The sequence below is a fragment of the Rhizobium sp. BK456 genome (genome assembly GCF_014194045.1).
Taxonomy (GTDB): Bacteria; Pseudomonadota; Alphaproteobacteria; order Rhizobiales; family Rhizobiaceae; genus Rhizobium; species Rhizobium redzepovicii.
On record NZ_JACIAO010000003.1, the window covers coordinates 289795 to 642249 of the forward strand.

General features: G+C 60.4%; 370 protein-coding genes, 9 tRNA genes and 4 pseudogenes (1 of these 383 only partly in view). 141 read left to right on the forward strand and 242 right to left on the reverse strand.

What is annotated here, in order from left to right; all coding sequences use genetic code 11:
* The 10 genes and pseudogenes from bamA to FHX03_RS11040 all read right to left on the reverse strand — a co-directional run.
* Nucleotides 1–2133, reverse strand: partial view of an outer membrane protein assembly factor BamA gene (gene bamA / locus FHX03_RS10995; protein WP_183853623.1) — the 5' portion only. It extends 207 nt beyond the left edge of the window; the window shows 2133 of its 2340 coding nt (coding positions 1–2133); the start codon lies at nt 2131–2133; the stop codon falls past the left edge of the window.
* A gap of 203 nt (nt 2134–2336) precedes the next feature.
* Nucleotides 2337–3455 carry an RIP metalloprotease RseP gene (rseP, locus tag FHX03_RS11000; protein WP_210298513.1) on the reverse strand — a complete coding sequence of 373 codons (1119 nt, stop codon included), beginning with the start codon at nt 3453–3455 and terminating at the stop codon, nt 2337–2339.
* A 37-nt stretch (nt 3456–3492) separates the two neighbouring features.
* Complete coding sequence (locus FHX03_RS11005; RefSeq protein ID WP_003586673.1) at nt 3493–4323, reverse strand: phosphatidate cytidylyltransferase; 831 nt, start codon at nt 4321–4323, stop codon at nt 3493–3495.
* Complete coding sequence (locus tag FHX03_RS11010) at nt 4323–5066, reverse strand: isoprenyl transferase (protein ID WP_003586675.1); 744 nt, start codon at nt 5064–5066, stop codon at nt 4323–4325. Before FHX03_RS11010 ends, FHX03_RS11005 begins: the two co-directional genes overlap by 1 nt.
* 37 nt (nt 5067–5103) lie before the next feature.
* Entirely contained in the window at nt 5104–5664 is a 561-nt protein-coding gene (frr, locus tag FHX03_RS11015; RefSeq protein ID WP_097625357.1) for a ribosome recycling factor, read from the reverse strand.
* Nucleotides 5665–5727: 63 nt separating this feature from the next.
* Nucleotides 5728–6450, reverse strand: coding sequence for a UMP kinase (pyrH, locus tag FHX03_RS11020; RefSeq protein ID WP_003573378.1), 723 nt, complete (start codon nt 6448–6450; stop codon nt 5728–5730).
* A gap of 96 nt (nt 6451–6546) precedes the next feature.
* On the reverse strand, nt 6547–7473 hold the full coding sequence (gene tsf, locus FHX03_RS11025) for a translation elongation factor Ts (protein WP_097625356.1): 927 nt from the start codon (nt 7471–7473) through the stop codon (nt 6547–6549).
* A gap of 239 nt (nt 7474–7712) precedes the next feature.
* Nucleotides 7713–8480, reverse strand: coding sequence for a 30S ribosomal protein S2 (gene rpsB, locus FHX03_RS11030; protein WP_003573382.1), 768 nt, complete (start codon nt 8478–8480; stop codon nt 7713–7715).
* A 233-nt stretch (nt 8481–8713) separates the two neighbouring features.
* Nucleotides 8714–8938: pseudogene (locus tag FHX03_RS11035) on the reverse strand (hypothetical protein); the annotation flags it as partial.
* 192 nt (nt 8939–9130) lie between these two features.
* Nucleotides 9131–9967, reverse strand: coding sequence for a cell envelope integrity EipB family protein (locus FHX03_RS11040; RefSeq protein WP_097625355.1), 837 nt, complete (start codon nt 9965–9967; stop codon nt 9131–9133).
* A 136-nt stretch (nt 9968–10103) separates the two neighbouring features.
* Here FHX03_RS11040 and FHX03_RS11045 point away from each other — a divergent pair, with 136 nt between their 5' ends.
* The 4 genes from FHX03_RS11045 (at nt 10104) to FHX03_RS11060 (ending at nt 13038) form a co-directional block, all read left to right on the forward strand.
* Nucleotides 10104–10574 carry a RidA family protein gene (locus FHX03_RS11045; protein WP_003586684.1) on the forward strand — a complete coding sequence of 157 codons (471 nt, stop codon included), beginning with the start codon at nt 10104–10106 and terminating at the stop codon, nt 10572–10574.
* Nucleotides 10571–11290, forward strand: coding sequence for a glycerophosphodiester phosphodiesterase (locus FHX03_RS11050; RefSeq protein ID WP_097625354.1), 720 nt, complete (start codon nt 10571–10573; stop codon nt 11288–11290). The genes FHX03_RS11045 and FHX03_RS11050 overlap by 4 nt, the downstream gene beginning before the upstream one ends.
* A gap of 78 nt (nt 11291–11368) precedes the next feature.
* Complete coding sequence (locus tag FHX03_RS11055; RefSeq protein WP_097625353.1) at nt 11369–12559, forward strand: GNAT family N-acetyltransferase; 1191 nt, start codon at nt 11369–11371, stop codon at nt 12557–12559.
* A gap of 53 nt (nt 12560–12612) precedes the next feature.
* The gene (locus FHX03_RS11060) at nt 12613–13038 is read left to right on the forward strand and encodes an HIT family protein (RefSeq protein WP_097625352.1); all 426 of its coding nucleotides are present in this window, start codon (nt 12613–12615) and stop codon (nt 13036–13038) included.
* Nucleotides 13039–13130: 92 nt separating this feature from the next.
* Here the strand turns inward: FHX03_RS11060 and clpA are convergent, their stop codons facing one another.
* The 6 genes from clpA to FHX03_RS11090 all read right to left on the reverse strand — a co-directional run bounded on the left by clpA (nt 13131) and on the right by FHX03_RS11090 (nt 18995).
* Nucleotides 13131–15623: an ATP-dependent Clp protease ATP-binding subunit ClpA gene (clpA, locus tag FHX03_RS11065; protein WP_012557540.1), complete on the reverse strand. Its 2493-nt coding sequence runs from the start codon at nt 15621–15623 to the stop codon at nt 13131–13133.
* A gap of 10 nt (nt 15624–15633) precedes the next feature.
* Entirely contained in the window at nt 15634–15984 is a 351-nt protein-coding gene (clpS, locus tag FHX03_RS11070) for an ATP-dependent Clp protease adapter ClpS (RefSeq protein WP_003586692.1), read from the reverse strand.
* Between the two features lie 277 nt (nt 15985–16261).
* Nucleotides 16262–16633: a phasin family protein gene (locus FHX03_RS11075; protein ID WP_097625351.1), complete on the reverse strand. Its 372-nt coding sequence runs from the start codon at nt 16631–16633 to the stop codon at nt 16262–16264.
* 272 nt (nt 16634–16905) lie between these two features.
* Nucleotides 16906–17109 carry a DUF3126 family protein gene (locus FHX03_RS11080; protein ID WP_037094675.1) on the reverse strand — a complete coding sequence of 68 codons (204 nt, stop codon included), beginning with the start codon at nt 17107–17109 and terminating at the stop codon, nt 16906–16908.
* A gap of 125 nt (nt 17110–17234) precedes the next feature.
* The gene (cysE, locus tag FHX03_RS11085; RefSeq protein WP_012557537.1) at nt 17235–18068 is read right to left on the reverse strand and encodes a serine O-acetyltransferase; all 834 of its coding nucleotides are present in this window, start codon (nt 18066–18068) and stop codon (nt 17235–17237) included.
* Between the two features lie 141 nt (nt 18069–18209).
* Nucleotides 18210–18995 carry an alpha/beta fold hydrolase gene (locus tag FHX03_RS11090; RefSeq protein WP_183853625.1) on the reverse strand — a complete coding sequence of 262 codons (786 nt, stop codon included), beginning with the start codon at nt 18993–18995 and terminating at the stop codon, nt 18210–18212.
* Nucleotides 18996–19161: 166 nt separating this feature from the next.
* Here FHX03_RS11090 and FHX03_RS11095 point away from each other — a divergent pair, with 166 nt between their 5' ends.
* Complete coding sequence (locus FHX03_RS11095; RefSeq protein WP_003539274.1) at nt 19162–19407, forward strand: zinc-finger domain-containing protein; 246 nt, start codon at nt 19162–19164, stop codon at nt 19405–19407.
* A gap of 28 nt (nt 19408–19435) precedes the next feature.
* Nucleotides 19436–20590, forward strand: a complete 1155-nt coding sequence (locus tag FHX03_RS11100) for an FAD-dependent monooxygenase (RefSeq protein ID WP_183853626.1) — start codon at nt 19436–19438, stop codon at nt 20588–20590.
* A gap of 11 nt (nt 20591–20601) precedes the next feature.
* On the opposite strand, the gene FHX03_RS11105 is transcribed toward FHX03_RS11100, so the two are convergent.
* Entirely contained in the window at nt 20602–21792 is a 1191-nt protein-coding gene (locus FHX03_RS11105; RefSeq protein ID WP_183853628.1) for a cystathionine beta-lyase, read from the reverse strand.
* Between the two features lie 359 nt (nt 21793–22151).
* On the opposite strand from FHX03_RS11105, the gene FHX03_RS11110 reads away from it, so the two are divergent.
* The 4 genes from FHX03_RS11110 to FHX03_RS11125 all read left to right on the forward strand — a co-directional run bounded on the left by FHX03_RS11110 (nt 22152) and on the right by FHX03_RS11125 (nt 26419).
* Nucleotides 22152–23177, forward strand: a complete 1026-nt coding sequence (locus FHX03_RS11110; protein WP_097625348.1) for an amino acid ABC transporter substrate-binding protein — start codon at nt 22152–22154, stop codon at nt 23175–23177.
* Between the two features lie 97 nt (nt 23178–23274).
* Complete coding sequence (locus FHX03_RS11115; RefSeq protein ID WP_183853630.1) at nt 23275–24471, forward strand: amino acid ABC transporter permease; 1197 nt, start codon at nt 23275–23277, stop codon at nt 24469–24471.
* A 1-nt stretch (nt 24472) separates the two neighbouring features.
* Nucleotides 24473–25627, forward strand: a complete 1155-nt coding sequence (locus tag FHX03_RS11120) for an amino acid ABC transporter permease (RefSeq protein ID WP_183853632.1) — start codon at nt 24473–24475, stop codon at nt 25625–25627.
* 18 nt (nt 25628–25645) lie between these two features.
* Entirely contained in the window at nt 25646–26419 is a 774-nt protein-coding gene (locus FHX03_RS11125) for an amino acid ABC transporter ATP-binding protein (RefSeq protein ID WP_097625345.1), read from the forward strand.
* 78 nt (nt 26420–26497) lie between these two features.
* Here FHX03_RS11125 and FHX03_RS11130 read toward each other — a convergent pair whose 3' ends face one another.
* Nucleotides 26498–27070: a hypothetical protein gene (locus tag FHX03_RS11130; protein WP_183853633.1), complete on the reverse strand. Its 573-nt coding sequence runs from the start codon at nt 27068–27070 to the stop codon at nt 26498–26500.
* Between the two features lie 504 nt (nt 27071–27574).
* Here FHX03_RS11130 and FHX03_RS11135 point away from each other — a divergent pair.
* Nucleotides 27575–28015, forward strand: a complete 441-nt coding sequence (locus FHX03_RS11135) for a DUF3597 domain-containing protein (RefSeq protein WP_097625343.1) — start codon at nt 27575–27577, stop codon at nt 28013–28015.
* Between the two features lie 169 nt (nt 28016–28184).
* Nucleotides 28185–28496 (forward strand): hypothetical protein, encoded by a 312-nt coding sequence (locus tag FHX03_RS11140; protein WP_097625342.1) that lies wholly within the window; start codon nt 28185–28187, stop codon nt 28494–28496.
* A gap of 123 nt (nt 28497–28619) precedes the next feature.
* Here the strand turns inward: FHX03_RS11140 and FHX03_RS11145 are convergent, their stop codons facing one another.
* Nucleotides 28620–29015 (reverse strand): hypothetical protein, encoded by a 396-nt coding sequence (locus FHX03_RS11145; RefSeq protein ID WP_183853635.1) that lies wholly within the window; start codon nt 29013–29015, stop codon nt 28620–28622.
* Nucleotides 29016–29237: 222 nt separating this feature from the next.
* On the opposite strand from FHX03_RS11145, the gene FHX03_RS11150 reads away from it, so the two are divergent.
* Entirely contained in the window at nt 29238–29570 is a 333-nt protein-coding gene (locus FHX03_RS11150; RefSeq protein ID WP_012557530.1) for a hypothetical protein, read from the forward strand.
* 767 nt (nt 29571–30337) lie between these two features.
* The gene (locus tag FHX03_RS11155; protein ID WP_183853637.1) at nt 30338–32371 is read left to right on the forward strand and encodes a choice-of-anchor Q domain-containing protein; all 2034 of its coding nucleotides are present in this window, start codon (nt 30338–30340) and stop codon (nt 32369–32371) included.
* A 287-nt stretch (nt 32372–32658) separates the two neighbouring features.
* Here the strand turns inward: FHX03_RS11155 and FHX03_RS11160 are convergent.
* Together FHX03_RS11160 and FHX03_RS34205 are read right to left on the reverse strand one after the other, a co-directional pair.
* A tRNA-Pro gene (locus FHX03_RS11160) sits at nt 32659–32735 on the reverse strand.
* A 157-nt stretch (nt 32736–32892) separates the two neighbouring features.
* The gene (locus tag FHX03_RS34205) at nt 32893–33144 is read right to left on the reverse strand and encodes a hypothetical protein (protein WP_210298545.1); all 252 of its coding nucleotides are present in this window, start codon (nt 33142–33144) and stop codon (nt 32893–32895) included.
* A gap of 186 nt (nt 33145–33330) precedes the next feature.
* Here FHX03_RS34205 and FHX03_RS11165 point away from each other — a divergent pair, with 186 nt between their 5' ends.
* Nucleotides 33331–33636: an ETC complex I subunit gene (locus FHX03_RS11165; RefSeq protein WP_097625340.1), complete on the forward strand. Its 306-nt coding sequence runs from the start codon at nt 33331–33333 to the stop codon at nt 33634–33636.
* 57 nt (nt 33637–33693) lie between these two features.
* Nucleotides 33694–33770: transfer RNA gene (locus FHX03_RS11170), tRNA-Arg, on the forward strand.
* A 32-nt stretch (nt 33771–33802) separates the two neighbouring features.
* Here FHX03_RS11170 and FHX03_RS11175 read toward each other — a convergent pair.
* The gene (locus FHX03_RS11175) at nt 33803–34291 is read right to left on the reverse strand and encodes a DUF192 domain-containing protein (RefSeq protein ID WP_097625339.1); all 489 of its coding nucleotides are present in this window, start codon (nt 34289–34291) and stop codon (nt 33803–33805) included.
* 1 nt (nt 34292) lies between these two features.
* On the reverse strand, nt 34293–34871 hold the full coding sequence (locus FHX03_RS11180) for a cold-shock protein (protein WP_003573434.1): 579 nt from the start codon (nt 34869–34871) through the stop codon (nt 34293–34295).
* A 194-nt stretch (nt 34872–35065) separates the two neighbouring features.
* Here FHX03_RS11180 and gloA point away from each other — a divergent pair, with 194 nt between their 5' ends.
* The 5 genes from gloA to FHX03_RS11205 all read left to right on the forward strand — a co-directional run bounded on the left by gloA (nt 35066) and on the right by FHX03_RS11205 (nt 37662).
* Nucleotides 35066–35506 (forward strand): lactoylglutathione lyase, encoded by a 441-nt coding sequence (gene gloA / locus FHX03_RS11185; RefSeq protein WP_097625338.1) that lies wholly within the window; start codon nt 35066–35068, stop codon nt 35504–35506.
* Nucleotides 35507–35671: 165 nt separating this feature from the next.
* Entirely contained in the window at nt 35672–36733 is a 1062-nt protein-coding gene (locus FHX03_RS11190; RefSeq protein ID WP_183777730.1) for a YcbK family protein, read from the forward strand.
* Nucleotides 36734–36930: 197 nt separating this feature from the next.
* Nucleotides 36931–37005: transfer RNA gene (locus FHX03_RS11195), tRNA-Glu, on the forward strand.
* A 75-nt stretch (nt 37006–37080) separates the two neighbouring features.
* Nucleotides 37081–37155 (forward strand) — tRNA-Glu (locus tag FHX03_RS11200).
* Nucleotides 37156–37587: 432 nt separating this feature from the next.
* Nucleotides 37588–37662 (forward strand) — tRNA-Glu (locus FHX03_RS11205).
* Nucleotides 37663–37711: 49 nt separating this feature from the next.
* On the opposite strand, the gene recJ is transcribed toward FHX03_RS11205, so the two are convergent.
* The 5 genes from recJ to FHX03_RS11230 all read right to left on the reverse strand — a co-directional run bounded on the left by recJ (nt 37712) and on the right by FHX03_RS11230 (nt 43256).
* Nucleotides 37712–39514, reverse strand: a complete 1803-nt coding sequence (gene recJ / locus FHX03_RS11210; protein ID WP_097625336.1) for a single-stranded-DNA-specific exonuclease RecJ — start codon at nt 39512–39514, stop codon at nt 37712–37714.
* A gap of 80 nt (nt 39515–39594) precedes the next feature.
* On the reverse strand, nt 39595–39840 hold the full coding sequence (locus FHX03_RS11215) for a hypothetical protein (protein WP_097625335.1): 246 nt from the start codon (nt 39838–39840) through the stop codon (nt 39595–39597).
* Nucleotides 39841–40016: 176 nt separating this feature from the next.
* On the reverse strand, nt 40017–41342 hold the full coding sequence (locus FHX03_RS11220) for a homoserine dehydrogenase (protein WP_097625334.1): 1326 nt from the start codon (nt 41340–41342) through the stop codon (nt 40017–40019).
* Nucleotides 41343–41404: 62 nt separating this feature from the next.
* A complete protein-coding gene (locus tag FHX03_RS11225; protein WP_003586883.1) occupies nt 41405–42622 on the reverse strand; it encodes an LL-diaminopimelate aminotransferase in 1218 nt (405 codons plus the stop codon).
* A gap of 220 nt (nt 42623–42842) precedes the next feature.
* Complete coding sequence (locus FHX03_RS11230) at nt 42843–43256, reverse strand: hypothetical protein (RefSeq protein ID WP_097625333.1); 414 nt, start codon at nt 43254–43256, stop codon at nt 42843–42845.
* Between the two features lie 146 nt (nt 43257–43402).
* On the opposite strand from FHX03_RS11230, the gene FHX03_RS11235 reads away from it, so the two are divergent.
* Together FHX03_RS11235 and FHX03_RS11240 are read left to right on the forward strand one after the other, a co-directional pair.
* On the forward strand, nt 43403–45253 hold the full coding sequence (locus FHX03_RS11235) for a PHA/PHB synthase family protein (protein ID WP_222134747.1): 1851 nt from the start codon (nt 43403–43405) through the stop codon (nt 45251–45253).
* 206 nt (nt 45254–45459) lie between these two features.
* Complete coding sequence (locus tag FHX03_RS11240) at nt 45460–46791, forward strand: DUF2778 domain-containing protein (protein WP_097625331.1); 1332 nt, start codon at nt 45460–45462, stop codon at nt 46789–46791.
* 37 nt (nt 46792–46828) lie between these two features.
* Here the strand turns inward: FHX03_RS11240 and FHX03_RS11245 are convergent, their stop codons facing one another.
* A complete protein-coding gene (locus FHX03_RS11245) occupies nt 46829–47986 on the reverse strand; it encodes a pyridoxal phosphate-dependent aminotransferase (protein WP_183853639.1) in 1158 nt (385 codons plus the stop codon).
* Between the two features lie 210 nt (nt 47987–48196).
* Here FHX03_RS11245 and FHX03_RS11250 point away from each other — a divergent pair, with 210 nt between their 5' ends.
* The 6 genes from FHX03_RS11250 (at nt 48197) to FHX03_RS11275 (ending at nt 53035) form a co-directional block, all read left to right on the forward strand.
* Nucleotides 48197–48955, forward strand: a complete 759-nt coding sequence (locus FHX03_RS11250) for a DsbA family protein (protein WP_183853641.1) — start codon at nt 48197–48199, stop codon at nt 48953–48955.
* Nucleotides 48956–49115: 160 nt separating this feature from the next.
* On the forward strand, nt 49116–49553 hold the full coding sequence (gene aroQ, locus FHX03_RS11255) for a type II 3-dehydroquinate dehydratase (RefSeq protein WP_003578965.1): 438 nt from the start codon (nt 49116–49118) through the stop codon (nt 49551–49553).
* 20 nt (nt 49554–49573) lie between these two features.
* Nucleotides 49574–50047 (forward strand): acetyl-CoA carboxylase biotin carboxyl carrier protein, encoded by a 474-nt coding sequence (accB, locus tag FHX03_RS11260; RefSeq protein ID WP_097625328.1) that lies wholly within the window; start codon nt 49574–49576, stop codon nt 50045–50047.
* A gap of 4 nt (nt 50048–50051) precedes the next feature.
* Nucleotides 50052–51407 carry an acetyl-CoA carboxylase biotin carboxylase subunit gene (accC, locus tag FHX03_RS11265; RefSeq protein WP_179867103.1) on the forward strand — a complete coding sequence of 452 codons (1356 nt, stop codon included), beginning with the start codon at nt 50052–50054 and terminating at the stop codon, nt 51405–51407.
* 7 nt (nt 51408–51414) lie between these two features.
* A complete protein-coding gene (gene aat / locus FHX03_RS11270; protein WP_183853643.1) occupies nt 51415–52029 on the forward strand; it encodes a leucyl/phenylalanyl-tRNA--protein transferase in 615 nt (204 codons plus the stop codon).
* Nucleotides 52030–52105: 76 nt separating this feature from the next.
* A complete protein-coding gene (locus tag FHX03_RS11275) occupies nt 52106–53035 on the forward strand; it encodes a DUF2167 domain-containing protein (RefSeq protein WP_183853949.1) in 930 nt (309 codons plus the stop codon).
* A 37-nt stretch (nt 53036–53072) separates the two neighbouring features.
* On the opposite strand, the gene FHX03_RS11280 is transcribed toward FHX03_RS11275, so the two are convergent.
* The 5 genes from FHX03_RS11280 to gatB form a co-directional block, all read right to left on the reverse strand.
* Nucleotides 53073–53513 (reverse strand): DUF2155 domain-containing protein, encoded by a 441-nt coding sequence (locus tag FHX03_RS11280; protein ID WP_097625325.1) that lies wholly within the window; start codon nt 53511–53513, stop codon nt 53073–53075.
* 115 nt (nt 53514–53628) lie between these two features.
* Nucleotides 53629–54027 carry an NADH:ubiquinone oxidoreductase subunit NDUFA12 gene (locus FHX03_RS11285; RefSeq protein WP_003586900.1) on the reverse strand — a complete coding sequence of 133 codons (399 nt, stop codon included), beginning with the start codon at nt 54025–54027 and terminating at the stop codon, nt 53629–53631.
* Nucleotides 54028–54130: 103 nt separating this feature from the next.
* Complete coding sequence (locus tag FHX03_RS11290) at nt 54131–54604, reverse strand: GNAT family N-acetyltransferase (RefSeq protein ID WP_183853645.1); 474 nt, start codon at nt 54602–54604, stop codon at nt 54131–54133.
* Nucleotides 54605–54607: 3 nt separating this feature from the next.
* Nucleotides 54608–55111 (reverse strand): GNAT family N-acetyltransferase, encoded by a 504-nt coding sequence (locus FHX03_RS11295; protein ID WP_183853647.1) that lies wholly within the window; start codon nt 55109–55111, stop codon nt 54608–54610.
* A 3-nt stretch (nt 55112–55114) separates the two neighbouring features.
* Entirely contained in the window at nt 55115–56617 is a 1503-nt protein-coding gene (gene gatB, locus FHX03_RS11300) for an Asp-tRNA(Asn)/Glu-tRNA(Gln) amidotransferase subunit GatB (protein WP_097625322.1), read from the reverse strand.
* A gap of 268 nt (nt 56618–56885) precedes the next feature.
* Between gatB and FHX03_RS11305 the strand changes: the two genes are divergently transcribed.
* Together FHX03_RS11305 and FHX03_RS11310 are read left to right on the forward strand one after the other, a co-directional pair.
* Nucleotides 56886–57062: a hypothetical protein gene (locus FHX03_RS11305; protein WP_003586904.1), complete on the forward strand. Its 177-nt coding sequence runs from the start codon at nt 56886–56888 to the stop codon at nt 57060–57062.
* A gap of 6 nt (nt 57063–57068) precedes the next feature.
* Nucleotides 57069–57443: a VOC family protein gene (locus tag FHX03_RS11310; RefSeq protein WP_183853649.1), complete on the forward strand. Its 375-nt coding sequence runs from the start codon at nt 57069–57071 to the stop codon at nt 57441–57443.
* 70 nt (nt 57444–57513) lie between these two features.
* Here the strand turns inward: FHX03_RS11310 and FHX03_RS11315 are convergent, their stop codons facing one another.
* The gene (locus FHX03_RS11315; protein WP_183853651.1) at nt 57514–58023 is read right to left on the reverse strand and encodes a GNAT family N-acetyltransferase; all 510 of its coding nucleotides are present in this window, start codon (nt 58021–58023) and stop codon (nt 57514–57516) included.
* 297 nt (nt 58024–58320) lie between these two features.
* Here FHX03_RS11315 and FHX03_RS11320 point away from each other — a divergent pair, with 297 nt between their 5' ends.
* The gene (locus tag FHX03_RS11320) at nt 58321–58578 is read left to right on the forward strand and encodes a YjhX family toxin (RefSeq protein WP_003586907.1); all 258 of its coding nucleotides are present in this window, start codon (nt 58321–58323) and stop codon (nt 58576–58578) included.
* Nucleotides 58579–58626: 48 nt separating this feature from the next.
* Here FHX03_RS11320 and FHX03_RS11325 read toward each other — a convergent pair whose 3' ends face one another.
* From FHX03_RS11325 to FHX03_RS11340, 4 genes are all read right to left on the reverse strand, one after another.
* Nucleotides 58627–58902, reverse strand: a complete 276-nt coding sequence (locus FHX03_RS11325; RefSeq protein WP_183777733.1) for a hypothetical protein — start codon at nt 58900–58902, stop codon at nt 58627–58629.
* A 102-nt stretch (nt 58903–59004) separates the two neighbouring features.
* A complete protein-coding gene (gatA, locus tag FHX03_RS11330; protein ID WP_097625318.1) occupies nt 59005–60486 on the reverse strand; it encodes an Asp-tRNA(Asn)/Glu-tRNA(Gln) amidotransferase subunit GatA in 1482 nt (493 codons plus the stop codon).
* A gap of 57 nt (nt 60487–60543) precedes the next feature.
* Nucleotides 60544–60831, reverse strand: a complete 288-nt coding sequence (gatC, locus tag FHX03_RS11335; RefSeq protein WP_003578934.1) for an Asp-tRNA(Asn)/Glu-tRNA(Gln) amidotransferase subunit GatC — start codon at nt 60829–60831, stop codon at nt 60544–60546.
* Between the two features lie 69 nt (nt 60832–60900).
* Complete coding sequence (locus FHX03_RS11340; RefSeq protein WP_097625317.1) at nt 60901–61605, reverse strand: metal-dependent hydrolase; 705 nt, start codon at nt 61603–61605, stop codon at nt 60901–60903.
* 227 nt (nt 61606–61832) lie between these two features.
* Between FHX03_RS11340 and ruvX the strand changes: the two genes are divergently transcribed.
* Nucleotides 61833–62324, forward strand: coding sequence for a Holliday junction resolvase RuvX (gene ruvX / locus FHX03_RS11345; protein ID WP_097625316.1), 492 nt, complete (start codon nt 61833–61835; stop codon nt 62322–62324).
* On the opposite strand, the gene FHX03_RS11350 is transcribed toward ruvX, so the two are convergent.
* The 3 genes from FHX03_RS11350 to FHX03_RS11360 form a co-directional block, all read right to left on the reverse strand.
* On the reverse strand, nt 62264–62593 hold the full coding sequence (locus tag FHX03_RS11350) for a DUF6105 family protein (protein ID WP_097625315.1): 330 nt from the start codon (nt 62591–62593) through the stop codon (nt 62264–62266). The genes ruvX and FHX03_RS11350 overlap by 61 nt on opposite strands.
* The gene (locus tag FHX03_RS11355; protein ID WP_003586917.1) at nt 62590–62763 is read right to left on the reverse strand and encodes a hypothetical protein; all 174 of its coding nucleotides are present in this window, start codon (nt 62761–62763) and stop codon (nt 62590–62592) included. The genes FHX03_RS11350 and FHX03_RS11355 overlap by 4 nt, the downstream gene beginning before the upstream one ends.
* Before the next feature lie 132 nt (nt 62764–62895).
* Nucleotides 62896–63555, reverse strand: a complete 660-nt coding sequence (locus FHX03_RS11360) for a TetR/AcrR family transcriptional regulator (protein ID WP_097625314.1) — start codon at nt 63553–63555, stop codon at nt 62896–62898.
* Between the two features lie 248 nt (nt 63556–63803).
* On the opposite strand from FHX03_RS11360, the gene map reads away from it, so the two are divergent.
* Together map and radC are read left to right on the forward strand one after the other, a co-directional pair.
* On the forward strand, nt 63804–64640 hold the full coding sequence (gene map, locus FHX03_RS11365; protein ID WP_097625313.1) for a type I methionyl aminopeptidase: 837 nt from the start codon (nt 63804–63806) through the stop codon (nt 64638–64640).
* Nucleotides 64641–64647: 7 nt separating this feature from the next.
* Entirely contained in the window at nt 64648–65475 is an 828-nt protein-coding gene (gene radC, locus FHX03_RS11370; RefSeq protein WP_183853653.1) for a RadC family protein, read from the forward strand.
* 64 nt (nt 65476–65539) lie between these two features.
* Here the strand turns inward: radC and FHX03_RS11375 are convergent, their stop codons facing one another.
* From FHX03_RS11375 to iolG, 8 genes are all read right to left on the reverse strand, one after another.
* On the reverse strand, nt 65540–66412 hold the full coding sequence (locus tag FHX03_RS11375) for a MurR/RpiR family transcriptional regulator (RefSeq protein ID WP_097625312.1): 873 nt from the start codon (nt 66410–66412) through the stop codon (nt 65540–65542).
* Nucleotides 66413–66530: 118 nt separating this feature from the next.
* Complete coding sequence (locus FHX03_RS11380; RefSeq protein ID WP_097625311.1) at nt 66531–67730, reverse strand: sugar ABC transporter permease; 1200 nt, start codon at nt 67728–67730, stop codon at nt 66531–66533.
* A gap of 34 nt (nt 67731–67764) precedes the next feature.
* On the reverse strand, nt 67765–68580 hold the full coding sequence (locus FHX03_RS11385) for an ATP-binding cassette domain-containing protein (protein ID WP_097625310.1): 816 nt from the start codon (nt 68578–68580) through the stop codon (nt 67765–67767).
* A 76-nt stretch (nt 68581–68656) separates the two neighbouring features.
* Complete coding sequence (locus tag FHX03_RS11390; protein WP_183853655.1) at nt 68657–69733, reverse strand: sugar ABC transporter substrate-binding protein; 1077 nt, start codon at nt 69731–69733, stop codon at nt 68657–68659.
* Nucleotides 69734–70019: 286 nt separating this feature from the next.
* Nucleotides 70020–70988, reverse strand: a complete 969-nt coding sequence (locus FHX03_RS11395) for a hydroxyacid dehydrogenase (RefSeq protein WP_183853656.1) — start codon at nt 70986–70988, stop codon at nt 70020–70022.
* The gene (locus FHX03_RS11400; protein WP_183853658.1) at nt 70988–71797 is read right to left on the reverse strand and encodes an HpcH/HpaI aldolase family protein; all 810 of its coding nucleotides are present in this window, start codon (nt 71795–71797) and stop codon (nt 70988–70990) included. Before FHX03_RS11400 ends, FHX03_RS11395 begins: the two co-directional genes overlap by 1 nt.
* 11 nt (nt 71798–71808) lie before the next feature.
* A complete protein-coding gene (locus tag FHX03_RS11405) occupies nt 71809–73245 on the reverse strand; it encodes an NAD-dependent succinate-semialdehyde dehydrogenase (RefSeq protein WP_183853660.1) in 1437 nt (478 codons plus the stop codon).
* Between the two features lie 3 nt (nt 73246–73248).
* Entirely contained in the window at nt 73249–74259 is a 1011-nt protein-coding gene (gene iolG / locus FHX03_RS11410) for an inositol 2-dehydrogenase (RefSeq protein ID WP_210298515.1), read from the reverse strand.
* A gap of 102 nt (nt 74260–74361) precedes the next feature.
* Here iolG and iolD point away from each other — a divergent pair, with 102 nt between their 5' ends.
* From iolD to FHX03_RS11445, 7 genes are all read left to right on the forward strand, one after another.
* Nucleotides 74362–76212 carry a 3D-(3,5/4)-trihydroxycyclohexane-1,2-dione acylhydrolase (decyclizing) gene (iolD, locus tag FHX03_RS11415; RefSeq protein ID WP_183853664.1) on the forward strand — a complete coding sequence of 617 codons (1851 nt, stop codon included), beginning with the start codon at nt 74362–74364 and terminating at the stop codon, nt 76210–76212.
* A gap of 1 nt (nt 76213) precedes the next feature.
* Entirely contained in the window at nt 76214–77032 is an 819-nt protein-coding gene (locus tag FHX03_RS11420; RefSeq protein ID WP_097665457.1) for an SDR family oxidoreductase, read from the forward strand.
* A gap of 9 nt (nt 77033–77041) precedes the next feature.
* Nucleotides 77042–78097: a sugar phosphate isomerase/epimerase family protein gene (locus tag FHX03_RS11425; RefSeq protein ID WP_097625302.1), complete on the forward strand. Its 1056-nt coding sequence runs from the start codon at nt 77042–77044 to the stop codon at nt 78095–78097.
* 8 nt (nt 78098–78105) lie between these two features.
* Complete coding sequence (locus FHX03_RS11430) at nt 78106–79281, forward strand: Gfo/Idh/MocA family protein (protein ID WP_246699221.1); 1176 nt, start codon at nt 78106–78108, stop codon at nt 79279–79281.
* Nucleotides 79282–79484: 203 nt separating this feature from the next.
* Nucleotides 79485–80891, forward strand: coding sequence for a Si-specific NAD(P)(+) transhydrogenase (sthA, locus tag FHX03_RS11435; protein ID WP_054183296.1), 1407 nt, complete (start codon nt 79485–79487; stop codon nt 80889–80891).
* A gap of 60 nt (nt 80892–80951) precedes the next feature.
* On the forward strand, nt 80952–81755 hold the full coding sequence (locus tag FHX03_RS11440; RefSeq protein ID WP_183777735.1) for an endonuclease/exonuclease/phosphatase family protein: 804 nt from the start codon (nt 80952–80954) through the stop codon (nt 81753–81755).
* A gap of 156 nt (nt 81756–81911) precedes the next feature.
* On the forward strand, nt 81912–83687 hold the full coding sequence (locus tag FHX03_RS11445; protein WP_183853666.1) for a B12-binding domain-containing radical SAM protein: 1776 nt from the start codon (nt 81912–81914) through the stop codon (nt 83685–83687).
* 52 nt (nt 83688–83739) lie between these two features.
* Here FHX03_RS11445 and FHX03_RS11450 read toward each other — a convergent pair whose 3' ends face one another.
* From FHX03_RS11450 to FHX03_RS11470, 5 genes are all read right to left on the reverse strand, one after another.
* Nucleotides 83740–84177, reverse strand: coding sequence for a nuclear transport factor 2 family protein (locus FHX03_RS11450; protein WP_097625299.1), 438 nt, complete (start codon nt 84175–84177; stop codon nt 83740–83742).
* Between the two features lie 156 nt (nt 84178–84333).
* On the reverse strand, nt 84334–85821 hold the full coding sequence (tig, locus tag FHX03_RS11455) for a trigger factor (protein WP_097625298.1): 1488 nt from the start codon (nt 85819–85821) through the stop codon (nt 84334–84336).
* 174 nt (nt 85822–85995) lie between these two features.
* Nucleotides 85996–86080 (reverse strand) — tRNA-Leu (locus FHX03_RS11460).
* Between the two features lie 152 nt (nt 86081–86232).
* Nucleotides 86233–86823, reverse strand: a complete 591-nt coding sequence (locus tag FHX03_RS11465; RefSeq protein ID WP_097625297.1) for a GDYXXLXY domain-containing protein — start codon at nt 86821–86823, stop codon at nt 86233–86235.
* Nucleotides 86820–87923 carry a DUF2157 domain-containing protein gene (locus tag FHX03_RS11470; protein ID WP_183853668.1) on the reverse strand — a complete coding sequence of 368 codons (1104 nt, stop codon included), beginning with the start codon at nt 87921–87923 and terminating at the stop codon, nt 86820–86822. The genes FHX03_RS11465 and FHX03_RS11470 overlap by 4 nt, the downstream gene beginning before the upstream one ends.
* An 848-nt stretch (nt 87924–88771) precedes the next feature.
* Here FHX03_RS11470 and FHX03_RS11475 point away from each other — a divergent pair.
* From FHX03_RS11475 to trmFO, 3 genes are all read left to right on the forward strand, one after another.
* Nucleotides 88772–88918, forward strand: a complete 147-nt coding sequence (locus tag FHX03_RS11475) for a DUF1127 domain-containing protein (protein WP_003586937.1) — start codon at nt 88772–88774, stop codon at nt 88916–88918.
* A 300-nt stretch (nt 88919–89218) separates the two neighbouring features.
* A complete protein-coding gene (locus tag FHX03_RS11480; RefSeq protein ID WP_003539017.1) occupies nt 89219–89362 on the forward strand; it encodes a DUF1127 domain-containing protein in 144 nt (47 codons plus the stop codon).
* A 107-nt stretch (nt 89363–89469) separates the two neighbouring features.
* A complete protein-coding gene (trmFO, locus tag FHX03_RS11485) occupies nt 89470–90903 on the forward strand; it encodes a methylenetetrahydrofolate--tRNA-(uracil(54)-C(5))-methyltransferase (FADH(2)-oxidizing) TrmFO (RefSeq protein WP_183853670.1) in 1434 nt (477 codons plus the stop codon).
* An 8-nt stretch (nt 90904–90911) separates the two neighbouring features.
* Here the strand turns inward: trmFO and FHX03_RS11490 are convergent, their stop codons facing one another.
* The 5 genes from FHX03_RS11490 to yajC all read right to left on the reverse strand — a co-directional run bounded on the left by FHX03_RS11490 (nt 90912) and on the right by yajC (nt 95634).
* Entirely contained in the window at nt 90912–91379 is a 468-nt protein-coding gene (locus FHX03_RS11490; protein WP_097625294.1) for a hypothetical protein, read from the reverse strand.
* A gap of 71 nt (nt 91380–91450) precedes the next feature.
* Entirely contained in the window at nt 91451–92308 is an 858-nt protein-coding gene (locus tag FHX03_RS11495; RefSeq protein ID WP_183853672.1) for a phytoene/squalene synthase family protein, read from the reverse strand.
* Nucleotides 92309–92310: 2 nt separating this feature from the next.
* The gene (locus tag FHX03_RS11500) at nt 92311–92697 is read right to left on the reverse strand and encodes an Mth938-like domain-containing protein (protein WP_012557491.1); all 387 of its coding nucleotides are present in this window, start codon (nt 92695–92697) and stop codon (nt 92311–92313) included.
* Between the two features lie 4 nt (nt 92698–92701).
* Nucleotides 92702–95242 carry a protein translocase subunit SecDF gene (gene secDF, locus FHX03_RS11505; RefSeq protein ID WP_183853674.1) on the reverse strand — a complete coding sequence of 847 codons (2541 nt, stop codon included), beginning with the start codon at nt 95240–95242 and terminating at the stop codon, nt 92702–92704.
* A 44-nt stretch (nt 95243–95286) separates the two neighbouring features.
* Complete coding sequence (gene yajC, locus FHX03_RS11510; RefSeq protein WP_003573534.1) at nt 95287–95634, reverse strand: preprotein translocase subunit YajC; 348 nt, start codon at nt 95632–95634, stop codon at nt 95287–95289.
* 203 nt (nt 95635–95837) lie between these two features.
* Between yajC and FHX03_RS11515 the strand changes: the two genes are divergently transcribed.
* On the forward strand, nt 95838–96710 hold the full coding sequence (locus FHX03_RS11515) for an ATP-binding protein (RefSeq protein ID WP_097625290.1): 873 nt from the start codon (nt 95838–95840) through the stop codon (nt 96708–96710).
* A 123-nt stretch (nt 96711–96833) separates the two neighbouring features.
* Here the strand turns inward: FHX03_RS11515 and FHX03_RS11520 are convergent, their stop codons facing one another.
* From FHX03_RS11520 to FHX03_RS11580, 13 genes are all read right to left on the reverse strand, one after another.
* Nucleotides 96834–98426 (reverse strand): peptidoglycan DD-metalloendopeptidase family protein, encoded by a 1593-nt coding sequence (locus FHX03_RS11520; RefSeq protein ID WP_183853676.1) that lies wholly within the window; start codon nt 98424–98426, stop codon nt 96834–96836.
* A gap of 139 nt (nt 98427–98565) precedes the next feature.
* Complete coding sequence (locus FHX03_RS11525; protein WP_003573541.1) at nt 98566–99219, reverse strand: protein-L-isoaspartate(D-aspartate) O-methyltransferase; 654 nt, start codon at nt 99217–99219, stop codon at nt 98566–98568.
* Entirely contained in the window at nt 99216–99989 is a 774-nt protein-coding gene (gene surE / locus FHX03_RS11530) for a 5'/3'-nucleotidase SurE (RefSeq protein ID WP_097625288.1), read from the reverse strand. Before surE ends, FHX03_RS11525 begins: the two co-directional genes overlap by 4 nt.
* A 4-nt stretch (nt 99990–99993) precedes the next feature.
* Nucleotides 99994–101277 carry a serine--tRNA ligase gene (gene serS / locus FHX03_RS11535; protein WP_097625287.1) on the reverse strand — a complete coding sequence of 428 codons (1284 nt, stop codon included), beginning with the start codon at nt 101275–101277 and terminating at the stop codon, nt 99994–99996.
* A gap of 99 nt (nt 101278–101376) precedes the next feature.
* Entirely contained in the window at nt 101377–102204 is an 828-nt protein-coding gene (tatC, locus tag FHX03_RS11540; protein ID WP_097625286.1) for a twin-arginine translocase subunit TatC, read from the reverse strand.
* Nucleotides 102201–102827 (reverse strand): Sec-independent protein translocase protein TatB, encoded by a 627-nt coding sequence (gene tatB, locus FHX03_RS11545; RefSeq protein ID WP_183777740.1) that lies wholly within the window; start codon nt 102825–102827, stop codon nt 102201–102203. The genes tatC and tatB overlap by 4 nt, the downstream gene beginning before the upstream one ends.
* A gap of 51 nt (nt 102828–102878) precedes the next feature.
* Nucleotides 102879–103070 (reverse strand): twin-arginine translocase TatA/TatE family subunit, encoded by a 192-nt coding sequence (locus tag FHX03_RS11550; protein ID WP_003538990.1) that lies wholly within the window; start codon nt 103068–103070, stop codon nt 102879–102881.
* Nucleotides 103071–103257: 187 nt separating this feature from the next.
* Entirely contained in the window at nt 103258–103962 is a 705-nt protein-coding gene (gene scpB / locus FHX03_RS11555; protein WP_183853678.1) for an SMC-Scp complex subunit ScpB, read from the reverse strand.
* Nucleotides 103959–104816 (reverse strand): segregation and condensation protein A, encoded by an 858-nt coding sequence (locus FHX03_RS11560; protein ID WP_097625461.1) that lies wholly within the window; start codon nt 104814–104816, stop codon nt 103959–103961. Before FHX03_RS11560 ends, scpB begins: the two co-directional genes overlap by 4 nt.
* Nucleotides 104817–104834: 18 nt before the next feature.
* Nucleotides 104835–105848, reverse strand: a complete 1014-nt coding sequence (gene nagZ / locus FHX03_RS11565; RefSeq protein ID WP_183853680.1) for a beta-N-acetylhexosaminidase — start codon at nt 105846–105848, stop codon at nt 104835–104837.
* Between the two features lie 114 nt (nt 105849–105962).
* Nucleotides 105963–109277, reverse strand: coding sequence for an SPOR domain-containing protein (locus FHX03_RS11570; RefSeq protein WP_183853682.1), 3315 nt, complete (start codon nt 109275–109277; stop codon nt 105963–105965).
* Between the two features lie 61 nt (nt 109278–109338).
* Nucleotides 109339–111096: an arginine--tRNA ligase gene (gene argS / locus FHX03_RS11575; RefSeq protein ID WP_183853683.1), complete on the reverse strand. Its 1758-nt coding sequence runs from the start codon at nt 111094–111096 to the stop codon at nt 109339–109341.
* A gap of 64 nt (nt 111097–111160) precedes the next feature.
* Entirely contained in the window at nt 111161–112378 is a 1218-nt protein-coding gene (locus tag FHX03_RS11580; RefSeq protein ID WP_097625281.1) for a deoxyguanosinetriphosphate triphosphohydrolase, read from the reverse strand.
* 222 nt (nt 112379–112600) lie between these two features.
* Between FHX03_RS11580 and erpA the strand changes: the two genes are divergently transcribed.
* A complete protein-coding gene (gene erpA / locus FHX03_RS11585) occupies nt 112601–112933 on the forward strand; it encodes an iron-sulfur cluster insertion protein ErpA (RefSeq protein ID WP_183853685.1) in 333 nt (110 codons plus the stop codon).
* Nucleotides 112934–113057: 124 nt separating this feature from the next.
* Complete coding sequence (gene xth / locus FHX03_RS11590; protein ID WP_097625279.1) at nt 113058–113849, forward strand: exodeoxyribonuclease III; 792 nt, start codon at nt 113058–113060, stop codon at nt 113847–113849.
* A gap of 115 nt (nt 113850–113964) precedes the next feature.
* Here the strand turns inward: xth (FHX03_RS11590) and exoR are convergent, their stop codons facing one another.
* From exoR to FHX03_RS11625, 7 genes are all read right to left on the reverse strand, one after another.
* The gene (gene exoR / locus FHX03_RS11595) at nt 113965–114768 is read right to left on the reverse strand and encodes an exopolysaccharide production regulator ExoR (protein WP_097625278.1); all 804 of its coding nucleotides are present in this window, start codon (nt 114766–114768) and stop codon (nt 113965–113967) included.
* 19 nt (nt 114769–114787) lie between these two features.
* Nucleotides 114788–115258 carry a hypothetical protein gene (locus FHX03_RS34400; protein WP_246699234.1) on the reverse strand — a complete coding sequence of 157 codons (471 nt, stop codon included), beginning with the start codon at nt 115256–115258 and terminating at the stop codon, nt 114788–114790.
* 231 nt (nt 115259–115489) lie between these two features.
* Nucleotides 115490–116755, reverse strand: a complete 1266-nt coding sequence (locus FHX03_RS11605; RefSeq protein WP_097625276.1) for an OmpP1/FadL family transporter — start codon at nt 116753–116755, stop codon at nt 115490–115492.
* A gap of 399 nt (nt 116756–117154) precedes the next feature.
* Nucleotides 117155–119998, reverse strand: a complete 2844-nt coding sequence (locus tag FHX03_RS11610) for a valine--tRNA ligase (protein WP_183853687.1) — start codon at nt 119996–119998, stop codon at nt 117155–117157.
* A gap of 115 nt (nt 119999–120113) precedes the next feature.
* Nucleotides 120114–121007: a DUF2497 domain-containing protein gene (locus FHX03_RS11615; protein ID WP_183853689.1), complete on the reverse strand. Its 894-nt coding sequence runs from the start codon at nt 121005–121007 to the stop codon at nt 120114–120116.
* 306 nt (nt 121008–121313) lie between these two features.
* Nucleotides 121314–121979 (reverse strand): protein-L-isoaspartate O-methyltransferase family protein, encoded by a 666-nt coding sequence (locus FHX03_RS11620; RefSeq protein ID WP_183853691.1) that lies wholly within the window; start codon nt 121977–121979, stop codon nt 121314–121316.
* 399 nt (nt 121980–122378) lie between these two features.
* A tRNA-Cys gene (locus FHX03_RS11625) sits at nt 122379–122452 on the reverse strand.
* Nucleotides 122453–122707: 255 nt separating this feature from the next.
* Between FHX03_RS11625 and FHX03_RS11630 the strand changes: the two genes are divergently transcribed.
* Nucleotides 122708–123040 carry a KTSC domain-containing protein gene (locus FHX03_RS11630; protein ID WP_183853693.1) on the forward strand — a complete coding sequence of 111 codons (333 nt, stop codon included), beginning with the start codon at nt 122708–122710 and terminating at the stop codon, nt 123038–123040.
* Nucleotide 123041: 1 nt separating this feature from the next.
* On the opposite strand, the gene FHX03_RS11635 is transcribed toward FHX03_RS11630, so the two are convergent.
* Together FHX03_RS11635 and FHX03_RS34405 are read right to left on the reverse strand one after the other, a co-directional pair.
* Entirely contained in the window at nt 123042–123380 is a 339-nt protein-coding gene (locus FHX03_RS11635) for a hypothetical protein (protein WP_183853695.1), read from the reverse strand.
* 11 nt (nt 123381–123391) lie between these two features.
* The gene (locus FHX03_RS34405) at nt 123392–123709 is read right to left on the reverse strand and encodes a hypothetical protein (RefSeq protein ID WP_246699222.1); all 318 of its coding nucleotides are present in this window, start codon (nt 123707–123709) and stop codon (nt 123392–123394) included.
* On the opposite strand from FHX03_RS34405, the gene FHX03_RS11640 reads away from it, so the two are divergent.
* The 3 genes from FHX03_RS11640 (at nt 123629) to FHX03_RS11650 (ending at nt 124923) form a co-directional block, all read left to right on the forward strand.
* Nucleotides 123629–123826 (forward strand): hypothetical protein, encoded by a 198-nt coding sequence (locus tag FHX03_RS11640; protein WP_183853697.1) that lies wholly within the window; start codon nt 123629–123631, stop codon nt 123824–123826. The genes FHX03_RS34405 and FHX03_RS11640 overlap by 81 nt on opposite strands.
* Nucleotides 123827–123901, forward strand: a tRNA-Asn gene (locus FHX03_RS11645).
* Nucleotides 123902–124074: 173 nt separating this feature from the next.
* Complete coding sequence (locus tag FHX03_RS11650; RefSeq protein ID WP_183853699.1) at nt 124075–124923, forward strand: hypothetical protein; 849 nt, start codon at nt 124075–124077, stop codon at nt 124921–124923.
* 164 nt (nt 124924–125087) lie between these two features.
* Here FHX03_RS11650 and FHX03_RS11655 read toward each other — a convergent pair whose 3' ends face one another.
* The 4 genes from FHX03_RS11655 to FHX03_RS11670 all read right to left on the reverse strand — a co-directional run bounded on the left by FHX03_RS11655 (nt 125088) and on the right by FHX03_RS11670 (nt 126365).
* On the reverse strand, nt 125088–125453 hold the full coding sequence (locus FHX03_RS11655; protein ID WP_183853701.1) for a hypothetical protein: 366 nt from the start codon (nt 125451–125453) through the stop codon (nt 125088–125090).
* Nucleotides 125454–125676: 223 nt separating this feature from the next.
* Complete coding sequence (locus tag FHX03_RS11660) at nt 125677–125817, reverse strand: hypothetical protein (RefSeq protein WP_183853703.1); 141 nt, start codon at nt 125815–125817, stop codon at nt 125677–125679.
* Entirely contained in the window at nt 125802–126095 is a 294-nt protein-coding gene (locus tag FHX03_RS11665) for an HNH endonuclease (RefSeq protein WP_183853706.1), read from the reverse strand. Before FHX03_RS11665 ends, FHX03_RS11660 begins: the two co-directional genes overlap by 16 nt.
* 3 nt (nt 126096–126098) lie before the next feature.
* Entirely contained in the window at nt 126099–126365 is a 267-nt protein-coding gene (locus tag FHX03_RS11670; protein ID WP_183853708.1) for a hypothetical protein, read from the reverse strand.
* Between the two features lie 224 nt (nt 126366–126589).
* Between FHX03_RS11670 and FHX03_RS11675 the strand changes: the two genes are divergently transcribed.
* From FHX03_RS11675 to FHX03_RS11690, 4 genes are all read left to right on the forward strand, one after another.
* Nucleotides 126590–126760 carry a hypothetical protein gene (locus FHX03_RS11675; RefSeq protein ID WP_183853710.1) on the forward strand — a complete coding sequence of 57 codons (171 nt, stop codon included), beginning with the start codon at nt 126590–126592 and terminating at the stop codon, nt 126758–126760.
* The gene (locus FHX03_RS11680; RefSeq protein ID WP_183853712.1) at nt 126757–127026 is read left to right on the forward strand and encodes a hypothetical protein; all 270 of its coding nucleotides are present in this window, start codon (nt 126757–126759) and stop codon (nt 127024–127026) included. The genes FHX03_RS11675 and FHX03_RS11680 overlap by 4 nt, the downstream gene beginning before the upstream one ends.
* Nucleotides 127027–127146: 120 nt before the next feature.
* Complete coding sequence (locus tag FHX03_RS11685; protein WP_183853714.1) at nt 127147–127692, forward strand: hypothetical protein; 546 nt, start codon at nt 127147–127149, stop codon at nt 127690–127692.
* A 1-nt stretch (nt 127693) separates the two neighbouring features.
* Nucleotides 127694–128974 carry a hypothetical protein gene (locus FHX03_RS11690; RefSeq protein ID WP_183853716.1) on the forward strand — a complete coding sequence of 427 codons (1281 nt, stop codon included), beginning with the start codon at nt 127694–127696 and terminating at the stop codon, nt 128972–128974.
* Nucleotides 128975–129186: 212 nt separating this feature from the next.
* On the opposite strand, the pseudogene FHX03_RS11700 reads toward FHX03_RS11690, so the two are convergent.
* Nucleotides 129187–129417: pseudogene (locus FHX03_RS11700) on the reverse strand (ATP-dependent DNA ligase); the annotation flags it as partial.
* A gap of 386 nt (nt 129418–129803) precedes the next feature.
* On the opposite strand from FHX03_RS11700, the gene FHX03_RS11705 reads away from it, so the two are divergent.
* Nucleotides 129804–130109: a hypothetical protein gene (locus FHX03_RS11705; protein ID WP_183853718.1), complete on the forward strand. Its 306-nt coding sequence runs from the start codon at nt 129804–129806 to the stop codon at nt 130107–130109.
* Nucleotides 130110–130227: 118 nt separating this feature from the next.
* Here the strand turns inward: FHX03_RS11705 and FHX03_RS11710 are convergent, their stop codons facing one another.
* Complete coding sequence (locus FHX03_RS11710; protein WP_183853720.1) at nt 130228–131298, reverse strand: acyltransferase family protein; 1071 nt, start codon at nt 131296–131298, stop codon at nt 130228–130230.
* Between the two features lie 254 nt (nt 131299–131552).
* Between FHX03_RS11710 and FHX03_RS11715 the strand changes: the two genes are divergently transcribed.
* Together FHX03_RS11715 and FHX03_RS11720 are read left to right on the forward strand one after the other, a co-directional pair.
* The gene (locus FHX03_RS11715; protein WP_183853721.1) at nt 131553–131753 is read left to right on the forward strand and encodes a hypothetical protein; all 201 of its coding nucleotides are present in this window, start codon (nt 131553–131555) and stop codon (nt 131751–131753) included.
* Between the two features lie 329 nt (nt 131754–132082).
* Complete coding sequence (locus tag FHX03_RS11720) at nt 132083–132298, forward strand: hypothetical protein (RefSeq protein WP_183778904.1); 216 nt, start codon at nt 132083–132085, stop codon at nt 132296–132298.
* Between the two features lie 117 nt (nt 132299–132415).
* Here the strand turns inward: FHX03_RS11720 and FHX03_RS11725 are convergent, their stop codons facing one another.
* Nucleotides 132416–132871 carry a hypothetical protein gene (locus tag FHX03_RS11725; protein WP_131710965.1) on the reverse strand — a complete coding sequence of 152 codons (456 nt, stop codon included), beginning with the start codon at nt 132869–132871 and terminating at the stop codon, nt 132416–132418.
* Between the two features lie 415 nt (nt 132872–133286).
* On the opposite strand from FHX03_RS11725, the gene FHX03_RS11730 reads away from it, so the two are divergent.
* Entirely contained in the window at nt 133287–134546 is a 1260-nt protein-coding gene (locus FHX03_RS11730) for a glycosyltransferase family 2 protein (protein ID WP_183853723.1), read from the forward strand.
* Entirely contained in the window at nt 134524–135234 is a 711-nt protein-coding gene (locus tag FHX03_RS11735; RefSeq protein ID WP_183853725.1) for an SOS response-associated peptidase, read from the forward strand. Before FHX03_RS11730 ends, FHX03_RS11735 begins: the two co-directional genes overlap by 23 nt.
* Before the next feature lie 348 nt (nt 135235–135582).
* Here the strand turns inward: FHX03_RS11735 and FHX03_RS11740 are convergent, their stop codons facing one another.
* The 14 genes from FHX03_RS11740 to FHX03_RS11805 all read right to left on the reverse strand — a co-directional run bounded on the left by FHX03_RS11740 (nt 135583) and on the right by FHX03_RS11805 (nt 150176).
* Nucleotides 135583–138039: an FAD-dependent oxidoreductase gene (locus tag FHX03_RS11740; protein ID WP_246699223.1), complete on the reverse strand. Its 2457-nt coding sequence runs from the start codon at nt 138037–138039 to the stop codon at nt 135583–135585.
* Nucleotides 138040–138127: 88 nt separating this feature from the next.
* Nucleotides 138128–138391: a hypothetical protein gene (locus FHX03_RS11745; protein ID WP_183853727.1), complete on the reverse strand. Its 264-nt coding sequence runs from the start codon at nt 138389–138391 to the stop codon at nt 138128–138130.
* Between the two features lie 49 nt (nt 138392–138440).
* Nucleotides 138441–138746, reverse strand: a complete 306-nt coding sequence (locus tag FHX03_RS11750; RefSeq protein ID WP_183853729.1) for a hypothetical protein — start codon at nt 138744–138746, stop codon at nt 138441–138443.
* Between the two features lie 234 nt (nt 138747–138980).
* Nucleotides 138981–139367 (reverse strand): hypothetical protein, encoded by a 387-nt coding sequence (locus FHX03_RS11755; protein ID WP_183853731.1) that lies wholly within the window; start codon nt 139365–139367, stop codon nt 138981–138983.
* Nucleotides 139364–139960, reverse strand: coding sequence for a lysozyme (locus FHX03_RS11760; RefSeq protein ID WP_183853733.1), 597 nt, complete (start codon nt 139958–139960; stop codon nt 139364–139366). Before FHX03_RS11760 ends, FHX03_RS11755 begins: the two co-directional genes overlap by 4 nt.
* Nucleotides 139947–140198, reverse strand: a complete 252-nt coding sequence (locus tag FHX03_RS11765) for a hypothetical protein (RefSeq protein ID WP_183853735.1) — start codon at nt 140196–140198, stop codon at nt 139947–139949. Before FHX03_RS11765 ends, FHX03_RS11760 begins: the two co-directional genes overlap by 14 nt.
* Before the next feature lie 594 nt (nt 140199–140792).
* Nucleotides 140793–141230, reverse strand: coding sequence for a hypothetical protein (locus tag FHX03_RS11770; protein WP_183853737.1), 438 nt, complete (start codon nt 141228–141230; stop codon nt 140793–140795).
* Between the two features lie 195 nt (nt 141231–141425).
* Entirely contained in the window at nt 141426–141782 is a 357-nt protein-coding gene (locus FHX03_RS11775; protein ID WP_183853954.1) for a hypothetical protein, read from the reverse strand.
* Nucleotides 141782–142924, reverse strand: coding sequence for a hypothetical protein (locus FHX03_RS11780; RefSeq protein ID WP_183853739.1), 1143 nt, complete (start codon nt 142922–142924; stop codon nt 141782–141784). The genes FHX03_RS11775 and FHX03_RS11780 overlap by 1 nt, the downstream gene beginning before the upstream one ends.
* Nucleotides 142924–146559 (reverse strand): host specificity factor TipJ family phage tail protein, encoded by a 3636-nt coding sequence (locus tag FHX03_RS11785; protein WP_183853741.1) that lies wholly within the window; start codon nt 146557–146559, stop codon nt 142924–142926. The genes FHX03_RS11780 and FHX03_RS11785 overlap by 1 nt, the downstream gene beginning before the upstream one ends.
* On the reverse strand, nt 146474–146944 hold the full coding sequence (locus tag FHX03_RS11790; protein ID WP_183853743.1) for a C40 family peptidase: 471 nt from the start codon (nt 146942–146944) through the stop codon (nt 146474–146476). The genes FHX03_RS11785 and FHX03_RS11790 overlap by 86 nt, the downstream gene beginning before the upstream one ends.
* On the reverse strand, nt 146944–147447 hold the full coding sequence (locus FHX03_RS11795; protein ID WP_183853745.1) for a DUF1833 family protein: 504 nt from the start codon (nt 147445–147447) through the stop codon (nt 146944–146946). Before FHX03_RS11795 ends, FHX03_RS11790 begins: the two co-directional genes overlap by 1 nt.
* A 9-nt stretch (nt 147448–147456) precedes the next feature.
* The gene (locus tag FHX03_RS11800) at nt 147457–147810 is read right to left on the reverse strand and encodes a hypothetical protein (RefSeq protein ID WP_183853746.1); all 354 of its coding nucleotides are present in this window, start codon (nt 147808–147810) and stop codon (nt 147457–147459) included.
* Entirely contained in the window at nt 147807–150176 is a 2370-nt protein-coding gene (locus tag FHX03_RS11805) for a tape measure protein (protein WP_183853748.1), read from the reverse strand. Before FHX03_RS11805 ends, FHX03_RS11800 begins: the two co-directional genes overlap by 4 nt.
* Before the next feature lie 75 nt (nt 150177–150251).
* On the opposite strand from FHX03_RS11805, the gene FHX03_RS11810 reads away from it, so the two are divergent.
* Nucleotides 150252–150476, forward strand: coding sequence for a hypothetical protein (locus FHX03_RS11810; RefSeq protein ID WP_183853750.1), 225 nt, complete (start codon nt 150252–150254; stop codon nt 150474–150476).
* Here the strand turns inward: FHX03_RS11810 and FHX03_RS11815 are convergent.
* The 20 genes from FHX03_RS11815 to FHX03_RS11910 form a co-directional block, all read right to left on the reverse strand.
* The gene (locus FHX03_RS11815) at nt 150473–150679 is read right to left on the reverse strand and encodes a hypothetical protein (RefSeq protein WP_183853964.1); all 207 of its coding nucleotides are present in this window, start codon (nt 150677–150679) and stop codon (nt 150473–150475) included. The genes FHX03_RS11810 and FHX03_RS11815 overlap by 4 nt on opposite strands.
* A 5-nt stretch (nt 150680–150684) precedes the next feature.
* The gene (locus FHX03_RS11820; protein WP_183853752.1) at nt 150685–151041 is read right to left on the reverse strand and encodes a gene transfer agent family protein; all 357 of its coding nucleotides are present in this window, start codon (nt 151039–151041) and stop codon (nt 150685–150687) included.
* A complete protein-coding gene (locus FHX03_RS11825) occupies nt 151041–151481 on the reverse strand; it encodes a phage tail tube protein (RefSeq protein WP_183853753.1) in 441 nt (146 codons plus the stop codon). The genes FHX03_RS11820 and FHX03_RS11825 overlap by 1 nt, the downstream gene beginning before the upstream one ends.
* Nucleotides 151482–151522: 41 nt before the next feature.
* On the reverse strand, nt 151523–151939 hold the full coding sequence (locus FHX03_RS11830; RefSeq protein ID WP_183853755.1) for a DUF3168 domain-containing protein: 417 nt from the start codon (nt 151937–151939) through the stop codon (nt 151523–151525).
* A gap of 2 nt (nt 151940–151941) precedes the next feature.
* Nucleotides 151942–152400 (reverse strand): HK97-gp10 family putative phage morphogenesis protein, encoded by a 459-nt coding sequence (locus FHX03_RS11835; protein WP_183853757.1) that lies wholly within the window; start codon nt 152398–152400, stop codon nt 151942–151944.
* Nucleotides 152397–152747: a head-tail adaptor protein gene (locus FHX03_RS11840; RefSeq protein WP_183853759.1), complete on the reverse strand. Its 351-nt coding sequence runs from the start codon at nt 152745–152747 to the stop codon at nt 152397–152399. The genes FHX03_RS11835 and FHX03_RS11840 overlap by 4 nt, the downstream gene beginning before the upstream one ends.
* Nucleotides 152748–152900: 153 nt before the next feature.
* Entirely contained in the window at nt 152901–153311 is a 411-nt protein-coding gene (locus tag FHX03_RS11845) for a hypothetical protein (RefSeq protein ID WP_183853761.1), read from the reverse strand.
* A gap of 18 nt (nt 153312–153329) precedes the next feature.
* Complete coding sequence (locus FHX03_RS11850; RefSeq protein WP_183853763.1) at nt 153330–153872, reverse strand: head-tail connector protein; 543 nt, start codon at nt 153870–153872, stop codon at nt 153330–153332.
* A complete protein-coding gene (locus tag FHX03_RS11855) occupies nt 153835–154032 on the reverse strand; it encodes a hypothetical protein (RefSeq protein ID WP_246699224.1) in 198 nt (65 codons plus the stop codon). Before FHX03_RS11855 ends, FHX03_RS11850 begins: the two co-directional genes overlap by 38 nt.
* Before the next feature lie 56 nt (nt 154033–154088).
* Nucleotides 154089–155363 carry a phage major capsid protein gene (locus tag FHX03_RS11860; RefSeq protein ID WP_183853767.1) on the reverse strand — a complete coding sequence of 425 codons (1275 nt, stop codon included), beginning with the start codon at nt 155361–155363 and terminating at the stop codon, nt 154089–154091.
* Between the two features lie 81 nt (nt 155364–155444).
* Nucleotides 155445–156062, reverse strand: a complete 618-nt coding sequence (locus tag FHX03_RS11865) for an HK97 family phage prohead protease (RefSeq protein WP_183853768.1) — start codon at nt 156060–156062, stop codon at nt 155445–155447.
* The gene (locus tag FHX03_RS11870; protein WP_183853770.1) at nt 156059–157336 is read right to left on the reverse strand and encodes a phage portal protein; all 1278 of its coding nucleotides are present in this window, start codon (nt 157334–157336) and stop codon (nt 156059–156061) included. The genes FHX03_RS11865 and FHX03_RS11870 overlap by 4 nt, the downstream gene beginning before the upstream one ends.
* A complete protein-coding gene (locus FHX03_RS11875) occupies nt 157336–158907 on the reverse strand; it encodes a terminase large subunit (RefSeq protein WP_183853772.1) in 1572 nt (523 codons plus the stop codon). The genes FHX03_RS11870 and FHX03_RS11875 overlap by 1 nt, the downstream gene beginning before the upstream one ends.
* Before the next feature lie 8 nt (nt 158908–158915).
* Nucleotides 158916–159380 carry a terminase small subunit gene (locus tag FHX03_RS11880; protein ID WP_183853774.1) on the reverse strand — a complete coding sequence of 155 codons (465 nt, stop codon included), beginning with the start codon at nt 159378–159380 and terminating at the stop codon, nt 158916–158918.
* Between the two features lie 123 nt (nt 159381–159503).
* Nucleotides 159504–159725 (reverse strand): HNH endonuclease, encoded by a 222-nt coding sequence (locus tag FHX03_RS11885; RefSeq protein WP_183853776.1) that lies wholly within the window; start codon nt 159723–159725, stop codon nt 159504–159506.
* A 74-nt stretch (nt 159726–159799) separates the two neighbouring features.
* A tRNA-Met gene (locus tag FHX03_RS11890) sits at nt 159800–159876 on the reverse strand.
* Between the two features lie 470 nt (nt 159877–160346).
* Nucleotides 160347–161675 carry a hypothetical protein gene (locus tag FHX03_RS11895; RefSeq protein ID WP_183853778.1) on the reverse strand — a complete coding sequence of 443 codons (1329 nt, stop codon included), beginning with the start codon at nt 161673–161675 and terminating at the stop codon, nt 160347–160349.
* Nucleotides 161676–161677: 2 nt separating this feature from the next.
* On the reverse strand, nt 161678–162121 hold the full coding sequence (locus FHX03_RS11900; RefSeq protein WP_183853780.1) for a hypothetical protein: 444 nt from the start codon (nt 162119–162121) through the stop codon (nt 161678–161680).
* A 219-nt stretch (nt 162122–162340) separates the two neighbouring features.
* Nucleotides 162341–164200, reverse strand: a complete 1860-nt coding sequence (locus FHX03_RS11905) for an AAA family ATPase (RefSeq protein ID WP_246699225.1) — start codon at nt 164198–164200, stop codon at nt 162341–162343.
* 181 nt (nt 164201–164381) lie between these two features.
* A complete protein-coding gene (locus FHX03_RS11910; protein WP_183853784.1) occupies nt 164382–164654 on the reverse strand; it encodes a hypothetical protein in 273 nt (90 codons plus the stop codon).
* 5 nt (nt 164655–164659) lie between these two features.
* Between FHX03_RS11910 and FHX03_RS11915 the strand changes: the two genes are divergently transcribed.
* Nucleotides 164660–164908 carry a hypothetical protein gene (locus tag FHX03_RS11915; RefSeq protein WP_183853786.1) on the forward strand — a complete coding sequence of 83 codons (249 nt, stop codon included), beginning with the start codon at nt 164660–164662 and terminating at the stop codon, nt 164906–164908.
* A gap of 232 nt (nt 164909–165140) precedes the next feature.
* Here the strand turns inward: FHX03_RS11915 and FHX03_RS34910 are convergent, their stop codons facing one another.
* From FHX03_RS34910 to FHX03_RS11935, 4 genes are all read right to left on the reverse strand, one after another.
* Complete coding sequence (locus tag FHX03_RS34910; RefSeq protein WP_183853787.1) at nt 165141–165347, reverse strand: helix-turn-helix transcriptional regulator; 207 nt, start codon at nt 165345–165347, stop codon at nt 165141–165143.
* 239 nt (nt 165348–165586) lie between these two features.
* Complete coding sequence (locus FHX03_RS11925) at nt 165587–166768, reverse strand: tyrosine-type recombinase/integrase (protein ID WP_183853789.1); 1182 nt, start codon at nt 166766–166768, stop codon at nt 165587–165589.
* Between the two features lie 474 nt (nt 166769–167242).
* Nucleotides 167243–167557 (reverse strand): hypothetical protein, encoded by a 315-nt coding sequence (locus FHX03_RS11930; protein ID WP_183853791.1) that lies wholly within the window; start codon nt 167555–167557, stop codon nt 167243–167245.
* Between the two features lie 40 nt (nt 167558–167597).
* Complete coding sequence (locus tag FHX03_RS11935; RefSeq protein ID WP_183853793.1) at nt 167598–167777, reverse strand: hypothetical protein; 180 nt, start codon at nt 167775–167777, stop codon at nt 167598–167600.
* A gap of 29 nt (nt 167778–167806) precedes the next feature.
* Between FHX03_RS11935 and FHX03_RS11940 the strand changes: the two genes are divergently transcribed.
* Nucleotides 167807–168049, forward strand: a complete 243-nt coding sequence (locus FHX03_RS11940; protein ID WP_183853795.1) for a hypothetical protein — start codon at nt 167807–167809, stop codon at nt 168047–168049.
* A gap of 464 nt (nt 168050–168513) precedes the next feature.
* On the opposite strand, the gene FHX03_RS34415 is transcribed toward FHX03_RS11940, so the two are convergent.
* A complete protein-coding gene (locus tag FHX03_RS34415; protein ID WP_003586986.1) occupies nt 168514–168693 on the reverse strand; it encodes a hypothetical protein in 180 nt (59 codons plus the stop codon).
* A gap of 341 nt (nt 168694–169034) precedes the next feature.
* Between FHX03_RS34415 and FHX03_RS11945 the strand changes: the two genes are divergently transcribed.
* The 3 genes from FHX03_RS11945 to FHX03_RS11955 all read left to right on the forward strand — a co-directional run bounded on the left by FHX03_RS11945 (nt 169035) and on the right by FHX03_RS11955 (nt 172710).
* On the forward strand, nt 169035–169946 hold the full coding sequence (locus tag FHX03_RS11945) for a hypothetical protein (RefSeq protein WP_183777748.1): 912 nt from the start codon (nt 169035–169037) through the stop codon (nt 169944–169946).
* Between the two features lie 157 nt (nt 169947–170103).
* Nucleotides 170104–172218 (forward strand): catalase, encoded by a 2115-nt coding sequence (locus FHX03_RS11950; RefSeq protein ID WP_097625267.1) that lies wholly within the window; start codon nt 170104–170106, stop codon nt 172216–172218.
* A 141-nt stretch (nt 172219–172359) separates the two neighbouring features.
* Nucleotides 172360–172710 carry a low affinity iron permease family protein gene (locus tag FHX03_RS11955; protein WP_183777749.1) on the forward strand — a complete coding sequence of 117 codons (351 nt, stop codon included), beginning with the start codon at nt 172360–172362 and terminating at the stop codon, nt 172708–172710.
* Between the two features lie 24 nt (nt 172711–172734).
* On the opposite strand, the gene FHX03_RS11960 is transcribed toward FHX03_RS11955, so the two are convergent.
* A complete protein-coding gene (locus FHX03_RS11960; RefSeq protein WP_097625458.1) occupies nt 172735–173142 on the reverse strand; it encodes a low affinity iron permease family protein in 408 nt (135 codons plus the stop codon).
* A 210-nt stretch (nt 173143–173352) separates the two neighbouring features.
* Here FHX03_RS11960 and FHX03_RS11965 point away from each other — a divergent pair, with 210 nt between their 5' ends.
* Nucleotides 173353–174444, forward strand: a complete 1092-nt coding sequence (locus FHX03_RS11965) for an alpha/beta hydrolase family esterase (protein ID WP_097625265.1) — start codon at nt 173353–173355, stop codon at nt 174442–174444.
* 72 nt (nt 174445–174516) lie between these two features.
* Here the strand turns inward: FHX03_RS11965 and FHX03_RS11970 are convergent, their stop codons facing one another.
* Nucleotides 174517–174816 (reverse strand): DUF6074 family protein, encoded by a 300-nt coding sequence (locus FHX03_RS11970; RefSeq protein WP_003586992.1) that lies wholly within the window; start codon nt 174814–174816, stop codon nt 174517–174519.
* Nucleotides 174817–175016: 200 nt separating this feature from the next.
* Between FHX03_RS11970 and FHX03_RS11975 the strand changes: the two genes are divergently transcribed.
* The gene (locus FHX03_RS11975) at nt 175017–176282 is read left to right on the forward strand and encodes a glycerate kinase (protein ID WP_183853796.1); all 1266 of its coding nucleotides are present in this window, start codon (nt 175017–175019) and stop codon (nt 176280–176282) included.
* A 5-nt stretch (nt 176283–176287) separates the two neighbouring features.
* Here the strand turns inward: FHX03_RS11975 and FHX03_RS11980 are convergent, their stop codons facing one another.
* The 5 genes from FHX03_RS11980 to FHX03_RS12000 form a co-directional block, all read right to left on the reverse strand.
* Nucleotides 176288–177235 carry an NAD-dependent epimerase/dehydratase family protein gene (locus FHX03_RS11980; RefSeq protein ID WP_183853798.1) on the reverse strand — a complete coding sequence of 316 codons (948 nt, stop codon included), beginning with the start codon at nt 177233–177235 and terminating at the stop codon, nt 176288–176290.
* Nucleotides 177236–177331: 96 nt separating this feature from the next.
* Entirely contained in the window at nt 177332–178288 is a 957-nt protein-coding gene (locus FHX03_RS11985) for a lytic transglycosylase domain-containing protein (RefSeq protein ID WP_183853800.1), read from the reverse strand.
* Nucleotides 178289–178437: 149 nt separating this feature from the next.
* Entirely contained in the window at nt 178438–179097 is a 660-nt protein-coding gene (locus FHX03_RS11990) for a peroxiredoxin (RefSeq protein WP_003573610.1), read from the reverse strand.
* 288 nt (nt 179098–179385) lie between these two features.
* The gene (locus FHX03_RS11995) at nt 179386–180384 is read right to left on the reverse strand and encodes a TRAP transporter substrate-binding protein (protein WP_097625260.1); all 999 of its coding nucleotides are present in this window, start codon (nt 180382–180384) and stop codon (nt 179386–179388) included.
* A 15-nt stretch (nt 180385–180399) separates the two neighbouring features.
* Nucleotides 180400–182226 carry a TRAP transporter large permease subunit gene (locus tag FHX03_RS12000; protein ID WP_183853802.1) on the reverse strand — a complete coding sequence of 609 codons (1827 nt, stop codon included), beginning with the start codon at nt 182224–182226 and terminating at the stop codon, nt 180400–180402.
* A 260-nt stretch (nt 182227–182486) separates the two neighbouring features.
* Here FHX03_RS12000 and FHX03_RS12005 point away from each other — a divergent pair, with 260 nt between their 5' ends.
* The 6 genes from FHX03_RS12005 (at nt 182487) to FHX03_RS12030 (ending at nt 191495) form a co-directional block, all read left to right on the forward strand.
* Nucleotides 182487–183074: an ANTAR domain-containing response regulator gene (locus FHX03_RS12005; RefSeq protein WP_037073146.1), complete on the forward strand. Its 588-nt coding sequence runs from the start codon at nt 182487–182489 to the stop codon at nt 183072–183074.
* 34 nt (nt 183075–183108) lie between these two features.
* Nucleotides 183109–184392 (forward strand): CmpA/NrtA family ABC transporter substrate-binding protein, encoded by a 1284-nt coding sequence (locus FHX03_RS12010; RefSeq protein ID WP_179867101.1) that lies wholly within the window; start codon nt 183109–183111, stop codon nt 184390–184392.
* 396 nt (nt 184393–184788) lie between these two features.
* Nucleotides 184789–186030: an MFS transporter gene (locus tag FHX03_RS12015; RefSeq protein WP_097625257.1), complete on the forward strand. Its 1242-nt coding sequence runs from the start codon at nt 184789–184791 to the stop codon at nt 186028–186030.
* A gap of 17 nt (nt 186031–186047) precedes the next feature.
* Nucleotides 186048–188498 carry a nitrite reductase large subunit NirB gene (nirB, locus tag FHX03_RS12020; protein WP_183853804.1) on the forward strand — a complete coding sequence of 817 codons (2451 nt, stop codon included), beginning with the start codon at nt 186048–186050 and terminating at the stop codon, nt 188496–188498.
* 4 nt (nt 188499–188502) lie between these two features.
* Nucleotides 188503–188838, forward strand: a complete 336-nt coding sequence (gene nirD, locus FHX03_RS12025) for a nitrite reductase small subunit NirD (protein WP_183853805.1) — start codon at nt 188503–188505, stop codon at nt 188836–188838.
* Complete coding sequence (locus FHX03_RS12030) at nt 188838–191495, forward strand: nitrate reductase (RefSeq protein WP_183853807.1); 2658 nt, start codon at nt 188838–188840, stop codon at nt 191493–191495. Before nirD ends, FHX03_RS12030 begins: the two co-directional genes overlap by 1 nt.
* 22 nt (nt 191496–191517) lie before the next feature.
* On the opposite strand, the gene FHX03_RS12035 is transcribed toward FHX03_RS12030, so the two are convergent.
* Nucleotides 191518–192195, reverse strand: a complete 678-nt coding sequence (locus FHX03_RS12035; protein ID WP_183777755.1) for an HAD family hydrolase — start codon at nt 192193–192195, stop codon at nt 191518–191520.
* Between the two features lie 131 nt (nt 192196–192326).
* On the reverse strand, nt 192327–192746 hold the full coding sequence (locus FHX03_RS12040; protein ID WP_183853809.1) for a DUF2000 domain-containing protein: 420 nt from the start codon (nt 192744–192746) through the stop codon (nt 192327–192329).
* A gap of 138 nt (nt 192747–192884) precedes the next feature.
* Between FHX03_RS12040 and FHX03_RS12045 the strand changes: the two genes are divergently transcribed.
* Nucleotides 192885–193370, forward strand: coding sequence for an Lrp/AsnC family transcriptional regulator (locus FHX03_RS12045; RefSeq protein ID WP_003587019.1), 486 nt, complete (start codon nt 192885–192887; stop codon nt 193368–193370).
* Nucleotides 193371–193419: 49 nt separating this feature from the next.
* On the opposite strand, the gene FHX03_RS12050 is transcribed toward FHX03_RS12045, so the two are convergent.
* Nucleotides 193420–193734 carry a hypothetical protein gene (locus FHX03_RS12050; RefSeq protein WP_097625250.1) on the reverse strand — a complete coding sequence of 105 codons (315 nt, stop codon included), beginning with the start codon at nt 193732–193734 and terminating at the stop codon, nt 193420–193422.
* Between the two features lie 198 nt (nt 193735–193932).
* On the opposite strand from FHX03_RS12050, the gene FHX03_RS12055 reads away from it, so the two are divergent.
* The 5 genes from FHX03_RS12055 (at nt 193933) to FHX03_RS12075 (ending at nt 199528) form a co-directional block, all read left to right on the forward strand.
* The gene (locus FHX03_RS12055) at nt 193933–194259 is read left to right on the forward strand and encodes a hypothetical protein (RefSeq protein WP_097625249.1); all 327 of its coding nucleotides are present in this window, start codon (nt 193933–193935) and stop codon (nt 194257–194259) included.
* A 183-nt stretch (nt 194260–194442) separates the two neighbouring features.
* Nucleotides 194443–195894 carry a cryptochrome/photolyase family protein gene (locus tag FHX03_RS12060; RefSeq protein ID WP_183853956.1) on the forward strand — a complete coding sequence of 484 codons (1452 nt, stop codon included), beginning with the start codon at nt 194443–194445 and terminating at the stop codon, nt 195892–195894.
* Nucleotides 195891–197222, forward strand: coding sequence for an NAD(P)/FAD-dependent oxidoreductase (locus tag FHX03_RS12065; RefSeq protein ID WP_097625248.1), 1332 nt, complete (start codon nt 195891–195893; stop codon nt 197220–197222). The genes FHX03_RS12060 and FHX03_RS12065 overlap by 4 nt, the downstream gene beginning before the upstream one ends.
* The gene (locus tag FHX03_RS12070) at nt 197219–198070 is read left to right on the forward strand and encodes a DUF1365 domain-containing protein (protein WP_097625247.1); all 852 of its coding nucleotides are present in this window, start codon (nt 197219–197221) and stop codon (nt 198068–198070) included. The genes FHX03_RS12065 and FHX03_RS12070 overlap by 4 nt, the downstream gene beginning before the upstream one ends.
* A gap of 198 nt (nt 198071–198268) precedes the next feature.
* Nucleotides 198269–199528 carry an SAM-dependent methyltransferase gene (locus tag FHX03_RS12075; protein WP_183853811.1) on the forward strand — a complete coding sequence of 420 codons (1260 nt, stop codon included), beginning with the start codon at nt 198269–198271 and terminating at the stop codon, nt 199526–199528.
* Here FHX03_RS12075 and FHX03_RS12080 read toward each other — a convergent pair whose 3' ends face one another.
* Nucleotides 199529–200362 carry an SDR family NAD(P)-dependent oxidoreductase gene (locus tag FHX03_RS12080; RefSeq protein WP_183853813.1) on the reverse strand — a complete coding sequence of 278 codons (834 nt, stop codon included), beginning with the start codon at nt 200360–200362 and terminating at the stop codon, nt 199529–199531.
* Between the two features lie 99 nt (nt 200363–200461).
* Nucleotides 200462–201121 carry a ChrR family anti-sigma-E factor gene (locus FHX03_RS12085; RefSeq protein ID WP_183853815.1) on the reverse strand — a complete coding sequence of 220 codons (660 nt, stop codon included), beginning with the start codon at nt 201119–201121 and terminating at the stop codon, nt 200462–200464.
* A 227-nt stretch (nt 201122–201348) separates the two neighbouring features.
* Here FHX03_RS12085 and FHX03_RS12090 point away from each other — a divergent pair, with 227 nt between their 5' ends.
* Genes FHX03_RS12090 through FHX03_RS12105 form a run of 4 tightly spaced genes read left to right on the forward strand, consistent with a single transcriptional unit; the run spans nt 201349 to nt 204584 of the window.
* Nucleotides 201349–202386, forward strand: coding sequence for a cysteine synthase A (locus tag FHX03_RS12090; protein WP_183853817.1), 1038 nt, complete (start codon nt 201349–201351; stop codon nt 202384–202386).
* A 6-nt stretch (nt 202387–202392) separates the two neighbouring features.
* On the forward strand, nt 202393–203130 hold the full coding sequence (locus tag FHX03_RS12095; RefSeq protein WP_097625243.1) for an alanyl-tRNA editing protein: 738 nt from the start codon (nt 202393–202395) through the stop codon (nt 203128–203130).
* Between the two features lie 18 nt (nt 203131–203148).
* Nucleotides 203149–204018 carry a 3-mercaptopyruvate sulfurtransferase gene (gene sseA / locus FHX03_RS12100; protein ID WP_183853819.1) on the forward strand — a complete coding sequence of 290 codons (870 nt, stop codon included), beginning with the start codon at nt 203149–203151 and terminating at the stop codon, nt 204016–204018.
* A gap of 5 nt (nt 204019–204023) precedes the next feature.
* Nucleotides 204024–204584 carry a GNAT family N-acetyltransferase gene (locus tag FHX03_RS12105; RefSeq protein WP_017960121.1) on the forward strand — a complete coding sequence of 187 codons (561 nt, stop codon included), beginning with the start codon at nt 204024–204026 and terminating at the stop codon, nt 204582–204584.
* Nucleotides 204585–204614: 30 nt separating this feature from the next.
* Here the strand turns inward: FHX03_RS12105 and FHX03_RS12110 are convergent, their stop codons facing one another.
* Nucleotides 204615–204851: a hypothetical protein gene (locus tag FHX03_RS12110; protein WP_183777757.1), complete on the reverse strand. Its 237-nt coding sequence runs from the start codon at nt 204849–204851 to the stop codon at nt 204615–204617.
* A gap of 78 nt (nt 204852–204929) precedes the next feature.
* On the opposite strand from FHX03_RS12110, the gene FHX03_RS12115 reads away from it, so the two are divergent.
* Nucleotides 204930–205433 (forward strand): DUF1203 domain-containing protein, encoded by a 504-nt coding sequence (locus FHX03_RS12115; protein ID WP_183853821.1) that lies wholly within the window; start codon nt 204930–204932, stop codon nt 205431–205433.
* A 125-nt stretch (nt 205434–205558) separates the two neighbouring features.
* Here the strand turns inward: FHX03_RS12115 and FHX03_RS12120 are convergent, their stop codons facing one another.
* The 5 genes from FHX03_RS12120 to ald form a co-directional block, all read right to left on the reverse strand.
* On the reverse strand, nt 205559–205843 hold the full coding sequence (locus FHX03_RS12120) for a DUF1330 domain-containing protein (protein ID WP_027684966.1): 285 nt from the start codon (nt 205841–205843) through the stop codon (nt 205559–205561).
* A gap of 61 nt (nt 205844–205904) precedes the next feature.
* Entirely contained in the window at nt 205905–206453 is a 549-nt protein-coding gene (locus FHX03_RS12125) for a flavin reductase family protein (RefSeq protein ID WP_183853823.1), read from the reverse strand.
* Between the two features lie 67 nt (nt 206454–206520).
* On the reverse strand, nt 206521–207270 hold the full coding sequence (locus tag FHX03_RS12130) for an SDR family oxidoreductase (protein WP_183853825.1): 750 nt from the start codon (nt 207268–207270) through the stop codon (nt 206521–206523).
* A gap of 256 nt (nt 207271–207526) precedes the next feature.
* A complete protein-coding gene (locus tag FHX03_RS12135; protein WP_183853826.1) occupies nt 207527–208456 on the reverse strand; it encodes a helix-turn-helix domain-containing protein in 930 nt (309 codons plus the stop codon).
* A gap of 225 nt (nt 208457–208681) precedes the next feature.
* Nucleotides 208682–209800, reverse strand: a complete 1119-nt coding sequence (gene ald / locus FHX03_RS12140; RefSeq protein ID WP_183853828.1) for an alanine dehydrogenase — start codon at nt 209798–209800, stop codon at nt 208682–208684.
* Between the two features lie 155 nt (nt 209801–209955).
* On the opposite strand from ald, the gene FHX03_RS12145 reads away from it, so the two are divergent.
* From FHX03_RS12145 to FHX03_RS12160, 4 genes are all read left to right on the forward strand, one after another.
* Nucleotides 209956–210417: an Lrp/AsnC family transcriptional regulator gene (locus tag FHX03_RS12145; protein WP_003587050.1), complete on the forward strand. Its 462-nt coding sequence runs from the start codon at nt 209956–209958 to the stop codon at nt 210415–210417.
* Nucleotides 210418–210479: 62 nt separating this feature from the next.
* The gene (locus FHX03_RS12150; RefSeq protein ID WP_183853830.1) at nt 210480–211361 is read left to right on the forward strand and encodes a DMT family transporter; all 882 of its coding nucleotides are present in this window, start codon (nt 210480–210482) and stop codon (nt 211359–211361) included.
* 85 nt (nt 211362–211446) lie between these two features.
* The gene (locus tag FHX03_RS12155) at nt 211447–211854 is read left to right on the forward strand and encodes a PilZ domain-containing protein (protein WP_097625235.1); all 408 of its coding nucleotides are present in this window, start codon (nt 211447–211449) and stop codon (nt 211852–211854) included.
* A gap of 289 nt (nt 211855–212143) precedes the next feature.
* Nucleotides 212144–214132, forward strand: coding sequence for a bifunctional 2',3'-cyclic-nucleotide 2'-phosphodiesterase/3'-nucleotidase (locus FHX03_RS12160; RefSeq protein ID WP_183853832.1), 1989 nt, complete (start codon nt 212144–212146; stop codon nt 214130–214132).
* A 37-nt stretch (nt 214133–214169) separates the two neighbouring features.
* Here FHX03_RS12160 and FHX03_RS12165 read toward each other — a convergent pair whose 3' ends face one another.
* Complete coding sequence (locus FHX03_RS12165; RefSeq protein ID WP_183853958.1) at nt 214170–215138, reverse strand: LysR family transcriptional regulator; 969 nt, start codon at nt 215136–215138, stop codon at nt 214170–214172.
* A gap of 137 nt (nt 215139–215275) precedes the next feature.
* Here FHX03_RS12165 and FHX03_RS12170 point away from each other — a divergent pair, with 137 nt between their 5' ends.
* The gene (locus tag FHX03_RS12170; protein ID WP_183853834.1) at nt 215276–215890 is read left to right on the forward strand and encodes an FMN-dependent NADH-azoreductase; all 615 of its coding nucleotides are present in this window, start codon (nt 215276–215278) and stop codon (nt 215888–215890) included.
* 53 nt (nt 215891–215943) lie between these two features.
* Here the strand turns inward: FHX03_RS12170 and FHX03_RS12175 are convergent, their stop codons facing one another.
* Complete coding sequence (locus FHX03_RS12175) at nt 215944–216516, reverse strand: TetR/AcrR family transcriptional regulator (protein WP_183853836.1); 573 nt, start codon at nt 216514–216516, stop codon at nt 215944–215946.
* A 160-nt stretch (nt 216517–216676) separates the two neighbouring features.
* On the opposite strand from FHX03_RS12175, the gene FHX03_RS12180 reads away from it, so the two are divergent.
* Complete coding sequence (locus FHX03_RS12180) at nt 216677–217453, forward strand: glucose 1-dehydrogenase (protein WP_012557430.1); 777 nt, start codon at nt 216677–216679, stop codon at nt 217451–217453.
* A 40-nt stretch (nt 217454–217493) separates the two neighbouring features.
* Here the strand turns inward: FHX03_RS12180 and FHX03_RS12185 are convergent, their stop codons facing one another.
* From FHX03_RS12185 to ilvA, 4 genes are all read right to left on the reverse strand, one after another.
* Nucleotides 217494–218684 carry an MFS transporter gene (locus tag FHX03_RS12185; RefSeq protein WP_183853838.1) on the reverse strand — a complete coding sequence of 397 codons (1191 nt, stop codon included), beginning with the start codon at nt 218682–218684 and terminating at the stop codon, nt 217494–217496.
* 181 nt (nt 218685–218865) lie between these two features.
* Nucleotides 218866–220137, reverse strand: a complete 1272-nt coding sequence (locus tag FHX03_RS12190; protein WP_183853960.1) for a sensor domain-containing diguanylate cyclase — start codon at nt 220135–220137, stop codon at nt 218866–218868.
* A gap of 250 nt (nt 220138–220387) precedes the next feature.
* A complete protein-coding gene (locus FHX03_RS12195) occupies nt 220388–220714 on the reverse strand; it encodes an HlyU family transcriptional regulator (protein WP_003587069.1) in 327 nt (108 codons plus the stop codon).
* A gap of 37 nt (nt 220715–220751) precedes the next feature.
* Complete coding sequence (ilvA, locus tag FHX03_RS12200) at nt 220752–222002, reverse strand: threonine ammonia-lyase (protein ID WP_097625230.1); 1251 nt, start codon at nt 222000–222002, stop codon at nt 220752–220754.
* Between the two features lie 192 nt (nt 222003–222194).
* Here ilvA and FHX03_RS12205 point away from each other — a divergent pair, with 192 nt between their 5' ends.
* Entirely contained in the window at nt 222195–222551 is a 357-nt protein-coding gene (locus tag FHX03_RS12205; RefSeq protein ID WP_097625229.1) for a VanZ family protein, read from the forward strand.
* 486 nt (nt 222552–223037) lie between these two features.
* Here FHX03_RS12205 and FHX03_RS12210 read toward each other — a convergent pair whose 3' ends face one another.
* The 3 genes from FHX03_RS12210 to FHX03_RS12220 form a co-directional block, all read right to left on the reverse strand.
* Entirely contained in the window at nt 223038–223256 is a 219-nt protein-coding gene (locus tag FHX03_RS12210; protein WP_097625228.1) for a hypothetical protein, read from the reverse strand.
* A 27-nt stretch (nt 223257–223283) separates the two neighbouring features.
* Nucleotides 223284–225215: a hypothetical protein gene (locus FHX03_RS12215; protein WP_183853840.1), complete on the reverse strand. Its 1932-nt coding sequence runs from the start codon at nt 225213–225215 to the stop codon at nt 223284–223286.
* A gap of 761 nt (nt 225216–225976) precedes the next feature.
* Nucleotides 225977–227971: a hypothetical protein gene (locus tag FHX03_RS12220; RefSeq protein WP_183853842.1), complete on the reverse strand. Its 1995-nt coding sequence runs from the start codon at nt 227969–227971 to the stop codon at nt 225977–225979.
* 410 nt (nt 227972–228381) lie between these two features.
* On the opposite strand from FHX03_RS12220, the gene FHX03_RS12225 reads away from it, so the two are divergent.
* The 13 genes from FHX03_RS12225 (at nt 228382) to FHX03_RS12285 (ending at nt 246265) form a co-directional block, all read left to right on the forward strand.
* Complete coding sequence (locus FHX03_RS12225; protein WP_097625225.1) at nt 228382–229158, forward strand: competence/damage-inducible protein A; 777 nt, start codon at nt 228382–228384, stop codon at nt 229156–229158.
* Between the two features lie 108 nt (nt 229159–229266).
* Entirely contained in the window at nt 229267–230109 is an 843-nt protein-coding gene (locus FHX03_RS12230) for a universal stress protein (RefSeq protein WP_183853844.1), read from the forward strand.
* Between the two features lie 204 nt (nt 230110–230313).
* A complete protein-coding gene (gene gpt / locus FHX03_RS12235) occupies nt 230314–230808 on the forward strand; it encodes a xanthine phosphoribosyltransferase (RefSeq protein ID WP_049734206.1) in 495 nt (164 codons plus the stop codon).
* 193 nt (nt 230809–231001) lie between these two features.
* The gene (locus FHX03_RS12240; RefSeq protein ID WP_183853846.1) at nt 231002–231589 is read left to right on the forward strand and encodes a hypothetical protein; all 588 of its coding nucleotides are present in this window, start codon (nt 231002–231004) and stop codon (nt 231587–231589) included.
* Between the two features lie 590 nt (nt 231590–232179).
* Complete coding sequence (locus FHX03_RS12245) at nt 232180–235995, forward strand: vitamin B12-dependent ribonucleotide reductase (protein WP_183853848.1); 3816 nt, start codon at nt 232180–232182, stop codon at nt 235993–235995.
* A 692-nt stretch (nt 235996–236687) separates the two neighbouring features.
* A complete protein-coding gene (locus FHX03_RS12250) occupies nt 236688–237641 on the forward strand; it encodes a formylglycine-generating enzyme family protein (protein WP_183853850.1) in 954 nt (317 codons plus the stop codon).
* A 201-nt stretch (nt 237642–237842) separates the two neighbouring features.
* Nucleotides 237843–240269 carry an arylsulfatase gene (locus FHX03_RS12255; RefSeq protein WP_183853962.1) on the forward strand — a complete coding sequence of 809 codons (2427 nt, stop codon included), beginning with the start codon at nt 237843–237845 and terminating at the stop codon, nt 240267–240269.
* Between the two features lie 86 nt (nt 240270–240355).
* A complete protein-coding gene (locus FHX03_RS12260) occupies nt 240356–240871 on the forward strand; it encodes a hypothetical protein (RefSeq protein WP_246699226.1) in 516 nt (171 codons plus the stop codon).
* A gap of 68 nt (nt 240872–240939) precedes the next feature.
* Nucleotides 240940–242778 (forward strand): adenylate cyclase, encoded by a 1839-nt coding sequence (locus tag FHX03_RS12265; protein ID WP_097625217.1) that lies wholly within the window; start codon nt 240940–240942, stop codon nt 242776–242778.
* A gap of 159 nt (nt 242779–242937) precedes the next feature.
* Complete coding sequence (locus FHX03_RS12270; RefSeq protein WP_097625216.1) at nt 242938–243747, forward strand: DUF2092 domain-containing protein; 810 nt, start codon at nt 242938–242940, stop codon at nt 243745–243747.
* The gene (locus FHX03_RS12275) at nt 243744–243953 is read left to right on the forward strand and encodes a hypothetical protein (protein WP_097625215.1); all 210 of its coding nucleotides are present in this window, start codon (nt 243744–243746) and stop codon (nt 243951–243953) included. The genes FHX03_RS12270 and FHX03_RS12275 overlap by 4 nt, the downstream gene beginning before the upstream one ends.
* Before the next feature lie 76 nt (nt 243954–244029).
* A complete protein-coding gene (locus FHX03_RS12280; RefSeq protein WP_183853851.1) occupies nt 244030–245313 on the forward strand; it encodes an alpha/beta hydrolase in 1284 nt (427 codons plus the stop codon).
* Nucleotides 245314–245476: 163 nt separating this feature from the next.
* A complete protein-coding gene (locus tag FHX03_RS12285) occupies nt 245477–246265 on the forward strand; it encodes a hypothetical protein (protein WP_097625213.1) in 789 nt (262 codons plus the stop codon).
* A 196-nt stretch (nt 246266–246461) separates the two neighbouring features.
* Here the strand turns inward: FHX03_RS12285 and FHX03_RS12290 are convergent, their stop codons facing one another.
* The 3 genes from FHX03_RS12290 to FHX03_RS12300 are packed head-to-tail and all read right to left on the reverse strand — an operon-like array spanning nt 246462 to nt 249012.
* Nucleotides 246462–247856, reverse strand: a complete 1395-nt coding sequence (locus tag FHX03_RS12290) for a sensor histidine kinase (protein WP_097625212.1) — start codon at nt 247854–247856, stop codon at nt 246462–246464.
* Complete coding sequence (locus FHX03_RS12295; protein WP_097625211.1) at nt 247853–248524, reverse strand: response regulator transcription factor; 672 nt, start codon at nt 248522–248524, stop codon at nt 247853–247855. The genes FHX03_RS12290 and FHX03_RS12295 overlap by 4 nt, the downstream gene beginning before the upstream one ends.
* Nucleotides 248521–249012: a PepSY domain-containing protein gene (locus FHX03_RS12300; protein ID WP_246699227.1), complete on the reverse strand. Its 492-nt coding sequence runs from the start codon at nt 249010–249012 to the stop codon at nt 248521–248523. Before FHX03_RS12300 ends, FHX03_RS12295 begins: the two co-directional genes overlap by 4 nt.
* Here FHX03_RS12300 and FHX03_RS12305 point away from each other — a divergent pair.
* Nucleotides 248999–249274: a PepSY domain-containing protein gene (locus FHX03_RS12305; protein ID WP_183777769.1), complete on the forward strand. Its 276-nt coding sequence runs from the start codon at nt 248999–249001 to the stop codon at nt 249272–249274. The genes FHX03_RS12300 and FHX03_RS12305 overlap by 14 nt on opposite strands.
* Nucleotides 249271–249834 carry a cytochrome b/b6 domain-containing protein gene (locus FHX03_RS12310; protein ID WP_097625208.1) on the forward strand — a complete coding sequence of 188 codons (564 nt, stop codon included), beginning with the start codon at nt 249271–249273 and terminating at the stop codon, nt 249832–249834. The genes FHX03_RS12305 and FHX03_RS12310 overlap by 4 nt, the downstream gene beginning before the upstream one ends.
* A gap of 99 nt (nt 249835–249933) precedes the next feature.
* Here FHX03_RS12310 and FHX03_RS12315 read toward each other — a convergent pair whose 3' ends face one another.
* Nucleotides 249934–250206, reverse strand: a complete 273-nt coding sequence (locus FHX03_RS12315) for a DUF982 domain-containing protein (RefSeq protein ID WP_097625207.1) — start codon at nt 250204–250206, stop codon at nt 249934–249936.
* A gap of 387 nt (nt 250207–250593) precedes the next feature.
* Here FHX03_RS12315 and FHX03_RS12320 point away from each other — a divergent pair, with 387 nt between their 5' ends.
* A complete protein-coding gene (locus tag FHX03_RS12320) occupies nt 250594–250977 on the forward strand; it encodes an EF-hand domain-containing protein (protein ID WP_183853853.1) in 384 nt (127 codons plus the stop codon).
* Between the two features lie 51 nt (nt 250978–251028).
* Nucleotides 251029–251418, forward strand: coding sequence for a DUF302 domain-containing protein (locus tag FHX03_RS12325; RefSeq protein WP_097625205.1), 390 nt, complete (start codon nt 251029–251031; stop codon nt 251416–251418).
* Between the two features lie 138 nt (nt 251419–251556).
* Here the strand turns inward: FHX03_RS12325 and FHX03_RS12330 are convergent, their stop codons facing one another.
* A complete protein-coding gene (locus FHX03_RS12330; RefSeq protein ID WP_097625204.1) occupies nt 251557–252252 on the reverse strand; it encodes a VIT family protein in 696 nt (231 codons plus the stop codon).
* A 290-nt stretch (nt 252253–252542) separates the two neighbouring features.
* Between FHX03_RS12330 and mgtA the strand changes: the two genes are divergently transcribed.
* Nucleotides 252543–255188: a magnesium-translocating P-type ATPase gene (gene mgtA / locus FHX03_RS12335; RefSeq protein ID WP_131711711.1), complete on the forward strand. Its 2646-nt coding sequence runs from the start codon at nt 252543–252545 to the stop codon at nt 255186–255188.
* Nucleotides 255189–255219: 31 nt separating this feature from the next.
* On the opposite strand, the gene FHX03_RS12340 is transcribed toward mgtA, so the two are convergent.
* The 3 genes from FHX03_RS12340 to FHX03_RS12350 are packed head-to-tail and all read right to left on the reverse strand — an operon-like array spanning nt 255220 to nt 257104.
* The gene (locus FHX03_RS12340) at nt 255220–256239 is read right to left on the reverse strand and encodes an ABC transporter ATP-binding protein (protein ID WP_375166049.1); all 1020 of its coding nucleotides are present in this window, start codon (nt 256237–256239) and stop codon (nt 255220–255222) included.
* Between the two features lie 7 nt (nt 256240–256246).
* The gene (locus tag FHX03_RS12345) at nt 256247–256399 is read right to left on the reverse strand and encodes a hypothetical protein (RefSeq protein WP_018073256.1); all 153 of its coding nucleotides are present in this window, start codon (nt 256397–256399) and stop codon (nt 256247–256249) included.
* A 39-nt stretch (nt 256400–256438) separates the two neighbouring features.
* Nucleotides 256439–257104 (reverse strand): CBS domain-containing protein, encoded by a 666-nt coding sequence (locus FHX03_RS12350; protein WP_183777772.1) that lies wholly within the window; start codon nt 257102–257104, stop codon nt 256439–256441.
* Between the two features lie 244 nt (nt 257105–257348).
* Here FHX03_RS12350 and FHX03_RS12355 point away from each other — a divergent pair, with 244 nt between their 5' ends.
* Nucleotides 257349–258401 carry a type III polyketide synthase gene (locus FHX03_RS12355; RefSeq protein ID WP_183853855.1) on the forward strand — a complete coding sequence of 351 codons (1053 nt, stop codon included), beginning with the start codon at nt 257349–257351 and terminating at the stop codon, nt 258399–258401.
* A gap of 219 nt (nt 258402–258620) precedes the next feature.
* Here FHX03_RS12355 and FHX03_RS12360 read toward each other — a convergent pair whose 3' ends face one another.
* From FHX03_RS12360 to FHX03_RS12370, 3 genes are read right to left on the reverse strand one after another with little or no spacing between them, the layout of a single operon-like run.
* Nucleotides 258621–259793, reverse strand: a complete 1173-nt coding sequence (locus FHX03_RS12360; protein ID WP_097625202.1) for an acetate/propionate family kinase — start codon at nt 259791–259793, stop codon at nt 258621–258623.
* Nucleotides 259786–260139 carry a hypothetical protein gene (locus FHX03_RS12365; RefSeq protein WP_183853857.1) on the reverse strand — a complete coding sequence of 118 codons (354 nt, stop codon included), beginning with the start codon at nt 260137–260139 and terminating at the stop codon, nt 259786–259788. Before FHX03_RS12365 ends, FHX03_RS12360 begins: the two co-directional genes overlap by 8 nt.
* Nucleotides 260120–261754, reverse strand: coding sequence for an MBL fold metallo-hydrolase (locus tag FHX03_RS12370; protein WP_183853859.1), 1635 nt, complete (start codon nt 261752–261754; stop codon nt 260120–260122). The genes FHX03_RS12365 and FHX03_RS12370 overlap by 20 nt, the downstream gene beginning before the upstream one ends.
* Before the next feature lie 214 nt (nt 261755–261968).
* Here FHX03_RS12370 and FHX03_RS12375 point away from each other — a divergent pair, with 214 nt between their 5' ends.
* Nucleotides 261969–262616: a BON domain-containing protein gene (locus tag FHX03_RS12375; RefSeq protein ID WP_183853860.1), complete on the forward strand. Its 648-nt coding sequence runs from the start codon at nt 261969–261971 to the stop codon at nt 262614–262616.
* Nucleotides 262617–262695: 79 nt separating this feature from the next.
* On the opposite strand, the gene FHX03_RS12380 is transcribed toward FHX03_RS12375, so the two are convergent.
* Nucleotides 262696–263205, reverse strand: coding sequence for an Hsp20/alpha crystallin family protein (locus FHX03_RS12380; RefSeq protein WP_165503981.1), 510 nt, complete (start codon nt 263203–263205; stop codon nt 262696–262698).
* A gap of 205 nt (nt 263206–263410) precedes the next feature.
* On the opposite strand from FHX03_RS12380, the gene FHX03_RS12385 reads away from it, so the two are divergent.
* A complete protein-coding gene (locus FHX03_RS12385; protein WP_183853862.1) occupies nt 263411–263854 on the forward strand; it encodes a hypothetical protein in 444 nt (147 codons plus the stop codon).
* On the opposite strand, the gene FHX03_RS12390 is transcribed toward FHX03_RS12385, so the two are convergent.
* A complete protein-coding gene (locus tag FHX03_RS12390; protein WP_097625196.1) occupies nt 263817–264560 on the reverse strand; it encodes a response regulator in 744 nt (247 codons plus the stop codon). The genes FHX03_RS12385 and FHX03_RS12390 overlap by 38 nt on opposite strands.
* A 174-nt stretch (nt 264561–264734) precedes the next feature.
* Here FHX03_RS12390 and FHX03_RS12395 point away from each other — a divergent pair, with 174 nt between their 5' ends.
* Together FHX03_RS12395 and FHX03_RS12400 are read left to right on the forward strand one after the other, a co-directional pair.
* The gene (locus FHX03_RS12395) at nt 264735–265418 is read left to right on the forward strand and encodes a helix-turn-helix domain-containing protein (RefSeq protein WP_246699228.1); all 684 of its coding nucleotides are present in this window, start codon (nt 264735–264737) and stop codon (nt 265416–265418) included.
* Nucleotides 265396–267340 (forward strand): annotated as a pseudogene (locus FHX03_RS12400) (PAS domain S-box protein). The gene FHX03_RS12395 and the pseudogene FHX03_RS12400 overlap by 23 nt, the downstream one beginning before the upstream one ends.
* A gap of 267 nt (nt 267341–267607) precedes the next feature.
* On the opposite strand, the gene FHX03_RS12405 reads toward FHX03_RS12400, so the two are convergent.
* From FHX03_RS12405 to FHX03_RS12415, 3 genes are all read right to left on the reverse strand, one after another.
* Nucleotides 267608–268255 carry a BON domain-containing protein gene (locus FHX03_RS12405; RefSeq protein ID WP_097625451.1) on the reverse strand — a complete coding sequence of 216 codons (648 nt, stop codon included), beginning with the start codon at nt 268253–268255 and terminating at the stop codon, nt 267608–267610.
* Nucleotides 268256–268379: 124 nt separating this feature from the next.
* The gene (locus FHX03_RS12410) at nt 268380–269735 is read right to left on the reverse strand and encodes a trypsin-like peptidase domain-containing protein (RefSeq protein WP_183853866.1); all 1356 of its coding nucleotides are present in this window, start codon (nt 269733–269735) and stop codon (nt 268380–268382) included.
* Nucleotides 269736–269843: 108 nt separating this feature from the next.
* Nucleotides 269844–270827: a zinc-dependent alcohol dehydrogenase family protein gene (locus tag FHX03_RS12415; protein WP_183853868.1), complete on the reverse strand. Its 984-nt coding sequence runs from the start codon at nt 270825–270827 to the stop codon at nt 269844–269846.
* A gap of 164 nt (nt 270828–270991) precedes the next feature.
* Here FHX03_RS12415 and FHX03_RS12420 point away from each other — a divergent pair, with 164 nt between their 5' ends.
* Together FHX03_RS12420 and FHX03_RS12425 are read left to right on the forward strand one after the other, a co-directional pair.
* On the forward strand, nt 270992–271291 hold the full coding sequence (locus FHX03_RS12420) for a hypothetical protein (protein WP_183853869.1): 300 nt from the start codon (nt 270992–270994) through the stop codon (nt 271289–271291).
* Nucleotide 271292: 1 nt separating this feature from the next.
* On the forward strand, nt 271293–271703 hold the full coding sequence (locus FHX03_RS12425) for a universal stress protein (protein ID WP_183853871.1): 411 nt from the start codon (nt 271293–271295) through the stop codon (nt 271701–271703).
* Nucleotides 271704–272102: 399 nt separating this feature from the next.
* Here FHX03_RS12425 and FHX03_RS12430 read toward each other — a convergent pair whose 3' ends face one another.
* Nucleotides 272103–272561 carry a pyridoxamine 5'-phosphate oxidase family protein gene (locus FHX03_RS12430; protein WP_165503982.1) on the reverse strand — a complete coding sequence of 153 codons (459 nt, stop codon included), beginning with the start codon at nt 272559–272561 and terminating at the stop codon, nt 272103–272105.
* 129 nt (nt 272562–272690) lie between these two features.
* On the opposite strand from FHX03_RS12430, the gene FHX03_RS12435 reads away from it, so the two are divergent.
* Nucleotides 272691–273512: a universal stress protein gene (locus FHX03_RS12435; RefSeq protein WP_183853873.1), complete on the forward strand. Its 822-nt coding sequence runs from the start codon at nt 272691–272693 to the stop codon at nt 273510–273512.
* Here the strand turns inward: FHX03_RS12435 and FHX03_RS12440 are convergent.
* Together FHX03_RS12440 and FHX03_RS12445 are read right to left on the reverse strand one after the other, a co-directional pair.
* A complete protein-coding gene (locus FHX03_RS12440; RefSeq protein WP_183777779.1) occupies nt 273509–275371 on the reverse strand; it encodes a heavy metal translocating P-type ATPase in 1863 nt (620 codons plus the stop codon). The genes FHX03_RS12435 and FHX03_RS12440 overlap by 4 nt on opposite strands.
* 28 nt (nt 275372–275399) lie before the next feature.
* Entirely contained in the window at nt 275400–275723 is a 324-nt protein-coding gene (locus FHX03_RS12445) for a TraR/DksA family transcriptional regulator (RefSeq protein ID WP_097625187.1), read from the reverse strand.
* Between the two features lie 224 nt (nt 275724–275947).
* Here FHX03_RS12445 and FHX03_RS12450 point away from each other — a divergent pair, with 224 nt between their 5' ends.
* On the forward strand, nt 275948–278623 hold the full coding sequence (locus tag FHX03_RS12450) for a cation-translocating P-type ATPase (RefSeq protein WP_183853874.1): 2676 nt from the start codon (nt 275948–275950) through the stop codon (nt 278621–278623).
* 67 nt (nt 278624–278690) lie between these two features.
* Complete coding sequence (locus tag FHX03_RS12455) at nt 278691–279524, forward strand: universal stress protein (RefSeq protein ID WP_097625185.1); 834 nt, start codon at nt 278691–278693, stop codon at nt 279522–279524.
* Nucleotides 279525–279751: 227 nt separating this feature from the next.
* On the opposite strand, the gene FHX03_RS12460 is transcribed toward FHX03_RS12455, so the two are convergent.
* The 5 genes from FHX03_RS12460 to blh are packed head-to-tail and all read right to left on the reverse strand — an operon-like array spanning nt 279752 to nt 283002.
* A complete protein-coding gene (locus FHX03_RS12460) occupies nt 279752–280549 on the reverse strand; it encodes a sulfite exporter TauE/SafE family protein (RefSeq protein WP_097625184.1) in 798 nt (265 codons plus the stop codon).
* Nucleotides 280531–280962 carry a YeeE/YedE family protein gene (locus FHX03_RS12465; protein ID WP_097625183.1) on the reverse strand — a complete coding sequence of 144 codons (432 nt, stop codon included), beginning with the start codon at nt 280960–280962 and terminating at the stop codon, nt 280531–280533. The genes FHX03_RS12460 and FHX03_RS12465 overlap by 19 nt, the downstream gene beginning before the upstream one ends.
* Nucleotides 280959–281369 carry a YeeE/YedE family protein gene (locus tag FHX03_RS12470; protein WP_097625182.1) on the reverse strand — a complete coding sequence of 137 codons (411 nt, stop codon included), beginning with the start codon at nt 281367–281369 and terminating at the stop codon, nt 280959–280961. The genes FHX03_RS12465 and FHX03_RS12470 overlap by 4 nt, the downstream gene beginning before the upstream one ends.
* Nucleotides 281366–281713 carry a sulfite-sensing transcriptional repressor BigR gene (bigR, locus tag FHX03_RS12475; RefSeq protein WP_183853877.1) on the reverse strand — a complete coding sequence of 116 codons (348 nt, stop codon included), beginning with the start codon at nt 281711–281713 and terminating at the stop codon, nt 281366–281368. The genes FHX03_RS12470 and bigR overlap by 4 nt, the downstream gene beginning before the upstream one ends.
* A complete protein-coding gene (gene blh, locus FHX03_RS12480; RefSeq protein ID WP_183777781.1) occupies nt 281704–283002 on the reverse strand; it encodes a bifunctional sulfur transferase/dioxygenase Blh in 1299 nt (432 codons plus the stop codon). Before blh ends, bigR begins: the two co-directional genes overlap by 10 nt.
* Nucleotides 283003–283505: 503 nt before the next feature.
* On the opposite strand from blh, the gene FHX03_RS12485 reads away from it, so the two are divergent.
* Entirely contained in the window at nt 283506–283805 is a 300-nt protein-coding gene (locus FHX03_RS12485) for a hypothetical protein (protein ID WP_312865337.1), read from the forward strand.
* 21 nt (nt 283806–283826) lie between these two features.
* Here the strand turns inward: FHX03_RS12485 and FHX03_RS12490 are convergent, their stop codons facing one another.
* Together FHX03_RS12490 and FHX03_RS12495 are read right to left on the reverse strand one after the other, a co-directional pair.
* On the reverse strand, nt 283827–285095 hold the full coding sequence (locus tag FHX03_RS12490; RefSeq protein WP_183853879.1) for a patatin-like phospholipase family protein: 1269 nt from the start codon (nt 285093–285095) through the stop codon (nt 283827–283829).
* 64 nt (nt 285096–285159) lie between these two features.
* A complete protein-coding gene (locus FHX03_RS12495) occupies nt 285160–286494 on the reverse strand; it encodes a hypothetical protein (protein ID WP_183777794.1) in 1335 nt (444 codons plus the stop codon).
* A 334-nt stretch (nt 286495–286828) separates the two neighbouring features.
* On the opposite strand from FHX03_RS12495, the gene FHX03_RS12500 reads away from it, so the two are divergent.
* Entirely contained in the window at nt 286829–287299 is a 471-nt protein-coding gene (locus FHX03_RS12500; RefSeq protein WP_183853881.1) for an MEKHLA domain-containing protein, read from the forward strand.
* Nucleotides 287300–287351: 52 nt separating this feature from the next.
* On the opposite strand, the gene maiA is transcribed toward FHX03_RS12500, so the two are convergent.
* From maiA to hppD, 4 genes are read right to left on the reverse strand one after another with little or no spacing between them, the layout of a single operon-like run.
* Nucleotides 287352–287984: a maleylacetoacetate isomerase gene (gene maiA / locus FHX03_RS12505; protein ID WP_183777784.1), complete on the reverse strand. Its 633-nt coding sequence runs from the start codon at nt 287982–287984 to the stop codon at nt 287352–287354.
* Nucleotides 287981–289006 (reverse strand): fumarylacetoacetate hydrolase family protein, encoded by a 1026-nt coding sequence (locus FHX03_RS12510; RefSeq protein WP_183777785.1) that lies wholly within the window; start codon nt 289004–289006, stop codon nt 287981–287983. The genes maiA and FHX03_RS12510 overlap by 4 nt, the downstream gene beginning before the upstream one ends.
* 18 nt (nt 289007–289024) lie before the next feature.
* On the reverse strand, nt 289025–290386 hold the full coding sequence (gene hmgA, locus FHX03_RS12515) for a homogentisate 1,2-dioxygenase (RefSeq protein ID WP_097625174.1): 1362 nt from the start codon (nt 290384–290386) through the stop codon (nt 289025–289027).
* Nucleotides 290387–290445: 59 nt separating this feature from the next.
* Entirely contained in the window at nt 290446–291555 is a 1110-nt protein-coding gene (gene hppD / locus FHX03_RS12520; RefSeq protein ID WP_097625173.1) for a 4-hydroxyphenylpyruvate dioxygenase, read from the reverse strand.
* 129 nt (nt 291556–291684) lie between these two features.
* Between hppD and FHX03_RS12525 the strand changes: the two genes are divergently transcribed.
* A complete protein-coding gene (locus FHX03_RS12525; RefSeq protein ID WP_097625172.1) occupies nt 291685–292185 on the forward strand; it encodes an Lrp/AsnC family transcriptional regulator in 501 nt (166 codons plus the stop codon).
* A gap of 35 nt (nt 292186–292220) precedes the next feature.
* Here FHX03_RS12525 and FHX03_RS12530 read toward each other — a convergent pair whose 3' ends face one another.
* Nucleotides 292221–292682 carry an Lrp/AsnC family transcriptional regulator gene (locus tag FHX03_RS12530; RefSeq protein ID WP_097625171.1) on the reverse strand — a complete coding sequence of 154 codons (462 nt, stop codon included), beginning with the start codon at nt 292680–292682 and terminating at the stop codon, nt 292221–292223.
* Between the two features lie 124 nt (nt 292683–292806).
* On the opposite strand from FHX03_RS12530, the gene FHX03_RS12535 reads away from it, so the two are divergent.
* Nucleotides 292807–293598 (forward strand): phenylalanine 4-monooxygenase, encoded by a 792-nt coding sequence (locus FHX03_RS12535; protein WP_097625170.1) that lies wholly within the window; start codon nt 292807–292809, stop codon nt 293596–293598.
* A 48-nt stretch (nt 293599–293646) separates the two neighbouring features.
* Here the strand turns inward: FHX03_RS12535 and FHX03_RS12540 are convergent, their stop codons facing one another.
* The 7 genes from FHX03_RS12540 to FHX03_RS12570 form a co-directional block, all read right to left on the reverse strand.
* Nucleotides 293647–294654 carry a L,D-transpeptidase family protein gene (locus tag FHX03_RS12540; protein WP_183853883.1) on the reverse strand — a complete coding sequence of 336 codons (1008 nt, stop codon included), beginning with the start codon at nt 294652–294654 and terminating at the stop codon, nt 293647–293649.
* A 77-nt stretch (nt 294655–294731) separates the two neighbouring features.
* Nucleotides 294732–295616, reverse strand: a complete 885-nt coding sequence (locus FHX03_RS12545; RefSeq protein ID WP_183853885.1) for a hypothetical protein — start codon at nt 295614–295616, stop codon at nt 294732–294734.
* 108 nt (nt 295617–295724) lie between these two features.
* Nucleotides 295725–296039 carry a hypothetical protein gene (locus FHX03_RS12550; protein WP_183853886.1) on the reverse strand — a complete coding sequence of 105 codons (315 nt, stop codon included), beginning with the start codon at nt 296037–296039 and terminating at the stop codon, nt 295725–295727.
* Nucleotides 296040–296131: 92 nt separating this feature from the next.
* Nucleotides 296132–296713 (reverse strand): BA14K family protein, encoded by a 582-nt coding sequence (locus FHX03_RS12555; RefSeq protein WP_183853889.1) that lies wholly within the window; start codon nt 296711–296713, stop codon nt 296132–296134.
* Nucleotides 296710–296877, reverse strand: coding sequence for a hypothetical protein (locus tag FHX03_RS12560; RefSeq protein ID WP_165503983.1), 168 nt, complete (start codon nt 296875–296877; stop codon nt 296710–296712). The genes FHX03_RS12555 and FHX03_RS12560 overlap by 4 nt, the downstream gene beginning before the upstream one ends.
* A 47-nt stretch (nt 296878–296924) precedes the next feature.
* The gene (locus tag FHX03_RS12565; RefSeq protein ID WP_183853891.1) at nt 296925–297746 is read right to left on the reverse strand and encodes a DUF1236 domain-containing protein; all 822 of its coding nucleotides are present in this window, start codon (nt 297744–297746) and stop codon (nt 296925–296927) included.
* A gap of 110 nt (nt 297747–297856) precedes the next feature.
* Complete coding sequence (locus FHX03_RS12570; protein WP_097625449.1) at nt 297857–298255, reverse strand: DUF1236 domain-containing protein; 399 nt, start codon at nt 298253–298255, stop codon at nt 297857–297859.
* Between the two features lie 199 nt (nt 298256–298454).
* On the opposite strand from FHX03_RS12570, the gene FHX03_RS12575 reads away from it, so the two are divergent.
* Nucleotides 298455–298736 carry a hypothetical protein gene (locus FHX03_RS12575; RefSeq protein WP_183853893.1) on the forward strand — a complete coding sequence of 94 codons (282 nt, stop codon included), beginning with the start codon at nt 298455–298457 and terminating at the stop codon, nt 298734–298736.
* 62 nt (nt 298737–298798) lie between these two features.
* Here the strand turns inward: FHX03_RS12575 and FHX03_RS12580 are convergent, their stop codons facing one another.
* Nucleotides 298799–299650, reverse strand: coding sequence for a class I SAM-dependent methyltransferase (locus FHX03_RS12580; protein WP_183853895.1), 852 nt, complete (start codon nt 299648–299650; stop codon nt 298799–298801).
* A 162-nt stretch (nt 299651–299812) separates the two neighbouring features.
* Here FHX03_RS12580 and FHX03_RS12585 point away from each other — a divergent pair, with 162 nt between their 5' ends.
* The 3 genes from FHX03_RS12585 to FHX03_RS12595 all read left to right on the forward strand — a co-directional run bounded on the left by FHX03_RS12585 (nt 299813) and on the right by FHX03_RS12595 (nt 302067).
* Nucleotides 299813–299989, forward strand: coding sequence for a hypothetical protein (locus tag FHX03_RS12585; protein ID WP_003587132.1), 177 nt, complete (start codon nt 299813–299815; stop codon nt 299987–299989).
* 63 nt (nt 299990–300052) lie between these two features.
* Nucleotides 300053–301441 carry a sensor histidine kinase gene (locus FHX03_RS12590; protein WP_097625162.1) on the forward strand — a complete coding sequence of 463 codons (1389 nt, stop codon included), beginning with the start codon at nt 300053–300055 and terminating at the stop codon, nt 301439–301441.
* Nucleotides 301442–301443: 2 nt separating this feature from the next.
* The gene (locus FHX03_RS12595; RefSeq protein WP_097625161.1) at nt 301444–302067 is read left to right on the forward strand and encodes a response regulator; all 624 of its coding nucleotides are present in this window, start codon (nt 301444–301446) and stop codon (nt 302065–302067) included.
* A 31-nt stretch (nt 302068–302098) separates the two neighbouring features.
* Here FHX03_RS12595 and FHX03_RS12600 read toward each other — a convergent pair whose 3' ends face one another.
* Nucleotides 302099–302602 carry a hypothetical protein gene (locus FHX03_RS12600; RefSeq protein ID WP_183853897.1) on the reverse strand — a complete coding sequence of 168 codons (504 nt, stop codon included), beginning with the start codon at nt 302600–302602 and terminating at the stop codon, nt 302099–302101.
* A 308-nt stretch (nt 302603–302910) separates the two neighbouring features.
* Between FHX03_RS12600 and FHX03_RS12605 the strand changes: the two genes are divergently transcribed.
* A complete protein-coding gene (locus FHX03_RS12605) occupies nt 302911–303408 on the forward strand; it encodes a hypothetical protein (RefSeq protein WP_097625159.1) in 498 nt (165 codons plus the stop codon).
* A 9-nt stretch (nt 303409–303417) separates the two neighbouring features.
* On the forward strand, nt 303418–304209 hold the full coding sequence (gene xth, locus FHX03_RS12610; protein WP_183853899.1) for an exodeoxyribonuclease III: 792 nt from the start codon (nt 303418–303420) through the stop codon (nt 304207–304209).
* Nucleotides 304210–304223: 14 nt separating this feature from the next.
* On the opposite strand, the gene FHX03_RS12615 is transcribed toward xth (FHX03_RS12610), so the two are convergent.
* The 12 genes from FHX03_RS12615 to FHX03_RS12670 form a co-directional block, all read right to left on the reverse strand.
* On the reverse strand, nt 304224–306308 hold the full coding sequence (locus FHX03_RS12615) for an FAD-binding protein (protein WP_183853901.1): 2085 nt from the start codon (nt 306306–306308) through the stop codon (nt 304224–304226).
* A gap of 6 nt (nt 306309–306314) precedes the next feature.
* Nucleotides 306315–307484 carry a Gfo/Idh/MocA family protein gene (locus FHX03_RS12620; RefSeq protein ID WP_183853903.1) on the reverse strand — a complete coding sequence of 390 codons (1170 nt, stop codon included), beginning with the start codon at nt 307482–307484 and terminating at the stop codon, nt 306315–306317.
* An 11-nt stretch (nt 307485–307495) separates the two neighbouring features.
* On the reverse strand, nt 307496–309151 hold the full coding sequence (locus FHX03_RS12625; protein WP_183853905.1) for a GMC family oxidoreductase: 1656 nt from the start codon (nt 309149–309151) through the stop codon (nt 307496–307498).
* A 1-nt stretch (nt 309152) separates the two neighbouring features.
* Nucleotides 309153–310700 carry a GMC oxidoreductase gene (locus FHX03_RS12630; RefSeq protein ID WP_183853907.1) on the reverse strand — a complete coding sequence of 516 codons (1548 nt, stop codon included), beginning with the start codon at nt 310698–310700 and terminating at the stop codon, nt 309153–309155.
* 15 nt (nt 310701–310715) lie between these two features.
* Nucleotides 310716–311831 (reverse strand): ABC transporter ATP-binding protein, encoded by a 1116-nt coding sequence (locus tag FHX03_RS12635; RefSeq protein ID WP_183853909.1) that lies wholly within the window; start codon nt 311829–311831, stop codon nt 310716–310718.
* Nucleotides 311832–311834: 3 nt separating this feature from the next.
* A complete protein-coding gene (locus FHX03_RS12640; RefSeq protein ID WP_183853911.1) occupies nt 311835–312806 on the reverse strand; it encodes a carbohydrate ABC transporter permease in 972 nt (323 codons plus the stop codon).
* Nucleotides 312803–313756, reverse strand: a complete 954-nt coding sequence (locus tag FHX03_RS12645) for a carbohydrate ABC transporter permease (protein ID WP_183782586.1) — start codon at nt 313754–313756, stop codon at nt 312803–312805. Before FHX03_RS12645 ends, FHX03_RS12640 begins: the two co-directional genes overlap by 4 nt.
* Before the next feature lie 111 nt (nt 313757–313867).
* On the reverse strand, nt 313868–315130 hold the full coding sequence (locus FHX03_RS12650; RefSeq protein ID WP_183853913.1) for an ABC transporter substrate-binding protein: 1263 nt from the start codon (nt 315128–315130) through the stop codon (nt 313868–313870).
* Nucleotides 315131–315218: 88 nt separating this feature from the next.
* Nucleotides 315219–316739 (reverse strand): aldehyde dehydrogenase family protein, encoded by a 1521-nt coding sequence (locus tag FHX03_RS12655; protein WP_183853915.1) that lies wholly within the window; start codon nt 316737–316739, stop codon nt 315219–315221.
* Nucleotides 316739–317518, reverse strand: a complete 780-nt coding sequence (locus FHX03_RS12660; RefSeq protein WP_097629937.1) for an enoyl-CoA hydratase/isomerase family protein — start codon at nt 317516–317518, stop codon at nt 316739–316741. Before FHX03_RS12660 ends, FHX03_RS12655 begins: the two co-directional genes overlap by 1 nt.
* On the reverse strand, nt 317511–319124 hold the full coding sequence (locus tag FHX03_RS12665; protein WP_183853917.1) for an acyl CoA:acetate/3-ketoacid CoA transferase: 1614 nt from the start codon (nt 319122–319124) through the stop codon (nt 317511–317513). Before FHX03_RS12665 ends, FHX03_RS12660 begins: the two co-directional genes overlap by 8 nt.
* 5 nt (nt 319125–319129) lie before the next feature.
* The gene (locus FHX03_RS12670; RefSeq protein ID WP_183853919.1) at nt 319130–320203 is read right to left on the reverse strand and encodes a LacI family DNA-binding transcriptional regulator; all 1074 of its coding nucleotides are present in this window, start codon (nt 320201–320203) and stop codon (nt 319130–319132) included.
* A gap of 277 nt (nt 320204–320480) precedes the next feature.
* On the opposite strand from FHX03_RS12670, the gene FHX03_RS12675 reads away from it, so the two are divergent.
* From FHX03_RS12675 to FHX03_RS12685, 3 genes are all read left to right on the forward strand, one after another.
* Complete coding sequence (locus tag FHX03_RS12675) at nt 320481–320801, forward strand: hypothetical protein (RefSeq protein WP_246699230.1); 321 nt, start codon at nt 320481–320483, stop codon at nt 320799–320801.
* Between the two features lie 198 nt (nt 320802–320999).
* Nucleotides 321000–322535 carry a PAS-domain containing protein gene (locus FHX03_RS12680; protein ID WP_183782424.1) on the forward strand — a complete coding sequence of 512 codons (1536 nt, stop codon included), beginning with the start codon at nt 321000–321002 and terminating at the stop codon, nt 322533–322535.
* Between the two features lie 63 nt (nt 322536–322598).
* The gene (locus FHX03_RS12685) at nt 322599–323222 is read left to right on the forward strand and encodes a carboxymuconolactone decarboxylase family protein (protein ID WP_012557380.1); all 624 of its coding nucleotides are present in this window, start codon (nt 322599–322601) and stop codon (nt 323220–323222) included.
* 39 nt (nt 323223–323261) lie between these two features.
* Here the strand turns inward: FHX03_RS12685 and FHX03_RS12690 are convergent, their stop codons facing one another.
* On the reverse strand, nt 323262–324236 hold the full coding sequence (locus tag FHX03_RS12690) for an alpha/beta hydrolase (protein WP_183782427.1): 975 nt from the start codon (nt 324234–324236) through the stop codon (nt 323262–323264).
* A 170-nt stretch (nt 324237–324406) separates the two neighbouring features.
* Nucleotides 324407–325294: a LysR family transcriptional regulator gene (locus tag FHX03_RS12695; protein ID WP_183853921.1), complete on the reverse strand. Its 888-nt coding sequence runs from the start codon at nt 325292–325294 to the stop codon at nt 324407–324409.
* 133 nt (nt 325295–325427) lie between these two features.
* Between FHX03_RS12695 and FHX03_RS12700 the strand changes: the two genes are divergently transcribed.
* Nucleotides 325428–326279: an oxidoreductase gene (locus tag FHX03_RS12700; RefSeq protein WP_183853923.1), complete on the forward strand. Its 852-nt coding sequence runs from the start codon at nt 325428–325430 to the stop codon at nt 326277–326279.
* An 84-nt stretch (nt 326280–326363) separates the two neighbouring features.
* Here the strand turns inward: FHX03_RS12700 and FHX03_RS12705 are convergent, their stop codons facing one another.
* Nucleotides 326364–327302 (reverse strand): alpha/beta fold hydrolase, encoded by a 939-nt coding sequence (locus tag FHX03_RS12705; RefSeq protein WP_183853925.1) that lies wholly within the window; start codon nt 327300–327302, stop codon nt 326364–326366.
* 168 nt (nt 327303–327470) lie between these two features.
* On the opposite strand from FHX03_RS12705, the gene FHX03_RS12710 reads away from it, so the two are divergent.
* Complete coding sequence (locus FHX03_RS12710; RefSeq protein ID WP_131711842.1) at nt 327471–327782, forward strand: DUF1883 domain-containing protein; 312 nt, start codon at nt 327471–327473, stop codon at nt 327780–327782.
* Nucleotides 327783–328068: 286 nt separating this feature from the next.
* The gene (locus FHX03_RS12715) at nt 328069–328743 is read left to right on the forward strand and encodes a VIT1/CCC1 transporter family protein (protein WP_183853927.1); all 675 of its coding nucleotides are present in this window, start codon (nt 328069–328071) and stop codon (nt 328741–328743) included.
* A 33-nt stretch (nt 328744–328776) separates the two neighbouring features.
* On the opposite strand, the gene FHX03_RS12720 is transcribed toward FHX03_RS12715, so the two are convergent.
* Nucleotides 328777–330093, reverse strand: coding sequence for a replication-associated recombination protein A (locus FHX03_RS12720; protein ID WP_183782408.1), 1317 nt, complete (start codon nt 330091–330093; stop codon nt 328777–328779).
* Nucleotides 330090–331493 (reverse strand): DegQ family serine endoprotease, encoded by a 1404-nt coding sequence (locus tag FHX03_RS12725; protein WP_183853929.1) that lies wholly within the window; start codon nt 331491–331493, stop codon nt 330090–330092. Before FHX03_RS12725 ends, FHX03_RS12720 begins: the two co-directional genes overlap by 4 nt.
* A 257-nt stretch (nt 331494–331750) precedes the next feature.
* Here FHX03_RS12725 and FHX03_RS12730 point away from each other — a divergent pair, with 257 nt between their 5' ends.
* Nucleotides 331751–332131, forward strand: a complete 381-nt coding sequence (locus FHX03_RS12730; RefSeq protein WP_097629954.1) for a YkvA family protein — start codon at nt 331751–331753, stop codon at nt 332129–332131.
* A gap of 21 nt (nt 332132–332152) precedes the next feature.
* Nucleotides 332153–332506, forward strand: a complete 354-nt coding sequence (locus FHX03_RS12735) for a lysozyme inhibitor LprI family protein (RefSeq protein ID WP_097629955.1) — start codon at nt 332153–332155, stop codon at nt 332504–332506.
* A gap of 36 nt (nt 332507–332542) precedes the next feature.
* Here the strand turns inward: FHX03_RS12735 and ilvD are convergent, their stop codons facing one another.
* A complete protein-coding gene (ilvD, locus tag FHX03_RS12740; protein ID WP_183782415.1) occupies nt 332543–334381 on the reverse strand; it encodes a dihydroxy-acid dehydratase in 1839 nt (612 codons plus the stop codon).
* Between the two features lie 336 nt (nt 334382–334717).
* Here ilvD and msrP point away from each other — a divergent pair, with 336 nt between their 5' ends.
* Together msrP and msrQ are read left to right on the forward strand one after the other, a co-directional pair.
* A complete protein-coding gene (gene msrP, locus FHX03_RS12745) occupies nt 334718–335665 on the forward strand; it encodes a protein-methionine-sulfoxide reductase catalytic subunit MsrP (protein WP_183853931.1) in 948 nt (315 codons plus the stop codon).
* Nucleotides 335665–336321 (forward strand): protein-methionine-sulfoxide reductase heme-binding subunit MsrQ, encoded by a 657-nt coding sequence (gene msrQ / locus FHX03_RS12750; protein ID WP_183853933.1) that lies wholly within the window; start codon nt 335665–335667, stop codon nt 336319–336321. Before msrP ends, msrQ begins: the two co-directional genes overlap by 1 nt.
* Nucleotides 336322–336331: 10 nt before the next feature.
* On the opposite strand, the pseudogene FHX03_RS12755 reads toward msrQ, so the two are convergent.
* The 29 genes and pseudogenes from FHX03_RS12755 to FHX03_RS12895 form a co-directional block, all read right to left on the reverse strand.
* Nucleotides 336332–336753: pseudogene (locus tag FHX03_RS12755) on the reverse strand (DUF2809 domain-containing protein).
* 166 nt (nt 336754–336919) lie between these two features.
* A complete protein-coding gene (gene rplQ, locus FHX03_RS12760; protein WP_003573769.1) occupies nt 336920–337342 on the reverse strand; it encodes a 50S ribosomal protein L17 in 423 nt (140 codons plus the stop codon).
* Between the two features lie 123 nt (nt 337343–337465).
* Entirely contained in the window at nt 337466–338476 is a 1011-nt protein-coding gene (locus FHX03_RS12765; RefSeq protein ID WP_003547579.1) for a DNA-directed RNA polymerase subunit alpha, read from the reverse strand.
* Nucleotides 338477–338573: 97 nt separating this feature from the next.
* Nucleotides 338574–338963 (reverse strand): 30S ribosomal protein S11, encoded by a 390-nt coding sequence (rpsK, locus tag FHX03_RS12770; RefSeq protein WP_003547577.1) that lies wholly within the window; start codon nt 338961–338963, stop codon nt 338574–338576.
* Between the two features lie 133 nt (nt 338964–339096).
* Entirely contained in the window at nt 339097–339465 is a 369-nt protein-coding gene (gene rpsM, locus FHX03_RS12775) for a 30S ribosomal protein S13 (protein WP_003573772.1), read from the reverse strand.
* A gap of 221 nt (nt 339466–339686) precedes the next feature.
* Nucleotides 339687–340337 (reverse strand): adenylate kinase, encoded by a 651-nt coding sequence (locus tag FHX03_RS12780; protein ID WP_003587191.1) that lies wholly within the window; start codon nt 340335–340337, stop codon nt 339687–339689.
* Complete coding sequence (secY, locus tag FHX03_RS12785; protein WP_012557367.1) at nt 340334–341674, reverse strand: preprotein translocase subunit SecY; 1341 nt, start codon at nt 341672–341674, stop codon at nt 340334–340336. The genes FHX03_RS12780 and secY overlap by 4 nt, the downstream gene beginning before the upstream one ends.
* Nucleotides 341675–341907: 233 nt before the next feature.
* Nucleotides 341908–342384, reverse strand: a complete 477-nt coding sequence (rplO, locus tag FHX03_RS12790) for a 50S ribosomal protein L15 (protein WP_012557366.1) — start codon at nt 342382–342384, stop codon at nt 341908–341910.
* Nucleotides 342385–342400: 16 nt separating this feature from the next.
* Nucleotides 342401–342610 carry a 50S ribosomal protein L30 gene (rpmD, locus tag FHX03_RS12795; RefSeq protein ID WP_003547566.1) on the reverse strand — a complete coding sequence of 70 codons (210 nt, stop codon included), beginning with the start codon at nt 342608–342610 and terminating at the stop codon, nt 342401–342403.
* Between the two features lie 14 nt (nt 342611–342624).
* Nucleotides 342625–343194, reverse strand: coding sequence for a 30S ribosomal protein S5 (gene rpsE / locus FHX03_RS12800; RefSeq protein ID WP_003573784.1), 570 nt, complete (start codon nt 343192–343194; stop codon nt 342625–342627).
* A 130-nt stretch (nt 343195–343324) separates the two neighbouring features.
* Nucleotides 343325–343687, reverse strand: a complete 363-nt coding sequence (gene rplR / locus FHX03_RS12805) for a 50S ribosomal protein L18 (RefSeq protein ID WP_003573785.1) — start codon at nt 343685–343687, stop codon at nt 343325–343327.
* Nucleotides 343688–343699: 12 nt separating this feature from the next.
* The gene (rplF, locus tag FHX03_RS12810; RefSeq protein ID WP_003578670.1) at nt 343700–344233 is read right to left on the reverse strand and encodes a 50S ribosomal protein L6; all 534 of its coding nucleotides are present in this window, start codon (nt 344231–344233) and stop codon (nt 343700–343702) included.
* Between the two features lie 42 nt (nt 344234–344275).
* Complete coding sequence (gene rpsH / locus FHX03_RS12815; protein ID WP_003547562.1) at nt 344276–344674, reverse strand: 30S ribosomal protein S8; 399 nt, start codon at nt 344672–344674, stop codon at nt 344276–344278.
* Nucleotides 344675–344686: 12 nt separating this feature from the next.
* Entirely contained in the window at nt 344687–344992 is a 306-nt protein-coding gene (gene rpsN, locus FHX03_RS12820) for a 30S ribosomal protein S14 (protein ID WP_003573787.1), read from the reverse strand.
* Nucleotides 344993–345024: 32 nt separating this feature from the next.
* Nucleotides 345025–345582, reverse strand: a complete 558-nt coding sequence (gene rplE, locus FHX03_RS12825; RefSeq protein WP_003573788.1) for a 50S ribosomal protein L5 — start codon at nt 345580–345582, stop codon at nt 345025–345027.
* Nucleotides 345575–345883 carry a 50S ribosomal protein L24 gene (gene rplX / locus FHX03_RS12830; RefSeq protein WP_003587195.1) on the reverse strand — a complete coding sequence of 103 codons (309 nt, stop codon included), beginning with the start codon at nt 345881–345883 and terminating at the stop codon, nt 345575–345577. Before rplX ends, rplE begins: the two co-directional genes overlap by 8 nt.
* Nucleotides 345884–345894: 11 nt before the next feature.
* Complete coding sequence (gene rplN, locus FHX03_RS12835) at nt 345895–346263, reverse strand: 50S ribosomal protein L14 (RefSeq protein WP_003573790.1); 369 nt, start codon at nt 346261–346263, stop codon at nt 345895–345897.
* Between the two features lie 257 nt (nt 346264–346520).
* Nucleotides 346521–346760, reverse strand: coding sequence for a 30S ribosomal protein S17 (gene rpsQ, locus FHX03_RS12840; protein ID WP_003573791.1), 240 nt, complete (start codon nt 346758–346760; stop codon nt 346521–346523).
* Between the two features lie 12 nt (nt 346761–346772).
* Entirely contained in the window at nt 346773–346973 is a 201-nt protein-coding gene (rpmC, locus tag FHX03_RS12845) for a 50S ribosomal protein L29 (RefSeq protein WP_003547556.1), read from the reverse strand.
* Between the two features lie 12 nt (nt 346974–346985).
* Entirely contained in the window at nt 346986–347399 is a 414-nt protein-coding gene (gene rplP / locus FHX03_RS12850; protein WP_003573792.1) for a 50S ribosomal protein L16, read from the reverse strand.
* A gap of 36 nt (nt 347400–347435) precedes the next feature.
* Entirely contained in the window at nt 347436–348167 is a 732-nt protein-coding gene (gene rpsC / locus FHX03_RS12855; RefSeq protein ID WP_003587196.1) for a 30S ribosomal protein S3, read from the reverse strand.
* Nucleotides 348167–348556 carry a 50S ribosomal protein L22 gene (gene rplV, locus FHX03_RS12860; protein WP_003573794.1) on the reverse strand — a complete coding sequence of 130 codons (390 nt, stop codon included), beginning with the start codon at nt 348554–348556 and terminating at the stop codon, nt 348167–348169. Before rplV ends, rpsC begins: the two co-directional genes overlap by 1 nt.
* Nucleotides 348557–348558: 2 nt before the next feature.
* A complete protein-coding gene (gene rpsS / locus FHX03_RS12865) occupies nt 348559–348837 on the reverse strand; it encodes a 30S ribosomal protein S19 (RefSeq protein WP_003573797.1) in 279 nt (92 codons plus the stop codon).
* A 15-nt stretch (nt 348838–348852) separates the two neighbouring features.
* Complete coding sequence (gene rplB / locus FHX03_RS12870; protein ID WP_003547551.1) at nt 348853–349689, reverse strand: 50S ribosomal protein L2; 837 nt, start codon at nt 349687–349689, stop codon at nt 348853–348855.
* A gap of 11 nt (nt 349690–349700) precedes the next feature.
* Nucleotides 349701–349994, reverse strand: coding sequence for a 50S ribosomal protein L23 (locus tag FHX03_RS12875; RefSeq protein ID WP_003547550.1), 294 nt, complete (start codon nt 349992–349994; stop codon nt 349701–349703).
* On the reverse strand, nt 349991–350611 hold the full coding sequence (rplD, locus tag FHX03_RS12880; protein ID WP_003587197.1) for a 50S ribosomal protein L4: 621 nt from the start codon (nt 350609–350611) through the stop codon (nt 349991–349993). The genes FHX03_RS12875 and rplD overlap by 4 nt, the downstream gene beginning before the upstream one ends.
* A 13-nt stretch (nt 350612–350624) precedes the next feature.
* Nucleotides 350625–351266: a 50S ribosomal protein L3 gene (rplC, locus tag FHX03_RS12885; protein ID WP_003587198.1), complete on the reverse strand. Its 642-nt coding sequence runs from the start codon at nt 351264–351266 to the stop codon at nt 350625–350627.
* Between the two features lie 39 nt (nt 351267–351305).
* Complete coding sequence (rpsJ, locus tag FHX03_RS12890) at nt 351306–351614, reverse strand: 30S ribosomal protein S10 (RefSeq protein WP_003547547.1); 309 nt, start codon at nt 351612–351614, stop codon at nt 351306–351308.
* A gap of 154 nt (nt 351615–351768) precedes the next feature.
* On the reverse strand, nt 351769–352455 hold a 687-nt coding region (locus tag FHX03_RS12895; protein WP_246699231.1), incomplete at its 5' end, for an EF-Tu/IF-2/RF-3 family GTPase.

Here is a 352455-nt window from a genome sequence, read left to right on the forward strand (position 1 = left end):
GGCGAAGACCGCGCCGCGCAGGTTGAAGTCACGCGGGAAGCCCGGCATCGGGAAGGTCGCTTCGGCCGATGCGGTGAAATACGTCGTACCACCCAGAGGATCATCGTTGGTGCCGGAAACGCGCGGGCCGATGCCCTTGTTTTCAAAGCCACGAATATCGCCGTTGGTCAGGGTGAACTGATCGAAGACATTCAGATGGTCGCCGAGGCCGATGACATAACCCGCCGAAGCAGAAACCGAGCCGATGATATCGGCATCGTCAGCGAGCAGACGGTAATAACGGGCCTTGCCGTAGATCTTATAGAACTGCGAGTCGCCGCCGAGGCCAGCCAGTTCCTGCGTCGCCGTCGCATAGATGCCTTCACGCGGCAGGACGGTGTCATCAAGCGTGTTATAGGTCAGCGTCTGCGAGATCGAAGAGCGCGTCCACGGGCTGTCTTCAACGAGGTGCTGATACGGAGCTGACAGATCGGAAAGATCGCTGCTGTCCGCGTCATACTTCATCTGCTTGTAGTTATAGCGGAAAGTCGTCGCCAGGTCTTCGGTGATCGGCGCGGTGACGCGCAGAACGACGCTGGTTTCCTCATAGTCGTAGTTGTCATTGCTCGACGTCTCGCTGTGGTTGACGTCGAAGCCTGCGGCCAGACGATAACCGAGGAAATAGGGCTCGGTGAAGCTGACGCCGTAGGCGCGCGAACCTTCCTGACCGCCGCCGGCCGAGATGCGGATATACTGACCGCGGCCGAGGAAGTTCTTTTCTTCGATGGACGCTTCAAGCAGCAGGCCGTCACCGCCGGCGGCATAACCGGCGCCGACACCGAACGAACCTGTCGACTGATCCTGCACGTCGACGACCACCACGACACGATCCGGCGAGCTGCCCGGCTGGGTTGAAATGTTGACGGACGAGAAGTAACCGAGCGCTTCGAGGCGGCGCTTGGCCTTGGTGATCATCTGCTGGTTGAAGGCGTCGCCTTCGCTCATATCGAATTCGCGGCGGATGACGTAGTCGCGCGTGCGGCTGTTGCCGCGGATTTCGATACGCTCGACATAGGCGCGCTCGCCCTGGTCGACCAGATATTCGACACCGATCGTATTGTTGTTGAGGTCGCGGTTACCGCGCGGCGTGACGCGCGCAAAAGGATAACCGGCAGACGCGACCTGATCGGAGATCGCCTCAATCGACTTCTGCACTTCCTTGGCGTTGTAGACATGACCTTCATGGGTGCGCACGAGCGGCTGCAACTGCTCGGAACCGACGCCTTCGACGGTCGACTGGACGGTCACCGGCCCGAAGTCGTAACGCTGGCCTTCCTCGATGTTGAAGGTGAGCGTGTATTTGTTGGTCGCATCGTCGAAGGTGGCATCGGAAGAGACGATGCGCATGTCGGCATAGCCGCGATTGTAATAGAACTGGCGCAGCGCTTCTTCGTCGGCGTGCAGCTTGTCTTCGTTATAGACGTCCTTGCGGGTCAGGAACGACAGGAAGTTCGAACGCTTGGTGTTGATGACAGCAGCCAGGCGGCCGGCGCTGTAGGCATTGTTGCCGACGAAATTGATCGAATCGATCTTGGTGCGATCGCCTTCGTTGATGACGAAGGCAAGGTTCACGCGGCCTTCGCCGAGCGGCACCACCTGCGTCGTGACTTCGACTTCGCTGCGGCCGGTGGCGGCGTAAGCTTCCTTGATCGACTGGATGTCGGACTGGATCTGGGTGTCGCTGTAGGGGCCTGCGGCATGCGTCTGGACGATGGTCGCGAGCTTGTCATCCTTGATCTTGCGATTGCCGTTGAAGACGACCTGGTTGACGAGCTGGGCTTCCTGGACGTTGACGACAAGCGTGCTTCCGGAGACCGAGATCTTCACGTCGGAGAAGTAACCCGTCCCGTAGAGCTGCTTGACCGATTCATCGATATCGGTGTTCGAAAAGCTCTTTCCGGGAGCGATGGTGAGGTTCGACCGGACCGCTTCCGCGCCGACGCGGCTTGCGCCGCGCACATCAATGCGCTGGATGACCGCAGCCTCGGCGGCGGTAGCGGAAACGAACGTCAAAGCACCTGCGCCCGAAGCAACAACACTAGCAGACAGCGCAACCGCCGATACTGCGTTCAAAAACTTTGAACCAGCCTTCATTTCACCTATTACCTTTTTTTCCCTCGTCCCCGGCCTCAGGAAAACCCGATTCCGGTCACGTGTGTCGTTTTACCCGCTTTTGACATACAAGCAAGGGAGGTCGTTAATTTCTGTTTACTTCATTTCGAAGCGTGACCCATTCGCCACTACAGCCTTGAAACATCGTAAATAAATAGTAATTCCCCTGCTTCGCGCGTTTACCCTTAGCTCGCGCCAATGTCGTTCCAGGTCGTGAAAACCATCAATGTTAGTATCATGGCCAAGCCAATGCGAAATGCGATTTCCTGGGTCTTGGCGCCCAGCGGTTTTCCTCTGACCGCTTCCACCGCATAGAACATCAGGTGGCCGCCATCAAGTACCGGAACCGGCATCAGGTTAAGCAATCCTATCGAAACTGAAAGCATGGCGGCAAGCTGCAACACTGCCCCTATTCCAAGCTTCGCCATCTGGCCCGAAGCTTGCGCCACGCGGATCGGGCCGCCTAGTTGATCGGCCCGCATCGTTCCGCGGAAAATATTGCCGATATATTTGAAGGTGCCGGTGACGATATCCCGGGTCTCGATCACACTTTCGCGCAGCGCCTGGAGCGGTGTGTAGGTCTGCAGGCGGAAATTGCCGACCTCCTTGCTGGTCACGATGCCGATCTGGCCGACCTCGATCTTGTTGCCGAACTGGTCGGTCATGTCGACGCGCTGCGGCACCATCGGCAAATCCAGCTTCTGGCCGCCGCGCTCGACGGTGACGACGATCTCCTGACTCGGGCGGATGGCGACATAGCGGCGCACATCGTCGAAGGTCTCGACCTTGCCGCCGTCGATGGCGACCAGCAGATCGCCGGGGAGGATGCCGGCGGCAGCCGCCACGCCCTCCGGCTTAACTTCGGAAACGACGGGATCGGCGACCGAGCGGCCGTAGACCGAGAAAAGAAGGGTGAAAATAGCGATGGCCAGCAGGAAATTGGCGATCGGGCCAGCTGCGACCGTTGCTGCACGTTTCCACAATTTTGCTCCGGCAAAGGAGCGCGCCCTGTCCTCTTCGGACATGGCCGCGATCTTGTCGCTGTCGGGCTTGCTCGAGGCGTCCTCGTCTCCGAAGAAACGGACGTAACCGCCAAGCGGGATCACCGAGATCTTCCAACGCGTTCCATGGCGGTCGGTGAAGCCGAATATCTCCGGACCGAAACCGACTGAGAAGGCAAGGATGCGGATGCCGCTCCAGCGTCCGACGAGGTAGTGGCCCATCTCGTGCACGAAGACGAGCAGCGAGAGCACGAGGATGAAGGTGACGATATTCCCCATCAGGAATGCGTATATATCGGCCATCACTTCTATCAGTTCCTTCCGTCAGGCTGCCGCGTCATCAAAGGCCGAACAAGGCCGCGCCGAGCGACGTCATCGCAGTCCCCTTTATCAGGGAAAATAATCCAGCTAGCAAGAACGCCGAAAAACAGGCGAAAATCAGTCCGTCGACACGGTCCATGACGCCGCCATGACCAGGAATGAGACGGCTTGAATCCTTGACGCCGAATTTCCGCTTGATGAACGATTCGAACAGATCTCCCGACTGGCTGCAAACCGAGAGAACGAGGGCTGCGACGGCAGCGATGATTTCCGTGCCTGGAAGGAGAAAGTGGATAAGAACGACGCCGGCTACGACCGCCGAAACGGCGCCGCCGATTGCCCCCGACCATGTCTTTCCAGGCGAGATCGAAGGGGCAAGCTTCGGCCCGCCAAGCGCCCTGCCGACGAAATAAGCAAGGATGTCGGTTGCCCAGACGACGGCAAAGACGAAGAGCATGGCATAAAGGCCGGGCCGGTCATCGCTTCTGATCGCGGCGAGCGCGAGGCCCGTGGCACCGGCATAAAACAGGCCCACGGGCAACCATCGGCTGGTGCCGTGCAGGATGATCAGCGCTATGCCGACGGCGGTGACGCCGGCCAGCATACCGGCGGCGAATTCGAAATTGCCGACAAGCACGAGGAAAGCAATCGCCGCCTGGCCGATCCAGCCGACGGCATTGGCGACCCAATCACGCGCGACGCCGGTTATTGTCGACCATTCATAATAGATCAGCAGGCCGATCACGGCCGCCAGGATGCGGAAGGCAAACCCGCCATACCATGTGGCGGCAAGAACGATCACCGCAAGAATCAGGCCTGAAACGATGCGAAGCTTCAATTCCTGCTGCATCAGGTGCCGACCGCGGCTGCCTGCGACGACAGGCCGCCGAAGCGCCGGTCGCGGGAGGCGAATTTCTCCAGCGCCGAGCGGAAGATCTCGGGGCTGAAATCCGGCCAATACTCCGGAACGAAGATGAATTCCGAATAGGCGGCCTGCCAGAGGAGGAAGTTGGAAAGCCGCTCCTCGCCGCTGGTGCGGATGATGAGGTCCGGATCGGGGATACCGGCCGTATCGAGACGGGCGTTGATCAGCGATGGCGTGATATCCTGCGCTCTCAGGCGGCCGGCCTCGACGTCTCTCGCCAGGCTGACCACAGCCCGCGAGATCTCGTCGCGCGAGCCGTAATTGAAAGCGATGACCAGCGTCAGCGCCGTATTGTCCTTGGTCGTTTCCTCCGCCTCGAGCAGCAGGCCGAGAATGTCGTTGCGCAGGCTGTGGCGGTCGCCAATCACCTTGATCCGCACATTCTGGCGATGAAGCTCGGCAAGGTCACGGCGGATGAAAGCCTTGAGCAGACCAAGCAGGTCGGAGACCTCGGCCTCCGGCCTGCGCCAGTTCTCCGAGGAGAAGGCAAAGAGGGTCAGATATTTTATGCCGGCCGCGCCGGCGGCGCGCACTGTCTCGCGGACCGCCTCGACGCCCTTGCGATGGCCCATCGTACGCGGCAGGCCGCGCTGCTTGGCCCAACGGCCATTGCCGTCCATGATGATGGCAACATGCTCTGGCACAGTCACAAATACAGATTCCGACATTTCCCGTCCGGTCTTTCCAGGCAAAGGCACAGATCCACTAGACCTGCATGATTTCCTTTTCCTTCTCGCCAAGCAAGCGGTCGATTTCGGAAATCGTCTCGTCGGTCATCTTCTGTACACGTTCCGACTGCGCCCTGCCCTCGTCCTGGCCGATTACGCCATCCTTTTCGGCCTTCTTAAGGCCGTCCATGCCGTCACGGCGTACATGGCGAATCGCGACCTTGCTCTTTTCGGCGTAATCATGAGCCACCTTGACGAGCGACTTGCGGCGCTCCTCGTTCAGTTCGGGCAGCGGAATGCGCAGGTTCTGGCCGTCGACGATCGGGTTGAGGCCGAGATTGGATTCGCGAATGCCGCGCTCGACGGCGCTGACCATCGACTTGTCCCAGACGGAAACCGACAGCATGCGCGGCTCGGGCACGGTGATGTTGGCGACCTGGTTCAGCGGCATGCGCGAACCATAGGCCTCGATCGTGACCGGATCGAGGATGTTGGCCGAAGCGCGGCCGGTGCGCAGCGATGCGATGTCGCTCTTGAATGCGGAAACCGCGCCGTCCATGCGGCGCTTCAGTTCCTTGATGTCGATACCTTCACTCATGTCGATGCTCCCGTATAAAGCGCGTCGCGATGGCTGCGCCTGACAAAGGCGGCGCAGTCTATATCAGTTGTCGGAGACGATGGTCTTGAGGCCACCGCCCGTCAGGATTTCAGCAAAACCGCCTTTCTCGTGGATCGAGAAGACGATGATCGGAATGGAATTCTCCCGGGCGAGCGCCACGGCGGCAACGTCCATCACCGCAAGCCCCCTGTCCAGCACTTCCTGGTGCGTCAGGCGGTCGAGCCGGGTCGCATCGGGATATTTCTTCGGGTCGGCGGTATAGATGCCGTCGACCTGCGTGCCCTTGAAGATCGCTTGCGCGCCCATTTCGGCGGCGCGCAGCGCTGCGGCCGAATCGGTGGTGAAGAAGGGGTTGCCGGTGCCGCCGGCAAAGATCACCACACGTCCCATCGACAGGTGATAGAGGGTCGCGCGCTGCGAAAAGCTCTCGCAGATCTCAGGCATGGAGATGGCCGAAAGCACCACGGTATCGATGTTGAGCTTGCGCAGCGAGGTCGCCAGCGCCAGCGCATTGATGATGGTGCCGAGCATGCCCATGTGGTCGCCGGTGACCCGGTCACCGCCCTTGGACGCGACCGCGACACCGCGGAAAATATTGCCGCCACCGACGACGACGCCGACTTCCACGCCCATATGCCTTGCTTCGGCGATATCGGATGCAATGCGGTCCGCCACCGCAACATCGATCCCGAAACCCTGGCTACCCATGAGCGCTTCGCCGGAAGCCTTGAGTAGAACGCGTTTATAGACAGGCTCTAAAGACATCTTGGCTCCTCGTAAATTGCCGTGAATGCCCGATACACGAAGGGCACCGCGTTGTCACGCGATGCCCCTGTTGTTTTCCCAATTATGGCTGGAAGATCAACCCTTGACGGCAGCCGCAACTTCGGCTGCGAAATCGGTTTCTTCCTTCTCGACGCCTTCGCCGAGCAGAAGGCGGGCCATGCCGGCAACTTCGATCGGCGCGCCGACGGCCTTTTCAGCTTCCTTGACGGCGGCTGCGACGGTCAGATCCGGATTGATGACGAAAGCCTGCGAGAGAAGGGCGACTTCTTCGAAGAACTTGCGCATGCGGCCATCGACCATCTTCTCGATGATGTTGTCCGGCTTGCCGGAAGCGCGCGACTGCTCGATGAAGACGTTACGCTCGCGCTCGGCGACGGCGGCATCGACTTCCTCGGGGCGGATCGCCAGCGGTGCGGTCGCAGCGATATGCATGGCGACCTGGCGGCCGATTGCGTTCAGGGCTTCCTTGTCGCCGGTCGACTTCAGCGCGACGAGAACGCCGAGCTTGCCGAGGCCGTCGGAAACAGCATTGTGGATATAGGTGGCGACGACACCGTCCTCGACGGAGAGCGCGACCGAGCGGCGCAGGTTCATGTTCTCGCCGATCGTTGCGATCGCGTCCTTGATCGTGTCGGAAACGGACTTGCCGGATGCCGGGTAGGTCGCAGCCGCAACGGCCTCGACGGTGCCGTTTGTGGAGACGGCAACCTTGGCGATGCCGCGGACCAGATCCTGGAAGGCATCGTTACGGGCGACGAAGTCGGTTTCGGAATTGACTTCGACCACAACGGCCTTGGTGCCCTGGCTCGAAACACCGATGAGGCCTTCGGCAGCGGTGCGGCCCGACTTCTTGTCGGCCTTGGCGATGCCCTTGGCGCGCAGCCAGTCGATCGCCGCTTCCATGTCGCCGCCGGTTTCAGCAAGAGCCTTCTTGCAGTCCATCATGCCTGCGCCGGTCTTTTCGCGCAGTTCCTTCACCATTGCAGCCGTAATCTCGCTCATTAGCTTCCTCTTGTCGGTTCATACGGTGGGCCGCAAAGCGCGGCGCGGCACCGGATTGAGGCACGAAATGTACCTGTATGTATGACAGCGTGATGAAGACGCGTCATAACGAAACTTATCTGGCAAAGAGCCTGATGCCCTCGCCCTGAAACAGGCAAGGCCGCCGAACTTCGATGAGTCGCGAGCGGCCTTTCCCAGTCATGCAAGCTTTGGCTGACCTTTCGATCCGCCAGCTTTCATCAGCCTTCGGCTGCTTCTTCGAGAGCCGGCTCGACCGGAACTTCGGAGGATGCGCCGAGATCGCGGCCGGAAGAGCTCTGCTGACGCGCAATGCCGTCGATGGCCGCGCGGGAGATCAGCTCGCAGTAAAGAGCGATGGCGCGCGATGCGTCGTCGTTGCCCGGGATCGGATAGTCGATCAGGTCCGGGTCACAGTTCGAGTCGATGATGGCAACGACCGGGATGCCGAGGCGCTTGGCTTCGTCGATCGCGATCTTTTCCTTGTTGGTGTCGATGATGAACATCAGGTCCGGAGTGCCGCCCATATCGCGGATACCGCCGAGAGCCTTGTCGAGCTTTTCACGCTCGCGCTCGAGGTTCAGGCGTTCCTTCTTGGTGAAGCCCTGGGCTTCGCCGTTGAGGATCTCATCGAGCTTGCGCAGGCGCTGGATCGAGTTGGAAATCGTCTTCCAGTTCGTCATCATGCCGCCGAGCCAGCGCGAGTTGACGTAGTACTGGGCCGAACGCTTGGCGCTGTCGGCGATGATCTCAGACGCCTGGCGCTTGGTGCCGACGAAGAGAACGCGGCCGCCGCGGGCAACGGTATCGCTGACGACCTGCAGGGCGCGCGACAGCATCGGAACGGTCTGAGCCAAGTCGATGATGTGGATGTTGTTACGATCGCCGAAGATGTACGGCTTCATCTTCGGGTTCCAGCGGTGCGTCTGGTGACCGAAGTGGACGCCTGCTTCGAGAAGCTGGCGCATAGAGAAATCGGGCAATGCCATGCCTTTGTATCCTTTTCCGGTTGAACCTCCGCAAGGCGAACAGCATCCTCTTCGAGAATGCCACCGGGCGGAACGATCCGGATTTCTCCCGGACAATCCCATGCCTTACGTGTGGAATGCCGCTGCCCATACATTCCGTCCGGCATAAAAGCAAGGAAAACATTCCAATCGGCAGACAAACAAGGTTTATGCCGAGAAATTCAGCCGCTGCCCCGCCCTTCGCATGCGTCCGCTCAGCTTGCCAGCATCGTCAGCAGCGACAGCATCAGGTCGGCGTCCGGCATCGGCAGGACGGCATCGACCTCGGCCGGCAGCAGGCTGCCGATTGCGCTGTCGGCGGTGCCGGCGGCGGCTCCTGGCGGACCGCGGAAGCCGTGCCTCGTCCAGGCCAGTTCCTGCAGCTTCGGACTCACCAGCGCCTCGATCAGCCGATCGGCGTTCTCGTCGACGACGATCAGCGAGGCGGGCTTTCCAGGCTTGCGACAGGTAATCGCCTGGAGACCCATCTTCGCAATAAGCAGGCCTTGTCACGATGGACTGGCCGCTAGGATCACACCGACCCGAAAAGCAGGACGACGGAAGACGCTGGTCGCCGCACAATAATGAACTTTATGATACAGTTTTATGACAGTTGGAAAAGCTTTGCAGGCTTACTTGCAAACCTCGGCCTTGCGGTCGAGCAGCTCGAGCTTTGCGAGCTTGCCGGTCAGAACGAAATCGCCGTAATCCATGGTCAGGTCGCGCGTGATGCCGTTCTCATAGAGCTTGAACGACATACGGTAGACCGGCAGAGCGTCGGATTTTGCATTCTCGTTGAAATAGGCGATCGTCACCGGCCAGAAGGCCGTCTTGGAGAAAGCGCCGGCATTGCCGGAATCTGCCTCCTCGGCAACCGGCGTCTCCTGTTTGCCAACGATCGTCGTCGTCACCAGCGACTTGTCGCCGTCATCCGAGCCGTCGAAGACGCGGGCCTCGAAGAAGCGCTTGCCGTCCTTTGCGTTCTGGATCACGTCGAGCATATGTTCGGTCGGGAACCGGCTTTCGGCAAGCTGCAGTTCGCGGCTCGACGGTTGCTTGAGATCGACCTTGACCCCGTCCGGCTGATCCTGAGCCGCACCGTTGACCTCTTTGTCGAGCTGTTGGTCGGTGAAGGATTTGGTGTCGAAGGTGAACTTGCCGTCCTTGAGATTCTCGAAGGTCTTCGTCTGCTGGTCGCTGACGCGGACGCTGTCGCCGGTGTCGATCTGCGTCACGAAGCGGAAGTTGGTGGTGAAGCCCTGGCAATAGCTGCCGTCGAACTCATAGACCATGCGACCGTACATGCCGGCAATGCCGGAGCGGTCAGAGGCGTCCTTCAGTTCCAGATCGTAGACCGCGCGATGTGCGACGAGGCCGGTCGCGATCGCAGCGCTTACCGCGGGCGCGGCCGCCCATGCATTGGCGGAAACGCTGGCGAAAAGCAGAGCGACAAGACCTGATCGGAACATTCATTAACTCCTGTTGGACTCGGTCGCGATGTTATAAGAACGCTTTCGGCCAAATCGAGGCTCGAACCTGTCATATTAAAGATTCTAGTCTTGATGCATAATTTTTGAAGAATTGACAACAAAAGCGGAGACGAAAATGTCGGATGAAATTGCAAAGCGCCTGACTGAGATGGGGATAACCCTGCCCGAAGCCGCAGCGCCTGCTGCAAATTACGTTCCTTACGTCATCAGCGGCAATCTCCTCTACATCTCCGGCCAGCTGCCGCTCGAAGGCGGCAAGATCGCCGTCTCCGGCCATCTCGGCAAGACCGTGGACGTTGCGAGCGGCCAGCGCGGCGCCGAGCTCTGCGCCATCAACATCCTAGCCCAGGCGAAGGCAGCACTTGGCGGCGATCTCGGCCGCATCCGGCGCGTCATCAAGCTGAACGGCTTTGTCGCCTCGGCGCCCGACTTCGTCGAGCAGCATCTCGTCATCAACGGCGCTTCGAACCTGATTGCCGGCGTGCTCGGCGAGGCCGGCAAACATGCTCGTGCCGCCGTCGGCATGGCCGCCCTGCCGCTGAACGCCGCCGTCGAGATCGATGCTATCATGGAAATCGCGGAATGACCAATGCGGCCTGGATTCGGGATGTGCCCGTCGCCCATCGCGGCTATCACGACCTCAATAAGCTCGTCTGGGAAAACACGCTTTCGGCCTTTTCACGTGCCGTCGAAGCGGGCTTTGCGATCGAATGCGACCTGCATTACGCCTCCGACGGCGTGCCGGTCGTCTTTCACGACGAGGACCTGCAGCGGCTCTGCAATCTTCCGGGCGACATCCGCGAGCGCACCTCCCGTGAGCTCGGACTGATCGCCGTCGGCGGCACTGGAGACAAGGTGCCGACGCTCCGCCAGCTTCTCGATCTCGTCCAGGGCAAGGTGCCGCTGGTGCTGGAGCTGAAGGGCCGCGAGGCCGATGACGAGGGATTTGCAGAAGCCGTGCTCGAAGTGCTTCAGGATTATCAGGGCAAGGTGGCGCTGATGAGCTTCGACCACTGGCTGCTGCGCGATCTGAAGGCGCTTGACGCCCCCTACCCGCTTGGTCTTACCGCCAACGGCAACACACCGGAGGAGTTTGCGACGCATGCGAAGGCGATGGAGATCGGTCTCGATTTCATCTCCTATTATTATGACGACCTGCCGAACGCCTTCATCACAGGCGAACGTGAGAAGGGCATCCCCGTCATCACCTGGACGGTGCGCGACGAAGAAGCGCGCCGGCTCACCTTCGCCAACGCGGACCAGATGACCTTCGAGGGCTTCGACCCGCGTGTGGCGGTTTGACGCTCGCTTTTTGGCCAAGATCATGCGCAGACTGAGGCAGAGCCGAGATCATCCTACCACAGGCTTCGCATCTGCCCCATGACCGATGAACTATCCATTCGCGTAGAACGCTCCTTCACCGCGATTTCCCCGGAGAGCTGGTCCAGGCTTTCCGGGGCATCGAAGACTTGCCCGACGCTTGCCTATAACCCCTTCGTCTCGCACGCCTTTTTGTCTTCGCTGGAAGAGTCCGGTTCGGCCAGCGCCGAGACCGGCTGGCTCGGCCACCACCTGCTGCTCGAGACCGAGCGCGGCGAACTGATCGGCGCGCTGCCCGGCTACCTCAAGAGCCACAGCCAGGGCGAATATGTCTTCGACCATGGCTGGGCCGATGCGTTCGAGCGGGCGGGGGGGCGGTATTATCCCAAACTCCAATGCTCGATCCCCTTCACCCCGGCGACGGGGCCTCGTCTTCTCGTCGCCGAGGGACTGCAGCGGCTGCCGATCCAGAGCGCGATCGCCGAAAGCCTGAAGGAGGTCGTGCGCCGACTCGGCATCTCGTCTGCCCATGTCACCTTCGTGCCCGATGAGGAGATCGGCGTCTTCGAGATGGACGGCTATCTGCACCGCACCGACCAGCAGTTCCATTTCATCAATGACGGCTATGCCAATCATGAGGCATTTCTCGAAACGCTCGCGTCGCGCAAACGCAAGGCATTGCGCAAGGAGCGGCGCGCCGCGCTCGAAAACGGCATCAGCATCGAATGGCTGACCGGCCGTGACCTGACGGAACGCATCTGGGACCAGTTCTTCAAGTTCTACATGGATACCGGTGGGCGCAAATGGGGCCGGCCCTACCTCACCCGCAAGTTCTACTCGCTGATCGGCGAGCGCATGGCCGACGACATCCTGCTTGTCATGGCCAAGCGTGACGGACGCTATATCGCCGGCGCCATCAACTTCATCGGCGGCGATACGCTCTATGGCCGTCACTGGGGCTGCGTCGAGGATCATCCCTTCCTGCATTTCGAGGTCTGTTATCATCAGGCGATCGACTTTGCCCTATCGAAAGGGTTGAAGCGGGTCGAGGCCGGTGCTCAAGGCGAACACAAGCTCGCCCGCGGCTACCTGCCGGTGACGACGCATTCGGCCCATTATGTCGCCCATGCCGGGCTTCGCCGGGCGATCGGCGACTATCTCGCCCGCGAGCGCGCCGATGTGGAACAGATGAGCGAGCTGCTGAGCGAGCACAGCCCGTTCCGCAAAGGCGAGCGCCAGCAGGAGGATTGACGCCGCCCTGCCGGCGGCGTTACCCGATCAAGAGGAAATGAGGAGATTTCGCGATGACCAGCGCCTATGACGACAACAATATCTTCGCCAAGATCCTGCGCGGCGAAATTCCCTCGCACCGTATCTACGAGGATCAGCATACCGTCGCCTTCATGGATGTGATGCCGCAAGCGCCGGGCCATGTGCTCGTCGTGCCGAAGGCGGCGTCGCGCAATATTCTCGATGCCGATCCAGCCACCCTCACCCATGCGATTACCGTCGTCCAGAAGATTGCCAATGCAGTTAAGGACGTCTTCGACGCTGACGGCGTGTTCGTCGCCCAGTTCAACGAACCGGCCGCCGGGCAGACGGTCTTTCATCTGCATTTCCACGTCATCCCGCGCCACGAGGGCGCCGCACTCAAGCCGCACTCCGGCAAGATGGAAGATGGCGCCGTGCTTGCCGCTCATGCAGAAAAGATCCGGGCGGCACTGGCCTGACATTGATCCCGAAGCGAGACAGAGGCTACGGAAAGAGCAGAAACGGAAAAAGGCCGCGATGACGCGGCCTTTTTCAATTCAACGAGGAAAGCTCACTTCTTGCGCGGAACCTTCGGAACCGTGCTGCCCTTCTTCGGGGCGTCGCGAACCTCGGGCTCGGCCTGCGGGACCGTCTTGGCGCGAGTCTTGGGCGCCGCCTTGGTCTTCAGCTCGCCGTCGCCCTGGTCGTCGGCGTCGGGATGGACGACCTCGGCTTCCGGCTTCGGCTTGATCGGCGCCGTATCCGGGATGGCCTCCAGCACGATGCCGGGCTTGCCGTCTTCCTTCGGGCCGACCGTGACGTTGACGACGCCGCCCTTCTTCAGCTTGCCGAAGAGGATTTCGTTGGCAAGCGGCTTCTTGATGGTGTCCTGGATCACGCGGGCCAGCGGGCGGGCGCCCATCTTCTCGTCGTAACCCTTTTCCGACAGCCAGGCGATCGCGTCCTCATGCAGGTCGAAGGTGACGTTCCTTTCGGAAAGCTGGGCCTCCAACTGCATGATGAACTTCTGCACGACCTTGTGAATGACGGCCGTCGGGAGTGCCGCGAAAGGAATGATCGCGTCGAGACGGTTGCGGAACTCCGGTGTGAACAGGCGGGTCAGCGCCTCCTCATCCTCGCCGGTGCGCTTAGACGAGCCAAAGCCGATCGCCGCCTTGGCCATTTCGGACGCGCCCGCATTCGTCGTCATGATCAGGATGACGTTGCGGAAGTCGATCTTCTTGCCGTTATGGTCGGTCAGCGTGCCGTGGTCCATGACCTGCAGCAGGATATTGTAGATGTCGGGATGCGCCTTCTCGATTTCATCGAGCAGGACCACGCAATGCGGGTGCTGGTCGACGCCATCGGTCAACAGACCGCCCTGGTCGAAGCCGACATAGCCGGGAGGTGCGCCGAGCAGGCGCGACACCGTGTGCCGCTCCATATATTCCGACATGTCGAAGCGCAGAAGCTCGACGCCGAGGGACGATGCCAGCTGCTTTGCCACCTCGGTCTTGCCGACGCCGGTCGGACCGGAGAAGACATAGGCGCCGATCGGCTTGTTCGGCTCGCGAAGGCCGGCACGCGCCAGCTTGATCGAGGTCGAAAGCGCTTCGATGGCGATATCCTGGCCATAGACGACCGAGCGCAGTTCCTGCTCGAGATTGGCAAGCACCGCTTCGTCATCCTTGGAGACGGTCTTCGGCGGAATGCGCGCCATCGTGGCGACCGTCGCCTCGATCTCCTTTTCGGTGATCAGCTTGCGGCGCTTCGAGGGCGGGAGCAGCATCTGGGCAGCACCCGTCTCGTCGATCACGTCGATCGCCTTGTCCGGCAGCTTGCGGTCGGAGATATAGCGGGCCGAGAGTTCGACGGCCGACTTGATGGCATCGTTGGAATAACGCAGGTGGTGATATTCTTCGAAATAGGGCTTGAGGCCCTTCATGATCTCGATCGCATCATCGATCGACGGTTCGCTGACGTCGATCTTCTGGAATCGGCGAACCAGCGCCCGGTCCTTTTCGAAGAACTGGCGATACTCCTTGTAGGTGGTCGACCCGATGCACCGGATCGCGCCCGACGACAGGGCCGGCTTCAAGAGGTTCGATGCATCCATCGCGCCGCCCGAGGTGGCACCGGCGCCGATCACCGTGTGGATCTCGTCGATGAACAGCACGGCGCCCGGATATTCCTCCAGTTCCTTGACGACCTGCTTCAGGCGCTCCTCGAAATCGCCGCGGTAGCGCGTGCCGGCAAGCAGCGTGCCCATGTCGAGCGAGAAGATCGTCGCATCGGCGAGCGCTTCGGGAACCTTGCCTTCGACGATGCGCTTGGCAAGGCCCTCGGCGATCGCCGTCTTGCCGACGCCGGGATCGCCGACATAGAGCGGATTGTTCTTCGAACGGCGGCACAGGATCTGGATGGTGCGGCTCACCTCGGCGTGACGGCCGATCAGCGGGTCGATCTTGCCGCCCTTGGCCTTCTCGTTGAGGTTGACGCAATAGGCCTTGAGCGCATCCTGCTGCTTCTTCGGGCCGCCCTCTTCCTCGCCGCCGCGCGCCGTCGGCTTGCTGCTCTCGGCTTCCTCCTCGGCGCCGCGCGGGGGCCGCGCTTCCGAAGCACCCGGGCGCTTGCCGATGCCGTGGGAGATATAGTTGACGGCGTCGTAGCGGGTCATCTCCTGCTCCTGCAGGAAGTAAGCGGCATGGCTTTCGCGCTCGGCAAAGATCGCGACGAGCACGTTGGCGCCGGTCACTTCCTCGCGGCCGGACGATTGCACATGGATCACGGCGCGCTGGATGACACGCTGGAAGCCGGATGTCGGCTTTGAATCCTCGTCATATCCAGTGATCAGATTGGAGAGTTCGTTATCGACATATTCGACGAGCGTCTTGCGCAGCGCGTCGAGATCGACATTGCAGGCGCCCATGACCGCGGCCGCATCGGCATCGTCGATCAGGGCGAGCAGCAGATGCTCGAGCGTCGCATATTCGTGGTGCCGCTCGTTGGCAAAGGTCAGTGCCTGATGGAGCGCCTTCTCTAAACTAGGCGAAAATGTTGGCACGTTCAGATCCTCACTTCTTTTCCATGACGCATTGCAGCGGATGCTGGTGCTGCCGGGCGAAGTCCATCACCTGGCTGACCTTCGTTTCCGCCACCTCGTATGTGAATATTCCGCATTCGCCGACGCCGTGGTTATGGACATGGAGCATGATGCGGGTGGCACTTTCACGATCCTTTTGAAAAAAACGCTCCAGAATATGGATGACGAATTCCATGGGCGTGTAGTCGTCATTCAAAAGCAGCACGCGGTAGAGATTTGGCTTCTTGGTCTTCGGCTTGGTGCGTGTGATGACCGAGGTTCGATTTCCGTTCTCCCCGTTCCTATCGCTGTCGTTCTGCATCCGGATCGGCTTTGCGATCATTGTCATTCATTCCTCAAGCAATCCGGCGGAGCATGGGAGGGTGCTTTTCCCGCCGAATATCTGAAACACTAACTTAGTTCATAATAGGCCGATTTTAAGCCCCCTGTCAGTCACTGCAATCAAGAAATGGCCGGCATGCACGGGAAAGACCAAAAAAGTCCCCGGCCAATCCCACGGAGGTACTGCAGCATAAAGTGGAAACAAAAAGACCGGCTACAGATGCGTAGCCGGTCCATAATTTTCAATATGTAGCGCAGGTTGCGCCGTCGCAATCAATTCATGCAGCGGCTGGTGTGGAAGGCTGCGCCTGCCGGCTGGTCTTGGCGACGGCAGCGGCGATCGGCGCTTCATAGGGCTTGTAAGCGGATTTGGCGAGATCGGCATACATCTCGCTGAGCTTCGTCGTCTCGGAAACGAGACCTTCGAAATAGGACTTGACGTAGTTGGTCTGAAGTTCGAAAGCCGCCTCGAAGCTCTTGACGCCAGCCAGCGTTTCGAAATGCGTCACCGCGTCCTGAAAGGATTTCTTCGAATAATCCGCAGCTTCGGCAGCGATCGCCTGAAAGCCCCTGGTCGTATCCGAATAGGTTCTCAGCGCCGTATCAACCGCTTCCTTGCTCTTCTTGTTTGCGTCGTCAAAGTTGAACATGACCGTCCTCCGTTGGGCTGTGGGATGGCGGCAGGGTAGCTGCAACGCACAAATAGTCAAGTAGTCTTGTGCATTGCAAAACACCCACCGGTTGTGCGACAATAATAAAACAAAGGATGCGCGCCGGGGCACGTACGTCTTTAACTGTTTTTGCTAATATATATCAGATAAACGCAACCTGAAGCTTCAAACAAATTTTGAACCGAAGCCCAGAAAACAAAAAAGACCGAACGGATCGCGCCGTTCGGTCCCTTGGAAAGCGTTCGAGCGGATTAGAGATCGACGTCGAGGATCGCCATCGAAAAGTTGTAGGAGCGGTCGCCGTCCTCGTCATCGATATAGACGACGCCCAGAAATTCTTCGCCGAGATAGACTTCTGCAGAATCATTCTTGCGCGGACGCGCCTTGACGACGATCTGCGGATTGAGCATGCGTTTGAAATAGGCGTCGAGCTTCTTGATTTCTTCAGGCTTCACTCTGTATCTCCGTAAACGGTCTTGATTGACCGCTTCTTGCACAGGAAAAGCAGCGGTGTAAAGGCAAGGTTGCCAGTTGGCAATTTTCGTCCCCGCCGACCTTTCCCAATCCTTCCGGCAGCCGATCAGATATCGGCGCCGATCACCTGGTCCATGTTGCGCGACGGCTCGGAACAACCTGCTTCGCCGACGACCTTGGCCGGTACGCCGGCGACCGTCTTCTTCGGCGGCACCGCTTTCAAGACGACGGAACCGGCGGCGATGCGTGAGCAGTAGCCGATCTCGATATTGCCGAGGATCTTTGCGCCGGCGCCGATCATGACGCCGCTGCCGATCTTCGGATGGCGGTCGGCGCCCTCTTTGCCGGTACCGCCGAGCGTGACGTTATGCAGGATCGAGACGTTATCGCCGATCACAGCCGTCTCGCCGACGACGAGGCCGGTGGCGTGATCGAGGAAGATGCCTTTGCCGATCCGGGCGGCCGGATTGATGTCGGTTTGGAAGACGCTAGAAGAACGGCTCTGCAGATAGAGCGCGAAATCTCGCCGGCCGCGGTTCAGCAGCCAATGGGCGAGACGGTGTGTCTGCAGCGCGTGGAAGCCCTTGAAATAGAGCACGGCTTCCATGAACCGCAGGCAGGCGGGATCGCGATCGTAGATGGCTTGGATGTCGACGCGCAGAATGGAACTCCATTCCGGCCAATCGGAGAGCATTTCCTCGAAGGTCTGGCGAAGCAGGTTCGCCTGCATGTCGGGGTGATCGAGACGTTCGCAGATGCGATGGATGACGCATTCCTCGAGCGAATGGTAGTTGATCACTGTCGAGTAGAGGAAGGCGGCGAGAACCGGGTCCCGTTCGGCGGCGAGCCGGGCTTCCTCGCGCAGGCTGTCCCAGATGGGATCCATCACCTTTAGCGGATGGCCTGTCTCAAAAGCACGAATATCAGTCTTGGCGACCATGGCCGCTCTCCTCGTTGCCAACAGGAATGCCGTTTTCGGAACGCCAATATATAGTGGAAAACGCCAATAACATAAATGGGTGCCGTCGCCATGGTTTTTTAGCATGGGTTTTCGGCATCATGATGATGTCACCCACCAATGTCACCCGCTGGCGACTTTCGCGTAGAAGGCCAGCACCGCCTGCTTGAAAACCTTGTCGCCGACGGCGAGCATGTGATCACGGCCCGGAATATCCAGCGCTTCGGCTCCAGGCATCAGCGCCGCCAACGCCTGCGGCGAGCCGGCGATATCGTCTTTTGTGCCGACGCCGATCAGCGTCGGCATGTCGAGCCTTCCCATATCCGTGCGGGCAACGAGATCGCGCGAGCCGCGGATGCAGAGGGCAAGGGCGACGCGATCGCTCTTAGTCTGTTCGGCGAAGGCGCGGAACATGCGGCCGCGGTCATGCGTGACGTCCTCGAGCGAGGGAGCAAGCAGCGCATTGGCGATCGGATCCCAGTCGCCGACGCCGTCGGTCATGCCGATGCCGAGACCGCCGAGCACCAGCGAGCGGACCCGATGCGGATTGGCAAGGGCGGCAAAGACCGAAATGCGCGCGCCCATCGAATAACCCATGACATTGGCTTCCGGGATGCCGAGATGATCCAGAAGCGCGATCGCATCGCCGGCCATCACCCATGGACGATAGGCTTCGGCATCGTGCGGCTTGTCGCTTGCGCCGTGGCCACGATTGTCGATGGCGATCACCCGGTAGCCGGCATCGCCCAGCGTCTTCAGCCAGCCGGGGTGCACCCAGTTGACGTTTGCGGTCGAAGCAAATCCGTGGATCAACAAGACGGGCACACCGGCCGGATCGCCCTCATCGAAGAAGGCGAGCTTCAATCCGTCATGGGTGAAGCTTGAAAATGCAGGCGTGTTCAGGTTCATCGCGTCTTCCTTCAGGGCCTTTTCCGCGCGACCATAATCGAGCCGCCATTCATCGTGAAGCCAGAAACTGTGCCTAAAAACAGTACCCACCGCGGCGCTTTGGCTCTACACATTTGCGGCGAAGGCTTATAAGGTCCGCGCAGATTTCAAGCATTCGGAGAGCGACATGGCCGGCCACAACATTCCCCACTTCCAGAACGACGGCGGTCACCGGGTTATCGAAGTCGGCGTCAAGGAATTCATGTGCACCGGCGCTTCGGCCCCGTTCGACCATCCGCATATCTTCATCGACATGGGCGACGACAACGAGAAGGTCTGTTCCTACTGTTCGACGCTCTATCGCTTCAATTCCGCGCTCAAGCCGAGCCAGACCAATCCGGCCGGCTGCGTTTTCCACGTGAAGGCGGCGTAACCCGTCCAGATTTCGGATCGGACGGATAATGCCGGTCGAACATGCCGCCATCATCGGCGCCGGGATATCGGGGCTGACCGCTGCGCTATCGCTTTCGCGTCGGGGCATCAGCTCCGACATCTTCGAGCAGGCGGGTGAACTCACCGAGGTCGGCGCCGGCTTGCAGGTTTCGCCCAACGCCTCGCGCATTCTTGCCGAACTTGGTATCCTTGACGGGCTGTCAAAGGTCTGGCTCGAGCCGGAAACGATCCGGCTGATCTCGGGCAGTTCGCTGCGCCAGCTGGCAGCCGTGCCTGCAGGCACATTCGCACGGCAGCGCTGGGGCGCTCCCTATGGCGTCCTACATCGCAGCACATTGCAGAAAACCCTTTTGGCCGCGGTCGAGGCCGATCCGCTCTGCCGGCTTCACCTTGGTATCAGGATGGAATCGGCGCTGCCGGATTTCGAGCGGGACGCCGATGCCGTCATCGGCGCCGACGGCGTCTGGTCGAAGCTGCGGCAATTGGTTCCGGGCAGCCCCTCGCCGCGGTTTTCCGGCAATATCGCCTACCGCTTCACCATTGCCGAAACCGAAGCGCCCGGCTTCCTCGACCGACAAAGCGTATGCGCTTTCCTCGGCGGCTCGGCACATCTCGTCTGCTACCCTTTGAGGGAGACTGCCAGCTTCAACATGGTGGCGATAACCGCCGGCAATAGCGCGCCGCAGGCCTGGCAAAGCGAGCCGACGGCCGAGCAGCGCGCAGAACTCAGGAAACGCTTTTCGGGCTGGAACGCCGCGATCGTCTCGCTGTTCGACCAACGCCGGAAGCTGACGTTCTGGCCGCTGTTCGAAACCTCCGCCGGTGCGTGGCAGGACGGCCGCAAGACAGTACTGATCGGCGATGCCGCGCATGCGATGATGCCCTTTGCCGCACAGGGCGCGGCCATGGCGATCGAAGACGCCTACGAACTTGCCGCGTTTCTTTCCAATCGTCCGGCGGCGGAAGCTATAAAGCTCTTTGAAAGCCATCGGGCGCCACGCATCGCGAAACTTCGCCAGCGCGGCGCCTTCAACCGGTTCGCCTATCATGCGAAGGGGCCAATCCGGATCGGCCGCGATCTCGTGCTCGGCCTCAAGCCGCCGCAAAGCCTGGCGGCGGACCTCGACTGGATTTACGGGTACCGGGCTCTGCGTCTGCCATAAAGCACAGCGTGTCAGACAGCGCTTGCGGCGGCAAAACCCCTTTCGATATCGGCCTTGAGGTCAACCACATCCTCGATGCCGATCTGCAGGCGGATGACAGCACCATCCGTCGGAGCCTTGGCGACCGTGCGGTCGTTGAGATAGGCGTGCAATGCGAGGCTTTCAAAGCCACCCCAGGAATAGCCGAGACCGAAGATCCGGAGCGCGTCGAGAAAGGCATGCGCCTTTGCCCTGGATTTTTCCGGGCCATCGGCGGCGAGCACGAAGGAAAAGATGCCGCTGGCGCCTTTGAAATCGCGCTTCCATAGATAATGAGAGGGGAAACTCGGCAAGGCCGGATGCAACACGCGGGCGACGTCCTCCCTGCCCTCCAGCCATTGCGCGATATCAAGCGCGCTTTCATAATGCCGCTCCAGACGCAGGCCCATGGTGCGCAATCCGCGCAGGATCTGGTAAGCGTCATCGGGCGCGCCGCAGATGCCGAGCACACCGTTTGCTTCCTTCAGCCGCTCCCAGTGCTCGGCATTGGCCGACACGGTCCCAAGCAGGATATCGGAATGGCCTGAGGGATATTTCGTGGATGCGTGGATCGAGATATCGACGCCGTGATCGAGCGGTTTGAAATAGAGCGGCGTCGCCCAGGTATTGTCCATCATGACAACGGCGCCGTGGCGGTGCGCCACCGCCGAGATCGCCGGGATATCCTGCATCTCGAAGGTGTTGGAGCCGGGAGCCTCGGTGTGGACGACCCTGGTGTGCGGTCGGAAGAGCGTCTCTATGCCGGCGCCGATCGACGGGTCGTAATATTCGACCTCGACGCCAAGACGCTTCAACATCGTGTCGCAGAAATGGCGCGTCGGGCCGTAGACCGAATCGACGACGAGCGCATGGTCGCCGGCGGCGACGAAACCCAGAAACGGAATGGTCACGGCTGCAAGGCCCGAGGGGACGAGGATCGTGCCGGCCGAGCCTTCGAGTGCGTCGATTGCCTCGCAGAGCGCATCCGTCGTCGGCGTACCGCGCGTTCCATAGGTGTATTTCTGCGAGCGTGTCTCCATCGTGCGCGCATTCGGAAACAGCACCGTCGAGGCATGCACGACTGGCGGATTGACGAAGCCGTGATAGTCGAAAGGGTCGTTGCCGATATGCGTCAGGCGGGTGTTGATGCCGGCATTCTGCAGCAAGCTGTCTTTTTCTTTCATGTCGGAAATAGCCTTTGGCGAGGGGCGCAAAACCAGACTTTTGGACGCCCCGCCGTTTCCGGTCAACCCCTTGACCGTGGGTTGGCGACAACGCTTGGACATGATGGAATTTCCGAATTTCGCGTTATTTTTCCGCAATCGGACGCCTATTTCATAGCCAACCGCCCTCGAATGCGGCGCAATCAACCAAAATTCTGAATTTTGCCGCAATTATTGATGGTGACACTTGACCATGGTGACATTTGCGACTGTGATAGGGCACTCGCGCCGGGAGGGTGTCGAGACATTGGGGGCGGCAGGTTTTTCCGCCGGAACTTCCCCACAAGAAAATATAAGACAACGGAAAAGGTTGGGAAAAAATGAAGAACAAGCTTCTGTCCGCCGCACTCGGCGCAGCAGTTTTCGCTCTTGGCACCTCGGCTGCCTCGGCCACCACTCTCGGAGACGTCAAAGCGAAGGGTTTCGTGCAATGCGGCGTCAATACCGGCCTTCTCGGTTTCGCGCAGCCTGATGCATCCGGCAATTGGGCCGGCTTCGACGTCGATTTCTGCAAGGCCGTCGCTTCGGCCGTCCTCGGCGATCCGACCAAAGTCAAATATACGCCACTGTCGGCGAAAGATCGTTTCCCGGCACTGCAGTCCGGCGAAATCGACATTCTGTCGCGTAACACCACCTGGTCGATCAACCGCGATACCGCACTCGGCTTCAACTTCCGCCCGGTCACCTATTACGACGGTCAGGGCTTCATGGTTCGCAAGAGCCTGAACGTGAAGTCGGCGCTGGAACTATCAGGTGCGGCCATCTGCGTGCAGTCGGGCACGACCACCGAACTGAACCTCGCCGACTATTTCAAGGCGAACAACCTTCAGTACAATCCGGTGGTTTTCGAAAAGCTCGAAGAAGTCAACGCCGCCTATGATTCCGGCCGTTGCGACGTCTATACCACCGACCAGTCCGGCCTCTATTCGCTGCGCCTGACGCTGAAGAACCCCGACGAGCACATGGTCCTTCCGGAGATCATCTCCAAGGAGCCGCTCGGCCCGGCTGTGCGCCAGGGCGACGACCAGTGGTTCGACATCGTTTCCTGGACGGCCTATGCGCTTGTTAACGCCGAAGAATTCGGCATCACCCAGGCGAATGTCGACGAGATGAAGAACTCGCCGAACCCCGATATCAAGCGCTTCCTCGGCAGCGAGGCCGATACCAAGATTGGCACCGACCTCGGCCTGACCAACGACTGGGCTTACAACATCATCAAGAACGTCGGCAATTACGGCGAAGTCTTTGAGCGCAATATCGGCCAGGGCAGCCCGCTGAAGATCGCACGCGGCCTCAACGCTCTCTGGAGCAAGGGCGGCATCCAGTACGCTCCGCCGGTTCGCTGATCGCGCACCGCTTGAAAAGCAGGGAAAGGCGGTAAAACGCCTTTCCTCTTCCAAAAAAGAAAAGCCCAAAAACGGGCTCACAGGGGATTGGCGCGGCATGACGCAAGAGGCATCTGTACCTTTGCATGCGACCGGCTGGAGTTTGAGCTCCGCCATGTACGACCCGAGAATTCGGGGTATTTTCTTCCAAATCCTAACCGTCGTGGTGCTTGTCGTGGCGATCACATGGATCGCGCACAATACGGCAGTAAACCTTGCCCGCAGCAATACGGCATCGGGTTTTGCCTTCCTGCGCGGACGCGCCGGTTTCGAGATCGGCCAGTCGCTGATCGGCTATTCGAGCGACAGCACCTATGGACGCGCCCTGCTCGTCGGCATCCTGAACACGATCCAGGTCGCCATCACCGGCATCATCACCGCGACGATCATCGGCTTCGTCATCGGCATCGGCCGGCTGTCGCGCAACTGGCTGATCGCCAAGCTCTGCACCGTCTATGTCGAAGTATTCCGCAACATCCCGCCGCTGCTCGTCATCTTCTTCTGGTATTCCGGCGTTCTTGCCGTGTTGCCGCAGCCGCGTGAATCGCTGCATCTGCCGCTCAACATGTTCCTCAACAATCGCGGGCTCGCCTTCCCGAAGCCGATCTTCGAGACCGGCATGTGGGTTGTCGGCATCGCGTTTTTGATCGGGATCGTCGCAACCGTCCTGATGACGAAATGGGCGCACAAGCGGCAGGCGGCAACAGGCAAGCAGTTCCATACGATCTGGGCGGCGATCGGCCTGATCGTCGGGCTGCCGATTCTCGCCTTCCTGCTAAGCGGCCTGCCCATGTCATTCGACATGCCGGTTGCCGGCAAGTTCAACCTGACCGGCGGCAGCGTCATCGGTCCGGAGTTCATGTCGCTCTTCCTGGCCCTCTCCTTCTACACCGCAGCCTTCATCGCCGAGATCGTACGCAGCGGCATTCGCGGCGTGGCGAAGGGCCAGTCGGAAGCGGCAGGCGCGCTCGGGCTGCATCCATCGAGCATCACGCGCCTCGTCGTGGTGCCGCAGGCCCTGCGCATCATCATTCCGCCACTGACCAGCCAGTATCTGAACCTGACGAAGAATTCGTCGCTGGCGATCGCCATCGGTTTCGCCGATTACTTCGCCGTCAGCGGCACGATCCTCAACCAGACCGGTCAGGCCGTCGAGCTCATGTTCCTGGTGGTCGTCGCCTATCTGCTGCTCAGCGTCGTGACCTCGGTCTTCATGAACTGGTTCAACGCCAAAATGGCCCTGGTGGAGCGATAAGATGTCGGTATCGAACCAATCCTTCGTCAGAACCGCCATGCTGGCACCCGAACCGGCTCCCCCCGGCGAAAGGGGCGCCCTCGCCTGGGTCCGCAAGAACCTGCTTGCGACACCCAAGGATATAGTGATGACGGTGCTTGCACTCGCCGTTCTCGCCTGGGTACTGCCGCATATGATCAACTGGCTGTTCGTCCAGGCCGTCTGGAGCGGCCCGGACCGGACATTCTGCGCGACAACCGTGCAGGGCGGCATCCAGCCGGATGGCTGGAGTGGCGCCTGCTGGGCCTTCGTCAACGCCAAGATGGATCAGTTCGTCTATGGCCGTTATCCGCTCTCCGAGCGCTGGCGCCCGACGATCGTCGGCATCCTGTTCATCGTCCTGTTGGTGCCGATGCTGATCCCCCGCGCCCCGCGCAAGGGGCTGAACGCCATCTTGCTGTTCATCGCATTGCCGCTTCTGTCCATCTGGCTGCTCTGCGGCGGTTTCGGGCTTGAGCCGGTCGAGACCTCGCTCTGGGGCGGCCTGATGGTGACGCTGGTACTCTCCTTCGTCGGCATCGCCGTATCGCTTCCCTTCGGCGTCATCCTGGCACTTGGGCGGCGCTCGCATATGCCGATCATCCGCACCGTCTGCATCGGCTTCATCGAGATCGTCCGCGGCATTCCGCTGATCGCCGTGCTGTTTATGGCAAGCGTCATGCTGCCGCTCTTCCTGCCCACCGGCTGGAATGTCGACAAACTGCTCAGGGCGCTGATCGGCGTTGCGATTTTCACCTCGGCCTATATGGCGGAGGTTATCCGCGGCGGTCTGCAGGCGATCCCGAAGGGTCAGTTTGAGGGTGCCGATTCGCTCGGCCTCGGCTATTGGCAGAAGATGCGGCTCATCATCCTGCCGCAGGCGATCAAGCTGGTCATACCGAGCATCGTCAACACCTTCATCGGTACGTTCAAGGACACATCGCTGGTCTCGATCATCGGCATGTTCGATCTGCTCGGCATCGTCCGCCTGAATTTCAGCGACGCTTACTGGGCCAGCGCCGTCACGCCGCTGACCGGCCTGATCTTTGCCGGCTTCGCCTTCTGGCTTTTCTGCTTCGGCATGTCGCGCTATTCAGCATTCATTGAACGCCATCTCGATACCGGCCACAAACGATAAGAATGAGGGAAAACAATCATGGCTGAAGCTCCAGCTAAAAAGCTCACCGTTTCCGCAACGGAAGTGGCGGTCGATATCATCAACATGAACAAGTGGTACGGCGATTTTCACGTGCTGCGCGATATCAACCTTAAGGTCATGCGCGGCGAGCGCATCGTCATCGCCGGCCCGTCGGGTTCCGGCAAGTCGACGATGATCCGCTGCATCAACCGCCTGGAAGAGCATCAGAAGGGCCGCATTATCGTCGACGGCACCGAACTCACCAACGACCTGAAGAAGATCGACGAGGTCAGGCGCGAAGTCGGCATGGTGTTCCAGCACTTCAACCTCTTCCCCCACCTGACGATCCTCGAAAATTGCACGCTGGCGCCGATCTGGGTGCGCAAGATGCCGAAGAAGCAGGCGGAAGAAATCGCCATGCATTTCCTCAAGCGCGTCAAGATCCCCGAGCAGGCCAACAAATATCCGGGACAGCTTTCCGGCGGCCAGCAGCAGCGCGTGGCGATCGCCAGGTCGCTATGCATGAACCCGAAGATCATGCTGTTCGACGAGCCGACCTCGGCGCTCGATCCCGAGATGATCAAGGAAGTGCTCGACACCATGGTGGGCCTTGCCGAGGAAGGCATGACCATGCTGTGCGTCACCCATGAAATGGGCTTTGCCCGCCAGGTCGCCAACCGCGTCATCTTCATGGATCAGGGCCAGATCGTCGAGCAGAATTCCCCGGCCGAGTTCTTTGACAATCCGCAGCACGAACGCACCAAGCTGTTCCTCAGCCAGATCCTGCATTAGGCAGATCCTGCATAAGGCTGGGGAACCGAGCAATTTGAAAGACCCGCCGTGCCTTCCGGTTCGGCGGGTCTTTCACGTTCAGCGCGAGGCTGACGCCTGCAGCAGGCTGCAGAGACCGGCAAGGCCGGAATCAGAACCACCTGAGGCCGAGCCGCCAGGCGATGAGATATCAACGCAACGGACAAGCATCTTGCGTTGCTCATTGACCGGCCTCGACCGGAAGTCATCCAGGATGCGGGCCTGCGATGCGCTGAGATTACCGTCTGCCGCGGATTTGTTGCTGCCCCCTGCCCCGCCGATGGCGAGATTGGCATCGATGCCGCTGCCGCGTCTGACCGAGGCCGTGGCATCGGTATCAAGCCCACTGGAGCCGCCGATGCGTGCATTGAGATCGGCATCAACGCCCCGGCCGCCGCCGGCATTGGCGGTCGCATTGGCGTTGACGCCGCTCGAACTGCCGACGGAAGCATTGGCATCGGCGCTGATGCCACTGCCGCCGCCAAGCGACGCCCCGACATCGGCGCTGGCGGCATTGCCGGCATTTACCGATACGCCGACATCGATCGCGTGTGCATCGCTTGCCGGCACGGCAAGCAGGGCGCAGGTGGATGCAAGCACCGCCAGGGATAGTCCATTGTGATTATGGGTCATGTTTTTCCTCCGTTTCCATTCGCCAAGCGATCTGCCCGGCAATCGAAAATCGAGGAACGCGCGTGCCTTCGATCGTCTGGACGCCTGCAACCTGCGGGACATCCATGGCAAGGCAACGTGAAGGGATGACGAATGTTTCACAACACAGCGGGGCAAGTCGGCTCTGTGGCGTACAATGATCTTTCACGGTTACTGAAATACGAATTGCCAACCCGACTGTGCCGAAAGCGAGCATGTCTTGCATCGGCCGGAGTGCCGGCCGAGTATTTCCTTCCCGGCCGCGTCAGCAATCTTCACAGCGGGCAAGAAAAGCGCAGATCTCGATGCGCCTGGACGGCGATTGATCCATTCGCAGCGTTTTGCGGGTCGCCTGCACCTTGCCTTGAAACTGGATTTTCCATCATCGATTGAGATAGGCAAAAATAACTCCCCTCCGTCTGGATATATCAGGCAGGAAGTCCATGTTTCAGCATGTTCTCATCTAATGGAACTGGAGGTTCAAGAATGGGCATTTTCGACAAGATCAAACATGCAATCTTCGGAGAAGCGAAAGCAGCCGAACCCGTTGCATCAGGCGCGCCGAAGACGCAACCCGCCCAGGCGCCCGTCTCGCCGCCGGCAGCGCCCAGTGCCGCACCTGCCGCCTCTCCCGCTCAAAGCAAGCCGGCCGCGGCACCGTCCACAGCAAATGTCGATATCGTCCCGATCCTCGACGCGGCCGTGAAAAAGAGCGGCCAGAAACTCGATTGGCGCCACTCGATCGTGGATTTGATGAAAGCGGTCGGAATGGATGCGAGCATGGCCGAGCGCAAAGAGCTCGCCTCTGAACTCGGCTATACCGGCGACATCGGTGATTCCGCCAAGATGAATATGTGGCTGCACAAGGCACTGATGAAACGCCTGTCGGAAAATGGCGGCAAAGTACCGGCCGATCTCCTGGATTGATCGAAGAGCCCGGCGCTTCGCGATCGAGGCTCATCTGTCACGGAGCGCCGGCAATCCAGTCCATGCGCCGCTCAGACCGCAGGCCACAAGTCCCCTTGCCCGCAGGCATTGGAACCAATAACGTTCCGCTCGATTACTTCGATAATCGATCAGGGGAGAACTAAATCCAATGAAATTGATGGCAGTCGTTGGCGTTGCGCTTAGCTTGGGCTGTATTTCGGCCGCGGAGTCTCCTTCAAACTATCAATCCTACAGCGGCATCCGGGTCGATACCGATCCGGTCCTCCTGGCTCGATACGACAAATCGCTCCGGTGGTGCGTGCCGGAGGCGGGTTCCTGGCGACGCGGCTCGCCGGATCCGCAAAGCCTGCATTACAACGCGGCGCTGAGAAACTGCCTCTACAGACACGGCTTCGTCGATAGAGGCGTCTACGCCTACCCGATCCCCGAGATCTACTTCGAGCATTTCCTCGATCGCTAAGAAGATCCGGGCAGCGCAGATCCATCATGGGCCTTCAAGGTAAAACATCAGCCCGCCGTGTTGGCGGGCCGTGTCCACTGCGACTGCCCACATGTCAGCAAGTTCCTTAATCGAGCCGCAGCTTCAGCCGACCGTCGAGACCGCATGAACTTTCATATCATCGCGAACTTCGTAGAACTTGTCGCCGTCGATATAGATCGAATGGCAGCTCGGTTTTTCGCCCTTGCTATTGGAGCAAGCTTTATCGCCCTTGAATGTGAGTTTGGTTTTCACGTCGATCGTTTTGCCGCCGACATCAGCCTTACCGGTGATCGTGCCCTTCTTCCAGTTCCAGACCAGATCAGCGGTCACGGGCTTGTCCAGATCAACGATCTCCACCTTCACATGCTTGCCATCAGCAAATGCTTTAAACTCTTCCATCGTGACCTTCTTGGCGCCGGCCGGAAGATCGACGGCATAGGTGTTCACAGCCGACAGCATGAAGGCCGCAGCGCCGACGCTGGATAGGATGGTTCTCATGTTCCGCCTCCTCAGGATTGGCGGCCAAATTACAACCCGTCGGGCGAAACAACATCCCGCCTATTGTGATTAGGGCAGTATACGGCAGGGCTGAACTGTCAAAATGCAGCAATTTTTCTTCTGGGCGACATCGCAATTTTTGCGCGTGGTCTTTCCTGCATCACACGAATCGAAATAAACACCAGAAACCGACCATCGGATATTTAAAGGAATAAGGTAACAATGCCTACTCGCACCATAATAGTATTGATTGCCATGGCCTTGCTCGCTGCCTGCGTACCGACTCGCCAGGAATATGATTCCTTCGTTACTTTGACGCAGGGGAGTGCAAGAGCGAGAAATGAGGCTGTCAATATTTGCGTGAAGAGCTTCGATGCAAATGCGCGCCGCAACGCTGGCATCGTGACAAACGCTTCGGATAAAGACGCTCCGCGCGTTGCCTGCAATCGGCTTCTCGCAGCGATGATTTCCGGTCGCGCCACCTACGATGACTTCGTTGACATCAAAAGCCACAAGTTCACACCGAAGCTGATCAAGATTTTCCAAGGGCGTTAAACTGGGTCAAGCGACGGCTTGCAGCCTCGACCTTGCAAGCCGTCAACGGCCCGCTCGAAACGCGGTTGGCAATCAAGCCTTAGGTAGGTTTCGTTGCCGTTGTAGGTCGTATCGACGACAGCCCTGGCAAAGCCGATGTTTCTCGGCGACGGCTGACATCGCAACAGCCGTCGGAGCAAGCTCGATGTCATAGAGCGGGACTTCCCCGGCGTGGCAGGCGCGCTTCTTGCGGCATGCCTGCCGCGGCGTTCAGAGTACCCGAATGCTGCATCGAGATCAGAAAACGAGAGCATTTCCTGATCGCCGATCCGTTTGAGCGGGGCTTATTCTGGGGCCCGAAGTGCAGGCGATTCTACGGTCCTGCCTCCCCTAACCATCGCGATCAGCCCCCATTTTTAGGGTGATTTTACCCAAAAATTGCTAAATTCAGAAAAAAATGTCGATTCCGCCTCTGACGACAGGATTCCAGTCACGCCGTCAGGTTTTTCTAACGTTTTCAATAGATGCATTTCGCTATAGTTGCAGAAAGAATAATTCGCGAAATGCGGGACATTTATACTGCCCCAATTTGGGCGACTCGAAATTCTACAAATATTTCAAAACGTAACATCGAAGTGATTGGGATATTGTGGCAGCAATATGGCTATGATTCTCAAGTACTTACCGTCGCGTTGCTGTTGCGCCCTCCAAAATGTCGCCCTATAACCCCCCGCCGTAAGACATGATTAACCTAAAATATTAACGGGCAGGGGTTGAGGAACAAGACAATGACAACATACTACGTAGCGACGACTGGCAGCAGCAGCGGTAACGGCAGTGCCTCCTCTCCTTTCCGCACGATCGGTGACGCGATGGCGTCGAACCTCAAGCCCGGCGACGAGGTCGTGGTGAAAGCGGGGACCTACAACGAGTCCATCAACATCGACAAGGACGGCTCAGCGGCAGGCAACATCACGCTGCGCTCGGAAGTGCCCGGGGGGGCGCTGATCCGGCCGCCAGCGGGCTCATACACCGGGATCAGTGTCAACGGCAACTACGTGGTCATCGACGGCTTTGACATCAAGGGCGGCACTGGCGACGGCATTGAAGCGAACAACGTCCACCACATCCAGATCCTCAACAATACTGTCCACGACAGCGGCGAGTCGGGCATTCAGTTCAACCAATCGGACTTCATCCGGGTCGAAGGGAACGAGACGTACAATAACGCGTCGTCCGGCTGGTACTCGGGCATCTCGATCTACGAGAACCGGAACATTACCGGCGATACCTCGACGGACGGCTACCGGACGATCGTGCGGAACAATATCTCACACGACAACGTCACGAAGGCGGGTGCACACACCGATGGCAATGGCATCATCATCGACGATTTCCAGAGCACGCAGTCGAGCGGTCATCCGAACTACACGTTCAAGACCCTGGTTGAGAACAACCTCGTCTACGAGAACGGTGGCAAGGGCATTCAGGTTACCTGGAGCGACTCTGTCACGGTGAAAAACAACACCGCATACCACAACAATCAGGACAACGCGAACACCGGCACCTGGCGCGGCGAGCTCAGCAACTCCGCGTCGAACAACAACACCTGGGTCAACAACGTCGCCGTAGCGGACCCATCGGTGAACAAGAACAACACTGCGATCGATAACACGTCTACCAGTGGCGCCAATAGCAACGTCGTCTGGGCCAACAACATCACCTACAACGGCACGGCCGGCCAGGCATCGGTCAAGACCGACGGCGGCAACGCGATGCCCAGCACGGCGAACGGCAATAAGCTCGGCGTCGACCCGACATTCGCGGGGGCAGCGAGCGACAACTTCCACCTCGGCTCCGGCTCGTCGGCGATCGACAGCGGAACCAGCAAATACGGTGTCGCATCGGTCGATCTGGACGGCCACGCTCGCGTCGTTGGAACTGTCGATATCGGTGCCTACGAATCGGGCTCCAGCTCGACCCCGGGAACGCCAACCACGCCGACAACGCCGACGCAACCGACAACGCCAACAACGCCAACCACCCCGACGCAACCGACAACGCCAACCGCGCCGACAAAGGAATTCGTCGGCACCAATGGCAACGATATCCTGCCACACACCGGTCAGTCGAACGGCGGCAACGAAACCTTCAAGGGTCTCGGTGGTAGTGATGTGTTGAAGGGCGGGGCCGGCGCGGACGCGCTCGACGGCGGTACTGGCAACGACACCGCCAGCTATGCGGGCTCCGGCGCGGTCAACGTCAACTTGGCGACTAAGGTCGCATCGGGCGGCGAGGCGACCGGCGACAAGATCGCCAGTATCGAAAACTTGACCGGCTCAAGCTACAACGACGTACTGACCGGCGGCAACGGCGGCGGCAACGTTCTCACTGGCGGGGCTGGCGCGGACAAGCTGGATGGCGGCGCCGGCAATGATGTCCTGATTGGTGGTGCCGGAAAGGACATTATGACCGGTGGCACCGGCGAGGATAAGTTTATCTTGAAAGCACCGACGGAAACCGGGTCCGGCTTGAACCGCGACGTCATCACCGACTTCCAGCACGGCATCGATAAGATCGACCTCTCGGCGATCGATGCGAATGGCTCTGCGGCGGGCAATGGAACCTTCCATTTTCAGGCACAGGAGAATGCCCTGTTCGACCACAAGGCTGGCGCGCTCGCTTGGCACTATGACGACCAGTCCGGAACCGCGAACGATGTTACCGTTATCCAGGCCGACACGAACGGCGACGGTGTTCATGACTTCGAGGTTCAGCTGAAGGGCTTGGTCCACTTGGGGGCAGGCGATTTTCTCCTGTAATTGTCCCCGTTGTGGCGGTCGTCCGATCGCCACAACCATCGTGCTGACATCCGAGCGCCGATCAGGCGTTCGGACACCAAGGTCTCCGTCATCGTCGACGGAAGGTTGCTGGTGACTAACGTGGCACTCATGCATAAAACAAAGCTAAAGCGCGTCGCATCAATCAAGTTTGATGCGACGCGCTTTATCTGTCTGTCATCCGTTTCCGGAAGCAGTTGGCCGGCAGCACGCCCGACAATGCGGGCCATGATGCGGCTGTCAAAGATGCAAGATATCGGGATACTGAATGGTCGGAGTGGAGAGATTCGAACTCCCGACCCTCTGGTCCCAAACCAGATGCGCTACCAGACTGCGCTACACTCCGTGCCGTGGCGGGGAGATACACGGTTCACTTCGCCGTCGCAACCCATAAATCCAGCGCGGGTCGAAGAATCCCGCCTGATACGTCGATGTCTCTAGAAAAAGCTGCATGACGCGCGTCTGCGCCGTCGGACGCAATTGGACGTCAGGAGAGCGCTGCCTCAGCCGCGTTCGAGCAGACCGATATATTGAGCGTAGCTAATGGCAACGTAGAAGAAAGCCGTAATGCCGGCCCCGATCACAATGGCATTGAACTCCGCCGAACGTCTCATCATGCGTGCAATCCACTGAAATTGACTGCGCCGTAAATAGTCCCGCGGGTTGGCCGCGGCAATCAGGTTGTGATCACAACATGAGACGATCGGTAATATTGCGCAACCGGCCTGTCTGCCGGTGTCTTGCTTCCGCAGCATCGCCCTATCATCGCGATGGTACCGGCAACGCGTCATACGCCGCCTTTTTTCTTGAAAAGGCGGGGATTCGCGGATAAGCAAAATTCATCTCTTCGCGCTATCTCTCAAGATGAAGCAAGAGCCTCGGCAACGAGAAATGAGACCATTAAAGGCGGGTGTTGCCCGCATAGTCGGAGACGCGCAGTCATGTCTGCCAAGATCTATCGTCCAGCCAAGACCGCCATGCAGTCCGGCAAGGCCAAGACCCATCTGTGGGTGCTTGAATTCGATCAGGAGTCGCCGCGCAAGATCGATCCGATCATGGGTTACACCTCCTCCGGCGATACGCGCCAGCAGGTGAAACTCACTTTTGAAACACAGGAACTGGCCGAAGCCTATGCCCAGCGCAACGGCATCGAATACCGGGTGATCGCGCCGAAGGATCCGGTTCGCCAGGTTGTCGCCTATCCGGATAATTTCCGCTATACCCGCACGCAGCCCTGGACGCATTGAGATTTCTCGTCCAGAACTGCCGCATCCGATCGCGCTCCCTGAACGCGATCGCCAGACGGCCCCTTAGCTCAGCTGGATAGAGCACCTGCCTTCTAAGCAGGTTGTCGCAGGTTCGATTCCTGCAGGGGTCGCCACAAATTTAATGACCTGAAGCCGCCCGGGCTCGTCACTTCGACTTCTTGGTCGTCGTGGCGCTGACGATTCTGTCGCCCGGTTTGATCCCGAGTTTGGCGGCGATGCCGGCATTGAGTTCGACGACATATTTCACCGGGGTCATCGAATCGATGATATCGCGCGAATAGGGCGTCGCGTTTTCCTTGATGTGGCGGATCGTGCCAGTGTCGTCGGCAAAAAGCATGTCGAGCGGCAGGATGGTATTTTCCATCCACATGGTTACGCGCCTGGGCTCGTCGAAATCGAAGATCATCCCGGCATCATCTGCCATCGTCTTACGAAACATCAGCCCGTAGGCGCGCTGATCCGGCGTCGAGGCGATCTCGACGGTAAAGTGCAGCACCTTGCCCGCGGCGGTCTGGATAAGAAGCGGCTCCTTGTCGAAGCGGACCTGCTCCTCGGCGAAAGCCGGCAGCGCGACCATGAAAAAAAGCGCCAGGATGGCGCTTTTGATCGCATGAAGAAGGACGATGTCACGCATATCAATGCGACCGGCTGGCCGGGCTCGGAATGTCGGGATGGATTTCCGCGGCCATCAGGCCCTTTTCGCCGTCGCCGAAGCGGACGAGCACCACCTGGCCGGGGCGCAGTTCCGTCAGGCCGAAGCGGCGGAGCGTTTCCATGTGCACGAAGATGTCTTCGGTGCCCTCGCCGCGCGTCAAGAAGCCGAAGCCCTTGGTGCGGTTAAACCATTTGACCAGCGCACGCTCGAGGCCGCTCGTCGCGGTGACCTGCACATGCGTGCGCACCGGCGGCAGCTGCGAGGGATGAACCGCAGTCGACTGATCCATCGAAAGGATCTTGAAAGCCTGGTAGCCGCGTTCGCGGCGCTGAATGAGGGCGACGATACGCGTTCCCTCGAGGATCGTCTGGTAGCCGTCGCGGCGCAGGCAGGTCACGTGCAGGAGAACATCCTGCATGCCGTTGTCGGGCACGATGAAGCCGAAACCCTTAGCGACGTCGAACCACTTGACGACGCCGGTGATTTCAACAAGATCGACCGCCTCTGCCGATAGCTCGTCAAGGTCGGAGTATTCGTTCGATGAAATCCTGTCAGCCATAGTCGCCAGCCCCTCGAATACGCGTCACACTGTTACGGTTAACTGATTCTTGAAATCAAGATTAACATCTTGGTAACGGATAAGCGCAAGTCCTAGTTTTCGGTTATTCCCAACTGCACATTTTATATCGATGACTTGCCCGAAGCTGACCTCAGCTCGCCGAAAAAGCCAGACCCAATAAAGGAGTAGATAGAATGCGTTATCTCCATACAATGGTTCGCGTCAAAGACCTGGACGCCTCACTCGCCTTTTACACCACCCTGTTCGGGCTGGAGGAGATTCGCCGGCACGAAAACGAGAAGGGCCGCTTTACCCTGGTTTTCCTGGCTGCTCGCGACGATCTCGACCGTGCGCGCAGCGAAAAGGCTCCCTGCCTCGAGCTTACCTATAACTGGGATACGGAAGATTATAGCGGAGGACGCAATTTCGGCCACCTCGCCTATGAGGTCGACGATATTTACGCAACCTGCCAGAAGCTGATGGACAACGGCATCACCATCAACCGGCCGCCGCGCGATGGGAACATGGCTTTCGTGCGCTCGCCCGACGGCATCTCGATCGAAATCCTGCAGAAAGGCAGCCCGCTCGCCGCCGCCGAACCCTGGGCCTCGATGGGCAATACCGGCGCCTGGTAAGGCTTTTCGCCGCAAGGCTTTTGCGAGGCTTGCGGCTTTTGCGATTTCGGGTCCGGCCGGCGCCTTGACGCTTGCCGCGACCCGGCCCCGCAGGCAATCTCCTGACGACTCGACGCGGAAGATGGCGGTTTTCGACCATTTTCCGCATCAATTGGAGACTGTCGCTTGCGTAACATTGAGATGCGGCCCCTGACGGGCGCTTTGCTGATCGCCACTTCGGTGCTGGCGCTGTCCGGCTGCGCGTCGGACAAGAAGGCACTCGATTCCGCCGCAGCCGTTCCGGCACCGCAGGCAGCCGCACCGCAGCTTGCCGCGGCGGCACCCGCAAGCCCTGCCCCACGTTCGGTCTACACGGATCCCCGGCTCGTCAATGTCTCCGGCGCCCAAGCCGCGCCCCAGGCCGTAGGAGCAGATCCGAATGCCCCCGTACCGCCGGCCGATCCGGCGGCGGCAGCGCCTGCCAATATCGGCGGGCTGGTGCTGCAGTCGACCCGGATCAACGCGCAGGCCATGAGCATCTTTTCCGACCACCAGCCGGCGCCGCAGAACAACAGCACGTCGACTGTCATTCAGCCGCAGGCCTATGCGCCTGTCGGTGCAGCACCCGCCAGAAGCAGCGTCTACAGCCAGCAACCCGTAACAGAACCGCCTGCGGATCCGGTGCTGCCGCAACAATCCTCGCAGAATGGCAGCACACAGCTTGCGCCCGTCCAAACGGCGTCGCTGGCGGCAGACGGCAATCCGGCCCCGACGATGAATGCGCTCTACAGCGCGCCGAAGCAGAACCTGCTCGGCAGCCTCACCGGCCTGTTGCAAAAAGCGTCCCTGCCCGGCATGACGCGGATCGCGCCGAACGGGCTGCATGTCCAGAACGACAAGGTCGAGGTCGGCTGCTTCAAGCCCGAGCTGCTGAACGTGATCAAGACGGTCGAAACCCATTTCGGCCGGCCTGTCATCGTTACGTCGGGCTATCGCGACGAAGAGCATAACCGCCTGGTCGGCGGCGCCGACGAATCGATGCACAAGAGTTGCGAGGCGGCCGACATTCAGATCGACGGCGTCACGAAATGGGATATCGCCGCCTATATCCGCTCACTGCCGAACCGCGGCGGCGTCGGCACCTATTGCCACACGGATTCGGTCCATCTCGATACCGGCAAAAGTCGCGACTGGAACTGGGGCTGCGGCGGCAAACGCGCGCCTATGGCGACCGCAAGAGCGATCTGACGGCCGCGCGTTCTTCGCATGACCTTACGGAAGCGCCGCCTCGTCTTGTTGAAGAGATAGCCGGCAGCCCGTTGATTCAGCTTCAATAATCAGCTCCTCGAACGCATTCGGATTTCCTGTCATTTTTTTGAAAGAAACCGAATTTGCCGCTTGCGGGATTCATAACGCCTGACTATAAGGGCGCCACCACGAAGGAAGCGCCCTTCGTCTATCGGTTAGGACACCAGATTTTCATTCTGGGAAGAGGGGTTCGACTCCCCTAGGGCGTGCCACTTTCTCTCCATATAGAAGCCATTGCATCCGCTTGCAGAAGTCTGCGCGTGCTCCTATTTTAACGGGGCCGGCCTGCGCCCTTCGTCTATCGGTTAGGACGACAGATTCTCATTCTGTAAAGAGGGGTTCGACTCCCCTAGGGCGTACCAATTTTATCCAAATCAACTACCGGCGCGGCACCGGATCAATAGCCTGTCCGACAGACGGTGTCGTCCCCGCCCTCTTTGACTAAGACGCTTGTTGATGGATTTCTGGGCATTCCCCATTTGCAACGAAACAGGTCGGCTCAGAATGCGTCGAACCTCGACTTCCGATTCCGAGGACAACAGTACCCGCCCGCCCCGGTCGTCTACGTACCTGCACAGCCCGCAATGCGGATCACCAACTGCAACAGACTTGGCAATGGGTCTCCTGCGCGACATTCTGAGGCGCGTATCTCTGCGGCCTCCGCAACTGGCTTATCGGCATAGCGCCACGTTTCTCCACAGCCACAAATAAATCGGCGAAAACGATGATTTTTTCGCGTCTTGGCGCTTGCGGCTTTTGAAGGTGCTGACTATAAGGGCGCCACCACGAAGGAAGCGCCCTTCGTCTATCGGTTAGGACACCAGATTTTCATTCTGGGAAGAGGGGTTCGACTCCCCTAGGGCGTGCCACTTTCTTCTCTCTGAACTCCACATCGTCAGCATTTTTTGCGCGGCTATTTTATTTTGCCGGCGCAGCATCGCAGACGCGAAGCTGGATGCGGCGGGCGCCCTGGTAATGCTCGGCACCGAGCGAGCCTGCAACATGCAGGCTGGCGCCGCGTGAATTGATGAGAAGATTGCCGAGTGCCGTATCGGCGGCGCGGAAGGCGATGCCGTCGAGCCGCGATCCATCCATTGCCTCCATCGTCACCTTCACATGTTTCTCCCCGACCAGGCGTGCATCGCGCACCCGATGCGCCGGCACGGCAAAGAGCGGCTGGGCGTGGCCGGAGCCATAGGGGCCGGCGGCCTCCAGGCGGTCGATGAGTTCGAGCGTGGCGCCGCTGGCGCCGATCGCCCCGTCGATCTTCAAGGTCTCGTTGGCGACGAGGTTCGCCACGGTTCTTGCCGACTTCTCTGTGAAGAAGGTCCTCAACCTGCCGAGATCGGCGCGCTCGACCGTCAGCCCCGCGGCCATGGCGTGACCACCGCCCTTGATCAGCAACCCTTCATCGACCGCCGCGCGCACCATCCGGCCCATGTCGAAGCCGTTGATAGAGCGGCCCGAGCCGGTGCCGCGGCCGGAGGTATCGAAGGCGATCGCAAAGGCCGGCCGTTTGAACTTCTCCTTCAGCCGCGCCGCGATCAGTCCGACGATGCCGGGATGCCATTTCTCGTGGGCGGTGACGATGACGGAGGCGCCCTCGCCGTCGCCATATTCGGCGAGCGCTTCGGCCTCAGCCTCCTGCAGCATGATCGCCTCCATCGCCTGGCGCTCGCGGTTGAGCTCATCCAGGCGCTGGGCGATCACCTCAGCCTCCCCCGTGTCATCGAGCGTCAGCAAGCGGCTTCCGAGCGCGGCATCGCCGATCCGACCGCCGGCATTGATGCGCGGACCGATCAGGAAGCCGAAATGATAGGGTGTGACAGGGCCAGCGAGCCCGGCCTTGCGGAACAGCGCTGCAAGCCCGGCATTGCTTTGGTGGCGGGCGGCGACCAGCCCCTTCACCACATAGGCGCGGTTGAGGCCCTTCAGCGGCACGACATCGCAGACTGTCGCCAACGCGACGATATCCAGCCATTGCAAGAGGTCGAGCGCCAGGATGCCCTTGTTGCCGGCCGCCCGCAGCAGCCTCAGTGTGGCGACCAGCACCATGAAGACCACGCCGGCGGCGCAAAGATGCCCCTGCCCCGACAGATCGTCCTCGCGGTTCGGATTGACGAGCGCATGGCAGGGCGGCAGCTCATGTGTCACCTGGTGGTGATCGATGACGACGACATCGATATTGCGCGCGGCGGCGGCGGCCAGCGCCTCGTGACTGGTCGAGCCGCAATCGACCGCGACGATCAGCCGGGCGCCGTTGTCGATCAGCTGGTTGATCGCCGCCGGATTGGGGCCGTAGCCTTCAAAGACGCGGTCGGGAATATAGATGTGCGCCTTGACGCCGAAATGAGTGAGGAAACGAAACATCAGCGCCGAGGAAGCCGCACCGTCGACATCGTAGTCGCCAAAGATCGCGACATTCTCGCCGCGCTCGATGGCGCTCACCAGGCGGGTGGCGGCCTTTTCGCAATCCGTCAAAACATGCGGATCGGGCATCAGGCCGCGGATCGTCGGATCGAGGAATTCGATCGCCTCGTCCACCGTCACGCCGCGCCCGGCCAGCACGCGGGCGATCAGATCCGGCATGCCGTGGATTTGCGACATGGCCAGCGCCCGGTTCTGCCCGGCCTGGTCGAGCCGCGCCACCCAGCGATTGTCGAGCGCGGATTTCTCCACGCCGAGAAACGCGCGCTGTACCGGATCGACGAGATCTGCCATGCCATACTCCGCTGACTTCATCTGCTCTTTCTACAGAAGCAGCGGAGATAACATAGCGATGGATTTACAGACACGGATTTTTACCAGAACACCGCCCAGATGATTGCGGCGACGCCGGCAAGCTGCACGAGCAGGAAGGAGAACAGCGTCAGCAGAATAGCCCAGTTGCGGCCTTCCGTGTATTCATCGCCGTCAGCCTCATCAGGGACCTCTTCGCGAATGTCACGGTAGGCCGGCTTGAGAATTTCCCCAAGCATATCAGGACGGTCCGGCGGCACCTCGCTCGGGCGGCCATACCCCTTGCCGGCGTGGCTGTCCTTGCTCATGAAATTCTCCACGCCGACGACTCACCATCTATGGTTTTATTTATATCAATATTTCGGTATTTGTTAATATAGACTTCCGTAAGGGGAGCCCGGACGATCAACAAAAAAACCGCCCTGTCTTGTTGAACTGCCAGTTCAACAAGACAGGGCGGCTGATATTCGCCGGCTGGAAAGGCTTAAGCTTCTTCTTTCGGCCGCTCGATGCGAATCACCTGCGGTTCGCCGAAGAGATAGCCTTCCGATTTGATCGAGGCGACCGCCTTGCGCACCGACTCTTCCATCGTCGCGTGGGTGACGAGAATGATCGTCTGGTGGTGCGACGGCGCCAGATGCTGCTTGGAGCGCTGGACGATCGATTCCAGCGAGATGTTGTTTTCCGCCATGCGGGTTGCGACGCTGGCAAAGACGCCGGTGCGGTCGAGCACGGTCAAGCGGATAAAGTAGCCGCCCTCGTGGCTCTGCATCTGCGCCTTGCGGTAGGGTTCCAGCGCCTTTGCGGGATGGCCGAGCACCGGTACGCGCTGTGCGCCCGGCTGGCTTTTGGCGATATCGGCGATATCACCAAGTACGGACGAGGCCGTCGCATTGCCGCCGGCGCCGGGACCGACCATCAGCAGTTCGCCGAGCACGTCGGATTCGATTGCGACAGCATTGGTGACGCCATCGACCTGGGCAATGACCGAATCGACCGGCACCATGGTCGGATGCACGCGCTGCTCAATGCCGGTGTCGGTTCGCTGGGCAACACCCAGGAGCTTGATGCGATAACCGAGCTCGGCGGCAGCGTGGATATCCTCGATCGAGATGTTGGTGATGCCTTCGAGATAGATATCGTCGGCCGCGATGCGATTGCCGAAGGCGAGCGTCGTCAGGATGGAAAGCTTATGGGCCGTGTCGTTGCCCTCGATATCGAAGGCCGGATCGGCCTCGGCATAACCCAGCCGCTGGGCTTCCTTCAGGCACTCGGCGAAGGAAAGCCCCTCCTTTTCCATCTTGGTCAGGATGTAATTGCAGGTGCCGTTCATGATGCCATAGATGCGCGAGACCGCATTGCCGGTCAGCGATTCGCGCAGCGCCTTGATGACCGGGATGCCGCCGGCGACTGCGGCCTCGAAGTTTAGAAGCGCGCCCTTCTCCTCGGCGATCGTCGCAAGCTCGACGCCGTGATAGGCAAGCAGCGCCTTGTTGGCTGTCACCACATGGAGACCGCGCTTGAGTGCGGCGCGTACGGAGGTGTTGGCAGCCCCTTCGGCGCCGCCCATCAGCTCGACGAAGACGTCGATATCGCCCTTTTCGGCAAGATCTTCCGGCCGATCGAACCAGGTAACAGCGGAAAGATCGATGCCGCGGTCTCTCCTTTTGTCACGCGCGGAGACCGCCGTGATGGTGATCGGACGCCCGCAGGTGACGGCAAGCTCGTTGCTCTTCTGCTGAATGATGCGGACTAGCGAGGCGCCAACGGTGCCCAAGCCCGCAATGCCGATTTTGAGGGCATCTGCCATGGATCGATCCTGAATGTCTGTGTGGCGGCAGCCGCAGGACGCGGCTGCCTTTAAGAGTTGGATTAACGGTGCGCGTTCAGCGAAATGACGTTGTGCATCGTTTCGTCTGCCGTCGACATGAACTTCTTGATGTTGCGCGCAGCCTGGCGGATGCGGTGTTCGTTCTCGACGAGCGCCAGACGGACGTAGTCGTCGCCCTGTTCGCCGAAGCCGATGCCGGGAGCAACGGCGACGTCGGCCTTCTCGACCAGCAGCTTGGAAAACTCAAGCGAGCCGAGATGACGGAACTTTTCCGGGATCTTCGCCCAGGCGAACATGGTGGCAGCCGGCGGCGGCACGTCGAAGCCCGCCTTGCCGAAGCTTTCGACCATGACGTCGCGGCGGCGCTTGTAGACGTTGCGAACCTCCGCAATGTCGGAGCCGTCGCCGTTCAGCGCATGCGTCGCCGCCACCTGGATCGGCGTGAAGGCGCCGTAGTCGAGGTAGGACTTGACGCGGGTGAGCGCCGCGATCAGCCGCTCGTTGCCGACGGCAAAGCCCATGCGCCAGCCAGGCATGGAGAAGGTCTTCGACATCGAGGTGAACTCGACCGTCACATCGATTGCACCCGGCACCTCGAGAACCGACGGCGGCGGAGCGCCGTCGAAATAGATCTCCGAATAGGCAAGGTCGGAAAGCACGATGATGTCGTGCTTCTTGGCGAAGGCGATGACGTCCTTGTAGAAATCGAGTGTCGCGACCAGGGCAGTCGGATTCGAGGGGTAGTTGAGGATGAGTGCCAGGGGCTTCGGGATCGAATGCCGGACCGCGCGCTCAAGCGGCGGGAAAAAGCTCTCATCCGGCTCCACTGACATGGAGCGGATCACGCCGCCCGCCATCAGAAAGCCGAAGGCGTGGATCGGATAGGTCGGGTTCGGGCAGAGGATGACGTCGCCGGGCGCGGTGATCGCCTGCGCCATATTGGCGAAGCCTTCCTTGGAGCCCAAGGTGGCGACTACCTGGGTATCCGGGTTGAGCTTGACGCCGAAACGGCGGGCATAATAGGCGGCCTGGGCGCGGCGCAGCCCCGGAATGCCCTTGGAGGACGAATAACGGTGGGTGCGCGGATCCTGCACGACCTCGCACAGCTTGTCGACGATCGACTGGGGAGTGGGAAGGTCGGGGTTTCCCATGCCGAGATCGATGATATCGGCGCCGCCCGCTCGCGCGCTTGCTTTCAAACGGTTGACCTGTTCAAAAACATAAGGCGGCAAACGCCGGACTTTGTGAAACTCTTCCATTTCATTCCCCATGGAAAGGCGGCTTTCGGGCCGCAGTCGAAGTTCGTTCCGTCTCCCGGCGGCTGCGACACGAACTTCAGAATCGCAACGCCGTATTCATCAGACCCAAGACACGCGGCAAATCTTTGACGGAAAAGCCGCATAAAGCGCATTATCGGGAAAATCTTGTCTTCCGATCCATCCGGAAGGCTTTGCGTCCAAAATGCCTGAAAGGCAAGGTCTATTTGGAGATTTCGGAGAGCGTATCAGCGCCGTGCTCGGCGGCGAGGCGGCGCATTTCGGCGGCCTTGGCCTGATATTCGGCTTCCGAGATCGTGCCGGCCTTACGCCGGGCGGCAAGTGCGGTCAGCTGATGTTGCAGTTCGGCTGCCTGCTCGTCGCTCATCTGCACATTGGCGGCCGTCAGCGGCGCGCCGAAATTTGGGTAACCGTCCGGCGACTTCGCCAGGCCGCCTTCGACCGCATCGCCCTTGGTGGCCGGCATGACCACGGCGGTCGGCGCCGCTCGCTTGGCGGCGGCTGCGGCCTTCTCCTCGGCCGTCAGATTGCATCCGGCCAGGGCCATCGCCGCCGCGGCGCAGATCAATGCGGTGCGGTTGAAGGTTGCGATGCGCCGAATGCCGTTCTTCGTCATGCCTCAAAATCCAGTTCTGACTGCGTCGACTGTTAAATTTGTCGCAGCGACAAAGCAATAGCATGAGCCGGCGCGGGTGGAACTTGTTTTCTCGTTCAATCACGATGTACAACGATTGGATAAAAAGAGTGCTGCCGCCGGAGGAAATGGTGACCGACAGCAAGCAGGAGAATGGCGGCCAGAAGAATGGCGGCAAGGCCGGTTTCGACGCGACCGATCTCGATCCCTATCTGTTGAAGGATCCCGAGGCGATGGCGATGAATTTCGCCCGGGCGCTCGAAAATCTCGGCCAGGCGGCCTCGGCCTGGCTTGCGCCGCGCGAACGCGGCGAGATCAGCGAAACCGTCGTCGATCCGATGACCGACATGGTCAAGACGCTTTCCAAGGTCACCGAATACTGGATTGCCGATCCCCGCCGCACCTTCGAGGCGCAGACGCAGCTGATGTCCTCCTTCTTCGGCATCTGGATGCGCTCTATGCAGCGCATGCAGGGCGAGCCCTCGCCTCCGGAACCGGACACCCGCAAGGACAAACGCTTCTCCGACGAGGACTGGCAGAAAAATCCGTTCTTCGATTTCATCCGCCAGGCCTATTTCGTCACCACCGACTGGGTGGAGAAGCTGGTGTCGGAGACCGACGGCCTCGACGAGCACACCAAGCACAAGGCCGGTTTCTACGTGAAGCAGATCACGGCAGCACTCTCGCCGAGCAATTTCGTCGCCACCAATCCGCAGCTCTATCGCGAGACGATCGCAACCAGCGGCGAAAACCTGGTGCGCGGGATGAAGATGCTGGCCGAGGATATCGCTGCCGGAAAGGGTGATCTTCGCCTTCGCCAGACAGACATGACGAAATTCGCCGTCGGCCGCGACATGGCGCTGACGCCGGGCAAGGTGATCGCCCAGAACGACATCTGCCAGATCATCCAATATGAGGCTTCAACCGAAACGGTCCTGAAGCGGCCGCTGCTGATCTGCCCGCCCTGGATCAACAAATTCTATATTCTCGACCTCAACCCACAGAAATCCTTCATTAAATGGTGCGTCGATCAGGGTCAGACCGTCTTCGTGATTTCCTGGGTCAACCCGGATGCGCGCCATGCCGCCAAGGACTGGGCGGCCTATGCCCGCGAGGGCATCGATTTCGCGCTCGAGACGATCGAGAAGGCGACCGGCGAGAAGGAGGTCAACGCCGTCGGCTATTGCGTCGGCGGCACACTTTTGGCCGCAACGCTGGCGCTGCACGCCAAGGAGAAGAACAAGCGCATCAAAACGGCGACACTTTTCACCACCCAGGTCGATTTCACCCATGCCGGCGATCTCAAGGTCTTCGTCGACGAGGAGCAGCTTGCAGCGCTCGAAGAGCATATGCAGGCGACCGGCTATCTCGACGGCTCGAAGATGTCGATGGCGTTCAACATGCTGCGCGCTTCCGAGCTGATCTGGCCTTATTTCGTCAACAGCTACCTCAAGGGCCAGGATCCCCTGCCCTTCGATCTGTTGTTCTGGAACGCCGATTCGACCCGCATGGCGGCGGCAAACCATACCTTCTATCTGCGCAACTGTTATCTCAGGAACTCGCTGACGCAGAACGAGATGATCCTTGACGGCAAGCCAGTGTCGCTGAAGGACGTGAAGATCCCGATTTATAATCTCGCCACCCGCGAGGACCACATCGCCCCTGCCAAATCCGTCTTCGTCGGCAGCCAGTTTTTCGGCGGCAAGGTGGAATTCGTTGTCACGGGCTCGGGACATATCGCCGGCGTGGTCAACCCGCCGGATAAGAAGAAGTATCAATTCTGGACGGGCGGCCCGGCCAAGGGCGAGTACGAGACCTGGATCGAGCAGGCGACCGAGACGGCGGGATCATGGTGGCCACATTGGCTGGCCTGGATCGAGACCCATGACGGCAGGCGCGTTGCGGCGCGCAAACCGGGCGGCGATGCGCTGAACGCGATCGAGGAAGCCCCCGGAAGTTATGTGATGGAACGCGTCTGAAAGATCCCACGCATCTCTTTTTGAGACGTCATGAAAAAGCGCAACACCGCGTAAACAAATTAGAAACCATAATTCGTCATCCTTGCGAAACAGTCGGATGTCGCGGGTGGTCTAAATTCGGCCCATTTGCGCCATTACCGGCCCCGGCGAAGTGTAGTCAGTCAGTGCCGCCGGCCTGCGTAGCGAGTTTGAAAGACGAGTTCAGTATGGCGTTTGCGGTCGGGACGTTCGATGACGTCACCCCTCTTGGCGGATCTGCTTTTCGTTTGCGCAGATCTCGTGGCTTTCTTTACGGCGTCGTCGGCGCCGGATTTCTGACCTCCACATGGTTGATTGCGACCTTAGCGACGATGCATTCGGTTGCCGCGCCCGTTTCTCCGCCCGAAAGATTCACCCAGGCCGCAGCGGCGCCGAAGCCCAGGCCGGCGACGCACGAACGGCTGATCCATGTCGGCAAGGCCGATCGCTTGGCCGCCTTCGACGCCAAGCCGGTCGTCGCCCTGACGGCCGACCTCGTCCAATCGCATGCGCAGAAAACCAATGCTACTGCAACGGCACTGGCGGCACTTACAAAACACAATCGGCTTGTCATGGCTGCCGAGCAGCCTGTGGTTGCCGCGATTTCCGACAGCGCCAAATTCCGCAAGGATGACGTGGTCACGCCGCCGGCCGTCGAGGTTGCCTCGGCAGAGAGTGTAGAAGAAGACGACGGCGACCGGATCGTCGTTCCCTCGAAGGAGGCCGTCGCCGCTGCCGAACTCCCGGCCCTGCTGGCGCTTGCCGATGCCGGACCGCAGCAGATTGCGCCTGCCCCGGTCCAGCCCGCCCTCAAGACGGCGTCACTGCCGCAGGAAAAATCTGCGCCCGTAGAAATTGCCGCGGCCGAAGACCCGCAGCCTTTCGATCTCGTTCTGGCGCCGGATGCCGGTTCCGTACCGCTGCCGATGGCGCGTCCTGACGGCCTTATCGGCAAACCGGCACCGGCCGCCAAGGGTTCGCAGCGCGCCGGCGAGCCTGCCCTTGCCTATGCCCAGCCGAACTCGCCGATCGAAGACGACCAGGACGATGCAGTGCCGCGCTACGACAAGCCGGTCTTCTCGCCGAAGCTGCGCGCCGGCGTCGCCATCTACGACATCGAAAACAGCACGGTTTATCTGCCGAACGGCGAGAGGCTGGAAGCTCATTCCGGGCTCGGCAAGATGCGCGACAATCCGCGTTACGTCGACAAGAAGATGCGCGGGCCGACCCCGCCACATACCTACGCCCTCACCATGCGCGAAAGCCTTTTCCACGGTGTCGAGGCGCTGCGGCTGACTCCGCTCGAGGGGTCGGACGCCATCTATGACCGTGTCGGCCTGCTCGCCCACACCTACATGCTCGGCAAGAACGGCGATTCCAACGGCTGCGTCTCCTTCAAGGATTACAAGCGCTTCCTCGCCGCCTACAAGCGCGGCGACATCAGGCAGCTCGTAGTCGTGCCGCGCCTGAACAACAAGCCGTCTTCGACGCTCGCCTCGCTGTTTTCGTCGCGCAGTTAAGCGATGGGAGAGCAGCAGCCGCTGGTGTGCCTGCGCGCTACTTCAACCAGACTGCAATCCGCTCCACCGCCTCGGCGATCTCGGCTTGCGAGCCCGCGTAGGACAGGCGCAGGGTGCGATGTCCCTCCAGCGGATCGAAGTCGAGACCGGGTGTTGCGGCGACGTCGATTTCCGCGAGCATGCGCTTGGCAAAACCCATGCTATCATTGGTGAAGCGGGTGACGTCGAGATAGGCATAGAAGGCGCCGTCCATCGGCGAGGCGATCGAAAGACCGATCTGCGGCAGGCGCTTCATCAGCAAATCGCGGTTGGCGGCATAGCTCGCCTTATAAAGATCGAGTTCGGCGCCGGCGCCGAGCGCGGTCGTGGCGGCGATCTGGGAGAGTTCGGGCGGGGAGATATAGAGGCTCTGCGCCAACCGCTCGATCGGCCGCACCAAGCGCTCTGGCAGCACCATCCAGCCGATTCGCCAGCCGGTCATGCAGTAATATTTGGAGAAGGAGTTGATGACGATCGCCTCGTCGGTCAGTTCGAGTGCACTCGCCTCCTCGCCGGCGAAAGTCAGCCCGTGGTAGATTTCATCGGAGATGAAGGCGATGGAATGGGCCGCGCAGTAATTCGCAAGCGCCTTCAGCCCATCGCGGCCGGTCACCGTGCCGGTCGGGTTGGCGGGGCTCGCCAGCAGCACGCCCTTCAGGCTCACGCCGCTTTGCTTCTGCGCCGCCTCGAGGCTCTCAGGGGTGAGTGTGAAGTGGGTCTCGGCGGTTACCGGCACTTCGACAACCCTCAGGCCGAGCGCACCGAGGATATTGCGATAGGCGGGATAACCGGGCCTTGCGATCGCCACCGCATCACCGGCATCGAAGAGCGAGAGAAAGGCGAGATTGAAGCCTGCAGAGGAACCGGTGGTGATGGCGATCCGCGTGGGATCGATTTCCAGGCCGTGACGAACCCGGTAATGCTGGGCAAGAGCCGTTTTCAGCCGCGCCGTCCCCAGCGCATCGGTATAACCGATCCGGCCTTCGGCAAGGGCTGCGCGCGCCGCTTCGAGGGCCGCCTGGGGGGCTGGATGCGAGGGCTGACCGACCGCCATCGAAATCACCGGATGGCCGGCTGCGCGCCGTTTCGTCGCCTCCGCCAGCACGTCCATGGCATGAAAAGGCTCGACTTCGCTGCGTTTCGATATGGAAAACAAGATCGCTTCTCGCTCGGCTTCTGCAATGATGGCCCGACAATTGCCGCATTAATCGGCTCATCACAATCCCGCGAGGGCCGCGCGGGGGTGAAATTTCCTGTTTGAGCGGAACTCAACGCGCCGTACCTTGACGCGACGCATTCAAGTCCATTAACCCGGCGACGGTCATCTCGCCCAGGAGACGACCCCATCGCCGTTGACGAGGATATCATGGCCTTTCTTCCGAAAACCTTCACCGCACTGGCGCTTGCCGCATCGATCGCCCTTCCCTTTCCGGCAGCAGCGCTCGACGACCAGCAGAAGAAGGAGTTCGGTGAATTCATCAAGCAATATCTGATCGAAAATCCCGAGATCATGCTCGATGTCCAGGACGCTTTGCAGAAGAAGCAGGAAGCCCAGCGGCTGGTGAAGGCCAATATGGCGATCGAAGAGAACACCAACGACATCTTCGATTCGAAGAACGACGTCACGCTCGGCAATCCCAAGGGCGATGTCACCGTCGTCGAATTCTTCGATTATAATTGCAGCTACTGCCGTCACGCGCTTCCCGACATGCAGGCAATGCTGAAGAAGGACAAAAATGTCCGCTTCGTGCTCAAGGAATTTCCGATCCTCGGACCGGATTCGGTCGCTGCCCACAAGGTGGCCGACGCCTTCCGCAAGCTGGCGCCTGAAAAATATGCCGATTTCCATGTCGCCTTGCTCGGCAGCGAAGGCCGCGCTTCGGACGAAACGGCGATCGCGGTTGCCGCTTCGCTCGGCGTCAGCGAGGACAAAATCCGCGCGGAGATGGCGAAGAACCCGAATGACGGCATCGTCCAGGCTACCTACCAGCTCGCCTCCAGTCTCGGCATCAGCGGCACGCCGTCCTACGTGATCGGCACCGAACTGGTGCCGGGCGCCGTCGGGCTCGACGATCTCGAAACCAAGGTCAAGAACATGCGCAGCTGCGGCAAGACCGCCTGCTGAGCACGTCAGCCGCCGGACGGCTTCCCATCAAATCGCCAAAATCGAAGCGTTTCAACCATGTGGACAAATGTGGCGCGATTCCTGCCGGCAATCCGTAAGGGCTTTCATTCGGCCTTCGCGGAGTCTATAGGTTGCCGTCGTACATTTTACGGAACATTCGATGACGCAAACGATTTTTGTCCTGAACGGCCCTAACCTCAACATGTTGGGCAAACGAGAGCCCGGCATTTATGGCGGCAAAACGCTGAAGGACATTGAGGCGGACTGCAAAGCCGCCGGCCGCGAACTGGGCTTCGACATCGATTTCCGCCAGAGCAACCACGAAGGTACGCTCGTCGACTGGTTCCATGAGGCCGACGAGAAAGCCGCTGGCGTCGCTATCAATGCGGGCGCCTATACGCATACATCGGTTGCGCTGCATGATGCGATCCGCGCTATTTCCATTCCCGTCATCGAACTCCACATATCCAACGTCCATGCACGGGAAGAATTTCGCCACAAATCGATGATCGCGCCGGCATGCAAAGGCGTGATCTGCGGTTTCGGGCCTCACAGCTACATCCTGGCGCTGCAGGCGCTGAAGAACATCACGGCATAAGAAGAAGACAGGGCAACACCATGGTTGAAAAGAAATCGGGTATCGATCAGGCACTGATCCGCGATCTCGCCAATATCCTCAACGAGACCGACCTGACCGAGATCGAGGTCGAGCAGGACGACCTGCGCATCCGCGTTTCGCGCGCCGGCACCCAGCAATATGTCCAGGCGCCGATCGCAGCGCCTGCCTATGCCGCACCCGCAGCCGCCACTCCGGCAGCAGCAGGCGCTGCACCGGCCGCAGCTCCCGCCCGCAACCCCGCCAATACAGTCAGCGCACCGATGGTCGGCACCGTCTACATGGCGCCGGCACCGGGCGCGCGCCCGTTCATCGAAGTCGGCGCCACCGTCAAGGAAGGCCAGACGCTGATCATCATCGAAGCGATGAAGACGATGAACCAGATCCCTTCGCCGAAGTCAGGCAAGGTGACCGAGATCCTCGTCGATGACGGACATCCCGTCGAATACGGCCAAGCCCTCGTCGTCATCGAATAGGCCGATGCCCATGATTTCGAAAATTCTCATCGCCAATCGCGGGGAAATCGCCCTTCGCGTGCTCCGGGCCTGCAAGGAGCTCGGCATCGCCTGCGTCGTGGTGCATTCGACCGCCGACGCCGATGCCATGCATGTGCGGCTTGCCGACGAAAGCGTCTGCATCGGTCCGCCCTCCTCGCGCGAGAGCTACCTCAATATCCACCAGATCGTCGCCGCCTGCGAGATCACCGGCGCCGATGCCGTGCATCCAGGCTACGGCTTTCTGTCGGAGAATGCCAAGTTCGCCGATATTCTCGAAGCCCACGGCATCACCTTCATCGGGCCGACGGCGGACCATATCCGCATCATGGGTGACAAGATCACCGCCAAGACGACGGCGCTGGAGCTCGGCATTCCCGTCGTTCCGGGCTCGGACGGAGAAGTGAAGACCGAAGAGGACGCGCTGAAGACGGCCGCCGAAATCGGCTATCCAGTGTTGATCAAGGCAACGGCCGGCGGTGGCGGACGCGGCATGAAGGTCGCCAAGAGCGAGGTCGACCTGATCGAGGCCTGGTCGACGGCGCGCACGGAAGCGGCAGCCGCCTTCGGCAACGATGCCGTCTATATGGAAAAATATCTCGGCAAGCCGCGCCATATCGAAATCCAGGTGTTCGGCGACGGCGAAGGCAATGCCATCCATCTCGGCGAGCGCGACTGCTCGCTGCAGCGCCGCCACCAGAAGGTCTGGGAAGAGGCGAATTCGCCGGCGCTCAACGTCGAGCAGCGCATGAAGATCGGCCAGGTCTGCGCCGACGCCATGAAGAAGCTGAAATATCGCGGCGCCGGCACGATCGAATTCCTCTATGAGAACGGCGAGTTCTATTTCATCGAAATGAACACCCGCCTGCAGGTGGAGCATCCGATCACGGAAGCCATCACCGGCATCGATCTGGTGCACGAGCAGATCCGCGTCGCCTCCGGCGGCGGTCTCTCGGTGACGCAGGATGAAGTGCATTTTTCCGGTCATGCCATCGAATGCCGCATCAATGCCGAGCACCCGCGCACTTTCGTGCCCTCGCCCGGCACGATCACGCATTTCCACGCGCCGGGTGGTCTCGGCGTGCGCATCGATTCCGGCGCCTATCAGGGCTACAAGATCCCGCCCTATTACGACAGCCTCATCGGCAAGCTGATCGTGCACGGCCGTACCCGCGTCGAATGCATGATGCGGCTGCGGCGGGCGCTCGACGAATTCGTCGTCGACGGCATCAATACGACGCTGCCGCTGTTCCAGGATCTCGTCTCCAACCAGGATATCGCCAACGGCGACTACGACATCCACTGGCTGGAACACTACCTCGCCAACGAACCGGCGGCATAGGGCAGGAATGGCAGGATCGCGCAGGAAGTCACCAGGCATTACCCCTGAAATTCTCCTGCGCGCCTACTCCATCGGCCTTTTCCCGATGGCTGAATCCGCCGACGACCCGGAGATTTTCTGGGTCGAGCCGGAATTGCGCGGTGTGCTGCCGCTCGACCATTTCCACCTGTCGAAGAGTCTTGCCAAGACGGTGCGCAGGAAACCCTTCGAAATCCGTTTCGATCACGCTTTCGAGCAGGTGATCGCTGCCTGCGCCGAGGAGACATCCGGTCGCCCGAGTACCTGGATCAACAAGACGATCAGGTCCCTTTATGCGACGCTCTTCGACATGGGCCATGCCCATACCGTCGAAGCATGGGACGGCGACGAGCTGGTCGGCGGCCTCTACGGCGTCTCGCTCGGCTCGGCCTTCTTCGGCGAAAGCATGTTCTCACGCCGCACGGACGCTTCGAAGATCTGCCTCGTGCATCTGGTCGAGCGACTGCGGGAAAGAGGCTTCACGCTGCTCGATACACAGTTCACCACCGAGCACCTGAAAACGTTCGGGGCGATCGACGTTGCGAAGGCCGATTATGGCGTGCTGCTTGAAGCCGCGATGGAATCGCCACACCTGAAGTTTTAAGCGCGATCATTTCATCCCTGCGTTGATTTTCCAGCCGATTTGAATAGGTTCGGAAAATGCAATGGGGGATAGAATTTTGAGACGATATTTTGCGGCGGCGATCCTTTTCGCCTTGTTCACAGGCCAGGCCGACGCCCGACCTTACCAGGAGATGTTCCCGGACAGGAGCGATTTTTCCGAAGCGGAAAAACCGTTGCTGGAGAAGCTCGATTTTCAGCAGGGTGCGATCAAGCTGCCTGAGGCAAAGGCGACGCTGAACGTGCCCCAAGGCTTCTATTACCTCAATTCCGCCGACACGAAAAAGGTGCTCGTCGATATCTGGGGAAATCCCGCGGCTGCGGCGGAGGGAAAGATGGGGATGATCTTCCCGGCGAAATACGCGCCGACCGATATCGAGGCCTGGGGCTCCGTTGTGGAATACAGCGCGGACGGCTATGTCTCTGACGCCGATGCCGCCACGACGAATTACGACGAACTGCTGCAGAACATCAAGGATTCCATCCGAGAAAACAACGTCGAGCGCGAAAAGCAGGGTTTCGAGAAGATCACGCTTGTCGGCTGGGCCTCGACACCGCACTACGACAAATCGGCGCATGCGCTGCACTGGGCGCGCGATCTGGTCTTCGGCGATGATGCACAGGGGCAGCACACGCTGAACTATTCCGTGCGTGCGCTCGGCCGCGAGGGTGTCTTTCAATTCAACTTCGTCGCTGCCCTCGACCAGTTGAAGGAGATCGAGGACGTCATTCCGACAGTCACGAAGCTCGTGCAGTTCGACAAGGGAATGGCCTATGCCGACTATGTCGAAGGCGACAAGATCGCGGCCTATGGGATGGCGGGAATGATCGCTGCGGGCGCCGGCGCCAAGATTGCGGCGAAGGTGGGATTGCTGGCCGTTGCCCTCGCCTTTTTCAAAAAGGCCGGCATCCTTGTCGTCATCGCGGCCGGCGCTGTGCTTCGCTTCGCCAAGGGCCTTTTCAACAGGAACAAGACGCCCACTGCATAGATCCTGCTAGGGCCAAGATCACCGCCGGCGACACGCGTTAGCGCGCTGTCGCCTTGGCGTTGTCAGGCGCGGGGACATCCGAGTTTGCCTTGCAGTCCTTCAGCCAGACGTCGTAGATCGGATGCTCGACGGCATTGAGGCCGGGGCTGGCGGCAAACATCCAGCCGGTGAAGATGCGGCGGATCTTGCGGTCGAGGGTGATCTCGTCGACTTCGACGAAACCGTCGATCTTCTGCGCTTCGGCCTGGTCGCGCGAGTAACAGGCCTTCGGCGTCACCTGCAGCGCGCCGAACTGGACGGTCTCGTTAACGTAGACGTCGAAGGTGGTGATGCGGCCGGTGATCTTGTCGAGGCCGGAGAAAACGGCTACCGGGTTTTCAATGCGTGCAGCACGTGCCGCAACCGGCGGAAGCAGGACCGAGAGCGCCAGCAGCGACCCGGCGGCACGCAGCGCCCTGTTTCGCGTGAAGAGCTTCATGTGTACCCGTCTCCAGATATTCTTCGTTCACGGCCGCGGTCAAGCGCGGCCAACCTGCGGGTAAAGGTCAATTGTGGCCAAAAGCCGGGTTTGGGATTGCCCCGATCGAGCCGTCTCAGTTGCCCGGCGTCCAGGCGTCGTAATCGCCGGTGACCCGCGGACGTTCGCCCGGAACGGCGATGGATCCTGGCGGACGGTAGGCCTGCGGAGAACCGGTGAAGTTGGGGCGATGCGCCTTCTGCCATTCCTTGGCGACGTAGTTTTCCTTGGACGGCGGAACATCGGTGCGATGATGCATCCAGCCATGCCAACCCGGTGGGATGGCGGAGGCATCGGCATAACCCTTGTAGATCACCCAGCGCTTCGGCAGACCGTAGGACGACATGCCGCCTTCATAATAGACGTTGCCGAATTCATCCTCGCCGACGCGCTTGCCGAAACGCCAGGTCGCAAAACGCGTGCCCATCGTCTGACTGTTCCACCAGGTAAAGGTCTGAACCAGAAGATTCCACATGTCTTTTCCTTGTGCCCGCCAAATGCGGGCCAAACCAGAATTCGTTTTCTCGCTTATGCCGCCGCCAAGCCGAATTGTCCAGCGATTCCACGACAGCCAAGGGTCATTTCAAAGCCATCTTGAAGCCGAGATGCGAGGGCTTGAAGCCCAGTCTTTCATAAAAACGATGCGCATCCTTGCGGATCGCATTCGAGGTCAAAGCTACCCGCTTGATCCCGCGGCTTTTTGCCTCGGCAATGGCGAACTCGATCATCCCGGCGCCGATCCCCTGCCCACGCATGTCGGCCCGCGTCTGCACCGCCTCGATGATCATCGCCGACGAGCCTCGGCCAGTCAGCGTGGTCGTGACCATCGTCTGGAACGTGCCGACAACCTCGCCGCCGCGCTCCGCGACATAAAGCACCTGGTCGGGAGAAGCCTCGATCGCTGCGAAGGCCGTGTCATAATGGGCAAAGGCCATTGGATCGGTGGTGTCGCCATGACCGCCGACGGCGTCGGCGGCAAATATTGACACCAGAGCGGGCAAATCCTCCCTGCGCGCCTGGCGAATGCGAATATCGGGCAATTCGACTTCCACGCCTCAATGCCCTTCGAGCGTTTTTTCGAAGATCAGCGCCGGGATGCCGGATTGCCCAGGCGCGCTATTCTCGTTGCGTCCGACTTCGGCAAAGCCGTGCGCCTGATAGAAGGCGATCGCCGGTGCATTTTGCGGCTCGACTTCGAGGCGCATGATCTCCGCATCCGGAAAGCACGTTTCGAGCTCGGCGAAGAGATCGCGGCCGATGCCCTGGCGCTGCAGCGCCGGAGCGACATAGAGGAGATGCAGCATGACCGTCTTCGTCAGCTCATGCGACATCGCCGCATACCCCATGCCGCCGATCTTGCGGCCGTCGTCGGCAACGAGGAATTCGGCATCCTTGCGCACCAGACGCGTTTTCAGCGCCTCCGGCGAAAACAGCTGGGCAGTGAGCTCCTCCACCCTGGCTCTGCCGTGGAGACTGTCATAGGTCGCGTGAAAACTTTCCACCAGCAGGGCGCGGACCTTCTCCAGGTCGCGCTCGCCGGCAGTGCGGACGAAATACACCGCTTATTCCTCGATGCCGAGCTTCGCCTTGACGAGCGCCTGGACGGCCTGCGGATTGGCCTTGCCGCCGGTCGCTTTCATCACCTGGCCGACGAACCATGCGGCCAAGGTCGGCTTCGCCTTGACCTTCTCCACCTGATCGGGATTGGCGGCAATGATCTCGTCAACGGCCTTTTCGATGGCGCCGGTATCCGTCACCTGCTTCATGCCGCGCGCTTCGACGATCTCGGCGGGATCGCCGCCCTCGGTCAGCACGATCTCGAAGAGATCCTTGGCGATCTTGCCGGAAATGGTGCCAGCCTTGATGAGATCGATGATGGCGCCGAGCTGGGCCGGCGAAACCGGCGTCTGCTCGATATCCTTGCCGGTGCGGTTCAGCGCGCCGAGCAGGTCGTTGATCACCCAGTTTGCCGCTGTCTTGCCGTCGCGGCCTGCAGCCACGGCTTCGAAATAATCGGCGATCGCCTTTTCGGAGACGAGCACCGAGGCGTCGTAGATCGACAGGCCGAGCTCGCGCACGAAGCGCTCCTTCTTGTCGTCAGGCAATTCCGGCAGATCGACGGCGAGCGCCTGGACGAAGGCGTCGTCGAATTCGAGCGGCAGCAAGTCCGGATCGGGGAAATAACGATAGTCGTGCGCATCCTCCTTAGAGCGCATCGAACGCGTCTCGCCCTTGTTCGGGTCGAACAGCCGCGTCTCCTGCTCGATCGTGCCGCCATCTTCCAGAATGCCGATCTGGCGGCGGGCTTCATATTCGATCGCCTGGCCGATGAAGCGGATGGAGTTGACGTTCTTGATCTCGCAGCGCGTGCCGAAACCTTCGCCGGGGCGGCGGACGGAGACGTTGACGTCGGCGCGCATCGAGCCTTCGTCCATGTTGCCGTCGCAGGTGCCGAGATAACGCACGATCGAACGCAGCTTGGTCATATAGGCCTTGGCTTCGTCGGACGAGCGCATGTCGGGCTTGGAGACGATCTCCATCAGCGCGACGCCGGAGCGGTTCAGATCGACATAGGACATGGTCGCATGCTGGTCATGCAGCGACTTGCCGGCATCCTGCTCCAGATGCAGGCGCTCGATGCCGATCTCGATATCCTCGAACTGGCCCTGGCGGTCCGGCCCGAGCGAAATGACGATCTTGCCCTCGCCGACGATCGGATCCTTGAACTGCGAGATCTGATAGCCCTGCGGCAGGTCGGGATAGAAATAGTTCTTGCGGTCGAAGAGCGAGCGCTTGTTGATCTGGGCCTTGAGGCCGAGACCGGTGCGCACGGCCTGCCTGACGCATTCCTCGTTGATGACGGGCAGCATGCCGGGCATGGCGGCATCGACCAGCGAAACGTTCGAATTCTGCGGCTTGCCGAATTCCGTCGAGGCGCCGGAGAAGAGCTTCGAATTGGACAGCACCTGGGCATGGACTTCCATGCCGACGATGACTTCCCAGTCGCCGGTGGCGCCGGGGATGAAGCGTTTCGGATCAGGCGTGCGGACATCGACAAGGGTCATCTGATACTCTTTGCAGGCTGTTCTTTTCCACTGGTGAGGTAACGGAAATGGGATGTCGGTGCAAGGCTTTCGCGGAATTGTGTAGCAGTGGCCGTTGCCCGCTTCCGCCCAGATCGAGGCGGCTTTGCACCTGAAGCGCGACGGCTCAATATTTGATCATGCTAATGGACATGAGTTTAGCCCGCTCCCGGTTGTCGTCAGCATCAGGATCTCTATCTTCAGCCACGATGCCGCTTTGATTTGAGATCTTCGCACGACGGAGGCAGTATTGAAGGATTATCTTCCCTATCTGGCCGGAGCCTTGGCGGGAGTGCTGATCGCGTTGACCATTTCCGCCCTGTTGACGCTGCAGGGAACACCACAACTCATTCTTTTCGCATTGCTGCCGGCCATCGGCGGAGCGATCTTTGAGCGCGTTCTCCAGCGTCGATCGGATAAGTTGTAAAGCGTTATGGCAAAGCTGAAAGAAATCGTGGTTGATTGCGACGTCCCCTCACGGGTTGCTCGTTTCTGGGCGGCTGCGCTCGATGGCTACGAAGTGATGCCCTATGACGATGCGGAGTTGGCCCGCCTCGCCGCGATCGGACTGACACCTGACACGGACCCGACCGTGATGGTCGATGGTCCGGGCCTGCGCTTTTGCTTCCACCTTCGTCGGGGAGAACGTCCCATCCGCAACCGCGTACATCTCGATATCGCCGCTCCAGATCGAGAAAAAGAAGTTCAGCGGCTCTTATCCCTCGGTGCGACATTCGTCCGCGAAACGGATAGCTACAGCGTGTTGAATGATCCCGAAGGCAACAATTTTTGCGTGACGTCCGAATAGTCCGCTATGGGCTGAACACTGATATTCGCAAAGCGAGCAATCTTTCGCTTTCCGCCTGACTTTCGAAACGTCAGAATTCCTGCCCGTACCCGCCCTCACCGTCCGAAACCAGCGATTTCGTCAGCCCGACCGAGGGCACGTCGCGGTCGAGCTTCGGATTATAGGCGACCGAGAGCCAGTGGATGCTGTAGCCGTGCTTGCGGAAGAAGCCGATCGCCTCGTTGTTGCCGGAATGGGTTTGCATCGCCGCCTTTTCCAGGCCCTGCTCGGCAATCTCCTTTTCGATCCGCTCGAGAAGGGCGGAGCCCAACCCCTGGCCGATGAAGGCCGGATCGATCCAGAAATCCGAGATGGTTTCGTCCAATCCCTCGCGCGCTGCCCAGCCTGCGACCTGGCCGTTCTGCTCGACGACGGTGATGGTCAGCCAGTCGTTTTCCACGAAGTTGCGAAAGGCGTTGCGGGCTGCATCGATCATCGCGTCCGATTCGCCGATCGACGCCATCGCTTTTTGCCAGGCCCTCAGCCCGATCTCGCTCAACAGCTCCGCTTCGCCGTCGCGGGCATTGCGAATGTGGATCAACGACACCTCCGCGTTACCCCGCAACTAGACCATTGAGTCGGGGAATTTACCAGTACCCCCCGCGGGACCATGGCTGGAAACTGGAGTTTTCGACCGGTTTGATCGGCGATCGCGGTCTTGACCGCCTTTTGCGAGCGAAATAATAAACTCCTTATGTTGAGCCAGTCACAGACCCGGTAAAGGCCCTGCCCGCAAGTCCGCTTGCGCGCATGGCCCGAAAAAACGAAGCCCTGACGTTCGAAGGAGCGCCAGATCGTTTTTGTGCGCCCTGCCGGGCGCGATACCGGATCTCAACAGATGGACATTTCCCGCACGGAGCAGCGCATCCTGCATCTCATGGCCCAAGGCGGCCGCATCGAAATTTCCCGCGACGACGACAGGAAGATCGAGGCGGTTAGCTGCTTCACCCGCGATGGCTGGCTCTATCCCGGCGTCGACCTCGATCTCTTCCGCAGGCTGAAGCGGCTGAGAGCGATCAAGTCCTCCAGTGGCCAGCCCTACCGGATCACCGAAAGAGGGCTGAAGCTGGTCAGGTCGCAGCTGAACAACAGATAGCAACCAACCATCCTGGCCGCGTCTCGAACGGCGCGGTCAGGACTAGTCTCAGGCCTTTGCAGAGAGTTCCGTCCGCATCGCCGACCATTCCTCGGCCATCGTGCCCGTGCCGCGTCGCTTGCCGGCGCGGCGATACCAGTAGTCGGCATTCCAGTCGTCGCCTTCGATGCGATGGCAGAGCGCATGGCCCCAATCGAACGGCTGCTCGCCCTCGTGGCGCTGACAGATTTCGTGAACCGCCTGCCAATCCGCGCCCACGGTGAAGCCGCCGGCGGCAAGGCGATCAGTTGCCTCGATCAATCGCGCAAGATCATTGGTCGCCACACGCTCCTCCTGATTCCCGTTATCGATCAGCCAACAGCTTCTTAAGATGCACCTTTTCGCATTCGACGCCCATGCTGTGGAAGAGCGGGATCGTGCAGCCTGTTACCACCACTTGGCCGGCGTGAACCGGCCGGCTGCCTGCTCGATGACGTGAGCAGTCTTGAAGAGGGTTTCCTCGTCGAAGGGCTTGCCGATCAGCTGCAGGCCGAGCGGCAGGCCCTTCTGGTCGAGACCGGCGGGCACGGCGATACCAGGCAGGCCGGCCATGTTGACCGTGACGGTGAAGATGTCGTTCAGATACATCTTCACCGGGTCGGCAGCGAGGTTCTCATCGGCGACGCCGAAGGCGGACGACGGGGTTGCCGGCGTCAGGATGGCGTCGACGCCGGCGTCGAAGGCGAGTTCGAAATCGCGCTTGATCAGCGTGCGGACCTTCTGGGCGCGGATATAATAGGCGTCGTAATAACCGGCCGACAGCACATAGGTGCCGATCATGATACGGCGCTTGACTTCCTGGCCAAAGCCGGCGGCGCGCGTCTTCTCGTACATGTCGACGATATCCTTGCCGTCGACGCGCAGGCCGTAGCGCACGCCGTCGTACCGCGCCAGATTCGATGATGCCTCGGCCGGAGCGACGATGTAATAGGCCGGAAGTGCGTATTTGGTGTGCGGCAGCGTGATGTCGACGATTTCGGCGCCGGCATCCTTCAGCCAGGCGATGCCCTGACGCCAGAGGGTCTCGATCTCCTCAGGCATGCCGTCGACCCGGTATTCGCTTGGAATGCCGATCTTCATGCCCTTCAGCGACTGACCAAGGGCTGCCTCATAATCCGGAACGGGCAGATCGACCGACGTCGTGTCCTTGGCGTCGACGCTGGCCATCGACTTCAGAAGGATGGCGGCATCGCGCACGTCACGGGCGATCGGGCCCGCCTGGTCGAGCGAGGAGGCGAAGGCGACGGTGCCCCAGCGTGAGCAGCGGCCATAGGTCGGCTTGATGCCGACGGTGCCGGTAAAGGCGGCGGGCTGGCGGATCGAGCCGCCGGTATCGGTTGCGGTGGCGCCGGCGCAAAGATGCGCGGCAACGGCCGCGGCCGAGCCGCCGGAGGAGCCGCCGGGAACGAGCTGCTGGTTGGACCCTGCTGCACGCCAGGGGTTGATCACCGCGCCATAATGCGAGGTCTCGTTGGAGGAGCCCATGGCGAACTCGTCCATATTCAGCTTGCCGAGCATGACGGCGCCGTCATCCCAGAGGTTCTGCGTGACGGTCGATTCATAGCGCGGCTCGAAACCATCGAGAATATGGCTGCAGGCTTGGGTGTGGACGCCTACCGTGGCAAAGAGATCCTTGATGCCGAGCGGGATGCCTTCGAGTTCGCCGGCCTTGCCGGCAGCGATGCGCTCGTCGGAGTTCTTCGCCATCAGGCGGGCGAGATCCGGCGTCACCTTGATATAGGCGTTAAGATGACCATTGGCCGCATCGATCGCCGAGATATAGGCCTCGGTCAGTTCGAGTGCGGTGATTTCCTTGGCGCGCAGCTTGCGGCGGGCTTCGGCAATGGTCAGGCTGGTGAGTTCGCTCATGATGTTTTCGCTTTAGATCTGAAAATGGCAACAGGGGTCGGAAAGAGGCTTGAAGCCCTATTCGACGACTTTCGGCACCAGGAAGAAATTGTGATCGGTGACGGGCGCATTGGCAACGATATCGGCGGCCTTGCTGCCGTCGGTCACCTCATCCGTCCGCTTCTTCATCGCCATCGGGGTGACGGATGTCATCGCTTCGACGCCATCGACATTGACTTCGGAGAGCTGCTCGACGAAGCCCAGGATACCGTTCAGCTCGCCGACCATGCGATTTGCCTCGTCCTCGGAGACGGCAATACGGGCAAGGTGGGCAACGCGCTTCACGGTGGCAAGGTCGACGGACATGGCATTCTCCGGATGGGATTTTTCCTACCCGCTATAAAGGCCATGTCCGCCCGGTGCAACGGGATTTCGTCAGATCGACAGGCTCTCCGCGGGCTTCAGCGCCTTCACATCCGTCTTCGATCCCTCCATGCCGGCAACGAATTTATCGGCCGTCTGCTCGATGATCGGGAAGGTGCCGTAATGGCAGGGAATCGCGGTCTTAAAGTTAAAATAGCGCCGGCAGGCAAGGGCCGCCACGGCGCCGCCCATGGTGAAGCGGTCGCCGATCGGCACGAGGCCGATATCGGGCTGGTGCAACTCATTGATCAGCGCCATGTCGGCGAAGATGTCGGTATCACCCATGGCGAGGATCGAGGCTTCATCCTCGAAATGCAGCATCAGGCCGTTGGCATTGCCGAGCGCATGCGAGACGCCGTCTTCGGTGATCTGGGCAGACGAGTGCAGCGCATTGGTGAAGGTCGCCGAGAAACTGCCGAGCGCGATCGTGCCGCCGGTATTGCCCATCTCGAGCCTGTCGAGACCCTTGGAGCCGAGCCAGGCGGCAAGATCGGCATTGGCGAGAACGACGGCGCCGGTTTCCTTGGCAAGCGCCACTGTATCGCCGACATGGTCGCCGTGCCCATGCGTCAGCAGGATATGAGTAACGCCTGCAGAGACATCCTTGATATCCTGGCCGGAGAAGGAAGCGTTATGGCTGAGGAACGGATCGAGCAGGATCGTCGCTTTTCCGATCTCGATGCGGAAGGCGGAATGGCCAAGCCAGGTGATCTTCATCAAATCTCTCCTTTATTACGTGATGCAAAAGCCCGTTCGGGAAGGTCCAGATGATTTCAGGCCGGATCTGCCTAAAATCTGAATCCGCATCTCAATCAAACAATTGGAGCATGATGTCATGAGAAAACCGCTCACACTTTTCGGCATCATGCTCTATGGACATATCTCATGCGGCCGCAAAGAAAAGCGGTGGCGACTTCAATTTCTTTTGACGGGATGAAATGGCGATGACGGTGCTGACGATCGAGGAAATGGCCGAGACGCTTGCCCCGCGGCAGGCCATTGCCGGCCTCGATCTCGGCACCAAGACGATCGGGCTTTCGATGTCCGATCTCGGGCGGCGTTTCGCCACGCCCCGCCCGGTGATCCGGCGCGTCAAGTTCACCATCGATGCGCAGGCGCTCATGGATTTTGCACAATCGGAAAAGGTCGCGGGTTTCGTCATCGGTCTGCCGATGAACATGGACGGATCGGCAGGTCCGCGGGTGCAGGCGACGCGCGCCTTCGTGCGCAATATGGAGCAGAAGACGGCGCTGCCCTTTGTCTACTGGGACGAGCGGTTATCGACGGTGGCGGCTGAACGGACGCTGCTCGAAATGGACGTCTCGCGCGCCAAACGGGCCGAACGGATCGATTCGGCCGCCGCGAGCTTCATCCTTCAAGGCGCGCTCGACAGGCTTTCCTTGCTGGCGAGATCCGATGGAGACGAATTCAGCTGACGCGCCTTCCACCAGGCGACGATCGACCTGCGTTTCCGGAAGCCGAGGATGGCGAAGACGACGAGACTGTCGACGGCGATGGCGCGGGCAACGAGCGGCGGAATGTTTTCCGGCGGAATGCCGAGCGCCTCGCCATAGAGCTGGAACGTCAGGTCATGGACCTGCCGCGACAGCATGAAGATGCCGAAATTCATGTCGTAATAGGAGAGCCAGTACCATCCGCCCAGAAAGACGATGGGGCCGGCCCAGAAGATCAGAAACCACTTCATGCGGCCTCACCTCCATGCTTGCGCGCGACGGGCAGATCGAGGGAAACCAACCGGGTCGACAATGCCATGATGCACAGCACCAGCGTCGGAATTGCGATATCCAGCGCCAGGACCGCGAAGAACATCATCGCAGTCACGAGAAAGGCGGCTTTGGCGATCCTGGTTCCCATTGATGTCAACTCGGGGGCTCTTACTCATTCCATCTCTGCTCCCCTTCACACTGTCGGGTTAACCCAGGCCAGGCAACGTAAACCATTCATTAAGGTTAACGCGGCAGCCGCTGCCTGTGGATGAATGAGCTGTCAGCCGTAGACGCCGCGCACGATGCGCTTCAGCGCCATCGCCGCCTTCTCCCAGTCCTTCGGCGTCTTCAGCGACAGACCGGCGCACTGCCCGCCGCTTGCTGCGGCAAGCACGAGATGCTGGATCGCGGCGATGATGACGGCATTGACGGCCGCGGCATCAACACCTTTCGGCGGCGCCAGCGAGCCGCGCATGCGCTCCAGCCAGAGAGCCAAAGCCTTCGAACGCGCTTCGGAAAGCCGCCTCACCTGCTCGGTGTTCTCAGATATCTCCCAGGCGAGGATGCGGCGCATCAGCGGATCGTTTCTCAAAGCGTCGAGCAGGAGAAGCGACAGCCGCTCCATCAGGTCGCCATAGGTCAACAGGAACATGCCGCCGGCATCTTCGGGAATGCGATCCTTCACCCAAGTGCCGAGATCGGCGCCGATCGCCTCGACCAGACCGTCAAGACCGCCGTAATAACGATAGATCAGCTGCTTGTCGCAACCGGCGCGGCGGGCGACCGCATTGATGCCGAAATTCTGGAAGCCCTCCTCGGCCAGCAATCCCTTGGCGGCGGCAAGGATGGCGCGCTCGGTGGCGCCCCGATCGCGCACTCGCCGCTCCGGCTCGCCGCCGGCCTCAGGCAAATTTTCAAGTTTTACCGCTTCATCAAGCACGAACGACCCTTCCCCACTGTCACCAATCGGTGAGTAGCGAGGAGGCTTCATGCAATCAATCCTATCCTCTTGAGAAGATTGTGGATATTCCATCCTGTCCGAGGATTTGACGATGAGCCGATGCGGGAGGCTGCCCGCTATGCGATTAGGATCTGCTGAGAAATCTCGTCCCGACGGTTGATCGCGATGGACGAACCCGGCATAGCTACATTATGAACAATTCTAATATTCTCCGCTAAGGCCCTGCAATGGTGAACTATATCGAAGCCTCTTCCGCGCCCTCGAAGAATACGGGCGCCATCCGGCTTTACGACGCGCAAGCATTCGAAGGCATGCGCAGGGCATGCCAGCTGACGGCGCGCTGCCTCGATGCGCTGGCCGACATCGTCAAGCCGGGGCTGGTGACCGATGACATCGACCGGTTCGTCTTCGATTTCGGCATGGATCACGGCGCCCACCCGGCGACGCTGAATTATCGCGGCTACACCAAATCGACCTGCACCTCGATCAACCACGTTGTCTGCCACGGCATTCCGAACGACAAGCCGCTGCGTGAGGGCGATATCGTCAATATCGACGTCACCTTCGTGCTCGACGGCTGGCACGGCGATTCCAGCCGGATGTATCCGGTGGGAACGATCAAGCGCGCCGCCGAGCGACTGCTCGAGGTCACCTATGAATCGCTGATGCGCGGCATTTCCGCCGTCAGGCCCGGCGCCCGCACCGGCGCAATCGGCGAGGCGATCCAGACCTATGCCGAGGCCGAGCGTTGTTCGGTGGTGCGCGATTTCTGCGGCCACGGCGTCGGCCGGCTGTTCCACGATTCACCGAATATCCTGCATTACGGCCGCGCCAATGAAGGGCCGGAACTGCGCGAAGGCATGATCTTCACCATCGAGCCGATGATCAATCTCGGCCGGCCGCATGTGAAGGTGCTGGCCGACGGCTGGACGGCGGTCACCCGCGACCGGTCGCTTTCGGCGCAGTACGAACACACCATCGGCGTCACCTCCGACGGCTGCGAGATCTTTACGCTGTCGCCAGGCGGGCTCGACCGCCCGGGCTTGCCATCGTTTGCCGGGTGACGATCCGATGGCGAAGAGGCCGGTTGCGACATCTTCCGACGACGAGCTGCCTTTTGAGACCGAAGAGCCTGTTGCCGCCGACGAACGCTCGTTCTTCGGCGGACAGCCGCAAAAACCGACCGCGCCGAACGCCAAGGCCGCCCTGCCCGCTTCGCTCGCCGCTCAGGAGCATTATCACGGCCATCGCGAGCGGCTGCGTGACCGCTTCCGCGAACAGGGCGACATCGCCCTTGCCGACTATGAAATCCTTGAACTCCTGCTCTTTCGCCTGATCCCGCGGCGCGACACCAAGCCGATCGCCAAGGCGCTGATCGAACGCTTCGGCTCGCTTTCCGGCGTTTTTGGCGCGCCGGCGGCGCTGCTGACCGAGGTGAAGGGCGTCGGCGAGGCCGTGGCGCTCGACCTGAAACTGATCTCGACGGTGGCCCACCGGACGCTGAAAAGCGAGATCAGAAGCAAGCAGGTGCTCTCCTCCTGGTCTTCGGTCATTCAATACTGCCACGCCGCCATGGCGCACGAGACCCGCGAACAATTCCGCATCCTCTTCCTCGACAAGCGCAATGTGCTGATCGCCGACGAGGTGCAGGGCCGCGGCACGGTCGACCATACGCCGGTCTATCCGCGCGAAGTGGTCAAGCGCGCGCTCGAGCTTTCGGCAACGGCGATCATCCTCGTCCACAACCACCCGTCCGGCGACCCGACGCCCTCACGTGCCGACATCGACATGACCAAGGTGATCATCGAGGCGGCCAAGGCGCTCGATATCACCGTCCACGACCACGTCATCATCGGCAAGGACGGCCATGTCAGCCTGAAGGGGCTGAAGCTGATCTGAAAGCACAGGGCCGGCGGAAGCGGCAGTCGAATCGACGGATTGGATTTTTAGGGAAATGGGCGCGCTATTGTCCGGTAACGATCGGAATACGAGGATCATCCTTGCTGCCCTGGAGGCGGCTTGCCAACGCAACAGTCAAAGCCTGGGCCAGGCACATCGGAGCAGCAAGAGAGCGCGAGAACGTGTATTCATGCTCCGGGACAGGGAAGAGAACCGTCGCAGACTTGGCCAAAGGTGAAAGTGTGCTATCGGAAATGGCGACGATAGAAATGCCCCGGGCGGCCGCATCTTCCACCACGTTCACAACTTCAGTCGCATAGAAACGAAACGATACGGCAAAGAGGAGATCCGTATCCTTCATCGTACGCCCCATATATGTGGCAAGCCCACCACCTGGGTCGAGAAGAACACACCGCTTTCCAAGCATGGTAAGAACGTACCGCAGCAATTCAACCACTGGCGCTGAACGCAGCTGACCGATTAAGAAGATTGTCTCGCTTTTTTCCAGAAGGTCGACCGCTGTGGCCAAGTCCTCACCGGAAATTTGCGCAAGAATGTCCTGTAAGGACGCTATATCCCTCACCACGAGGTCGCGAAGGAATCCCGCCTCGCTTCTATCCGTCCGCGCACCGAGCTCCGTCTCCAATGCCTTCTTTCGCGCTTCGAAACCAGGAGCGGCGGTGGAGAGCCGGCGCTGAAACAAGCCTTGCAGATCCTTGAAGCCCTCATAGCCGAGGTACTGGGCGAAACGGACGAAGCTGGAGGCGTGAATGCCACAGCGCTCCGCGATCGCATTGACAGAGAGGACTGCCACATCATTCGGGCTCTGGGTAAGATAGACTGAGATTTTCTGATAGGTTTTGCTCATGTCGCCGTAGCGGTCATGGACCAGACGAATGAATTCCTCGTAATCTCGCGGTGGTTCGATCTTCGCCATTTCCTAAACCTGCAAATCTCATCGCATCATGCGCTGAACAGCAAAAGATTGGCAATGTCAAATCGATCTGCCTTGCCGGGCGGCTACCGGAGCCGCCCGCAACCCTTGCAGCGCAAGATCAAAAGGACTGTTGTCCCGTCAGCTTTTCAATGATCTTGTCTATGGAAACGGCGAGGACCAGCAGAAGCCCGGTGACGATCAGACGAACTTCGTTCTCCACGCCCATGAGATTAAGGCCGTTTTGGACCGTGCCGATGACCAGGGCTCCCAAGAGCGCTGCGTGGATAGCGCCTCGCCCCCCGAACAGGCTCACGCCACCGATGACCGCCGCCGCGATTGATTCCAGCAACAGTGTTCCACCGCCGACGCCGCCGCCAGAGAAGACACCGACGCCGAGAGTTCTCGACGATGCAACGATCCCAGCAATTGCCGCAATACCGCCGGCGATTGCAAAGGCAGCCATTCGAATGAGTGGCACGTTGATGCCGGCTCGGCGTGCCGCTTCGTCATTATTTCCAACCGCATATAGATAAAGGCCGAATTGAGTTTCGCCTAAGACATAGCCGCCGATACCAAGGAGAAACACAAAGATCAGAACGGGCAACGGAATGCCTTGACTGGCATTGAGGACGAGCACAACCAGTGCCCCCAGAATGCCTGCTCCGAGGAGAGGAAGCAGCACGCTATGAAGAATCGATACTTCAAGGCCTGCTCGCTGTCGCCGGACGACGCCAGAAAAAATCAACCCTCCGAGCAGTATCAACCCAACTGCCCAGGCGATCCAGGCGCTGGCGCCTGCGACAGTCGTCTGCGCTATGTATTCAACCCCTGTCCCCATCAAGGCATAACGCGCGGTCGCAGGAAGCAGAAGCAATTGAATGCCGTTGAGTGCAAGCCCCAGGCCCAGGGTGACGACGAACGATGGCACTCCCACCCAGTTTACCCACCGCGCGGAACAAGACCCGATCGCTGCGCCGATCACAATTGCAACAGGCAGCGCCAGCCAGGGCGAGAAACCATAATCGACGATCAGCTTTGCGCTGAAGACTGCCGTGACCCCATGTATTGCCGCGATCGAAAGATCGATCTCCTTAACCAGGAGGACAAACATCAAACCGAGCGCCATCATGCCGACGACCGTCGATTGCTGAAGCAGGTTCGATAGATTTCGCGGCGTGAGGAAAATATCGCTCTGAGTGGCAAAGAAGATCCACAGCGCGATCAGCGCGATGACCACGGGCAGCGCCCGCAGATCGCTGTTGAGAAGCTCTCCGAAAGTGCGTCGCTTCGGCGCGGCGGTTGTGGAGATGGAGGCCATGGTATTCGTTCCTTGACTATGGAAAGAGTTCTGGTCAGCCGGCAAGATTGACACCCTCGTTGCCGCCGACCATCGCGTTGACGACCATTTCCCCGGTCACATCCTTGGAGCGAAAGCTCGCCGCATTCGCGCCAAGTCGCATGACTTCGATGCGGTCGGTCGAATTCACGACAAAGTGGTGGATGTCGTGACTGACAATGACGATACCCAGTCCATCATCGGCCAGGCCGCGGATAAGGTCTGCGACCTGTTGCGCCGCCGAGTGGCTAAGGGCTGCGGTGGGCTCGTCGAGGATGACCACCTTGGGCTTCCAAAGAATGGATCTTGCTATCGCGATGTTCTGACGTTGGCCGCCGGACATGGCGCCAACGGGCCGGGTCAGCGAAAGGTTGCCCAGACGCATTCTCGTCATGACTTCGCGGGCGCGCACTTCGCATTCCGCGCGGCGGATGCGGCGGCCGAAAATGCCCGAGCCGGTCAATTCACGACCGAGAAACAGATTCTGGACAGCGTCCAGATTGTTGCAGAGCGCAAGATCCTGATAGACCGTCGCAATGCCTTGCGCAGTGGCATCCGCCGGGGTTCGGATCGTAACCGGCTTACCTTCGATCTCATATTCTCCGGAGTCAGCCGCGTAGACGCCTGCCATCACCTTCACGAGCGTCGATTTACCCGCGCCGTTATCGCCCACCATCGCGACGATTTCGCCGGCATGGACTTCAACGGAGGCTCCTCGCAGGGCGTGAACCGAGCCGAACGATTTGTGAATGTTGCGCATCGAAATGAGCGGAACAGACTTTTTGGTTGAAAGGGCTTTATCCTGTGAACGCCCTGAATCGGTCACGGTCATGTCATCCTCGGAAGGGTCTTGATCCTGCAACGGAGGAAGACGGCCGCGCCGCCCTCCCCCGCAACAACCGATCAAATTAAAGATTTTTCTTGCAGACGTCGGCCGTTTCGATGCCTTTGCAGATTTCTGCCCAGGTCCAAACGCTCTTCGAGACCACGTCGCCAAGATTGTCCTTCGTGATGTTGCTCACCGGCAGGAACACGGCCGGGACGTCCATGAAGGTGTTGTTGACCTTGCCGTTGACCAGGTCTTTCGGCACCCCCTTGCCCGCAACGATCGATGCGACGACTTCCGCGGCTTCGTTTGCCTGGACCTTCAGGTCCTTGAGAACGGAGTTGTCCTGCCAGCCTTGCGCGATGTAGCGGAGCGCCTCTACCGTGGCATCCTGGCCGCCGGTGACGAGCTTCTCTCCCGGCTTTGCTCCCTGGGAGATCAGCGCCGCAACAGACCCACCGGTAGTGCCGTCATTCATGCCGAGAAAGACGTCGACGTCGCCACCATTCTTCGTCAGGCAATCTTCGGCGAAGTTCTGAGCCAGCACCGGATCCCAGTTCTGCGTGTACTGTTCGCAAACGACCTTGACCTTTCCGGAGTCGATCAGCGGCTGAAGAAATTCATTCTGGCCTTTTTCGTATTGCCCGGTGCCGTACTCGCCCTGGTTACCCTTGACGCGTGCAACCTTGACCGGCGATTTCGACATGGCCTTGATCAGTTCCGCAGCGCGTTTGCCCTGCGCCTGACCAACCGCCAGCGAGTCGAAGACGATGTGGGCTTCGGCCTTTCCGCCGACAGCATCGTGATCGTAGAGAACGACAGGAACATTCGCCTTGGCCGCCGCGGCAAGCTCACCGGCGGCAAGGTTCGCGTCTGCAGACGTGAGCAGAATGACCTTTGCCCCCTGAGCGATCGCATCTTCGACCTGAGCCTGCTGTTTATTGGGATCGCCCTGCGCATTCTGAACCACGACTTCAACGTCGGGCGCCTTTTCCTTCATCGCCTGAACGAAGAACGGCGCATCGCGGCTTTCGAAGCGAATTGTCGTTTGATTTGGCAACAAGAAGAAGACTTTCGCCTTGTCCTGCGCGACTGCCGCGCCGCCCATTGCGACTGCGATAACTGTTGTGGCCATAAGGCCACGGATCAGACGTTCCATCTCTTACCTCCCATGGAACAAAGTGCATCCAGGACCGACAGATTTTCTAGGAACGACGCCTCCCAGCGCCAAACTTCTGCCTGCCCATGATTGCTGTCGAGAACCTCATTTGCAACAACCATTGCAAAATAGACTAATCAGCAATAATCACTGAGTCAAACCATATTTCAATGCTTAATGTCATTTTTAATACGTGCAATTTTCATTGCTAGTTGCGCATAGAATTTCGTGGGCGCGGAAGCCAGGCCCTCACAACATTCAGATTGTAACTTATCGACTTGCTGGCCTAGGTCGCTTGCAAGTACTGGGCGTTCACAACGAGGCTCGGATCTATTCTTCCGGCAAAAAAATCGAGCACATTTTGAACCGATGCTACGGCCATCCGCTCACCGCATTCACGGGTCAGTCCGGCGATATGCGGTGACAGCACCACCTGATCGAATGCTAGAAGGCGGCAATCCTCAGATGGTGGTTCGTCGTCAAAAACGTCGAGCCCTGCTGCGCCGAGACGACCGGATTGCAGTGCTTCGATCAAAGCTGCCTCATCGACAACACCACCGCGGGCTGTATTGACGAGGATGGCACCGGGGTTCATCGCGGCAAGTTCATCTTTGGTTATTATCGGTCGATCGGCCTTTGGAACATTGACCGAGATTACGTCAGCCCACCGAAGGCCATTGAGGAGGCTGCCCTCGGGCAAGACCGCCCCCCCGGGCCAGCCTTGGGCCTGCAGATAAGGATCAAAAGCTCGGATCTCCATGCCAAAGCCGGCGGCCATTCTGGAGAGATGACGCCCAATGCGACCGAACCCGATGATCAGCAGGCGCTTTCCCGAAATCTCTTCCGCCTCCAGCCGATTCCGCCATCCCCATTCCGATGGATTGCGCACGGCACGATCGCCGCGAAGAACCCGTTTCGCCGCCGACAGGATCAACATCATGGCGTGTTCCGCCACCGACACCGAATTCACGTCGCCGACTACTGCAAGTGCAATGCCTCTTTCATTGAGCGATGCCAGATGTACGGCATCGTATCCAACGCCATGGCGTGAGACGATCTTTAAGCGGTCCGCATTCGCAACAGTCGATGCTGAAAGCGGCTGCGTGCGCAACACCAGGGCGTCAGCCTTGCTGATAAATGGATGATAGGATTGCTCCGACACTTCTTCCACGTAGTCGAACGTCACGCCCGGAGCGCTTTTCAAGAGCGCCATGCCTGACGGATGCAACTTTCCCGCAATGAGAATATGGGGCATCAGTAGGCCCCCTTTTCAGCTATACCCGCCGTCTGTCCTACGAGGTCGCGGAACTTCGCGACGCTCGCCGCCGCTGCAGCCGCCAACAGTCTGGTGTCGCCGGACACAGTTGTCATATCGAAACCCCACTGAATGGCGCGGGCGGCATATTCCGGCGTGCCGCAATGAAGGGCGGCGCGAATTTTATTCTTCTTGCAAACAGCGACGATGCGCTGGAGAGCGTCGATCATTTCCGGCTCTTCGCGATCGAAGGCCGGCGCAAGCCGACCGTCGGTCAAACTGAAGGTCAGATCGGCTGGACCGACATAAATGCCATCCAACCGTGGCGTTGCGGCAATTGCATCGAGGTTCTCCATCGCTTGCTTGGTTTCGACCATGGCGAAAGCAAGGACTTCTCCATTCGCCTCAGCCGCATAGTTCGGCCCGGCGGCGAAGCTGACGCGTGTCGGCCCGAAACTGCGCTGACCGTGAGGCGGATAGCGTAGATAGCTGACGAATTCGGCCGCCTGTACGGCAGTGTTGACCATCGGGCAGATCACGCCATAGGCGCCTGCATCCAGCACCTTCATGATAATGCCGGGCTCCAGCCAAGGCACGCGTGCCATTGGCACGACACCGGAGGCGCGCATGGCCTGAAACATCGGCAGCACCGAACCGTAGTCCAGCGCACCATGCTGGATGTCGATCGAGACCGAGTCATAGCCTTGAGCTGCCATGATCTCCGCCGTGAACGCATTGCCGATTGACAGCCAACCATTGATCGAGGGGCGACCTTGAGCCCAGATTTCCTTCAACCTGTTCTTGATCATACCGGCAGCCCTCAAAACACGATCTGGGCAAGCTTGGTGTCGAGATAGTCGCCAATGCCTTCAATCCCGCCCTCTCTGCCCATGCCGGAATGGTTGGTGCCGCCAAACGGTGCCTCGGACGCCGCCAGCGCAAAGCTGTTAATACCGACCATCCCTGCCTTCAGCGCCGATACCGTTCGCCGCGCCCGATCCGGCGACCGGGTAAAAGCGTAGGCCGACAGTCCCATGTCTGAAGCGTTGGCGCGCGAAAGAACTTCATCCTCCTCGTTAAACCGTGTGATTGCGGCAATGGGGCCAAAATTCTCGTCGGCGAAGACTTTCATATCGTCGGTGACATTGGTCAGAACGGTTGGCTTGTAGAAATGACCAGCGTTGAATTCCGACGCGCGTTCGCCGCCCGCCGCAACGTGCGCACCTGCTTTCACAGCATCCGAGACAATCGACTCAATCTCCGATAGGCGTCCGCCATTGATCAGAGGCCCCATTTGCACGGAAGGATCGAGGCCGTCGCCGAGTTTGAGCGCGTTTGTGCGGGAAACGAACCCGTCAACAAACGCGTCGTGCAAGCGTTCATGCACGAAGAAGCGATCCGGGGTCACGCAAACCTGGCCAGCATTTGCAAACTTTGTCGGCACGGACACGTTCAGTGCGAGCTCGAGATCGGCGTCGTCATAGACGATCAGCGGAGCGTTGCCGCCGAGTTCCATCGATACTTTCTTCACTGTATCGGCGGCATCGCGGATCATCTGCTGACCAACGCGTGTCGAGCCGGTCAGGGACACCTTGCGCACCGACCTGTCCGCCATGATTGGCACGTAGGTCGTCGCTGTCGGACCGACGACGAGATTGACGACGCCATCGGGCAAGTTGCCCGCCCGCATGCAATCGACCATGACCATGGCAACGCCCGGCGTCTGGGTCGACGGTCTGATAATGATTGCACAACCCGCCGCAAGCGCCGGTGCCGCCTTGCGGGCGACGAGTGCCGCGGGAAAATTCCAAGCGGTAAAGGCGCCAACGATGCCGACCGGCTCACGCGACACCTCGAAGCGACCACCCGGCACGCGCGATTCAATGATCCGGCCATAGATGCGGCGTGCCTCTTCCGCGAACCACCGAAACTGATCGATGGACAGTCCCCATTCGCGCTCTGACTGCGCGATCGGCTTGCCGGTCTCGGCGGAAATCATCCTTTTCGCCTCATCGGCACGGCGGAGCATCTCGTCGGCAATCCGATGCAGGGCGTCGGCACGGGCGAAAGCGGCCGTCGTCCGCCAAGCCGCGAAGCCTTTGCTGGCTGCAGCCAGGACTTCCTGCGTGTCAGCGGTCGTCGCTACGGGAACTGCGCCAAGAGCGCTCTGAGTGACGGGGCTTAGGACGTCAGCCGTTGCTCCGTCGGATGCACGGCGCCAGTTGCCGTCGATATAGAGTCCAAACTTCTGATACATGGGTCACCCAATTTCGCTGGTTTTTATGGCGCGGCCTTCGGCCGCGGATTTGATTGCCGCTTCGGCCAGGATCAGAGCCTGACGACCATCCTCAAATCCGACCTCCGGAGCCTTGCCGGCGCCAATCGCATCGACGAAAGCGCTGATTTCAGCCATGAAGGCCTCGGCGTAGCGATCGATGAAGAAGTTGAGAAGCGGCGCGCCTTTGCCGGTGAAATCGGCACAGTGCAGCGTCGTCATGTTTGGGCGGCGATTTTCGGAGACGACCATTCCCTTTGTGCCGAGCGCCTCAACCCGCTGGTCATAGCCGTAGACGGCCTGGCGAGAATTATTGATGATGCATTGCTTGCCCGATGCGGTCTTGAGGACGACCGTCACGGTGTCGTAGTCGTCCAATCGCTGCATAAGAACCGGATCGACAAGGCGGCTACCCACGGCCGAAACCTCGATCACCTCTTCGCCGAGCATGAACCGTGCCATATCGAAGTCATGGATGGTCATGTCGCGAAAGATGCCGCCGGATGCTTCGGTATAGGCGACCGGCGGCATTCCGGGGTCGCGCGAGGTTATAACGACCTGATGAAGGTCCCCGATATCGCCTGCACGGATTGCATCGCGCGCCGCCCTGTGGCCGGGATCGAAGCGGCGGACAAAACCGAGCATGATCGGTACGCTGGTCGTCCCAATTGCCTCCGCACATTGCTGGACACGCTTGAGGCTCAAATCGATCGGCTTTTCGCATAATATCGGCTTGCCGGCCGCGACGGCTTTCTCGATGAAATCTGCGTGTGTCGGTGTCGACGTGGCGATCAGGACCGCATCAACGGCGCTGCTGGAGAACAATCGCTCGGCAGAATCAAAGACGGCCACACCGTGTTTGCTCCCAACATCGTCTGCCGCAGAGCGATGAACGTCGAAGACGCCCGCAAGCGTCGCCCGCGGATGGGCAGCTATGTTTTCGGCGTGCATGCGGCCAATACGGCCGCAGCCGAGAACGGCAATTTTCAACATCAAGATCCTCCCATTTCTATTTTTGCAATGATTGTTGCGGAACTATTGCTTTGTCAATTAATATTTCGTAACGTCGAAAAAACATGATCCATGGGAGGAGACCGGATGTCCCGGAAGACCGTACGCCTGACGATGGCGCAGGCGCTTGTGCGCTACTTATGCAATCAATTCACGGAGATCGATGGCGAGCGCTTACCGCTTTTTGCCGGCGTGTTCGGCATTTTCGGTCACGGCAACGTGACTTGCTTGTCGGAGGCGCTGGAGTCGGTGCAGGATCAGTTGCCAACCTGGCGCGGTCAAAATGAGCAGTCGATGGCACTCGCAGCGATCGCTTTTGCCAAAGCCAAACGCCGACGCCAATTGATGGTCGCGGCGACCTCGATCGGACCCGGTGCGGCCAACATGGTGACAGCGGCTGGCACAGCCCATGCCAACCGCCTGCCGGTGCTCCTGATCGCGGGAGATACGTTCGCAAACCGAATTCCCGATCCAGTTCTTCAGCAGGTTGAGCATTTCAGTGACCCGACCGTGACGGTCAACGACGCCTTCAAGTCAGTCACCAGATATTGGGATCGCATCGTTTTGCCTGAACAGATCATCTCATCCTTGCCGCAGGCAATCGCCACGATGCTTGATCCCGCAGACTGCGGTCCCGCATTCATTGGCCTTGCACAGGATGCTCAGGAAGTCGCGTTCGACTATCCCGCCGCGTTCTTCGAGCCCGCTGTATGGTCCATACCCCGCCCCCGTGCCGACAGAATAAGGCTTGTGGAAGCAGCCGCATTGCTCCAGGCCGCGAAGAGACCGCTGATCATTTCGGGAGGTGGCGTCCGCTATTCGTCGGCCGAAGAGAAGGTCGCGGAATTTGCTGTCAAACGCGGCATCCCGATCGTCGAAACAATCGCCGGCAAAGGCGCGATGACGCACAACCATCCCGCTCACGCCGGCCCCATCGGGATCGTTGGATCAACCTCGGCGAATGCGCTTGCCGGTGAGGCGGATGTCATTCTGGCGATCGGTACACGATTGCAGGACTTCACAACCGGTTCATGGACCGTGTTTCAGCAGGATGCAAAGTTCATTTCGATCAATGCCGCGCGCTTTGACGCGGTAAAGCATCGCGCACTTGCCGTCGTCGGGGATGCTCTCGAAACGGTGATTGAACTGGACGAGGCTCTCGGTGACTGGAAGGCCGATCCGGCGCTGCTTCCGAAGGCGCAGTCGCTATTTGCCGATTGGAACAAGCTCCTCGATCGGCATCAAGCGGTCACGAATGGGCCGATCCCGACCTACGCGCAGGTGGTCGGCATCGTCAACGAAACCTCAAAGCCGAACGATACGCTGATCGCAGCGGCAGGCGGCACACCCGGTGAGGTGACCAAGGGCTGGCGCGTCAAGAATCCCAACACGTTCGACTGCGAATTCGGCTTCAGTTGCATGGGATACGAGATCGCAGCAGGTTGGGGCCATGCGATGGCGAAAGCCGGTAACGGCACGCCGATCGTGATGATCGGCGACGGCACCTACATGATGATGAACTCCGACATCTATTCGACGGTATTGACGGGCCACAAGATGATAGTCGTCGTCTGCGACAACGGCGGTTATGCCGTCATCAATCGTCTCCAACAGTTCAAGGGCGTGCCTGGTTTCAACAATCTCATCAAAGATTGCCGCGTCAAGGAGCCTTTTGCCGTCGACTTCGTCAAACATGCTGAATCGATGGGTGCGCTCGCCCGGCGCTGCGAAAGCCTTGCCGATCTGAAAACCGCAATGGAGTGGGCACAAACGACCGACCGGACGACGGTCATCACCCTCGTCACCGATGCCCATGCCTGGGTGCCGGGCGATGCGGATTGGGACGTCGGCGTTCCTGAGGTCTCGGAGCGTGAATCCGTTCAAAAAGCACGCGCTGATCAGGAAAAGATCCGCCAGAAGCAGCGCGTAGGTGTCTGAGATGAACAGTATCGAGGGAAAAATCGCCGTCGTCACGGGTGGGACGCAGGGACTGGGTGCGGCAATTGCGCGACTTTTCGCCAAAGCAGGTGCCGCCGGCATCATCACCTGCGGACGAAATGCCGGGAAAGGCAACGCCGTTGCGGCCTCGATAACGAGCGAAACCGGGGTGCCGGTGACATTTGTCCCGGCGGATCTTGAGAAGGTCGAAGATTGCCGGTCGATCATCGCCAAAGCGGACTCCGAATTCGGCAGAGTCGATATTCTGGTCAATGCCGCGGGCCTCACTGACCGAGGCAATCTTTTGAATTCGTCTCCAGATCTTTTCGATCGAATGTTCGCCGTCAACGTTCGGGCACCGTTCTTTCTGATGCAGGAAGCGGCGAGACTGATGATCCGTGGTGGCGTCAAGGGCAGTATGGTCAATATCGGCTCGACATCGGAGCATGCGGGCCAGCCATTTCTAGCTCCCTATTCTGCGTCGAAGGGTGCGCTGGCGACGCTCACCCGGAACTCCGGCTACGCCCTGATGCGCAACCAGATCCGCGTGAACCAGCTCGATATCGGTTGGATGGCGTCTGACGGCGAAGATCGCATTCAGCGCGAATACCACGGGGCCGACCCCAACTGGCTCGCCACGGCCGCGGCGGCGCAACCCTTTGGCCGCATTCTGGCGCCCGAAGAAGTCGCCCGGGCCGTCCTCTTTCTCGCATCGAACGATTCGGGAATGATGACAGGCTCCGTCGTTCATTTCGATCAATCGGTCTGGGGAGCCTATGACGGCGGCCCCCCGGCGCCGGCAGAAGCCTTATCCGAATAGGAAAAAAGCATGAAAACGATCAAGGGACCGGGCATCTATCTCGCCCAATTCGCAGCTGACGAAGCCCCCTATAACTCGCTTTCCAGCCTCTCCAGGTGGGTCGCGGCCAGAGGTTTCGCCGGCGTTCAAATCCCGACCTGGGATAATCGCCTGATCGATATGAAGATGGCAGCCGAAAGCAAGACGTATTGCGATGACCTCAAGGGGGTGCTGGCGGAAAGTGGCCTTGAAGTGACCGAACTGGGCTCGCATATCACCGGCCAGCTCGTTGCCGTCCACCCTGCCCATGACCGGATCATGGACAGTTTCGCCCCCGCCAATGTCCACAACAATCCGGCCGGGCGCCGGGCATGGGCTGAGGAACAAATGCGTTTTGCTGCCCGCGCCTCGCGGAATCTCGGTATTGATCGCCATGTCAGCTTCACCGGATCGCTGCTGTGGCCCTATCTCTACCCCTATCCGCAATGGCCGGAGGGCCTGGTCGACGAGGCTTTCGATGAGCTTGCAAGGCGCTGGATGCCAATCCTGAACGACTTCGATGAACAGGGCGTCGATCTCTGCTTTGAGATCCATCCCTGCGAGGATGTCCACGACGGACTGACCTTCGAGATGTTTCTTGAGCGCGTCGGCAATCATCGCCGCTGCAACATCCTCTACGATCCGAGCCACTTCGTCCTGCAGGCGCTCGACTATCTGGAATTCATCGATCACTACCACGAGCGCATCAAGATGTTCCACGTCAAGGATGCCGAGTTCAGGCCGAACGGCAAAACGGGCGCCTATGGCGGATTCCAGCCTTGGTCGAAGCGCGCCGGACGATTCCGGTCACTCGGCGACGGTCAGGTAGATTTCGGCGCTGTCTTCACCAAACTGGCAACCTATGACTTCGATGGATGGGCGGTACTGGAGTGGGAGTGCTTCATCAAACATCCGGAGGACGGTGCCGCGGAAGGCGCAAAGTTCATCCGCGAGCACATTATCAGGGTCGCGGACCGTGCGTTCGATGACTTCGTGAAATCCGGCGCCAACAAGGACGCCAATCGAGCCATGCTCGGACTTGATTGAGGACAGCCATGACGACAAACTCTTCTTCGCAAATGCCGCTCCGCCTCGGAATGGTGGGGGGCGGCAACGGCGCCTATATCGGCAATATTCATCGTATCGCGGCTCGCCAGGACAGGGCGTGGGCCTTGGTCGCTGGCGCATTCGACGTCGATGCTGCCCGCGGTCACGCCTTCGCGGCAAGCGAAGGTTTGGATCGCACGCGCTCCTATGATGATTTCAAGGCGATGATCGCGGGCGAAAGCAGCCGTGAGGATCGGATCGATGCCGTTGCGATCTGCACGCCCAATTTCACTCATTTCCCCATCGCCAAGGCTTTTCTGGAAGCGGGTTTCGACGTCATCTGCGAGAAACCTTTGACCGCAACTTTGGAAGACGCTGTCGCGCTCGAAAACTTGGTTCGCAGTAGCGGCCGGTTCATGGGGGTCACATATACCTATTCTGGCTATCCGATGATACATGAAGCCAAGCATATGGTTGCGACCGGTCAGCTCGGGAAGATCCGTACCGTCCAAGTTGAATACCCGCTGGAATGGATGGCAACCGCCATTGAGACAAAAGGCAATGCTCAGGCCGCCTGGCGCACTGATCCGAAGAAAAACGGTCGTGGTGGCTCGATCGGCGATATCGGCACGCATGCCTACCATCTGGCTGGCTTCGTCTCAGGCCTCAAGCTTCAATCGTTGACCGCGGATCTCGCCACCTTTGTTGAAGGGCGCGCCTTGGATGACAACGCTCATGTCATGCTGCGCTATGAAGGCGGCGCCCGCGGACTTCTCTGGTCTTCACAGGTAGCGCTTGGATCATCAAATGGCGTGCGGCTCCGGGTGTTTGGCGAGCAGGCCTCGCTAACGTGGTTCCAGGAGCAACCGAACGAGCTCGTGCACGCTCGGCTGAATGGAAGGACTGAAATCATCAAACGCGGTGCGGACGACCTTAGCGAAGGCGCCAAAGCGCGGATCCGCACACCTCCCGGCCATCCCGAGGGTTATCTCGAGGCATTTGCGAATCTGTATGCCGGCTTTGCTGAAGCAATCCGTGCCAAGCGCGAAGGACGCGAACCGACAGCGATCGGACGCGATATTCCGACTGCACATGATGGGCTCAAAGGTGTCGCATTCGTCGATGCCGTTGTTGACTGCGCAGCGGCAGCCAATCAGCCTTGGTTTACGCCAATTGCCGTTTAACCATTCAAGCCCGGTATCCCCGTCCACGACGATGGCATCATCGGCGGGGATGGCCATGTCAGCCTGAAGGGGCTGAAGCTGATCTGAAAAGCACAGGCGGGCTTGAATCGACGCTCGTAAAACAATCTGTAACATTGACCGGCTACCGATAGAGGGGCGACATTTCGCGGCGCAATGATTCCTTTCCAATCCGGGGCCAGATGATGCTTCAGTACGATCTTGTTGTGGTGGGCAGCGGTCCCGCAGGGCGCCGCGGCGCGATCCAGGCTGCGAAACTCGGCAAGAAAGTGCTTGTCATCGAGCAGGGCAAACGCGTCGGCGGCGTCTCCGTGCATACCGGCACCATCCCCTCCAAAACGTTGCGCGAGACCGCCCTCAATCTTTCAGGCTGGCGCGAACGCGGCTTCTACGGCCGGTCTTACCGCGTCAAGGAGGAGATCAGTGCGGATGATCTGCGCCGCCGCCTGCTGATCACGCTCAATCACGAGGTCGAGGTGCTGGAACATCAGTTTGCCCGCAACCGCGTGCAGCATATTCGCGGCAAGGCGAGCTTCATCAATGCGTCGACGCTGCAGGTGATCAAGGATGACGGCGAGATCACCCAGGTCACCGCCGCCAGCGTGCTGCTTGCCGTCGGCACAAAGCCGTTCCGTCCGGATTACATCCCCTTCGACGGCAAGACTGTTCTCGACAGCGACGAGTTGCTCGATATCCAGGAATTGCCGCGCTCGATGGTCGTCATCGGCGCCGGCGTCATCGGCATCGAATATGCGACGATCTTCAGCGCGCTCGACACGGCCGTCACCGTCATCGACCCTAAGGCGACGATGCTCGACTTCATCGACAAGGAAATCGTCGAGGACTTCACCTATCAGCTGCGCGACCGCAACATGAAGCTGCTGCTTGGCCAGAAGGCCGACAAGGTGGAGACGCTTGAGGGCGGCAAGGTCGAGCTGACACTCGACAGCGGCCGGCGCCTGACGACGGATATGGTGCTGTTTGCCGCCGGCCGCATGGGCGCAACCGACGCGCTGAACCTTCCGGCGATCGGCCTCGAAGCCGACAGCCGCGGCCGCCTCAAGGTCAATCCGGAAACATTCCAGACATCGGTTGCCAACGTCTATGCCGCCGGCGACGTTGTCGGCTTTCCGAGCCTTGCCTCGACCTCGATGGAACAGGGTCGCATCGCCGCCCGCGTCGCGATCGGCGCGGTTGCCAAGGAGCCGCCGAAATATTTCCCCTACGGCATCTATGCCGTGCCGGAAATTTCCACCTGCGGTCTGACCGAAGAGGAGATGAAGGAGCGCGGCATTCCCTACGAATGCGGCATCGCTCGTTTCCGCGAAACCTCGCGCGGTCATATCATGGGCCTCGACACCGGGCTTTTGAAGCTGATCTTCTCGCTGAAGACACGCCGCCTGCTTGGCGTGCATATCGTCGGCGAAGGCGCCACCGAGCTGGTGCATATCGGCCAGGCGGTGCTCAATCTCAAAGGCACGGTCGAATATTTCGTCGAAAACACCTTCAACTATCCGACGCTTGCGGAAGCCTACAAGATCGCCGGCCTCGACGCCTGGAACCGGATGGGCGACATCAAGTCGGAACTCTGAGGGCGTCTCATAAGCGGCGGGCTCGTCTAGATCCGGCCGCCAAAACGGAGCCGAACGCTATTGCGCATCATTTCGCTGAACGCCTGGGGCGGCAGGCTGCACGAGGCCCTCATTGACTATGTGAGACGGGCCGATGCGGATGTGCTGTGCCTGCAGGAGGTGTTGCGGGCGCCGGGGGCGAATGAGGGATGGTCGATCTATCGGGATGGGGAGCTGGAGCTGCCTCAGCGCGCCAATCTGTTTGCAGAGATCGGCGCCGCCCTGCCCGGCCACGACGGCTTCTTCTGCCCGACATCGAGAGGTGAGCTGTTTAACGGCGATAGCGCCATTGCCGCCGAATTCGGGCTGGCGACCTTCGTGCGCAAATCGCATTCGGTCATCGCCCAGGGGCTGGACTTCGTGCATGGCAGGTTTTCCGCCAATGGCTGGGGTGAACATCCGCGGCCGCGGAACGCCCATTGCATCCGCGTCTTCAGCCATGAGCACGCTTCCAGCCTGACCATCGCCCATATGCATGGCCTGCGTGATCCGGCCGGCAAGGGCGACACACCCGCCCGCGAGAAGCAGGCCGCCGCACTGGTTGCGCTTGTCGAGCGGGTCTGGCCCGGCAACGAAGGGCTCGTCGTCTGCGGCGATTTCAACATATTGCCCGACAGCGAGACTTTCACGATTCTCGCCAGACTCGGGCTTTCCGAGCTGGTCACCGGAAACGGCCTTGTAGACACGCGAACCTCCTACTATCTGAAGCAGGGCCGCTTTGCCGATTACATGCTGGTCACACCGGAGGTGAAGATTGCCAGGTTCGAAGTGGTCGAGGCGCCCGAGGTCTCCGACCACCGCGCATTGCTGCTCGATATCGGGTAGTATATTGAGGAATATGCTGCGAGAAGCGTTTTGCGTGCAGCGCCGTTTTTTACGCCTTAGTTTGACCGCCTGAATCGTATTGATACGCCATGCCTGATAGATGCATTCAACGCCATTTTGCCTCCGGCAAAAGCTTCTGAAGAAAGATAGATAATCTTGTCCCATGTCTTGGAAGCTGCACGCCGACGTTTTCAGCTGATCCTGATCAAGCCGTCGCATTATGACGACGACGGCTATGTCATCCGCTGGTGGCGGGCGATGATCCCTTCCAATTCGCTCGCGGCTCTGTATGGCATCGCTGCCGAATGCGCGGAACGCAAAGTGCTCGGGCCCGATACGGCGATCGACATCACCGTGATCGACGAGACCAATACGCGGATCGACTTCGCCGGGCTACTCGCACAGTTCAAGCGCCACGACAATTTCGGCATGATCGCGCTGGTTGGCGTCCAGACCAACCAGTATCCACGTGCGCTCGATATTGCCCGGCCCTTCCGCGATGCCGGCCTGCCGGTTTCGATCGGCGGCTTCCATGTTTCCGGCTGCCTGTCGATGCTGGACGGCAAGGCGGTCGGGCTCGAAGCCTGCCGCGATATGGGCATCTCGATGTTCGCCGGCGAGGCCGAGGGCCGGCTGGAAATGGTGCTGCGCGATGCCGCAGGCGGCGAGCTGAAGCCGCTCTACAATTTCATGAATGACCTTCCCGGCATCGGCGGCACGCCGGTTCCCTTCCTGCCGAAGGACAATATCCAGCGCACGCTCGGGCTCAGCACCAGCTTCGATGCCGGGCGCGGCTGTCCCTATCAGTGCTCGTTCTGCACCATCATCAACGTGCAGGGACGCAAGTCGCGCTTCCGCTCGGCCGATGACGTCGAAAAGCTTGTGCGGATGAACTGGGCGCAGGGCATCCACAAATTCTTCATCACCGACGACAATTTCGCCCGCAACAAGGATTGGGAAGCGATTTTCGACCGGCTGATCGAGCTCAAGGAGCGGGACGGCATTCCGCTCGGTCTGATGATCCAGGTCGACACGCTCTGCCACAAGATCCCGAATTTCATCGAAAAATCCCGGCGCGCCGGCGTCACCCGCGTCTTCATCGGCCTCGAAAACGTCAATCCTGACAATCTGACGGCCGCCAAGAAGAACCAGAACAAGATCACCGAATATCGCAAGATGCTGCTCGCCTGGAAGGCGCAGGGCATCATGACGCTCGCCGGTTATATCCTGGGCTTCCCCGCCGACACGCCGGAATCGATCCGCCGCGACATCGCAATCATCCAGGAAGAGCTGCCGCTCGATGTCATCGAATTCTTCATCCTGACGCCGCTGCCCGGCTCCGAGGATCATCAGGTCCTATGGAAGAAGAATGTCGAGATGGACGCCGATCTCAACATCTACGATGTCGAACACGTCTGCACCGCGCATCCAAAGATGAGCAAGCAGGAGTGGGAAGATATCTACCACGAGGCCTGGGCGCTCTATTATTCGCCTGATCACATGAAGACGCTGCTGCGCCGGGCCGTGGCGACCGGGGTACCGCTCGCAAGACTTGTCAAGGTTCTCGTCTCCTTCGCAACCACCGTGCCGCTGGAAAACGTGCATCCGCTGCAGAGCGGCCTCCTCCGCCTGAAGACGCCTTCGGAGCGGCGCCCTGACCTGCCGCGCGAAAATCCGCTGGTCTTCTGGCCGCGCTTTGCCTGGGAAACATTCAGAAAACACGCTTCGCTCGCCGGCACCATCATCGGCCTGACCATTTCGGCATTCCTGATTTCAAGGGAAGCGAAGTCGAAGACCTATATGGATCAGGCCCTGACGCCGGTCGCCGACGATGAGGAAGAAACACTCAGCCTCTTCACCAAAACAGCAGGCGGCACTGCTGCCGTCAGCCATGTGAGAAAAGTCGCGGAGCTGACACGGACCGCGCATTGAATTGCAATTCCGCTGAAGCGCGTCGCATGAATCACGTTTGATGCGACGCGCTTTAGCGGCTTGAGGTTTGAGCGTCCTGGTTTATCTGGATGATCTCAGCTACTTGCAGCGTGTCGACGAATTCGACGATCTTGACTGGTTTCCCATCCTTGAAATGGATTTTGTCGACGAATTCCGTATGGAAGCTCACGCCCGATGGAATGTGCCGGACCTCACCTTCGCGATGGGCGAAGACCATATGCTCGTCTTCGTCCACATAAATGCCGGTTGTCTTGATCTTGGATAGATCCCAGACAGTGATGAGCTGCTCTATCACCTGACGAAAGGCAGGCCCGCCGGATTCAGTCGAAAGAGGCGACATCCGTGCATTGCCGGCCATCCGAAAGGTACAATCCTCCCCGAACAGCGCCAGCGTGCCCTCGATATCGCCGCGGCCACGCACAGCATAGATATCCTCTACCAGCTTCTTCATGTCGTTCTTTGCGGTCACTTTCAGGTCCCTCCACCCACCAGCAAATCTGCACCGAATTATACTTTATTGCAACTATTTGTTGTTTCCGATGAAGACGAGGGACTGCCGGATGCTCCGTAAAAGAAAAGGCCCCGCACGATGGCGGGGCCTTCAAACATCAAAACCGGGAAGCGATTATTCGGCGCTTTCGTCGGCTGCCTTCTTCTTCGGAGCGGCCTTCTTCTTCGGAGCGGCGGCTTCTTCGCCTTCGCCGGCGTCGGCAGCTTCAGCTTTGGCGGCAGCCTTCTTCTTCGGGGCGGCCTTCTTGGTTTCAGCCTTCGCCTCGCCCTCTTCCTCGGCGAGCAGTTCTTCCTTGGTCACCTTCTTGTCGGTGACGTCGATTTCGGTCAGCAGATGATCGATGACCTTCTCTTCGAAGATCGGCGCGCGGATCGAAGCTGCGGCGCCCGGCTGGCTGCGGAAGAATTCGAGGATCTGCTTTTCCTGGCCCGGATACTGGCGCAGCTGATCGTAGATGGCGCGCTGCATCTCGTCTTCGGTGACTTCGACGCCGGCCTTTTCACCGATTTCGGAGAGAACGAGGCCGAGGCGGACGCGACGCTCTGCAAGCGTCTTGTATTCCTCACGTGCCTTCTCTTCGGTGGTCTCTTCGTCCTCGAAGGTCTTGCCTGATTGAGCGAGGTCGTTGTTCACCTGGCTCCAGATGCCGTTATATTCGGCGTCGACGAGCGAGGTCGGGGTCTCGAACTTGTACATCTCATCGAGCTGGTCGAGGATCTGACGCTTCAGCTTCTGGCGGGTCAGCGAGCCGTACTGCGATTCGATCTGGCCACGGACGATCTCCTTCAGGCGATCGGCGGATTCGATGCCGAGCTTGGAGGCGAGTTCGTCATTGATCTCGACGGCGCCGGGGGCTGCAACATCCTTGACCGATACGTCGAAGGTGGCTTCCTTGCCGGCAAGGTTCTTGGCCGGATAGTCGGCCGGGAAGGTCACGGTAATGGTCTTCTCGTTGCCGGCCTTGACGCCGACAAGCTGGTCTTCGAAGCCCGGAATGAAGCGGCCGGAGCCAAGCACCAGCTCGGCGCCCTGGTCGGTGCCGCCTTCAAAGGCTTCGCCGTCGACCTTGCCGACGTAATCCATGGTGATGCGGTCGCCGTTGGCAGCCTTGCCGGTCTTGGTCTCGTAAGCGCGGGCGCTTTCGGCAACCTTCAGGACCTGCTCGGTGACTTCGTCGTCAGAGATGTCGATGACTTCGCGGGTGACCTTGATGCCCTTGACCGACTTCAGCTCGATCGGCGGCAGCACTTCATAGGAGAGCGTGAATTCGAAATCCTGCTCGGCGGCGAGGATCTTGTCGGCTTCGTCCTTGTCCTCGGTCATGGCAATTTCCGGCTGCGTGGCAGACTTCTCGCCGCGGCTGGAGAGGATGGCGGACGGCTGCTCGCGGACGATCTCGTTGACGAGTTCGGCCATGATCGACTTGCCGTAGACCTTCTTCAGGTGAGCAGCGGGTACCTTCCCCGGACGGAAGCCGTTGATGCGGACCTTGTCCTTCACATCGGCAAGACGCTCGTTCATCTTGTCTTGCATGTCCTTGGCCGGGATAACGACCTTGATTTCGCGCTTCAGCCCTTCAGCGAGCGTTTCGATAACCTGCATGTCTTCCTACCTTCATGTCCTGGCGGCCGTGCCCAGACGCCGTTCGTTTCAATGAGCACGACGCCGGCAGCGTGCCGCGCGTGGCTTTTCCCAATTCCTGTATCATTCCACCCAAAGGGGAACGGCACTCGCTTCCGGGTATTCGGGACGACTATCTCCCGCCTGCAAACAGCTTGGTGCGGGTAGAGAGACTTGAACTCCCACGCCTTGCGGCACCAGAACCTAAATCTGGCGTGTCTACCAATTTCACCATACCCGCGTTCACAAAACCGCATGCCTATGCCTGCGCATGAGGCCTTCCGGAGCGCGGCGTCTCTATATCACCCGATTTGGTCGAGGCAAAGGAAAAATGAACGGGAAATGACAGGGATTTGCGACCCGCAAACCGCGCTCATCCGACGAGCCGCCGGATCAGTAGAGCGGCTCGTCGTAAACCGGCTTGCCGTCAACGAGAAGACCGCGGATCTGCGCGCTTCCCGCCGGCGAGACGCGCACGGCGATTGCGACATTGCCGCCGTTGCGGGCCTCCTCGATCGGCTTGCCCTGACCTTCGGGAACGTAGTAGCGCTCGATGCCGTATTCGACGCGGATGCTGTCGCCGGCGGCAAGTCCACCGCTGTAGAAGGGCTGGCTGCGCAGGATCACGGTTTCCGGCAGCGGCGGCAGTTGGTGAAAGGACGATTCGATCACCGTCCAAAAACCGTCTTCCTGCTTCTTCAACCGAACCCATAACGTGCGCTCGCCGGGTTCTGCCGGAATGCCGCCCGAGACCGTCTGCACCGGCACCGAGGAAATGTCATAGTTCAAGACGACATAATCACCGCGCAGGAAATCGCGCGGGTCGACGGGCGCGGTCTTCAGCAGCACTTCAGCGCCATTGTTGAGGATCGACGCGCGGCTTTGGATGATCGTGCCGAGGATCACGGTCTGCAGGCCGGCGACGATGATTGCCGAAAGCAGATAACCCTTGCCGGATTGCAGCCTTGCCATCAGCGAGTTCATGCGCCCTCCCCCTGTGCATTCGCCGAAAAGCGCCGTTCAAGACGAATGACGATCCAGGCAACCAGCGCGACGACGAGACCGGAGAACAGGAAGAGGCTCGACGTGCCGAGGATCGAGCCAACGGTGACGGAAGCGAGATAAAGCATCTCGGCGGCAAAGGTCGTATAAGCGAGATAACGCACCGCGCCGTTGTCCCGGCCATGCAGAGCGATCGCCAGCACCGAGGCGGCAAGCGTCGCCACGCCCAGCACCACCAGCCGCCAGCCGTCCTCGATTTCGATATGCAGCAGCAGGAAGCCGATCGCGGCGACGAGGAAGCTGTAGAAGGCCGGGGCCGCACCGGCGCTCCGGACCAGGGAGGCGACAGACCGGGTCGGCAACGCCGTCAGGACGAAAGCCACCATGCCGCCGATCGCGAAGGCAAGCGCCACGGCGATCTCCTCGTAAAGCGTATAGAGCCAGGCAAGCCAGCCGATCAGCAGCAGATAGGCGAGATGGCGGGCCCGCTCGGCGCCGGTATACCGCACCAGCCCGATGACGATCGCCGCCATGACGGGCGCCATCCAGGGATCGAGCCCTATCCAATGCGTGTCGTAATTCTCGAGATAGACGGCAAAGGATGCCCAGGACAGGAAACCCGCGACGACGGCCACGGCACCCGAGCGGAACAGGATCGCCGAGATCGTCGCGATGGCGAACCAGAGATACATCACCGTCTGCTCGTCGCCGGAGAGATGATACATCTGTCCGACCAGAGAGATGGCGCCGCCGAAACTCATCGCGCCGATGATCAGCAAGCCGCTTGCCGCCGCTGACGCACCGCGGGCAAGCATTCGGGCGGCGGCAAGGTGTACCACCCAGATCAGGGCAAGGATCACGCCGACGCGGATAAGCCGCGGAATGGCCTCCCAGTTGGAGGCGACGACCAGCAGGGTGGCGGCTGCCAGCAGCACCGCCGCCAGCGCCATTAGCACCCGCCCAAGGCTGAAGCTTGCCGGGCGGCTGTCATATTCGGCAAGAAGCGCGCCTGCCGTTTCCTGCCCCAGCAGGCCTTTGCCCACCCAGAGGGAGAGATCCCGCTCCAATCTTCCGCGATACATGCTCCCACCCTTATTTCCGCGACGCTCGTTCCGGCGCTGCGGCTTTCGTCGTTATAGACGCAGCATCGAGGTTCGCAAACGTCCTCCCGACAAATATACAAATTCCTCATTGGTCTAAATTGGGGCGAGTATTAACCGGCCGCTAACGTCATTAGCGCTATTATAAGTGCATGTTCGAAGAGGTATGCATACTGCGCATATCCCTCATGAATTTATTGCACTGCAAAAATCCAATTAGTCATACTATTTAGAGATAACATCGAAGCACGGGGATGGCGCCCCGGCCCGGTTCTGCCGGATGCCCGCGGAATGATTGTCCGTGACGAGATTCGCAGCCGCGCACTCCTCCTCCCAAGCGCGCTGCGATAAGACTGTCAACAATCCTCCTCCCAGTTGCCAGTCGTCATAATGCGCCCGCCGGATCCTCCCCCGGCGGGCGTTTTCTTGTGCAAAAATACGGTCAAAGCATTGGGTGGCCCCCATCGTGCCACACTGCCACACCGCCCTGACGAGGCTGTGAACACTTGGGCGGCTGTCGATCGAAGCGAAACACTTCATTACGGTGGACGCACAGGCGGAACCGCCGGAGGGAACAGCGCTTTGACGCAAGAACGCCCGTTTGGTGCGCCAGACCAGATTGTTTCCCTCGGAATCATTTTGCCTATTCGTTGACCAAAAAACGGTAAGTCGTGGTCAATCACCCTTTTAGCATTGCATACTCCGCATAGGTGATCTGAAAACTTGGCTGTTTTCCTCTTTCGCGCCGCAACATATATTCGGGTCATCAAATAGAGGTCAGCGCCGATCAGTGGCTGCTGGCAGATCAAACCCTCGGAAAGGGGCTTAACATGAACTTCTCTCGCTCTTTCAATAACTGGCGCAAGTACCGTCAGACCGTCACCGAACTCGGCCGCATGAGCAACCGCGAATTGCACGACCTTGGCATCGACCGTTCGGACATCCATCGCGTTGCCCGCGAGGCTTCCGCCCGCTAATTCAAGGCGATCGCTGCATCCTCCCAAGCAGTTCGTCCTCGATCGAAACGCCCGCTGTACCAACAGCGGGCGTTTTCTTTGTCCTACGCACTGCCGCTTCGGTTGCACGCCGTTAGCGGTTTCCTTAGCCCGCTCAAAAAGTATCCACCGCCTAATTGGCAAGCATCACATTGCACAATTGCATAGCAGACGCCTTTTATTTGCACTGCACAAAAGCGCGGTTCTCGCCTATATAAACATCAACCGCACAGAGATAGGCGATCCCGCCGTCCAGCGGACATTTGTTTGAGGAAAAAGACAATGAACCCGATCCGCATTGCAAGAAGCTGGCTCAGCTACCGCCGTACGCTCAACGAACTCGGCGGCCTCTCGAACCAGACCCTGTCCGATATCGGCGTCAGCCGTTACGACATCCGCAACATCGCATCCCGCTCGTTCCGTTAATAGCCAGTCGCTAACAACGGGCTTGATGCTTCCAAGACGGCGCCTCAAGGCGCCGTTTTTGATTCCCGGGTGTTGGATCGCACCTGCCGACATGGTATCAGCCCGGAATGAACACGATCTCTTCCTATTCCCCCATCCACGTTGTCGGCGGCGGACTTGCCGGTTCGGAAGCCGCCTGGCAAATCGCCAGTTCCGGTATTCCCGTCATCCTGCATGAAATGCGCGGGGTGCGCGGCACGGAGGCACACAAGACCGACGGACTTGCCGAGCTGGTCTGCTCCAACTCCTTCCGCTCCGACGATGCGACCAGCAATGCCGTCGGCGTCATCCACGCCGAGATGCGCATGGCGGGCTCGCTGATCATGGCGACTGCCGATCGCCACCAGGTGCCGGCCGGCGGCGCGCTCGCCGTCGATCGCGACGGCTTTTCCGAAGCCGTGACCCGGGCAATCCACGACCACCCGCTGATCACGGTCGTGCGTGAAGAGATCACCGGCCTGCCGCCTGGTGACTGGGATCTCGCCATCGTCGCCACCGGGCCGCTGACCGCACCGTCGCTCGCAAGCGCCATCCAGGCGCAGACGGGCGAGGATTCGCTAGCCTTCTTCGATGCCATCGCGCCGATCGTCTACCGCGAGAGCATCGACATGGATATCTGCTGGTATCAGTCGCGCTACGACAAGGTCGGTCCCGGCGGCACCGGCAAGGATTACATCAATTGCCCGATGGACGAGGCGCAGTACAATGCCTTCGTCGACGCACTGATATCGGGCGACACGGTCGGTTTCAAGGAATGGGAAGGTACGCCTTATTTCGACGGCTGCCTGCCGATCGAGGTGATGGCCGAACGCGGCCGCGAGACGCTGCGCCACGGGCCGATGAAGCCGATGGGGCTGACCAATGCGCATAACCCGACGGTCAAGGCCTATGCCGTCGTGCAGCTGCGCCAGGACAATGCGCTCGGCACGCTCTACAATATGGTCGGCTTCCAGACGAAGCTGAAATATGGCGCGCAGGCGGAAATCTTCCGCATGATCCCCGGCCTGGAAAATGCGGAATTCGCCCGCCTCGGCGGCCTGCACCGCAACACCTATATCAACTCCCCCACCCTGCTCGACCCGTCGCTGACCTTGAAATCGCGGCCCGGCCTGCGTTTCGCCGGCCAGATCACCGGCTGCGAGGGGTATGTGGAAAGCGCCAGCGTCGGGCTGATGGCCGGGCGTTTCGCCGCCGCCGAACGCAAGGGCGAGGCGATCTCGCTGCCGCCGGCAACGACGGCGCTCGGCTCGCTGCTCGGTCATATCACCGGTGGGCATATCGTCACCGACGAGGAGCCGGGCAAACGCTCGTTCCAACCGATGAACATCAATTTCGGGCTGTTTCCGGAACTTCAGCCCGGATCGATCGTCAAGCCCGAGGGCGTCAAGCGTTTCCGCGGTAAGGACAAAACGATCATGAGGCGGCAGTTGATCGCGCGGCGCGCGCTTACGGACTGCGCCGCCTGGCTGGGCCAGAACTCGCCGCTCGCCGAAAGCGCCTAACTCGCTATTTAGTGCTTGTTCGCCGCCGAAATATGGTCGAACGGCAGATCCTTATCCGGCCCGGCGATATAGTTGCCGAGCAGCCAGAGCGCGACTTCCGCGGACTCCTTGGCGGAAGCGAATTCGAAATCGCCGTTGTGATGCGGCGCATCGAGGAAATCGATCACCAGGCCCCTGCCCGTTTGCGAGCTGACGACGCGCACCCGGCCCGGCTCGATCAGATGACAGGCGAAGTGGCGCGACATGTTGCGCATGAAGCCGGCCTTGTTGTCATGCAGGCGCACGAAAATGGCCTGGCCGTTCTCCGTCGCCTGCAACTGGCGGATCGCTTCGTTCGGAAATGCGCGGCCGAACTCGATGATGGCGAGGCCCGTGTCATGCAGGCCGTCTTCCTTGTTCTGCGCAGCCATGCGCGTTACCACGAAGGCAAAGAAGATGACGATGGCGAATAGAACGCACCAGACGATAATGCCCACGCCGAGTCTCCGTTCAAAAGGTAGCGGTTCAAGCGTTGTAACGCGCGAGACTTGCGCGAGTTTGGCCGGTGTCAGATTTTTCTGCGGACGGCCGAAAGGGCCATACCGAGCTGGCGGCGCCATTGCGGCGGCTGCAGCGGCCGGTCGAACAGGACGGCGCCGAGCTTCTGCGCCCTGAAAAGCACGGGTTCGGCAAGCGTCGCCGGCAGGAAGGCCGGAAAGACCGCGGGCGCGATCGGCCCTGCCGCCCTTGCCTTTGCCAGATGTTCGCGACCGAGGCCGGCAAAGGCTTCGATGGCGGCGGAAATGCGCGGCCGGTCTTCGCCGGCAAGGAAGGTATCGCGGTTGAGACCGGTGGCGGACAGGATCTGCAGCGGAATATAGACCTGGCTGCGGCGGCGATAGAGCGGCATCAGCAGCAACAGGCCGGCGACCGCCTGGGCTACACCGGCATGACCGGCGGCGTCGGCCGATCCTGCGGCTTCCTCGGGCGAAAGCACCAGGCTTGCAAGCTGAATGAGGGCCGATGCGGTCTCGCCGGCATACCCTTCGAGCGACAGACGCGTTTCCATCGGATCGTCATAGAGATCGAAGGTGCGGGCCTCGATCATATCGATCAGCGTCTTGCGCGGCAGGCGGTGCGTTTCGATCGCCGTCAGAAGTGCTGAAGCGACGGGATTGGCCGCCGTCGAACCGTGGGCGCTGCCTTCCAGCAGGTCGCGCCAGTATTGCAGCCGCACCTCGCCGGGCAACGGCTCGTGCACGAGATCGCGAATGCGGGCAAGCTCGGCATTGAAGGCATAGAGGGCTGCAAGCGCGCCGCGCTTGTCCTCCGGCGACAGCAGGCAGGCAAGGTAGCGGTCGCGATCGCTGTCGCGCAGCATCGCCAGACAGATCTCCTGGTTCGTCGCCGTCTTCGCTTCAACCATCGTCAGACCGCAATCAGAGCCGCGGCGACGGCGCGCTGCTCGGCGAGCATGATATTGAAGGTGCGTACCGCAGCACCTGTGCTCATCGGATCGGAGGCGATGCCGCGCGCCTTCAACGCCTGCTTCAATGCCTCCGGCAAACGGCGAAGCTCGGTTCCGGTCCCGACGAGCAGAACCTCGATATCATCGGCCTCATCAAGCACACGGCGGAAATTTTCCGGCGATAGCGGTTTCGACATGTCCATGTCCCAGCCGTGAATGCCGGAGGGCAGGCAAAGGATCGAGCCGCGATGCGACATATCGGCAAAACGGAAGCCGCCATTGCCGTAAGTATCGATCGGCGCGCGCCCTGGAAAATGCGCGGCGCGGATTTCTATGCCTTTTGCCATGTTTTCAAACCACCGTGCCGGATTTTACACCAGCATCCGTCTTGTTGCTCTCTTCCCCGTCAGGGCTTTCCGGCCGCAGCCGGAAGACGATCAGCACAGGAGCGGCGATATAGATCGAAGAGAAAGTGCCGAGAGCGACGCCGAAGAGCATCGTAAAGGTGAAGGAGCGGATGACCTCTCCTCCGAAAAGATAGAGCGCGAGCAAGGCTAGCAGCGTCGTCGCCGCCGTCAGTATGGTGCGCGACAGCGTCTGGTTGATCGACGCATCGATCAGGATCGGCAGCGGCATCTTCTTGTATCGCTTCAGATTCTCGCGCATTCGGTCATAGATCACGACCGTGTCATTCAGGGAATAACCGACAACGGTCAGCACGGCGGCGATGCTCGTCAGGTTGAATTCCATGCCGGTCAGGACGAAGAGACCGAGCATGATGATGACATCATGCAGCGTCGCGACGATGGCGCCGACCGCGAACTGCCATTCAAAGCGGATCCAGATGTAGATCAGGATCGCCGCCAGCGCTGCCAGCACGCCGAGAGTCGCCATCATCGTCAATTCACCGGAGATGGCGGGGCCGACGACCTCGACGCGGCGAAAATCATAATCCTCCTGGAGCTCGCCGCGCACCAGCGTCGCCGCGGACTGCTCGGCATTCTCGCCGCCGCCCTGGGAGGCGATGCGGATCCGTGCGTTCGACGGCCCGCCGGCGCGCTCGACGCTGACCTCACCGAGATTGAGGTCGTTGAGGCGCGCTTGAAGATCGGCGAGGTCGGCATTGCCCTGCTTCGCCGTCACCTCGATGAGCGAGCCGCCGGTGAAATCGATGCCGAGACGCAGACCGGCAGTGGCAAAGGCGGCCATGGCGATCAGTGAAATGATCGCCGACGCCGTGAAGACGTAGCGGCGGATCCCCATGAACCGGATATTGGCGTGTTCGAAAAGATGGGTCAGAACACTTTTCGGCAGATGCCGGGGGTGGCGCCGCCGCAGCCAGACGGCAACGATCGAGCGCGTCAGCGTGAAAGCCGTGATGACGGTCGTGAGGATGCCGACCGCCAGCGTCACCGCGAAACCGCGTATGGACTCGCTGCCGAGGCAAAACAGGATGATGGCGGCGATGAAGATCGTCACATTCGCGTCGACGATCGTTGAGAAGGCGCGCGAGAAACCGCGACCGGCGGCCTCTGCAAAGGAATGGGCGGTTTTTTCCTCTTCACGGATACGCTCGTAGATCAGAACGTTCGAGTCGACCGCCATGCCGACAATGAGCACGATGCCGGCAATCCCGGGTAAGGTGAGCGTCGCGCCGGCTAGGCTTAGCACCGCGACGATGAGGATCAGGTTGAAGACGAGCGAGACGACGGCGATGACGCCGAGAATGCGATAAAGCGCGATCATCAATGCCGCGACCAGCACGACGGCGACGAGGCCAGCAATGAGGCCGGAGAAGATGGAGTCAGCGCCAAATCTCGGGCTGACACTGCGCTCCTCGACGCTCGTCAGCGTCGCCGGCAGAGCACCGGCGCGCAGCATGATCGCCAGGTCGCGGACGCCATCCTCGGAGAAGTTTGCCGAAATTGCCCCCTCGCCGCCGGTGATCGCCGCATCGATGGCCGGTGACGACATCACCTGGTCGTCGAAGACGATGGCAAGGTGCTTGCCGATATTCTGCCCCGTCACCTCAGCCAGCCGCCGCGTTCCTTCGGCATCGAGGCGGTAGGCAATCGAGCTATCCTGGGTCTGCGGATCGACGACCGGCTCGATACCGACCATGTTGCTGCCCGTGACGAAAGCCGTGCGATCGACGAGATAAGGAACCGGCGGATCGTCCAGCGAATAGAGCACCTGCGATGTCGCCGGCCAGCGGCCGTTCAGCGCCTCCTGCCCCGACATGCTTGCGTCGATCAGATGAAAGGAAAGCTTGGCCGGCTGGTTGAGGAGGTTTTTCAGCCGTTCCGCATCGACCGATCCCAGCACCTGCACGACGATCCGGTCGGCACCATCGGGGCGAACGAGGAAATTCGCATGGCCGAATCCAGCGATACGGCGGGCAACGATATCAAGCGACCGAGTCCGGGCGGAAGCGACGTCGGCGGTAATGCCGGCGTCGGAAATCTGCAGCGAGAGTTGCCCGTCCTCGTCCTGCCGCAGCGCGACCTCCGGTCCGGCACGTCCGCCGGGCGCCGTCAAAGGCTTCAGGAGATCGACCGCCTTTTGCGTCTCAGCCGGATCGGTGATCCGGACGGTGACGGTCTGGTCGTTGCCGGTCAGCCCGGTATAGCGGATGCCGGCGCCGCGCAGCGTGTTGCGGACATTGGCGACCGCCTCTTCCAGGCGGTCCTTGACGATATCGGAACGCTCGACCTTCAGAACAATATGCGAGCCGCCCTGCAAATCGAGACCGAGCGTTAAGCGGTCCTGCCGCAGCCAGCCCGGCAGCGAGGAACGCTGTACCTCGCTCAGCAGATTGGGCGCAGCGAGGACGATGGCAGCAAACGCGGCCAGCCAGATCAGAAGTGTTTTCCAGCGGGAAAAATGCAACATTCTCTCGACGATCTTCCGATCCGGCGCTGCTGCCGTTTCGCTTGTTACGCTGCGTCGGCCTTGACGGGTTCACCCTTGACGCGCACATCCGAAATACCGCTGCGGACGATGCGCACACGAACACCATCGGCAATCTCGACTTCGACTTCCTTGTCGTCAATAACTTTGGTGACTTTACCGACGAGACCGCCACCGGTGACGACCTGATCGCCGCGACGGATCGCCTTCAGGGTTTCCTCACGCTTCTTGGCCTGTGCGCGCTGCGGACGGATCAGCAGGAAGTACCAGACGACCATCAGCGGCACGAACAGGATGATCATTTCGAAACCGGAGCCGCCGAAACCCGTTGCGGTATCGGTGGCACTCTGGGCGAATGCCGGGGTGATGAACATGCTAAACTCCTCAGGCTTGGCGGCGGAACTCCGCCTCATTTTTCAGGTTGCCGGACTATAATTGCCGCTTCGATGAATGCAACAGAAACAGCCCGAAACAGTACCGATTCCGCTGCCTCATAACCTTTCCGCCGGCAAAACGCCATGCTACCCCGCATCGAAAGATAAAGCGGATTGCCGCAGCAAGAAATCAGGAGCTTGCGATGACCGAGGAAATCAACACCGCGCTTCTTGCCGAGCTGAAGCGGCTTGCGAATGCCGTCGAGCGCCTTGCCGGACCAGCGCCTGCCGTCAACGATTGGGATGCGGCCGACTGTTTCGTCTGGGCGCCATCGCGCCTGCATCTGCAGCCGGTGAAGAAGCCGAATCGAGTGGCGCTGAAGCTCATCCGCGGCGTCGATCATGTGCGCGACATCCTGCATGAGAATACAGTGCGCTTCGCCGAAGGTTATGCGGCGAATAATGTGCTGCTCTGGGGTGCGCGCGGCATGGGAAAATCCTCTCTGGTCAAGGCCGTCCACGAGGATGTCAGGCGCGAAAGCGGCTCTGCGCTGAAGCTGGTCGAGGTCCATCGCGAGGATATAGCGAGCCTGCCCAACCTGCTCGACCTCCTGAAGGACACGCCGTACCGCGTCATCGTCTTTTGTGACGATCTCTCCTTCGACCACGACGACACCGCCTACAAGTCGCTGAAGGCGGCACTCGACGGCGGCGTCGAAGGGCGGCCGGACAATGTGCTCTTCTACGCCACATCGAACCGGCGCCATCTGCTGCCTCGCCACATGATGGAAAACGAGCAGTCGACGGCGATCAATCCGTCTGAGGCCGTCGAGGAGAAGGTTTCGCTATCCGACCGCTTCGGTCTCTGGCTCGGCTTCCACAAATGCAGCCAGGAAGATTATCTCGGCATGATCGACGGCTATGCCGACCATTTCAAGCTCGGGCTCGAACGCGACAGGATGCACGCCGAGGCACTGGAATGGGCAACCACGCGCGGCGCCCGCTCCGGCCGTGTCGCCTGGCAGTATATCCAGGATCTGGCCGGACGCATGCGCGTCCATATCGAGCGAGGTTGAAGCGCGTCGCGCTCTTTCAGATCCGTCGTTGCCGCAAAACCGCAGCACACTTTTGCGCGACATGCCTTAAATGACAAAAGCCCGGCGGGTGGCCGGGCTTTTGCGCTTCCTGGGACGCTGTACCTATTCCAGGAAAGTCATCGGGTTGACCGGGGATGCGTCCTTGCGCACCTCGAAATGGACCTGCGGCTGCTTGACGTCGCCGCTCATGCCGGAGACGGCGACGGTCTGGCCGCGCTGGATCTTCTGGCCTCGGGCGACGCTCAGCGTATCGGCATTGCCATAGACGGTGACGGTGCCGTCGTCATGACGGACGAGAACAGTGTTGCCGAGTTCCTTCAGGCCGTTGCCGGCATAGATGACAACGCCGTTTTCGGCAGCCTTGATCGGCGTTCCCTGCGGCACCGAAATGTCGATGCCGTCATTGCGGTTGCCGTTGACGTTGGCGCCGTATGAAGCAATGACCTGGCCGCGGACCGGCCAGCGATACTTGCCGATGCCGGTCGATTCCGGTGCGGCGGAGCTGACATCGGACTTCTTTTCGACATCGTCGACCGTCTGAGTGGCGACCGGCGCCTTGTAGGGTGCGGGCTCGACGGAGGCCGTCTGCTGGGCGGGCGCCGTTTGAGCTGGCTTCGGATCGACCTTCTGGGGCTGGATCGATGCTGTCTTGATATTGTCGGCGGTGCCGTTCGGGATCTTCAGCGCCTGACCGACCCTCACCGAGCTGGCCGACAGATTGTTGGCGGCCTTGAGATCGTCGATCTTGGTGCCGGTCGCCTTGGCGATCTTTGCCAGCGAATCGCCTTGCTTGACGACATAGGTGCCGGCAGGCGCTTTCGGATCCTTGCCGGCGCCGGGCGGAAGCTTGCCGGTGGCATCGGCACTCGCCATGGTCTTGTCGCGAGCGGAATTGGCGCCGGGAACGACAGCGACGTTCTGCTCAGGCGCCCTTACCGGTTCCGGCATCTTGCCGGGCTTGGAGAGGTCAGCCGCCTGCGACGCTGCCTTGGCAGCGTTGCCGCCATTGAAGGTCGGGATCAGGATCGCCTGGCCGGGCATGGCGGCGGAAGCCGTCTTCAAATTGTTGACCCGCAGGATTTCCTTTTCTGGAACACCGAAGCGCCTGGATAGCGTGGCAACGCTTTCACCCGGACGCAGCGTCACGGAAGGGGCATTGGTCCCGGACCAGCCGGAAACCTTCGGCGTCGTGCCCGTCGTAAGGGTATCAGGCGTCAGCTTCGGCGCGGTCGGGGCCACCAATCGGTTTTTTTCGGCTTGGGGCGCTGAAGGGAAAGGCTGGGCGAGCGCGACTTCCTTTTCCCGTTGCCGGACCGGCGCAACGGCGCTCGGAGCTGCAAGCTCGGAACGCTGCACCGCAACCGGCGCGGAAGCCATACGGGCGCTCGACGTGCGGACCGGATCATAATTAGGGTTCGACGGGTAAGGCTGGTTCAGTGCGCCATTGCCGCCGCCATAACCCGACTGACTTGCAACGGCGGAGCCGCCGAGATCGGCGCGCGGCACCGGATCAGCCTGAGCGCCGCCCCTGCGCGGAATGGAACTTGTGGTGATCTGATCCTGCCCTGAGGAGGAAAACAAGCCGCCAAACCGTGTCACATCGGAACTGCAGCCCGTTGCGGCACTTGCCAGCAGGCCCACAACCAGAAGATTACCGGCCGACTTCCCGAACTTCGGCGAAAGACTGAAACGCATTGACTCGACCCACTGAGAACGCAACCATTTGTGAGTCTATTAAAACGCGTTAGTATTACCACGCAGTTAAGATGCTGGAATCAGTGCGATATTTTTGAGAAGTTGATAACCATAGCTTACGGGTGAAAAATCGTAGAGCTTATAGCAGCGAGGCAAGGCGCGGAACGATCGGCAGATAAGGGGCTTCGAACAGTTCCTCGCGTTCGAAACGGCTGCCGGTTTTCGTCAGCCGCACCATGCGGCATTCGTTCTCGGAGATCATCAGCGGCGCGATCATCGAACCGCCGGAAACAAGCTGATCGGTATAAAAGCGCGGCATCGCATTGAATGCCGCCGTCACCAGAATGCGGTCGAAGGTGCCCTCGCCCTGCATGCCGGCACTGCCGTCGGCGTGGCGGATGATGACGTTGCGCAGACCAAGCGATTCCATGCGCCGCTGCGCAGCCGATGTCAGCGTCTTATAGCGGTCGATGGACAGAACACGCTCGGCCATGCGGCCCATGACGGCGGCCGTAAAGCCGCTGCCGGTGCCGATTTCCAAAACGCGCTGACCGGGTTTGAGCTTCAGGTGATGCAGGATGCGGACGACAAAATCGATGCCTTCAAGGAAGGAGCCGCATTCGATCGGGATCGTCCGGCTCGAATAGGCGTCATCCGAAAATTGCGGCGGCACGAAGAGCGAGCGCTGCGTCTGCTCGACCGCGGTCAGCAGATCGAGGTCGGAGATGCCTTCGGCACGCAATCTGAGGACGAGCGCCGCAAAGCCCTCTTTCTCGGCCAGTCTTGCCGTCAAACCTGTGCTCCGTATCCCAAGGCTCGCGCCACGCGGTCCGTTACGGAATAATCGGTCAGATCCAGTTTCAAAGGCGTTACCGAAATCTTGTTATGCTTCAAGGCGTGAATATCGGTGCCTTCGATGAAGGCGCCGGCGCGTTCGCCGAACTTCAGCCAGTAATAGGGAAAGCCCCGGCCATCAGAGCGGGCATCGACCTGCAGGTTGAAGGCGAGCTTGCCCTGCATGGTCACCTCGGCGCCGTCGACCTCGCCCGGACGGCAGTTCGGGAAGTTGAGATTGAGGAACGTGCCCTCCGGCAGATCCAGAACCATCAGCTTTTCCAGAAGAGCCGGCGCATGCGTCTCGCAGACCTCCCATGGCACAATGCGCGCACCATCTTCATAGAGATAGGCCTGGCTCAGCGCGAAGGAGCGCACGCCCTGCATCGTGCCTTCGATGGCGCCGGCGATCGTGCCGGAATAGGTTACGTCGTCCGCGACGTTGGAGCCCGAATTGACGCCTGACAGCACGAGATCGGGCCTGATGTCCATCACCTGCCGGATGCCCATGATCACGCAATCGGTCGGCGTGCCGCGCAAGGCGAAATGCTTGTCGGAAATCTTGCGCAGCCGCAAAGGCTCGGACAGGCTCAGCGAATGGGCAAGGCCGCTCTGGTCGGTCTCGGGCGCCACGATCCAGACATCGTCGGACAGCGTGCGGGCGATCCGCTCCAGCGCGGCCAAGCCTTCGGCGTGAATGCCGTCGTCATTCGTAAGCAGGATGCGCATTGCCTTAGGCCGCCCGTTCGATCTTGGTCAATCCGCCCATATAAGGCAGCAAAACGTCCGGAATCGTGACGGAACCATCGTCGTTCAAATAATTTTCAAGCACGGCGATCAAGCAGCGGCCGACAGCGGTTCCGGAGCCGTTCAGCGTGTGCACGAACCTGTTGTTCTTGTCGTCCTTGCCGCGGTAGCGCGCATTCATCCGCCGGGCCTGGAAATCGCCGCAGACCGAGCAGGAGGAGATTTCGCGGAAGGCATTCTGTCCCGGCAGCCAGACTTCGAGATCGTAGGTCTTGCGCGAGCCGAAGCCCATGTCGCCGGTGCAAAGCGTCATCGTGCGGAAATGCAGGCCGAGGCGCTTCAGTACTTCTTCGGCGCAGGCGGTCATCCGTTCATGCTCGGCGATAGCATTCTCGGCGTCGGTGATCGAGACCAGCTCGCATTTCCAGAACTGATGTTGGCGCAGCATACCGCGGGTGTCGCGGCCGGCCGAGCCCGCTTCCGAGCGGAAGGACGGCGTCAAGGCGGTGAAGCGGAGCGGCAGCTTTTCCTGGTCGAGGATTTCCTCGCGCACCAGATTGGTCAGCGTCACCTCCGCCGTCGGAATGAGATAGCGGCCATCCGTCGTCTTGAAGAGATCCTCTTCGAACTTCGGCAGGCTGCCGGTGCCGAACACTGCTTCAGCGCGAACCATCAGCGGCGAGCTGACTTCGGTATAGCCGTGCTCGCGGGTGTGGAGATCGATCATGAACTGGCCAAGCGCCCGCTCGAGCCTGGCGAGCGGCCCTGTGAGAACCGTGAAGCGCGAACCGGAGAGCTTGGCGGCGCGCTCGAAATCCATATAGCCGAGCGCCTCGCCGATTTCGAAGTGCTCCTTCGGCGTGTGGTTCCAGAGCGGCTTTTCACCGACGATGCGGGTGACGACATTGTCGTGCTCATCCTTGCCGACCGGAACGTCGTCGAAGGGAATGTTCGGGATGCGCGACAGCGCGTCGTTAAGTTCGGCCGTCAGTTGACGGTCCTCTTCCTCGACCATCGGCAGCATAGCCTTCAATTCGGCGACCTCGACCTTCAGCTTCTCGGCGAGTTCACCGTTCTTCTGCGACAGCGCCGCGCCGATCTCCTTGGAAGCGAGGTTGCGGCGGGACAGCAAGTCCTGCGCCTTCTGCACGGCGGAGCGGCGCTTTTCATCGAGGGCAACGAGATTTTGGGCCAGAGGCTCCGCACCGCGTTTGGCGAGGGCGGCATCGAGCGCTTCGGGATTCTCACGGATCCATTTGATATCGAGCATCGTCGTTCCAGGTCGTTGCAACAGAAGTGACCCGGCCAAAGCCTGACCGGGCTTCGACCGGATGAGACGGCGTTCGTGAAAGGATTTCCGGATTGCCGCTCAGACGCTGTCCGTCTTGGCAACGTCCGCGGATTCGGTGTCCTTTTCGACCGCCTGCCGGGCACGCTGGCGCTCTACGAGTCGCGCCGCATGGATGGAAATCTCGTAGAGAAGGATCGTCGGTATCGCAAGGCCGATCTGGGACATAGGATCGGGCGGCGTCAGTACGGCGGCGACGATGAAGGCGAGGACGATGGCGAACTTGCGCTTTTCGGCGAGCCACTGCGACGTCAGCAGGCCGACGCGGGCAAGCAGCGTGGTGATGACCGGCAGCTGGAAGACGAGGCCGAAGGAGAAGACCAGCGTCATGATCAGGCTCAGATATTCCGAGACCTTGGGCATAAGCGAGATTGCCACTTCGTCTTGACCCGGCGCCTGCTGCATCGACAGGAAGAACCACATGACCATCGGCGTGAAGAAGAAATAGACGAGTGCCGCGCCCATCAGGAACAGCACCGGCGAAGCGATCAGGAACGGCAGGAAGGCCTGGCGCTCATTCTTGTAGAGGCCCGGCGCGACGAACTTGTAGACCTGTGCTGCAATGATCGGAAACGCAACCACGAGGCCGCCAAACATCGCCACCTTCACCTGCGTGAAGAAGAATTCCTGCGGCGCGGTGTAGATCAGCTGCGCCTTCTCGACGTCGAGATGCGCCCATATTACGGCCGTCTTGTAGGGAATGACCAGGTAGTTGAAGAGATGCTTGGCAAAAAAGAAGCATGCGATGAAGGCGACGAAAAATGCGCCGATCGACCAGATCAGCCGCGTGCGCAGCTCCATCAAGTGCTCGATCAACGGCTGCGGCTTGTCTTCGATATCACCGCTCATGCCTCGTCCTTTTTCTTCATCTGCGCCGGCGTCTTCGGCGCTGCGGGCTTCCTGGCAGCAGTCGTGCGCTTAGGCTTTTCCGCAGGCACGTTTTCCACGGGCGCGGCGATGGCAAAGGCCGCCTTATCCGCAGCCTTGGCCCGCGGCTTGCGCACCGCTTTCGGCTTGGCGGCTACCGTATCGGCCGTGGCGACCGCGGCAGCAACGGGCTCCGGCGTCGGCGCAGGTGCCGGCACCAACGGCGGCGTTTCCGGCAGGCCCATCGACGGCGTCGGCGCGGAAACGGCAGCCGGCGGCACCTCGGTCTTGTTTTCCGGGACTGCGGTCGCCTTCTGCAAGTCGGCCTTGATCTCGTTGCCCATCTGGCGAAGCGGGTTCATCGCCTCGCGCAGGCTGTTGACCGGGTTGAGCTTCTGGGCGTCACTGAGCGTCTGGCGGACATCGTCAAGCTCGGCCTCGCGCAACGCTTCGTCGAACTGCGCACGGAATTCACCCGCCACCTTGCGGGCGCGCTGCGTCATCTTGCCGAAAGCGCGCAGCATCGGCGGCAAATCCTTGGGACCGACGACCACGATCAGGACGACCGCGATGACCAAAAGCTCGGTCCAGCCAATATCGAACATGCAAGGCTCCTGGACGGGAAGCGCGGGGGCTGCGCTTTTTCCCGCACTTGGTTACTTCGTTTCGTCGGCCTTGTGATCGACGGTCTTGGCCGTGTCGGGCGCATCTTCGTCCGTCATGCCCTTCTTGAAGCTTTTGATGCCCTTGGCGACATCGCCCATCAGTTCCGGGATCTTGCCGCGGCCAAACAACAACAGCACGATGACCAGAACGATCAACCAGTGCCACATGCTAAACGAACCCATCATTTGCGCTTACTCCCTTTATTCGATGTTCCCATGATGTAAGAATTTCCGACAGCGTTTCCAACATCAAGCCCTTTGAACTGCGCTTAATGTCACGGTATCGCCCTTTGTGACAAGCCACCGAACCGCCGAAAAATGGTGAGCACCATTGTTTTCGTCATGCATGGCAAAAGCAAGACGAAGTCCTTCAATCTTCGGAGGTAGAACGCGGGGCGAGCAACCCAAGTTCTTCGAGATCCATCTGGGTAATGGGGTCTTCGTCCTCGCTTAGCTCGTCGTTCATCAATGGCGAGGGAATGTTGAAATTCGCCGGAATGCGCCCCGAGAGCAGGCCAGCACCCTTCAATTCTTCGAGACCGGGCAGATCGCGCAGCTCCTCGAGACCGAAATGGTCGAGAAAATCGCGGGTGGTGCCTAATGTCACCGGCCGGCCCGGCGTCCGACGGCGACCGCGAAACCGTACCCAGCCCGCCTCCATCAGCACGTCGAGCGTGCCGCGCGAGGTCTGCACGCCGCGGATATCCTCGATCTCGGCGCGCGTCACCGGCTGGTGATAGGCAATGATCGCCAGCACTTCCAATGCGGCGCGCGAGAGCTTCTTGACCTCGTTGTCATCGCGGCGAATGACGAAGGAGAGATCGGCGGCGGTGCGGAAGGCCCAGGCACCCTCGATCTGCAGGAGGTTGACGCCGCGCGGTGCATAGTGTGCCTTCAGGCGCAGCATGATGGCGCGAACATCGGTCTTCTCGGGCAGGCGCTCTGCGAGGAAGCCTTCGGACACCGGTTGTGAGGAGGCAAAAACCAACGCCTCGGCGATGCGTTCTGCCTCGATCTCGGCCTGCAGGTCGCGGCTCCTGCCTTCGAAATCATCCTCGCTCTTCGGATCGATCAAGCCGGCTGCTCCTGCTCCACCACCTGCAGCGTGGCGTGTTTTGGTCCGCGGCGCATGTATATCGGTTGAAAGGCGCCGTCCTGGCGGATTTCCAGCTTGCCCTCGCGCACCAGCTCCAGCGAGGCGGCAAAAGCGCTGGCAATCGCCGTGACGCGTTCCTCGGGCGCAGCGAGATAACGCAGCAGATAATGCTCCATCGCCGTCCAGTCGCCGATCTCGCCGATCATTTGGGTCAGCAACTCACGCGCATCGGTCAGTGACCAGACGTTGCGCCTCTCGATCGTCACCTGGGTAACGGCATTGCGCTGGCGCAGCGCCGCATAGGCGGTCAAAAGATCATAGAGGCTTGCCGCGTAGGCGGATTGCTGCCGGTCGGGAATATGCTCGGGCGCGCCGCGCACGAAGATGTCGCGGCCGAGGCGGTTGCGGTTGACGAGGCCTTCGGCGGCCTGGCGCATGGCTTCGAGGCGCTTCAGCCGGAAGGCGAGCGTTGCCGCCATCTCTTCGCCCGACGGACCGTCATCCTTGATCTGCTGGGGTATCAGCAGCCGCGACTTGAGATAGGCAAGCCAGGCTGCCATGACGAGATAATCGGCGGCAAGCTCGATGCGGATACGCCGGGCGCTTTCGACGAACTGCAGATATTGCTCGGCCAGTGCCAGCACCGAAATGCGCGACAGATCGACCTTCTGGTTGCGGGCGAGATAGAGCAACAGATCGAGCGGCCCTTCGAAGCCGGCGACATCGATCACCAGCGCCGGCTCGTGGCTGGCGCGCTCGGCGCCGTTCTCCTGCCACAACTTGTCCATCGGCGTTGCCGCCTGCGGACGCTCCGTGCCCTTGACCGTGATCACCACCCTGCTCCTCAGCGATCACACGATCGCAAACATCGCCTCGAATTCCGCCCGCAATTCCGCCTCATCGGCGGCATCCGGCGCTTCAAAACCTGCTTCCACCGCTTTTGCACGGGCAAGCGATTGACCGGCGAGCGGCGGAACATTTGCCACGACATCCAGCATCTCGTCCATATGGCCATTGCAATGCAGCACGATATCGCATCCGCCTGCAATAATATTCGCCGCACGTTCCCCGATCGTGCCGGAAAGAGCATTCATCGAGCTGTCGTCGGAGAGAAGCAGACCGGTAAAGCCGATTTGCTCGCGGATGACGCCGTCGATCACCTTTCGCGAGGTCGTCGCCGGATTGTCGGGATCGATGGCGGTGAAGACGACGTGGCAGGTCATCGCCATCAGCTCGTCCTTCATGGCGATAAAGGGCGGGAAATCATGAGCCTCCAGCTCATCGCGCGAGACGGTGACGACAGGCAGTTCCAGGTGTGAATCCGCAAAGCCGCGGCCGTGCCCGGGCATATGCTTCATCACCGGCAAGAGGCCGCCGGCCTTCAACCCTTCGGCAGCCGCCCGGCCCATGGCGATGACGGTTTGGGGGGCGTCGCCATAGGCGCGGTCGCCGATGACGCTGCTGCTGCCCTCGACCGGCACGTCGAGCACCGGCAGGCAATCGACATCAATGCCGAGGCTCGAAAGGTCGAAGGCGTGCAGCCGCGACATCGCCCAGGCAGCGCGCAGCCCAAGCGCCGGGTCTCGGCGATAGAGATCTCCGAGCGCCTGGCCGGAGGGATAACGTGCGAAAACCGGCGGACGAATGCGCTGAACGCGGCCACCCTCCTGGTCGATCAGCACCGGCGCATGCCAGCCGACGCTGTCGCGCAGTTCGGCGACAAGATCGGCGATCTGCCCTGCTTCGGAGATGTTGCGCCCGAAGAGGATGAAGCCCCAGGGCCGTTCGCCCCGGTAGAAGGCTTTCTCTTCGGATGTGAGGGCAAGGCCGCTGCAGCCAAGGATCATCGCTTTTGATTCGGTCATATCGGAATCATAGACGGCGCCCGGCCAAATGCGAGCAAGCTCGGGCGCCATGCACAAAAAAGAGCGGCGGGCCGATCCGGCCCGCCGCTCCTGTTTTTTCGTTGAAAACCGATCCTACTTGGAGATCAGGCAGCTTCCGCCCGCCGCGCGATACTGTTCGCAGAGCGCTGCGGCCTCGTCCTTGGAACCGGCCGGAATACGGACACGGTAGAAAGTGCCCTTGCCGGCGATATCGGCCCTGCGGATTTCATGAGCGCGGCCACCAAGCACACCGGCGAATTTCTTCGACAGGTTGGCATAGGACTTGGTCGCCTCGTCCTGCGATGGCAGCGAGGCGATCTGGATGCCGTAGCCGCCGGCGGAGGCGGCCTGCGACTGCGGCTGGGCGGCGGCGGGTGCTGCAGCAGCGACTTCAGTCGTCTTCGGCGGCTGCGCGGGCTTCGGCTGCTGTGCGGGAGCGCGAACGTTGCCCTTTTCGGTCACCGTGCCGACGACGTTGACGGGCTGATCGACCGGGCGCGCGATCGGAACCGGAGCGGTATCGGTGAGCGCCGTGGTCTTGACCGGGCGCACCGGCGTATCGACCGGGGCGGGATTTGCGGCCTGCGCATCGGCGTCGGCTGCAAGCGGCGGCTTAGCCGGTGCGGTTTCGGCAGGCGTTGCGGAGCGGGCATCGGCTGAAGCAACCTCAGCGCTCGCCGGGAAGCTTGCAGCCGTTCCGACGACCGGCGGCACGGGTGAAGCCGATTGCGCCGCCGGGGCCGTCAATGCCGGCATCGGCTGAGCGGCTTGTACAGACTGCGTCGCTGGCACAGAGGGTGTCGCCTGAGCAGCCGGCTGATCGACGGGTGCTGGTTCCTCGCGGGCGACCAGCGTGCCGTCAGGCTTGACGATCATCGTGCGGACCTTGCGCGGTGAAACCGATGGCGTCTTCTCGGCATCGCCGGCGGCAGCGTTGTCGGCGCTGTCCTGGTTCGGCAGCAAACGCGGATCTTCCGTCTCACCGACTGCGGTCGGCGAGACCTGATCACTGGCGTTGGCGTTCTCGTCGTCCTCGGGCAACGATTCCGGTGTCAGCGTCCGCTGGACGACATCGACCGGTGCCTCATCCGAAGAAACCAGCGCCTTCTGCTTCGGTTCCTCGGCAGAACCGGCAACACGATCGTAGACGGCCTTGTCCTGGTTCGGCACGGTCTTGCCGCCGGGATTTTCCGGAACGACCTTGACCGGCTCCTTGTCGGCCGTGATCACGCGCGGCTCGCCGGATGCGACGATGCCAAGCCCCTCGCCGTTCCAGACGGAGGAATAGACACCATAAGCGACACCGGCGAAGACCACGAGCACGACGGCTCCGGCCAGCAGCCGGCGCATCGACCGGGCACGGCTGAAATCGGCCGCCTGGCTTGCCGATTCGATGCGGACCTCAGAGGTCTCACGGCGCTCGACCGGCTCGCGCACGCTGCGGCGGAAATCTTCTTCCAGCGCCCGTTCGAAATCATCGAGGCCGTCGGCGATGGTCGGCTTGACCGGCTTTGCCGCTGCGGCAGCAGTATCGCGAACCGGGGCCGGCGTTTCCCGCGGCTTGGCCGGTTCAAAGAAGCTGGCAATCTCCGCATCGAGATCGAAATCGAAATCCTGCGTTTTCGCGACCGGCGCGGGCTGCTCGACCGGCGGCAGCGCCGGCACGTGCATATCCTCGACCGTCTCGGGACGATCCTCCGGATCGGAGATCATCGCCGGATCAAACGGCAGGTCTTCGGTCGAGTCGGCGACCGAAGACCAGTTGACGGCCGGAGTCGGAGTTGGAGCCTGGGGCTCTACGAAGGCCGGAGCAGGCCGCGCATCGGCCGATGTCGCCTGCTGGAAAGCAGGATTTTGCGGCTCAGGCGCAAGACCGGAGGCAGATCGGGGAGAGACGGCAGCGGCCGGCTGGGCGGCACGGATTGGCGGCTCCGGCTGCGGCGCGGGCTCAGCCGGAGCCAGCTCGGATTCGGAGAAATCGAGATCGGCAAGTTCCAGCTCGATACCGGCAAGATCCAGCTCGAAATCATGACCGGCGAAGGGATCGTCGGCTTCCGGCACAGGCTGCGGCGCCCGCGAATATGCCATTGCGCCGGGCTGGGGTGCAATAACCTCGGCAGGCTGCGGTACGACCGGCCTTGCGGCTTCGGCAGCATAGACCGGAGCCGGTTCGACCGGAGCAGGCTGAACGGGGGCTGCGGCGAGCGGCGCTGGCGCGATCACCTGCGGCCCGGCAAATGCGGCGACCATAGGCGCGACAGCAAGGGGAGCGGCAGCAACGGGCGCAGCCTCGATCGATGCGGCCTGCGGCGAAACGGGCGCCGTATTGGGACGTTGCGGCACCGGATAACGCGAGACGTCGGCGAGCAGATCGTCCAGATCGAAAGTGCCGACAGTGTGCGGAACTTCAGGCACGACCTCGGTCAGCGCTGCATCGGCCTGGATCTCGCCTTCGACGGCAGCGGCGATGAGATCGAAACCGGCGTCGGATCCGAAATCTTCGAGTTCGTCTTCGATTTCGACGAAGTCGTCGGCCTCGGCAATCTCTTCCGACGCCACTACCTCATCATGGCGATCGTGCTCGGCGGGAAAGCCAAGCGACGGAGACGCGGATTCGAATTCTTCGGACGGCTCGACAGTGACGGCCGGAGCCAATTGCTCGACGACCGGGGCGGACGGCTCGATCGCGGGCTGCTGCTCTGCCGCAGCAAGATCGGCAGACGGCACTTCGGCCGCCGGCGCCTCGACCGCTTCGGCCACAGGCGCTTCTGCCACCGGCGCTGGCGGAACAACCGTTTCCTCGCGTTTGGAGGCGTGGAAATTGGCAAGCGGCAGCCTGATGCTGGCGGCCGACCATTGCGGCGCCTTGGCGGGCTGCGGCAGCGAAGAGACCGGAGCAGAGCCGATCGACAGTTCAAGCTCCTCGATTAAGTCGCGTGCGCCACCGAAGGCCGATTGCACCGGCTCCTCGGAAGCGGGCTCGACGGAAAGCTGCTGCGGCCAGGCGGCCTCACCGGCGGGCGCATCCCAGTTGCTTGCAGCCGGTCCAGCTTCTTCCTCAGCCTCAACGGAGGCAACGGAAACGGGCTCGGGCACTTCGGCCCTCTCGGCGGCGGTAGACACATCGAGAACGGGCTCGATGTAATCTTCTGGCGTGTCGTCATCGGAGATCGGTTCGGCGGGCCGGTCGAGCTCTGCGAGCGGACGTGGCGAATCGTAACGGTCGAACTCGCGTCCCAACTCGTCCTCGAGATCGAGGGCGGGCTCGTGCCGCGTGGACTCGGTTATCGTGTTTGCTGCAACACGCGGTTCGAAGCCGACGATACGGGCAAGTTCGGCCAACGGATCATCGTCGGCAAACAGGTCATCTTTTCCGCGCGTATCATACGCAAGTTGTTTATCAGCCATGCCTATCCCACTCGCAAACGCCAACTCTGAAATGCCAGCGCATTGTGGGGAAATGGTGACGTTATCGCATTTCGTCCGGTGCGGCAGTGCCTGTAATGGCAAGTCCCGACTTCAAAACCGACGCGACGGCGTACACCAGCCCAAGTCTGGCAATAGTTGATTCTCGGTTTTTATCATTAACAAATCGTAATTCCGGCTGATCTTTACCTTTGTTCCAGTGGGCGTGGAAAGAACTAGCGAGGTCGTAGAGGTAAAAAGCGAGCCGATGCGGCTCCTGCGACTGGGCCGCCGCCTCGACGATCCGCGGGAATTCGGCGAGCTTGGCAACGAGCTGCAATTCGGCCGGATCGCCAATGCCTGCAACGGTTTGCGCGAGTTCCTTAGTGGAAACATCGAGGTCGCCGAAAGCCTCCCTCGCCTGCCGGAAGACGGACATGCAGCGGGCATGCGCATATTGCACGTAAAAGACCGGATTATCTTTCGACTGTTCCGTCACCTTGGCGAAATCGAAGTCGAGCGGCTCGGAATTCTTGCGGTAAAGCATCATGAACCGGACCGAATCACTGCCGACTTCCTCGACGACGTCCCGAAGCGTGACGAAATCGCCCGAGCGTTTCGACATCTTCACCGGCTCGCCGTTGCGATAGAGCTTGACGAGCTGGCAGAGCAGTACCGTCAGCTTCGCCTTACCGTCCGAAACGCCGCGTGCAACCGCTTCCAGACGCTTGACGTAGCCGCCATGGTCGGCGCCGAGCACATAGATCATCTCGTCGAAACCGCGATCGAACTTGTTCTTGAAATAGGCGACGTCGGCGGCGAAATAGGTGTAGGAGCCGTCCGACTTGATCAGCGGCCTGTCCATGTCGTCGCCCACTTCGGTCGAGCGGAACAGCGTCTGTTCACGGTCTTCCCAATCCTCAGGCAGCTGGCCTTTCGGCGGCGGCAAGGTGCCCTTGTAGACATAGCCCTTGAAGGTCAGATCGTTGATCGCCGTGCGGATCGCGGCCGCGCCATTGGCATGCAAGGTGCGCTCGGAAAAGAAGATATCGTGATGGACGTTCAGCGCCGCCAGGTCTTCGCGGATCATCACCATCATCGCATCGATGGTGCGGTCCTTGACGATCGGCATCCATTGGTCTTCCGGCATGTTGTGCAGCCGCACGCCATAATCGGCGGCAAGCGACTGTCCCACAGGTACGAGATAGTCGCCCGGATAGAGACCCGAGGGAATTTCGCCGATCTTTTCGCCGAGCGCTTCGCGATAACGCAGGAAGACGGAACGGGCGAGCACGTCGATCTGCGAGCCGGCATCGTTGATGTAATATTCCTTCTCGACGCTGTAGCCGGCAAAGGCGAGCAGGTTGGCGAGCGCGTCGCCGACGACGGCGCCGCGGCAATGGCCGACATGCATCGGCCCGGTCGGATTGGCCGAGACATATTCGACATTGACCTTCCGGCCCTCGCCGAGCGTCGAGCGGCCGTAATCGGTGCCGGCGCCGATCATCGCGGCGAGCAGCCGCTGCCAATAGCCGACGGCGAGACGGATATTGATGAAACCGGGACCGGCGACCGAAACATCGGCAACGTCGGCATCCTCCCGGAGCTTGGCGATGATGATGTCGGCCAGCGCGCGGGGATTGGTTCCAAGCGGTTTTGCCAGCACCATCGCGGCATTGGTCGCGACGTCGCCGTGGCTCGCGTCACGCGGCGGCTCGACGGCAATGCGGCCGAAATCGAGCTCGGATCGCTTTTCCCTGACCAGATCGATCTGTTCAAGGGCGGTTTTGATCCTGGCTTCGAAGTCGGTAAAAAGGTTCATCGCACTCTTCCATGCATAGGCTGTGCCAAAGGCCCAAATCGGCCCTTGGCGGGGCGACCGCTGCCTATCGCAAATCCGGAGTGTGGTCAAACAATCGCCTGTGGGCGCTGATCGCATAGGTGTCGGTCATGCCGGCCAGATAATCGCCGACATGGCGGGCCTTCGGCGCATCGGCGAGGCCGGCGATATGATCGACCCAGTAATGGCTCTGCATCTCCTTGGGATTGGCCATATAGGCGGCAAAGAGATCGGTGACGATCTGGGCGGCGCCGGCGCGGATGCGCATGATATCGGGATTGCGATAGATGCGCTTGAACAACATCGCCTTGATCTGGCTATCGGTTTCGGCCATGCGGCCCGAGAACGTGGCGATGACCCGGTCGGCAGCGCGGACGTCGGCGGCGCTCTCCGGACGCAGCAGCGAAAGGCGCTCCTGCGCAACGGCGATCACGTCTTCGACCATGCGGGTGATCTGCCGCCGCATGATCTCATGGGTGAAGCGGCTCGGCTCCAGGTGCGGATATCGCCCCCTCACCTCGGCCATCAGCCCGGCAAGGAACGGGATTTCCTCCAGCATGTCGAAAGTCAGGTAGCCGGAACGCAGGCCGTCGTCGATATCGTGGGTGTTATAGGCGATGTCGTCAGCGATCGCCGCGACCTGGGCCTCGAGGCTGGCATAGGTAGCCAGTTCGAGATCGTGCAGTTCGCAATAATCGAGGATCGGCTGCGGAACCGGGCCGCGTGTGCCCACACCATCCGGCGTCAGCAGCGGACCATTGTGCTTGACCAGGCCTTCGAGGCTTTCCCATGTCAGGTTGATGCCGTCGAATTCGGCATACCGCCGCTCCAGCTTGGTCACGATGCGCAGCGATTGGGCATTGTGGTCGAAGCCGCCATAGGGCAACAGCACCTCGTGCAGCGCGTCCTCGCCGGTGTGACCGAACGGCGTATGGCCGAAATCGTGCACCAGCGCCACGCCCTCGGCCAGATCCTCGTCGAGCTTCAGGGCGCGGGCAAGCGCGCGGGCAATCTGCGCCACCTCGATCGTGTGCGTCAGCCGGGTGCGGTAATGATCGCCGTCTTGGGCGATGAAGACCTGGGTCTTGTGCTTCAGCCGGCGGAAGGCGGTGGTATGGACGATGCGGTCGCGGTCGCGCTGGAAATCGGAGCGCGTCGGGCTGCCTTCCTCCGGATAGAGCCTCCCGTGGCTCGTCCAGGGGTCTGCCGCATAGACCGCTCTTTCACTGCTGCCGAAACCTAAAGCACGCGTATCGATCGTCATTCTTCACCGTCATCCTGCATGTTGCCGCATCTGCCCATTGACGCCGCTTTGCGCTCTTCATACCTATAGCCCGAAGAAACGGCAAAGAGGCGCTTTCTCAACCACCTCGGCGCATCATGGCCTTTTTCCGAGGATCATGATAAGTTTGTTTGATATCAGGCATTTGAACATTCAAGTGCCAAAACCCATTCTCTCCGGATCTTGACCCCGGCAGGAGGAAACATGACGGATACGAGTGTAACCCTTTCAGATGCCGCCGCAAAGCGTATCGCTGCGATCGTCGGCGCCGAGTCCGGCAAGAGCGCGCTGCGCGTCTCCGTTGAAGGCGGCGGCTGTTCGGGCTTTTCCTATAAGTTCGATCTTGCCGACAGCGCCGGCGATGACGACGTCGTCGTCGAGAAGAACGATGCCAAGGTGCTGATCGACAGCCTTTCGCTCGTCTACATGGCGGGTTCCGAGATCGACTTCGTCGACAATCTGCTCGGTCAATCCTTCCAGATCAAGAACCCGAACGCAGTGGCAAGCTGCGGCTGCGGCACCAGCTTCTCGATCTGAATATTCAGACGCATCGCACTGTCCTCATGAACTGGCCGACGAAGTGCCTCCGGCCAGTTTATCGTCTTGTCCTGTTATGGAAGACCACGATAAAAGAAGCGCACGAAGCGAACAGGACAGAGAGATGAAGATCGCGACCTGGAACATCAACGGCGTCAAGGCGCGCATCGACAATCTCACGCAATGGCTCAAGGATTCCGATCCGGATATCGTCTGCCTGCAGGAGATCAAGACGGTCGACGAAGGTTTTCCCAGGCTGGAGATCGAGGCGCTCGGCTATCACGTCGAAACACACGGCCAGAAGGGCTTCAATGGTGTGGCGATCCTCTCCAAGACTTCGCCGTCGGAAGTGAACCGCGGCCTGCCGGGCGATCCGCTGGACGAACAGTCGCGTTTCCTCGAAGCCGTATTCACGCTGCCCGACACACGCATCCTGCGCGTCTGCTGCATCTACCTACCGAACGGCAATCCTGTCGACACGGAGAAATATCCCTACAAGCTCGCCTGGATGGAGCGCCTGCGGAGCTTTGCCGCCGAGCGGCTGGCCTATGAGGAGATGCTGGTGCTTGCCGGCGATTACAATGTCATCCCGGAACCGCACGACTGCTTCGATCCCAAAGTCTGGGAAAGTGATGCGCTGTTTCTGCCGCAGACGCGGGAGGCGTTCCGCCGGCTGGAAAATCTCGGGCTGACGGATGCTGTGCGCGCGACCACGGATGCGACGCAGTTCTATTCCTTCTGGGATTATCAGGCCGGCGCCTGGCCGAAGAACAACGGCATCCGCATCGATCATCTGCTGCTGTCGCCTGAGGCCGTCGACCGGATGACGTCGGCTGCGATCGAAAAACATGTGCGGGCCTGGGAAAAGCCGTCCGACCACGTGCCTGTGATCGCCTATTTCGATTTCGCTGCCTGATTTTTCCCTGTCTTAAAGCGCGTCGCGATCTTTCAGATTCGCTGCTCGCGCTTTACCTCCTTGTTTTGCGCATGTCGTTATCCCGGAACCGCTGCACACTTCCGGGCGACATGCATTAGTCGTCGGAGCCGCTGGCGATGCTATGCGAGAGGGATACAGCCGTGCGGCGGTCGGCCTCGTTGGCAACCGAAAAGGCCTGCTCCTGCAACGCTTCCATCCAGCCGCAATCCTTGGGCTTGCAGCGGTCGAGTGCGGCCGTCATCATCGCCAGGCCGCGGGCCGACTGGCCTTCGTCGAAAAGAATATTGCCGAAGACCGCCATGGCGCCGGGATGACCGCTCTTGCGGGCCTGGTTCAGCCATTTCTTCGCCTGCTGCGGGCTGGCATTGCCGCCCTCGCCGGCCAGCATCATCTGCGCTAGCTGGAACTGCGCCTCGGGGACGCCAAAGGTTGAGGCCACCTGAAAATAAAGCTGGCGCGCCTGGGTGAGGTCGATCCGGACCGGACTGCCTGATATGCCGTGTTTGTAATAATTGGCGAGCGACAGCAGCGCGTTGACGAAGAAGCCGGTATCTTCCGAGCCGGGCTCGACGCCCTGCTGGGCGATCTCGCTGTAAATCTTGAAGGCTTCGAAATCGTCCTGCGTTACGCCGTCGCCGTCGGCATACATGTTGGCAAGCGCCCAGCGCGAGCCGGTGTGGCCCTTTTCGGCAGCGTATTTATAGGCTTCGACCGCCTCTTCCTTCTGCCCGTTCTTATAGGCTTTGAAGCCGAACTTGAAGAGATCGAAGGGGCCGGATTCCTTGCTGACGCCCGCCTTGATGTCGAATGCGCGGACCGGGCCGGACAGCGACAGCGCTACGGCCATAGACATGCCCATCAGCATGAATTTGAACAGTTTGAACTCGGACGTCACCATTTCAACCGATTTCTTTCGCTCATCGCAGGCAGGAAGCAGCAGGGCTCGCGCCGTGCATTCCGCGGATGTATTTCGTCGAGGCGAGCGATCCCGCGGCGAGCTCCATGGCTCCTTTGCCCGCGTCGCATCCAGCCCAGTGGCCTTCTCTCGAAGGCCGAATTCTCAGCGCATCATTCAGAACCACCCGGCTCCCGGCATGGTCCGACTGCAATCTCCGTGGCACTCTTTCGGCAGGCGCGGCATCCGCCTTCCCGCCTTCACCATATTCGTAAACAGCAAATGTGACGAAAGCGGTATCGACATCTCCGGCAAAGCCGGGCCGCGCATCCGAGCGGGCCGAAAACGACAACAACCAACGGTTCGACGGCGCCGCCGCGAAGTCGGATTGGCGGCCGGAACAGCCTTGTCCAGAAAGCGAAACGACCACAATCAAACGATTGCCGCCAATCGTCCTGCGCGATCTCGTGTTACCGGAAAAAAATCGACCCATGCTACTATTTACACGCACCGTAAGCCTGCCCATCTCCTCGCCTGCCAATAGCGCTGCGCTCTCTTTGTGGCGGGAAATGGACAATTTCACCCCGCTGCCATCTTACGCCAATCGTCGTAAAAAAGTGTTGCGGAATCGTCACAAAACGGGATCAGAAAATGGCATGATTAACGGCCGTGAATAAAGAAGAGCCCGGCGGTGCCGGGCTCCTCAATTCTTCACATCGGGGAATTAGAACTTGATCTTTAGGCTCGTCGACAGTGCCGCGACCAGATCGTTGCCAAACGAATAGGAGACATCGTCGCCATAGGTCTGGCCATTATACTCGAAGGTGCCGGACGAACCGCTCGTCAATACGCCAACGGCTCCGGCAAAACGCCATTCGATATGTTCAGTCGGCGTGTAGGCGGCGCCGAGACCGAGCGTCCAGCTGTCGGTCTGTGCGCCATAACCCTGACTGGTGCCGCGGTCCCACGTGACGCTGACTGCGCCGGCCCACTGATCGTTGAACTTGTGGCCCACGCCGCCGGAGATGGTCCAGCCGTCACGATAGAGAAGGTCGAGCGAAGTGAGTTCCGTAGCGCCGCCCGCTGTGCAGGCAGCCACGCCCTTCGTCGACGTCGGGCAGAAAGGCACGGATTGCAGAACACTCCAGTTCGTCCACTTGACCGATCCGAAGGCAAGCCAATCCGGAGCGATGCCGCTTTGCAGCTTCATCTCCAGCGAATCCGGTGCTTCTGCGGAGCCGAAGACGTTGGTGATTTTGCCGCCATATATCGGCACAACTGGAACCTGACGGAGATCAACAGTCCCCGTCAGGTTGTCGTACTTGACGCGGCTGTTGTAGACGAGGCTCGCGCGCATCGCATATTCCGGAATCTCGTAAGCCAGACCGGCGCGCCAGCCCCAGCCGCTGTCTTCGAGATCGAGGCGGCCAACGCCGGTGCCGGTGCCGAGCAAAAGTGGGAGCGTTGAAACCAGACGCTCTTTGAAACCTTCAACTTCCTGATAGAAAGCGCCGCCAATGAAGCGAAGCTGTCCAGGGCCCATATCAAAACGATAGGAGCAAGTGCCGCCATAGTTGCGGGTTTTGATTTCCGTCTCGATATTGTTGTTGGCGCCAGCCCAATTCGAACCCGGGTCGGTATGCCCGCCAAAGGGTTCGGAATAGTCGACAAGGCAGTCGACTGCATCGGCGAAACCGGCCTTAAAGCCGATGTAAGGAATGGTGTAATTCGAGGTGTCGTCGGCACTGTTCGGGCGGGTGTTGAGATTGCCACCCCCCGTTAAGACGGAGGTATTCGTGTCACGGACATCCTTCAGCTTGCGCTGCGGCGTGACATAGGTAACGCCCGACTGAAACGAGAAAGGCGAGGTATCGAACAGCTGATCGATATTGTAGCCGCCGCGCTCCAGGCCGCCGGCGAAGGCCGGCGATGCAAGCGACGAAAGAAGGACGAGCGACGTTACGCCCTTGGAAAACCTACGCGATGCCATTGTGTCTCCCCCACTCCAGCAATTGATGTGACGCCACTCTAGTAAGTGTTCGCTCGACATGGCAACGCGCCCCACGGCGGCATTCCCAGGCATTACATTGGCCAACTTACGTAAAGAAATTGACGGACACGTCAAAAAATCTGGTTAATAAAATTTTATTCCAGAGTTACCGGTTTTGAGATGGGCTTTTGGGTTTTCATTCCACACATTGTGGAAGCTGTATCAATCCGACAACAGTGACAGTTTTCGCCCGCGGGAGGCCATTGGAGCCACAATCCACAGGCTCAGCGCCGGCAATCAGCCGCTTTTCAAGACCGAATCACGCGTGCCCAAAACGACAAAGACGCGCCCTTCTTGGAGCGCGTCTTTGAAATAACTTACCAAAACGGGCGATGAAACTTATCCGGCTTCGCTCACTCTGGAGAGTGCGGTCTTCAAGCTGGCGATCTGCCCCTTCAGTTCCTCGAGGCGCTCGCGTTCGGCCTCGACCACCTCGGGATTGGCATTGGCGACGAACTTCTCGTTGGAGAGCTTGCCGTCGATGCGCGAGATCTCCCCTTCCATTTTTCCGATCGCCTTTTCAAGCCGAGCCTTTTCAGCGGAAAGGTCGATCAGATTGCCGAGCGGCAGGCAGATGGTGGCCTCGTCGACGACGATCTGAGCGGCCCCCTTCGGCGCATCGTCGGCCAGCGATATCGCCTCGACACGCGCAAGCCGCTTGATGGCGGCGTCGTGGCGGAACAGCCTTTCGCGCGTCAGGTTGTTGGCCCTGACGACGACGAGCGGCGCTGTCGCCGACGGCGGCACGTTCATTTCGGCGCGCACCGAGCGGATGCCGGAGACGAGGTCGATCAGCCAGTTGATCTCGTCGGCGGCGCCGTTATCGGCATAGGAGGGAGACGGCCATTCGGCATGGCAGACCAGCGTATCGCGCTCTTTGCCTTCGCCCGCCGTATGCGCCCAGAGCTCTTCGGTCATGAAGGGCATGAAGGGATGCAGCAGCTTGTAGATCTCTTCGAGGATATAGGCGCTGCAGGCCTGAGCCTCGGCCTTGGCGCCCTGGTCCTCGCCGTTGAAGACCGGCTTCAAAAGCTCGAGATACCAGTCGCAGACCTCGTTCCAGACGAAGCGATAGAGCGCGCCGGCGGCATCGTTGAAGCGGAAGGCTTCGAGTGCTTCCGTAACGTCACGTTCCGTACGGGCAAGTTCCGTCAGGATCCAGCGGTTGATGGTGAGTTCAGCGGCCTCCGGCACGAAATGCCGATCGCTTTTCGCCCCGTTCATCTCGGCGAAACGCGTGGCGTTCCAGAGCTTGGTGCCGAAATTGCGGTAGCCGGCGATGCGGGCCGGATCGAGCTTTACGTCACGGCCCTGCGCCGCCATGATCGCCAGCGTGAAGCGCAGCGCATCGGCGCCGTATTCGTCGATCAGCTCAAGGGGATCGATGACGTTGCCCTTCGACTTCGACATCTTCTGCCCATTCTTGTCGCGCACCAGCGCGTGAATGTAGATCGTGTGGAAGGGTTCGACGGGATCGCCATTCTCGTTCTTCATGAAATGCAGGCCCATCTGCATCATGCGAACGACCCAGAACGGGATGATATCGAAACCGGTGACCAGAACACTCGTCGGATAATAGCGCGCGAGTTCCGGCGTCTGGTCGGGCCAGCCGAGCGTCGAGAAGGGCCAGAGCGCGGAGGAGAACCATGTGTCGAGCACGTCCTCGTCCCGCGTCAGGATCTCGCCCGGCTTGAAGTTTTCGAGCAGGTCCTCGACATAGGCCTTCATAGGCCCCTCATGCGACAGGTAATGCTGAATCGCCGCCTGCAGCGCCTCTTCCTCGGTCTGTTCGACGAAGACCTGACCGTCCGGGCCATACCAGGCGGGAATCTGGTGCCCCCACCAGAGCTGGCGGGAAATGCACCACGGCTCGATGTTCTCCAGCCAGTTGAAATAGGTGTTTTCCCAGTTCCTCGGAATGAACCTGGTTTTTCCCTCGCGTACGGATTCCAGCGCGGGCTGTCCCAATGTCTTGTTGTCGACAAACCATTGTTCGGTCAGCCGCGGCTCGATCGGCACGCCGCCGCGGTCTCCGTGCGGCACCATATGCTTGTGCGGCTCGATCTTGTCGAGGAGCCCGGCCTCTTCGAAAATCTCGACGATGACCTTGCGCGCAAAGAAACGGTCCTGCCCTTCCAGACGGTCCCACGCGCCATGCAGTGCGGCAGGATTGTCGAGGCCTTCGAGGAAGTCCTCGTTGTCCTTGATGGTAATCGTGGCATCGACGTTCATGACGTTGATGGCCCGCAGCTTCGCGCGCTTGCCGACCTCGAAGTCGTTGAAGTCATGCGCAGGGGTGATCTTCACCGCACCCGTGCCGGCCGTCGGATCGGCATAAGAATCGGCGACGATCGGAACCTTGCGGCCGACGATCGGCAGAATGACATGCTTGCCGACGATCGATTTGTACCGCTCGTCTTCGGGGTTCACGGCAATGCCGGTATCGCCGAGCATCGTCTCCGGCCGCGTCGTCGCGACGACGATATAGTCGCGCGTCTCGAATTCGGTCGGCTTGCCCTCCTCATCGAAGGCGATCGGATATTGATAGGTGACGCCCGGCTCGAGCGGATAGCGCAGATGCCAGAGATGGCCCTTCACCTCGTGCTGCTCGACTTCCATGTCGGAGATAGCCGTCAGGAGCTTAGGGTCCCAGTTGACGAGGCGCTTGTCCTTGTAGATCAGGCCTTCCTTGTAGAGCGTGACAAAAACTTCGAGGACGGCCTTCGACAGGCCTTCGTCCATGGTGAAGCGTTCGCGCGACCAGTCGCATGAGGCGCCCAGGCGCTTCAGCTGGTTGAAGATCAGGCCGCCCGATTCAGCCTTCCATTCCCAGATCTTGTCGATGAAGGCGTCGCGGCCCATTTCGCGACGGCCGGGCAGCTGCTGTTCCATCAGCTTGCGCTCGACGACCATCTGCGTGGCGATGCCGGCATGGTCCATGCCGGGCTGCCAGAGCACATCCTTGCCGCGCATGCGCTCGAAGCGCACCATGATGTCCTGCAGCGTGTTATTCAGCGCATGGCCCATGTGCAGCGAACCGGTGACATTCGGCGGCGGGATCACGATGGTGAAGGTCTCGGCGCCGGGCTTGGCGTTCGCGCCGGCGCGGAAAGCGTCCTCCTCATCCCATTTCGCGGCGATTTTGGGTTCGACGGCAGCAGAATCATAGGTCTTGTCGAGCATTTTCTGACCAATTTCGAGGTTCGAGGATGGCGTTTGTAAATAGGATGGGCACGGGCAAGTCAATAAAAAAGCCGCCCCGGAGACCGGAGCGGCTTTTCAGGAAAAAGCAATCCGATCAGCGGCGCGGGCCGCGCGCCACGCGCTCGATTTCCTCGCGCACCAACCGCTCGACCAGCGTCGGCAGATTATCGTCAAGCCACTCGCGCAACATCGGACGCAGCATATCCTCGGCGATCTCGTCCAGCGAGCGGCGCTCCGCACCGTCGATCGCGGCGGCGAGCTCCTCGAAGGAGCGGCTGATCTGCAGGCCGGCATTCTCCGAAAGCAGGGTCGGCTGGACCTCATCCATAAGGCTCGGCAGGAAAGCTTCGGCCGAGGACTGAGCGGGTTCCAAAGGCGGCAACGTCGTTTCAACCGCGGCGGCGGGTTCGGCGACTGAAGGCGCCGATGCGGCGACTTGGCCCCGTGGTGCCTCCGCGAATACCGGCTCGACCGGCGGCTCGATCACGGCCTGCGGAACCGGCGCTACGGCAGCCGGAGGGAAAACAGGCCGTGTCGGCTGCGGCTGCGGTGCAGCCGCGCGCGGCGGCTCCGGCATAACCGCCGGCTGCGGTTCGGGCTGGCGGAAGCCGCTCGGAATTTCACGCAATGCCTGACCGGCCTGCACGGCGCTGCGCTCGGAAGCGGCGCGCACGCGGGCGGCGACATCGGCAAGCGACAGGGCGCGGGCCGGTACTTCAGCTTCGGGGGCAGTGCCAGCCGAGTTGGCGGCGACGAAACGCGGATCGGAGGAGCGCATGGCCGGTTCGGGGAACTCCACGCCGGCATAAGTGTCATCCACGGTCAGATGGATTTCGGAACCGTTCTCATCCTCATCGGCGCCGTAAACCGGCGGCAGGGATGCGGAAATCGCCTTGCCGGCGCCGGGCTCATTGCTTTCGATGATCTGGCGGATGGAGGCCAGAATTTCTTCCATGGACGGTTCACGCGCTACACTTGGCTGAGCCATTTCTATCCCCGTTATCCAAAAACAACGACCGGACGATGTGGAGCGGTCATCCGAATCACCGTGACCTTAGAATACCTCAGACGGGAAAAAAATCATCGCGAATCAAATGAATGCGGCCATGCACAGTTTTGTTACCCGATGTTTTCGACCTGGCAGCCTCAGGATAAATGATGTTTGTGAAGGCTTTCCGGCGATGCTTGGATTTCAAACTGTTGCAGCGTCCTTTGGGCGTCGGAGAAGACGCGGCTGCGCTGTTATAAAAACGGGCGCCAGTGGCGCCCGTTGCTGATTCATCGACAAACGGCGTCAGAAAACGAATTCGCGCGCCTTGGCGAAGCCCGGCAGGGGCTTGACGGAGGCATTGAAGAAGACGTTTTCCGAAACGGCGCCCCGCTCGGCGACGAACACCTTGGCGCGGGCGGCATTGCCGTAACCTTCGACCGTGATCAAACGACCGCCATCGCGCAATTGATCGAGAAGGGCCGCGGGCACCTCCTCCACTGCGCCGTTGACAAAGATCAGATCATAGGGAGCGCCGGCAGCGTAGCCCTTTTCGAGCGGTCCGGTGACCACCTCGACCTTGGCGTAGCCGGCGAGCTGCGTCTTCGCCTCGGCGGCCAGCGCCTCGTCGCATTCGAGCGCGATGACCGAGCCGGCAATGATCGACAGCAGCGCCGATGTGTAACCGGTGCCGCAACCGACTTCGAGGACGAAATCATCCTTGGTGATTGCGGCCAGCTGCAGCAGCTTGGCGAGCGGCGATGCCTCCATCAGGAAGCGCGCCGGCTTTCCGGGTCCGGCGGCCGATATCTCGACATCGTTGTCGATGTAAGCCAGCAGCTTCGCCTTCTCCGGCACGAATGCCTCACGCGGGACCGTGAGAAACGCCGTCAGCACGGAATGCGAGGTAACGTCCGTCGTGCGAACCTGGGTGTCGACCATCTTTACGCGCGCTGCTTCGAAATCCATCATGTCCTCTCGCTCTTGAAAGCGGTTCCTGTCTCTCGTCTCTTAATCCCCGCCACCGATGCTTTCAAGGCTTGGCAGCCGCGGGCGAAAAGAATCCGGCAGGCGCTTCTTCCGCGCAACAGAGGCAATGAGGCTCTGCACGCAAACGTGGAATTCCCTGCCCCTTCATGTTATGATTTTCAACGGAGGAAATAGGAGGAGCAGGCCATGTCTGCGATTTTCGAATATCTGACGCTGTTCGATTTTTTCATCGTCGCAGCGCTCATCGGCATCTTCTGCTGCGGGCTGCTGGACGGCGAAACGACCCTGAAGTGATAAGGGCGCGGAAGCGTGCAGACCACTCATGGGGTCTGCGACGATCTTATGCCGACGGACGGCAGGGCATGCGATGGTGGGAGATGTTGGAGGCCTCGCCCGGAATTGAACCGGGGTACAAGGATTTGCAGTCCTCTGCGTCACCACTCCGCCACGAGGCCTCACAAGCTCGTTATCTGAGCCGTGGCGAGCGTTTAGAATGATCGTAAGGAAATCGCAAGAGGGCATTTCGGAAAAACGCCATTCCGCGGCAGCCGAAAAGTCCATTTTTCAGTGCCGGCCGGCACGAGCGCAGGCTCGAATTCCCTCATCGTAGCGGTGCCCTTCCCGGCAGGATCGCATTTGAAACAAATTGTTAGCTTGACGATCGTTCTGCGGGCCTCATATTGGCCCCGGGAGGGCGATAGGAGCTGCAAATGGAGTGGGCTGCCCTCAAATCGAAGCACGTGCATGCGGCCTATGATGCCGACAGCCGCGATCTTCATGTTAAATTTCCGGGTTCTCCACCGGTGAAGCATGTGGACATTCCGCCGCATGTCTACGAGAACCTGCTGGAAACGACTGATCCATACTTCTACTACAACTATTATATCGCGCCGTCCCGCGTCTCACAGAGCAGCCGACATGTCTCCCTTTCCTACGCGCTGAAGCTCGTCCTCCTTCTTGCCGTCAGCAGCCTGTTGATGGTGACCAGCCTCGATCAGAGCCCCAACGGCGTTTTCGAGGAAAGCGAACTCAGGTCCAACTAAATTAGGTTCGCGTGGGCGATACACCCGGCTCAACGGCGATAGTGCCTGCGGCCACACGGTTGGTCAGGCCATCGAAATTGTCGCTTCTGTTCTGATTGCGATAGCGGCGATCGTTCCGGCCGCGATCGTTATTGCCGTCACGCTCATTACGGCCGTTGAAATTGCGGTAGTTGCGAGGCCCGTTATAGCTGCCGCCCTGGTCGTGATCGACCACGCAGCCTTCAGGACGGCGGCAGATGCCGCGAGCGTCAAAACCCCGGCTGTCGACAGCCTGGGCTTCAGCGGGAACGCCTGAGAGAATCGTCGCCACTAACAGGGCGACAACAAAAAATGCCTTCATGTCCTCACCTCTCAGCCAGCCGGTTTCCCACGCCTGTGCCACCAGACCGCTAGGCGGCGGCGGAGCCGGCGCGCGACAGGAAGATCGTGCGAGAGCACAAGGAAGCCGAGCGGCAACATCCAGAAGCCCAGTATCGGCAGGAAGCCCAGGAAACCGCATAGAATGAGGGCGACGCCGATCGCCATCCGCGCGATGCGGGAGCGCGGCATACAGATGCTGAACGAGCCGAGCATGAGCCTGCCGCTTGCATGATCGATGCCGAAGCGCCCTGCCCGCTTCCTAGGCTTTTCGCCGACCCTCGTCTCTTCTCGCTCATTCCGGTTCGTCATTCCCCAGAGATGGGCACAGACAACCCAAATACAAGTTCATTTCATTTTTTTGAAAAAACTGCTTGGCAAATCGAACAAGCATTTGTATTAGCCCACTCACACCGCGCCAAGCAGTGATCCCTGGTAGCTCAGCGGTAGAGCATTCGACTGTTAATCGACAGGTCGCCGGTTCGAATCCGGCCCGGGGAGCCATTTTATGAAATAAGTGCCTGTTTTTGTTGAGAAATCCGAAGACGGGCACTTACTTCCCCACTTTCCCTCCCCACTTTTGAATGTGTTTTCTGCGGTTCGGCTCCTGTGGATAGCTTGCTGCGACTGGCCACATTTGCTTTCATCCGAATCGTCACACGATCGGAATGAAGACAATGGATTTGCCCGAAGGAAAGAGATTTTCTCAGGTTTACATGAGGCGCACAGATTTGCTGCCTGACAGTCCTCGAATGAGAAATCGGCTCGCCGTAGTCATCACAGAAATTGGCAACAATGACGATCTTGAGAATTTCGGACGGCGCATTGAGCGTGAACAAGGGATAATGCTTGGGCAAACTCGTTATTCGTACCAATGGCCGCCGATATTTAAAGCCATGGATGTTAGAGACGTCCTCGATTCAATTACCACCATTCACGACTCAATCTCCGGCTACGAATACTCAAGGGCGGCTCAAAAGAGGAAAGCCTTTCTCGATAACTGCCGCAGAATTTTTGCGGAAGAACAAGTAAGGTACCGCATCGATGACCAGGGCGGCGTACACTTGGCGGTCGATGAAGAGTTCGAAGCTGCGCGCATTGCCACTATTTCAGGCTTGGGTGCTCCCCGCTACAACGGTGTCCGTTCGCTCTACGATGAAGCTTTCATTGCACTTGATAGAACCCCGCCCGATGGGAAGGCTGCGCTCAGGTCTGCTTTCTTCGCCACGGAGAGCCTTTTCAGGCTCATATTCCCACCTGCTCATCAATTAAGTTCGAGTGAAATACAGAAACATTTGGAGCCGCTAGTCAGCAGACTTTATGCTAATCAAAAGCCAGCCATCAATCTGGCGCAAAAGCTCGTGGCCTCGCTGAAGGACTGGATTGACGGTGCACACTTCTACAGACACGAGCCTGGCGCTGAGGAACCGGCGCAGCCGCCGCTAGAGTTGGCTATCTATATGGTGAGCGAGGCCGGAGGTCATTTGCGCTGGCTTGCAAAACTCGACGCTATGGCTGGCGCTTAAGCGACGCGCGAGCAAAGGTCGGCGCGTCCGGAGCATCAAGCCAATGATCGACTGGTGGATTGCCTAACTAGGAAGGGTGGCGAGATTCTTCACTTAGAGCACGAGAAACCGCCGGCTGGTGAGGCCGACGGCGACTTTGGAACCTTATGCCAATGCGCCCTGCATCATCGAATTTGGCGCGCTATGGAGCCAGAAAGATCCGACGGAGGTCGCTTCCTGCTAGCTTCCTCCAGATTGACAAGATCCCTCACAAAACCCATAGCATATGTCTCGCCGAAGTGCTTCTGGATTGAGGTGTCGAACTCATCCTTAAGCCGGCTTGAATCATTAAAATACGACATCTCAACGAAGTATGCGCCCGCCAGGGAATAGTGCGCCAGGCCACATAGCTTCGCCGCTTGGACGATTTCGTCAACGGTCGACTTGTCGCCGACCTCCATAAAGGCGTTATCCAGATCGCGGTTGAATTTCGCCAACAGTCCAGCTGCAACTAAATCTTGAACCTTGGCAGGCATCGTCGTCTTTCTCATGTCAATCTCCTCTAGCAGGCGCGGCCACGCGGGCGCGCGCAGTTGATCACCCGCTGGCTCGACATGAGCGCACGGTTCTCCGGATGCCCGCAAAAGCGGGTTGGGTTGCGTTGAGAAGTCTCGCTAATGGGCTGGCTCCGAAGAGCTGCGAGTCGAGACATGGCCTTAAGGCGATGCGGCACCTACGTCCGCAGTCTTTTTTTAGCGCAACTCATGCATGCAGTCAACCGGCCGGCGCGCTGCTGGTGTGGTCGCAGGTGGTGACCGCGCCGGCCATTGGTGTTGGTGAGCGGTCAGCCGCATCATGCGGCGAGAACGGCTGACCGCCGATCGGCCAGGGCGGGCCGATTAGAAATCCTTGCATCCGCTTATGAACTCCCAGAGCTCGCCCCGGCGGTAGCTTGTGTACAAGAGCCAGTCCATTCCGCCGCGCTCCTCGTTGCAGCGCCGGCATGCCAAGGCAATATTATCCCGGTTGTTACGGCCTCCGTCGGCTCGGCGCCGCAAATGCTCAAGTGTCTCAGCGTTAGGCGGCTGCTTCCATGGTGGCCGGTCACTCAGAACCATCGGCTGGAGGCAGTAGCAGCAGCGGCCGCCCTGCTTCTCGCGTATCTTGATGCGGTTCTGGATGTGGCGGGTCATGGCCTAACCAAAAATAGGCTTGAGCGCCGGGCCAAAGACCGCTCGACGCGCCCTGCCGTGTGACGCACTGAGTATTTCGATTTCGTAGAGTTCGCGGCCCATCAGAGTGGCAGTGCGGTCCACAATGATGGCCGACATTTCGCCGAACATGGCGCGGTCACCGATAGCATAGCGAAAGCGGGCCGGCACCTGCCTCGGGAGAGTTGCCGGCGGCTGCCAAGCGCCACTTGCGACGTTGGCGGGCGTTGCGGGGATGGAGACGTTCATCATCTCGACCTCCCCTATCTTCTTGTAAAATTTGCGATGGCAGATCTTGCGATCAACCCCCGCGGCAAAAGTGTTCTGTCTGCGGCTGCCATATTGGACATTCGGGCTACTCCTAGCTGTGTACGCATTTGTTAGTATTTGTATAGCGAATGATTTTATGGCGGTCAACTGCGAAATGCGGTAAATGTTTGCATACTGCGAACACGCCGCTGATGAGGAAGAATAATATGGCGAAGACTGCCGCTATCGGCATTCGGATAGAGCCGGAACTGAAAGACGCCATCGAAGCGGCCGCTAAAGCCGATCGCCGGTCCGTCGCGTCGTATATCGAGAAAGTCATCGCCGATGATCTGGAAAAGCGCGGGTTATTGCCGCCGGCGGAACGGTCTGGACAATGATCTTTTCACACACAGCCAGAATTCTCGCGTACCTTGCGCTCATCGTCGGAGCTTCGCAGCTTGTGTTAGGTTTGGTCATCGCGACAGAGGCGCTGCTTCCGTATGAGCAAGCCTTGGCGCGGTACGCCCCTGGCGCTCCCAATTCCGGCGCCGTGATCGACCGCGGCATTCAAAAATTGCTCATCGCTGTGGCGCTAGGAACGCTCTCTGAAATCAGTTTCCGCCTTCTGAAGATGGCGGCGAGCAACAAGCTCGATCGCGCTTGACCGCCCTCACCCGACTCACCTAGCTTCTCATCGCGGCCCACCAATCCGCTTGCGTTCCGCCACCACCGGACAAAGACAGCTTTCGGCACTCCCGCCGACGGCCGACTGCGTGGAGGTCTTATGGACTCGCAATTTCCCCTCGATAAAATTTACACAGCTGATGAAGCTGCCGAACGTCTCAGGCTGACCAATCGTGGTTTGATCAAGCTTGGTAAAGCATATGGCTTGTGCTCACGGCGCGGCCGCGAATACCTCTTTTCAGAGGCAGACATCCTCGGCTTGTGGGAGGTGCTTCGCGAGCCTCCCAAACAGCCCAAGCCGCCGAGCGTGAAGGCTGCGCCATTGGGCGACTTTTGGAAGGAAAACTTCTGGCGTTTCGCCCCGTCCGTCGCCGTTGACCGGCGCGAGATAGCAGTCCTTCGCTTCCTCAGCAGTCAGAGGGCGCCGCGCTCTTGCAATCAGATCAAGCGAGCCGGCCCACGCACGGTTGAATCGTTCCTCAAGCAGGGCTTCGTCGTCGAGCGTGCTCGCGACGCTCAATGCGATCCCATGATTGTCATCACAGATGAAGGACGTGAGCAAATCACCAAAGTAGATCGCTGGATAAAGGAGAGGGCCAAGCACGGAAAGGGCGCAGGAGGCTGGGATAGAGAGGTGAGTAAGTGAGATGAACGACGCCAAAATAAAAAGAAACTACACGAGGGAAGAACTTCACGAATTGGTCTGGGCAACGCCGATACAAAAGCTAGCCGCGGAATTCGGCCTATCTGACAGAGGACTGGCAAAGACATGCGCGAGGCATCTCGTACCCGTTCCGCCCCGCGGACACTGGGCGAGGGTCGAAGCGGGACAAAGTGTCAAGCGTACGCCTCTCAGAGAAGTTGAGAACAAGAACCTTCACACAGTTCACATTGGCGCCACCAAGATGGGCTTCCTGAGCGAAAGCGTCATGGCGGCGGTGGCCGCGTCGAAATCCGCATTGATCGCTGCAAAGGCAGAACGTCGAAAGTCTGCCCCATTGAGTGCCGCCTGCTTAGCCTTAGAAGAGCCGGGCGACAGCCCGCACAAATGGATCTCGGCTGCGGTTAAGCAGCTACGCAAGGCAAAACCTGATGACGATGGTGTGGTGAAAGCACCCGGCATTATCGTCCATGAGCGAAGCCGTGAAAGAGCAATCCTCATTCTTCATAACCTGGCAAGGACCTGTGAAGAGCGAGGATCAGAGCTATCGACTGACGAAAGAGGACAGTTGATTTTCAAGGCGGATATCGGGTCAGGGAGCATCGCGCTTCTTGAGGAAAGACGACGATTCAAGCACATCCCGACGGCCGAAGAGAGCGTCGAGCACGGCAAGATCCTCGCCAAGCGGCAGCGAGAACGGGAAAGAGGGGATTGGTCTTTCGGCCGCACCGAGCCATGGCCAGAGTATGATATCGTCTACACCGGAAAATTCACGCTTACCTGCGACAACGGTTCTGGTGACGGGCTTCGGAAGTCATGGAGCGATGGCAAGTCGCAAAGCGTGGAAAATATGCTTGACGCCTTTCTTGATGGGATCAAGCTGATCATATCTGCTGAAGCCGAGCGACGCCGGATTTACGCCGAGAAGGAGCGTCAACGGAAAGCACTGCAACACAGACGCCATCTTGCGGAGCAACGGGTTGACCGGGAAAAGAACCGCCTGGCCTATCTGGATTGGATCGCGCAGACTCGTCGGGAAGTTGACTCCCTTCGAGCCACCATCAATGCTGTACCGATGACTGCACACCTTCCCCCGGACTACCAGCGGATGATCCAGTGGGCGGGATCTCGCCTATCGGAGCTGGAGGAGCAAACGACTGTAGAAAAAATACAGGCTACCTTGGTTGAGCGAGAACTATACGCCGATCCAGATCCGCTATACGACCCAGAAGGTGAGCCGCCGGCGAAGGTGAATTACTGGGATTAAACGCCGTCTGAATGGTCTATCAAAAGGAGAAATGCATGACTGAGGAAGTGCGTTTCGGCGCTCTAGAAGAGCCAGACGACACCTGGGCGATCATCGACCTGCGCACCGGCAAGATCGCCTAGCGGTCCGGTCTCATACTGGCGCGGCTCCGAAAAGGTGCAGTGTTAGGGATGATCCAGATCGTTGAACAGATTGAGGACGCGCCAAAGAGCATCAACTGATGACCGCAACCGATAGCCGTCCCACTTGATCTCAAAAACCCAATCATCGCCCTTCGGCGGTTTGGCCTTGAGCAGCGCTAGGCACGGCTCGACGCGCGCCGGCATCGGGTCCAGGGGCAGGTTCGGCTGGGCGGGATCTCGGCGCCGGCGCGGGCGGCTTCGGAGCTGCGTGTCGGCTTCACCGAGCAGCGGCAGGGAAGGTTTGCGGGACGGCTTCGCCATGCTGACACTTCAGCAGCGGCGCTCGGAAAAGCAATTTGCCCAAATTCATTAGGTGCGGGTCGGGAACTTTCTGTTGCAACGGCGGGTTTTTGCGCGAGGATGCGCTTTCGTCTGCTCCCCAGCAACTATGGCGCAGCCGCCTTTCCGTCTGTACAAACTAGCCCCGCCATCTAGCGGGGCTTTTTTTGCGGTGAACTCATGATCCGGGAACCTGTTCAGGCAGTTATGGGTTGTGACGACGGGCCGCACGGCTTCAGTATCTTGTACTGCTGCACCCCTGTTCGCAGTGGCCGTGCGGTCCACCGGGCCGCTCTGGGAACCCCTCATGGCTTAAAAGCCAATTCACCCAGATTGATTATTGAAGCGGCTAGGGCAATGTTCCGGATATGCCCACTCGATACCAACCACTCTACAAATGGCGCGGCACGAAGATCGACGAACGCGATCAGCCGACGGATCTCGATTGGCTGGGCTATGACGGGGAAATAACCATCGGGAGGATACGAATGGAGAGCGGCGGGCCGAAAAACGGCATGTGGCAATGGAGTGTCCTTGGCCCAAGTGTGCGCCGAAGGCTGACGCTCCACCAAGGCTTCGAAGTTGAACCGCGCGAGGCTATTCGAAAGGTCGAGGAATACTATCACCGGCTGATGCGTTTAAACGGAATGCGAGGAAGCAAGGATGATCGCTGAATTGATCGTATCCGCCTCGTTGGCGGCGGTGGACGGCGACACAGTCAAATGTGATGGGCAGAACCTTTTGATCAGCCCGCAAGACTTCATTGCTCGGCTATGTCGGTCGAAGTCAGCTTCACGGACTGACAGCCTGTCGCTGGAAGAATGAAATTCGCTTCCACCGCAGCGCACGCTTTTCCAAAAGATGCCATGAAAGCCAACCGAGCAATAAGCTTGTCGGCAAAGAAAGGACGAAGACCGCCCACCACGTGCTGTACTGGCCGAGAGCATGGTTCATCACCTGCTCCACTGGCCAGCCATAGAGATAGGTCCCGTAGGAGACGTCACCCACCCGTTCGAGGGTCGGCAGGCGTATGGCCGGTGAAGTCGCGATGTAGACAAGCGGATAGGCAAACAACATGGGTCCGTAGAGATAGTCGGGCCAATAGACGAGGCAGAGCACGCCGAGCGCCAGGAAGATCAACGCGAGGACAATATTTGGCCGCCGCCTATCCATCACGAACCAGAGAAACGAACCGCAGAAGAAGTAGGGAGCGATGAAAGTGAAATCCGTCAGGAGCCGTGTGTCTGGCCACGGGTGATCGAAGAAAAGCTCCCAGGTCACGCCCACGGCCAGGGCAAGTGCCATGAATGGCGCTCGCAAACACCCGATTGCCATTAATCCCGCGACGATCAGGTAGCATAAGATTTCCTGCCCGATCGTCCAGAGAGAGCCATTGACGGAGATGCCAAGCGACGAGATTGCTGGATCATAAAACTGCACATGCGGCAGGGTCATGCCATAGCTCGGATCAAGCACCGAATGCACTGTCGTTTTCACATGGAACGACTTGAGCAAGTAAGCACTAATTCCCAACGGGCTGAAGAAGGGGCCAAGGACATAGACGCTGAGAAGCGTGCAGACAACGAGCGCCGGATATATCCTCAGTGCCCGCCGCCAGAGAAAACCACCCACGCTGCCGAACTGCGCGCTCTGCGTGACGAGGAACCCGCTCGTGATGAAAAAAACATAGACGCCCCATAGGCCGAGAAGCTTACCCTCGCCGAGCAAGCGCACAAATGGCTCGTTCGCCTCGGTCTTTTCCGAGATGAGGAACGCATGCGAGAAGATGACCATCGAGGCTGCGACAAGCCTAATCATGTTGAAGTTTGGGTAAAATGCCTTCTTGACCTCCTCCCCGTCCATGAGAGCCTCCCGCGCTTTTATAGTTTAACAAATCCTTAAGGCGAGTTTTGAATGTTGTCACGAGCCGTTGTGAAAACCGGTTAAGTCGAAATAATCTTGAAACGGATCGGCTTATGCTCAGGTGAACTCGTCCGGAGAATGGTTTTGGCCACTGGAGGGCAACGGCTGATCAAAAGATTGATCGCCGGGGCCGTGGCAAATAATTGAACAATCGACCCGGCGCCCCCTTGGTTTGGGGCGAAGTGAGGGCCGCTATGATCCCATTCCAGATTGCGCTGGCGCAAAACGTGCTGAACGACGCCGAGCTGGCGCTCTGCCAAAGGGTGTATGACCACGTCGTTTCGGTGAAGCAAATCAACACAGACGCTGAGCGTGAGGATTTAGCCTGCCGGATTATCCAGTCATTCCAGCATGGCGTGAAGGACGAGGAAGCGCTGCTGCGGCTCCTGCTCTGATCCGCGGCGAAGCGGCCGCGCCTGCATCGTACGAAACCGTACGGGAAAAAAGCAATCGCTTTTCCGTTCGAGCGGCAGGATCGCACAGGTTGCCCTTAGTGACGGGCCGTATGTCAACTCTTCCTTCCTGTGTGATCCGTCCTTTCCAAAATTGCCCCGTCTCGGCGGGGCTCTTTTTTATTGAAGGCGCTGAACAATGGCCGCCCGCGCAGCATCAGAACGTGGCAATCGACGCCGTCAATCCAACGGTAACCAGATACACGTGTCACAGGTGCACTTAGGTTGTTTTCTGATAGTGTCATCTCGTTGAATTGTAGATCGGAAACCAAATGCCTTCGCCTGCTCTTGTCACCGTTCATAGCTGGCTCCCCGGCACTGTGAACAAGAATTTCATCTCGCTGCAAGCAGCAATTGAATACGCTGGGGAGAACATTAACGAGCTTCAGGCGATCGAGATCCTTGTTCGCACTGGTACCCATCGTTACGCGATCCTTGAGGGCCATCAACTTGCTGCTTTGATTGAAATGGTTTGCACGACCCACTGAGCGGGTGACACGCAAAATGATTGGTGCAGCTGAGCCCAGCTACGCCTGGAATGATAGCTATAATGGAAAGGCCGCTTGCATAGCGGCCTCCTCCTCTTCAAGATTGCGAGGCTTCGTTCAGCCTGCGGACTTGATGCTCGTATTGCAAAGGCTCCAATAGCCGCCGCCCTTCTGGATCCACTTCAGATCGCCGAGCGTGCCGGCATCCTTGGCGGCATGGTAGGAGTCGACGCAGGTATGGAGGCGACCCTTTCCAGGCGTCTCGCTCGAATACTTCTTGTCGATCGCCTTCGGGAACTTGACGCTCTTCGGCGCTGCGGTTGTCGGCTTTGCAGGCTCTTTGTCGGTTGTTTTTGCGATGTCCGCTTCGTCTTCCTTATCAGCGGCAGCAGCGTCCGCACCGCAGAACTTGGCGCGGAAATCATTCCACTTCATGTCTTTGGCGGAGCCATCGGTTTTAGCCGCCTGATATTTCGTGCTGCATTCCTTCATCGTCAGCGCGTGCGCCGGCGTCGACATGATAAAAGCAGCAAGCAACGATCCGGCAGCGGAGAGAAGCAATTTGTGCGACATGTGATTGGCCTCGGTCGATGATGTTGATGTTTCAGTCTCCCTCTTCCGCCTGAGCTGTGAGGTCGATGACGGAAGGGCTCCATTGGGGCCTCCGCTCGATGAACCTCAGGTGAACAGTCGTTACATGCGTGGTGATCCGTTTTGCCACGGCCGCTCCGAGCGCCCCTTCAGTGCATATTACACCACTTCGACAAAGTTTTAGGACGAGCGAGATAATCCATTTGGATATGTATTCGACCTGCGCTAACGCGGTTATGCGGTAAAATTTGACGGTCAGAACTTCCTCAAGTAGGCGCATTGGGCTAAAGTCCATTTTTCTTCGGCATCAAGATGCTACTCTGCCGCGCCGCTGTCATGTTGCTTGCTGATGGTGGTGCTTGTACTTTGTAATGCGAGTACGACTAGAGATTGCTGTATGATTTCCAGTTCAAATGAGGATGATCGAAAAACTGTCCATTTGCCCCGACCACTCGTGTCGGTGGTCGTCCCCGCTTTCAATGCTTCACCGTACATCGAACGTACACTTCGATCTGCATTGCAACAGACTTACGCGAATCTTGAGGTCATCGTCGTTGATGATGGCTCTACCGACGATACGTCAAGATTGGTCGAGAAAATGGCCAGGGTGGATTCGCGAATTCGCCTCCTGTCCACGTCAAACCGCGGTGTCGCGGCGGCGAGAAATACCGGCATCCTGGCATCATCAGGCCCATATGTGGCGTTTCTTGACGCGGACGATCTTTGGCATTCGACGAAAATCGAGAAGCAGGTAAATGCGCTCAACAGATTATCCCAGGAGTGGGCCGCTGCTTATGTGTTGCACTATATAATCAATAAAGACGATGAGATCGTTTGCCCCCGCGGCTCCGATGTTGCGAGAGGATATATCTACGCGCGGCATCTCACCTTCAAATACGTTGGCAATGGAAGCGCGCTTCTTGTTCGTCGGGATGTTGCGCTCGAAATTGGCGGGTTCGATCCCTCATATGCAGCAGCAGGAATTGGCGGCTGCGAAGACCTCGATTTCGAACTAAGGCTGGCGGCACGCTATCTTATCGAATCTATCCCGGAACGTCTGGTTGGTTACCGTCAGCATCCCGGCAACATGTCATCAAATCACCTGCAAATGGGCCAAAGCGCTCTGGAAGTTGTCAGGCGCTCGCTGGTCGCAAATCCTCAGCTCCCGCAATACGCAGCACGAAGCGCGACTATCGCTACCCTGAAATTTGCGTTTTGGGAATTCCGCCATGCCAGAAACACCCATTTGTCACTTTTGACCCTTTGGTCGATATCACGCCGCGAGCCGGCCTTCTTTGTCCGGCTCATACTCAAGAAGGGCTTGCGCGTGATACAACGCTGTCATCGTCTTGTTTCCACAACGGCCAACGGTGGAGATCCACCGCAATTGATTAGGTCGAGGTTCGACCAGGACAGGGTCCCTTCCTCCGTCGAACCGCCGAATGCGACCGCTCAATCTCAGCGTCACCTTATGCGGCTGACCGAGGCGGATGTCGAGCTGAGTTCATTTCCCGAGCCTGAGCAAAGAGGGTGGCAACTGTCCGGGATGACCGGCAATGCATTGTTTTGGTCGATATTGACTGATGATTCATCAGCGCCACTTATCGAAACTCGATCCCATACGAGATCTGCGCATGTGTCGCCGCATCTACATTGATAAATCGTTTGACGAGCTGGCGGAAACTTTCAGCTTCGCCCGGCGGGGCCAGGTCTATGACCTGGGTGAACGCCTCCCTCGTTACAACGGCGCTCCCGCCGAAGTTTATCACATCATCATTCAGGACTTGGAACGCGATTGTGTTCGGCCAAAGCCTGCCTTTGCCATCGCTCGCTGGGGCCTCATTCCGTCGTGGATGGAACGACCGCGTCGCCAGCTCCCCGCCCTCGCGCCTCGTGAAGACATAACCTCGAATGAGCTATTCCAAGACGCTTACCGGTCGCGCCGCTGTCTGGTGCCGGTTAGCGGCTTTTTTGAATGGCAGGACGGGATTTACAAGAAGCAACCCTACGCTGTTGCTATGAAGGACCGTTCATTGTTCGCGCTGGCGGGCATCTGGGAAGAATGGCGCCACCCGGCCGGCATCGATATCCGGAGCTTCGCTGTCGTCACCTGCCGATCAAACGAGATGATCTCGGCAGTCCACAATCGCATGCCGGTTGTTCTTCGTCCCGAGGATTATGAGCGCTGGCTGTCCCCAGATCCAGATCCACGCGGAATGATGAAACCGTTCGATGCCAAAGCGATGACGATGTGGCCGATCGCGCGCCGCGTAAGCACCGCCAGAAGAATTGGGTCTGAGGCCTTACGTCGGGTTGATCTCAGCACAAGGCGGGCGCCGCAGTAGGATTAGCAATTTCAGGTAAATTGACGATTTTCTGCACTATGTCATCCTTCTACTGCCGCTCCCCTCGGTGCGGCATCCTTGATAAGGTCGCATCAGTCCTGGTACGAAATGCCCCGTCGTGGCGGGCATTTCGCTTGGACCTGGCCCACCGAATGATTGGTGCGACTAGCGGAATATCTTCCGTCGAATGCCTTATGGAAACCTTGCCGGCCCCTGTCCGTTAAACCGGTAGGGTCGTACTTGTCGAACTTGCCCCGTCTCGACGGGGCATCTTTTATGAGCTTACCGGCTCGTCACCCAGAAACGAAAAAAGCGCCCTCCCCAGTAAAGGAGAGGGCGCTTAGGAACTCATGCCACCTGCGGCAAGATCGGATGGTTGACATCCCTTGCCAGCAATTTCATTCGCAGCGTGGTGTAGTCCACGTTCTGAACCTCGACGTTCCCGTCGATCGCCATCGAAGCCATGACGCCGGCCGCCTCACCTTTCAGGCCGCCGGTTGGCTCAAGTCGCCCCATGTACCAGCAGAGGATCGTCTGTGAGGATGCCCACGGAACGATGACGTTCGTCTTCGTCGCTACATCCGGAACGATTTCCTCGAGCGGAATTGGAGCGATCTTGTCGACGCCAGCCACAAGGCCGCCAGGAACAGAGCCCTGAGTATAAAGCAGGCCGCCAGATGCCACCTTCCAGGCAGGGTGTTTGTCGCAGTCATAGGAGGTGACGGCAACAGTTTTGGTGGATCTCGGAGCGGACCCATCGGTCTTGCAATAGTCCTGCGCGGTGGAGACGTAGCCGGTATTCTTCAGTCTCCAGACCGGGTCACGCTGATACGGGCGATTTGGCCAGTAGAGCAGCCCACCCGGGCCGGGATCGAGGAAGCTGCCGGCGTCAAGCCCGAATGCCTGGAACTGCGTGACTAGCGTTGAGGGAATGCGGCTGTCGCCGGAGTTCGCGTGCCACCAGAACCATCCGAGCTGATAATCCCGAAGGTCGTCGATGACAGCCAGCTGCGCCGCCCTGTTTGCGGCCGTCGCATATCGATAGCCACTGCCCGGCAAGTCTGTCGAGAGGCCGCCAGAGCCGTTATTCACGTCCATCTTGTTCGTCGTGCCGCCGACGGCGAACTGCAAGATGGTCGTGGTAACGGCAGGGTTGCCGATCGTGACGCTGGGGTTGAGCACATACGCGCGCGCCGCCGTCTCGTAGCGCAGGGCATTAAAGTTTCGGTGAGGATCGATAGCCGTTACCGGCACGAGCCGCGCCACGTCTGTCGTCATCGCTAGGCGATAGTTCATGCTCTGAATCGAAGGGTCCACGCCACCAACAGTAAGGCCAGGAAGCGGCATCTCGCCCTGAATATCAGGCAGCAACCCCGACGCCTGAACGCCATCCGTGATGTAGGGGCTGATGTCGGAGCTATAGGGCTTACTCAGGGCGCTAGAGCCCTTGTAGCCGTTGTTCGCTTCCGAGCCGGAACCGGCTGCCTCACTGCCGGTGAACGTTGGGATGCCGGCCGATTTGTGGATGTATTCCCCGTCGTAGTCGGCGGCGATAAACTGCCGAGCCGTGAAGGTGCGACCGTCGTTTGTCGTGAACGACGTGTCCTTCTGCCCGGCGGATGTGATCGATGCTATTCCCGTCGAGAAGTAGACCGGAATATCCTGCCCGAGGATGAGCGTGCCATTGGTTCGAGTCGGGTCAAGCATGCGGCGAACGGCTTGGACGAACTGCCAGCTTTCAACCGAATTGCCGGCTTGGGTGTTGGCGTCGGCTCGGTTGATGATCGTGCTGTTGACCCACGACGTGAGGTCTCGATACAAGCCCTGAAGGGCTGAGAAGTTGTAACAGTCCACATAAGCCAGACCAGACGCCGGCATGCCGCCGATATCCCAATCGGTCTTTGCCAAGTCGTCGAGGACGATGGCGACGGTCTTGCCTTCCTGCTTAGCAGCGTAAGCAGCACAGACGGCGGTCCAGCTGGCACCATAGACGATGACGTCATAATCGGCCGTGCTGGGCGCAAAGCCGGCAGGGTACATGTCCACCATGCCGAACCGGACTTTGTAATAGTAGTCGAGTAGGGCCGCGCTGATCTCCCGGCACTGCGCGTCCGTCAGCGTCACCTTGAAGATGGCGAACAGGCCGCAGTCGTGGGCCGATACCGCGCCGCCATTGATGCCACCGAGATGGATGGTCGGGTTTGTGGCTGGTGCTACATAAGTGGGGGCTGGAGCCTCGCGAGTGATCCCGAATGTGTCGAGGCTGTTCGGCCGAATGCTGTACATCCCCTGGCCAGGGGTGATTGTCGTCGATGTCGACGCGTAGTTCGCGGCCTGCAAGCGCGCGTTAAACTTGTTCGAGGCGTCCCTGATGTTGGCGCCGATGCCGTCACCGCCAGCCGTCTGCGCGCCAAAGTCGCCGCTGGCCGCACCGGTTGCTGTCCGGCTGTAGTAGAAGATCGTGAACTGGCCTTGCGCGAAGGTTTGAAGGCCAATACCGGTGTTGTATTTCGTGGTGGAACTCCACCCGCCCCACCGGTCATTAGCCGTGTAGGTTGGCGTGCCGGCGCCGGTGAGAGTGAGATCGTTCGTCCCAGGATGGACGATGTTCAGCCGGCTGTTGATCTCGGTCGGCGTCGAGGGAACATAGCAGGCCAGAAAGTCCGACATGCTGGCGCCTGCGGCTTTGACGCGCACGATGAGGCGGTCGAAAGCCAGTTTCTGCCGGCGGGTCATGGTGATGCCCTGCGCGGCCCTTGCCGTCTCCAGCGTCAGCGTCTCGGCTTGGAAAGTGAACGCGGGCAACGGAAGTTGACCACTGGAGGCTGGGGTCGCCCCCCTGACGCTATATCTCCCGATCGGCGACAACAGCGGACTCAGGAACGTGCTGCTATCAAGCACTGAAGGCACCACACGTTTCTCCGGCAACGCGGGTAAAGCGATAGGTGCCAGGCGCAGTGATAGCGAAGGCCGGTCGGAACGGAGTCAGCTCGCCTACGTCAGTGTAGCCGCCAGCGTCATCCTTGAGCGTGATGCGTACTCGAGCCTGCGAGGTTGTCGCCCCCTTTATGCCAACGGTCACGGTGGATCCGGAGGCAACGACAAGGTCAGACGAATTGGCCGCGGTGGAGCCCACCGCGAGAAGTTCTGCAGCCATGATAGTTTCCTGAAATTTGTGGATTGCTCGTCGGCCTTTGGGCCGGTCGTCAGCCGCGCGTGGTGCGCCGAGGCTGGTTTTCGTAGAGGCGGTCTAACCGGTCGTTGAGGCCGTCGATGCGATTGCCGACGCCCTCGATCGCCTTCATGATCTGGCCCGTCTGCTCTTGCATGCCGGCCTTCGTCACGTATGTTTCTGCGGTGTGCAACTTATGTTGGGCCAAGTCGGCCGTATTCTTGTCGGCCTTGTCCTCGGCGACCTTCACCTTGGCCTCTACCCGAGCCCAGACGCGCCAGCCGGCGCCCATGAGCATCACGAAGAAGCCAACAACGGCCATAATCTCCGGTCCGGTCATGGCTTCGGCCTCTGCGATGGCACAGCAGTCAGGCGTCCGTCGCGATCTAGGATGAAATCAACCAGCGCGAGGTTCCTGCGATAACACTTGATCAGGGACAATCTATCGGTGATCCAGAGCCTTTCGAGTCGCTCCTGCGCAAGCGGGCCATCGCCCAGATCGACAGGAAGATTGCACTTCTTGAGCAACTCGTCGGACGGCCGCGCAATTCGCGGCGGTACCGCGGGCGTGACTTTAACGGACTTCGTTAATGCGGCGCACTGAGGGAGAACGAAGCACAGGCTCGCCAGCATTAGGATCTGCAGCAGCTTCATTGGCCAGCTCCTTTATTCGGGTTTCAAGTTTGGAGTTGGCGGCTAGCATCTTGGCGATGCGGGCAGCTTCGCGCGCTTTCGCAGCGTTGTTAGCGGCGACTTGCCGCTCCGTCTCGGCGATCTCCGCTGTGTGGTAGTCGTTGACGAGCTTGTCGATGCGCGCTTGATAAACGATTGCGGCCCGGACGTAACCGCGGTGGTCGATGTAAGCGACCGCGCCAAGTAGGGCGCCGGCCAGAACCATCGCTGCGACAACGCTGACGAGCCATTTGTCGACGCCCAGGAGCTTTGCTAAGAACCCGATCATGAGCTAAGCCCCGACACGCAGATCTCAGCTTCGCCGGCGCGCTGGGCGTCGCCCATCTCTCGGCGCTTGACCAGCCCTTGCACGATGTGGCCGCCGGCCTTGTTCCAAGCCGTCTGCGCTTCGCAGGCCTCGCGATAGCGCCCCTGCACGGCAAGCCGCGCCGCGGTCGAATTGACCATGCCCGATACGCCAAAGTTATAGGCGCCGGAAATCATGGCCGCCTGGACACCGATCGGGAACCGCGTGAAGCCCTTGATCTGTTTTGCCAGCGGCTCGTAGTAGTCGCGCTTGACGCGAACCTCGAGGATGGCGTCACATTCGGCCGGCGTTTTCGTGAGCCCGGGCGGAACGGGCTTGCCGTCGATCTGGGTCTCGCCATGGCAGATGTCATAGATCTTAGCGAAGGGATCCCAGTGCGACTTGAGTACGAGGCCTTCCCACGGCTTGATGAGCGTATCGGTCGCGAGGATGACTGCGGCCGGTCGCTCCGGCTCTTTGAAATACGAGCCGCCACCGGCGAGCACCGCCGCCAAAACAGCCGCGGCAATGGCCGACTTGCCGCGCTTGGTGGCGACAATCTTATTTATCGGCAACTGGTGCCTCCTTCTTTTGGATGAGCAGCCGCGCGACATATGCGCCGCCAAGCAGCGCAAGCGTCAGCCACCACGGCAGGTAATCGCCGATGACCGGCACGACATTGAGGATGATGTCGGCAACCGCGGCGAGCTCGATGAGGCGGAGCGACCAGGCTTTTTTGTAGACTGCGGCCGCATCGGGGATGAGCACGCGCGCGAAAGCGTCACGCGCGCCTGTGAAAAGCGTGCGAAGCACGGTGGGCTCCGAGGATTTGAGAGTGATTTAGAGGTTCAGCGTGGCCTTGAAGGCGGCGACTGCCAGCGTGGCGCGCTGATCGGCGCCGGCTTCATTGAGATCCAGGAGGCGGCTTGGCTTTTAGCGCGGCCGCGCATCAAATGATGTCAGGGAGGTGGGGTAGCCAAGCCTCGACATCTTCGCCCTTCGCCATATTTCCCTAACACCATCAAGGAGGGAAATATGTTTCGAGCACTAGCCGTTATTCTATCTGTCAGTGCCACAGCTATCCTGTGCCAGCCCGTTTTTGCAGCTGATATGATCGAGGGCTATCGCCCGCCCCCGGCTACGCGCCATGTCGTTTACCACCCTAAAAAGGTGTATGTCAGGAAGACCGTTCACGAGTGCGGTCAGCTATTGGTGGAGTACCGCCCGCCGTACCGTCCTCACACGGAGATTGTTACCATCTGCCATCCACGCAAGTATGTCCTTACCCGATACTGACGGCCGATGTTTTCAGGAAGGCGGCAAGCCGGGCTGTCACCGATCACAGAGGTTCGGACGGTCGCAAAGAATTGCGATCGATCCATGGAAGACTCCGGATTGTCGGAAAGGTCAGCGCTGCTTAGGAGCTATCTGAAACATGAACGGATAGAAGTTGCCGCCCCGCTTGATCGGGTTCCAGCCGAGCCAGAGCTTGAGATAGAAGCCGAATGCCAGCGGCATATCACGCTTTACAGTGAAGGCCGAGTTGGTGTCTTCAACGCCGAGCAATTCGGATTGCCAGCCGTTGCAGGGATTTCGCCATGTCCAGCGGGTCCGCAGCCACCAGAGTTTGAAGCCCCTGGCTGCAGGGTCGAACCCCGCGACACGTTGCGGGATGTAGCCGTCGAGATCAGCGTTCAGCGTCGAGAACCACCGCCAGCGGCCGGGCAGAACTGGGCCGTGCTTCATTGACCATGCTGCCAGAAATGGCGAAAGCAGATAGGCCAGCCCGACGAAGAGGAGGTTGACGGGTAGGTAGGCGATGTAGCGGAGAATGCACTTGCTCATACCCTCACCCAACGTTAAACCCCGCGCTCAAACTCGAATGGAGTTTATCGGAAGGCATACTTCCTCGCTTTTTGGAGGCTGGAATTGCTAAAGGACGAAACACGTAAGGCGGTTCTGCTCGCCGTCGGTATCGGGAGCGCTTTTTTGATAGCCATTCGCTACGGCATACACGCCGGCTATATTATCCCCTGATGGTCAGAGAGAAGCCGCCGCGGCGAAGAACTCGTCGATCTGCTGGGCAGAAAAGCCCATGGCGGCAAAGCCGGCGGCCATCATCGGACTGTCCTTCACGAACGTGCCGCTATACTCAAACGCGTCCTGCATCTCGCCATCCTGCTGCGCCACCCACGCCTTGACCGCATCGATCAGGCCTGCTCGTCGAAGCATCACTCGAAACTGGCGCGCCGAGACCGAGGTGACGGGCAACGGCTTGTTGAGATAGGTGATGACAGCCTGATCGTCATCAGCCAGCAGCTCAACTGCAAAATCTTCCTGCGGTTGCTCGAACAGGCCACAGATATCGCCATCGGCGTTTCGCATCACGTAAGGCATTATGGAATCCTCTTGCATGGAAAGTGGAACCCATCAGTCCACACCCAGAGATTGCCCGCGGCACCGGCGACTTGCCGGACCTGCTTGTTGGTGTTCGTCCAGATGTCGCTGGAACCGATGGCATAGTTGCTTGCGACTTGGATCGCGCCCGCAATGCCGCCGTCATTGCCGATGCCGGCGATGAGTGTCCCTTGGGCCGGATCATGTATCAGCGCGGCATTGGTTGTTGCGCTTGACGAGAACTGGATCCGAAGCTTGGCTTTAACCTTCACGCCGTTAGGCACGGTAATGGCGAGGAGAGCCGAAGTCGTAGAAATCGCGGCGCTGACTGCGTCCTTGACCGGCGAGGTGTATGTGTACTCGTCTCGAGAATTCATGATGAATTCACGGATATTCGAGCTGCCATCCGTCAGCGCAACAGCGATCGGCGCCATTACGTCGTAGCCGCTCAGCAGCGAGAGATTGACGCCGCTGACCGTTGGCGACGTCGAGAGCACCACCTCGCCCGTCCCGTCCGACTGTTTGCGAAGCGCATAAACGAAATAGGTGGCGCCCGCCGCCGTCGTGCCTGTGTCCAGGCCACCGCCATTGCCGGCCACCCAAGTGCCATTGATGTTCTTGGTGAGGGTGCTGGCCGTGGATGCGAACTTGCTCAGCGCCTTCACCGTGAAGGCGGTAATATCCAGATGCGTCAGCGGATTTGATCCGTTGGGGCTGGCGATGCCGCCCTGAACGAAATCCGGTCCTAGCAGCGGAGCAAGCCAAGTGCTGAGAGCGGTCAGCGTGAGGCTCTTTGTGTCGCCAGCTACAGTATCCCAAATCCCCAGCTTGTCGGCGCCGGTGGGCGCCGTCTTTGCTGTTGCGGCATTGATTGTCGTGCCGAGGCCACTGAAAGTCACGGCATTGGTTGCCGTGTCGAGCACCAGCAGCAAGATGTCGTCGGATCCGTCATAAAGATAGAGCTTCAATTGTCCGGCCGTGGCCGTCGATATCCAGATAGTCCCTGCCACAGCATAGGACGGCCGCGAGGCGCCGGAATGAGCGCTCACGGCGGCCTTGAAATTGTCGTCGATCCGCGACGCCATAGCTGACGGCGTCGCGGGTCCAGTTGTCGGAACACTAAAGGTGGTTGCTTGCGTCATTACGAGTTTCCATAGCCCTTGGCCACAAAGTCGAAGGTCCGCGCGACTGGCGTTCCTGAGGAGTTTCTAAATCTGATGGTGAAGCCCGAAGCCGTCTTTGCAGTTATCTCGGAATAGTCGCCGGTCTGCAGGTCCTGCGCGGCGATGGAAATGCCGCTCAGCTCGTAGTAGGCAGGTGAGAAGTTGATCGTGCGCCCTGACGTCGTGACCAACAGGTCGTTCTCGGCAATGACGCGGTCTGGCATGTCGACGGTCACGCCCAGCGATTCGACCACTGGGGTCACATCGAACTGGAGCGACAGGAGACGCGCTCGGAAACGGTATGCCCGGGCCGACACGTCGGCAGTCGTAAGCTCGGCCCAGTCAGTCCACGTTGGCGACCCGGCCGGGTTGTCGTTGGTCAAGGAAACCTCGACGCGCACATTCCACAAGGAGTCGGACGCTAGGCCGAAGTACTCCGGAACGCCGAACCAGTCGGAACGTGTAAACAGGTCAAGGCTTGCAACTTCACCAAAGGCGCTGAGGCTGGCCGAGACACGCGACGTGTAGACGGCGCCGAGATCGACGATGTCGGCAAACTCGTATGTCCCTTCCGCCTGGAAGCCTCCGATCGACAGAAAGAAGTCGTCAACCGAGAACCAATCGACGAGCTCGAAGATATCCGACGCCGTATCAAGCCGCAGCGCACCGCCAGCTGCCACAACATTGGTCTTGCTTCCCGTGAACCCGGGATCTTCTTGCAATGCCTCGACAGCGTTGAAGGCGGTCAGTGGATTGACCGTGCTAACCACCAGCGCCGCATTATCCGACATCAGGCCGGCATAGTTCACCGCCTTGATCAGGTAGGTGCCGACCATCGCCGGAACCTGCGCCTGCGAGCCAACCACGTTGGTCCGCAGCTGTGAGGCAGTCTGCCACGTCGCCCCTGTGACCGCCGGCGAAAACCGGATCTCGCAATGAGAGAGGGCCTGATCAACCTGCAGCGTCCATTGCAGCATCGCGACATCGCCGCTGATGGCGACCCGGAAATCGTCGATATCCGCCGGATTCGAAGCAAAGATCGCGCAGACGAAGGACGCCGTCAGAAAGCCGGAGAGCTCGCCGTTCGCGAAGACGGCACGGATGCGAACATCGTAGACGCCCGTCGCTAGATCCACGAGACGGATGGCCGGCGCGCTGACGCTCGACGTGGTGATCCATTGGCTGTCGCCATTCGCCCGGTACTGCACGATATACGAGGCAGCAGCGCCAGCATCCGGCGCCTGCCAGGCCATGTCGATGGCTGATGTAGCCGGCGACGTGGTCCAGACAGTCTCGACATAGGAGAAACCTGTCGGGGCCGAGGCGCGATAATCCGGAACCGGCGCAATCCCTGTCTCGAACTCCGGGATCGTGCCGGTGTCGGCAGTGAGGATCGCCGGAGCGTCGTCAACAAGCTCGATGCGAGCCGATAGATCCTGCCGCGCGGAAACGCTCTTGACGCGAAGCACGACGCTTTCGAAGCCGTTCTCGCCAAACAGAGCAAGATCGCCGGTTGCCGGCAGCTCACCCGTGTCTGAAAACGCGAAGCTCCTGAACTCGCCATCGATGCCAGCGACTTGACGCACCAACGTCGAGCCGTCAGCCAGGCGGAACCGCATGGAATAGGTCTTGCCGGCCTCCATACGCAGCGTGTCATCGAGGACGACACCATCAGGCGACGAAGTCACCGACCGCACCCTCGCCGACCCAGCGCCCCACAAGACGACGTCATGGTTGACGCGGACACGATCGCCGCGCGTGCAAACGAGGTTTTCAAAGTCGGTATCGAGCGAATAGGTTTCGCGCTGCAGTCGAAGCTGGGCGAGATGGTACCGCCCGTGCTTCCAGATCAAGTCCTTGTCCGTGACGCCGGAAAAGTCGAGACCCTCGAATTTAGTGGCGTTGGCTTCATTATAGCCGTCGTCATAGACGACGCGCTCGTCGTTCAGGTAGCCGTTGTCACGGTTGATGAAGCTGACGCGGAAGCCATGCGGCATGTCGACATAGGCGCGTGTGGACGAGAAGTTTGCCGAATTCCGCGGCGAGAAGTGCTGGACGATCGGCGAATCCGCGATATCCCAGACGACACCCCACCGCCCATCGCGAAACGATACGGCAGCGCGGCCGGCGGCAGCGATCTCGGTGAGCCGGTCATAAACCGACTTCTGGTCGTTCGCCACGAGGTCGAAAGTAAACCCCTTCGCCTCGCAGTAATCGCGCCAGTCCTGCAGGCTGACGAGGTCGATCGATGCGCCATCCACCGGCCGCGCATTGCCGTTGCCCTGCAAGACCTGCCGGAAGTGATCGGCTGGATTGCGGGTGACTTGGCCTGACGACCATGTCGTGCCGTTCCATGCCCTGATCTTCGGGCTGGCAATGCAGTTGAGCGTGTTGACCGTACCGTTGAGCTGGCCGGTTGCCCTGATCCGCATCGCGATCAGCGTCAGCGGCTTCGTGAAGCTGATGACCGGCTCGTTGCGTCTGCCGCGCACTGCGGTCCAGTACACGGTTTCTACAACGTTGTCCTTCCCGCTGTAATCGGGCGACGACTTGCTGAGCCGGACATCATATTTGCCACGGGCGACAGCCTTGCTCAGCGTCCTCCGCATTGCCTGCGGCGAATTTGCGGTCAGATCAAAGGTGCCGAGTGCCAGCCATGTGCTGGCGCTGGAGAGCTTGTACTGAACATCAACGGTGACCGTATAGTTGACGCGGGAACCATCTTTTGCCTTGAGCCGGTAGACGCCATTTGGCGCTCCGACGTCCACCGAGATCTCATCGACATTATCTGCCGTCGTCCGCTGCACCCATCCGGTTGGCCCATCCAGGACAACGGACACGTCTTCCTGATAGACGGGCTTGGTATAGAGCGTCACGGGCGTGACGGTGTGGTCCTCGATGATCTCGTAGCGGACATCCTCGAATTTCGAGATTTCGGTTTCGCCGATCTTCAGATCGGAAACGGCGATCGGCCCATAGCCGACGACGAAGAGCATGCGCAGATACTGGTCGTCTCCGACCAGCTCAGTGTAGGCGCCAGCCGCGTAGGGCGGAGAAATACGGTGTGTGCCGAAGATCTCCGGGATTGCGCCGTATTGCGCGGCTTGGTTCTGCGCGCCGCCGATCGAGTAGAGCGTTGTGGTGTTGGGCAGGTTGTTGGACGGCTTCGCCACCGGGAACAGCGCGTTAATCGCCAATGTACCGGCAATCGTTATGCCGGCCCCAATCAACCCGGTCGCGACACTGGCTGCGGCTCCGGTAAATCCCAGTACGGCGCCGGCCAGCCACGGAGCAGCCACCGCCGCAACAAGGGCAATAACCAGGCCGGCAATCGCACGCAACGCGCCCTTGCCCGGCACCTTAACGATAGTGACGGAGACGCCAGGCTTTACGCGCACGCGCGCCCAGTTCTTCGGCTCGATGGGGTGGCCGCCGATGGTAACGTGCAGTCGGACTGGCTCAATCCCGCAGAAGGAGATGATCTCTACGATCGACAGGCATGCCGGAACTTCGAAGTGCTCTCTCTGCTCACGGAGAGGAGAGCGGCGCAGATAGACGTTCACCATCTCGTTCGGCCCGATGATCTGGGGCGTCACGTTGCGGGCTATCAACATGGATTATCCTGTAGAACCCGGTGATCCGGTCGCGCCATCGCACGTCGGCCATCCGTTCAATTTGAGAGGGGTGCGGCCCTTCCGAGTGCAGCATGCGCCCGGCGCCGACGAATATCCCCACGTGGCTGTCGTGCCGGCCGGCGCGCATCAGGACGCAATCGCCAACCGCAGGAGTTTCCACCTGAGCCCAATCGCGCTCGCGCTCCGCCTTCATCAGCGGCCCGATATCGCGACTGTCAAAACGCCTTGATTCCATCTCGGCGACATAAGTGGGCAGCAGAATTCCAAGAACGTCGCGGTAAAAGAGGTAAAGAACGCCCCAGCAGTCCGCCCCGTCATAGCCTCGGCCGTGGGGCACGTAGGGGATCCCGATATATCGTTCCATCAGAACAGTCCTGGGAATGCGCCCGGCGTGAACTGGCCAGCTGGATGCGGCTCATTGATCAGACCGTCGGCCACGAGGGTCACCGAGATCGTGTGATCCTCAATCGTCGCGTCCGACATCTGGAGCAATGGCATCGTGATCTCGACCGCGTCGGGATCGGACGCAAGGATGATTTCCAGCATAATGCTTGGCGGCGTCTGAAAGCTGCGCAGGATAGTAACGAGCGAGCGATCGATGTTGTCCATCGTCAATTGGACGCGGGGCGGACTGTCGCCGCGGTCATCCGGAAGCGTGAAATCAAATGGCAGGAAGATGTACTGCTCACCCCGGCTCTCCGTTCCGTAAACCAATGGATCGTCCGACAGGCGAGTTGTGGCGTCGCTCGAGAGGTAGATCGGCTCTTCGAGATCGTCGTGCGTTACCGTCAGGAGGCAGATGATGACTTCATCCGATTCCTGCGAATAAAGCGCGGCGATGAAGCCGGGCGACAGGTTACGGGCCATGGTGTTTCCTTATGGGAGCACTTCGAGCGCCAGCGACACATACCACTTGGCACCAGTTCGGCTGGCTTTGTACGGGCTCACGATACGAACGAGATTCGCCAATCCCCCAAGTTGATCGGGAAACAGAAACGCCTCGGCGCCATCGAGCAAGTCGGTTTTGACAAAAGACTTGAACGCCTTGTATTGCCCCGCGCTCATGACCATCTGACCACTCTCTTTCGAGACATTTGCCGTGGTGCGTTGCCGGGTCTTTGCTGGCCCGATCGAGTTTTCGGAGCGCAGAACGTTATCTGCGCCCTCTTCTTCATGTGATGTTGTGGTAAAGCACTGAGGTAGCGCATCGGGCCAAATGGGAACCGTCATCGTCTTGCTAGCCCTCCTTTGAGCCCGAACTGCGAAGCCATTGCCCCTCGAGACCGCGAGCCTGGTGTCGACATCTTGTCAGCGACCAGGTCGTCGACCAGAACATCGACCTGGGCTCTGCCGGCTGATTGTTTCGATTGCTGCTTGATCTGGGAGGACGAGTTGTTCGTGATGTTCACGAAAACCTCCTTGTCACCTGTCGACTTGTTGCCAGCTAACTTCGGAAGCGAAGGAGCTCCGACGAAGCCCCCGCTGGCGTAGCCCTGCAATTTGCGAAGGTTCTCGACGCCGATCCGCCTGGTAGCGTCGGCGTCCATGACGTATTCGCCCCTGTGGACGATACCGGCCGGCTCATATTTGCCACCTGGCCCAGTATAACCACCGTCCGACCAAAGTCCTGGCGAAGCAGTGGCAGCGTTGAAGCCGCCTCCCCCGAAACCCTTCATCAGGCCGCCAATCCCTCCGCCGCCAAACAGGCCATCGAATGCCGCATTGAGCGCCATGTCGATCAGTTTTTCCGTTACCTTGTCCAGGGCGCCGGCAAGTGCCTCGGACGCCGACTTGCCTTCGCGGAGATCCGAGATAAAGCCGCCAACCACATCCTTCGCCAGCGACTTGAAATCGTCTGCGCTCTGGCGAACCAGGTCCTGGCTATGAGCGAGTTGCTCCGCTTCCGAACTTGCGGACGCATAGCCATTGGCAAGGTCAAGCATGGCTTGCGCCTGCTCTCGAGCCGAGGGTGATAGCCCATCGAAGTTGCCAGACAGTAGTTGCGTGACGTCCTTTAGTTCTTTTCCGACCGCGAGGCCGGATTTCTGCGCTGCGGTCAAGAGGTCGGATGCTGCTCGAGCTCGCTCGGAGGCAAACCCGTAGTCGTCGATCAGCGGATTTACCGTTGCTTGGGCCGCCGCTTCCGCCTGGACGGCGGCCGTGCGCTCCTTGATCTGATCGATCTCGCGCTGGTAGTCGCTTTCACCGCCGCCGCCACCGCCGCCACCGCCGCGACCTTTACTTTTGCCGCCGCCACCACCCTTGCTGATTGCGGGCTTGAAGTCGGCGATCGAAACTGGCTTTACTTCGGTCGGTTTGAACGGCCCGAACTGCTCAAATGGCCCAAACTGCTCGGCCTTTTTCGGCTTAACGGGCTCAATTCCGTTCTCACCGACGGTTAGGCCGGATACGGTCGCGGGAATATTGGCGGCGGCGGCCTGAACCTGAGCAAGTTTGGCCTGGACTTCATTCAGTCGTGCGATTGCGTCGGTGTTGTCGAAACCCAGCGAGGTATTGAGGGCTATGCGTTCCTGAAGAAGCTTAACTTCTTTATCCAGGCTAGACGTCTCTTCTTTTGCCTCAGTTGCGTCTACATTGATGACGTTGCCATCGCTATCCGTAACGCCGAGAGCCTCATTCAGCGATTTGAAGGCGTCGGCATTTCCTACACTCCCAAGAAAGCTGTCGAACTCCGCTTTTGCAGACCGTATCTTCTCAATCAGCCCCGACACATCAAACGAGTAGATCGCATTCGCGGCGGTATTAATGCCGCCGGCGAATTTCTCGCTGGCACCTGTAGAGTTATTGAACTCGTGAACAACATCAATTAGCGCGGTCTGCAGATTGGTTGTGGCTTGCGCGACCGTCTGAGTTGCGCTTGCCGCCTTCTGCTCGAGGATGGGGGCGCCGGCCTCGAACGCGCGGAAGAACGCCTCCGAAGAGACCTTGCCGTCGACAATCAACTGCTTCAACTGGGCAACGGATCCACCGGCCTCCTTTAGGCCCGCGGCAACCGCCTGCGCGATGGTTGGCGCGCCCTCAAGAACGGAGTTGAACTCCTCCGCGTGGACTGTTCCAGATCCGAGGGCCTGCCCCAACTGAAGCAGGGCACCCTGCGCCGCTGTAGCGTCGGTGCCGGCGACGCGCAACGCGAGCGCTACATTGCTGGTGAAGCCAAGCAACTCCTGGGAAGAAACGCCAAGTTCCTTTTGGCTCTGCGCTGCGCGGCCGTATAGCGTCGCCAGCGTTTCGATGGGAGCACCGTTCGCGAGCGCCGCTTTCGAGAGGCTCTGATAAACCTTCTCAAGTTCCGAGCCAGATAGTCCGGCGACCTTGAGAGAATTGTCGATTCTTGTTGCCGCCTCGGACAACTTCAGTATCTCCTGAGCGATCTTACCCGTTGCCAGGCCGGCGGCGATTGCAACGCCCGCTTTGGCGAAAGAAAAGCCAATGCCCTTGCTGACAGCGTCGGTCTTCTTCTCGATCGCGCCAAGTTGCCGGTTGGCAACGCCCTGCGCGCGGCTCATCGCATTTTCGTATTTCTTGATGTCAGCAGAGAGCTGGACAACAAGACGCTCTAGGTCGGTCGCGGCCACTAGCTTCTCCTGCTAGATTATACTGGACAAATTTTTGAATTATCGTCATGGAATCCCGTGTTAAGGGGGGCGCAGATGAGGCTTTTTGTTTTGGTGGCGATTGCTTTTCTTTCTGCGTCTGCGGCGCAGGTGGAGACCTACAGGCTCATTCAGGCGACGGGGAATACTGAACGAGAGGCCGCGCGGGGTCTGTCGAAGCAGGATTGCGAAGAAAAGAAGCGAGAGCTTATGGCTATAACTGTCGCTATTGGCGCTGCCGGCTCCGTGACCTGCCTTCCGGAAAGCTTTTTTAAGTCCTAGCCTTCCATCCCCTGCATCCATTTCCAGACGTCTTCGACCTCTGCCGATGTCATCTTGCCATCATCCGAACTGTTTGCCTTCACGTACCATTCCAGGGCGGCCATGAATTCCCACATCGACAGGGCCTTTATGTCGTTAGGAGTGAAGCCGAGAACGGCGCCGGTTCCGTATATGGCGCCAAACCTGATCTTGCCGTTCGGCAAGTCGTCTATTGGCCCATCAGACTTGGCGCTTCGTGCTCCCCCAGCGGTTCATCCGGAGCACCGAGAAGCGCGGCGGATAGGATGGCAACAGCAAAAGGCAGGTTCTCGAGTGGAGGGCGATTTTCGACGTATGCCCGCGTCTTCGCGAGCGCGTCAGTGGGCGTCATCCCACCGCCGATCAGCCCGAGCCTGATGATATTGGATAGATCCTGGATACGCCAAGCGCCGGAGTGCAGCCGTTGGAAAATGACATACGGGCCGGTGTCCGTGGCTTCCTGAAGCAGGGCGAGTTCGCCCCACCTCATTGAGAAGCCATAAGTTCCGTCGGCCCAATCAAGAGTGATTGAAGCATCACGAGACATCAGAGAGTATCCGTACGAACAAGCGCGCCGTCGCTCTGCATCGAAACGTTCAGTGTGACACGACCGCCCTGCTCTGCGCCGAGTTCAAGCGACTCCACATGCATGTTGCCGGTCCATGTTACCGTGCCGGACGAGAATTCGATCTCGATCTTAACCGGAATAGATTCGGTGCTTTCATAAGCATCCAGCCAGGTAGTGACGGCTGCCGCAGCAAGAACGCCCTCGCCCGACACGGATGCCGAAATACTCTCGACGTCTCGACCCAGCACGATAGGAGCATCGGGCTCATCGCAGTCTGGGAGGCTGACTTCCGAAAGCGACTTTGTCAGCGAAAGCGACTTCGAAGTGAAGCCGCAAGGTGCGGCGTAGACAATCGGACCGGAGCCGGAACCGAGTAGAACGCGAAATTTGCCGAAGCGTGCCGTTACTGGCGTAGCCATCGTGGTCTCCAAAAATGTGGTGTTGGTTATCCGGCCGCGCGCTACGGTAGCTCGACGAATGCCGTGATGGTGATGAGGGCGCGATTGGTGGCGCCGTCGCTCTCGCGCTGGTAACGCGTGATGCGGTGGTTGATTGTCGCCAACGCGTTCTGCGTCAGTTCAAATTCAGCTTCATGAAGAGATGATCGGACCGCGGCAGCGATCTTGCTGACCTCGGCGCTGCTGAATGCCTCGCCGCCGCCCCAAGACCAGCAGTCGATTTGCATATTGATTTCCATGCCATCGATGCAGTCCGCTCCGTCCGTCGTCGCGTCCCACGGACCCATGGAAATGTATGGTGAAGCGACAGCCCCGTCTGGCGGCCTGTCGAAGATCCTGGTGCTGACAAATCCAGAAACGGCCACGTCTGCGCGCAGGCGCGCTATCACCGCGGCCTTGAGCTCAAAGATTGGATCCAAGTTTAGCTCCCGGCCGCAACCTCTTTGGCTGCCTTATTAATCGCGCGCGTGATGCGGCTTTTGATCTTTTTGCGATTGGCCCTGTAACTCACAAAGAAAAAGGGTGACGCAGGGATGGCAGGAATAGTAGCTCCGGCAAATTTGCCGCCGGCCGCATGCGAGGCTGTGCCAAATTCCACAAAACGAGCGTAGTACGCGGTCGCGTTGCCAGCATAGACGGTGATGGTCAAATCACCGCCAACTGACTGCACCTTGCCCAGCGTCAGAGCACCTTTTGGAGCCCTGCCCCACGTCCACGCAATGCTATCGCGAAGATCACCACTGTCTGTCGGCACAAGCGACCGCATCATCGTGACAATCTCGCTGGCGCCCTGCTCCATCGCCTCTCGGATGCGCACCTTGGCAACCTGCGGCAAGCGATCAAGCTTGCGCTGCAGTTCCTTCAATCCCTTGATGGTCATGCGTCTGTCTGCGCGCCGGTTGTCGCGAGGAATTCGATATAAGCGTTCTTCTGGTCGAGATTGGTCGGCGGTGAAACGATCGAGTAGACCGTCGACGAACGCTGATCGACGGCGCGCCACGTCGCGCCAATCTCTCTGGTCTGCGATGATGAGCGGACGCGTATGGTGTATGGCTGAATGCCCTGCAACCGGCTGGCCATCGCGGTCTCGGACCCCATGCGCGGGATTATCTCGGCGGCATCAATGAACACCGTCTCGAATTCGCCGGTCACCGTATTGCCGAATCCATCGTCGCTCTCGCCACGCTTTTGAAACTGCAGCCGAGACCTAAGTTTTCCTGCCGTCATTGCATGGCCTTTCGGTCTTCTCTGCCTTGCCGGCGTCTGTGGCCTTCGCTGCACAAGCGCGCGTAACCAGCCGCACCATTCCTGCCTTGTAGGCGATGGTAACGGCCGGTTTAGGCTTCCAGTCCATGTCCGCTGTAAAGCGAACCCATGGCATCAGAGGGCGACGCCCGGGAATTGAATATCGACTGCGAGCACGGTCGTCGACTTCGCCAGGCCAAGCTGACAGATGTATTCGCCAGAGCCGACATCTGCCAACGGGCAGATGCCGCCCGCGGTATCCGAGAGAAAATATGCCGTTCCAGCAGTCAGCGTGGCGCCAATGGTGATGTCGCCGCTCTTGTGGACGGCGATTGGCTGATTGAGCGAGGCGCCATTCAGGGCGATTGCCGTTGCCTTGCGAGCCTCAACAGTTGCCGAGTTCGAATCTGCGAGCATCCACTTTTTGGTGGTGGAGCTAAGGTATACGGCCTTGCCGGCCGCGATAGTTTCACCGGCGACGCCGGTGACAGCGGACGAGTCCGCGCCAGCCACGACGTTAGCCGCGGTAATTACGAGATCTGCCATTGGTGGTTCTCCTGCGGACTACGCGCCGCGTCTATAATTGCAAAGCAGTACGTCGAATGCAGACCACCCGGGCAGCGCATCGTTCTCGCGCCTCTCGTAGGCTTCAGCGATCCAAAGCAGCATTGCGTGTTTGATGGATGGCGGCAGAGCGACGTAACCGACGACTGCAGTCAGCGTGATGCGCGACCCGTTGCGTGGCGCCGGCCACTGCTTGCCGTATGCCGGCACGATCGAAGCCTCGAGGCCATCAAGCCGCGGCTCGGTATCTCCCGCAACAACGGTCGAGTCTGTGCCGTCTGTGGCCACATATGCAATGGATGTGATCGACTGCACCGGCGCCACTGGAAGCCTATCGAAGTCGCAAAAGCCGTCGCACTTCACCTCGACGGTCTGTGTCGCAAGAGGCGTATTGCAATACCGCTCAACATAGTCGCGAGCGGCGGAGATCAGCGCCGCGAAAAGTGCGTCATCGTCGTTATGGAGAACGACGCACTGCCGCTTTGCTTCCTCGACGGAAACCGGATCAGTCGGCGCTTGCGTTACCTTCGGTGGATACCACATTCGCCTTGCCCTTCTTGGTCTTGGTCGGCGCGGGTTCGGCGCCTGCCTTCTCGGCAAAGCCTGCCGCGATGAGGCGCCCCGCCTCATCGTCATCGAATTCGTACTCGTCACCTGGCGACAAACTGAATTCCGAACCGGACAGGCCGGCAATCATTTTCAAAAGCATCTCGCCTCCAGAAATGGATGCGGGCCGACCGAAGCCAGCCCGCCCATTGATTAGGCCTGCACCAGGTACTTGACGGCTGCCGTGTCGAGCAGCTCACCATCGAACCGGATGAGGCCGGCGATGCCGAGATCCGGCCAGAAACGTTCGCGGAGAACGCCGATAACCGGGCTGCCGACCTTACGGACCCAGTACTTGCCGAGATCGCCGAAGAGGATGGTCTTGTTGCCGGTTGCGATGTTCGCCATCGCCTGGTTGATCGCGTAGCGATAGCCGAGCAGTGTGCCGGGAGCGCCTTCCTTGACGTTGCCCATCTGCCAGAGGTAGTTGCCCTGGCCGTCCTTCAGCTTGCGGATGGCCGCCAGCGTCAGGTCGTTGAACATGAAACTGACTTTCGGCGAGATGCGGTATGCCGGGTCGACTGCATGCGACAGATCGATGATCTCGTCGGCAGCAATCGCGGTTGCCGAAGCGGCAGTTTTGCCTGCGCTGGCCGCCGTCACAATGCCGTTCGGTGCGCTGGAACCAGTGCCGGTCGTCAGCTGTGCGTTGGCGAGGCGGCCGAGACGTTCGCCCAGCAGGTCGGCCAGCAGAGTTTCCATGCTGAAAATGGAATCCTGCGCGAGCTGCCAAGAGAACTTCACGAACTTCGTGTTGAAGTCGTAGGCCTCGAGCTGCTTCTGGCCGAAGACGGCGTCGGCAGAACCGTCGTCAGTCAGCGCGGTGCCTTCCGTGCCCTGAACGCCAGTCTTGCCGGTGTCGTCGGTCGTGGGAATTGGCAGCTGATTGCCGGCATTGGTGACGAGCTCGCTGACGATGCTGCCATCGTACATCGGACCCCACGCCTTCATAGAGCGAACGAGCATGTTCTGCAGCTCGACCGGCACGGTATAGCCGCCGGCAGTGTTCGTGCCACCGGTCTGGATACGCTGTTCGATATTCTCGACACCGGCGCGCAGAACCTTGCGCTCCTCAGCATCGAGGTTACCAATTTCCGCGCCGTTGGCGAGAAACTTGAAGAAGACCTCGCGATACTCGGCTTTTTCGCCGGTCTCAGAACCAGCAGCGCGAGCTTCGCCGGCGGCGCCGGGACGCTTCTTCGCGCGGTCTTCATCCTGCCGGGCAGCGAAGCGCGCTTCGAGTGCGGCTTGGTCTTCTTCGCGCTTGATATTGCGCTCAACGCGGTCGAACTCTGCCATGATTGTATCGTGGCGCTGTTCGAGCTCGACGGAGCGGGCTTCGTCTGTGTTCTTTTTGATTTCGTCCAGGGCGGCGCGGGCTTCCGTTACAAGACGGCCGCGCTTTTCCTGCAGCTCAGTGAGAGTCATGCAAGTCTCCAAAAATGGATCTATGTTTTGGGGTGGTGATGGCAGGACGTCTGTCCGGCCCTCCGGCAGGTGGCCGGGTGACTACGCAGCGTCCTGCCGGATGCCACGAATCTTTTGCTCCATTGCGGCGCGCTTCTCGGCGACGCGGCGAGCGGCGGCTGCGGCGTTTTCTGCCTTGCGTCGCTCGTCTTCCCTCGCCTCTGCCCTGATCGCCTCAAGCGACCGGAGACCGACGGACGTATCCGGGTAAGCGGGGAAAGTGACGATTGAAATCTCGCTGATCTCAACCTTCTCAAGCGTGCGGCCGGGTGGATGGGTGGTATCGTCCCAAGTCTGCTTGACTGCCCTGAAACCAAAAGAGCATCCGCTGATGTCGCGGCGCTCTACTAGCTTGCCGATGTCGCGGCCCAGGCTTGTGTCAGGAAGGTCCACCTCGAAACGTAGGCCAATTTCGTCCTCCCATAGACGAAGCGTGCCGCTCGTCGTCCGGCCCAGGACATTATCGCTATCGTGGTTGAAGAGGCACCGCACATCGCCCTTGATCGTTTCGGTAAACGCGCCAGGGGCGATCTGCTCCACGAAATAGTCGGCAATGCCAGTAGGAATGTTGAATTTCGCGGCGTAGCCAGTGAGCGTCCGCGTGCCGTCATCGGCGCGCAGCTCAATTTGTTGCGCTATGCGCTTCTCTAGTTCGCTCATGCGGCCTCGGCCTCATTATCGTTGTTGTCATTGGCCGGCGGATCGGTCGGCTTGGTTGCCGACTTCGTCTGCTGCGATCCAAGCGGCACGGTTGCCCCTTGGATATGAAGCTTTTCCGCCTCTGCGCCCTTGGCTGGCAGGTTTTCAAGCTTGCGAACCTCGTCCGGCGTGCGGATGGCGTTCTGGATCGCGATGCCATAGCCTTCCATGCGGGTCTTGAAGTCGCCGCGGAGAAGTCCGTCGAGATTGTGCTCGATATAGCGACTGCCTGCCGCCCGCCCGAAGAACTTCAGATTGATCTCGTCCTCAAGCGCCTTGGCCCACTGGCCAATCAGATGCTTGACGAGATGCAAATCCTGCTGCTCTGCATTGCTGAAAGTGGCGCGCGTAAGATCCTGCATGAATACCGGCGGAAGCTGGTAGGTTCTGGCGATCTCCTCGACCTGGAAGCGCCTTGCTTCGATCATCTGCCCCTTGGCAGGATCGAGGCCAACTGCCGTAAGGTCATAACCCGGCGGAATTGGGAAAACAGATTCCCCCGCACCCTTCGCAGCGTCGACTGCTCGCTTGATATCGGCCTGGGCGCGCTTGAGCGCTTCACCACTGGCCGGCAGCGGACCTTTCAGCGCGAGCGGCGGAACACCACCACCAGCGAAGAAATTCGAGCCATAATCGTTCATGGCGATGGCGAGTTGGATCGCCTTAGACGCCTGCGCGATTGGCCCATAGTGCCTCAATCCGCAACTGCGACGCATAAACGGCACGTCAATGACGTCCGCCGCGTCGTAGCTCTTGCCCTCGTAGTCGTATGTGACCTTGAGGCCGACGCGCTTGACGGTCGTCTTCGTCGGGTCCATCTGCCACAGCGAATCCACGCCTTGCGGCGTGCGCTCGATGTAAGCCAGCCCGCGGCCGTGGGTAAAAACCTGCTGCCAGAACCACTGCCAGAAGGCGAAAGAGCCAATTCCGTCGTTTGGCGCGATGTTGACCACCGTCTCCAAGCGACCGGTAATGCGCGTGGCGCCCGCCTTAGTGTCGCGATATGCGTGCCGCGGCAGTGCGGCCAGCGTGCGAGACAGAAACGCAACGGCGGCCCACACAGCCGGCACCGTCAACGCGCTGTCGACCGTAACGGCCGGCAAGTTGGCCGAATTGATGCCGAAAAACGCCAGGAAATTGTCGGCACTTACCGGGATCGTTGGATTTTCTATGGTTGCGCGCGTTTCCTGAGATTGTTCCGCGTTTCGGCGGCTAAACCAGTCTTTTATGGCCATTATGCCGCCTTTGTAATGGAAAATTCCGGGTCATCCCAAGGGCTCGACATATCAGCCGCACCTTCATACGTGCCAGCCATCGCTGTCGCCATGGTCAGCGCGACTGCGCCGTCGATACGTCCACGCGACTTCTGCTTGTCGAGCTTGCGGTTTCCGGATGGGTCAGGCTTGACGGTCGCATTCATCATGCACATCGTCAGGACAGGATGCCCGCCATGGGCAATCTTCTTGTTGAGGATCAGGCTTTCTAGTTCACGCAGCGCCGGCGACATGGAAGCGAAGCCCTGCCCGAATGGCTCGAACACCGCCGCGTCACCTTCAAGCTGCTCATCAGTGAAGCCCTCGGCCTGAAGCCACGGCTTCAGATGCCGCCAGTTCCAGCGGTCAAAAGCTATCTTGCGGATATCAAGACGATCAAACAGCCCGCGCAGGTAATGCGCGACGAACTCATAGTCGACCGTCGGCCCGGGTGTGGTCTCCAGCAGTTGCTGGCCGTGCCACACGTCATAAGGAACGCGGTCGGCTTTCGCCTTCTCCCGCAGGCTCTCGCCTGGTAACCAGAACGTCGGCTTCACATGCCAGACGCCATCGCGAGGCGCCATAAGCACCAGTGAGGTCAAATCTGACACTTCAGAAAGGTCAAGCCCGCCAAAGACAGGCAGGCCGTCGAAATCGTCGATCGGCGCATCACAGGCGCGCCAGACAGCAGGCGCGACAAACGGCGCCGACGCATCAATTCGCTGATTTAGGAACAGCCAACGAAAGCTGGCCTCCTTGCTGGGCATGCGGCTCGCCAGGAGAGAGAAGTCTTCGACATCCTTGATTGATCGGAACACGCCCAGCGCCGGGTTTGCTGCCGCCCATGCCTTACGGTCATCGAGCTCGCATTCTGCCGGCGCGGTATAGATGTGGCTGACAATGCGCGGATCCTTCGACGTCTCTGCGTCATCAATCCAGCGAGAAAACAAATCGTTGTCGGTGGCAGCCTGCGTCGAGATCGCAAATAGCATGGCGCGCCCCTCATAGGCGCCCTGCGATGTTTCGATGGCCTCGACGAAATCGTCGGTCGGGCCTTTGATCTGGCCGACCTCGTCGAGAATGGCCAGGATAGGCGATCCGCCGTGCGCGCTCTTGGCCTCAGCCGAGCTTGCCTGATATTCTACGTTCTTCGCCAAGCCGACAATCATCTTGGCTGACGGCACGATGCGCGCGAGCTTCGAAAGCTCCGACGACATCATCACCATCTTGGCGGCGTAGTTGAACACCTCGGCCGCCTGCTTGCGCGATCTGGCGCCGGAGACGATGCGGCCATTTTGGTACGCCTCAGGCCCGACGATGTGCGCCAGCAGCAGACAGGCAATCAAGCCTGTCTTGCCGTTCTTACGGGCAATCGATAGATAGGCGCGCGACGTCCCCATCGGGTTGTCATAGACGGCCAGAATGAATTTGCGCTGGAACGGCAGAAGCTTCACTGGCTTGCCGAGCAGTGTGCCTTCAGGCACCAGGCAGTAACGCTCGATGAACGCGATCACGCGCTCGCCGCGGGTCTTCGGCTTCGGCTTCTTTGCCATTCACTTTGCTAGTCCGGTCGCGCCAGCAGATCGTCCTCTAGGGGATTGTCACCCTCGATTTCCTTGGCTGCCCCTCGACGTTTCGCTACGTCCCTCGCCTCGCCCGCTTGCGCACGCGCGTGGAGCGACAACGACCGTCGGAACGACAGGATTGAGCTGGCGTGCATCTGCACAATTGATTTTCGCGGGTTTGCGACCGGCGTGCCCTTTTCGGAGTAGGCCACGCCACCTTCATCGCGCAAAAGCTTCTGCTCTCTGGTCAGATCGGCCATGGTGCGAGCTAGCATCGCGGCAAGCTCAAGCTGATGGGCAGACCAGTCTGACCGCGCGTATTCTGAAATAACGTTTCGGAAAAATGGCAGATCCTCCGCGTCAAGGGGAACATTGCCTGGAGGCTGAATCTCAGCCGCAGCTTTGGCCATCACGCGGACGGCCTCAGCGGCGCTGTCGATGCGAGCTTTCCGCTTGGCCATGGAAATTCCTCATGGAAAAAACTGTATTAGCACTAACGTTGAGTTGGGACGCGGGTACGGGCCGAGAGAGGGTCGAAGGTCGACCCACCCCCTCCACCTGTTGCCTAAATGCAACAATTTTGGTCAACCCATCTCGATCGGGTATCCATCGACGCCGTAGGTCACAACCTTCTTGCCTCGATCGATCATCTGCTTCGCGCTGTCATGGCAGTGCTTGCATAGTGATTGGAGGTTCAATGAATCGTAAAACAATTCAAGATCGCCTTTATGCGACTTGATATGGTCGACAACCTCGGCAGCGGTGATGTCCTCAGTGATCAGACAGAACTCACATAGCGGCTGCATTGAAAGCTGATGCTCGCGCAGTCTCTTCCATGCTGCCGTCTGATATAGGTGATGCCAAGCTGCCTTGGTGTACTTGGTTGTGGGGGCTGGACTTGAACCAGCGACCTTCAGCTTATGAGGCTGACGAGCTACCATGCTGCTCTACCCCGCATGAAACGAAGTGTGGACCCGAAGCCACGGATGGCCGGCAAGGGAACGCCACACGCTAGACGGCGATCAACCCGTCTGCCCGATTTGCACCCGGTAACCCATGAAACGAAAGCGCCAGGGAGTGCCGAGCAAGGGCATAGCCTTGGACTAGGCGCTCAACCTGGCGCAGGATTACCGCGTCGCGAGAGGAGGCGCGCTGCGGTAATGGTAGATGGCAGCCACCGCAGGACCGAGACCGGTCAACGAGGCGAAGTCGTGGGCCATGCCCTATAACTGCCAATGAAGTTGATGTGGGCATATCGCCGATCGGCAGCAGTTCGCGCTACGGCCGCAACACATCAATAGTTAGCCCCGGCTCATCTCTGGCCGAGGCTCCGTCGCAACAATCTGTGCGCCCGGAAAGGTGCGGGGAATGGCCGCAACCATCCCCTTCACCTGTAAAGGGGCACCAACCGCAGGAAACTTCCCTGCTCATCCTTCTGCGGCGTACTGAGCCAGTTCCATAGCTTCGATAAAGTTGTCGTTTGCTGCTCGGAGAAGACGACGCCCAGCATCCACGGCATGCCGACCGTGGTAGCCGCGTGCCTCTCCGAGTTCGGCCAAGCTCTTGGCACTCATCGCTTCAGTTAGGATGCGGACGTGGTTGTCCTGCATAGCATCGAGGCCTCGATTGAATGTCTCGCGATTCTCCCGCTGAGTGAAAATGTCGGCCCACGCTTGGCTTCCGCTTTCGCCCTTTTTGCCTTTTCGGCCGCCGATGAAGAGTTGGCGGAGGTTCGTTGGACCATACGGAAATCCGTCAGCGTATCGCTTGATCTCCGGCAGAACCGGCGTGTTGGCGTAGGCAGCAGCAAGCATTCGGCGCGCTTCGTCCTTGGAGGCGGCAAGCCGCTCCCCTTTCTTGGGATGAAGTTTAGGCGGCGTGGCTACGCGACCTTTCACTATCCAACGATAGTGAGCATTGCTGCCTGTTGTATCTTCCTCGGATCCTTTGTCTCTTTTTGATTTCTCCCGACTACCAAGCAGGGCGCCGACCGGCATCGGGATATCTGCCTCGATGACCTTGTCCATGACAAGCTTATGACCGCGCTCCGTTTGGCTGCCGTCGCTGAACCGAAGACGGCCGATGCGGACAATCACCTTGTGGCGGGTGAGTACCTTTTGGCCATCTATCATCCTCTCGTCCACATGCGTGCCGTACTCGACGTCACCACCGGTTGGGATGGAATGCACATCGCGGCTAGCCATCGCCGCAGCACGCTCATCGCCGGTCCAGCGAAGTAGATAAATTTCAGGTTTGCTTTTTCCAGGCACGAGCACCATTGGCTCCGCGCGATAACAGACAGGCAGATGTTCAATCTCTGCCTCTAAAAGATCCAGGCTAGGCTCGTATTCAATGGCGCGTTCGGTCCCGAAACCCTGATCTTCGTCAGGCGGCTGGTTGTCGTTAGCAGCAACGATGCGCCAGTTCGTCGATATTGTTGGAACTTCGGCCGGCTCCTCGACACCTTCGGCAACGCCTATCGGCCTGCTGCGCATGGCCAACAATGCGGACAATTCGGACAGATCCCGATGCCGTGCCTTTTCTATCTTCGTCTTTCTGACAAAGATTAGGTGATCGTGCTTCGCTGCTGCCTTTCGCCATTCGGCGACGGCGGCCCGATGTTGCTCAGGCGTTCTCTCACTCGCGCCATCGGTAGGTTTTGCTGTCGCGGGTAAAGTTCTGCTCTTGAAGATTTGTCCTGGAAACACAACTGAGCGATAAAATCCCGCCGGCACTGCCGCACTGTTATTTGTCATCTTCACTTGCTCCCCCTCGTTTTCCGATTTCGATAGCGTGACAGTGCCGCTTCGCCCTTTGCTGACAACGGCAGGTAATACGTGCCATCGCCATTCGGTTTCCAAGGCCCGAACATCTTTCGCGTTTCCAGGATCAACTGCGTGCGATCGTCAACGCGTTGATGGATGCTGTTGCGGCGGGCACCGAGAAATGCAGCTTGGCCCTTTGTGAGTCTGAGTTCCTTGCTGGACCATATTTGTGTGGATGCGCGCGCCGGTTCATTGTCATTCGCAGCTAGAAGACTACCGGCATCGGTTATCGTGGGCCGCATCGCAGCGGCATCATTCAGCGCCTCGAAACCTGCACGCTGCCCGCGAGGCAGCACCTTGTCATGCTTCATTTCAGGTGCCGCGCCGCGGCCCGGGAATGGTCCACCTTGAGTGGCGTAGGATCTGATGCGGATCATGACTTCCTCCTTCCAATTCGGGGATGGCGTTCCCAGCGCCTCCCCTTCTGTAAGAAGGGTAAATGCTGGGAACCTGGGAACGCCTACGTTTTCAATGGCTTAGCCGTTCCCAAAAATCTTGGGAACGCTGGGAATGGGAACGGGATTTTGTTATTTTTCAATGACTTAACGTTCCCATTCCCATGGGAATGACCGTTCCCAATCGCTGTTGGGAACGGATTAACGCGGCGCGCCGGAAGTGAAATTTCCCAAGCCGATGGCGAACAATCCACCGGGTACATCGAGCCACTTCGCGGCTTTTTCGCCTCGAGCCGCGGCCCTGACTATCTCGCCCCGCTCAAGCGCTTCCGACGCCAAGGCGTCGAGGCGGCCCTTGGCAATCCTACGCAGGTCATCAGGTAGGCGCTCGCGCATCTCGAACAGGCCGCTTGCGCCTGTCTTCGTGAACGGAGCACCAGCCGCAGCGGCCGCTTCGACAGCTATCACCAATGCGGCGCGGAGATCATCCTGGGCCGGCGCCGTGGCCCCCAAGCCAGAAGTCTTGTCAATGAGTAGGCCGTTGTCACTGCGGGCATATGTGCTGAGGATTCGCCGAGCGGCGCCGTTGGCCTTGACGACACCCCCGAGAACAATGCGGTTCGGCTGATACTCAATGCCAAGGGATTTGCAGGTTCGCTTTGCCCTCGCCTCGTCCGCTGGCCACATGGCGTACGCGAGGCGGAGCCCGTCGACGAGTGCAGTGCTGCCGCGGATTGCTTCTCGCGCATCAGCCAGTGACTCGATCGGTGCCTTGGACTTGCGCATATGATGCGCCGTCAAAACCGTCGCACCCGTTTCCGTGGCAAGCCTAGCTAACGAGGAGCAGACGAACTGGCCCGCCGTCGGATCCTCGTTGAGGGGCAGATGGGCAAAGCTTGCCAAGGGGTCAAATGTCACCAACCGGAGACCTTCGACGGTCTTGAGCTGATCGCAAATTCGCTTGAAGTCATCGGTTTCGATCAGACCGTGCTTGCGATCCTCTTTCCAGAACGCTCTCGCTCCACCGGCCGAAGGCAAGGGAACAACGATCATGCGTTTGCCAGCGCTACCAAAACGCTCACCCTTTGCGTCGAGAGCTGAGATGCGACGATGGACTTCATTGGCGTCGTCCTCGCTGGTGATCATTACTGATGCGCCCTCGCCCACCACTTTGCCCCCAAATATCGGAGGAGCGTACAGACCTGACCCGAAAGCCACGCGTCGGTGGAGCTCGAGAAGCGCGAACGACTTTCCTGTATCGCCGGCAGCCGAGACCATTCCTGGAATGCCCAGGGGAATTACGCCGTCGACGAGGTATTGAACCGCTGGCGCCTCACCGATGAAGCGGTCCACAGTCCATTCGAAGATGGAAACCGGCGTGGCGGCTGGCGTGTTGTCGTTGGCCGGCACTGGCGCGGCCGCCAGACACAGTTCCTCCAATTCATCTTGAGAATGCCCCGCGTCGAGCCAATCGCTGACGTCGCCCTTTGGCGGGAGGTCTGGAAGGTCAATCCGATAAGCGGTAGCAATGCCCGAAAGGCGATCGATGGCTGCGGCCGCCTTCTTGTCGCCGGTGGTGTCGTTATCGGCCAATACGTACACCGTGCGACCCGACAGAACCGATAGATCTTCCGGCCAAGAGCCATTCGGAACAGTCGTCGCCAGGTAACCGAGCGAAGCTAGACGATCCGCGTCCTTCTCTCCTTCTACAACGAAGACCGGGTCCGTCGAGTTCGTCGCGAGTTCGTGCGCTCGATAGAGGACGGGATCGCCACGGCCGTTGAGATAGCCGCCCTTGCCGTCATGCTGCCGCTGGATGAAGGTCTTGGGCTCCGTCGCGTGCTCATAGCGCAGAACATCGAATAGCACTTCGCCATCAGCCGATGTGTAGTCGTATGTCGCCGCATGGTGATATCCACGCGACGTCAGGTGGCGATCGCTGAACGGTCTCGGCGGTTCAACTTTAGGAACAAGACGAACGTGGGACGCTGGAGCGGGTCGCGCTTGGCGATCCGGTTCCCAATCGGGAAGCCCTGCTTTCGTACGGACATAGTCGCGCATCTCGATTGCGTCCTCACCAGCCAGGGGATGGACGATAAATCCCTCCGGCGCCGACGGGTCCAGGAGGACGCGAAGCGAGCGGTCCCTGCGAGAGTGACCGGGACCAGGCGCCGATATCTGGTTGCCCCTTGCCGTTCCACCCAGCGCAGCCGCGATTTCTTTGGCATTGAGGTACGTTGGCTCAGGCTGCGCTCTCGGAAATGTCATGGGCTGTTGCTGCCTCCAGTTCGATCGATGCTGCTGTGGTGATGGCTTCGGAGAGTTCGCGCGAGAAAGTTGCCGTCCGTCGACTACCTGCCTGCGCGGCGTAGACGATGCGACGACCGTCTGGCGTTTGCAGTAGGCGGAGGCCGTAGAGCCGAACCGTATCGGTAAGCTGCAAGTCAAAAGTCGCGACGAGTTTCATTGCCCCACCGCCAGGATCGGCGATGGGTTTGAGGGCGAGGATTCTCATCAGCCGTGGACGCCGGCAGCGGCTCGGGTCGTACGGGCGGCATCATTCTCGATCTTTTCGATGACGGCCTGCCATACGAACTCGGCGGTCCGGTGGTCGGCGAAGAAGGCATCGCCGACGTAACGAAGCAGTCCGGATTTCGGCGGTGTGCCGTCGGCCCAGTACTCGACAAAGCCAAAACGGCGCCGGTCGCCATTCTCACCTTCTGTCAGCGCAACCCGCTCCGGGAACAAAGCCGGGGCATGGCGATCTAGAACCCGAGCGTCGGCTGGATATCCATTCAAAAAGTCAATGGCGAGGCCGAATCCGCGGACACGTGGTGACGGTGTGGGCGCGATTTGGCGATCACGGATGAAGCGAGATGCACGGGGTTCGTCAGGGATACAGCGCATAGATCTCCTCTCGCCGGCGCAGGGCCGGTCGGCAAATGATGGTGACTGTGGTGGCGGTGGCTATGTCGGCAGCAGCCCGACAAATGTCCAGAAATTAGCCAGCGCGGGCGTCGATCTTGGCATGTACCCAAGCGGTGACTTCTGACCGCACAAATGCGACTCTTCGATCTCCGAGCTCGACGGCGACAGGAAAGCGCCCCTCAGATCGGTACCGATTCAGCATTGTACGAGACATACTTGTCAGCCTGCATGCATCATTCAGCGAAATCAGCAGCGGCGCATTATCATTCGCAGCGGTCATAGCATCCTCCTCTTCGCCTGGACGGAATCCAGCCGTTAGTTGTTTCGATTTATCGGGGTGAAAGCCGGCTCAGCCGGGCTGGCGTGCATGCGTGGCGCAACGGTGCGCGGGGCGGCGAGAAGCTCAATTGGCTTCGAACGGTATGTTCAAAATGTGCTGTAAACTTACGCAAAAGTCAAAATGGATATTTATCGCAGGTTGCAATAAATCTGTTGACGCGCTTTGTAAGATTTCAATGTTTACAGGGCGCAGCAATAAGTCGCCCAGTCTTGCATTAGCTTCCGACGACGATCGAGCGCATCTGATCGCGCGTAGGAGCGTTCAACAGCATCGCCGACAACGTGAGCCAGCGCAGCCTCCGCGATTTCGCGAGGAGCGTGCGCAACTTCGGTAGCCCAATCGCGGAAGGTGCTGCGAAAGCCGTGGACGGTGACGTCTTTGCCGCCCGCCGACCGCATGGCCTTGGCAAGGCTGGCATTCGACAATGGCTTCGAGTCTCGAACACCGGAAAAGACGAACTCGTTGACGCTCTGTGCCTTCATCGACTTGAGGATCTCGACAGCTTTATCAGACAGGGCTACGCGGTGTTCCTTGCCGCCTTTCATGCGAATGGCGGGTATAAGCCAGGTCTTCTTTTCTAGATCGAATTCGGGCCAAATCGCAAAGCGAACCTCGCCGGAACGGCAGGCTGTTAGGATGCACAATTCCAACGCTCTGGCGGACACTCCTCTTACCTCTGATAGCTGCTTCATGAAGGCCGCCGCCTCGGTGTGCGGCAGCGCGGCGTGGTGCTCGGCGCCGACTAGTTCGTTTGGCTTGTGAAGCAGATGTTCCAGGTGGCCTCGCCACGCGGCCGGATTGTCCCCGACACGATGCCCCTCTACTTTGGCTGCGTCAAGCACGCGCTCGATCACCTCGCGAAGCTTCTCGGCTGTCTCCTGTTTCAAGCCCCATATTGGGTTCAGGACAGCAATAACGTCTTTCGTTTTGATGCTCCCCAGCGACTTCGCCCGGATCGGCTTTGCATGATTTTCAATCAGGTTTCGCCACCTTGCCTCAGTTTTTGCGCCTCGCCACCGGCCAGCCTGCACGGCGGCATCGACAAACGCGTCCGCATATTCCCCGAACGTCATAAGCTTCGGCGCGTCAGCCCGCTCCTCCTCGCGGGCAGCAAGAGGATCTATGCCCTGCCGAATGAGCTTGCGAGCGTTCTCGGCTTTATCGCGTGCATCAGCGAGCCCGACCGTATGGAGAGGGCCGAGTCCCATCTCTCGGCGGAGACCGGCGTAGGTGTAGGAGAATACCCAGTAGCGCCCGCCGCCCTTGGTGACCAACCACAGGCCGCCGCCGTCGCGCAGCTTGGGCGATTTGCTAGCCCCGATCGACTTGACCGTTAAGACGTTCCTGGTATGGATCCCCATTCGCCTTCCCCACTTTTTCCCCGCTTTCAGGTAGCGCGCTATAGATAAGCACTTTGGATGAAATGGACAAGTCTTTGCTGTAAAATCAATATCTTAAATATCGATGGGTTGCCACTATGGTGCAGTATGGGCGCTAAAAATTATCCGGCCCGGGGAGCCATTTTCAAGTTAATCGCCTGTTTCGTTGAGAAATCCGAAGACAGGCGTTTTCTTCTCACTTTTAGCCCTAAATCAGCATCCCCTAATCCTTGCGAAAATTCACAAGGCGCTTAAATTCGATCCATCGGATAGCTTTTGCCGGTGACCACGGATGTACTGGCACCGAGCTGATGCAATCAAAGAAGGTCGGCGCGAGCGTTCGCCCCGACCTTTTTCTTTGTTCAGGCGCCGGACACAAAAGGCCCGCCGAGTTGGTAGCTCGACGGGCTGCTGGTTGTGGAGGTCGACGGCCTCAAGAGATCGGAGCACTGCCGACTAAAAATTGAAATACACGGTCACGCCAGATCGACGACGATAGGGGTAATCGTCGCGATAGCCGTAATAGTCGCGATAGCCGTAGTGCCGAGGACGGTAGCACGAGCCGTAATACCGGCAGTCGCGGTAAGCGTACCGGCTTTTCTTCCAGTGGCCATACGCATGTCCATTGCCGTGGCGACGGTCTTTGACCTGCTCGATGTCGGCGGTGTGCATTGCTACCGGTTTCGGCACGAAAATCGGCGCGGCGTTCAGCGGCAGGGCGAAACATGCAGCCAAGACTGTGGCTGCGACTACGGGAAAAAGCTTTTTCATCGGCGCATCCTTTCAGGCCCCGAGTCTCGGTTAATATGCATTAACCTGGCATGAACGGCACTCCGCTGTGGTATTTCCAGAAAGACCAGCCGTCGCGCACCAGTTCGGAAGGAGTGGTGATCGAGCCGGCTATCGGTGTCGGAGGAGCGGAGGTCACGTCGATGTGGCGCGGATTGCGCGACTCGAAAAACAGCGGCGGCGCTTCATGTGCGGTAGCCAAAGAACCACCAAAGGTGTAGAGCCCATCGCATGGCCCTAGACCCGCTCAAAGCACTCTCCGACTATTGCGAAGCCGATTGTACCGTGCAGTTCTGGATCGCCGGCGCGCCCGCAGTTGAATTCGAATCTCTACAGGCCGCTGTGAGTTACGCTAGAAATAATGGCGGACGATGGCAGGAGATCGAAATCACGGTGCATTTGCCGCGCGAGGATATCGTCTACGCAACCGACAAGGTGCACCAGTTGATCGATGCCTTGCCCCGCGGCCAGTGACATTGTTGGAATCGGTCCAAAGATCCACCTCGCAAGAGAATCAGCGTCGCCGCGGTCGTGTGCGCCCACGAGGCGCCCGGCCTTTATCGATGGTGATTGCTCAGGGCCTCTGTCTTGGCGTTCGCCTTTAACGAAAGCAACAAGCGACGAACCGGCCATCTTTGCGTTGCCGGTCTGATGGTATAGAGACTGCGGCAGGACGCGACCGCCATTAACTTAAGAATGGGGTCGGGCGGCAGATTGACGTCACGTCGCTGCCACGAGATCACGTGGCCGTTCTCTCTTGACCGTTGGGGCGTGGGAACCGCGCTCGTGGCTCCTCTCAAACACATTCTATCGCCACGAACATCAAACGGGAATGACGCCAGGAGCCGCTCGCGATCCTGCCGGTCGACCCGCGCGACCGCTCACGGAGCACCTCCGCCCGCAGGCTGCCGTTATTAGCGGACGAGAGCCGACCGCTTCTAATAGCTGCACGAACGGCCATCGCCGGGTCGGAAGCCATCGGCGCAGGCCGGATTCAAGGAATCTCCCGGTTGATATCCCGACGCCGAGCCGTATGAATTCGGCGCCGTCGAGCAGGCGGAAGTGATAAAGGCAAGACTGATTGCTCCGGCCGCTACAAATGCCCGAAATCTGTTCATCGATGCTTCTCCGATTCACGCTGTGATGCAGCCATGAGTTTCTGCCTTTGGGAGTAACGGGAGAATTTCCCCACCTTGAACCCAAGATATAGGTGCGCTCCCCGGCTGGCGTTAGCGCGAGCGCCCTAGATTTCGTCAATCTTTATAATCTGCGTCTGAAGATCGTCGATGATCAAGCGGGCCGGGAACAAACACCGCGGTTAAAAGTTGAGTGGCATCAACAACGTAACGTCAGCTTTGACAGGAGGTCTCTCATGGGTCGCGGTATTCTACTTTGGCTGCTCGGTGTTCCACTGCCTATCATCATCCTTCTTGCTCTGTTTATGCGATAGGAACAGATCATGTCGGTTTCAATGACAGGTTCCGGAGAGGTTGCCACTCCGGTTGAATCCTCCAAATCGGCCATGACATGGGGGCCTATCTTCGGGGGCGCCGCCGCGGCCATTGGCGTCACCCTCATTCTACTGCTGCTTGGATCCGGGCTCGGGCTGACCATGGTGTCGCCCTGGTCGGGGCAAAGCAGTTCGCTCGGGACACTCGGCGTGACGGCGGCAATCTGGCTCGTTCTCGTGCAATGGCTCTCTTCGGCGCTCGGAGGCTACATTACCGGCCGGCTGCGGACGAAATGGGCGGCTGTTCACACGGACGAGGTTTTCTTCCGTGACACGGCTCATGGTTTCCTAAGCTGGGCGCTGGCGACCGTCTTCGTCGCCGGGTTTCTCGCATCATCGTTGACCTCGCTGGCCGGCGCGGGTGCACAAGCCGCGGGATCGGTCGTGGGATCGACCGCCACGGCCGCCGGCACGGCAGCAGCTTCGTCGGCAACCTCGCCGGTGGATCTGTCCACGTCCTATTTTACCGACGCATTGCTGCGCCCTGACCAGGCTCGCGCCGCGGCGACGTCCAATGATGCCGCGGCAACGTCCGAGGTGTCCCGCATCCTCCTCAACGGCGCTGCCCAGGGCCAGGTTCCCGATGACGACAAGGCCTATCTTGCCACCATCGTATCGTCCCGAACGGGTCTTTCCGAAGCCGATGCACGCACCCGCGTCGATACGGTGCTGAAGCGGATCGACGACGCCAAGGTCGCCGCCCAGAAAGCTGCCGATGAGGCACGCAAGGCGGCCTCCACGACGGCCCTGCTCGGCTCGCTGTCGCTTCTGATCGGGGCTTTCATCGCCTCTGCTGCCGCAGCGTTTGGCGGATCGCAACGCGACGAAGAGGAAGATCTCATCGTTGCACGCCGGCTCTGAAAACCGCCGGAAACCGGGGGCGCGGGGTCGAAGGGCCCCGCGCCCTATTTTACGTTTGAACGCAACCCTTCGCCAGGTTGCAGTTTATTTCGCGGCGAGCGGAACATGTCGCCATTTTTGAGCTTCGGTTAGGTCACACCCTTTCCGGAGAAGATAGATGGCCAAGAAGACGAAGACCTCGCCCTCGGACAACGCGACGATTCATGATCAGAAACTGCACCGCGGTGCAGGCGGTGAGTTGCATCAGTTTGCCGAGCACGGCATGCCGGTGCTGACCACAGCACAAGGCGGCCCCGTTTCCGACGATCAGAATACGCTTCGTCTCGGCGCCCGCGGCCCCGCCCTCATCGATGACTTCCATTTTCGCGAGAAGATCTTCCATTTCGACCACGAGCGCATCCCCGAGCGGGTCGTGCATGCGCGGGGTTATGGCGCCCATGGCTATTTCGAAACCTATGAATCGCTGGCCGCCTACACCCGGGCCGATCTGTTCCAACGGCCCGGGGAAAAGACGCCGGCCTTCGTGCGGTTTTCGACAGTCGCCGGCAGCAAGGGGTCCTTCGATCTGGCGCGCGACGTGCGCGGTTTCGCGGTGAAGCTCTACACGCAGCAGGGTAATTGGGATCTGGTCGGCAATAACATTCCCGTCTTCTTCATTCAGGACGCGATCAAATTTCCGGACATCATCCATTCCGTAAAGCCGGAACCCGACAGGCAATTTCCGCAGGCGCAGTCGGCGCATGACAATTTCTGGGACTTCATCTCGCTCACCCCGGAAAGCATGCATATGATCATGTGGGTCATGTCGGACCGCGCCATCCCGCGCTCCTTCCGTTTCATGGAGGGGTTTGGCGTTCACACCTTCCGCTTCGTCAACGCGGCCGATGAATCGACCTTCGTCAAATTCCACTGGAAACCGAAACTCGGCCTGCAGTCCGTCGCCTGGAACGAGGCGGTCAAGATTAATGGTGCGGATCCGGATTTCCATCGCCGCGACCTTTGGCAGTCGATCCAGTCAGGAAACTTCCCGGAGTGGGAACTCTGTGTCCAGCTTTTCGATCAGGATTTCGCCGACACGTTCGACTTCGACATCCTCGATCCGACAAAGATCATTCCCGAGGAGATCCTGCCGGTCAAACCGATCGGCCGTCTGGTGCTCGACCGAATGCCCGAGAACTTTTTCGCCGAGACCGAGCAAGTCGCGTTCATGACGCAGAACGTTCCGCCCGGCATCGATTTCAGCAACGACCCGCTTCTGCAGGGACGGAACTTCTCCTATCTCGACACGCAGCTAAAACGTCTGGGCGGCCCGAATTTCACCCATCTGCCGATCAACGCGCCGAAATGTCCCTTCCACAATTTCCAGCAGGATGGCCACATGGCGATGCGCAATCCTGTCGGACGGGTCAATTACCAGCCGAACTCCTGGAATCAGGGACCGCGAGAATCGCCGGTTCAGGGCTATCGTCACCTGCCGGCCGAGGAGCAGGGTGCCAAGGTCCGGTTGCGGCCGGAAAGCTTTGCCGACCATTACAGCCAGGCCAGGCAGTTCTTCATCAGTCAGACTCCGCCGGAGCAACGCCATATTGCAGCAGCGCTGATCTTCGAATTGAGCAAAGTCGAAACACCGGTCATTCGCGAGCGGATGGTCTCGCATCTTATGAACATCGATGAGACTTTGGCCAGCAAGGTCGGCCACGCACTCGGCTTCAAATCGATGCCGAAGCCTGCCGATGCCGCCATGCCGACGCGCCAGGATCTCGAGCCGTCGCCGGCGCTCAGCATTATCGAGCGCGGTCCGAAGCGGTTCGAAGGACGCAAGCTCGGTATTCTTGTCACCGATGGCAGCGACGCCGCGATCTTCAAGGCGCTGCTTGCCGAGGTCACCGAGCAGAAGGCAACATTCGAAGTGATCGCGCCAAAGATTGGCGGCGTGACGCTCTCGGACGGCAATTGGATCGAGGCGCATCAGATGATCGACGGCGGACCTTCGGTGCTTTACGACGCCGTCGCGCTGCTGCCCTCGTCGGCGGGAAGCAGTGATCTGCTAAAGGAGGCAACGGCCCATGATTTCGTTTCGGATGCCTTCGTGCACTGCAAGTTCATCGGCTATGTGGAAACAGCGCTGCCCCTCATGCAAAGGGCCGGAATTGCCGATTCCCTGGATGAGGGCGTGCTTGCGCTTAGAGCGGCCGGGGATGTCGCGGCCTTTGTTAAAGCGCTTGGCAAACTGCGTGTCTGGGGCCGCGAACCGTCGGTCAAACTGAATTGAACATAGGGTGGCCATAAGAATGGCTCGTCGTCTAAAACCCGCGGAAACGCGGGTTTTAAACTGTTCGCAGCACTTAATGTATTGAGCTTGGATGATGGAAACATCTGCTCCCTCTTTCGTTTATGCGCTGTGGAGAGCCGTATGCGCTGGCGTTTTCGACAGATTTCCGACTTGGCCGTCTTGTGGGCGGGGCATCGCGTGGTCCCTGTCACGCTGGTCGCGTTGGTCGCCATATGGGCGGCGGCGGGCGTCACTTTTTCTTTCCCACGGCAATGGTTTCTGCTGACCAACATGATGGGGACACTCATCATATTTTTTATTCTTCTGCTGGTGCAGCACTCCCAAAATCGGGACATGGTGGCACTCCAAACCAAGCTCGACGAACTGATCCGATCAAGCAAGGCCGGAAATCACTGGATTGCGGCTGAGAAGAAGGAGGTCGAGGCCATCGAGGAAATGCGCCAGCAACACCATGACAAGATGACAAACTGAAAAGTCGCATCGAGGCGATATTCATCAGGTGGAGGCTGCCTCCGCGGCAGATTTCTCATCCGCTTTTTCCTCGACGCATTCGGCTTGCGCGGCAAGCGTCTTGCTCATTTCTCTGAGTTCACCCTCGTCCAGCTTTTCGATGCCGACGAACTTGTTGGCGGCCTGGCTCGTCAGGATGAGTTCGTCCAGCTTGGCCTGGACCGCTTTGCCGTCACGGTTCTGGCTGTTCTGCAACACGAAGACCATCAGGAAAGTGATAATGGTCGTGGTCGTATTGATCACAAGCTGCCAGGTTTCAGAATAGCCGAAAAAGGGTCCCGATACCGCCCAGGCAATCACGAGCGTCAGAGCCGCGACAAAGGTGAACGGCTTTCCCGAGAAATCGGCGACGATGGTTGCAAAGGAAGAGAAGAAGTTGGGTTTGTTCGACATCTGAAAAGCCTCGCTAATTGCAGCGACAATGCTGTCAATCGACAACATCAACGTCATTTCCGGACCGAAGTTCCTCGCCCGGCGAGCCTACCGGCGCTACCGGAAATCCAGCCTGCTCAGAAAATATTGTGCAGCGCAGCAACCTTCGGCCGACTGACGCGTTTACGCAGGCATCACCGCCATCCCGGCTGCTGATTGGCGGAGACTTTCATGAGATCTATGTCCGACACGCTCGCGCGCCTTGCTGCGTTGCGAGGAACGCTTCGCCCCCGCCCCACGCAGGAAAATCCCGATCTGATTGCCCTGGGCACATTTGGTGCAAACCCGGGTGCTTTGGGAGGTTACATCTTCCTGCCGTCGAAGCGCGCAAAGAACATGGCGCTGGTCACCGTCCTGCACGGCTGCACTCAGACCGCCGCCGGCTATGACATCGGGTCGGGGTGGTCGCGATTGGCAGAGGATTATGGTTTCGCGCTGCTGTTTCCCGAGCAGCGAAGGGCAAACAATCCCAACCTCTGCTTCAACTGGTTCAACCCGGAGGATATAGGCCGGGATCATGGCGAGGTCTTTTCCATTCGCCAGATGATCGCAAAGGTCGTTGCGGAGCACAGCATCGACAGCAGGCGCGTATTCGTGACCGGGCTTTCGGCCGGTGGCGCCATGACCGCCGCCATGCTTGCCACCTATCCGGAGATTTTTGCCGGAGGCGCCATCATTGCAGGCCTGCCCTATGCCAGCGCCGCGACCATTCCCGAGGCGTTCGACCGAATGCGCGGTCATGGCGGCCCGACCGCCAAAGAACTGCAACTGCGGTTGAGAAACGCCTCAACCCACAAAGGCCCGTGGCCGACTTTGTCGCTCTGGCAGGGAAGCGCGGACAGAACCGTCGTGCCATCGAATGCAAATGCAATCGTCGACCAATGGAGAAATATCCACGGCATCGACGTATCGCCGTCGCGCGTGGAAAATATCGGACGCCATCAGCGAAGGGTCTGGACCGATGCTCACGGGGTGGAGGTGATCGAGCTCTATACGATTGCCGGAATGGATCACGGCACGCCGCTCGACGTCGGCACCGGCTACGGGGCGAGCGGCCCCTTCATGCTTGACATCGGAATTTCCTCGACCGTCGAAATCGCCAGGTCCTGGGGCCTGGTTCCCTCGTTTGAAAAGCGGCGCAATGTAAAACCCGCTACTGCGCAACCGGAAAACGTCGCAGGTTCATCTGCCATAGGGGATGATCGCGGCGGCATCCAGAAGGTCATTGAAGACGCCCTTCGATCTGCCGGGCTGCTGCGGTAAAGCGACAGAACGGGAGCAAACTGGTTGCCATGCCATTCGCCGGGGGACCGTCCAGATTCAGCGAGAGCGCCGCTATCGGTTCTGAGACTTGGGCAGCGGCCCGTTTTGATGGCTGAGGACGAGTTCGATCTGGACATCCTGCTGAAACTGCAGCACCCGCTCGCCGACGTCGCTCTCCGGCATTCCGGCTGCCAGAAGCTGATCGGCGAGCCTGCGGCATTCAGCCCTCCAGAATGCAATCGCATCCGCGCCATGCCTGCGGCCGAGTTCACGGGCGCAGCGCTCGATATTGGCGGTTCCGGTTCCGGAGGGAAAAGCAATCACCACGCCTTCACTCTGGGCGGCGGGGCGGCAGGTCATTTCAGTAGCCATCGAACACAGGTTCCTTTGATCCTGTTCGTTGTCTACGGGACTATGGTTAATGCTTTCTATCGTTCTTATCCGTTCCTTTCGATGAAGCAGAATTTGCAGTCGACAACCGTCACACTGCTTCGTCTTCGACCTTGACGCCGGCACGGGGATGCGTCGACAGTCGGTGTGACGATCGACACTCCAGGCAGCAGAGACCACCGATGACGATAAGCGCTCCCCGCGATTTCCTGAAAAGCCTGTTCGACGCGGCTGTTCGCGCCGCCGATCCGCTGACCGGCATCAAGGCAAACCTGCCTGACAGGCCGCAGGGAAAGACCGTGGTGATCGGCGCCGGCAAGGGTGCCGCGCAGATGGCGCGAGCGCTCGAAAGCGTGTGGGACGGGCCGCTTACGGGTCTGGTGGTCACGCGCTACGGCTATGGCTGCGACACACGCGACATCGAGATCATCGAGGCTGCCCATCCTGTTCCCGATGCGGCGGGACTTGCAGCGGCAAGACGGCTGACGGAGACGGTGAGCGGACTGACGGAAGACGATCTGGTGATCGCGCTGATCTGCGGCGGCGGCTCGGCGCTGCTGCCCGCCCCGCCGGTGGGGCTGACACTCGAAGACGAGATTGCGCTCAACGAAATCCTGCTCGCCTCGGGGGCGCCGATCTCGGCGATGAACGTCGTGCGCAAGCATCTCTCGACCATCAAAGGCGGGAGACTTGCGGCAGCAACCAGAGCAAGGGTCGTCAGCCTGATCGTCTCCGACATTCCCGGCGACAACCCGGCTCATGTCGCCTCCGGGCCGACAGTGCCTGATGGTTCGACGCGGCACGACGCGCTTGAGATCGTCAAGCAATATGGATTACAGCTGCCGCAGGCAGCCCTCGACCATCTGAACTCACCCAAGGCCGATGCGCCGCGGCCCGACGATCCGGTCTTCCGACGCCACGCGCATCACATCATCGCCTCTGCCGGCGTCTCGCTGGAGGCAGCCGCCGCCCTGGCGAAGTCGCAGGGGATAGTGCCGGCGATCCTTTCGGATGCGATCGAGGGAGAATCGCGTGACGTGGCGCTGGTGCATGCGGCGATCGCCCGCGAGGTGCTCGGCCGGAACAGGCCGTTTTCGAAGCCGGTTGTCATCCTGTCCGGCGGCGAAACGACGGTGACGCTTCGCGCCAAGGGCGGCAAGGGCGGGCGCAACGGCGAATTCGCGCTCGCCATGGCGCTAGCGATCGACGGACAGGAGGGCATTCATCTCCTTGCTGCAGACACGGACGGGATCGACGGCTCCGAGGATAATGCGGGTGCCTTCGCCGATGGCGGCACGGTCAAGCGCCTGCGCGCTGCCCGGCTCGATCCGCGCCGGCTGCTCGACGGCAATGACAGCTATTCGGGCTTTGCCGCCGTCGGCGATCTCTTCGAAACCGGCCCGACCGGTACCAACGTCAATGATTTCAGAGCTATCCTGATCCGTTAGTGGGTCTAGATCCTTCCCTGCCCGATCAGCCAGTCCACAGCCTCCTGCACTGCCTGCAGAGACGTGTATCTCGGGGAGTAACCGAGCAGGCGCCGGGCTTTGGCGATCGAGCAATTCGGGCTGCGGGCGATATGCTCCCATGTCGCCTCCGTATCTTCGGCCGTCTGGCTTTCGGCCCAGACTTCGAATGGGGCGAAGCTGAGTTTCGACTCCCGCCCAAACCAGTGCGACATGGCTTCGGCATAACCGCGAAGCGTCAGCGCCTGCTCCGAAACCGCGTGGAAGCTCTCGCCGGTCGACGCATTCCAGTTGGCGATCGCATCCATGAACATCGCCGCCACGTCATCGGCATGGACGTGATGGACCGTCTCCAGGCCGAAGTTGGGCAGCGCCAGGGCGTCTCCGCGGGCGAGGGTCGAAAAGACCTGCAGGTTGAAATTGCCCGCAGGGTTGAGCGGCGCCCATCCGCGACCGACGATGTGGCCGGGATGAATGATGGTGGCCGGAAAGCCGCGAAGCCTTGCCTGCTGCAACATATAGGTTTCGATCGCCGCCTTCTGGATGCCGTAGTCACCGAAGGGAGACTTCGGCGCCTCTTCGAGTGTCGGCACGGTGCGGGGGTAGCCATGGGTCCAGATGGTGCCGGTGTGCAGGAAATGACCGACATGCCCGGATAGCGCGGTCACCAGCTGCTCGGCACTCTCGAGCGTGAAGCAGATCATGTCGATGACAATATCGGCTTTCACTTCACGCACGGCCGGGCCGAATTCGCCGGTCCGTTCCATCTCGGCCCGATCCATCTGGCGCTGGTCGACGGAGGCCCAGGCGCGATTTTCGGTGTAGGGCTTTGCCGCGCCGCGGCTGATGGTAACGACGTCGTGCCCCGCCTCGACCAGACGAGGAACGAGATAGGTTCCGACATGGCCCGTCGCTCCGATGACCAAAACCCGCATTGTCGTTCCTCCCTTTGCATGATCCGCGCCGACTATGCTGCGCCGTGTCGCGATCCTGCAAGCGGAGTTTTCGCCGCGAATGGGAAAGCGGCCCCGTTATCGATTCTTGAAAACAAGGCAGGTGCCGCCGTGAGTGCGGATCTGGTTGCAGAGGCTGTTGGCTTCCAGGCGCGTCTGCCGGCCGATGCGGGCGGCATAACGCGGGCGAAAGCCGAAGCTGCGATCGCGCTGGCGCAGGATCAGCGGCTGTTCCGCATTGAGCGGCGCAGGCAGATCCTGCACCGCATCGAGAAACATGCGCCGGGCCACCGCGACATCCGCGTTCGCGGCAAGCTGGACACCCCAGGGTGCCCAGTCGCCCTCCTGACGCCACGGCGTGTCCTTCAACGTCCGGCGTTCGGCAAGCGCCACGCAGCCGTCGAAAAAGGGCTTGTCCTTATCGAGCGGGGCTGCCGCAGTTTCCGGCGGCTTTTCCTTCCACTCCTCCACCGTATGGGCGGTGATCGCCATCACGTAGCTGCGCGTCTCGTAAGGCAATCTTCCTGACGTTAGGTAAGAAGCAAGACCGTTTTCGCCGGCATTATAGGCGGCGGCGGCAAGGCCGAGATTGCCGAAACGATTGCGCAATTCGTCGAGATACTGCGCCGATTTCCGGAGCGCCTCCAGCACCTGATAGCTGTCTTCAAGACCGCGCAGTTTCGCCGTTCCGGGCATGAACTGGGCAATACCCTGCGCGCCTTTGAAACTGACCGCGTCGGGGCGAAAGGTGCTTTCGCGCCAGATGAGGCGGGCGAAATATTCCGGCGGCAACTGATTGGCCTCGGCGAAATGCTCGATCGCGGCGCAGAGATCGCGATTGAAACTGTCCTTGCGGATGCAGAGCGTCTCATCCGATCCCGACGCAGAAGGCCCGGAATACAGACAGGCCGGCTCGGCAGCGCTTACTTCCGGCTGGGCCTTTGGCGTGTCTATGACGGTAAACAGAAAGCAGAGCGAAAGCAGGGCCTTCGCCGCTCTCTTCCCCATGCCGGACTGACGCTTTCGCCCTCTCATCGGATCTCAGCAGGTTCGACTTCCATCGTGACGCTGATACTAGATAGCATCGTTCACGGCGCGACGCTTCCCCATTTCGGCAATGGCGCAAGAAAAAGCCGCCGGGGGCAATGGCCGCGGCGGCTTCCAGAACGGCTTGAAAGCAGCGGTCAGGCCGTCGGCTGCTTGGTCTTCCGGAGATAGGGCAGAACCGTATCGAAGGAGCCGAAACGCGTGATCGCGTCTTCATTGGAAACCGCGGCGGTGATGATGACGTCTTCGCCCTGGTTCCAGTTCGCCGGTGTCGCCACCTGGTGCTTGGCCGTCAGCTGGATGGAATCGATGGCACGCAGGATCTCGTTGAAATTCCGGCCCGTCGTCATCGGATAGGTGAGGATCAGCTTGATCTTCTTATCGGGACCAATGATGAAAACCGAACGCACCGTGGCGTTGTCGGCGGGCGTGCGGCCTTCCGAGCTCTCGCCGGCGCCGGCCGGCAGCATATCGTAGAGCTTGGCGACCTTGAGATCCTTGTCGCCGATCAGCGGATATTCGACATCGAAGCCGGTGGCGGTCTTGATGTCGTTCTTCCACTTGGCATGGCTTTCCACGGGATCGACGGAGATGCCGATGATCTTGGCGCCACGCTTGGAAAAATCTCCCGCCAGGCCGGCCATCGCGCCGAGCTCGGTCGTGCAGACCGGCGTGAAATTCTTCGGATGCGAGAACAGGACGGCCCAGCCATTGCCGATCCAGTCATGGAAGCTGATCGGTCCCTGGGTGGTGTCGGCGGTAAAATCGGGGGCAATATCGTTGATGCGTAAGCTCATGGTCGGCCCTCCAAAGCCTTGTGTTTAATGTTGTTTGTTTCAAATCGAGGCCATGGGATCCGTCCGCCGGAAGCGGTCGCGAGATTGCGGTCAACAGGATCGCACCGGCCGAAGGTTAAGAACTTCCCATTCCAGGATTTTAAGTAAGTCATATACCACGATCGCCGAAGGCATGCTCTTTCGATTTCAGGCCTGCGGCGGCATTATTTTTCCGATACATCCGAGCGATGATAAGGCCGATTTTTCAGTCGCCCCTATAGGACCGTCAGCGGTCCGCCCTCCCCCGCTTCAGGCCGCCTGAACGGTTTTAATCCTGTCGATGCCGCCGACGACAGGCGCGAAATCGGCCCAGACACCCTGCGCGCCCTTCTGCCATTCCTCCAAGGCTTCCGGCTTCAACAGCTTTCCGCCATGGCCAAGCGCCGTCTCGACGGACTTCGCCTCGTCGTCGACGATCAGTTGGTTGAAGTAAGCGGCCCCTTCGCTGGAGGCCTGCTCGAATACCGCCTTCTGATCGCCGTTGAGGCCGGCCCAGAAGGCAGAGGAATAATAGATGACGCCTGATGCCCAGATGTGGCCGGTCTCGGTCATATCGGGCACGACCTCATAGAGCTTGAAGCCTGAGTAGGCCGATTTGGTCAGGTCCATCGCGTCGGCGACGCCGGTTGCGAGCGCATTATAGGTCTCGGTGATCGGAATGCCGATCGGCGTGGTGCCGAATGCGCTCCAGAGCTTAGTGTGCAGCGGGCTCTGGATCACACGGATGCGCTTGCCTTTGAGCTGCTCGGGCCGGGTCACCGGTTCCTTGGTCAGGAGATGGCGCGCGCCGTAATTGATGAAATCGCCGACGACGAAATTCTGCGCCTGCAGTTTCTGTTTGAGATCGGCGCCGACATCGCCGCCGACGGTCCTGCGGACATGGTCGGCATCGCGAAAGAGGAAGGGCAGATCGAGGATCTGCAGCTCCGGTGCCCAGCCGGAAAGCGACGAGGCCGTCGAGAGGCTCGCCTGGATCGAACCGAGGCGCACGCCCTCGGCCACTTCCTTCTCGCCGCCGAGCGCACCGTTCCTGACGATATTGAACTTGAACTGGCCTGGAAGCCTGGCTTCGACCAGCTCGCCGATTTTCACCCAGATCTTGGTTTCCGGCTTGTCGTCGCCGAGCAGCGAGGCGATCGTGATCGTCGTCGTGCGGGCGGCGGCCGTGCGGACGAAAGCGGGCGCTGCGAGCGCCGTTCCGGCGAGCGCTGCGAACTTCAGGAGATTGCGTCGGTTGAGATTGTCCATGGATTGTCCTGTTCGTTAGACGATGATGGCCCAGGCGCAGAGGATTGCGAGCGAGACCAGGAGAGCGAGCAGATAGGGAACCACCGCCCGGAAGAGTTCCGAGGCGGGAATGCGGGTGACGCCGCTGACGACGAAGATCAGCATGCCGAGCGGCGGCGTCAGCCCGTGGATCATCAGGTTGACGACGATGATGACGCCGAACTGGATGGGATCGATGCCGGCGGCGATCGCTGCCGGCAGCAGGATCGGACCGAAGAGCAGGATCGCGGCCCCGATGTCGAGAACGAGACCGACGGCGAGCAGAATGACGTTCGACAAAAGGATGACGGCCAGCGCGCTGCCGCCGAGCGCCGTCGTCAGATGGGCGATCAGCGAAGACACGTCGTCGACCGCCAGCAGGAAGGCGAAAGGGCCGGCCGTGCCGATCAGCAGACCGATCGCCGCCGCTTCGACCGCCGCCTGGCGGAAGATGGCATAGAGCGAGAGGATACCGAGACGGGCGCCGATGCCGAGCAGCAGCGTATAGAAGGCGGCGAGCGCTGCCGCTTCCGTCGTCGTGACGATGCCGATGCGGATGCCGACGACGACAATGACACCCAGCCCGAAGGCCGGGATCGCCTGGACCGCCGATTGCCAGCGCTGCCTCGCGGTTGCGCGCGGCAAGGGCACCTGCTCACGCACGGTCAGATGGATGGCGACCGCCAGGCATATGGCCATCAGCCCGCCGGCGAAAAAGCCGCCGACTAGCAGTGCGCCGACGGAAAGATTGGTCGCCGAGGCGAGGATGAGAAAGGCAATCGACGGCGGGATGATGTTGTCGAGAACCGATGTCGAGGCGATGATCGCCGCAGCCTGCGCCGGGTGATAACCGTGCTTGACCAATTCCGGTTGGAAGGTCGATGCGCCGAAGGCGGCATTTGCGACCGAGGAACCGGAAGCGCCGGAAAAGAGAACGCTGGTCAGAAGCGTCGTCTGCGCCAGTCCGGCCCGGCGATGACCGACCATGGCGGCGGCAAAGCGCACGAGCTGATTGGCGACGCCTGATGCCGTCAGCAGGCCGCCGGCGAGCAGGAAGAAAGGAATGGCGAGCAGCAGGAATTTCGAGATACCGGTGACGGTCGCAGAAACGATCGCCGGCTCGGGCAGGCTGCTGCCGAAGGCGATGGCGGCATAGGCTGCGGCGAGAAAGGCGTGCGGCAGCGGTGCGGCAAGTACCAGGCCGATCGCCGCGATCAATCCGAGGAAGATGCTCGGCGGCCAGTCGAGATCGAGCAAGATATGCGGGATGCCAGCATAGAGTGCGATGCCGAGGGCCAGCGAAAGAGCAACCGGCAGGACCCGGCGGTCGGCGATGCGCTGCAGAAGCAGCACGATGAGGATCAGCGCGCCGCCGGCACCGAGGAAGCTGAAGCGGATCCATTCCGGCAGGCCGAGCGTCGGCGAGACGCCGCCAAGCATCGTCACGATCTCGCGGCCGCCGAAAGCGAGGATCAGCGCCGAAAGCACGGTGAAGACATCGGCGCCGATCCGCGTCAGCTTCTGCAGGCCTTCCGGCAGCATCCTGACGAAAACGTCGAGACGCATGGCAAGGGCGCTATTGAGGCTGAGCGGCGCGCCGAGCGCGACCAGCGCCACATTCAGCCAGATTCCGAAATCCTCGGCGCCGATGAAGCCGGTACCGAAGAAATAGCGCAAGCAGACAGTGACGAGCACCATGACGAGCAGCACGGCGAGAACGAGCGCTGCGGCAACGCCGAGAACGGCCTCAATTACGCGCAGTGCCCGCGCCGCAAGCCCGTCATCCCCTGCCCGTTGGATCGGATGAAATTCACTGGTGGCCAATAAAACCTGCCTTCTGCCCCGAGGATCAGGCGCTGCCGACACTCGAAAAGATCGAGGTCGAAAGCGCCACGCCTTTTCGCCCAAACGGAGCGCCTCCTCAAGCGTCAATGGGCTGGAAAAGTTCGCTGTCGATATCGGTCTCGCGCTGTAGAGACGCCTGAAAGTGCGGCAGTATGGTCAATTTTTAAGCACGATAGCTTCTGCACATTTATGAGGCGCAAACCTTGCCAAAATTGCTGCGCTGCGTCATAAATATAATCATGAAGCATCTCGATCTGACGATTCTGGTGATCGACGAAAATGCCATCCGCGCCTCCATCATTGAAGAAGGGCTGCGCGAGGCAGGGCATGCGCGCGTCACCGTCGTGCATGAGGTCAACGGCATCGCGCGAACGATCGAAACGCTGATGCCCGATGTGATCATCATCGATATCGAGAACCCCAACCGCGATATGATGGAGCATCTGTTCCAGCTGACTCGTACAGTCAGCCGTCCGATCGCCATGTTCGTCGATCGCTCCGACACGGCCTCCATCGAGGCTGCGGTCGATGCCGGCGTCTCGGCCTATATCGTCGACGGATTGAAGAAGGAACGCGTCAAACCTATCCTCGACATGGCCGTCAGCCGCTTTAATGCCTTTAGCCGGCTGCGGCGGGAGCTTGCCGATGCCCGCTCGGCGCTGGAGGAACGCAAGCTTATCGAGCGCGCCAAGGGCATCTTGATGAAAATGCGCGGACTGTCCGAGGAAGAGGCCTTCGCCCTGTTGCGCCAGACGGCGATGAACGAAAAGAAGAAGATGTCGGAAATCGCCCAGAGCGTTGTCACCGCCGCGGGACTTTTGATGTGATCGCGGGGCTCCTCAATTTCCGGAGGAAACCGGAGTGGATATGATGACGAACACCGCCAGTTCCAGCGGAGGGCTGCCCTCGCCCGCGCATGTCAACAGTGAAGGGCCGAAGGTGCTACGGGCCGGTTATATTCCGCTCGTCGATGCATCGGTACTGATAGCGGCGGCGGAATTCGGCTTCGCGCAGAAGGAAGGCTTGACGCTCGATCTCGTCAAGGATGTCTCCTGGGCGAATGTGCGCGACCGCCTAGCATTCCGCCAGTTCGACATCGCCCATATGCTGTCGCCGATGCCGGTCGCCTCCATGCTCGGTCTCGGCTCCAATCCCTCGCCGACGATCACACCGTTTTCCCTTGGGCGCGGTGGCAATGCGATCACGCTGTCGACGCGGCTCTTCGACAGGATGCGGGATGACGCCCGATTGCCGGAGATGGCAAGCGCGCTGGATAACGCCCATGCCCTGGCCCAAACGATCGCGGCGATAAAGGCGCGCGGCGCGCCGCTGCCGACGTTCGGGGTTACCTATCCCTTCTCCTCCCACAATTACGAATTTCGCTACTGGCTAGCGGCCGGCGGCATCGATCCCGACAGGGACGTCAAGCTCGTCGTCGTGCCGCCGCCGCTCACCTCGGACGCACTGGCAGCCGGCGCGATAGATGGCTTCTGCGTCGGCGCGCCGTGGAACATGGTCGCCTCGGAGCGCGGTGTCGGCCGCATCGTCGCCGCCAAACAGGACATCTGGCCCTCGGCCCCGGAGAAGGTGATCGGTATGCGGCCGGATTGGGCGGAGAGCCATCCGGAGACCGTTTCCCGGCTGATCGTGGCGCTCGACGCGGCAGCCCGTTGGTGCGACATGCCGGACAATCACGACGCGTTGGCGGCGGTCCTCGCCGATCCGCGCTATATCGCCGCCCCTGTCGGCATCATTCGCCGCGTTCTCGCCGGCGAATTCAACCTCGATGCGAAGGGCAACCGGCGCATTATCGCCGATTATTTCCAGTTTCATTCCGGCTTCGCCAATTACCCGAGACCAAGCCATGCGCTGTGGATCTACAGCCAGATGATCCGCTGGGGACAGGCCGAGACCAGCCTCAACAAGGCGCGGGCCGCCGCCTCCGCCTACCGTCCCGATCTCTATCGCAGAGCGCTCGGCGACGCCAATGCACCTGATGACGCCGACATCCGCATCGAGGGCAATGATGAAGGCGATTGCTTCATGGACGGCCACGTCTTCGATCCGGCGGAACTGCCGGACTATGTTGCGAGCTTTGCCGTCAAAAGCGCCCTGCCCTTCGCCTCCCACAGCGATGAGACCTGATCCATGCCGACCTGCACAAAACGCCAGCAATGTTCGATGCCCACCATCACCGCAACGCACAAAAGATTTGCACGTTTTTTGGCAGCCGCAAAAACGTACAGACGACCAGTTTTTAGAAATTCCATTTCTATTCAGTCACTTAAAGAAACAACACTAAACTGGCACGCAGTTTGCAAGGATACTGGTGCACAGATCAATGGCGATCAGCGCAGTATGAGGGCGCAATAGTCGCTCCGAGAAGACCATGAATTCGGCGTCCAACGGCGGGCGCCACCAGCAAAGCCGCTGATCAGGATATTTCGCGCGCCTCGTGCATGCGCAGCCTGACCAGCGGCTTTTTGTTTTTAACCCCCCCAGCAATGGATCGGCACGACCTTGTCGCGCTACGGAGAAGCCATGTCTGTCATCGAGAAAGCGCAGCCCATGTCCGCCGGCGAACCAGCCAAAGCATTGTGGATTTCCACGGTCGCCTTCACGCTCTGTTTCGCCGTCTGGACGATCTTTGCGATCATCGGCATCCGCATCAAACAGGACCTCGGCTTGAACGAGGCGGAGTTCGGATTGCTGATCGGCACCCCTGTTCTGACCGGTTCGCTTGTGCGCATCGTCCTCGGCATCTGGACGGGGCGTTACGGCGGCCGTCTCGTTTACACCCTCACCATGCTTGCCGCCGCGGTGGCGACCTTCCTGCTCTCCTACGCCCAGACTTATACGCAGATGCTGATCGCCGGCCTCGGCGTCGGGCTTGCCGGCGGCTCCTTCGCGGTCGGCGTTGCCTATGTCTCGCCTTTCTTCCCGGCGGAAAAGCAGGGCACGGCGCTCGGCATCTTCGGCGCCGGCAATGTCGGCGCGGCCGTGACCAAATTCGCTGCTCCCTTCGTGCTGCTCGCTTGGGGCTGGCAGGCGGTTGCCGAGATCTGGGCCGTCTGTCTGGCGCTGATGGCCATCGTCTTCTGGTTCACCACGTCAGATGATCCGGCCTTTCGTCTTCGCCGCGAGCGCGGCGTCGCCTCCAAGAGCCTCGCTCAGGAATTCGCGCCGCTGCAGAACGTCCAGGTCTGGCGTTTCTCGCTCTACTATTTCTTCGCCTTCGGGGGCTTCGTAGCCCTGTCCTTGTGGCTGCCGCGCTATCTGGTCGGCGTCTACGGCTTCAACCTGGAAACTGCCGGCATGATTGCGGCCGCCTACTCCATCCCGGGCAGCATCTTCCGCGCTTTCGGCGGCGTGCTGTCGGACAAGAAGGGGGCGCGCAGCGTGATGTATGCGATGTTGGCCGTCTCGGCCGTAGCCACTCTCATCCTGTCGCTGCCGGCTACGACCATCACGCCTGTTATCTTCATCGTCGTCATCTTCGTGCTCGGCTTCTTCATGAGCCTCGGCAAGGCCGCCGTCTACAAGCACATTCCGGCCTATTACCCTGAAAGCGTCGGCGCCGTCGGCGGCATCGTCGGGATGATGGGCGGTCTCGGCGGCTTCATCCTTCCGATCGCCTTCGGCCTCCTCAAGGACATGACCGGCCTTTGGTCCAGCTGCTTCCTGCTGCTCTTCGCAATCGTCGCGATCTCGCTCGTCTGGATGCACCTGTCCGTCAAGCAATTGTCGCGCCAGGGGGCCTCGGCGCCCGTGGCTGCAACCTGATCTAAGGACTAGGAAACATGAAAGAAAAACTCGTCATCATCGGCAATGGCATGGCGCCCGGGCGCATGCTGGAGCACCTCCTCGAACGGGCGCCCGGACGCTATGAAGTTACGATCTTCAATGCCGAGCCGCGCGTCAATTACGACCGCATCATGCTGTCGCCGGTTCTCTCGGGAGAAAAGGACTACGAGCAGATCATCATTCACGGTGACGGCTGGTACATCAAGCACGGCATCATGCTCTACAAGGGCCACAAGATCGTCAACATCGACCGCGATGCCAAGACGGTCACCTCCGACCACGGCGTAACCGAAAGCTACGACAAGCTGGTGATCGCCACCGGCTCCGTGCCCTTCATCATCCCGGTTCCCGGCAAGGATCTGCCCGGCGTCATTACCTATCGCGATCTCGACGACGTGCAGGCCATGCTGCTTGCCGCCCAGTCGCGCGAAAAGGCGGTCGTCATCGGCGGCGGTCTTTTGGGCCTCGAAGCGGCAGCTGGCCTCGCCCAGCGCGGCATGGACGTCACTGTGCTGCACGTCATGCCGACGCTGATGGAGCGCCAGCTCGATCCCGCCGCCGGCTATCTGTTACAGAAGGCGGTCGAGGAACGCGGCATCAAGGTCATCTGCAAGGCCAATACCAAGGCGATCATCGGCAATGGCAAGGTCGAAGGCATCGAACTCGACGACGGCCGCATCATCCCGGCAACCCTCGTCGTCATGGCCGTCGGCATTCGTCCGAGTGTCGGCCTGGCGAAGGACGCCGGCCTTGCGGTCAATCGCGGCATCGTCGTCGATGCCGGCATGCAGACTTCGGATGGCGATATCTTTGCGCTCGGCGAATGCGCCGAGGTGGGCGGCATGGTCTACGGCCTCGTCGCCCCGCTTTACGAGATGGCCCGCATTGCCGCAGCACATCTCTCGGACGACCATTCGCCGGCTTTCGTGCATGCGGACACGCCGACCAAGCTGAAGGTCACCGGCATCGAACTCTATTCGCTCGGTGATTTCGCCGATGGTGACGACCGCGAGGAGATCGTGCTGCGCGATGCCAGCGCCGGCGTCTACAAGCGCCTGGTGCTGAAGGACAACAAGATTATCGGCACCGTGCTTTACGGCGAGACCGCCGACGGCGCCTGGTTCAACGATCTGAAGAAGAAGGCCACCGATATTTCGGAGATGCGCGAGACGCTGATCTTCGGTCAGGCCTACCAGGGAGGGTCGCCGCTGGACCCTATGGCGGCCGTTGCAGCCTTGCCGGATGACGCGGAGATTTGTGGCTGCAACGGCGTATGCAAGGGCAAGATTACCTCGACGATCACCAGCAAAGGGCTGACGTCGCTCGACGACGTGCGTGCTCATACCAAGGCATCCGCCTCCTGCGGCTCCTGCACCGGCCTCGTCGAACAACTGATGGCGCTGACGCTTGGCGACGGCTACAATCCGGCCGCCGTGCAGCCGATGTGCACCTGCACCGAACTCGGCCATGACGATGTTCGCCGCCTGATCAAGGCGAAAGGTCTGAAGAGCATTCCTGCCGTCATGCAGGAACTGGAATGGAAGACCTCCTGCGGCTGCGCCAAGTGTCGGCCGGCGCTCAACTATTACCTCGTCTGCGACTGGCCGGACGAATATGCCGACGACTACCAGTCGCGCTTCATCAACGAGCGCGTCCACGCCAACATCCAGAAGGACGGCACCTATTCCGTCGTTCCCCGTATGTGGGGCGGCGTCACCAATGCGAACGAGCTGCGCGCCATCGCCGATGTCGTCGACAAGTTCGAGATCCCGATGGTCAAGGTGACGGGCGGCCAGCGCATCGACCTTCTCGGCATCGAGAAGGAAGACCTGCCTGCCGTCTGGGCCGATCTCGGCAAGGCCGGCTTCGTCTCCGGCCAGGCCTATGCCAAGGGCCTGCGTACGGTGAAGACCTGCGTCGGCTCGGACTGGTGCCGTTTCGGCACCCAGGACTCCACCGGTCTCGGCATCCGCATCGAGAGGTTCATGTGGGGCTCCTGGACGCCGGCCAAGCTGAAGATGGCCGTGTCCGGCTGCCCGCGCAATTGCGCGGAAGCAACCTGCAAGGACATCGGCGTGATCTGCGTGGATTCCGGTTTCGAGATCCATTTCGCTGGTGCAGCCGGGCTCGACATCAAGGGCACGGAGGTCCTTGGGCTTGTCCGGACCGAGGACGAGGCGCTGGAGCATATCGTGGCACTGACGCAGATGTACCGCGAGCAGGCCCGCTATCTCGAGCGGATCTACAAGTGGGCCAAGCGCGTCGGCCTGGAGGAAATCCGCCGCCAGATCATGGGCGATGCCGAAAAGCGAAAAGCCTATTACGAACGCTTCGTCTTCAGCCAAAAATTTGCCCAGGTCGATCCCTGGTCAGAGCGTGTCTCCGGCAAGGACAAGCACGAATTCAAGCCGATGGCGACGATCGGCTATCCGCAGGCTGCAGAGTAAGGAGATGGATATGAACTGGATCGCAATCGGTGACATCTCCGATATCCCGCTGCGCGGCGCGCGCTGCGTGAAGACGCCGCAGGGCAAGATCGCCGTCTTCCGCACGGCCGAAAACGAGGTCTTCACCATCGAGGATCACTGCCCGCACAAGGGCGGCCCGCTCTCCCAGGGCATCGTGCATGCCAAGGCGGTCACCTGCCCGCTGCACAATTGGGTGATCTCTCTGGAAACTGGCAAGGCGCTCGGCGCCGACCAGGGCGAGGTGCGGACTATACCGGTCCGCAATGAGGACGGCGCCTTGTTCATCGCGCTGGAAAGTCTGTTGATGGCGGCTGAATAATGGCGGCTGAGGTCAAGACCACCTGCCCCTATTGCGGCGTCGGCTGCGGCGTCATCGCCACGGTCGACGAGGCCGGCGCCGTCACCGTCAAGGGCGATCCCGAGCATCCGTCGAATTTCGGCCGGCTGTGCTCGAAGGGTTCGGCGCTTGCCGAAACCATCGATCTCGACGGCCGGCTGCTTTACCCCGAAATCGCAGGCGCGCGCAGCGGCTGGGACGAGGCGCTCGATCTGGTTGCCCGGCGTTTTTCCGAAACGATCGCCGAATACGGGCCGGATTCCGTCGCCTTCTATGTCTCCGGCCAGTTGCTGACCGAAGATTACTACCTCGCCAACAAGCTGATGAAGGGTTTCATCGGCTCGGCCAATATCGACACCAATTCCAGGCTCTGCATGTCCTCATCCGTGGCCGGGCATCGCCGCGCCTTCGGCGCCGATACCGTGCCTGGGACCTATGAAGATATCGAACTTGCGGATCTGGTGGTGCTCACCGGCTCCAACCTCGCCTGGTGTCATCCCGTCATCTACCAGCGGCTGGCCGCCGCAAAAGCGGCGCGGCCGAACATGCGCATCGTCGTCATCGATCCGCGCCGGACGATGACGTGCGATATCGCCGACCTGCATCTGGCCATCCGTCCGGACGGCGATGTCGCGCTGTTCATGGGACTGCTTGCCCACCTCGCGACAAGCCCTGCGATTGACCAGAATTATATCGCCTCCCATACGGAAGGCTTCGCCAGCGCCTTTGCTTCAGCCGCAGCACTCGATATCAACGATCTGCTGGAACGAACCGGCCTGCCGGCCATGCAGATCCGGGAATTCTTCCGCCTTTTCGAAACGACGTCGAAGGTTGTGACCTGCTACAGCCAGGGCGTCAACCAATCCTCGTCCGGCACCGACAAGGTCAATGCCATCCTCAACTGCCATCTGGCGACCGGCCGCGTCGGCCGCCCCGGCATGGGCCCCTTCTCGCTGACCGGCCAGCCGAACGCTATGGGGGGGCGCGAAGTCGGCGGTCTCGCCAACATGCTTGCCGCCCATATGGCGATCGAAAATCCTGAAGACCGCGACCGCGTTCAGCGTTTTTGGGAATCGCCAGTAATCGCCGCCAAGCCCGGCCTGAAGGCGGTCGACATGTTCCGCGCGGTGGCCGACGGGCGCATCAAGGCGCTCTGGATCATGGCCACCAATCCTGTTGTCTCGATGCCGGACGCCGATAGCGTCGAAAGCGCGATCGCCGCCTGTCCCTTCGTCGTCGTCTCCGACATTCTGAGAGAGACGGATACGGCCCGGCACGCGCAGGTGCTTCTGCCCTCGCTCGGCTGGGGCGAGAAGGACGGCACCGTCACCAATTCCGAACGGCGCATTTCCAGACAGCGGCCGTTTCTCGACATGCCCGGTGATGCCAAGGCCGACTGGTGGCAGCTTGCGGAAGTCGGACGCCGCATGGGATTTGCCGCCGCCTTCGATTTCGACGCACCGGCCGAGATTTTCGCCGAACACGCCGCCCTGTCCGCCTTCGAAAACAACGGCAGCCGCGACTTCGACATCGGCGCCCGCGCCGGTATCTCGGGCGACGCTTACGAGGAGCTGTCGCCCTTCCAGTGGCCGCAGGCGGCAGGGACAGAACCCGGCATCACCCGCTTCTTCGCCGATGGCGGTTTCTACCATGCCGACGGCAAGGCGCGCTTCGTCGCGGTGGAACCGCCGGCAACGGATCGCACCAATGCCGACTTCCCCTTCACGCTGAATACCGGGCGCATCCGCGACCAGTGGCACACGATGACGCGAACCGGAAAGAGCGCCCGGCTGTCCGCCCATATCGCCGAACCCTTTGCCGAGATCCATCCGCGCGACGCGATCGAGACCGGCATATCGAGCGCCGGCCTCGTCGAGATCGACAGCCCCCACGGCAAGGCGATCGTCCGGGCGCTGGTGACCGATCGCCAGGCCCGCGGCGGCATTTTCGCGCCGATGCACTGGAACGACCAGTTCGCGGCAAAAGCGCGGATCGACGCCGTGGTCGCGCCGATCACCGATCCCTTTTCCGGCCAGCCGGCGTCGAAGAACGTCGCTGTCGCCGTCCGGCCCTTCCCCGCCAGCCATTACGGTTTCGCCGTCTCGGCGACAAAACCCGTAACACCTGACGCGGCCTATTGGGCGCTGGCGAAAGCCGAGGGCGGCTGGCGGCTGGAGCTTGCCTTCGACCGGACCGTCGAAGACTGGACGGCCTGGTGCCGGGCGGTTTTCGCCATTCCTGATGAGATCGAACCGCTGGGTTATGCCGACCGGCAAACCGGCGACCTCCGGCTCGCCTTCTTCGATGGCGAGACGCTGCTCGCCGCATTGTTCCTTGCTCGCGAGCCGGTCGCCGTGGCGCGCAACTGGGCGATCTCGCAGCTCTCCGCCGCACATGATGATCTGAGGAAACGTTTTGCACTCGTGGCAGGCCGTCCCGGCGCCGGCAGGCCGGATCCGGGAGCCACCGTCTGCTCCTGCTTCAGCGTCGGGGTCAACCAGATCGCCGCCGCCGTGCGCGGCGGATGCCACAGCGTCGAGGCGGTCGGCAAGGAAACGAGTGCCGGAACCAATTGCGGCTCGTGCCGCGGCGAAATCGGCAGGATCATCGATCGCTGTCTTGCCGCCGCCGCGGAGTGAGAGGCCGGAAACGCGGCTGATGTCAGGCCGCGTTCGGCACGATAAACATCTTGTGGTCAGCTGAGATGCGGACCGAGATCTCGTCATAGGATGCGAAGGTCGGGTGCGGCGTTTCCATCTTGTCATGATGGGTTGCCGTGACGACCATGACATCGGCGCCCGCCGCCTCGCCGGCAGTAATGCCGGCGGCGACATCCTCGAACACCAGGCAGTCCTGGGTGCTGACGCCGAGGCGTTCGGCGCCGAGAATATAACATTGCGGATCGGGTTTTCCGACCTTCACATCCTCAGCCGTCACCATGAATTTCGGCAGCGACAGGCCCGCCGCCTCCAGCCGCCGGTGGGCAAGACGCAAGGGCGAAGAGGTGACGATCGCCCAGCGATCCGGCGGCAGCGAGCTCAGGAATGCCGCGGCACCCGAAATGGCAACGACATCGCCGACATCGGCGATCTCGGCCTCGGTCACCAGCCTGGCTTCATGTTCGGGATCGACGCCCGGCAGGTTCAGCCGGGCGATCGTGTCGACGCCGCGCGATCCATGCATCTTCGGCAGAAAGTCGGCGACATCGAGCCCCTGACGCCTTGCCCAGTCGCTCCAGACACGTTCGGCAGCACGGATGGAATTGAGGATGGTGCCGTCCATATCGAACAGGAAGGCGGCATAAGGCTTCTCGAAGCCGCGGGGCATCGGTTGGGACAAAAGGCTGAATCCTTCAGGAAAAGAGTCGGACGGTGGTCGCTATCGCCCGATGAAACGGCAAATCATCGCCTTTTGCAAGCTTTCGCCGGGACAGGTCAGCTATACCAGGCGGCAAGCCCTGCCTGCACGCATCAACGCAGCAGCTTCAGCGAGCCAGTCAGCGAACGGATCCACTTCGTCGGGCCGGCGAGCCCGATGCCGTCGATGATTTCCGAGGAGAGGTCGCGCGCTGGTATCGAAGCCTCATAATCGGCATAGACATGCAGGGCGCGGGCAAAACGCGGGAATGGCACGACCAGTGCGCCATCGGGCGCCGGCAACGCCTTGAGCAACAGCGATCTCAGATCGGCGGCCGCCGCCTGCAGCACCGGGACCGGCTTGTTGGCACTGACATGAAATATCCGGCCGGTCAGGTCGGTCAATTGCGCGCCGGCAAGCGCCGGCGCCGCAGCGCCGAGGCCGATCGACAGCACTGCGATTGTATTGGCGAGTTCGCCGGCCGGCAGCGCCGGCTCGACAATCACCGCGACACGCCAATCCTCACCCGTCATCCCTCATTCTCCACGCTTGGTTCGGTTTTCCCAACCTATCGTAAGGCATAGAAATATCCTGCCTATTCCTGTCGCGACCCGGGCGATTTTGGTAGGATCTTCCTATCTGTCGATGAAGCTAGAAAGGATTTACCGATCATGGAATTCGAGCCGGGCGATATCCGAATTTTGAAGGCGCTCCAGAGCGAGGGGCGGCTGACGAACCAGGAGCTTGCGGAACGCGTGGGGATGTCGACCTCGCCCTGCTGGCGCAGAGTAAAACGGCTTGAAGAGGCCGGTGTCATCCGCGGCTATCAGGCTCTCGTCGATCGTCGCGCCGTAGGCCTCGGCGTCCTCGCCTTCGTGCGTGTGCAGATCGACACGCATTCCCATGACGAGGCCCAGCGCTTCGAGCGCGAGGTCGGCGAACTGGAGGCGGTCATCGCCTGCTATTCCGTTGCCGGTGAGGCCGATTTCCTGCTGCAGGTGGTCGCTGCCGATCTCGACAATTATGCCGAATTCGCCATGACGGTGATCCGTCGCCTGCCCGGCATCAAGGAGATGCATACGATGTTCGTGCTGAAGGACATCAAGGCATCGACGATCCTGCCCGTGCAGCTATCGAGCGCCAGCCGTTCGCGGTGAAGCGCAGAGATCGTCGCCAAAACCGCTGCACAGTTTTGCTGGAATTGCTCTAAAAGGCTGTGCTGCTGGTGGCGATCAAATTGCAGGAGAGGCGCAGGCCAATCGGGTCATGGCAGGGCTGTTCGGCGCTGGCGGCAAGTTCCGGCCCGGCCCGCGCGTCGGCGCGCAGATAGGCCTGTGTCGTCGGATCGATACGCGTCGGAATGGCAGTCCACAACGAGGGGCGGCCGACGTCGATCGCTGATATGCCGGCCTTCTCGCGGCCCATGGCAGAGGACGCGATTGCCATGCCACTGGCCGTCAGGGCGAGTGCAAGGGCAATCTGCAGACCGAGATCTGCGGCCTCGCGCGGGGAAACGAACATTGCGGCCTCATGCTGCGGATTGGCGTTTCGTCATGCACTAAGGCAGGTGGCAGAGGCGATCCAGCAGCTTCCGCCGTTAAGGTTTATGCGTAACCATGCAAGGCCTGCGTGCAGATTTTTCGCAATTTTCGGAACAATGATTCCGGCAGGCGGTTACCCCAGGGTCATCCAAGATGAAAATCAAAGGAGGATATCCTCATGAACAAATCCCTTATCGCCGCTTCGCTGCTTGCGATCGGCATGGCATCGTCAGCCTTTGCCCAGTCGAATCCCGATCCGATCGGGCCGACCAACGGCGGCTCGACCGATCCGAGTTCGGGTAGCTATTCATCCGATTACACCAACAGTAACAACGGCATGTATCCGGTGCGCGTCGCGCCGGTTGATCCGATGACAACACAGAGCATCGGCCAGCCGCAAACGATGGAATGCGCCGGCATGCCGCAGCAGAGGTCGGGCGTCGATACACGCGGCGGCGAAAGCGGCGCCTCGATCAGCGAAGCCTGCCGCGAATACGACAACTGACAGGCACTTTCGCTCCCTACATGTCGCGCGAACGCGCGCCACATTTGGAAAAGGCCGGTTCACGCCGGCCTTTTTCATGTCGTCGCCACCACGATGAAAAGCTTTCCCTCCGATGAAACTTTTGATCCGAGCGTTCCGTACATCCGTAGCAGGGTGCAAAGACAAGAGCAGGGAATGGCTTCATTGGCAAAGGACGCGATAAAACCTGTCATTTTATGGTTTCGCAGGGATTTGCGCCTTGACGACAATCAGGCGCTGAATGCCGCCCATCTCTCCGGGCGACCGATCATCCCCCTTTATATCAACGAGCCGGCGTCAGCCGGCACGGGTCCGCTCGGCGCTGCGCAGGCCTGGTGGCTGCATCATTCGCTGGAAGCGCTTGATAGATCATTGCACGAGCGGCAGGGCAGGCTGGTGCTTGCCAGCGGAGAAGCGCTGGAGGTGCTCCGCGCCGTCATCAAAAAGAGCGGTGCCAAAGCCGTTTTCTGGAACCGGCGATACGATCCCTCGGGCATTTCGGTCGACACCCACATCAAGCAGGAATTGGAAAAACAGGCGATCGAGGCGAGAAGTTTCGGCGGCCAGCTGCTGCACGAACCGTCCAGGCTGATGACCGGCAGTGGCACGCCCTATCGGGTCTATACGCCGTTCTGGCGCGCGCTGGAGGGTGCGGGCGAAGCCGAGCCGCCGCTGGAGGCGCCGGCGAAGCTGCGGCTGGCATCGCAGCGTCCGGCATCGGAAACATTGAAGAGCTGGAAACTGCTGCCGACAAAGCCGGACTGGGCGAAGGACTTTACCGATCTCTGGACGCCGGGCGAGCAAGGCGCAAGAGAGAGGCTCAGCGCCTTCGTCGAGGAAGAACTCAAGGGCTACAAGGAAAACCGCGACTATCCGGCGAAACCGGCGACCTCGATGCTGTCGCCGCATCTGGCGCTCGGCGAAATCTCCCCTGCCCGCATCTGGGATGCGACGCGCGGTCTGTCGAACCGGGTGCCGGCGACCGACATCGTGCATTTCCGCAAGGAGATCGCCTGGCGGGAATTCTCCTACCACCTGCTTTTCCATTTCCCGCGTCTTGCCTCGGAGAACTGGAACGATCGTTTCGACGGCTTCCAATGGCGCTACGACGACGGCGATTTCGAGGCGTGGCGCCGTGGCATGACCGGCTACCCGATCGTCGATGCCGGCATGCGCCAGCTCTGGCGTCACGGCTGGATGCACAATCGGGTGCGCATGATCGTCGCCTCCTTTCTCATCAAGGATCTGATGATCGACTGGCGCGACGGCGAGGCCTGGTTCCGCGATACGCTGGTCGATGCCGATCCCGCCAACAACGCGGCAAGCTGGCAATGGGTGGCGGGCTCGGGAGCCGACGCTTCACCCTTCTTCCGCATCTTCAATCCGATGCTGCAGGGCGAGACTTTCGATCCCGACGGCGACTATGTCAGAGCTCATGTGCCGGAACTTCAACGGCTCGGGGCAAAATACATTCACCGGCCGTTCGAGGCGCCGAAGAGCGCGCTCGACGAGGCCGGCATCATCCTCGGGCAGACCTATCCGAAACCGATCGTCGACCATGCCAGCGCCCGCGACCGAGCGCTCGCCGCTTACAAAGCCACAAAGGACGCCGCATGAACGCGCATTTCCGCCCCGCCTCGCGCCGGCTGAAGATCGCCGTCATCGGCTCCGGCATCTCCGGCGCCTCGGCGGCCTGGGCGCTCGACCCCGTGCACGACGTAACGCTCTACGAGAGCCAGGCGCGGGCGGGCGGCCATACGGCGACGGTCGACGTCGATTATGACGGTGTTCGGATTGCGGTCGATACCGGCTTCATCGTCTATAACGAACCGAATTATCCGAACCTGACGGCCCTCTTTGCCGAACTCGGCATCGCCACCCATGCAAGCGACATGAGTTTTTCGCTCTCGCTCGACCGCGGCAGGCTGGAATGGAGCGGCGGCGGGCTGTCCTCGATCTTCGCGCAGAAGCGCAACCTGCTGCGGCCGTCGTTCCTGTGGATGATCCGCGAGATCCTGCGCTTCAACCGCACCTGCCTCGAAGACCGGGCCGCCGGTCACCTCGCCTCGCGCTCGATCGGCAATTATCTCGACTGGCGCGGCTTCTCGCCCGGCTTTACCAACAATTATCTCGTGCCGATGGCGGCGGCGATCTGGTCGACACCGTCGGCCCGCATGCTGCAGTTCCCGGCCGAATATTTCGTCAATTTCTTCGACAATCACCGGCTGATCTATCACCGCCAGCACCAATGGCGGACGGTGACCGGCGGCAGCCGCAGCTATCTCGACCGGCTGCTGCAGCCGCTCGGCGGACGGGTGAAACTGTCCTGCGGCATACGCGGGGTGATCCGTTCGGAGAACGGCGTCACGCTTATCGACGAGACCGGCAGCCAGCGTGCCTTCGACAAGGTGATCCTTGCCTGCCACAGCGATCAGACGGCACGCCTGCTCATCGATGCCACCGACCGGGAACGGCTGCTGCTTGCCGCCATTCCCTACCAGCCGAACCGCGTCGTCCTGCACCGCGACCAAAGGCTGATGCCGCAGCGGCGCAAGGTCTGGGCCTCGTGGAACTATCTGCGCTCCAGCCGGGAGGATGGCAAGGCGGGTGTCGCCGTCACCTATTGGATGAACCGGCTGCAGGGCATCGACGATGGTTTGCCGTTGTTCGTCACGCTCAATCCCGACCGCGAGCCGGATCCCCGCATGGTATTTGCGGAATTCACCTATGAGCATCCGCAATTTTCGGCTGATGCCATGGCGGCGCAGCGGGCGCTCGCCGCCATCCAGGGTGAGAACCATTGCCATTTCGCCGGCGCCTGGATGGGATATGGATTTCATGAGGATGGCCTGGTTTCCGGCCTGGCGGCAGCCGAGGCGCTGGGTGGCATCATTCCCTGGCGAACGGCGCGAAGCCGGCAACCGCAACCGGATGCAGCGGCATGAGCGGACGAGGCAAAAAGCGCGGCGTCAGCATGAGCGGCAACGGCGCTGCGCCGGATGCGGCGGCCGCGCTCTATGTCGGCGACATCATGCATCAACGCCTGAAACCCTTCGGTCATCGTTTCCGCTACCGCGTCTTCTCCCTGCTCGTCGATCTCGATCGGCTTGAAGCAGCCGATCGGCTGTCGGCGCTGTTTTCCGTCAACGGTCGCAATCTCGTCTCGTTTCATGAAAATGACCATGCCGACACGGCGAACACGCCGCTGCGCGCCTATGCCGACCGGCTGCTCGCTGAGGCCGGGCTCGATCGCGCGGCAAGGATATTGCTTGTCTGCTATCCCCGCATTCTCGGCTATGTCTTCAACCCGATCTCCGTCTATCACGCCTATGATGGCGGCGGCGCCCTCGTCGCGATGATCTACGAGGTGCGCAACACTTTCGGCGAGCGACACAGTTACGTCTGTCCCCTCAGTGATGGTGAAATGTCGGACGGCGGGCTCCGTCAGAGCTGCGACAAGCTCTTCCACGTCTCGCCCTTCATCGGCATAGCGGCGCGCTATCACTTCCGCATGCTGCCGCCTGGCGCGGAAATCCGCTGGCGCATCCTCGAAACCGACGGCGAAGGGCCGCTGCTTGCGGCGACATTCTCAGGACGGCGGCTGCAGTTGACAAGCGCCGCGCTGCTTCGGCTGACGGCGCTCATCCCTTTCCTCCCCTTCAAGATCGTGGCCGGCATCCATTGGGAAGCGCTGAAACTGTGGCTGAAGGGCGCGCGTTATATCAGCCGTCCGGCGCCTCCGCCTGCCGTCAGCATTCACCGGCCCCGGCCGCTTGCGGACACCGCGGAATGACCTTGCAGCGCCGGGCGTTCCGACACGACGCGCAAAAGCGCTGCAGCGCTTTGAACGGCTGCATAATTTTTCCTTAATTCGATTTCCGATTGAGGAAATTATGCAGTAGCCTTGCCGAATAATGGCCGGAGGCCGCCCGAACATCGTCACGGATGTATCGTCGTCCCTAACCGGCAAGAAAATGCTGGAGGAGGAAAGATGAGCAAGGCGCAGGATTGGAATGTACTGGCCCGTGACGCGGTGACGCTGACGGCCGAAAATTTATCCCGTCTGGTGAAGGGGCTGCCGTTCAAGGCGAAGCTGGCGCTGCGCGGACTTCTGCGCATGCAGCACGGCTCGCTTGCAGTCACCCTGCCCGACGGCCGCAGGCTGCTGATCGAGGGCAAGCAGGCCGGGCCGAAGGCGGCTCTCAGCCTCAACAACTGGAACCTTGCCTATCGGGCCCTGACGAGTGGCACGATCGGGGTTGCCGAAACCTATATGGACGGCGACTGGGACAGCCCCGACATCGCCGCCTTCCTCGAACTTTTCCTCGTCAACGGCGAAGCCGTCTACAGCTATGCCAATGGCAAGGGCGGCATTGGCCGCCTCGTCGAGCGCGTCCGCCATTGGATGAACACCAATACCAAGGCGGGATCGAAGCGTAACATTTCCGCCCATTACGATCTCGGCAACGATTTCTACAGGCAGTGGCTCGATCCGAGCATGACCTATTCCTCCGCGCTCTATTCGACAGGGGCCAACGACCTGCAATCGGCGCAGAATGCCAAATACCGCGCGCTTGCCGAGGCGACCGGCATCAGGCCCGGCGATCACGTGCTGGAGATCGGCTGCGGCTGGGGCGGGTTTGCCGAATTTGCAGCAGGCGAACTGAACTGCAAGGTGACCGGGCTGACGATCAGCCGCGAGCAGTTGGCCTTTGCCGAGGAGCGCATCCGCAAGGCCGGTCTCGGCGACCGTGTCGAATTCCGTTTCCAGGATTACCGCGACGAGACCGGGCTTTACGACCGGATCGTCTCGATCGAGATGTTCGAAGCGGTCGGCGAGAAATACTGGCCGTCCTATTTCTCCAAGCTCCGGCAATGTCTGAAGCCGGGCGGCAAGGCCGGCCTGCAGATCATCACGATCCGGCCGGAGGCCTTCGACCAGTATCGCAGCAACCCCGACTTCATACAGAAATATGTCTTTCCCGGCGGCATGCTGCCGACGCGCAACCATCTGGCGGAACTTGCCGGCAAGGTCGACTTGTCACTGGTCAGGGACTTCGGCTTCGGGCTCGACTATGCCCGCACGCTTGCCGAATGGCGCGAACGCTTCTGGTCGGTCTGGGAGCGCATCCGCCCGATGGGCTTCGACGAGCGTTTCAAGCGGCTCTGGGAATTCTATCTGTTCTATTGCGAGGCCGGCTTCCGCGCCCGCAATATCGATGTGCGCCAAGTGGTGTTCTCGCGCAGCTGATCATTCCGCCGGATGCGGTGTCGCCGGATGGTGACCAGCCGATGACGGCCGCTCGCGCCAGCCGGTTACGCGGTTCACCAGCATGAAATAGACGCTGTAGGGAAGCATGCGCGCAAGCTTCAGCATCATGGTGAAGCGCCTGGGGAAGGAGATCTCGAAGGCCTGCGATTTCAGCCCGGCGGCAATCTGCCGGGCGGCTTCGTCGGTCGACACCAGGGACGGCATGGGAAAGGCGTTCTTCCGCGTCGCCGGTGTGTCGACGAAGCCCGGGCAGATGAGCTGAATGCGGATGCCCATCTTGTCGAGATCGAATTTCAGGCTTTCGGCCATATTGATCAGCGCCGCTTTGGTGGCGCCGTAGGCAGCGCCCGTCGGCAGGCCGCCATAGCCGGTGACGGAGGAGACGATGGCGATCTGTCCCTGCCCTTTCGCCTTCATATGGCGGACCGCCGGCAACAGACAGTTGACGACGCCGGAGAGATTGACGGCGAAGCTCTTTTCGAAATCGGCGCGGTTCAGGTCCTCAGCATGAACAGGCAGATAGACGCCGGCATTGAGGATCGCCATGCCGAGCGTGCCGTGCTCATATTCGATGGAGGCCATGATATGCTCCATGTCCTCGGCATCGGTGACGTCGCCATCGAGCACGATGATGCTGCCGGCAAGGCCGCTGGCCTCGGCCTGCAGTTCGACCAGCTTTTCATGGCTTCGGGCGGTGACGGCGACCTTGTATCCTTCGTCGGCAAGCTTCAGCGCAAGCGCGCGGCCGATGCCGGAACTCGCACCTGAGATCCAGACGAGTCCATCTTCGGGACGGGCGGTGAAATCACGCATGACATGTTCCTCCGGTTCTGCCTGACCAACCGAAAACAGGTCCGGAAAGTTCCCTTCTCCTCCCGGATTTACGGCTTTATCACACCATTGTGGCTGCTTTCAGCCGATCAGGTCGCCGATCATCTGACGAAGGGATCCGGTGAGCTTCACCGGCCCGTCCGAAACGGCAAAGGCGATGCAGGGCCTATCCTTTTCGGCGACCGGCCGATGGTCGACCGTCTCGTCGGCAATGGAGATGTCGCCGGGGCCGAAACGGCCGCGTTCATCGTTGAAGGCGCCGTCTAGGATGAGGATCAGTTCCATGCCTTTGTGGGTGTGCGCCGGCAAAGCGCGGCCCGGGCGGATCCACATCAGGTTGACCTCGCAGCCGTCGAATTCGAGGGAATATTCCTTGAAACCCGGCAACCGCTTGCGCCACGGCACGTCCTCGACCTCGAAGCCGACGAAATCGCGCAGCGCTTGTGGAAAGAGCGCGTTTTCCGGCCGTTTGGCCGCCTGCTGCGCTGCGACCGGGGCGGCAGAGGAAAAGATTGCCTGAAGCTGCCGGTCGCGGTCGGCAATGGCGGTTTCACCAGCGCTTTCCAGCGCCTCCCCAGCCAGCAATTCGAGGCTGTCCACCAGGCTGCGATTGTGGGGCTTCATTTCGAGATGGGATCGTACCAGCACCCGCGCCGGCTCGGGCAAGGAACCGGCGACATAATGCGCCATCAATGCATCGATCGTGTCGATCTGCTCGTGAATCATACCGGTTTCGGTCACGCCCTGTTGCCGCGCTCCGTTTTCGCTTTGTCGTCATCCGTACGGGGAAAGTCAATCTTCGGATCACCCCACGCATGGCGGGATTGCGGGCCATTCATCATTTCGGGGGAGGAAGGCCAAATTTTATCGTGCCCGACAAGGGGCGTGGAATAGCATTTCTTGCCAACGCAGCCTTGTGAAGGGAAAAGACCGTTCCTAAAGTAAGAGTTCGAATAGAGGCAGATTCCATGACCTTCCACCCTTCCGTCCTCGAAGCCATCGGCAATACGCCCCTGATCAAACTCAACGGCGCGTCGGTGGCGACCGGCTGCACCATTCTCGGCAAGGCGGAGTTCCTGAACCCCGGCCAGTCAGTGAAGGATCGTGCCGCGCTCTACATCATCCGCGACGCGGAACGGAAAGGGTTGCTTCGGCCCGGCGGCGTCATCGTCGAAGGCACGGCCGGCAATACCGGCATCGGGCTGACGCTGGTCGCCAAGGCGCTCGGCTACCGCACCGTCATCGTCATTCCGGAAACGCAGAGCCAGGAAAAGAAGGATGCGCTGAAACTGCTCGGCGCTGAACTCGTCGAAGTGCCCGCCGTTCCCTACAAGAACCCGAACAACTACGTGAAGGTCTCGGGGCGGCTCGCCGAGCAGCTGGCGAAAACAGAGCCGAACGGGGCGATCTGGGCGAACCAATTCGACAATGTCGCCAACCGCCAGGCGCATATCGAGACCACCGCTCGGGAAATCTGGAACGATACCGACGGCAAGGTCGACGGCTTCATCTGCTCCGTTGGTTCCGGCGGCACGCTGGCCGGCGTCGCTGCCGGCCTCAAGGCTTTCAATGCGGACGTCAAGATCGGCATCGCCGATCCCGACGGCGCTGCTCTTTATGAGTTCTATCAGAACGGTGCGCTGAAATCCGAGGGCTCTTCGATCACCGAGGGCATCGGCCAGGGCCGCATCACCGCCAATCTCGAAGGCTTCACGCCTGATTTCTCCTATCGGGTCTCCGATGCCGAAGCGCTGCCCTATCTCTTCGACCTCGTCGAAAACGAAGGCCTGTGCCTCGGTGGCTCGACGGCGATCAACATTGCCGGCGCGGTCAAGCTCGCCCGGGATCTCGGACCCGGCCACACGGTGGTGACGATCCTCTGCGACTACGGCAACCGCTACCAGTCGAAGCTCTTCAATCCGGATTTCCTGACCTCGAAGGGACTGCCCGTTCCGGGCTGGATGGCCAACTCGCCCGATATAAACGTTCCCTACGAGCCCGCGTGAGACCCCATGCCCGTCAATGCCCTCTATCGTGACGACTTCTATCTCTCGACATGCGAGGCGGTCGTCACCGCCGTCCACGAAGACGGGGGCATCGAACTCGACCAGACCTGCTTCTATGCGACATCAGGCGGCCAGCCGGGTGATACGGGCGAGCTTGAACGCGCCGACGGCACCAAGATCGTGTTGGGCCAGACGAAGCACGGCCCGAGCAAGGACATCGTCATCCACGTGCCGCTCGAAAACGAGCCGAGGCCTCTGGTTGGCGAGACGCTGGTGCTGCACGTCGACTGGCAGCGCCGTTACAGGCTGATGCGCATGCACACGGCCTGCCATCTGCTGTCCGTCGTCTGCTCGTATCCGATCACCGGCGCTGCCGTCGGCGAGGAGGAAAGCCGTGTCGACTTCGACATGGCCGAGACGATCGACAAGGACGAAGTGACGGCCAAGCTGATGGAACTGGTCGGCGAGAACCATCCGGTCTATCTGCAATGGATTACCGACGAGGAGCTTGCAGCCACTCCCGACATCGTCAAATCGAAGAATGTGCGCCCGCCGATCGGGCTCGGGCGCGTCAGCCTCGTCTGCATCGGCGAGAACTCCTCGATTGACAGCCAGCCCTGCGGCGGCACACATGTTTCGGAAACACAGGAAGTCGGCCAGATCCATATCGCCAAGATCGAAAAGAAGGGCAAAGAAAATCGGCGCTTCCGCATCCGATTCGGCACGCCCGGCGACGAAGCCTGACCATCAAGGGAGAGCATCATGAGTGAGACCAAAAGCCGTTTCGTCGTATCGGCCGACTGGCTGCAGGCCGAACTCGGCAAGCCGGATCTGCGCGTCCTGGACGCCTCCTTCTATCTGCCGGCGCAGAAACGCGATGCCGATGCCGAATATGCGGCCGGCCATATTCCCGGCGCCATCCGCTTCGACCAGGACAAGATCGCCGACCATTCGACGTCACTGCCGCACACGATCCCCTCGGCCGATTATTTTGCCGCCGAAGTCGGCCGGCTCGGCATCAGCGAGAACGATCGCATCGTCGTCTATGACGGCATCGGCCTGTTCGCCTCGCCGCGCGTCTGGTGGTTGTTCCGGGTTATGGGCGCAAAGAACGTCTTCGTGCTCGATGGCGGTCTCGACGGCTGGAAGGCCGAGGGCCGCCCGCTCGAAACCACTGTGCCCAGCTATTCGCCGGCGCGTTTCACGCCCGATTTCGACGAGAGCCGCGTGGTGACGCTCGATACGATGCGCGACATCGTCTCCAGCGGCGCGATGCAGATCGCCGATGCCCGCAGCGCCGGCCGCTTTGCAGCCGCCGAACCCGAACCGCGTGCCGGCATGCGCTCCGGCCATATGCCCGGCGCTCGCAGCCTGCCGTCCAGCGTCTTCGCCAACCAGGGCCGGTTCAAGTCGCTGCCCGAACTCAGGCAGACGATCGAGGACGCCGGCATTGATCTTTCAAAGCCTGTCGTCACGTCCTGCGGCTCGGGAATCACCGCCGCCATCATCACGCTGGCGCTGGAATCGCTCGGCCATCACGACAACAAGCTTTATGACGGCTCGTGGAGCGAATGGGGAAGCCGTGACGATACGCCCATCGTCACCGGTCCGCCGACGCCGGTCAAAGTCTGATCGCCATGGGAAAGGCACCCGCTTCGCTGAAAGCTCACATCACCCGGCTCGAAATGACGGCGCCGCCAAAGGCAAGCATGCCGGTGCCCGTCAACATCCAGACGGCGATCATGCGCGCTCCCGAGATCCCATTGCCCTTCTACCGCTATCTCTACCGGCAGGTGGGTGCGCGCTGGCAATGGGTGGACCGGTTGCGCATGAGCGACGAGCAGCTTGCCGAGACGCTGAACGACAAGCGCAACAATATCAGCGTTCTCTATGTGAACGGCGCACCCGCCGGCTTCTACGAATATTTCTGCGAAGACGAGGATATGATCGAGCTCAGCCATTTTGGCCTGATCGAACATGCGCTCGGTCTCGGCATCGGCAAATGGTTCCTGCTGCAGGCGCTCTATGCCATCTGGTCGCTCAATCCGAAGCGGGTCACCACCACCACCAACAATCTCGACCATCCGCGTGCGCTGCAGCTCTACCAGATGTACGGCTTCTCCCCAGTTTCGACCGGTACCGGCATCGTCCGGCCGCTCAGCGACAAGGAGCTTCTGGAGCTTGCGCGGAAAAGCTGACGGATGCCTTCCTGACGTAGGCAGAACTGGTTAACGCTGCGTCAGGCTGTTCGGGCGGCGCGGGTCGTTGCGGCGCTCGAAATCGAGCGTGCGGCCCGACTGTTCCTTCAGTTCCGCCACTTCCCGCCGCAGGGCTCTCAGCTCTTCCAGTATTTCTGCATTCTGTTGCGCCAGCAGCGCCAGATCGACGTCGGCCAAGGCCTTCTCCTTTCGCCTGACAACGTACGTCCAGAAGATACTCCGCTTTTCACTCTCCGGCGATCTCATATGCAGACGCAGGCAAGAATCGGGTGGCTTGCCCGCTCGTCCAGGTGCATTTCATGGCAATCACAAAGGAGATCTGCCATGACCGCCATTCGTTTTGTTGCCATGCCGACGACCGACGCCGAACGCCTCTGGAACGGCGGCCGCGACGCCTATGACAGGCTGCCCGAGACGATCGTCTCCGATGGTCCCGGCCATCCCTGCCGCCATTGCCTTCAGAATATCGATGCGGGCCAGGAGTTGCTGGTCTTTGCCTACCGGCCCTTCCCCGAGCTGCAGCCCTATGCCGAAACCGGCCCTATCTTCCTGCACAAGCAGCCTTGCGCACGTTATGCCGCCGAAGAGATCATGCCGCCGATGCTGACGACGAGCCGTGACTTCATCGTCCGCGGCTACAGCGAGAACGACCGCATCGTCTACGGTACCGGCGCGGTGACTGAGATCGGCGATATTCCGGCCTATGGCAAAGAGCTGCTGGGACGATCTGATATCGCCTATGTGCATGTGCGTTCCGCGCGCAACAACTGCTTCCAATGCCGGATCGATAAGGTAAAGGCGCCGGTCCTGGCGGAAACCGGCGCCTGATAGGCGGAGGGCGAAGCGCAACAGGAAGTCGTCAACTCGCCCGCGCGCTCCTTCTGCAGTGATCGCCGAGGCGGCTTCTGTTTCCCCTGACGAATGCTGTCGGGATCGCGCACCCTCGAATCCTACTAAACGCCACGCAAGGCAATGATCCGCGAACCTGCGGCCGCCTGCCGTTGGTGTGCGAGCGGCGCATATTCGGGCGATGCAAAGAGACCACGGATGGCATCCATATCGTGAAACTCGATGATCAGCATATTCGTCGCCTGCCAGCCTTCGAGTTCGAGCGGTGCGTCATCGAGAGCAATGAGGCGGCCGCCGGCCTTTGCCACCAGAGGCAGGGCCTTGGAGCGGTAATCGGCAATGGCTTCGGGGTCGTGGATATCGAGATCGACAACGAGATAGGCGGACATGTTCATATCCTTTCAATCAATGTGAAGTTTAGGGATGTTTTTTTGCGTGCAGCGGCGCGCTTTATGGCAAGTGCCGCCACCTGACCATGCGCTTCCGGAGATCGAGTGTGCTGCCATCCACGGTGAAGCTGCCGTCACCGCGATGATGCATGGTCCGTCGTTCCTTGCGGCTCTCGTCAATCCAGATCCTCTTTGCTTCGAGGATGAAGAGATTGTATCGCTCGACGAAGCTCGGATCGGCAACACGGCATTCGATATTGGCAAGGCAGTCCACCAGCAACGGCGCCGCGACATCCTTTGCTGGACGAGTCCTCAGGCTGAACCGCTCGAACTTGTCCACCGTGTCACCGGAGCAATTACCGATGTCCACCACGGTTTCGGCAAGATCGACGGCTGGAATCGCGATCACGCATTCGCCGGTCTTTTTCAAGGTCTGGTGGCTGAAGTCCCAAGGGCCGATGACGCAACCGATCAGCGGCGGTGCATGCTGGATCATCATGTGAAAACCCATCGTCATCACATTGGGCGTTCCCTCAAGGCTCGTCGTCACAAGAACGATCGGACCGGGTTCGAGCAGGCGATAGGTCTGGGAAGCGGAAATCTCATTCATCGTCCGGCTCCTTCGCGAGTCTCTTCCCCGCATGTATGCGGGGAAGCTGAAAGACCTTCTGGTGTGGTTACCAGCCCTGTTCGACCGGCAGAACGAAGAGTTCCGCGACATTCACATGGGCAGGCGCCTGCGCCGCGAAGACGATGGTGTCGCCGATATCTGCGCCCTGCAGGAACGTCATCTGCTTGGCAAGGTCGTCCATCTGCTTGATATAGCCAGGCTCCGTGATGTGATCATACAGCTCGGTCGCCACGGCGCCTGGCTGGATGCAAGTCACCCGAATGTTGTGCTTCTGCCCCACTTCCATGCGCAGGCCATCGGAGAACGCGGCCACCGCATGTTTGGTGGCGCAATAAACCGACAGGCCTTTGAAGACCTTGCGGCCAGCAATCGACGACATGTTGAAGATGTGGCCCGAATGTTGATTGATCATCTGCGGCAGAACTGCAGCAGTGGTGTTCAGCAGGCCTTTCACATTGACGTCGACCATCCGGTGCCATTCGTCGACTTTAAACTGATCCACATCCGAAAGCGGCATCAGGCCAGCATTGTTGACGAGAATGTCGATCGAACCATAGGCACCCACCAGCTTTTTGACGCCGGCTTCGACGGAGGCTGGATCGACGACGTCCATTTCGATCACGAGGGCTTCACCGCCCCCAGAAGCGATCTCCTTTTGGAGGCCTTCAAGTTTGTCGGTGCGACGGGCGGCGATACCGACCTTTGCGCCGGTCTCGGCGAGCTTCAACGCGGTAGCGGCACCGATGCCGCTCGAGGCGCCGGTGACCAGCGCGATTTTTCCATTGATATTCGTCATGGTTTATCTCCTTGACTGGGCGCCCTTCCAACCGAAAGGACGGTCATGTTCGACAAGGAGGAACATAAAGAGGAGTGATCGATCCCTCTCTCGGGACCTTGAGAGACCTGTCGGGATCTTGCTCAAATCCGCAAGGACCAAACTGAAATGCTAAAGCATGTCGCACAAAAGTGTGCAGCGGTTTTGCGACAACGACATGCGTAGAAACTGAGACCTAAAGCGCAATGAGCGAATCTGAAAAACATCGCGACGCGCTTTAGCTGCGACGGTAGTCGCTGGGGGAGACGCCAGCCTCCCGGCGGAAAATCTGGGCAAAATGGCTAGGGCTCGAATACCCCACGGACATGCCGATCTCGATGATGCTGGTGCTGGTTTCCTGCAGAAGTTGCTGGGCTTTGGCTATGCGTTGGCGAATGAAATAATGGGATGGAGAGAGGCCGGTGGCCTTCTTGAAGAGGCGGCTGAAGTGAAAAGCGCTCATGCCGGCCGTTTGCGCCAGACGTGCGAGATCAAACGGCTCTTGAAGGTTGGCTTCCATGAATGCGATCGCCCGCCGTAGCTTGGCGCCCGGGAGGGCATTTGACGGCCGTGCCTCTGCGTCGAATGTTGCATATTGCCGGATAAGGTGAACAGCGAGCGTCTGCGCCAATCCCTGCACGAAGAGCCGACTTCCCTGCCCTTCTGCCGTCAGTTCAGCATGGATCAGTTCCAGCATGTTAGAAAGATATTGGTCGCGGCCGCCCGATATGTCGCGCAGGCGCATGGCGCTGGCAGCCTTGCCGAGAACCCCTTCCGCCACCCGGTCAAACAACGGAACGGAAAGATAGAGATGCATTACCTGGAAAGGTTCGTCTCCCTCGGCGTGCCAGCGCATTTCGTATGGCGTGGGCGACCGCGTCAGAAAAAAGTCCCCGACTCTGACTGTATTGGCCTCCCACTCCCCGCCCAGATCGCGTTCCTCGACACATGCCTGACCTGAGATCACCCAAACAACGAGAGGCTCGGCGACCGCTGGGACAAGAAAGGGATGTTGCACCTTCAGGCGGGAAAACACCTGCACGAATATATCAGTCCAGGCTGGTCCATCCCCGCTGACGAGTGTGCTGCCGGCAATATATGTTTCGAGGCCGATAGGTGATGTTCGAAGCGGAACCGGCGATGTTTGTTCTCGACTATCAACCGTCATTGCTGCTCCGTTTGGATGGCGACTGCCCATGAGCGTGATACGATGCCAACTGATCGGGCGGGACACAACTCGTCGCGCTTCGTGACGAGGAAAGCATAGCTCCAACACCGCCGACGTTCGCGGTTCGATTACAGATGCGCCGTCATACAAAGAAGGCGGCATCCCTTCGGATACCGCCCTGCCGGCCGAAATAGCGCAGTAAGTCGTCACCTAGGGTCAGTTAGCTTACGCTACGTTCAGCACGCTCTCCGGCGCAAAGGCTTCGTAGCCAAGTGCGTCGGCGACCGGCTTGTTGGTGATGCGGCCCTTGTGGACGTTGAGGCCGTTCCTCAGATGCTTGTCTTCGGCGATGGCCCGCAGGCCGCGATCGGCAAGCGCCAAGCCGTGGACGAGCGTGGCATTGTTCAGCGCATGCGCCGAGGTGACGGGAACAGCACCCGGCATGTTGGCGACGCAATAATGCACCACGCCATCGACCTCATAGGTCGGGTCGGAATGGGTGGTTGCATGTGAGGTCTCGAAGCAGCCGCCCTGGTCGATGGCGACGTCAACAATGACGGAGCCTTTCTTCATGCCGGACAGCATCTCGCGGGTGACGAGCTTCGGCGCAGCCGCACCGGGGATCAGCACGGCGCCGATGATGAGATCGGCCGAGAAGACCTCCTCCTCCAATGCCTGGATGCTGGAATAACGGGTGTGAACGCGGCCTGAGAAGATGTCGTCGAGCTGGCGAAGGCGCGGCAGCGACCTGTCGAGGATGCTGACATCGGCGCCGAGGCCGGCGGCCATCCTGGCGGCATGCAGACCGACGACGCCGCCTCCGATAACCGCGACCTTGCCCGGCAGTACGCCCGGCACGCCGCCGAGCAGGACGCCGAGGCCGCCATTGGCTTTCTGCAGGGCGGTCGCGCCCGCCTGGATCGACAGGCGACCGGCGACCTCCGACATCGGTGCCAGCAGCGGCAGGCCGCCGCGCTCGTCGGTAACCGTTTCATAGGCGATTGCCGTGACGCCGGAGGCGATCAGACCCTTGGTCTGTTCAGGATCGGGCGCCAGATGCAGATAGGTATAGAGAAGCTGACCGTCGCGCAGCTGCGCCCATTCTGAGGGTTGCGGCTCCTTCACCTTGACGATCATGTCGCATTTTTCGAAGATATCCTTGGCGGAGGCGGCAATCTTCGCGCCAGCCGCGGCATAGGCGGCGTCATCGGCGCCGATCCCGGCGCCCGCCTTGGTTTCCACCCAGACCTCGTGGCCATGGGCGACGTATTCGCGCACCGAAGCCGGCGTCAGGCCGACGCGATATTCATGATTCTTGATTTCCTTCGGGCAACCGACACGCATTGGCGTTCCTCTCTTGTCATCCCGCAACCGCGGATCTCCTCGGATGATGAATCCAACCACCAAGGCGATGAAATGTCCTTGCAAAGACGATTTGCCGAAACGCGATTTTTCGGAGATTATTGCGTTGTCATCGTTATTTTTCGAAAGTTCTTCGAATGGCCGATCTCGATACCATCGATCTTGCGATTCTGAAGGTGCTGCAGGCCAATGCACGCATCACCAACGCCGAGCTTGCCGAAAAGATCGGACTGTCGCCTTCGGCCTGTTCGCGCCGGCTCGACATTCTGGAGAGAAGCGGCGTCATCGGCGGCTATCACGCGCGGCTTTCGCATAAGGCGCTCGACTATAAGATGATCGCCATCGTGCATATCTCGCTCTCCGGCCAGTTCGCCAAGACCCTGGCGGAATTCGAGGCGGCGGTGAAGCTCTGCCCCAACGTGCTCGTCTGCTACCTGATGTCGGGCGAATATGATTATATCCTCAGGGTCGCCGCCCGCGATCTCGAGGATTATGAGCGCATCCATCGCGACTGGCTGTCGGCCCTTCCCCATGTGGTCAAAATCAATTCGAGCTTTGCCCTCAGAGAAATCATCGACAGGCCGAATGTCGGGCTTTGAGACCTTGCATCTTCGCTGAAAGCCTGACCAGACTCTCGGTGTTTCCCGCTCAACGGCATGTCATGACATCGAAGACCCACGGTTATATTTTCGCTCTGCTGGCGATTACCATCTTCTCTCTCCAGGACGCCATCTCGAAACATCTGGCGTCTGCTTACCCGCCGATCTTCGTGACGATGATCCGCTACTGGACCTTTGCGCTGTTCACGATCATCCTCGCTTCGAAGATGCGCGGCGGCCTCAAGGCAACGGCCCACACTAAACGCCCGCTTCTTCAGGTGGTGCGCGGCGTCCTGCTTGCGGTCCAGGTGGTTCTGGCCATCACTTGTTTTGCCATAATCGGCCTTGCCCGTTCACAAGCGATCTTCTCAGCGACGCCGATCCTCATCGCGCTGCTGTCAATGCCGATCCTTGGCGAGCGGGTCGGCTGGCGGCGGTGGGTGGCGATCGGCGCCGGACTTTTCGGGGTGCTGCTGATCCTGAAGCCGGAAGGCGAGTTTTTCGATGTGAAACTGCTTCTGGCTATCACTTCCTGCTTCAACTTCGCCTTCTATGTCATCGCGACCCGTCTCGTCAGCCGCGACGATTCGGCGATGACCAGCTTCTTCTATACCGGCGTCATCGGCGGCATCACCATGACCATCATCGGCCCGTTCTACTGGAGCTGGATGTCGCCCGGAGACTGGGGCTGGATGGCGCTCGTCTGCATGACCAGCATTTCCAGCCACTATTTCCTGATCCGCGCCTATGATCTTCTCGATGCCGCTGCCGTCCAGCCGCTGACGTATCTGTCACTGGTCTACGCCTCGATCATCGGCGTGACGATCTATGACGAAACGCTCAGCCTCAACACGATTATCGGCTCGATCGTCGTCGTTGCCGCCGGCATCTTCACCGTCTGGCGCGAGCATGTAGTGGGGCGCAGAGCCGCCATGGCCAACTGAAGTTTCATTGCAATTTTAGCCAAGCCACTAAAACCATTTCAATTTTCGGGCGCTATACTCCCCTGACGTATCCAAGGGAGACCGTATGACCCGCAACTTGAAAATCACGGCGCGAAAAGCCGACCGGCAAAACTGCCGGGTCTTCGGCAGCGTCAAACATCTGAACAGTGAAGTGGATGCCCGCATTCTCAATCTGTCGGTGACCGGCGCTGCCCTGGAGACGAAGACGCCGCTCCATGCCGCCTCCGGCAGCAAGGTGCGCATCGAAGCTGAAAACCTCGGTCTGCTCGAAGGCATCATCCGCTGGAAGCACAACGGCCGTGTCGGCATCCAGTTCGACGTGAATTCGAATGCGCGGGCACAGGTCTCCTCCTATTTCCGCTTTTTCCATAAGGAAATTCGGCCGGTCCTGGCGGTGCGTCAGCTTAGAGCCGCGACCAACGCCGACCGCCCACCTCACTTGGCAACGTCGACGCCGAAACCGTTACGCTGAACCGCCTTCGCGCCGAAAATCCGGCTGAGATCGTCCAATCGCAGCGGTCGACGTTGACGTCCAGATTGACCGCGCCCCGGCTGCGGCAGTTGGCTGCGGCAGTCAGGCGCTGAGCCTATAATTGATCCTGTCCCCGTCAGCCCCGTCTGCACCATAAATTGCATTTCAAAACCACATCGCCCTTGCTACTCATTGTTTGCCGTCCTGTCTTTTTTTGCAGTGTACTCCTCGCCAAATCGTCCTAATTCTGACGGGCCGGACGATGCATGATCCCTCAAGGAGAGTTTCGATGTCTTCCATTTTCGATGTCGGCGTGATGAGCCGCCGTTCCCTGCTTGGCGGCCTTGCCGCCACCTCCGCCCTGGTGCTGCTGCATCCCTTCAGCGCGCGAGCCAGCGCCAACCAGGCGCATCTCCGGCTGATGGAAACGACGGATATTCACGTCAACGTCTTTCCCTATGATTATTATGCCGACAAGCCGAACGACACGATGGGGCTTTCCCGCACCGGCACGATCATCGACAAGATCCGCGCCGAGGCCGTCAACTCGCTGCTGATCGACAATGGCGACGTGCTGCAGGGCAATCCGATGGGCGATTACATGGCCTATCAGCACGGCATGAAGGACGGCGACGTCCATCCCGTGATCAAGGCGATGAACACGCTCGGCTACACGGTAGGAACGCTCGGCAATCACGAGTTCAATTACGGGCTCGACTTCATGTTCAAGGTGCTGTCAGGCGCGAACTTTCCCTTCGTCTGCGCCAATCTGACCAAAGGCCAGCTCGCCTCGGACCCGAAGCAGGACGATCTGTTCTTCAAGCCCTACATGATCGTGGAAAAACAGATCAAAGACGGCGCCGGCAATGAGAGCCCGGTCAAGATCGGCTTCATCGGCTTCGTGCCGCCGCAGATCATGCTCTGGGACATCAAGAACCTCGAAGGCAAGGCGCAGACGCGTGATATCGTCGAGGCCGCCAAGGCCTGGGTTCCGGCCATGAAGGAAGCCGGCGCCGATATCGTCATCGCGCTTTCCCATTCCGGCATCGACGGAGCCGCGCCGTCCGAAAAGATGGAAAACGCCTCGCTGCATCTCGCCGCCGTCGAGGGGATCGACGCCATCTTCACCGGCCATCAGCATCTCGTCTTCCCCGGCCCGAAGAGCTGGGACGGCATTGCCGATACCGATCCGGTCAAGGGCACGCTGCATGGCAAACCTGCCGTGATGGCAGGATTCTGGGGCTCGCATCTCGGCCTTATCGACCTGTTGCTCGAAAAGGACGGCAACAGCTGGAAGATCGTTGATTTCACCTCGGAAGCACGGCCGATCTATCATCGCGACGACAAGAAGAAGGTGGTTGCCGACTACGCCGACAAGAAGGACGTGGTCGAAGCCGCCAAGGCCGAGCACGAGGCGACGCTTGCCTATGTCCGCACCCCCGTGGGCAAAACGTCGGCGCCGCTCTACTCCTACTTCGCGCTCGTCGCCGACGATCCCTCCGTGCAGGTCGTCAGCCAAGCCCAGACCTGGTACATCAAGCAGATGCTGGCCGATACCAAGTACAAGGATCTGCCGGTGCTTTCGGCGGCGGCCCCCTTCAAGGCCGGCGGCCGTGGCGGCGCCGATTACTATACCGACGTCCCGGCCGGCGATATCGCCATCAAGAATGTCGCCGACCTCTATCTCTACCCGAATACGGTGCAGGCCGTTGCCATCACCGGCGCCCAGGTGAAAAACTGGCTGGAAATGTCGGCCGGCATGTTCAATCACATCGACGCCGGCGCGAAGGATGCGCCGCTGCTCAACAACGATTTCCCGTCCTATAATTTCGACGTCATCGACGGCGTGACCTACCAGATCGACCTGTCGCAGCCGCCGAAATATGATTCCTCTGGCAAGGCGATCAATCCGGATGCCAACCGCATCCAGAACCTCGCCTTCGACGGCAAGCCGGTCGATCCCGCCCAGAAATTCGTCGTCGTCACCAACAACTACCGCGCCGGCGGCGGCGGCAGTTTCCCGGAGATCGCCGCTGATAAGGTGATCTTCCAGGCGCCGGACACCAACCGCGATGTCATTGTCCGCTATGTCCACGACCAGGGCACGATCAATCCGTCGGCCGATGCGAACTGGACCTTCAAGCCGCTGCCGGGCACGACGGCAACCTTCGAGAGCGGCCCGAAGGCAAAGCAGTTCCTCGCTGCGGTCAAGAGCGTCAAGATCGAGGATGCCGGCGACGGTGCGGACGGCTTCTCGAAGTTCAGGCTGGTTCTCTAACCGGAAGAAATACGAAGGCGCGTCGGCTGCGCCTTCCCTATTCGGCCGCGAGCGGGATTGCGGGTTCACGCAGTTCCGCGATCTGGGCGTGGAAATCCGCCTGGCTCGGGCAATGGGTAAGCCGGGTGCGGAACGCGTCGATCATCCAGGTGGCGGCAGGTCCGGGCGGGTTGGCGAGCCGGCGCATCGAATAGATGGGATACTCCCCCTGTTCGTAGGCATCGAGATCGAGATGGATGAGCGCGCCGCTCAGGAGATCGTCATGGATGAGCGACGCCGGAAGTCCGCCCCAGCCAAGGCCGGCCTTGATAAGCTGATGCTTCGTCGAAATATCGCTGACGCGCCATGTTTTGTAGGACAAAACGTTGAAATCGCGCCCCTTCGTCAGGCCCGACGCATCGGTGACGACGAGTTGCACCTCATCGCGCACGTCGCCGAGCGTCAGCGGCCGGTCGAGCCCGGCAAGCGGGTGGTTAGGCGCGGCGACAGGCATCATGAAGGAGTGACCGATCCGTTCGGTGACGACCGAATCGTCCTGCTTCAGAACTGCTCCGCCGATGCCGATCGTCGCCTTGCCGCTCATGACCAGATCCATGACCATTCCGAGCTCGCCGACGTTGAGGTTCAGCGAAACCGATGGGAACATCTCGCGGAATTCGTGGAGCACATCAACCACGGCCTTTGAGGGCACCATGACGCTAATGGCAACGGAAACCTCCGCTTCGAGCCCTTCCTTCAGGCTCTTGACGCGCGCCCGCATGACCTGCAGGTCGCCGAGGATACGGCGCGCATCCTCCAGCATCGCCCTGCCCGCCTCCGTCAGCTTTGGCTGGCGGGCGCCGGAGCGCTCGAAAAGCGGCACTTCAAGCTGCGCCTCGAGATTGGCGATCGTATAGCTGACGACCGACTGAGCCCGGTTCAGCGCCCGCGACGCAGCCGAGAAGCTGCCGGTCTCGGCAACGGTCAAAAACACCTGCAATTGGTCCAGGGTCGGGTTCGGAAGCATATCCATCCATTCCATCGATAGTTTCGATCGACATTATCACCGTTTTTTCGATAGCAAGCCAGACCTATTTTCCGCTTCGAGACTGCGGCTCACCTCCCAAAACGGGCCGACAAATCCAATTCGAAAGGAAATGCACCATGTCGTCCATCCTTCTTCTGACGTCCAGCCCGCGTGCCGAATCGCTCTCGACGCCGATCGCCGTTGAACTCGCCGAGAAGCTGAAGAACCAGAATCCGGGCAGCGTCCTCGTTCGCCGCGACCTTGCCGCCAGCCCGCTGCCGCATATCGACGACCTCTTCACCGGCGCGATCCGCAAGCCGGCCGAGGCCCGCACTGCCGAGGAAGTCGCCGCCGTCAAGACGTCTGACGAACTCGTCAACGAACTCTTTGCCGCCGACACGGTCGTCATCAGCACCGGCCTCATCAACTTCAACATCTACTCCTCGCTGAAGACCTGGATCGACAACGTCGCCCGTGCCGGCCTGACGTTCAAGTACACGGAAAGCGGCCCGGTCGGCCTGCTCACCGGTAAGAAGGTTTACGTGGTGCTTACCTCGGGCGGCGTCTACTCGCAGGGACCGGCTGCCCCCTTGAACCACGCCGTGCCGTATCTGAAGTCGGTTCTCGGCTTCCTCGGCATCACCGACATCGAGACCATCTACGTCGAAGGCCTCGCCTTCGGTCCTGAAGCTGCCGAAAAGGCCATCGACGCTGCAAAGACGCGCGTCCAGGAAATCGCGCTGGCCGCTTAATCGGCTCTTCAACGCTTACCATAGTGCAGCGGCCGGCATTCGCCGGCCGTTTGTCATTTGTCGATAGCAGCGACAAAATCCCGGACCGTCTCGAGAATTTCGGCCGACAGAGCCTCATCGGAGGAAATCCTGGCAAGGCCGACGCCGCCGGCCATCATCGCGAAGGCGATGACCGCCTTGCGCCGTCTTTCCGCGTCGGCTCCCGACGCCTTGCTCGCCAAAGCCTCGAAATTAAGCCGGAGCCGTTCCGTCGCAATCCCCCGCGCCTTGTCGCCGCTACGGGAGATATCGGAGGTCAGGGCGGCGAAGGGGCAGCCCTCGCCGGGATTGTCGCGATGAAAGGCGCTCAGATAACGGTCGGCGACATCGGCGGCCGTCATCTTCGCCGGGTCTATCCCGTCGGCCTCCAGCTTGCGTCCCCATGAATCGAAAGCCGACTGGATCGCCTCGGCGACAAGATCGTCGCGGGAGGCGAAGTGCTTGTAGAAGCCGCCAACGGTCAATCCGGCCTCCTTCATCAGGTCGGCGACGCCGACACCTTCCAGCCCCTCCTCTCGCAGCCGCTTCGACGCAGTCTCCACGATCTTTTCGTGCGTCTTCTGTTTTTCCAGCTGCGAACGACCCATCCGAATCTCCCCGTATCAATTTCGAACGAGCATGATGTCGGCCGAAAACCGCTTATACTTTTCGGCATCATGCTGCTTGACTCATGTAGATTACAATCATAATCCTTGTAGATAACGATCATAATCCAGATCGTTGCCATTTCCAAGAGGAGCATGAATCATGCGTCTAAGAAACAAGGTCGCGCTGATCACCGGCGGCAACAGTGGTATCGGTCTTGCGACCGCCAAGGTCTTCATCGACGAGGGTGCAAAGGTCGTCATCACCGGCCGCAATCCCGAAACGCTCGCCGCCGCCGAAAAGGCGCTTGGGGCCGGCGTCGTCGCGCTGAAGGTCGATGTCACCGATGCCGCCGCCACCGAGAAGGCCTTTGCGGAAGCCGCCGCAAAGGTCGGCAAGTTCGACATCGTCTTCGCCAATGCCGGCATCGGCGGTGCGACACCGCTCGGTGACACGTCGCCGGAGCAATTCAATCAGATCATCAGCACCAATCTCACGGCCGTCTTCTTCACCGTGCAATCGGCACTGCCGCATCTTAGCGACGGCGGTTCGGTCATTCTCAACGGTTCGGTGCACGCCGTGCTCGGCGCTCCCGGCTGGTCGGCCTATGCGGCGACCAAGGCCGCGGTCCGGGCGATGACGCGCAATATGGCCTCCGAACTCGCGCCGCGCGGCATCCGCGTCAATCAGGTGACACCCGGCGGCACGAAGACGCCGATCTGGTCGCCGATGGCCCAGACGGAAGATGCGATGTCGGCGCTCGAGGCGCGCATCGGCGGCATGAGCCCGCTCGGCCGCATGAGCGAGGCCGACGAAATCGCCAAGGCGGCGCTCTACCTGGCTTCGGACGATTCTGCCAATGTCACCGGCATCGAGATCACCGTCGACGGCGGCATGACGAGCGCCCCCTCCGGCGCCAAGATCTTCCGCGCCGCATGAGCCAGCGAGGGTCGGGCAAGTCGGACTTGCCCGCCCTCGATCAGCGGTTCCTTGCGCGGTCGATCACACGAAACAGGACGATTGCCAGATTGGCGACGGCAAGCAGCAGCAGGACATGGAGCATGGCCTGTATCCCGGAGGAAACGATGAGGTTCCCGGCGATCAGCGGAAATCCGAAGACTCCGATGAAATAGGACAGCGAGAACAAGAGAAGCGATTGCGGCATGAGACCTGGGGGCGCTTCATTTGCTGCCAGTCCGTTGATGACGGAATAGGTCAGCCCATAACCCAGGCCGAGCATTGCCGCGGCTCCGAGATAGGCCAGCTGACTTGATGTCACCACCAGGAACAGCAGGATGGATGCCAGCGTCAGGCTCGTCAGCACCAGAAGCGAATAGAATGGATCCCTCTTGACCACATATCCCGCCAAGAACAGCCGGCTCAGGATGGCGGCGGACATGAAGCCGATGAAGAACAGCGAATAATCGAAACCGTGCGCCTTGGCGTAGCTTGTCTGAAAGCTGGAGAGCCCGCCGAAAATCGCCCCGCCGATGCCGACCATGGCGATGGAATAGATCGCCCGCGAACCTATCACCTGACGCGCTGCGGCAAAGGAGATCTTGTTGACATGCGGCAAAATCTTGCCGGCATTGGTCAGCCTGAGATGCAGCAGGAAATAAAGCGCGCCGCCGGCGAGACTGGAGAGGAAAGCAAAGGCGAAGGCCGTTTCGATCGGAAGGGCCCAGCCGGTGGCAATACGGCCGATGATCGGTCCGGCGCCGATGCCCGACATCATCGATCCCGACAGCAGGGCGAAGAACCTGATCCGGTGCTCGGATTCGGTGATCGCCGCCACCAGAATAGGCCCGAGCGCATAGAAAGTGCCCCAGCCGATGCCGAGGACGAAACCGACGGTCATCAGGCTAAGCCCGGCTGCCGGGACCGTGGCAAATCCCAACCCGGATGCCGCCAGAAAGAGCGCTGAAACCGCCACCGCCCGCGCCGAGCCGATGGCATCGGCGATGTGGCCGGACAGGATCACGAGAATGACGGTGCTGACGGTCGCGGCCGAAATGATCAGGCCGGCGAGCGCCTCGTTGCCGCCGCGCTGACCGACCAGCACCGGGATCAGAAAGGTCACGCCATAGGCGATCGACAGAAGAAACCCGCCGATGCACAAAACGGCAAATTCGCCGCCATCGACCTTCCTTCGCACAGCTGCATCACTCATATCTCCAAGCCCCTTGCAGGAAAGCTGATCCGTTGCGGCAATGGAGATCACGTTTGCATTGTGCTAACAAGCCGTTTTTATTGTTATTATAACCCATTGAAAAGGCATGATATCGCTGTCAGGCGTTTCGGTTTATGCAACATCACAAACACCGGCAGCGGACGCACTGCGTTTGATCGGGTCAACCGAGTTTCACGACACCGGAACGGCCGACGACACAGTTGCGGCCGCTCTTCTTTGCCGCGTAGAGCCTGCCGTCGGCAGCCGTCAGCACGGCGGTAAAATCGACGCCGTCCTCGTCGGCGGTCGCAACACCGATGCTGACCGTGACCGGCTTGTCATCCGGCGTCTTGACGCTGGTGGCGATCGTCCAGCGCAGGCGTTCGGCAAGCAGCAAAGCTTCCTCGTGATCGGTGCCGGGGCAGACGGCGACGAATTCCTCGCCGCCGAAGCGGAAGATGCGGTCGCTCGAGCGCAGCGTCGTACCGAGGCGGGCGGCGATCGCCTTCAGCACCTCGTCACCCTGAAGATGCCCATAGCCGTCGTTGACATCCTTGAAGTGATCGGCATCGATAATCAGGACCGTGGCGTAGAGACCCTGTCTCAGCGCCTCACGCATCATCAGCGGCGCCTCCACCTCCATGCGCGTCCGGTCATAGACGCCGGTCAGCATATCGCGACCGGTACGCTCCAGAAGATCGTTGTAGCGCTCGCGGAACGTCAGGTCGCCGAACACGTCGCTGATCGAACGCGCGGAGCCGGCCTTGCCGCCGCGGCGAATACGATATTCATAGATTGCAAACATTGCCGCATAGAGGCAGACGGCAAGCATTTTCGCCTTCCAACCTGCCCAGAATGCGGCGATCGGCACATCCAGGAAATAATTCAGCGCTGCAAAAAAGCCGATCTGGTCGAAGGTCAGCAGCACGAAGCCCGAAATCAGGAAACGCAGGACGACGCGCCGGCGGAAGAAATCGCCGAGTTTTTCGTAAAGCAGAATGATGCCGAGCGAATCGACATAAAGCAGCGCCGTGCCCCAGACCATCAGCCAGCCCATCTCCTGGAGGAAATCGACATCCGGCGTGTGGGCGGGCGACATCTGCAGCGGCAGGTGCAGTTGCAGCACCCAGGCAATGCCGACGGTGAGCAGGTTGCCGAGGAACAGGCCATAGATCGGCTGGCGCACCGTCGCGGCATCTTCCTGTAGGTAAAGCATCAGGATCATCATCAGCTTGCCGGAGAAGAAGACCGACGAGCCCGGCGACACATCCCCGAACGGCAGCGAGACATAGAAGACCGCCGCCAGGTAGGTTTCCATGAAATGCATGACGCCGAGCGCCGTCAGGAAAACCCCGAGACCGAGCCGATGACGGAAGTGCAGAAGCGTCACCATCAGCGCGAAATAGGCGACGGCTTCGACGACGAAAAGGGCGAGGTTGAGCGTCTCCATCACCATACCCCGGCTTCAGGCCGGCGCCCTGGACGGAACGCGGGCGCAACGGTCGCGACAGCGGATCCTTTGGTCGATTGTCCGAAAAAGTCAAACACGAGGGTGGCCCTGCACATGCTGCAGGCGACACCTTTGACTGCAACCCTTTAAGATTGCGTGAGCGAGATGCCGATCCGCGACGGTGTCGCCGCGTCACAGGATTGAAAAAGAAGAATAATTGCGGCCACGCATGGATGCGGCGGATATCCCGGTCTCAGACCTGACGAAGCTTCTCACCGTCACCAAAGAGTGACGAACCGTGCTGATCGATGATCTGCTGCGCCTTGCGCACCGTGCATTCGAGCGCATCGTCGGAGGACGAAAACAGATCGGCGCGGATAAAATTGCGCACCAGAACCTCGTCGCCGACCTTCTTTTCGATGCGACCGGCAAGGCGATATTGGCTGCCTTCCCTGCGCGGCTCCGCGTAGATCGTGCAATCGTTATAAAGCTGCGGCTCGCCGGAAGGGCCTGCCGCCTCGGAAGCCGGTTTGCCGCCGCCGGAGAACATCGAAAAGAGATTTGAAAGGAACGAAGCCATGATCCGCCTTTAGCACGATGGCATTGCTGTCGCCAAGTCAAATGATCAGGTTGGCGAGGATCTCGTTTTCGGTGATATCCTCGTAACCCATGCCGGCGGCTTCGAAATTTCCGATCAGCCGGGCGAAATTCTCCGGCGCCTTGGTTTCGATGCCGATCAGGATCGAGCCGAAATTGCGCGCCGATTTCTTCAGATATTCGAAGCGGGCAATATCGTCGTCAGGGCCGAGCAGATTGAGGAAATCCCGAAGCGCGCCGGGGCGCTGGGCGAGCCTGAGGATGAAATATTTCTTCAGCCCCGCGTAACGCATGGCTCTTTCCTTTACGTCAGGCAGGCGCTCGAAATCGAAATTGCCGCCGGAGACGACGGCAACGATGGTCTTGCCGCGGATCGCCTGAGCGTCCATCGCAGCGATCGCCGTCAGCGACAGAGCGCCTGCCGGCTCCAGCACGACGCCCTCGACATTCAGCATCTCCTGGATGGTGACGCAGATGGCGTTCTCCGGCATCAGTTGCACTTGGCTTGCCGGGAAATCGCGCAGCGCGGCGAAATTCAGGTCGCCGATGCGGGCGACGGCAGCGCCGTCGACGAAGTTGTCGACCTTGGCAAGCGTCGTCACCTCACCTGCCTCGATGCTGCGCCTCAGGCTCGGTGCGCCGGCGGGCTCGGTGAAGACGAAGGCCGATTTCGGCACGATGCCGTCAAGATAACCGGTGATGCCGGCGGCAAGCCCACCGCCGCCGACCGGCAGCACGACCATGTCAGGCACCGTTCCCTCAGGGAGCTGCTGCATGATCTCGGCGGCGACGGTCGCCTGCCCTTCGATGATATCGGCGTGGTCGAAGGGCGGCACCATGACGCCGCCGACCGCTTCGACATGGTCGCGCGCGGCCTGGTAGCACTGGTCGAAGAAGTCCCCGAACAGCCGGATGGTAATGAATTCGGCGCCGAACATGCGGGTCTTGTCGATCTTCTGCTGCGGCGTCGTTACCGGCATGAAGACGACGCCCGGCACGCCGAAATGGCGGCAGACGAAGGCGAAGCCCTGGGCGTGATTGCCGGCCGAGGCGCAGACGAAGGTCTTGCCGGCAGCACCCTGCCCGATCGCCTTGCGGAAGAAGTTGAAGGCGCCGCGGATCTTGTAGGAGCGCACCGGCGATAGATCCTCGCGCTTCAGCCAGATATCGGCCCCGTAACGCGCCGAGAGATGATCATTGAGCTGCAGCGGCGTTGCCGGAAAAAGGCTGCGCATTGCCTCTTCGGCGCTTTCGACATCAAGTCTCGTCACGGGCGTGATCCATTCTCATAATGATACCGCCGCTATGGCACAGGCCGGCCGGCATAGGAAAGGCCGCTTCGGCCGTTTACGGTTCGGTCCAAGCCCTGTTTGCGAAAGCTTTTCTTAAGCCCACCGCGAAATAGCCGGCACATGAACTGATTTTAACTGTCAATGAAAAGACGAGCCACTAAATATGAAGCCATGATCATGTTCAAATTCGCAAGGCCGCTCGCCTGGCTGCTGCTCGCCTTAATCATCTTTGTGACGGTTTCGCCGATCGGGCTGAGGCCGGAGACCGTTACGACTGTCGATACCGACCGCGCGAGCGCCTATATTCTTGTCGGCCTCGCCTTTGCGCTCGCCTATCCGAAACAGTGGAAATTGGTGGCCGTGCTGCTGATCGCTGGTACCGTCGCCATCGAATATCTGCAGTACCTCTCGCCGACGCGCCATCCGCGCCTGCATGATGCCGGCATCAAGGCCATGGGCGCCGCCATCGGACTGCTGGCCGGCTGGGTGATCAACAGGTGGCGCGAGACGCTGATTATCTCCGGTTAAAAACCGCGAAACTCCACGGCCCAGAAGAACAGCGGTATTGCAGCAATCGCGGTTCCCAGAACAAGCGCGATACTGGTCTTGAATATCCGGATGCGCCGAACCCTGGCACCAGTCCAATCGTAAACCATCGCCTTACTCCCACAAGACAACACTTACTCAACCGCCGCGGCGCAATCCTTACACCGAAAACGCTCTTGTCAAGCAATAACACGCTTATATCCACAATATACATGTATATTCAACCGGTATTAAGCAGGTGCGTGGGCAAGCAGAACCGAACCCCGCATTACCAGGGCCGATAGACTGTCGCTGAGATCCGTTACACTTGATCGGCGCTGGGGACGACTATGATCCCATCAGTGCAGCGCCGGATTGGTGCTCGGCGGCGAGGAGGTCAAATGCCCCTCGCCGTCTCTCGCGCCTGTGCACGAATTCCTAAGATCGCAATCCGGAACGCAACGGCGCTATGGCGCCAATCATTCAACCCTAGCCGTCATAATGGCCAGAGAATGCCGCTTCCGCTGACTTGACCGTGACAGCCACATTCACGCCCTTTGTCACCGTCGCGCCGGTGGCGCGAAGATCGGTCACCACTTTCAGACCGCCCGCCTTCGGGACCGGGAGCGGCAGTACTGTGCCGGCGTCCAGATCGGCGACCCAGAGCCCGTCTTGACCATCAACACTAATAACAACAACTGTTGCCATGTTTTTGCCCTCTCTAACGATTGATGTTTAAAATCCAGCTTTCTTCAGGCCTTCACGATAAAGATCTTTATGCCATTGCTCTTTACTTGGTACTGCGGACAACCACTTGTCCACATCGAAGTCCGGATTCCCTTCACGAAACCTTCGTACGAAGATCCGCGCCTTGTCCTGATGACCCAACATGGCCCAATTTGCAGCGGACAACCTATCCGCTAAATGAGGATCGGCCATCTGCCCGATATAGTCCAGCGAAGCTTCGAATTCGCCGAGGGCATAGTTTGCTCCCGCAGCAGTCCAGAAATAGGTGTCGGGACCGAGCGGGTTCAGCTCGATTGCCCGCTCGATCTTTCGCAAGGCCATGGCCGGGAGCGAACAATGAACCAGCGTGTCCGCGTAGTCGGCAATCACGTCGGCGTAGTGCGGGGCGAGGCTTTCCGCCACTTCCATGGCTTCGGCGCTTTCATCGAAGGCACCCTGCAACAACTTGGCGACGCCGAGCTCGCGATAGCCATCGGCGAAGTCCGAACGCATCTCGGTGACCTGCTTGGCGAAGGTCTCCGCCAACTGCAAAAGATCGATATCTCCCCGGGCCGTCAGCAACCATTCCTTGGAGTAGGTCCGCGCCATCGAACTTAGCGCCGGTGCGAAATCGGGGCTGACGCTGAGTGCGGCTTTCATCTCCTTGCGGACGCGCCGCAGGTTCGGAAGCGTCAACCGCGCCAGATGCCGCCTGCCGACAAGATATCTGTGGTAGGCGACTGGGTTCAGATCTTCGCGCAACGCCTCATGACGCTCGATTTCGCTGGATACGGAGAGAGCGATCTGCCGGGCAACAACTCGCCTGTCTCTGGCGAGATCCATACGATCGAGGCTGAACCTTTCGGCCCAGACAATCTGATTCTGATCGAAAAAGATCAGTTGGGCAAAGAGCGTCACCTCATCGCCCATATTGCTGATCCGGGTGTCGAGGATATAGTTGACGCAATGGCGTTCGAAGAAAGCCTTCTGCGTCTCCACCTGGTGGCCGATTTGAACCGCCGAATACGGGGCTATGACCTCCAGGCTGTTGAAGACACAAAATCCGATCGTTATATCCTCCACCAAAGACGCAGCTAAAAAACCGGCTTGCGGCCGAGCGGATTGATTTTTAGGGGGAAGCAGCACCAGGCGGGGAATGGAAATCCGGATATCTTGGGGCTCCAGGGGAAGAGAAGCCTCAAGTTTCGCCTTTGACGACGCGGATGGCGGGCGCAGGTATTTCGTGTCACCGTCGTCGGATCCGGTACGCGCGGAACTGCCTCTCGATGTCGCACTACGCCGCTGTTCGAAATAGCTCCGAAGTAATTCGACTTCCCCTTCCGCCTTGAGGATCTTTATGAGCAGTTGCAGCGTCTCCGGATCCTTCGGCTCGGTCCGAAACAAGATAACCGCCGCCTTCCTCAGGAGTTCAGCGTCCTTTCGCGACGGGGCCAGCTGCGACGCCGTTCTCAAAGTATTGGCGAGAAGCTCGTTATGGTAATTTTCACGTTCGGCGAGCCAATACTGAAACTGGCGGCTCTGGCTGTGAACCGGCTCGAGAAAAGGCTGGTTCATCAGCGTCACCAGCTGTCTCAGCCGGGAGAACGGCTCAACCTCTTCCTCCTTGTCGGCCAGGAGCATGTCAGACGATAGTGCCCCCCGGTCGAGAGTGAGCACGTTGCCCTGAGATGAAAGGATGTTTACCCCAAGATCGATTTGACGGGCCTTAATTCTCGAAATCACCTTCCGCAAAGTCGACAGTGCAACCTCCCGGTCGGCCTCGCCCCAAAGGAAGCGAGCCAAGGTCGTTCGATCCGCCGAACCTTGATCGGTTGTAAACAAATAGGCGAGAAGCAGCAGGCCTTTCTCGGGAAACGCGACAGCGTTCCCCTCCTCGTCGACGAGCTGCAACCTCCCGAAGGTCTTCAGAACAAAAGCCATTTTGCCTTTTAAGTCACCACATGTCCCGGCGCTCACAATGAAAAGTGAAGTGCACGTATTGCAACAGTAAAAATCGCGAACTCTACCCCAGCCAGCACTTTGTCCCAATGTCCTGCGAAATTCAACAAGCTTCTGTCGCAGGGGTTGTGTTAAGTTTTCTACGCTGACTGGCATGAAATTTTGCAATCGACTGTCGCGCCCGGCATGGGGACAGCGTCAATTTAAAACTTCCTAATGTTCAGTTGCTTGTCGGAGCTTTGATCGGCGCACCGGATGGTCGCTTTACTGCCGAATGCAGCCGGACATTCGAGCGACCGGGTATGGCGGGCTTCCAGCGTTTGAAACGGAATCGCACCTCGCCACTCAATATCGGTTGAGAATGCCGCCTCTCTTTGTTAGCAGGGAGAACCACGCGGACGTGGTGGAATCGGTAGACACAAGGGACTTAAAGCAAAATTGAGTGCACTGGCGGAAACGCCTGATGTAGAACTGCTCAAAGTCGGGGAAACCTGTCAGATGGCAATCCCGAGCCAAGCCCCGCAAGGGGAAGGTGTAGAGACTAGACGGGCAGCACCTAAGGCAGACGCTAGGGTGAAGGTATAGTCCAGACCACAAACGCCGGAAGGCGGCGGCGAAAGCCGTAGCGGTAAGAAAATCCCTCGGCCTTAGGCTATGCGGGTTCGACCCCCGCCGTCCGCACCATATGCCATACAAATCAGCCCACCCATGAGAAGATGGGCGTCACCGCGGCCCTGTGGGTTTCATTGCGAGGGAAAACCGTTGAACCGGTACAGTTCCCACCCAAATCCGTCTTTCAGCAACAAAGTCGATTCCGGCAACATTCGCGATATGGTTTTTTCCGCCAACCCAAACTTGGCGGCGCCAACGCGTTCGGCCAACAATTCCTGTTTCTCCGTCACCCGGATAAAGTACCGGATGTTGTTACGTTTGACGAAGGCGTCCACATCATTTTCGGAGTCGGGAAATATATAAGGGGGCAGCAACCATCCCCTATCTCTGCCTCCCGTGTAGGCGGCCGCAAATAAAATGCTGCCCGTGTCGAACGGTTGAAATACAGTCCTCAAATCATTTGCCGCAACATAGCGATAAATGATGTAACCTTCACGCTGGGCCCCAAGAAAGCCATCGAGTTTTTGCCGGCCGATCAGGACTTCCATGACTCCCTGCTCCATCCAGGAATAGGGTTCGCGGCTGGGCCGATAAACGAATTTGACTGCAGGAAGACAGAACACCACAAGAGCGATAACCACCACTGCAAGCGTAAACAAATGGCCATTGATGGCCCTACGTCCTGCCAGCAGGCGTGCAGACATGTCGAACACAAAGCCGCCCGGTTGAGCGGTTTTGCTGACTGCAATTTTTTCCACGATCAGACTCGCGCCAATATAAGCGGTCGAAAAATATAGCAAATAGGCCGGCGTCGCCCATCGGATATGGTTGAACATGACGGCGTACCAGATGATGAACATCGCAGCAGTTGTCGCTACAAGCACAAATATCCTTCTGAACGACGCGAGCAATGCGCCGATGATCAGGATGAGAGCGACGATCGCATATCGCCGGCGATCCAGAAACCAATCATGCAAGATAAAGAAGAAGTCGTGCCAACCCTGGCGGGTCGTAAGATCGGTCACGAAAACCCGGTTTGCCGGATCGAAAGCACGGCCGAGCTCAAGTCTGTAGTCCGCCATCCACTGATCCGAAAGTCCGGGATGCCCAAAAATGAAAGGATAGATAGGGTTACCGAGCACGATGAGATTTTTGATGTACCAGTAGCCCGCAAGGGATAGAAACGCGGCCAGGCAGGTCAAAAAAAGCGAAAATGGCATTTTGCCGCGATAGATCGACGGCAAGAGCGCCAAACCGATCAAGCCAACCATCTGAAGCTCGGTGTATTTGCCGCCGACTGCGCCACCCACGAGCAAAGCACAAGAGACGATCTCAGAGGGCCTGCCGGTCTCAAGATAGCGCCAGAGATAAAGGACGGCGGCAACCGAAAAACAGGATCTGGGAAGATCAGTTAAAGGGACTGCCACGCCTGGCGTAAAAAAGGGCTGAAACACGATCAGGAAGAAAACCAGCAACAATCCAGCCGCCCGCCAGCGGTGTGCGCAGCTTGTGAGCAATAACAAAAATCCGAGGAAAATCGCCGCGTTCATCAGGCCCGCCCCGAGCCAGTGATCGACGAATAGCAATGTGCTGGCAAAAAGCACATTGAAGAAAAGCGGTATGTTTCCGTAAAAATTGCTGCCTATCTGCGGCGTGACAAATCCACCATGGGAAACGATGCTTTGCGCGAGCGGAATCTGAAATGCCCAAACATCCGCCGATCCTGCCGGGAAGAGCGCTGTTACCGAAATCACCCCAATCAAGACAATAAATGCGCCCGATGCCAAAAGAGGAAAGGGATTGCCGTTGGCAGTCGCCCGCACGCCCACCCCCGCCAGATTGCGCAAATCAACAAAAGTCGCCAGAACATCATTCCGTCGCCAGATCATCAAAATCGCGGCAAGAGGCAACACGATTTCTATGCGCAACAGATGAATGACTCCGAGGGCCGTTGCCAAACCACCGACGAGAGCAATCCCCGGCAAGATACCGCTCAAGAGCAGATCCGTGCCGTCACGAACAGGCGGATGAAAGCCGCGGTTTAGCCAAAGCACAAGAGCGCGATTGAGGGTCAGGCCAAACAGTAAAATCGCGGCAACGACAAGCCACACCGCAAGGACAGTCATGATCTTATGTTCCTCTCCCCCACTACGATTGCTTACTGCGAAGACAGCGTAGATTCCGGCGCGCGAACTGCCGGATCGTGTGCAAATCTGGAAGGCAGCGATCCATCGCCAGGTAGGGAAATGCTGAAAAGGTTTGGGGGCTTTGCACTTCGATCTAATTGCCTTGTCGCCGACAGACCCGCCATAGCTTGTAAACCGTTTGCCTGCAATCCGAGAGACGCAGTGATTACCTGGGAACTATAGCTCGTCGGCGTCTAGCGCTTTCGCCACGCCAGCTGGAGGTGCCGTGGAGCGAGCCGCACTTGAATTCTTCGTTGTTTTAGTTTCGGTAAAAGTGACGCATCGGCGAGTGTTTGCAAAGCGGCCGAAGGGCGCTACCTATTCACCAGCCTCACATCACGGAACATCCCATGAGCCACGCCACCGTTGTTACCGCCGCCATGCTCGCCATTGGCGACGAACTTCTTTCCGGCCGCACCAAGGACAAAAATATCGGCCACCTCGCCGATCTGCTCACGCTTTCCGGTATCGATCTCAAGGAGGTGCGCATCGTCGCTGACGATGAGGAGGCGATCGTCGAGGCGTTGAACGCGCTTCGCGGCAAATATGATTACGTCTTCACATCAGGGGGCATCGGGCCGACGCATGACGACATCACCGCCGATGCCATCGCCAAGGCCTTCGGGGTGCCGTGCGAATATGACGAAACGGCGATGACGCTGCTGGCCGATATGTACCGTCGCCGCGAGATGGAATTCACCGAGGCGCGCCAGCGCATGGCGCGCATGCCGCGCGGATCTGTCCATATTGCCAATCCGGTGTCGACGGCGCCGGGTTTCATCATCGGCAACGTCCACGTGATGGCTGGCGTGCCGCAGGTCTTCCAGGCGATGGTCGACAATGTGCTGCCGATGCTTCGAACCGGAACGCCGGTGCTCTCGCTCGCCATCGCTTGCCCTTACGGCGAAGGCGAGATCGGTACGCCCCTGACGGCGATCCAGAAAGCCCATCCGGAAACCAGCATCGGCTCCTACCCCCGCTATATCGGCCAGAAATTCTCGACCGAGATCGTCGTGCGTGGCCGCGCGCAGGCGGCAATCGATGCGGCCGGCGCCGCGGTGCAAGACATGATCGACGTCATCCGCCAGAGGAAGGACATCGCCGATAACCATTCCGCCGAGGCTTGAGGGCATAACCGGAACCGGGGATCAGGCTTGATCCCCGTCAAGGAACGGAAGAACGGTCCGGTGCATTCCTTCCCTCGCGCACGCCATTTCAGCGCAAGGAGAATTGATATGTCTTACAAAACCATTCTCGCCATTCTCGATACAGCAGACAATAGCGCCGCCGTCGCCGATTTCGCCTTTGCCATTGCCGCCGAAAGCGGCGCCCATGTGATCGGCCTGCATGCCGAAAACATCTCCGCCGTACCGCTGGTGGCGCCGATGGAAATCCCCGATCCCGTCGCCGTGCAGGCGCTGCAGGATATGGCGCATGGCGAAACGATCGCGGTTGAGCGGATTTTTCGCGCCAAGGCTGAGGCCTCAGGCGGTTCCTCGGAGTGGCGCAGCTTTGCCACCTCCATCGGCTACGGCTCCGCACCGCTGATCGAAAGCGCCCGCAGCGCCGATCTGCTGATCGCCTCGCAGGCCGATCCGGCCAAATCCTCCGACAGCCATGTCGACGTCGACAGCTTTCTCTTCGAAACCGGCCGGCCGGTGCTGATAATCCCCTACATCATCCGTCAGCCAAAGCCGATCAAGCGCGTGCTGATCGCCTGGAACGGCTCGAAGGAGGCAGCGCGCGCGACCTTCGACGCGCTGCCTATCCTGAAGGCGGCCGACGCGGTGGAGATCTTCTCGGTCGATCCGGCCGACACCGCACTGCAGTCGCCGCTGACGGCAGGCACCGATATCGCCGCCACGCTCGCCCGCCACGGCGTGAAGACGACGCTTTCGACGGCTCGAAGCGTGGATAAAAACACCTCGCACGTCATCGAGAACCGGCTTTCGGACAACAGCATCGATCTTCTCGTGATGGGCGCCTATACCCATTCCTGGCTCTGGCAGATGATCTTCGGCGGCACGACGAGGACCTTGCTGCAATCGATGACGGCGCTGACGCTTCTGTCGCGTTGATCGGCTGCTCTTGCCTTTTGCCGGCAAATTCCGTTAATTGCGCCGACCGATGACGGCTTCGGGCCTCGGCACAACTCGCGCAGTGCAGCGCGCGATCTCGCGCAGTTCCGGCTCGCGCGATTTCTTGTTTTGCCGATCGCCGCCTTAAGCCCCTCCGGTCGCCGGCTAACGGCGTGTTGATTTTTCATGCCGCGGAGCAGCCCGATGTCCCTTCCCGATAAAGCCTTTCCCGTCTCCTGGGATCAGTTCCACCGCGATGCGCGCGCTCTTGCCTGGCGGCTTGCCGGCCTCGATCAAACGTTCAAGGCGATCGTCTGCATCACCCGCGGCGGCCTCGTTCCGGCCGCGATCATCTCGCGCGAACTGAACATCCGGCTGATCGAGACCGTCTGCGTCGCCTCCTATCATGACTACGTCAACCAGGGCGACATGACGCTGCTCAAGGGAATAGCGCCCGAGCTCGCCGAAAACGGCGGCGAAGGCGTGCTCGTCGTCGACGATCTGACGGACACCGGCAAGACCGCCGTCCAGGTGCGCACCATGCTGCCGCGGGCGCATTTCGCTTGCGTCTATGCAAAGCCGAAGGGTGTTCCGACGGTCGATACCTTCATCACCGAGGTGAGCCAGGATACGTGGATCTACTTCCCTTGGGACATGGGCTTCACCTACCAGGAGCCGATCGCCAAGGGGCCGCGCTGAGCCCATAGGTCGCAGCGCGCACCCCTCGTATTTACCACTTGAAATTGTTCCAGTTTTTGTCGGCGAGGTTTCCTGAATCCGCTATCGGGATCTGCACATCTATTTTAACTTATTCGCATAAACTCGGCAGCTGCGAATCGTATCAAACTGCGCTTAAAGCGTGCAGCAAACGATGCGGTAGAAGGAAACGACGATGGCGCGGTGGGGACATGTTGCGGTGGTTGCCGTCGGGCTGGCGGCATGTCTGCTTCCCCTCACGCCTGCCCGCGCCGAGCCTGCCTATGTTCCCCTGGTGCGCGACTATGTCGAGACGCGGATCCGGCCGATGGTGGAAACGCCGTTGGTGCTGAAAGCCATCGCCGAGCAGAATGCCAAATTCACCGATGTCAGCGAAATCGACATGCGGGTCCTCGATGAGACCTATCGGTCGGAGGTCGATCGGCACCATCTGCAGATGGTCCAGCTGCTGCTCGACAAATCCGTGTCGAACTACCTGAAAACCAGGCAGGACGCCTCGCAGGGGGCGATCGTCGAATTTTTCGTCACCGACAGTCATGGACTGAATGTGGGGCAAAGCACCATTACCGCCGACTACTGGCAGGGCGACGAGGAGAAATACCTCAGAACCTTCGCCGACGGCTCCCGAGAGATCTTCATCGACCGGGCGGAACGCAACCAATCCACCCAGATGCTCGAAACGCAGGCGAGCTTCGTCGTCATTGACGAAGAGGACAACCCGATCGGCGTCGCCACCGTCACCATCGCCATCGACGCGCTCTGAAGAGGGCTGAATTCGGCGCCGAATCGGCATGCGCATTTGCACGGGAAATGCCATCACAAGATTTGCCGCAGGACGCTTTTTTGTGGTTCCGGCATTTTCCTTGGCCGGCAGCCCCTGCAAGCCATTGTAATTTCAGGGCTCCCCGGCTTTCCCCAATCTCCACAGGCGCATCCACAAGATGTTGTGGTTAGCAATCAATTAACGGCCAGCCCTTGACGGAATCACCCGTTTCAAACTTACTGTCCCTGATGTTGCGGCGGCGACAGGACCGGAGGTAACGAGCCCGGTTCCCTATTGAAAATTAGGACGCGGAATCAGGGCGACTGGCCGGGAACGGTGTCAGGCCTGACAGGATCTCTGCGCGATTTTCAGCCTCCAAAAAAAGTGACGTCGGGACTGGCGATAATAAGCTGTTAATACTATATTTAGCGTTTGCAGCCACCATCACCACAAGATACAGGAAGGACATCTCCGGATGACACCCCTGTGACAATACGGAAACGAGACTGGCTGCACGACGACAATGTGCCGCCGGATAGGAATTTTGCGCCCCGGTCGTGGGGACTGGGCGCCAACACGAGGTCAAGACCATGCGCATCGAACGTCGTTTCACGAAGGCCGGCCAAGGCGCCTATGCGGATATCGAATTCCGCAAGGCGACCAGCGAGATCAAGAACCCCGATGGTTCGATCGTGTTCCGCCTCGAGAATATCGACGTTCCCGCCCAGTTCTCCCAGGTAGCGACCGATGTCCTGGCGCAGAAGTATTTCCGCAAGGCCGGCGTCCCCACCCGGCTGAAGAAGGTGGAGGAAAACGACGTCCCTTCCTTCCTGTGGCGCTCCGTTCCCGACGATGCTGCGCTGAAGATCCTGTCCAAGGATGAGCAGACCGGCTCCGAGATCGATGCGCGCCAGGTCTTCGACCGCCTTGCCGGCACCTGGACCTATTGGGGTTGGAAGGGCGGCTATTTCTCTTCGGAAGAAGATGCGGCGGCCTTCAAGGACGAGCTTGCCTATATGCTCGCCACCCAGCGCGTTGCGCCGAACTCGCCGCAGTGGTTCAACACCGGCCTGCATTGGGCCTACGGCATCGACGGCCCCGGCCAGGGCCATTTCTATGTCGACCCCTTCACCGGCAAGCTGACCAAGTCCAAGTCGGCCTACGAACATCCGCAGCCCCATGCCTGCTTCATCCAGTCGGTCGAGGACGATCTCGTCAACGAAGGCGGCATCATGGATCTGTGGGTGCGTGAGGCGCGCCTGTTCAAATACGGCTCCGGCACCGGCTCCAACTTCTCGATGCTGCGCGGCGAAGGCGAAAAGCTTTCCGGCGGCGGCCGCTCCTCCGGCCTGATGAGCTTCCTGAAGATCGGCGACCGCGCCGCCGGCGCCATCAAATCGGGCGGCACGACGCGCCGCGCCGCCAAGATGGTGGTCGTCGATATCGACCATCCCGATATCGAGGAATACATCAACTGGAAGGTCAAGGAAGAACAGAAGGTCGCAGCCCTCGTCACCGGCTCGAAGGTCGTCGCCCGGCACCTGAAGACGATCATGAAAGCCTGCTTCAATTGCGAAGGTGGCGACAACGGCGACTGCTTCGATCCGGCCAAGAACCCTGCCCTGAAGCGCGAAATCCGCGCCGCCAAGAAGGACCAGGTTCCGGAGAACTACGTCCAGCGCGTCATCCAGTTCGCCCGCCAGGGCTACAAGGATCTTCAATTCAAGACCTACGACACGGATTGGGATTCGGAAGCCTATCTCACGGTCTCCGGCCAGAACTCCAACAACTCCGTCTCGATCAAGGACGACTTCCTGCGCGCCGTGGAAAATGACGGCGAATGGAAGCTGACCGCCCGCAAGGACGGCCGGGTGATGAAGACGCTGAAGGCGCGCGATCTCTGGGAAACGATTTCCTACGCCGCCTGGGCCTCGGCCGATCCTGGCATCCACTTCAACACGACGATGAACGACTGGCACACCTCGCCCGCCGGCGGCCCGATCCGCGGCTCGAACCCGTGCTCGGAATACATGTTCCTCGACGACACCGCCTGCAACCTTGCCTCGCTGAACCTGCTGCAGTTCAAGGACAAGGCCACCAAGCGCATCAATATCGCCGATTACGAACACGCCGTTCGCCTGTGGACTGTCGTGCTCGAAGTCTCGGTCATGATGGCGCAGTTCCCGTCGAAGCGCATTGCCGAACTCTCCTATGAATACCGCACGCTCGGGCTCGGCTACGCCAATATCGGCGGCCTGCTGATGTCGTCGGGTATTCCCTATGACTCCACTGAGGCCCGCGCCATTGCCGGTTCGCTGACCGCGATCATGACCGGCATATGCTATGCGACCTCGGCCGAAATGGCTGCCGAGCTCGGCCCCTTCCCGAACTTCGCGCCGAACCGCGACAGCATGCTCAGGGTCATTCGCAACCATCGCCGCGCCGCTTACGGCGAAACCTCCGGCTATGAGGCGCTGTCGATCGACCCGGTCGCGCTGATCCATTCGGAAAACCCGGATCAGGATCTTGCCGCCCACGCCAAATCGGCCTGGGACAAGGCGCTAGCGCTCGGCGAACAGCATGGCTACCGCAATGCCCAGGTCTCGGTCATCGCCCCCACAGGCACGATCGGTCTCGTCATGGATTGCGACACGACAGGCATCGAGCCCGACTTCGCCCTCGTCAAGTTCAAGAAGCTCGCCGGCGGCGGCTACTTCAAGATCATCAACCGCGCCGTGCCCGACGCGCTGCGCACGCTCGGCTATTCCGAGAGCCAGATCGCCGAAATCGAGGCCTATGCCGTCGGCCACGGCAACCTGAACCAGGCGCCGGCGATCAACCCGTCGACGCTGAAGGCCAAGGGCTTGACCGACGAGAAGGTGGAAGCCGTCAACGCGGCGCTGAAGAGCGCCTTCGACATCAAGTTCGTCTTCAACCAGTGGACGCTCGGCGCCGACTTCCTGAAGGAGACGCTGAAGGTTTCCGACGAACAGCTCGCCGACATGAGCTTCAACCTGCTCGACCATATGGGCTTCTCGAAGAAGGACATCGAAGCCGCCAACATCCATGTCTGCGGCGCGATGACGCTGGAAGGCGCGCCCTTCCTGAAGGCCGAGCATCTGCCGGTCTTCGATTGCGCCAATCCCTGCGGCAAGATCGGCAAGCGCTACCTCTCGGTGGAAAGCCATATCCGGATGATGGCTGCTGCCCAGCCCTTCATCTCGGGTGCGATTTCCAAGACGATCAACATGCCGAATGAGGCGACCGTCGAGGATTGCAAGAACGCCTATCTGCTCTCCTGGAAGCTCGGCCTCAAGGCGAACGCGCTCTATCGCGACGGCTCGAAGCTGTCGCAGCCGCTCAATGCCTCGCTGATCGAGGACGAGGACGACGAGGATGGGCTGGAGGACCTGCTGCAGGCGCCCGTCGCCGCCCAGGCCGTCACCATCACCGAAAAGATCATCGAGCGGGTGATCGAACGGGTTTCGCGCGAACGCGAAAAGCTGCCGAACCGCCGCCAGGGCTATACCCAGAAGGCCGCCGTCGGCGGGCACAAGGTCTATCTGCGCACCGGCGAATTCGGCGATGGCCGCCTCGGCGAGATCTTCATCGACATGCACAAGGAAGGCGCTGCCTTCCGGGCGATGATGAACAATTTCGCCATCGCCATCTCGCTCGGCCTGCAATACGGCGTGCCGCTCGAGGAATATGTCGAGGCCTTCACCTTCACCAAGTTCGAGCCGGCCGGCATGGTCATCGGCAACGACGCGATCAAGAACGCCACCTCGATCCTCGACTACGTCTTCCGCGAGCTTGCCGTCTCCTATCTCGGCCGTCATGACCTCGCCCATGTCGATACGTCGGATTTCTCCAACACCGCACTCGGCAAGGGTATCCAGGAAGGCAAGACCAACCTGCTTTCGACCGGCTGGACCCGCGGCTACAAGCCGACGCTGGTGTCCGGTACCGGCGGCGAACGCCAGGCGGGCGAACCCAAGGGTGCCGCCACCGCAGCCCCTGCCCGCGCCGCTTCCACCGGCACGGTCACCGCCTTTGCCGGCAGTGCTGCCCGCAAACTGGAACCGACCGCAGCCATCTCCACTTCCGAAATCGTCGCCTTCAAGCGCGACTACGAGGAGCGCGCCAAGGAATTGGCCGAAGAGATCGCCGAAGAGGTAACTGAGGAAATCACCAGCGACGCCACCGCCCTTTTCTCCGACAAGGCGGCAGCGGACGCGGCAACGGCGAAGACCGAAGCCAAAAAGGTGGAAGCCGAACGCCGCCAGCGCTCGATTATGCAGGGTTATACCGGCAACATGTGCTCGGAGTGCCAGAACTTCACGATGGTGCGGAATGGGACCTGCGAGAAGTGCGACACGTGCGGTGCGACGAGCGGGTGCAGCTGAAGACTCTCGGAGTTCCTCTGGCGCGACAAGCGTTATGACATAGCGCCACTTTTATGACACAGAATCCATCGGTCTAGATTGCGATCTGGACCGATGGATTTTTTACGAGGGCGCAGCGGACGGGACTTTTTCACGAGTGATCTTAGAGGAAGTAGCCCCACAATCTCCTCCCAGACCTCGGTCATTGCCTGAATGAAAGCTGGACTTCCACACATGTCCGGATGACCGAAGAACCTCAAATCCGCCTCAGGCGACTCCGATTCCGCACCTGCTATGGCGATGCGTGATTGCATCCCAAGCAGTTCCTGAAGGGTCATCTCGTGAAGATCGCGATAGATCGGGCTTGCATGCCGCGTTGAAAACACTAGGGACTGTCGGCTTGCCTGGGCGCGTATATAAGCTACGGCAAACATAAGGAGAGCAAGCAGGTTACCGTAGCCTACTGACGGATCCGCGTTTAGCCAGGAACAAATATCCGGGCGAAAGCCGTTCAGAACAGCAATGGCGTGGCAGGCGACATCAGTGTCGACGCGATATCATCGCCGCAACTTCTACCTGGCTCGATCGAATTCCGCGGTCGTATCTTACTGTAACCTACTTCAAGAACGCGGCTGTGGGGGATAGTTATCCTGATCGGAGATCAGCGGCACGCATCGATATGAAACGGCGATACGCTAGCGAGGGTGACGAAAATGATACCTGACCGGCGCGCGGTGGACGACGCGGGATTTCAGGGCCTAGTCTGGGTGGCCGGCCATACCTTCACCATGGGTTCGGACAAGCATTATGTGGAGGAGGCTCCTGCCCATCCGGTGACGGTCGACGGCTTCTGGATCGACGCTACCCCCGTCACCAACCGCCAGTTCGCCTCATTCGTCAAAGCCACCGGACATGTGACCGTCGCCGAAAGGGCGCCCCGTGTCGAGGACTATCCTGGAGCGCTTTCCAAAATGCTGCGAGCCGGATCGCTGGTGTTCACGCCGCCGAAAACCGTCGTCGGTCCCGACATTACGCAGTGGTGGTCGTTCAAGTTCGGAGCGGACTGGCGACACCCCTACGGCGGTCGCACGGACATCCGCGGCAAGCTCGATCATCCCGTCGTTCATATCGCCTATAGCGACGCCAAGGCTTATGCGGCTTGGGCGGGAAAAGATCTGCCGACCGAGGCCGAGTGGGAACTGGCGGCGCGCGGCGGCCTTGATGATGCCGAATTTGCCTGGGGCGACGAGTTGATCCCGGAAGGAAAGCTGATGGCCAACACCTGGCAGGGCACCTTCCCTACGCAGAGCACCAAGCCCGCCGGTGCAGATAGAACGTCCCCTGTCGGATCCTTTCCATCAAACGGCTACGGCATCTACGACATGATCGGCAACGTCTGGGAATGGACCTCTGACTTCTGGTCGGCACGCCATCCCGAGCCTGCCAGCCATTCATGCTGCATCCCCATCAATCCCCGCGGAGGCGACGCCGACGCCAGCTATGATCCGGGGATGCCAGACATCAGGATCCCCCGGCGCGTGCTCAAGGGCGGATCCCACCTCTGCGCGCCGAACTACTGCAGGCGCTATCGTCCCGCCGCCAGACATGCCGAGCCTGAGGACACGTCGACAAGTCATGTCGGATTTCGCTGCGTCAAGCGCACGTGAGGGCCGCGTGATAACCAAAGGGCGCCTCGGCGGAACGAAGCCGCCGATTGCGGGTCCGCAACTCAGTCTGCAATGTGACTGTAGGAGCGAACGCGGATCGACAGTGCATACTGTATGTTACTGGCGCGTGCGCGGTACTCGCCATACCCTCCCCGAATAAAACGGTCAGCATCATGCGGGATCGATTGCCGGGGGACCGAGATGAAAAGCAGTATCCTGACTTTGGCTGCACTCTTAGGCGGTACGGCGCTTACACTTTTTTCCATCGGCGGGACGAGTGCGCCAGCGCAAGTCATCAATGGAACAGCCGGCGCGCCCAGTGCGACAACCACAATCGACGGCCGACAGATCCCGCCGCCACCAAGCGAGTTCGGCGGCACGACAAATCTCGACGCGCTTCAGTCGACGCCATATTGGCAGCCGCAAGTCGTACCGCCCAAGGGGGCGCCCAACGTCCTGCTAATCTTGACCGATGACGTCGGATTTGCGGCCCCGAGCACCTTCGGTGGCGTCATTCCGACGCCAACGCTCGACCGGATTGCCAACATAGGTTTGCGCTACACCAACTTCCATACGACATCGCTGTGTTCCCCCACACGCGCCGCTCTGATCACGGGCCGGAATCATCATTCGGTTGGTTTCGGTGTGATCAGCGAGGCGTCGACCGGTTATCCGGGCTACGACAGTGTGATTACCGCGGACAAGGACACGATCGGCACGATCCTCAAGGCAAATGGTTATGCAACATCTTGGTTCGGCAAGAACCACAACACGCCAGCTTTCAAAACCAGTCAGGCGGGTCCCTTCGATCAATGGCCCATCGGCATGGGATTTGAGTATTTTTATGGTTTTGTCAGCGGCGAGACCAACCAGTGGCAACCGGACCTCTACCGCAATACCACGCGTGTCTATCCCTATCTGAATAACCCTACCTACAATCTGACGACGGATATGGCGGACGACGCCATCAACTATCTCAACCAACTCAACCAGCTCGATCCCAAGAAGCCTTTCTTCCTCTACTATGCACCGGGCGGGACGCATGCGCCTCATCACCCGACCCCCGAGTGGATCAAAAAGATCAGCGACTTGCATCTCTTCGACAAGGGATGGAATGCGCTGCGCGACCAAATCTTCGCCAACCAGAAGAGACTTGGCGTTGTTCCGCAGGATGCCCAACTTACGCCTTGGCCGGATAAGCTTATCAAGCCGTGGGACGGCCTTTCGGCTGATGAGAAGAAGCTTTTCATCCGCCAGGCCGACGTCTACGGAGCCTACCTCGCCTATACCGACAACGAAATAGGCCGGGTCGTCAAAGCGGTCGAGGACATGGGCAAGCTCGATGACACGCTGATCATCTTCATCAGCGGCGACAATGGCGCGAGCGCGGAAGGCTCCCCGGCTGGAACGCCAAACGAGATGACTTTCTTCAACGGCGTCGACGTGCCCGTCCAGGACCAGCTCAAATTCTACGACGCCTGGGGGTCGGCAGCGACCTATCCGCACTATTCAGTCGGCTGGGCATGGGCTTTCGATACGCCCTTCAAGTGGACCAAGCAGGTCGCTTCCTATTTCGGCGGCATTCGCAACGGCATGGCCATCGCATGGCCGGGTCACATCAAAGATCCGGGTGGGGTGCGCAACCAGTTCCACCATGTCATCGACATCGTCCCGACGATCTTGGAAGTGACAGGCGTCCGCGCGCCCGAGATGGTCAATGGTATCACCCAGACGCCGATCGAAGGCGTGAGCCTGGCCGACACCTTCGACAAGGCAAACGCCGATGCGCCATCGAAACATTCGACCCAATATTTCGAGATGTTCGGCAATCGCGCGATCTATCACGATGGGTGGATCGCCTCCACATTGCCCTATCGGGAACCTTGGAACGGAACGGCTCCGATCCCGAAAGACATCGTCAACGGCGTGACCTGGGAGTTGTTCGACCTGTCCAAGGATTGGACGCAAAACAATGATCTGGCGGCCGCCAATCCCGGCAAGCTGAAGGAGTTGCAGGATTTGTTCTGGATCGAGGCCGCAAAGTATCAGGTCCTGCCGTTGGATGCCTCGGCCTTGACGCGCTTCATTCTCCCGCGACCGAGCATCGTCGCTGGACGCAATGACTTCATCTATACGAAACCGATCGTCGGCGTCCCCCTTGGGACGGCACCGAGCATCCTCAACAAGTCCTTCACGATCACGGCCGATATCGATGTGCCCGCTGGCGGCGGCAACGGCATGCTTGCGACTGCGGGCGGGCGCTTCGGGGGATGGGGCTTCTACCTGCTCAACGGGAAGCCAATCTTTGTCTATGACCTGTTGGACCTCGCCCGGCCAAGGGTGGAGGGTGCAATGGCATTGACGCCTGGAAAGCACAATCTCGTGTTCTCCTTCAAGTCCGACGGGCCGGGCCTCGGCAAAGGTGGGACGGGGACAATCACCATCGACGGAGCCCAGGCGGCAAGCGGGACCTTCCCTCATACCATTCCCTTTGCTCTCGAAGCGAGTGAAACCTTTGATGTCGGCTCCGACACGGGAACCGGTGTCGACGATAACGACTATCAGGCACCGTTCGCTTTCGACGGAAAGCTGAACAACTTGAAGATAGAACTTCAGCCGCAACCTTGAGGCAGGAGGTCCAGCGCAGAGCGCCCCGTCGCCAAGGCGACACATGCCGAAAGTGGACGCTGACCTGGGCACGGGGATTCTGCGCCATGAACACAGCGCACCGACGCATGCTTCTGACTCTGTTCGCTATCGCCGAAGGTGCGACGGGACTGGGGCTTGTCGTGGCGCCGTCGATCCTCTTCGTTCTGCTGTTTGAGACAAAGCAGATCGCTTCGGAGGCACCACTGGTCGGGCGGATCTGCGGCGCGGCGCTGCTCGCTCTTGCCGCAGCAAGCTGGGGTGCGCGTGGCGCCGAAGACAGGCAAGGCAGACTGGGGCTGCTCGTCGGAGTGACGCTCTACAATTTCCTGACCATGGCCGTCTTGACCTATTCCGCCCTCGTTCTGCAGATGGTCGGCATCCTGCTGTGGCCGGCGTCCTCTATCACGCGGCGACTTCCCTATGGGGCTTGCTCGCTATTCGGCGGGCGCAGTAGATCGTGTCATCGTGCTTCCTTGGGTGGTCATTTACGGCTTTGGCCGCCTCGGGTCGCGGGCTGCTACGAGGCGACGACGACGCAATGTCCGCTTCTCCGGTTGGACGAGGATCAGTTTCTGCGGTAGGTTACAAAAGAGATAGTTAATAAAATCTCCGGTAGTCACGTCCCTCAAGAGCGGGTGAGGAGCAAGTCGTGCAGGATACATTGCCATCAAGGCGCGATATCGCGCCGGATTCGACGCGGCCACCTCCGACCCACGATGATGTTCGGGCTCAGCTTAATCAAATCGTTACCAGCCCGCAATTTCCGCATATCGGTCGGAGTGCCGCATTTCTTACCTATGCCGTGGAGGAGACGCTTGCAGGCCGCGCAGCCCGGATCAAGGGGTATTCTGTCGCCGTCGAAGTCTTCAAGCGCCCCAACGATTTCACGCAGGATGATCCGGTGGTGCGGATCGAGGCCGGAAGGCTGAGGCAGGTGCTTGAGCGCTACTATCTTACGGCAGGTCGACACGATCCGATCCGAATAGACATTCCGAAAGGCGGTTACGTGCCGACCTTTGCCTGGACTTGCTCGAGTGCTGACAATTCTGATGCTGAAGACCAAAGTTTGCCGTTGGAGCGCGCCGAGTACCCTTTTACCAGCTTAAGACGGCATATGTGGGCAGTGGCCCTTGGATTGATCGTGATCGTGGGCGGCGCTGTAGCCCTGGCTGGATTGACCTCCATTCGATTTGGCTCCATCTGGCCCTTCGCGACTGCCGACATAACCGGAACCGATGGACCGACATTGGTGATCGCTCCATTTGCCAATCTGGGTGACGGTCCTCAGGCGCAACTCTACGCGAAGGGCCTGACTGAGGAGCTTCTCGCTGCCCTTCCCCGCTTCAAGGAGATCAAGGTTTTCGGTCGCGAGACGTCCAGATCCTTGCCTCCAGAGGTGGGGACATCGCAGATTCGCGGGGAACTTGGTGCGCGCTTCCTGCTGGCAGGCGGTGTCCGCGTCTCCGGAAGCCGAGTGCGTGTGACGGCACGTCTGCTCGACACGCAGACCGATGCGATCCTCTGGTCGCAGACCTACGACGACGACATCGGCGTCCGCGACCTGTTCACCATTCAGTCCGACGTCGCCAACAAGGTTGCGAGCGCCGTGGCGCAGCCCTATGGCATCATGGCGCAGGCCGATGTCTCCAAACCGCCGCCTGATGATCTTGGCATCTACGGCTGTACGCTGAGCTTTTATGCTTACCGTGCCGAGTTGAGCATCGAGCGGCACGGAGAGGTTCGTAACTGCCTCGAAAGTGCGGTCGCCCGCTATCCATCCTTTGCGACGGCCTGGGCGATGTTGTCCATCGTCTATCTCGATGAGGATCGCTTCAGGTTCAACCGGAAGCCCATTTCATCCGCGCCGATAGATCGCAGCTTTCAGGCCGCCCGCCGCGCCGTTCAACTGGATCCCGCTAACACCCGCGCCCTTCAGGCGCTGATGACGACGTTGTTTTTCAGCCAGCGGGTTCCGGAGGCACTTCAGATAGGCGAACGGGCACTGGCGACCAATCCGAACGACACCGAATTGCTAGGAGAGTTTGGTACCCGGCTGGCGATGAGCGGGGAGTGGCAGCGGGGGGCAGCACTGTTGGATCGCGCCATTGCTCTCAACCCTGCCGGCGGCGGCTACTATCGCGGAACGCGCGCACTCGCAGCCTACATGTTGCACGACGACAAGACCGCTGTCATCGAGATCAGGCAGGCTGACCTGCAGAAGTTCCCGCTGTTCCATGCGGTGGCTGCCGTCATCTATGTCGACGCAGGAATGGTCGAGGACGCCCGCAGCGAGGCTTCGCAGTTCAACGAAATGAGACCCGACTTCATTGCGAACATCGTGGCCGAACTCAAGATGCGGAATTTCCAACCACAGGACAGGGCGCGGATGATTGCCGATCTGCGAACGGCCGGACTTCCTGCGATGGACGAGGTGCAGGCGACCATGTCGCTGCCGATCGACGGTTCCAATGTCCTTCAGCCACGATAACGCCACGGTCAGGACAACTGGCACAGAACATACCCGATGTTACACGCGCGCGCTGTCGTCACCATGTAGGTTGTGGTCGCTGATAATCGTTTCTTTTGATACTCGAGAGCCAGCTAGCGACCTCAGTCGTCCGACAAACCATTTAGAAGGGATTCGTCGATGACCAAAGCACTCCAGCGAACCTTGCACCCTGCCGTGGCGGCGGTGTCTTCCGCGGCACTCGGCTTGATGATCATCGTGGGATCTGGATCGGCTGCAAGCGCTGCAGACGCAGACGCCAAGAAGCTCGTGAAAACAATGTCCGACTACATGGCCGCAGAAAAGGCGATCTCATTTTCGTATGACACCAACCTGGAGGTCGTCACCGGCGACCATCAGAAGATTCTGCTGGCAAGTTCCGGCAAGATCGAAATGGGCCGGCCGGATAAACTCCGGGTTACCCGGTTTGGTGGGTTCGCCAACGTTGAAGTCACATTCGACGGCAAGACGCTTTCGCTGCTTGGCAAGGACGCCAACCTCTATGCCCAGGCAGAAGTTCCAGGCACCATCGATCACCTAATCGATGAATTGCGGGACAAGCTGCATAGACCCGTTCCGGGTGCCGATCTTCTGCTCCCGGATGCCTATGACGAACTGATGCGCGACGTGGTCGATGTCAAGGACCTCGGCAGCGGTGTGATTGGCGGCGTCGAATGCGACCACCTTGCATTCCGTACCAAGGAAGTCGACTGGCAGATATGGATCGCTCAGGGCGAGCATCCCTATCCGTGTCGATATGTCATTACCGCAAGCCAGGTGGATCAGGGCCCGCAATACAGCATCCAAATCAGTGACTGGAAGACAGGCATCGATGTCGTTGCCGACGACTTCGGGTTCAAGAACATCACGAACGCAAAGAAAGTCGACCTGACGAAGCTTGCCGATATTGATGAGCTTCCTGATCACTTTGCCATGGGAGGCACCAAATGACCGTCGCAAGAAAACTCAAACTCCTGCTGCTCGCTGCGGCGATCGGCATGTCCGGCCTGGAAATCGGAAACGGGTTTGCGATTCCGGGACTGGGCGTCTTCACGCCGGCAGAGGCCAGGGTCGGCCGGCCGATGACGCCTGTGAGTGTCGCTGGAGTTGCGCGCCGCTCGGTCCGGCGCTGCGCCGTCGGCGTCTATAATTGCTAAAAAACAGGCCCGACGAACGCGCATTCGACAAGCGCCAGCATGAGGGAAATCAGTGAGGAGAAAAAACGACGCGGGAATGGGATCGATCGTTGCCGGCTATGTTCAATGGCTTCTGCTGTGTGCATTGATCGTCGCTCTGTCTGGGTGCGGCGGGCATCCGAAGGACGTCATGACGCCCGTTGCAGACACGTCTCCGAAGTCGACCAAGGTCAACTTGCTGATCGCGACGACACGCAGCAGGTCCGCGGTGCCAGGAGAGATGTTCAACGGAGAACGGGCGCTGGCCCCGGCTTTCGCCGATATCACCGTGTCGATCCCGCCGAACACGGTCCGCAAGGAGGGAGAGGTCGCCTGGCCAAAGAGGCTTCCCTCCAATCCGGCGACTGATTTCGCGACCTTGAAGGCCGACGATCTCAATGTCGATGAGGCCAAGCGCTGGCTGAGCGCGAGCGTCCGCAAGAGCCCCGACCACAGTGTCCTGGTGTTCATCCATGGTTTCAACAACCGGTTCGAAGACTCCGTCTACCGCTTCGCCCAGATCGTCCAGGACTCGGGTGTGCACAGCGCTCCCGTGCTGGTGACCTGGCCGTCGCGTGGCAGCCTTCTCGCCTACGGCTATGATCGGGAGAGCACGAACTATACAAGAAATGCTCTGGAGACGCTCTTCCAGTATCTCGCGAAGGATCCGCAGGTGAAGGAGGTGTCCATCCTCGCTCATTCCATGGGGAACTGGCTGGCGTTGGAATCGTTGCGCCAGATGGCCATTCGTAACGGCCGACTTCCGGTGAAGTTCAAGAATGTCATGCTCGCGGCTCCCGACGTCGATGTCGACGTGTTCCGCCAGCAGATCGGCGACATGGGCAAACAGCATCCGCAATTCACCTTGTTCGTATCCCGTGACGACCGTGCACTGGCTTTCTCGCGTCGGGTCTGGGGTGACGTGTCCCGACTAGGAGCCATCGATCCCGAGCAAGCGTCCTACAAGGCGGAATTCGAGGCCAACAAGATCGTGGTGATCGATCTCACCAAGATCAAATCTGGCGACCGAATGAACCACGGAAAATTCGCGGAATCGCCGCAGATCGTTCAGCTCATCGGATCACGCATCTCGGAGGGTCAGACGCTCACCGACAGCAGGGTCGGACTTGGCGACCAGATTCTGGTGGCGACGACCGGAACGGCGGCGGCAGCCGGGAACGTTGCTGGTCTGATCCTTGCCGCCCCCGTCGCTGCGGTCGATCAGAACACGCGGGACAACTATGCGGGCCAGGTCAGTGGTCTGATGGGCACCGCCAAACCGCGGCCGGCAGCGTTGAAAAACTGCGACGAGGTACGGCCAACCCCGAGCTGCAGACCTTAGCTCCGACATCGGCAGGACAAGCGCAGGCAATGCCGAGAGGGACAGATGCTACCGTAACATACTTATCGGCAGGCGGGTCTTGCGCCAGACTTGGGTGGAGATCGATGATTATGATTGATTCGTCGGCGACAGCGATGGAGACCGACAAAGCAGGGGGACTTACATGACGGCATTTCTTCTACGCGCTGCGGTCCTTTGCGCGGGTCTCGTGGCCACCTCGCCCGGCTGGGCGGCCGATCTTACGCCGCTAACACCCGATGCAAAAGTAGTCGAGAGCCCGAGCGGTTGGACCTTCACCGTCGCGCCGTATTTCTGGATGGCAGGGATTTCCGGAGACATTGCACAGTTCGGATTGCCGGAGGTTCATATCGACTCCGATTTCGGCGACATCCTGGAGAACCTCGATTTCGCCTTCATGGCTGCGGGTGAGGCACGGTACGACCGGTTCAGCATCTTCGGCGACATCATCTACACCAAGCTTGGCGCAGACGCGAATACGCCGCTTGGCATTCTCGCCGACAGCGTCGACGTCACTTCAAAGACCTTCGCGGGACTTCTCGGGGTCGGCTACTCGGTGCTGGAAGACCAGTCGGGACACCTCGATGTCGTCGGCGGCGTCCGGGTGTGGTCGGTCGACACCAACATCTCCTTCAATGGCGGGATTCTCGGTGGCGTCGAGCAAGATGACAGCGCGACCTGGGTCGACGGTCTGGTGGGCGTCCGGGGCAATTACTTCTTCACGCCGGAGATCTATCTCACAGGATGGGGTCTCGTCGGTGCCGGCGGCGCGGATCTTGACTGGGATGTGGCGCTCGCGCTCGGCTACAAGTTCACCGACACGATCTCGGCTGTTGCGGGATACCGCGCACTCGGCGTCGACTACGACAACGACGGCTTTGTTTTCGACGTCGTCCAGCAGGGGCCGATCCTCGGCGTCGTCATCCATTTCTAAGAACGACGTCTGGAACAGCAGATCGAAGCGCACCGTGATCGATGTCAACCGAGGTACTCAATGCTTCCCCTCGGCTCTGCTCGTTCCGGCCTCCCCCGGAGCAAGACACCAACCGTGACCGTATCGACGCAGGCGTCCGGCACGCCGCCACAGTTGCGGGCGCAGTTTAATGAAGGATAGCCGCGCGTCGAAGATGTTATGTCGTCGTCGCTACTCTGGGATGGAGCGCTCGGGAGGCGATGACGTCAGGGAAGACGACTTCCGCACGAAAGCCACCTTCAACACGGTTTTCCAACGTGAGCGTCAGATCGTACACCGCTGCAATCTCCGACACTATGGCAAGACCTAGACCAGAGCCGGGTTTGAGACGGTCGAGACGGACACCCCGGCGTGGAAGATCGGGCAATCTCTCTGGCAAGACGCCTGGGCCGTCGTCCTCGATCGTGAGACGGCTCTGCCCATTTTGTCGAATCGCGGTGACATGGATCCTGCTCCTGGCCCACTTGCAGGCGTTCTCAAGCAAGTTGCCCGCAAGTTCGCGGAAGTCGTACGGATCGACGGGAACGCTGAAGTCCTCGGCCACGTCTATTTCCCATGCGAGGCGTTCACCTGCCTCAGTGTGTCGGAGCATTCGAACGGTCTCGCTGATGATCTTCTCGACGTCGGCATCGCCACTTCGCTGATCAGGGCTCGGGGTGATACGGGCTCGGGCGAGCTCGTGCTCGACGTGCGAAAGCATAGTCTCGGCAAGATGGTCGAGTTCATCGGCGATCTCGGCCTCGCCCTTCTCCCTGAGTGAGTACGCGTTGTTTGTGAGAACGGTCAAAGGCGTCTTCAGTCCGTGGGCGAGATCACTGGCCCTACTCCTGGCCTTCTCCATCGCGGCGGCCTGGCTTTGCAGCAGCTTGTTCAGTTGGTTGACGAGCGGTTGGACCTCGCGCGGATAGGCCCCCGCCAGTCGGCTGGCCCTCCGGTCGCGGACGGCTTCAAGATCACGACCGATGCGGTCGAGAGGTCTCAATCCGATCCAAAGCTGACCGATCGACATCAACACGAGTAGCGCAGCAAGAACGGCGACATAGGGCAGAATGTCGAGAGCAAATCCAAGGCGAGCGCTGTCGACCTCGTCGGCATTCACCGCCACCGCGATGCGAATGGGCCTCCTGCCCTCAGGCGCGGCCAACGACAGAACGCGTTCCTGAACAAGGACATCTTTCCCCTCCGGGCCGGAGAGACGATATTGGTGCATGATACCGACAGGATGCGACTCCTCCGGCAGAGGCAGGACATAGTCGAAGAGCGAGGACGATCGGACCTCCGCCTTCCCCACGGGATCGTCGATCTGCCAGTAGAGACCCCCATAGGGTATCAGGAAACGATTGTCCGGAGGGTTCTCGGGCACCTGCAGCCTGCCTCCGGGCAAGAAGCGGATCACAGCCGCCAGACGGTTTATGTGTCCGGTCAGCTCGTTCTGCACGCGCTTGCTGTAGCTGTCCGCAAAGATCTGGACGAGAGCGACGGATGCAGCAGCAAGGCATATCGACACAGCTATCAACGACGTGATGATGAAACGGCCGTGAAGCGACCTCATGTCCCCTCGCCCGATGCTATCTGGTATCCGAAGCCTCGGCGCGTGACGATCGCGTCCCTTCCAAGCTTCTTTCTCAGCCGTCCGATCAGGACCTCCACCGAATTGCTCTCCCGTTCAAAGTCCTGAGTGTAAAGCTGCTCGGTAAGCTCGAGCTGGGAGATCGCGCGACCTCGATTCTGCATCAGCACCAACAGACATTTATACTCCATTGGCGTGACGTCGACAGGCATTCCGTCGACCATGACCGCGCGTCGGCGGGGATCGATAGAAACGGGACCTGACGACAGGACCGCGCTGGCGTGCCCGGAGTACCTGCGCAGGACTGCGTGCAGCCTGGCGAGAAGCTCCGCAATGCGGAATGGCTTGCCAAGGTAGTCGTCGGCGCCAGCATTGATGCCCTCGACGCGTTCCTCCCAGTTGCCGCGCGCCGTCAAGATGATCACCGGCATGTCACGACCGTTCGACCGCCACTTTTTGAGGATCGTTAGGCCGTCGATCTTCGGCAGACCCAGATCAAGGATGACGGCGGCGAACTCGTCATGCTCGCCAGCGAACAGTGTGGCTTCCCCATCGGATTCGTGGACGACGTTGAAACCGGCCTTGGTGAGCTGGGCGGTCACGTCACGGGCGATGAGCGGGTCGTCTTCGGCAAGCAACAGGCGCATCATTCGTTCTCGATTTCGGCGATCCTGCCTGACGCGGCGTCCACTTCCACCTCGGTGACCTGACCGCCGCCCCTCAGAATCCGGAACTCGTAGATTATGCGACCGTCATGCCGATCGACACTGACATCGATCAACTCGCCGGGCAGCTTGGCGAGGACTTTCGCCTTCAGTACGGCAAGAGGCAGAATCTTCCCTTCGTGGACTCGTTTAGGCAGGTCGTCGTGCGACGGCAGGTCATCCGCTTCGCGGGAACGAGCAGGCAAATCGTCGGCATGTGCGCTCCATACCGGAAGCGACGGCCACAGAAGGACAAAGCAGACGAACGCGAGCGTGCGGGGCGGGTACATCGTCGGAGAATATCCTATCGAAGGTGACAATAACCCGACAATCGCGATCAGGTCGCCGTCAGGTCGCGCCCCATAGGTTCGAAGCCGACCAGATGAGCAAAACCGCTCCTGGGATGATGGAGAAAAACCAATGAAGAAGATCATGTTCGCAACCCTCCTGCTCGCTACCGCGTCGATCGGCGTTGCCCGCGCCGAAGAGGGTCAGAATTGCACCCAGGCTCCCAAGGACAAGTGGCTGAGCCAGGACGGCATCAAGGAAAAGGCCAAAGCCGCGGGCCTCGACGTGCGCCGGGTGAAAATGGAGGGCAGTTGCTACGAGGTCTACGCCGTCGATGCGAAGGGCAAAAAGGTGGAAACGCTGTTCAACCCGGAGACCGGCGCAGTGGTCGGCAACGAAAGCGAATGACCATGGGCAGGATGGACATGGATGCGGCGGGCGCTTGCTCGCCGCCAAAGATCAGGGTCTGGGACCCGGTGGTGCGGGTGTTCCACTGGGGTCTGGTGGGTCTGTTCGCCTTTTCCTATCTGACCGGTGACGAGTGGAAGCAGGCGCATATTCTGTCGGGCTACGCCATTGTCGGCCTCCTGCTCGTGCGAATCATCTGGGGCTTCGTCGGCAGTCACCACGCGCGCTTTTCCAATTTCATCTACGATCCGGTCACGACCCTCGGCTTCGTGCGTGACAGCCTGGCCATGCGCGCCAAGCGCTACATCGGCCACAATCCGGCCGGAGGCGCGATGGTGTTCGCGCTGCTCGTCGCGATCTCGGGCATTGCCGCAACCGGGTACATGATGACGACGGACACCTACTGGGGAATGGAATGGGTGGAAAGGGCGCATGAACTGCTGGTCGATGTGACGCTTGGCCTCGTCGGTCTTCACGTTGCAGGCGTCCTCCTGGCAAGCATCGAGCACAGGGAAAACCTTGTCCGAGCGATGGTAACCGGCAGGAAGCGAGCCGATTGACCTGGATCGGCGTCGCAGCCGAGTAGGACCTGAAGCCATGGAAGGCACCTGGGTTAAGGACTTGTTGCTCACTTGACCGAGCTGATCTCGTCCTGGGGTCTACGAACAACCACGGGGCGCGCAGGTGGACATCTTGGCTTCGTCAGCGGCCTGAATGAAAGCCTGACGCGCGGTCTCCTGCGAGACATGCCCGCTTACGGCCGCGGCGCAGATCTCTCTCGCGAATGCGAGTTTTCTTCGCGAGCCCTTCCATCGGTTGGCGAAAAAATCGAGCGCCTCGCTCGCTCCGCCGATAGCCTGAGGGACGCTCATGCCCACCTGGACAAAAACGGTTTCCGACCAGGTTCGTTCTATCTGTTTCTGGGGAGCCATCCTCGATCTCCTGAAAGTTTCGAACCGCGAGCGGGGCATCATCACGAGGGCGGACAAACGATCAGGCGTTGGCTGATGGCGTCAGAATACCCGGTTCGAACGGCGTGGACGTTGATATCGATCAAGCCAGGCACGATCGCACTCTGAAATCACCTTGTTCTCGCCTTAGCCGGCTCAATCCTCCGTGTCGCTTCAGCCGCGATCGTTCCTCGATGACGCAGGTGGCTGGCGTCGCAGTCATGGCGCGGCGCGAAGGCGATCGGTCCGTCCTCGACGACTCGAACCATACAAGTGGTTTGATCCAGCGCAATGTCTGAAACCGGTGTGCATCGTATCCTCAAGGGCGCTCCAACTCGTGGAGGACAATACTCAAAGAGGAGAGTCAGGATGTCCATGTTCAGACTGCCAACGATCACTATGCTGGCCTTGCTCGGTGCCGTCGGCGCCATGGGCAGCGCGTCCGCCCAGACGAAAAGTCCAGACCCGGCCCAGTCTGAGGCTAAACCCGAGGCCGACGGATCGGAAATGATGCCAGGCATGATGGGCCGCAACATGATGCCATCTGGCATGTACCCAGGAATGCGCATGATGGGGCCAATGCGCGGTCATGTGGTGAAGATTATGTTTGCCATCGCCGATAGCGATGGGGACGGTGCAGTTTCTTTCGAAGAGTTGACCGCAATCCACAAACGCGTCTTCGACGCGGTCGACGCGAACAATGACGGCAAAGTCACACCTGAAGAAATGCAGGCGTTCATGCAAGACATGTGATTGGACGCTGGCATTGCCGGCCGTTGCATGGGAGCCCGAAGGAGACTTCTCATGACCTATACGCTGGATAGGACCCTCTGGGCGACCAGTTTCGACGATGCGGTCGGCAGGACGAAATCCGCTCTCTCCAAGCACGGTTTCGGAGTTCTGACGGAGATCGATGTCAAGGCAACCATGAAAAAGAAGATCGACGCCGACATCGATGACTACCTCATCCTCGGAGCCTGCAATCCGCGCATGGCGTTCGAGGCCATGAAACTGGAACCGAAGGTGGGGGCCATGCTGCCGTGCAATGTCATCCTGCGCGGGGTCGATGGCGGCAATGTCATGGTGAGCGCCATCGATCCGGTCGCATCCATGCAGGCGATCGACAACGAAACGCTTGCCAGTCTGGCAGGCAGGGTCCGCTCGTTGCTCGCCCAGGCGGTGGCCGAGATCTGACGATTATGAGTTCCGGCCCCCGAGCCTTGAGGAGTCGAAATTGCGTCCGCTCCTCTTTCGTTGCGACCAGAACCGCAACATCCTAGAACTCACCGCGTCCTGAAGCAGGGCGTGCAGGAAGGGGCAGAAAGTTACTCGTCAGACTGCGGTGCCAACCAACGCACCGATCCCCGCCGTCAATGCCATAGCGAAAGCGCCCCAGAAAGTGACGCGAGTGGTGGCCCTCCAGACGTTGGCGCCGCCCGCTTTCGCACCGATAGCGCCCAGCAGCGCGAGGAAGGCCAAAGACGCGGTTGCAACGGTATAGATCAGCAACGAGGCGGGCGAAAGTACGACCATGAGCAGGGGCAATGCGGCCCCCACCGCAAACGTGAGGGCTGACGTCAAAGCTGCCTCAACCGGCCGGGCCGCCATGTGTTCGACGATACCGAGTTCGTCGCGCGAGTGCGCGTCGAGAGCATCATTTGCGGTCAGTTGGATCGCGACTTGCCTGGCCAGTTCGTCGGTGAGACCGCGTTTGACGTAGATCTCCGTCAGCTCCTCGCACTCAGCTTCTGGTTGCGTCTCCAACTCGATCCGTTCTCGCGCGAGATCGGCTTCCTCGGTGTCCGCTTGGGAGCTTACCGACACGTATTCGCCGGCCGCCATGGACATCGCGCCCGCGACCAAACCAGCGACGCCTGCTACCAGGATCTGCGAGGGTCCGGCGGACGCGGTAGCGACGCCCATGATCAAGCTCGCCGTCGAGACGATTCCATCGTTTGCGCCGAGGACGGCAGCCCGTAGCCAACCGATGCGAGAGACCAGGTGATGTTCCGAATGCAGTCTGCTCATGCGCGTCTCCAGGACAAAGTCGATTTTGACGTAGTGAGTGCGAGATTAACCGATGAGCGCAACGTCGATCAGGAGCAACGCGGCACTCGCGATCACACCTGCGACGGGCACCCAGAACGGGCAAAGGTTTCGGCTGCCATCGAGCGGCGGGACCTTACCGGGTTCGAACGGCGCGAACGTTGATATCGATCAAGCCAAGCCCCTTCGACGCAAAATACGAAACTTGACAACCATCAATGACGTCCTCCTGGCGAAGACGATAATCGGCGAAATTACATACGGAGTTCGCCATGGATATCCCCGTTCCTCCTTCTCCTCTACCTTCGTCCACTTTAGAAGTTGCGATCCCTACATACTGGACGAGATCGCCCTCGGAGCTCGGCGCTGCCCTCGCCACGTCCCTGCAGGACGGACTGACGACCGCCGAAGCCGAAGAACGCGTGCGACGGTTCGGACCGAACTCTCTTTCCGACGAAAGCCGTGGAGGCATGCTGGCAGACTTCGCGCGCCAGTTCAAAAGCCCGCTCGTGCTCGTGCTGGTGTTCGCAGCGCTCGTCGCGGGTGGCGTCGGCGAAGTCCACGACGCCATCATCATCGGCATCATCATTCTCGCTAGCTGCTTTCTCGGCTTTCTGCAGGAACATGGCGCGCAACGAGCGATCGAGGCGCTGCGACAGCGAATTTCTCTCACTTCAAAGGTCCGCCGCGACGGCGCCGACAAGGTCGTTGCCGCAATCGGCATCGTACCGGGCGACCTGATCCTGCTCTCGGCCGGGAGCCTCGTGCCCGTCGACGCAGTCGTCATCGTCGCGCAGGATCTCAACGTCAGCGAAGCGACGCTCACCGGAGAGACTTTTCCCGTAGCGAAGGCGCCCGGCGTCTCAACCAAAGACGCCGGTCTTGCGGATCGTTCCAACTGCGTGTTCACGGGAACCTCGGTTCGGAGCGGCACAGCGACTGCCCTTGCCATCGCGACCGGCCCGCGCACGGAATTCGCACGGATCGCCAGCGCCGTTGCGCGTCAGATCCCGGAAACTGAATTTGCGCGAGGTGTTCGGCATTTCGGATTTCTGATGACGCGGATCATGCTCTGCATCGTCGTCGTCGTCCTGGTGGCGAATCTCCTGCTTCACAGACCTATCGTGGACTCTCTGCTTTTCTCGCTCGCGCTTGCCGTCGGCCTGACGCCGGAACTGCTGCCTGCGATCATCAGCGTGACGCTCGCGCGCGGCGCCCGGACGATGTCGAAGTCTGGCGTGATCGTCCGCCGCCTTGATGCAATGGAGAACCTTGGCAGCATGGACGTGCTCTGCACGGACAAGACGGGCACGCTGACCGAGGGCGTCATCCGCCTCGACAGTTGTGTCGACGCGCAGGGCGTCGTCTCACCTGAAGTGAGACGGCTGGCACTTCTCAATTCAGCGCTTCAATCGGGAATGAAGAATCCTCTCGACGACGCCGTGACGGCCACGATCGCGGCCGGAGAGATCTCTTCCGAAGCCCGCAAGCTTGCCGAGATCCCGTACGATTTCTCGCGCAAGCGTCTATCCGTAATCGTCGGTGGAAAGGACGGGCCACCGCTGTTGATCTGCAAAGGAGCGACCACCAACGTGATCGACGTCTGCGCCACCGTCATGACCGAGGGTCGCGAACTGGCATTGGACGACTATGTCCGCAAACAGTTGGACGACGTCTGTCGGCAATGGGGAGAAGCAGGCATGCGCGCGCTCGCAGTCGCCACCCGGCCCATATCCGAAGCAACTTCTAAGATGTCGCGGGAAGACGAATTCGGACTTTGCCTGCAGGGTTTTCTGCTCTTCTCAGATCCGCCGAAGGCCGACATTTCAGCCGTAGTAGCAAGCCTCGTCGAACGAGGAGTGCGGATCAAGGTGATATCGGGAGACAACCGATATGTCGTCCGGCATCTCGCGTCGTCCATCGGCATCGATGGTTCCCGTATGCTCACGGGGAAAGATGTCGGCAGCATGAGCAACGACGCACTGTTCAGCCGTGCGGGAGAAACCGACCTGTTCGTCGAGATCGACCCAAACCAGAAGGAACGGATCGTGGCGGCCCTTCGCAAGGCCGGACACGTCGTCGGATATCTGGGAGACGGGATAAACGACGCGCCGGCCCTTCACGAGGCGGACGTAGGGATTTCGGTGGACGGCGCGGCCGACGTCGCCCGAGAGGCCGCCGACGTCGTCCTGATGCGGCAGGATCTCGCGGTCCTTTCCAAAGGGGTGGACGACGGGCGTAGGACCTTCACCAATACGATGAAGTACATATCGATTGCGACGAGCGCTAACTTCGGCAACATGATCAGCATGGCAGCGGCGTCGCTCGTGTTGCCGTTCCTGCCGCTCCTTGCCAAGCAGATACTGCTAAACAATCTGCTGTCGGACCTGCCGGCGATGGCCATCGCCACGGACAAGGTCGATTCGGCAGACCTTCGGCGTCCGCAGCGTTGGGACATCTCACGCATCAAGAGGTTCATGCTCTGGTTCGGGCCGCTAAGTTCTCTCTTCGATCTGGCGACGTTCGTCGTGCTCCTGGGAGTGTTTTCCGCCGGACAGGACGAGTTCCGGTCCGCGTGGTTCGTGGAATCGCTAATGACGCAGTTGGCGACTATGCTCGTCATCAGAACGCCTGGTCCGATCTGGAGGAGCCGACCCAGTCCGCTGCTATTCGGCACGGCGATTGCCGTCGGTTCCGCGGGAGTGACCATCCCCTACACCCCGATCGGCGGGCTTTTCGGGTTCGTTCCGATCCCCCTCGAAATTCTCGCAGTGCTTTTGGGTATCACCTTGTTCTACGTATCAGCTCTCGAGACCGTGAAGATCTTCTACTTTACGACGCTGTCAACGCAGGACCATTCACAGCCTCGAGCGTCGCGCCGTCGGCCTCGCACTCGAACAAGGCGCCATTCAAAATAGGCGTGGTCGCTCAGCGCGGGAGCGCGGAATCTCAAAATGCACTTATATTTCGTATTTCGTGGTTGCCACCGCCATCGAACTTCGCGGCGTCCCTGATTAGTCGGTACTTCACCTGGGTTACCCTGAGGTCACGATACCAGTCCACGATAGCCCCCCAAGGGTCGACGATCTTCGCCAGTCCCGAGACAAATGCGACCACGGTCCCTATCTCGGTCTTGCCGGTGACAACGTAGTATCCCCCCAGGACGAAAATGCCAACGTAGCCCAATTGCGCCATGAGATTCATGAGAAAGTTCATGGCGTACTTGTATCGGCAGATCCCCATGTTGGCGGAGAAGATCGCTCCGATGCGCGAAGTTTGAGGATCCTCTCCCTGGCCACCTTCGATCGCATGCACCATGCCTTCGCTGACGTCGCGCATGATGGCGACCTTCGCCTCGACCCGGCGGTTGATCGCGGCCTGCATCATTGGGACGAAGGCAATCTGCGGGGCAAAGGTCGCTGCGACGGCCAGCATCATCAGCGGCTGGAGATAGATCAGGTAGCTGCAGACGGTGACAAGGATGCCGACCTGCAGCAGCGGCTCGGAGATGCTGGTTCCAACGAAACCGCCGACCGGCTCGGCTTCCGCAAGAACAATCGACAGTTCGACGCCCTCGAGCATGGATTCTGATGGCGGCGTCTCGGCCTGATGCAGAACACGCGCCCGCAGCCAGAGCGTGCCCCTCTCGCCCACCCAGCTTCTGTAGAGATTGAGGGTGAATTTAATGGCGCCCTCCACCACTGCCACCGCGAGATAGAGCGAAACGAGAAAGAGAAGCGACCCGTACGAAGCTCGCTGGGTCGCCTCGTTGACGATCCGACGCTGGAGTTCGAGAGGCGCCGCGCCGATAGCAAACAGAACCAGGGACAACCCGGCGATCAACGCCTGATGACGCCTTCCCATCAACCAGATGAAACCGAACAGGTCGGAGGGCATCGAATCCGTCGCACTTCCGGTCCTTTGCGAGAAGCGGCCAAGCAATTCAGTCCTGGAGCGCCAAATGTTCATTGCGCACTCACGGGTCAGAAAGAGAGCGCTCGACGCGCCCGCTTCGAGAGTCGTCGGATGGTTTCACCAGCAGGACGCCCACGACCGTCCCGACCATGAGGATCAGGATGACGAGGAGAAGCCTCGACATGACGGCGTCTGCGATGACCCTGACAAACATGACGGAAACTCCAGGCACGATTTCATCGTTCGAGGTGGCTCACCATGCGGAAGCCAGGGTGATCTTGTTCACCACGCCGCCGACGCCGCGGACGCTTTCCGCCGCCACCCTGGCCGCTGAGCGTTCCAGCTCCGTCTCGACCTCTCCCTTCAGGGTGACCACCCCGTTGGAGACGGTCGCAGCGACCATGGGGGGCGTTATTTCAAGCTCGGCGTTCAGGCGGCTACGAACCGCGATCCCGAGGGCCTCGTCGCCGGAAGCGGTGCACTGCCGTGGAACATCGAGAAGCGCTCGCATCAAGTCGCGACGGCTGATCATTCCGGCGAGCCTGCCGTTCTCGACGACGGGCAGGTGTTTGATGTCGTGGGCCTGCAGGAGTTCGGCGAGCTGGCTCGCGGTGGCGGTCGGAGCGGCGCTGATGACAGGCGTCGACATCACGTCCTTGACGCGCCAGCTTCGGGCCTTCACATAGTCCGCCAGTGCATCTTCGCGGTCGCGCGTATGCGGTACCGCCCGTCTCGCCCAAGACGACGCCACCCGGCGCAGCAGGTCTCCCTCGGTGACGATGCCCGTGAGCCGCCCTTCGCCATCGACGACGGGCACCGCGCCGATCTTGCTGGCGTTGACGATCTCGACGGCTTCCTTGATGTTGTGTCCCTCGTCGAGCGTCGTCACGGGGGTCGTCATGATGTCTCTAGCAAGCATCGCACTGTCTCCTTGTTGATCAAACAATTACGGAGCCAACACGCGTTGAGCGCATTGACGTGGATCAAGCCTGACACGAAGCCGCGGGAGGCCGTCTTCGCGCATCGTCGTCTCCGGAGCCTTCCGACGAAGTGCGGCATCAGGCTCGCCGGCATTGCAACCTTTTGCAGGATCAAGACGTTATGGTTCGTTCTCGTCCTCGCGCGGCACACCAAAGTCTTTCCGCGCCGTCGCAAGGAGTCTTATGCAGCATTCCGTCAAGCTGGTATCCGTCGGTACCGCAGTTCCGCCACATGTCATCGAGCAGCGTGACGCGGCGCGAGCGTCGCACACCGCGTTCTCATCACGATTTGACGATTTCGAAAAGCTGGCAAGGGTGTTCGAAACCTCGGGGATTCAACGCCGCTATGGCGTCCGGCCGATCGATTGGTATCTCGAGACGTCGGGATGGCCCGAACGGAACCTTGCTCATATCGAGGGCGCGTGTGCGATGTTCATGTCCGCCGCCAGCAAAGCTCTGGCGTCGGCGGGCCTTACAGCAGGCGACGTCGACACGATCGTAACGGTCTCCTCGACTGGTATTGCGACACCCAGTCTGGAAGCGAGGGTAAGCAGAGAGCTGGGTTTCCGGGACGACGTCGAACGGGTGCCCGTGTTCGGCCTCGGCTGTGCCGGCGGAGTCTCCGGACTTTCAATCGCGTCACGGCTGGCGGCATCCCGGCCAGGCTCGGTCGTGCTGGTGGTCGCGGTCGAGACCTGCACATTGGCATTTCGCATGGACAAGCTTACGAAGGCGAACATCGTGGCGACCGCCCTCTTCGGCGACGGGGCCGCCGCCTGCGTAGTCCGTGCCAGCGAGGCCGGTCTGGCCGAGATCGAATTTGCAGGCCAGCATACGTGGCCCGACACGCTGGACATCATGGGGTGGAGCGTCGATCCGGAAGGTCTGGGCGTGATCTTCGACCGTGCGATACCGCCGTTCGCCGAAACTCACGTGCTGAAGGGCGTAACATCCATACTCGCCCGATCAGATCTCACTCCTGACGACGTTGACCGGTTTGCGTGCCACCCCGGCGGATCCAAGGTCATCACCGCCTTGGAAGCGGCACTCAAACTGAGCCAGGGAACCCTCGACAAGGAACGTGAGGTTCTCTCGGATTATGGGAACATGTCGTCGCCAACCGCGCTGTTCGTACTCGAGAAGCTTCTTGCGCACGGACTACCCAGGAGAACCGTCCTGACGGCGATGGGACCGGGCTTCACGCTTAGCTGCCTCTCGTTGAGGGCTGCAGCATGATCCCCTCTATCATTCTTCTCGCCGCGGTCACGCTAGAGCGGGTGGTGACGCGGTTGAGATGGGCGTAGATGAAGTTGAGGCCGGGCGTCGTTCCCAATGTCCGAGAAGGCGGGGCTTGATTTGTTCCGGCCGATGCAGCTCGCGCAGAAGTTGGCGGTCGATGAGTTCGAGTTCGCGCTCGGTCGGCGGTGGGCTGCTATGTTCAAACATGTTCGACCCTTAAAGCCTGTGCCGGCTGATGACTGCGATCGCTTCTTCGGCGATGACTTGTTCCTCGTTGGTCGGAATGACAAGGGCGACGATTTCGCTTTCCCTCGCGCTGATTACGGTAGCATTCATCTTGTTCGCGGGCTCGCTCAACGAGAGACCCAGCCAACCCAGATGGTGCGCGACGCCACTGCGTATTTCCGATTGATGCTCGCCGACGCCGGCGGTGAAGACGACGGCGTCCACCCCGCCTAGAGAGACGGCAAGCCTTCCTATCTCGCCGGCGATCCTGAAGCAGAAGAGGTCGAGGGCTTCCCTGGACGCCGGATTGAAGTCCTCCAGCAGGACCCGGACGTCACCGCTTTTCCCGGAGACGCCGAGTAGCCCGCAACGGTGGTGAAGGAAATCCTCGAGGCTGTCTGCGTCGTGGAAATTGTTGCGCAGAAGGTGGACGACAGCGCCGGGATCGAGCGACCCCGGCCGGGTCGACATCGGAACTCCGCCCAGCGGGGAGAAGCCCATGCTGGTGTCTATGCTCACGCCGTCGACCATTCCGCAAAGGCTCGCGTCGCTTCCAAGATGCGCGCAGATGATACGGCCGGCGGCCAGGTCTGGATCGTGTTTCCTGAGCTCGCCGGCGACGTACTTATAGGAAAGTCCGTGGAAGCCGTATCTGCGGACCCCGGCGTCGTGCAGCTCTCTGGGAATGGCGAGCCGCGCGGCAAGACTGCTCTGCGACGAATGGAATGCGGTATCGAACGACGCAGTCTGCGGTATGTCCGGATATGCACTCCGGACGGCGCGAACGATCGCAAGCGCCGGAGGAAGGTGCACCGGCGCGAGATGCGTCAGGTGTTCCATTCTGAGGACGACGTCTGGCTCCAGAAGAACGGGGCCATCGAAGACCTGTCCGCCGTGGACGATTCGATGGCCGGCCACCACGGGGTCGAATCCTCTGCGGACAATGCAATCGACGACCTGCAATACCAGCCGCGCGTCGATCTCTGTACTGGACGGAAGATCGACAGCCTCGTCCCCGCCAGAAAATCGCAAGGTGAACCTTGGCTGGTCCCCGAGCGTGGCAATACCACCTCCCAGCCGGAGTGCTCGACCGTCCTTCAGGCTGAAGACGCCGACCTTGAGGCTGGAGGACCCGGCGTTGAAAGTGACGGCAACCCTATCCATGGCCCGAAGCCCTGGAGCGTGCCGTCCCAGCAGACTTCGCAGCCGCCTTCGTTGCGCCTTGCCTGGCTGCCTCCTTGCTTGCCTCTTCGAAGAACTCGCATGCGTACTCGAGGACGGACGTCTCGTCTTCCGACGACAGACCGAACGGCGCGCACTGCTCCTTCATGGCCCGCAAGACCTTCTTCTTTAACGCAGCGACCGCAAAGGCATTCTTCGAAGCGAGAACCTCCCTCAGGCAGGTTATAGCGACGACCTCCAGGACGGTAAGCTTGCCTTGCACCTCACCCTGGGTCGGTATCGCGAAGCGTTCTCCGCCGCGCTTGCAGTCACGATCCATGATCAACATTGCCGTCTCTCCTCCCTTCGGCAGCCGAAACTTCGTCCGGGTCCAGTGCGCGTCGAAGCCTGCGCAGCACGACCGCGCGACCCTTCTCGTCGGCGACGGATTTCAGACGATCGGACAGGTCCAGAACGAACCGCTGATAGTCGTTGTTCCAGTCTGGCTTGCCGGGCACGACCGGCTTGATACGTGCGGGCCTCGTGTCTTCGATGAGGCGTGCACCCGCCGGTGAAAGCTCGTAGGCATCATCCAGCGACGGGCAGACGACCTTTGCCGAAACTTGCTTCGAGAGACGCGCGGACATCGCTTCACGAGCGCGCTCCTCTCCATGGACAAGGAAGACTGCGTTCCGGATCGGCTCCCGCTCGGCAACCCACGCATCCAGTTCGCTTGCATCCGCGTGTCCGCTGTAGGCGTCGAGCGTGGCCATCCTGGCGCAGACGTGAATCTCCTCGCCCTGGATGCGGATATCGGTAGCGCCCTCCTGCAGGATACGGCCAAGCGTCCCCGCCGCCTGGAACCCGACGAACAGCACAGTGCACTCCGGCCGCCAGAGCCAGTTCTTCAGGCGGTGGCGAATCCGCCCTGCCTCGCACATTCCGCTTGCCGCAATGATGATGTGAAAGCCCCGGACGAGATCGAGCGCCTTCGACTGCTCGGCAGTCTCCGTGAAGCGCACGTTTTGAGCGTTAAGCGCGCGAAGGAACGCCTTGCCGTGACCGAGGTCCGCCGCATGCTTCTTGAATGCCTCGGTCGCTCTCGACGCGAGCGGCGAGTCTATCATGATAGGGCACCGTGGCACCTCTCCTTCGTCCATGAGGGCCACGAGGTCAGTCAGCACCTCCTGCGTCCTCTCGACGGCGAAGGAGGGAATCAGAAGAACCCCGCTGGGGCTGTTCGAAGTCGCGACTACTTCGCGCAGCCGGTCCCGTCGATCTTTCAGAGCGTATTCTTCCCTTTCACGGTCTCCGTATGTGCTTTCGCAGATGAGGTAATCGACATCTGAAGGTGCCCGAGGGAGGTTTTCGAACAATTTGTTGCTCGCGCCGACGTCGCCGGAGAACAAAGATCTTGTCGCCCCGTCGGCGCCTGGCGCCTCGACTTCGATCGATGCGGAACCCATCAGGTGTCCAGCATTCCAATAACGGAACTTCACGCCGCCAACGGTCTCCCGCCACTCACCGTACTCGACGGCAATGAACTGCGGCAGCATTCTGCAGGCGTCGTCGGCGGTATAGACGGGCTCCACCGTCTCTCGCGCCCTTCTCCGATTCCTTCGATTGAGCTGCCGGACCTCCGACTCCTGGATGTGACCCGAATCCTGCAGCATGATCGTGCAAAGGTCGATGGTTGCTGCCGTTGCAAAGATTGGCCCGGCATATCCCGCGTTCGCAAGCTTCGGAAGCAGCCCCGAGTGGTCGATGTGCGCGTGTGTGAGTAGCACGGCGTCGATCCGCGACGGCTCGAAGGGAAATGGTTTGTAGTTGAGTTCCTTCTCCGACTTCGAGCCCTGGAACATTCCACAGTCGATGAGAATGCGTGTGTCACCGCTCTCTAAAAGGAAGCACGATCCGGTCACCGACCCAGCGGCGCCATGGAAGTGAAGGATCGGATTGGCCATGACAGCTCCTATGTGTTGTCGGGTACTTTAAGGCACTCCGGACGAAACCACGTTGACGAAGGTCAAAGACCCGTTCGCGGTTCGCCTGATCCGCAATTTGGGGGTGATGCAGGCCACCGCCAGGTTCGATTGACCAAGCGCAAAGCCAATAATTTTGGATGGCGCATCATACCCCACGAGGCCAACGCGCTTCGGAACCCAACAGGAGGTAAAAATGACGGACTTGGCAATCCAACAGGGCATACTCGACGAGCTGGCGTTCGAACCCAGCATCGACGCCGCCCATATCGGGGTCTCGGTGGAAGATGGCATTGCGACCCTCTCCGGTCATGTGTCGACCTACGCGGAAAAGCTGACAGCGGAAGACGTCGCGGCGCGGATGAAGGGCGTCCGGGCGGTGGCTGTAGAGATCGAGGTGCGGCGCGTCGGTCACAAGCAGCATGCGGACGACCAGATAGCATCGCGGGCGATCGACATCATCGCCTGGAACACGGCGCTCCCGGAGGGATCGGTGCATGTAAAGGTCGAGAGCGGCTGGGTCACGTTGTCGGGCGAAGTGCGCTGGCGGTTTCAGAGGACTGCCGCCGAACATGCCGTCAGGAAGCTCGGCGGCGTGGTCGGCGTCATCAATCTGCTGACGATACGGCCGTGCCCGACGGTGCCGGACGTCCGCCGTCGGATCGAGGACGCCCTGAAACGGAGTGCCGAAGTCGACGCTGGAGGGATCACGGTCAAGGTTCAGGACGACAAGGTCGTTCTCGAAGGGGGCGTGCGCGCCTGGCACGAGCGCGGCGTCGCCGAGCGGACGGCCTGGTCCGTACCAGGCGTTGCCGCCGTCGAGAACCACATCCGCATCAACTGAAAAAGAGGGAGGGGCCCGCCCCTCCCTCTCCGCGCCCCACCGTACGCGCCACCCCCTCGGCGTAGCGGAGGGTTGACCGTCAGGCCGCCTTCACCGTGATCTTCTTGCTGTTTTGCTGCCGCTCGGGTGTCTTCGGCAGCGTCACCTTGAGAACGCCGTTGGAGAACTTTGCCTCGATCTTCTCGCTGTCCACGCCGCGCGGCAATTCCAGGCTTCGGTGGAACGACCCGTAGCGCCGTTCGGAGAGGTAATAGTCCTTTTCCTTCTCTTCCTTGGCCTCGTTCTTCTCGCCCTTGATGGTGAGCACACCGTCGGCGAGCGTGATGTCAAGATCCTTGGCGTCGACGCCTGGAAGCTCGGCCGACAGCTCGAAGGCTTTGTCGGATTCAACGAGATCGACGGCGAGCATGCCGCGCGAGAACGCGGCCGGCATCCTGCTGAAGGCCCGGTCGAAAATCGACGGGCTCCCGAAGTCGTTGAACACGCGGTCGATCTCGGACCGGAGGCTGTCGAGGGGCCACCAGCGGTCGGCGGGGGCCGCCGGCCTTGCTTCGGTCTTAACGGAAAGTTTCGTTGAAGAGTCTGCCATTGTCATTCTCCTTCTCTCAAGAATGCCGTCGTTCACAGGCGGCGACGCGTACATAGAACAGTCCATTGCAATCTCAGTCTTTGATCACCATCAAATCACCCTGGCTTTTGTCATTCGAGTTTCCCAAACTGAGGATTGACCTGGGACAAGGTCCTAACTGCCGGACCATGCGAAGATTTCCTCTCGATCGAGGAGGAAAGCCGCCATGACATCGGGATATTGCGTCCACCTGCTCCACTTGGACGATGCGCTGATCGCCTACAGCCTGATTCAGGTGGCGGCTCCGTGCTTTTCTGCCGACGATTGGGCGCGAGTGGTGGCGAGCCCCGATCGGTGGACGCTCGTCTCGTTAAAGGATCCGGCAGGTTATGTGCGTGGGCTGGCCGTCTACCGGATCGGCACGCATCCGATCGCCGGACGATTGATGGACGTGCCGATCTTCGCGGTGGCGAGCGTCATTGACGACGTGACCATCACGGACCTCCTGTTCACCTCGCTGCGAAGGCGATCGGCGGGATGCGACTACATGCGGTTCTGGGCGCAGTTTCCAGGTGATTTCTCAGAGATGGAAAGCGAAGACCGATTTCGCCGGTGGGATCATGGCCTGATGTTCAGGATCGACCAGAAGCCGTCTCCGGCCTTGCTGTAAAGAGATATCCGACGCCGCGGACGGACTTAATCAGGCTAGGATTGGCCGGATCCGTCTCTATCTTGCGCCGCAGCCTCACGATCAGCGCGTCGATAGTTCGGTCGAAGCCGTCGCGGCCACGCTTGTGCGTCAAGTCCATCAGTATGTCACGGGTCATGACGCGCCCGGCATGGGTGGCGAATACATGCAGCATGTCGAACTCCCCCGTCGACATCGCCACTTCGTCCCCGGCCGGGTTGGTCACCGCTCTCCGTTCTACGTCAAGCCGCCATCCCGCGAAACGGAGCACGCCTTCTTCCGGGGGTGCGGGTTCGGTTGAAACTGTTCGTCTTCGCAGAACCGTCCTCACGCGGGCGAGCACCTCCCGGAGATGGAATGGCTTGCCAATATAGTCGTCCGCGCCGACCTCCAGACCGACGACGCGGTCCATCACATCGTCGCGGCCGGACAGCATGATGATGGGGACGTCCGAACCTGAACGGATTTCCCTTGCGAGTTGGAGTCCGTCGCAGTCTCCCGGCAGGACGACGTCGAGCAGGACGGCGTCGAATTTCGCGCCCGCCATTCTCGCGCGCATCTGTGAGCTGCTGCCTGCCACGTCGACGTCGAATCCCTCCTCGCCGAGGTACTGCGCAAGCATTCTCTGAATCCGGACATCGTCGTCCACGACAAGTATGCGGGTCCGCCTGAGAGTTCCGCTCGTCATTCCGGCATTCTTCGCTTGTTACGGATTGTTACACAATCGCACCAAGTCTTACGCTTCTCGCATTCCGGTGTCATCAGGGTTCGGTCAAATCCAGGCCAAGCAACGGCAGATGGAGGCCACGACATGCAAGCGGTATCAAACATCCATTCACTCGAACGGCTGCGGGCGCATGGAATGATCGACTTCTCGCCCCTGTTCATGCGCCAGACCGTCGAGACTGCCCAGTCGGGAACCACGATCTTCTTCGAGGGCGACGCCGCCCGCCATGTGTTTCGCATCGTCCGCGGGAACGTCCGCATATGCCGGTTCCTTCCCGACGGCCGCCGCCTCATCATCGGTTTCCTTGGCGCGGGCGACCTGGTCGGCTTGTCATTTCGCAACCGCTACATGTTTGCAGGCGAGGCCATCGATGACGTGGCCTTCACCCGGATGAACAAGCGGACGCTGGAAGAGGAACTGCAACTCGTGCCTGATTTCCGGCTTCAGCTTCTGTCGCAACTTCGCGACGAAATCTCGGCGGCACAGGACCACATGCTCCTGCTGTCGCATAAGAACGCCGAGCAGCGTGTCTGCACCTTCCTTCTTCATCAGCTGGAGCGGAACGAGGGGCGGGACGGCCGGACGATCAGTCTGCCAATGGTGCGCGCTGACATCGCCGACCATCTCGGCATGACGATCGAGACCGTGTCGAGGACGCTTACCAAGCTGGTGGCCAAGGGCATACTATTGCCTGCGGACAAGCATCAGTTCAAGGTTGCCAGCCGGTCGTCACTGGCCCGCGCCGCCGACGAAGACCCGGACGACGAGTTCGAAGAGACAGACTCTGGAGCACGCTATGCTGGAATACGCTACCAGTGAAACCGACCTGGACCGGATCGTGCGCATATTCGACGGGGCCAACCTCATCGTCCACGGCTTGGACGGCGTCATCCAGCGCTGGACCTCGGGCTGCGAGCAACTCTACGGATGGTCCGCCACGGAGGCTGTAGGAAAGGTGGTGCACGAGCTCCTGGATACGCAATTTCCGGCAGACGTGGCGGAGATTCGAGCCAATGTGCGTACCAAGGGATCTTGGAGCGGTCAGGTGGGTCACCGACGGAAGGACGGTGTCAGGCTGGCCATTGTGACACGGTGGACCCTCCTCGAACTTGGCGATCCTGACACGCTCATCGTCCAGTCCAACAACGACGTGACACTCATGCAGGAGGTCGAGCACGAACTGCGGGAGCGACAGGCTCACCTCCAGTCCATTCTTGATACGGTCCCAGACGCAATGGTCGTCATAGACGACAGAGGTGTCATCGCTTCTTTCAGCGCTGCGGCGGAGAAACTCTTCGGCTACTCCGCGCACGAGACCACCGGGCGGAACGTCTCCATGCTGATGCCCTCGCCCGACCGGGAGGCGCACGACGGATACTTGGATTCATACATCCGGACCGGGCGCCGCCGGATCATCGGCTATGGGCGCGTGGTCGTCGGTCTCAGAAAGAACGGGACCACCTTTCCGATGGAGCTCTCGGTCGGCGAGGCGATCGTGGGCGGCAAGCGGACCTTCACGGGCTTCGTAAGGGATCTCACGAGCCGCCACCGCATAGAAGCCGAGCTCCGGCAGTCGCAGAAGATGGAGGCGGTCGGCCAGTTGACCGGAGGGCTCGCCCACGACTTCAACAATCTGCTCGCCGTCATCAGCGGCAACCTCGAAATGCTGGAGGCCCGTCTGGCCGAGCCGGGGCAGTTGTCCCTGCTGCGCGAGGCGCAGTCCGCGGCCGACGACGGCGCCAGACTGACCTCGCAGCTTCTGGCGTTCGGAAGGCGGCAAGCTCTCGCACCGAAGGTGCTGGACGTCGGCGCCCTGCTTGGAGAGTTTTCAGACCTCGTCCAGCGAACGCTCGGCGACTCCGTCGAGCTCCGGACGATCATTCCTGGACGGCGGCTGAGCGCAATGGCGGACAAGGCGCAGCCAGAGCGCGCTTCTCAACCTTTCGCTCAACGCCAGGGACGCGATGCCTGCCGGCGGCCGCCTGGCGATCGAGATATCCGGCGTCGAGATCGACTCCGACTACGCCGGCATGTACCCGGCGATCCGCCCCGGCAAATACGTCCTCATTTCGGTGACAGACACGGGCACTGGAATGACCTCGGAGGTGATGGAACGTGCTTTCGAACCGTTCTTCACAACAAAGCCGACGGGTTCGGGAACGGGACTTGGGCTCAGCATGGTCTACGGTTTCGCCAAGCAATCCGCAGGACACTTGCAGCTCTATAGCGAACCTGGCGAGGGGACGACGGTACGCCTCTTCCTTCCACGCGCCGACGCCGGAAAAGATTCCCTTCCCGGCGAACAGCGGGCCGAGGACGCTCCGTCTCGAGGCACGGAAACCATCCTGGTGGTCGAGGACGACGCGAGAGTTCGCAGAGTGACGGTCGGCCGTCTGGAGACGCTTGGCTATTCAGTGATCGAAGCTACGAACGGGATCGACGCGTTGAAGGAGCTGGAGGCGGCGCATGACGTAGCGCTTCTGTTCACCGATGTTGCGATGCCTGGGATGAACGGCGACGAATTGGCCCGAAGGGTACGCGAGCGCTGGCCGACGGTGAAAATTCTTCTCACGTCGGGCTTTTCGGAGCCTCATGCTGCGGAGAAGGAGATCGAAGCGGGCGCCGGCTGGCTGAAGAAGCCGTATACGGCTTCGGAGATGTCGGCTCGTCTCAGGCTACTGCTCGACGCGAGGCATGATCGAGATTCTGCTCGACTGCAGGATTTCAATTTAAAAAAATGAACGCGGCGCGGACGGCGTCGAGGCGCATGTCTGTCTTCGCGGAAGATCCCGCGGCCTACGTCCCCGCCCAAGGCCGTTCTCCAAGAACAACAAAGGTTTCCCTGCACTCGCGACGGAGGCTCTGCATTGGCAGGCACGGAATTTCGGAGACGAGATTTGCGCGCAAGTCGATCTCGGAAATTTGAGGCTATGCAAGGGGCGCTCAGCGGCGCCCTTGCTGCTGAATGTAGGCGGAGCGGCTAATGTCTAGCAGCTCACGATATTCGATCACCCGACCGTCAGCCGATCGTCGAGAGTGCTGATCCCCGGAGCGGACCATGCAGCGCGTTCCGCCGCCTGCCGTTCCGACCAGGTCTTCACCTTGCCTGAGAGGATAACCTTTCTGCCTTTCACATCGATCCTAATTGCATCGGCGTCAAGAGCGGCGTCGCGCTGAAACGCATCCTCTATGCGCTTCTTGACATCCACGGCCGTAACGCGGGGCTTCAGCTCCACGAGATTGGATACCCCCACCACGCCGGCGAGATCGCGCACTGCGTCGTAAGCCGCGTTCTTTTGATATTGCCACTCGACCTCGCCCCGCAGGGTCACCCACCCTGTGAGAACCCGCACCTGCACGGAATCCTTTGGCACGGAAACGTTCCAGTCGAGCATTTTGACAGCTCGCCGGGCGATGTCGTCGTCGTCTGTTTCCTTGGGTCCGAAGATCCGCACTTCAATTTCGGCAGCAATTCCGCGCACGCCCTTGACGCGACGAACCACCCGCTCGGCGGCTTCCTTCTCCGCGTAGGTGCGCACATGACCCGTCAGGGTTACAATCCCGCTGTCGACCGCGACGCCGATATCAGCCGCGTCGATGCTGGGCTCGAATTCCATTTCGTCAAGAATGTTCTGTCTGAGTTGAATGTCGTTCATGACAACCTCCTTCAGGTTTGCGACGTGCCGATCGTGCCAGCGCCGTAGAATTCCGTCTTTGATCTTCATCAAGCAGGTGAGCGACCTTGAGATCTCAGCGGACCGAACATCGTCTGCGAACTCGCTACTGAGTCTGCACGTCGGTGGCCACGAAGAGGCGGTGGCCGTTCCTCACGACGGTGATGAGAGCGCGGGCATGCTCCTTCAAGAGAATTGCGAGAAGTTGCCCGACGTCGGTCACCGGCTGCTGGTCGACAGCGACGATAACGTCGTCCGCCTGCAGGCCGGCCTGTGCAGCGACCGAGCCCTCCGTCGCGACGACGACGCGCGCGCCGAGACCGTCGGGGGAGTTCGCCATCTCGACGTCGGCGAGAGGGCCACGGGAGATATGGATGGTACGAGGAGCGGCCGGTTCGGCGACCGGTGCGGCGGATACCTCAGGAAAGACCTCTATCCTTCGGCTGGCGCGATCGATCTGGAAGGATGGCTTGGACTGCAATGGTAGCGATCCCACAAGCCTGCGTACGTCGGACGCGCCGCGCACCGTCCTTCCGTCGACCATTCGGACGACGTCGCCCGGCTGAATTCCTGCATTCGCAGCCGGCGAACCGGGCCGGACTTCGCTGACGAGCGCCCCCGGCCCTTCATCCACGCCGAACGCTTTTGCAAGACCGGGCGTCAGGTCCTGCGTGACCAGTCCCACCTCGCCGCGTACCAGCTTGCCGGTCAGGATGAGCTGCCGCATCACGATGCCGACGGTCTCGGCGGGCACTGCAAAACCAATGCCGATGCTTCCGCCGGCCGGCCCGATGATCGCGCTGTTGATCCCGACGACGACGCCGTCCTCGTTTACAAGTGCGCCGCCCGAGTTGCCGGGATTTGTCGAAGCGTCCGTCTGAATGAATCCTTCGTACCCCTCCGATCCCACGGCCCGGCGTCCAAGCGCGCTGACGATGCCCATAGTGGCGGTCTGGCCCAGGCCGAAGGGATTTCCGATTGCCACGACGACGTCGCCGACATGGAGCGAGGACGCGCTTCCAAAATCGGCATGAACAAGATGATCGGGTGGAATTTGAACGACGGCGACATCCGTCTCGGGATCGGCGCCGACGAGTTTCGCTTTGAAGCGTCGGCCATCGGAGAGCGCCACCTCGATTTTCGAGGCGCTTGCTATGACATGTTGGTTGGTGACGATGTAGCCGTGGACCTCGTCGATGACGACACCCGAGCCGGCCGATTGGAAGCCGTTCTCTGCCGGCGCGGCGTCGTCAGGTAGTCCGAAAAACTTTCTGTAGAAGGGATCGGCGAGCGTCGCATCCGCGTCGTCGAGTTCCTTGCCCTGCACCGAGATGCTGACGACGCTCGGCACGACACGCTGGAGCATGGGCGCGAGCGACAGGCTGTTTGCAACGGCTGGAGCCGACAACAGGCTCTCACCTGCGATGAAGAGCGCCCCCAGGGCTAGCAACGAACGCGACATCTCTGATCTCCTCGCGGAAGCGCCGCCGGTTGTCGACGGACGTCTTGACGAAGAAGCTTCCGTTTTGCCCGATCGATCCGCATTGATCCTCGTCAACGCGGATGGCGGCTATGGCACGATGATGGCTGCGCCGTTGATGCGGCCTGCCCGCAGGTCGTCGAGAGCCTCGTTTGCATGTTCAAGCGCGTAGACGATGGTCACGCATCTGACCTCGGCCGCCTTCGCGATCGAGAAGAATTCCGCCCCGTCGCCCCGCGTCAGGTTCGCCACCGAGACGACCCGCCGCTCGCCCCAGAGCAGACGGTAGGGCATGCTCGGGATGTCTGACATGTGGATGCCGCCGCAGACCACCGTTCCGCCCTTCCGCACTACGTCGAGCGCCATCGGCACGAGCTCGCCGGCCGGCGCGAAGATGATGGCGGCGTCGAGGGGCACCGGCGGCCTCTCACCGGAGAACCCGGCCCAGACGGCGCCAAGATCAAGCGCGAACTTCCGCCCAGCCTCGTCTCCAGGACGCACGAACGCATAGACGCTCTGGCCCCGATGCTTGCACACCTGCACGAGGATGTGGGCGGCCGCGCCGAACCCGTAGATGCCGATCGTCCTCCCCTCGCCCGCCATCTTCAAGGATCGCCAGCCGATGAGGCCAGCGCAGAGAAGAGGCGCGGTCGCCACCGAGTCCGTATCGTTAGGCAATTCGAACGCGTAGCCCGCCTCGACGACCGCATGCGTCGCGAAGCCGCCGTCGATCGAGTAACCGGTGAAGCCGGGGGCGTCGCAAAGATTCTCGCGACCCTGTCGGCAATATGGGCAGTGGCCGCAGGTGTGGCCCAGCCAGGGTACCCCGACTTTTCGACCGATAAGACGACGAGGAACGCCCTCGCCCGCTGCGATCACGGTTCCCACAATCTCATGCCCCGGAACGAGGGGAAGCTTTGGCTGGGAGAGGTCTCCGTCGCAGACGTGAAGGTCCGTCCGGCAGACGCCGCAGGCCTCCACCTTGACGACGACGTGGCCGGGCGACGCTGGCGGGTCCGGCCGCTCCACTAGACGGAGCGGCTGCCCCACCTCTTCCAGTACCATGGCCCTCACGTTTCCCTCCATCGGCATGGGCATCGCTATAGTCGTATCACCACCTACCGGGCCCCGGCTTGATCCCGGTCAAACATCCGGATTGATACTCGTCAAAGACCGATTGTCTTAGAGCAGATAAGCTCGTGGACACAGCGCCACGACCTCATCCAAAGGAGACGGACATGCGCGAACAAGAAGAGGCACGCAAGACAGCAACCGACGTAGCCACGACCATTCCTCCGGTCGAGCGAACGTGCGCAGACCTTGTTCTCGGACGTCGAGACGAGGATCGCTGGGAGGTGACAGCAGTGACGCCGCGAGGCGAGGCGTGGGCGAGAGACCATTTTTGCTGCGCGCTCCGGCAATCCTTCACTGGCACCATGTGTCTCGACATCATGAGCGCCGATCGGCTTCTCAAGGAAGCGCATGACGATGGGCTGACGACCGAGTTCGTCAGCCCATCTGGAAAGGACATATACTGACATGTTCGCCACCATCGTCTGCGCCATCGGCCGAGGATCCCGGCAACGCATGCTACAGCTCGTCGAAACGGCCCGCGCGCAGCTCGCGCCCAACGGAAGCCTCCACCTCATTCACGCGGTTGAGGGTCTGCCTTTGTCTGCCGCGCCGGACGATTGGGCGGTCGATGTGATGGCCGCCGCCGAGAGCAGACTTTCGGAAGCTTTGCGGTCGACCAACACTCCTGCTTTGATACACGTCCGCGCGGGCAACCCGTCTCAGGTCATCATCGCCATGGCGAAGGAGATCGCCGCCGATCTCGTTGTGATTGCCTCTCACCGAGACGACGTGCTCGACCGAGTCTTCGGCTCGGTCGTGGACCATGTCGTGCAGCGTGCCCCATGCTCCGTGCTCGTCTTGCGAACGACCCGGTAAGCCCCGCGCTTCACACGACAGTCTTCGCTTCAGCCTCGCTAACCTGACAGGAGGCGGCGTCACAATACAGTTCGGCGGCGTGCGACAACGTTCTTGACCCGGCCTCGCATAGCCGCGCCGCCTCCCTGGGATACTGCTCCAGCTCGCTTTCAACGTCGTCCGAAAGGACCTCGACCGCATCACCGTTGTCGATGCTGCAGACAAGTCGAGCCAGGAATTCACAGTATCGTAGCCCCGTCGCGCGGCGGACGCCGTCAAATCCGTAGTGACTTGGATCAGGAACCGCTTGCTAACAATGGGCGGGAGGTCGGCGTTGAGCGTTTCGCTGCGATGCAGGCTGAGGGAATTGGCATGTGGTGCTCCGTTTGCGGGATGTGGAATCAGCGCGAGGATCGTCGGTCATTCCGTCCTGACTGCGCTTCGACCCGACACGGCCGTTACGACGATCCCGTAGAAGACGTGAGGAGAGCCGTCGAGCATGGGGAGCTCGTGGGGCTTCATGGAGCCGATCTCCCACCAGTCCGAATACTTTTGGAGAAGCGACCATGCATGGAGCCTTTCGCTTCGTCGCGCGTCGCTGTCAGGAAACTCCTCGAACCTGCCTTCGACAACGACGCTCGTCCACCCGCCTGCGCTCGAACGCTGCTCGACGTGAAGGCAGACCTTGTCGTTTCCCCGCATCCAGTCGAGCTTCTTGCCGGGCATGGTGAAGCTATAGGCAACCCCGCTGGAAAAGGCGAAATAGATCGCCGCCACGTAAGGCTGCCCATCCTTGCAGCAGGCGAGATGACCGAAGCGCTCGTTCTCAAGGATCCGGTAGCACTCACCGGGGTTGATCTCCGTCAGCTTGATCGTCATGGCCGTGTCCTCCAGCTTTAATGAAGGCAAGATCATAGGAGCTTCGTTGCGCCGCGGCCTTGACAAAGCGCAATGCGAACTCTCTCCGCGGCAGGCATCATGACGGCTGTTTAACCTCAGGAGGCCAGCATGAAGCCGCAGTTCCATCTCCCGTTATCGACCTATCCCGACCCCAGTTCCTTCACCATAGTCGACAATGCTATCGGCCTCGCTCGGCAGAACGACGCCGATCTCGTCGCCAGCATCCCGCAAGTCCGGATCCCCCAGGTCCATCAGCCCTTTCCCACTTTTATCGATGTCGACACATGGCGGGAACAAGCAGAGGGGAATAGCCGGCACAGCGGGACTTTGTTGCGGGAACATCTCGATCACGCTGTTTCGGAGACTGGCGTCGAAGTGCGAATCCATGGATTCGAGGCCACGGAGCCGTTCGTCTACGAACGTTTTTCCGAAATCGCCAGGTGTCACGACCTCTCCATCGTCGAGGCCTCGGAACTGTCCCGCCAGTTTTCCGAGACGCTGCTGTTCGGGAGCGGCCGTCCTATCGTACTGTTTCCCGCCACCAGCGTCTGCTCTCGCGTGGACACGATCGCCGTTGCCTGGGACGGCAGCGCCACCGCAGCACGTGCCCTATCCTGCGCCCGCTTTTTCATCGAACGCGCGACCAAGGTGCAGGTCATCTCGATCACCGACGACAAGGAGATCGACGAGGCGAACCGCTCGTTACTGATCTCTTCTTTGAGGCACTCGGGATTCGAAGTGGAAGACGTATCGATTCAGGCAGGTGGAGAGACCGCGACCGCTGCCATCCAATCGGCCGCGCTGGAACGAAAAGCGGACCTTCTGGTCGCGGGCGGATTTGGCCATTCCCGGCTTCGTGAATTCATCCTCGGCGGCGTCACTCGGGAACTGCTCGTCAAGGCCGAGCTACCAGTGCTTCTCGCCCATTAGAGGGCGCGAAGGGCGTTGAGGATGACCGCCACGTCGATGGCCTCCTGAAGCAACGCGCCGCCAACCGGCGGAAGGTATCCCGCTCCCGCAAACCCCATCGCGATGAGCGAGAGACCTATACCCGTATAGATGCTCTGAAGCGCGATTTTGCGTGAACGACGCGCGATGCCTATCGCCTTCACTATCTGCGTGAGGTCGTCCCGGACGAGCACGATATCCGCAGCCTCCGCAGCCGCCGCAAGGTTTTCGACGCCCACCGCGATTCCGACTTCGGCTGCCGCCAGCGCTGGCGCGTCGTTCACTCCGTCGCCGACCATCAGAACTCTCCCGTGGACGCGCTCCTTCTCGATGACTGCGACTTTGTCTGCGGGATCGAGCCTCGCCGCGACGTCGTCCAGGCCCAAAGAGCGAGCTATGGCTGTCGCGATAGGCAGCTCGTCCCCGGAAGCGAGGACTATTCGAGAAATCCCTGATGCCCTGAGCTGGTTGACGAGCTGGACGGCGTCTTTGCGAAGCCGGTCTTCGAGCGTGATCGTGCCAGCCGACGCGCCGTCAAAGAGCACCTTCACACGCATTGCGCTGCTTGAACCGTTCGGCCCGGACGGCGGAGCCTCTCCGAAATAGGTGTCTCCTCCGACGTCGACATGCACGCCATCGACGATTCCGGAGATCCCGGATCCCGCAGTCTCGGTCACCCCCGACGGGCGGGTCAACACTAATCCACGCCTATGCGCCTCGTCCACCAGCGCGCGCCCGACCACATGGCCGGACGCCTGGTCCAGCGAGGCGGCCAGCCGCAGGATTCTGTCTGGATGCTCCGGGCCGTCTATCGCGCCGACTTCGGGCTGTCCTGCGGTGAGCGTCCCCGTCTTGTCGAACACTACTACGGTGGCTTGGGCGAGGGCCTCAAGAGGTCCCGCTCCCTTCACCAGAACGCCCTCCTTGGCGGCTTTTGAAGTGCCGGCCGCAAGTGCGACGGGTACGGCTAAGATCAACGGACATGGCGTGGCGACGACCAGCACGGCCACGATCCGTGACATGTCTCCGGACAAGATTGCCGATAGTCCTGCGACCGCGATCGTAGCGAACAGGAACCAGACCGAGAACCGGTCGGCCAGGCGCATCAGCTTCGCCTTGGATCGCTTCGACGCTTCCACGAGTCTGACTATTCCTGCATAGGTGCTGTCCTCGGCACGGCTTAGAACACGGATTTCAACCGCGTCGCCCTCGTTCGTAGCGCCACTCGAAATGCTTCCACCCTTGGCGATGCGCACCGGGAAAGGCTCTCCGGTTAAAACCGCCTGGTCGATCGTTGCGAATTCGCCGACGAGCGCCCCGTCCGCCGGTACGACGTCTCCCTTGCGTATCAGGAGCACGTCGCCGACTGCGACCGTCTCGATCGGAATTTCTTCGAAGCCACTCCCGGCAAGCCGCAGGGCGGTCCGCGGAACTTGCGCCAGCAAAGCCGACATCCCCTCGTCGGCGCGACGATGTGCGTATGCCTCCAGAAACTGACCGCCGGAATACATGAGGCCGACGATCGCTCCGGCGAGATATTCGCCGAACCATAAGGAGGACCCCATGGCCAGGGCCGCGATCAGGTCCAGACCGTATTCCTCTTTCTGCAGCTTCTTGGCGATTTCAACGCAAAGGGACAGCAGACTCAGGCTGGTGCAGCCGACCAGGATTAACCGATATCCAGGGCCGTGACCCGCGAGATAGAAGGCAAATGCGGCCGCAAGCGCAAGCAGCGACGACAGCACCAGAAGGCCCGACCGGGAGTCTCCTTCCCTCAGTCGCGACAGCCCGCCCTCAGGCCACGTCCACCTACCAGCCCACCAAGCCGCCGCTGTAGCCACCTCTCACCCCCCCATCAATCCAGAAGCCTCAGCGGAACGATTTTGCGCAATCGATGCAGAACGGTGTATAGGGGACCGCCGCGAGGCGCTCCTTGCCGATCGAGCGGTGGCATTTGACGCATCGCCCGTATGTGCCGTCGTTCAGCCGGTCGATCGCCGCGTCGATGGCCTCGATCTGGTCGCGCCCCTCGGCTTGCATCTCGCGAAGAACCTCATCGTTTTCAACCTGGGTCGCGCGCTCCTCGCTGTCCTTCTCGAGCGCGACGCAGAGGTCCGCATCGATCGCTCCGAGACGACGGACAAGGTCATCCTTCATCGTCTGCAACACGGCCTGTACTGAGCTTTTGTTCATTTTAGTGCCTTCCAATCTTGCCTGATCAATGCGGGTCCACACGCGGCATCGTCGGGAACCAATCCAAGCGCAGCGCGTGGCCGCATAAAGCCGCGGTCCATAAATCGGCTCCAGCATATCTCAGTTCGATCGAAGCTCCTTGATCCCGGTCAATGCCTCTTGCGCGGGAGCACATAGGCTGTCGGGGGAGCCTTCAATGAATCGTCGCGACAAGCCCGGAGCCCATGATGAATCTGACGGCGCAGACACCCGCCCCCACGACGCCTGCGGTGATCGGACTGACAAGCATCGAGGCCGAGGAACGCCTCGCCGAGCTGGGACCCAACACGCTGCCCGAGCCTGAGCCCCCATCGCCGCTGCGGGTCTTTCTCCTCCAATTTCGCAATCCGATCATCTACATCCTCTTGCTGGCATCGGCGCTCTCGTTTGCGACCGGCAGAATCGAAGACGGCCTGTTCATTCTCGCCGTGCTTCTGATCAATGCCTCCATAGGCACCTACCAGGAGTATTCTGCGGATCGAGCGGCCGCCGCCCTTCGCAAGCTTGAGCAGCCGTCGGCCAGGGTCATACGGGACGGCGTGGCTTGCAGGATCGAGGCCAAGCGGCTGGTCGTGGGCGATCTCGTTCTTCTGGAATCCGGCGACCGAATCCCTGCCGATCTGATGCTTGTCGATGCAAGTGATCTCCGATGCGACGAGTCGCTTCTGACCGGCGAGTCGATGCCGGTTCCCAAAGGGCGAACCGTCGAAGGATCGTCGAATGAAACCGCCAGTTCCATGCTGCTCGCGGGTTCCTTGGTGACGCGCGGGCGAGCCAAGGGCGTCGTGACCGCTACAGGTACCGCGACCATGCTTGGCGGCATCGCCGCCGAGTTGGGAAGAGCCAGTTCGTCGCAGCCCCCGCTTGTTGCCCGTCTGGCGAAGTTCACGAATGCGCTCGCGGTTTTCGTAGGATTGGCAGCTTTGTTGCTGGTCGTCGCGGGCTTCATGCGGGGCCAACCTCTGCACGACCTTGTGATGATGTCCGTTGGACTGGCGGTGAGCGCTGTTCCCGAAGGGCTCCCGATCGCGATCTCCGTCGCGCTTGCCGTCAGCATGCGGCGGATGGCCGCCCGCAACGTCATCGTCCGAAGCATGCCGGCCGTTGAGGCCCTGGGTTCGACTACAATCATCGCCACGGACAAAACGGGGACCTTGACCAGCAACGTGCAGACGGTAACCGAAATTCGCCTGCCGGACGGCACGGACATCGCCCTGGACGCCCATGCAGATCTCGACAAGTGCGAGATCAGGGCGAGCGGCCTGGACAGCGACCTTGTCCGCGAGAGGGCGCGCAGGCTGCTACGCGCCGCACTACTCGCAAACGAAGGAACCCTGGCTCGCCGCGACGATCTCTGGGTCGCCGCCGGAGACACGGTCGACGTGGCGCTTCTTGCAGCAGGACGGAAGGCCGGGCTGGGACAGGAAGAGTTGAACGACCGATACCCGCTGGCGGCAAGGATCGCCTACGAGCCCGAGCACAAATACGCTGCATCCTTCCACCACGGCGATGATCGGATTCATGTCTTCGTCAAGGGGGCGTCGGAGGTGCTCATAGAAATGTCTGATCGCATGGACTCCGCGGGAAACGTAGTCGAAATCGACCGTACGTCGCTTTTGGCGCAGAAGGAAGAAATGGCCGCTCGAGGCCTCAGGGTGCTCGCGTTCGCCGAAGGGGAAATCGGCGCGTCCCTCGCCGGAAGCCTCGGACACGGTCACCTTGTCGATCTCGTGTTCTTGGGGCTGGCCGGACTGCAGGACCCGGTCCGGCCCGAAGTGCCGAACGCTATGAAAGACTGCCACGCGGCGGGCGTGGAGGTCGTGATGGTGACCGGGGACGACCCGCGGACTGCTGCCGCGATTGCCCGAGATGCCGGCCTGGGCTTTCACGCGGGCCAGGTCGTTTCGGGCCACGACATCGATGAAGCCGCTCGAGCGGGCGACCAACGGCTGGACGAGATCACAAGGGAGGCCCGCATCTACGCCCGCGTGCAGCCAACGCAGAAATCGGCGATCGTCGCATCTCTGATCCGCAATGGCCACATCGTCGCCGTCACCGGAGACGGCGTGAACGACGGCCCGGCGTTGAAGAAGGCGCATGTCGGAGTCGCGATGGGACTCAGGGGAACCGAGGTGGCGAAGGAAAGCGCCGATCTTGTCGTCACGAACGACAACTTTGCATCCATCGTCGCGGGGATCGCAGAAGGCAGGGCGGCCTATCGCAACATCCGCAAGGTGGTGCTGATGTCGGTCGCAACGGGCGCCGCCGAGGTCCTGCTCTTCATGCTCGCGCTGCCGTTCGGCCTGCCCATGCCGCTCCTCCCTGTTCAGCTCTTATGGCTCAATCTCGTGACAAACGGCATCCAGGACGTCGCGCTTGCCGGCGGCAGGCCGGAAGGAGACGAACTGGCGGGGCCGCCACGTTCTCCGCTCGAACCTGTCCTCGACGGGACGATGATCCAGCGCGTCGTCCAATCGACGGTCGTGATCGGCGGAGCGGCGTTCCTGGCATTCCAGTGGATGATTGCGCATGGATATGGCGTTCCCGAAGCCCGCAACATAACGCTTCTCATCTTCGTGATGTTCGAGAACGTCCAGACCCTGGCATGCTCCTCCGAAAGACGATCGATATTCTCCGTCGATATCCTTCGAAACCGCTTCCTGCTCCTCAGCGTGCTCGCCGCCCAGACGATCCACATCTCGGCGATGTACGTGCCGTGGCTTAGCGGAACGCTCGGCCTGTCGCCGATCATGCCTCTCGAATGGGGCCTCAGCATGCTGATCGCTAGCTCCCTCGTTCTCGTGACCGAGGTCGACAAGTTCGTCTCCCGGCGACGCCGCGATCGTTCATCCCATGCTTGACGAAGATCAAAGAACGTCGCCGCAAGTGCCGTTATCCTCTCGATATTCAACAAGAGAGGTGATCGAAATGTCCATTCGCACGGTAATGAGCATCCTGACTTCCAAATATTTCGACGAAGACCTGAAGGCGGCCGTGGAGTTTTGCGGGGCCTCCGGAGCACATCTCAGCGCGGTCGTGCTCTGCATGGGAGCGTCGCCGATGATGGGAGAATACAACTCCCTGTCGACCGTCTGGCTGGAAGAACGCCAACGCGAAATCGAGGAACTCGTCAAGAAAGCCGAAGAGATCAAGGCGTATCTCTCGCGCACCGGACTGTCCTACGATGTGCAGGACGTCTATACGGAATATGCCTTTGCGCGGGAGGACATTGCAGAACGGGCGCTCTATGCCGACGTCGTACTTGTCGGTCGCCAAGCCTGCAAGGACGAGGAGCTCCAGAAACGGGTCATGGATGGCGCTCTGTTCCGGACGCCGACGCCGGTGATCATCAACCGCGGGGGGCGGCCGCTCTCTTCTACTTCCAAATCGATCGTGCTGGCGTGGGATTCGAGCGACGAGGCGTCGCGTGCCGCAAGGCAGGCCCTTGACCTGTTGAAGACGGCCGACTGCGTCTACGTGACGATGATCGATCCAGTCTCGCGAGAGCGGGTGAATGGAGAGGAGCCAGGGGCCGACATCGCAAGCTTCCTCTCCCGTCACGGGGTCAAGGTTCAGGTGGATCGTGTGGCCAGCGGCGGAAACAGGGCTGACGAGATCTTGAGGCAGCATGCGACGGATGTGAATGCCGATTTGATCGTCATGGGCGCATACAATCACCCTCGCTGGCAGCAGACACTTTTCGGAGGCGTGACGCGTAACATGATCGAGCAAAGCAGCATGCCAATATTCATGGCGCATTGACGCAGGGAGCCACGGCCGCGCTCCGTGTGCGGCCGTGCCGGAGTGGTAGCATGTCGCTTTCAGAGACTATGGGGACTGAACATCTGGTTCTCCAGCAACGCCGCCGCTGGGCTCTACGAGATGGTCAACGTGTTGGTGTTGAAAGGGTCGCTCGCTCTTCATACGCGAAGGGTCACTTCTGGCCGGAAGTCGCGGCTCGTCCGCTGTCGAGCCCTTCGCTTGGCGCCCTAGCCCGGCACCACCGTCCCCCAGTGCCGATACAAAATATAAGCAGCAACCACGAAGATAAGCGCTGCGAACAGGCGGTTGAGGATGTTCTTGTAGGCGCTGAGCCGCGCAGCGAGCAGCATGCCAAAAACACCGCCGACAATGCCACCGCCAATGAACTCGGAGGCAAGCCACCAATCTACCAAGCCTGAACTGGCATAGCTCAGGGTCGTCGCCAGTCCGAACGCAGCGACGGAGAGGAGAGATGTCCCGATCGCGTTGATCATCGGCATGCCCGTCGCCAGCATGAGGCCGGGAACGATCAGGAAGCCCCCACCGATGCCGAAGAAGCCGGATGCAGCGCCGGCGGCGAGTGCCACGGCCGCGGTGGCAAGGCACATCTTAAGATCGACGGGCCGGCATTCTATCGATACTGGCTTCCTGGGCTTCAGCATCAGGACGCCGACGACGAGCATGAGGATGCCGAACAGGAAAATCAGGCGATCTCCGTCCATCGCTTTGCCGAGACTGGAGCCGCCGAGGGCGCCGACGACGCCGAGTGCAGAGAAGACGGCCGCGCAGCGCCACCAGACGTGGCCCTTGATCGCGTGGCTGGCAAAGTTTGCGAACGCATTCACCGAAACAGCGAGCGCACCCGTTCCGATCGCGATATGCGGCTGCGTCACCCCCACCACATAGAGCAGAAGGGGCGTTGCCAGGATGGACCCGCCGCCGCCGAGCAGGCCGAGCATGAAGCCGACGATTTCGCCGGAGCCAACTGCCGCCCAAATGGAGGTGTTCACGTCCGTCTGCTCCATACTCTGTCATACAAGGTCATCCCGATCAGCATGGCGACGACGAACAAGAACGTTTGCGGAAGGCCGAGCGATAGGGATGCGACTGCCGGACCGGGACAGAAGCCACCGATCCCCCAGCCCAGGCCGAACAAGGCCGAACCAACGACCAGCGGAGCATCGATCCGACGGTTCATCGGCACGTGGAAGCTGTCGTCGAAGGCGGGACGCTTCATCCGTTTCATCACCTGCACTCCGATAAAGGCGACGACGACGGCGCCGCCGAGAACGAAGGCAAGGCTCGGATCCCAGACGCCGAACACGTTGAGGAAGCCTTGGATCCGGACCGGGTTCAGCATGCCGGACAGGGACAGTCCGAAGCCGAAGACGATACCCGAGGCGAGAGCGGCCACGAATTTGTAGATGTTCCGCTTCATAGTCCGAGACCTCGCAGTATTGCGACGGCGACCGCGCCGGCGGTCAGGAACGTGGCGACCGCGACCATCGATCGCGTAGACAGGCGGGCAAGCCCAAGCACGCCGTGTCCGCTGGTGCAGCCCGATCCCATGCGTGAGCCGAAGCCGACAAGCAGTCCGGCCACGATGAGCAGCGGCCCGCCGGTGGTGATCTGCACGACCGGCCAGCCGCCGAACATGAGCAGGTATGCGAGTGGCCCGAGCAGCAGCCCGAGCACGAACGCAAGATTGGTGGTCAGTCCCACGCCTTGGGCGAGACGGCCGACAATTCCGCTGACCCCGGCAATCCGGCCGTTGAGGAGCAGAAGCATGGCAGCCGATGCGCCGATCAGCATGCCCCCGACCAATGAGGGCAGATACGCGTTCATTTGTCATCCTTCACGCAGAAGATGTCATAGAGGGCAGCGACCAGTTGCGCGGCCTTTTTTTCCGTCAGGCGATAGAAGATCTGTTTCCCCTCCCGCCGGGTTTCGACAATCCCGGAGCCACGCAGTACCGTCAGGTGCTGCGACAGATGCGGCTGGTGGACGTCGAGCTTCTCTTCAAGCTCGCCGACCGAATACTCGCCTTCCACGAGCGAGCAGACGATCATCAGGCGCGCCGGATGGGACAGCGTCTTCAGCAGGTTCGCTACCTCTCCGGCCCGGCTGGCCATCTCGGCGGGGGAAAGCCCCGCCCTCATCATCGCCTTTAGATCGGTCGTCATTCCCATGCTGCTCCCTGCAGTGCATCGAGTGGAAACTTGAGGTAACGCCTGCCGTTGGCCTCCGGCTCCGGCAGACGTCCGCCGCGGATGTTCACCTGCAGGGCATGAAGGATGAGCTTCGGCATCGGCAGCGTCTTGTCACGCCTCGTCCTCAGCGTCACGAATTCCTCTTCGGTCACGCCGGAAAGATGCGGGTTGGACTTCATCTGCTCCACCACCGTGCTTTCCCATCGAGGCGCTCGACCGTCCGGCTGGTAGTCGTGGCCCGTGAATATCCGCGTCTCGTACGGGAGCGCGAGGATCTCCTGTATCGACTTCCACAGGACGCGGGCGTCACCGCCGGGGAAATCGGCGCGTGCCGTACCGCTGTCGGGCATGAAGAGCGTGTCGTGCACGAAGGCCGCGTCGCCGATCACATAGGTGATGGAGGCGAGCGTATGTCCCGGAGAGAAAAGCACTTTGGCTTTGATCGAGCCGACCTCGAAGGTCTCGCCATGGGCAAACAGCCGGTCCCATTGGGAGCCGTCGGTGGCAAGCTCAGGCCAGTTGTAGATGCCCTTCCACAGCTTTTGGACGTCCACGACGCGTTCGCCAATCGCTGTCTGCGCGCCAGTCTTCTCCTTCAGATACTCGGCCGCCGAGAAGTGGTCGGCGTGCGGGTGGGTGTCGAGGATCCACTCGACCGTCAGCCCGTTGTCGCGGACGTAGTCGAGGATCGCGTCGGCATTGATGGTCGCCGTCGCACCGGCCCTCTCATCGAAGTCGAGCACCGGGTCAATGATGGCGCACTTACGGGTCGCGGGATCGGACACCACGTACTGGACGCTCCAGGTGCGCTTGTCGAAGAAGCCCTCCACCTGCGGCCTGCGGGCAGCATGTTGCACGAGCCAGGCTGCGGCGGCGCTGGTGTCGAAGCCGCGGCTGCGTCCGAATTCGACGACCTCGTCGGCAGACATGCGGCCGTCAAGGACCTCGCCGATCAAGTAGAGGCTTAGCGACCGAGTGCCGGTCTTGCAGTGGGCGAATACGGGTCCCTCGGATTTGTCGACCGCGCGCTGGAACGCACGCACATCCGCCTCGGTGATCGTGCCAGCCGTGACCGGCACAAACGCATAGGACAGGTGGCAGTGCTTCGCCTCCTGGCTTTCGGCTTGCGTTCCAGGCTGGGCAAGATCCTCGTCGTCCGGTCGGTTGTTGATGAGTGTCTTGAATCCTTTGTCATGAAGCGACTGGATGTCCTCGATGCTCGGCTGCGGCGAGATCGATAGTTTCTCGGATATTATCGTGACAGGCATGACTAGCTCCGTGTCCAATTCATTATACGATCTAATATAATATATATTGATTTATCTTCAAGGTGAGGCACGGAACTTTGTGCTCACCCAATGGCTCCCGCGAAGAGGAGATAGCAACCATGGCCACGACGACGAACCGGGTGAGAACCCAGACATCCGACGAGATCAACCGGCGCCTGCGCTGGCAGATGGAGGAGAGGCTCGCCTAAATCGCCGCAGCGGCGCCGTGGCTGCTGTTGCGCGCTCTGCGCGCCTTCGCTGACGGCGGAGCAGACAGGCTTCTGTTCCCAAACTCACTGATTGGCTTCGGTGGCTGACACGTTCTCGACAGTGCCCTCTCCCACTCCATACTCGGAATCCACTGAATCCGGATGGACGTCGAAAACCAATCATTCTGGGAACTCCTGTGGTTCGCGGTGTTCGGTCTTGTGCCCCTGGCGCTCGGGATGCTAAGGCGCAGAAACGGCAAAGGAGACGGCTGCTGACCTTGCCCCGGCAGGCATATCGATCTAATCGGCGCCTTCACGCCCGATATGCGTGAGGCGGATGACGCGCTGATCGCCGCCGGGCTTGTTTATGTGGATTTCATGGAGACGGTGATGGACCGGATCGGCGAAATCATGCAGCTGATCGCGGCCGGCGCCATCGAACGCTCGCATGTGCGGGGAGATCTCTACGATCTCGTGGCAGCGGGTACGACAAGCCGCCAGTCCGACGACCAGATCACCGTTTTCAAGAATGGCGGCGGCGCGCATCTCGATCTGATGATGGCGAGCTACGTCGTCGATGCGGTCAATGCTTAGGTCTGCAGCGCGGATGGCGGTTTAAACCGGCAGGAAGCCAAACAAGCTTTTGCTTGCGCGTGCCGCCCAGGAGGGCTTCACCGTCCCGGCCGCCAAGGGCGGGCCGGAGGATGGCGCCAGCGGCGATTGATAGAAGCGATTGAGCATCGCGTCGCAGACATAGTGCCCCCAATTCGTCAGAACCTCCGTTTCCCTGGCGCCGAGGAAATGAAGATAGGTGCCGACCTCGGAGGGAACGACCGACGATGGCGGCAGCGTGTAGGAAGCATAGGGCGCGAGTTCGGCATCCCTGCTGTCGATCGACCAATAGACGCCGCGCGTTCTTGCGCGCAGAGCCGATTTCGAGGGAGCATCGAGGCCGAGCAGATCAGCCTTTTTGGCCGCCTTGAAGCCGCCGATCAGGTCTCGCCGCCTCAGCGCCCTCACCTGATTGTCGGTCGTGTGGAGCACGCGCTTGAGCTGGCTGAGATAGTTCCAGTATCCGCGGGTGGAGGAACGCCAGGGCGCGCCGGCATCGCTGACGAGCAGGCAGTCGCAGCGCTTCAGCGCCGGCTCGATGCCGTGATTGTCGTAAACACCGCCGTCGCTCAAGATTGCCCGGCCCGGAGCGACAGCTTCGCCAACCGTATCATCGAGTTTTTCCCGCCTCCACGAAAACTGTGACAGGTCCACACGCAGCGGTGACAACACGGGCGGGAATGCGGCGGAGGCAGCAACCGCGGTCGCGAGCGACAATGCCGGATGAAACGACACGCCGATCCGGTAATCCGCGATATAGCGGTTGGACATGCGGAAGAGCGAGCCGGTGCTGAGATTGCTGGCGCAGAAGACGAACCAGGGCGATCCCGGCAGGTCTTTCAGGCTTGGCGACTTTCCGTCGAACAGATGTCGGTCGTAGAGTTTGGCGGCTTCCTCCGCCGCACTCGAGAAAGGGTTGAACACGCCCTTCAGGAAGCTTGGCCCATCCGCAAAGACCTGGCTGAAGGCCAGGATGCGATCGACATATTCCGTCTTGAAGTTGACGGCGACGTCATTCTCAAAGATTAGCCGCGGCCACACATAGGCGAGCAGGCCGGAGGCGATCGATCCGCCGGAGACCGAGGAGATCATGTCGAGCTTCGCCAGAAGACCGGCCTCGTTCAGCCTTACCAGCGATCCCGCATGGAAAAGCATGGCTCGATAACCGCCGCCGGAAAGGCAGAGGCCGAGTTGGTAACGTTCGGCCGGCTTCTCGGGTTCGTCGGATGCCGGCAGCACGGAGTTCGATTGGGAATGCTCGTTTTCTGACATGCTCGGCCTCGCTCAGGAATGTGAGTTTCCCAACATTTCTTCCTCCGGGCAACGACCGGTCGCGCTACCTGCTCGTATGTCGGCGGGAATTAGCATCGCATTTTTGCCACTCCCAGTTTATTTCGGCTTCGCCTTCATGGCCGTAGCACCAGTCGACACGATTGAGTAGCGGACCGAGCTCGTCGCGCCGTTTGCACGCGCGCTGCGTCTCGGGGGCCTCGCGATCGACACTTGTGCGGCAGATGTCGTCCAGTCCTGTCCACTGATGGATCAACCGGTCCGGCGCCTTGGCCCCCTTGTCCGTGGTGAGTATCTTTCCGGTCTCGGACTCGATCTGCAGAGAGGCCGTGTTCCACACGAAGGAGAATTCCGCCATGCCGGAGGACGTCTTACCCGTGTCCCTGTTTCCGGCAAACCACTCGACAACTCCCGACATTTCGCATTTTCCCGCACAACTGGCAGTGACGGAGCCCGGCTTGACGCTGTAGATGCGCTGCGGCCAGCGTTGGGCGAAGGTCGCCTTGTCCTTTAGCACGACGTCTTTATCGACCGGGTTTCCGAAGAAGGAGACCTCGTCGGCATAGACGCCCTTCATGAAGGCCAACGCCGAGGCGTTGTCTTTCGACCATTCGTCATTGTATCGGTTGACGAAATCAACCGCTTCCGTGGTCAGGTCGCCGGGTTCGGATGCGGCCGCCTCCTCGGAAGCGCTTGAGTCCGACGGCGTGACGGCGGGTGTTGCGCTCACCTCAGGCGCCGCGTCCTCAGGTGGCGACGCGCTTTCTTGCGGCGCGGGCATGTCCTCGGGCGTGTTGATGTTCCAGTTCCGCATTTCCGCAGCAGTGAGATACCTTATATCGGTGCTGTCGATCGACAGGCTGAGCTGCAGCAGATTGGGGCTTACCCCCATGTCGGTGAGATAGCCGATGATCTCCCCGGTCATCACTTGAACGGTCGAGACTGCCAATTTGTTGTCCATGGGAACATCGTCGGACAGGGAAACGCGATGTACGCCGATGGAGCCCGGCTCGGCAAACCGTTCGACGCCACCGACGAAGGCGAAGGCGCAGGCCGACGCACATTCCAGGGCTCTGATCTGCAGCGTTTTTGCATTCAACGCGCGGATGGCGCGGCCGAACCTGATCGCAGCGACGACGTTTCCGCCGGGCGAGTCAAAGCTGATGTAGTCCGGACGGTACTGCGTATATTCGTCGACAAGCGTCATCGGATCGTCGAAGAATTCAAACACACCCTTTATCACCAGACCACGCTCTCCCGGGGCGCCGTCCAGACGTTGGTAGGAAATGGCTGCATGCCCCTCTCCGGCCATGGCGACGAACGCCAGCAGCATCGATATGAATGAGACGGATCTGCGCATTCTTCCCCACCCCTCGAGCACCTCTACCTGTCCTGTCGTCATTCGCAGCATAGCTTGCCCAGGGTGTGGCCGGATGACCAAATCACCTGCCCCGTGAATCCCGGCGTCCGCGCTCAGCCGACGCCGATTGCGTCTGCAGAACAATAGCTTCGCAGAAATGTTGATAGCGACCCCAGCAGCTTAAGATCAATGCACAACGGGCGATCTTCTGGCAAGTGTCACAATCAGAAGTGTTGAGACAAGGTAAATGCCGGTCCTCGCCGGAAAGGATCACGGTTCGCAAGACATCATAGACCTATTCAATGAATATCGGCTATGTCGCCTGCACCGAAGCAGTTGACCAACGAGGCACTTCGTGACTTCTATTTATGGCAATCACGCCCTTGACCTGAGGAGCGATCCCGATTTCTTCTCCCTCCTCGCCGGCAGCCACCTGCGCATTATCGGTCGTCCTCTTGTTCAGGAGGGGCAAGGGCCGGACTGGCTCTACAACCTCGCGCCTTTCGTGGTCCTCGCGCACAATGCCCTGCCCGACCCGCGCTTCATTTATGCGAACCGCATCGCGCAGACCTGCTTCGAATATAGCTGGGATGAATTCATTACGCTGCCCTCGCGGCTTTCGGCCGAGCAGCCGGATCGCGCCGAGCGTCAGCGGCTGCTGGACAGCGTGACCCGCGATGGTTTTGTCGAGAATGGCCGCGGCCTCCGGATCGCGAAATCGGGGCGGCGTTTCTGGATCGAGAACGTGACCGTCTGGCAGCTTATCGACGAAAGCGGAACGCGACTGGGCCAGGCGGCGACGTTCCCTTCGTGGCGGGACGCGTAGTCTCTCCGCCCAATCGCCGAGCCTCAGCCTGCGTTGTACCCGGGCGGTGACGTCACGGCTTTACGCGATCGGGATGCGCTGCCTGGAAGGCCGGTAGTTCGGCGCATCGGGCGTCGACATCGACGATGCGTTTGAGATGCGTGAGATCAACGCCCCAGCGACGGGCGTTATAGACTTGCGGGACAAGGCAGAGGTCGGCCATCGTTGGCTGATCGCCGAAGCTGAAGGTTCCGCCGGCGTCATCGATCATCGCCTCCAGTTTGCCAAGCCCGTCGGCGATGAAATGCTTCATCCACTCCTCGCGGGCGTCAGCCTTCTCGGTCACCTCAATCAGATGCGCCACGACATTCAGGTTGCAGATCGGATGGATGTCCATGGCGACCGCATAGGCCAACACGCGTACATGCTGACGGTCGGTGATGTCCGATGGTAGCAATCGACATTCCGGGCGCAGCTCGGCCAGGTATTCGATGATGGCCAGCGACTGGGTCAGAACTTGCCCGTCGATCACCAGGGTCGGCACGAACCCCTGCGGATTGAGCGCGAGATAGTCCGGCTTCCGATGCGCTCCCTCCAGAAGGTTGACTGGCACCGTCCTGTAGTCGATCTCCAGCAGGTTGAGCGCGATGCGGACACGATAGCTCGCCGACGATCGCCAGTAGTCGTAAAGAACGACCTCGCTCATTGCGGCCTCGCTCCGCCATAGCGTTCGACGGTCTGCTCGATCGCCCCGAAGATCGAATGGCCGGCACGGTCCTTCATCTCGATGCGGACCTGGTCGCCGAACCGCATGAAGGGCGTAGTCGGCGAACCGGTTTCGATCGTCTCGATCATCCGGATTTCGGCGATGCAGGAATAGCCGTCGCCACCATCTTCGACCGGCCGGCCCGGGCCGCCGTCCCGCTTGTTGGACACCGTTCCCGAGCCGATGATCGTTCCGGCCGCGAGACTGCGGGTCTTGGCGGCATGGGCAATCAGCTGGCCGAAATCGAAGGTCATGTCGATGCCGGCATTGGCCTTGCCGAAGGGTTTGCCGTTCAGGCTGACGAGCAGCGGCAGATGCAGCTTGCCGCCATCCCACGCCTCCCCCAGCTCGTCCGGCGTCACCGCAACAGGCGAAAAGGCCGAGGCCGGCTTGGACTGGAAGAAACCGAATCCCTTGGCCAGTTCCTCGGGGATCAGGCCGCGCAGCGACACGTCGTTGACGAGCATCACTAGGCGGATGGCGTCGCGGGCGGCCTCAGAGCTTGCCCCCATGCCGACGTCGCCGGTGATGACGGCGACCTCGCCCTCCATATCAATGCCATGAGCCTCGTCGGCCGCGACGATCGGATCGCGCGGCGCGAGGAAGACATCCGAGCCGCCCTGGTACATCAGCGGGTCGGTCCAGAAGCTTGCCGGCATCTCGGCTCCGCGGGCCTTGCGCACCAGTTCGACATGGTTGACGTAGGCGGAACCGTCGGCCCATTGATAGGCCCGCGGAAGAGGTGACGTAGCGTCATGCTCGTGAAAACGGAGCGTCGGCTGGGCGCCGGTCTCGATGCCTTCGGCAATCAGCCGGAGTCTCGGCGCCACATGCTCCCAGTCGTCGAGGGCTGCCTGCAGCGTGCGGGCGATGTGGCCGACTTCCGAGCAGCGGGTCAGGTCGCGGGACACGACGACGAGGCGGCCGTCCCTGGTGGAGTCCTTCAAGGTCGCAAGTTTCATGTGTCGATTCCGATGCTATCACTTGATACCGGGGGTTCCGTCGAACTTGCGTTCCAACCCGTCCCAGCACTCGAGATAATCGTCCTGCAGCGTTTCCAGCTCGGCGGCGTATTTCGTCAGTTGCTGCGGGTATCGGGTCTCGAACATGAAGGCCATGGTGTGATCGAGCTTCACCGGTTTGAGCTCGGCATTGGCTGCCTTTTCGAAGGCGAGCGCATCCGGCCCGTGCGGCAGCATCATATTGTGCAGGCTGATGCCGCCGGGCACGAAGCCCTCCTCCTTGGCGTCATACTGGCCATGGATCAGCCCCATGAACTCGCTCATGATGTTGCGATGATACCAGGGCGGACGGAAGGTATGCTCGGCCACCAGCCAGCGCGGCGGAAAGATCACGAAATCGACATTCGCCGTGCCGGCATCTTCGGTCGGCGCGGTCAGCACCGAAAAGATCGACGGATCGGGATGATCGAAGAGGATGGCGCCGACCGGAGAAAATGTCCTGAGATCGTATTTGAACGGGGCATAATTGCCGTGCCAGGCCACGACATCGAGCGGCGAATGGCCGATCTCGGTGACATAGAATTTTCCGCACCACTTCACATGCACGCGGCAAGGCTTCTCCTTGTCCTCGTAGGTGGCGACAGGCGTCTTGAAATCGCGCGGGTTCGCCAGGCAGTTGGCGCCGATCGGGCCACGTTCCGGCAGCGTGAATTTGGCGCCGTAGTTTTCACAGATGTAACCGCGCCAGACCGGCTGCTCGCCGATCCTGAGGACCTTGAACATCATGCCGCGGGGGATGAGGCATATTTCCAGCGGCTCCACATCCATGATGCCCATTTCGGTGAACACCCTGAGGGCGCCGAGCTGCGGCACGATCAGCAGTTCGCCATCGGCGTTGAAGAAGTAATCGTCGACCATGTCCTCATTGAAGACATAGGCATGGGCCGACATGCCGACCTGGGTCACGGCATCGCCTGCCGTCGTGATCGTCCGTACTCCTTCCAGAAAATTCAGTCTTTCGGTCGGCGCGGGGATAGGGTCCCAGCGAAGCTGGCCGAGAGGGAGCGAATGCTCGTCGAGGCAGGGCGCGGTCTTCCAGAGCGGATAGGAAGCGTTGGAGAAGCGGCGGGTGTGACGCACGCTCGGGCGGATGCGGTAAAGCCAGGACCTCTCGTTCGTGCCGCGCGGGGCGGTGAACGGCGAGCCGGAAAGCTGCTCGGCATAGAGGCCGTAATTGCATTTCTGCGGGCTGTTCTGGCCCTGCGGCAAGGCGCCGGGAAGCGACTCGGTTTCGAAGTCGTTGCCGAAACCCGGCATATATTTCAGTGTGTCCGTCGCCGCGGCTTCACCGCCGGACGTCTGGATCGATGTCTGGTCCATGCTCAACTCCTCCCATCACTCTCGCTGCGCCGCGCGTCTTTTCAGACGTGCGAGAGAGTTTACTCCGCCGCCGTCCCGATGACACCACGCTTGATCTGATCGGCCTCGATCGACTCGAACAGCGCCCGGAAATTGCCTTCGCCGAAGCCTTCGTCGCCCTTGCGCTGGATGAATTCGAAGAAGATCGGGCCGATCACGGTTTTCGAGAAGATCTGCAGCAGGATTTTCGTCATGCCGCCATTCACCACGCCCTCCCCGTCGATCAGGATGCCGTGCTTCTTCATGCGCTCGATCGGTTCGCTATGGCCGTTCACCCGTTCATAGGACATGTCGTAATAGGTCTCCGGCGGACCCGGCATGAAGCGCAGGCCGTTGTCGGCAAGCCGGTCGGTGGCGCCGTAAATATCCTCGGTGCCGACGGCGATGTGCTGGATGCCCTCGCCCCGGTACTTCTTCAGATATTCCTCGATCTGGCTGGTGTCGTCCTTCGATTCATTCAGCGGAATGCGAATCTTGCCGCAGGGCGAGGTGATGGCGCGGCTGACCAGACCGGTGATGCGACCGTCAATGTCGAAGAAGTGGATCTGCTTGAAATTGAACAGCTCGCGGTAGAAATCCCACCACTTGTCCATATTGCCGCGGAAGACATTGTGCGTGAGATGGTCGAGATAATAGAAGCCGATCCCCTCAGGACGCGGATTGCGCTCACCAAGCCAATCGAACTCGACATCGTAGGCCGATCCCTTGGCGCCATAGGTCTCGACGAAATAGAGCAGCGAGCCGCCAATGCCGACAATTGCCGGAACATCAAGCATCTTGTCGTCACCTTCATAGGGAACGGCGCCTTTCGACACGGCATGGTCGAAAGCATGTTTGGCGTCGACGACCCGCCAGGCCATCGATGCGGCGCAGGGACCGTGCTTATCGACAAAGTGAGCGGCATGGCTGCCGGGCTCGGCATTGACGACATAGTTGATGTCGCCCTGGCGCCAGACGGTGATGTCTTTCGTCTTGTGCCTGGCAACGGCTACATAGCCCATGCGCGTGAAAAGTTCGCTGAGCTTCTCGGGTTCGGGATGCGCGAACTCAACGAATTCGAAGCCGTCGGTGCCGGCCGGGTTGTCGGCGGTGATTTCGGATGGCGGCGCATCATGCGGGAAAGGACCCATTTTCTCCTCCTGACGAGATGGAGTTTAACTGTGCAAAGTGTGGCGCAAAACACGTGCAAAATCCTTGCATTCTTCATATAAAGAGAAGATATTATGCACGGTTCGTGAGCAATGTGGAGATTTCTTGCAATGGATGAACAGCTCGACAAATTGGATTTGCGCCTGCTCGAGGAACTGCAAAAGGACGGCAGGTTGACGAATAACGAACTGGGGGATCGTATCGCGCTTTCACCGTCGCAATGCTCGCGCCGGCGCACGCGGCTGGAAGCCGAGGGCTATATTCGCAGCTACCGGGCCTATCTCGATCGGGAGAAGCTGGGCCTGGATATGCTGGTGGTCATTTCCGTGACGCTTGCGACCCACAATAGAGACAATGCCCGCCGATTTTCGCAGTTGATCAACGGGCTGCCGGAGGTTCTCGAAGCCTATGCCTTGACGGGTGAAATGGACTACCACCTGAAGGTGGCGGCCCGCGGCCTCGCCGACCTTTCAAAATTCGTCAACGACGTTCTCTTGCCGCACGAGTCGGTCCAGCACGTGAAGACCTCGATCGTGCTCGACACGCTGAAGACATTCGAGGGCTTTCCTGTGCACATGCCGGGCGGCCGGCATGGCGACAGCATGCGATAAGTTTGAAAACATCCCCGCCCCGCCGGCGGCAGGCGTCAGAGCGGCAATTCGGTCGAGAATTTCAGTTCGCGCAGCACGAAGCTCGAGACCACGGTGCGCACGTGCGGGTTGCGCATAAGGTAGCGCGTCATGAAGGCTTCGTAGCTTTCCACGTCCCTCGCCCGGATCTTGAGCATATAGTCGAAGGCGCCCGACAAGGCATAACACTCCATGATCTCCGGCCGCTCCAGCACCACCGTAGCGAAAGAGGCGACTGCCTCTTCATGGTGATCTTCCAGCGTCACATGCGCGATCACGCAGAGCTTGAGATCGAGTTTGCCGGGATCGAGCAGCGTCACCCGCTTGCGGATAACACCGTCGGCTTCAAGTTCCTGGATCTTCCGCCAGGCGGAGCTCTGCGACATGCCGGCCTTCTCAGCAAGATCTGCCAGCGACAGGCTGCCGTCGGCCTGGATGAGCTGCAGAAGGGTGCGGCGAAAATTCCCAGTTTCTTTCATTTCTAGCCCCAGGCTCGGGAAAATTTGCCACCATTATTGCAAGACCCAAGATGAAAGAAAAGAAAATCCGCCGAAGCTGGAGGATAATGGCAACCATATCGTCGTGTTCCGGGAGGATCAGCCTATGACCAAGGAAAGCAGCTACACCGCTAAATTGCCCGGCCCGGACGGCCTTTATGACTACACACCCGAGGAAGACGCGATCTGGGGCGAACTCTACCGGCGCCAGATGAAGATGCTGGCCGATACTGCCTGCCGCGAATATCTAGACGGCGTCACATTGCTGGGGCTCAAGCCGGAGAAAGTGCCGCAGCTTCTCGATGTGAACAGGCGCCTGAACGAGACCACCGGCTTCGGCGTCGAAGGCGTGCCGGCGCTCATCCCGCCCTCGCGCTTTTACGAGCTTCTGTCGCAAGGCAAATTCCCGCTGGCAACCTTCCTGCGCCGCCGCGAGCATATCGACTATATCGAGGAACCTGACCTCTTCCACGAGGTGTTCGGCCATTGCCCGCTGCTGACCAACCAGAGCTATGCCAATTTCGTGCGCCATTTCGGCGAAACCGCCGTCCGTCTCGGCAAAGGTTATTCCTGGCACCTGTTCCGCATCTTCTGGTTCACCGTCGAATTCGGGCTGATCAACACGCCGCAGGGCCGCCGCTGCTTCGGCGCAGGCATTGTCTCGTCGCCAAGCGAAGCGAAAGCGGCAACCGAAGGCACGACCTGCGAGTTTCGGCCGTTCGATCTGCTGAGTGTGCTGAGGACGCCCTACCGCATCGATATTCTCCAGCCGATCTACTACGTCATCGACAGCTTTGCCGATCTGGAGGCGATCGTGGAGCAGGATATCGAGGGCACGATTCTCAAGGCGAAATCGCTCGGTGATTTCGCTCCCGCTTTCGAAGCCAAGGCTTCGTAAACGCCGACGGAGCGAAACGAGGGCGGGGATTTGGCGATCTCTTCCCTCTCACTTCGGAGCGGCTGAACTTCGATCGACGAAATCGACCAGGATGCCCGGCTTGACCATGCCGGCCAGTTCTTCAACGTCCCAGTTCGTCAGCCGCACGCAGCCATGCGAGCCAACCTTGTCGATCAGCTTTGGCTCAGGTGTCCCATGTATGCCATAGGTCGGCTCGGTCAGATCGATCCAGACGGTGCCGACCGGGCCGTTCGGCCCTTTCGGAATGGTCAGGACCTTGTCGTTCTTTCCCTGCTTGAAGTTGCGCTTCGGGTCATAGCGGTAGACCGGCATTCTCGCGACGCCCTTGACCTTGTGTTTGCCCGACGGCGCCGGGTTGTCTTCGCTGCCGATCGTCGCGGGATAGACTGCAAGCAGCGCTCCGTCCTCAGCATAGGCGAGCACCTGGCCCGTCTTCCTGTCGGCCTCGATCCTCTTGACCTTGCCTTTCCTCGGGGGACCGGGATTCACCACCCAAACCGTGTCGCCAGGCGCAAATTGCGAAGCCGGGTTGAGCGCATTGACGAGATCGATACCCATGTGGAACCGCTCGGACAGCTTTTCCGCAACGCTGGTATATCCCAGGCTCTGCATCTTGGCCTTCTCGCCATAATCCTCGGGTATCCGATCGACGAGGCCCTTGGCATCGTCCGCCGAGACGACATAGCTTTCAACGATCGGGATCAGGGCATCCTCTTCCAACCGGGAAACGACGTTCGGATCCGGCCTGCCATCGACGGGCAGGTTGTTCATGGCCTCGAAACCGGCCACCGCCTTGTTGACGTTCTCGCCGGCGAGCCCGTCAATGACGCCAGGAGATGCGCCTGCCCGGTCGAGAAGGACCTGGAGGCGGACGATTGCCGGGTCCGGATCTTCGGACGAGCGCTTTTCTGTTTTGATTGATGCAATCGAAGCGGCGTTGATCGCATGGGGTTTGAGTTCCGCCGCGACACCATCGCCAACGGAGATGATCAAAGCGAGCAGCGACATCGACAGGGCTGTTTTCATAGACGACAAATGGCCATCGCCGAAACTTGTTCCATCGAGCAAAGATCCTCGGACTTTAGGCTTAGCCGCTTATGTCCTCCTTCAAATCACAGGTGCGTCCCACGCCTCCTGGCTTCCCGCGATCTTGCCGCGCGCCGCGCCGGCCTCAGTTCCGCAATCGTCGGCAGCCACCACTCGGCGCCTTGAACGGCAGGCGTTTTCGCAGGCCAGGTGCGGAGGAGTTCTTCGAGCGTGGGCGCCCGCCAATATCCCCAGACGTGATCCTCCGTCACGCCGGGATAGAAATCCGCGACGATATCCGGGTCGGCCAGTTCGCCGGTGATCTCAGTAAAGATGACAATGCCGTAGGAGATGGCGACCGGTCTTCCCAGCGGCGGCAGGTCGTTGCCGGGAAGCGGGTAGCGATGACGCTTTCGTTCCGCAGAGCGCAGCTTGCTGCGCATTTCCAATTCCGTCCCTTTCCGCTCCTCGGCCCGGCGCCGTCTCTCTTCCGGCTCGTTTCTGCGAGCCGCCGCCTCGATATCGGGCCATCTGCGCCTGAGGTCCTCATAGGATCGGAAAGGAACGTGCCATATTCTGAGATCGCCGTCCCAGCGAGAGAACGGCACCTCGCGCAGTTCGTCGACGACGGTTTTCGAGTATGGCGTGCGGATTCGAAAACCTGCCTTGCCGAGTTGAAGATAAGGGCTGTCGATCGGATCGAAGGAAAAAGAGTCGCGCCCCTTGGCATCCGCATGGGCGTCGGCTTCGGCCTCCAGCTCCGCAAGCCATCGGCCGATGCGGCGGGGCGCCGTCCGGCCGGGGACGAACCAGGCCTTGCGAGCGTCGCTCCAGCGGGCACGGGGGAAACGCTTTCGGAACTGCTCGACGGTCATCCTGTCGTAGGGGAAGGACACGTCGGCACCGGGCTTGGGATCATCTCCGCCGGCCGGCACCTCGTCACGATCTGCCGGGGATTTTGTTTCGGTCATGGACAGAGAACGTTTGCACGAAGGGATCGGTTTCCAGTGGACGGCCGGAAGCGACCAAATTTGCACTTGGAAAAACGAGGCCGCGAAAAGACTGAGGCCAATTCCTCTTCAGTGAATTGTCTTCAATCGCGTTTCCGCTTGTGAGACATCCTGCAGGGTCGCCATGAGCTTTTCAAATTCGTTCAGGACACGATTGAATTCGGCGTCGGGCATGCCGGTGATCTCCGCTATCGTCGAGGAAACGGAGACAATGAGCCTGTCGATCCAGATGCAGCGATCGGCCGGTACATGGCCGAGAACCTCACGCCGATGGGTCTGCAGCTCGCGCAGAATGCGGACGATAAGGGCGCCTCGGTCCGCCCTGCTCAGGAACCGGAGCCTTGCCTGCGCCCTCTGAATTTCCGTTACCAGCGTCGTCGCCATCCCCTGATCTCCGACCCTCAATGCAACCGATATCACAACCGTAGCGTTTGAAACACGGACTTAGGTCCGACATTGACGCGGCATGGCGATGATCAATTGCTCGCCGCCACGATGACCGGCGCGTCGCAGTTGCGCCGCGGCCCGCCCCACGGCTGATATGTATTGTCCTCAGGCCGATACGACCTGTAGCGAGCGGCGCACCAGGCCGCCGCCTGCGGGTTCACTTGCGGGCTCGCGCTTTCATCGGCCGCTGCGACATCAAGCTGGTGCGGCGAAGAGCAGGCGCGGATCTCACCGCCGTAGGATCGATAGCTGTTGGTCGCAGGATCGAAGGAGCGGTAGCGTTGTGCGCACCAGGCAAGGTGCTCGGCCGAAAATTTTGGTTGCGGCGGTGGGGGTTCGGTTGACGGGCTGGTGGGGTCCGGCTTCGCCCTTGCCGTCATGGCGGCCGGCGCCTCGGTGACATAGCTGGAATAGACGGGCGCAACCCGTTCATAGCGCTGCCGATGGGGCTCGACTTTCACCGGCCCTGTCGTCCAAAGATCGGGCTCGGCGAGGTTCTGCAAGGCATGCGGTTGGGAATCCGCCACGACGTGGGAGGCAACGGATGCGGCGGCTATGCAGGCCCCGACCGAGCTGACAATGCCGAAAGCGACGGATGCGAGGCCGTTCATTGTCCTGTTCCCTGCTGTTGCACCTGTGGAACCCAGACGCGGCCAGCCGTGCTGCCTTGTCGGCCGCCGGTGACGACAAGTATGGCGAGGATACCGGCGATCGCCAGCAGAATGGCGATCAGCGGCAGAGCCAGGCCAGCGGATTTCTCTTCGGAATAGATCATGTTCCTCTCCTTCATCCCGGCTGCGCAAGGCCGCCGGGTGCCGGCTGCTATGCCGAGATGATGTAGACGATCGTCAACGCAGAGGGATCGACGATGACGATCCGGCCGTCGGCGAGGATGAAGAAACGATAGGCCTTGTACTGCGGAACGATTTCCACGATCCGCGGCGGCAGCGGCTCGAGCCTGATCTTCTTCGGGATGGCCGTGCCGACCGAAACCGTGAAATCCGTCTCACGAACCGGCTCGACATGAACGTCCTTCACGACAGTCCGGATTTCCGTCTGCTGCTCGACCGAGATGTTGACGTTGGTCGTGTTGTTCGCCTCGGTCTTGGCGGTGTTCTTGGTGTTGCTGTCGACGGACGTGTTGTTGTTCTCGACGTTCGTCTTGCTGTTGGACTGGGTCTCGGTCGAACTGCCGGAAGACTTCGCGGCATCGCCGGATTTTTGGGTTTCGCCACCGATCGAGGTGCCGGTGGATGTCTGGGAGTCCTGGCTGCCGGCGGGCTTCTGGCTTTCCGTCGAGGACTCTTTCGACTTGGGCGTCTTCGAGCTGTCAGAGCTTCTGGACTGCATCTTTGCGCCCGGCTCGGTTGCCGTCTGACCGGAGGATCCATCGGTGGCGGCCCCAGAGGATGCGCCCGACGAGCTTCCGTCGGAGCCTGAAGGTTGCCGCGTGCCCTGGCTTGTCGATGCGCCCGCACCGCCCGCTTCCGGCTGCTGCGCGGCACCACCGCTGGACTGGTCGTTCTGAGCCGCACCCTTCTTAGGCAGGATCGGCGCATCCTGCGCCGAGGCGGATATGATGCCGATTGGCGAGACGCCGATCGAGAGTGCCGTCATCAGGACGGCGGGTATCCTGGTCTTCATAACAATCTCACTGATTTTGTCCGCACGACGTCGCTACTGCGCGCCGTGCGGCCGTTCTAAACGATGATTTCGGGAGTGAGCCGCGGAACGGGGCCGCGGAGAGGATCAAGTCACTTGATAACCTGGATCACCTTGCGGGATGACGGTTCGACAATGACACGTTCATCATTGACCACCGCGTAGGCATATGTCGGATCATCCGGAATGGGCGTCACGACGACCGTTTCCGGCAGCGGCTGTCCGACGACAACCTTCTCCTTGACAACCACGCGCGCCGATGGGGCCGGAGCCTCGCGGACATAGGTGACAACCTTCTGCGGCGGCGGATCGATCGCGGTGCCCACGACCGCGCCGGCAACCCCGCCGACAGCAGCGCCGACGGGACCGCCGACGATTGCCCCAGTGACCGCACCGCCGGCCGCGCCATTGACGGTCGAGGACTGGGCGAATGCAACGCCTGACATAAGAGCCGCGGCGGTTGCCGCGCCGACGATAAGCTTGGAGAGCATATTTTCCTCCTTCTGTTTTGAAGCGGCCTTGGTGACCGCTGCCAAACCAACCAGTTGGAAGCGGGGTCGTTCCACGCCCCGGACCTCAGTCCGATCGATCCCGGCCTTTGGTCCTAAACGCATTTCAATGTTCGTTGCGGGCGCTACTTTCAGATCGAAAGGCGTTGTCGTTCCGGGCCTAAGCAGGAGAAAGAACGAGATGGCACGATCCAACCGCAGGGAGGCGGGACGCAGACGCCTGGCGATGCGGCTGCCGGAGATGCGGAAGCTGATCATGGAAACGCGCGACCCACGGCTGCTCCAGCTTTTCGAGGCCTACCAGATGGCCGTCGAAGCGCGCGACGCCATTCGCAAGCGGCGGTTCGATTGGAAACTGGTGCGGGAGTACGACGAGACCTGTTTCGAGATCGAAAAACATGTCATCCGCGCCATACACGAACCTCCCCTTGCGAACAGACAGAAGGCCGGCGAGCCGTCATAGCGTGCCGGATAGGCCTTTGAACATAGCGTGTGGAGGGTGATTGGTGCGCAGCCCCCAGGGAACTACGAAACGCTGCCGGCGACGACCAAGGCGCTCATGCCGCCGCTAGGACGAGCTCCGTGACGCGCTTCCACGCGCTCGGCCACCTCATCGACGATCTCGGACATGCGTTCCGGCGCCCGCCATTCGATCTCGCCCCGCAGAAGCGTGCCCTGGCAGAATGCGGCTGCGACGTCCTGGGCGCTGGCCGCGACGGAGGTCAATTCGAGCCGGTCGCAGGTCACTGCCTTAAATCCTGCCGACGACATCTGCGCCTTGATGGCGCCGGGGTCGAAGTAGGAGTACGGCAAGCGCCGGAGAAAATCCGGAGGGTCGGATGGGAAGAGACCTGCCAGACATTCGTCGACACAGCTCGCGAAGTCGTTGGCCGAAAGTGAATCCCACGTCGAAAACAGAAAGCGGCCTTTGCTGCGCAACACTCTTTCAGCCTCGCTATAGGCCTTCACCTTGTCGGGAAAGAACATTGCGCCGAACTGGCAGATGACCAGATCGAACATCTCAGGCGCGAAGGGAAGATTTTGCGCATCGGCGTGCATCCAGTGGGTCCGCGACATCGTCACCGTTGGCGCGCCGATATCGATCATCGCCTGGCTGAGGTCGGTGGCAACGATTTCCGTGGGCGGATCAAGCGTTGCGCGCAGAGCGCGCGTCAAGGCGCCCGTCCCCGCAGCGAGTTCGAGAACGCTTCCAGGTTTCGACTGGTCGGCGGCGATCGCCATCTCCGCCGCATAGGGCTCGAAGAGGATGGGCACCAGGAGGGTCTGGTAAAGCTCGGCCATACCTTCATCGAATGGTGGGGCAGAAGTGGCAAATGCGGCGGCAGCGCCGTTCTCGATGTCAGCAGAAATTGTCACTCGCAAATCTCCAGAACCCCGAACCTTTCAGTGCTGAAATATGACTGAATCTGGTGACGTCCACGGGGGCCGGACCTAGGTCCGAGGCCTGTCAGACCGAAGTCCCGGGGGTGGAACGCGGACAGGACCGCGCCGTTTCGAAGGGGTGAAGGAGATCCTGAAATGGCTCAGACTAACAGATCCCGCGTCAATGACGCCTGCAACGTGTGCGTCGTCGCCCTTGTCGTCGTCCTGGCGGCTCTTCTCTACGTTTTCGGTGCAGCCATGTCCGGCGATACGCTCCAATTGACGAAAAGTATAAGAGGTGCCGAAATCTTCGATACCAGGGATGTCCCCTGACGCCGTCTGGAAAAATTTCGAGGAAGCGATAGGTTAGTCGGCAAGTCTCTTACCGGTATCACAATGAATTGGCTTCGCCGCTGGAATGCCCGCTCACTCGCCTCCCAGTTCTTCATCGCAGGTGGGTTGATCTCGATTGCCGCCATGTTCCTGGTGGGCATTCTCGTTACCCATCTCATCGAGGAGGCGGTCATCCACAATTCCGGTGCGGCAACGGCCCTCTATGTCGACAGCGTAGTCGCGCCGCTGCTTCCAGACATGCAAACGGCATCATTTCTGGATGAAGGCAGCGCGCAGGCTCTGGACGAAACACTTGGTCAGGGCGCGCTCGGCAGGCGGCTTGTTTCGTTCAAGCTGTGGCGAAGCGACGGCACCATCCTCTACTCGAACGAAAAGGAACTGGTCGGCAAGACCTTTGCGGTCAACGACAAGCTCCGAAATGCCTTCGCAGGGTCTCTCGTTGCGCGCTACGAAATCGCCGACGATCCGGAAAGCGAGAAAGAGCGCGCACTCGGCAAGCCGCTGATGGAAATTTACAACCCTGTGCTCCAGCCATGGTCCGGACAGGCCGTCGCCGTCATCGAATTCTACGAGACCGCGGAAGGACTGGGCGACAGTCTGGCAAATGCCAGGCTTCGGAGCTGGGCCGCCGTCGCCGCTCTGACAGCAATCTTTTTCCTGGTTCTCGCCGTCCTGGTGTTTCGGGTCAGCCGCACGATCGAAGCGCAAAGGAAAGATCTCAAGGAACGGGTCAACGACCTGTCTGCGCTGCTGGCGGAAAACCGTGGGCTGCAGCGGCGGCTACAGCGCGCCTCCCAGCGCGTGGCGGCGCTGAACGAAACATATCTGCGCAGCATCGGCGCCGATCTGCACGACGGCCCGGCCCAGCACATTGCCTATGCCTCGCTGCGGCTGGACAGCGATATGTTGATCAATGCCTCGACACCGCCCGAAGCGCGGGAAAAGGAGCTCGCATGGATACGTTCGAGCCTTGCCGAGGCGATGACCGAGATTCGTAATATCTGCAGCGGGCTGGTGCTCCCGCAGATCGAAAAATCCTCGATCAGCGAGATCGTCACCCGGGTGGTCGAAGCGCATCAGCACAAGACCGAGACTCGTGTCGAAACAATTATCGACGACGATGGACCCGAACCCGCACCTGCCGTAAAGATCTGTATCTATCGCTTCGTTCAGGAAGCCTTGAACAATGCCTATCGCCACGGCGGCGGTATTCAGCAGACTGTAAGCGCCGCCTCGCACAATGGACATGTTCATGTCGAGGTCAGCGACCGCGGCGATGGGTTCGACCCGATGGAGGTGAGGCCGACGAGCCTCGGCCTGGTGGGGCTGCGCGAACGGATCGACAGCCTGGGAGGATCCTTCGACGTCAAGACGGGCGAAGGAGGGACGACGGTAACCATGACCTTCGAGCCTATGGAAGTGGGAGATTAGACATGACATCCATCACGATCGGCGTCGTGGACGACCATCCGCTTTTTCGCGAGGGCGTAACCCGGAGCCTATCCGAGATCAGCGACTTTGCCGTCGTTGGGGAAGGCGCCAGCAGCGATGACGCTGCGATGATCGCTGCGAACAACCATCCCGACATCATGCTCCTCGATGTCTCGATGCCCGGCGGCGGGCTGTCGGCGATCAGCGATGTGCTGACGCGGAGTCCGGCAACGAAAGTGCTGATGTTGACGGTATCCGAAGAGGTGGACACGCTGATGGCAGCCCTGCAACGGGGCGCAATGGGCTATGTTCTCAAAGGTGTCGGTTCGCGTGGTCTCGCTGAAGCCATCCAGACTGTCCTGAGCGGATCACGATATATCTCGCCGACGATGTCGACAAAGGTCATGGAGAATTCGCTGAATGGCAGCGCGACCGAGAAGAACGGTCTGACGCCACGGGAACGCGAGGTGATGGATCTCGTCGCTCAAGGCTTGTCAAACAAGCATATCGGCCTGCGTCTCAGCCTGCAGGAAAAGACGGTGAAGCATCATATGACACAGATTCTGAGCAAGCTCGGCGTTTCGAACAGGACTGAAGCGGCTCTACAATGGCGCCAGCAGCGCTAGACCAGATGTCCGCATCCCCGCTTTGGGCTTTTTAGCGAACGTAGCGGCCGAGCCGGCGGGCATCGTTTGCGGTCGCTTGCCGGCTTATGATCGTCCTGCCCTTTCCGTCCTTCATCACGTAGCGGCCACGCCTCAGGGTTTCGGTAATGCCGTTCGCGTGGCGGACGTCGATTGAGCCATCGGACGCTTCGGTCGCTGTTGCCCCCGATTCCTGCGAGGCGCTCGCGGAGGAAGAGGCAGAGGATCCGGCACCATTGCTGGAGCTTCCACCGGCGCTATTGCCCGAACCGCTATTGCCGTTGCTGCCACTGTTGCCGTTACCGTTGCCTCCGCCGTTGCCGTTGCCGCCGCCGTTTCCTCCGCCGTTGCCGTTTCCATTGCCATTCCCGTTATTGCCGTCCTTTGCCCGGGCGCTTTCTACCGCCAGAACAGGAAGGAAGCCGTCAAGGTTGAATGTGGCCGGCGATGCGGCTGCGACGAGAGCAATGGCCGCGCTGCCGCCCAATCTCAGAAAATCACGTTTCGAGAACGTCATACCATAGCCTCGTCCGCTCTTCGCCGTCTTACGCAATATAGACGCTGGCCAATTTTCGCCGTTCCGGCGGATAAATGCAACCGGACCTAGGTACTAGATCGGGCCGGACTTTGGTCCCGCCCGCCGGATTGCCGGGGCTATCAGCGAGGAAAAGTCCGAACGACTGTCGCTGGTGCTGGATTGCCCAGCGCGCCATCGGCGATATTCGCCTCCTCGTCAATACATGGCCGCATCAGGCGAATGCATTTTTCTGGAACTTCTTTCCTCGTCACCGATTTGATTGTCGAAGAGCAACAGAGGAAACAGTGATGGCAAACCCGAACGAATCCCCCGCAGTCCAATCCCTGCGAAAAGAGCAGGCAGAGCAGCAAAGAAGGGCTCGAAAGGGTGAGCTCGACAGAGGCATCGAGGGCACCTTCCCGGCCTCCGACCCAGTGTCGGCCACCCATACCTCGATCCCTGCCGGCCGCAGCGATATCGAGGCGGCTGAGCGGGTAAAGCGGGAGCCCGATCCGACCAGGCTCGACGAGGCGTATCCGCTCGTCGACCAAGCGCTGCGCTCGACCGGCGAAACCGGCGGCTTCGCCGAAGCCTCCGATTTCGATCGCGGCGAAAGGCGCACGCTTCAGAGAGAAGCCGGCCGCGTGGCGGAAACCGCTTCGGAGGTGGCTTCCGGGACGGCTCGTCTGGCAAAGGCGGAAGCGCGAAGCTTTGTCCAGGACGTCGAAGATCGGATACGCCAGCAGCCGTTGACGGCGGTCGCGATTGTTGCCGGCATTGCCTTCGTCTTCGGAGCGACGCGTTGAGCGATCAGCGTGAAAATTGCAACCTATAACGTCAACGGGATCAATGGACGGCTGGCCATCCTATTGCGCTGGCTCAAGGAGGATGCCCCTGATGCGGTCTGCCTGCAGGAACTGAAGACAGACGACGCCGGGTTTCCGCGAAAAGAGATGGAACGATCCGGCTACGGCGCCGTCTGGCACGGGCAGAGATCCTGGAACGGGGTTGCCATATTGGCGAAGGGCAAGACGCCGATCCTGACGCGGCGCGGTCTTCCCGGCGATCCCGACGACACCCACAGCCGCTATATCGAAGCCGTCATCGGCGGCACCGTGATCGGATGCCTCTATCTGCCGAACGGCAATCCCTTCCCAGGCGCCAAGTTCGACTACAAGCTTCGCTGGTTCCGTCGCCTGCACGACTACGCCGCCGAACTCCTGGAACTCGGCGTGCCGTCGATCCTGGCCGGCGACTTCAACGTCATGCCGACGGAGATCGACGTCTACAAGCCGGAACGGTGGCTCGACGACGCGCTTTTCAGGCCGGAGGTTCGCAAGGCCTATGCCAATCTCGTCGGCCAGGGCTGGACCGACGCCGTCAGGCATCTGCATCCAGACGAGCGCATTTACACCTTCTGGAAATACTGGCGCAACAGCTTTGAACGCGACGCGGGGCTACGGATCGACCACTTCCTGCTCAGCCCGGCCGTCGCGCCATGGCTTCGATCGGCGACTGTCCGGAGAAAGCCGCGAGGCTGGGAGCATACCAGCGATCATGCGCCCGTCATGATCGAACTCGACGTTCCCAGCGCTGCAGCCATTTGAGCCGCTATGCCGGCTCATTCATCCGCGCCGAGATCATAGATGCGGCCTGTCAGCCAGGCTGGCCAGTCTCGCTCGAAGAAGGATTTGGCATTTTCATCCAAAGTGCGGTTTGCACGCTTGGAAAGCCTGACCTCATCGCCCTCGAGTCGAACGACGATCTGCTCGTGCCTATGCGCGTCGCTTTCCTTCCGGAAGCGATATTCCTCCAACGGGCCTGCCTTCGCATGCGGAAGGGATTCGCCCTCGCCATCGCATACCGCCCGCGCTCCGCGGCTGCCGCCGCCATCGCGGATGAAGAAGTCGAGCGCGGTGAGCACCGCTTCCGAGGCGAGCGCCATATGCCGCCATTGCACGCCCCGGACCGCCTCGGCGGCGCGGCCGTAGGCGATACCTTCCGCGCGAATGTCGGCATTCAGCTTACGCGCTTCGATCAAGGCCCGGCTGACGCTCTCCTGATCACAGATGATGCCGGCCTTCTCGCTCATCCGCGCCTGCACCTCCGAGCGGATCGATTTGACGGTGAGCGGGCTCTCTGAGCGAAGAGCGGCCAGCAGTTTTGTGATGCCTGCTTCTGCTATAGCTGAGATCTCACCCGCGGCGGCCCGCTTCGCTCTTCCGCTTGCGCTGATATGCTCGGCCGCCCGGGTGCCGAAGACTTGCCCCGCATTCAGCGCCGCTCCACCGGGCCTTGTTACCCCATGTGTGCCCGCCGCTTCGCCGACCGCGTAACAGCCTGCAAGATTGCTGCGGCCCCAGGTGTCGACCATGATGCCGCCGTTCATGTGCTGGTTGTTGACGGCGAATTCCAGCGGCTCGGCGGCAATGTCGATTTTGTAGCGGCGGTAGAGCTCGATCGCGAGCGGGTTCATGTGCTTCAGTCGATCGATCGGCATGTCCTGGCCGGCGCCGGCTTTGCCGAGATAGAGGCGGACGTCTTCGTCAAGTCTTTCCAAACTGAACGGCAAGTCGCCCGGCACCGGCGGCGGATTGCGGTTGAAGTCCATGAAGACACGCCGTCCCGCGGCCGTCTCGCAGTGGATGGCGAGGTCTACCAAGCTCGAGCCGAAATCGAGCATGCGCGTTGCATGAAACGGCCATTGATAGCCCTTGCGGAAGACGTTCGACGCCAATTCCTGCGTGCTGCGGTAATATTGCGCCAGGAAATGATGTTCGACGCCTTCGGCATCGACCGAGTAGAGATGCGGGATTGCCTGGACGTAAGTGCCCGACAGATTCCACGGGAAGCCTTCTCTGCGCGTTCCGATGCCGAACTGGCTTTCGGTCAGGTTAACGAGCTCGACGCCTGCCTCGAGCGCCAGCCCGAGCGAACCGAAGCAGCCATTGGGATAGACGCTGTCGCGGTAAAGCTCGCCCGGCCCGCCCGCTGCAAGCACGATCACGTCGCTGACGAACAAGGCGATGCCCAGCGGGTTTTCTTCCGTGCGGTCGCCGGCGCGCATGGCGAGTATGCCGACGCCATGGCGGCCCGCTCCCTCACCCTCGGTGAGGATTTTGACTGCGGTGGTCTGGTTGTAGAAGGGCACATTGAGACGGAGCGCCTCCTCGGCCAGCACTTTGACCATCAGGCGCGAGGTGCGCGGGCCGCAGCTGGTGGCGCGGCCGACCTCGTCATGGTCGGTCTGATATCGCAGCGTTCCGCCAAGCGGATCCTGCGGCAGCGGCAGGCCCAGGAACTGCAGCGATGCCATCATCCGCGACGAGCCGATCGCTTCGACATAGGCCGTGTCCTCGTCCATGGCACCGCCGCTGCGGATGGCGCGGGCCATCGCCTTGTAATTGTCGCCCTGATCCGCCGTGTTGGCCGTGTGCAGGGTCTGCTTGTCCGAACCGGAGCAGGCCGAGGTTCCGCCCCAGGCGCTTTGACTGACGATGACGACATCATCGCCGCGCCGCTTCATTTCCACGGCCGCACGCAGACCTGCCGCACCGGATCCAACGACGACACAGCCGGCTCCATAGATCGGCACGTCGACACCGGCGAGCCGAGCCATTGCCGGGGGACCGGCTTCAAGCGGAAGCCTGGGCATATCGACATCGGTCAGCGCGTCGAGAATTTCCTGCGGGACGTCTATGGTCATCGGCATTTATCCGAGCGGGATGTCGACCCAGCGCTTCTGCCGGGAGGACTCCATGCATGCGTCGACGATCTGGCAGATGTGGTGGCCCGTATCGAAGGTCGGCCACATCGGCTTGTCTGCAACGATCGAGCGGATCACCTCGGCCACCTCGATGATCTTGCTTTCGTTATAGCCGATGCCGAAATTCGGCAGCGGCAGGAAAGCGCGGAAGGTGGCATTTTCCGGGCCGACGTCGATCTCCCGGAAGCCACGCCGCCCCGTGCGGTCGTCGTTGGAGTAGAAGCGCAGCCGGTTTATCTCGTCATAGGTATAGGCGATGCTGCCTTTGGTTCCGTAGACCTCGTAGGTCTGCATGAATTTGCGCCCGGTCGCGACACGGCTGAAATCGACGATGCCGCCGGCGCCGTTGGCAAATCGGCACAAGAGGTTCGTCGCGTCCGGGTTGGTGATATCGGCCCAGGATTCGCTGCCTGTCAGTTTCACCTGCTCGCCATAGGCAAGGCCCTCGACGACGGGCCGGCGCGGCGTGACGATCAGATTGTCGGCAATCAGCGAACTGACGCGGCCGACCAGGAAATCCATGAAGCTGAAGATATGCGAGCCCGTGTCTCCAACGATCCCGGTCGGCGCCAGCTTGCCGTCGGCGCGCCACATGAAGGGGGCCAGGGGATCGCCGTACATGTCGACGTGCTGGCAGCCGCGGAACAGCTTGATCTCGCCGATTTCGCCGGATTCTATGATGTCTTTTGCCAGGTCATGGACGGGATTGCGGGGAAAGGCGTGTCCGACACGGGTGATTACACCCTTCTCTCTGGCGATGTCGGCAAGTTCCCGCGCCTCATCGGCGGTGTTGGCCAATGGCTTCTCGCAATAGACATGTTTGCCGGCGAGCAGAGCCGCCTTGGCCACCTGATAGTGCAGGTGATCGGGCAGGCAGATATCGATCAGATCGACCTCGGAATCGGCGACCGCCAGCTTCCAATCCTGATAGATCCTGGCGCCCGGCGCCCTGTTGCCAATATCCTGCGCTACGTCAGGGTTGCTGTCGACCAGCGCCACGATCCGCGCCGTTCCCTCCGAGACGCCGAAGAAATGCGGAAAGGTCTGATAGGCCATCGTGTGGACCTTACCCATCCAGCCCGAGGCGCCAAGCACTGCAACTCTCACTTCAGACATCGTCATTCTCCTTAGCGGATTTCTGCGCGGGCTCGAGGCCTGGTATCGTTGCGCTCATACGCGAAGATCGCCGACGGCAGCGCAGGCAAGCCCTTGATAATATCCGATCCCTTTTCGCCGACCATGATCGTTGGCGCGTTGGTATTGCAGGACGGCACGCGGGGCATGACCGAGGAATCGCAGACCCTCAGGCCATCAAGGCCGTGGACCTTGAGATCCAGCCCGACGACCGCGTCCGGCCCCGTTCCCATCTTGCAGGTGCCCACGGGATGATGGTCGGTCTTTGCGTTGGCGCAGCCATAGTCGAACAGCTGCTCGTCGGTCATGACTTTCGGCCCGGGAAGCCGTTCGGCCATGACAAAGGGCTTCAGCGCCGCCTGCTGCATGATCTCGCGCGCAATCTTCAACCCCTCCAGCGACATCTTCCGGTCGTGCGGATCGGACCAGTAGTTGGGATCGATCAAGGGCGCGGCACCTGGGTCGGCGGATGACAGACGCACCGTCCCGCGCGAGCGCGGATGCAGGTAGGCGGAGTTCAGCGTCACGCCCGCATTTTTCAGCCGCTCGACGCCGGCTTCGATGCCCGATCCCAAGCCGAGATGAAACTGTATATCGGGAGAGCGGGCATCGGGATCGGCATACCAGAAGCCGCCGGTCTCGAAGAGCGACGAGGCGACCGGACCGGTGCGGAACAGGACATATTGAACCCCGGCCCAGAGTGTGCGGTGAAACTTCGCGACGCCGTCATAGGTGTGATCGCCGGTGCATTCGGCGATGACGAAAAGATCCAGGTGATCCTGCAGATTGCCGCCGACGCCGGGCAGATCGTGGTTCACCTTGACGCCCGCCGATTTCAGATGATCGGCCGGCCCGATGCCGGACTGCAGAAGAAGCTTCGGCGATCCGATCGCACCTGACGACACCAGGACCTCGCGTTCGGCGCGCACGATCTCCAAGCCACCGGCGGTTGTGATCTCGACGCCTGTTGCTCGGCCTCCTTCGACGATGATCCGCGTAACGCGCGCGCCTGTTCTGACCGTCAGGTTCTTCCGGTCCCTGATCGGCGAGAGATAGGCGAGCGACGCCGAAGACCGGCGGCGATTGCGCTGCGTCAGCTGATAGAATCCAACGCCCGCCTGCTGGCGGCCATTGAAATCGTGATTATAGGGAATGCCGAGCTCCTGCCCTGCCCGGATGTAGGCATCGCAGATCGGCAGGGATGCTGCCGGCATCGAGACACCCAGCGGGCCGCCATAGGCGTGATAGTCGTCGGCGAAGCGCTGATTGTCCTCGGCGCGTTTGAAATAGGGCAGGATCGAGCGATAGTCCCAGCCCTCACAGCCGTCTTCGCTGGCCCAGAGATCGTAGTCGGCCGCGTTTCCGCGCGTATAAAGCTGGGCGTTGATCGACGAGCCGCCGCCGATGACCTTCGCCTGGGTGTAACGGAGCACCCTGCCCTTCATGTGCTTCTGGGGGACGGTTTCCCATCCCCAGCTGGCCACGCCCTTGGTCATTTTGGCAAAGCCGGCCGGCATGTGGAAAAGCGGATTCCAGTCGCCGCCGCCCGCTTCGAGAAGCAGTACTTTGACATCCGGGTCTTCGCTGAGCCGGCTTGCCAGGACGCAGCCTGCAGGACCGGCACCGGTGATGATATAATCGAATCCCATCTTACTGTCCTATTTGAGAGCCGGAACGCGCCAGCGGATCTGCATTTGCCTGCAGGTCCTTCGATGCGATGTGATCTGCAACTCTCAGCGCTTGGCTGGCGACGGTCAGCGCGGGATTGACCGCAGCCGAGGTGGGCAGAAAGCCGGCGTCGACGACGAAGAGGTTTTCGTGATCGTAGGACCGGCAGTAGGGATCGAGCGGTGCCATCGCAGGGTCGTTGCCGATCCGAACCGTTCCGCACTGATGGGACGGCGTGCGCTTGTCGAAAGGCCGCGACAGCACGACGGGAAATCCGATCGACCGCAGGATCGACTTCAGCTTGGCGACGAGCGCCAGATGAGCGTCCCAGTTGGTCCTCTGCCATTGAAGAATGATCCGATCGCCATCGACCATGACTCGGCTTTCGGGATTGGGCACGTCTTCGCTCATTGCGTAGAAGTCGATGGCATGGCCGGTGATGAAACGGAGAAGCCATTCCGGAGCCTGCGGCAGAGAGCCCTTTAGAACCTTTTCGGAGATACGACCTAGGAGCTGGACGTTGCCGAGCGGCGGTCCCCCCTCTCCGTCGGAAAGGTAGAAATCGTTGAAGGCAAAGGTCTTCTGGTAGACGGCGGTGTTCCTGAACCGTGGCGAAACGCCGATCACGGCTGAGGCGTTGTGGTTCATGAAGTTGCGCCCCACCTGATCGGAAGAGTTGGCGAGGCCCCTGGGGAAGCGACCGTTCTTCGACCGCAGCAACAGCGCCGACGATTGGACCGCCCCGGCCGAAAGGATCACGATGTCAGGCGAGACAGTCAGCGTCTCACCGTCCTTGATATAGGTGACCAGGTCGATCCGGCTGCCTGATCCGGTGTCGAGCCGCGTCACGCGCGCATTGGTTTCGAGTCGGACGTTCTTATGTCTCAACGCCACCGCAAGTGCGGCGGTTTCGGCGTCCATCTTGCCGTCTCTTGCATTCGGATGGGCATCCCATGGCGTGCGCGCCTTGGACAGCCACGCGTCGAGATCCAACCCGAGCGGCAGGGAAGACGGATGCAGGCCTTTCGCCTTGAGGCGGGCCCTGACATCGGCGACCGGCGCCTCGTCGGGCACGGGCGGGAATTCGTAGGCAGTCGAGTGATACGGTTCGGTCGGATCGTCGCCGAGACTGCCGCGGACCTGATACATCCGCTCCGCCTTGGAGTACCAGGGCTCCAACTCCTCATAGGGAAAGGGCCAGGCCGGCGACACGCCTTCCCGGTGCTCGATCACACCGAAGTCTTCTTTGCGGTAGCGCGACAAGACGGCGCCGTAGAATTTCGAATTGCCGCCGACATTGTAGTAGTTGCCGGGATTGAAGCCATTGCCGTCAGCCTCGTACCAGACTTCCCTAGGGCGGAAATGCCCCCGCTGGAAGATGGCGCGCTGGTCGCGATTGACCGGAAGATCGGCGATCTGATCGCCGGCTTCGAGGATCAATATGTCAGCGCCGGTCGCGGCCAGGCCGGCGGCGACAGTGGCGCCGCCGACGCCTGAGCCGATGATGACGATGTCTGGTGAACTGCTCATCTTAGCCTCTGACCATCAGGCGATCCGCATCTGGCTGTCGGGATCGAAGAACACGGCCTTGTCGAGATTGAAGGCGAGACGGGTGTTTTGTCCGGGTGCGATGCCGGCATCGGCGCGCAGGCGGGCGACGACGGATTTGCCGCCGAGCTTGGTGACGGCGAAGGTGTCGGAGCCGGCCGGCTCGACGACCTCGATCAGGCAATCGTCCTCGGTCAGCGAGCGCGCCTTGCGGTCGGCGCCGTCGGGATCGGTCAGCGCCTCGGGGCGGATGCCGAAGATCACTTGGCGGCCGGCATAGGCCGACAGCCCGTGATTGCCGGAAACAACCGGCAGCCTCAGCGGCGCGCCATTCGGCCGCTCCAGTGCGACGGCAAGGCCGCCGGCGCCATTCTCGACAGTGGCGTTGAGCAGGTTCATCGCCGGCGATCCCATGAAGTCGGCGACGAAGAGATTGGCCGGGCTGTTATAGATCTCGGCCGGCGTGCCGAACTGCTGCAGCACCCCGTCTTTGAGCACGGCGATCTTGGTCGCCAGCGTCATCGCCTCGATCTGGTCGTGGGTGACATAGACGAAGGTGGTGCCCATGCGCTGATGCAGCCGCTTGATCTCGGTGCGCATGTCGACGCGCAGCTTGGCGTCGAGATTGGACAAGGGCTCGTCGAACAGGAAGACCTGCGGATTGCGCACCAAAGCCCGGCCCATGGCGACGCGCTGGCGCTGGCCGCCGGACAGCTGGCTCGGCTTGCGGTCGAGCAGATGGCCGATCTGCAGCATGTCGGAGACCTGCTTGATCGCCTTGGCGCGCTCTTCCTTCGGAACGCCGCGGATCTCCATGCCGAAGGCGATATTGCCCGCCACCGTCATGTTGGGATAGAGCGCATAGGACTGGAACACCATGGCGATGTCGCGCTTGGACGGGTGCAGACCGTTGATGGCGCGCCCGTCGATCCTGATATCGCCTGAGGTGATCGTCTCCAGCCCGGCAATGGTGTTGAGCAGCGTGGACTTGCCGCAGCCGGACGGGCCGACCAGCACGAGAAAGCCGCCCTTTTCGAGTTCGAGGTCGATGCCCTTGAGAATGTCGACGGCGCCGAAGCGTTTTCTGAGACCGGAGATTTCGAGGAAGGCCATGACTTACCCTTTGACTGCGCCCGCCATCAGACCGCGCACGAAGTAGCGGCCGGCGAGGATATAGACGATGAGCGTCGGAACGGCGGCGATCATCGCCGCCGCCATGTTGACATTGTATTCGACCACCCCGGTCGAGGTGTTGACGACATTGTTGAGCGCCACCGTCATCGGCATGGAGTCACCGGTGCCGGCATAGGCCGAGGCAAACAGGAAGTCGTTCCAGATATTGGTGAACTGGTAGATCACCGTGACGACGATGATCGGCAGCGAGTTCGGCAGCATGATGCGGCGGAAGATCTGGAAGAAGCTGGCGCCGTCGACCTGGGCGGCGCGCACCAGCTCGGTCGGGAAGGCCTCGTAGAAATTGCGGAAGAACAGCGTGGTGAAGCCCAAGCCATAGACGACATGGACGAAGACCAGGTTGACCGTCGAATTGCCGAAGCCGAAGTTAAAGCCGGTGGCGTTCTGCAGCGTCACCCCGAAGCGGCCGAGCGAGCCGAGGATGGTCGCCATCGGCAGCAGCACCGACTGGAACGGGATGAAGCAGGCAAACAGCATCAGCCCGAACACCAGCGTATGGCCGGGGAAGCGCCATTTGGTCAGGATATAACCGTTGAGCGCGCCCATGATGGTGGAGATGGCGACGGCCGGCACCACCATCTTGATCGAGTTCCAGAAGTAACCCTTGATGCCGGCGCAGGTCAGGCCGACGCAGGTCTCGCCCCAGGCCTTCACCCAGGGATCGAAGGTCGGCGCCTGCGGCAGCGCCAGCATGTTGCCGCCCTGGATCTCGTCCATCGTCTTGAACGAGGTTGTGAGCATGACGAAGAGCGGCATCAGATAGAGGATGGCGAAGATCGTCAGTAGGCCGTAGATCACCAGGCGGCCGATCCAGCGTGTGTTGTTATTTCTGCTGTCGCTGCTTTGTGAAAGCGGTGCGGTCGAAGGTACGGTCGAGGCGGTGACACTGCTCATCGGGCCTTCTCCTTCAGTTCGGAATAGAGATAGGGGACGATGATCGCCGAGATGGTCATCAGCATGATGATGGCGCTGGCCGAGCCGACGGCCATCTCGTTGCGCTTGAAGGTGTATTCATACATGAAGTTGGACGGCAGCCAGGCCGAGCCGCCCGGCCCGCCCGAGGTCAGCGCCACCACCAGGTCGTAGGACTTGATCGCCATATGGGCGAGCACGATGAAGGCGGAGAGAAAGATCGGCCGCAACAGCGGAATGACGATGCGGCGATAAAGCTGCAAGGGCGAGGCGCCGTCGATCTGCGCCGCCTTCATGATCTCGCCGTCGATGCCGCGAAGGCCTGCCAGGAACATCGCCATGACGAAGCCAGACGCCTGCCAGACACCGGCGATGACAACGGTGTAGATGACGAAGTCCTTGTTCTTGATCCAGTCGAAGTGAAAGCTCGTCCAGCCGAAGTGGTGCAGCGTCTGCTCGAGCCCGAGGCCGGGATCGAGGAACCATTTCCAGGCAACCCCGGTGACGATGAAGGAGAGCGCCATCGGATAGAGGAAGATCGGCCTGAGCAACCCCTCGCCGCGGATCTTCTGGTCGAGCAGGATGGCGAGCAGCAGGCCGAGCGCCAGGCAAATGCCGACATAGAGGAAGCCGAAGATCGCCATGTTGGTGATCGAAGTATACCAGGAGGACGGCGGATCGCTCTCGAAGGTCCAGCGCCACAGCCGCTGATAGGCGCGTGGCCCGGTCAGCGCATAAGACGGGAAGGTCTTGGAATTGGTAAACGACAGATAGGCCGTCCAGACGATGAAGCCGTAGACGAAGATGAGGGTGATGACGAAGCTCGGCGCCAGCACGATCTTCGGCAGCGCATCCTGCAGCCGGCCGCGCAGCGAGATCGCCGTCGAATGCCGCGGCGTCAGAACCGGATCGGTGGTGGCAACTGTGCTCATGGATATCATCTCCCTTCCCGCAGGATCGGCCCGGCAATGATCGCTGCGGAGCCTGAAGCCTCCCCGCGCGATCGCGCGGGGAAGCATATTCATCGACAGATCTCAGCGGTCTCAGCGGGCGTCGTCGATCGCCTGGACGAGTTGCTTGACGGCTTCGTCGGAGCTCTTGATCTGGCCGTGGACGAACTTCGAGACGACGTCCTTATAGGCATTGGCGATCGCCGGCGGGGCGCCATAGCCCTGCGCCAGCGAGCCGAACAGCGTGCCGCCCTCATTGGCCGCCTTCAGATCGGCGATGCCCTTCTTGCCGCAGGCGTCGAAGTCGGTGTCGGGAACGTCAGTGCGGGCCGGCACCGAACCCTTGACGACGTTGAAGGCCGACTGGAAGCTCTTCGACAGCGTCGCCGTCGCCAGCGCCACCTGCGCCGCCTTGCGGTCGTCGGGGACGTTGAACATGCCGAACATGTCGGAGTTGTAGACGACGCTGCCATCGGTGCCGGGGAAGCGGTAGCACAGGAAGTCCTTGTCCGGGGTCTTCTTGGCGGCGACGAATTCGCCCTTGGCCCAGTCGCCCATCACCTGCACCAGCGCATCACCCTTGATGACCATGGCGGTCGCGAGGTTCCAGTCGCGGCCGGAGAAGTTCGGATCGACGTATTTGACGATCTTCGCCAGATTGTCGAAGGACTTCTTCATCGTGTCCGACTTCAACGACTCCTCATCGAGGTCGTTGAAGGCCTTCTTGTAGAACTCCGGGCCGCCGGTCGACAGCACGATGGAATCGAACATCGTCGCTTCCTGCCAGTTCTGGCCGCCGAGCGCCAAGGGAATGACACCGGCAGCCTTGGCCTTGTCGAACAGCGCGATCAGGTCGTCGAAGCTCTTCGGCTCAGTGCCGCCGATCTTGTCCATCACCGCCTTGTTGATCCACAGCCAGTTGACCGAGTGGACGTTGACGGGGGCTGCGACCCATTTGCCGTCATAGACGGAGAACTTCTGCAGCGCCGCCGGCACCGACTTGTCCCAGCCTTCCTTCTTCGCCGTCTCGGTCAGGTCGCCCATCACACCCGCCTGGGCATAATCGAGCACGGTATAACCCAGCATCTGCGAGGCGGTCGGATAGGTGCCGGCCGCCACCATCGCCTTCAGCGCCGTCATCGCCGCATCACCGCCGCCGCCGGCAACCGGAACGTCCTTCCAGGCAAAGCCTTCCTTCGACAGATCCTGCTTCAGAACGTTCAAGGCCGCCGCCTCGCCGCCCGACGTCCACCAGTGCAGCATCTGAACTTCCTTCACGTCGGCTGCCTGCGCCGCGACATGGGCGCCCGCCAGAGACAATGCGATCACGGCCGTCGTGGTCAAAAACCTATTCATCGAAGAACCTCCCAGTTCCCTCTTGGAAGATGCAGGACCATTCCCGCATCCGATTACCCGCCCTCCCCGGGCGTAGTTGCTTTGCCAGCTAGGCCAGCTTTTCCGTCTGCGGCATCCACCAACCGGTGCGTTTGCCGATATGCATGTTCAGCGTCTTGGTCTCGGTATAATCCTCGACCGCATGGCGGCCGAGTTCGCGGCCGAGGCCGCTCTGCTTGTAGCCGCCGAAGGGAAGCTCCGAGGCGCCGTCCATGAAGGTGTTCATCCAGACCGTGCCCGCCCGCACCGACCGGCCGATCGTCAGGCAGGTGTCGAAATCACGGCTCCAGACACCGGCCGACAGGCCGTAGTCGATGGAATTGGCAATGCTGATCGCTTCGGCTGAAGTCTCGAATGTCAGGACCGACAGCACCGGACCAAAGACTTCCTCGCGCGCCACCGCCATATCGGGGGTGACGGCTTCGAGGATCGTCGGCGACATGAACTGCCCCATGCCGAGGTCGAGCGTCTCGCCGCCATGGGCGACGCGGGCGCCGCGGCTCCTGGCGCCGGCGACATAGCCTGAAATCTTCTCCAAATGCTGCGGCGTGATGATCGCGCCGACCTGCGTCGAGGGATCGAGGGGATCGCCGACCTTCACCCCCTTCGACAGCTCGGCGACACGCCTGACGACGTCTGAGGCGATCGACTTGTGAAGGATCAGCCGCGAGCCTGCGTTGCAGCACTCGCCGGCATTGAAATAGGCGCCGAAGACCGCGGCATCGATGAAGGCATCGAGGTCGGCATCGGGGAAAACGATCTGCGGGTTCTTGCCGCCCAGCTCCAGCGAGACTTTCTTCAGCGTCTGCGCGGCATTCGACATCGTCAGTTTTCCGACACCGGTCGAGCCGGTGAAGGAGACCATGTCGACATCGGGATGCGAGGTCATGACCGCGCCGACTTCAGGTCCCGTACCGGTGACAATATTGACGACGCCATCGGGAATGCCCGCCTGCTGCAGGATTTCGCCCAAGACGAGCGTCGATCCCGACGTCAGTTCCGAAGGCTTGACGACGGCCGTGCAGCCTGCGGCGAGCGCGAAGGGCAGTTTCTGGCCGACGATCAGGAACGGGAAGTTCCACGGCGTGATGATCGAGACAACGCCGATCGCTTCGCGCAGGACGACGCCGAGCGTGCCGTCGCCGAGCGTATTGTAACTTTCGCCATGGAGATCGCGTGCCAAAGCCGCCGCATAGCGCCAAATGTCGACCGAGCCGGCAATTTCGCCCCGCACCTGGGTGATGGGTTTGCCTGCCTCAATGGCATCGAGAAATGCCAGTTCCTCCGCCCGCGCCGCGATCAGATCGGCCGCCTTCAGCAGGATGGCGGACCGTTCGGACGCGGTCATCCGCGGCCATGGTCCCTGGTCGAAAGCCTTGCGTGCGGCGGCAATCGCGCGCTCTGCATCCTTCCTACTGCCGGTCGGGAACCGGCTGACCACGACCCCATGGCTCGGTGCGACACGCTCGATCGGATCGGCGGCGCCGGCCTCCCATTTGCCGTCGATCAACATCTTGAAATCACGCGCCTTGTGGTCGCTGAGCGCCGTGGGGTTGACGAGGACCGTCATTACCATTCTCCCTTGAACGTTGCCGGGCGCTTCTCGCTGAACGATGCGACGCCCTCTTTCAGATCGCCGGTCTTGGCAGCGAGGATCGAGCCCAGGGCTTCAACCGCCGTTCCGTTGTCTTCGCCGTTCGCCGATGCGATCATCAATTTGACGATCTCGAGGGCCGCCGGTCCCCTCGCCGCGATCCGCCCGGCATATTCCCTGGCGGCGGCGACCGAGTTTCCTGTCGGAACGACCGCGTCGACGATACCGAGCAGGCGGGCTTCCTCGGCGGTGAATATCTCGCCGCCGAGCGCCATGCGACGGACGGCCTGGGCGCCGAACCGGCGCACGAGACGCTGGGTGCCGGACCAGCCCGGCACCATGCCAAGGCCGGTTTCCGGCAGGCCTATCTTAATGTGTTCCTCGGCGATGCGAATGTCGGCAACGCCCGCCAGCTCGAGCCCGCCTCCGAGAGCGTGGCCGTTCAGCGCCGCGACCAGCGGCACCCGAAGCGTCGCCAGCCGTTCGAAGATCCGGTGACCATGCCGAACCCACGCGTGACCGAACTCCTGGGGCAGCATTCCGCCCCAGGCCTTGATATCGCCTCCGGCGGAAAAACCCTTTCCTTCACCGGTCAGAACCGCGGCGCGTACGTCCGGGTTTGCCTCCACGGCATCGGCGGCGTCCGCCAAGGCTTTCAGCATGTCGAGATCGAGCGCGTTGAGTTTCTCAGGACGACAAATTGTCAGGGTCGCAACATGTCCGTCGATATCGATCCTGACTGTTCCGCTAGCCATGGAAAGTGCCCTCCAGCGTCCGTGCCCGTTTGGCTGGAAGCGACAGGCCGATGCCGGCCTCGCCGAAGAGTGTCGCATCCATGACCTTCAGGTCTGGCGCGACGATCAGCGGAAACTCGGACTGATCGAGGATCTGGGACTGAAGATCGACGCCCGGGGCGATCTCGGTGAGGACGATGCCTTCGGGCGTCAACTTCATCACGCAGCGCTCGGTGACATAGATGATATCCTGCCCCTGCTCGATCGCCCGCCTGCCGCTGAAAGTGACGTGTTCGACCTCGTTGACGAGCTTCTTCAGCTTGCCTTCTTTTTCAATGAGCAGAGCCCCATCGGCGATCGAAAGCTTCGCCCCGGCGTTGAACATGCCTGAAAAAACAATCTTCTTTGCCCGCGCCGTGATGTCGACGAAGCCGCCGGCGCCGGCCGTCACATGCGGCCGGAAGGAAAGTTTGGAGACGTTGACCGACCCGTCCTTGCCGATCTCGAGGAAGGAGAGCAGCGACGCATCGAAGCCAGCGCCCTGAAAGTAAGTGAACTGATAAGGGGATGGCATATAGGCGTCGGCATTGGAGGCGCAGCCGAAGGCGAAATCGAGCAGCGGCACGCCGCCGACCGCGCCTTGCTCGATCACCCAGGTGACGGCGCCGTGGAGCCCCTCCTCCAGCAGAATGCGCGGTACATTGGCCGAAATTCCGAAGCCGAGATTGACGCAGCTTCCCGCCTGCAACTCCTGCGCGACACGGCGCGCGATCACCTTCTGAACATTGAACTCCGGAACGTGGAAGCTGTCGAGCGGGCGGAAGATCTCACCCGAAATCGCCGGATCATACCCAGTCTGCGTTGTCTGCTTCTGATCGGGATCGACGACGATATAGTCGACCAGCATTCCCGGCACTCGGACGTCATGCGGTTTCAAAGAGCCTTCCTTGGTGATCCGCTTGACCTGGGCGATGACGATGCCGCCGTTGTTGCGGGCGGCGAGCGCCTGATCGAGACCGCCGAGATAGGCGCCCTCATGTTCGTATGTCAGGTTGCCGCGCTCATCAGCGGTGGTGGCGCGGATGATGGCGACCTGAGGGACGATCGAGGGGAAGAACAGCCAGTCGTCGCCCTCGAAGCTGACGCGCTTGACCACCTGCTGCTCCGAAGCCAGCTCGTTCATCGCGCAGCCCTGCCGCCGGGGGTCGACGAATGTGTCGACGCCGATCATGGTCAGCACGCCCGGCCGCTTGGCGGCGGCTTCGCGATGGATGTCGAACAGGATGCCAGAGGGAATGTTGTAGGCCGGGATCTCGTTGTTGGTGATCATCTGCCAGATCAGCGGCGGCTCGGACGATGACGGTCCCGACGGGTAGGAGCCGCCGATGATACGTTTCAGCAGGCCCTTCCTGGCAATATGGTCGATGCCCTTGATACCGCTCATGTCGCCGGCAGCGATCGGATGAAGGGTCGTCAAATCACGGGGATGGCCGGTCGCCTCGAAACGCTCGCCGATCGCCTTCAGCATGAGGTCCGGGCAACCGAGACCGCTCGAAGACGATACCGTCACGACGGCGCCATCCGGGATGAGCGCGGCCGCTTCGGCTGGGGTGAGATGCTTCTTCATGTGCATTACTCGGCGTCCTGTTTCGATTTTACGCTCTTGCCGGTCTTCGACGGCGGGGCCCTGCCGGCGCCGCAGCTTTCGCGAACGACCAGCCGAACGGCCGTCGTCACCGTCTCGGCTTCGGCCTTGCCCGCATTGATCTGCTTGAGCAGCATCTGCGCGCCGCGACGCCCGATGCCCTGCGGGTCGACCGAGACCGTCGTCAGCGCCGGGACCGCTGCCTGGGCCTCGATGACATCGTCGAAGCCCACCACGGCGAAGTCGGCACCCGGCTCCAGCCGGCGCGCGCGCAACCCGTCGCAAACGCCGAACGCCACCGCATCGTTGAAGCAGACGGCCGCGGTCGGCCGGCGGCCGAGCGCAATCGCTTTTCCGATCGCCTCTACCCCGCCGGCCCGCGACGGCGCGGACGCGATGACGAGTTCTTCGTGATAGTCGAGCCCGGCTGCCTCAACGCCGCTTCGGTAGCCGGCAAGCCTGTCGTCGAAGACGGCGGTGTCCGGAAAGCCGCCGAGAAAAGCGATGCGCTTGTGACCGAGGCCCGCCAGATGCTTGACCGCGGACATCATGCCGGCCTGGTTGTCGGAAACGATCGACGAGACCTTGGCGCCGGGCAGGTTTCGAACGACGACCACGACTGGAATCCCGGCTGCAACGAGCGGCTTGAAGTCGGCGGCATCGGTGGCGCGGGCCGGCGAGACGATGAGGCCGGAAATGCCGTGCTCACGCATCGAGGCGACAACCTCACGCTGCCGGCCGATGCTCTCGCCGGTGTTCGACAGGAACTGCACGAAGCCGGCCGACTGAACGACCATATCGACGCCGACCGCCAGCTCCGCAAAGAAGCTGTTCGTCAGATCGTTGACGACAACTCCGACAATCTTCGATTTCGCACCGGCTTGGCGAAGATTGGCGGCGCCGCGATTATAGACATAGCCGAGTTCGCGCATCACGGCATTGACCTTGGAGCGCGTCCCCTCATTGACCAGGGAGGAGCCCTGCAACACCAGCGACACCGTCGACTTGGAGACGCCGGCGGCCTTTGCGATGTCAATGACGGTCACCCGCGCCTTTGTCATTTTCCTCTCCGACCACGACGTCGACTGATGGATAAATATTTGGAACGTTCCAATTCTGTCAAGGAAAATTTAGGGATCCGGTATGAATTTATTTGCTTCTAGTGAGTTGCCAGCTTTATTTCGTTGTCAACATTTCAACTAAAAAATTGGAACGATCTAAATTCCGGCCACAGTTGAGAGGCGCCTGCGGTTGCAAAGTCGTGGAGGATTCGGGACTCGTCCCTTATGCTGTCGAGACAATCATTGCGCCGCGACCAGTGGAGGAGATCATCGAAACATGACATTGCGCGCTGAACTGACCGCTCTGCCGCCACGCGAACAGGCACAGCGCCTGACAGCCGTCGCCGCATCTCTGGTGGCGCAAATTAGGCGGACCGAACCCGACGCGGCGGAAGCAGAGGCCGCCTTGGCGGCAATCCGCGCCTGGGGCGATGGCGGGCGCCTAACCGGCGGATATTTCTCCGATCTTGTCTACGGCGATGAGGAGCGCGGGACTCTTCGTCGTCTTACCGAGGCGGCAGGTAAGCCCAGCGAAGGCGGGTGGAATGCACGTCGCCTGGCTTGTTTATCAGCAGACCGGCAAAGCCATGCCGAGTGACGTCAACGAGGCGGGAGAGGACAGCCTTGATCTTCTGGACGAGCAGCGCGACCAACGCGGCTAGGTGATGCAAAACCGCGGCGCACTGTTGCTGGAATTGCTCTCGATGAGCCCCCGCCGATAGGCTTTAGCGAAACTTTATCGTTTCTGACGAATGCTACGGATACGTGCAACGTGTCAGATCTGAAGCAGGGCGGGATGACGCCACACTCGTTTGAATCCATTCTGGAGAGCCTGCCGCAGGGCATCGTTCTGCTTGATTCTGCCAATAGGGTGACGGCGTTCAACTCCCGCACCCTCGATATTCTCGGGCTGCCGGCTGGAGCCATCGGCAGAGGAATGAATATCGACGGACTGCCGGGCACCGCCGATTGCCGCGCGGCCGCATGCCGGCAGTCGACGACAGGCAGGCCGCACACGTCTCAGTTTGCGCTGTCTGACGGACGGATGGTCTCAATGACCTACGCCCCATCGAAAGAGGGAGGCTGGATCCTCAGCTACGAAGACATCTCGACCCTGATCCGCGTCGAAGACAGTCTCACCGAACAACATCACCGGTTCGACGCAGCACTCCGCAACATGCCGCACGGGCTGTGCATGTTCGATTCGACGAAGAAGCTGATCCTGTGCAACCCAGCCTACGCGCGGATGTACAATCTGCCGGACCGATTGACGCAACCGGGGACGCCGCTTGTCGATATCCTGGCTTATCGCAGCCGCGAGGGAAATGGTCCGGCCGACACTGCCACCTATTTCGATGTGGTGTTCGAAGCGACCGCGCGCGGCGCGGTGGCCAGCCAGAATATCGTGCTTTCCGACGGCCGCGTCATCAAAATCACCCACAATCCGATGCAGAACGGTGGATACGTCGCCACCCACGAAGACGTCACCAAAACAGTGCGGCTGACGGAAGAGCTGCGCCAGCACCACGATCAGCTCGAAACGACGGTGCAGAGCCGCACGGCCGAGGTCGAGCGGCAGGCGCGGGAACTCGAGCGAATGCTTGCGCAGGAGCGGAACATCAACGAATTGCAGCGGCAGTTCGTGGCAATGGCCTCCCATGAATTCCGCACCCCGCTCGCCATCATCGACGCTGCCGCCCAGCGGCTGCTGCGCAAAAGAGGAGCAGTCGAGCCCGAATTCTTAAGCGACAAGGTCGATCAGATCCGCGCATCGGTGAACCGGATAGTCGATCTCATGGAGAGCATCCTTTCGGCCGGGCGCCTCGACACCGGCAAGATCGACATCAGCTACGATGCCTGCGCCTTGCGATCATTGATAAGAAGCTGTTGCGAGCGGCAGTCGACGATCGCCAAAACGCACAGCTTCGTGTTGGATATCGACGGGCTGCCGGAGTTCATCGATGCCGATCCCCGAACTTTAGCGCAGGTCTTTACCAACCTGCTGTCCAACGCCGTCAAATACGCGCCCGGAACCTCGGAAATTCGCGTCACGGCATGGGAGGAGACGGGAAACGTCAAAGTTTCGATCAGCGATGACGGGGTGGGGATCGATCCCGAAGACGTGCCCCGGCTGTTCCAGCGCTATTTTCGTGCCGGAACGTCGACCGGAATTGCCGGGACGGGCATTGGCCTGAACCTGGTGAAGCAGATCGTCGAACTGCACAACGGCTCGATAGAGGTTCGAAGCGCGAGAGGCTGCGGATCGACATTCACCGTAACCCTTCCGATCAGGCGCACCGGTAACGCTTCTGAGAACAGCGACGCTGCCTGATATTTCAGGATTGCTGTCCTCAATATCTACCCTATCCTTCTCGCTATAGAGGAGGACCATGCCATGGCTTTCATTCACACCCCCAATGCATCCGCCAGCGAGAAGACGACGTCGATGTATGCGTCGGCCGAGGCGAATTATGGTTATCTGCCGAACATGTACCGCGCCTTCGGACACCGGCCGGAGGTGATGGAGAACTGGGCAGCGCTGCTTTCCAGCATTCGCGGACATATGAGCCTCAGGCGCTATGAGCTGGTGACGCTGGCGGCGGCCAAGGAGCTGAAATCCTCCTATTGCATGCTGGCGCACGGCTCGGTGCTGCTGCGGGAAGGTTTTACCAGCGACGGGCTGACGGCTGTCGTCAACGAAACGGAGAAAGCGCCGATCGATGCCGGCGAAAGGGCGATCATGGCTTTTGCCGCCAAGGTGGCGCGCGACGCGACGTCGATCACCCAGCAGGATATAGACGGGCTGAAAAAACACGGGCTGAGCGATGCCGAGGTCTTCGACGTCACGGCCGCGGCGGCGGCCCGGTGTTTCTTCTCGAAAATGCTGGATGCGCTGGGGGCTGCACCCGATCACGCCTATATCGAGCGGCTGGAGCCGAATGTCAGAAAGGCGCTCAGCGTCGGCCGGGAGGTCGAGCGGCCTCTGGCGCCGTCACCGTCGCGTGGCACATCGCAATAAGGCGGAGCGCGAGGACGTGAAGCCCCTGCTTCTGCGGTCCTACTCCTGCGGCTTGTCTGCGAAATGCCGGATCGCAAATTCGGCGATATTCTGGCTCGACCGGTCGGCATCGTCGAGCAGCGAGGGAAACAGCTGCCACTGATGCGGCATGCCCGGCCAAATCTCGGTGGTGACATCCACCCCCGCCTGACGTGCCTTGTCGGCGAGCCGCAGCGTATCGTCCAACAGCGCTTCGCCGGAGCCAACCTGCAGCAGTAGCGGCGGAAAGCCGGTCATGTCGGCATAAAGCGGCGATGCCTGGGGATCGTTCGGCGACCGGCTGCCGAGATAGGCCTTGCGCAAAGTTTCGATCGAGGCCCTGCCGACCAGCGGATCGCTGTCGGCATTCGATGTCATCGATCCGCCGGTCGCGGCAAGATCGGTGATGGGGCTGAGCGCAATGACGGCCGCCGGCAGCGGTTTTGCCGCCTGCCTCTGCCGCAGCACCGTCTCCAGCGCGATATTGCCGCCGGCGCCGTCTCCCGCCACGACGACATTCTCGGCGCGATAGCCGTTGTCGAGAAGCCAGCGATAGGCCGTCAGCGCGTCGTTGATCTGAGCGGGATAGGTATATTCGGGCATTAGCCGATACTCGATCAGAAGCACGTCGCTGGATGCGGCCTTGGCGAGCGAGCCGGCAAGCAGGCTGTGCGTGCGGATAGAGCCGCCCGAAAAGCCGCCGCCATGAATATAAAGGATCACCCTTTGGCCGATCGGGTGATGAAGACGGGCGGGCCACATCAGCTCGGCATCGACGCCGTCGGCATCGACCTGCCGGACCTGGATGCGTGTCGGCCCCGGCGTCGTTTCCAGCAGCGTTCGGAAGGCTGTCCGCCGCTGCTGCAGGCTATCGGCGCCGGTAAAATGATCTTTCCAGAGGCCGACGAGTTTTTCGACCTGCTCGCGCGAGGCCTGGCTTTGCGGTTCAATGTCCTTTCCGACGGCCGGCGAGGCCAGCAACATCACCGTGGCCAATGCGGGCAACAGACCGCCGAGCCGCTTTAATGCGCTTCGATTGACAGTTGGCAAAATCCGACCGTTCATCAACCTCTCCCGATGATGCTGACCATGGCGGCCATGGCAGCATCATTGGCCGGTTCACCCGCAGGAGTCAAAAGGGTGAAGAGTGCGAATCCTGAGCTTTTTTACTCGGCTTTCATCGCATCGATGACCGCCCTGAAGCCCGCCGACATGTGGCGGCGGCTCGGATAGTAGAGATAGAGCGGCTCCTCCGGCTGGCACCAGTCGTCGAGCACCTGGATCAGTTCTCCGTCGGCAATCGCCTTCTCCACCCGCGGCTCCCAGATATAGGCAAGGCCGACGCCGCCGAGCGCTGCCTGCAGCATCAGTTCGTGATCATCGAGCGACAGAGGTCCGGTCGGCTGAAAGCTGACCGTCTGGCCATCCTTCTCGAACTCCCAGGTATAGCGCGCGCCTGACGGAAACATGTTCTGGATACAGAGATGGCGCTTGAGATCGTGCGGCGTCGCCGGCTTCGGTCGGGCCTCGAAATAGGCAGGCGAACCGACGACGACCAGACGGATCCGCGGCTTGATGCGCAGCGCGATCATGCCCTCGGTGACACGCTCGCCGAAGCGGATGCCGGCATCGAAACCCTCCTCGACGATATTGACCAGCCTGTCCGTTGCGTTGATCTCCAGTTGCAGATTGGGATTACGCTGGAGCAGCGGGGCAATGACGCGGCCAATGACGAAGGGGCCGATCGAATTCGGCACGTTGATCCTCACCTTGCCGAAGGGCGTGTCGCGGTAACGGTTCAGCGCATCGAGCGCTGCCGCCATCTCGCCGAAGGCCGGGTCGAGATGCGAGATCAGTAGTTCGCCGGCCTCGGTCAGCGAGACGCTGCGCGTCGTGCGGTTGAGCAGGCGAATGCCTATCCGATCTTCGAGATTGAGGACGGCATGGCTGACCGCCGAGGCGGTGACACCCCTCTCCTCGCCCGCTTTGCGAAAACTCTTATGGCGGGCAACGGCCGCGAAGGCAGCGAGTTCGGAAAGGTCGGTGGCACGCATTGCTGAATTTTGCTCATCATAGTTTCAAGAATAACAAATCTTATACAGCAACGGATTTTCGGTCAAATTCAGCCCCGTCAGCAACAGAGATGCGACGCCGAGACAGCCAATTAGTCCTCGAAAGGAATTTGTCATGAAAGTCTGGTTCATCACCGGTGCATCCCGCGGCTTCGGCGCGCTGATGACCAAGGAAGCTCTCGCCGCTGGCGATGCCGTTATCGCCACCGCCCGCAACCCGAAGACCGTCACCGAGCAGTTCGGCGATCATCCGAACCTCCTCGCCGTCGCCCTTGACGTCACCAACGAGGCCCAGGCGAAAGAAGCTGCGGCAGCCGGCATCGCCCGCTTCGGCCGCATTGATGTTCTCGCCAACAATGCTGGCTACGGCCTGCTCGGTGCCGTCGAGGAGGGCACGGCCGAGGAGATCGAAAAGCTCTATGCCACGAATGTCTTCGGCCTTCTGAAGGTGACGCGCGCCGTGCTGCCCTATATGCGCCGCCAGCGTTCCGGCCATATCCTGAACTTTTCCTCGATCGGCGGTTACTTCGGCTATCCCGGCTGGGGCGTCTACGGCTCGACGAAATTCGCCGTCGAAGGCCTGTCGGAATCGATGGCCGCGGAACTCGAACCGTTCGGCATCAAGGTGACGATCATCGAGCCCGGCTTCTTCCGCACCGACTTTCTCGCCGACACATCGCTCGCGGTCAGCCCGGCCTCCATCGCCGATTACGAAGGCACGCCGGCCGGCAACATGCGGAATTTCGCCGCCGACGCCAATCATGCCCAGCCCGGCAACCCCGCCAAGCTCGCAGCCGGCATCATGACAATGGTCAATTCGGGCAACCCGCCGCTGCGCATGCCGTTCGGCAGCGATACGGTGGCCATGATCGAAGGGCAGCATGCTAGCGTCGAAAAGGAACTTGCCGCCTGGCGTGAACTTGCCGTCTCCACGGATTTTCCGAGCGATGCAACGGCCTCGGCCTGATACCCAAGACCATGCCTGCGCCGCTTCCCGGATATCGGGGTGCGGCGCAGGTTCGCTCGTGACCAGAAGCCCGACCGCCTCACTTTATTTGCCGACCTGATCGGCCCAGTTCGGCGCCTTGCCGCCGCCGTCGAGGAAAGTCATCGCCACATTGGCCATCAGCGGCGAAGCGAAGGTCTCGTAATGGGTGAGATCGGGCAGGATCGCCAGCCGGTTCTTCGACATGTTCTCCCGCATCCAGCCCGCATCGCGCAGGCCGCCGCCGAGCTTGTGGTAGAAGTCGATCATATGCTCGGGGCGGATCATATCGGCATCGCCATAGATCAGCATCACCGGCATAGTGAGCCTTGCGACGGCATCGCTATAATCCTTGGGTTCGCGCATCAACGCACCCATGGCGTCGAGCAGCTTCGGAAACTCGGAAACGTCGGGCGCCACCGCTTTGTAGCTGAGGAACATCGGCGTGTCTTTCATCATCTCGGCCATGCCGGCGCCGACGGCCGCCTGCTGCGGCAGCATCTCCGGGAAGAAGCCGTTCTGCGCATAGGGCGCCGAGAGGATTACCAGGCGGCGCACGCGGTCGGGCGCATTCGCCGCCATGTTCAGCGCCACCCCGCCGCCGAAGGAATAACCGAAGACGTTGAGCTTGTCGTAACCGAGCTGCTTCACCAGGATCGCAAGGTCGGCGCCGATTGCAGCAAGGTCGATCGGCCGCTTGCCGAGGGGCGTACGGCCATGGCCCTGCAGATCGACGGCGATCACCTGCCGGTGGTCGGCGAAAACAGGCATGACCGGCGCGAACATCTCGATCTGCCCGAGGCCGCCGTGCAGTAGCAGCAGCGGTTCGCCCTCCCCGCGGATTTCGTAGTAATAGTCAATACCGTTGACCGGTACGCTTCCCTTCCTGACTATCGGCGCGACCGCCTTATCCTCGCTCGGCGCACCGCCGGCGCCTGCCATGTCGGGCGCGGCCAGGAATGCGGCGACGGTTGCGATCATCGAAATCAGCCTCATTTTCAACATGTCCTTGCTCCGTTTTTGCATCAATACCGCAAGGACGGCGGGGGCCAGGCCTTTCCGACACCGGGTTTCGGAATTTCTCCGATCGGGCTTTGCGACCGATATCCAACTTTTCCTTAACCGGCATGCTGGTAAAATCTCGCCGCAGAGACGTCAGACACCACGAGACCGATGCCGAAACCGAATTTTCGCTTCACCCACTATGATCTTAAGGAACAACGCGCCGGAACGATCGTCGAGGTGTCGTTGAATGCGGTGAACAATGTGCGGCTGATGTCGGCGCCGAATTTCCAGCGCTTCACCGAAGTTCTCGATTTCAAATATATCGGCGGCGTGGCGCGCAAATCGCCAGTCAAGCTTGCCGTTCCGGAACACGGTCACTGGCATGTCGTCGTCGACATGGAAGGTCATCACGGGTTGGCGGAATCCACCGTCAAGGTAATCGCCGCGCCAGCCAATCAGAAGACGCCGCGGTCCTCCTGAGCTTTGCAGCACCGCCCCTCCGCCACGTGGAAAGCACCGGGCATGTGCAGACAACGCCCCATCAGCAAGAGGCCCTGGTCACAATGTGGCCAATCACACTGACCTTTGATCGCAATCAATGAATTGGGCGGCAAGGTCGATCACAATTCTTCAGGCCGCCAGCTGCAACTCGGCTCGCGATTTCATGTTCCGATAGCGAGCGGAAACCGCTGGCTATTGCGTAATTCCTTGAATCGGAATCGACGACGCGCGACGCTGCAGGATTTTCATCATGTGGGAGTAGTCCATGACGTCGAACCCGACCGGTCGCATCACCAAAATCATCGATCCAGGCGATGCGTTAGGGGAAATCCTTTTCGGATTGATCATGGCGCTGACCTTGACGGTTGGTTCCAGGCTTGTTTTTGAAGAAGAAGGATTAAATGTCCACGAGTTGATCGTCGCGACGATCGGATGCAATGTCGCGTGGGGGATCATCGACGCCGTCTTGTTCATTCTGGGTACCACATTTTACAAGAGCAGGCGGCTGCGCCTTTTCCGGCAAATCAAAGCCGCCGGGGACGAATCTGAAGCGCTCATGGTTCTCGCGAACGAATTCCCGATTAAAGAAGCGCCATTCTCTGCGAAGGCCGCCGACACGGACGCGCTCTATCAATCGCTGCTGACCCTCGCACGCCGGGCCGCCCCAGTTAAGGTGTCATTTTCGAAAGGTGATCTGTCCGCCGCAATCGCCGTCTTCCTCCTGGTTTCGGCGACCGCCATTCCGGCAGTTCTCCCATTCTTTCTCCTCGAAGACGCGCACCTTGCCTTGAGGGTCAGCAACCTGTTTCTGATCATGCTGCTGTTTGTGACGGGTTATGCGTGGGCGAAATTTTCCGGAGGCAGGGCCTTTCAGGCAGGCATGACGATGACGTGTCTTGGATTGCTTCTGGTTGCAATAGCGATCGCTCTTGGCGGCTGAGCCGCGTTCGCCAACCGAACAGCCACAGAGGCGTCAGCGCGGGTTGCGCTCCTTGCGAAGCTTCGCCCACCATTCCAGCCGCTTGCGGATATCGCGCTCGAAGCCGCGCTCCGGAGGATCGTAGAAGGTTTGGCGGCCCATTTTCTCTGGGAAATAATCCTGGCCGGAAAAGGCGTCCGGTTCATCGTGATCGTAGCGGTAGCCGTCGCCGTAACCTTCGCCCTTCATCAGCTTGGTCGGCGCATTGAGGATATGCTTCGGTGGAAGCAGCGAGCCGTTCTGCTTGGCGGCCTGGCTTGCCGCCTTGAAGGCGGTGTAGACGGCATTCGATTTCGGCGCGGTGGCGAGATAGACGCAGGCCTGCGCCAGCGCCAGTTCGCCTTCCGGAGAGCCGAGATAATCATAAGCATCCTTGGCGGCGTTGCAGATCACCAGCGCCTGCGGATCGGCAAGGCCGATATCTTCCACCGCCATGCGCACCAGCCGTCGGCCGAGATAGAGCGGATCCTCGCCGGCATCGAACATGCGGGCGAGATAATATAGAGCGGCATCGGGATCCGAGCCGCGCACGGATTTGTGCAGCGCCGAGATCAGATTGTAATGGCCGTCCTGCGCCTTGTCGTAGACGGGCGCGCGGCGCTGGACGATCCGCGTCAGGCCTTCGGTGTCGAAGCTCTCGCCATCGCGGGCGGCTCGCCACACCTCTTCGGCAAGGGTCAGCACCGCACGGCCGTCGCCGTCGGCCATGCGGATCAGGCTGAGACGCGCTTCCTCGGTCAACGGCAGCGGCTTCTGCTCGATCGCCTCGGCGCGCCTCAGCAATTCCTCCAGGCTCTCCTCGTCATGCGACTTGAAGGTCAGCACCCGGGCGCGCGACAGCAGAGCGGCGTTGAGCTCGAAGGACGGGTTTTCGGTGGTGGCGCCGACGAGGATAACGGTGCCATCCTCCATGACGGGCAGGAAACTGTCCTGCTGGGCGCGGTTGAAACGGTGGATCTCGTCGACGAAGAGCAGCGTCTGACGACCGTCCATGCGGCGCAGGCGGGCCGTTTCGAACACCTTCTTCAGATCGGCGACACCGGAAAAGATCGCTGAAATCTGCTCGAAAGCCAGCCCCGCCTCGCCCGACAGCAGCCGCGCCACCGTCGTCTTGCCGGTGCCGGGCGGGCCCCAGAAGATCATCGAGCCGAGCGAACCGCTTTCGATCATTCGTTTCAGCACGCCGTCTTCACCGGTCAGATGTTCCTGACCGGTGACATCGGCGAGCGTCTTCGGCCGCAGCCGGTCGGCAAGCGGCCGCTTGGCGGCAACCTCCTCCGGAACACGCGGCGCGAAGAGATCATTGCTCATCGGAAGAACTGCCGGATGCGCTGGCCGTCGCGCTCGATTTCCACCCGCCAGAGGCCGGGGTCGCTATCGGCGATTTGGGACAGCTCGCTGGTCGACTTCACATCGGTGCCGTTGATCGAGACGATGATATCCTTCGGCTCGAAACCGAGTCGGGCGGCAGGCGAATCCTCCTTCACCTCGGATACGACGACGCCTGCCGATTCCGGCGGCATGCGCAGCTCGTCGGCGACCCGCGGCGACAGGTTCTCGACGACAGCGCCGCTGAAGGGGGTACGCCCGCCGATGGTGCGCTGGTCGCGCGGCGAGGTTTCCGGGGCGCGATCGAGCGTCAGCGGCAGCTGCTCCTCGCGGCCGTTCTCGACGACCGTGAGCTTGACCGATTTTCCGAGACCGGCCGTCGTCAGCCGGTAAAGCAGCGCATCCGGATGCTCGACCGAAATACCGTCGACAGCGGTGATGATTTCACCGGCCTTCAGCCCGGCCTTGGCGGCCGGGCCGCCTTCCGAGACCTTGACGACCAGCGCGCCGCGAGCCTTATTCAGTCCAAGCGCTTCGGCGACTTCCGAGGTCACGGCATCGAAACTCGCGCCGACATAGGGCCGCTCGAAGGATTTGACGCCGGCATCGGCCGAGGCGAGGAAGACCTTGACCAGATTGGCGGGGATGGCAAAGCCGATACCGTTCGAGCCGCCTCCGCGCGAGAAGATCGCGGTGTTGATGCCGATCAACTCACCCTTCATGTTCATCAGAGCGCCGCCGGAATTGCCGGGATTGATCGAGGCGTCGGTCTGGATGAAGAAGCCGAACTCGTTCCTGACCACCTGGTTGCGGGCCAGTGCGGAGACGATACCGCTCGTCACCGTCTGGCCGACGCCGAAGGGATTGCCGATCGCCAGAACGAGATCACCGACCTCGACGGCATCGGAATTGCCGATCGGCAATGTCGGGAAACTTTCCTTGGTGTCGATCTTCAACACGGCAAGATCGACGCGGTCATCACGCAGTACCACTTTGCAGGGGAATTCGCGGCCATCCGGCAGCGCAACCTTGATATCATCGGCGCCTTCGACCACGTGATTGTTGGTCACCACAGTGCCGTTCGCCTCGACGATGACGCCGGAACCGAGCGAGGACTGCTTTTCCGAGCGATTCGGCATCTGCTGGCCGAAGAACTGCTCGAAGAAGGGGTCGCCGGCAAAGGGCGACTGCAGCCGGACGGTCTTTTCCGCATAGACATTGACGACGGCGCCCGACGTCTGTTTGACGAGCGGCGCGAAGGAGAGCTGCATCTGCATCTGGCTCTCGGGCACCGTCTTTGCGGTCTGCGCATTGGCCGCAGCCGGCAGAACGAGCATGAGAGCGAGTAGCGAGACGGAGGCGCGCTTGAACAGGCCTTGCATGGGTATCCCTTTTGAATCCTCTTGTGGATCGTATTAGAGCATGATGCCGAAAAGTGTGAGCGGTTTTCGGACGACATCCTCCTCTAACTATTTAATGCGAACAGCATTCAGATTTCAGGCCGAACCGGCCCAAATTCATCCTGTCTGCCGCCCGACGCTAGAAAGGAAAGAGGGCGGAAGCATGGAAGAATGAGGCAGAGACGACCCCACGAGACTGCGCTTGAAGCCTTTGCGAATTCGATTCAGGAAATTTGGCCATGCAACTGATATCAAAAGCCAAAATCTGGGCGAAGTCACTGAAGCGTGACATCGTCGCCCTATGGCTTGCCGCGCGGGATCCGCGGGTGCCGTGGCATGCGAAAGCGGTGGCCGGCGCCGTTGCCGCCTATGCGCTGTCGCCCGTCGATCTCATCCCCGATTTCATTCCCGTGCTCGGTTATCTCGACGATCTCATCATCGTGCCTCTCGGCATTCTGCTGGCGACGCGGCTTATCCCGGCTGAGGTGATGAGCGCGCTTCGCGACGAGGCGGCAAGACGTATCGAGCGCCCCTCCGGCCGGGCCGGACTGATCTTCATCCTTGCCGTCTGGCTTGCCTGCATCATCTTCCTGGCTCTGGCATTGCGCAACCTGGTTTGACCGGCAGCAACAGGAACAGGAATGATGACGGCAAGAGCGATGATGATGGGTTTTGGTTTTGCGATTTCGATCTTCGCATCGGATATGGCACAGGCGGCGAGTTTCGACTGCGACGCGAAGGAATTGAAGCCGGACGAAAAGACGATCTGCGACAATCGCGCGCTCAACGACGCCGACGTGAAGATGGTGACGACCTTCGAGCTGCTCTCCGGCCTGCTGGCGATGGGCGCGCGCGGGACATTGCAGGACGAGCAGACCGCCTGGCTGAAGAAACGGCAGGAATGCGCGGCGGATGCCGTCTGTATCAAGGCTGCCTATGATGAGCGGCTGAAGCAGCTCGGCGAGAGCTATAAAAACATCAACCGGCCGCTTTGAAAGCGACCGGTCGAAAAGACTATCGATTGACGCGCGTTAGCGAGCGTTCAGATCCCGCACGGCGCCGCGATCGGCGCTCGTCGCGAAGGCGGCGTAAGCCTTCAGCGCCGTCGTGACGTTGCGCTTGCGCACTTCTGTGGGATGCCAGCCCTTGGCGTCCTGATCGGCGCGGCGGGCGGCAAGTTCAGCCTCGTCGACGCGCAGGCTGATCGTGCGGTTCGGGATGTCGATGTCGATCATGTCGCCTTCGCGCACCAGGCCGATCGTACCGCCATTTGCCGCTTCCGGCGAGGCGTGGCCGATCGAGAGGCCGGAGGTACCGCCGGAGAAGCGGCCGTCAGTGATCAGCGCGCAGGCCTTGCCGAGGCCCTTCGATTTCAGATAGCTCGTCGGATAGAGCATTTCCTGCATGCCGGGGCCGCCCTTCGGGCCTTCGTAGCGAATGACGACGACGTCGCCGGCCTTCACCTCATTGGCGAGGATCGCCTTGACGGAGGCATCCTGGCTTTCGAAGACACGGGCCGGGCCGGAAAATTTCAGGATCGATTCATCGACGCCGGCCGTCTTGACGATGCACCCGTCGACCGCGAGATTGCCCTTGAGCACGGCAAGGCCGCCATCCCTAGAGAAAGGATGTTCGACCGAGCGGATGACGCCGTTCTGGCGGTCGGTGTCGAGTTCGTCCCAACGGGCCTCCTGGCTGAAGGCGACCTGGGTCGGGATGCCGCCGGGTGCGGCACGATAGAAGTTGCGGACGGTTTCGCTGGTGGTGCGGGTAATATCCCAGCGGTCGATTGCATCGCCCAGCGTTTCGGCATGCACTGTCGGGCAATTGCGGTTCAAGAGACCTCCCTTATCGAGCTCTCCGAGGATCGACATGATGCCGCCGGCGCGGTGCACGTCTTCCATATGAACATCGCTCTTGGCGGGTGCGACCTTCGACAGGCAGGGCACCCGGCGCGAGAGTGCGTCGATATCGGCCATGGTGAAATCGATTTCGCCTTCGTGGGCGGCGGCGAGGATGTGCAGGACCGTATTGGTCGAGCCGCCCATGGCGATATCGAGCGCCATGGCATTCTCGAAGGCCTGCTTGGAGGCGATGGTGCGCGGCAGCGCCTTGATATCGTCCTGCTCGTAGTAACGGCGGGCGAGATCGACGATCAGATGGCCGGCCTCGACGAAGAGGCGCTTGCGGTCGGCGTGGGTTGCAAGCGTCGAGCCGTTGCCGGGCAGCGACAGGCCGAGCGCCTCGGTCAGGCAGTTCATCGAATTGGCGGTAAACATGCCGGAGCAGGAGCCGCAGGTCGGACAGGCCGAGCGCTCGATGGTCTGAACTTCCTCGTCGCTGATTTTTTCATCGGCTGCTGCGACCATGGCATCGACGAGGTCGAGCGCATGCGTCTTGCCGTGCAGCACGACCTTGCCCGCTTCCATCGGGCCGCCCGAGACGAAGACTGTGGGTATGTTGAGGCGCAGCGACGCCATCAGCATGCCGGGGGTGATCTTGTCGCAATTGGAGATGCAGACCATAGCGTCGGCGCAATGGGCATTGACCATGTATTCGACACTGTCGGCGATGAGTTCGCGCGAAGGCAGCGAATAGAGCATGCCGTCATGGCCCATGGCGATGCCGTCGTCGACGGCGATCGTGTTGAACTCCTTGGCAACGCCGCCGGCCGCCTCGATTTCGCGGGCAACGAGCTGGCCGAGATCCTTCAGGTGCACGTGGCCGGGCACGAACTGGGTGAAAGAATTCACCACCGCGATAATCGGCTTGCCGAAATCCGAATCCTTCATGCCCGTGGCGCGCCAAAGGCCGCGCGCGCCTGCCATGTTGCGGCCGTGGGTCGTGGTTCTGGAACGGTAGGCTGGCATCGGTATCTTCCTCGACGTGTCGGAGATCATCAGGCGAAGCGGGGCGGCATTGAGCCTGCGGCCGGGCAACGCTGCTGTTTGGAATTGTCCTAATCCAATCGGCGGGGGCTGTCACTACCGGCAAGGCCAAATCCGGTACGCTGCCTGGAGAAGCGCCTCGAGCGCCATTGGGCATATACGGTTCGGCGCGGCGCTCGGTTACAGCCTATTTCATCACAGCCGAACACAAAAAATTGGCTTCCCGTCAGCAATATTCAAGGCTTAGACACTAATCCGAATATGCGGGCGGTTCGTTTAAGAACTATATTGAGGAAATCCGCCTTGGAGGTTTTCGACATGCCTAGCTATCGCCCACCGAAGATCGCGTCGTCGGAGATCACGCCGCACCAGCTCTATCTGCGCCGCCGAGAATTCCTCGGTGCTGCAGCACTCGGCGCCATGGCGCTCTACGGCGCCGGCACAGCGAGTGCGGCGGCCCTTTCCGCCGTCGAGAGCAAATACAAGGTCGACGAGAAGCCGACGCCGATCAAGGACGTCACGACCTACAACAATTTCTATGAGTTCGGCCTCGACAAGGGCGATCCTGCGGCGAATTCCGGCGATTTCAAACCGCTGCCCTGGACGATCAAGGTCGACGGCATGGTCAACAAACCTGGCACCTTCGACCTCGAGGCGCTGATCAAGGAATTCCCGATCGAGGAGCGCACCTACCGCATGCGCTGCGTCGAGGCCTGGTCGATGGTCATTCCCTGGGATGGCTTTCCGCTGGCATCGCTGCTCGACAAGGTGGAGCCGCTCGGCAGCGCCAAATATGTCGCCTTCGAAACCGTGGTGCGGCCGGAGGAAATGCCGGGGCAGAAGGGCTTCTTCCAGTCGCTCGACTGGCCCTATGTCGAAGGTCTGCGGCTCGACGAGGCGCGCCATCCGCTGACGCTGCTTGCCGTCGGGCTTTATGGCGAAACACTGCCGAACCAGAACGGCGCGCCGATCCGCCTCGTCGTGCCGTGGAAATACGGCTTCAAGGGCATCAAGTCGATCGTCAGGATGACGCTCACCGACCAGCAGCCGAAGAACACCTGGCAGGTGACCAATCCGCAGGAATACGGCTTCTACGCCAACGTCAATCCTTCGGTCGACCATCCGCGCTGGAGCCAGGCGAGCGAACGGCGCATCGGCGAAAGCGGCTTCTTCGGCGCGAGCCGTCACCCCACCCTGCCCTTCAACGGTTATGCCGACGAGGTGGCGGGCCTCTATGCAGGCATGGATCTGAAGGCGAATTTCTGATGGCGGAATTGTCGCTCGCCATCCCGAAGCGCTGGCAGCCCGCTTCCGTCTGGCTGCTTTATGTCGTGGGGCTGGTGCCTGCGGCCTGGACATTCTATCTCGGCGCGACCGATCAGCTCGGCGCCGATCCGGTCAAGACCTTCGAGCTGTTTCTCGGCATCTGGACGATCCGCTTCCTGATCGCAACACTTGCCGTCTCCCCGGCCCGCGAACTCCTCGGCTGGAACTATCTGCGTTACCGCCGCGCGCTGGGCTTGCTGACCTTCTATTACGCGCTGATGCATTTCACCGTCTACATGGTGCTCGACCAAGCGATGGATATCCACGCCGTCGTCAACGACGTGCTGAAGCGGCCTTTCATCATGTTCGGGATGGCCGGACTTGCGATGCTCATACCGCTGGCGGTGACATCCAACAACTTCTCGATCCGCCGCCTCGGCAAGAGCTGGATCCGGCTGCACCGCGTCGTCACGATCATCGCCGCCTGCGGAGCGCTGCATTTCGCGCTCTCGACCAAGATCCTCGATTTCGAGCAATATATCTATGTCGGGCTAATCATCGCCCTCATCCTCTACCGCTCCTGGCGGCCGATCGCCCGCAACCGGAAAAAGGGCCAGGGACGGACGCGCAATCGCGCCATGGCGTCGGCTTCATGAGACCGTAGAGCTATCGGCGGGAATCAACTGCCGCCCGATGGACGGGATCGCAGGCGCAGGCCACGGCGATACCGATCGCATAGGCCGGAATGTTCCAGAGCGAAAAGACGTGGCCGAGCAGCAGTGCGCCTGCGGTCGTCAGGCGAAATGCGTCGAGCCAAGGCGTATGATAGAGACGGAACAACTCCACTGCGATCGCCAGGAACAGCGCCATGACGGCAATGATTGCCGGTCGTGACCGTGCGACCAAGAGCGCCATGAGCAGATAGACCATCGCCCCCCAGAGCGCCGACCGCCATATTTGACGACGATGAAGGGCAGCTCGATCGCGTAGCCGAAGCGCCTGAGCGCCAGTCCGAGGAAGATGACGAGAAGTAGAGTGGCGAGACGACGGAACTGCACGCGGGAGCGGGTTTGAATGATTTCCTGCAATTCAGCTGTCCCTCACAATCCCGGCCATTCCAACAGCTTTTATGCAGATACCGCATTGTCAGGCTTAGCCGTCGTCACAGAGCGAAGGTCCGGCCCGCTGCTCTGAACAAACAAAAACAGCCGGGCTTTGCGAGCCCGGCTGTTTTGTTTCCGACGGAGCGGAAGATTAAGCGGCGACGGCCTGCTCTTCGGCAGCGACGCGGGCCTTGTCGGCTGCGCCCTTGGCGAAGGTGTCGCGGTCAACGAATTCGACAACTGCCATGGCGGCATTGTCGCCCTGGCGGAAGCCGGCCTTCATGATACGCAGATAGCCGCCATTGCGGGTGGCGTAACGCGTTGCGATCGTGTCGAACAGCTTCGAGACGACAGCGGCATCGCGGATCTGCGAGATCGCCTGACGGCGAGCATGCAGGTCGCCGCGCTTGCCGAGCGTGACGAGCTTCTCGACGATCGGACGGATTTCCTTGGCCTTCGGCAGAGTCGTGACGATCTGCTCGTGGGTAATCAGCGAAGCCGCCATGTTGGCGAACATCGCCTTGCGGTGGCTTGCAGTTCTATTCAGCTTGCGGCCGGCTTTACCATGGCGCATTGCTATTCTCCTTTAATGCAGGTGCCCTTACGTTACGTGGGCCTGCCGTTTCCTGGCACATGCAGGCGATCGGCCTGCTGTTTGACGGGGAAAGGCAGCCGAAAGAGCCTGCCTTTTGTTTTCTCAATATTGGTCTTCGTAACGCTTGGCGAGATCTTCGATGTTCTCGGGCGGCCATGCCGGCACTTCCATGCCGAGGTGCAGGCCCATGGAAGCGAGAACTTCCTTGATTTCGTTCAGCGACTTGCGACCAAAATTCGGTGTGCGGAGCATTTCTGCTTCGGTCTTCTGAATGAGGTCGCCGATGTAGACGATGTTGTCGTTCTTCAGGCAGTTTGCCGAACGGACCGACAGTTCGAGTTCGTCCACCTTCTTCAGGAGAGCCGGGTTGAAAGCGAGTTCGGTGACTGCTTCCTCTTCGGTTTCCTTCTGCGGCTCGTCGAAGTTGACGAAGACGCCAAGCTGATCCTGGAGAATGCGCGCCGCAAAAGCGACGGCGTCTTCGCCGGTGATCGAGCCATCGGTTTCGATGGTCATGTTCAGCTTGTCGTAGTCGAGAACCTGTCCTTCGCGGGTATTTTCTACCTTGTAGGACACCTTCTTGACCGGCGAATAGAGGCTGTCGACCGGGATGAGACCGATCGGAGCATCTTCCGCACGATTGCGCTCAGCCGGAACGTAGCCCTTGCCGTTGTTGACGGTGAACTCCATGCGGATTTCGGCGCCCTCGTCGAGCGTGCAGATGACATGCTCGGGGTTGAGGATTTCGATATCGCCGACCGTCTGGATGTCGCCAGCCGTGACAACGCCCGGGCCCTGCTTGCGCACGACCATGCGCTTTGCGTCGTCGCCATCCATCTTGATGGCGATTTCCTTGATGTTGAGCACGATGTCCGTCACGTCTTCGCGGACGCCCGGAATCGAGGAGAATTCATGCAGCACGCCATCGATCTGCACCGCCGTAACGGCAGCGCCGCGCAGCGAGGAGAGCAGAACGCGGCGAAGCGCATTGCCGAGGGTGAGGCCGAAGCCGCGCTCCAGCGGTTCGGCAACAAGCGTCGCCCTGGTGCGCGAGCTCGAGGAGAACTCCACCTTGTTCGGCTTGATCAGTTCCTGCCAGTTCTTCTGAATCATGAGTTTGCCTTCCGTTCGTTGCCACCATCCAATCGTGGCAACCGAGCTTGAAAACCACCGGGAGCGCCAAGGCGCTCACCAGTGACGAGAGCGATGATCAGACGCGGCGCTTCTTGCGCGGACGGCAGCCATTGTGCGGGATCGGGGTCACGTCGCGGATGGACGTGATCATGAAACCTGCAGCCTGGAGCGCGCGCAGAGCCGATTCACGACCCGAACCCGGACCGCAGACTTCGACTTCCAGCGACTTCATGCCGTGCTCCTGAGCCTTCTTGGCGCAGTCTTCAGCAGCAATCTGGGCAGCGAACGGGGTCGACTTGCGCGAGCCCTTGAAACCCTTGGCGCCAGCCGACGACCAAGCGATCGCGTTGCCCTGGGCATCGGTGATGGTGATCATCGTGTTGTTGAAGGTCGAGTTGACGTGAGCGACACCCGACGAGATGTTCTTGCGTTCACGACGGCGAACGCGGACGGCTTCCTTAGCCATGGTATTCCTTTCGTTGATCTCTTCACCGCCGTAATGCCAGCGGCTACACCGGAACGGCGCCTATATGGTCCCGCTCCAAACTCAAAAGAGGCCGGCGCAGACCGCCAGCCTCCCCACCCCGGTTTCCCGGAAATTACTTCTTCTTGCCAGCGATTGCCTTTGCCGGGCCCTTGCGGGTGCGGGCATTGGTATGCGTGCGCTGACCGCGGACCGGAAGGCCGCGGCGATGACGCAGGCCGCGGTAGCAGCCGAGGTCCATCAGGCGCTTGATGTTCATCGCGGTATCGCGACGAAGATCACCTTCGACCTGATAGTCGCGGTCGATGGCTTCGCGGATCTGAAGGACTTCGGCGTCCGTCAGCTGATGCACACGACGTTCAGCCGGGATACCGACCTTCTCGACGATTTCCTGTGCGAATTTCGGACCGATCCCGTGAATGTAGGTCAACGCGATAACAACGCGCTTCGCAGTCGGGATGTTGACGCCAGCGATACGTGCCACGCCTGTTCTCCTTGCATTCCAGTTGCCATCCGGCAAGTGGGCTTCGTTATGCGGCCTTTGGAACCGCTCGTTCAGATTTACGTCCGTAACATGTCAAAACGACCGCACCCGGACTTCCCTGGGAAATCCGCGCCGATCGCATGGAATGTCGCGAGTTGGCGCGGTGTTTAGCGGAATCACTGCTGAAAAGCAACCGTTCCGCCAAGTTTATTTTCAAAGCCTTAAAGCTTAGAAAGAATGTTTTCGACCTCGGCCGTCACCTGATCGATTTCCGCCATGCCGTCCACGGACCTGAGTTTGCCCTTGGCATGGTAATAGCCGATCAGCGGCGAGGTTTCCTTGTAATAGACCTGCAGCCGAGCCGTCATGGTCTCCGGGTTGTCGTCGGGACGGCGCTTGAAGTGCGTGGAACCGCACTTGTCGCACACGCCTTCGGCGGCCGGAACCTTGTCGGTATCGTGATAGACGCTGCCGCATTGGGCGCAGGAGTAGCGGCCGGCGACACGGCGGACCAGTTCGTCATCGTCGACACGGAATTCGATGACGACGGACAGACCCAGACCCTTTGCCCTCAGCATCGCTTCGGTGGCATCCGCCTGGACGAGCGTCCTCGGGAAACCGTCGAGAATGAAGCCGTTGGCGCAATCGGGTTGATCGATTCGCTCGGAGACGATGGCGATAACGATCTCATCCGAGACAAGTTTGCCGGCATCCATCACCGCCTTGGCGCGCTTGCCGACATCCGTGCCGGCATTGACCGCTGCGCGCAGCATGTCCCCCGTGGAAAGCTGCGGAATGCCGTGCTTTTCCACGATCCGCTGGGCCTGGGTTCCCTTACCCGCGCCCGGCGGCCCTAAAAGGATAAGTCTCATCGCCCCCTCTTTCCTCCACGCAACTTCGATTTCTTGATCAGGCCTTCGTATTGCTGCGCGATCAGGTGACCCTGGATCTGTGCAACCGTATCAAGAGTTACGCTAACCACGATCAAAAGCGAAGTCCCACCAAGGGATAATGGAATGCCGGTTTGCGACACCAAGATCTCCGGAAGGATGCAGACGAAGACGAGATAGATTGCGCCGATCACCGTGATTCGGGTCAGCACGTAGTCGATATATTCGGCGGTGCGCTCGCCCGGGCGGATGCCGGGAATGAAGCCGCCATGCTTCTTCAGATTGTCGGCCGTGTCCTTCGGATTGAAGACGATGGCCGTATAGAAGAAGGCGAAGAAGGCGATCAGCGCCGCATAGAGCACCATGTAGAGCGGCTGGCCATGGCCGAGGGCCGCGACGATCGATGTTGCCCAGGAGGGCATCGCAGTGGTGTTGGCAAAGCCTGCAAGCGTTGCCGGCAGCAGCAGCAGCGACGAGGCGAAGATCGCCGGGATGACGCCCGAGGTGTTGAGCTTCAGCGGCAGATGAGAGGTATCGCCCTGGAACATCCGGTTGCCGACCTGGCGCTTCGGATACTGGATCAACAGCCGGCGCTGCGCGCGCTCGACGAAGACGATGACCCCGATGACGCCGATCGCGACGATGATCACCAACAGAATGAGGAAGGTCGACAGCGCACCCGTGCGGCCGAGCTCGAGCGTGCCGGCAAGAGCTGTCGGAAGACCGGCGGCGATGCCGGCGAAGATGATCAGCGAGATGCCGTTGCCGATACCGCGCGAGGTGATCTGCTCGCCGAGCCACATCAGGAACATCGTGCCGCCGAGCAGCGTCAGAACGGTGGAAACACGGAAGAACAAGCCCGGATCGACGACGAGGCCCTGGCCGCTCTCGAGACCGGCGGCAATGCCGTAGGCCTGGAGCGCACCGAGGATGACCGTGCCATAGCGGGTATACTGGTTGATGATCTTACGGCCCTGCTCGCCCTCTTTCTTGAGGTTTTCGAGCGCCGGCACGACCGATGTCATCAGCTGCACTATGATCGAAGCGGAGATATAGGGCATGATGCCGAGCGCGAAGATCGCCATGCGCTGAACGGCGCCGCCCGAAAACATGTTGAAAAGGCCGAGAATGCCACCTGCCTGGCCGCGGAAAGCCTGGGCATAGGCTTCGGGGTTGAGGCCTGGAAGCGGAATATGGGTACCGAGCCTGTAAACGAGGAGAGCTGCCAGTGTGAACCACAGGCGCTTCTTCAAATCCTCGGCTTTGGCAAAGGTCGAAAAATTGAGGTTGGATGCCAATTGTTCCGCTGCAGAAGCCATGCGTTTCTCCGCGCTACCAATTCCGGCGTCTCTGGGGGATAGGCCGGCCCCGGAATCAGTATGAAAATTATTCAAAACCGGGTTCAGTACGGATTGCAGCGCAACCCCATGCCTCACCCTTGTTTCAGTCTTACCGGCATGACGCGGGCGCGCCAGCCAACATTTTGTGAGGCCCACATATGGGAGCAAAATCGCCCGGTGTGAAGCACCCCGGGCGATATATCATCAGATTATTATTCGGCTGCAGCCGGAGCCGAAAGCAGCGTCACGGTGCCGCCGGCCTTTTCGATCTTCTCGACGGCAGGCTTGGAGGCGCCGGCAACGACGATGGTGATCTTGGCCTTCAGCTCGCCGTCAGCGAGAACGCGAACGCCGTCTTTGGTGCGGCGGATGACGCCGGCGGCCTTGAGGGCAGCTGCGTCAACGGTCGCCTTGGCATCGAGCTTGCCGGCGTCGATCGCCGCCTGGATGCGAGCCAGCGACACAACAACAAAATCGGAAGCGAAAATGTTGTTGAAGCCGCGCTTCGGCAGGCGACGATAGATCGGCATCTGGCCGCCTTCGAAGCCGTTGATGGCGACGCCCGAACGGGACTTCTGACCCTTCACACCGCGACCACCGGTCTTGCCGGAGCCCGAGCCGATACCGCGGCCGAGGCGCTTGCGGCTGTGGGTCGAACCTTCGTTGTCTTTAATTTCATTGAGTTTCATGAGCGTTTCCTCCGTCTCACTTCTCGTCGACGACGCGAACGAGATGCTGGACAGCACGGATCATGCCACGAACCGAAGGAGTATCCTCCAGCGTGCGGCGACGGTGCATCTTGTTCAGTCCGAGACCGATCAGCGTGCGCTGCTGAACATCCGGACGGCGAATCGGGCTGCCGATCTGTTCGATCGTGACAGTCTTCGCTTCAGCCTTCTTGGTAGCCTTGGCCATCTGTCAAACTCCTCTTATTCTTCAGAGGCGTTGCCGGAGGCGCTACGACGAGCCTGCAGCGTTGCATACTTGATGCCGCGCTGAGCTGCGATGTCCTTCGGGTGAACCTGGTGCTTCAGAGCGTCGAAGGTGGCGCGAACCATGTTGTAGGGGTTCGACGAACCAGTCGACTTGGCGACGACGTCGTGCATGCCGAGCGTTTCGAAAACGGCGCGCATCGGACCGCCGGCGATGATGCCGGTACCGACCTTGGCCGAGCGCAGCAGAACCTTGCCGGCGCCGTGGCGGCCGTGAACGTCGTGATGCAGCGTACGGCCGTCACGCAGCGGTACGAAGATCAGTTCGCGCTTGGCGGCTTCGGTTGCCTTGCGAATGGCTTCCGGCACTTCGCGTGCCTTGCCATGGCCGAAGCCGACGCGGCCCTTCTGGTCGCCGACGACGACGAGTGCTGCGAAACCGAAACGACGGCCGCCCTTGACGACCTTGGCGACGCGGTTGATCGCGACAAGCTTGTCGACGAATTCGCTATCGCGCTCTTCACGGCTCTGGCGGTCTTCCCGCTGCGGCCTTCTTTCCTGTGCCATTGTCCTCTTCCTTTTTCTTTTCCGGGTGCAATCGGCAAATACATGTGGACCGCATCAGCCTCCCCTTCCGGAGAGTGCCTGCGGTCCGGCGAAAATCCGGCCGGCGCCAAAGCGTCCGGCCGGAAACTGATCAGAAGGTGAGACCGCCTTCGCGGGCTGCATCGGCGAGAGCCTTGATGCGGCCGTGATAGATGAAGGCGCCACGGTCGAATACGACCTCGGTGACACCCGCCTTCGAAGCGCGCTCTGCAACGAGCTTGCCGACGAGGGCAGCTGCTGCTGTGTCAGCACCGGTCTTCAGAGAACCGCGCAGATCCTTGTCGAGGGTCGATGCAGCGGCAAGTGTCTTGCCGGCAACATCGTCGATAACCTGAGCGTAGATGTTCTTCGAGGAGCGATGAACCGACAGGCGCGGACGGCCGTTGGCCACCGACTTGAGATGACGGCGCACGCGGTTGGCACGACGTGCAAGTGCTTCTTTCCTGCTAGCCATTTCGCGTGATCCTTACTTCTTCTTGCCTTCTTTGCGGACGATCCGCTCGTCAGCGTACTTGACGCCCTTGCCCTTGTAGGGCTCGGGACCGCGATATTCGCGGATTTCGGCGGCGACCTGACCGACCTGCTGCTTATTGATGCCGGAGACAACAATTTCAGTCGGCTTCGGAACGGCGATCGTGATGCCGACCGGCGGCTCATAGATCACGTCGTGGCTGAAGCCGAGGGCCAGCTGCAGGTTCTTGCCCTGCAGGGAGGCGCGGTAACCGACGCCGTTGATTTCGAGCTTGCGCTCGAAGCCGTCCTTGACGCCCTTGAAGATGCCTTCGATCATCGTGCGGGACATGCCCCACTTCGAACGTGCATCCTTGGTCTGGTTCACGGGCGTCACGACGACCGCGTTGTTTTCGAGCTTGAGGCTGATTTCGTCGTTAGCAACGAAAAACAGCTCGCCCTTCGGGCCCTTTGCAGTGACCTTCTGGCCATCGACCGTAGCCGTGATCCCAGCAGGCACCTGAACGGGCTTTTTACCGATACGAGACATGTTTCAATCCTGTCTGTTCGCTATGGAGATCTCTGCCCGATCTTAGAAGACCGAGCAAAGAACCTCGCCGCCAACGTTCTGTTCGCGAGCCTGGTGATCGGCCATCACACCCTTCGGAGTCGAAAGGATGGTGATGCCGAGGCCGTTCGCGACCTGCGGAATGGACTTGACCGAGACATAAACCCGGCGGCCCGGCTTGGACACACGGCCGATCTCACGGATCACCGATGCGCCTTCATAATATTTCAGCTCGATGCTGAGTTCCGACTTGCCATTGCCGAAATCGACAACGGAATAGCCACGGATGTAGCCTTCCGACTGCAGGACATCGAGAACACGTGCACGGAGCTTGGACGCAGGCGTCGAAACCGACGACTTGCGGCGGGAAGCGCCGTTACGGATACGGGTGAGCATATCGCCCAACGGATCAGTCATTGTCATGTAACCTGCTCCTTACCAGCTCGACTTGACGATGCCCGGCACCTTGCCGAGATTGCCCAGTTCACGCAGCGCAATACGCGACATGCGCAGTTTGCGGTAATATGCGCGCGGACGCCCCGAAACTTCGCAACGGTTGCGAATACGGGTCTTCGATCCATCACGCGGCAGGGATGCCAGCTTGATCGAGGCCTTGAACCGCTCTTCGATCGGAAGAGCCTGGTTCATGATGATCGCCTTCAACGCAGCCCGCTTAGCGGCCTGGTTGGCGACCGTAGTACGGCGGCGCTTGTTCTTTTCAACTGCGCTTGTCTTCGCCATGTCAGGTTCCTTTTCTACGCTCGTCGTTACGGTTATTGACGGAACGGGAAGCTGAACTCTTTCAGAAGAGCCCGTGCTTCGTCGTCGGTCGTCGCCGTCGTGCAAACGATGATGTCCATGCCCCACATCTGATCAACCTTGTCGTAGTTGATCTCAGGGAACACAATGTGCTCCTTGATGCCCATGGCGAAGTTGCCACGGCCGTCAAAGCTTTTCGGGTTCAGGCCGCGGAAGTCGCGAACGCGCGGAAGCGCGATGTTGACCAGGCGATCCAGGAACTCGTACATGCGGGCGCCGCGCAGGGTCACCTTTGCGCCGATCGGCATCTGTTCGCGGACCTTGAAGCCTGCGATGGAGTTGCGGGCGCGGGTGATGACCGGCTTCTGGCCGGCGATCGCTGCGAGGTCGGCGGCAGCTACCGTCGGCTTCTTCGAGTCAGCGGTCGCTTCGCCGACACCCATGTTGATCACGATCTTGTCGAGCTTCGGGATCATCATCTCGTTGGCGTAGGAGAACTGCTCCTGCATCGCCTTGCGGATGCGCTCGACATATTCCTTCTTGAGCCGCGGCTCGTATTTTGCCTCAGCCATCGATCACTTCTCCAGAACGCTTGGCCACACGGACCTTTTTGCCGTCAACAACCTTGAAACCGACGCGGGTCGGCTTGCCGTCCTTGTCGACGATTGCAACGTTCGACAGGTGAACGGAGGCTTCCTTGTTGATGATGCCGGCTTCCTGGGTCTGCGTCTGGCGCTGGTGGCGCTTGACGACGTTGACGCCACGAACAACGGCACGATCTTCCTTCGGCATGACCTGGACAACTTCGCCGGTACGGCCCTTGTCCTTGCCAGCGAGCATGACGACCTTGTCGCCCTTACGAATCTTCTGCATCGCTTTGCTCCTTACAGTACTTCGGGAGCCAGCGAGATGATCTTCATGTGGTTCTTGGCGCGAAGTTCGCGCGGAACCGGTCCGAAGATACGGGTGCCGATCGGCTCTTTCTTGTTGTCGATGAGGACTGCTGCGTTGGTGTCGAAACGGATGACGGAGCCATCCGGACGACGGATGTCCTTGGCGGTGCGAACGACAACCGCCTTCATCACGTCACCCTTCTTCACGCGGCCGCGCGGGATCGCTTCCTTGATCGAAACGACGATGACGTCGCCGATCGAGGCATACTTGCGCTTCGAGCCGCCCAGCACCTTGATGCACATGACACGACGTGCGCCGGAATTATCCGCGACGTCGAGGTTTGTTTGCATCTGAATCATATCAGGTCGCCTTCTTGGTTTACCGGAATGGTTGGGCTAGCCCCCTACTCCGGCTTATGAAAATTTTCGCCGGCCGAACTGCCGTTACGGCAGCACAGACGCGGCAATGCTGAATAGCGCGGGATCGATCGTGCCAGGGTGGTTTCCCGAAGGACCTTCCGTGCGCTCAAAGCAAAAGAACGCCCGGCATTCGAGCGTTCTGACGCTGCTTCATACAGATATTTCGGCGAGACGCAAGGCCTCGCACAAAATTCTGTTTACTGGCCCTGGGCGGAAATTACCGTCCAGCGCTTGTCCTTGGAGATCGGCGCGCATTCCTCGATGGATACGGTATCGCCAATCTTGTACTGGTTGTTTTCGTCGTGGGCCTTGTACTTCTTGGAACGACGAACGGTCTTCTGGAGCAGTGGGTGAGCGAAACGACGCTCGACGCGAACCACTACCGTCTTCTCGTTCTTGTCGCCAACGACGACGCCCTGCAGGATGCGCTTCGGCATATTTTTCTTCCTTTAGGCCTTAACTTCTGCCGCCTTCTGGCGGGCAATGGTTTTCACGCGGGCGATGTCCTTGCGGACTTCATTGATGCGCGAGGACTTTTCGAGCTGGCCGGTCGCCTTCTGGAAGCGCAGGTTGAACTGCTCCTTCTTCAGCTTGGCAAGCTCGTCCTTGAGTTGGTCGGCGGTGAAGCCGCGAACATCTGAGGCTTTCATGAGCTCAATCCCTTACTCTGCAATGCGCTGAACGAAGCGCGTCTTGACCGAGAGCTTGGCAGAGCCGAGACGAAGCGCCTCACGGGCGATTTCTTCGCTGACACCATCGATCTCGAACATCATACGGCCGGGCTTGACCTTGCATGCCCAGTATTCAACGGAGCCCTTACCCTTACCCATGCGGACTTCGGTCGGCTTTGCGGTTACCGGAACGTCCGGGAACACGCGGATCCACACACGGCCGGCGCGCTTCATGTAACGCGTGATCGCGCGGCGGGCCGCTTCGATCTCGCGCGCGTTGACGCGGTTGGGTTCCTGAGCCTTCAGGCCGAATTCGCCGAATGCCAGGTCAGAACCGCCCTTGGCGACGCCCTTGATGCGGCCCTTGAACTGCTTGCGGTACTTGGTACGCTTTGGCTGCAACATTTTCTTATTCTCCGAACTTCTCTGCCACGCGCGCTATCAAGCGTTGTCGCGGCGACGGTCTCTGTCGCGGTCACGATCACGGCTTGCCGGACCCTGGGCGTCACCTTCCATCGCACGGCGCTCGGAAGCCATCGGATCGTGCTCAAGGATTTCGCCCTTGAAGATCCAGACCTTGATGCCGCAGATGCCGAACGCGGTTTCTGCTTCAGCCGTGCCGTAGTCGATGTCGGCGCGCAGCGTGTGCAGCGGCACACGACCTTCGCGGTACCATTCCGTACGGGCGATTTCAGCGCCGCCGAGACGGCCGGCGCAGGTGATCTTGATGCCTTCGGCGCCAAGACGCATCGCGGACTGAACGGCGCGCTTCATGGCGCGGCGGAAAGCCACGCGGCGCTCGAGCTGCTGGGCGATCGACTGAGCGACCAGCGTTGCGTCGACTTCAGGCTTGCGCACTTCGACGATGTTGAGGTGCGTTTCCGAGTTGGTCATATCCGACAGCTTCTTGCGGAGCTTGTCGATGTCGGCGCCCTTGCGGCCGATGATCAGGCCCGGACGTGCCGAGTGGATCGTGACGCGGCACTTCTTGTGCGGACGCTCGATGACCACCTTGGAGATCCCGGCCTGCTTCAGTTCGCTCATGACGAACTTGCGCATCTTCAGGTCTTCGTGCAGCAGCTGGCCGTACTCGGCATTGTCCGCGAACCAGCGGCTATCCCAGGTACGGTTGATGCCAAGACGGAAACCGATTGGATTGATTTTCTGACCCATTATGCGGCCTCCTCAACTGCCTGCACTTCACGAACGACGATCGTCAGGTGCGCGAAAGGCTTTTCGATGCGCGACGCGCGACCGCGACCACGAGCGTGGAAACGCTTCATGACGATCGACTTGCCGACATAGGCCTCGGCGACGACGAGAGCGTCGACGTCGAGATCGTGGTTGTTCTCAGCGTTGGCGATCGCAGATTCGAGCGTCTTCTTGACGGCACCTGCGATACGCTTGCGGGAGAACTCCAGCTCAGCGAGTGCGCGCTCGACCTTCTTGCCACGGATGGCCGCAGCAACCAGATTGAGCTTCTGGGGGCTGACGCGGAGCGTGCGGGCGACTGCTTGCGCCTCGTTGTCCTTCAGCCGGCGTTCGGCTTTTGCCTTGCCCATTGTTACTTCCTCTTCGCCTTCTTGTCCGCGCCGTGACCGTAGTAGGTGCGGGTCGGAGAGAATTCACCGAATTTGTGGCCGACCATGTCTTCATTGACGCTGACCGGGATATGCTTGCTGCCGTTGTAGACGCCGAAGGTAAGACCGACGAACTGCGGCAGGATCGTGGAGCGACGGCTCCAGATCTTGATCACTTCTGCACGTCCGCCTTCACGAACCTTCTCAGCCTTCTTGAGAAGATAGCCGTCAACGAACGGACCTTTCCATACTGAACGAGCCATTGGAGACTTCCTCTCTTACTTCTTACGCTGATGACGCGAGCGCATGATCATCTTGTCGGTCGACTTGTTCGACCGGGTGCGCTTGCCCTTGGTCGGCTTGCCCCACGGTGTCACCGGATGGCGACCACCGGAGGTGCGGCCTTCACCACCGCCGTGCGGATGGTCGACCGGGTTCATGACGACACCGCGGTTATGCGGACGCTTGCCGCGCCAAACGGTACGACCGGCCTTGCCGTCGTTGATGTTGGCGTGGTCAGGGTTGGAGACGGCGCCGATCGAAGCGAGGCAGGAGCCATGCACGAGACGCTGTTCACCCGAGTTCAGGCGAAGAATCGCCATGCCCTGGTCACGGCCGACGAGCTGTGCGTAGCCACCGGCGGAGCGAGCGATCTGACCGCCCTTGCCCGGCTTCATTTCTACGTTGTGGATGATGGAGCCGACCGGGATGAACTGCAGCGGCATGGTATTGCCAGGCTTGACGTCGACAGCCTTCTCGGAAGCGATGACCTTGTCACCGGCAGCGAGACGCTGAGGAGCGAGGATGTAAGCCTTCTCGCCGTCAGCATAGTTGACCAGCGCGATGAAAGCCGTGCGGTTCGGATCGTATTCGATACGCTCGACCGTGCCTTCGACGTCGAACTTGCGACGCTTGAAGTCGATCAGGCGATAGGTACGCTTGTGACCGCCGCCGATGAAGCGGGCGGTGATGCGACCGAGGTTGTTACGACCGCCGCTCTTGGTCAGGCCTTCCGTCAGCGCCTTGACCGGCTTGCCCTTGTAGAGGGCCGAACGGTCGACGATGACCAGCTGGCGCTGGCTCGGGGTGATCGGATTGAATGTTTTCAATGCCATTTTCTTATACCTCAGAGACCGGTGGAGACGTCGATCGTCTGGCCTTCAGCCAGGGTCACAACAGCCTTCTTCACGTCCTTCTGCTTGCCGACGAAACCGCGGAACCGCTTGGTCTTGCCCTTGCGCAGCAGAGTGTTGACGGCCGTAACCTTGACGCCGAACAGCGCCTCGACAGCAGCCTTGATTTCCGGCTTCGTCGCCTGCTTGGCGACATTGAAAACAACCTGGTTGTTTTCGGATACCAGCGTGGACTTTTCGGTGATCGCCGGAGAGACGATCACATCGTAGTGGCGAAGATCGGTCACTTGAATCGCTCCTCTAGCGCTTCAACCGCAGCCTTGGAAAGCACGAGCTTGCCGCGGCGCACGATGTCATAAACGTTGATGCCCTGGATCGGCAGAACATCGATGTTCGGGATGTTCTGAGCTGCGAGCTTGAAGTTGCCGTCAAGTTCTGCACCGCCGATGAAGAGGGCGTTGGTCAGGCCGAGCGTCTCGAATACGGACGCGAGAGCCTTGGTCTTGGCTTCAGCGGCAACCAGATTGTCGATGACGATGACGTCATCGGCCTTGATCTTGGCCGAAAGAGCGAGGCGCAGGCCGAGTGCACGAACCTTCTTGGGAAGGTCATGCTCGTGGCTGCGGACAACCGGGCCGTGAGCTTTGCCGCCGCCGCGGAACTGCGGAGCGCGAGCCGAATGGTGACGAGCGCGGCCCGTACCCTTCTGCTTGTACATCTTGGCGCCGGTGCGCGAAACTTCAGCGCGGCCCTTTGCCTTGTGGGTGCCCTGCTGCTTCTTGGCAAGCTGCCAGCGGATGACGCGGGCGAGAATGTCTTCGCGGGGCTCGAGGCCGAAAATCGCGTCCGAAAGGGAAACCTTCCCGGCGTCTTTTCCCTCGAGGGTTTTGACGTTGAATTCCATTGATCTGGCTCCCTTACTTCGCGGCCGACTTGACGGCGTCGCGCACGATGATCCAGGCACCCTTGGAACCGGGAACAGCACCCTTGATCAGGATCAGACCACGATCTTCGTCGGTCGAAACCACTTCCAGGTTCTGCGTCGTGACGCGCGTCTGGCCCATGTGACCAGCCATCTTCTTGTTCTTGAAAACCTTGCCCGGATCCTGGCGCGAGCCGGTCGAACCGTGCGAGCGGTGCGAAACCGACACACCGTGCGTGGCGCGAAGACCGCCGAAACCATGGCGCTTCATGGCGCCGGCAAAACCCTTACCGATCGTCGTGCCCGTCACATCGACGAGCTGACCGGCTGCGAAGTGACCCGCCTTGATCTCCGTGCCGATCTCAAGCAGCTGGTCTTCCGACACGCGGAATTCAGCAACCTTGGCCTTCGGCTCGACGTTGGCAACGGCAAAGTTGCCGCGCATCGCCTTGGAGGTGTTCTTCACCTTCGCCTGGCCGGCACCGAGCTGAACTGCGGTATAGCCATTCTTTTCGACAGTGCGCGTGGCGACGACCTGGCAGCCGTCCATACGCAGTACCGTTACCGGGACATGCTCACCGGCGTCGTTATAGACGCGGGTCATTCCCACCTTCTGTGCAATCACACCTGAACGCATCGGTTCAATCCTTCTCACTCAGCCCGAAGACCCGAGGTCTCAGAGCTTGATCTCAACATCGACACCGGCGGCGAGATCGAGCTTCATCAGCGCGTCTACCGTCTGCGGGGTCGGGTCAACGATATCGAGAAGGCGCTTGTGCGTGCGCATCTCGAACTGTTCACGGCTCTTCTTGTCGATGTGCGGGGACCGGTTGACCGTAAACTTCTCGATGCGGGTCGGAAGCGGAACGGGGCCCCGGACGCTTGCACCGGTGCGCTTAGCCGTCGATACGATCTCGCGCGTGGAGGCATCGAGAATCCGGTGATCGAACGCCTTCAGGCGGATGCGGATATTCTGGCCGTTCATTCGACTTTATCCTTGTGTCTGTTATCCGCGTGTCACCATTCAGGGACACGACTTACCTTCAGTTACGTTAGCGGGCCACCGGTTTCAAAGATCGAGAGGGACACCGAGATCGGCGTCCCTATCCTTTCCTTGGGCCTGGTGGCCCAGCCGCTAATTACTCGACGATCGAAGCGACGATACCGGCGCCGACGGTGCGGCCGCCTTCACGGATCGCGAAGCGCAGCTTTTCTTCCATCGCGATCGGAACGATCAGCTCGACGGCAACCGTGACGTTGTCGCCCGGCATGACCATCTCGGTACCTTCCGGCAGCGTCACGATGCCGGTCACGTCGGTCGTGCGGAAGTAGAACTGCGGACGGTAGTTGGTGAAGAACGGCGTATGACGGCCACCCTCTTCCTTCGTCAGGATGTAGGCTTCCGCCATGAACTTCTTGTGCGGCTTGACAGAGCCCGGCTTGCACAGGATCTGGCCACGCTCGACGCCGTCACGGTTCACACCACGAACCAGGGCGCCGATGTTGTCGCCAGCCTGGCCCTGATCGAGCAGCTTGCGGAACATTTCAACGCCGGTCACCGTCGTCTTCGAGGTTGCGCGGATACCGACAATCTCGACTTCTTCGCCAACCTTGACAATGCCACGCTCGACGCGGCCGGTCACAACCGTGCCGCGGCCGGAGATCGAGAACACGTCTTCGATCGGCATCAGGAACGGCTGGTCGATCGGACGCTCAGGCGTCGGGATGTAGGCGTCGACCGCAGCCATCAGCTCGCGGATCGCGTCTTCGCCGATCTTCTTGTCAGAATCTTCAAGAGCAGCAAGCGCCGAACCCTTGACGACCGG

Bases quoted from the DNA above. Each gene is read 5' to 3' on its own strand.
- rseP (WP_210298513.1), bottom strand. From the start codon at position 3,455: ATGGCCGATATATACGCATTCCTGATGGGGAATATCGTCACCTTCATC.
- FHX03_RS11005 (WP_003586673.1), bottom strand. From the start codon at position 4,323: ATGCAGCAGGAATTGAAGCTTCGCATCGTTTCAGGCCTGATTCTTGCG.
- FHX03_RS11010 (WP_003586675.1), bottom strand. From the start codon at position 5,066: ATGTCGGAATCTGTATTTGTGACTGTGCCAGAGCATGTTGCCATCATC.
- frr (WP_097625357.1), bottom strand. From the start codon at position 5,664: ATGAGTGAAGGTATCGACATCAAGGAACTGAAGCGCCGCATGGACGGC.
- pyrH (WP_003573378.1), bottom strand. From the start codon at position 6,450: ATGTCTTTAGAGCCTGTCTATAAACGCGTTCTACTCAAGGCTTCCGGC.
- tsf (WP_097625356.1), bottom strand. From the start codon at position 7,473: ATGAGCGAGATTACGGCTGCAATGGTGAAGGAACTGCGCGAAAAGACC.
- rpsB (WP_003573382.1), bottom strand. From the start codon at position 8,480: ATGGCATTGCCCGATTTCTCTATGCGCCAGCTTCTCGAAGCAGGCGTC.
- FHX03_RS11040 (WP_097625355.1), bottom strand. From the start codon at position 9,967: ATGTTCCGATCAGGTCTTGTCGCTCTGCTTTTCGCCAGCGTTTCCGCC.
- FHX03_RS11045 (WP_003586684.1), top strand. From the start codon at position 10,104: ATGTCGGATGAAATTGCAAAGCGCCTGACTGAGATGGGGATAACCCTG.
- FHX03_RS11050 (WP_097625354.1), top strand. From the start codon at position 10,571: ATGACCAATGCGGCCTGGATTCGGGATGTGCCCGTCGCCCATCGCGGC.
- FHX03_RS11055 (WP_097625353.1), top strand. From the start codon at position 11,369: ATGACCGATGAACTATCCATTCGCGTAGAACGCTCCTTCACCGCGATT.
- FHX03_RS11060 (WP_097625352.1), top strand. From the start codon at position 12,613: ATGACCAGCGCCTATGACGACAACAATATCTTCGCCAAGATCCTGCGC.
- clpS (WP_003586692.1), bottom strand. From the start codon at position 15,984: ATGATCGCAAAGCCGATCCGGATGCAGAACGACAGCGATAGGAACGGG.
- FHX03_RS11075 (WP_097625351.1), bottom strand. From the start codon at position 16,633: ATGTTCAACTTTGACGACGCAAACAAGAAGAGCAAGGAAGCGGTTGAT.
- cysE (WP_012557537.1), bottom strand. From the start codon at position 18,068: ATGGTCGCCAAGACTGATATTCGTGCTTTTGAGACAGGCCATCCGCTA.
- FHX03_RS11090 (WP_183853625.1), bottom strand. From the start codon at position 18,995: ATGAACCTGAACACGCCTGCATTTTCAAGCTTCACCCATGACGGATTG.
- FHX03_RS11095 (WP_003539274.1), top strand. From the start codon at position 19,162: ATGGCCGGCCACAACATTCCCCACTTCCAGAACGACGGCGGTCACCGG.
- FHX03_RS11100 (WP_183853626.1), top strand. From the start codon at position 19,436: ATGCCGGTCGAACATGCCGCCATCATCGGCGCCGGGATATCGGGGCTG.
- FHX03_RS11105 (WP_183853628.1), bottom strand. From the start codon at position 21,792: ATGAAAGAAAAAGACAGCTTGCTGCAGAATGCCGGCATCAACACCCGC.
- FHX03_RS11110 (WP_097625348.1), top strand. From the start codon at position 22,152: ATGAAGAACAAGCTTCTGTCCGCCGCACTCGGCGCAGCAGTTTTCGCT.
- FHX03_RS11115 (WP_183853630.1), top strand. From the start codon at position 23,275: ATGACGCAAGAGGCATCTGTACCTTTGCATGCGACCGGCTGGAGTTTG.
- FHX03_RS11120 (WP_183853632.1), top strand. From the start codon at position 24,473: ATGTCGGTATCGAACCAATCCTTCGTCAGAACCGCCATGCTGGCACCC.
- FHX03_RS11125 (WP_097625345.1), top strand. From the start codon at position 25,646: ATGGCTGAAGCTCCAGCTAAAAAGCTCACCGTTTCCGCAACGGAAGTG.
- FHX03_RS11130 (WP_183853633.1), bottom strand. From the start codon at position 27,070: ATGACCCATAATCACAATGGACTATCCCTGGCGGTGCTTGCATCCACC.
- FHX03_RS11135 (WP_097625343.1), top strand. From the start codon at position 27,575: ATGGGCATTTTCGACAAGATCAAACATGCAATCTTCGGAGAAGCGAAA.
- FHX03_RS11140 (WP_097625342.1), top strand. From the start codon at position 28,185: ATGAAATTGATGGCAGTCGTTGGCGTTGCGCTTAGCTTGGGCTGTATT.
- FHX03_RS11145 (WP_183853635.1), bottom strand. From the start codon at position 29,015: ATGAGAACCATCCTATCCAGCGTCGGCGCTGCGGCCTTCATGCTGTCG.
- FHX03_RS11150 (WP_012557530.1), top strand. From the start codon at position 29,238: ATGCCTACTCGCACCATAATAGTATTGATTGCCATGGCCTTGCTCGCT.
- FHX03_RS11155 (WP_183853637.1), top strand. From the start codon at position 30,338: ATGACAACATACTACGTAGCGACGACTGGCAGCAGCAGCGGTAACGGC.
- FHX03_RS34205 (WP_210298545.1), bottom strand. From the start codon at position 33,144: ATGCTGCGGAAGCAAGACACCGGCAGACAGGCCGGTTGCGCAATATTA.
- FHX03_RS11165 (WP_097625340.1), top strand. From the start codon at position 33,331: ATGTCTGCCAAGATCTATCGTCCAGCCAAGACCGCCATGCAGTCCGGC.
- FHX03_RS11175 (WP_097625339.1), bottom strand. From the start codon at position 34,291: ATGCGTGACATCGTCCTTCTTCATGCGATCAAAAGCGCCATCCTGGCG.
- FHX03_RS11180 (WP_003573434.1), bottom strand. From the start codon at position 34,871: ATGGCTGACAGGATTTCATCGAACGAATACTCCGACCTTGACGAGCTA.
- gloA (WP_097625338.1), top strand. From the start codon at position 35,066: ATGCGTTATCTCCATACAATGGTTCGCGTCAAAGACCTGGACGCCTCA.
- recJ (WP_097625336.1), bottom strand. From the start codon at position 39,514: ATGGCAGATCTCGTCGATCCGGTACAGCGCGCGTTTCTCGGCGTGGAG.
- FHX03_RS11215 (WP_097625335.1), bottom strand. From the start codon at position 39,840: ATGAGCAAGGACAGCCACGCCGGCAAGGGGTATGGCCGCCCGAGCGAG.
- FHX03_RS11220 (WP_097625334.1), bottom strand. From the start codon at position 41,342: ATGGCAGATGCCCTCAAAATCGGCATTGCGGGCTTGGGCACCGTTGGC.
- FHX03_RS11225 (WP_003586883.1), bottom strand. From the start codon at position 42,622: ATGGAAGAGTTTCACAAAGTCCGGCGTTTGCCGCCTTATGTTTTTGAA.
- FHX03_RS11230 (WP_097625333.1), bottom strand. From the start codon at position 43,256: ATGACGAAGAACGGCATTCGGCGCATCGCAACCTTCAACCGCACCGCA.
- FHX03_RS11235 (WP_222134747.1), top strand. From the start codon at position 43,403: ATGGTGACCGACAGCAAGCAGGAGAATGGCGGCCAGAAGAATGGCGGC.
- FHX03_RS11240 (WP_097625331.1), top strand. From the start codon at position 45,460: ATGGCGTTTGCGGTCGGGACGTTCGATGACGTCACCCCTCTTGGCGGA.
- FHX03_RS11250 (WP_183853641.1), top strand. From the start codon at position 48,197: ATGGCCTTTCTTCCGAAAACCTTCACCGCACTGGCGCTTGCCGCATCG.
- aroQ (WP_003578965.1), top strand. From the start codon at position 49,116: ATGACGCAAACGATTTTTGTCCTGAACGGCCCTAACCTCAACATGTTG.
- accB (WP_097625328.1), top strand. From the start codon at position 49,574: ATGGTTGAAAAGAAATCGGGTATCGATCAGGCACTGATCCGCGATCTC.
- accC (WP_179867103.1), top strand. From the start codon at position 50,052: ATGCCCATGATTTCGAAAATTCTCATCGCCAATCGCGGGGAAATCGCC.
- aat (WP_183853643.1), top strand. From the start codon at position 51,415: ATGGCAGGATCGCGCAGGAAGTCACCAGGCATTACCCCTGAAATTCTC.
- FHX03_RS11280 (WP_097625325.1), bottom strand. From the start codon at position 53,513: ATGAAGCTCTTCACGCGAAACAGGGCGCTGCGTGCCGCCGGGTCGCTG.
- FHX03_RS11285 (WP_003586900.1), bottom strand. From the start codon at position 54,027: ATGTGGAATCTTCTGGTTCAGACCTTTACCTGGTGGAACAGTCAGACG.
- gatB (WP_097625322.1), bottom strand. From the start codon at position 56,617: ATGACCCTTGTCGATGTCCGCACGCCTGATCCGAAACGCTTCATCCCC.
- FHX03_RS11310 (WP_183853649.1), top strand. From the start codon at position 57,069: ATGGCAAAGCTGAAAGAAATCGTGGTTGATTGCGACGTCCCCTCACGG.
- FHX03_RS11320 (WP_003586907.1), top strand. From the start codon at position 58,321: ATGGACATTTCCCGCACGGAGCAGCGCATCCTGCATCTCATGGCCCAA.
- gatA (WP_097625318.1), bottom strand. From the start codon at position 60,486: ATGAGCGAACTCACCAGCCTGACCATTGCCGAAGCCCGCCGCAAGCTG.
- gatC (WP_003578934.1), bottom strand. From the start codon at position 60,831: ATGTCCGTCGACCTTGCCACCGTGAAGCGCGTTGCCCACCTTGCCCGT.
- FHX03_RS11340 (WP_097625317.1), bottom strand. From the start codon at position 61,605: ATGAAGATCACCTGGCTTGGCCATTCCGCCTTCCGCATCGAGATCGGA.
- ruvX (WP_097625316.1), top strand. From the start codon at position 61,833: ATGACGGTGCTGACGATCGAGGAAATGGCCGAGACGCTTGCCCCGCGG.
- FHX03_RS11350 (WP_097625315.1), bottom strand. From the start codon at position 62,593: ATGAAGTGGTTTCTGATCTTCTGGGCCGGCCCCATCGTCTTTCTGGGC.
- FHX03_RS11355 (WP_003586917.1), bottom strand. From the start codon at position 62,763: ATGGGAACCAGGATCGCCAAAGCCGCCTTTCTCGTGACTGCGATGATG.
- map (WP_097625313.1), top strand. From the start codon at position 63,804: ATGGTGAACTATATCGAAGCCTCTTCCGCGCCCTCGAAGAATACGGGC.
- radC (WP_183853653.1), top strand. From the start codon at position 64,648: ATGGCGAAGAGGCCGGTTGCGACATCTTCCGACGACGAGCTGCCTTTT.
- FHX03_RS11375 (WP_097625312.1), bottom strand. From the start codon at position 66,412: ATGGCGAAGATCGAACCACCGCGAGATTACGAGGAATTCATTCGTCTG.
- FHX03_RS11380 (WP_097625311.1), bottom strand. From the start codon at position 67,730: ATGGCCTCCATCTCCACAACCGCCGCGCCGAAGCGACGCACTTTCGGA.
- FHX03_RS11385 (WP_097625310.1), bottom strand. From the start codon at position 68,580: ATGACCGTGACCGATTCAGGGCGTTCACAGGATAAAGCCCTTTCAACC.
- FHX03_RS11390 (WP_183853655.1), bottom strand. From the start codon at position 69,733: ATGGAACGTCTGATCCGTGGCCTTATGGCCACAACAGTTATCGCAGTC.
- FHX03_RS11395 (WP_183853656.1), bottom strand. From the start codon at position 70,988: ATGCCCCATATTCTCATTGCGGGAAAGTTGCATCCGTCAGGCATGGCG.
- FHX03_RS11400 (WP_183853658.1), bottom strand. From the start codon at position 71,797: ATGATCAAGAACAGGTTGAAGGAAATCTGGGCTCAAGGTCGCCCCTCG.
- FHX03_RS11405 (WP_183853660.1), bottom strand. From the start codon at position 73,245: ATGTATCAGAAGTTTGGACTCTATATCGACGGCAACTGGCGCCGTGCA.
- iolD (WP_183853664.1), top strand. From the start codon at position 74,362: ATGTCCCGGAAGACCGTACGCCTGACGATGGCGCAGGCGCTTGTGCGC.
- FHX03_RS11420 (WP_097665457.1), top strand. From the start codon at position 76,214: ATGAACAGTATCGAGGGAAAAATCGCCGTCGTCACGGGTGGGACGCAG.
- FHX03_RS11425 (WP_097625302.1), top strand. From the start codon at position 77,042: ATGAAAACGATCAAGGGACCGGGCATCTATCTCGCCCAATTCGCAGCT.
- FHX03_RS11430 (WP_246699221.1), top strand. From the start codon at position 78,106: ATGACGACAAACTCTTCTTCGCAAATGCCGCTCCGCCTCGGAATGGTG.
- sthA (WP_054183296.1), top strand. From the start codon at position 79,485: ATGCTTCAGTACGATCTTGTTGTGGTGGGCAGCGGTCCCGCAGGGCGC.
- tig (WP_097625298.1), bottom strand. From the start codon at position 85,821: ATGCAGGTTATCGAAACGCTCGCTGAAGGGCTGAAGCGCGAAATCAAG.
- FHX03_RS11465 (WP_097625297.1), bottom strand. From the start codon at position 86,823: ATGAACTCGCTGATGGCAAGGCTGCAATCCGGCAAGGGTTATCTGCTT.
- FHX03_RS11470 (WP_183853668.1), bottom strand. From the start codon at position 87,923: ATGTATCGCGGAAGATTGGAGCGGGATCTCTCCCTCTGGGTGGGCAAA.
- FHX03_RS11475 (WP_003586937.1), top strand. From the start codon at position 88,772: ATGAACTTCTCTCGCTCTTTCAATAACTGGCGCAAGTACCGTCAGACC.
- FHX03_RS11480 (WP_003539017.1), top strand. From the start codon at position 89,219: ATGAACCCGATCCGCATTGCAAGAAGCTGGCTCAGCTACCGCCGTACG.
- trmFO (WP_183853670.1), top strand. From the start codon at position 89,470: ATGAACACGATCTCTTCCTATTCCCCCATCCACGTTGTCGGCGGCGGA.
- FHX03_RS11495 (WP_183853672.1), bottom strand. From the start codon at position 92,308: ATGGTTGAAGCGAAGACGGCGACGAACCAGGAGATCTGTCTGGCGATG.
- FHX03_RS11500 (WP_012557491.1), bottom strand. From the start codon at position 92,697: ATGGCAAAAGGCATAGAAATCCGCGCCGCGCATTTTCCAGGGCGCGCG.
- secDF (WP_183853674.1), bottom strand. From the start codon at position 95,242: ATGTTGCATTTTTCCCGCTGGAAAACACTTCTGATCTGGCTGGCCGCG.
- yajC (WP_003573534.1), bottom strand. From the start codon at position 95,634: ATGTTCATCACCCCGGCATTCGCCCAGAGTGCCACCGATACCGCAACG.
- FHX03_RS11515 (WP_097625290.1), top strand. From the start codon at position 95,838: ATGACCGAGGAAATCAACACCGCGCTTCTTGCCGAGCTGAAGCGGCTT.
- FHX03_RS11520 (WP_183853676.1), bottom strand. From the start codon at position 98,426: ATGCGTTTCAGTCTTTCGCCGAAGTTCGGGAAGTCGGCCGGTAATCTT.
- surE (WP_097625288.1), bottom strand. From the start codon at position 99,989: ATGCGCATCCTGCTTACGAATGACGACGGCATTCACGCCGAAGGCTTG.
- serS (WP_097625287.1), bottom strand. From the start codon at position 101,277: ATGCTCGATATCAAATGGATCCGTGAGAATCCCGAAGCGCTCGATGCC.
- tatC (WP_097625286.1), bottom strand. From the start codon at position 102,204: ATGAGCGGTGATATCGAAGACAAGCCGCAGCCGTTGATCGAGCACTTG.
- tatB (WP_183777740.1), bottom strand. From the start codon at position 102,827: ATGTTCGATATTGGCTGGACCGAGCTTTTGGTCATCGCGGTCGTCCTG.
- FHX03_RS11550 (WP_003538990.1), bottom strand. From the start codon at position 103,070: ATGGGTTCGTTTAGCATGTGGCACTGGTTGATCGTTCTGGTCATCGTG.
- nagZ (WP_183853680.1), bottom strand. From the start codon at position 105,848: ATGACCGAATCAAAAGCGATGATCCTTGGCTGCAGCGGCCTTGCCCTC.
- FHX03_RS11570 (WP_183853682.1), bottom strand. From the start codon at position 109,277: ATGGCTGATAAACAACTTGCGTATGATACGCGCGGAAAAGATGACCTG.
- argS (WP_183853683.1), bottom strand. From the start codon at position 111,096: ATGAACCTTTTTACCGACTTCGAAGCCAGGATCAAAACCGCCCTTGAA.
- FHX03_RS11580 (WP_097625281.1), bottom strand. From the start codon at position 112,378: ATGACGATCGATACGCGTGCTTTAGGTTTCGGCAGCAGTGAAAGAGCG.
- erpA (WP_183853685.1), top strand. From the start codon at position 112,601: ATGACGGATACGAGTGTAACCCTTTCAGATGCCGCCGCAAAGCGTATC.
- xth (WP_097625279.1), top strand. From the start codon at position 113,058: ATGAAGATCGCGACCTGGAACATCAACGGCGTCAAGGCGCGCATCGAC.
- exoR (WP_097625278.1), bottom strand. From the start codon at position 114,768: ATGGTGACGTCCGAGTTCAAACTGTTCAAATTCATGCTGATGGGCATG.
- FHX03_RS34400 (WP_246699234.1), bottom strand. From the start codon at position 115,258: ATGGGTCGATTTTTTTCCGGTAACACGAGATCGCGCAGGACGATTGGC.
- FHX03_RS11605 (WP_097625276.1), bottom strand. From the start codon at position 116,755: ATGGCATCGCGTAGGTTTTCCAAGGGCGTAACGTCGCTCGTCCTTCTT.
- FHX03_RS11610 (WP_183853687.1), bottom strand. From the start codon at position 119,998: ATGCTCGACAAGACCTATGATTCTGCTGCCGTCGAACCCAAAATCGCC.
- FHX03_RS11615 (WP_183853689.1), bottom strand. From the start codon at position 121,007: ATGGCTCAGCCAAGTGTAGCGCGTGAACCGTCCATGGAAGAAATTCTG.
- FHX03_RS11620 (WP_183853691.1), bottom strand. From the start codon at position 121,979: ATGATGGATTTCGAAGCAGCGCGCGTAAAGATGGTCGACACCCAGGTT.
- FHX03_RS11630 (WP_183853693.1), top strand. From the start codon at position 122,708: ATGGAGTGGGCTGCCCTCAAATCGAAGCACGTGCATGCGGCCTATGAT.
- FHX03_RS11635 (WP_183853695.1), bottom strand. From the start codon at position 123,380: ATGAAGGCATTTTTTGTTGTCGCCCTGTTAGTGGCGACGATTCTCTCA.
- FHX03_RS11640 (WP_183853697.1), top strand. From the start codon at position 123,629: ATGATCGATGCCGAAGCGCCCTGCCCGCTTCCTAGGCTTTTCGCCGAC.
- FHX03_RS34405 (WP_246699222.1), bottom strand. From the start codon at position 123,709: ATGACGAACCGGAATGAGCGAGAAGAGACGAGGGTCGGCGAAAAGCCT.
- FHX03_RS11650 (WP_183853699.1), top strand. From the start codon at position 124,075: ATGGATTTGCCCGAAGGAAAGAGATTTTCTCAGGTTTACATGAGGCGC.
- FHX03_RS11655 (WP_183853701.1), bottom strand. From the start codon at position 125,453: ATGAGAAAGACGACGATGCCTGCCAAGGTTCAAGATTTAGTTGCAGCT.
- FHX03_RS11660 (WP_183853703.1), bottom strand. From the start codon at position 125,817: ATGCAAGGATTTCTAATCGGCCCGCCCTGGCCGATCGGCGGTCAGCCG.
- FHX03_RS11665 (WP_183853706.1), bottom strand. From the start codon at position 126,095: ATGACCCGCCACATCCAGAACCGCATCAAGATACGCGAGAAGCAGGGC.
- FHX03_RS11670 (WP_183853708.1), bottom strand. From the start codon at position 126,365: ATGATGAACGTCTCCATCCCCGCAACGCCCGCCAACGTCGCAAGTGGC.
- FHX03_RS11675 (WP_183853710.1), top strand. From the start codon at position 126,590: ATGGCGAAGACTGCCGCTATCGGCATTCGGATAGAGCCGGAACTGAAA.
- FHX03_RS11680 (WP_183853712.1), top strand. From the start codon at position 126,757: ATGATCTTTTCACACACAGCCAGAATTCTCGCGTACCTTGCGCTCATC.
- FHX03_RS11685 (WP_183853714.1), top strand. From the start codon at position 127,147: ATGGACTCGCAATTTCCCCTCGATAAAATTTACACAGCTGATGAAGCT.
- FHX03_RS11690 (WP_183853716.1), top strand. From the start codon at position 127,694: ATGAACGACGCCAAAATAAAAAGAAACTACACGAGGGAAGAACTTCAC.
- FHX03_RS11705 (WP_183853718.1), top strand. From the start codon at position 129,804: ATGCCCACTCGATACCAACCACTCTACAAATGGCGCGGCACGAAGATC.
- FHX03_RS11710 (WP_183853720.1), bottom strand. From the start codon at position 131,298: ATGGACGGGGAGGAGGTCAAGAAGGCATTTTACCCAAACTTCAACATG.
- FHX03_RS11715 (WP_183853721.1), top strand. From the start codon at position 131,553: ATGATCCCATTCCAGATTGCGCTGGCGCAAAACGTGCTGAACGACGCC.
- FHX03_RS11720 (WP_183778904.1), top strand. From the start codon at position 132,083: ATGCCTTCGCCTGCTCTTGTCACCGTTCATAGCTGGCTCCCCGGCACT.
- FHX03_RS11725 (WP_131710965.1), bottom strand. From the start codon at position 132,871: ATGTCGCACAAATTGCTTCTCTCCGCTGCCGGATCGTTGCTTGCTGCT.
- FHX03_RS11730 (WP_183853723.1), top strand. From the start codon at position 133,287: ATGATTTCCAGTTCAAATGAGGATGATCGAAAAACTGTCCATTTGCCC.
- FHX03_RS11735 (WP_183853725.1), top strand. From the start codon at position 134,524: ATGTGTCGCCGCATCTACATTGATAAATCGTTTGACGAGCTGGCGGAA.
- FHX03_RS11745 (WP_183853727.1), bottom strand. From the start codon at position 138,391: ATGGCTGCAGAACTTCTCGCGGTGGGCTCCACCGCGGCCAATTCGTCT.
- FHX03_RS11750 (WP_183853729.1), bottom strand. From the start codon at position 138,746: ATGACCGGACCGGAGATTATGGCCGTTGTTGGCTTCTTCGTGATGCTC.
- FHX03_RS11755 (WP_183853731.1), bottom strand. From the start codon at position 139,367: ATGATCGGGTTCTTAGCAAAGCTCCTGGGCGTCGACAAATGGCTCGTC.
- FHX03_RS11770 (WP_183853737.1), bottom strand. From the start codon at position 141,230: ATGAGCAAGTGCATTCTCCGCTACATCGCCTACCTACCCGTCAACCTC.
- FHX03_RS11775 (WP_183853954.1), bottom strand. From the start codon at position 141,782: ATGCCTTACGTGATGCGAAACGCCGATGGCGATATCTGTGGCCTGTTC.
- FHX03_RS11780 (WP_183853739.1), bottom strand. From the start codon at position 142,924: ATGACGCAAGCAACCACCTTTAGTGTTCCGACAACTGGACCCGCGACG.
- FHX03_RS11785 (WP_183853741.1), bottom strand. From the start codon at position 146,559: ATGTTGATAGCCCGCAACGTGACGCCCCAGATCATCGGGCCGAACGAG.
- FHX03_RS11790 (WP_183853743.1), bottom strand. From the start codon at position 146,944: ATGGAACGATATATCGGGATCCCCTACGTGCCCCACGGCCGAGGCTAT.
- FHX03_RS11795 (WP_183853745.1), bottom strand. From the start codon at position 147,447: ATGGCCCGTAACCTGTCGCCCGGCTTCATCGCCGCGCTTTATTCGCAG.
- FHX03_RS11800 (WP_183853746.1), bottom strand. From the start codon at position 147,810: ATGACGGTTCCCATTTGGCCCGATGCGCTACCTCAGTGCTTTACCACA.
- FHX03_RS11810 (WP_183853750.1), top strand. From the start codon at position 150,252: ATGAGGCTTTTTGTTTTGGTGGCGATTGCTTTTCTTTCTGCGTCTGCG.
- FHX03_RS11820 (WP_183853752.1), bottom strand. From the start codon at position 151,041: ATGTCTCGTGATGCTTCAATCACTCTTGATTGGGCCGACGGAACTTAT.
- FHX03_RS11825 (WP_183853753.1), bottom strand. From the start codon at position 151,481: ATGGCTACGCCAGTAACGGCACGCTTCGGCAAATTTCGCGTTCTACTC.
- FHX03_RS11835 (WP_183853757.1), bottom strand. From the start codon at position 152,400: ATGACCATCAAGGGATTGAAGGAACTGCAGCGCAAGCTTGATCGCTTG.
- FHX03_RS11840 (WP_183853759.1), bottom strand. From the start codon at position 152,747: ATGACGGCAGGAAAACTTAGGTCTCGGCTGCAGTTTCAAAAGCGTGGC.
- FHX03_RS11845 (WP_183853761.1), bottom strand. From the start codon at position 153,311: ATGGCAGATCTCGTAATTACCGCGGCTAACGTCGTGGCTGGCGCGGAC.
- FHX03_RS11850 (WP_183853763.1), bottom strand. From the start codon at position 153,872: ATGTGGTATCCACCGAAGGTAACGCAAGCGCCGACTGATCCGGTTTCC.
- FHX03_RS11860 (WP_183853767.1), bottom strand. From the start codon at position 155,363: ATGACTCTCACTGAGCTGCAGGAAAAGCGCGGCCGTCTTGTAACGGAA.
- FHX03_RS11865 (WP_183853768.1), bottom strand. From the start codon at position 156,062: ATGAGCGAACTAGAGAAGCGCATAGCGCAACAAATTGAGCTGCGCGCC.
- FHX03_RS11870 (WP_183853770.1), bottom strand. From the start codon at position 157,336: ATGGCCATAAAAGACTGGTTTAGCCGCCGAAACGCGGAACAATCTCAG.
- FHX03_RS11875 (WP_183853772.1), bottom strand. From the start codon at position 158,907: ATGGCAAAGAAGCCGAAGCCGAAGACCCGCGGCGAGCGCGTGATCGCG.
- FHX03_RS11880 (WP_183853774.1), bottom strand. From the start codon at position 159,380: ATGGCCAAGCGGAAAGCTCGCATCGACAGCGCCGCTGAGGCCGTCCGC.
- FHX03_RS11885 (WP_183853776.1), bottom strand. From the start codon at position 159,725: ATGCAGCCGCTATGTGAGTTCTGTCTGATCACTGAGGACATCACCGCT.
- FHX03_RS11895 (WP_183853778.1), bottom strand. From the start codon at position 161,675: ATGACAAATAACAGTGCGGCAGTGCCGGCGGGATTTTATCGCTCAGTT.
- FHX03_RS11900 (WP_183853780.1), bottom strand. From the start codon at position 162,121: ATGATCCGCATCAGATCCTACGCCACTCAAGGTGGACCATTCCCGGGC.
- FHX03_RS11905 (WP_246699225.1), bottom strand. From the start codon at position 164,200: ATGCGCGACTATGTCCGTACGAAAGCAGGGCTTCCCGATTGGGAACCG.
- FHX03_RS11910 (WP_183853784.1), bottom strand. From the start codon at position 164,654: ATGAGAATCCTCGCCCTCAAACCCATCGCCGATCCTGGCGGTGGGGCA.
- FHX03_RS34910 (WP_183853787.1), bottom strand. From the start codon at position 165,347: ATGACCGCTGCGAATGATAATGCGCCGCTGCTGATTTCGCTGAATGAT.
- FHX03_RS11925 (WP_183853789.1), bottom strand. From the start codon at position 166,768: ATGGGGATCCATACCAGGAACGTCTTAACGGTCAAGTCGATCGGGGCT.
- FHX03_RS11930 (WP_183853791.1), bottom strand. From the start codon at position 167,557: ATGAAAAAGCTTTTTCCCGTAGTCGCAGCCACAGTCTTGGCTGCATGT.
- FHX03_RS11940 (WP_183853795.1), top strand. From the start codon at position 167,807: ATGGCCCTAGACCCGCTCAAAGCACTCTCCGACTATTGCGAAGCCGAT.
- FHX03_RS34415 (WP_003586986.1), bottom strand. From the start codon at position 168,693: ATGAACAGATTTCGGGCATTTGTAGCGGCCGGAGCAATCAGTCTTGCC.
- FHX03_RS11945 (WP_183777748.1), top strand. From the start codon at position 169,035: ATGTCGGTTTCAATGACAGGTTCCGGAGAGGTTGCCACTCCGGTTGAA.
- FHX03_RS11950 (WP_097625267.1), top strand. From the start codon at position 170,104: ATGGCCAAGAAGACGAAGACCTCGCCCTCGGACAACGCGACGATTCAT.
- FHX03_RS11955 (WP_183777749.1), top strand. From the start codon at position 172,360: ATGCGCTGGCGTTTTCGACAGATTTCCGACTTGGCCGTCTTGTGGGCG.
- FHX03_RS11960 (WP_097625458.1), bottom strand. From the start codon at position 173,142: ATGTCGAACAAACCCAACTTCTTCTCTTCCTTTGCAACCATCGTCGCC.
- FHX03_RS11965 (WP_097625265.1), top strand. From the start codon at position 173,353: ATGAGATCTATGTCCGACACGCTCGCGCGCCTTGCTGCGTTGCGAGGA.
- FHX03_RS11970 (WP_003586992.1), bottom strand. From the start codon at position 174,816: ATGGCTACTGAAATGACCTGCCGCCCCGCCGCCCAGAGTGAAGGCGTG.
- FHX03_RS11975 (WP_183853796.1), top strand. From the start codon at position 175,017: ATGACGATAAGCGCTCCCCGCGATTTCCTGAAAAGCCTGTTCGACGCG.
- FHX03_RS11980 (WP_183853798.1), bottom strand. From the start codon at position 177,235: ATGCGGGTTTTGGTCATCGGAGCGACGGGCCATGTCGGAACCTATCTC.
- FHX03_RS11985 (WP_183853800.1), bottom strand. From the start codon at position 178,288: ATGAGAGGGCGAAAGCGTCAGTCCGGCATGGGGAAGAGAGCGGCGAAG.
- FHX03_RS11990 (WP_003573610.1), bottom strand. From the start codon at position 179,097: ATGAGCTTACGCATCAACGATATTGCCCCCGATTTTACCGCCGACACC.
- FHX03_RS11995 (WP_097625260.1), bottom strand. From the start codon at position 180,384: ATGGACAATCTCAACCGACGCAATCTCCTGAAGTTCGCAGCGCTCGCC.
- FHX03_RS12005 (WP_037073146.1), top strand. From the start codon at position 182,487: ATGAAGCATCTCGATCTGACGATTCTGGTGATCGACGAAAATGCCATC.
- FHX03_RS12015 (WP_097625257.1), top strand. From the start codon at position 184,789: ATGTCTGTCATCGAGAAAGCGCAGCCCATGTCCGCCGGCGAACCAGCC.
- nirB (WP_183853804.1), top strand. From the start codon at position 186,048: ATGAAAGAAAAACTCGTCATCATCGGCAATGGCATGGCGCCCGGGCGC.
- nirD (WP_183853805.1), top strand. From the start codon at position 188,503: ATGGATATGAACTGGATCGCAATCGGTGACATCTCCGATATCCCGCTG.
- FHX03_RS12030 (WP_183853807.1), top strand. From the start codon at position 188,838: ATGGCGGCTGAGGTCAAGACCACCTGCCCCTATTGCGGCGTCGGCTGC.
- FHX03_RS12040 (WP_183853809.1), bottom strand. From the start codon at position 192,746: ATGACGGGTGAGGATTGGCGTGTCGCGGTGATTGTCGAGCCGGCGCTG.
- FHX03_RS12045 (WP_003587019.1), top strand. From the start codon at position 192,885: ATGGAATTCGAGCCGGGCGATATCCGAATTTTGAAGGCGCTCCAGAGC.
- FHX03_RS12050 (WP_097625250.1), bottom strand. From the start codon at position 193,734: ATGTTCGTTTCCCCGCGCGAGGCCGCAGATCTCGGTCTGCAGATTGCC.
- FHX03_RS12055 (WP_097625249.1), top strand. From the start codon at position 193,933: ATGAACAAATCCCTTATCGCCGCTTCGCTGCTTGCGATCGGCATGGCA.
- FHX03_RS12065 (WP_097625248.1), top strand. From the start codon at position 195,891: ATGAACGCGCATTTCCGCCCCGCCTCGCGCCGGCTGAAGATCGCCGTC.
- FHX03_RS12070 (WP_097625247.1), top strand. From the start codon at position 197,219: ATGAGCGGACGAGGCAAAAAGCGCGGCGTCAGCATGAGCGGCAACGGC.
- FHX03_RS12075 (WP_183853811.1), top strand. From the start codon at position 198,269: ATGAGCAAGGCGCAGGATTGGAATGTACTGGCCCGTGACGCGGTGACG.
- FHX03_RS12080 (WP_183853813.1), bottom strand. From the start codon at position 200,362: ATGCGTGATTTCACCGCCCGTCCCGAAGATGGACTCGTCTGGATCTCA.
- FHX03_RS12090 (WP_183853817.1), top strand. From the start codon at position 201,349: ATGACCTTCCACCCTTCCGTCCTCGAAGCCATCGGCAATACGCCCCTG.
- FHX03_RS12095 (WP_097625243.1), top strand. From the start codon at position 202,393: ATGCCCGTCAATGCCCTCTATCGTGACGACTTCTATCTCTCGACATGC.
- sseA (WP_183853819.1), top strand. From the start codon at position 203,149: ATGAGTGAGACCAAAAGCCGTTTCGTCGTATCGGCCGACTGGCTGCAG.
- FHX03_RS12105 (WP_017960121.1), top strand. From the start codon at position 204,024: ATGGGAAAGGCACCCGCTTCGCTGAAAGCTCACATCACCCGGCTCGAA.
- FHX03_RS12110 (WP_183777757.1), bottom strand. From the start codon at position 204,851: ATGAGATCGCCGGAGAGTGAAAAGCGGAGTATCTTCTGGACGTACGTT.
- FHX03_RS12115 (WP_183853821.1), top strand. From the start codon at position 204,930: ATGACCGCCATTCGTTTTGTTGCCATGCCGACGACCGACGCCGAACGC.
- FHX03_RS12120 (WP_027684966.1), bottom strand. From the start codon at position 205,843: ATGTCCGCCTATCTCGTTGTCGATCTCGATATCCACGACCCCGAAGCC.
- FHX03_RS12125 (WP_183853823.1), bottom strand. From the start codon at position 206,453: ATGAATGAGATTTCCGCTTCCCAGACCTATCGCCTGCTCGAACCCGGT.
- FHX03_RS12130 (WP_183853825.1), bottom strand. From the start codon at position 207,270: ATGACGAATATCAATGGAAAAATCGCGCTGGTCACCGGCGCCTCGAGC.
- FHX03_RS12135 (WP_183853826.1), bottom strand. From the start codon at position 208,456: ATGACGGTTGATAGTCGAGAACAAACATCGCCGGTTCCGCTTCGAACA.
- ald (WP_183853828.1), bottom strand. From the start codon at position 209,800: ATGCGTGTCGGTTGCCCGAAGGAAATCAAGAATCATGAATATCGCGTC.
- FHX03_RS12145 (WP_003587050.1), top strand. From the start codon at position 209,956: ATGGCCGATCTCGATACCATCGATCTTGCGATTCTGAAGGTGCTGCAG.
- FHX03_RS12150 (WP_183853830.1), top strand. From the start codon at position 210,480: ATGACATCGAAGACCCACGGTTATATTTTCGCTCTGCTGGCGATTACC.
- FHX03_RS12155 (WP_097625235.1), top strand. From the start codon at position 211,447: ATGACCCGCAACTTGAAAATCACGGCGCGAAAAGCCGACCGGCAAAAC.
- FHX03_RS12160 (WP_183853832.1), top strand. From the start codon at position 212,144: ATGTCTTCCATTTTCGATGTCGGCGTGATGAGCCGCCGTTCCCTGCTT.
- FHX03_RS12165 (WP_183853958.1), bottom strand. From the start codon at position 215,138: ATGCTTCCGAACCCGACCCTGGACCAATTGCAGGTGTTTTTGACCGTT.
- FHX03_RS12170 (WP_183853834.1), top strand. From the start codon at position 215,276: ATGTCGTCCATCCTTCTTCTGACGTCCAGCCCGCGTGCCGAATCGCTC.
- FHX03_RS12175 (WP_183853836.1), bottom strand. From the start codon at position 216,516: ATGGGTCGTTCGCAGCTGGAAAAACAGAAGACGCACGAAAAGATCGTG.
- FHX03_RS12180 (WP_012557430.1), top strand. From the start codon at position 216,677: ATGCGTCTAAGAAACAAGGTCGCGCTGATCACCGGCGGCAACAGTGGT.
- FHX03_RS12185 (WP_183853838.1), bottom strand. From the start codon at position 218,684: ATGAGTGATGCAGCTGTGCGAAGGAAGGTCGATGGCGGCGAATTTGCC.
- FHX03_RS12195 (WP_003587069.1), bottom strand. From the start codon at position 220,714: ATGGCTTCGTTCCTTTCAAATCTCTTTTCGATGTTCTCCGGCGGCGGC.
- FHX03_RS12205 (WP_097625229.1), top strand. From the start codon at position 222,195: ATGATCATGTTCAAATTCGCAAGGCCGCTCGCCTGGCTGCTGCTCGCC.
- FHX03_RS12210 (WP_097625228.1), bottom strand. From the start codon at position 223,256: ATGGCAACAGTTGTTGTTATTAGTGTTGATGGTCAAGACGGGCTCTGG.
- FHX03_RS12215 (WP_183853840.1), bottom strand. From the start codon at position 225,215: ATGGCTTTTGTTCTGAAGACCTTCGGGAGGTTGCAGCTCGTCGACGAG.
- FHX03_RS12220 (WP_183853842.1), bottom strand. From the start codon at position 227,971: ATGACTGTCCTTGCGGTGTGGCTTGTCGTTGCCGCGATTTTACTGTTT.
- FHX03_RS12225 (WP_097625225.1), top strand. From the start codon at position 228,382: ATGAGCCACGCCACCGTTGTTACCGCCGCCATGCTCGCCATTGGCGAC.
- FHX03_RS12230 (WP_183853844.1), top strand. From the start codon at position 229,267: ATGTCTTACAAAACCATTCTCGCCATTCTCGATACAGCAGACAATAGC.
- gpt (WP_049734206.1), top strand. From the start codon at position 230,314: ATGTCCCTTCCCGATAAAGCCTTTCCCGTCTCCTGGGATCAGTTCCAC.
- FHX03_RS12240 (WP_183853846.1), top strand. From the start codon at position 231,002: ATGGCGCGGTGGGGACATGTTGCGGTGGTTGCCGTCGGGCTGGCGGCA.
- FHX03_RS12245 (WP_183853848.1), top strand. From the start codon at position 232,180: ATGCGCATCGAACGTCGTTTCACGAAGGCCGGCCAAGGCGCCTATGCG.
- FHX03_RS12250 (WP_183853850.1), top strand. From the start codon at position 236,688: ATGATACCTGACCGGCGCGCGGTGGACGACGCGGGATTTCAGGGCCTA.
- FHX03_RS12255 (WP_183853962.1), top strand. From the start codon at position 237,843: ATGAAAAGCAGTATCCTGACTTTGGCTGCACTCTTAGGCGGTACGGCG.
- FHX03_RS12260 (WP_246699226.1), top strand. From the start codon at position 240,356: ATGAACACAGCGCACCGACGCATGCTTCTGACTCTGTTCGCTATCGCC.
- FHX03_RS12270 (WP_097625216.1), top strand. From the start codon at position 242,938: ATGACCAAAGCACTCCAGCGAACCTTGCACCCTGCCGTGGCGGCGGTG.
- FHX03_RS12275 (WP_097625215.1), top strand. From the start codon at position 243,744: ATGACCGTCGCAAGAAAACTCAAACTCCTGCTGCTCGCTGCGGCGATC.
- FHX03_RS12280 (WP_183853851.1), top strand. From the start codon at position 244,030: ATGGGATCGATCGTTGCCGGCTATGTTCAATGGCTTCTGCTGTGTGCA.
- FHX03_RS12285 (WP_097625213.1), top strand. From the start codon at position 245,477: ATGACGGCATTTCTTCTACGCGCTGCGGTCCTTTGCGCGGGTCTCGTG.
- FHX03_RS12290 (WP_097625212.1), bottom strand. From the start codon at position 247,856: ATGAGGTCGCTTCACGGCCGTTTCATCATCACGTCGTTGATAGCTGTG.
- FHX03_RS12295 (WP_097625211.1), bottom strand. From the start codon at position 248,524: ATGATGCGCCTGTTGCTTGCCGAAGACGACCCGCTCATCGCCCGTGAC.
- FHX03_RS12305 (WP_183777769.1), top strand. From the start codon at position 248,999: ATGAAGAAGATCATGTTCGCAACCCTCCTGCTCGCTACCGCGTCGATC.
- FHX03_RS12300 (WP_246699227.1), bottom strand. From the start codon at position 249,012: ATGATCTTCTTCATTGGTTTTTCTCCATCATCCCAGGAGCGGTTTTGC.
- FHX03_RS12310 (WP_097625208.1), top strand. From the start codon at position 249,271: ATGACCATGGGCAGGATGGACATGGATGCGGCGGGCGCTTGCTCGCCG.
- FHX03_RS12315 (WP_097625207.1), bottom strand. From the start codon at position 250,206: ATGGCTCCCCAGAAACAGATAGAACGAACCTGGTCGGAAACCGTTTTT.
- FHX03_RS12320 (WP_183853853.1), top strand. From the start codon at position 250,594: ATGTCCATGTTCAGACTGCCAACGATCACTATGCTGGCCTTGCTCGGT.
- FHX03_RS12325 (WP_097625205.1), top strand. From the start codon at position 251,029: ATGACCTATACGCTGGATAGGACCCTCTGGGCGACCAGTTTCGACGAT.
- FHX03_RS12330 (WP_097625204.1), bottom strand. From the start codon at position 252,252: ATGAGCAGACTGCATTCGGAACATCACCTGGTCTCTCGCATCGGTTGG.
- mgtA (WP_131711711.1), top strand. From the start codon at position 252,543: ATGGATATCCCCGTTCCTCCTTCTCCTCTACCTTCGTCCACTTTAGAA.
- FHX03_RS12340 (WP_375166049.1), bottom strand. From the start codon at position 256,239: ATGAACATTTGGCGCTCCAGGACTGAATTGCTTGGCCGCTTCTCGCAA.
- FHX03_RS12345 (WP_018073256.1), bottom strand. From the start codon at position 256,399: ATGTTTGTCAGGGTCATCGCAGACGCCGTCATGTCGAGGCTTCTCCTC.
- FHX03_RS12350 (WP_183777772.1), bottom strand. From the start codon at position 257,104: ATGCTTGCTAGAGACATCATGACGACCCCCGTGACGACGCTCGACGAG.
- FHX03_RS12355 (WP_183853855.1), top strand. From the start codon at position 257,349: ATGCAGCATTCCGTCAAGCTGGTATCCGTCGGTACCGCAGTTCCGCCA.
- FHX03_RS12360 (WP_097625202.1), bottom strand. From the start codon at position 259,793: ATGGATAGGGTTGCCGTCACTTTCAACGCCGGGTCCTCCAGCCTCAAG.
- FHX03_RS12365 (WP_183853857.1), bottom strand. From the start codon at position 260,139: ATGTTGATCATGGATCGTGACTGCAAGCGCGGCGGAGAACGCTTCGCG.
- FHX03_RS12370 (WP_183853859.1), bottom strand. From the start codon at position 261,754: ATGGCCAATCCGATCCTTCACTTCCATGGCGCCGCTGGGTCGGTGACC.
- FHX03_RS12375 (WP_183853860.1), top strand. From the start codon at position 261,969: ATGACGGACTTGGCAATCCAACAGGGCATACTCGACGAGCTGGCGTTC.
- FHX03_RS12380 (WP_165503981.1), bottom strand. From the start codon at position 263,205: ATGGCAGACTCTTCAACGAAACTTTCCGTTAAGACCGAAGCAAGGCCG.
- FHX03_RS12385 (WP_183853862.1), top strand. From the start codon at position 263,411: ATGACATCGGGATATTGCGTCCACCTGCTCCACTTGGACGATGCGCTG.
- FHX03_RS12390 (WP_097625196.1), bottom strand. From the start codon at position 264,560: ATGACGAGCGGAACTCTCAGGCGGACCCGCATACTTGTCGTGGACGAC.
- FHX03_RS12395 (WP_246699228.1), top strand. From the start codon at position 264,735: ATGATCGACTTCTCGCCCCTGTTCATGCGCCAGACCGTCGAGACTGCC.
- FHX03_RS12405 (WP_097625451.1), bottom strand. From the start codon at position 268,255: ATGAACGACATTCAACTCAGACAGAACATTCTTGACGAAATGGAATTC.
- FHX03_RS12410 (WP_183853866.1), bottom strand. From the start codon at position 269,735: ATGTCGCGTTCGTTGCTAGCCCTGGGGGCGCTCTTCATCGCAGGTGAG.
- FHX03_RS12420 (WP_183853869.1), top strand. From the start codon at position 270,992: ATGCGCGAACAAGAAGAGGCACGCAAGACAGCAACCGACGTAGCCACG.
- FHX03_RS12425 (WP_183853871.1), top strand. From the start codon at position 271,293: ATGTTCGCCACCATCGTCTGCGCCATCGGCCGAGGATCCCGGCAACGC.
- FHX03_RS12430 (WP_165503982.1), bottom strand. From the start codon at position 272,561: ATGACGATCAAGCTGACGGAGATCAACCCCGGTGAGTGCTACCGGATC.
- FHX03_RS12435 (WP_183853873.1), top strand. From the start codon at position 272,691: ATGAAGCCGCAGTTCCATCTCCCGTTATCGACCTATCCCGACCCCAGT.
- FHX03_RS12445 (WP_097625187.1), bottom strand. From the start codon at position 275,723: ATGAACAAAAGCTCAGTACAGGCCGTGTTGCAGACGATGAAGGATGAC.
- FHX03_RS12450 (WP_183853874.1), top strand. From the start codon at position 275,948: ATGATGAATCTGACGGCGCAGACACCCGCCCCCACGACGCCTGCGGTG.
- FHX03_RS12455 (WP_097625185.1), top strand. From the start codon at position 278,691: ATGTCCATTCGCACGGTAATGAGCATCCTGACTTCCAAATATTTCGAC.
- FHX03_RS12460 (WP_097625184.1), bottom strand. From the start codon at position 280,549: ATGGAGCAGACGGACGTGAACACCTCCATTTGGGCGGCAGTTGGCTCC.
- FHX03_RS12465 (WP_097625183.1), bottom strand. From the start codon at position 280,962: ATGAAGCGGAACATCTACAAATTCGTGGCCGCTCTCGCCTCGGGTATC.
- FHX03_RS12470 (WP_097625182.1), bottom strand. From the start codon at position 281,369: ATGAACGCGTATCTGCCCTCATTGGTCGGGGGCATGCTGATCGGCGCA.
- bigR (WP_183853877.1), bottom strand. From the start codon at position 281,713: ATGGGAATGACGACCGATCTAAAGGCGATGATGAGGGCGGGGCTTTCC.
- blh (WP_183777781.1), bottom strand. From the start codon at position 283,002: ATGCCTGTCACGATAATATCCGAGAAACTATCGATCTCGCCGCAGCCG.
- FHX03_RS12490 (WP_183853879.1), bottom strand. From the start codon at position 285,095: ATGTCAGAAAACGAGCATTCCCAATCGAACTCCGTGCTGCCGGCATCC.
- maiA (WP_183777784.1), bottom strand. From the start codon at position 287,984: ATGAGCGAGGTCGTTCTTTACGACTACTGGCGATCGTCGGCGAGCTAT.
- FHX03_RS12510 (WP_183777785.1), bottom strand. From the start codon at position 289,006: ATGAAACTTGCGACCTTGAAGGACTCCACCAGGGACGGCCGCCTCGTC.
- hmgA (WP_097625174.1), bottom strand. From the start codon at position 290,386: ATGGACCAGACATCGATCCAGACGTCCGGCGGTGAAGCCGCGGCGACG.
- hppD (WP_097625173.1), bottom strand. From the start codon at position 291,555: ATGGGTCCTTTCCCGCATGATGCGCCGCCATCCGAAATCACCGCCGAC.
- FHX03_RS12525 (WP_097625172.1), top strand. From the start codon at position 291,685: ATGGATGAACAGCTCGACAAATTGGATTTGCGCCTGCTCGAGGAACTG.
- FHX03_RS12530 (WP_097625171.1), bottom strand. From the start codon at position 292,682: ATGAAAGAAACTGGGAATTTTCGCCGCACCCTTCTGCAGCTCATCCAG.
- FHX03_RS12535 (WP_097625170.1), top strand. From the start codon at position 292,807: ATGACCAAGGAAAGCAGCTACACCGCTAAATTGCCCGGCCCGGACGGC.
- FHX03_RS12545 (WP_183853885.1), bottom strand. From the start codon at position 295,616: ATGACCGAAACAAAATCCCCGGCAGATCGTGACGAGGTGCCGGCCGGC.
- FHX03_RS12550 (WP_183853886.1), bottom strand. From the start codon at position 296,039: ATGGCGACGACGCTGGTAACGGAAATTCAGAGGGCGCAGGCAAGGCTC.
- FHX03_RS12555 (WP_183853889.1), bottom strand. From the start codon at position 296,713: ATGAACGGCCTCGCATCCGTCGCTTTCGGCATTGTCAGCTCGGTCGGG.
- FHX03_RS12560 (WP_165503983.1), bottom strand. From the start codon at position 296,877: ATGATCTATTCCGAAGAGAAATCCGCTGGCCTGGCTCTGCCGCTGATC.
- FHX03_RS12565 (WP_183853891.1), bottom strand. From the start codon at position 297,746: ATGAAGACCAGGATACCCGCCGTCCTGATGACGGCACTCTCGATCGGC.
- FHX03_RS12570 (WP_097625449.1), bottom strand. From the start codon at position 298,255: ATGCTCTCCAAGCTTATCGTCGGCGCGGCAACCGCCGCGGCTCTTATG.
- FHX03_RS12575 (WP_183853893.1), top strand. From the start codon at position 298,455: ATGGCACGATCCAACCGCAGGGAGGCGGGACGCAGACGCCTGGCGATG.
- FHX03_RS12585 (WP_003587132.1), top strand. From the start codon at position 299,813: ATGGCTCAGACTAACAGATCCCGCGTCAATGACGCCTGCAACGTGTGC.
- FHX03_RS12590 (WP_097625162.1), top strand. From the start codon at position 300,053: ATGAATTGGCTTCGCCGCTGGAATGCCCGCTCACTCGCCTCCCAGTTC.
- FHX03_RS12595 (WP_097625161.1), top strand. From the start codon at position 301,444: ATGACATCCATCACGATCGGCGTCGTGGACGACCATCCGCTTTTTCGC.
- FHX03_RS12600 (WP_183853897.1), bottom strand. From the start codon at position 302,602: ATGACGTTCTCGAAACGTGATTTTCTGAGATTGGGCGGCAGCGCGGCC.
- FHX03_RS12605 (WP_097625159.1), top strand. From the start codon at position 302,911: ATGGCAAACCCGAACGAATCCCCCGCAGTCCAATCCCTGCGAAAAGAG.
- FHX03_RS12615 (WP_183853901.1), bottom strand. From the start codon at position 306,308: ATGACCATAGACGTCCCGCAGGAAATTCTCGACGCGCTGACCGATGTC.
- FHX03_RS12620 (WP_183853903.1), bottom strand. From the start codon at position 307,484: ATGTCTGAAGTGAGAGTTGCAGTGCTTGGCGCCTCGGGCTGGATGGGT.
- FHX03_RS12625 (WP_183853905.1), bottom strand. From the start codon at position 309,151: ATGGGATTCGATTATATCATCACCGGTGCCGGTCCTGCAGGCTGCGTC.
- FHX03_RS12630 (WP_183853907.1), bottom strand. From the start codon at position 310,700: ATGAGCAGTTCACCAGACATCGTCATCATCGGCTCAGGCGTCGGCGGC.
- FHX03_RS12635 (WP_183853909.1), bottom strand. From the start codon at position 311,831: ATGGCCTTCCTCGAAATCTCCGGTCTCAGAAAACGCTTCGGCGCCGTC.
- FHX03_RS12640 (WP_183853911.1), bottom strand. From the start codon at position 312,806: ATGAGCAGTGTCACCGCCTCGACCGTACCTTCGACCGCACCGCTTTCA.
- FHX03_RS12645 (WP_183782586.1), bottom strand. From the start codon at position 313,756: ATGAGCACAGTTGCCACCACCGATCCGGTTCTGACGCCGCGGCATTCG.
- FHX03_RS12650 (WP_183853913.1), bottom strand. From the start codon at position 315,130: ATGAATAGGTTTTTGACCACGACGGCCGTGATCGCATTGTCTCTGGCG.
- FHX03_RS12655 (WP_183853915.1), bottom strand. From the start codon at position 316,739: ATGACGGTCCTCGTCAACCCCACGGCGCTCAGCGACCACAAGGCGCGT.
- FHX03_RS12660 (WP_097629937.1), bottom strand. From the start codon at position 317,518: ATGGCTAGCGGAACAGTCAGGATCGATATCGACGGACATGTTGCGACC.
- FHX03_RS12665 (WP_183853917.1), bottom strand. From the start codon at position 319,124: ATGAAGAAGCATCTCACCCCAGCCGAAGCGGCCGCGCTCATCCCGGAT.
- FHX03_RS12670 (WP_183853919.1), bottom strand. From the start codon at position 320,203: ATGACAAAGGCGCGGGTGACCGTCATTGACATCGCAAAGGCCGCCGGC.
- FHX03_RS12675 (WP_246699230.1), top strand. From the start codon at position 320,481: ATGACATTGCGCGCTGAACTGACCGCTCTGCCGCCACGCGAACAGGCA.
- FHX03_RS12680 (WP_183782424.1), top strand. From the start codon at position 321,000: ATGACGCCACACTCGTTTGAATCCATTCTGGAGAGCCTGCCGCAGGGC.
- FHX03_RS12685 (WP_012557380.1), top strand. From the start codon at position 322,599: ATGGCTTTCATTCACACCCCCAATGCATCCGCCAGCGAGAAGACGACG.
- FHX03_RS12695 (WP_183853921.1), bottom strand. From the start codon at position 325,294: ATGCGTGCCACCGACCTTTCCGAACTCGCTGCCTTCGCGGCCGTTGCC.
- FHX03_RS12700 (WP_183853923.1), top strand. From the start codon at position 325,428: ATGAAAGTCTGGTTCATCACCGGTGCATCCCGCGGCTTCGGCGCGCTG.
- FHX03_RS12705 (WP_183853925.1), bottom strand. From the start codon at position 327,302: ATGTTGAAAATGAGGCTGATTTCGATGATCGCAACCGTCGCCGCATTC.
- FHX03_RS12710 (WP_131711842.1), top strand. From the start codon at position 327,471: ATGCCGAAACCGAATTTTCGCTTCACCCACTATGATCTTAAGGAACAA.
- FHX03_RS12715 (WP_183853927.1), top strand. From the start codon at position 328,069: ATGACGTCGAACCCGACCGGTCGCATCACCAAAATCATCGATCCAGGC.
- FHX03_RS12720 (WP_183782408.1), bottom strand. From the start codon at position 330,093: ATGAGCAATGATCTCTTCGCGCCGCGTGTTCCGGAGGAGGTTGCCGCC.
- FHX03_RS12725 (WP_183853929.1), bottom strand. From the start codon at position 331,493: ATGCAAGGCCTGTTCAAGCGCGCCTCCGTCTCGCTACTCGCTCTCATG.
- FHX03_RS12730 (WP_097629954.1), top strand. From the start codon at position 331,751: ATGCAACTGATATCAAAAGCCAAAATCTGGGCGAAGTCACTGAAGCGT.
- FHX03_RS12735 (WP_097629955.1), top strand. From the start codon at position 332,153: ATGATGACGGCAAGAGCGATGATGATGGGTTTTGGTTTTGCGATTTCG.
- ilvD (WP_183782415.1), bottom strand. From the start codon at position 334,381: ATGCCAGCCTACCGTTCCAGAACCACGACCCACGGCCGCAACATGGCA.
- msrP (WP_183853931.1), top strand. From the start codon at position 334,718: ATGCCTAGCTATCGCCCACCGAAGATCGCGTCGTCGGAGATCACGCCG.
- msrQ (WP_183853933.1), top strand. From the start codon at position 335,665: ATGGCGGAATTGTCGCTCGCCATCCCGAAGCGCTGGCAGCCCGCTTCC.
- rplQ (WP_003573769.1), bottom strand. From the start codon at position 337,342: ATGCGCCATGGTAAAGCCGGCCGCAAGCTGAATAGAACTGCAAGCCAC.
- FHX03_RS12765 (WP_003547579.1), bottom strand. From the start codon at position 338,476: ATGATTCAGAAGAACTGGCAGGAACTGATCAAGCCGAACAAGGTGGAG.
- rpsK (WP_003547577.1), bottom strand. From the start codon at position 338,963: ATGGCTAAGGAAGCCGTCCGCGTTCGCCGTCGTGAACGCAAGAACATC.
- FHX03_RS12780 (WP_003587191.1), bottom strand. From the start codon at position 340,337: ATGAGACTTATCCTTTTAGGGCCGCCGGGCGCGGGTAAGGGAACCCAG.
- secY (WP_012557367.1), bottom strand. From the start codon at position 341,674: ATGGCTTCTGCAGCGGAACAATTGGCATCCAACCTCAATTTTTCGACC.
- rplO (WP_012557366.1), bottom strand. From the start codon at position 342,384: ATGAAACTCAATGAAATTAAAGACAACGAAGGTTCGACCCACAGCCGC.
- rpmD (WP_003547566.1), bottom strand. From the start codon at position 342,610: ATGGCCAAGGCTACCAAGAAGGCTGAAGCGAAGACTGTCACGATCGAA.
- rpsE (WP_003573784.1), bottom strand. From the start codon at position 343,194: ATGGCACAGGAAAGAAGGCCGCAGCGGGAAGACCGCCAGAGCCGTGAA.
- rplR (WP_003573785.1), bottom strand. From the start codon at position 343,687: ATGGCTAGCAGGAAAGAAGCACTTGCACGTCGTGCCAACCGCGTGCGC.
- rplF (WP_003578670.1), bottom strand. From the start codon at position 344,233: ATGTCTCGTATCGGTAAAAAGCCCGTTCAGGTGCCTGCTGGGATCACG.
- rpsH (WP_003547562.1), bottom strand. From the start codon at position 344,674: ATGACAATGACTGATCCGTTGGGCGATATGCTCACCCGTATCCGTAAC.
- rpsN (WP_003573787.1), bottom strand. From the start codon at position 344,992: ATGGCGAAGACAAGCGCAGTTGAAAAGAACAAGCGCCGCCGTACTACG.
- rplE (WP_003573788.1), bottom strand. From the start codon at position 345,582: ATGGCTGAGGCAAAATACGAGCCGCGGCTCAAGAAGGAATATGTCGAG.
- rplX (WP_003587195.1), bottom strand. From the start codon at position 345,883: ATGCAGAAGATTCGTAAGGGCGACAAGGTCGTCATGCTCGCTGGCAAG.
- rplN (WP_003573790.1), bottom strand. From the start codon at position 346,263: ATGATTCAGATGCAAACAAACCTCGACGTCGCGGATAATTCCGGCGCA.
- rpsQ (WP_003573791.1), bottom strand. From the start codon at position 346,760: ATGCCGAAGCGCATCCTGCAGGGCGTCGTCGTTGGCGACAAGAACGAG.
- rpmC (WP_003547556.1), bottom strand. From the start codon at position 346,973: ATGAAAGCCTCAGATGTTCGCGGCTTCACCGCCGACCAACTCAAGGAC.
- rplP (WP_003573792.1), bottom strand. From the start codon at position 347,399: ATGTTGCAGCCAAAGCGTACCAAGTACCGCAAGCAGTTCAAGGGCCGC.
- rpsC (WP_003587196.1), bottom strand. From the start codon at position 348,167: ATGGGTCAGAAAATCAATCCAATCGGTTTCCGTCTTGGCATCAACCGT.
- rplV (WP_003573794.1), bottom strand. From the start codon at position 348,556: ATGGGCAAGGCAAAAGCCGAACGCCGGCTGAAGGACAACGAGGCGCAA.
- rpsS (WP_003573797.1), bottom strand. From the start codon at position 348,837: ATGGCTCGTTCAGTATGGAAAGGTCCGTTCGTTGACGGCTATCTTCTC.
- rplB (WP_003547551.1), bottom strand. From the start codon at position 349,689: ATGGCATTGAAAACATTCAATCCGATCACCCCGAGCCAGCGCCAGCTG.
- rplD (WP_003587197.1), bottom strand. From the start codon at position 350,611: ATGGAATTCAACGTCAAAACCCTCGAGGGAAAAGACGCCGGGAAGGTT.
- rplC (WP_003587198.1), bottom strand. From the start codon at position 351,266: ATGCGTTCAGGTGTGATTGCACAGAAGGTGGGAATGACCCGCGTCTAT.
- rpsJ (WP_003547547.1), bottom strand. From the start codon at position 351,614: ATGAACGGCCAGAATATCCGCATCCGCCTGAAGGCGTTCGATCACCGG.